372 protein-coding genes, 4 tRNA genes, 2 pseudogenes and 1 riboswitch (1 of these 379 cut by a window edge) are annotated in these 324,586 nt (G+C 60.7%); of the genes and pseudogenes, 198 read left to right on the top strand and 180 right to left on the bottom strand.

Features of this window, described 5'->3' with window-relative positions:
- The 4 genes from AAXE93_RS03025 to AAXE93_RS03040 all read right to left on the bottom strand — a co-directional run.
- A protein-coding gene (locus AAXE93_RS03025; RefSeq protein ID WP_390127993.1) for a hypothetical protein crosses the window boundary here: on the bottom strand, nucleotides 1-172 show its 5' portion. The gene continues 146 nt to the left of window position 1, outside the view; the window shows 172 of its 318 coding nt (coding positions 1-172); it begins with the start codon at nucleotides 170-172; its stop codon lies off the left edge, out of view.
- A gap of 93 nt (nucleotides 173-265) precedes the next feature.
- A complete protein-coding gene (locus tag AAXE93_RS03030) occupies nucleotides 266-1,291 on the bottom strand; it encodes a rod shape-determining protein (protein WP_390127995.1) in 1,026 nt (341 codons plus the stop codon).
- A gap of 645 nt (nucleotides 1,292-1,936) precedes the next feature.
- Entirely contained in the window at nucleotides 1,937-2,236 is a 300-nt protein-coding gene (locus AAXE93_RS03035; protein ID WP_390127997.1) for a hypothetical protein, read from the bottom strand.
- 157 nt (nucleotides 2,237-2,393) lie between these two features.
- On the bottom strand, nucleotides 2,394-3,050 hold the full coding sequence (locus AAXE93_RS03040; RefSeq protein ID WP_390127999.1) for a helicase DnaB: 657 nt from the start codon (nucleotides 3,048-3,050) through the stop codon (nucleotides 2,394-2,396).
- 229 nt (nucleotides 3,051-3,279) lie between these two features.
- Here AAXE93_RS03040 and AAXE93_RS03045 point away from each other — a divergent pair, with 229 nt between their 5' ends.
- Nucleotides 3,280-4,878 carry a glucose-6-phosphate isomerase gene (locus tag AAXE93_RS03045; protein ID WP_390128001.1) on the top strand — a complete coding sequence of 533 codons (1,599 nt, stop codon included), beginning with the start codon at nucleotides 3,280-3,282 and terminating at the stop codon, nucleotides 4,876-4,878.
- 12 nt (nucleotides 4,879-4,890) lie between these two features.
- On the opposite strand, the gene leuS is transcribed toward AAXE93_RS03045, so the two are convergent.
- Nucleotides 4,891-7,500, bottom strand: coding sequence for a leucine--tRNA ligase (gene leuS, locus AAXE93_RS03050; RefSeq protein ID WP_390128004.1), 2,610 nt, complete (start codon nucleotides 7,498-7,500; stop codon nucleotides 4,891-4,893).
- 46 nt (nucleotides 7,501-7,546) lie between these two features.
- The gene (locus tag AAXE93_RS03055) at nucleotides 7,547-7,768 is read right to left on the bottom strand and encodes a hypothetical protein (protein WP_390128006.1); all 222 of its coding nucleotides are present in this window, start codon (nucleotides 7,766-7,768) and stop codon (nucleotides 7,547-7,549) included.
- 27 nt (nucleotides 7,769-7,795) lie between these two features.
- Here AAXE93_RS03055 and dapF point away from each other — a divergent pair, with 27 nt between their 5' ends.
- The 5 genes from dapF to dacB all read left to right on the top strand — a co-directional run bounded on the left by dapF (nucleotide 7,796) and on the right by dacB (nucleotide 12,663).
- The gene (gene dapF / locus AAXE93_RS03060; protein ID WP_390128008.1) at nucleotides 7,796-8,902 is read left to right on the top strand and encodes a diaminopimelate epimerase; all 1,107 of its coding nucleotides are present in this window, start codon (nucleotides 7,796-7,798) and stop codon (nucleotides 8,900-8,902) included.
- The gene (locus AAXE93_RS03065; RefSeq protein ID WP_390128011.1) at nucleotides 8,889-10,061 is read left to right on the top strand and encodes a cysteine desulfurase family protein; all 1,173 of its coding nucleotides are present in this window, start codon (nucleotides 8,889-8,891) and stop codon (nucleotides 10,059-10,061) included. The genes dapF and AAXE93_RS03065 overlap by 14 nt, the downstream gene beginning before the upstream one ends.
- A 12-nt stretch (nucleotides 10,062-10,073) precedes the next feature.
- The gene (locus AAXE93_RS03070) at nucleotides 10,074-10,790 is read left to right on the top strand and encodes a DUF1995 family protein (RefSeq protein WP_115162008.1); all 717 of its coding nucleotides are present in this window, start codon (nucleotides 10,074-10,076) and stop codon (nucleotides 10,788-10,790) included.
- Between the two features lie 62 nt (nucleotides 10,791-10,852).
- Entirely contained in the window at nucleotides 10,853-11,359 is a 507-nt protein-coding gene (locus AAXE93_RS03075) for a DUF4330 domain-containing protein (protein WP_390128014.1), read from the top strand.
- Nucleotides 11,356-12,663: a D-alanyl-D-alanine carboxypeptidase/D-alanyl-D-alanine-endopeptidase gene (gene dacB, locus AAXE93_RS03080; RefSeq protein ID WP_390128017.1), complete on the top strand. Its 1,308-nt coding sequence runs from the start codon at nucleotides 11,356-11,358 to the stop codon at nucleotides 12,661-12,663. Before AAXE93_RS03075 ends, dacB begins: the two co-directional genes overlap by 4 nt.
- Here the strand turns inward: dacB and AAXE93_RS03085 are convergent.
- Both AAXE93_RS03085 and coaD read right to left on the bottom strand, forming a co-directional pair.
- Nucleotides 12,608-13,627, bottom strand: coding sequence for a hypothetical protein (locus AAXE93_RS03085; protein WP_390128019.1), 1,020 nt, complete (start codon nucleotides 13,625-13,627; stop codon nucleotides 12,608-12,610). The two genes, dacB and AAXE93_RS03085, sit on opposite strands and share 56 nt — an antisense overlap.
- 1 nt (nucleotide 13,628) lies before the next feature.
- On the bottom strand, nucleotides 13,629-14,120 hold the full coding sequence (gene coaD, locus AAXE93_RS03090; protein WP_114989170.1) for a pantetheine-phosphate adenylyltransferase: 492 nt from the start codon (nucleotides 14,118-14,120) through the stop codon (nucleotides 13,629-13,631).
- 69 nt (nucleotides 14,121-14,189) lie between these two features.
- Here coaD and AAXE93_RS03095 point away from each other — a divergent pair, with 69 nt between their 5' ends.
- The 7 genes from AAXE93_RS03095 to AAXE93_RS03125 are packed head-to-tail and all read left to right on the top strand — an operon-like array spanning nucleotide 14,190 to nucleotide 20,301.
- A complete protein-coding gene (locus tag AAXE93_RS03095; protein WP_115009275.1) occupies nucleotides 14,190-14,672 on the top strand; it encodes a flavin reductase family protein in 483 nt (160 codons plus the stop codon).
- Between the two features lie 9 nt (nucleotides 14,673-14,681).
- The gene (gene uvrC, locus AAXE93_RS03100; RefSeq protein WP_390128022.1) at nucleotides 14,682-16,667 is read left to right on the top strand and encodes an excinuclease ABC subunit UvrC; all 1,986 of its coding nucleotides are present in this window, start codon (nucleotides 14,682-14,684) and stop codon (nucleotides 16,665-16,667) included.
- Nucleotides 16,664-16,951 (top strand): hypothetical protein, encoded by a 288-nt coding sequence (locus AAXE93_RS03105; protein WP_390128024.1) that lies wholly within the window; start codon nucleotides 16,664-16,666, stop codon nucleotides 16,949-16,951. The genes uvrC and AAXE93_RS03105 overlap by 4 nt, the downstream gene beginning before the upstream one ends.
- A gap of 2 nt (nucleotides 16,952-16,953) precedes the next feature.
- On the top strand, nucleotides 16,954-18,450 hold the full coding sequence (locus tag AAXE93_RS03110) for a cryptochrome/photolyase family protein (protein WP_390128027.1): 1,497 nt from the start codon (nucleotides 16,954-16,956) through the stop codon (nucleotides 18,448-18,450).
- Nucleotides 18,451-18,485: 35 nt separating this feature from the next.
- Nucleotides 18,486-19,058, top strand: coding sequence for a protoporphyrinogen oxidase HemJ (hemJ, locus tag AAXE93_RS03115; RefSeq protein WP_115132641.1), 573 nt, complete (start codon nucleotides 18,486-18,488; stop codon nucleotides 19,056-19,058).
- Nucleotides 19,059-19,071: 13 nt separating this feature from the next.
- The gene (locus AAXE93_RS03120; RefSeq protein WP_390128030.1) at nucleotides 19,072-19,719 is read left to right on the top strand and encodes a PHP domain-containing protein; all 648 of its coding nucleotides are present in this window, start codon (nucleotides 19,072-19,074) and stop codon (nucleotides 19,717-19,719) included.
- Nucleotides 19,720-19,746: 27 nt separating this feature from the next.
- Nucleotides 19,747-20,301, top strand: coding sequence for a hypothetical protein (locus AAXE93_RS03125; RefSeq protein ID WP_115009061.1), 555 nt, complete (start codon nucleotides 19,747-19,749; stop codon nucleotides 20,299-20,301).
- Here AAXE93_RS03125 and cobN read toward each other — a convergent pair.
- Nucleotides 20,291-24,019 carry a cobaltochelatase subunit CobN gene (gene cobN, locus AAXE93_RS03130; protein ID WP_390128033.1) on the bottom strand — a complete coding sequence of 1,243 codons (3,729 nt, stop codon included), beginning with the start codon at nucleotides 24,017-24,019 and terminating at the stop codon, nucleotides 20,291-20,293. The two genes, AAXE93_RS03125 and cobN, sit on opposite strands and share 11 nt — an antisense overlap.
- A 65-nt stretch (nucleotides 24,020-24,084) precedes the next feature.
- Between cobN and AAXE93_RS03135 the strand changes: the two genes are divergently transcribed.
- From AAXE93_RS03135 to AAXE93_RS03145, 3 genes are all read left to right on the top strand, one after another.
- Entirely contained in the window at nucleotides 24,085-24,999 is a 915-nt protein-coding gene (locus AAXE93_RS03135; RefSeq protein ID WP_114989162.1) for a branched-chain amino acid transaminase, read from the top strand.
- A gap of 63 nt (nucleotides 25,000-25,062) precedes the next feature.
- Nucleotides 25,063-28,689 carry a methionine synthase gene (metH, locus tag AAXE93_RS03140; protein ID WP_390128036.1) on the top strand — a complete coding sequence of 1,209 codons (3,627 nt, stop codon included), beginning with the start codon at nucleotides 25,063-25,065 and terminating at the stop codon, nucleotides 28,687-28,689.
- A 47-nt stretch (nucleotides 28,690-28,736) separates the two neighbouring features.
- Entirely contained in the window at nucleotides 28,737-29,009 is a 273-nt protein-coding gene (locus AAXE93_RS03145; RefSeq protein ID WP_114989215.1) for a DUF4090 family protein, read from the top strand.
- 34 nt (nucleotides 29,010-29,043) lie between these two features.
- On the opposite strand, the gene AAXE93_RS03150 is transcribed toward AAXE93_RS03145, so the two are convergent.
- Nucleotides 29,044-29,274 (bottom strand): hypothetical protein, encoded by a 231-nt coding sequence (locus AAXE93_RS03150; protein ID WP_006851429.1) that lies wholly within the window; start codon nucleotides 29,272-29,274, stop codon nucleotides 29,044-29,046.
- A 111-nt stretch (nucleotides 29,275-29,385) separates the two neighbouring features.
- Here AAXE93_RS03150 and AAXE93_RS03155 point away from each other — a divergent pair, with 111 nt between their 5' ends.
- The gene (locus AAXE93_RS03155) at nucleotides 29,386-29,781 is read left to right on the top strand and encodes a DUF2237 family protein (protein ID WP_115082290.1); all 396 of its coding nucleotides are present in this window, start codon (nucleotides 29,386-29,388) and stop codon (nucleotides 29,779-29,781) included.
- Here AAXE93_RS03155 and AAXE93_RS03160 read toward each other — a convergent pair.
- A complete protein-coding gene (locus AAXE93_RS03160) occupies nucleotides 29,763-30,491 on the bottom strand; it encodes an SDR family NAD(P)-dependent oxidoreductase (protein ID WP_390128040.1) in 729 nt (242 codons plus the stop codon). The two genes, AAXE93_RS03155 and AAXE93_RS03160, sit on opposite strands and share 19 nt — an antisense overlap.
- Nucleotides 30,492-30,617: 126 nt before the next feature.
- On the opposite strand from AAXE93_RS03160, the gene AAXE93_RS03165 reads away from it, so the two are divergent.
- The 5 genes from AAXE93_RS03165 (at nucleotide 30,618) to AAXE93_RS03185 (ending at nucleotide 35,898) form a co-directional block, all read left to right on the top strand.
- Nucleotides 30,618-31,445 (top strand): SpoIID/LytB domain-containing protein, encoded by an 828-nt coding sequence (locus AAXE93_RS03165; RefSeq protein WP_390128043.1) that lies wholly within the window; start codon nucleotides 30,618-30,620, stop codon nucleotides 31,443-31,445.
- Nucleotides 31,435-32,280, top strand: coding sequence for a DUF4922 domain-containing protein (locus AAXE93_RS03170; protein WP_390128045.1), 846 nt, complete (start codon nucleotides 31,435-31,437; stop codon nucleotides 32,278-32,280). The genes AAXE93_RS03165 and AAXE93_RS03170 overlap by 11 nt, the downstream gene beginning before the upstream one ends.
- A 30-nt stretch (nucleotides 32,281-32,310) precedes the next feature.
- Nucleotides 32,311-32,991 (top strand): sigma-70 family RNA polymerase sigma factor, encoded by a 681-nt coding sequence (locus AAXE93_RS03175; RefSeq protein ID WP_390128047.1) that lies wholly within the window; start codon nucleotides 32,311-32,313, stop codon nucleotides 32,989-32,991.
- Between the two features lie 324 nt (nucleotides 32,992-33,315).
- Nucleotides 33,316-34,872: a DUF3370 family protein gene (locus AAXE93_RS03180; RefSeq protein WP_390128049.1), complete on the top strand. Its 1,557-nt coding sequence runs from the start codon at nucleotides 33,316-33,318 to the stop codon at nucleotides 34,870-34,872.
- A gap of 78 nt (nucleotides 34,873-34,950) precedes the next feature.
- Entirely contained in the window at nucleotides 34,951-35,898 is a 948-nt protein-coding gene (locus AAXE93_RS03185) for a molecular chaperone DnaJ (protein WP_390128052.1), read from the top strand.
- Here the strand turns inward: AAXE93_RS03185 and AAXE93_RS03190 are convergent.
- Nucleotides 35,852-36,493 carry a YqhA family protein gene (locus AAXE93_RS03190; RefSeq protein WP_390128054.1) on the bottom strand — a complete coding sequence of 214 codons (642 nt, stop codon included), beginning with the start codon at nucleotides 36,491-36,493 and terminating at the stop codon, nucleotides 35,852-35,854. The two genes, AAXE93_RS03185 and AAXE93_RS03190, sit on opposite strands and share 47 nt — an antisense overlap.
- Before the next feature lie 756 nt (nucleotides 36,494-37,249).
- Nucleotides 37,250-37,744, bottom strand: a complete 495-nt coding sequence (locus AAXE93_RS03195) for an allophycocyanin subunit alpha-B (RefSeq protein WP_114989152.1) — start codon at nucleotides 37,742-37,744, stop codon at nucleotides 37,250-37,252.
- 100 nt (nucleotides 37,745-37,844) lie between these two features.
- Here AAXE93_RS03195 and rlmD point away from each other — a divergent pair, with 100 nt between their 5' ends.
- Nucleotides 37,845-39,242 (top strand): 23S rRNA (uracil(1939)-C(5))-methyltransferase RlmD, encoded by a 1,398-nt coding sequence (gene rlmD / locus AAXE93_RS03200; RefSeq protein WP_390128057.1) that lies wholly within the window; start codon nucleotides 37,845-37,847, stop codon nucleotides 39,240-39,242.
- On the opposite strand, the gene pheT is transcribed toward rlmD, so the two are convergent.
- Entirely contained in the window at nucleotides 39,232-41,655 is a 2,424-nt protein-coding gene (pheT, locus tag AAXE93_RS03205) for a phenylalanine--tRNA ligase subunit beta (RefSeq protein ID WP_390128060.1), read from the bottom strand. The two genes, rlmD and pheT, sit on opposite strands and share 11 nt — an antisense overlap.
- Before the next feature lie 127 nt (nucleotides 41,656-41,782).
- Between pheT and rpmG the strand changes: the two genes are divergently transcribed.
- Genes rpmG through AAXE93_RS03220 form a run of 3 tightly spaced genes read left to right on the top strand, consistent with a single transcriptional unit; the run spans nucleotide 41,783 to nucleotide 44,278 of the window.
- Complete coding sequence (gene rpmG, locus AAXE93_RS03210) at nucleotides 41,783-41,977, top strand: 50S ribosomal protein L33 (RefSeq protein WP_006851071.1); 195 nt, start codon at nucleotides 41,783-41,785, stop codon at nucleotides 41,975-41,977.
- Between the two features lie 38 nt (nucleotides 41,978-42,015).
- Nucleotides 42,016-42,237, top strand: a complete 222-nt coding sequence (rpsR, locus tag AAXE93_RS03215; protein WP_006041316.1) for a 30S ribosomal protein S18 — start codon at nucleotides 42,016-42,018, stop codon at nucleotides 42,235-42,237.
- A gap of 10 nt (nucleotides 42,238-42,247) precedes the next feature.
- On the top strand, nucleotides 42,248-44,278 hold the full coding sequence (locus AAXE93_RS03220) for a ribonuclease catalytic domain-containing protein (RefSeq protein ID WP_390128068.1): 2,031 nt from the start codon (nucleotides 42,248-42,250) through the stop codon (nucleotides 44,276-44,278).
- Here AAXE93_RS03220 and AAXE93_RS03225 read toward each other — a convergent pair.
- Nucleotides 44,266-46,053, bottom strand: coding sequence for an FAD-dependent oxidoreductase (locus tag AAXE93_RS03225; RefSeq protein WP_390128070.1), 1,788 nt, complete (start codon nucleotides 46,051-46,053; stop codon nucleotides 44,266-44,268). The two genes, AAXE93_RS03220 and AAXE93_RS03225, sit on opposite strands and share 13 nt — an antisense overlap.
- 86 nt (nucleotides 46,054-46,139) lie before the next feature.
- Between AAXE93_RS03225 and metG the strand changes: the two genes are divergently transcribed.
- Entirely contained in the window at nucleotides 46,140-47,684 is a 1,545-nt protein-coding gene (gene metG / locus AAXE93_RS03230; RefSeq protein WP_390128072.1) for a methionine--tRNA ligase, read from the top strand.
- A complete protein-coding gene (gene lptC / locus AAXE93_RS03235; protein ID WP_390128075.1) occupies nucleotides 47,671-48,837 on the top strand; it encodes an LPS export ABC transporter periplasmic protein LptC in 1,167 nt (388 codons plus the stop codon). Before metG ends, lptC begins: the two co-directional genes overlap by 14 nt.
- On the opposite strand, the gene AAXE93_RS03240 is transcribed toward lptC, so the two are convergent.
- Nucleotides 48,782-49,432 (bottom strand): cofactor assembly of complex C subunit B, encoded by a 651-nt coding sequence (locus tag AAXE93_RS03240; protein WP_115132624.1) that lies wholly within the window; start codon nucleotides 49,430-49,432, stop codon nucleotides 48,782-48,784. The two genes, lptC and AAXE93_RS03240, sit on opposite strands and share 56 nt — an antisense overlap.
- Before the next feature lie 62 nt (nucleotides 49,433-49,494).
- Here AAXE93_RS03240 and AAXE93_RS03245 point away from each other — a divergent pair, with 62 nt between their 5' ends.
- The 6 genes from AAXE93_RS03245 (at nucleotide 49,495) to AAXE93_RS03270 (ending at nucleotide 53,964) form a co-directional block, all read left to right on the top strand.
- Nucleotides 49,495-49,902 (top strand): tellurite resistance TerB family protein, encoded by a 408-nt coding sequence (locus tag AAXE93_RS03245; protein WP_390128077.1) that lies wholly within the window; start codon nucleotides 49,495-49,497, stop codon nucleotides 49,900-49,902.
- 33 nt (nucleotides 49,903-49,935) lie between these two features.
- Nucleotides 49,936-50,607 (top strand): photosystem II repair protein Psb32, encoded by a 672-nt coding sequence (gene psb32, locus AAXE93_RS03250; protein ID WP_390128080.1) that lies wholly within the window; start codon nucleotides 49,936-49,938, stop codon nucleotides 50,605-50,607.
- 27 nt (nucleotides 50,608-50,634) lie between these two features.
- The gene (gene pxcA, locus AAXE93_RS03255) at nucleotides 50,635-51,783 is read left to right on the top strand and encodes a proton extrusion protein PcxA (RefSeq protein WP_390128083.1); all 1,149 of its coding nucleotides are present in this window, start codon (nucleotides 50,635-50,637) and stop codon (nucleotides 51,781-51,783) included.
- The gene (cobU, locus tag AAXE93_RS03260) at nucleotides 51,770-52,354 is read left to right on the top strand and encodes a bifunctional adenosylcobinamide kinase/adenosylcobinamide-phosphate guanylyltransferase (RefSeq protein ID WP_390128085.1); all 585 of its coding nucleotides are present in this window, start codon (nucleotides 51,770-51,772) and stop codon (nucleotides 52,352-52,354) included. The genes pxcA and cobU overlap by 14 nt, the downstream gene beginning before the upstream one ends.
- Entirely contained in the window at nucleotides 52,351-52,842 is a 492-nt protein-coding gene (locus AAXE93_RS03265) for a tRNA (cytidine(34)-2'-O)-methyltransferase (RefSeq protein ID WP_390128088.1), read from the top strand. The genes cobU and AAXE93_RS03265 overlap by 4 nt, the downstream gene beginning before the upstream one ends.
- 72 nt (nucleotides 52,843-52,914) lie before the next feature.
- On the top strand, nucleotides 52,915-53,964 hold the full coding sequence (locus tag AAXE93_RS03270) for a peptidoglycan DD-metalloendopeptidase family protein (RefSeq protein WP_390128090.1): 1,050 nt from the start codon (nucleotides 52,915-52,917) through the stop codon (nucleotides 53,962-53,964).
- A 62-nt stretch (nucleotides 53,965-54,026) separates the two neighbouring features.
- Here AAXE93_RS03270 and AAXE93_RS03275 read toward each other — a convergent pair.
- Together AAXE93_RS03275 and AAXE93_RS03280 are read right to left on the bottom strand one after the other, a co-directional pair.
- Nucleotides 54,027-54,100 (bottom strand) — tRNA-Met (locus AAXE93_RS03275).
- 47 nt (nucleotides 54,101-54,147) lie between these two features.
- A complete protein-coding gene (locus tag AAXE93_RS03280; RefSeq protein ID WP_186508578.1) occupies nucleotides 54,148-54,456 on the bottom strand; it encodes a hypothetical protein in 309 nt (102 codons plus the stop codon).
- A 121-nt stretch (nucleotides 54,457-54,577) separates the two neighbouring features.
- Between AAXE93_RS03280 and AAXE93_RS03285 the strand changes: the two genes are divergently transcribed.
- Nucleotides 54,578-55,180: a peroxiredoxin gene (locus AAXE93_RS03285; protein WP_114989138.1), complete on the top strand. Its 603-nt coding sequence runs from the start codon at nucleotides 54,578-54,580 to the stop codon at nucleotides 55,178-55,180.
- A gap of 43 nt (nucleotides 55,181-55,223) precedes the next feature.
- Here the strand turns inward: AAXE93_RS03285 and AAXE93_RS03290 are convergent, their stop codons facing one another.
- Both AAXE93_RS03290 and ftsH read right to left on the bottom strand, forming a co-directional pair.
- Nucleotides 55,224-57,968 (bottom strand): UPF0182 family protein, encoded by a 2,745-nt coding sequence (locus AAXE93_RS03290; RefSeq protein WP_390128093.1) that lies wholly within the window; start codon nucleotides 57,966-57,968, stop codon nucleotides 55,224-55,226.
- Nucleotides 57,965-59,764 carry an ATP-dependent zinc metalloprotease FtsH gene (gene ftsH, locus AAXE93_RS03295; RefSeq protein WP_390128096.1) on the bottom strand — a complete coding sequence of 600 codons (1,800 nt, stop codon included), beginning with the start codon at nucleotides 59,762-59,764 and terminating at the stop codon, nucleotides 57,965-57,967. The genes AAXE93_RS03290 and ftsH overlap by 4 nt, the downstream gene beginning before the upstream one ends.
- A gap of 87 nt (nucleotides 59,765-59,851) precedes the next feature.
- Between ftsH and rpmF the strand changes: the two genes are divergently transcribed.
- Nucleotides 59,852-60,028 carry a 50S ribosomal protein L32 gene (rpmF, locus tag AAXE93_RS03300; protein ID WP_006851068.1) on the top strand — a complete coding sequence of 59 codons (177 nt, stop codon included), beginning with the start codon at nucleotides 59,852-59,854 and terminating at the stop codon, nucleotides 60,026-60,028.
- Here the strand turns inward: rpmF and AAXE93_RS03305 are convergent.
- The 3 genes from AAXE93_RS03305 to AAXE93_RS03315 are packed head-to-tail and all read right to left on the bottom strand — an operon-like array spanning nucleotide 59,992 to nucleotide 62,046.
- A complete protein-coding gene (locus AAXE93_RS03305; RefSeq protein ID WP_390128099.1) occupies nucleotides 59,992-60,969 on the bottom strand; it encodes a phosphoribulokinase in 978 nt (325 codons plus the stop codon). The two genes, rpmF and AAXE93_RS03305, sit on opposite strands and share 37 nt — an antisense overlap.
- Nucleotides 60,959-61,270 (bottom strand): DUF565 domain-containing protein, encoded by a 312-nt coding sequence (locus AAXE93_RS03310; protein WP_390128101.1) that lies wholly within the window; start codon nucleotides 61,268-61,270, stop codon nucleotides 60,959-60,961. Before AAXE93_RS03310 ends, AAXE93_RS03305 begins: the two co-directional genes overlap by 11 nt.
- On the bottom strand, nucleotides 61,267-62,046 hold the full coding sequence (locus AAXE93_RS03315) for an HAD-IA family hydrolase (protein ID WP_390128103.1): 780 nt from the start codon (nucleotides 62,044-62,046) through the stop codon (nucleotides 61,267-61,269). The genes AAXE93_RS03310 and AAXE93_RS03315 overlap by 4 nt, the downstream gene beginning before the upstream one ends.
- Before the next feature lie 32 nt (nucleotides 62,047-62,078).
- Between AAXE93_RS03315 and recJ the strand changes: the two genes are divergently transcribed.
- Nucleotides 62,079-63,977, top strand: a complete 1,899-nt coding sequence (recJ, locus tag AAXE93_RS03320) for a single-stranded-DNA-specific exonuclease RecJ (RefSeq protein WP_390128105.1) — start codon at nucleotides 62,079-62,081, stop codon at nucleotides 63,975-63,977.
- 10 nt (nucleotides 63,978-63,987) lie between these two features.
- Here the strand turns inward: recJ and psb30 are convergent, their stop codons facing one another.
- Entirely contained in the window at nucleotides 63,988-64,095 is a 108-nt protein-coding gene (psb30, locus tag AAXE93_RS03325) for a photosystem II reaction center protein Ycf12/Psb30 (RefSeq protein ID WP_025362280.1), read from the bottom strand.
- 108 nt (nucleotides 64,096-64,203) lie between these two features.
- Between psb30 and AAXE93_RS03330 the strand changes: the two genes are divergently transcribed.
- From AAXE93_RS03330 to fmt, 11 genes are all read left to right on the top strand, one after another.
- Entirely contained in the window at nucleotides 64,204-64,578 is a 375-nt protein-coding gene (locus AAXE93_RS03330; protein WP_390128109.1) for a YkgJ family cysteine cluster protein, read from the top strand.
- Nucleotides 64,568-64,900 (top strand): TMEM165/GDT1 family protein, encoded by a 333-nt coding sequence (locus AAXE93_RS03335; protein WP_115009029.1) that lies wholly within the window; start codon nucleotides 64,568-64,570, stop codon nucleotides 64,898-64,900. The genes AAXE93_RS03330 and AAXE93_RS03335 overlap by 11 nt, the downstream gene beginning before the upstream one ends.
- Nucleotides 64,901-64,902: 2 nt before the next feature.
- On the top strand, nucleotides 64,903-65,220 hold the full coding sequence (locus tag AAXE93_RS03340; RefSeq protein ID WP_115132611.1) for a TMEM165/GDT1 family protein: 318 nt from the start codon (nucleotides 64,903-64,905) through the stop codon (nucleotides 65,218-65,220).
- Between the two features lie 100 nt (nucleotides 65,221-65,320).
- Entirely contained in the window at nucleotides 65,321-67,642 is a 2,322-nt protein-coding gene (locus AAXE93_RS03345) for an RNB domain-containing ribonuclease (RefSeq protein ID WP_390128112.1), read from the top strand.
- Between the two features lie 3 nt (nucleotides 67,643-67,645).
- A complete protein-coding gene (locus tag AAXE93_RS03350; protein ID WP_115132609.1) occupies nucleotides 67,646-68,254 on the top strand; it encodes a flavin prenyltransferase UbiX in 609 nt (202 codons plus the stop codon).
- On the top strand, nucleotides 68,251-68,736 hold the full coding sequence (locus AAXE93_RS03355; RefSeq protein ID WP_390128114.1) for a hypothetical protein: 486 nt from the start codon (nucleotides 68,251-68,253) through the stop codon (nucleotides 68,734-68,736). The genes AAXE93_RS03350 and AAXE93_RS03355 overlap by 4 nt, the downstream gene beginning before the upstream one ends.
- A 45-nt stretch (nucleotides 68,737-68,781) precedes the next feature.
- Entirely contained in the window at nucleotides 68,782-69,219 is a 438-nt protein-coding gene (locus AAXE93_RS03360) for a DUF2996 domain-containing protein (RefSeq protein WP_115132607.1), read from the top strand.
- Between the two features lie 66 nt (nucleotides 69,220-69,285).
- Nucleotides 69,286-70,356, top strand: a complete 1,071-nt coding sequence (gene acsF, locus AAXE93_RS03365) for a magnesium-protoporphyrin IX monomethyl ester (oxidative) cyclase (protein WP_114989126.1) — start codon at nucleotides 69,286-69,288, stop codon at nucleotides 70,354-70,356.
- Between the two features lie 32 nt (nucleotides 70,357-70,388).
- A complete protein-coding gene (locus tag AAXE93_RS03370; RefSeq protein WP_390128118.1) occupies nucleotides 70,389-71,798 on the top strand; it encodes a TldD/PmbA family protein in 1,410 nt (469 codons plus the stop codon).
- Nucleotides 71,798-73,168: a TldD/PmbA family protein gene (locus AAXE93_RS03375; protein WP_390128120.1), complete on the top strand. Its 1,371-nt coding sequence runs from the start codon at nucleotides 71,798-71,800 to the stop codon at nucleotides 73,166-73,168. Before AAXE93_RS03370 ends, AAXE93_RS03375 begins: the two co-directional genes overlap by 1 nt.
- Nucleotides 73,169-73,170: 2 nt before the next feature.
- Nucleotides 73,171-74,187 carry a methionyl-tRNA formyltransferase gene (gene fmt / locus AAXE93_RS03380; RefSeq protein ID WP_390128122.1) on the top strand — a complete coding sequence of 339 codons (1,017 nt, stop codon included), beginning with the start codon at nucleotides 73,171-73,173 and terminating at the stop codon, nucleotides 74,185-74,187.
- Nucleotide 74,188: 1 nt separating this feature from the next.
- Here the strand turns inward: fmt and AAXE93_RS03385 are convergent, their stop codons facing one another.
- The 3 genes from AAXE93_RS03385 to AAXE93_RS03395 are packed head-to-tail and all read right to left on the bottom strand — an operon-like array spanning nucleotide 74,189 to nucleotide 75,908.
- Nucleotides 74,189-74,839, bottom strand: a complete 651-nt coding sequence (locus AAXE93_RS03385) for a hypothetical protein (protein ID WP_390128124.1) — start codon at nucleotides 74,837-74,839, stop codon at nucleotides 74,189-74,191.
- 3 nt (nucleotides 74,840-74,842) lie between these two features.
- Nucleotides 74,843-75,181 (bottom strand): DUF6464 family protein, encoded by a 339-nt coding sequence (locus tag AAXE93_RS03390; protein ID WP_390128127.1) that lies wholly within the window; start codon nucleotides 75,179-75,181, stop codon nucleotides 74,843-74,845.
- Nucleotides 75,171-75,908, bottom strand: coding sequence for a DUF475 domain-containing protein (locus AAXE93_RS03395; protein WP_390128130.1), 738 nt, complete (start codon nucleotides 75,906-75,908; stop codon nucleotides 75,171-75,173). Before AAXE93_RS03395 ends, AAXE93_RS03390 begins: the two co-directional genes overlap by 11 nt.
- A gap of 38 nt (nucleotides 75,909-75,946) precedes the next feature.
- On the opposite strand from AAXE93_RS03395, the gene AAXE93_RS03400 reads away from it, so the two are divergent.
- On the top strand, nucleotides 75,947-76,702 hold the full coding sequence (locus tag AAXE93_RS03400; RefSeq protein WP_390128132.1) for a hypothetical protein: 756 nt from the start codon (nucleotides 75,947-75,949) through the stop codon (nucleotides 76,700-76,702).
- A 213-nt stretch (nucleotides 76,703-76,915) separates the two neighbouring features.
- Here the strand turns inward: AAXE93_RS03400 and AAXE93_RS03405 are convergent, their stop codons facing one another.
- Nucleotides 76,916-77,110: a hypothetical protein gene (locus tag AAXE93_RS03405; protein ID WP_114989119.1), complete on the bottom strand. Its 195-nt coding sequence runs from the start codon at nucleotides 77,108-77,110 to the stop codon at nucleotides 76,916-76,918.
- A 289-nt stretch (nucleotides 77,111-77,399) separates the two neighbouring features.
- Here AAXE93_RS03405 and AAXE93_RS03410 point away from each other — a divergent pair, with 289 nt between their 5' ends.
- The gene (locus AAXE93_RS03410; RefSeq protein ID WP_390128134.1) at nucleotides 77,400-77,906 is read left to right on the top strand and encodes a hypothetical protein; all 507 of its coding nucleotides are present in this window, start codon (nucleotides 77,400-77,402) and stop codon (nucleotides 77,904-77,906) included.
- 30 nt (nucleotides 77,907-77,936) lie between these two features.
- Here the strand turns inward: AAXE93_RS03410 and AAXE93_RS03415 are convergent, their stop codons facing one another.
- Both AAXE93_RS03415 and AAXE93_RS03420 read right to left on the bottom strand, forming a co-directional pair.
- On the bottom strand, nucleotides 77,937-78,071 hold the full coding sequence (locus AAXE93_RS03415) for a hypothetical protein (RefSeq protein ID WP_006851938.1): 135 nt from the start codon (nucleotides 78,069-78,071) through the stop codon (nucleotides 77,937-77,939).
- A gap of 40 nt (nucleotides 78,072-78,111) precedes the next feature.
- On the bottom strand, nucleotides 78,112-78,375 hold the full coding sequence (locus tag AAXE93_RS03420; protein WP_390128136.1) for a hypothetical protein: 264 nt from the start codon (nucleotides 78,373-78,375) through the stop codon (nucleotides 78,112-78,114).
- A gap of 37 nt (nucleotides 78,376-78,412) precedes the next feature.
- On the opposite strand from AAXE93_RS03420, the gene mfd reads away from it, so the two are divergent.
- Both mfd and AAXE93_RS03430 read left to right on the top strand, forming a co-directional pair.
- Entirely contained in the window at nucleotides 78,413-81,991 is a 3,579-nt protein-coding gene (mfd, locus tag AAXE93_RS03425; protein ID WP_390128138.1) for a transcription-repair coupling factor, read from the top strand.
- A 79-nt stretch (nucleotides 81,992-82,070) separates the two neighbouring features.
- Complete coding sequence (locus AAXE93_RS03430) at nucleotides 82,071-82,238, top strand: hypothetical protein (RefSeq protein WP_006849887.1); 168 nt, start codon at nucleotides 82,071-82,073, stop codon at nucleotides 82,236-82,238.
- Between the two features lies 1 nt (nucleotide 82,239).
- On the opposite strand, the gene AAXE93_RS03435 is transcribed toward AAXE93_RS03430, so the two are convergent.
- Genes AAXE93_RS03435 through AAXE93_RS03450 form a run of 4 tightly spaced genes read right to left on the bottom strand, consistent with a single transcriptional unit; the run spans nucleotide 82,240 to nucleotide 85,802 of the window.
- Nucleotides 82,240-83,589 carry a S41 family peptidase gene (locus AAXE93_RS03435; protein ID WP_390128141.1) on the bottom strand — a complete coding sequence of 450 codons (1,350 nt, stop codon included), beginning with the start codon at nucleotides 83,587-83,589 and terminating at the stop codon, nucleotides 82,240-82,242.
- A 34-nt stretch (nucleotides 83,590-83,623) separates the two neighbouring features.
- Complete coding sequence (gene ispG / locus AAXE93_RS03440; protein ID WP_390128671.1) at nucleotides 83,624-84,820, bottom strand: (E)-4-hydroxy-3-methylbut-2-enyl-diphosphate synthase; 1,197 nt, start codon at nucleotides 84,818-84,820, stop codon at nucleotides 83,624-83,626.
- Nucleotides 84,821-84,840: 20 nt separating this feature from the next.
- Complete coding sequence (locus AAXE93_RS03445; RefSeq protein ID WP_390128143.1) at nucleotides 84,841-85,404, bottom strand: uracil-DNA glycosylase; 564 nt, start codon at nucleotides 85,402-85,404, stop codon at nucleotides 84,841-84,843.
- Nucleotides 85,401-85,802, bottom strand: coding sequence for a VOC family protein (locus tag AAXE93_RS03450; protein ID WP_390128145.1), 402 nt, complete (start codon nucleotides 85,800-85,802; stop codon nucleotides 85,401-85,403). The genes AAXE93_RS03445 and AAXE93_RS03450 overlap by 4 nt, the downstream gene beginning before the upstream one ends.
- An 86-nt stretch (nucleotides 85,803-85,888) precedes the next feature.
- On the opposite strand from AAXE93_RS03450, the gene AAXE93_RS03455 reads away from it, so the two are divergent.
- From AAXE93_RS03455 to AAXE93_RS03480, 6 genes are read left to right on the top strand one after another with little or no spacing between them, the layout of a single operon-like run.
- On the top strand, nucleotides 85,889-87,067 hold the full coding sequence (locus tag AAXE93_RS03455; RefSeq protein ID WP_390128147.1) for a pyridoxal phosphate-dependent aminotransferase: 1,179 nt from the start codon (nucleotides 85,889-85,891) through the stop codon (nucleotides 87,065-87,067).
- Between the two features lie 27 nt (nucleotides 87,068-87,094).
- Nucleotides 87,095-88,018: a putative selenate ABC transporter substrate-binding protein gene (locus tag AAXE93_RS03460; RefSeq protein WP_390128149.1), complete on the top strand. Its 924-nt coding sequence runs from the start codon at nucleotides 87,095-87,097 to the stop codon at nucleotides 88,016-88,018.
- Nucleotides 88,015-88,719, top strand: coding sequence for an ATP-binding cassette domain-containing protein (locus tag AAXE93_RS03465; protein WP_390128151.1), 705 nt, complete (start codon nucleotides 88,015-88,017; stop codon nucleotides 88,717-88,719). Before AAXE93_RS03460 ends, AAXE93_RS03465 begins: the two co-directional genes overlap by 4 nt.
- Entirely contained in the window at nucleotides 88,698-90,230 is a 1,533-nt protein-coding gene (locus AAXE93_RS03470) for a phosphonate ABC transporter (RefSeq protein ID WP_390128153.1), read from the top strand. The genes AAXE93_RS03465 and AAXE93_RS03470 overlap by 22 nt, the downstream gene beginning before the upstream one ends.
- A complete protein-coding gene (locus AAXE93_RS03475) occupies nucleotides 90,227-90,913 on the top strand; it encodes a GDSL-type esterase/lipase family protein (protein ID WP_390128155.1) in 687 nt (228 codons plus the stop codon). The genes AAXE93_RS03470 and AAXE93_RS03475 overlap by 4 nt, the downstream gene beginning before the upstream one ends.
- A gap of 54 nt (nucleotides 90,914-90,967) precedes the next feature.
- The gene (locus AAXE93_RS03480) at nucleotides 90,968-91,135 is read left to right on the top strand and encodes a hypothetical protein (RefSeq protein ID WP_011364263.1); all 168 of its coding nucleotides are present in this window, start codon (nucleotides 90,968-90,970) and stop codon (nucleotides 91,133-91,135) included.
- 3 nt (nucleotides 91,136-91,138) lie between these two features.
- On the opposite strand, the gene AAXE93_RS03485 is transcribed toward AAXE93_RS03480, so the two are convergent.
- Nucleotides 91,139-91,303 (bottom strand): PCP reductase family protein, encoded by a 165-nt coding sequence (locus AAXE93_RS03485; protein WP_115082491.1) that lies wholly within the window; start codon nucleotides 91,301-91,303, stop codon nucleotides 91,139-91,141.
- Nucleotides 91,304-91,416: 113 nt separating this feature from the next.
- On the opposite strand from AAXE93_RS03485, the pseudogene AAXE93_RS03490 reads away from it, so the two are divergent.
- Nucleotides 91,417-92,049 (top strand): annotated as a pseudogene (locus AAXE93_RS03490) (sigma-70 family RNA polymerase sigma factor); the annotation flags it as partial.
- A 54-nt stretch (nucleotides 92,050-92,103) separates the two neighbouring features.
- On the opposite strand, the gene AAXE93_RS03495 reads toward AAXE93_RS03490, so the two are convergent.
- Nucleotides 92,104-92,823 carry a TIGR00297 family protein gene (locus tag AAXE93_RS03495; protein WP_390128157.1) on the bottom strand — a complete coding sequence of 240 codons (720 nt, stop codon included), beginning with the start codon at nucleotides 92,821-92,823 and terminating at the stop codon, nucleotides 92,104-92,106.
- Between the two features lie 86 nt (nucleotides 92,824-92,909).
- Between AAXE93_RS03495 and AAXE93_RS03500 the strand changes: the two genes are divergently transcribed.
- Complete coding sequence (locus AAXE93_RS03500) at nucleotides 92,910-93,326, top strand: hypothetical protein (RefSeq protein ID WP_390128159.1); 417 nt, start codon at nucleotides 92,910-92,912, stop codon at nucleotides 93,324-93,326.
- Here AAXE93_RS03500 and AAXE93_RS03505 read toward each other — a convergent pair.
- The gene (locus tag AAXE93_RS03505) at nucleotides 93,316-94,047 is read right to left on the bottom strand and encodes a 16S rRNA (uracil(1498)-N(3))-methyltransferase (protein WP_390128161.1); all 732 of its coding nucleotides are present in this window, start codon (nucleotides 94,045-94,047) and stop codon (nucleotides 93,316-93,318) included. The genes AAXE93_RS03500 and AAXE93_RS03505 overlap by 11 nt on opposite strands.
- Entirely contained in the window at nucleotides 94,040-94,489 is a 450-nt protein-coding gene (locus AAXE93_RS03510; RefSeq protein WP_115082235.1) for a DUF3531 family protein, read from the bottom strand. The genes AAXE93_RS03505 and AAXE93_RS03510 overlap by 8 nt, the downstream gene beginning before the upstream one ends.
- 41 nt (nucleotides 94,490-94,530) lie before the next feature.
- Here AAXE93_RS03510 and AAXE93_RS03515 point away from each other — a divergent pair, with 41 nt between their 5' ends.
- Entirely contained in the window at nucleotides 94,531-95,169 is a 639-nt protein-coding gene (locus AAXE93_RS03515) for an ABC transporter ATP-binding protein (RefSeq protein WP_114989103.1), read from the top strand.
- A gap of 14 nt (nucleotides 95,170-95,183) precedes the next feature.
- A complete protein-coding gene (hslO, locus tag AAXE93_RS03520; RefSeq protein ID WP_390128164.1) occupies nucleotides 95,184-96,101 on the top strand; it encodes an Hsp33 family molecular chaperone HslO in 918 nt (305 codons plus the stop codon).
- Between the two features lie 3 nt (nucleotides 96,102-96,104).
- Here hslO and AAXE93_RS03525 read toward each other — a convergent pair whose 3' ends face one another.
- The 4 genes from AAXE93_RS03525 to AAXE93_RS03540 form a co-directional block, all read right to left on the bottom strand.
- Nucleotides 96,105-96,800 carry a CPP1-like family protein gene (locus AAXE93_RS03525; RefSeq protein ID WP_115132584.1) on the bottom strand — a complete coding sequence of 232 codons (696 nt, stop codon included), beginning with the start codon at nucleotides 96,798-96,800 and terminating at the stop codon, nucleotides 96,105-96,107.
- Nucleotides 96,801-96,842: 42 nt separating this feature from the next.
- The gene (locus AAXE93_RS03530; protein WP_025362298.1) at nucleotides 96,843-97,064 is read right to left on the bottom strand and encodes a hypothetical protein; all 222 of its coding nucleotides are present in this window, start codon (nucleotides 97,062-97,064) and stop codon (nucleotides 96,843-96,845) included.
- Nucleotides 97,065-97,133: 69 nt separating this feature from the next.
- A complete protein-coding gene (locus AAXE93_RS03535) occupies nucleotides 97,134-98,780 on the bottom strand; it encodes a peptide chain release factor 3 (RefSeq protein WP_390128168.1) in 1,647 nt (548 codons plus the stop codon).
- A 6-nt stretch (nucleotides 98,781-98,786) separates the two neighbouring features.
- On the bottom strand, nucleotides 98,787-99,464 hold the full coding sequence (locus AAXE93_RS03540; protein WP_390128170.1) for a class I SAM-dependent methyltransferase: 678 nt from the start codon (nucleotides 99,462-99,464) through the stop codon (nucleotides 98,787-98,789).
- Nucleotides 99,465-99,585: 121 nt separating this feature from the next.
- Here AAXE93_RS03540 and nrdJ point away from each other — a divergent pair, with 121 nt between their 5' ends.
- Together nrdJ and AAXE93_RS03550 are read left to right on the top strand one after the other, a co-directional pair.
- The gene (nrdJ, locus tag AAXE93_RS03545) at nucleotides 99,586-101,916 is read left to right on the top strand and encodes a ribonucleoside-triphosphate reductase, adenosylcobalamin-dependent (protein WP_390128173.1); all 2,331 of its coding nucleotides are present in this window, start codon (nucleotides 99,586-99,588) and stop codon (nucleotides 101,914-101,916) included.
- A 58-nt stretch (nucleotides 101,917-101,974) separates the two neighbouring features.
- Nucleotides 101,975-102,061 (top strand) — tRNA-Ser (locus AAXE93_RS03550).
- Between the two features lie 425 nt (nucleotides 102,062-102,486).
- Here the strand turns inward: AAXE93_RS03550 and AAXE93_RS03555 are convergent.
- A complete protein-coding gene (locus AAXE93_RS03555; RefSeq protein WP_390128176.1) occupies nucleotides 102,487-102,882 on the bottom strand; it encodes a hypothetical protein in 396 nt (131 codons plus the stop codon).
- A 365-nt stretch (nucleotides 102,883-103,247) separates the two neighbouring features.
- On the opposite strand from AAXE93_RS03555, the gene AAXE93_RS03560 reads away from it, so the two are divergent.
- Nucleotides 103,248-103,484, top strand: coding sequence for a hypothetical protein (locus AAXE93_RS03560; RefSeq protein ID WP_006850194.1), 237 nt, complete (start codon nucleotides 103,248-103,250; stop codon nucleotides 103,482-103,484).
- 2 nt (nucleotides 103,485-103,486) lie between these two features.
- A complete protein-coding gene (locus AAXE93_RS03565; protein ID WP_370593129.1) occupies nucleotides 103,487-103,903 on the top strand; it encodes a hypothetical protein in 417 nt (138 codons plus the stop codon).
- A gap of 447 nt (nucleotides 103,904-104,350) precedes the next feature.
- On the opposite strand, the gene AAXE93_RS03570 is transcribed toward AAXE93_RS03565, so the two are convergent.
- The 3 genes from AAXE93_RS03570 to AAXE93_RS03580 all read right to left on the bottom strand — a co-directional run bounded on the left by AAXE93_RS03570 (nucleotide 104,351) and on the right by AAXE93_RS03580 (nucleotide 105,945).
- On the bottom strand, nucleotides 104,351-104,638 hold the full coding sequence (locus tag AAXE93_RS03570; protein ID WP_390128673.1) for a hypothetical protein: 288 nt from the start codon (nucleotides 104,636-104,638) through the stop codon (nucleotides 104,351-104,353).
- Between the two features lie 69 nt (nucleotides 104,639-104,707).
- The gene (locus tag AAXE93_RS03575; RefSeq protein ID WP_390128179.1) at nucleotides 104,708-105,403 is read right to left on the bottom strand and encodes an SDR family NAD(P)-dependent oxidoreductase; all 696 of its coding nucleotides are present in this window, start codon (nucleotides 105,401-105,403) and stop codon (nucleotides 104,708-104,710) included.
- A complete protein-coding gene (locus AAXE93_RS03580) occupies nucleotides 105,403-105,945 on the bottom strand; it encodes a TIGR00730 family Rossman fold protein (RefSeq protein ID WP_390128181.1) in 543 nt (180 codons plus the stop codon). The genes AAXE93_RS03575 and AAXE93_RS03580 overlap by 1 nt, the downstream gene beginning before the upstream one ends.
- 92 nt (nucleotides 105,946-106,037) lie before the next feature.
- Here AAXE93_RS03580 and AAXE93_RS03585 point away from each other — a divergent pair, with 92 nt between their 5' ends.
- The gene (locus tag AAXE93_RS03585; protein WP_390128184.1) at nucleotides 106,038-106,844 is read left to right on the top strand and encodes an SdiA-regulated domain-containing protein; all 807 of its coding nucleotides are present in this window, start codon (nucleotides 106,038-106,040) and stop codon (nucleotides 106,842-106,844) included.
- Nucleotides 106,831-107,784 carry an SDR family NAD(P)-dependent oxidoreductase gene (locus AAXE93_RS03590; RefSeq protein WP_390128186.1) on the top strand — a complete coding sequence of 318 codons (954 nt, stop codon included), beginning with the start codon at nucleotides 106,831-106,833 and terminating at the stop codon, nucleotides 107,782-107,784. Before AAXE93_RS03585 ends, AAXE93_RS03590 begins: the two co-directional genes overlap by 14 nt.
- A gap of 34 nt (nucleotides 107,785-107,818) precedes the next feature.
- Here the strand turns inward: AAXE93_RS03590 and AAXE93_RS03595 are convergent, their stop codons facing one another.
- Both AAXE93_RS03595 and AAXE93_RS03600 read right to left on the bottom strand, forming a co-directional pair.
- A complete protein-coding gene (locus AAXE93_RS03595) occupies nucleotides 107,819-108,148 on the bottom strand; it encodes a hypothetical protein (RefSeq protein WP_390128188.1) in 330 nt (109 codons plus the stop codon).
- 6 nt (nucleotides 108,149-108,154) lie between these two features.
- Nucleotides 108,155-108,717, bottom strand: a pseudogene (locus AAXE93_RS03600) (DUF389 domain-containing protein).
- A gap of 284 nt (nucleotides 108,718-109,001) precedes the next feature.
- Here AAXE93_RS03600 and AAXE93_RS03605 point away from each other — a divergent pair.
- On the top strand, nucleotides 109,002-109,868 hold the full coding sequence (locus tag AAXE93_RS03605) for an EamA family transporter (protein ID WP_390128190.1): 867 nt from the start codon (nucleotides 109,002-109,004) through the stop codon (nucleotides 109,866-109,868).
- On the opposite strand, the gene cobW is transcribed toward AAXE93_RS03605, so the two are convergent.
- Nucleotides 109,805-110,911: a cobalamin biosynthesis protein CobW gene (gene cobW, locus AAXE93_RS03610; RefSeq protein ID WP_390128192.1), complete on the bottom strand. Its 1,107-nt coding sequence runs from the start codon at nucleotides 110,909-110,911 to the stop codon at nucleotides 109,805-109,807. The genes AAXE93_RS03605 and cobW overlap by 64 nt on opposite strands.
- A gap of 5 nt (nucleotides 110,912-110,916) precedes the next feature.
- The gene (locus AAXE93_RS03615) at nucleotides 110,917-111,408 is read right to left on the bottom strand and encodes a pentapeptide repeat-containing protein (protein ID WP_244273103.1); all 492 of its coding nucleotides are present in this window, start codon (nucleotides 111,406-111,408) and stop codon (nucleotides 110,917-110,919) included.
- A 73-nt stretch (nucleotides 111,409-111,481) separates the two neighbouring features.
- Between AAXE93_RS03615 and AAXE93_RS03620 the strand changes: the two genes are divergently transcribed.
- The 3 genes from AAXE93_RS03620 to ilvD are packed head-to-tail and all read left to right on the top strand — an operon-like array spanning nucleotide 111,482 to nucleotide 114,120.
- On the top strand, nucleotides 111,482-112,099 hold the full coding sequence (locus AAXE93_RS03620) for a uracil phosphoribosyltransferase (RefSeq protein ID WP_390128194.1): 618 nt from the start codon (nucleotides 111,482-111,484) through the stop codon (nucleotides 112,097-112,099).
- A 24-nt stretch (nucleotides 112,100-112,123) separates the two neighbouring features.
- Nucleotides 112,124-112,402, top strand: a complete 279-nt coding sequence (locus AAXE93_RS03625) for a hypothetical protein (protein ID WP_390128196.1) — start codon at nucleotides 112,124-112,126, stop codon at nucleotides 112,400-112,402.
- Between the two features lie 44 nt (nucleotides 112,403-112,446).
- Nucleotides 112,447-114,120 (top strand): dihydroxy-acid dehydratase, encoded by a 1,674-nt coding sequence (ilvD, locus tag AAXE93_RS03630; RefSeq protein ID WP_390128198.1) that lies wholly within the window; start codon nucleotides 112,447-112,449, stop codon nucleotides 114,118-114,120.
- 11 nt (nucleotides 114,121-114,131) lie between these two features.
- On the opposite strand, the gene AAXE93_RS03635 is transcribed toward ilvD, so the two are convergent.
- From AAXE93_RS03635 to glpX, 7 genes are all read right to left on the bottom strand, one after another.
- Nucleotides 114,132-114,500 (bottom strand): hypothetical protein, encoded by a 369-nt coding sequence (locus AAXE93_RS03635; RefSeq protein ID WP_390128200.1) that lies wholly within the window; start codon nucleotides 114,498-114,500, stop codon nucleotides 114,132-114,134.
- 4 nt (nucleotides 114,501-114,504) lie between these two features.
- Nucleotides 114,505-115,065, bottom strand: a complete 561-nt coding sequence (locus AAXE93_RS03640) for a CIA30 family protein (protein ID WP_390128202.1) — start codon at nucleotides 115,063-115,065, stop codon at nucleotides 114,505-114,507.
- Nucleotides 115,046-115,759 (bottom strand): 6-phosphogluconolactonase, encoded by a 714-nt coding sequence (gene pgl, locus AAXE93_RS03645; RefSeq protein ID WP_390128205.1) that lies wholly within the window; start codon nucleotides 115,757-115,759, stop codon nucleotides 115,046-115,048. The genes AAXE93_RS03640 and pgl overlap by 20 nt, the downstream gene beginning before the upstream one ends.
- An 11-nt stretch (nucleotides 115,760-115,770) precedes the next feature.
- On the bottom strand, nucleotides 115,771-117,189 hold the full coding sequence (gene gndA / locus AAXE93_RS03650; protein WP_390128208.1) for an NADP-dependent phosphogluconate dehydrogenase: 1,419 nt from the start codon (nucleotides 117,187-117,189) through the stop codon (nucleotides 115,771-115,773).
- 134 nt (nucleotides 117,190-117,323) lie between these two features.
- Nucleotides 117,324-118,619, bottom strand: coding sequence for a glucose-1-phosphate adenylyltransferase (locus AAXE93_RS03655; protein WP_390128210.1), 1,296 nt, complete (start codon nucleotides 118,617-118,619; stop codon nucleotides 117,324-117,326).
- 121 nt (nucleotides 118,620-118,740) lie between these two features.
- The gene (locus AAXE93_RS03660) at nucleotides 118,741-120,039 is read right to left on the bottom strand and encodes a glutamyl-tRNA reductase (RefSeq protein ID WP_114989079.1); all 1,299 of its coding nucleotides are present in this window, start codon (nucleotides 120,037-120,039) and stop codon (nucleotides 118,741-118,743) included.
- A 31-nt stretch (nucleotides 120,040-120,070) separates the two neighbouring features.
- Nucleotides 120,071-121,075, bottom strand: a complete 1,005-nt coding sequence (gene glpX / locus AAXE93_RS03665) for a class II fructose-bisphosphatase (RefSeq protein WP_006851350.1) — start codon at nucleotides 121,073-121,075, stop codon at nucleotides 120,071-120,073.
- 150 nt (nucleotides 121,076-121,225) lie between these two features.
- On the opposite strand from glpX, the gene rpe reads away from it, so the two are divergent.
- Nucleotides 121,226-121,909 carry a ribulose-phosphate 3-epimerase gene (gene rpe / locus AAXE93_RS03670; RefSeq protein ID WP_186495494.1) on the top strand — a complete coding sequence of 228 codons (684 nt, stop codon included), beginning with the start codon at nucleotides 121,226-121,228 and terminating at the stop codon, nucleotides 121,907-121,909.
- Between the two features lie 153 nt (nucleotides 121,910-122,062).
- Entirely contained in the window at nucleotides 122,063-122,191 is a 129-nt protein-coding gene (locus AAXE93_RS03675) for a hypothetical protein (RefSeq protein ID WP_255477759.1), read from the top strand.
- An 814-nt stretch (nucleotides 122,192-123,005) separates the two neighbouring features.
- Here the strand turns inward: AAXE93_RS03675 and ccsB are convergent.
- Genes ccsB through AAXE93_RS03715 form a run of 8 tightly spaced genes read right to left on the bottom strand, consistent with a single transcriptional unit; the run spans nucleotide 123,006 to nucleotide 131,834 of the window.
- On the bottom strand, nucleotides 123,006-123,920 hold the full coding sequence (gene ccsB / locus AAXE93_RS03680; protein WP_390128214.1) for a c-type cytochrome biogenesis protein CcsB: 915 nt from the start codon (nucleotides 123,918-123,920) through the stop codon (nucleotides 123,006-123,008).
- Nucleotides 123,921-123,958: 38 nt separating this feature from the next.
- A complete protein-coding gene (locus tag AAXE93_RS03685; RefSeq protein WP_390128217.1) occupies nucleotides 123,959-125,089 on the bottom strand; it encodes an LptF/LptG family permease in 1,131 nt (376 codons plus the stop codon).
- 29 nt (nucleotides 125,090-125,118) lie between these two features.
- Nucleotides 125,119-125,847, bottom strand: a complete 729-nt coding sequence (lptB, locus tag AAXE93_RS03690; protein WP_390128219.1) for an LPS export ABC transporter ATP-binding protein — start codon at nucleotides 125,845-125,847, stop codon at nucleotides 125,119-125,121.
- Nucleotides 125,844-126,281: a hypothetical protein gene (locus tag AAXE93_RS03695; RefSeq protein WP_390128221.1), complete on the bottom strand. Its 438-nt coding sequence runs from the start codon at nucleotides 126,279-126,281 to the stop codon at nucleotides 125,844-125,846. The genes lptB and AAXE93_RS03695 overlap by 4 nt, the downstream gene beginning before the upstream one ends.
- Before the next feature lie 50 nt (nucleotides 126,282-126,331).
- Entirely contained in the window at nucleotides 126,332-126,688 is a 357-nt protein-coding gene (locus tag AAXE93_RS03700; protein WP_390128223.1) for a DUF309 domain-containing protein, read from the bottom strand.
- Nucleotides 126,688-128,496 (bottom strand): translational GTPase TypA, encoded by a 1,809-nt coding sequence (gene typA, locus AAXE93_RS03705; RefSeq protein WP_114989070.1) that lies wholly within the window; start codon nucleotides 128,494-128,496, stop codon nucleotides 126,688-126,690. Before typA ends, AAXE93_RS03700 begins: the two co-directional genes overlap by 1 nt.
- Nucleotides 128,497-128,553: 57 nt before the next feature.
- The gene (locus tag AAXE93_RS03710; RefSeq protein ID WP_390128226.1) at nucleotides 128,554-131,085 is read right to left on the bottom strand and encodes a DUF3656 domain-containing protein; all 2,532 of its coding nucleotides are present in this window, start codon (nucleotides 131,083-131,085) and stop codon (nucleotides 128,554-128,556) included.
- A complete protein-coding gene (locus AAXE93_RS03715; RefSeq protein WP_250396815.1) occupies nucleotides 131,082-131,834 on the bottom strand; it encodes a M15 family metallopeptidase in 753 nt (250 codons plus the stop codon). The genes AAXE93_RS03710 and AAXE93_RS03715 overlap by 4 nt, the downstream gene beginning before the upstream one ends.
- 108 nt (nucleotides 131,835-131,942) lie before the next feature.
- Between AAXE93_RS03715 and chlP the strand changes: the two genes are divergently transcribed.
- On the top strand, nucleotides 131,943-133,325 hold the full coding sequence (chlP, locus tag AAXE93_RS03720) for a geranylgeranyl reductase (RefSeq protein ID WP_114989068.1): 1,383 nt from the start codon (nucleotides 131,943-131,945) through the stop codon (nucleotides 133,323-133,325).
- A 19-nt stretch (nucleotides 133,326-133,344) separates the two neighbouring features.
- Here the strand turns inward: chlP and AAXE93_RS03725 are convergent, their stop codons facing one another.
- The gene (locus AAXE93_RS03725; protein ID WP_390128230.1) at nucleotides 133,345-133,599 is read right to left on the bottom strand and encodes a hypothetical protein; all 255 of its coding nucleotides are present in this window, start codon (nucleotides 133,597-133,599) and stop codon (nucleotides 133,345-133,347) included.
- Nucleotides 133,600-133,649: 50 nt separating this feature from the next.
- On the bottom strand, nucleotides 133,650-135,815 hold the full coding sequence (gene glyS, locus AAXE93_RS03730; RefSeq protein ID WP_390128232.1) for a glycine--tRNA ligase subunit beta: 2,166 nt from the start codon (nucleotides 135,813-135,815) through the stop codon (nucleotides 133,650-133,652).
- 88 nt (nucleotides 135,816-135,903) lie between these two features.
- On the opposite strand from glyS, the gene AAXE93_RS03735 reads away from it, so the two are divergent.
- Entirely contained in the window at nucleotides 135,904-137,646 is a 1,743-nt protein-coding gene (locus tag AAXE93_RS03735; protein ID WP_390128676.1) for an NADPH-dependent assimilatory sulfite reductase hemoprotein subunit, read from the top strand.
- On the opposite strand, the gene AAXE93_RS03740 is transcribed toward AAXE93_RS03735, so the two are convergent.
- The 11 genes from AAXE93_RS03740 to AAXE93_RS03790 all read right to left on the bottom strand — a co-directional run bounded on the left by AAXE93_RS03740 (nucleotide 137,610) and on the right by AAXE93_RS03790 (nucleotide 148,224).
- Complete coding sequence (locus tag AAXE93_RS03740; RefSeq protein ID WP_390128234.1) at nucleotides 137,610-138,311, bottom strand: M15 family metallopeptidase; 702 nt, start codon at nucleotides 138,309-138,311, stop codon at nucleotides 137,610-137,612. The two genes, AAXE93_RS03735 and AAXE93_RS03740, sit on opposite strands and share 37 nt — an antisense overlap.
- A 22-nt stretch (nucleotides 138,312-138,333) precedes the next feature.
- Nucleotides 138,334-140,850: an ATP-dependent DNA helicase RecG gene (gene recG, locus AAXE93_RS03745; RefSeq protein WP_390128237.1), complete on the bottom strand. Its 2,517-nt coding sequence runs from the start codon at nucleotides 140,848-140,850 to the stop codon at nucleotides 138,334-138,336.
- Entirely contained in the window at nucleotides 140,805-141,926 is a 1,122-nt protein-coding gene (locus AAXE93_RS03750; RefSeq protein WP_390128239.1) for a hypothetical protein, read from the bottom strand. The genes recG and AAXE93_RS03750 overlap by 46 nt, the downstream gene beginning before the upstream one ends.
- Nucleotides 141,927-141,931: 5 nt before the next feature.
- Nucleotides 141,932-142,594: a translation elongation factor Ts gene (tsf, locus tag AAXE93_RS03755; protein ID WP_038555235.1), complete on the bottom strand. Its 663-nt coding sequence runs from the start codon at nucleotides 142,592-142,594 to the stop codon at nucleotides 141,932-141,934.
- Nucleotides 142,595-142,678: 84 nt separating this feature from the next.
- Nucleotides 142,679-143,395: a 30S ribosomal protein S2 gene (gene rpsB / locus AAXE93_RS03760; RefSeq protein WP_006850376.1), complete on the bottom strand. Its 717-nt coding sequence runs from the start codon at nucleotides 143,393-143,395 to the stop codon at nucleotides 142,679-142,681.
- A gap of 130 nt (nucleotides 143,396-143,525) precedes the next feature.
- The gene (locus AAXE93_RS03765; RefSeq protein WP_186515255.1) at nucleotides 143,526-144,458 is read right to left on the bottom strand and encodes a glycosyltransferase family 2 protein; all 933 of its coding nucleotides are present in this window, start codon (nucleotides 144,456-144,458) and stop codon (nucleotides 143,526-143,528) included.
- 91 nt (nucleotides 144,459-144,549) lie between these two features.
- A complete protein-coding gene (locus tag AAXE93_RS03770) occupies nucleotides 144,550-144,705 on the bottom strand; it encodes a hypothetical protein (protein ID WP_006850288.1) in 156 nt (51 codons plus the stop codon).
- 36 nt (nucleotides 144,706-144,741) lie between these two features.
- On the bottom strand, nucleotides 144,742-145,419 hold the full coding sequence (locus AAXE93_RS03775) for a DevA family ABC transporter ATP-binding protein (RefSeq protein WP_114989063.1): 678 nt from the start codon (nucleotides 145,417-145,419) through the stop codon (nucleotides 144,742-144,744).
- Nucleotides 145,419-146,588 (bottom strand): ABC transporter permease DevC, encoded by a 1,170-nt coding sequence (gene devC, locus AAXE93_RS03780; protein WP_114989062.1) that lies wholly within the window; start codon nucleotides 146,586-146,588, stop codon nucleotides 145,419-145,421. Before devC ends, AAXE93_RS03775 begins: the two co-directional genes overlap by 1 nt.
- Nucleotides 146,585-147,481: an HlyD family efflux transporter periplasmic adaptor subunit gene (locus AAXE93_RS03785; RefSeq protein ID WP_390128245.1), complete on the bottom strand. Its 897-nt coding sequence runs from the start codon at nucleotides 147,479-147,481 to the stop codon at nucleotides 146,585-146,587. The genes devC and AAXE93_RS03785 overlap by 4 nt, the downstream gene beginning before the upstream one ends.
- Nucleotides 147,481-148,224, bottom strand: a complete 744-nt coding sequence (locus AAXE93_RS03790) for a phycocyanobilin:ferredoxin oxidoreductase (protein ID WP_250396823.1) — start codon at nucleotides 148,222-148,224, stop codon at nucleotides 147,481-147,483. The genes AAXE93_RS03785 and AAXE93_RS03790 overlap by 1 nt, the downstream gene beginning before the upstream one ends.
- 18 nt (nucleotides 148,225-148,242) lie before the next feature.
- On the opposite strand from AAXE93_RS03790, the gene AAXE93_RS03795 reads away from it, so the two are divergent.
- Nucleotides 148,243-149,526, top strand: coding sequence for a M16 family metallopeptidase (locus tag AAXE93_RS03795; protein WP_390128249.1), 1,284 nt, complete (start codon nucleotides 148,243-148,245; stop codon nucleotides 149,524-149,526).
- Nucleotides 149,523-150,779: a M16 family metallopeptidase gene (locus AAXE93_RS03800; protein ID WP_390128251.1), complete on the top strand. Its 1,257-nt coding sequence runs from the start codon at nucleotides 149,523-149,525 to the stop codon at nucleotides 150,777-150,779. Before AAXE93_RS03795 ends, AAXE93_RS03800 begins: the two co-directional genes overlap by 4 nt.
- On the opposite strand, the gene AAXE93_RS03805 is transcribed toward AAXE93_RS03800, so the two are convergent.
- Entirely contained in the window at nucleotides 150,776-151,003 is a 228-nt protein-coding gene (locus AAXE93_RS03805; RefSeq protein WP_006849608.1) for a DUF3148 domain-containing protein, read from the bottom strand. The two genes, AAXE93_RS03800 and AAXE93_RS03805, sit on opposite strands and share 4 nt — an antisense overlap.
- Before the next feature lie 56 nt (nucleotides 151,004-151,059).
- Here AAXE93_RS03805 and AAXE93_RS03810 point away from each other — a divergent pair, with 56 nt between their 5' ends.
- The 3 genes from AAXE93_RS03810 to AAXE93_RS03820 are packed head-to-tail and all read left to right on the top strand — an operon-like array spanning nucleotide 151,060 to nucleotide 153,756.
- On the top strand, nucleotides 151,060-151,629 hold the full coding sequence (locus AAXE93_RS03810; protein ID WP_390128253.1) for a biotin transporter BioY: 570 nt from the start codon (nucleotides 151,060-151,062) through the stop codon (nucleotides 151,627-151,629).
- The gene (gene lspA / locus AAXE93_RS03815; RefSeq protein WP_250396827.1) at nucleotides 151,626-152,132 is read left to right on the top strand and encodes a signal peptidase II; all 507 of its coding nucleotides are present in this window, start codon (nucleotides 151,626-151,628) and stop codon (nucleotides 152,130-152,132) included. Before AAXE93_RS03810 ends, lspA begins: the two co-directional genes overlap by 4 nt.
- A gap of 34 nt (nucleotides 152,133-152,166) precedes the next feature.
- Nucleotides 152,167-153,756, top strand: a complete 1,590-nt coding sequence (locus tag AAXE93_RS03820; protein ID WP_390128257.1) for a YcjF family protein — start codon at nucleotides 152,167-152,169, stop codon at nucleotides 153,754-153,756.
- A 121-nt stretch (nucleotides 153,757-153,877) separates the two neighbouring features.
- Here AAXE93_RS03820 and AAXE93_RS03825 read toward each other — a convergent pair whose 3' ends face one another.
- Nucleotides 153,878-155,287 carry a pyridoxal phosphate-dependent decarboxylase family protein gene (locus tag AAXE93_RS03825; RefSeq protein WP_390128259.1) on the bottom strand — a complete coding sequence of 470 codons (1,410 nt, stop codon included), beginning with the start codon at nucleotides 155,285-155,287 and terminating at the stop codon, nucleotides 153,878-153,880.
- A gap of 40 nt (nucleotides 155,288-155,327) precedes the next feature.
- Here AAXE93_RS03825 and AAXE93_RS03830 point away from each other — a divergent pair, with 40 nt between their 5' ends.
- On the top strand, nucleotides 155,328-155,831 hold the full coding sequence (locus AAXE93_RS03830; RefSeq protein ID WP_390128262.1) for a nucleoside deaminase: 504 nt from the start codon (nucleotides 155,328-155,330) through the stop codon (nucleotides 155,829-155,831).
- Here AAXE93_RS03830 and AAXE93_RS03835 read toward each other — a convergent pair.
- Nucleotides 155,803-156,999: an alanine--glyoxylate aminotransferase family protein gene (locus AAXE93_RS03835; protein ID WP_186542228.1), complete on the bottom strand. Its 1,197-nt coding sequence runs from the start codon at nucleotides 156,997-156,999 to the stop codon at nucleotides 155,803-155,805. The two genes, AAXE93_RS03830 and AAXE93_RS03835, sit on opposite strands and share 29 nt — an antisense overlap.
- Nucleotides 157,000-157,094: 95 nt before the next feature.
- A complete protein-coding gene (locus tag AAXE93_RS03840; protein WP_115008950.1) occupies nucleotides 157,095-157,619 on the bottom strand; it encodes an allophycocyanin subunit beta in 525 nt (174 codons plus the stop codon).
- 206 nt (nucleotides 157,620-157,825) lie between these two features.
- Here AAXE93_RS03840 and glnA point away from each other — a divergent pair, with 206 nt between their 5' ends.
- The 3 genes from glnA (at nucleotide 157,826) to AAXE93_RS03855 (ending at nucleotide 160,824) form a co-directional block, all read left to right on the top strand.
- Nucleotides 157,826-159,247 carry a type I glutamate--ammonia ligase gene (glnA, locus tag AAXE93_RS03845; protein WP_114989052.1) on the top strand — a complete coding sequence of 474 codons (1,422 nt, stop codon included), beginning with the start codon at nucleotides 157,826-157,828 and terminating at the stop codon, nucleotides 159,245-159,247.
- Nucleotides 159,248-159,361: 114 nt separating this feature from the next.
- Nucleotides 159,362-160,435 (top strand): class I SAM-dependent methyltransferase, encoded by a 1,074-nt coding sequence (locus AAXE93_RS03850; protein WP_115132541.1) that lies wholly within the window; start codon nucleotides 159,362-159,364, stop codon nucleotides 160,433-160,435.
- 74 nt (nucleotides 160,436-160,509) lie between these two features.
- Entirely contained in the window at nucleotides 160,510-160,824 is a 315-nt protein-coding gene (locus tag AAXE93_RS03855) for a copper-binding protein (protein WP_390128266.1), read from the top strand.
- Between the two features lie 13 nt (nucleotides 160,825-160,837).
- Here AAXE93_RS03855 and AAXE93_RS03860 read toward each other — a convergent pair whose 3' ends face one another.
- Nucleotides 160,838-161,107, bottom strand: a complete 270-nt coding sequence (locus AAXE93_RS03860) for a hypothetical protein (RefSeq protein ID WP_390128268.1) — start codon at nucleotides 161,105-161,107, stop codon at nucleotides 160,838-160,840.
- Nucleotides 161,108-161,156: 49 nt separating this feature from the next.
- Between AAXE93_RS03860 and AAXE93_RS03865 the strand changes: the two genes are divergently transcribed.
- Nucleotides 161,157-161,411 carry a DUF6439 family protein gene (locus AAXE93_RS03865; RefSeq protein WP_390128270.1) on the top strand — a complete coding sequence of 85 codons (255 nt, stop codon included), beginning with the start codon at nucleotides 161,157-161,159 and terminating at the stop codon, nucleotides 161,409-161,411.
- Here AAXE93_RS03865 and AAXE93_RS03870 read toward each other — a convergent pair.
- Nucleotides 161,371-161,808 (bottom strand): ATP-binding protein, encoded by a 438-nt coding sequence (locus AAXE93_RS03870; protein ID WP_390128272.1) that lies wholly within the window; start codon nucleotides 161,806-161,808, stop codon nucleotides 161,371-161,373. The two genes, AAXE93_RS03865 and AAXE93_RS03870, sit on opposite strands and share 41 nt — an antisense overlap.
- A gap of 53 nt (nucleotides 161,809-161,861) precedes the next feature.
- Nucleotides 161,862-162,581 (bottom strand): GUN4 domain-containing protein, encoded by a 720-nt coding sequence (locus AAXE93_RS03875; RefSeq protein WP_390128274.1) that lies wholly within the window; start codon nucleotides 162,579-162,581, stop codon nucleotides 161,862-161,864.
- A 40-nt stretch (nucleotides 162,582-162,621) separates the two neighbouring features.
- On the opposite strand from AAXE93_RS03875, the gene mnmH reads away from it, so the two are divergent.
- The 4 genes from mnmH to AAXE93_RS03895 are packed head-to-tail and all read left to right on the top strand — an operon-like array spanning nucleotide 162,622 to nucleotide 166,141.
- Nucleotides 162,622-163,665 (top strand): tRNA 2-selenouridine(34) synthase MnmH, encoded by a 1,044-nt coding sequence (gene mnmH / locus AAXE93_RS03880; RefSeq protein WP_390128678.1) that lies wholly within the window; start codon nucleotides 162,622-162,624, stop codon nucleotides 163,663-163,665.
- Nucleotides 163,666-163,695: 30 nt separating this feature from the next.
- On the top strand, nucleotides 163,696-164,079 hold the full coding sequence (gene psb28 / locus AAXE93_RS03885; RefSeq protein WP_025362320.1) for a photosystem II reaction center protein Psb28: 384 nt from the start codon (nucleotides 163,696-163,698) through the stop codon (nucleotides 164,077-164,079).
- The gene (locus tag AAXE93_RS03890) at nucleotides 164,076-165,155 is read left to right on the top strand and encodes an AI-2E family transporter (RefSeq protein WP_186542223.1); all 1,080 of its coding nucleotides are present in this window, start codon (nucleotides 164,076-164,078) and stop codon (nucleotides 165,153-165,155) included. Before psb28 ends, AAXE93_RS03890 begins: the two co-directional genes overlap by 4 nt.
- Nucleotides 165,152-166,141 (top strand): AI-2E family transporter, encoded by a 990-nt coding sequence (locus tag AAXE93_RS03895; RefSeq protein WP_390128278.1) that lies wholly within the window; start codon nucleotides 165,152-165,154, stop codon nucleotides 166,139-166,141. The genes AAXE93_RS03890 and AAXE93_RS03895 overlap by 4 nt, the downstream gene beginning before the upstream one ends.
- A gap of 149 nt (nucleotides 166,142-166,290) precedes the next feature.
- Here the strand turns inward: AAXE93_RS03895 and AAXE93_RS03900 are convergent, their stop codons facing one another.
- Nucleotides 166,291-166,470, bottom strand: coding sequence for a hypothetical protein (locus tag AAXE93_RS03900; RefSeq protein WP_115008942.1), 180 nt, complete (start codon nucleotides 166,468-166,470; stop codon nucleotides 166,291-166,293).
- A gap of 129 nt (nucleotides 166,471-166,599) precedes the next feature.
- Here AAXE93_RS03900 and AAXE93_RS03905 point away from each other — a divergent pair, with 129 nt between their 5' ends.
- Nucleotides 166,600-166,821: a hypothetical protein gene (locus tag AAXE93_RS03905; RefSeq protein ID WP_006850715.1), complete on the top strand. Its 222-nt coding sequence runs from the start codon at nucleotides 166,600-166,602 to the stop codon at nucleotides 166,819-166,821.
- Here AAXE93_RS03905 and AAXE93_RS03910 read toward each other — a convergent pair.
- The 8 genes from AAXE93_RS03910 to AAXE93_RS03945 form a co-directional block, all read right to left on the bottom strand.
- Complete coding sequence (locus AAXE93_RS03910) at nucleotides 166,818-167,039, bottom strand: hypothetical protein (protein WP_006851299.1); 222 nt, start codon at nucleotides 167,037-167,039, stop codon at nucleotides 166,818-166,820. The two genes, AAXE93_RS03905 and AAXE93_RS03910, sit on opposite strands and share 4 nt — an antisense overlap.
- Complete coding sequence (secF, locus tag AAXE93_RS03915; protein WP_390128281.1) at nucleotides 167,032-168,021, bottom strand: protein translocase subunit SecF; 990 nt, start codon at nucleotides 168,019-168,021, stop codon at nucleotides 167,032-167,034. The genes AAXE93_RS03910 and secF overlap by 8 nt, the downstream gene beginning before the upstream one ends.
- 3 nt (nucleotides 168,022-168,024) lie before the next feature.
- The gene (gene secD, locus AAXE93_RS03920; protein WP_390128283.1) at nucleotides 168,025-169,506 is read right to left on the bottom strand and encodes a protein translocase subunit SecD; all 1,482 of its coding nucleotides are present in this window, start codon (nucleotides 169,504-169,506) and stop codon (nucleotides 168,025-168,027) included.
- A gap of 5 nt (nucleotides 169,507-169,511) precedes the next feature.
- Nucleotides 169,512-170,495 carry a pyruvate dehydrogenase complex E1 component subunit beta gene (locus AAXE93_RS03925; RefSeq protein ID WP_011364166.1) on the bottom strand — a complete coding sequence of 328 codons (984 nt, stop codon included), beginning with the start codon at nucleotides 170,493-170,495 and terminating at the stop codon, nucleotides 169,512-169,514.
- A 182-nt stretch (nucleotides 170,496-170,677) separates the two neighbouring features.
- The gene (locus tag AAXE93_RS03930) at nucleotides 170,678-170,995 is read right to left on the bottom strand and encodes a DUF3082 domain-containing protein (protein WP_114989036.1); all 318 of its coding nucleotides are present in this window, start codon (nucleotides 170,993-170,995) and stop codon (nucleotides 170,678-170,680) included.
- Entirely contained in the window at nucleotides 170,992-171,915 is a 924-nt protein-coding gene (gene ispE, locus AAXE93_RS03935; protein WP_186495527.1) for a 4-(cytidine 5'-diphospho)-2-C-methyl-D-erythritol kinase, read from the bottom strand. The genes AAXE93_RS03930 and ispE overlap by 4 nt, the downstream gene beginning before the upstream one ends.
- Nucleotides 171,916-171,924: 9 nt before the next feature.
- On the bottom strand, nucleotides 171,925-172,749 hold the full coding sequence (rsmA, locus tag AAXE93_RS03940; RefSeq protein WP_390128287.1) for a 16S rRNA (adenine(1518)-N(6)/adenine(1519)-N(6))-dimethyltransferase RsmA: 825 nt from the start codon (nucleotides 172,747-172,749) through the stop codon (nucleotides 171,925-171,927).
- A gap of 14 nt (nucleotides 172,750-172,763) precedes the next feature.
- On the bottom strand, nucleotides 172,764-173,060 hold the full coding sequence (locus tag AAXE93_RS03945) for a YraN family protein (protein WP_390128289.1): 297 nt from the start codon (nucleotides 173,058-173,060) through the stop codon (nucleotides 172,764-172,766).
- Between the two features lie 143 nt (nucleotides 173,061-173,203).
- Between AAXE93_RS03945 and AAXE93_RS03950 the strand changes: the two genes are divergently transcribed.
- Genes AAXE93_RS03950 through AAXE93_RS03965 form a run of 4 tightly spaced genes read left to right on the top strand, consistent with a single transcriptional unit; the run spans nucleotide 173,204 to nucleotide 175,188 of the window.
- On the top strand, nucleotides 173,204-173,689 hold the full coding sequence (locus tag AAXE93_RS03950; protein WP_390128291.1) for a pentapeptide repeat-containing protein: 486 nt from the start codon (nucleotides 173,204-173,206) through the stop codon (nucleotides 173,687-173,689).
- Nucleotides 173,690-173,692: 3 nt separating this feature from the next.
- Nucleotides 173,693-174,121: a hypothetical protein gene (locus AAXE93_RS03955; protein ID WP_390128293.1), complete on the top strand. Its 429-nt coding sequence runs from the start codon at nucleotides 173,693-173,695 to the stop codon at nucleotides 174,119-174,121.
- Nucleotides 174,118-174,552: a 23S rRNA (pseudouridine(1915)-N(3))-methyltransferase RlmH gene (locus tag AAXE93_RS03960; RefSeq protein ID WP_390128297.1), complete on the top strand. Its 435-nt coding sequence runs from the start codon at nucleotides 174,118-174,120 to the stop codon at nucleotides 174,550-174,552. Before AAXE93_RS03955 ends, AAXE93_RS03960 begins: the two co-directional genes overlap by 4 nt.
- Nucleotides 174,553-174,561: 9 nt before the next feature.
- Nucleotides 174,562-175,188: a 2OG-Fe(II) oxygenase gene (locus AAXE93_RS03965; protein ID WP_390128300.1), complete on the top strand. Its 627-nt coding sequence runs from the start codon at nucleotides 174,562-174,564 to the stop codon at nucleotides 175,186-175,188.
- Here AAXE93_RS03965 and AAXE93_RS03970 read toward each other — a convergent pair.
- Nucleotides 175,157-175,546: a hypothetical protein gene (locus AAXE93_RS03970; RefSeq protein ID WP_390128302.1), complete on the bottom strand. Its 390-nt coding sequence runs from the start codon at nucleotides 175,544-175,546 to the stop codon at nucleotides 175,157-175,159. The two genes, AAXE93_RS03965 and AAXE93_RS03970, sit on opposite strands and share 32 nt — an antisense overlap.
- Before the next feature lie 88 nt (nucleotides 175,547-175,634).
- Between AAXE93_RS03970 and AAXE93_RS03975 the strand changes: the two genes are divergently transcribed.
- Nucleotides 175,635-176,066: a LexA family protein gene (locus AAXE93_RS03975; RefSeq protein ID WP_390128304.1), complete on the top strand. Its 432-nt coding sequence runs from the start codon at nucleotides 175,635-175,637 to the stop codon at nucleotides 176,064-176,066.
- A gap of 12 nt (nucleotides 176,067-176,078) precedes the next feature.
- Nucleotides 176,079-177,353 (top strand): Y-family DNA polymerase, encoded by a 1,275-nt coding sequence (locus tag AAXE93_RS03980; RefSeq protein WP_390128306.1) that lies wholly within the window; start codon nucleotides 176,079-176,081, stop codon nucleotides 177,351-177,353.
- A 21-nt stretch (nucleotides 177,354-177,374) separates the two neighbouring features.
- On the opposite strand, the gene AAXE93_RS03985 is transcribed toward AAXE93_RS03980, so the two are convergent.
- Genes AAXE93_RS03985 through dnaG form a run of 3 tightly spaced genes read right to left on the bottom strand, consistent with a single transcriptional unit; the run spans nucleotide 177,375 to nucleotide 180,032 of the window.
- Complete coding sequence (locus AAXE93_RS03985; RefSeq protein WP_006851716.1) at nucleotides 177,375-177,671, bottom strand: hypothetical protein; 297 nt, start codon at nucleotides 177,669-177,671, stop codon at nucleotides 177,375-177,377.
- Complete coding sequence (locus AAXE93_RS03990; protein WP_115132806.1) at nucleotides 177,671-177,928, bottom strand: hypothetical protein; 258 nt, start codon at nucleotides 177,926-177,928, stop codon at nucleotides 177,671-177,673. Before AAXE93_RS03990 ends, AAXE93_RS03985 begins: the two co-directional genes overlap by 1 nt.
- A 55-nt stretch (nucleotides 177,929-177,983) precedes the next feature.
- Nucleotides 177,984-180,032 (bottom strand): DNA primase, encoded by a 2,049-nt coding sequence (dnaG, locus tag AAXE93_RS03995; RefSeq protein WP_390128310.1) that lies wholly within the window; start codon nucleotides 180,030-180,032, stop codon nucleotides 177,984-177,986.
- Between the two features lie 53 nt (nucleotides 180,033-180,085).
- On the opposite strand from dnaG, the gene AAXE93_RS04000 reads away from it, so the two are divergent.
- A complete protein-coding gene (locus AAXE93_RS04000) occupies nucleotides 180,086-180,976 on the top strand; it encodes a DMT family transporter (RefSeq protein WP_390128312.1) in 891 nt (296 codons plus the stop codon).
- 3 nt (nucleotides 180,977-180,979) lie between these two features.
- On the opposite strand, the gene AAXE93_RS04005 is transcribed toward AAXE93_RS04000, so the two are convergent.
- A complete protein-coding gene (locus AAXE93_RS04005; protein WP_390128682.1) occupies nucleotides 180,980-181,441 on the bottom strand; it encodes a hypothetical protein in 462 nt (153 codons plus the stop codon).
- 22 nt (nucleotides 181,442-181,463) lie between these two features.
- Here AAXE93_RS04005 and ruvA point away from each other — a divergent pair, with 22 nt between their 5' ends.
- The 3 genes from ruvA to AAXE93_RS04020 are packed head-to-tail and all read left to right on the top strand — an operon-like array spanning nucleotide 181,464 to nucleotide 182,860.
- Complete coding sequence (gene ruvA / locus AAXE93_RS04010; protein ID WP_390128315.1) at nucleotides 181,464-182,108, top strand: Holliday junction branch migration protein RuvA; 645 nt, start codon at nucleotides 181,464-181,466, stop codon at nucleotides 182,106-182,108.
- Between the two features lie 56 nt (nucleotides 182,109-182,164).
- Nucleotides 182,165-182,434: a 30S ribosomal protein S15 gene (rpsO, locus tag AAXE93_RS04015; RefSeq protein ID WP_006851408.1), complete on the top strand. Its 270-nt coding sequence runs from the start codon at nucleotides 182,165-182,167 to the stop codon at nucleotides 182,432-182,434.
- A 12-nt stretch (nucleotides 182,435-182,446) separates the two neighbouring features.
- Nucleotides 182,447-182,860, top strand: a complete 414-nt coding sequence (locus AAXE93_RS04020; RefSeq protein ID WP_115082161.1) for a PAM68 family protein — start codon at nucleotides 182,447-182,449, stop codon at nucleotides 182,858-182,860.
- Between the two features lie 36 nt (nucleotides 182,861-182,896).
- Here AAXE93_RS04020 and AAXE93_RS04025 read toward each other — a convergent pair whose 3' ends face one another.
- The 8 genes from AAXE93_RS04025 to trpD form a co-directional block, all read right to left on the bottom strand.
- On the bottom strand, nucleotides 182,897-186,415 hold the full coding sequence (locus AAXE93_RS04025) for a DNA polymerase III subunit alpha (RefSeq protein WP_390128320.1): 3,519 nt from the start codon (nucleotides 186,413-186,415) through the stop codon (nucleotides 182,897-182,899).
- 70 nt (nucleotides 186,416-186,485) lie between these two features.
- The gene (gatA, locus tag AAXE93_RS04030; protein WP_390128323.1) at nucleotides 186,486-187,961 is read right to left on the bottom strand and encodes an Asp-tRNA(Asn)/Glu-tRNA(Gln) amidotransferase subunit GatA; all 1,476 of its coding nucleotides are present in this window, start codon (nucleotides 187,959-187,961) and stop codon (nucleotides 186,486-186,488) included.
- A 28-nt stretch (nucleotides 187,962-187,989) separates the two neighbouring features.
- Complete coding sequence (locus AAXE93_RS04035) at nucleotides 187,990-188,235, bottom strand: DUF1816 domain-containing protein (protein WP_115132509.1); 246 nt, start codon at nucleotides 188,233-188,235, stop codon at nucleotides 187,990-187,992.
- 57 nt (nucleotides 188,236-188,292) lie between these two features.
- Nucleotides 188,293-189,903 carry a 23S rRNA (guanosine(2251)-2'-O)-methyltransferase RlmB gene (gene rlmB, locus AAXE93_RS04040; RefSeq protein ID WP_390128326.1) on the bottom strand — a complete coding sequence of 537 codons (1,611 nt, stop codon included), beginning with the start codon at nucleotides 189,901-189,903 and terminating at the stop codon, nucleotides 188,293-188,295.
- A 16-nt stretch (nucleotides 189,904-189,919) separates the two neighbouring features.
- Nucleotides 189,920-190,330, bottom strand: a complete 411-nt coding sequence (locus tag AAXE93_RS04045) for a Mini-ribonuclease 3 (protein WP_390128328.1) — start codon at nucleotides 190,328-190,330, stop codon at nucleotides 189,920-189,922.
- Entirely contained in the window at nucleotides 190,327-190,716 is a 390-nt protein-coding gene (locus AAXE93_RS04050) for an STAS domain-containing protein (RefSeq protein ID WP_390128684.1), read from the bottom strand. The genes AAXE93_RS04045 and AAXE93_RS04050 overlap by 4 nt, the downstream gene beginning before the upstream one ends.
- A gap of 42 nt (nucleotides 190,717-190,758) precedes the next feature.
- Complete coding sequence (gene carA / locus AAXE93_RS04055) at nucleotides 190,759-191,919, bottom strand: glutamine-hydrolyzing carbamoyl-phosphate synthase small subunit (RefSeq protein WP_390128331.1); 1,161 nt, start codon at nucleotides 191,917-191,919, stop codon at nucleotides 190,759-190,761.
- Nucleotides 191,920-191,926: 7 nt separating this feature from the next.
- Nucleotides 191,927-192,973, bottom strand: coding sequence for an anthranilate phosphoribosyltransferase (gene trpD / locus AAXE93_RS04060; protein WP_390128333.1), 1,047 nt, complete (start codon nucleotides 192,971-192,973; stop codon nucleotides 191,927-191,929).
- Nucleotides 192,974-193,123: 150 nt separating this feature from the next.
- Between trpD and AAXE93_RS04065 the strand changes: the two genes are divergently transcribed.
- Nucleotides 193,124-194,887, top strand: coding sequence for an ABC transporter ATP-binding protein (locus AAXE93_RS04065; protein ID WP_390128336.1), 1,764 nt, complete (start codon nucleotides 193,124-193,126; stop codon nucleotides 194,885-194,887).
- A gap of 67 nt (nucleotides 194,888-194,954) precedes the next feature.
- Nucleotides 194,955-195,218 (top strand): hypothetical protein, encoded by a 264-nt coding sequence (locus AAXE93_RS04070; protein ID WP_011364125.1) that lies wholly within the window; start codon nucleotides 194,955-194,957, stop codon nucleotides 195,216-195,218.
- Nucleotides 195,219-195,266: 48 nt separating this feature from the next.
- On the opposite strand, the gene AAXE93_RS04075 is transcribed toward AAXE93_RS04070, so the two are convergent.
- A complete protein-coding gene (locus tag AAXE93_RS04075) occupies nucleotides 195,267-195,530 on the bottom strand; it encodes a hypothetical protein (RefSeq protein ID WP_390128338.1) in 264 nt (87 codons plus the stop codon).
- A gap of 290 nt (nucleotides 195,531-195,820) precedes the next feature.
- On the opposite strand from AAXE93_RS04075, the gene msrA reads away from it, so the two are divergent.
- From msrA to AAXE93_RS04095, 4 genes are all read left to right on the top strand, one after another.
- Nucleotides 195,821-196,534: a peptide-methionine (S)-S-oxide reductase MsrA gene (gene msrA / locus AAXE93_RS04080; protein ID WP_115082152.1), complete on the top strand. Its 714-nt coding sequence runs from the start codon at nucleotides 195,821-195,823 to the stop codon at nucleotides 196,532-196,534.
- 34 nt (nucleotides 196,535-196,568) lie between these two features.
- Nucleotides 196,569-196,733 (top strand): hypothetical protein, encoded by a 165-nt coding sequence (locus tag AAXE93_RS04085; RefSeq protein ID WP_390128341.1) that lies wholly within the window; start codon nucleotides 196,569-196,571, stop codon nucleotides 196,731-196,733.
- Between the two features lie 67 nt (nucleotides 196,734-196,800).
- Nucleotides 196,801-197,136 carry a hypothetical protein gene (locus tag AAXE93_RS04090; RefSeq protein ID WP_115082475.1) on the top strand — a complete coding sequence of 112 codons (336 nt, stop codon included), beginning with the start codon at nucleotides 196,801-196,803 and terminating at the stop codon, nucleotides 197,134-197,136.
- Nucleotides 197,137-197,150: 14 nt separating this feature from the next.
- Nucleotides 197,151-197,224: transfer RNA gene (locus AAXE93_RS04095), tRNA-Pro, on the top strand.
- Between the two features lie 79 nt (nucleotides 197,225-197,303).
- On the opposite strand, the gene AAXE93_RS04100 is transcribed toward AAXE93_RS04095, so the two are convergent.
- The 5 genes from AAXE93_RS04100 to AAXE93_RS04120 form a co-directional block, all read right to left on the bottom strand.
- Nucleotides 197,304-197,939 (bottom strand): Crp/Fnr family transcriptional regulator, encoded by a 636-nt coding sequence (locus AAXE93_RS04100; RefSeq protein ID WP_186542203.1) that lies wholly within the window; start codon nucleotides 197,937-197,939, stop codon nucleotides 197,304-197,306.
- A gap of 206 nt (nucleotides 197,940-198,145) precedes the next feature.
- On the bottom strand, nucleotides 198,146-199,120 hold the full coding sequence (pstS, locus tag AAXE93_RS04105) for a phosphate ABC transporter substrate-binding protein PstS (RefSeq protein WP_390128343.1): 975 nt from the start codon (nucleotides 199,118-199,120) through the stop codon (nucleotides 198,146-198,148).
- A gap of 181 nt (nucleotides 199,121-199,301) precedes the next feature.
- Nucleotides 199,302-200,306 (bottom strand): phosphate ABC transporter substrate-binding protein PstS, encoded by a 1,005-nt coding sequence (pstS, locus tag AAXE93_RS04110; protein ID WP_390128345.1) that lies wholly within the window; start codon nucleotides 200,304-200,306, stop codon nucleotides 199,302-199,304.
- 34 nt (nucleotides 200,307-200,340) lie between these two features.
- On the bottom strand, nucleotides 200,341-200,610 hold the full coding sequence (locus AAXE93_RS04115) for a hypothetical protein (RefSeq protein WP_186515192.1): 270 nt from the start codon (nucleotides 200,608-200,610) through the stop codon (nucleotides 200,341-200,343).
- A gap of 79 nt (nucleotides 200,611-200,689) precedes the next feature.
- On the bottom strand, nucleotides 200,690-201,532 hold the full coding sequence (locus tag AAXE93_RS04120) for a 3'-5' exonuclease (protein WP_390128347.1): 843 nt from the start codon (nucleotides 201,530-201,532) through the stop codon (nucleotides 200,690-200,692).
- 85 nt (nucleotides 201,533-201,617) lie between these two features.
- Between AAXE93_RS04120 and AAXE93_RS04125 the strand changes: the two genes are divergently transcribed.
- Complete coding sequence (locus tag AAXE93_RS04125) at nucleotides 201,618-202,073, top strand: peroxiredoxin (protein WP_390128349.1); 456 nt, start codon at nucleotides 201,618-201,620, stop codon at nucleotides 202,071-202,073.
- 2 nt (nucleotides 202,074-202,075) lie between these two features.
- Entirely contained in the window at nucleotides 202,076-202,804 is a 729-nt protein-coding gene (locus tag AAXE93_RS04130; protein WP_390128351.1) for a DUF1350 family protein, read from the top strand.
- Here the strand turns inward: AAXE93_RS04130 and acs are convergent.
- Nucleotides 202,794-204,767, bottom strand: a complete 1,974-nt coding sequence (acs, locus tag AAXE93_RS04135) for an acetate--CoA ligase (protein WP_390128353.1) — start codon at nucleotides 204,765-204,767, stop codon at nucleotides 202,794-202,796. The two genes, AAXE93_RS04130 and acs, sit on opposite strands and share 11 nt — an antisense overlap.
- A 129-nt stretch (nucleotides 204,768-204,896) precedes the next feature.
- Here acs and AAXE93_RS04140 point away from each other — a divergent pair, with 129 nt between their 5' ends.
- Nucleotides 204,897-205,547 (top strand): HAD family phosphatase, encoded by a 651-nt coding sequence (locus AAXE93_RS04140; RefSeq protein ID WP_115132494.1) that lies wholly within the window; start codon nucleotides 204,897-204,899, stop codon nucleotides 205,545-205,547.
- Between the two features lie 9 nt (nucleotides 205,548-205,556).
- Here the strand turns inward: AAXE93_RS04140 and sds are convergent, their stop codons facing one another.
- From sds to AAXE93_RS04165, 5 genes are read right to left on the bottom strand one after another with little or no spacing between them, the layout of a single operon-like run.
- Nucleotides 205,557-206,528 carry a solanesyl diphosphate synthase gene (gene sds, locus AAXE93_RS04145; RefSeq protein WP_390128357.1) on the bottom strand — a complete coding sequence of 324 codons (972 nt, stop codon included), beginning with the start codon at nucleotides 206,526-206,528 and terminating at the stop codon, nucleotides 205,557-205,559.
- Between the two features lie 37 nt (nucleotides 206,529-206,565).
- On the bottom strand, nucleotides 206,566-207,363 hold the full coding sequence (gene murI / locus AAXE93_RS04150) for a glutamate racemase (RefSeq protein ID WP_390128359.1): 798 nt from the start codon (nucleotides 207,361-207,363) through the stop codon (nucleotides 206,566-206,568).
- On the bottom strand, nucleotides 207,360-208,454 hold the full coding sequence (locus AAXE93_RS04155) for an N-acetylmuramoyl-L-alanine amidase (protein ID WP_390128361.1): 1,095 nt from the start codon (nucleotides 208,452-208,454) through the stop codon (nucleotides 207,360-207,362). Before AAXE93_RS04155 ends, murI begins: the two co-directional genes overlap by 4 nt.
- Nucleotides 208,455-208,459: 5 nt before the next feature.
- A complete protein-coding gene (locus tag AAXE93_RS04160; RefSeq protein ID WP_250396874.1) occupies nucleotides 208,460-209,281 on the bottom strand; it encodes a carbon-nitrogen hydrolase family protein in 822 nt (273 codons plus the stop codon).
- Nucleotides 209,282-209,315: 34 nt separating this feature from the next.
- Nucleotides 209,316-210,047 (bottom strand): 2-phosphosulfolactate phosphatase family protein, encoded by a 732-nt coding sequence (locus AAXE93_RS04165; protein WP_115132489.1) that lies wholly within the window; start codon nucleotides 210,045-210,047, stop codon nucleotides 209,316-209,318.
- A 63-nt stretch (nucleotides 210,048-210,110) separates the two neighbouring features.
- On the opposite strand from AAXE93_RS04165, the gene AAXE93_RS04170 reads away from it, so the two are divergent.
- The 4 genes from AAXE93_RS04170 to glmU are packed head-to-tail and all read left to right on the top strand — an operon-like array spanning nucleotide 210,111 to nucleotide 215,328.
- Nucleotides 210,111-211,673, top strand: coding sequence for a UbiD family decarboxylase (locus AAXE93_RS04170; RefSeq protein ID WP_115082140.1), 1,563 nt, complete (start codon nucleotides 210,111-210,113; stop codon nucleotides 211,671-211,673).
- Between the two features lie 24 nt (nucleotides 211,674-211,697).
- On the top strand, nucleotides 211,698-213,023 hold the full coding sequence (aroA, locus tag AAXE93_RS04175) for a 3-phosphoshikimate 1-carboxyvinyltransferase (RefSeq protein ID WP_390128365.1): 1,326 nt from the start codon (nucleotides 211,698-211,700) through the stop codon (nucleotides 213,021-213,023).
- Nucleotides 213,004-213,939 carry a tRNA (5-methylaminomethyl-2-thiouridine)(34)-methyltransferase MnmD gene (locus AAXE93_RS04180; protein WP_390128367.1) on the top strand — a complete coding sequence of 312 codons (936 nt, stop codon included), beginning with the start codon at nucleotides 213,004-213,006 and terminating at the stop codon, nucleotides 213,937-213,939. The genes aroA and AAXE93_RS04180 overlap by 20 nt, the downstream gene beginning before the upstream one ends.
- A 36-nt stretch (nucleotides 213,940-213,975) precedes the next feature.
- Nucleotides 213,976-215,328 (top strand): bifunctional UDP-N-acetylglucosamine diphosphorylase/glucosamine-1-phosphate N-acetyltransferase GlmU, encoded by a 1,353-nt coding sequence (gene glmU / locus AAXE93_RS04185; protein WP_390128369.1) that lies wholly within the window; start codon nucleotides 213,976-213,978, stop codon nucleotides 215,326-215,328.
- Between the two features lie 10 nt (nucleotides 215,329-215,338).
- Here glmU and murF read toward each other — a convergent pair whose 3' ends face one another.
- The 6 genes from murF to menD form a co-directional block, all read right to left on the bottom strand.
- On the bottom strand, nucleotides 215,339-216,688 hold the full coding sequence (gene murF / locus AAXE93_RS04190; protein ID WP_390128371.1) for a UDP-N-acetylmuramoyl-tripeptide--D-alanyl-D-alanine ligase: 1,350 nt from the start codon (nucleotides 216,686-216,688) through the stop codon (nucleotides 215,339-215,341).
- Nucleotides 216,685-217,461 carry a hypothetical protein gene (locus AAXE93_RS04195; protein ID WP_390128374.1) on the bottom strand — a complete coding sequence of 259 codons (777 nt, stop codon included), beginning with the start codon at nucleotides 217,459-217,461 and terminating at the stop codon, nucleotides 216,685-216,687. Before AAXE93_RS04195 ends, murF begins: the two co-directional genes overlap by 4 nt.
- A 2-nt stretch (nucleotides 217,462-217,463) precedes the next feature.
- Nucleotides 217,464-218,999, bottom strand: a complete 1,536-nt coding sequence (gene glgA / locus AAXE93_RS04200) for a glycogen synthase GlgA (protein ID WP_390128376.1) — start codon at nucleotides 218,997-218,999, stop codon at nucleotides 217,464-217,466.
- A gap of 55 nt (nucleotides 219,000-219,054) precedes the next feature.
- The gene (locus tag AAXE93_RS04205) at nucleotides 219,055-219,402 is read right to left on the bottom strand and encodes a L,D-transpeptidase (protein WP_390128378.1); all 348 of its coding nucleotides are present in this window, start codon (nucleotides 219,400-219,402) and stop codon (nucleotides 219,055-219,057) included.
- 202 nt (nucleotides 219,403-219,604) lie between these two features.
- A complete protein-coding gene (gene menB / locus AAXE93_RS04210; RefSeq protein WP_186495569.1) occupies nucleotides 219,605-220,474 on the bottom strand; it encodes a 1,4-dihydroxy-2-naphthoyl-CoA synthase in 870 nt (289 codons plus the stop codon).
- Nucleotides 220,475-220,479: 5 nt separating this feature from the next.
- Complete coding sequence (menD, locus tag AAXE93_RS04215) at nucleotides 220,480-222,165, bottom strand: 2-succinyl-5-enolpyruvyl-6-hydroxy-3-cyclohexene-1-carboxylic-acid synthase (protein ID WP_390128381.1); 1,686 nt, start codon at nucleotides 222,163-222,165, stop codon at nucleotides 220,480-220,482.
- Nucleotides 222,166-222,222: 57 nt separating this feature from the next.
- Between menD and lepB the strand changes: the two genes are divergently transcribed.
- Both lepB and AAXE93_RS04225 read left to right on the top strand, forming a co-directional pair.
- Nucleotides 222,223-222,813: a signal peptidase I gene (lepB, locus tag AAXE93_RS04220; RefSeq protein ID WP_390128383.1), complete on the top strand. Its 591-nt coding sequence runs from the start codon at nucleotides 222,223-222,225 to the stop codon at nucleotides 222,811-222,813.
- Between the two features lie 49 nt (nucleotides 222,814-222,862).
- Nucleotides 222,863-223,216 carry a DUF760 domain-containing protein gene (locus AAXE93_RS04225; RefSeq protein WP_390128385.1) on the top strand — a complete coding sequence of 118 codons (354 nt, stop codon included), beginning with the start codon at nucleotides 222,863-222,865 and terminating at the stop codon, nucleotides 223,214-223,216.
- Here AAXE93_RS04225 and AAXE93_RS04230 read toward each other — a convergent pair.
- The 3 genes from AAXE93_RS04230 to AAXE93_RS04240 form a co-directional block, all read right to left on the bottom strand.
- Complete coding sequence (locus AAXE93_RS04230) at nucleotides 223,206-224,399, bottom strand: DUF4336 domain-containing protein (protein WP_390128387.1); 1,194 nt, start codon at nucleotides 224,397-224,399, stop codon at nucleotides 223,206-223,208. The two genes, AAXE93_RS04225 and AAXE93_RS04230, sit on opposite strands and share 11 nt — an antisense overlap.
- Nucleotides 224,400-224,633: 234 nt before the next feature.
- Nucleotides 224,634-224,807: a hypothetical protein gene (locus AAXE93_RS04235; RefSeq protein WP_390128390.1), complete on the bottom strand. Its 174-nt coding sequence runs from the start codon at nucleotides 224,805-224,807 to the stop codon at nucleotides 224,634-224,636.
- A 288-nt stretch (nucleotides 224,808-225,095) separates the two neighbouring features.
- Nucleotides 225,096-225,242 (bottom strand): hypothetical protein, encoded by a 147-nt coding sequence (locus AAXE93_RS04240; RefSeq protein WP_390128392.1) that lies wholly within the window; start codon nucleotides 225,240-225,242, stop codon nucleotides 225,096-225,098.
- A 431-nt stretch (nucleotides 225,243-225,673) separates the two neighbouring features.
- On the opposite strand from AAXE93_RS04240, the gene AAXE93_RS04245 reads away from it, so the two are divergent.
- Nucleotides 225,674-225,856 (top strand): hypothetical protein, encoded by a 183-nt coding sequence (locus AAXE93_RS04245; RefSeq protein WP_170950632.1) that lies wholly within the window; start codon nucleotides 225,674-225,676, stop codon nucleotides 225,854-225,856.
- 2 nt (nucleotides 225,857-225,858) lie between these two features.
- On the opposite strand, the gene AAXE93_RS04250 is transcribed toward AAXE93_RS04245, so the two are convergent.
- The 5 genes from AAXE93_RS04250 to AAXE93_RS04270 all read right to left on the bottom strand — a co-directional run bounded on the left by AAXE93_RS04250 (nucleotide 225,859) and on the right by AAXE93_RS04270 (nucleotide 228,864).
- Nucleotides 225,859-227,493 carry an FAD-dependent oxidoreductase gene (locus AAXE93_RS04250; protein ID WP_390128394.1) on the bottom strand — a complete coding sequence of 545 codons (1,635 nt, stop codon included), beginning with the start codon at nucleotides 227,491-227,493 and terminating at the stop codon, nucleotides 225,859-225,861.
- A 13-nt stretch (nucleotides 227,494-227,506) separates the two neighbouring features.
- Complete coding sequence (locus tag AAXE93_RS04255; RefSeq protein WP_390128396.1) at nucleotides 227,507-227,659, bottom strand: hypothetical protein; 153 nt, start codon at nucleotides 227,657-227,659, stop codon at nucleotides 227,507-227,509.
- Between the two features lie 24 nt (nucleotides 227,660-227,683).
- Complete coding sequence (locus tag AAXE93_RS04260; RefSeq protein WP_390128398.1) at nucleotides 227,684-227,911, bottom strand: hypothetical protein; 228 nt, start codon at nucleotides 227,909-227,911, stop codon at nucleotides 227,684-227,686.
- A gap of 104 nt (nucleotides 227,912-228,015) precedes the next feature.
- A complete protein-coding gene (locus tag AAXE93_RS04265) occupies nucleotides 228,016-228,663 on the bottom strand; it encodes a ParA family protein (protein WP_390128688.1) in 648 nt (215 codons plus the stop codon).
- Between the two features lie 9 nt (nucleotides 228,664-228,672).
- Nucleotides 228,673-228,864 (bottom strand): hypothetical protein, encoded by a 192-nt coding sequence (locus AAXE93_RS04270; RefSeq protein WP_244272209.1) that lies wholly within the window; start codon nucleotides 228,862-228,864, stop codon nucleotides 228,673-228,675.
- Nucleotides 228,865-228,897: 33 nt separating this feature from the next.
- Between AAXE93_RS04270 and AAXE93_RS04275 the strand changes: the two genes are divergently transcribed.
- Nucleotides 228,898-229,185: a hypothetical protein gene (locus AAXE93_RS04275; RefSeq protein ID WP_390128400.1), complete on the top strand. Its 288-nt coding sequence runs from the start codon at nucleotides 228,898-228,900 to the stop codon at nucleotides 229,183-229,185.
- A 184-nt stretch (nucleotides 229,186-229,369) separates the two neighbouring features.
- Complete coding sequence (locus AAXE93_RS04280; RefSeq protein WP_390128402.1) at nucleotides 229,370-229,474, top strand: DUF4278 domain-containing protein; 105 nt, start codon at nucleotides 229,370-229,372, stop codon at nucleotides 229,472-229,474.
- 214 nt (nucleotides 229,475-229,688) lie between these two features.
- Here the strand turns inward: AAXE93_RS04280 and AAXE93_RS04285 are convergent, their stop codons facing one another.
- The 5 genes from AAXE93_RS04285 to AAXE93_RS04305 form a co-directional block, all read right to left on the bottom strand.
- Nucleotides 229,689-230,474, bottom strand: a complete 786-nt coding sequence (locus tag AAXE93_RS04285) for a DnaJ domain-containing protein (RefSeq protein WP_390128404.1) — start codon at nucleotides 230,472-230,474, stop codon at nucleotides 229,689-229,691.
- 15 nt (nucleotides 230,475-230,489) lie between these two features.
- Nucleotides 230,490-231,155, bottom strand: coding sequence for an SDR family oxidoreductase (locus AAXE93_RS04290; protein WP_390128406.1), 666 nt, complete (start codon nucleotides 231,153-231,155; stop codon nucleotides 230,490-230,492).
- A 56-nt stretch (nucleotides 231,156-231,211) separates the two neighbouring features.
- Nucleotides 231,212-231,445, bottom strand: coding sequence for a hypothetical protein (locus AAXE93_RS04295; protein ID WP_250397570.1), 234 nt, complete (start codon nucleotides 231,443-231,445; stop codon nucleotides 231,212-231,214).
- 89 nt (nucleotides 231,446-231,534) lie between these two features.
- A complete protein-coding gene (locus AAXE93_RS04300; RefSeq protein ID WP_114988977.1) occupies nucleotides 231,535-231,720 on the bottom strand; it encodes a hypothetical protein in 186 nt (61 codons plus the stop codon).
- Between the two features lie 209 nt (nucleotides 231,721-231,929).
- Complete coding sequence (locus AAXE93_RS04305; protein WP_115132801.1) at nucleotides 231,930-232,229, bottom strand: hypothetical protein; 300 nt, start codon at nucleotides 232,227-232,229, stop codon at nucleotides 231,930-231,932.
- 584 nt (nucleotides 232,230-232,813) lie between these two features.
- Between AAXE93_RS04305 and AAXE93_RS04310 the strand changes: the two genes are divergently transcribed.
- The 8 genes from AAXE93_RS04310 (at nucleotide 232,814) to AAXE93_RS04345 (ending at nucleotide 239,618) form a co-directional block, all read left to right on the top strand.
- Nucleotides 232,814-232,978, top strand: a complete 165-nt coding sequence (locus AAXE93_RS04310) for a hypothetical protein (RefSeq protein WP_170950997.1) — start codon at nucleotides 232,814-232,816, stop codon at nucleotides 232,976-232,978.
- Between the two features lie 474 nt (nucleotides 232,979-233,452).
- A riboswitch (guanidine-I (ykkC/yxkD leader) is annotated at nucleotides 233,453-233,553 on the top strand.
- Between the two features lie 26 nt (nucleotides 233,554-233,579).
- Nucleotides 233,580-234,770 carry an agmatinase gene (gene speB, locus AAXE93_RS04315; RefSeq protein WP_390128410.1) on the top strand — a complete coding sequence of 397 codons (1,191 nt, stop codon included), beginning with the start codon at nucleotides 233,580-233,582 and terminating at the stop codon, nucleotides 234,768-234,770.
- 3 nt (nucleotides 234,771-234,773) lie between these two features.
- Nucleotides 234,774-235,172: a hydrogenase maturation nickel metallochaperone HypA gene (locus AAXE93_RS04320; protein ID WP_390128414.1), complete on the top strand. Its 399-nt coding sequence runs from the start codon at nucleotides 234,774-234,776 to the stop codon at nucleotides 235,170-235,172.
- Nucleotides 235,173-235,194: 22 nt separating this feature from the next.
- Entirely contained in the window at nucleotides 235,195-235,899 is a 705-nt protein-coding gene (gene hypB, locus AAXE93_RS04325) for a hydrogenase nickel incorporation protein HypB (protein ID WP_186498088.1), read from the top strand.
- Between the two features lie 38 nt (nucleotides 235,900-235,937).
- Nucleotides 235,938-236,939, top strand: a complete 1,002-nt coding sequence (locus AAXE93_RS04330) for an ABC transporter substrate-binding protein (RefSeq protein WP_390128416.1) — start codon at nucleotides 235,938-235,940, stop codon at nucleotides 236,937-236,939.
- On the top strand, nucleotides 236,939-237,766 hold the full coding sequence (locus AAXE93_RS04335; RefSeq protein ID WP_250397564.1) for an ABC transporter permease: 828 nt from the start codon (nucleotides 236,939-236,941) through the stop codon (nucleotides 237,764-237,766). Before AAXE93_RS04330 ends, AAXE93_RS04335 begins: the two co-directional genes overlap by 1 nt.
- Nucleotides 237,767-237,769: 3 nt before the next feature.
- Nucleotides 237,770-238,525 carry an ABC transporter ATP-binding protein gene (locus tag AAXE93_RS04340; protein WP_186495586.1) on the top strand — a complete coding sequence of 252 codons (756 nt, stop codon included), beginning with the start codon at nucleotides 237,770-237,772 and terminating at the stop codon, nucleotides 238,523-238,525.
- Nucleotides 238,526-238,547: 22 nt separating this feature from the next.
- Entirely contained in the window at nucleotides 238,548-239,618 is a 1,071-nt protein-coding gene (locus tag AAXE93_RS04345; protein WP_390128420.1) for an aromatic ring-hydroxylating dioxygenase subunit alpha, read from the top strand.
- Here AAXE93_RS04345 and AAXE93_RS04350 read toward each other — a convergent pair.
- Both AAXE93_RS04350 and AAXE93_RS04355 read right to left on the bottom strand, forming a co-directional pair.
- On the bottom strand, nucleotides 239,540-240,394 hold the full coding sequence (locus tag AAXE93_RS04350) for a sugar phosphate isomerase/epimerase (protein WP_390128421.1): 855 nt from the start codon (nucleotides 240,392-240,394) through the stop codon (nucleotides 239,540-239,542). The genes AAXE93_RS04345 and AAXE93_RS04350 overlap by 79 nt on opposite strands.
- Nucleotides 240,395-240,619: 225 nt before the next feature.
- Nucleotides 240,620-240,958, bottom strand: a complete 339-nt coding sequence (locus AAXE93_RS04355; RefSeq protein WP_038555629.1) for a phenylpyruvate tautomerase MIF-related protein — start codon at nucleotides 240,956-240,958, stop codon at nucleotides 240,620-240,622.
- A 158-nt stretch (nucleotides 240,959-241,116) separates the two neighbouring features.
- On the opposite strand from AAXE93_RS04355, the gene AAXE93_RS04360 reads away from it, so the two are divergent.
- From AAXE93_RS04360 to AAXE93_RS04380, 5 genes are all read left to right on the top strand, one after another.
- Nucleotides 241,117-241,458, top strand: a complete 342-nt coding sequence (locus tag AAXE93_RS04360) for a hypothetical protein (protein WP_390128423.1) — start codon at nucleotides 241,117-241,119, stop codon at nucleotides 241,456-241,458.
- A gap of 13 nt (nucleotides 241,459-241,471) precedes the next feature.
- Nucleotides 241,472-242,932, top strand: a complete 1,461-nt coding sequence (locus AAXE93_RS04365) for a glycosyl hydrolase family 57 (protein WP_390128425.1) — start codon at nucleotides 241,472-241,474, stop codon at nucleotides 242,930-242,932.
- A gap of 56 nt (nucleotides 242,933-242,988) precedes the next feature.
- Entirely contained in the window at nucleotides 242,989-243,111 is a 123-nt protein-coding gene (locus AAXE93_RS04370; RefSeq protein WP_390128427.1) for a hypothetical protein, read from the top strand.
- Between the two features lie 495 nt (nucleotides 243,112-243,606).
- Nucleotides 243,607-243,780, top strand: coding sequence for a hypothetical protein (locus AAXE93_RS04375; protein WP_390128429.1), 174 nt, complete (start codon nucleotides 243,607-243,609; stop codon nucleotides 243,778-243,780).
- A 35-nt stretch (nucleotides 243,781-243,815) separates the two neighbouring features.
- Nucleotides 243,816-243,974, top strand: a complete 159-nt coding sequence (locus AAXE93_RS04380; RefSeq protein ID WP_170950585.1) for a hypothetical protein — start codon at nucleotides 243,816-243,818, stop codon at nucleotides 243,972-243,974.
- Nucleotides 243,975-243,977: 3 nt separating this feature from the next.
- Here AAXE93_RS04380 and AAXE93_RS04385 read toward each other — a convergent pair whose 3' ends face one another.
- Nucleotides 243,978-244,154, bottom strand: a complete 177-nt coding sequence (locus tag AAXE93_RS04385) for a hypothetical protein (protein ID WP_170951298.1) — start codon at nucleotides 244,152-244,154, stop codon at nucleotides 243,978-243,980.
- Between the two features lie 52 nt (nucleotides 244,155-244,206).
- Here AAXE93_RS04385 and AAXE93_RS04390 point away from each other — a divergent pair, with 52 nt between their 5' ends.
- Together AAXE93_RS04390 and AAXE93_RS04395 are read left to right on the top strand one after the other, a co-directional pair.
- Complete coding sequence (locus AAXE93_RS04390) at nucleotides 244,207-244,362, top strand: hypothetical protein (RefSeq protein ID WP_186515622.1); 156 nt, start codon at nucleotides 244,207-244,209, stop codon at nucleotides 244,360-244,362.
- A complete protein-coding gene (locus AAXE93_RS04395) occupies nucleotides 244,359-244,760 on the top strand; it encodes a DUF1499 domain-containing protein (RefSeq protein WP_115132458.1) in 402 nt (133 codons plus the stop codon). The genes AAXE93_RS04390 and AAXE93_RS04395 overlap by 4 nt, the downstream gene beginning before the upstream one ends.
- A 7-nt stretch (nucleotides 244,761-244,767) precedes the next feature.
- Here AAXE93_RS04395 and AAXE93_RS04400 read toward each other — a convergent pair whose 3' ends face one another.
- Nucleotides 244,768-244,908, bottom strand: a complete 141-nt coding sequence (locus tag AAXE93_RS04400) for a hypothetical protein (RefSeq protein ID WP_170950994.1) — start codon at nucleotides 244,906-244,908, stop codon at nucleotides 244,768-244,770.
- 87 nt (nucleotides 244,909-244,995) lie between these two features.
- Between AAXE93_RS04400 and AAXE93_RS04405 the strand changes: the two genes are divergently transcribed.
- The 3 genes from AAXE93_RS04405 (at nucleotide 244,996) to AAXE93_RS04415 (ending at nucleotide 247,504) form a co-directional block, all read left to right on the top strand.
- A complete protein-coding gene (locus tag AAXE93_RS04405; protein WP_390128432.1) occupies nucleotides 244,996-246,372 on the top strand; it encodes a DUF2130 domain-containing protein in 1,377 nt (458 codons plus the stop codon).
- 3 nt (nucleotides 246,373-246,375) lie between these two features.
- The gene (locus AAXE93_RS04410; protein WP_115082102.1) at nucleotides 246,376-246,873 is read left to right on the top strand and encodes an early protein (E6); all 498 of its coding nucleotides are present in this window, start codon (nucleotides 246,376-246,378) and stop codon (nucleotides 246,871-246,873) included.
- Between the two features lie 313 nt (nucleotides 246,874-247,186).
- Nucleotides 247,187-247,504 (top strand): hypothetical protein, encoded by a 318-nt coding sequence (locus AAXE93_RS04415; RefSeq protein WP_390128434.1) that lies wholly within the window; start codon nucleotides 247,187-247,189, stop codon nucleotides 247,502-247,504.
- Nucleotides 247,505-247,516: 12 nt separating this feature from the next.
- Here AAXE93_RS04415 and AAXE93_RS04420 read toward each other — a convergent pair whose 3' ends face one another.
- Entirely contained in the window at nucleotides 247,517-247,750 is a 234-nt protein-coding gene (locus AAXE93_RS04420; RefSeq protein WP_006851686.1) for a hypothetical protein, read from the bottom strand.
- A gap of 93 nt (nucleotides 247,751-247,843) precedes the next feature.
- On the opposite strand from AAXE93_RS04420, the gene rpsU reads away from it, so the two are divergent.
- Nucleotides 247,844-248,020, top strand: a complete 177-nt coding sequence (gene rpsU, locus AAXE93_RS04425) for a 30S ribosomal protein S21 (RefSeq protein WP_009790002.1) — start codon at nucleotides 247,844-247,846, stop codon at nucleotides 248,018-248,020.
- Nucleotides 248,021-248,192: 172 nt separating this feature from the next.
- Here rpsU and AAXE93_RS04430 read toward each other — a convergent pair whose 3' ends face one another.
- Complete coding sequence (locus AAXE93_RS04430) at nucleotides 248,193-248,327, bottom strand: hypothetical protein (protein ID WP_390128700.1); 135 nt, start codon at nucleotides 248,325-248,327, stop codon at nucleotides 248,193-248,195.
- On the opposite strand from AAXE93_RS04430, the gene AAXE93_RS04435 reads away from it, so the two are divergent.
- Nucleotides 248,266-248,454: a hypothetical protein gene (locus AAXE93_RS04435; RefSeq protein WP_390128690.1), complete on the top strand. Its 189-nt coding sequence runs from the start codon at nucleotides 248,266-248,268 to the stop codon at nucleotides 248,452-248,454. The genes AAXE93_RS04430 and AAXE93_RS04435 overlap by 62 nt on opposite strands.
- Nucleotides 248,455-248,493: 39 nt before the next feature.
- A complete protein-coding gene (locus AAXE93_RS04440) occupies nucleotides 248,494-249,114 on the top strand; it encodes a hypothetical protein (RefSeq protein WP_390128437.1) in 621 nt (206 codons plus the stop codon).
- Between the two features lie 481 nt (nucleotides 249,115-249,595).
- Here the strand turns inward: AAXE93_RS04440 and AAXE93_RS04445 are convergent, their stop codons facing one another.
- From AAXE93_RS04445 to AAXE93_RS04455, 3 genes are all read right to left on the bottom strand, one after another.
- Nucleotides 249,596-249,751 carry a hypothetical protein gene (locus AAXE93_RS04445; RefSeq protein ID WP_006850963.1) on the bottom strand — a complete coding sequence of 52 codons (156 nt, stop codon included), beginning with the start codon at nucleotides 249,749-249,751 and terminating at the stop codon, nucleotides 249,596-249,598.
- A 108-nt stretch (nucleotides 249,752-249,859) separates the two neighbouring features.
- Nucleotides 249,860-250,363 carry a DoxX family protein gene (locus AAXE93_RS04450; RefSeq protein ID WP_390128440.1) on the bottom strand — a complete coding sequence of 168 codons (504 nt, stop codon included), beginning with the start codon at nucleotides 250,361-250,363 and terminating at the stop codon, nucleotides 249,860-249,862.
- A gap of 91 nt (nucleotides 250,364-250,454) precedes the next feature.
- Nucleotides 250,455-250,673: a CP12 domain-containing protein gene (locus tag AAXE93_RS04455; protein ID WP_006852050.1), complete on the bottom strand. Its 219-nt coding sequence runs from the start codon at nucleotides 250,671-250,673 to the stop codon at nucleotides 250,455-250,457.
- Nucleotides 250,674-250,860: 187 nt separating this feature from the next.
- On the opposite strand from AAXE93_RS04455, the gene AAXE93_RS04460 reads away from it, so the two are divergent.
- Nucleotides 250,861-251,019 carry a hypothetical protein gene (locus AAXE93_RS04460; protein ID WP_156915504.1) on the top strand — a complete coding sequence of 53 codons (159 nt, stop codon included), beginning with the start codon at nucleotides 250,861-250,863 and terminating at the stop codon, nucleotides 251,017-251,019.
- A gap of 147 nt (nucleotides 251,020-251,166) precedes the next feature.
- Here the strand turns inward: AAXE93_RS04460 and AAXE93_RS04465 are convergent, their stop codons facing one another.
- On the bottom strand, nucleotides 251,167-251,337 hold the full coding sequence (locus AAXE93_RS04465; protein ID WP_244272198.1) for a hypothetical protein: 171 nt from the start codon (nucleotides 251,335-251,337) through the stop codon (nucleotides 251,167-251,169).
- A 77-nt stretch (nucleotides 251,338-251,414) separates the two neighbouring features.
- Between AAXE93_RS04465 and AAXE93_RS04470 the strand changes: the two genes are divergently transcribed.
- Complete coding sequence (locus AAXE93_RS04470) at nucleotides 251,415-251,912, top strand: hypothetical protein (protein ID WP_115132452.1); 498 nt, start codon at nucleotides 251,415-251,417, stop codon at nucleotides 251,910-251,912.
- Nucleotides 251,913-251,929: 17 nt separating this feature from the next.
- On the top strand, nucleotides 251,930-252,679 hold the full coding sequence (locus tag AAXE93_RS04475) for a sulfite exporter TauE/SafE family protein (protein WP_390128692.1): 750 nt from the start codon (nucleotides 251,930-251,932) through the stop codon (nucleotides 252,677-252,679).
- On the opposite strand, the gene AAXE93_RS04480 is transcribed toward AAXE93_RS04475, so the two are convergent.
- Nucleotides 252,656-252,886, bottom strand: a complete 231-nt coding sequence (locus AAXE93_RS04480; protein WP_115008869.1) for a hypothetical protein — start codon at nucleotides 252,884-252,886, stop codon at nucleotides 252,656-252,658. The genes AAXE93_RS04475 and AAXE93_RS04480 overlap by 24 nt on opposite strands.
- A 97-nt stretch (nucleotides 252,887-252,983) precedes the next feature.
- Here AAXE93_RS04480 and AAXE93_RS04485 point away from each other — a divergent pair, with 97 nt between their 5' ends.
- The 7 genes from AAXE93_RS04485 (at nucleotide 252,984) to AAXE93_RS04515 (ending at nucleotide 255,740) form a co-directional block, all read left to right on the top strand.
- Nucleotides 252,984-253,253, top strand: coding sequence for a hypothetical protein (locus AAXE93_RS04485; RefSeq protein WP_006850218.1), 270 nt, complete (start codon nucleotides 252,984-252,986; stop codon nucleotides 253,251-253,253).
- Nucleotides 253,254-253,305: 52 nt separating this feature from the next.
- Complete coding sequence (locus AAXE93_RS04490) at nucleotides 253,306-253,431, top strand: hypothetical protein (RefSeq protein WP_006850359.1); 126 nt, start codon at nucleotides 253,306-253,308, stop codon at nucleotides 253,429-253,431.
- A 117-nt stretch (nucleotides 253,432-253,548) separates the two neighbouring features.
- Nucleotides 253,549-253,983, top strand: a complete 435-nt coding sequence (locus tag AAXE93_RS04495; RefSeq protein WP_186515084.1) for a nuclear transport factor 2 family protein — start codon at nucleotides 253,549-253,551, stop codon at nucleotides 253,981-253,983.
- Nucleotides 253,976-254,515, top strand: a complete 540-nt coding sequence (locus AAXE93_RS04500; protein ID WP_390128447.1) for an AAA family ATPase — start codon at nucleotides 253,976-253,978, stop codon at nucleotides 254,513-254,515. The genes AAXE93_RS04495 and AAXE93_RS04500 overlap by 8 nt, the downstream gene beginning before the upstream one ends.
- Before the next feature lie 67 nt (nucleotides 254,516-254,582).
- Nucleotides 254,583-254,765: a hypothetical protein gene (locus AAXE93_RS04505; RefSeq protein ID WP_390128449.1), complete on the top strand. Its 183-nt coding sequence runs from the start codon at nucleotides 254,583-254,585 to the stop codon at nucleotides 254,763-254,765.
- Nucleotides 254,766-254,782: 17 nt separating this feature from the next.
- Nucleotides 254,783-255,184 (top strand): OsmC family protein, encoded by a 402-nt coding sequence (locus AAXE93_RS04510; RefSeq protein ID WP_390128451.1) that lies wholly within the window; start codon nucleotides 254,783-254,785, stop codon nucleotides 255,182-255,184.
- Between the two features lie 232 nt (nucleotides 255,185-255,416).
- The gene (locus AAXE93_RS04515) at nucleotides 255,417-255,740 is read left to right on the top strand and encodes a hypothetical protein (RefSeq protein ID WP_390128453.1); all 324 of its coding nucleotides are present in this window, start codon (nucleotides 255,417-255,419) and stop codon (nucleotides 255,738-255,740) included.
- On the opposite strand, the gene AAXE93_RS04520 is transcribed toward AAXE93_RS04515, so the two are convergent.
- From AAXE93_RS04520 to AAXE93_RS04535, 4 genes are all read right to left on the bottom strand, one after another.
- Nucleotides 255,734-255,886 carry a hypothetical protein gene (locus tag AAXE93_RS04520; RefSeq protein ID WP_170950581.1) on the bottom strand — a complete coding sequence of 51 codons (153 nt, stop codon included), beginning with the start codon at nucleotides 255,884-255,886 and terminating at the stop codon, nucleotides 255,734-255,736. The genes AAXE93_RS04515 and AAXE93_RS04520 overlap by 7 nt on opposite strands.
- Before the next feature lie 180 nt (nucleotides 255,887-256,066).
- On the bottom strand, nucleotides 256,067-256,264 hold the full coding sequence (locus AAXE93_RS04525) for a hypothetical protein (RefSeq protein ID WP_186495004.1): 198 nt from the start codon (nucleotides 256,262-256,264) through the stop codon (nucleotides 256,067-256,069).
- 432 nt (nucleotides 256,265-256,696) lie between these two features.
- Entirely contained in the window at nucleotides 256,697-257,773 is a 1,077-nt protein-coding gene (psbA, locus tag AAXE93_RS04530) for a photosystem II q(b) protein (protein ID WP_390128457.1), read from the bottom strand.
- A 141-nt stretch (nucleotides 257,774-257,914) separates the two neighbouring features.
- Entirely contained in the window at nucleotides 257,915-259,231 is a 1,317-nt protein-coding gene (locus AAXE93_RS04535) for a YcjF family protein (RefSeq protein WP_390128459.1), read from the bottom strand.
- 136 nt (nucleotides 259,232-259,367) lie between these two features.
- On the opposite strand from AAXE93_RS04535, the gene AAXE93_RS04540 reads away from it, so the two are divergent.
- From AAXE93_RS04540 to AAXE93_RS04560, 5 genes are all read left to right on the top strand, one after another.
- Complete coding sequence (locus tag AAXE93_RS04540; RefSeq protein ID WP_115132448.1) at nucleotides 259,368-260,270, top strand: cation diffusion facilitator family transporter; 903 nt, start codon at nucleotides 259,368-259,370, stop codon at nucleotides 260,268-260,270.
- Complete coding sequence (locus tag AAXE93_RS04545) at nucleotides 260,263-260,790, top strand: hypothetical protein (RefSeq protein ID WP_390128461.1); 528 nt, start codon at nucleotides 260,263-260,265, stop codon at nucleotides 260,788-260,790. Before AAXE93_RS04540 ends, AAXE93_RS04545 begins: the two co-directional genes overlap by 8 nt.
- A 16-nt stretch (nucleotides 260,791-260,806) precedes the next feature.
- A complete protein-coding gene (locus AAXE93_RS04550; RefSeq protein WP_390128463.1) occupies nucleotides 260,807-261,322 on the top strand; it encodes a hypothetical protein in 516 nt (171 codons plus the stop codon).
- 3 nt (nucleotides 261,323-261,325) lie between these two features.
- Complete coding sequence (gene trpS, locus AAXE93_RS04555) at nucleotides 261,326-262,339, top strand: tryptophan--tRNA ligase (RefSeq protein ID WP_390128465.1); 1,014 nt, start codon at nucleotides 261,326-261,328, stop codon at nucleotides 262,337-262,339.
- Nucleotides 262,340-262,574: 235 nt separating this feature from the next.
- Nucleotides 262,575-263,264 (top strand): muramidase, encoded by a 690-nt coding sequence (locus AAXE93_RS04560; protein WP_390128467.1) that lies wholly within the window; start codon nucleotides 262,575-262,577, stop codon nucleotides 263,262-263,264.
- Here AAXE93_RS04560 and AAXE93_RS04565 read toward each other — a convergent pair.
- A complete protein-coding gene (locus tag AAXE93_RS04565) occupies nucleotides 263,249-263,605 on the bottom strand; it encodes a DUF2605 family protein (RefSeq protein ID WP_390128469.1) in 357 nt (118 codons plus the stop codon). The two genes, AAXE93_RS04560 and AAXE93_RS04565, sit on opposite strands and share 16 nt — an antisense overlap.
- A 3-nt stretch (nucleotides 263,606-263,608) precedes the next feature.
- Here AAXE93_RS04565 and thrS point away from each other — a divergent pair, with 3 nt between their 5' ends.
- From thrS to AAXE93_RS04595, 6 genes are read left to right on the top strand one after another with little or no spacing between them, the layout of a single operon-like run.
- Nucleotides 263,609-265,444 carry a threonine--tRNA ligase gene (gene thrS / locus AAXE93_RS04570; protein WP_390128471.1) on the top strand — a complete coding sequence of 612 codons (1,836 nt, stop codon included), beginning with the start codon at nucleotides 263,609-263,611 and terminating at the stop codon, nucleotides 265,442-265,444.
- Complete coding sequence (locus AAXE93_RS04575) at nucleotides 265,441-265,836, top strand: DUF1824 family protein (RefSeq protein ID WP_390128474.1); 396 nt, start codon at nucleotides 265,441-265,443, stop codon at nucleotides 265,834-265,836. Before thrS ends, AAXE93_RS04575 begins: the two co-directional genes overlap by 4 nt.
- Nucleotides 265,837-265,871: 35 nt before the next feature.
- The gene (gene glk, locus AAXE93_RS04580) at nucleotides 265,872-266,906 is read left to right on the top strand and encodes a glucokinase (RefSeq protein WP_390128476.1); all 1,035 of its coding nucleotides are present in this window, start codon (nucleotides 265,872-265,874) and stop codon (nucleotides 266,904-266,906) included.
- A 14-nt stretch (nucleotides 266,907-266,920) separates the two neighbouring features.
- Nucleotides 266,921-267,868, top strand: coding sequence for a homoserine kinase (gene thrB, locus AAXE93_RS04585; RefSeq protein WP_390128478.1), 948 nt, complete (start codon nucleotides 266,921-266,923; stop codon nucleotides 267,866-267,868).
- A 57-nt stretch (nucleotides 267,869-267,925) separates the two neighbouring features.
- A complete protein-coding gene (locus AAXE93_RS04590) occupies nucleotides 267,926-269,461 on the top strand; it encodes an NAD(P)H-quinone oxidoreductase subunit 4 (protein ID WP_390128480.1) in 1,536 nt (511 codons plus the stop codon).
- 1 nt (nucleotide 269,462) lies between these two features.
- Complete coding sequence (locus tag AAXE93_RS04595; protein ID WP_390128482.1) at nucleotides 269,463-271,565, top strand: M3 family metallopeptidase; 2,103 nt, start codon at nucleotides 269,463-269,465, stop codon at nucleotides 271,563-271,565.
- 2 nt (nucleotides 271,566-271,567) lie between these two features.
- Here the strand turns inward: AAXE93_RS04595 and AAXE93_RS04600 are convergent, their stop codons facing one another.
- From AAXE93_RS04600 to AAXE93_RS04620, 5 genes are read right to left on the bottom strand one after another with little or no spacing between them, the layout of a single operon-like run.
- The gene (locus AAXE93_RS04600; protein ID WP_390128484.1) at nucleotides 271,568-272,155 is read right to left on the bottom strand and encodes an esterase/lipase family protein; all 588 of its coding nucleotides are present in this window, start codon (nucleotides 272,153-272,155) and stop codon (nucleotides 271,568-271,570) included.
- Nucleotides 272,152-272,523, bottom strand: coding sequence for a dihydroneopterin aldolase (locus tag AAXE93_RS04605; RefSeq protein WP_390128487.1), 372 nt, complete (start codon nucleotides 272,521-272,523; stop codon nucleotides 272,152-272,154). The genes AAXE93_RS04600 and AAXE93_RS04605 overlap by 4 nt, the downstream gene beginning before the upstream one ends.
- Complete coding sequence (locus tag AAXE93_RS04610) at nucleotides 272,523-273,830, bottom strand: glutamate-5-semialdehyde dehydrogenase (protein WP_390128489.1); 1,308 nt, start codon at nucleotides 273,828-273,830, stop codon at nucleotides 272,523-272,525. The genes AAXE93_RS04605 and AAXE93_RS04610 overlap by 1 nt, the downstream gene beginning before the upstream one ends.
- Nucleotides 273,831-273,838: 8 nt before the next feature.
- The gene (locus tag AAXE93_RS04615) at nucleotides 273,839-274,747 is read right to left on the bottom strand and encodes an ROK family protein (RefSeq protein WP_390128492.1); all 909 of its coding nucleotides are present in this window, start codon (nucleotides 274,745-274,747) and stop codon (nucleotides 273,839-273,841) included.
- Between the two features lie 3 nt (nucleotides 274,748-274,750).
- A complete protein-coding gene (locus AAXE93_RS04620) occupies nucleotides 274,751-279,199 on the bottom strand; it encodes a translocation/assembly module TamB domain-containing protein (protein WP_390128494.1) in 4,449 nt (1,482 codons plus the stop codon).
- Between the two features lie 66 nt (nucleotides 279,200-279,265).
- Here AAXE93_RS04620 and AAXE93_RS04625 point away from each other — a divergent pair, with 66 nt between their 5' ends.
- The 13 genes from AAXE93_RS04625 to AAXE93_RS04685 all read left to right on the top strand — a co-directional run bounded on the left by AAXE93_RS04625 (nucleotide 279,266) and on the right by AAXE93_RS04685 (nucleotide 288,728).
- Nucleotides 279,266-279,703, top strand: a complete 438-nt coding sequence (locus tag AAXE93_RS04625) for a Ycf51 family protein (protein WP_390128496.1) — start codon at nucleotides 279,266-279,268, stop codon at nucleotides 279,701-279,703.
- Nucleotides 279,703-280,104 (top strand): DUF4332 domain-containing protein, encoded by a 402-nt coding sequence (locus AAXE93_RS04630; RefSeq protein ID WP_390128497.1) that lies wholly within the window; start codon nucleotides 279,703-279,705, stop codon nucleotides 280,102-280,104. Before AAXE93_RS04625 ends, AAXE93_RS04630 begins: the two co-directional genes overlap by 1 nt.
- A 16-nt stretch (nucleotides 280,105-280,120) precedes the next feature.
- The gene (locus AAXE93_RS04635) at nucleotides 280,121-280,432 is read left to right on the top strand and encodes a hypothetical protein (RefSeq protein ID WP_390128499.1); all 312 of its coding nucleotides are present in this window, start codon (nucleotides 280,121-280,123) and stop codon (nucleotides 280,430-280,432) included.
- A complete protein-coding gene (locus tag AAXE93_RS04640; RefSeq protein ID WP_390128501.1) occupies nucleotides 280,422-282,026 on the top strand; it encodes a CocE/NonD family hydrolase in 1,605 nt (534 codons plus the stop codon). The genes AAXE93_RS04635 and AAXE93_RS04640 overlap by 11 nt, the downstream gene beginning before the upstream one ends.
- A 73-nt stretch (nucleotides 282,027-282,099) precedes the next feature.
- Nucleotides 282,100-282,282 (top strand): hypothetical protein, encoded by a 183-nt coding sequence (locus tag AAXE93_RS04645; protein ID WP_390128503.1) that lies wholly within the window; start codon nucleotides 282,100-282,102, stop codon nucleotides 282,280-282,282.
- A 116-nt stretch (nucleotides 282,283-282,398) separates the two neighbouring features.
- Nucleotides 282,399-284,696: a 1,4-alpha-glucan branching protein GlgB gene (gene glgB, locus AAXE93_RS04650; protein ID WP_390128505.1), complete on the top strand. Its 2,298-nt coding sequence runs from the start codon at nucleotides 282,399-282,401 to the stop codon at nucleotides 284,694-284,696.
- Between the two features lie 81 nt (nucleotides 284,697-284,777).
- Nucleotides 284,778-285,836, top strand: coding sequence for a uroporphyrinogen decarboxylase (gene hemE, locus AAXE93_RS04655; RefSeq protein ID WP_390128507.1), 1,059 nt, complete (start codon nucleotides 284,778-284,780; stop codon nucleotides 285,834-285,836).
- The gene (locus AAXE93_RS04660) at nucleotides 285,833-286,852 is read left to right on the top strand and encodes an NAD-dependent epimerase/dehydratase family protein (protein WP_390128510.1); all 1,020 of its coding nucleotides are present in this window, start codon (nucleotides 285,833-285,835) and stop codon (nucleotides 286,850-286,852) included. The genes hemE and AAXE93_RS04660 overlap by 4 nt, the downstream gene beginning before the upstream one ends.
- A 7-nt stretch (nucleotides 286,853-286,859) precedes the next feature.
- Nucleotides 286,860-287,219: a plastocyanin gene (gene petE, locus AAXE93_RS04665; RefSeq protein ID WP_038555756.1), complete on the top strand. Its 360-nt coding sequence runs from the start codon at nucleotides 286,860-286,862 to the stop codon at nucleotides 287,217-287,219.
- A 133-nt stretch (nucleotides 287,220-287,352) separates the two neighbouring features.
- Nucleotides 287,353-287,730 (top strand): c-type cytochrome, encoded by a 378-nt coding sequence (locus AAXE93_RS04670; protein ID WP_390128512.1) that lies wholly within the window; start codon nucleotides 287,353-287,355, stop codon nucleotides 287,728-287,730.
- Nucleotides 287,727-288,029 (top strand): Nif11-like leader peptide family natural product precursor, encoded by a 303-nt coding sequence (locus AAXE93_RS04675; RefSeq protein WP_390128515.1) that lies wholly within the window; start codon nucleotides 287,727-287,729, stop codon nucleotides 288,027-288,029. The genes AAXE93_RS04670 and AAXE93_RS04675 overlap by 4 nt, the downstream gene beginning before the upstream one ends.
- The gene (locus AAXE93_RS04680; RefSeq protein ID WP_188022020.1) at nucleotides 288,029-288,430 is read left to right on the top strand and encodes a hypothetical protein; all 402 of its coding nucleotides are present in this window, start codon (nucleotides 288,029-288,031) and stop codon (nucleotides 288,428-288,430) included. The genes AAXE93_RS04675 and AAXE93_RS04680 overlap by 1 nt, the downstream gene beginning before the upstream one ends.
- Before the next feature lie 19 nt (nucleotides 288,431-288,449).
- Nucleotides 288,450-288,728 (top strand): hypothetical protein, encoded by a 279-nt coding sequence (locus tag AAXE93_RS04685; protein ID WP_390128517.1) that lies wholly within the window; start codon nucleotides 288,450-288,452, stop codon nucleotides 288,726-288,728.
- Here the strand turns inward: AAXE93_RS04685 and AAXE93_RS04690 are convergent, their stop codons facing one another.
- The gene (locus AAXE93_RS04690) at nucleotides 288,729-288,938 is read right to left on the bottom strand and encodes a hypothetical protein (RefSeq protein ID WP_390128519.1); all 210 of its coding nucleotides are present in this window, start codon (nucleotides 288,936-288,938) and stop codon (nucleotides 288,729-288,731) included.
- A 143-nt stretch (nucleotides 288,939-289,081) separates the two neighbouring features.
- Here AAXE93_RS04690 and clpB point away from each other — a divergent pair, with 143 nt between their 5' ends.
- Nucleotides 289,082-291,670: an ATP-dependent chaperone ClpB gene (clpB, locus tag AAXE93_RS04695; RefSeq protein WP_390128521.1), complete on the top strand. Its 2,589-nt coding sequence runs from the start codon at nucleotides 289,082-289,084 to the stop codon at nucleotides 291,668-291,670.
- On the opposite strand, the gene AAXE93_RS04700 is transcribed toward clpB, so the two are convergent.
- A complete protein-coding gene (locus tag AAXE93_RS04700) occupies nucleotides 291,656-292,132 on the bottom strand; it encodes a 6-carboxytetrahydropterin synthase (protein ID WP_115082067.1) in 477 nt (158 codons plus the stop codon). The two genes, clpB and AAXE93_RS04700, sit on opposite strands and share 15 nt — an antisense overlap.
- A 67-nt stretch (nucleotides 292,133-292,199) precedes the next feature.
- Between AAXE93_RS04700 and hisIE the strand changes: the two genes are divergently transcribed.
- Nucleotides 292,200-292,868 (top strand): bifunctional phosphoribosyl-AMP cyclohydrolase/phosphoribosyl-ATP diphosphatase HisIE, encoded by a 669-nt coding sequence (hisIE, locus tag AAXE93_RS04705; RefSeq protein WP_390128523.1) that lies wholly within the window; start codon nucleotides 292,200-292,202, stop codon nucleotides 292,866-292,868.
- On the opposite strand, the gene AAXE93_RS04710 is transcribed toward hisIE, so the two are convergent.
- From AAXE93_RS04710 to AAXE93_RS04720, 3 genes are read right to left on the bottom strand one after another with little or no spacing between them, the layout of a single operon-like run.
- Complete coding sequence (locus tag AAXE93_RS04710) at nucleotides 292,865-293,521, bottom strand: L,D-transpeptidase (RefSeq protein WP_390128526.1); 657 nt, start codon at nucleotides 293,519-293,521, stop codon at nucleotides 292,865-292,867. The genes hisIE and AAXE93_RS04710 overlap by 4 nt on opposite strands.
- A gap of 46 nt (nucleotides 293,522-293,567) precedes the next feature.
- Nucleotides 293,568-294,233 (bottom strand): peptidase, encoded by a 666-nt coding sequence (locus AAXE93_RS04715; RefSeq protein ID WP_390128529.1) that lies wholly within the window; start codon nucleotides 294,231-294,233, stop codon nucleotides 293,568-293,570.
- Complete coding sequence (locus AAXE93_RS04720; RefSeq protein ID WP_011363983.1) at nucleotides 294,233-294,724, bottom strand: DUF2214 family protein; 492 nt, start codon at nucleotides 294,722-294,724, stop codon at nucleotides 294,233-294,235. The genes AAXE93_RS04715 and AAXE93_RS04720 overlap by 1 nt, the downstream gene beginning before the upstream one ends.
- Nucleotides 294,725-294,904: 180 nt before the next feature.
- Between AAXE93_RS04720 and AAXE93_RS04725 the strand changes: the two genes are divergently transcribed.
- The 4 genes from AAXE93_RS04725 (at nucleotide 294,905) to AAXE93_RS04740 (ending at nucleotide 297,366) form a co-directional block, all read left to right on the top strand.
- Complete coding sequence (locus AAXE93_RS04725) at nucleotides 294,905-295,831, top strand: sigma-70 family RNA polymerase sigma factor (protein ID WP_390128532.1); 927 nt, start codon at nucleotides 294,905-294,907, stop codon at nucleotides 295,829-295,831.
- Between the two features lie 68 nt (nucleotides 295,832-295,899).
- Complete coding sequence (locus AAXE93_RS04730) at nucleotides 295,900-296,265, top strand: YkvA family protein (RefSeq protein WP_390128534.1); 366 nt, start codon at nucleotides 295,900-295,902, stop codon at nucleotides 296,263-296,265.
- A gap of 24 nt (nucleotides 296,266-296,289) precedes the next feature.
- Nucleotides 296,290-296,610: a hypothetical protein gene (locus AAXE93_RS04735; protein ID WP_114988339.1), complete on the top strand. Its 321-nt coding sequence runs from the start codon at nucleotides 296,290-296,292 to the stop codon at nucleotides 296,608-296,610.
- A 261-nt stretch (nucleotides 296,611-296,871) separates the two neighbouring features.
- Entirely contained in the window at nucleotides 296,872-297,366 is a 495-nt protein-coding gene (locus tag AAXE93_RS04740) for a phosphate-starvation-inducible PsiE family protein (RefSeq protein WP_390128538.1), read from the top strand.
- A 483-nt stretch (nucleotides 297,367-297,849) separates the two neighbouring features.
- Here AAXE93_RS04740 and AAXE93_RS04745 read toward each other — a convergent pair whose 3' ends face one another.
- On the bottom strand, nucleotides 297,850-298,371 hold the full coding sequence (locus tag AAXE93_RS04745; protein WP_390128540.1) for a Nif11 domain/cupin domain-containing protein: 522 nt from the start codon (nucleotides 298,369-298,371) through the stop codon (nucleotides 297,850-297,852).
- A 90-nt stretch (nucleotides 298,372-298,461) separates the two neighbouring features.
- On the opposite strand from AAXE93_RS04745, the gene AAXE93_RS04750 reads away from it, so the two are divergent.
- Both AAXE93_RS04750 and AAXE93_RS04755 read left to right on the top strand, forming a co-directional pair.
- Nucleotides 298,462-298,695, top strand: a complete 234-nt coding sequence (locus AAXE93_RS04750) for a DUF3136 domain-containing protein (protein WP_115009242.1) — start codon at nucleotides 298,462-298,464, stop codon at nucleotides 298,693-298,695.
- A 13-nt stretch (nucleotides 298,696-298,708) separates the two neighbouring features.
- Complete coding sequence (locus tag AAXE93_RS04755) at nucleotides 298,709-299,071, top strand: c-type cytochrome (protein ID WP_390128543.1); 363 nt, start codon at nucleotides 298,709-298,711, stop codon at nucleotides 299,069-299,071.
- On the opposite strand, the gene AAXE93_RS04760 is transcribed toward AAXE93_RS04755, so the two are convergent.
- Complete coding sequence (locus tag AAXE93_RS04760; RefSeq protein WP_390128544.1) at nucleotides 299,047-299,316, bottom strand: YciI family protein; 270 nt, start codon at nucleotides 299,314-299,316, stop codon at nucleotides 299,047-299,049. The two genes, AAXE93_RS04755 and AAXE93_RS04760, sit on opposite strands and share 25 nt — an antisense overlap.
- A 98-nt stretch (nucleotides 299,317-299,414) precedes the next feature.
- On the opposite strand from AAXE93_RS04760, the gene AAXE93_RS04765 reads away from it, so the two are divergent.
- Nucleotides 299,415-299,786, top strand: coding sequence for an AbrB family transcriptional regulator (locus tag AAXE93_RS04765; RefSeq protein WP_115132417.1), 372 nt, complete (start codon nucleotides 299,415-299,417; stop codon nucleotides 299,784-299,786).
- 71 nt (nucleotides 299,787-299,857) lie between these two features.
- On the opposite strand, the gene trpA is transcribed toward AAXE93_RS04765, so the two are convergent.
- The 3 genes from trpA to AAXE93_RS04780 are packed head-to-tail and all read right to left on the bottom strand — an operon-like array spanning nucleotide 299,858 to nucleotide 301,317.
- Nucleotides 299,858-300,673, bottom strand: coding sequence for a tryptophan synthase subunit alpha (gene trpA, locus AAXE93_RS04770; RefSeq protein WP_390128695.1), 816 nt, complete (start codon nucleotides 300,671-300,673; stop codon nucleotides 299,858-299,860).
- Between the two features lie 34 nt (nucleotides 300,674-300,707).
- Complete coding sequence (locus tag AAXE93_RS04775; protein WP_390128547.1) at nucleotides 300,708-301,064, bottom strand: DUF3007 family protein; 357 nt, start codon at nucleotides 301,062-301,064, stop codon at nucleotides 300,708-300,710.
- 1 nt (nucleotide 301,065) lies between these two features.
- Nucleotides 301,066-301,317, bottom strand: coding sequence for an NAD(P)H-quinone oxidoreductase subunit L (locus AAXE93_RS04780; RefSeq protein ID WP_115008824.1), 252 nt, complete (start codon nucleotides 301,315-301,317; stop codon nucleotides 301,066-301,068).
- A gap of 39 nt (nucleotides 301,318-301,356) precedes the next feature.
- Between AAXE93_RS04780 and AAXE93_RS04785 the strand changes: the two genes are divergently transcribed.
- Nucleotides 301,357-301,442 (top strand) — tRNA-Leu (locus AAXE93_RS04785).
- 10 nt (nucleotides 301,443-301,452) lie between these two features.
- Here AAXE93_RS04785 and AAXE93_RS04790 read toward each other — a convergent pair.
- The 3 genes from AAXE93_RS04790 to AAXE93_RS04800 are packed head-to-tail and all read right to left on the bottom strand — an operon-like array spanning nucleotide 301,453 to nucleotide 304,418.
- On the bottom strand, nucleotides 301,453-301,755 hold the full coding sequence (locus AAXE93_RS04790; protein WP_390128549.1) for a thioredoxin family protein: 303 nt from the start codon (nucleotides 301,753-301,755) through the stop codon (nucleotides 301,453-301,455).
- Nucleotides 301,730-302,776, bottom strand: coding sequence for a dihydroorotase (gene pyrC / locus AAXE93_RS04795; protein WP_390128551.1), 1,047 nt, complete (start codon nucleotides 302,774-302,776; stop codon nucleotides 301,730-301,732). Before pyrC ends, AAXE93_RS04790 begins: the two co-directional genes overlap by 26 nt.
- Nucleotides 302,769-304,418, bottom strand: a complete 1,650-nt coding sequence (locus AAXE93_RS04800) for a SulP family inorganic anion transporter (protein ID WP_390128554.1) — start codon at nucleotides 304,416-304,418, stop codon at nucleotides 302,769-302,771. The genes pyrC and AAXE93_RS04800 overlap by 8 nt, the downstream gene beginning before the upstream one ends.
- A gap of 81 nt (nucleotides 304,419-304,499) precedes the next feature.
- On the opposite strand from AAXE93_RS04800, the gene AAXE93_RS04805 reads away from it, so the two are divergent.
- Nucleotides 304,500-305,600: a calcium/sodium antiporter gene (locus tag AAXE93_RS04805; protein WP_390128556.1), complete on the top strand. Its 1,101-nt coding sequence runs from the start codon at nucleotides 304,500-304,502 to the stop codon at nucleotides 305,598-305,600.
- An 8-nt stretch (nucleotides 305,601-305,608) separates the two neighbouring features.
- Here the strand turns inward: AAXE93_RS04805 and AAXE93_RS04810 are convergent, their stop codons facing one another.
- Both AAXE93_RS04810 and gorA read right to left on the bottom strand, forming a co-directional pair.
- On the bottom strand, nucleotides 305,609-306,232 hold the full coding sequence (locus AAXE93_RS04810; protein WP_390128558.1) for an alternative oxidase: 624 nt from the start codon (nucleotides 306,230-306,232) through the stop codon (nucleotides 305,609-305,611).
- Nucleotides 306,233-306,328: 96 nt separating this feature from the next.
- A complete protein-coding gene (gene gorA, locus AAXE93_RS04815) occupies nucleotides 306,329-307,690 on the bottom strand; it encodes a glutathione-disulfide reductase (RefSeq protein ID WP_390128560.1) in 1,362 nt (453 codons plus the stop codon).
- Nucleotides 307,691-307,805: 115 nt separating this feature from the next.
- On the opposite strand from gorA, the gene AAXE93_RS04820 reads away from it, so the two are divergent.
- The 3 genes from AAXE93_RS04820 to AAXE93_RS04830 are packed head-to-tail and all read left to right on the top strand — an operon-like array spanning nucleotide 307,806 to nucleotide 309,950.
- Nucleotides 307,806-308,051 carry a hypothetical protein gene (locus AAXE93_RS04820; protein ID WP_390128562.1) on the top strand — a complete coding sequence of 82 codons (246 nt, stop codon included), beginning with the start codon at nucleotides 307,806-307,808 and terminating at the stop codon, nucleotides 308,049-308,051.
- Nucleotides 308,026-309,258 (top strand): glutathione S-transferase family protein, encoded by a 1,233-nt coding sequence (locus tag AAXE93_RS04825; protein ID WP_390128564.1) that lies wholly within the window; start codon nucleotides 308,026-308,028, stop codon nucleotides 309,256-309,258. The genes AAXE93_RS04820 and AAXE93_RS04825 overlap by 26 nt, the downstream gene beginning before the upstream one ends.
- Nucleotides 309,259-309,281: 23 nt before the next feature.
- The gene (locus AAXE93_RS04830; RefSeq protein ID WP_114988355.1) at nucleotides 309,282-309,950 is read left to right on the top strand and encodes a ParB-like protein; all 669 of its coding nucleotides are present in this window, start codon (nucleotides 309,282-309,284) and stop codon (nucleotides 309,948-309,950) included.
- Here the strand turns inward: AAXE93_RS04830 and dnaA are convergent, their stop codons facing one another.
- The gene (dnaA, locus tag AAXE93_RS04835; RefSeq protein ID WP_115160728.1) at nucleotides 309,951-311,348 is read right to left on the bottom strand and encodes a chromosomal replication initiator protein DnaA; all 1,398 of its coding nucleotides are present in this window, start codon (nucleotides 311,346-311,348) and stop codon (nucleotides 309,951-309,953) included.
- Between the two features lie 83 nt (nucleotides 311,349-311,431).
- On the opposite strand from dnaA, the gene AAXE93_RS04840 reads away from it, so the two are divergent.
- From AAXE93_RS04840 to AAXE93_RS04850, 3 genes are read left to right on the top strand one after another with little or no spacing between them, the layout of a single operon-like run.
- A complete protein-coding gene (locus AAXE93_RS04840; RefSeq protein ID WP_390128567.1) occupies nucleotides 311,432-312,559 on the top strand; it encodes a trypsin-like peptidase domain-containing protein in 1,128 nt (375 codons plus the stop codon).
- A gap of 1 nt (nucleotide 312,560) precedes the next feature.
- Nucleotides 312,561-313,202, top strand: coding sequence for a TIGR04282 family arsenosugar biosynthesis glycosyltransferase (locus tag AAXE93_RS04845; RefSeq protein ID WP_390128570.1), 642 nt, complete (start codon nucleotides 312,561-312,563; stop codon nucleotides 313,200-313,202).
- On the top strand, nucleotides 313,190-313,879 hold the full coding sequence (locus AAXE93_RS04850) for a TIGR04283 family arsenosugar biosynthesis glycosyltransferase (RefSeq protein WP_390128572.1): 690 nt from the start codon (nucleotides 313,190-313,192) through the stop codon (nucleotides 313,877-313,879). Before AAXE93_RS04845 ends, AAXE93_RS04850 begins: the two co-directional genes overlap by 13 nt.
- A 9-nt stretch (nucleotides 313,880-313,888) precedes the next feature.
- Here the strand turns inward: AAXE93_RS04850 and AAXE93_RS04855 are convergent, their stop codons facing one another.
- The 3 genes from AAXE93_RS04855 to hisG are packed head-to-tail and all read right to left on the bottom strand — an operon-like array spanning nucleotide 313,889 to nucleotide 316,817.
- A complete protein-coding gene (locus AAXE93_RS04855) occupies nucleotides 313,889-314,374 on the bottom strand; it encodes a GNAT family N-acetyltransferase (protein ID WP_390128575.1) in 486 nt (161 codons plus the stop codon).
- A 14-nt stretch (nucleotides 314,375-314,388) separates the two neighbouring features.
- The gene (locus AAXE93_RS04860) at nucleotides 314,389-316,167 is read right to left on the bottom strand and encodes an ABC transporter ATP-binding protein (RefSeq protein WP_390128578.1); all 1,779 of its coding nucleotides are present in this window, start codon (nucleotides 316,165-316,167) and stop codon (nucleotides 314,389-314,391) included.
- Nucleotides 316,167-316,817 (bottom strand): ATP phosphoribosyltransferase, encoded by a 651-nt coding sequence (hisG, locus tag AAXE93_RS04865; protein ID WP_390128580.1) that lies wholly within the window; start codon nucleotides 316,815-316,817, stop codon nucleotides 316,167-316,169. The genes AAXE93_RS04860 and hisG overlap by 1 nt, the downstream gene beginning before the upstream one ends.
- A 40-nt stretch (nucleotides 316,818-316,857) precedes the next feature.
- Here hisG and gloB point away from each other — a divergent pair, with 40 nt between their 5' ends.
- The 5 genes from gloB (at nucleotide 316,858) to AAXE93_RS04890 (ending at nucleotide 319,079) form a co-directional block, all read left to right on the top strand.
- Nucleotides 316,858-317,607, top strand: a complete 750-nt coding sequence (gloB, locus tag AAXE93_RS04870) for a hydroxyacylglutathione hydrolase (protein ID WP_390128582.1) — start codon at nucleotides 316,858-316,860, stop codon at nucleotides 317,605-317,607.
- A gap of 64 nt (nucleotides 317,608-317,671) precedes the next feature.
- Nucleotides 317,672-318,064 (top strand): RidA family protein, encoded by a 393-nt coding sequence (locus AAXE93_RS04875; protein WP_390128698.1) that lies wholly within the window; start codon nucleotides 317,672-317,674, stop codon nucleotides 318,062-318,064.
- Between the two features lie 45 nt (nucleotides 318,065-318,109).
- A complete protein-coding gene (locus AAXE93_RS04880) occupies nucleotides 318,110-318,337 on the top strand; it encodes a DUF3136 domain-containing protein (protein WP_006850228.1) in 228 nt (75 codons plus the stop codon).
- Nucleotides 318,338-318,524: 187 nt separating this feature from the next.
- Entirely contained in the window at nucleotides 318,525-318,818 is a 294-nt protein-coding gene (locus AAXE93_RS04885) for a hypothetical protein (RefSeq protein ID WP_390128585.1), read from the top strand.
- Nucleotides 318,819-318,836: 18 nt separating this feature from the next.
- Nucleotides 318,837-319,079: a hypothetical protein gene (locus AAXE93_RS04890; protein WP_390128587.1), complete on the top strand. Its 243-nt coding sequence runs from the start codon at nucleotides 318,837-318,839 to the stop codon at nucleotides 319,077-319,079.
- A gap of 361 nt (nucleotides 319,080-319,440) precedes the next feature.
- On the opposite strand, the gene AAXE93_RS04895 is transcribed toward AAXE93_RS04890, so the two are convergent.
- A complete protein-coding gene (locus tag AAXE93_RS04895; RefSeq protein ID WP_390128589.1) occupies nucleotides 319,441-319,632 on the bottom strand; it encodes a hypothetical protein in 192 nt (63 codons plus the stop codon).
- Between the two features lie 358 nt (nucleotides 319,633-319,990).
- Between AAXE93_RS04895 and AAXE93_RS04900 the strand changes: the two genes are divergently transcribed.
- Nucleotides 319,991-320,227 carry a hypothetical protein gene (locus tag AAXE93_RS04900; protein ID WP_390128591.1) on the top strand — a complete coding sequence of 79 codons (237 nt, stop codon included), beginning with the start codon at nucleotides 319,991-319,993 and terminating at the stop codon, nucleotides 320,225-320,227.
- Nucleotides 320,228-320,677: 450 nt separating this feature from the next.
- On the opposite strand, the gene AAXE93_RS04905 is transcribed toward AAXE93_RS04900, so the two are convergent.
- On the bottom strand, nucleotides 320,678-322,030 hold the full coding sequence (locus AAXE93_RS04905; protein ID WP_390128593.1) for a tetratricopeptide repeat protein: 1,353 nt from the start codon (nucleotides 322,028-322,030) through the stop codon (nucleotides 320,678-320,680).
- A gap of 1,830 nt (nucleotides 322,031-323,860) precedes the next feature.
- Here AAXE93_RS04905 and AAXE93_RS04910 point away from each other — a divergent pair.
- A complete protein-coding gene (locus AAXE93_RS04910; protein ID WP_390128595.1) occupies nucleotides 323,861-323,998 on the top strand; it encodes a hypothetical protein in 138 nt (45 codons plus the stop codon).
- The last annotated feature ends 588 nt before the right edge of the window (nucleotides 323,999-324,586 follow it).

Genomic DNA, 324,586 nt, shown 5'->3' on the forward strand with positions numbered 1-324,586 from the left:
ATCGCACAAACTCGCAGGAGGCTTTAATGCTTTGGGGTGTCATCTCATTTTCTTTGATCTTGGTTATCAATTGAAAACCCCAGAAAGCATGTGCCACCCCATTTGGCTGACAAACTGCCCGATCAAGAAGGTCGAGGATGGCTCTTAGTTCTGCTGCTCGTGCGTTGTCCATGCCATAGGCTTAACACACTTAATTTTTTGCATGCAAGAAAAAAGCCGGCTCATGCCGGCTCGTCGTTTATATGGTTTGAATTTGTTGATCTACCTATGCTTCTTGTTGCGATACACAGTTTTTGTATTCCTCCCAATTCTCCACTACTTCTCCGCATCCATTCACGACGCAGTGAAGCGGATCATTTGCCACCATGGTCCGAAGGCCTGTGCTTTCAGTTATCAACTCGCTGATGCCTGGGATAAGTGCACCCCCTCCAGCGAGAACAATGCCATTGGTGTAGACGTCGGCAGCCAGTTCTGGAGGGACATTGTCGAGAACTTTCTTGATCGCATCATTGATAAATCGCAGTGGTTCCTGAATCGCTTCGCATATTTCTCCAGAGGTGACGGTTACGCTTTGGGGTAATCCTGTTTGGCAGTTCAAGCCGCACACTTCGATTTGATTGACTTCTCCAGATGCGCCACGGTGCGCTGATCCAATGGTCAATTTGATGTCTTCAGAGGTTGTTTCACCCACGACCAATGAATATTTCTGCTTTAGGTATGCAGCAATGCTTTCAGTGATCTCATCGCCTGCCACTCGTACCGACTCACTTGTAACCGGAGCACCAAGGCTGAGAACGGCTACATCTGTTGTCCCACCACCAATATCCACGATCATGCTGCCCGTTGGTTCATTGATCGGCAATCCTGCGCCAATCGCTGCTGCAACCGTCTCATCAATCAGGTGAACTTCACGTGAGGCCAGTATTCCTGCTTCGCGAACGGCAAGTCTTTCAATATCGGTGATACATGAGGGAACTCCGATCACCATGCGAGGAGCATTCGCATTTTGTGTATTACTGTTTTTCATGAATGACTGCATCATCAAATCTGTTGCTGCTTTATTTGCAATAACACCGTCTCGTACAGGTCTTACTGTTTCAATATTTTCAGGCGTTTTTCCTATCATTTGTTTAGCGGGTTTTCCTGCCTTGAGTAGTTCACCACTCTTCTTGTTGATGGCGACAACAGATGGCTGGTCAAGGACGATTCCCTGCCCCGAAAGGTACATCAAAGTATTGGCTGTGCCGAGGTCAATGCCGATCGAAGGGGGCTTGCGGAAAATGCCGAACATTTGAGGTTTGTGTGTCCATTTCGAACATGCCCAGTTTGAGTTTTTACTCCCATCGGCTTAATTAACTTTTTGGTTTTCTAGCGTTGCCCTTCGCTTGCGCCTCTACCTGTGGTGGTTGTGTTGGTTGGCTTGCGTACTCGACTGAAGCATTCTTCCGACTTTTCTTCTGCTACCCGGAATCAGTATTTGTGCCGTCTGCATTGCCTGGCGTTCTGGGTGGCAGCTTTTGACGGTTTATGGCTATCGGTTGGGTAGTCATCGACGTGCCCATGGATGACAGAACGCTGTACGGGGTCCAAACGCCGAATCGTTCGTATTTGAAGGGTCATGTCGGTTCACTTCGAGGCTCTTTGTCGCTGCGGAGGGCGTCATTCGATCCATTTCGACCGAGGCACAACAATGCAACACATGCCATGCAGGGCTCTGTTCAGGCGTTTCCTATCGAGGCGACGTCGGCCCACGCCTTCTTCGCGACACCTTGTGATCACATGGCTTCTCTCTCTCGGAGTGGCAACGTTTTGCGTCTTGGTTAATGCCCTTACATCGACTGGATGACCAAGGGTTGATGCAGCATCAAGCTCTCCAAGGGACCAAAGGCCCACTTCAGCCATCGGACTTTCGCCCGCATCAGCCGCTTCGATCGGTTCAGCGCAGGACGCCCCGCAGGATCCCTTCAACAAGACCAGCCGGGATAGTGCCCCGGGGGAAATTTTGGGGTGCGTTGCGGTATCCCTGGCCTGAGATCAGGCCTGCAGCCACCTGCTCCATCACGCCGGCATAAGGGTCAATGTCATCGGAACGCCGGACCGGAGTGGTGAAGGACCTGACGCAGCCATAGAAATCCCTGGCGTCTCTGCACTGTGCCGCCACTTCGGCGTCCACCTGAGCGAGTGCGGTTGATGGGACAAGCAGGCCAAATGCCAGCAATGGAAGGAGCTGTTTCATCGGTCTGCCCTGCTGGATCGATGCTTCAACAGAAAGGGGAGCGTCCACATCCCCCATATGGGGGAGAGGCAGAGCTGACGAACTCCCTCAACTGAGGGATAAGGAGACGAGGGTTTGGGTTGGGCCGCTCATGCAGCCAATTGCTCGTCGTGGATCCCTAAACCGTGATCTCTGGATTCGGTTGGCGACCGCCGTAAATCAACCCGTGCAGTTCAGGGTCCTGCATGTAGCCCAACACCCGTGCTGGGTAATCCAATTTTCCGTTGTGGAGATAGGTGAGGGTGGCGATCGCCTTGGCATCCAGGTAGGAGCGACTCGCCTGCAGCATCAAGCTCTCCGGCAGACCAAGGGCCAGCTTCAGCCGTTGAAACTTGGCCGCCAGCAGGGTGATGTTCATCTCGGGGTCCAGCAATTGATTGCGGGCCCAGGTGATCTCCTCCTGTGTTGGGTTCGCCGGCAGCCGGTTCTGATGGATCAGTTCCGAGACGCTGATCTGGGCCGGTCCGTGGGTCTTCACAAGACCGGAATGGGCGATGAATGGGAGGCTCTCCCCCGGCTTGGAGTGCTGAATTTCGTCGAAAAGAACGGCGGTGATCAGCATTGGATTCACCTGATGCGCCGCTGCCTGGCGCAGGATCACCGGCTTCAGCTCGCGAAGACGATCCAGGGTGGATACGCGCAATGGTTGGAGCTGATCCATCCCGCTGGTGAACAGCTGGGCCAGCTGCGTCTGGGGGCTGTGCACCCCGAAGCGCCGTTGCAGCAGCTTCAGTTCTTCGGGCGAGAAATCTGTGGGCTCCAGTCTGTCTTCCACCACAACAGGCGCCTGATCCCCAACCTCAGCAACCGGGTGTGACCACTGACCAACCAGGCACAGGCTCGCTGCCGTGGCCAAGAGAGCTGTTGTCCATCGCAATGGCTAAGCCATGGGGGATGGAAATGGGGTCAGCGGAAGATGACATGAAACTAGCTGTGGTGTCCTTTTATGCGGGCATCCCGTCAGATTCTGGATACGTTCGGCAGGACTGCACCGTCCGCCCGGCATGAGCTTTCCGGATTTCAACGCTTCCGACGCTCATATTCAGTGGCAGAGGTTCTGCGATCTCAGCTGGTATCACGATGATCTGGGCGTCTGGCTCGACATCAGCCGGATGCATGTGAACGCCACTGATCTGCAGCAGCTGCAGCCGCGAATGGACAAGGCGTTCGCGGCGATGCAGGAGTTGGAAGCCGGCGCCATCGCCAATCCCGATGAGCAGCGCCAGGTGGGGCATTACTGGCTTCGCACCCCTGAACTCGCTCCCTCGTCAGAGCTTCAACAGCACATCTCCAGGGAAATCGATCTGATCGCAGCCTTTGGGCGCGATGTAATCAACGGAACGATCAAGGCCCCCAACGGCGAAGCCTTCACCGATGTGCTCTGGATCGGCATCGGCGGTAGTGGCCTGGGACCGGCCTTGATGATCAAGGCGCTCCAAAACCCGGGCGAGGGGCTTCCGTTTCATTTCTTCGACAACGTCGATCCCAATGGGATGAGCAACGTTTTGGCGGGGTTGGAGGGTCGTCTCGACCGCACCCTGGTGGTGACGGTGAGCAAGTCGGGGGGAACGCCCGAACCCCACCTCGGCATGGAGCAGGCTCGCCATCGCCTCGAGGCCGCTGGGGGCCAGTGGGCTGGTCAGGCCGTTGCCGTGACGATGCTCGACAGCAAGCTGGATCAGCAGGCCCAGAAGGAAGGTTGGCTCAAGTGCTTCGACATGTTCGATTGGGTGGGGGGGCGCACCAGCATCACCAGTGCCGTTGGTCTGCTGCCCGGTGCCTTGATTGGCTGTGACATCCGCGATTTCCTCACCGGCGCCTCTCAGATGGATGCCGCCACCCGCGCCGCGGATCTGCGCCGCAATCCAGCCGCCCTGATGGCTGCTTCCTGGTTCGTGGCCGGTGGTGGTCGTGGTCAGCGCGACATGGTTGTTCTGCCCTACCGCGATCGTCTGGAGGTGTTCAGCCGTTACCTCCAGCAGCTGGTGATGGAATCCCTGGGCAAGCGCCTGGATCGCAACGGTGACGTGGTGCATCAGGGCATCGCTGTTTACGGCAACAAAGGCTCCACCGACCAGCACGCCTATGTGCAGCAGCTGCGCGACGGTGTCGATAATTTCTTCGCCACCTTCATCGAGGTGCTCGAAGACGTGAGCGACGTCCCCACGCTTGGCGGGGAATGCCCCGGCGACTTCCTCGATGGTTTCCTGCAGGGCACCCGCTCAGCCCTCACCGAGGGTGGCCGCCAGAGCATGACGATCAGCATGCGCCGCTTTGATGCCCGCCGTCTCGGCGCCTTAATCGCTCTGTTCGAGCGTGCCGTCGGTCTCTACGGCGAACTGGTGAACATCAACGCTTACCACCAGCCCGGCGTGGAAGCCGGCAAGAAGGCAGCGGCGGCGATTCTCGACCTTCAAGGTCGTGTAGAGGCGATCCTGGCCGACGGTGTGGCCCGCTCCGCCGATGAGATTCGCCTGGCCCTCGGGGATGGCACCGATGAATCCATCTTTTGGATTCTGCGTCACCTCACCGGCAACCAGCGCGGCTTCAGTGCCCAGGGCGACTGGAGCCAGCCCGCCTCGATGCGTTTCAGCAAAGGCTGATCCCGCCTGGGATCAGGGCACCAGGTTCACCAGTTTTCCGGGGACCACGATCACCCGACGGGGGGCTGCACCCTCCAACCATTTTTCGGCCACATCACTGGCCAGGGCGAGCCGTTCCAGCTCCTCCTTGTCTGCGGAGGCCGGAACCTGCAGTTTGCCCCGCACCTTGCCCTTCACCTGGATGACCACTTCAACGCTGTCCTGCACCAGAGCCGTTGGATCCAGAACCGGCCAGCTTTGACGGTGCACGCTGCCGCTTCCCCCCAGACGGCTCCAGAACTCCTCCGCCAGATGTGGCGCGAACGGAGCCAGGAGGCGAACCAGTCCGGAAAGAGTTTCCTGCAACACAGGTGCACTCAGGACCTCGATGCCCGTGGAGCTGATGGCATTGGAGAGCTTCATCAGCTCGGAGATGGCCGTGTTCAGCTGAATCTCGTCGCTGAGGTCCTCGCTGACGGCTTCGATGGCCAGGTGCAGCGCCCGACGTACGTCGCTGTCGGCATCGCTCAGATCGGCCGGCCGTTGCATCGGCTCGAGTGAGTCGATGCGGGCAGCACCGGCCTCAATAAGGCGCCAAAGCCGTTGCAGGAAGCGGAACTGGCCCTCCACATCGGCGTCATCCCACTCCAGATCCTTCTCCGGCGGTGCCTTGAACAGTATGAACATGCGGGCTGTGTCTGCGCCGTAGCGGTCGATCACTGCTGCGGGGTCAACGCCGTTGTATTTCGACTTCGACATCTTCTCGAACAACACCTCGAGCTTGTCGCCGGTGTTGGGATCCCGGGGGTCTTCGGGATCTGCCACGTCTGCTGGAGCGATGTACTTGCCGGTTGTCGCATTGCGGTAGGTGATTCCCTGCACCATGCCCTGGGTGAGGAGCCGTTCAAACGGTTCGTTGATGTCGATCAGGCCACGATCCTTCAGCGCCTTGGTGAAGAAACGGGCATAGAGCAGGTGCAGGATCGCGTGTTCGATGCCACCCACGTATTGCTTCACCGGCAACCAGCGGTTCACCGCTTCCTTGCTGAAGGGTTTCTCGGTGTTGTGGGGATCGGCGAAGCGCAGGAAATACCAGGAGGAACACATGAATGTGTCCATCGTGTCTGTTTCCCGCTTGGCCGGCTTGCCGCAGCAGGGACAGGCCACGTTGACCCAGTCGCTCTGCTGGCTCAGGGGCGAACCGCCCTTTCCAGAGAGATCAATGCCCCGGGGCAGCTCCACCGGAAGGTCCTCGCGGGGCACCGGAACAGCACCGCAGTCATCGCAATGGATGACGGGAATGGGGCAGCCCCAGTAGCGCTGGCGTGAGATCAGCCAGTCGCGCAGGCGATAGGTGACCTTGCTCCTTGCCCAGCCCTTCTCGGCGCCGTGGCCGGTGATGGCGCCCTTGGCTTCGCTGGAGGCCGTGCCATCGAAGCTGCCGGAGTTGACCAGTGTTCCGGCATCCGTCCAGGCCTGACCGGCCGCGATGGCTTCAGCAGCGCCCTCGGCGTCGATCACCTGCTGAATCGGCAGACCGTTCGACTGGGCAAAGGCGATGTCGCGTTGGTCGTGGGCCGGTACGCCCATCACGGCGCCCGTTCCGTACTCGGCCAGCACGTAGTCGGCGATCCACACCGGCAGCACCGCCCCCGTGAGGGGGTTGATCACATGACTGCCGATGGGCACCCCCCGTTTGGGCCTGTCATCACTGGTGCGTTCGATCGTGCTCAGACGAGCCACCTCCTTGCGGAAGGCCTCCACCGTGTCCTTCTGATCAGCGCTGGTGAGGCTGTCCACCAGCTCGTTTTCCGGTGCCAGCACCACGTAGCTCGCCCCCGCGAGGGTGTCGGGTCGGGTGGTGAACACGGTGATCATCTGATCTTGTGCTCCCTCAACCCTGAAGCTGATCTCCGCCCCTTCCGACCGGCCGATCCAGTTGGCCTGCATGGTGCGCACCCGTTCCGGCCACCCCTTGAGGGCGTCCAGGTCATTGAGCAGCGGCTCGGCGTAGTCGGTGATGCGCAGGAACCACTGGTTCAGCTGGCGTTGTTCCACCAGAGCTCCGGAGCGCCAGGAGCGGCCGTCACCATCCACCTGCTCATTGGCCAGCACGGTCTGGTCGACGGGATCCCAGTTGACGGTGGCGTTCTTGCGATAGGCCAGCCCCCCTTCGAGCAGTTCAAGGAACAGCCACTGGGTCCATCGGTAGTAGTCGCTGTGGCAGGTCGCCTGTTCGCGGCTCCAATCGATCGAAAGGCCAAGGCGATCCAGCTGCGCCCGCATTTGATCGATGTTGCGGTCGGTCCAGTCGCCGGGGTCCACATTGCGTTCGATTGCCGCGTTTTCAGCGGGAAGTCCGAAGGCATCCCAGCCCATCGGATGCAGCACGGCATGGCCCCGCATGCGTTGAACCCGGGCGATCACATCGGTGATCACGTAGTTGCGCACATGGCCCATGTGCAGGCTTCCCGAGGGGTACGGGAACATCGACAGGGCAAAGAATCCGGGCTTCTCACCACCTTCTTCTGTGGTATCCACCCCATCCGCCTTCCAACTCTCCTGCCAGCGCTGCTCCAGCGCAGTGGGGTCATAACGACCGGTCTGGGCACTGGCGTCGACGGCAGGGTTGGCAGCGTTCACGGAACCAGCGCTCGGCAAGGTTGCGATCGTGCCACATGCCTGGTGTTCAGCCGAGGGAGCAGATCACGCTGATCTGCCGACGGTTGATCAGCACGGGCCGGCTCGCACCCGCCCGTTCGATGGCCAGAAACTCAGGGTCCTGCCAGATCAGACGCCCCTCGATGGGCTCCTGTCCCACCACAGCAATGCTGAGGGGGAGCTGTTCACGAATCCAGCTCTGCAGCAACCGAACCCCCGGAAGGCTTGGATCGAGTGGAGATGTCTCCATAGGATTCGGGGGCAATACCGGCCACGCATGCTGCAGTTCAGCAAATATCAGGGACTTGGCAACGACTTCCTGATCGTTGAAGGCCGGCAGGGACAACTGCCCGATGCCATCAGCAATCCCGATCCCGCATGGGTGCGGCGCATCTGTGATCGGCGCTTCGGCGTTGGTGGCGATGGCCTGATTCTGGCGCTGCCTCCTCAGGAGGAGGGAGAACTGCGGATGCGGATTCTCAATGCCGATGGCAGTGAGGCCGAAATGTGTGGCAACGGCATTCGCTGCCTGGCCCGCTACCTGGCCGACACCGACGGTGATGCCCCAGGCCGCCGCTGGGACATCGAAACCCTGGCGGGAATGATTCGCCCCGAACTGATGGTCGATGGCCAGTTGCGGGTGGACATGGGTCCTCCTTTCCTCACCTCCGAGGGCATCCCCACAACCCTGATGCCCGAAGACGGATTGCCGCAGGGGGTGCTTCTGCTGGAGGGAGAACAACTGAAGGTGGCGGCCGTTGGCATGGGCAATCCCCATGTGGTGGTGCCCGTCGACGACCTGGCCAGCATTCCCTTTGATGCCTGGGGTGCTGCCCTGGAGGTCCATCCGGCCTTCCCGGCCAAGACCAACGTTCATTTCCTCCAGGTGCACAGCCGTGAACAGCTGGAGATCCGGGTCTGGGAACGGGGGGCTGGCCCGACATTGGCCTGCGGCACCGGTGCCTGCGCCACCCTGGTGGCGGCGGTGCTGTTGGGCCTCGCCGATGACTGCGCCGAGGTGGTGCTGCCCGGCGGTCCGCTGATGATTGAGTGGCGTGATCGCTCCGGTTCCGTGCTGATGACGGGACCCGCCGAAGCGGTGTTTGACGGGGTGCTGACGCCCGACCTGGTGCCGGCAGGATCCTCGATGGCTTCGACCAGCGAAGCCCCTGCCGCTCCACCTGCGCCGATGGCCGTAAGCGACTTCGATTGCTCCAAGGATTGCGCTGAGCAGTGTCAGCGCCCCGACCGCTGCCTCCGCGATGAGGCGCAGCAGAGGGTGCAGGCTTTCCTCAGCAGCACGTCCCTCGACTCGATGCTCAATCTCGCCAGTGAGTCCCTGGAGCAGCGCACCAAGGCGCGGTTCGAGCGTGGAACCCCCTGAGCTCTACCTGGATGCTGCTGCCACGACACCGCCCCTGCCGGCGGTGATCGCGGTGATGCAGCAGTTGCAGCAGACGGCCTGGGCCAACCCCAGCAGCCTCCATGGGGCTGGGTTGGTAGCAGCGGAAGCTCTGGAGCGAGCGCGCTGGAGCATCGCCGAGCGCTTTGCTGTCAATCCTGACCAGTTGATCGTCACCTCTGGGGCGACGGAATCCGTGCACCTTGCCTTGCTCGGCAGTGCCGCCGGTCTTGTCCCGGGCCGGTTGGTGATCTCTGCGGTGGAGCATCCTGCGGTGGTCGCTGCGGCGCACCAACTGGACGCCCTGGGCTGGAGCATTGCCGAATGGCCCGTTGATGGGCAGGGCGTACTGCGGCTCGATCAGCTCGATCGGTTGTTGTCCGCTCCAACCCGATTGGTTTCCCTGATTGCAGCCCAGGGCGAGGTGGGTGCACTGCAACCGATCAGCACGATCGCTCGGGCCTGCCGCGAGCGCAGCATCGTCATCCATAGCGATGCCACCCAGCTTGTGCCCCAGGGTTGCTTCGCCTTCGAGCGGCTCGGGGTTGATCTGCTGACCCTCTCCGCCCACAAGTTCCGCGGCCCCCGGGGCGTGGGCCTGTTGATTCGGGCCCCCGGTGTGGACCTTTCACCGCTCCAGGGCGGCGGTGGCCAGGAGCACGGCCTGCGCTCCGGTACCGAACCTGTTGCGTTGGTGGGCGGCATGGCCGAAGCCCTGATGGCCCTCCCCAGCTTTGACCCCGTCAGCCAGCACGTTCCACCGGGCAGCTCAACCCAGATCCGTCGTCAACGGGATCAACTGCTCGAACGCCTTCTGGAGCTACCCCAGCTTCAGCTCTGCGGCCCTTCTCCCGATCAGCGTCTGCCCCATCACATTGCGCTGTTGGCTAAAACCGTTGGTGGACAGCCGTTGCCGGGACGCGATCTGGTGCGACGGCTGGCGGCGGCGGGGGTGGCCTGCAGCAGCGGCAGTGCCTGCAGCAGTGGCAGCAGTGCCGACAGTCCTGTGCTCACGGCCATGGGCATTCCCGGGCCTGAACGTCAGTCGGGCCTGCGGCTGACCCTTGGCCCCTGGTTGTCGGATCAGGATCTCGACGCCGTTCCCGGCCGTTTTGCCTCCGCGTTAACGGCATTGTCCTGACATGCTTTGGCGATGACTCAATCCGACGCTTCCTGTCTCGCCCTCCCCGCGGATCTGCTCGCCGCCGAGGAGGCCATGCTGCAAGCCGCCCTGGCGGCCGTTGGATCCGGCGACGGTCAACGCTGGGCCGCAAGCCTCCGTTTTGAAGGGCTTCGCCTTCTGCCGGTGGCGGTGAGGCTGGCCCGAGCACTGATCGCTGCCGGTCAGGACCTGTTGATGGTTTGGCCCGATGCCGGTGCTGCCGCCCTGGCCCGCCGCGATGCCGAGGACCTCAAGGAGGTGATCCTTGATTTCAATCAGCTCAAACGGGCGGAGAGCGATGTTCCCGACACCCGTCTTCTGCTTGCGGTGAACCCCTCCCCTGCGGATTACGAGGAGTTCCAGGCCTTGTGTGAGAACCACGCAGGAGTGGTTCTGATGCTGAATGGACGTCTCGAAGACGCCGCCGTCGGCATCGGCAGCGTGGCCCGGGAGCGCCGAAAGGGTTTCGTGGCCAGCTGGCAGCAGGCCTACTGGCTCCAGCCCCTGGAGGGAGGCGCGTTGATGCGCTGTTTCCCCGATGACTGGCGTCTCTATCGACAGGATCCCGATGGTTATCGGCAACTGGAGGTGCTTCCCGAACGTCCGGATCCCGACACCACAGCAGCGCTTCTGGCCGGTGAAGATCCCGACAGCATCAAGCAACAGCTGTCCGGGGTCGACCGCTTTCTTGATGGTCTGCGCAATTGAGCCGCCTCTGGCTTGATCCAGGCTCAGACTCTCCTTAAGGTTCAAGCCCAGGCTCCCCTGCGATGGTGCTCAACAGGCTTCGATCCCTTTCACCCATCGATGCCGTGGCTGGAGTCGTCGCCTTGGCCGCTCTGGCCGGGGTTGTCTGGTCCCCCAAGCTCTCGAATGCGGTCGCCAAGGCCACCGGTGCCGTGAAGCCTGTGCAGGTGAGCGTTGATGTGGTGCAGCTGTACAGCGCCGATCCCGAGCAGCTGCTGAATTCAGTGCGGGAGGAAGCAGCCCTCAACATTGTGATTCGCAACCAACCGGCCGGACGGGTGAGCCTGGTGTCGGTGGATGACGTCACCAATTCCCTGACGGCGGTGCAGCCCGATGGTTCGGTGGTGCTCGCCGATGCTCCCGCCACGGCTCTACCCCGCCATGCCCGGTTTGTGATGGAGGCCCAGGCTGAGATCAAACCCTCCGGTGTTGTGATCGGTGGCACCAAGCTCAAGGTGGGTGTGCCCGTTGAGCTGGAGGGTCGCCTCTACCGCTTGAACGGTGTTGTGAGCGGAGTGATGCCTCTGTGATTCGCTCTGCCCTGGTCTCCCTGCTGGTGCTGGCGCCCCAGTTGCCCGTCAGGGCAGGGCCTCCACTGTTGGCACCACCTCCGGTGGTGCAGCGTCAGGGCCAGGCCATGATCAGCGGCGGTGCACTGTGCCCGGCCCTGCAGACGGCCTTGGAATCAGCGGTGGGCACGGAAGAGCGGCTTTGGAGCGTCAGCGTTGTCGATCAACGGGGCCAGCTGCTGGCTGATCTCAACGGGGGGATCCCTCGGATTCCTGCATCGAATCAGAAACTGGTCAGCACGGCCTTTGCCCTGGATCGCCTCGGCCCCGACTTCCGTCTGAAGACGCAGCTGTTGCGTCATCCCGATGGATCACTGGAGATCGTGGGGGAGGGCGATCCCGACCTCAGCATTGCCGAGATCCAGAAGTTCGCCATGGTGGCCCTCGGCCAGGGCGGCTCCAGCAGCACCTCCAGCTCCGCCTCTGCGCCGGTTCAGCTGATGGTGCGGGAGGAACCGCGTCAACTCTGGTGGCCTGCCGATTGGGATCCTGCGGATCGCTCCTACGCCTACGGCGCACCGATCACCCGCCTTGCTCTCACCAGCAACGCCCTGCACATGGCGGTGATGGATCCAGCGGCACGGCTGCAGCGGATTCTCAACTCCACCGTGCAGCAACAAGGGGGACAGATCCGCCTGCAGATGGTTGATCAGCGGACCCGAGAGGCGGCCCTTGCGCGGAACTGGCGGGCGAGTGTTGTCCTGCACAGCGAGGATTCCGCGCCGATGCACGCCCTGCTCAGCCTGGCCAACACGGAGAGCCACAATTTCACCGCTGAGGTGCTGATGCGTGAAGCGGCGGACGTTTGGGATGTGAACCGTGCGTCCATCGCCACCACCCGCTGGTTGCAAGCCCAGGGCATCCCGATGACGGGACTTCGGCTGCGGGATGGCAGCGGACTCTCACGGGGCAACCGTCTCACCAGCCGTTCCTTGTCTGTGCTGCTGTGGCGCATGGCGCAACACCCCCTGGCGGCCTACTACCAGGCCTCGATGGCGATTGCAGGCCAGAGGGGAACGCTGCGCAACTACTTCTGGGGCACACCACTTGTGGGCCGCTTCTGGGGAAAGACCGGCACCCTCAGCGGAGTCCGATCGATCTCCGGCATTCTTGAAACCACCGATGGACCGCGTTACGTGAGCATGATTACCAACGGGTCCTATGTACCCAACTCCGTGATGGGCCAGATCCTGCTGGCCAGCCAGCGGATCAGCCGTTGCCCCGCATGGACCGCAGCCGTGATGCTGCCCGCTGAGCCCGACTGAACGGAACGGTTTTGCTGTCGTCGCCAGCGTTGGGGCCAGGGGCCGCGGAGCGGATCGTCTGAATCTTGGAGAGCTCCTGACGGCCGGCCATCACCACCTGGGCCATTTCCTTGAGGCGAACCTCCAGCTCTCCCAGGGTCTGCTCGGCGTAACGGTTGGCCCCGTCCTGAACGCCGGCTGCTTCCTGGCGGCTGCGTTGGATTAGCGACTCGCACTGCTGTTGGGTCTGCTGGCGGAACTGCAGCGCGTCGTTGTGAATTCGCTCGGCCTCATCGCGGCCTTCCTTCTGCAGACGCAGGGCTTCACGGCGAATTGACTCCAGATCCTGCAGTGCCTGCTGTCGGTTGGCTTCGTGCTGCTCAGCGTGATGGCGCTTGAGTTCCGCTGCGTTGGCCTCGATTTGTTGGATTTGCTGCTGGGCCTGTTGGCGGCTGGCATCGAGTCGCTCAGCGTGTTGACGCTTCAGCTCAATCGCTTCTTGATCCAGCTGCTGGCGACGCTCCAGTGCTTCCTGCTCCAGCTGCTGCCGGCGAGAGGCGAACTGCTGTTCCAACTGGGCCAACTTGCTTTGCATCTCCTGCTCCAACTTCGCCCCCTGCTCGCGCGTTTTCTGGAGCAACTGCTCACACTGCTGGCGGGCTTGCTCACGCATCTCATTCACCTGCCGTTCCGCTTCCTGGCGGACCGCGGTGTTGTTCACCAGCTGCTCGCGCTGACGCTGGGCCTGTTCAACGATCTCCTCGGCGTTCCTGCGGGCGGTGTTGATGAACTCGTCCCGGCGATCCAGAAGTTTGGCGGCCCGCTCCAGCTCCTTCGGCAATTCATCGCGGACGGCATCCAGCAGCTCGACGGCATCCGTTTCGTTGACCAGACGTCCGCCGGTGAAGGGCAGCCGACTGCCCTCCAGCACAACTTCCTCCAGCTGATCGAGTTGATCGAGAACGGAGAACCGGACGTCGTTCATCTCAGCTGGCATGGAAAGTTGAATTAAAGAGCCTGTTGAGGTCCTTCGCCACCTCTGGCGGAACCATGTGGTCGATCGATCCACCGAAGCGGGCCACTTCCTTCACCACCGAGCTGCTGAGGAAGCTGTGGCGGGCCGTCGTGGCCATGAACACCGTTTCCAGATCGTCTGCCAAGGAGCGGTTGGTGTGGGCGATCTGCAGTTCGTATTCGAAGTCACTCATCGCTCGCAGGCCCCTCAGGATCAGGTCGGCGCGATGGGTGACGGCACAGTTCACGGTGAGGCCATCGAAACTGATCACCTCAACGCCGGAGAGGTGGCGTGTCGCCGTGCGGATCTGTTCGATCCGCTCTTCGACACTGAACGCGGGCCGTTTGCTCGGATTGCTGAGTACCGCGACAACTACCTCACCAAACAGGCTCACCGCCCGCTCGATCAGGTCCATATGACCATTGGTGAGAGGGTCGAAACTGCCGGGGTAGAGCGCCCGCATCGGGAATCAGCGATGGGCGGATCCTATGCAGTGGATCGCTGTTTAGATTTCAACCAACGCATCTGTGCCATGAGCCTCGACGCCGACGCCAAGAAGGTCCTGCTTCGCAAGATCCCCCATGGGCTCTTCATCTGCGGCGTTCGCAACGGTGATGAGGTCAACGGATTCACGGCCAGCTGGGTGACCCAGGGATCGTTCGAACCGCCCTTGGTGGTGATGGGTGTTCGGGCTGACAGCAGCAGTCACGCCATCATCGAGGCCACCGGCAAGTTCTCGCTCAACGTGCTGCGGGCCGATCAGAAAGATCTGGCAGCCGTGTTCTTCAAGCCCCAGAAGGCGCTCGGTGGTCGCTTTGAAGCGGCACCCTTCGAGGAGGGCGAACTTGGTCTTCCCCTGCTCACCGATGCCGTCGGTGGTGTGGAGTGCGAACTCGTGGGCTCGATCAAGCATGGTGACCACACCGTGTTTGTGGGCGAAGTGAAAACTGCGCGCCTGATCGCCGATGGCGAGGCCCTGAACCTGGCCAGCACCGGCTGGAATTACGGCGGCTGAGCTGGCCTTGTGGATGCCGCCTCCGGTGCACCGCTGCTGACGCAGCCCGAGCGTCTTGATCGCCGCCTCAAAGAGATCCCCGCTGAGCCGGGTTGCTATCTGATGCGGGACGGCGACGACCGGATCCTCTACGTCGGCAAGTCGAAGGCGTTGCGCAGCCGCGTTCGCAGCTATTTCCGCAGTCGGCATGATCTGTCGCCACGGATCCGGCTGATGACACGCCAGGTCTGTGAGATTGAGTTCATCGTCACCGACAGCGAGGCGGAGGCCCTCGTTCTCGAGTCGAACCTGATCAAGAACCATCAGCCGCACTTCAACGTGTTGCTGAAGGACGACAAGAAATATCCCTACCTCTGCATCACCTGGAGTGAGGCCTACCCGCGGATTTTCATCACCCGTCGCCGTCGCTTCCGCAGCCCCCTGGATCGCTTTTACGGGCCCTATGTCGATGTGGGGCTGCTGCGCCGCACCCTGTTCCTGGTGAAGCGGGTGTTCCCGCTGAGGCAACGACCCCGGCCGATGTACCCCGACCGCACCTGCCTCAACTACAGCATCGGGCGCTGTCCGGGGGTCTGCCAGGAAAAAATTAGCTCAGAGGACTATCACCGCACCCTGCGCAAGGTGGCGATGGTGTTCCAGGGCCGCAGCGATGAACTGCAGCAGCTGCTTCAGGAGCAGATGGAGCGGTATGCCGAGCGAATGGACTACGAGTCGGCGGCCCGGGTTCGCGATCAACTTCAGGGGCTGGATCAGCTCACCGCCGATCAAAAGATGAGCCTGCCGGATTCCTCGGTGAGTCGCGATGTGCTGGCCCTTGCCTTTGATGAACGTTTGGCGGCCGTGCAGCTGTTTCAGATGCGCGCTGGGAAGTTGGTGGGACGTCTTGGCTACACCGCTGACGCCTCAGGTCTGGAACCTGGACTGATCCTGCAACGGGTGATCGAAGAGCACTACAGCCAGGTGGATTCCGTTGAGGTGCCCCCCGAGTTGTTGGTGCAGCACGCTCTGCCCCAGCAGAAACTGATGGAGGATTGGCTCTCGGAACAGCGCGAGCGTCGGGTGCAGATCCACTGCCCGCAGCGCCAGCAGAAAGCCGACCTGATCGAACTGGTGCAGCGCAACGCGGAGTTTGAGTTGCTCCGCGCCAAGCAAGGTCAGGAGAAGCAGTCGTTGGCCACGGAGGATCTGGCGCAACTGCTGGAGTTGCCCACCCCGCCGCGACGGATCGAGGGCTACGACATCAGTCACATCCAGGGCAGCGATGCCGTGGCCTCCCAGGTGGTGTTCATCGACGGGCTGCCCGCCAAGCAGCACTACCGCAAGTACAAGATCCGCAGCAGCAGCATCCGCGCTGGCCACAGCGACGACTTCATGGCGATGGCGGAAATCATGCGCCGTCGTTTCCGGCGCTGGGCCCGGGCCAAGGCGGAAGGGGTGGATGTGGGTGCCCTGCGTCACAAAGGTGGCAGCGCTCTGCAGACCGACGGCCTCAACGACTGGCCCGATGTGGTGATGATCGACGGTGGCAAGGGCCAGCTGTCTGCCGTGATGGAGGCCCTTCGCGAGCTTGATCTGCACGAGGATCTCAACGTCTGCTCCCTCGCCAAGCAGCGCGAGGAGGTGTTTCTCCCCGGCGAAAGCCAGCCGCTGGAGAGTGAACCGGATCAGCTCGGAGTTGTGCTCCTTCGCCGCCTTCGCGACGAAGCCCACCGTTTCGCTGTGAGCTTCCATCGCCAGCAGCGTGGTGAGCGCATGAAGCGTTCACGCCTCTCGGACATCCCCGGAGTTGGGCCCAAGCGGGTCAAGGATCTCTTGGCCCACTTCCATTCGATTGATGCCATCCAGCTGGCATCGGTTGAGACCCTGTCCAAGGCCCCTGGCGTCGGACCGGCTCTGGCCCGCGACATCCACGATTTCTTCCATCCTTCCGACGACGGAGCCGACGCTGACGCCAGGGCTGCTTTAGAAGAGCAGCCTCAGGAACTCCCCGCATGATCCGTCAGCTCTGCATGGCTCTGGCAGGAGTGTTTCTCCTCGCTACTCCGGTTTGGGCGTCTCCCGGGCTGTGCACGGGGCCTGTGTGTGCCGACGGCATCACCCGAAGCGCGAAGAACCACTGGCAGCTGGTGCTGCGGCTTAACGATCAGCAGGGCCATCGCGAAAAAGTGGTGATGAATTGCCGGGCTGGCCAGTTGAGCCCCATGGCCGGGCCCGTGGATCGTGCCTATGCCACCGCCCTGGGTCGACGCGCCTGCCGTCTTGCTGGGGAGGACAGCTGACGGTGGATCTCAGTCTCGTTTTTTCCCATCAGCTGTTTGAGCACCATCCCGCGCTTCGGGCGGGACGGGCCGTGGCCCTGATCGAAGATCCGCTGCTGTTCGGCACTGATCCCCGCTGGCCCATCCAGGTGCATCGGCAGCGCCTGCTCCTGCATCGGGCCTCGATGAATGCCTATGCCGAGATGCTTCAGGCCAAGGGCTTCACCGTGTTGCGGGTGCTCCAGGGGCAGGCGGCCAGCACCGCTGAGATCCTCGGAGATCTGCTCGATCAGGGCTACCGGGCCTTTCATCTGGCGGATCCGGTGGACGATGTTCTGAGCCAACGGATCTCCGCCTTCGCCTCCCGCCACGGCTGCGGTCTGGAGATCATCGCCACCCCGATGCTGCTCACTCCAGAGGCCGTCATCGAGGACCATTTCGCCTCCGGCAAGAAGCCCCTGATGGGTCGCTTCTACGAGATGCAGCGCAAGCGACTGGATCTGCTGATCGATCCTGATGGTGGTCCTGTTGGTGGCCGCTGGAGTTTCGATGCCGACAACCGCAAGAAGCTCCCCAAGGGAATCGTGGTTCCGGAGCCACCGGCCGAACGCTCCAGCGCAGCAAACGCCATCGTTGAATCCGCCCGGAAGCAACTCATTGAGGAGGGTGTGGTCGGTATCGGCAGCTGGGACGGGTTCCATTACCCCGTCACCCATGGCGATGCAGCCCGTTGGCTGGATCAATTCCTCGAACAACGCCTGCGCCAGTTCGGTGCTTATGAGGATGCGATCAGCACCCAACACCAGGTGATGTGGCACAGCGTGCTCACGCCGATGCTCAACATCGGTCTGCTGACGCCGCAGCAGGTGCTGGATCGAACCCTGGAGCGGGCTGAAGCCGGTGACATCCCCCTCAATTCATTGGAGGGATTTCTGCGTCAGATCGTTGGCTGGCGGGAGTTCATGGCGGCAATGTACCGGCGCCATGGGGTGGAGATGCGCAACGGCAATTTCTGGGGCTTCGACGACCGGCCGATTCCCTCCGCCTTCTACACCGCATCCACGGGTCTGCCCCCGATTGATGACGCCATCTGCCATGCACTGGAGACCGGCTATTGCCATCACATCGAACGCCTGATGCTCCTGGGGAATGTGATGCTCCTTTGCGGATTCCATCCAACCCGGATCTACACCTGGTTCATGGAGCTGTTTGTGGATGCCTACGACTGGGTGATGGTTCCCAACGTCTATGGCATGAGTCAGTTCGCTGATGGTGGCATCTTCACCACCAAGCCCTATCTCTCCGGCTCGAACTACGTGCGCAAGATGTCGGATTACCGCAAAGGTGAGTGGTGTGACACCTGGGATGGCCTGTTCTGGACGTTCATCCATCGCCATCAAGACTTCTTTCGGCGCCAATACCGGCTGGCGATGATGGCCCGCAACCTGGATCGCATGGCTCCCGAGGTTCTGTTGGCCCATCAACGTCGAGCCGGTGATTTTCTTGACGCGCTCACCTGAACCCTGCGTAAGGTCGCCCCAGATCAGTTGTGTTGATGACGTTTTCGCCCGAGGCCTACCTCTGGTTCAAGACCCTGCACATCGTTGGGGTCGTGGTTTGGTTTGCGGGCCTCTTCTATCTGGTGCGCCTGTTCATCTATCACGTTGAAACGGAGGAACTGGCGCCGGAACTGCAGCAGCCGTTCCGCGATCAGTACACCTTGATGGAGAAACGGCTCGCCAACATCATCACCACGCCGGGAATGGCTGTGGCGGTATCGATGGCCATCGGGTTGCTGCTGGCCCAGCCCTCCTGGCTTCAGCAGGGCTGGATGCACGCCAAGCTCGGTTTTGTGGCGGCCCTGCTGGCTTACCACGTGTTTTGTTACCGGCTGATGGGCCAACTCCACGCTGGCACCTGTGCCTGGTCAGGCAAGCAGCTGCGCGCCCTGAATGAGCTGCCCACGCTGCTGCTGGTGATCGTGGTGATGCTGGTGGTGTTCAAAACGCAGTTCCCCACCAGCGCAGCGACCTGGTTCATCGTCGCCCTGGTGGTGTTCATGGCAGCGTCGATTCAGTTCTATGCCCGTTGGCGCCGCCTGCGGGCCGAAGCCTCCGCCAAAGCCTGAGATGAGGGTTGAAATGACCCACCCCCTCAAAGCCGTGCTCGAACAGGTGGGACCGTCGAGCTGTCCCACCACGCACAACTTCCACTGCCACACCATCTGCAGTGACGGCAGCCTCGAACCGCTCGAGCTCATCCAGCAGGCCACCGAGCGGGGGCTCAAGCACCTGGCGGTGACGGATCACCACAGCAGCCATGCCCACCGGGAGATTCAGGTCTGGCTGGATCAGAAGCGTGCCAGCGGTGTTGAGGTCCCCATGGTGTGGAGCGGCATGGAAATCAGTGCACTGCTGAAGGGGTGCCTCGTTCATGTGCTCGCCCTTGGCTTCGAGCTCAACCACCCTGCGCTCCAGCCCTACAACCGTGGTGATGCCGTCGTCGGTGAACCGCTAAGGGCTGAGGCGGTGGTGAAAGCCATCCATGAAGCCGGTGGATTGGCAGTGTTGGCCCATCCCGCCCGTTACCGCCTGGGCCATGACGTGCTGATCGATGAGGCGGCCCGGCTTGGTTTCGATGGTGGTGAGGCCTGGTACGACTACGAGATGCAACCAACCTGGTCTGCCAGCCCGTTGATCTGCGAGGCCATCGATCGTCAGCTGAGCAACCTTGGCCTTTTGCGTACGTGTGGCACCGATACCCATGGAATTGACCTTTGCGGCCGCTAAGTTCATTCCATCTCAGTTCCGGTCGACATGGGCTTCTTGGATCGTCTGCTGAAAAAGGATTCCGCAGATTCCGACTCCACGATTCAGCCGCGCAAGCCGGCAAAGGAGAAGCCGGCCGAGTTCTTCCTTGATGCCGACGCTTCCTCCTCCCTCGGGGATGTGAACTACATGCGCGAGTCGAAGACGATTCGCCGCACCTTCCCCGGCACCGTCGACAGTCCCGGCACCAAGGAGCAGATCATGGAGGTGGCTGCCGAAACCGAGAAGCTTGAGAAGCGCAGCGAAGGCCTCGGTGGCGTCGTCAAGAAGGAAGAATCCATCAGCCTTAACGCGGGGATTCCTACCCCAGTGAAGAAAACCTTCGCTGAGCAGGTGAGCACCGAGGAGATGAGCAAGCGCCTCAAGGGCACGGCCATCACGGGTGTGAACACCCCTGCTCCCGCCGGTGCTGCTCCCCTCGGCCGTAAGGAAGAGCTGAACCCCAAGGAGGAACCGGTGGCCAAGGCGGGTTCCGCTGCGCCGTCCTCCAAGCCTGGATCGATCGATCCGTTCCGTCAGATGGTTCGCGACCTCAACAAATAGGGCTTCCCCGTTCAATCTGGGCTTCGCTGCTGATCACCAGCTGTTGCAGGTGAAGCAGCTGGTCTTTCGTTGCTGACGTCCAAAGGCCTCGATTCGAGGCCTCCAGCAGCCGTTCGGCCATGTCCCTCAGCACCCAGGGGTTGCTCCCCTTGAGGAAGTCGAGGATTTTCGTCTGGCTGAGCCACTGCTCACACAGCGCGCCGTAACACCAATCGGGTACGCGATCGGTGGAGGCGTCGTAGGCAAAGAGGTAGTCAAGGCTGGCCCCCATCTCGAAGGCACCCTTGTAGCCGTGCTGCATCATTCCTTCGATCCAGCGGGGGTTGAGCATCCGGCTGCGCATCACCTTGTCCAATTCCTTTTCGAGCCGGTGCAGGCGAGGCCGTTCGGGGCGGGAATGGTCTCCGAACCACAGTTGCGGCCGTGCTCCTGACACCTCTTCCACCGCTGCACTAAGGCCCCCCTGGAACTGGTAGTAGTCGTCGGAATCGAGCAGGTCGTGTTCGCGGTTGTCCTGGTTGTGGAGCACCACCTGCACCCTGCCCAGGGCCTGCTCGAGGCCGTAACGATCAAGGCTGGGGGCAGCGGCACCGTCGTACGACCATTGGCTCCAACTGAGAAAGGCCTGGCCCAGGTCTGCTCGGGAGTCCCAGGCGCCACTGTCGATCAGGGCTTGCAGACCGGCTCCGTAGGCACCGGGAGCGGATCCATAAATGCGGCCCTGGGGCCCGCCTTGACGGGTGAGCTCGGCGAGGGGATTCAGTTCATCCGGTTCATCAAGAGCCGCCACCATCGACTGGGCCTGATGCACCCAGTCCACCAACTGGGGGAAGGCGTCGCGAAACAGCCCGGAGATGCGCAGCACCACATCCACCCGCGGTCGACCCAGCAAACGGGCTGGAATCACCTCCAGGTCCACCAACCTTCGGGTGGGGCCGTCCCAAACCGGTCGAACACCGATCAAGGCCAACAGCTGTGCGATGTCTTCTCCGCCATTGCGCATCGTTGCTGTTCCCCAGACCGATAACGCCAGATGGCGCAGCGGTTCCCCCTGCTCCAGCAGATGGAGATCCAGCAACTGCTCCGCCGAGCGTCGCCCCAGGTCCCAGGCGGCTTCCGTGGGCAAGCCCCGCAGATCGACGGAATAAAAATTGCGGCCGGTGGGCAACACATCGGGGCGACCACGACTCGGTGCTCCTGAAGGTCCTGCAGCGATGCGCTGCCCCTGAATGCCCCGCAGGAAGGCCTCCTTTTCAGCTGAGGCACAACCGTTCAAGCGGGGCCAGAGGTCGTCGTGCAGGTTCTGCAGGCAGGGATCCGTTCGGCTCCAGGTCCGGAACGGTTCCGCCAGTCCGTCGCCCTGGTCCCCATGGATGATCCATCGGATCAACAACTGGGCCTGCTGTTCCAGCCACGCGCAACCATCCCCCACCCGTCGGCAGTTCGCGCCACCCAGCAGCCTCAGGCGGGCCTGATCCGCCTCCGAGAGCTTGTCGCCTTCGTCCTGCTGCCAGGGGTCAAAGCCCAGTTCTGCCTGCAGGGCCATGGCCTGCAGCAAGCCGGGCTGTCCCTGCCGGGGGGGACGGGCCAGGGCGACCAGCAGCTCATCGGCGGCTTCTGTCGATGGCGCCACACCAAACCGATGCAAGCCGGTGCGGATCTGCGATTCCTTGAGCTCGCAGAGATAGGTTTCCGCCTGATCCAGACAGGTCTCAAGCAGCTCCGGTTGGCGGCGAATCTCCGCTTGGCTGGGGATTCCGGGCCAGTTGAGGGACAGCAGGCTGGAATGCACCGCCTGTTCCAGCACCCGGGCCCGCTGGCCGCCGAGCTGCCGCACCTCCACCAGTTCATCCAGCAGGCCCTCCAACCGTTGCAGTGGTCCGTGCAATCCAGCACGCCCCAAGGGCGGTGTGAGGTGGTCCAGCACCACGGCATGACCCCGTCGCTTGGCCTGAGATCCTTCGCCGGGGTCGTTGACGATGAAAGGGTAAAGGTGAGGAATCGGTCCCAGGGCCAGCTCGGGGCCGCAGGCATCGCTCAACCCCACCGATTTGCCCGGCAGCCATTCCGCACTGCCGTGCTTGCCCACATGCAGCATCACCTGGGTCTGATGCACGCAGCGCAGCCAGAGGTACTGAGCCAGATACCGGTGCGGTGGCGGCAGATCCGGTGAGTGGAGATCGGCGATCTGATCGGCGTCATAACCGCGATCCGGCTGGATCAGCACCACCACATGGCCGAAGCGCAGGCCATGAATGGCAAACCCCCTGTTTGGATCCAGATCGCAGGCGGCTTCTGGAGGTCCCCAACGGGATTCGATCAGGCGTCGAGCCGATTCCGGAACGCTGGTCCACCACTTCTGATAGGTGTTGAGGGGCAGATAATCCAGCGCTGGGCGGTGCTGTCCGTCCGGTGCATTGGTGCGACCGGACAACAGCTGTTGCATCAGGCCATCGCCTGAATCCGGCAAGGCTCCCGAACCGAGGTCATGGCCGGCGTCAGCCAGCCAGCGGAGCATCCGCGCCGTGCTGTCTGGCGTATCAAGGCCCACGCCATTGGCCACACGACCGTCGCGAACGGGATAGTTGGCCAGCACCATCGCGATGCGCCTCTGGGCACAGGGGGTCTGTCGCAGCTCCACCCAGCGACGGCTGTGCTCGGCCAGCCATGCGAGTCCAGATGGATCCGGCCGCAGGCAGGGAATGGCCGTGGCCAGGGGGCCGGTGGTCTGCAGGTGGTCACGAAAACCGCAGGGCCGCGTGGTGATCCGAGCATCCAGCTCCGGCATCACCACCTGCAACGACAGATCCATCGGATTCAGCCCCTGGCTGCTCTCCAGCCACTGGGCCCGGCTGCGGCTGCTGCTGAGCAGCTGCAACACCGGTCGATCGAGCCGATCCCAGAGAGGGCTCCCAAGGCCGGCCTGCTCGGTCTGCACCGAGGCAAAGGACGTGCCCGCAATCACCAGCTCAGCTCTTTGCTGACTTAACAGGTCGTGGACGCCGGCCTGCACCGCCGGGTTTCTCAGGCTGCTGACCCAGAGCAGACAGGGCCGCAGTCCCTCTTTCCGAAGTGCGGCCGTGAGGGCATCCGCCAGGGCAAGCTCTCCGGCTTGAAACTGAGCCCGATAGAGAACGATGCCCACCGCAGCCCCGGCTTCGTCGCGCCAATCCCAGGGCATCGGATCGGGGCAAGGCACCACCGCAACGTTGTCGGGTGATGGGGGGGTGCCCTCCAGCAGAGCCTCGAGAGCTCCGAGGAACCGCCCCATGTTGTCGATGCCTCCTTCCCGCAGCAGTGCCGACAGCTGATCAGCCAGTTCAGAACTGCAGGAGCCCAACCCATGCAGCTCGTTGCTCTGATCAGCCGTTCCGGCAAGGACGAGCAGTTGTCGCTGCTTTGCTTCGCTGCACCAGCGCTGCAGTTGCTCCAGGCCGTAGCTCCAGTGCCCACGGCTGCCGAGCAGACGCACCACGATCAAGTGCGCCGCCTGGGCGGTGGTGTTGAGGTAGTGGTCCAACTGGGCTGGGTGGTCCAGGCAGCTCAGGGGCAGCGCCCGGATCCGCTCATTCCAGGCCGGGTTTCTTGGCAGGCAGGCGTCCAGGCAGCTGATGTCTGTGCCTGCGCTGGTGAGGAACAGCACATCCGCGCCCGGCTGCTCCACGAGCACCACATCTTCCGGTGGGTCCAGACCCGGACAGGTGGCAAGGCGATGCATGACCCCATTCTCCGTGTTGCGGTGCGCGGTGGTGAGAAGATTCAGCGATCGGATCCATCACGGTGATGCATCAGTTCCTGCCCTATGCCTGGTTCCAGGGCCAGTGCGTCCCCTTCGAGGAGGCCAGGATCTCCATTGCCACCCATGCCCTGCACTACGGCACCGGTGCCTTCGGCGGCATGCGCGCCATTCCCGATCCCCAGAACAGCAACACCATGCTGCTGTTCCGTGCTGATCGGCATGCCCGGCGTCTCAGCCAGAGCGCCAGGTTGCTGCTCACGGATCTGAGTGAGGACACGATCCTCTCGGCGCTCACGGCAATGCTGCAGGCCAACAAGCCTGATCAGCCGATCTATCTGCGGCCCTTTGTGTACACCAGCGATCTGGGCATCGCCCCGCGCCTGCACAACATTGAGACCGACTTCCTGATTTATGGGCTCCCGCTGGGGGATTACCTGTCTCCGGAGGGGGTGAGCTGCAGGATCAGCAGCTGGACCCGCCAGGAGGATCGCTCCCTGCCGTTGCGCGGCAAGATCTCCGGCGCCTACATCACCAGTTCCCTAGCCAAGACGGAAGCCGTGCAGAGCGGTTTCGACGAAGCCTTGCTGTTGAACAGTCGCGGCAAGATCAGTGAAGCCAGCGGCATGAACCTGTTCCTGGTGCGTGATGGCCAGCTGATCACGCCTGGAGTTGATCAGGACATCCTTGAGGGCATCACCCGCGCCAGCGTGATTGAGCTGGCCAAAGCGATGGACATCCCAGTGATTGAACGTCCGGTGGACAAAACCGAGTTGTTCATTGCCGATGAAGTGTTCCTCTCAGGTACGGCCGCCAAGGTGACGCCGATCCGTCAGATCGAATCAACGGTGCTGAACGCCAAGCGTCCTGTGATGGATGCCCTGAAGGCCAAGCTCGTGGCGATCACCGAAGGACGGGATCCTGCCTATGAGCACTGGGTCACCCGTATTCCGATCTCCTAGATCAACCGCCTGAAGTTCGCCCTGAGCTTTTCTTAAGATCGGTGCTTCCAAGAGGGTGCATCGATGGTGGTGACGCAGGCAGATCAGCAAGCCACCACCTCCGCATTCCTCCAGTACCTGCATGGGCCACAGCGTCCTGTGCTCGTGTTCGACGGTGCCACCGGCACCAGCCTTCAGGGGCTTGGGCTCACGGCGGATGATTTTGGTGGTCCTGACCTGGAGGGTTGCAACGAGAACCTGGCGGTCACCAAGCCGGATGCAGTCAAGGCAGTGCATCGCCAGTTCCTCGAGGTGGGCTGCGATGTCATCGAAACCGATACCTTCGGCGCTGCATCGATTGTGCTGGCGGAATACGGCCTTGAAGACAAGGCCTTTGAGCTGAACAAGCGGGCAGCCGAGCTGGCCCGGGAAATGGCTGATGAATTCAGCACCCCTGAGAAGCCACGTTTCGTGGCGGGCTCCATGGGGCCCACCACCAAGCTGCCCACCCTTGGCCACATCGATTTCGACACGATGCGGGATTCGTTCCGCGAGCAGGCTGAGGGACTGATCGCCGGCAACGTCGACCTGTTCATCGTCGAAACCTGTCAGGACGTGCTGCAGATCAAGGCAGCACTCCAGGGCATCGAAGCGGCCTTTGCCGCCACCGGTGAGCGGCGGGCCCTGATGGTCTCCGTCACGATGGAAACCACGGGCACCATGCTCGTCGGTACGGACATCGCCGCTGTGGTGTCGATCCTTGAGCCATTCCCGATTGACATCCTCGGCTTGAACTGCGCCACCGGTCCAGAGCAGATGAAGGAGCACATTCGCTACCTCTCTGAGCATTCCCCCTTCACCGTCAGCTGCATTCCCAACGCCGGACTGCCGGAAAACGTTGGCGGGGTGGCCCATTACCGCCTCACCCCGGTGGAGCTGAAGATGCAGCTGATGCACTTCGTTGAAGACCTCGGCGTGCAGGTGATCGGTGGATGCTGCGGCACCACTCCCGCCCACATCGGCAGCCTTGCGGAACTGGCGCAGGAGCTCAAGCCGGCTGAACGCCCCTCCCGCTGGGATCGTGCCAGCGCGGAGGATGTTCGCCCCAGCCTCAATTACGAGCCCGCAGCCTCATCGATCTATGGCGTCACGCCTTATCACCAGGACAACTCTTTCCTGATCATTGGTGAGCGGCTCAATGCCAGTGGCAGTCGCAAGGTGCGCGAACTGCTGGCGGAGGAAGACTGGGACGGGCTGGTGTCGGTGGCCCGCGGCCAGGTGAAGGAAAACGCCCACGTGCTCGACGTCAACGTCGACTACGTCGGTCGCGATGGCGAACGGGACATGCACGAGTTGGTGAGCCGTCTCGTCACCAACGTCAACCTGCCCCTGATGCTCGATTCCACCGAGTGGCAGAAGATGGAGGCGGGCCTGAAGGTGGCTGGGGGGAAATGCATTCTCAACTCCACCAACTACGAAGACGGTGACGAGCGCTTCTTCAAGGTTCTGGAGCTTGCCCGCCGCTACGGCGCCGCTGTGGTGGTCGGCACGATCGATGAAGACGGGATGGCCAGAACGGCCGAGAAGAAGTTCGCCATCGCCCAGCGGGCCTATCGCGATGCCCTCGAGTTCGGCATCCCCGCCCACGAGATCTTCTACGACCCCCTGGCCCTTCCCATCTCCACTGGCATTGAGGAAGACCGGCTGAATGGTCGCGCCACCGTGGATGCCATCCGGATGATCCGGGAGAACCTCCCCGGCGTGCACGTGGTGCTCGGGGTCAGCAATGTGAGTTTCGGCCTGTCACCGGCGGCCCGGATCACCCTCAATTCGGTTTTCCTTCACGACTGCTGTGAAGCCGGTATGGATTCGGCCATCGTCAGCCCCGCCAAGATCCTCCCGCTGATCAAAATCAGCGACGACCACCAGAAGGTGTGTCGTGATCTGATCAATGACAACCGCCGTTTCGAGGACGGCATCTGCGTCTACGACCCGCTCACCGAACTCACCAAGCTGTTTGAGGGAGTGAGCACCAAGGAAGCCCGTGCTTCGGGCCCCTCGCTGGCGGATCTTCCGATTGAGGAACGGCTCAAGCAGCACATCATTGATGGTGAGCGCATCGGCCTGGAGCCCTCCCTGGACGAGGCGTTGCAGACCTACCCCCCTCTGCAGATCATCAACACCTTCCTTCTGGATGGCATGAAGGTGGTGGGTGAATTGTTCGGTAGTGGCCAGATGCAGCTCCCCTTCGTGCTGCAAAGTGCCGAAACGATGAAATCCGCCGTAGCTCACCTCGAGCCGCACATGGAAAAAAGCGAGGGCGAGAGCGCAAGCAAGGGCAAGTTCCTGATCGCCACGGTGAAGGGCGATGTCCACGACATCGGCAAGAATCTGGTGGACATCATCCTCACCAACAACGGTTATGAGGTGATCAATCTGGGCATCAAGCAGAGCTGTGAAGCCATCGTTGAGGCCCAACGTGAACATCAGGCCGATTGCATCGCCATGAGCGGTCTGCTGGTGAAGTCCACGGCCTTCATGAAGGACAACCTCCAGGCCTTCAACGATGCGGGCATTGATGTTCCTGTGATCCTCGGCGGTGCGGCACTGACCCCACGCTTCGTGCAGAAGGATTGCCGTGAGGTTTACGACGGCAAGGTGATCTACGGCCGTGATGCCTTCGCTGATCTGCGCTTCATGGACGCGTTGATGGATGCAAAGCGCAGCGACAACTGGACCAACACCAAGGGCTTCCTTGCGGATGCTCCCCAGGGGGTTGGCCTGGATGAAGGGTCGACAACCTCCGAGAGCGCTGAGGAGACATCCACCTCCGCATCGGATGCTCCGGCTGCGGATCTGCCGCCGGTGAGCTCAGATCGATCCGACGCCGTTCCCGCTGAAACCGCACCGGTGGCGCCCTTCCTCGGCTCTGCTGTGATCACTGAGGCCGACATTGAGATCGCCGAGGTCTTCCACTACCTCGACCGCAATGCCCTCTTCGCTGGCCAGTGGATGCTCCGCAAAACCAAGGAGCAGAGTCGGGACGACTACGAGGCGATGCTTCAGGAGAAGGCAGAGCCGGTGTTGCAGGAGTGGATGCAGCGCTGCATCAACGAGTCACTGTTGACCCCCCGGGCGGTGTACGGCTACTTCCCTGCGGGACGCGATGGCAACACCCTTCGGGTGTTTGATGCCGATGGCACGCGGGAACTCGGGTGTTTTGAGCTTCCTCGTCAACGGTCTGGCAACCGCTACTGCATTGCCGATTTCTTCAACGATCTGGACGCTGAGGGACGCCCAACCGACGTGCTGCCGATGCAGGCCGTGACCATGGGCCAGAAGGCCTCTGTGGTGGCGCAGGAGCTGTTCAAGGGCGATCGCTACAGCGATTACCTGTACTTCCATGGCCTGGCGGTTCAGATGGCCGAAGCGATGGCCGAATGGGTGCACGCACGGATTCGCTCGGAACTCGGTTTCGCAGATCCAGCTGGCATGCCCCTGCGGGATGTGCTGGCGCAGCGGTACCGCGGCAGCCGTTACTCCTTCGGCTACCCCGCCTGCCCGAATGTGGCCGACTCCAGGCAGCAGCTGGACTGGCTCGGGGCTGAGCGAATCGGCTTGAGCATGGACGCCAGCGATCAGCTCGAACCGGAGCAAAGCACCACAGCATTGGTGGCGCTGCACTCCCAGGCCCGTTACTTCAGCGCCTGAGCCCTGAGGGGCGTCCCATAGCCTGAGGCGCCCTGTTTGTGTTCACCATGGCCATTGCCGGACCGGATGGTGTCGATGCCGCCATCAAAGCTGGTGTGGATCTTGATGGAAGTCCAATCCCTGAAGCGATGCTCGCCCTTTACAACCAGGTGATGGATCTGGAAAGTCAGCGCGCCCGCAGTGGTGTTCTGAAGTCGATGCGCAACAGGGTGGTCAAGACCGGAGCCAAGCATTTCGACCAGGAAACGCTCAATCAAAGGCTCCTTGAGGCCGGATGGGACGGTCTGAAGGACAAGGAGATCGCTTTCTTCTACGGATGATCTCCTGCTGACGGAGAAGCACCCTCTGCCGGGCTCAGTCCTGGCAGAGCTTCTCCATCGTGTCGATCACCTCTTGCTGGAACGATTCCAGGGCACTGGACTCGCTCAGATCAAGGCCTTCGCCAGCGGCGTTCTGGGCCAGGTCCTGGAAATGAAAGGCTCCCTCTCCATTGGCAAGGAACTCGATCGCCGAGCTTTCACCGCTCTCGCGAAACGCATCGCAGAGCGCCAGAAAAGCAGCGTCTTCAGTGAACTCCCAATCCATCGAGTGGACATGACTGAATGACCTTTAACCCGCTCCCCCAGGGGTTCGTCAACCGTCTGAAGTCAAAATGTGCCAGTCCTTGGGCAGACTCCCCCTCAAACGAGCGCTCAGATGTCCAGCAGCAGCCCCGAATTTCCGCCGGCCAGGAACGTTCTTGGCGACCCACTGGAGAGTTGCAGTTGTGAACCGATGACGGGTTGGTATCGCAATGGTCTCTGCCAAACCGATCCATCGGATCTCGGCCAGCACAGCATCTGCTGCGTGATGACCGAGCAATTTCTCAGTTACAGCAAGGCCCAGGGCAATGACCTGAGCACACCGATGCCCGCGTTTCAGTTCCCGGGCTTGAAACCAGGGGACCACTGGTGCGTCTGTGCACCGCGCTGGAAGCAGGCCTACGACGATGGCGTCGCACCGCTGGTGCGCCTGGAGGCCACGGAAGACACAGCCCTGACGGTTGTCAGCCTTGACCAGCTGAAGCAGCACGCTCACCAATCGATCGACTGACCGTCCCAGGCGAGAAAAGCTCCTGATTGTTCCGGTGTCTGTTGCAGCAACACTTCAACCAACTGACGCGCAGCCCGTTCTGGAGTGAAAAGTTTGTCCGGAGCCACGAAGCTCTGGAACGGACGAGACAGGGCTGTGTCGGTCGTACCGGGATGCAACAGGCTCACGGTGGCCAATGGCCAGCGGCGGGCCCATTCAATGCTCAGGCAGCGCAGCAGCTGGTTCTGGGCCGCCTTGGCCGCCCTGTAGCCGTACCAGCCCCCGGTGCGGTTATCGCCGATGCTTCCCACGCGAGCACTGAGGCTGGCGAAATGAAAGGGTTGATCCCGCTGCAGCAAGGGCTCGATCGCCTTGGCCAGCAGGATCGGTGCCATGGCGTTGATGCCGAATTGCTGCTCCAACTGAGATCGATCGATCTGTTGAAGACGTTTTTCCGGTTGAAGCCCAGGACCATGCAGACGGCCGCTGCAGTTGAACACCAAACGCAGGGGGAGCCCCTGGGCTCGCAGGCTTGAGCTCAGACCATCCAGATCACTGTCGTTCTCGAGGTTCAGTTGCAGTGAGGAGGTCGGAGGTCCATGACGTCCAGCGGTCAGCACCTTCAGATCAGGGCAGGTGCGCTTTAGTTCTGCTGCCACCGCCGCTCCGATCCCGCCGGGGCCAACCACAAGACCCAAGCCAGCCCAAGTGGTCGTAGTTTCTTCGACCATGTGAACTTGCTGCGAAGAGGAGACCGTCTAGCGGAAATCAGGCATCATCGGCTGGTGGCTCTGACAGCAGTTCTGGTGCCGATGCGCTGTCATTTCTGGCTCCCGGCCGCGATCGGAAGTCTTTTCATGGCCTCTTTGATCGGCTGGTTGGCTCGGCCGCTCTCACAGCGGCCTGGTCAGCTCAGATCAAGCTTGGCTGATCTGCTCGATCACGATTCAACCGTTGGTTCGAGTGTGGTTCCAAAGGTGCCGCCTGGTGCTGACCATGTGCCCCTGGAGATCCGCGTCGGTTTGGTCAGCCAGAGCCCTATCACCGCCTTCCGACCCCGACCCAACGTGCTCTGTCGCTACCAGCACGGCGATGTGATCCCTGCCCAAGAGCTGATGAAGAGGATCGCTTCCTCACCTCAGCATGAGATTCATTGCTCCGGTGGACCTGTTCAGATCAATCAGAACCCATATCAAGGCGATGTATCACTGCTGAAAGGCCAGGGTGATTGGCTGCCGGTGGTCTCGCTTGATCTGGATACCTACGTGGCCTCAGTGGTTGGCGCCGAAATGCCCAGCAGTTGGCATGGGGAAGCCCTCAAGGCGCAAGCCGTTGCAGCCCGCTCCTATGCGATGGCCCATCTCGCCCGACCGGCAACGACGGCGTATCACCTGGGGGATACAACCCGTTGGCAGGTGTTTGCAGGGGAGCAAAGCACCACCCCGGCCAGTCGTTCAGCAACACGGGAAACCCGCGGGATCATCCTGAGTTACAGCGGCGGCATTGTGGAAAGCCTTTATGGGTCAAATGCGCAGGTGAGTGCTGAAGCCCATGGCCATCTCGGCGCCAGCATGAGTCAATCAGGGGCACAGCAACTTGCCCATCAGGGACACCCCTTTAATGCCATTCTCGGCAGGTACTACGCAGGAGCCTCGCTGGCACGGTTGACATGGCATGACCAGTGAACTGCTTCGAAAAGCGATGGAGGTCACGGTTGCATCGACCGCATCCGGAGCTCTTGTTCCACTCGACACCTCATTGAGCCATCTGGTCGGGGAAAGAGGCTGTCGCTTTGAGTTGCGCCACCTCCTCAGCGCCACACCAAAACACCTTCGAGCATCGGGTCCAAAGCCAAATCCGTTTCTTCCCTGGGACCAACGTCTGGAGGTTGACCGGATCGGTGAATCCCACGTCGTAATCCTGAACAAATATCCCGTTCAGACCTCCCACATGTTGCTCATCACCCAGGACTGGCAACCCCAGACCGGTTGGTTGTCCTTGGAGGATTGGCACTCACTCGCCAGGATTGATGCCACGACGACGGGGCTGTGGTTCTTCAACAGCGGGCCTGATGCCGGCGCCAGTCAGCCCCATCGACATCTGCAGTTGTTGCCGCGGTTAGAAGGGGAGCGGATCTGTGCTCGGGACGATTGGTTCCGTTGCTGTGCGGCTGGCACAACCACGTCTGCTCAGGATCCTCTGTTGCGCAGTGCACGGGTCGCAGCGATCAGTTCAACCTTGACGGGTGAAATGCTTCAAGCGTTGTATCTCGCCCTGGCTGAAGACCTCGGTCTGGGGCACCCCAGCACCGATGAATGTCCTCGAGGGGCTTACAACCTGCTGATCACACGGCAGTGGATGGCCATGGTTCGCCGCAGCAGGGAGGGAATTCGCGGCTTCAGTGTCAACGCCCTCGGCTTCGCCGGATCCTTATTGAGCACTGAAGTCTCCGATCGAGAGTGGATTCATTGTTCTGGACCGGAGGCCCTGCTTCAAGCTGTTGTCGACACGCAGGACTGAAAAGTTCGGTGATGGCACGGATGTCTTGACTTGCTTCTCTCTGCCAAGGCTGGAGATGCAACTCACAACCATCCTTTGGACAAGACCTGCCTCAAGCGTCGGAACCGTCAAATTCAGGAAAACCTGCATCTGGTTCAACCCATTGCCCGTCATTACGCCCAACAGACAGGCCTAGAAAGCGACGATCTCCTGCAAGTGGGATGTCTTGGCCTGATCAAGGCCTACAACCGCTACGACGCCCAGCGGGGGGCTCCCTTTCCAAGCTTCGCCAAACCGCACATCCGGGGAGCGATTCTCCACTTCCTTCGCGACAGAGTCGGATTGATTCGACTCCCCAGGGCCGTTGAAAAACGGGCCATGCAGATGGTGCGCAGTTCGGAGGGCTCTGCTCTGAGCCCAGCCGATGCCCTGGTGGTTGACCACTACCGCAGCAAGCAGCACTGGGTGGAATTCAACGACGACCTTCTCGACGAGACAGCGCAAGGGATGGATCTGGTCGAACGCTCGGAGGCCTGGAGCAGGGTGAACAAGCTCTTCCGCAACCTTGAAAACGGCGACCAACGTGCGCTGCAGATGGTCGTCATTGATGGGATGAGTTTGAGGCAGACAGCGCGACTGCTTGGGGTTCCAGCGATGACAGTTCAGAGGCGCGTGAAACGCGGCCTCAATACCATCGCGAAGCAGTTGAACGCTGCTCAGCCTGACGCCTGAACATCGCGATCCATCTGTTCCTGAAGAGTTTTGATGGCAGCATTCAGGGCCGACAGCTGCCGTTCAGCACCATCACGCCAGAACCTCAGCATCGACAACTTCCGTTCCTGATGCTGGCGACGAAGGCTTGTGTGATCGGTGGTGGGGCTACAGCAAAACGGAGGAAGCATGTCAACGTCGACGTTGGATGCATGCTGACCGATTTTCAAGCGTGGTGTGACTCACCAATCACTTGGCTGTCTCAGAAGGTGGAACTACGTTGTGAATTAGGAGCATCCACATCGTGGTGTCGACGTCGTTCCGCACACCACAACAGCAAGCCGCATGAGTCTCAGGCAAATCCCAATCTTGGTCTTGACCTGCGTCTCGCTTGCGGGTTTGGAGTTCCTTCCTCAGCGCAGCGCTGAGGCCTATGTCGCCCTGATGGCGGGCCAAAAGGCACGACCTCTCAACGGCACCTTCAACAACGTTCCGGTTCTTCATTCCAATCAACCGGAGATCGTCACCGGTCCAGGAATCCTGGTGAACACGGCTGCAGGAACGGCCATCGCTGCCGAGTCGAACCAGCCGCTTCGCAACGCTGCCCACACCTTCAACGGTGAGTTCGGCGTTCATATGCACCACAAGTACTACCCCAAAGACCAAGCCAAGCTGGGGGGGCGTCGATCCAGGGGCTTGATGACCCTGGCACTGATCGCGACGAATCCCGGATCAAGCCCGATCACACTCAAATTTGACCGAGGCTCCGTCAAAAACAGTTTTGAAGCGCCTTATCACCCGAATCACTTGATGGGGGTCAAACCCCTCGGGAAGCGTCCTTGGAACACAGGACCAGGCGATGCCACCGCCGTTCAATTGCTGCGCGGTGAACTGGACCGAAAATTACCCGAACAGGTCGTGATTCCGGCAGGAGGGCAGAGGGTTGTGGTGCGCACTGTGCTCCCTGCCCGTGGCATTGCCAACGGGTTGCTGAGAGGACGCAGCAACGGTCCTTTCACGATGGCTGTCGTTGCGGCCGAACAATCAGCACAGGATGCCGATCTGTTCGCAGTGCTGCAGTCGGGGCGACTGGCACCGGGAAGGATTTATCTCAACCGGATTCGAGAGATCCAGCTGGGTCGTGTTTTCTCCCGGGTGGCCGGCGTTGCCCTGGGCGATGCCTACAAAGCTGAGATCAGCCATGACCTCAACCAGGGGCCACTCCACGTGCCCCTGACCAGCACGAAGCGGCATCACTTCGGTACCAGCGATGTTCAGGTCAATCCGTTGACCACACGGATGGTTGATTCCGCTCTGAACAACGTCGGAACCTATGGGGTTCGCTACGACGTGACCCTCAATGTTTCTGGTGCAGGGTCCCATCAACTGGTGCTCAGTCACCCGGTTGTGTCTGGCAAGAAGACGTTCACAGCCTTCCGTGGATCGCTGCAGATTCGTCAGGATCGAACCCTTCAAGAGGTTCACGTGGGCATGCGCTCAGGGGAGAGCCTGGCCCTGGCTGATCTCAACCTTTTGCCTGGCACGCGCAAGGCGGTGAAGGTGAGCTTGGTTTATCCGGCTGACGCCACCCCAGGCCATCTCCTCAGTGTGGTTCCCGTTCAGCAGCTGGCCATGCTTCATCGCCGCAAGCAACAACAGCGAGACGCTCAGGTCAAAATCGCGGAAAGTAAATTCCGCATGGTGGGGCCGAAGACCGCTCCTCCTTCTCCTGAAGCCAAGCCTGTTGTTGTGAACTCTGCACCTGTGAGGCCAGCACCTGCGAGTCCAGCATCTGTGAGGCCGGCTCCTGTGATTCCTGCAGTGGTGCCTGTCGCCCGACCCGGTTACGGCGAAGTGATTCGATCTCAGCAGCAATGGTTGCTCCAGCTTCAGGGTCGATAACCTGCCCCAAGGTGGATTGAACTTTTGAGCGGCGAGGACTCAAAACGTCAACGCATCTCTGTGGAGATGTCAGAGCCCATGGTCGCGTTGATTGACCAGCTCAAGGGTGAATACGGAGCCCGTTCCCGGGGCCGGGTGCTCGAAATGCTCCTCCAGGATCTGCTCGACCCGGCGGATGCCGCATCGGATCCTGAGGTCGATCCTCTCAAGGACGATGCAGAACCAGCTGTTGCCACTGGGCCCGATGAGGTCACCAGTCTCGTTCTGATCTCAACGGGGAACCAACAGCAAGGGGGTGAAGACGCTCCAACCTCAGCCTCTGGGCTTCCTTCGGGGGGTGGCTCCTCAGGCATCGACCTGCCGGGGTTCGTCAGCAAGCGCACCAGTCAGCTGAAAGCGACGCTTCGCTCTCCGCAGCAACGCGATTCCCCTCAGAACGACCCCCTTGTTTCAACGGTGGACCTCACCGATCTAAGAGAGGCCAGTGCTGCCGCAGAAGAACACTGGAGGTCCCTCTATGGCCAACCACCGGGCCCAACCGTGATTGAAGCGGCCATGACCTGGCTGGCCCGAGACGTCTGGTCCAGCACCGATGCCAGTGATGGGCGTCCATTCACCTGGTCGGCTGCGAATGCAGCCGTTGAGACGCTCTGTGCCAGCTGGGAGTCAAGCGACCCATCGCTTGGTCGGGTGATGGTCGTGGCTGGCGCTCTTGAGGACCCCTTTGCCACGTCTTCATTGGCGGAACGGATGCCGACCCTGATCCGCCGCTTTGTGAACCGTTTTCGCCGCAGCAGACAGGTCACTTCCTTTGAAACCCTTGAGTCGACCATGACGGTGCATGGGGCTCTCAAGCTGTTGGGTTTATCAACCCAAGCAGGAACTTCGGTCACTCTCAGCTCCATTCGGGAGGCTTACAAGCAACGGGCGCTTGAAGAACATCCTGATGCGGGTGGATCCACCGATGCAATGCGCCGACTCAATGAGGCCTATCGGCTGCTGCGCGAGCTGTACAGAAACCGTTGACTGCATGTCTCCACTGAGACGCAATACAAGTCCACTTATGTGTCTTACCTGAGACGGCTGTGTTGTCATTCAGACCAGCTCCTTGGCTTCGAACAATCAACCAAGCACTGAGGGCCAACATGGCCACGGAACCACACAGCGCCAATAGATCAGTGGCGTTGTACACCTCGAAGCCGATGGTCTTTTTGAACGCCGCAACAATCAGGCCTACAACAATCACATTGGACAGATTGTTCTGCAGGCTTTGGAGGCTGTTCACCGAGAGAATGTTGGTGTGCTGCTCTTCGCCACCCTCCAGGAGTGGATCAAGGTCTGAAATCACCAGCTCGTAGATGCCATAGCCAAAGATCAGCAGGGCGATGCCGATCACGAAATAATCAACCCCTCCCACCATCTGGGCGATGGTTTTGGCCGCAACGCTCTTGGTCGTGAAGGGCAGGCGCATGATCACAAGGAAAGCGTTGAAGACCTCAACCGCTCCAATGACGAAGCAGCCAACGCTTTCGAGCAGGCTCAGTACCACCGGAACGATGCTGATCAGCCGGAATTTCCAGATCAGCCGTTCAAACCGATGTTCAATCCATCGCGCCGCCATGGTCAGATCCGATCATCCGTTCGCAGTCCGAACAGCTGAATCATGGGACTTGGCTGCGACACATTTCAGGACCCAATAAGAGTCTTATCTGCAACGAGCACTAATTCTCAAGATTCAAAAAATGGTGGTTTTTATTTGCCGCGTAGTCGAGATTGTCGCAGCGCCCTTCCTTCCGCAAAAACCATTGTCTTGATGACTTTACCTGTTGTCCACGGCCAGTCCAGGGGTGGCCTGTGACCGGTAAAACCTTTTGAAAACAGGGGTTTTCAGCCCTGCGTACCTGCTGTAGACACAGGTACGCAATAAAAGCTAACTATTTTGGACCTTGAAACCTCGAATCCGGACCAGTTTCCGGCTGTTGATGCGGGGATCGGTTCACAGCTTTCATCACACATCTCTCCATAATCATGAAGCCAGAGACAAGTACCAAGCAGCGCAGTATGGACTTGGCATGAGTCTTGGTTGACGTCTCACCCGGGACGAATTGACATTGCGAGGCCTCGACCAGGGCTGTTCAAGAATGTCGACCTATGGACTAGGCAGAGACCTGACGCCCTCGAGTAGCCGATCGAATCATCGAGAGGATGCCTTGCACGACTTCAGCAGATGATTGGCAGAAAATAAAAAGCAGATTTTCATCTCTCAGGTCTCAACTGAGGCGCATTTCAGGTCTTGAAAACTGTCTCAGTCAAGACAAGTGGACAATAAAAAACCGGGCTCGAGGGCCCGGCTCTTTTGAAAACGTTCAACGTTGAATCAGGTGGACGTCTGCATGCCCTGAATCAAGAAGTCGAAATAAGGAGACGTGAGCTTCACCTGCTGTTCCGACAACAACGACAGGGACGCTTCCTTCATGCACTTCATGGCTTCAACCATTCCGGGCATCGGAACACCAAGGCTGTTGTACATCTCGCGAGCACCAACTAGACCGATCTCCTGGATCATTTCGGTGCTGCCGGCCAGAACTCCGTAGGTGATCAGACGGAGGTACCAGCTGTAGTCGCGAAGGCACTGGGCCCGCTGGCGCTGACCGTAGGCATTGCCGCCAGGGGCGACGTACTCAGGTTTGCGACCAAACAGTTGCTTGGCGGATTCGTCGACGATCTTTTTTTCGTTCTCGGTCAGAACCTTGACCACAGAAACGCGCATGGCGCCTTGGTCGAGGAAATCCACCATGGTGCGGAGTTCTCCGCTGGTGGGATACCGCAGATCGTCATCGGCCTGGAGGATGAGATCCCGGACAACGCTCATGGAACTGGGCAGGCTTCGTGGAGTTTAGTGGTCTCGGCCCGTTCACCTGACCCATCACCGCCCGGGTGTTACGCCATTGCAATGGCAGGGAATCGAGAGCATGACCAAAGTCGACAGCCCGAACAGCAGTGAACCGCGGCCCGGGCTCACAATCGAGCTCGAGGCTGTTGACCTGGATCGCGACGGCAAGGGTCTGGCCCGTTGGAACAACTGGGTGATCGTCGTTCCTGATCTCTTGCCGGGGGAGCGTGCCACGGTCCAGCTGCAGCAACGCCAGAAGTCGCGCTGGTTGAGCCGTCGGGTGGATCAGATCACGTTCTCCGGAGATCGGCGCCGCCCTCCCTGCATCCTTGCCAATGACTGCGGTGGTTGCACCTTGCAACGCCTTGATGACCCCGCCCAAACCCGTTGGAAAGCCCAGCAGATACAACAGACCATGCAGCGCATCGGGGGAATTGACGTTGCCCCTGAGCCCACGCTTGTTGATGCGGAACGCTGCTTCGGTTACCGCAACAGGGCCTTGATCCCGCTGAAGCGAGACCAGAATGGACGCTTGAAGGCCGGCTACTTCCGACCGAAGACCCACAAGATCGTCAATCTGAACCACTGCCCGGTGCTCGATCCACGCCTGGACGCGTTGGTGGAGCCTCTCAAGCAGGACCTGGATGCAGGGGGGTGGCCGGCCGACCATGACCTGCTTCAAGCCCAGGGGCTGCGCCATCTCGGGCTTCGTCTTGCCAGCGCCACTGGAGACGTTTTGATCACGCTTATCAGCAGCCATGCTCAGCTTCGAGGCCTTGACGCCCTCGCACAGAGCTGGGTGGAGCGTTGGCCCGCGGTGAAAGGGGTTTGCCTCAACCTTCAACCGAAGGCCAACAACCTGGTGCTCGGTCGCACCACCCATTGCCTCGCCGGTGTTCCCACCATTGAGGAACAGTTCTGCGGCATCAAGCTCGCCCTCAGCAGCACCACCTTTGTTCAGGTGAATACGCCGCAGGCGGAACGGATCGTTCAGCGCCTCACAGACTGGCTTTTGACTCAGTGCGCCGGCGCACGAGTTGTCGACGCCTATTGCGGCGTCGGAACCATTTCCCTGCCCCTGGCCAAGGCCGGTTTTGATGTTCAAGGTCTGGAACTCAACCCCAACTCGGTGAAGCAGGCCCGCCTGAATGCCATGCACAACGGGCTTTCCTCCCGCTGTGCATTTGATGCCGGCGATGTGGCCGACCTTCTCGCTGCTCAGCTGGACGACTGTCAGGCGCTGGTGTTGGATCCCCCGCGCAGGGGGCTCGATCGACGCGTGGTGGACAGCATCCTTGAGCGGCCACCTGCCGTGCTGGCTTATCTCAGCTGTGACCCCGCCACGCAAGCTCGGGATCTCAAAGCACTGCTCGCCCCATCAGGCCCCTACGAGCTGGAGATGCTCCAGCCCGTGGACTTCTTCCCCCAGACAACGCACCTCGAATCGTTGGCGCTGCTGAAACGGTTCAGCTCCTGAGCTCAGCCTGAAACTGCTTGCTCAAAGCGGCACGCACCTTGTCGTGAACAGGCTGAATTTTGTCGTCGGTGAGGGTCTCGTTCTTGCCGCGGTAGCGCAGACGGAATGCCTGGCTCACTTTGTTGTCGCCCAGCTGTTCGCCCTCAAAGCGATCCACAAGTTCCACCTGCTCCAGAAGGGGTTTGCCCGCCTTGCGAATGGCTTGGATCAGATCAGCAGCTGCACTGGATCGGTCGACGATGACGGCAAGATCCCGCTCGCTGAAAGGCACGGTTGGGTAGGGCTTGAAGGCCGGCGTCCAACGGTTGCTGCGGGTTGCAGCATCCACCAGTCGTGTCAGATCCAGTTCAAACAGGTATGTGGCTTCTGGGAGATCCAGCTCCTCAGCCATGGCTGGATGAAGCTGACCGAAACAACCCAAGGGGCGCCCTTCCAACACCAGGGTGGCGGCACGACCCGGATGCAGTCGTGCGTCATCCGTGAGGCGACGGTCAGACAGCTCCAGCTGCAATGCCTCCATCACCCGGGTGAGAACGCCACGGGCCTGGAAATAGTCGGGCGCCTGCGGCTTGCCGCTGGTGGCCCAGGTGGAGAGGCGTCGATCTCCGCAGATCACGCCACCAAGAATGGCGGTCTGGCTGACGGCTTCCGGTGAACCGCTGTAGGTGTTGCCGATCTCGAAAACAGAGCAACCGCGCTGTGATGCCTTCAGATTGCGAACACAGATCTGCAGGTGCTCCTCCCAGAGGTTCGTGCGCAGATGGCTTGTGTCGGCCAACAACGGATTGCTGATGGCGATGCGCTGTTCCTGCTCCGAAGCCGGGACGAGAGACAGGGTGGTGACCTCCTGCAACCCTGTGGAACAGAACAGCTGCCGCAGGCGCCGTTCCGCCTGCTGGCGCGGGGTGAGGGCACCGGGCTCCAGCGGATCCGGCAGGTGAGCCTCAAACCGATCGAAGCCCACAAGACGCGCCACCTCCTCGATCAGATCAACTTCACGCTGAAGGTCTTGCCGTCTTGAGGGCGGTGCAATCACCTGCCATCCCTGCTCATGTGCTGAGAGCTGGCAACCGAGGGCTGTCAGGCAGTTTTCGATGCTGGTGTCATCGAGATCCTCCGGGCCATCGGCAGCATCGAGGGGGCCAAGCAGTTGATGGAGGGCACTGCGCCTCAACAGCACCGGTTCCGCTTCTGCGGGACCGTTACCGCCCACCCAGCGGCCGCTCTCAGAGCAGGAAAACTCCTGACTCAACAAGGCCGAAGCACGGGCCGAACAGGGCAGGGTCATTTCCACAGGCAACCCTTTTTCGAAACGGCTGCTGGCATCCGTACGCAAGCCCAGGGCCCGGGCCGACTGACGAACCCGCGGCGGAGCAAACAGAGCGGATTCGAGCCAGATGTTCCTGGTACCGGCAGTCACCCCACTCTCGAGACTCCCCATCACACCAGCGACGGCGACAGGCCGGTCATGGCAAGTGACGACCTGAACACGGCTGTCGAGGGTGCGCTTCTGATCATCCAGACCCACGAAAATTTCCCCATCGCGAGCGGAACGGACGGCAAAACTCTTGGCGTCTACCGGTTGCCCGGTCAGTCGTTCCAGCGCATCGGCATCAAAGGCGTGGAGGGGCTGCCCCTGCTCCAGCATCACCAGGTTGGTGACGTCAACCACCGCATTGACGCTGTTCACGCCACCACGCTCAAGGCGCTGCTGCAACCAGGTGGGTGAGGGCTTGGAGCCGTCCACACCCTCGATCCTGGTGATCGAGTAGAAGCAGCCATCCAGTTCTGCGTTAAGCGGAGTGGTGCTGGGATCCAGATCCAGCTCGGGCAGGCTCAAACTGCCACCGGTCAGAGCTGCCACCTCGCGTGCAATACCCACCATCGAGAGGCCGTCGGGGCGATTGGCGGTGATGGCCAGCTCCAGAACGGTGTCGTCGAGACCCAGCAGGGGCGCCACGGGCGTCCCGTTGGCCGGCAGCGACTCCCCAAGCTCATCCAGGATGGCGATGCCGTCGGACTGCTCCGTCAGGCCCAGCTCCGTCAGGGAGCAGATCATTCCGTTGCTGGCAACACCCCGCAATTCACCGGCTTTGATCGTCAAGCCAACGGCGGGGAGGGTGGCACCGACCATGGCCACCGGAACATGGATCCCGGCACACACGTTGCTGGCACCACACACGATCTGGATGGGGTCCTGAGCTCCCACATCCACCGTGCAGACGCTGAGCTTGTCGGCATTGGGGTGTTTCTCCCGTTCCAGCACATGGCCAACCACCACGCCCTGGGCCCGGGCGCTGAGGTCATCAACGTCGTCCACTTCAAAGCCCGCCATCGAGAGGCGCTCGGAGAGATCGTCAACGGACTCATTCACCTGGACCAGCTGCTTCAGCCAGGAGATGGATACCCGCATCGGATCTAAGGCAGACAGCGCGCGATCTTAGGAAGTCCTCTCTGGGGGAGCTGCTCTGAACCTGTCGGGTCAGGAGGTAAGCTAGATGTTTGTCAATTCGCTTCGCACCTGCGGCGCAACGTCCTTTATGGCCAAGAACAAGGGCGTCCGGATCGTGATCACTCTCGAGTGCACCGAATGCCGGTCCAATCCCGCCAAGCGTTCACCCGGCGTGTCTCGTTACACGACGGAAAAGAACCGCCGGAACACCACCGAACGGCTGGAGATCAAAAAGTTCTGTCCCCACTGCAACAAGTCCACGCTCCACAAGGAGATCAAGTGACCTTGCAGGTCCGTCTTTCCTCCATCCGTTCCTGAGTCATGTCCAGCTCCTTCTTCAAGAAGCGTCTTTCGCCGATCAAGCCCGGTGATCCCATCGATTACAAGGATGTGGATCTCCTCAAGAAGTTCATCACCGAACGCGGCAAGATTCTTCCTCGTCGCCTCACCGGCCTCACCGCCAAGCAGCAGCGCGATCTCACCAACGCCGTCAAGCGTGCCCGCATCGTTGCCCTTCTGCCGTTTGTGAACCCCGAAGGTTGATCCTCGGGCGTTGAACAATTCAATCCAACCCGGAGACACCGTCGCGGTTGTTATCAAGGGTTCTCCTCTATTCGGCCGTCTTCTGTCCATCAAGGGCAGCAAGGCGGTTCTTTCTTTTGGTGGTCAACGTCGTGACCAGGGCCTGCCCCTGCGCGATGTGATTGCCATCGATCCCGAGCATCTGTTCGATGGCAGTGAACTACCTGCCCCTGAGCAGGTGCAGGACAGCGCTCCATCAGCGCGGGCCGTTGTGGAGGCCTGGCAGCTGTTGGAAACGGATCAACCGGGGGGATTGGCTCGGCTGAGCCTCTGCGAGCTGGGCGAGTTGGTGTTGACCCCGCTCAACCTCGCTGGTCTGGCAGCGCTGTGGGCCTGGCTGCATGGAAACCAACAGTTGTTCCGCTGGCGTCGTGACCGTTTGATCCAGCCACTCTCCCGCGAAGAGAGGGCCAGCCTGCGGCGCCAACGCCGAGCTGAGAGGGAGGCGCAACAACATGAACAACGGCAGCTCGCATTGCTGCGGGCAGAGCGAGGCCTCAGCGACGATGAACGCCTGGAGCTGGACCCGGTTTGGGACGAGCGCTTCAGCCACTGGATTCAGTTGCTGAAAGACAATCCCGCTGCGGTGGGTTCCGACCTGGATCTCCAGCAGTGGTCGGCAGCGTTGTCGATTGGATCAGATGCCGCCGATCTTCGGCAGTGGTTGATCGTGCGTGGGTTGCTCGATACCAATGAGCCCATTGGCCTGAGGGGCAGCGTCTGGTCCCGCTGTTTTCCCTCTGATCTGGTGGAGGAAGCGAATCGTCTTGTTGCTCTTTCGAATGAAGAGCGACCTGGGGATGAGCAACGCATCGACCTCACTCACCTGGCCACCTACAGCCTGGACGATGCGGGCACTCGAGAAATTGATGACGCGCTCTCGCTGGAGCGTCGTGATGGCGTCGATTGGATCTGGATCCACATCGCTGATCCCAGCCGTCTGATCGACATTGACTCCCCCCTTGATCAGGAAGCCAGACGTCGAGCCACCAGTTTGTATCTGGCGGAGGGTGTAATGCCCATGCTGCCTCTGGAGCTGGCGGCCGGTCCCCTCAGTCTTCGGGCTGGACAGCGCTGTGCAGCCCTCAGTGTGGCCGTTCGCCTCGATGAGGATGGTGCTGTGGCGCAGCAACGGATTGCGCGCAGCTGGATCCGACTCCGCTATGGCCTCACCTACACCGATGGTGATGAGCTGATCGAGTTGGCACCCCCAGGGGATGAAGCCCTCTCGGATCTCTCGGGACTTCTGATGTTGCGCATGCGCTGGCGCCGTTCCAAAGGAGCCGTGATGTTTGACCGGCCTGAAGGACGCTTCCGCCGCAGCGATGGAGCCTTGGCGCTGCAGGTGATTGACCCTTCACCCTCCCGCCTGATGGTGAGTGAAGCGATGCTGCTGATGGGAGCTGTTGTGGCCGGCTTTGGTCAAGAGCACAGCCTGCCGTTGCCCTTCCGTAGTCAGCCTGCGGCGGAGCTGCCCTCCAGCGATGAACTCGATCGAATCCCCGAGGGACCAGCCCGTGATGCGGCGATCAAGCGCTGCTTGAGCCGAGGCGTGCAGGGCACGCGAGCCATGCCCCATTTCAGCCTCGGGCTTGAGGCCTATGTGCAGGCAACCTCACCGATCCGTCGCTACGCCGATCTCGTCGCCCACCGGCAGATCATTGCCCAGCTTTCGGCGCTTGCACCGATGGATGAAGAGCGTCTGCGGGAAGTGATCGATGACCTCGATGATCCATTGCGCCAATCCATTCAGATCAGCCGTGAGGATCAGCGCCACTGGCAGCAGGTGTGGTTCGCCGAGCATCAGAACACCGTTTGCTCGGCCGTGTTCCTGCGCTGGCTGCGCCCGCAGGATCGCTTGGCCCTGGTTCATGTGAGCGAGCTGGCCATGGATCTGGTCGGTTGTGTGTCTGCAGACAACCCTGCTCCTGGTGATGCTCTTGAACTCAGGGTGGGGCGTGCTGACCCGGTACGCGGTGAGCTGCAGCTTCAGTTGGCTTGATCCAGAACCCCGGTGATCCGCACCCAGGGCCCCCAGGGATTCTTAATGCCGCGGAGGTTCAGGGTTCGACCCGAATGATCCTCGTTGGATAGCCAGCGATGGATTGCCGGTTCCAGGGTGATCAGAGGCCAGATCCTTTCAGCGGTTTCCAAGTGGTAGCCCTCATGGAGGTTGCCGGTGAGCACGCCACTGAGGCCAACCTCATGAGGCTGATTTGGCGCCTGGTTCACGCCAGGGGGAAGCAGCATGCTGGCCCTTGGGCCTGAAAGGCAGCCATTCGCATTCAGGTGTTCAGGTCGAGCCAAGCCCTGCTCCTGTGCCTTGACCCAGTGCGGATTCCAGAACGGCCAGTCCCAGATCGGGAGGACTGCTGCAGGGGCCTGCGGCTCATGGATCAGGGCTGACTGGATGGCCTCAACTTGCAGATCAGCAAGGTCACACCCCTGGCGAACCGCCATCGCCGCCGCCAGACCCGCCACCTGGCCCAGGTTGAGGATCAAAGGCTGCAGGCGCGTGGCCCCATTGGCCATGTGGCTGACGCTGAAGCCTTTCTCTGCCATCACAAGGTTGGGGATTGAGTCTGTGATCAGGGCATCGAAAGGGATGCAGAAAGGCGTACCGCTCCAACGTCCTCCCCAGCGCACACTTTTCGGCGCGAGAGGCCAGTCCTCGCCCGGGTAGTGATGGTCATTGGCATAGGTGCCCACAGCGATGCTGGTGCAGCGACCCTTGGCATCGATGGGGAGCGGTCCCCGTCGGGCTCCTGTGGAGATCGGCAAGAGGTCGCGTTCCGTGACCGTTGTGCGACCCGTCAGCCGCCGGCTTTCTCGCCAATACGGCATCAACGCCAGGCTGGGATCGGCTCCAGGGAAGGCGTTGCCGGAAGAGATCCAACCACCGCTGCATTCCTCCAGGGCCGCCAGGAAATCCTTGCTGTGCCGTTGCATCTCCTGGGCCAGCTGCGCACGAACCTCGCCATCAGCACTGAGGGCTCGATCGAGGCTGTGGTGCCAGTCGTTGCCCTCCAGGGGCCAATTGAGCATGACCAGGCCGCTGGGCAGACGGCCATAGGTGATGGTTTTCTCGAGGCCGAAGCTGGCGGTGCTCCGATCGAACGGAATCCGCGGGATCGCTGCGGCATGGTGCGGAGCGAGTTCCCCATGCAATTGGCCCATCACCACCCAGGTGGGTGACTGAATCGGTTGCTCTTGAAAAAATGCTTCGCTCTCAAGCCGGGACTGCTCGGGGGCGCTGGGTTCATCCCAGATCTCCTTGCCTTCCCACCCCCAGCGGAAGGGGGCGGACGATAGGGCAAGCAGATCACCCAGATCGCTGCCATCCACAAACACGTCGGCGGAAAAGCTTTCGACGCCATTGGCGCTGTGGATCTCCACAGACTGGAGGCGACCCTGCTGGCCGTGAACCTGTTCCAGCCTGCAGTGGGGACGCCACTCCAGCCTGGGCTCAGCCGCCACCCAGCGTTGGAGGATCCGTTCGGCTGTTTGCGGCCTGTATCCGAAACAACTCACCCAGTTGTGGTCGAGCCCGCTCGGCTCCTCCAACTCCAACTGCCGCAGAAAGGCGCCCCAGATCCCGGTTTGCCAACAGGTGAGTTCATGGCCATCCGGGGCACAGACTCCTGCTGAACTCACCATGCCCCCCAGCCAGGGGCCAGGGGTGAACAGTGTCGTGTCTGCTCCTGATCTTGCGCTCTGCAGCGCAGCAGCAACGCCGCCGCAGCCACCACCCCAGACCACCACGTCGCGGTGCGTCATGAGGAGGGCTGTTTGGCGTGGAGCGAGATGGGCATGCTCGTTAGAGTCTGTCGTCGCTGCGGTGCAGCGGAGTTCGAACTTTTCTGATGCCTTACACCCTTACGACTCCGCTCTATTACGTCAACGATCGTCCCCATCTGGGCAGCACTTACACGACCCTGGCCTGTGATGCCTTGGCTCGCTTTGAGCGGCTGCAGCTGGAGAAGGTGACCTTCGTGACTGGTGTTGATGAGCACGGCCAGAAGATTCAGCGCACGGCAGAACGTCAGCAGCTGAGCCCCCAGGACCACTGCGACAAGGTCAGCAGCCGGTACCGCGATCTCTGGAATCAGTGGGGGATTTCTGACGATCGCTTTGTGCGCACCACCAACCCGCGCCACCTGGAATTGGTGGAACAGTTCTACGAACGGGTCAAGGCATCCGGCGACATCGTTGTCGGCAAGCAGACCGGCTGGTACTGCGTCGATTGCGAGGAATACAAGGATGATCCGGCCGAAGCGGAGTCGCCCTCCTGTTCGATCCACCGCAAGCCTCTCGAGTGGCGCGATGAGGAGAACCTGTTCTTTCGGCTCTCCCGCTATCAATCCGCCATTGAGGAGTTGGTGGCGCGCGATGACTTCATCGCCCCAGCCAGCCGACGACAGGAAGTGCGCAACTTCGTCGCTCAAGGTCTGCGCGACTTCTCCATTTCGCGGGTGAATGTGTCCTGGGGACTTCCGGTCCCCGACCATCCAGGCCACACCTTCTACGTCTGGTTTGACGCCCTGCTGGGTTATCTCACAGCGCTTCTTGATGATGGAGAAGAGGTATCGCTCGATCGGCTCGCCTCCTGCGGTTGGCCCGCCTCCGTGCACGTGATCGGCAAGGACATCCTTCGCTTCCATGCTGTGTTCTGGCCCGCCATGTGCATGTCTGCAGGACTACCGGTGCCGCAAAAGGTTTTCGGCCATGGCTTCCTCACCCGTGAGGGCCAAAAGATGGGCAAATCCCTCGGCAATGTGCTGGACCCCGAACTGTTGCTGGAGCGATGCGGCAGTGATGCCGTTCGTTGGTACCTCCTGCGCGACATCCAATTCGGAGACGACGGCGATTTCCAACAGCAACGCTTTGTTGATCTGGTCAACAACGATCTGGCCAACACCATCGGCAACCTGCTGAATCGCACCTCGTCGATGGCGCGCAAATGGTTCGATGAAGGCGTTCCCCCGGCAGGAGCAGCCTCAAGTGCTGACCATCCCCTGGCCCTCAAGGCTGCGGAAACCGTCAGCACGGTGATGGAGGCGATGCCGCAGCTCGCGTTCAAGACCGCGTCCGAGTCGATCCTTCAGTTGGCCATTGCCGCGAACGGTCATCTCAATGACACGGCTCCCTGGAGTCGCATGAAGGAGCCCGGTCAAGAGCAGAGCGTGGCCGAGGATTTGTTTGCTGTGCTGGAAACCACCCGCATCGTTGGACTCCTGCTTGCCCCGCTCTTGCCCGACCTCAGCGAGCGGATCCTGTCTCAACTTGGGGAACGCTTGGATCCAGACAACTGGTCGAAACAGCTGAATTGGGGCAGGCTGTGCAGCGGTTCCGCGCTGCCGAAGCCAACACCGGTGATGCAGCGGTTGGAACTGGATGAACCGCTCTGAACAAAGCATGCTGGGTCGCTTGTCACGTTGTGGTCTGGCAGCAGCCCTTGTGGCGAGTGCATGGCTAACCGGTTGCACAACGCGGCGACCGATTGCGCTTGAACCAACGCCGTCCTTTGTCTTCCGGTCGCTGGATTTGAGCCAGCGGGCCGACGATGGCAACCGTGGCTGGGATCTCACCAGCCCCGAGGCGCGTTACGACCTGAGCAGTCGAACCATCCGTGCACGACGTCCCGAGGGCGTTCTCTATCGGAATGATCAACCGCACTACAGGATCACCGCAGATCTCGCCACGGTGTTGCGGGATGGAGAGCTCGTTGTTCTTGAAGGATCGGTGCAGCTGCGGCAGTTGAACCAACGGGGGCTGACGATTGAGGGAGACAATCTGATTTGGACGCCATCGCAGTCGCGAATGGTGATCAATCAACGGCCCAAGGCCAATGATGGCAAGGCGCAAATCCGCTCACGCGAGCTGGTGTTCCAGCAGGACACCGAGGTGCTGGAGTTCAAGGGCCCAACCCAGCTGAACCGTGTTGATGGCACCAATGCTGCTTCCACAGTGGTGCGGGGTGGACGTGGAACCTGGAATCTGAAGAGTGGTTTGTTTCAGGCGCCTGGTCCGGTGCAGGCCATCCGCAGCGATGGCCGCACGCTCAGTGCTTCAGGACTGGATGGCAACACCCGCCAGGGTTACCTCGACCTACAACAACCGGTCACGCTGGTGCTGGAAAGCGACCGCGGTCGGATCACTGCCGGCCAGACGCGTTGGCTGTTTTCGGCGGAGCAACTTGAATCCGATCAACCCATTCAGGCTGAGTTGAAAAACAGCAAGGTGCAGGGGATGGGGTTCAAGCTTGATCAGCGCACTGGCTCCGTGATCATTTCCAACTCATGTCGCGTTGAGCAGACGTTGGAAACATTGACGGCCCAACGCTGCGCTTGGAACTGGCGGAGTGAACGGGTTGTTGCTGATGGCGATGTGGTTCTGCAGCGGACCGAACCGGAGCAGATCACGCGGGCTTCGCGCATGGAGGCCAAGATTTCGGACGATGGTGCGATCCGCTTCGGCCAAGCCGGAGCGAGGGTTGAATCGACGATCAAGCTGAGTCCGGCTGCACAGGAGAAGCCTCGCCGGCCGCAAGTGTCGTTCTGAGCCGCTGGGTCCAGCCTTCAATCCATCGCTCATCGGAGCGGGTGAAACAACGGGGCGACCATCCCCCCACGATCACGGCCCCCTCCTTCCCCATCGGGCAAACAACGATGGCGGGAAGTGACGGCAGCATCGCGTCGAATTCCGCTCGGCCCGGAAAGAGCGTTGTGTTGACCAAGGAGATGGTTTGCTCACGCTCCATGGCCCGTTGTGTGATCGCTCCTGGCTCGAAAGCCTCCTGAGTGATCAGGCCCCGACGCAGCACAACCTGATGGCGCCAGAACACGAGCACGGATGCCGCTGGCGTCGCCGTCAAAAGCATGTGGCTGCCCCAGGCCAGCTCCTGTTGTTGGTTTTCGCTGAACTGATCCGCCATCAAAAGTCCCTGTTCCCCCTGCAACGGAACTTTCTCTGCTGACTTGGGGTTCGCCCGTGTCCACAGCACAGCCACCAACATCAGGCCCACCGCTGCCATCCCCGCCAGAACTTCGGCCCGTTGAAATTCCGGTGTCACGGTCTGCGCTACCCCTGCATTGGTCACGGTCAGACCCAGCAACAGAAGCGCACAGATCAGAACAGCTCGGGCGGGACCTGGCATCAACAGAGGGTGCTGTCAGAACGCAATCATCCTGCTCAAATACGGACATGTGCGTCTCTGCCATGACGACTCCCGAGGCTTTTGCTGCTGTTGCCCTTGCCGCTGTTGCCTGTGATGGAAGGCTGGGACGGGATGAGGCCCATGCCCTGCGCCGTCAGCTGGAGAACCGATCGCTTTACAGCGACAGCTCTGAAGCGGCCATGGGTGAATTGTTTGACCACCTGCTGTTGCTGTTGCGGGAGCAGGGCGTTCAGGGCTTGATCACGTCCGCCTTGCCTCAGCTCAATCGAATTCAGCAGCAGTCCGCCCTGGCTGTGGCAGCGCATCTGGTGCATGCCGACCGCAAGATCACAGCGGAGGAAACCGATCTCCTCGACCAGCTCACTCGTCAAATGACTCTGCCCGACAACGAAGCCCGCATGGTTGTTGAGGCAATTGCAGCTTTGAACCGCGACATGCTGGACAGCTAACGGCAGACTGAGGCAGTCATGACGCTTTAAGGGATGCCCCGTTCCGCCCGACGCCTGTTGGCCAGCCTGCTCAGTTTCGGGGTCTGTCTTCTCTTCTGGGCCCCAGCCAGTCTGGCGATCTCACCTGCTGCCCTGGGTGAAAGCCTGCCGGATGCATTGGTGATCGACGATGCCGATGTGTTCAGCCGCGCCAGCCGTGGTGAATTGGAAACGAAATTACGCAGCTTTGAAGATCAACGGGTCGATGCCCGCCTGATCACGCTTCGGCGTTTGGATTACGGCATCACCTTGAACAGCTTCGGTGCGGAACTCCTCGAGACGTGGAGCTCACCCAGCGGCAATCCCTTGCTGCTGATGTTGATCGAAGCCTCGAACAAGCGTTCCGCTGTGGTGGCCAATCAGGAGCTTGAGGCACAGCTTCCTCCCAGCCTGCTGAAGAGCACCGCCCGTACAACGATGACTGTGCCCCTGCGAGAGGGCGATCGTTATCGCCAGGCATCCGTTGATGGACTCACCCGACTTTCAACCGTTCTCTCGGGTGGCGAGGATCCAGGCCCTCCGAAGGAGATCGAACGGGTCACCCTGCCCACCAACATTCCCACCAAGGCGGAAACCGCCGAAAGCGATGCCACCAAGTGGGTGATCATCCTGTTGGTGCTTGGAACCATCATTCCGATGGCCACCTGGTGGGTGTTCTCGCGCTGATGACCCGACTGCGATGAGCTGACTGCAATGAGCCGCCGTAACTGGATCAACCTGTTCAGCAACAGCCAAGCGATCGAGCTCTCCAGTGATCTTGAGCGTGGCTACGAGGCGGCTCTGCTCATCCAAAGCCTGGAGTTCGAGTACTACGGCGATCGGCAGATTCGGCCGGAGCTCAAGCTCTCCGTGCCGCGCTCTGTTCAGGCCACGATTCTTCGCCGCTTCAAAACCGCGCTGGCCATCTGCCGCAATACAGCAGCAACTCTCTCGAAACAACGGGGCCAACTGGATTCCCAGGAGTTGCGTCAACTTCAACTGATTGAATCCGTCGTGAGCCGCTATGGATTGCGACGATCCAGCAGTTCGCCGTCGATCAGCCGCTCACCGGATGCCCTCCCCCGATCGCTTCTGGGTGTCTTCGACAGCATTCGCCTCCAGTTGGATCCCTCAACTGAAGACAGCGTCGTGGCGGGGTATCGACGCCGGCGGGACAGCACGCTGATTTCCCTGAGGGTTCTGCTTCTTCTCGTTCTGGTTCCTCTTCTTGTTCAGCAGATTGCTGGCACCTATCTGATCTCGCCTGCGGTGAACCAGTTTTCCCCCGAACTCCCTTTCCTGAGCTACCCGAAGCCTCAGCTGGAAGAGAAGGCGGCTGAAAAACTTCGGCTCTACAAGCAAGAACTTGAATTCGATGCCTTCCTCAAGGGCGTGCAGCCCCTTGATGATGGTGCACTGCGCGACAAGCTCACTGAAAAAGCGACTGAGCTCAAACACGATGCCGATGAGGAAAGTCTCAAGGCGATCAAGAATGTGTTTGCGGATCTGGCGGGTCTGATCGCCTTCGCCGTGGTGTGTTTTCTGAGCCGCGATGAACTGCGTGTTCTGCGTGCATTTGTTGATGAGGCGGTTTACGGGTTGAGTGATTCCGCCAAGGCCTTCGCCATCATCCTGTTCACCGATATCTTCGTTGGTTACCACAGCCCGGAAGGCTGGCAGGTCTTGCTGGAAGGGATTGCCGAGCATTTCGGTCTTCCCTCCAGCCAAAGTTTCGTCAACCTCTTCATCGCGACATTCCCGGTGGTGTTGGCGACGATCTTCAAGTATTGGATTTTCAGGTACCTCAACCGTGTGTCTCCGTCTTCCGTCGCGACGCTGAAGGGAATGAATGGCAGTGGTTGACCCCTCCTCCTCAGTGGAGCCCCCCGTTGCCGGCCAGACCAGCCGGCTGATCCTGGTGAGTGGGCCAACCCGCAGTGGCAAGAGCCGCTGGGCTGAGCACCTGTTGAAACACCACCCTGTTGTCACCTACATCGCCACGGCGGCCGCCAGGCCGGATGACCGTGATTGGCAAAAGCGTTTGGAGGCCCACCGGCAGCGTCGGCCCGACCATTGGAGCGTTTCTGAATGTGGGGCAGAGCTGGTAAGCGTGATCAACGGCCTGGCTCCTGGGCAATCTGTTCTGATTGATGCCCTCGGTGGCTTTGTTGCCCACCACCTGGACCTCACTGCCCAGGATTGGGATCACCTCTGTGAACAGCTGATCGCCTCGATCAGGGCATCGCACTGCACGTTTGTTCTGGTGATCGAAGAGACAGGCTGGGGCATCGTTCCCCCAACACGCATCGGAGGCTTGTTCCGTGATCGTCTCGGAACCCTCGCGCAGGCACTTGACCCCGTTGCTGACGCTGCCTGGCTCGTTCTCCAGGGTCGTGCACTTGATCTTCATGCTCTTGGCCAGGTGGTGCCATGAGTGAGATCGCCCCCCTGCAAATTGCCCTGTTCGAACCTCAGATCCCTCCGAACACCGGCAACATCGCCCGTACCTCGGCGGCCTTCAGGGTGCCGTTGACCCTGATTGAACCCCTCGGCTTCAAGGTGGATGATCGGAGCGTTCGTCGTGCCGGACTTGATTACTGGCCCCACGTTCAGCTTTCCATCGCTTCGAACTTTGCCGAGTTCCAAGCTGAGCTTCGTCCTGAGCAGAGGTTGATCGGCTGCAGTCGTCGTGGTGGTTCATCGCTCTCCTCGTTCACGTTTCAACGGGGAGATGTTCTGCTCTTCGGACGGGAAGATACGGGGCTACCGGAACCGGTTCGCGAAGCCTGCGACAGCATTCTCACGATCCCCATGCCTGGAGCTGCTGATGATGCAGGCCAGGGAGGTGTTCGCAGCCTCAATCTTTCCGTGGCATGCGCCCTGGTGACCTACGTGGCTGGACAACAGTTGCGGTTGTGGTGATCCCACCACTGCTCCAAACCCCCTTGCGCGGGGATGTTCGGCTCGTTACTTTCAACGCGTCTAAGTGGTTTCATGCGCGCAACGCTTGCTCTGGCAGCTGCTGTAACCCCTGTTCTGTCCCTGGGTTTGTGGAGTTCTTTGCCCGGGATTGCCGATAACGCCACTTTTGATCTTGCCGAGCTGCCCCCTCTGCCAGCTCTCTCCCCGAACAATCCCGTTGCTGTTGTCAGCAAAGTCGATTCCAGCAGTCAGGTCTGGTTCCAAGTTGTTCGTGCCACGTCCCTGCGGCGTTATGCCGAGCTGTTGAAGCTTGATCGTGAGCAGCTGGCCTCGTTGAACAACGTGCCAAACTCCCACGTTTTTGAAAAAGAGAGTTGGCTTTCCCTGCCGGACTCTGTACGGCTTGTTGCCGTGACGTTGTCGTCACTCAACCGCTCCAGTGAACGTGAGACGCTTCCGTTGGTTGCCCCACCACCGCTTAGCGCAACGGCCAAAATCAAGACCGGAGACTCTCTGGCGTCATTCCTCAAACGCCACGGCGTGACGCAACAGCAGCTGTTGAGTTGGAATCCAGGCCTTCAGCTGAGTGCTTTGACGATTGGCCAGGAACTGCAGATCGCTGAAGCCACTTCGGGTCAGTCACTCCTGGCTGTACGCCCCCTCAGCAGTGGAGGTGCTGCATGGCCTGATCGCCCCCTGTCGTCTTCAGCCGATCAGCCCGACAGCCTGAAGCCGCCGATTATTGGTTACCAGTGGCCCACCAAGGGGGTTTTCACCTCTGGTTATGGGTGGCGCTGGGGACGCATGCACAAAGGCATTGATATCGCCAACAACACTGGCACGCCCGTTGTTGCGGCCCGTGATGGGATCGTTTCATTTTCCGGCTGGAGAGGTGCCTACGGCTATCTGGTTGAAATCGCCCACAGTGATGGCGAATTCACGCGTTATGCACACAACAGCCGTCTTTTGGTCAAAAAAGGACAGATTGTTCCCCGTGGGTCTCGCATTTCACTGATGGGAAGCACCGGACGTAGCACCGGACCTCACCTTCACTTTGAAATCCGTCGGGCCGGTGGCGCTGCCCTCAATCCCCTGGTCAAACTACCGGCACGCAAGGCCTGAATCAGGCATGCTCGAACCCAACAAGGGTTCGAACGAGCTGATCAAAAGCAAGAATCAATGAATGTCAGAGGGGAGACTTGAACTCCCGACCTCAGGGTTATGAATCCTGTGCTCTAACCAGCTGAGCTACTCTGACGAAGGCCCTTCAGGCCAGTGCTCATCATACATCTCAGGGGTTCAGCCTCAGCGCATGTCGATGGCATTGAGGCGATCGCGGAAGGATTTCGGTTGATCGTCCTTGGTGAGTGGGGCTGCCGTCTCAACAACAGGTGTTGGAGCTGGAGCTGGGGCCGGCTCGATGCTCCGCGTTGCCGTTGAACGTCGGGTTGCGCCGCGATTCCCGCCCAGAGTCTTCAGCTGACCAGTGCGCTGGTCTCGATCCAGGGGTTTCTTGCGCAGATCGCCCTTCAGCTGGTTCAACAGACGGAAATGTCCGGTGGAACTGAACTTGCGCAGGAGCGCAGGATCCCAGCTCGTGAGTTGGTCAGTCATCAACTGAGTTTATGGCGACGGATGGCTAGGGTCGTGATAGGTTCAATCCTGAAACTGGAAGTCGAATCGACTACGTGTTAAGTCGTTTGCGGCCTTCAGCTCACTCATTCACCTACCGAACATGACCGACACCGGTTGCTTGCGTGTGGGCCAGCAGGCCCCTGATTTCACAGCCACCGCTGTGGTGGACCAGGAGTTCAAGGAAGTCACCCTGTCCCAGTACCGGGGCAAGTACGTGGTGCTGTTCTTCTATCCGCTGGATTTCACCTTCGTTTGTCCTACTGAGATCACGGCCTTCAGCGACCGCTACGCCGATTTCTCCAGCAAGAACACCGAGGTTCTCGGCGTTTCTGTGGACAGCCAGTTCAGCCACCTGGCGTGGATCCAGACCCCTCGCAATCAGGGTGGCCTGGGCGATATCAACTATCCCCTCGTTGCCGACCTGAAGAAGGAAATCTCCACGGCCTACAACGTTCTCGACGAGGCTGAGGGTGTTGCCCTGCGTGGTCTGTTCATCATCGACCCTGACGGTGTGATCATGCACGCCACCATCAACAACCTGCCTGTGGGACGGAACGTTGATGAAACCCTGCGCGTTCTGCAGGCCTTCCAGTACGTGCAGTCCAACCCCGACGAGGTTTGCCCTGCCAACTGGACTCCTGGCGAAAAGACCATGAAGCCTGACCCCAAGGGTTCCAAGGAGTACTTCTCCGCCATCGGCTGATCGTTCTCTCAACCCGCTCCGTCATTTCGTTTTGCCCTGCCCGTCAAACGGGTGGGGCTTTTTTCATGAGTTGATCCAAAGCAAGATTGAGGTCGCGGTCCATGGCAACCAATCGGCCGTCACTCACAACAATCCTGGCCAGAGAAGGCAGCCCCACCTTCTTGGTGCGCAGATACACCGGTTCCACATAGAGAAGTCCGGAGCCCACGGGAAGCACAAGAAGATTTCCCTGCAGGAGTTCCAGATCCTCCTGATCCCATAGACCAAACTGCTCGCTCACATCTGGATCCTGATGGATCAGAGCCTGAACCTGTTCCGGCCCCGGAATGTATTTGTCTTTGGGGAAGTCGATCAGTTTCAGTTCACCGTAGTGATCGCCATCGTTCCGAGCCACCAACCACGCCGTGAGATTCGGCCTTGATAAAGGGGTCAGGGGTTGTAGCAGCAGAAATTCAGAGTTGTCATTGCTTTGAAGCTGAGCCGTGATGTGATAAGGAGCAACATCAACTTTGCGGCCGCCGTAGATCTCGCTTGGCACCTGCCAAACATCATCACCGTTGTAGAAAATTCTGGGATTCGAAACGTGGTACCGCTTCAATTGGTTGACCTGGGCATTGAAGAAGTCCTCAGGAACTCTGCGGTGATCAAGAAAAATCTTTGGCATTGCCTCCATCGGCTCCATCAAGCCTGGAAAAGCCTGAGCCCAGGCCATCACGATTGGATCCTCAGGCTCCGAGATGAAAAACCGAATGCTGCCGTTGTAGGCATCAACGATGGCCTTGACTGAGTTCCTTAAATAGCGATCGGGATCATCTGCTGATACCGCTGCGCTGTAGGGCAGGGTTGAACTGTGGGTGTAACCCTCGACAACCCAATACTGATGCTGGCTGCGTTGTCCTGAAGTTGCCTTGGTGGTGTTGGAGCTGTCTTGCTCAGGGTTTGGAATGGAGATCAGGTAGGGCTCACCACGAAAATCAATGAAGGGAGCGATGGCCTTAACCCGACTGCGCACATCACGCCGAATCAAAAGTTTGGAATCAGCATTGATCGTTGTGGTGATCAGCAGTCGAGGGTCACGCAGATAAACAGCCGCTGCGAATCGTTGAAGCCAGGATCCAATCGGTACTCCGCCAGAACCCTGATAGTGCGTCATCACATTGATATCACCTTCGGGGTAGTCGAATTCTTCAATCTGCGTTGGAGCGATTGCATAGGGCGACGGAAGCATCCCGTAATAGATCGCTGCATCACCAACGGGGATAGCCTTCTGCACCTCCGATCGTTCAATACCCAGTCCAGGATTTCCCGCAATGACTGTTTCTGGGCCAAGACCTTTAATGAAATACGAGGGAAGACCATCACTGCTTCTGTCATTCACCGGACTGACGGTGAATCCATAGCCGTGGGTGAAGATGAAGTGACGGTTCTGCCAGGTTTTGGATTGACGCGGTAACGCGGATTGATCCAATTCGCGGGCCGAGAGGATCACTTGCTGCGATGAATCGCTGTTTTCATTCAGCGGGTAGCGATCAACAGCTGCATTGGAAAAGCGGTAGTACACCCTCAGTTGCTGCAGTTGCCGGTTGGCTTCCAGCAGAGGGCTGCTGTCCCAGAGACGCACATTTTCGAGCGTGCTAACACCTTGCTCGCGATCAGCGGCGCTGAACCTTGTCGGGTCGACGACCTGACTCTTGATCTGATCCAACTGGAAGCCCCATTGCGTGGCCTCAATGGCGTTGTTCAGATAGCGCTCTTGCAGTGCAAATTCCCTTGGCCGCACCACCAGCCAGCGCGTTAACGGAGTTGCCACCGTTTCCAACACCACAAGAGACACCAACACCAGTGCAAGGCCCTGACGGAGGCGTCGCCGGCACGGGACAAGCAGTGCACATGCGATCAGCACCAGCAGCAGTGTTGCGAAGCCGCGCAAGGGAAGGGTCATGTGGGCCTGGAGCCAGCCCGCCCCTGCCACAAGGCCGTGTTGGGTCCACAGCAGCTGATGCCTCGATAACCACACCTGCCCCGCCGCTCCGAACAGCAGAAGCGCCGAAAGCAACCTGAACAGTTGGATCTGTCGCGCAGAGAAGGCTGGACTGGCCCAGTCAGAAATCGATTTTGAGCTCGCCAGCACCCGCCAGAGCTCAAAGGCGAGGGTGAACGCGGTAGCCAAGAGCAGCAGGTCCAGGGCCAGATGCAGTCCGGCAAAACGCCCCAAGCCGAAGCTCAGATCCGCTCCCAGCAAGGGGTCTCTCGTGGATTCATCGGGAATCCATAGCGCCAGCGACCAGATGCCCCACGCCCGGCTGACGACAATCACCAGCGAACCCGCCATGATCCGTGCCAGCCACAGCCTCAACCGCGGCCAGGCCATCGCAAGCCCTATCGCCCCTACCTGAACAAGTCCTTCAGCTGAGCTGATGCGGTGCTGGAGCCCCGCAACTGGCTGCCATTCCCCAAGCTGAAACGGATCGTGGATGGCCAACGCCAACAGATCCAGCGTGAGCAAGGCACTGATCAGCACAGCACCACCACTGATCAACAGCGTGAATCCAAAGGACCATCCGGTAAGGCTCATCGCCTTGGATGAACTCGAGCTGTGTTGCCTGAATTGCCTTGACCAGGCCTGGGCTGCCAGCAGCGGCAGCATCGCCACACCGGCGAAGAGAAGCTGCAAAAGCCAGCGCTTGAGGAGAACGTCGCTCCAGGCGAACTGATCGAACCAGAGCCACTCGATCTGCATCCGGGCTGCAACAACAACCAGCGGCAGCAGAAGGAGGAGGCGTCTCATGGGAGGCCAGCGATGTCTCTGAATCGATCACCGTTGATCGTTTCCTCGGCAATCAAAACGTCCACCAGTTGATCCATCAACTCACGGCGGGGCTCCAGCAGGGCGATGGCCTGCGCCAGAGCACTCTTGGCGAGCTGGCGGATTTGAGCATCGATGGCCTGGCCAGTGGATTCGGCGTATCCCGGCCGTTGGTTGAACCAATCGCGCCCCAGAAAAACCTCCATACCCGGACCCTCGAGGGCCATCGGTCCGAGGCTGGAAAAGCCAAAGCGCGTCACCATCTCCCGTGCGAGTTGCGCCACCATCTGGAGATCTCCACTGGCTCCCTGGGTGATCTCGAGCGACCCGAAAACCACTTGCTCAGCTGCTCGTCCCCCCAGGGCCACCACCAGATCAGCGAGGCAGGAGGAGCGGGTGATCAACCCGGAATCAAGCACCTCCTCGTCAGGCATGAAGCGGGTGTAACCACCGGCCCCTCCCCGGGGAAGAATCGTGACCTTGTCCACCGCGTTGGCCGCTGGAAGAAGACTGGCCACCAGGGCATGACCCACCTCGTGATAGGCGATTAGCCGTTTTTTGGCGCTGTCCTGCAAGGGACGATTGCTCAGCCCCATGGTGATCCTCTCCAAGGCACCCTCCAGCTGGAACTGACCGATACGGAGCATGTTCTGGCGGGCCGTGAGGATGGCCGCTTCGTTGAGAAGATTGGCGAGGTCAGCCCCGGAAAAACCCGGCGTGCGGCTCGCCCAATCCGATAGCGAGACCGCGTCGTCGAGGGGGCGAGTTCTCGCATGAACGGCGAGAATTGCCTCGCGACCTCGGCGATCGGGAAGGCCCACATCAATGCGCCGGTCGAAGCGTCCTGGACGCAAAAGTGCGGCGTCGAGCACGTCGGCACGGTTTGTGGCCGCCAGCAGAATCACACCGGAGTTCTCCTCAAAGCCGTCCATCTCCGTCAGGAGTTGGTTGAGGGTCTGCTCCCGTTCATCGTTGCCGCCACCGATACCAGCACCCCGCTGGCGACCCACAGCGTCGATTTCGTCAATGAAAACGATGCAGGGGGACTTTTCCTTGGCTTGGCGGAACAGATCGCGAACCCTGCTCGCACCAACACCCACGAACAGCTCAACAAACTCAGAGGCTGCGATGGAGAAGAACGGCACGCCCGCCTCGCCTGCAATCGCCTTGGCAAGAAGCGTTTTCCCGGTTCCAGGGGGGCCGACCAGCAGCACTCCCCGCGGAATCTTGGCGCCCAGGCGGATGAAGGCCTCGGGCTGCTTGAGAAAGGTGACCACCTCCTCAAGTTCCAGCCGCGCATCGTTGATGCCGGCAACATCCTCAAAACGAAGCTGAAGGTCTTCCTGGGGTTTCAACCGAGGTTGACTTCGCCCAAACCCAAGAGCTCTGTTCGCCATTTGAGCTGAACGCTTCAACAGAAACGACAAGCCGACCACCACCAGCAGAACCAACATCAGGGTTCCCGCCAGTTCGCGTCCTGCTTGTTCGCGGCGGATGTCAACAACCGTCAGGGGCGTGGCGGAGCTTTCAGCGGCCCGAAGAATTTGGTTGTCGTTGGCGAAAACAGGAACGATGACCCGTCGGCCGTCGTTGTATTGGACTCTTACCTCCCGACGACCGGGCACAAGATCCAACTGTTTGATCTCTTTCGCATCGATATCTCTCAGCAGGGTGGAGTAACTCACCGTGTCCTGCTTCGTCCAAAAACCCTGAATCGAAGAAGGTTGAGCCTTCTGAGGGGCCGCGGAACCACTGGAGTCGTCCGAACCTGGTGCCACGTCTTCATTGCGCTGCACGGAGCCTAGCGATTTGACGCAAGGGGGTTCCAAACGAGACAATCTCGGTTTGGAAATTCACCAGGCGCAATGGCCGTCCCGAAGAAGAAAACATCCAAGGCCAAGCGCAACCAGCGCAGCGCCACCTGGAAGGCCAAGGCAGCCGTTGCCGCCCAGCGCGCCATGTCCATCGGCAAGTCTGTGCTGAGTGGCCGCGCCCAGGGTTTTGTTTATCCGGTGAGTGAGTCCGAAGACGGCGAATCCTGAGTCGAACTCGGGAGGTGGATCCGCCGCAGAGTTCGATCCGGATCCACCTCCACAACAACATCCGCTCGCATGGTGTGAAAACTGCTCGATGGCAGCGAGCAGAGAATCATGCGGATAAAACGATCCAAGTCGGCATTCGACAGCGACGCACCGCGTTCCGCTTCAAGGGTGGCTTCCTGTTGGCGCTTCCATCGCCAAGGCGCGTTGAAGTCGGTTGCTCGCAGTTGCCAAAGTTGATCGAAACACCTCCAGGTGGGTTCGTAGTGGGCGAGCACGGGTTGCAGCTTCAGGCGCCACTCCAACTCCTGCGCCGTTAGGGGGCTCTCGAGATGGGGCTCATCTGCAGTTGCGTCGCCATTTGGGCTGCAGCCCACAAACCAACCCTCAAAAATCAGCAAGTCGGCATCGCAACGGCGCCAACCGCTTCGATCTCCTCGGCCATGGCGTTTGGCTTTGTCGAAGCAGGGCATCAGAACGTTCTCACCCTGTCGCCATGTCTGAAGACACTCCTGCAGGAGCTCCAGGTCATGGCTGCCAGGAAGCGCACGAGGCACACCCCAGGGGTTGCCCTGCATCGCCGCATCAAGCCGTTCGGCCTCGAAATAAAAGTCATCGAGCGAAACCACCTGGATCGAGAGGTGAAGTGGCCGTGCGGCAGCTTCAATCCACTGCCCCAGGGTGGTTTTCCCGCAACCTGGCAAAGCACTGAATCCGAGCAGTCGGCGTTGTCCCTGCCACTGCTGGCCCAGGTTCAGAAGCGGCAGACCAACAGACCAGAGCCAATCCGGTGTCGCCTGAGGATGCCAGTGATCGATGGCGACCCGATGCCACCCAGAGTTGCGCTGCAGTGCAGACCAACTCTGAAGGTCGCCCAACTCGAGATGCTGCAGCAACCGCTGCTGATCCTTGCTGGGGATGACGCGTTGGCCCTCAGGATCCAACTTTGAACGCCTCCAGAACAACGGCGTAAACGAATCCAAGCCGGAGGTTGTCCAGCCAGGGAAGACGACGGCGCCCAAGAACCATCAATTCACAGGCGATGAGGGCATAGAACGCTGTGTACGTCCTGAGTTCAACAGCATCCAGGATGTAGACGGGAAGGTTGCTGCCGATGAAAAATCCGAACAGCAGCAGCAGCAACGAAGCGCTGCGACGCCACCAGGGGCCAGACCAGGACTGCCGGATCCCAGCGCCCCACGCGTTCTGAAGCCCCGCCAGACGTGTGCGCTGGATTGAGCTCATCGATCCGGCACCGACAGCAGGGACTCCAGATACTTCAGCGTTACTGCCCCCTCCTGGCAAGAGGCACCGGAAAGCACGGTTGCTGGCTGTCCAGGGTCCCCCAGGTGATTCAACACCGCAGCAGCCTCGTCTCCGGACTCACGCAGAGCATCGGCATCCCAGAGGGAAGGGGTCAGCAGACAACGCAGACCTGCGGCTCTTGCCGCCGAAAGACCTGCCGCAGAATCTTCGATGGCAAGGCTGGCAGCACTGTTGGCCCCACTGCGTTCGAGAGCGAGTCGGTAGCCGTCCGGTGCTGGCTTTCCCGAAGCAACGTCATCCGATGTCACCACCCCATCGAAGCTGGGGATTTGCTTCTGGATCTGTTCCAGCAGAGCCATCACCGAGGCCAATCCGCTGGAGGTGACGATCCACTGCTGCACGCCGGCCCTGTTCAACTCCTGCAAAAGCCTCTTCACTCCGGGACGGAGATTCACATGCCCTTGGCGGACCCGTTCCAGGTAATGGACGCGTTTGCGATCACGCACCTGGTCCAGTTGGTTCTGGCTGAGATGCACCCCACATGTTTCAGCGTGGAGTTTCACCCTGCGCAGCCCGCCAGGAATCGCCAGCAGCCTGTTGTAGAGCGCTTCATCCCAAACAAAGGGAAGATCCAGTTCCTGGAAGGCCAGGTTGAAGGCCGGTCGATGACCGTCCATTTCCGTGTCGGCCAAGGTGCCATCCACATCCCAGAAGACCGCTGAAAGCCTGTTCACCTTGAGGAGCAGCAACGTCACAATGCTGGGACATCACCGCCTGTTGCGTTCCCTTGCCGGCTGTTCCGCTGCATTGGTCCTGGTCCCTTCCAGCCGTGGTGGAACCATCGCCATTGCAAGGGCTTGATTTGCCGCTGTCGCTGCGCTGTGTGTTGCGGCGCAGGGGATTCAGCTCCACATCCGAGGCCGAGAGCTTTCTCTCCCCTGGTGATCTACCGCCCACACGTGATCATTTCCCCGATCTCGAGCAGGCCTGTACGCGCTTGGTAAAGGCCTGCCGTTCCCGTGAACGCGTCGCCATCTGTGGTGATTACGACGCCGATGGGATGACCAGCACTGCGTTGTTACTGCGGGCGTTGGCCCCGTTGGGTGCTGAGCCGGAACCCGCTATCCCCTCGCGGATGGAGGAGGGATATGGCCTCAATCCCGCCATGGTGCAGCGGCTCTACGACGATGGCATGCGATTGCTGGTCACCGTTGATAACGGTGTTGCCGCGAGGGAAGCCCTCGAACTGGCCGCAAGTTTGTCGATGCAGGTGATCGTGACCGATCACCACACGATCCCGGCGCAACGGCCGCCCATGACTGCGCTCATTCATCCGGCCACCACCCCGGAGGGCTCGCCTTACCGCGGACTCGCGGGTGTGGGGCTGGCCTATGTGCTGGCCCATGCAGTTGCCGATGTTCTGAACAAACCAGAAGCCATCCGCGTGGCCCGGGATCTGTTTTGCATCGGCACGGTGGCCGATATGGCTCCTCTGGTGGGGGCCAACCGCAGTTGGTTGCTGGAGGGGCTGAACCATCTGCATCGCTCCGAGTGCAAGGGCGTGCAAGCGCTTCAGCGCCTGGCGGGTCTCGGGGAACGTCCGCTGACGGCAGAAGACATCGGGTTTCAGCTTGCACCGCGCATCAATGCAGTGGGCCGCCTTGGGGAACCGAGGCTTGTGGTGGATCTGCTCACGGCTGAAGATCCTGATTCAGCCATGGCCCTCGCCCGCCGTTGTGATGATTACAACCGCCAGCGACGGGATCTCTGCGACGCGATTGAAGCGGAGGCCGTGGCGCTGGTGGAAGCGGAGTCCAGTGACACTCTCCCCTCATTCCTGCTGTTGGCGCAAAGCCACTGGCACCACGGGGTGATTGGCATTGTTGCTGCGCGGCTGATGGAGCGCTATCACCGCCCCACCGCTCTTCTGGCCGGTGATGGAGATGGAAGTCTGCGGGCTTCGGTACGGGGACCCATCGGCTTCGCGGTGGATCGTGCCCTCTCCAATTGCAGTGATCTACTGACCCGCTTTGGAGGCCATCCCGCTGCCGGGGGATTCACCGTTAAAGCGGAATTCGTGCATGCCCTGCATGAGCGCCTCTGCGCCGAAGCCGATGGCTGGTTGATGACCCAGGCCCAGGGGCGTCCCGTGCAACCTGACGCTCTGCTGCAGTTGCAGGATGTGAACTGGGATCTGTGGCGCCACCTGCAATCCCTGGCCCCCTTCGGCATCGGTCATCCCAAACCGCTGTTCTGGTCACGGGGGGTGAGCGTTGAGGATCGGCGCGACCTCAAAGGAGGACACCTGGCCCTGACGCTGCGCCAGGGCGAAAGTGAGCGTCGCGCCATCGCCTGGCGATGGGATCCAGCGGCGCCTGTTCCCGCATGCTGTGACGTGGCTTACAGCATTTCGATCAACCGTTGGCAGGGTGAACAGCGTCTGCAGCTGGAGCTCAAGGCCATCCGTGCCCATACGGCGTTGGTGTTGATCGACCGCGGCACACGGCAGTACACCGCCCAGTTGACGGAAAGTTCAGGTCTGAAGCTCACCAATGGCGAGGGTGAGACGCTTCAGGCGAGCATTCAACAAGAACAATCCCTCACCAGCGACAACGATCTGGCGAGGGATCAGCGGGTGATTCAGTTGATCGAGGAAGCCTGCCTTGGGTTGGGGCTACGTCCTTAAAACGAGGCGATCAGAGTGCGCCGCGGCGGTAGAAGAGGATGAAGATGACAGCGGGACCGGCAATGGTGATCATCGCCAGGGCGGCAAAGTTGGCGATCAGGTGAATGTCAAAGCCCATGGCGATGCAGCGCTGTCCAAAATCGTTACGTCTCCCAGGCTACGGGGCTCTGTCCCAAGTGCGACGGATTGGTTCTGATCTCTGTGATGGCTTGTCACAGCTTCAATCATGAGCCGAGAGACGCCGCAATGGTCCTGCATCAAACACTGTGGAGCCTGTTGCCGACTCGCTCCGGAGGAACGGGCTGATGCCCTGGCGGCTTTGAACGAAGAGCAACAACACACCTATCTGGCCATGGTTGGCCCTGATGGCTGGTGCATCCACTACGACACGGGCAGTCAGCGCTGCAGGATTTATGAGGAGCGTCCTGATTTCTGTCGTGTCAGTGGTCTGGGCCGTCTTTTTGACGTTCCCGATGATCAGTTCGATGCCTTCGCCATCACCTGTTGCCAACAACAGATCCGCAGCACCTATGGCGGCCGCAGTGGCGTGATGCGTAGGTTCAAGCGCGCTCAGACCGCGGGAGGTTCTGTTGACGAGTGAGCAAACAAGCCCTGAGTCGCGCAGCTTTGCTGCAGTGCTGTTCAGCACTTTCACCACAGTGTTTGTGGCTGAACTGGGCGACAAAACCCAGTTGGCAACGCTGTTGCTCTCGGCCCAGTCCGGCTCTCCTGTTTTGGTGTTCATCGGTGCCGCGCTGGCGTTGATTTCATCCAGCCTTGTGGGCGTTCTCGTCGGTCAATGGTTGGCAAAAACCCTTCCGCCTGAGCGTCTTGAACTGATGGCTGGGGTGCTGATGGTGGCGCTCGGCATCTGGCTCGGTCTTCAGGCCGCCAGCTCCCTTTGGCTCAATGCAGCGAGCTGACGATGGATTTTCCCCTTCTGATCTCCACGTTCTTGACCGTGTTCCTGGCCGAACTCGGTGACAAGACCCAACTCGCCACCGTTGCCATCAGTGGCACGTCCAATCGCCCCCTGGCCGTGTTTCTCGGCTCATCATCGGCGTTGGTTCTGGCCAGTTTGCTGGGGGCCTTCGCCGGTGGTTCCGTTGCAACCGTGATTCCCAGCGATCTGCTTCAACTGCTGGCTTCCGTTGGTTTCCTCGTGATCGGTGGCCGCTTGCTGGTTCCTCTCGTCCGTGATGGTGAAGCCAACTCGGACGGGGATCAAACTTCTGAGTCCTAAAGTGATCTTTGAAGGGCTGACTCTGCACGGCCTGCTGAAGAGCGTCGACCACCCCTTCCCTCTCTCCCGGCCCTGATGGTCGGTTTCTGCGCACGCCACGATGAAATTTACGGTTGCCGATCTGCTGGATCAGCTCTCAACGGAGCACTCCTCTGAGCCAGACCAACTGGCCAAGATCCTCAAGCTCAGCAACAAGACGGATAAAGCGGCGCTTGAGCTTGCCGTTTCATCACTGATGAAAATCGGTGTGATCGAAAAGACCAGTGAGGGTGGTCTCACACGGCCCCAGGAGAGTGATCTGATTGATGCTCGCCTGCGTTGCAGCAGCAAAGGCTTCTGCTTCGCCATTCGCGATGACGGCGGCGAGGACATCTACATCCGTGACCATCAGCTGAACCACGCCTGGAATGGCGATCGTGTGCTGGTGCGGGTGACGCGGGAGGGCGGACGCCGCCGCTCTCCCGAAGGAGGTGTGCAATGCATCCTGGAACGGGCCACGCAATCTCTCCTGGCTCAGGTGGAGCAGCAGAGCGACCAGCTGCTCGCCTCCCCCTTGGACGACAGAGTGCTTGCCGGCATTGAGCTTCCAGCAGAGGATTCCAAGCATCTGCCCGGTGATGAGGTCTCCAGCGTTGTCGAGGTGCGCATCGATCGCTATCCCGTGGCTCAGCATCCTGCGGCCGGCCACATTGTGCGATCTCTCCCGCTCAATGGCGGACCAGCAGCCGACCGGGACCTGCTGCTGACCAAGGTTGGTCTCCAGGACCGTCCAACGGCACCCAGGAGCTCTGGCAAAACCCCTGCGTCCAAAGGCCGGGTCGATCTCACCCCACAACCGTCGCTGCTGCTCAAAGGATGGAGTCAGGACGATGCACCGGGGTTACCTGCCGTGCACGTTGAAGCCAGGGAAGGCGGTTGTCGCCTCTGGGTCCATGCGCCCAGCGTGGGCGAGCGGATCGGTCTGGGCAACAGCCTCGATGCCTGCCTGCGCGACCGCAGTGAAGCCCTTTGCCTCGGTGAAGTCTGGCAACCTCTTCTCACTCCGGCCCTCCACAAGGCCACCAGCTTCTCGGCCGGGTCCGAGGCTGATGCCATCAGCGTTCGGCTCGACGTCTCTGCCAACGGTGAGGTGAGCGACTGGGAGTTCATGCTCAGCACGGTGCGCCCCGTCGCCGAGGTGAGCGCCGATCAGTTGGTCGCCCTGGCGGAACGCAAACCCAAGGCGCGCAGCGTCCCGACCGCCCTAAAGCCGATCAAAGACCAACTCGGTCAGCTGGAGACCCTGCGCTTCTGCAGCACGCTGTTGTTGGAGCAGGAGCGTGCCAACGGGGTTGTGCAGCTCGATCTCTGCCCTCCACAGCTGGAGGCCCTTGGTGACCTCTGCTGCGCAGATCCCTCCGGGTTGCGGCATCGCTGGGTTGATGCGTTCAACCCTGTCGACCCCCATGCGTTCCTTCAGCCTCTGTTGAGGGCCGCCGACCGTGCGTGGACCGCACAACGACTCGAGCTCCAACTGCCGGGCATCACCGTTGAGGCGGATGAACCCGATGGCAGCGTGCTCACCGATGTGGCAAAGACAGCCATTGCCCTGGATCTTCCCCTTGAACTGGATGACGACGGCTGTCCATCAGCTTCGGAGCTCGTTCAGGTGTTCAAAGACAGCAGTCAGCGCCGGGTGCTGGAACAACAACTCAGTCACGCCCTGCCACCTCTCACCCTTGTGGCATCCACAGAGCCCCCCCCTGCGGCAGCAGATTCCGATGGGGACGAGGTTGCTGCGTCAAGCCGGAACAGCTCACTGACCCCATGGACCTGTGCTACCCAGCACTACGCCCACCTGGTGAACCAACAGGTGATCGTTGCGCTGCTGACCGATGCCAAGGATCGTCCAACCGTCCGTCACAAGACGCGTCTGAAGCTTGGCCTCAAGGGTGCCGGTGCTGATCTCACGTGGCCTCTGTTCACCGCATCCCAGGACGAGAAGTTGAACGGATTGGTGAACGAGCGCACCGTGCAGCGGCTCAACACGCGACGGCGTCAGGTGTTGGAACTGGAAAAGGATCTACTTTCGATGATCCAGGCCCGTTCAGCCCAACCCCTGATCGGCGAACAGGTGGAAGGGCGCATCAGTGGTGTGCAGAGCTATGGCTTTTTCGTGGAAGTTGGTGAAAGTCGCGTTGAAGGGCTGGTGCATGTGAGCTCCCTCAACGATGACTGGTACGAATACAGATCACGCCAGAATCGCTTGGTCGGGCGCAAGAACCGTCAGACCTATCAACTTGGCGACGCCGTACAGGTGCGCGTGATCAATGTGGATGTTCTGCGCAACCAGATCGACCTTGAGGTCATCAGCCAGGGTTCCAATGGCTCCACGGAACCTGAATCCTCGGAGCCGCTGCCCGTTGACCTCAGCGAGCGCTGAGTGATGCATCCCTACGTTCTGGCAGTCACCGGTGCATCCGCTCAACCCCTGGCCGAGCGTGCCCTACAGCTGCTGCTGCAGCGCGGGCGCTCGGTGCATCTTGTGCTCAGCCATGGTGCCCATGAGGTGTTTCGTGCGGAACAGGGCCTGACGATCCCTGTTGATCCCCTGAAACAACGTGCGTTCTGGCGAGAGAGGCTATCGGTGGAGAGTGGCGAGCTCACCTGTCATCGCTGGAATGATCAGGCTGCCTGCATTGCCAGTGGCAGCTACAGAACCCGGGCGATGGTCATCGTTCCCTGCAGCATGGGAACCGTCGGGCGGATCCATGCCGGTATCGCCGCAGATCTGATCGAACGTTGTGCGGATGTGCATCTCAAGGAGCGTCGGCCCCTGGTGATTGCTCCCCGGGAGATGCCTTTCAACCTGATTCACCTCCGCAACCTCACCGGCCTCGCTGAAGCTGGAGCCACCATTGCCGCTCCCATTCCGGCCTGGTATACCCGGCCCGATTCCTTGGAGGAGATGGTGGACTTTCTGGTGGTGCGCCTGTTCGACGGCCTGGAGGAGGACCTTGCACCCCTGAAGCGCTGGCAGGGCCCCCTGGAATGAGCATGTTTCAGCGGTTGCTGCTGATTCCCTGCCTGGCGCCACTGCTGGCGTTGCTGGTTCTTTCGGCCACTAATGTCGGAGACAAGACCCGGATCCGTCTGCTGGTTTGGACAACACCTCCGCTCCCCGTTGGGGCGTGGACAGCGCTGGCTGGCGTTGGTGGTGCGGCCGGAGCCGCTGTCGCAGCGGTTTTGGTCTCCCCAGTGGAGCGTCCTCTGAGTCGCCAGAGGCGTTCCCCTGTTCAACCGGAGTTTGAGGAGAGGGGCTACACCGACTACGAACCGACACCCAGATCCAGCACAAAACCAGGCCCCGAACGAGATGTGAGAGAAGCGGCTCCAACGGTGTCTGTGGCCTACCGCGTGATTCAACGCCCTTCGTCAGTCCCCCCGCAGTCAGACGCTTCATCAGGCACTTCAGCCGCGGGCTTTCCTTCTCCGGAGTTCAGTGATTGGGGAGATGATCCGGAGGCGAACTGGTAAGCAGCGCACCAAGCTGCCTACAGTTGCGCCAGCCATGCTGGATCGGTGAGCGAAACCCCAGTCGAGAAGCAGTCTTCAGGTCAAGAGGTCCCTGCCAAAGCGGCGCCGAAAGCGAAGCCGCCCAAGCCGGAGGACAAGCCCTTCCCTGAATTCATCGACACACTGTTTTTGCCGGCCGTCGCCAAACAGTTGGCCGAACATGACATCACCGCTGATCGGCTCGAGCGCGTGGATGGGCAGCGTCCCGTTGTCGGTGGTGAATGTCCAATGGTGGTTGGTGAGCTTCCAGGGGGCCGCCGCTTCTGGGTCTGCTTCTCCAAGGCCGACATCAACAGCGCCAAAGTGATTGCCCTGGCTGATGCCGGCAGCGAGCCAACGCTGCTGGAGAGCTTTCTGATCGATGAGAAGAGGATGTCTTTGCCCCTTCTCGTTTCCCGTCTCTTACAACGGCTCAACGGCCAAAAGTGGCTCGGAGGTAACTAACCGCCCGCATTGGCCTCGGGGGTTGGGCTGACACGCCTACATTGGCAGGATCGTGAACCGCAACTGATGGTCCCTCCCACCGCCGTGGCCGAAGGCAGCGCTGTAGCCATCAAGGATCCTGTCAAGGACACAATCCTGACCCCTCGCTTCTACACCACCGATTTCGAAGCGATGGCGGCAATGGACCTTCAGCCCAATGAGGCTGAACTTGAAGCCATCTGTGAAGAGTTCAGGAAGGATTACAACCGCCACCACTTCGTTCGTAACGAGGAGTTCGAGGGTGCTGCGGACAAGCTGGATCCTGAGACCCGCAAGGTGTTTATCGAATTCCTTGAGCAGAGCTGCACATCGGAATTTTCAGGATTCCTGCTCTACAAGGAACTGAGCCGCCGCATTAAGGCGAAGAACCCTCTGTTGGCCGAGTGCTTTGCTCACATGGCTCGGGATGAAGCCCGCCACGCCGGCTTCCTCAACAAGTCGATGAGTGATTTCGGCATGCAGCTGGATCTCGGCTTCCTGACCGCGAACAAGGACTACACGTTCTTCAAGCCGAAATTCATCTTCTACGCCACCTACCTGTCTGAAAAGATCGGCTACTGGCGTTACATCGCCATTTACCGCCACCTCGAAAAGAACCCCGACAGCAAGATCTTCCCGATCTTCAACTTCTTTGAGAACTGGTGTCAGGACGAAAACCGTCATGGTGATTTCTTTGATGCCCTGATGAAGGCCCAACCGGACACGGTTCGTGGCCCTATCGCCAAACTCTGGTGCCGCTTCTTCCTGTTGGCGGTGTTCGCCACCATGTACGTGCGCGACGTGGCCCGCAAAGAGTTCTACGAGGCTCTCGGATTGGACGCTCGCACCTACGACAAGATGGTGATCGAGAAGACCAACGAAACGTCTGCGCGCGTTTTCCCCGTTGTTCTTGATGTGAACAACGACAAGTTCTGGACACGCCTCGAACGGCTGGTGGCCAACAACGCCGCATTGGAAAAGGCTGATGCAAGCGATGCCATCGCTCCTCTGAAAGTGCTTCGCAAGCTGCCCTTCTGGATCGGAAACGGTGCCGAGATGGCCAAGTTGTTCCTGATGCCAGCGATCGACAGCGATCGTTTCCAGCCAGCTGTGCGCTGAGGGGACTCCCCCGGCCCAATCGAGGAGATTTCTTGACCAACGCCTTTTCGAATCAGTGGCAAGGACTCTTGGAGTCCTTGCTGCACCGTGGCAGCTCCGCAGGAGCCGACCTGGTGGAGGTGTTTCTTGAGCGCACCGACCATATCGGTTTGCTTGCCGAACAGGATCGGATCACCAGTGTGAATCCGTCGTTCGCCCGTGGAGCTGGCCTCAGGGTGTTCCGTGATGGCCGTGATGGCTTCGTCAGCACCAACGATCTCAGCGAAGCCGGCCTCCAGCGCGCCCTCGATCAGGCCCTCGCCATGCTCGGTCTCGAGGCGCAACAGCTCACGTCCCCTTCAGCTTTTGAAGGGTTGAAGAAGCTGACCGACCACGGCTTGAACAAAGCCGACTGGCTGGAACGCTGCCCCTCCCTGGATCAGGCCAGCCAGTGCCTGCTCAAAGGCACAGACCATCTCAATCGTCTTGGTCAGCACTTGCAGGTGCGCCGTGGCAGTTACGCCCGCGACTGGCAGGAAGTGCTGGTGGCTGCATCCGATGGCACTTTTGCCCGCGACATCCGCCTGCATCAGTCGACCGGTCTCTCCGTTCTTGCAGCCGACGGCGATCACCGATCCAGCATTGGCCGCCGCTATGGCAGTTCCGATCGTCCGGACGATCTTCGAGACTGGGATGCCGAAGCCAGTGCAGCTGAGGTGTGCAACAGCGCTGGAACGATGTTGCGGGCCGACTATGTGGATGCCGGACAGATGCCGGCTGTTCTCGCCAACCGGTTTGGTGGCGTGATTTTCCACGAGGCCTGCGGTCACCTGCTCGAAACAACCCAGATTGAACGGGGCACCACGCCCTTCGCGGATCGGGTTGGTGAACTGATCGCTCACCCTGCTGTCACCGCCATCGATGAAGGGCTGAGTGGTGGATCCTTCGGTTCCATCTCGATGGATGACGAAGGGATGGAACCTGAGCGCACCGTGCTGATCAAAGACGGGGTGCTCCAACGCTTCATCAGTGACCGGGCCGGTGAACTGCGCACGGGCCACAAACGCACCGGAAGCGGCCGGCGTCAGAGCCATGCCTTTGCAGCTGCGAGCCGGATGCGAAACACCTTCATCGACGCCGGTCCGCATACCCCTGAACAGTTGATTGAATCCGTCGATCAAGGTCTGTACTGCAAGGCCATGGGTGGGGGAAGCGTCGGCCCGACAGGTCAGTTCAATTTCTCCGTTGAAGAGGGGTATCTGATTGAGAACGGCAAACTCACCAAACCGGTGAAAGGGGCGACGTTGATCGGTGATGCCAAGGAGGTGATGCCACGCATTTCGATGTGCGCCAACGATCTGGAACTGGCTGCCGGGTTCTGCGGATCCGTGAGTGGAAGTGTGTTCGTCACAGTGGGCCAACCCCACATCAAAGTTGATTCGATCACGGTGGGGGGCCGTTGATGATGAGCAGCAACAACAGCCTCAACGCCTCGGATCTCAGGGATCGCCTTCAGACACTCGCCTCGCGCGAAGGCATTCGTCGTTGGGATCTTGGTGCCGCCTGCAGTGACGATTGCTCCGTTCAGGTGGATCGTGGTGAAGCCAAACAACTCAAGGCATCGCAGCGGAGCTCCATCACCGTCCGGGTTTGGAACTGCGATGGCCTGGTAGGAATCACCAGCACCACCGACCTCTCCGATAGCGGCTTGGAGCAAGCCCTTGTGGGAGCCCATACGGCCAGCCGTTTTGGCAATCCCGAGGACATCCCTGAGTTCTCCCCCCTGGCCACAGCTCCACTCCCCGAGCTCGATCGACCACTTCAACCTCGCCAAGGAATCCTCCCCCTGCTGGACACCCTTCGGGATGCGGAAGCCGATCTGTTGGGTCGTCACCCCGCGATCCAGACCGTCCCCTACAACGGACTGGCGGAATCCCTGTCCCAGAGCCTCTATCTCAACAGTGAGGGAGCACTGCGCCAGATGGAGCGCACCCAAGCCAGCCTGTATCTCTACGCAAGGGCTGAGGAAACAGGTCGTAAGCCCCGCAGTGGAGGTGCTGTTCGTTTGGGTCTTGGCAGCAGCGAACTGGATGTTCAAGGCTGCATCAGCGAGGCCCTTGATCGCACCGTCAGCCATCTGGATTATCGACCGATCGAAACCGGGAGCTACCGGGTTTGCTTCACCCCCGAGGCCTTTCTCTCACTGCTTGGTGCCTTCAGCAGCATGTTCAATGCGCGTTCGGTGCTCGATGGGGTGAGCTTGAGCCAGCGGGATTCGATTGGATCCGATGTGGCGGTTCCCTTCTTCAACCTCCACGATGACGGCCTCCACCCCGGACACATCAGTGCGGCAGCCTTCGATGGAGAGGGAACACCAACCCGACGTCTCTCCTTGATTGAGGGCGGAACCCTGCGGAATTTCCTTCACTCGGAAGCCACGGCCCGAGCCTTTGGTGTTCAACCCACCGGCCACGCTGGACTTGGTGCCAAGGTTTCGGTGGGTCCAGACTGGTTCGTGGTTGGTTCCAACCCGCAGGTGAGCAGCGGTAACAGCCTCAACCACCGCACCGAGTCAGGCCCCTTCGTCCTGATTGAAGATCTGTCAGCGCTTCACGCCGGTGTGAAAGCCACCCAGGGATCCTTCTCCTTGCCCTTCGATGGATGGTTGGTGAACAACGGCGAACGGGTTTCCGTTGAAGCAGCAACGGTTGCCGGTGACATCCGCTCTGTTCTCAACGGCATTGCTCATCTGGAAGCTGATTCTAAAATCACCCACCGAGGCGTTTCCCCTCATGTTTGGGTGGATGGACTCTCCATCACCGGCGAAGCCTGACGTTGAAGATTCTGTTCTGGGGGACACCGGTCTATGCGGTGCCAACCCTTAATGCACTGCATGATGCGGGCCACACCATCGTTGGGGTCGTCACGCAGCCGGATCGTCGGCGGGGTCGAGGCAAACAGCTTGTTCCATCACCGGTGAAGGCGAGGGCGGAAGAACTCGGTCTTCCTGTGTTCACCCCTGAACGGATCCGACGGGATGACGATTGCAAAGCCAAGCTCGCTGCACTCGGTGCTGATGCCTCTGTGGTCGTGGCCTTCGGACAGATCCTTCCCAAGGATGTGTTGGAGCAGCCTCCCCTGGGCTGCTGGAACGGCCACGGATCACTACTACCGCGTTGGCGCGGTGCTGGTCCCATCCAGTGGTCCCTGCTCGAAGGGGATCAGGAAACGGGTGTGGGGATCATGGCCATGGAAGAAGGGCTCGATACTGGTCCGGTTCTGCTCGAGCAACGCACCCCGATCCAGCTACTGGAACCTTCCGTCGCCTTGGCCGAACGGCTCAGTGCTCTCACTGCAGAGCTGATGGTTCAGGCGATGCCACTGATTGAAGCGGTGGGACCGGGTCCAGAAGACGAGAGATTGGCAAGGCTCAACGTGCGGGTTCAGGCCGAGGGGTCGACCTATGCCCGCATGCTGGAGAAGCAGGATTTCCAATTGGATTGGTCTGCCCCTGCTCTCAGCATTCATCGCAAGGTGATGGGGCTTCATCCCGGAGCGTTCACCCAGTGGCAGAGCAAACGCCTGAAGGTGTTGCGCACGGAGCCGTTGATCGAGCGCCTGCAGGATCAACTCAGTCCTGAGGGACGCAACCTCGTGGGCCAATGGCCCACCGGCGGGCATCCCCCAGGGACGATCCTTGCAGTGATCGAAGATCTGGGGCTTGTGGTGAGCAGTTCAGGCTGCCCCCTTCTGATCCGGGAGGCACAGCTGGAAGGGAAAGCACACAGCACAGCCCCCGTTCTGTTGCAGCAACTCAACGCCACTCCCGGAGATCGATTGGGCGAAGGTTGATTCAGGATTCCGTGTACAACACCCGCGCTTGAGACCAAACCCGATCGAGATCCTGCTCGGAAAGCTGAAGAGCTTCCGGGAACATCGTCGAGAGCCATTGTTGGCGCTTCAACAGGGTGTCGGCTTCAAAAAATGTTTGCTGCGAGGCCAGAACTCTGAATTTGAGAAATTCCAGCAACCTTGCGCGCAAGCGAACCGTATCGATGAGTTTGATCCGTTGGCCTTGATCACAGAGATGAATGGTGCCGCCTGTTTCCACTCCGCATAATCGCGGTGCAAGCAATTCCAACGTTGTCGGCGGTTGCCAATGGCGCAACTTTGTCTCGGGGTGGGGGTAATAAATCCAGCCGTTCACAACCTCACTTTGGGGCGTCTTGATCTGAACACTCCAGAACGAGAACGTTTCGGGGGGGTGGAGGTCGGTCCATCGCACTTTCTCAAACAGGTGATCTGGATTTGAAAGTGAAACCTCGAGGGGGGCAAAGTCGAGATTCAGCGTGCCGAAGTAACAGCCCGAAAGGTCCAGCCCTAAGGACTGGAACACGGGAAATTGCATTCGAATCGTGCCATCCGGATACGGTGAATCGTTGCTTGTTCCGGAGGCGACGCCATGGCCAGCACAGAGTCGCCCAGTGAGCCAGTCCGGTTTCATCAATCAGCGAAGTTCACGGTGGCTGCAGTTCTCGCAGGGGCCTTCCGGCCACACAGCACAGCGGAGCAAAGGACTACGGGCATTGAAACGGCAATTGGGATCACCGATCACCCAGCCATGTCTCCAAGGTGTTGCATCGGAGGGACGCATCTGGGGTTTCACCAACAGGGCCACTGAGGCCATCACATAGCGACCGTTGCGAAGGGCGTAACGGTGACGACGTTGCATCACGAGGAAGGATTGCTGTTCCACAACAAGCCATCGCCCCGGTTGTGGCGGATCCTCAAGATCAACGCGATGGAGCAAACGGTCTCCACTGATATGGCGAAGTTCAACAAGCATGGCCTTCGTCCTGATCAAGTTCCTTGCTGCGGATCGACATTCCCCAGGCAAACAGCAACAGCACCACCACCAAGGTGAGCCAATCAGGTTGATTGAGGCTGGGCACGACAACATGAACAATCAAGCGCAGCGCCACGAAAGCAACGGCGAGAAACCCAGCCGTTTCAAGCCGTGGATACAGATCAAGCCAGCGGATAAACAGGGCGGATGTAAAACGCAGTGCCACGATGCCGATGAAGGCACCTGTACTGATCAACACAATCTGATCACTGATGGCCACGGCTGCGGCGACGCTATCGATGGAGAAGGCCAGATCTGTGAAAGCCAGCAGTAAAACCGTGTTCAGAAACGGGCGAGACAGACCGTTGGATTCATGTCCTTCGCTGGACTCGGCATCATCTCCTGATCGGTTGTTGAAGTGATCAACCACCAGCCAAACCAGATAGGCCGCAGCGAGGAGTTGCACCCAGGCGTTTTGCAACACCCACTGGGCCACAACGATCAAGGCGATCCGCAAGACCAGTGCAATGCCAATGCCCAGGTTGAGGGCAAGGCCTTCCCGATCCGGTTGGCGGCTACTGCGGGCGATGGCCGCGAGGGCCACGGCATTGTCAGCCGACAGGATCAGCTCCAGCATTACCAGAACAGGCAGCAGGGCCAAAACCTCACCCCATTGATCGGCACCTTCGAAGAAATCCGACAGTGAAGGAAGCGAAGTGATGTCCATCGCGGCAGCCTAGAAAGTGCAAGCGCTGTTCCATTGCGATGCAGATCCGGGCCGAGCTGTGTCACGTCGACACCCTGAGATGCATCGTGCGGGTCGAGGCCTGGCTCGACGGTTCTCTGCAGGGCAGCGCCCTTGGTGAAGCCGCCACTGCTGAAGAGGCTGAGGAGAGAGCGTTGCGACGCCTGAACTCCAGGCTGGGGTCCACTGAGGGGCCACAACAGCCCCTGAATTCAGCTCGCCCTGAAGCCGCCCAGGTGGATGAACCAAATCCGAAGCAGGTGCCATTGGAGCGGCCGAGAAAAATTGAGCAGACCCAGCCCTCGTCTGCTCCACCCACCCCTGCCACCCATCAGGTCCCAGCCACACCTGCTGACAACACCCCCTCTGAAACACCAACGGATCCTGACGACTGGAGTGATGAGCTGACCGCCATCGATATGGAAATCAGACGCATTGGTTGGTCTCGAGAGCAGGAGCAGGAGTATTTGACCCGGGCCTTCGGGCTCGGCAGCCGCCACAAGCTCACGCGCTATGCCGATCTGGTGGCCTATCTGCGTCAGTTGAAGTTGATCCAAGCCAACGACGACGCGTCCTCGGCACCAGCACCCATCCGTCGTGGTGATCTGCTTCAACAAGGAGATGCAATGTTGAAGCAGCTGGGCTGGAGCTCCGATCAAGCCAGGACTTTTCTCCAACAACAACTGGGGGCGACCAGTCGTCAACAACTCAGTGATGAACAGCTTCTGCAGTTCAACATGCTGCTGGAAGAGCAGACGCTCAGCCAGGCTAAATAAGCACTAACACTCAGGAATGGTCAGGGCTAGTGGCCTACAACGGGTTTGCGGCAGGGACTGATACGGCGTCCATGCCGATTGCAGCAGGGTGAATCGTCTACACACTCTGCGCAGCCAGGTCGTTCCCTCCGCTGCTTTCCTGAAGGGGGGAATGGCCCCTATGGGGCGGTAATGAGATCAGAGCTCTGTCGAGAAGGGATGCTCAGCTGATACTCAACTGCGGAAGTTGAACTCCAGCTTCGTTTTAGGTTTTTGGTACTTGATCACATTCATCACCTGAAGACCAGTATTTTCAGACTTCCTCTCCTCGGCAAGCGCTTTGAGGATCATGGAGCCCGAAGCCTGCCAGTCTTGATCGACTTCAATCAATTGCTTGGCTCGTGAGTAGTACTCGGCAGCTTTTGCCAAATAATCAGACTTCTGGCTTGATGTCTTTGAAGATATTGCCGTTGTGATGGATCTCGCTTTGTCTAGAAGAATTGTACAGCATGCTTTTCAGTGCAGATAAATCATTTGAGGCTTGCAATCCCGTGAACGCGTTTTAGACCAAGCCGATTGACCAAACCGCGAGGAATCGATAACCAGCTGAGGCGGATGCTCCTAGCGAGCGTTTTTGGCCTGAATGTCACCTCATATATCAACGTTTTGAATCTTTAACCTGCCAAATTCACCAGCTGCACTTGCGATAAGGTCAGTCATGGATGATCCCACCCTTGTTGTACGGCAGCTGATCAATGAGCTTCGGGATGACATGTCCGAAGCGGGCCGTGAACTCAGAAATCGCAGCACTTGGGATCTCCAATGCCCCGTTGTCATCATTGATGCCCGAAGCGAACCCAACCGGGTTGTTCGAACCTCTGTGCGCGGCATCACTGGTGCCATCGCCACCAGCAACGTGATCGATGAGCCCTTGATGCGGTCTTTTTTGGATCGCTTCCGTGAAGTTGGTGCTGATGAAGCCCTCAATGAATTTCTGCAGGGTCCAGAGGCAGAACGTTTCTCCGAGCTCTGGGACATCTACAACGACGAAGCCCAACAGCAGGGTCTAGCGGTCTGGTCCCACAGTGACGCCGCCAAATTTGTGCTCAAGTCGAAAACTTGTTTTGACGATGGTCAGCTGGCCTGTGTTGCCATTACGTCGGGAGACCATCGTGATGCCCACGACGTGCTCACCTTTTCTGTGGATGCCTGCTGGTTGTCTTGAGCGCCGGTTCGGCCTTAAACGCACCGGAATTCAGGAGCGGATCAGTTGAACAACAACAAAAAGCGCAGAAGCTGCCAGGGGCCAAAGCAACCAGGTCAACTGAGGAATGGTGAGGGCGAGCACAAGCCCGATCACGAAGAAAATCAGAAAACGGCCGAGGGTCATGAAGGCACCAATACCGACGTATTGAACCGAAAACCCCGCCTTAGGCCAGTTTTTCGCGCCTTGAGCTGGGGGCTGGTTCGGGGGTGAACAGGATGGGGACCGAGGAAACAACCAGCACGCCGCCCACAGTCAGCAACACCAGCAGCGGAATGGGCCGGACCAGGGGCTGAGGCTGCAACGGTGCCGCGCAGCTGGAGCAGAGCGGAACAACCCCCTTTGGTGGATGCAACACCAAGGCCGGGCCGCAACAGCAGGAGGGGCAGCGGTAGCGCGGCATCGACCGGTGAAACGCAGCTGCAGGCACCTTATTGCGAAGATCATGGATTGCCGAGGCCTGCTCCATGCCGCTCCGTTCCCTGGTGACCAAGTTGCAGGAAACTGCACTCACCGGTGAGCTTGATGAGCGCTCAAGCCGCCCCGAACGTTTGCTGATGCGCGGGGCTGGTCGTTGCAGCCGAGCTCTGGTGGCCAGCGCGCTCTCACAGCGGCGGGGCGCACCTCTGCTCGTGGTGGTGCCAACGCTTGAGGAAGCGGGACGCTGGACAGCACTTTTGGAATTAATGGGATGGAGCCAGGCCAGCCTGTACCCCACCAGCGAAGGCTCTCCCTATGAACCCTTCGATCCCACAAGTGAAATCACCTGGGGGCAGCTTCAGGTTCTGAGTGACCTGTTGGGGGAACCCAACGCGGCGTCCTGGGCCATCGTGGCTACGGAACGTTGTTTGCAGCCCCATCTCCCCCCGCCGGATGTTCTGAAAACGAAAACGCGCACCTTGCGCAAAGGGGATGAGGTTGATCTGGAGGCACTGGGCGAGACGCTGGCCCAACTTGGCTACGAGCGGGTCACCACCATTGAGCAGGAGGGGAGCTGGAGCCGTCGCGGCGACATCGTCGACATCTTCCCGGTGAGCAGTGAGCTGCCTGTTCGACTCGAATTCTTCGGAGAGGAGCTCGACAAGCTGCGGGAATTCGATCCCGCCAGCCAACGCTCACTGGATCCCGTCGATGCGCTTCGACTCACACCAACAGGGTTTGGGCCTCTGATTGCAGACCAGCTCAGGGAGACGATGCCCGATGGACTGGAGCAACTGCTCGGTTCTGAGGGCACAGAGCAACTTTTGAACGGCGGGACCCCGGAAGGCATGCGCCGGCTGATGGGGCTCGCCTGGGAGCAACCAGCCTCGCTTCTCGACTACCTGCCGGACACCACAACAGTGGTGATCGATGAGCGACGCCAGGGCCTAGCCCACGGACAACAGTGGCTCAGCCATGTGGAAGAACATCACCACGACATGGCTGCAGAGGCGGGTCTGGACGAGGGCGATCGTGATCGGCTCTGGCCAGCGGTTCTGCACCGTGAGATTGAATCCGCCTATGCCCTGACGGAGGTCTTCCATGGCTTTGACATGGCAGAACTGCTCGAAGTCGACCAGCACCCCAACAGCTTTGACCTCGCCAGCCGCCCTGTTGCGGCCTACCCCAACCAATTCGGAAAACTCGGGGAACTGATCAAGGGATTTCAAACCGAGCGCACGGCGGTTTGGTTGGTGTCTGCACAACCCAGCCGAGCGGTTGCGCTGCTGGAGGAGCACGACTGCATCAGTCGGTTTGTGCCGAACACGGGAGACAGCAATGCCATTTCACGTCTGATTGAGCAGAACACCCCCGTCGCCCTGAAGGTGAGGGGCACGGCCGAACTTGAGGGTTTACAGCTGCCGGCTTGGCGGATTGCTCTGGTCACCGACCGTGAATTCTTTGGCCAGCAGAGCCTCAGTTCCAGTGGCTATGTGCGCCGTCGTCGCAAGGCCGCCAGCCGCACGGTGGATCCCAACAAGATGCGCCCGGGCGATTTCGTGGTGCATCGGAACCATGGCATCGGCCGCTTCAAAGCCATGGAAAAACTCGCGATGTCAGGCGACATCCGCGACTATCTCGTGGTGCAGTACGCCGATGGAATCCTTCGGGTTGCCGCCGATCAACTCGGCAGCCTGGGCCGTTATCGGGCCACGAGTGAAACCCCCCCGCAGCTCAACCGTATGGGTGGCACGGCCTGGAACAAGGCCAAGGAACGGGCCAAGAAGGCGGTTCGCAAGGTTGCCCTTGATCTGGTGAAGCTGTACGCAGAACGGCAACAGGCCGCAGGCTTTGCCTTCCCCTCCGACGGCCCCTGGCAGGTGGAAATGGAGGAGTCGTTCCCCTATGACCCGACGCCGGATCAACTGAAGGCCACGGCCGACGTGAAACGGGACATGGAACGGCAGGAGCCGATGGACCGACTGGTGTGTGGGGACGTTGGCTTCGGCAAGACCGAAGTTGCGATCCGCGCCATCTTCAAAGCCATCACCGCTGGAAAACAGGTGGCGATGCTGGCCCCAACCACGGTGTTGGCTCAGCAGCACTGGCGCACGCTTTCGGAACGCTTCGCGCCATATCCGATCAAGGTGGCTCTGCTGAATCGTTTCCGGACGGCGACGGAACGCAAATCCATTCTCGATGGCCTGAAGCAGGGAACCATCGACGCCGTGGTGGGAACCCACCAGTTGCTCAGCAAAGGAGCGTCGTTCCAAGAGCTTGGACTGTTGGTGGTGGATGAAGAACAGCGCTTCGGTGTGAACCAGAAGGAAAAGATCAAAGTGCTGCGGAAGGACGTCGACGTATTGACCCTGTCGGCAACGCCCATTCCCAGAACGCTCTACATGAGCCTTTCGGGGGTGCGGGAGATGAGCCTGATCACTACACCACCGCCATTGCGCCGTCCGATCAAGACGCATCTGGCTTCTCTGGATCCGGAGGCGGTGCGCAGCGCCATCCGTCAGGAACTGGATCGTGGGGGCCAGGTGTTTTATGTGGTTCCCCGGGTGGAAGGAATCGAGGAGGTGGCTGCAGGCCTACGGGAAATGCTGCCAGGCCTGAAGCTTTTGGTGGCTCACGGTCAGATGGCCGAGGGCGAACTGGAGAACGCCATGGTGGCGTTCAACGCCGGTGAAGCCGACGTGATGCTCTGCACCACGATTGTGGAAAGCGGCCTGGACATTCCTCGCGTCAACACGATCCTGATTGAGGACGCCCACCGTTTTGGCCTGGCTCAGCTGTACCAATTGCGGGGACGGGTCGGTCGCAGTGGGATTCAGGCCCATGCCTGGTTGTTCTATCCGGGCAACGCATCGCTGAGCGACACCGCCCGTCAGCGGCTGCGCGCCATTCAGGAGTTCGCCCAACTGGGCAGTGGGTATCAGCTCGCCATGCGGGATATGGAGATCCGTGGGGTCGGAAATCTCCTCGGCGTGCAGCAGAGCGGCCAGATGGAAACCATCGGCTTTGACCTCTACATGGAAATGCTGCAGGAATCCCTGGCGGAAATTCAGGGTCAAGACATCCCCAGCGTTGAAGACACACAGGTGGATCTCCCCGTCACGGCCTTCGTGCCTGCGGACTGGATCACTGATCCCGATGAGAAGATCGCGGCCTACCGGGCTGCCGCCGACTGCCTCACCGCCGAGGCCCTGGTGGAGCTGGCTGCGGGTTGGGCCGATCGCTACGGAGCGCTGCCCGCTGCCGTGGTGTCGCTTCTGCAGCTGATGGAACTCAAACTGCTGGCGAAGAGGTGCGGCTTCTCCAGGATCAAACCGGAAAAGCCCAACATCGTGCTTGAAACTCCCATGGAGGAACCGGCGTTCCGTTTGCTGCGCCAGGGGTTGCCCCAGCATCTGCATGGCCGTTTGGTGTATCAGGCCGGCAGCGGCATCCAGCACAAGGTGATGGCCCGCGGTCTTGGTGTTCTCCCCATGGAGAAGCAACTGGAACAGCTGATGGAATGGCTGCGTTTGATGGCAGCCCAGATTCCCGATGCCGAGGGCAAAACGGAGGCACAGCGGCAGGAAGAGCTGCGTGCCAGGAATGCAGAGGTGGTTCAGGTCTGAAGCCTGAACCCAATTCTGAGAAAAACGTTACCAACCACGCAATTCTTCGTTACATTGGTTCCATCGAAATCCGTTGGACATGGGTGAATTCGTCGAGATCGGTGCTGGTGGCGTCTCTCTGGAACTGATCAGCGGCGTTTTCTGTGCCACCGCGCTTGGTGTGTATGCCCTGTTCCAGCCCGGCGCTTCAGACGATGACGACTCCAACGGTGGTGGCGGCGGCGGACTGATGCAGCCGATCTCCTGAGTTACTGCAGCGCGTAGCTGAGGTTGGCCCGGCCGTGTTGATAGGTCGTGCCTGCCTGAATTTTCTTCAATTGGTTGATCAGGGTCCCCTCAGCCGTCCGGTACTGACTGTCTTTCTGGGTTCCCAGGTCTTCAACCGAGAAGTTTTTGATCTCCTGCTTCGACATCGCCGCTTCGATGTCCGGTTGGATTCCGTTCTTGTGAATATCGGTTCCCTTGGGTGTCAGATACTTCGCGATGGTGACCGTCAGACCGGATCCATCGGCCAATCCACGAACGGCCTGGACAAGCCCTTTGCCGAAGGTCTTCTGTCCAACGAGTTGGGCACGGGAATTGTCCTGAAGTGCCCCTGAAAGAATTTCGCTGGCACTGGCGGATCCCTGATCAATCAGCACGACCAGAGGTTTATCGGTGATTGCACTACCCGTGGCGCGCCTCACATCGCGGATTCCTGCGCGGGTTCGGGTGCTGACGATGGTGCCCTCGTTGAGCCATTGGCGGGCGATATCCACACTGGCCTCAAGCAAGCCGCCGGGATTGCTGCGTAGATCCAGCACATAACACTCAGCAGCCTGTGATTCCAGATCCTTGATGGCCGCACGCATCTCACGCGTGGCGTTGGCATTGAATTGCTTGAGACGGATGTAGCCCACCTTGCGGCCATTGGGCGCCGTGTTGAGCATCGCCTTCACGGCATGAATCTCAATGCGCGCCCGTTTCAAGGGAACATCCAGCACCTGACCCTGGCGCCTGAGTCCCAGCACCACATCGGTGCCTTCCGGACCACGGATCAACTTGACGGCGTCCTCGGTGGTCATGCCTTTGGTGGAGGCACCATCGATGGAAACGATCACATCCTTGGGCTGAACGCCCGCACGGGATGCAGGGGTGCCCTCAATCGGAGAGACAACAATCAGCTCTTTCGTGTCTTTGTCGAGACTGAGCTGGATCCCCACGCCCATCAACTCCCCGGAGGTGTCGATCTGCATCTCCTTGAACTCCTTCGGATCAAGGAAACGCGTGTAGGGGTCATCAAGGCTGGCCAGCATGCCCCGGATCGCCTCGTAAGACTCGGCGCTGCCCCCGTAGGACTTGCGCAGCAAATTGCTCCGCAACTGGCGCCACGTTCTTTCGTCGTAGGAGCCCGTGGAATCCAGGTAATCGCGATAAACGATCTGCCAGACCTGATCAATCACCTCCTTGGGGCTGTCGTGAATCGATCCGCCGGAGGCCGATGGCAGGGAAAGACCTGGCGAGCTGATGCCCAGGGCGGTGACCACTCCACCAACCCCCAGCATCAACAGCAACGGAGTCGACCGAACCAAAGAACGCAGGCGCTGACTCCGAACCATGGCCTTTCGGGACTGATTCTTCAGACTAACGAGATCAAGCGGGCTCCACCCAGCGACCGTCCTCTTTGATCAACTGGATGAGGGCTTCAACGCCCTCAGCTTCAGGCACCTTGCGGATTTCATCACGGCCGCGATACAGCGAAATCACACCCGGGGTTTTACCGACGTAGCCGTAATCGGCGTCAGCCATCTCGCCGGGACCATTGACGATGCACCCCATCACGGCAATGTCCAGACCCGTGAGGTGGGATGTGGCATTGCGCACCTTATGCAACACCTCCTCGAGATTGAACAGGGTGCGACCGCAACTGGGGCAGGCGACGTACTCGACCATGGTCTTGCGCAGACCCAGGGATTGAAGAATCGAGTAGCAGACGGGGATTTCCTTTTCAGGGGCCTCCGTCAGTGAGACCCGGAGGGTGTCTCCCAATCCATCGGCCAGCAGAGTGGCGATGCCTGCGGTGCTCTTGATCCTGCCGTAATCACCATCACCGGCTTCGGTCACGCCCAGGTGGAGTGGGTAATTGAAACCTTCCTTGTCCATGGTGTCCGCCATCAGGCGGTAGGCCGCGAGCATCACCGGAGCCCGCGAGGCCTTCATCGAAATCACGATGTTGTGGAAATCAAGCTCATGGCAGATGCGCACGAATTCCATCGCTGACTCGACCATCCCCTCAGGGGTATCGCCGTAGGTGAACAGCATCCGCTCCGCCAGGGAGCCATGGTTCACACCGATTCGAAGCGCCTTGTTCTGATCCCGCAGCAGGGTCACCAAGGGCTCGAACGTCTCACGGATGCGCTGACCGATGGCGGCAAATTCCTCGGGGCTGAATTCCTGGCGGTTCGGATCTGGCTTATCAAAAATGAACAGGCCGGGATTGATCCGGACTTTGTCGACGTGCTGGGCGACCTCCAGGGCGATCTTGACGCCGTTGTGGTGAACATCCGCCACCAGGGGAACTGTGCAGCCACGCTGACGAAGCTCCTGACGGATCTGTCCCATCGCTTTGGCGTGGGCCATCGAGGGAGTCGTCACCCGCACGATCTCACTGCCCGCATCGGCCAGGCGGATGATGCCGGCTACAGCAGCCTCGATATCGAGGGTGTCCTCGTTGATCATCGACTGCACCACGATCGGGTGCTCGCTGCCCACGGGCACATCACCCACCATCACAGTGCGGGTCACACGGCGGTGGATCTGGGTGTCGTAGCGCCGATCCAGGGCAGTCATGGGGCCGGTGGTGAAGCGCGTCAACGTTCGCACAGCCTGCGCCGAACCGCGTCGAGATCCTGCCGTGTCAGATCCAGGGGCGCGCCGGCTGCTTTGGAGGGATTACGCAGCAGATAGGAGGGGTGAAAAATCGGCATCACCGCCCGTCCATTCCAGCTCTGCCACTGACCACGAAGCTGGGTCATGCCCCCCTTGATACCAAGGATGGCCTCCACAGCGGTGGCTCCCGTGAGCACGATCACCGTGGGATCAACGGTCTCCAGTTGCAGGTCAAGCCAGGCCCGGCAGGCGGCTAACTCAGCCTTTTTCGGCCGTCGGTTGTTGGGCGGCCGGCATTTGATCGCGTTGCATATGTAGAGGTCATGCTCGGGATCCAGATCCACATCCCGCAGCAGTTGATCGAGGGCACGTCCTGAACGCCCGACAAATGGAACGCCCTGAGCATCTTCCTGAGCTCCGGGTGCTTCACCAATCAGCATCAGATCCGCCTTGGGGTTGCCGCGGCTGATCACGACGGTCTGGCGCGTGCTGGCCAGATCACAGGCAGCGCAAGAACTGCAGGCCTCCAGGCTGGAGAGGGTCATGACGTCGGAGCAACAGATTCCAGGGGAGCCAGGAGCAACAGGGGATTGCCCTCCGGATCTTGGATCCAGGCCTCAGCACCAAAGGGCTCAAGCCGCGCCTCCTCGAGGAGCGATCCGCCACGCTGCAGGGCGTTGCTGAGCAGCCGTTGCAGTTCAGGCAGGGGGTCCTGCGATGGGGAGAGCCGCAAGCAGGGCGCCAGCGCTCGCCCTCGGGCTGGAAAAGAGCGCCGGCGTGAGGGCCTGTAGATCTCCAGCTGGGTGCCATCGCTGAATTGAACGATGCAGTGGTGCTCCGCCAGCCCAGGCCTCAACGTGGCTTGAAACAGCTCGCTGTAGAACGTCGCCAATCTGGCGCTGTCCTCTGCGGCCAACACCCAGCTGATCTGTATCGCATTCATGGGCGCTGAGAAATCAAGGTTGTCTGCGACACCATCTGCGGCAGGATGATGACGTTTTAAACGCACCGCGGGGAGGTGCGTTACCGATGCCGCGCCCGCCAGAACTTTCCGACCGGGCTGTCGCCCTCAAACCGTCGCTGACGCTGGAGATCAGCGCCAAGGCCAAAGCACTGCGCGACAGCGGTAAGGACATCTGCAGCCTCAGTGCCGGTGAGCCGGACTTTGCGACGCCTGCATTCATCGTTGAAGCGGCTCAGCATGCTCTGGGATCCGGCTTCACCCGCTACGGCCCCGCCGCGGGGGACCCCGATCTTCGTGCGGCTCTGGCCCACAAACTGAGCGTCGAAAACGGAATTCCAACCCAGCCCGAGCAGGTGCTGGTCACCAACGGTGGCAAGCAAGCCATCTACAACCTGTTCCAGGTGCTGCTCAATCCCGGCGACGAAGTTCTGGTGCCGGCTCCCTACTGGCTGAGCTATCCCGAGATGGCCGCTCTGGCCGGGGCGAGCACCAGGATCATCCCCACCAAAGCGGAGGAAGGCTTCCGTCTCGACCTCGCTCTACTGGAGCAGCAGATCACCCCACGCAGCCGACTGCTGCTGATCAATTCCCCTGGCAACCCCAGCGGCCAGGTGATGACACGGGCCGAAATGGAGGCCCTTTCCGCGCTGGTGGCCCGTCACCCCCAGCTGATGGTGATGAGCGATGAGATCTATGAATATCTCCTGGCCGATGGTCAGCAGCACTGCAGCTTTGCGGCCATTGCCGAAGAGATCCGCTCGCGCTGCTTCACCGTGAACGGTTTTGCCAAAGGCTGGGCGATGACCGGCTGGCGGCTCGGTTATCTGGCTGGAGATGCTGCCGTGATCAAGGCTGCTTCTGCCCTGCAGAGCCAGAGCACGAGCAATGTGTGCAGCTTTGCTCAACGGGGAGCCCTGGCGGCGATCGAAGCGCCCAGAGATTGCGTCCGCGAGATGGCCATCAGCTACAACCGCCGCCGAACTCTGCTCACTGAAGGCCTGCAGGCTCTTGAGGGCATCACCCTGACGCCCCCTCAAGGGGCCTTCTACGCCTTCCCCCGCCTGCCGGACGGCGTGCCCGATTCGATGGAGTTCTGCCGGCAAGCCCTGGAACAGGAAGGCCTGGCCGTGGTTCCGGGCCTGGCCTTCGGCGATGACCGCTGCATTCGACTCTCCTGTGCCGTGGCGGATGAGACGATCAACGATGGACTGATGCGACTGAAGCGGCTGCTTCGTTCCTTCTGATCCGATCTCATAACTCTCTTTTTCTGAATGTCTGTACGAGAACGCAGGGCCGTGGTGGCCACCGGTTTGATTGCCGGGCTCGCTCTCACGGCCAGTGTTTCCAGTTGCGGCGCAACCCAGAACGACGCCAAACAGGCCGTTCTCCAGATCGGTGCCATCCCTGACCAGAACCCCGAGAAACTCAATCGCCTCTACGGCACGCTCTCTGCGGAACTCAGCGAAAAGCTGGATGTTCCCGTGCGGTATGCGCCGGTGAGCAATTACTCGGCGGCAGTAAGTGCCTTCCGCACCGGCAGCCTGGATCTGGTCTGGTTCGGTGGACTCACCGGTGTGCAGGCCAGGCTGCAGACGCCTGGAGCCCGGGTGCTGGCGCAACGGGACATCGATGCTGAATTCACCAGTGTGTTCATCGCCAATGGCGCCAGTGGTTTGCGCCCCTTCACCAGTGCCGACCAACTGGTTGAGCTGAAGGGACGCCGACTGGCCTTCGGTTCGGAGAGCTCCACCTCCGGCCGCCTGATGCCCCAGTTCTTCATGGGGGAAAACGGTATGAAACCTGAGGATCTGGCAGGGGGCGGCCCTGGCTTCAGCGGAAGCCACGACGCTACCGTTGCCGTGGTGCAGAGCGGTGCCTACGAGGTGGGCGCCTTGAACGAGCAGGTCTGGCGCAGCAATGTGGCGAACGGCCGCGTGGATCCCGGCAAGGTGTCGGTGATCTGGAGGACACCGCCCTACGTGGATTACCACTGGGTTGTACGACCCGGTCTGGATGAGCGCTTTGGCGAAGGTTTCACCGACAAGCTCCAGAGCGCGTTGCTGGACCTGTCGGCAGACACAGAGAACGGCGCCACGATTCTTGAGTTGTTCGGTGCCGAACGCTTCATCCCCGCCAAGGACGAGGACTTCGTGATGATCGAAACGGTGGGTCGCCAACTCGGAAAGATCCGTTGACGGCGCTGCTGGAGCTGCACCAGGCCTGCCTGGGGCAACGGCTCCAACCGATCACCATCACCCTTCGTGCGGACCAGCGTGTGGTTTTGCTCGGTGCCAGTGGCGCCGGCAAAACCACGTTGCTGAAGCTCTGCAACGGGGCCTTAAGCCCCGATGCAGGATTCGTGCACTGGTGTGGTCGCCCCCATCAGCAGTTGTCCCGCCGGCAACGGCGCCAAATCGGCACGCTCTGGCAGGACCTGCGCCTGGTGGAGGAACTGAGTGTGATCCAGAACATCAACAGCGGTGCCCTGGGACGCCATGGGCTGCTCTGGGCGATTCGAAACCTGCTGGGTCCGCTGGACCCAAACACCTGCCTGGAGCTGATGCACCAGGTGAAACTGGAGGCCGATCTGCTTGAACAGCCCGTGCGTGAGCTCTCCGGAGGGCAGCGCCAACGAGTGGCTCTGGGCCGTCTGTTGCATCAGCGGCCTGAACTCGTGCTGGCGGACGAACCCCTCTCCGCCCTTGATCCCAGCCTCGCCGAAGACGTTCTCAACACCCTGCTTCTCTTGCCGGGCTGTCTGATCAGCCTGCATCGGCCGGATCTGATACACCGTTTCGATCGGGTTCTGGGGCTCCGTAGTGGTGCCCTGGTGATCGATGCGGCTCCAGACACCATTCATCGGGATCAGTTGGAATGGCTCTACGCATCGGCCTGAAGCCAGCCCTGCCGCTGATCCCATTGCTGCCGGGCCTCAGCCTGCTCGGCATTCTTGTGGTGCTGTTGCGCGATGGTCACGGCGGCGGACTTTCAGTTCTTCAACAGTTCGCGGCTGGGGCCGTGCAGCCCTCCATCGATCCCATCGTTCTGGGCAGCTTGCTCAACGGGCTCCAGATCACCCTGGTGATCGCCGTGATGTCCTGGGGCATCAGCAGTGTTCTCGGCGTGGGTCTCGGACTCCTGAGCTCAAGCACCTTCTGGGAAATCCTGGCGGACGTGCGTTGGCCTGCCGTGATCTTGCGCCGTTGGCTGGCGCCCCTGCGCGCTGTGCATGAACTGGTCTGGGGGCTGTTGCTGCTGCAGGTGTTCGGGCTGAATGGCTGGGTTGCGATCTGCGCCATCGCGATTCCCTACACGGTTCTGATGGCGCGGGTGATCGCCGATCAGGTGGATTGCCACGTTTCACCGGCCATTCCCGTACTCAAGGGAGCTGGTGCCACGCCATGGGCCGTGATGCTCACCGGGCTGGGCCCACCGCTGGCAGAGCCGATCAGCGACCACATCGGCCACCGCCTCGATTGCGCACTTCGTTCAGCCTTGATTCTGGGCGTTTTCGGCCTCGGAGGACTGGGGACAGACCTCAGCCTCAGCCTGCGCTCGCTCCAATTTCAGGAGCTGTGGAGTGGGCTTTGGATGCTGGCCATCGCCATGGTGGTGCTCGACCGACTGCTGCGAACGCTGCGCAGCTGGTCACGCATGCTGATTCTTCCCGTGGCCATGGCCAGCCCCTGGGTTGCCCTTGGCTGGGGAACACAGCTGGATCTGCAGCTGGCCTGGCCAGTGGCTGAGTGGTCGATGGTTGTCGGCAACCTCATCGACGGATCCCAGGGATTCAATGCTGCCCTTGAGATCTCCTGGCCCGGGGTAATTGGTGCCACGGTGTGGATCACACTGATCGCCGGTTGTGTTGCCACCGGCCTTCCACCGCTGTTGCTGCTGGTATGGCCTAGCCAGGCCAGCCTGCGTTTGCAGGGAGTGATGTGGGGCGCGTTGCGACTCATCCCGGCCCCTCTCACCGCACTCCTGCTGCTGATGCTGGCCAAACCAAGCTTGAGCCTGGCGGGGCTGGCCCTGGGGTTGCACCACGGGGGTGTGATGGGTCGGGTGCTGATCGACGACCTCCGCAGCAGGGGATTGCGTTCCGCCCAGACCATGAAGACCTGCGGCGCCACCAACCGGGTGAGCTGGCTTTACGGCCCCGTGGCGGATGTGAGTCGCGCTTACCTCACCTATGCGACCTACCGATTGGATGTGATCCTTCGCGACACCGCGATCATCGGCATGGTGGGGGGAGCTGGTCTGGGCTGGCAGCTGATGGAGGCCCTCAGCTCGTTTCATTGGTGGTTGGTGCTCTGGATCGTGGTGATCTCCGCAGTGCTCACACTCCTGGGTGAGAGCCTGGGAGAACGACTTCAGGGGAGCTGGAACAGCAGGGCCATGACCTTATGAGCGGTGCGAACGACGCCCCCCGTCAGCTGATCGTGCTCGGGGACAGTGGCGTGCATGGTTGGGGTGACCGTGAAGAGGGTGGTTGGTGCCAACGGCTGCGCCTGCGCTGGATGAACCTACCCAGCGCACCAGTGGTGTACCCCCTTGGCATCCGCGGGGATGGCCTGGAACGCGTAGCCGCCCGCTGGCGCAGCGAATGGAGCTGCCGCGGCGAACTTCGTCGCCAAACGCCGGGCGGACTTCTGCTCAGTGTCGGGCTGAATGACACCGCCCGCGTTGGTGGAACCGACGGCAGACCCCAACTGGATGTGGAGGCCTTTTCATTCGGCCTGGGACAACTTCTCAATGAGATGACCCAGGAGGTGCAGGTGTTTGTGCTGGGCCTCACTGCGGTGGATGAACACGTGATGCCCTTTGCCGGCTGCCTCTGGTACAGCAACAGCCAGATCGCGGCCACGGAGGCCGTGATGGCCGAACAGTGCCGTGAGGCTGATGTGCCCTTCCTGTCCATGCATCAGGAGATGCAGGAGGAGCCCGACTGGTTGACCTGGATGGAACCCGATGGGATCCACCTCAATGCCGATGGCCACCGCTGGCTCGACCAGCGCTTAGGCCAATGGGCGCCTCTGCAGAAGTGGGCCGGACTCGCTGCGCTTAACACATCAACACCTATCAGCATGTAAACGAGACCCGCAGCGGCGACTAATGTGTGGCTCTCCTGACATTGGTGATCGGACTTGGGACCTGACCGCTCTGCACAACGCGCTGCCGGCCACCCCCCTGCCCAGCGCAAAACCACGCTCAAGTGGGATGAAAACGGTGAACTTACAGCCCTGGATATGGCACGCATCGTTGACCGCTTGACCCAGCCGGAACTGCAGCGCTGCGATCTCGACCCCTCCTGAGGATCAGCTCGGGGCCATGGCCTGCTTGGCGGATTTGTAGAAATCCAGGTCGATGTCGGAACGTCCGTCTGAATCCGCCATCGCCTCAACCCGTTTACGAACAGCAGGCCGTACGAAGAACGGAACATCTTTCTTGAGTGCTGCCAGTGCTTCTGGTTGCCAGTCCATCCATCCAAAACCGTTGCACCCATGATCCGGCACGAAAGTGCCGATCTGCGGCACCAAAGGGCCAACCGCTTCGGGGCTGAGGGTTGAACCGTTGGATCAGTTGCACTGATCCCTTGATTTCTCAACGTCACCTGCACCAGGAGTCCCGGCGTGGACTGCCGCCCTGCATTGCACGACGCAATCAGCAGGCTCTCAATCACCTGGGCCTGGCCCACTGCGCGGCCCGTCGCCAACAGCAATGCGGCCCCGAAGAGTTCGACGAACTGCTGCAGGAGTCCCGGGTTGGATTGATCCGTGGCCTTGAACGGTTTGATCAACAACGAGGCCTCCGCCCCAGCAGCTATCTGCTCTCGCGGGCCACCGGCCAAATCCTCCACTACCGCCGGGATCGATCACGCACCATTCGGATTCCCTGGCGACTTCGTGATCTTTACGCAGCCGGAATGAAGATCCAGCGGGAACGCGAACAGAACCGGCAACCGCTTCTCAGCGATCAGGACCTTGCAACCGAACTATCGGTTCGACCAGAGCGCTGGGCTGCCGCCGTTGAGAGCCATGGAGCCAGCCAGGTCGTCGACCTGTCTGCCAGCCCTGGAGAGCCAGCAAGATCGAGGGCGGAGGATGAACACCTGGACTGGCTGAAGAGCGTGCTGCACCAGGTGGATGGCCTGACCCTCAAAGATCTGGCTCAGGCCATGAATTGCAGCCGTTCATCCCTGCGCCTTCATCTCCATGAGGGAGTTCAACTGCTGCAGCAATGGGCCCAGCGCGATGGTCTGATGCCCATCCAAACCAGCTGTTCAGAGCACCATCAGCAGCATCGCCAGAACTGCGGCCAAGAGGGTCTGGAGAGCATTGACCAGCTCATTGCTCAACCAGGCCACGCGATTCTGCACCAGAGCACCGAGCAGGCTTTCGCCGAGGGTCGCCACCAGGCCAACCAGCATCACCAGCACTGCCACAGGCCATGAAGGAACCAGCTGCAGGGCCAGCATCACCAGGGTCATGGCGATGCTGCCGGCGGCACTTGCCAGGGTTCCCTCAAGGCTGATGGCTCCTTCGGTTCCTGGTGGGACAACCCGCAGGCTGGTGATCAACACCGTGGTGTGCCCGAATCGTTTGCCGATCTCACTGCCGAAGGTGTCGGCCAACTTGGCGGCAAAACTCGCCGCAAAACCAACCAACATCAGCTCACGGGGCTCGACACCAGCACCGATGAGCAGTGCCAGGAAGGCTCCAACGGCCGCAGAACCCCAGACGTTTTCAGGGCCGCGCTGCCCACCGCGGGCTTCGGCAAGGCCCCGGTTTTGCTTGTTCTGAAAGCCGATCTTGGTGACCAGACTTCCCATAAAGAGATAGGCGACCACGGCCAACCAGCCCGACCACCCCAAACACCCCCAAAGGATCGTGCCCAAGGCAGCTGCATGGACCCAACCACTGCGGGTGAGCACAGATGTCCGCTGCGCCAGGGCAATCAAAACCGTGTTCACCAGCAGGGCCTGAATCCAGAGTGCTGACATCACACCGTGTTGCAGTGCCCTAAGCATCTCCTGCCTGCGGCCATTGCAGAGGGAGAATCGGGTGCGTTCGTTCTCTGGTCGACCGGATGGTGTTCAACAGCAACAAGGGCTTTTTCCTCACCCTGGATGACGCCGCCGCTCCAGCCACCCTCGAGCTGCCTCAACAAGAGGCTCCAGCCACCGAAGAGGCACCGGTCGAGGCAGCTGTGGTCGCAGCCTCCGAGCCCTCAGAGGTTGCCCAGCCTTCAGCCCCCGAAGCTGTTGAAGAGACCGTTGCAGAATCCAGTGCTGCATCCAGCGCTCAGCCCGCAGCCTCACTCACCACAGCAGAAGCGATCGCCGCTGAACTGGCTGCAGCAGAGGCATCCCGCCCAGCGGTGACCTACTCCACCTTTGCCCCCAGCAACCTCATGCCTGGTGGCGGACTGCGCCAGCGCAGCCGCCGGCCTGGAGCAGCTCTGAAATCCTTCCGGGGGATCGCTCAGGATCTGTTCAAGAGCTGATCAGCCGATCACGCCAACGAACCAGTTCCACGGCACCAGCCACCGCGGCCGTCGAACTGCGCAAGATGGTTGATCCCATCTGGACAGGCTGAATCTGGGCTTGGGTGAACTGCTTCAGTTCCTCTTCGGTCCAGCCCCCTTCCGGGCCGACCATGAGCCATGTGGGCTGAACAGGATCGGCCTGATGACGCAACCATTGTTCCAAGGCCGGTGGTGCCGTCTCGCGGGTCACCCCCACCAGACGCTGTCCCCGCTCATCTCCCATCCATTGAGATAGGTCTTTGAGATCGAGCAGCTGTGGCGTCCACAACCGTTCGCACTGCTCCACCGCTTCACGAATGATCGTGGCCCAGCGCTCGGGTCGGTGGTCGGCCTGGGGAACACAGCGATCGCAGCGCAGGGGCTGAATCCGATCAATCCCGAGCTCACAGGCCATCCGGACGACCTCATCCATCCCCCGCCGCATCAAGGCCACGGCCAGACCCAGCTGAGGTTGGGCCTGTGGCTCAATCAGTTGCGCTGGCCGATCGAGCTCGAGCAGCTTGGCTTCCATCAGGGTTGCGGTCGTGAGCCGGCCGCAACCATCGATCAGATCCACCTGCTCGCCACAGCGCAGACGCAACACTCTCCGCAGGTAGTGCTGCTCTTCGGAGTTGAGCAGAACCGATCCACCCTGCTCCAGGCGATCCGACGACAGAAGCAAGCGCCGGCGTTCAGCCACCGGCAGGGAAAACACTGTCGGGATGGTCTTCAACCGGCCAATTCTCATTGACCCCACCAACGACCAGCTCTTCGATCTGAACCACGTCGGAGTCAAGTTGACGCAGGGCATTGATCAGAACATCGATGGCAACTCCATCCGACGTACCGAGATCAACCCAGCAACGTCCCCAGTCGTTCTGGTATTCGAGCTGCCCCATGTTGTGCATCAGAGCTGGCATCGCCGACTCAGCCCCATCGTTGTCGTAGGTCATCCAACTGAGATCGGAGCCCGCGTCATGCACCTGCAGGTTTTCTGCGTTGAAGCCGCCCAAACGGCCGATCACATACCAGCTGTCGAAGACACCATCGACGTAATTCCGTTCCCCCTGACTGGGGGGTTCCGAAAAACGGATCCACAACCAGCAATTGAAGGGATCGACTTCACGAAAACGAATGTCCATGGGGCCATCGCGACACCGTCATCATCGTTCAAGCTGAACGCATGCTCGAGCTCTCAGGAATCACCTATGCACCTGCGACTGCCGGTGCCCCCATCCTCGACGGCGTCGGTTTTCAGACGCAGAAGGGACGGCCGCTGCTGATTGCTGGCGCCAGTGGATCCGGAAAGACATCGCTGCTGGAAATCATCAGTGGCCTGGCATCAGCCACATCCGGCAGCATCCGCTGGAACGGCAGCGCAGTGAAACGACGGCAGCTGCGCTGGCTTTGCGGCATCGTTTTCCAGTTTCCCGAGCGCCATTTCCTCGGGCTGAGCGTGGCTCAGGAACTGCGGCTGGGGCATCGGCGGCTCGGTCATGAGCGCGAACAGAGCGTGCTCGAACGGGTTGGCCTCGACAGCATCGCCTCCACAACGGCGCCAGAACGGCTGAGCGGCGGGCAGCAACGGCGGCTTGCCCTCGCCGTGCAAATGCTCCGCGGCGCTGAAGTGCTCCTCCTGGATGAACCCACCGCAGGTTTGGATTGGTCGGTGCGACGGGACGTGCTTGATCTGCTCGCCGGCCTCGCCCGTGAGCAGGTGTTGATCGTGGTCACCCATGAACCCGAGCTGTTTCAAGACTGGGACTGCCAAAGACTGCGCTTGCAGGGCGGGCGGCTCGAACCGATGACTACATTGCCCTGAGCTTCCGAGGGGATATGGCCGACCGGCTGGTGCGTGCAACAGCCGCTGAGGGCGGCATCCGATTGGTGGCAGTATCAACAACCAACATCGTGCGTGAGGCGAGGGAGCGCCATGGTCTGTCGTTCCTCACCAGCGTGATGCTCGGACGAGCCATGGCCGCTGGATTGATGCTGGCCAGTTCGATGAAGGTGCGGCACGGCCGGGTGAACCTGCGCCTCGGTTCCGACGGACCAATCAAGAACTTGATGGTGGATGCCGGCCGCAACGGAACCGTTCGTGGGTACGTGGGCGAGCCGGGCCTGGAACTCGACCCGATTCAGGATGAAGCAGGCCATTTCAGCTTCAACTTCAAGGAGGCCGCTGGCACCGGCTACCTCCACGTGATGCGTGATGACGGCAAGGGTGAGCCCTTCAACAGCACCGTTGAACTCGTCAGTGGAGGCATTGGTGAGGATGTGGCCTCCTATCTGCTCCACTCCGAACAGACTCCTTCAGCCGTGTTTGTGGGTGAGCAAGTGAACAGCGCCGGCATCCATGCCAGCGGTGGCCTCCTGGTTCAAATCCTTCCCAAAGCAGCGGAAGAGCCGGCCCTGGTGGAGCTGATTGAACAGCGTTGCCACGAGATCACTGGATTCAGTCAGCGGCTGGCGGCAAGTGGAGACCAGCTGGAGGATCTGCTTCGGGACGTCTTCCCCGACCTTGATCCCAAACCCCTCGACGATGCTGAGGCCAGTCAGGAACTACGTTTTTTCTGTCCTTGCAGCCGTGAACGCAGCAAAGCGGCACTGCTCCTGCTGGGCAGGGACGAACTCACCGACATGCGTGACAAGGACGGTGGCGCGGAACTGACCTGCCACTTCTGCAACGACCGTTATGACGTGAGCGCTGCGGAGCTGCAGCAGCTGATTGACGGCCTACCGACGGCGGCCTGATGCTCAGGCCAGGAACAGGGCTGCAGCCCACAGCAGCAGAGTTGCAGGCAGAGCCTGGATCTGCAGAGGGCTGAGAGCCAGCTGTTCAACAGCAGTGGGGGAGAGCGCCAGGTTTAGCAAAGAGCCTGCCGCCAAGCCCAGGATGAGCACCAGCAACGTCCAGCCCAGGGATGCAAGTGGGCGGCGACCACGGCGAACCTGACTGAGAAAAACGCCGATGGTTGCCAGGGCCAGCACCAACTGAATGCTCCCGGCCGAGATCAGCAACAGAGCAACGCCGACGATCCCTGCAATCAGGCGAACGGAACGCCCCTGCCCTTCCACCAGGGCCCAGTCGGGCTTGAGGCCGGAGAGGGTCGGGGAGGGATCGGGCAGCCTGTTGCGGAGATTCGCCAACACGTTGCCCATCGGTGCCTGAGCTGGCGGAGAAGGCATGGATCCCGCCATGGCCTCCCGCTCCGATGCCGTCGCTGCAGCCGCACTCACCTGACCCTGTTGCCGGTCCCGCAGGCGAGCCATCAGGACAGCGTCGTAGGCCGCTTCGATCTTTGCTCGGGCCTGATCATCACCGGAAACCTCGGCGAGACAGCGTGCTTTGGCCGCCTGAACCTGATCAAAGCCCGCATCACGGCTCAGGCCGAGACGGGCAAATGGATCATCTGCGTTTGCATCGGGACCAGATTCACCCAGGGCTGCCATTGCGTCGATCGGGTTCCTTTTGATGAGCGTATCGGGGCCTGTTCAGAAGAGGGGCGCACCGTGACGAAAACCCTCGCTGCGTTCCAGCCTGCTCCGACAGCTGAGGGCATCCACCCGGTTCATCCAGGAGCGGCGCTTGATCAACGGCATCTGCGGAGGAAGGTGGTAGCCCTCCAGCATTTCCACCGATTCGTCATCACCACGGAAACACACGTATTCGGTGCCGCCGTCAGCGCTGTTCCTCAGCAGCCAGAACGTACTCACGGAAGTTGAAGGCGCGACACGATTCTGGCGAGAGAGCCGTGGAGGTGTGGATGGGGTGATCGGCGCGGTTCAGAGACTGATCGGCTCCACTCCACTCACCACCGGGGCAACACTGCTGAGTTCAAGGTCGGGGTGGTCTTCCCGAAGCTGGTTGAGATTCCACTCGTTCTTGAACAACAGCACAGGCCGATTCCAGGCATCACGCACGGTCTTGCAATTGAAAATCCGGCCCACCTTTTCGAGTTCAGCCCAACCGCCGTTGATCCAACGGGCAACCTGGAAACCCATTGGCTCAAGGCGGGTTTCCACGCCATATTCGTTTTCAAGCCGGTGCTGCACCACCTCAAGCTGGAGTTGTCCAACGGCCGCCAGAATTGGATCCCGCTTGCTCTCGTCGGTGTCATAAAGGATCTGCACAGCCCCCTCTTCCCGCAGCTCGTTCACCCCTTTGCGGAAGTTCTTGAAGGCTGAAGGGTTGGGGTTGCGCAGCCAACTGAAAATTTCCGGGCTGAAACAGGGAATGCCTTCGTATTCCACTTTCGAACCCACATAAAGGGTGTCGCCAATGGAAAACATGCCGGGGTTGTTGAGACCGATCACATCACCCGGATAGGCGTCTTCCACCACGGCTCGGTCCTGACCGAACAGCTTTTGAGGACGTGAGAGACGGATTGCTTTGCCAGTGCGGGCGTGCTTCACCGTCATGTCTTTTTCGAAGCGGCCGCTGCAGACACGGACGAAGGCCACCCGGTCGCGGTGCCTGGGGTCCATGTTGGCCTGAAGCTTGAACACGAAGCCGCTGAACCCTTCACGCAACGGGTCCACCAGACCTTCGCTGCTGGATCGGGCGATCGGCCGTTGCGCCATCTCAAGGAAGGCGTCGAGAAACGGACGGACCCCGAAGTTGGTCATGGCCGAGCCGAAGAACACCGGGGTGAGCTCACCGGCATGGACCATCTCGATGTCCAGCTCTGCGCCAGCCGCCTCCAGGAACTCCATTTCTTCAATGGCCAGATCCAGCAGGTCCTCTTCCACCAACTCGCGCAGGGCAGAGTCGTCCAGCGAGAGGCGTTGCTCACTGGCCTGCTTGCCTCGTTCAGCACGGCTGAACAGAACCACCTCCTTGCTGCGGCGATCGATCACACCTCGGAATTGCTCGCCACTGCCGATCGGCCAGTTCACCGCCCAGGGGGTGAGGCCGAGTTCCGACTCGATTTCATCGAGCAGTGTGAGCGGTTCCCGCCCCGGGCGGTCCATCTTGTTGATGAAGGTGAAGATCGGGATCTGCCGCATACGGCAGACCTCGAACAACTTCCGGGTCTGAGGCTCCAGGCCCTTGGCGGCATCCTCCAGCATCACGGCGTTGTCCGCCGCTGCAAGAGTTCGGTAGGTGTCTTCGGAAAAATCCTGGTGACCTGGCGTGTCCAGGAGGTTGATCGTGGTGGCGTCGTAATCGAACTGCAGCACCGTGGAGGTGATTGAAATGCCCCGCTGCTTTTCAAGCTCCATCCAGTCGGAGGTCACCTTGCGCTGCTCACCCCGGGCTTTCACCGCACCGGCCTGCTGAATGGCACCGCCGTAGAGCAGCAACTTCTCGGTGAGGGTTGTTTTTCCCGCGTCCGGGTGGGAAATGATCGCAAAGTTGCGACGGCGATCCACCGCCGAGGCCAAAACCTGGGCCAGATCACCATCAGTGGTCGCTTGACTGCCGCTCATCGGATTTCAGGACTTCACCAAGCCTGACACCACCAGATAACGTTCGTCCTCCGTCGACACCGTCAACTCGTCGAGATCGAGCCGGTGGAGCTCTGCAGTCACCTCCTGAGGTTCGAAGGCCGCCGCCAGCGAGGCAGCGAAATCGTGCTGCAACACCTCTGGAGCCGATGGCAGGTGTTTGAGCAGCAGCTGTTGAATCTCAGCGTCGGAAGCAGGACGCCGCAGATCCCGGTGCAAGGTGCGACAACCCGGTGCTGCCAAGTCTCTGGTGACCATCCAGAGCAGATCAGGCTGGTGCAGGTGATGCAAAAGGCTGTTGCTGACGATCAGATCAGCCTGCTCAAGCAGAGCACCTCGAAGCACCTCCTGAAGGGTCTGACAAAGGAAGGAGATCTCCAGCTGCTGCAGCTGGGCCCGCTCCCGGGCGACAGCCAGCATCGATTCGGCACCGTCAATGCCGATGATCCGAGCCTTGGGGAAGAGGCCGGCCAGCCGAAGCGTGATGTTTCCAGGGCCACAACCCAGGTCCACCACCAGTGGATTAGGCGGTAAAGGCGATGTGCGTGAGAGGAGACGCTGAATCGCTTCGATGGTGGCTTGATCGCCGGAACTGAAGTCGGCAGCGGCATAGGCCTGCACCTGCGTGTCGCCGTTCATCAACTCAGGCTCCAGCCGCCGCTGCATCATTTGCTGCCGATTCGGAGCTCAGTTTGAACGGGACACTGTTGATGGTGGTAAAGAGACCTTGCTACCCCCATCTGTGGCGTTAGGGTTTCGATACTTGTCCTTCGTCCCAGCACCGCACGTGACCCTCACTCCAAATCGTGTGGAGACCTCTGCGGGAGCTGTCGCCGGGTTCGGCGACTTCCCCGCAACCGCTCCTGCTGCCAACCCGGTCTTCTATCGCACCTACAGCCGCAAAACCCCCAGCGGCCGTGAGAGCTGGAGTCAGGTGGGCGCGCGAAACCTGGAAGGCCTACGTCAACTGGGCAACCTCAACGATGCGGAAGTTGCCCTGCTGGCTCGCATGCAGGCCGAGAAAAAAGCTCTTCCCTCCGGCCGATGGCTTTGGATCGGTGGCACCCGCTGGATCGAGCAGCCCGAAAACTTCTCGGGTTCCTACAACTGCACATCCACCAACCTGGTGGATTGGCAAGCCTTTGGTCTGATGATGGACCTGGCGATGATGGGCTGTGGCACCGGCGCCATCATCGAGCCGCACCTGATCGACCGGCTTCCGGTGGTGCGCAACAGCTTTGAAGTTCTCAGCGTCAGCGAAATCGGCATCACTCCTGCCGCTGAGCGCCAGGACGACTGCACCCACAGCATTGATGGCAACAAGGTAACCATCAAGGTGGGTGACACCCGTCGCGGCTGGGTGGACAGCTACCAGCTGATGCTCGAGCTCAGCAGCGATGAACGGTTCAACGGAGGTCCGATTCAGATCGAGGTGGACCTCAGCGATGTGCGGCCCGTTGGAGAAACGCTGAAGGGTTTCGGCGGCATGGCCAACCCCGTCAAGCTGAAGGATCTCTACGGGCGCGTTGCTCGGCTGCTGAACAAGGCCCAGGGCCGTCGACTCACCTCAGTCGAGTGCTGCCTTCTGATCGACGAAGCCGCCGTCACGATCGTGGCTGGAAACATCCGCCGCAGCGCCGGCATGCGCCAGTTCGCTTCGGACGACCAGGCGGCTGCGTCCTCCAAGGACAACCTCTGGCAGCAAGACGAGGAGGGCAACTGGAGGATCGACCCCGAGCGTGATGCGTTGCGGATGGCCAACCACACCCGCGTTTATCACACCCGTCCCAGCAAGGACGTGGTGCATGCAGCAGTGACCAAGCAGTTCCACTCCGGCGAAGGCGCGATCCAGTTCGCTCCCGAAGCGATCGCTCGCTCCAATGCCGATCTGCTCACCACCCCTGAGCTGCGAACGGAATTCATTGAGATCTACTGCGACCAGGGTCGAGAGGAAGCGGGGCGTTGGCTGTCCGACAACCATGGCCCCATCGGCGCCGACGAGCTGGAGCACCGCCTCAGCCGTTACGGCTTGAATCCCTGCGGCGAGATCCTGGGCGCCGATTTCCACTGCAATCTGGCCGAGGTGCACCTCAACCAGATCGACCCCAGCGACGAGGAAGGACAGGCCGACGCCTTCCGTGCAGGTGCCCTCTCGGTTGCCTGCCTGCTCAACCATCGTTTTGAGGTGGAGCGCTACCGCCAGAGCCGTGAATGGGACCCGATCGTTGGCGTCAGCTTCACCGGTCTGTTCGATTTCTTCGTCCATGCCTTCGGCACGGAATGGCTGACCTGGTGGGAGGCTGGCCGGCCTGATACCGAGGAGGGTCTGCGCTTCAAGGAGCAGGAAGCTGCTTACCTGAGCCGTTGGAAGGAGATCGTCAATCAAACGGTCTGGGACTACTGCGACCGTCATGGCCTGCGTCGTCCCAACCGCTGCACAACCGTGCAGCCTGCTGGCACCAAGAGCCTGCTCACCGGTGCTGCCCCCGGCTGGCATCCGCCCAAAGCTCAGCGCTTCATCCGCCGGATCACCTTCCGCAAGAACGACCCCGTGGCCATGGCCTGCATGGACTACGGCTACACCATCGTTCCCTCCCAGTCCGACAAGGATGAGGAAGGCCGTCTGCTGAATGACCCCTTCGATCCCCGCTGCACCGAATGGCTGGTGGAGATTCCCACCGAGGTGAGCTGGGCCAACCTGCCCGGTGCTGATGCCGTTGACATCAACGGCTTCAGTGCGATGGCGCAATTCGATTTCTACATGCAGGTGCAGCGGCATTACACCGCCCACAACACCTCCGCCACCATCGAATTCCGCGAGCACGAAATCGAACCCTTGGCTGATGCTTTGCATCAAGCCATGGAGAAGGGCGAGGGCTACATCTCAGCAGCACTTCTAGCCCGCTTCGATGCCAATGCCACCTTCCCCCGACTGCCCTTTGAGCCGATCGATGCAGCCACCTACGAGGAGCTGCAATCGGCTGTGGTGAAGCGTCGCGTCAGCAGTGATTTCTTCGAAGCACTGCAGCGTTACGACCAGGGCGAGCTGACCGAAGCGGGCCCGGCCGGATGTGATTCCGATAAGTGTCTGCTGCCTCTGGCCAAGCCGGAAAACTGAACTGGGAGCACGTCCCGATACAGTTGTCAGGTGTCCTGCGGGACACCTGACACCCTCTGGAGAGGTGGTCGAGTGGTTTATGGCTCTGGTCTTGAAAACCAGCGTGTCTTCACGGGCACCGTGGGTTCGAATCCCACCCTCTCCGTTTTGATCCAACCAAAACGAAGATCCTCCAGATCTTTCGTTCCCAATCAAAGAATGTTGTGTGGCCGACGGTGATGCATCACCGGAGCGATTCGACCACGTCGATACCTTGACGGACAAATCTGTTCGCGGGGCTACACAACCAGATTTCTTAAGAAACAAATGGATTTGACTCCTGCCGAAGCAGGAGTCAAACACCAGGGCGTCGGACATCGCTCTGTCCGGCTTCCAAGCCCGATTAGCGACTTGGCAGGATCACTATGAGCCGAATCGTCCGCATTTTTGAAGGGGTTGTGCTCGGATTTCTCGACATCCACAAATTGCAACCAAGACTCGAAGTGATTCCTGCCAGGACCGCCTCAATCGAACTCTTGATGTCAACGCTCGTGCGTCTGTGGGTGAAGTGACTGGCGGGTCGAAACTCGATCACCCCGATTGGTCCGGGGCCTCGATGCTGCTGCCATCAAAGTCGAAGATATAGGCCGCTTCCTCAGAAACGAGTTCACGTATCTCCTGGCGGGGGATATAAAGCAAATCAGTTTCACCCGCCATGCAGGACTCTGCATGGCGGCAGTAATAACAGGCGTAGCCAAAACAAGGCTTACGAACTCTGGGGTCTTGTTCGATCCCATGTTCATCCATCAAAGAGCGCACAAGGCGGCAACAAAAGAGTTGCTTCTGGATTTGCATTAACGCGAAATCACGAAGCACGTCTTGCATGCTCCGGTTCAACGAAGCGCAGTAGGCCTTCAACAGAGTGTGCTCCGATTCAGACATTCTGACGTTGACGACCTTGTCAGCCTGAACCGAAGTTGCGCTCATCTGCTCCCAAGAAACCACACCAACATCATATCCATGGATATGCAGATTTTGCATAAAAAAACTTCGCCTGGGTGCTCAACAATCGACACCTGGAATCACCGGGATAAGGAAAGATGGCAGCCCAGACAGACCTGAATTGACGACATAGAGGCACAACAATTGCAGCCAGACAGCTCAGGCCTGGTGCCTCAAAGGGGTGGCCCATGCATCAGCTAAGCGAGCAGCACCTTGGCTGTCACGCCACAGGGCCGAGCAATGCCGACGAGCAACCCCGAAGCAACTTCAAAGACACCCTTTAGATACTCATGAGTTGCTTGGCAGCGTCTCTTGAGCTACCCTAGGGATGCTCCGGCAGCAGACGGGTCATGATCAAAACCTCCACCCGAGAGACCCAGGTGAAGCTCACGGTCTCCGTTCCACCGAGCCTTCATGTGCTTCTTCGCGGCTGGGCCCTGTGCGAAGGACGTGAGCTGACCAGCGTTGTACTTCAGTGCGTGGAGCTGTCGGTGCGCCAACTCAAGAGCAATGGCTCCATTCCCAGCGCAGCCATCCGCGCCTATGAGGCTGCCTGTGATGAACGTTTGGCTGTGGGAGGGTTGTGATCGTGCAGCTTGATCAGATCGAACAAGCGCTTCAGGCTCCGGTGATGGACGCCGTGATTGCCCTGAGCGAAAGGGTGCAAACCCTCGAGAACAATCCTGAGGGGCGGATCTACACCGCCTATCGCGCTATTGATCAAACCCTCTCCTTGGGGTACTCCGAGAACATCGATGCGATCGGTGAACAGCTTCGCGAACGCGACTTCGTGCTGCTCGCGAGCCGTAGGGGTACACGCCGGGAGCAGAGGTTGCTGTTACTCACCCTCAAGGAAATCGGTATCGCCAGCAGCTACAGCGAAAACTGCTTCAACGCATCGCCAAACACGGTGAGCCATCTCAGGCACCTCGGCTGGCCCTTGGGAAATCTCAAGCAATACGCCAACGGCACCAAGACGCGCAAACGCTTCAACCCGGGGCGTTGATCAACGATCGACAGCGTTGCACCATCGCTGCCACAACGGCAGGATCAGCAGAGGCTCGATCGCCTCGATCCATGTCCGGGTACAAGTCGGCAACCGCCCACGCTTTGGAGGCCGGTTCATTCAGATGGCGTGGGATGAGATGGAGATGAAGGTGCTGGGCTCCCTCACCAAAGGCAATTGCATACACGCGCTCAGATCCGCTGATCTGTTTCACGAGATCACTGGCATCCCGAACAGCGCACCCTCAATCAGAAGCCTCGGCCGCCGTGAAATCCACGAGGCCAGAACAGTGCCTTCGTGAATCCAAGAGAAGCCAACCTGGCAGAGGTGCTGGGTCCGGGTGATGCCGCAAAACCCAGAGTTCAGAGCGCTGAATCTCGTACCGCTCTTGCGCTGTGGGATCGAGATGCAGCTGGCAGATGGCGCAGTTTTCCACGGGGATGATCTTCAACGACGAACAGCACCACGGCCATTACCAATCAAGCCGAAGTCGATGATCAAACCGATCAACACCACCAACAGGCCACTGAACGACGACACGCCTCCGAACGAGGCCGCAGCCCAGCAATAGCCGAGGGTCGTGGTGGGGAGAAACAACAGACCCAGGATCGCAAGCACCGGATTGGGAACACTGGTGCCACTGAAGGGCTGCAGTACAAAACTTCTGTTGATCAACCACATCAACACCAAAACCAGGCGTGGAGCCAGCAGGCCAATCGCCGCCAGAAGACACATCGCAAGGCACGGACGCTGGGTCATCCATAGCGACGTCTTCTGAAGGCGAGATCGTCCCCACCGGAAGATTCAGGTTTCGAGCGAGCAATTCATCGCCAACTCGAACGGAACGGCGGCGTTGGGGATCGACAACAGGCTGCTCGAGAGAGACGCAAGATCCTCGGGTTGGGTCATCGCGGCAGGTTCAACGGCCGTCACCGCACGAGCCATATCGGTGTTGACCCAACTGGGACAGATGGCGGTCACCCGAATCCCCTTGTCCCACCCTTCATTGCGCATGCTCTGACAGAGCCCCATCAAGGCGAATTTGCTCACGGGATAACCCGCCATTCGACCTTTGACGCGTTTGCCACTCATCGACACCAACACCTGGATTCGTCCATGGCCACTGGTAACCAGATACGGCCAGGCCGCACGGGTCAGCCACCAGGGCCCCTTCACGTTGATCGCCCACAGTTCATCGAGCTGCTGCTCATCGCCATCTGCAAACAACAACGGGGTTCGATGCAAAATCCCCGCGCAGTGGATCACGGTGTCGATGGCACCCCAATGACGAACGGTGCTGTCAACCCAGACTTCAACACTGGCTGGATCGTTGGCGTCGTAGGCGTGATGCAACACCGTACCGACGTCCAGGTCTGTTCCCCTTAGAGCCTGCGGATCCCGCAGACCAAGGCTGAGGCGGTGACCATCCTTGAGCAACCGTCTGGCAATGGAACGTCCGATGCCACGACTGGCTCCGGAAATCAAAACCGTGCGTTGCATCAGGACGCGTTGAGGAGTCGATCGATCAGCAATTCTGGCGTTGTTGCATCCAGGAGGAGCTGGCGATTTCGCTGCGAAAGAAAGCCCGTCGAAACGCTTTGATCCAAAAAGCTCAGCAACGCATCGAAGTAGCCATCGATGTTGAGCATGCCGATCGGCTTGGCATGAAAACGAAGCTGAGCCCAGGTCAAGGCTTCGAACAACTCGTCGAGGGTTCCCAGTCCCCCGGGCATGGCAACGGCTGCATCGGCCAGATCGAGCATTCGCGCTTTGCGCTCGTGCATCGATCCCACAACCTCGAGATGGGTCAAACCGGTGTGCACCACTTCCTCTTGCGTTAACGCCTCGGGGATCACCCCGATCACCTCCCCTCCAGCCGCCAAAGCGGCATCAGCAACAGCACCCATCAAGCCAATGCGAGCTCCGCCGTAAACCAGGGCCATGCCCTGGGTGGCGATCAGTGCACCCAGCTCAGTGGCAGCAAGCTTGAACAGGCTCGAGTCGCCGCTCGAGGAGCCGCAATACACAGCGATTCGATTCATGGCGCCTGGCCGTGATCCATTCATCCTCACCTGCGATGGCTGGCAAAAACGAGCCAAGCCTCGAGAATCACCAGGAACGGGTCCCGATGAGGATGACCTCGATACGCCTTGAGCTGCTGAGCCGTCACAGGATTCGAGACCCAGGCCTCGGCCTGAATGAACCATCCGGACTGACGTTGAACGCGGATGGCTCAGCGCTCTACACCGTCAGTGATGACACCAAGGCGATTTTTCGTCTGGATCTCAAAGGCAGAGTGTCGGTGAGTGACTCGTTCTTCATCGGCCTCGACGACTTGGAAGGCATTGCACTCCGTGGCGATGACAGCGAGCTGCTCGTGGTGCAGGAGCAGAACAATTCTGTGGTGGTGGTGGATCTGAGCAACCGGCGCGAACGGTCTCGGCGCCCGCTGTCAGCCATGACCAACTACGACACGATTGCGCACCACTTCCCAGATTCTCCGGACAACAACGGATTGGAGGGCATCACTGTGAACACCAGCAACAACCATGTGGTTGTGGTGAAAGAGCGCCAGCCCGGTTTGCTGATCGAACTGAATTCCACACTCACCACAATCCTCTCCACACGAGTGCTGCAAGCCAGCCAAGGGTTCATGCATCCCGAACTGAAGGCCGAGAAGCTTGATTTCTCGGGCCTGAGCTACGACAGCAGCAGCGACACCCTCTGGATCGTCAGCGACAAGGGGCGGTGCCTGTTCCAGTACGACTGGGCAGGCGACACTGTTCTCCAGCGCCTCGATCTCACCATCAGCACGGGAGACAAGCCAAAGCAAATCCGCAAACCGGAGGGCGTTGCCTTCGATCCCGGGCGAAAAAGGATCTACGTGGTGAGCGATCGAGACGCTGATCTCTACGTGTTCAAACTCCATGACGACTGCTGAACAGCGCCGCGTTCTGATCACCGGTGCCAGCAGCGGCATTGGTCTTGAAGCGGCAAAAATCCTGCTGGCCCGTGGTGATGCACTCACCGTTGTTTGCCGCAATGCAGAACGCGCCGAGCGAATCCGCACGGCTCTTTCGGGTTCCGTTGACACCTGCATTGCTGATCTGGCGGACCTTGCGTCTGTGGCCAGGGCGATCGAACAGCTCCGCCATCAGGAGATGCCATTCGATGCACTGGTGCTCAATGCCGGGTTGCAATACGCCGGCCACAGCTCCCCACGTTGGAGTGCACAGGGCATTGAACTCACGTTTGCGGTGAACCACCTGGCCCATCAACTTCTGGCGGAAGGATTGAAGGAGCAAACCCAAGCCATCGTGATCACCGCCTCTGAGGTGCACAATCCAGCCACCGGCGGAGGACGGGTTGGTCAGCCTGCAGGGCTGGGCTCGCTACTGGGACTGCGCCAGGGCCCCGGGACGCCGATGGTGGATGGGGAAAGTCCGTTCAATGCAGACAAGGCCTACAAAGACAGCAAGCTGTGCAATCTGCTGATGGCCCTGCAGATCCACCAGCAGCGTCAGGATTTGCCTGTCGTGGCGTGGAGTCCGGGGCTGGTGATTCCCCGCACGTCAGAGGGGTTTTTCAGAAACAGTCGCCAAGCCAATCCACTTGGGCAGGCCTTGTTTGGGTTGGTCGCTCGAGATCTCTTGCGATTGACGGAAAGCGTTGAGCGGGCAGGGGCACTGCTGGTGCAGCTCATCGATGAACAACTTGATCAACCGGGATTCAGCTACTGGAGCAATGATCTGTTGGGCCCTGGCCGGCATCAATTCAAACCAACGGAACCCTCCGAGGAAGCGAAGAACAGCGACACAGCGACAATGCTCTGGATGTTGTCGAACAATCTGATCAACTCTTTTTTGACGCCATCCCGCTGATCGCCAAACCGTTCACAAACCAGCATCTATTACGTTAGTTCATTGACTGATTGTCAAACTTGTACACACGGTTGGGAATCACACTGATGTTGACATCAAGGTCATCCAAGCCGAAGTCTTTGGCTCGTTTCAACATCTGCTGATTGACATCGTTCATAAAGGATTGATCCAAGATATCTTCGGGTGCATTGAGCACAATATCCAGCCTTGCCTTGTTGTTAACAACACTCACGCTGCTGTAAATCAGACGAACTTTTGACCACAACCTCTGGTTGCCTCGCGCGAGGGCTACACGTTTGAATTGTCCTGCTTTGAAGCGACCAAATTCCGCATCCATCTGCTGCCGCACACTGAAGTCATGCAATGCCGATTACAAGGGCAGGCTCAACAGCCCGAGCAATCCCAACCAGACCAGAAGATTGCGCCAACAGCTGCGGAATGAGCCGTAACGCTGCAGCAAAAACACCACAAGGCTGGTGACGGTGATGCCGATCAGGTTCGCCAGAAAAAGTAGAAACGATCCCTCCGCGATCTGGTTGGTGAGACCCGCCACAGTCCCACGGCCAAACACAGCCACCATTTCCGAGCCAAGCGTGAGGCCGATGCCGCTGACACAGAGCGGTGGCACAAGGGCGACAGCAATCGCCACTCCGGCAATCGAATTCGACAATTGCTTGCGGGTCATCGAGAACGACCCGGCAACGGCCGCCGCGATGGCGATGCCCAGATCGATCAGGTGGGAGACGTGCGGCCAGTGATCTCAGACTGCACATGGCTGATGCCCAGCCCCAAACTGATCAACGCCGCGGTTGCAATCACCGCCAGAACGCCGAAGCCAATGGTGACGGCGGAACGTCGGATCAATTTCCCATCGCTCACGGCCAAGCCAAAAGCCAGGCTGAGGATGGGGTCCATCAGCGGAGCGACGATCATGGCCCCGATCACAACCGCCGTGCTGTTGGAGATCAGCCCGAGGCTGGCGATCACCGCAGAGCTGATCAGAAGAATGAAAAAACCAAGCGATGGCTTGGATGAAGCGATCCGCGCTTCATAAAGCTCCGTGCGAGGAACACGACTTTCAAGATGAACCGCCCAATGCCCCGACAAGGTTTCCAGCAATTGCCCCAGCACCGTGCACGTCTCCAGGCCTCACATTCCTGAATTGTGCACAGAGTTCTCGACTGCGCAGCAGACTGCACAACGATCAAGACCAGACCATGACGGGTGTACTGGCGGCCCTTGGAGCAGCCATGGCCTGGACGGGAGCCAGTGCACTCTGGCGATCGCTATCAGGGCGAGTCACGGCGATCCGGCTCAACGCCATGAAGAACGGCTTGGCCAGCCTGCTGTTTCTGCCTGTTCTGCTCACACTTCCGCACAACACCGAGGTGCATGCTGTTCTGCTGCTGTTGATCAGCGGCTTGATCGGCATTGCGGCCGGAGACAGCTTCTATCTCGGGGCGTTGCGGCGACTCGGCACCCGACGAACCCTCACCGTGGAAGCCAGCGGTCCGGTGCTGGCCAGCATCGCTGGGGTTCTGGTGATGGGGGACAGCCTGGCCGTGAAGAACGGTCTCGGCGCGCTTTTGGTTTCAAGCGCGGTGGTTCTCATTGCCATGCAGGCGAAAGAGACGAGCCAAGGGGAGCGGGGGGACAACGCTGCTGACTTCGGCATCGGGCTTCTGTTGGCACTCACTGCCGTGGTCTGTGGCCTGAGCGGAGCCTTTCTGGCCCGTCACGTGCTGATCAGCAGCGACCTCACCCCATTGCAGACGGCATCGATCCGGCTGCTGGGCGGATGGCTTGGTCTTCTTCCGTTCCTCAAAGGGATCTGGAGACAGACCAAGCTGAAGCAACGGGAGCAATGGAAGCTTGTGATCGCCACCGTGGTCGGAACCAACGGGGGAATCCTGTTGCAACAGGTGGTGCTGCAAACGATGCCCGTTGGAGAAGGGGTGACCCTTATGGCCACAGCACCAGTGATGGCTCTTTTTGTGGGCCGAAAGGAGGGAGACCCGATTCAGCTCTCAGGCGTAGCTGCCGCGGGGCTGGCCTTGGCCGGTGTGGCCTGTACCAGCCTCTGAAGGCCGGATTCCAGGGCCGGAGCTGCAGCCTCGTTCAAAGCCAGCACCACCAGATCAGCACCACAGCCCTGATCGGGACGCCAGGCATGGCTGGGAGCTGCTTCAAACCAGCTGTTCAACCGCGGACCCACCATCTGGATCTGAAGCGGAAGCGTTTTGCTGGGCAGCCAGACACGCCCCTTGAGTCGAACCACCTGGAGATTGCTGACCAGGCTGGGCAACAGCTGCTCGAGGGCCTGACGGTCGAATGCCCCTTCAACACGCACATTGCTGCCGACCATGTCGACATGGCTGTGGTCGTGATGGTCGTGGTCGTGGTGGTCGTCGTGGTGGGTGTGGGCTTCCTGGGGGGTGGGCTTGTGCTCAAGGCCCAACACAACGGATGTCTCCACCTGTCCCTGAGACACAGGAAGCAGAAGGGTACCCGGGCGCACTTTGTCTTTGATCCGCCCCTGCACCTCAGCCATCGCTGATGCATCCAGGCAATCAGCCCGACTGATCAAGACCAGGTCAGCGGCCTGGAGTTGATCCTCAAACAAGTCGTCGATCGCTGTGAGGTGATCGAGGCTGGGATCCTCGGCCCGTTGCCGCTCCAGCGCTTCAGCATCAGCCACTGGGCTGCCTGCAGCCAAAGCTTCGCCATCCACCAGCGTCACCACACCATTCACATGCACACGGCTACGGATGGCGGGCCAATCCAAGGCCTGAAGCAGAGGCCGTGGCAAAGCGAGACCGCTGGTTTCAACAACGATCCCATCCAACTGATCCGCCCGTTCCAGCAACGTCTCCATCGTCGGCAGGAAGTCGTCCTGCACCGTGCAGCAGAGGCAGCCGTTGTTCAGCTCAACCAAACGGCCGTCCACCTCCTCCTCAGGACAAAAGCCGCAACTGCGAATCAGATCACCATCAAGCCCAACGCTGCCGAATTCGTTGACCATCACGGCCAATCGCTGACCGCCACGGGTGAGCAGATGGCGGAGCACCGTGGTCTTGCCGGCCCCAAGAAACCCGGTGATCACGGTCACCGGCAGACGCTTTGCCATGACGATTAAGGACGGCAGCCCAGGCTCTCACGGGTGGAGACACCACTGATCGGATTGGATCCATCCGCCCGAGCACAGAGGGCCCGCTGTTGGGGAAGGTCGATCACAGCGTTGGTGAAATCAGCACCGTCGATCTGCGCGTCCGTGAAACGGCTCTGCATCATCATCGCGTTGGTGAAATTGGCCCCCCGGAGATCGGCGCCCTCGAAGTGGCTGGCAAAGCCCACAACATCGGAGAGATCGGCATCGCGGAGATCGGCCCCCTGCAGTTGCGAGGTGTTGATCACAGCGCCACGCAGGTCTGTGCCGCTGAGATTCACCTCGCGCAAATCGGCCTTGAGGAACTCTTTTTCCTTGAGGTCGAGACCGTGCATATCGGCGCTGATCTCCTGAACTGCGAACTGACCACGCAGCTCGGGAGCGGTGATGGCCTGCACTGATTCAGCCCAAACAACAGTGCTGAACGCCAGCGTGATCACCGCCAGCAGCGAGGCCATACGTCGAAGGGCGCCCATGAGACCGGTAATTTGAGCAATCACGTTATGGCAACTGTCCGCGGAGCGAGTCGATATGGCCATGAGCTTGCGGGTGGTGGTTCCACCCCATCCCCTGATCGGCCATTGGCTGACCATGCTTCGGCATCGGGAAACCCCTGCGGCCCTCTACGCCACAGCCCTGCAGGAACTGGGCCGGTGGCTCACCTACGAAGCCCTGCGGGACTGGCTGCCCCATCGCCGGGAGACGGTGCCCGGACTCCATGGGAACACCGAAGGCACCCTCGTTGAAGCATCGGTACCGCTGATCGCCATTCCAGTGCTGCCAGCAGGCCTCGAGCTTTGGCAGGGAGGACGATCCGTCCTTCCCGATTCCTCCCTCTGCCTGGGGTCGTGCCCACAGGAGATCGAAGCCAACGCCGGGGTGATTCTGTTTGTTGACCAGATCAGAGATGGTGAGGCCACCCTCAAGCTTCTGCAGGAGCTCCAGAGCAAGGGTGTGGATGGTCGGCGGCTGCGGCTGATCACTGCCCTGTGCGCCAGTCCTGGACTGAAGTTGTTGGGTGAAGCGATTCCAGACTTAACGCTGCACACCGCCTGCATTGACGAGGGCGTGGGGGAACAGGGTGAGATTCGTCCGGGAATCGGTGACCCTGTGCGACGGCTGAACCTCAGATCTTGCGGGCATGACTAATCTTCAGGCAGGTTGAACGCACCCATGGCCCAGCAGCACGACACGGGCTCAGGCACCCTGGCAACTCTGGTCACCGGAGCAGTGCTCGGTGCTGCAGGCCTGGCCTGGTGGCTCCTCAACGAAGCCGACAGGCGCAGGCGTTACGGCGCGCAGAAGTCGATGTTGCACGCACCGCGGATGCAGGACGGTTCCGAAGTGCTGGACAGCCCAGGCAACGGACACCTCGAGGAGCGGGTGGAAAAACTCAACGCGGAGATCGCCCGCGTTCGCGCCCAACTCGAGGGACTCGGTAGCGAAGGATGAGCGCTCGGTAGGTTGGCTTGATTGCCACTGGTCCGCTCCGTTCCATGCTTCGCTCCGACGCCGTCACCAAGGGGATACAGCGGTCTCCCAACCGCGCCATGTTGCGGGCCGTGGGCTTTGGAGACAGCGATTTCGGCAAGCCCATCCTGGGCATCGCCAACGGCTACAGCACCATCACCCCCTGCAATGTGGGGCTGAACGACCTGGCCAAACGAGCTGAGGAAGCGGCCCGGCAGGCCGGAGGCATGCCACAGATGTTCGGAACCATCACCGTGAGTGATGGAATCTCCATGGGCACCGAAGGGATGAAGTACTCCCTGGTAAGCCGTGAAGTGATCGCTGACGCCATCGAAACGGCCTGCAATGGCCAGAGCATGGATGGGGTGCTGGCCGTTGGTGGCTGCGACAAGAACATGCCCGGTGCCATGCTCGCGATGGCACGGATGAACATCCCTTCGGTGTTCGTCTACGGCGGCACGATCAAGCCGGGCAAGCTGGGCGGCTGTGATCTCACGGTGGTGAGCGCTTTTGAAGCGGTCGGCCAACTGACCAGCGGCAAGATCGACGAAGAGCAGCTCACCGCAGTTGAGAAAAATGCCTGCCCTGGGGCTGGCAGTTGCGGCGGCATGTTCACCGCCAACACCATGAGTGCCGCCATCGAAACGATCGGTCTCAGCCTCCCCTACAGCTCCACGATGGCTGCCGAGGACGAGGAAAAGGCCGACAGTGCCGCTCGCTCCGCCGAAGTGCTGGTGGAGGCCGTGAAAGCCAACATCCGCCCCCTGGATCTGCTCACCAAGGAAGCCTTTGAGAACGCCATCAGCGTGATCATGGCGGTGGGTGGCTCCACCAATGCGGTGCTGCACCTGCTGGCCATTGCCCGCACCGCCGGCGTTGACCTGAGCATCGATGACTTCGAACGGATTCGTCAGCGGGTGCCGGTGATCTGTGATCTCAAGCCCAGCGGCCGCTACGTGACCGTTGATCTGCACAATGCCGGCGGCATTCCCCAGGTGATGAAGCTGCTGCTGGATGCAGGCTTGCTGCACGGCGACTGCCGAACGGTGGAGGGCAAAAGCCTGGAGGAGCTGCTGGCCGATGTGCCCTCGGAGCCGCCCTCCGGGCAAGACGTGATCCGCCCCCTGAGCAATCCGCTTTACGCCAAAGGGCACCTCGCCATCCTCAAGGGCAACCTCGCCAGCGAGGGAAGCGTGGCCAAGATCAGCGGTGTGAAGACCCCTGTTCTAACCGGCCCGGCGCGGGTGTTTGAAAGCGAGGAAGACTGCCTTGCCGCCATCCTCGACAAAAAGATCAAGGCCGGGGATGTGGTGGTGGTCCGCAACGAGGGTCCCGTCGGTGGACCGGGCATGCGGGAGATGCTGGCTCCCACCTCAGCGATCGTTGGTCAGGGCCTGGGGGACAAGGTCGCCCTGATCACCGATGGGCGCTTCAGCGGCGGCACCTATGGCCTGGTGGTGGGTCACGTGGCTCCTGAAGCCGCTGTCGGTGGAACGATCGGGCTGGTTCAAGAAGGCGACAGCATCACGGTTGATGCTGATCAGCTGCTGCTCCAACTCAACGTGGATGAGGCGGAACTGGATCGCCGCCGGGCGGGATGGAGCAAGCCGGAACCCCGTTACCGCAACGGAATTCTCGGCAAATACGCGCGGCTCGTCTCCAGCTCAAGCCGGGGTGCAACCACCGACCACGCCGATTGAATTCGGCGCGGTCAAAGAGCCGGTTGCACCAGAGCCCGTAGGCGCCGACTCAAGGCCTCCAGAGGGGCGGCATCCTGCGGTGCCGCACAGCGCTGCCCAGATGCGCCATCCATCCAGACCGGATGGCGCCCGTGCCAGAGCATCGGACGTTCCGGTTGGTCCCACCAGCTCAGCATCAGATTGATCTCGTCGCCACTCCGATAGATCTCCAGTTCAAGATCCTGATCAGAGCAACGCTGGCCGTCGCCATCACGGCATTCAATCCGCACGTGCAGATCGTCGATTTGTTCTGGAGCCGAAGGATCGATCAGAACAACAGCATGGCTCCAGGGCTTGAGGCAAACGTCAGCCGCCTTGGCAATCAACACCAGAAGGTCCATGGACTCAGGGCAAGGCGCGGATTGAACGGATCAGCACCCGGATGGAGCCAGCGCGAAAACCCGGATTGAGATCCCCAGCATCACCGAATTTCGAGTGCAACACCTGAATGCGGGTGATGCCACTGGGATCGAAGCGCAGCGGTAAGCCAACGGGCTTGGCACGCACCGTGGGTCTGAGGTCGGCGAATGGCACCACAACAGGGGTCAAACCGGACGGTTTGGTCGCAACATCCACCACCCAGCGGAGACCACCGGGAATCAGTTCCGTGAGTCCCATGGCTCCATCCCGGCAACCAAGGGCAATCTTCAGGGTGCGTCCCTCACCCTCAACATCCAGCTGAAGTGCTGAATAAGGGGACAGATCGAGCGGGGGCTGCAGGCGAGGGGAGCGGCAGCTCACGAAACCACCGCCGGTCTCCACCAGCTCCCCGTCCAGCACGAGTCCTTCGGGGGTCACGCGGCAACCGGCACGGGATCGGCCGCCCATGATCGTGTCGTTCAGGCTGGCCCAGTCAGCAAAGTCGCTGCCCTGGAAAAGGATCTGTTCAGAGGCCGGCGGCTGCATCCTGATCAGCAAGGATCAGCACATCACTAGCAGGTTGAACCAGCCGAGCGGGAGTGCGATCGGAGGATTCGGAGGGATCGACCAGTCGCCGGAGGGCCTCCTGTTTACCGGCACCACTGACGAGGAAGATCACCTGACGGGCGGCACTAAGCACAGGAGCCGTCATGGTGATGCGATCCAACCCCTTGCCGCGCCCGATGGTCGTCCAGCGATCCAGCACCGCTGGAGCCTCGGTGCCGGGGAACAGGGATGCGGTGTGGCCGTCATCCCCCAGGCCCAGCAGCATCACATCGAACACCGGTGGTGCTCCTGAGCACAGCCGAGAAAGCTGGTCAGCAAAAGCCTGGGCACTGGCCTCAGGGCTCTCCAGTTCCACGGTGGGCACGGGATGAAAAGCAGCTGAAGCTCCAGGCCCGGGTGCGAGAAGGGTGCGGCGCAGCATGCCGGCGTTGCTGGACGCATCGTCGGCAGCCACCCAGCGCTCGTCACCCAGCACAACGTCCACCCGGTCCCAGGGCAACCGTTCCTGACCGAGCAGGGAGTAGGCACTGGCGGGGGTGCTCCCGCCGGAGAGAGCGATCTGGCAGCGGTCCCGTTGATCCAAGGCCAGATCAATTTGGGCGGCAACAGTTTCACAGGCCTGACGGGCGAGGTCCTGAGGATCCTTCGCCCGCTCGATGCGGTAGTTGGTCATCGCTCAATCACTCAGCTGAGCCATTCGGTGTGGAACGTGCCCTCCTTGTCGACCCTTTGGTAGGTGTGGGAGCCGAAGCAATCGCGCATCGCCTGAACCAGGTTCTGAGGAAGGCGACCGGAGCGGTAGCTGTTGATGTAGTCGAGGGTGCTGCTGAAGCAGGGAACGGGAATGCCGGCCTCGGCAGCACCGGCCACCACTTGAGCCAGTCCGGGAAGCCGTCGGTTGATCTGTTCAGCGAACCAAGGATCAACCATCAGGTTGGGCAGCTGGGGATCCGCGTGGAAAGCATCCTGAATGCGCTTCAGCAGACGGGCCCGAATGATGCAGCCACCCTTCCAGATCTGAGCGATCGACGGCATGTGGAGTTCATAGTCGAGGTCCTGGGAGGCGATTCGCAGAAGCTCCATGCCCTGGGCATAACTGGCGATGCAGCTCAGCACCGTGGCATCCATCAGCGGAGCCATGGCATCGTCAGGCGTTCCCAGGTCAAAGTCCTTGATGGTTGGTCCTTTGAGGATCGATTCGGCCGCCACGCGTTGGGGCTTCATCGAGCTCATCACCCTTGCATTGAGAGAGGCATAGATGGTGGGAACAGAGGCACCCATCTGCAGCGCTGTCACCACGGTCCAGAGGCCCGTGCCCTTCTGGCCAGCCTGATCGGTGATTTTTTCCACCAGATCAGTGCCATCGACGGGATCCTTAGTGCGGAGACACACCTCGGTGATTTCCACCAGATACGACGACAACTCTTCTGTGGCGTTCCATTGACCGAGAACGTCGGCCATCTGCACACCGGTCATTCCTTTGACCCGCTTCATCAGGTCGTAGCCCTCGGCAAGGATCTGCTCAATGCCGTATTCGATCCCGTTGTGGACGGTCTTCACCAGGTGTCCTGACCCGCCGGGACCGATGTAGGTCACGCAAGGTCCGTCTTCGACCTGAGCCGCCATCTTGTTCACAAGGCTCTCGATGGCCTCGTAGGAGGTCTTGGTTCCTCCGGGCATCATGCTCGGCCCCTCCAGGGCACCTTTGGCGCCACCGGACACACCCATACCGATGAAACCGAAGCTCTTGCTCTCGAGTTGCTTCACCCGACGTTCGGTGTCGTGGTAGTCGGAGTTGCCTCCATCAATCAGCAGATCGCCTTCTTCGAGATAGGGGGAGAGCTGATCAACAACGGCATCGACGGCGGGCCCCGCCTTCACCATCATCAAAATCCGGCGGGGGCGTTCCAACTTGCCAACGAAATCTTCGAGGTCAGTGGCGCCCTGAATGTTCTTGTCCTTGCCACGCCCCTGGAGGAAGTCTTCGGTTTTGGCGTAGGTGCGGTTGTAGACAACGCTGGAAAAACCATTGCGTTCCGCATTCAGGACGAGGTTCTCGCCCATCACGCCAAGACCGATGAGGCCGAAGTGAGACTTGGACATGGCCTGCAGGACCACTGAGGACTGATCTCAGTGTGTTGATCTCGCCTGGTCTCGACCGCAAATAAACCAATAAATGTCAGGAATGAGCCATCAGCGGAAAGACGTCGGCTCATTCCTGAAAACGATTGCTGCCCTCAGATCACCGTTCCATCAGCGATGGTGGCGTTTTTCTGAACCACCACAATGCCGTTGCGGATGTAGAACCCCTGATCGGAACGGTCGGCTTCTTCCACGTTGTCCTTGTTGATGATCGAGACACCCGAACCAATGCGGGTGTTCTTGTCGAGGATGGCGCGTTTCACCGTGGTGCCCTTGCCCACGCCAAGAGGAATGCCTCCGCGCTCTTTCAAGACAGCACGTTCGTCTGGAGATTCGAAGAAGTCGGCCCCCATCACCAGCGTGTCCTGAAGCACGCAGTCACTTTCAATTCGACTGCGTACCCCGAGAACACAGTGGTGGATGCTGCAGGACTTCAGGATCGAGCCTTCGCCAACAATCGAGTTGGTGATCTGGGCGTCAACCAGCTTGCTGGGGGGCAGATAGCGAGGACGGGTGTAGATGGGGAATTTCTCGTCGTAGAAGCTGAAGGGGGGCGTGGGTTGTTGTGTCAGGGCGAGGTTGGCTTCATAGAACGCACCGATGGTGCCGATGTCTTCCCAGTAGTCGTCGAACACATAGCTCTGAAGCTTGTCGCCCCTCGCGAGAGCCTCGGGAATGATCTCCTTGCCGAAATCCTTGTGCCCGGGATGCTTGTCGAGTAGATCAAAGAGGGTCTGACGGCTGAAAACGTAAATGCCCATCGAGGCCAGATAGGGCCTTTTTTTGGCTGAATCGGCACTGAGGCCGAAGCGAGAGGTGTCGACAGCCATCTCCAGCAGCGAATCACCCTTGGGCTTCTCGCGGAACTCCTTGATCGAGCCGTTTTCATCGGTCCGCATCAGACCGAAAGCCTCTGCCTGCTTGGGATCAACGGGAAGGGCAGCAACGGTGAGATCAGCACCTGAGCGGCGGTGGTGCTCGATGAAGAGGCTGTAATCCATCCGGTAGAGCTGGTCGCCGGAAAGGATCAGGTATTCATCAACATCCCATTCCTGGAACAACCACTGGTATTTGCGTACAGCGTCTGCAGTGCCTTCAAACCAAGTGGGACTGTCGGGGGTTTGCTGAGCTGCGAGCACCTCAACAAAACCGCCACCAAAGGAATTACTGAGATTGAAGGTCTGACTGAGGTGACGGTTCAGTGACGCACTGTTGAACTGCGTCATCACGTACATCTTGTTGATGTCGGAGTTGATGCAGTTGCTAATCGGAATATCAATCAGTCGATATTTGCCTGCCAGAGGGACGGCCGGCTTGGCGCGCATTTTTGTGAGCGGATACAGGCGCGTGCCTGCACCGCCGCCCAGAATGATGGCCAAGACCCGCTTCATGCCGCTGTCCCAAATCGGCGTTGCCGCAAGAACTTACCGGAGTTTTTGGCTTCGCAACCGTCTTTCGGAAGAATCAGTCGAGATTACTGGGATTCAGATCGCGACTGAATCGCTCAACAGCTCAAGAAGCTTCCAAATCGAACAGTCGTTCGACAATTCGGAGGGCCTGTTGGCGATCCTGACGGGTCTGGGGAGCCCGCAGTTGGGTCACCGGCGTGTGGAGGATTTTGTTGATAATTCCTTTGCTCAACGCTTCGACAACCTTGCGTTCCCGGGCTGAGAAATCAGGTCCCATTCGGCTGAGGGCTTTCTGGAGTTCCTCCGAACGGATCGACTCCATCGAAGAGCGCAGCTGGTTGATGGTCGGCACAGCCTCAAGGCTGTCCCACCACTCGAGGAACTGCTGCGCTTCTTGCTGAAGCAACTGCTCAGCCTCGCGGGCCATAGCCTGACGGGCTTCCTGGTTACGGGCAACGACCTCTTGCAGGTCGTCCACATCGTGGGATTCAACGCCGTCCACATCGGCAGCATCCGCAGCGATGTTGCGCGGCACACCGATATCAATCAAGCGCAGCTTGCTGCGCCGGTTCAGAGGAGCCAGACGTGCGGCATCAATGATCGGATCATCGGCGGCGGTGCTGGTGAACATCAGCGAGCAGGTGCTCAGGTACTGATCCAGATCCGTAAGCGGCCTGCACTGAACAGGAAGATCAGGGAAATCAGCCGACAGCTGCTCGGCCCGTTCAACGGTGCGGTTGAGCAGCACAACACCCGAGGCACCTTTGGCCTGAAGGTGCTGGAGCAACAGACGGCTCATGCGCCCTGCACCAACAACGGCGATCTGCTCGCTTTCCAGGGTGACCAGTTGATCCAGACCTCGGGATTGACCGAGCTTGAGCTGGGCGAGCTCAACTGCAGCTGAGCTGATCGAAACAGCACCCGTTCCGAGGTTGGTTTCACTGCGCACCCGTTTGCCGGTGGAAACAGCCTGGGTGAGCAAGCGGTTCAGGATCGGACCCAGGGATTTGTGCTCCTGGCCGAGCCGCATCATTTTTTTCACCTGGGAGAGAATTTGACCTTCCCCCAGCACAAGGCTGTCGAGACCCGCTGCCACCCGCATCAGGTGGTCGACAGCATCTTCGTGGTGGTAACTGAACAGGTGGGGCGTCAGCTCCCCTGTTTCAAGACCGGAGTGGCTGCTGAGGAAGTCGCTGACAGCAGACACGCCGAGGTCCGGATTGCGGACCAGGGTGTAAATCTCAAGGCGGTTGCAGGTGCTGAGGATCGATGCCTCGAGCACCTGCTCATTGCCGCGGAGGGATTGAAGGGACGTCTCCATGGTCTGCTCAGGGATGCTGAGCCGTTCCCGGATCTCCACCGGTGCCGTCCGATGACTGAGGCCGACGACGGAGATATGCATGAAGACGTTCCTCTCAACCAGTTGATGACGATCAGCTCAGAGCGATGCTCTGGGCGCCGTCTTTGATGTGCACGGTGTTGGTGAAGCGGCAGGTGTTGTCCAGGTTGCTGATCACCAGGCTGCTTGTGCGGGTGCAGTCCTTTTCGAACTTAACGCCATCAAAGAGCAGACCATCCGTGATGCCGCTGCCAGCGAAACAAACATGCTCACCGCAGGCCAGCTCCTCAGCTTCATAGACCTTGTCGGGATCGGCGATGCCCATCTCAGCGAGACGCGCCAGGTTGCCCTCTTTGGTCATGTCTGCCCACTCGGAGGTCTGAGCAATCGCAGGGTCATACACCAGTTGGCCCTGGAAGTGACCACCAAGAGCGCGCATGGCAGCGGCGGAGATCACACCTTCAGGGGCAGCACCGATGCCCATCAGGCAGTGGGTTCCGGTACCAGCGAAACCGCAGGCGATAGCGGCCTGAACGTCTCCATCGGAGATGGGCTGGATGCGAGCGCCGGTGGCACGGATCTCAGCGATCAGGTCCTTGTGACGGGCGCGATCCATCACCACGATGTTCAACTCGTCGACGGGGAGACCCAGGCACTCGCTGAGGATCTTGATGTTTTCAGTGGCTGATTTGCGGATGTCCACCTTGCCCTTGGCTGCCGGAGGAGCAGCCAGCTTCTTCATGTAGAAGTCGGGGGCGTTGAACAGACCGCCACGGTCGGAAGCGGCGAGAACAGCCATGGAGCCGCGCTGGTTGAAGGCGCAGAGGTTGGTGCCTTCGCAAGGGTCAACAGCAAAGTCAACGCCGGGGCCGGTGCCGGTGCCGACCTCTTCTCCGATGTAGAGCATTGGGGCTTCATCACGTTCCCCCTCTCCGATCACGATGCGGCCCTGCATCTGGATCTGATTCATGCGCTTGCGCATGGCATCAACAGCCAATGCATCGGCTTCATCCTTCAGGCCTTTGCCGGAGAGCGAGGCGGAAGCGATGGCGGCCTGCTCGACGATCTCGAGAATTTCCTGAATGAGGGTCTGATCCACGGGACTCCGGATGAGGTGGGACGGGTTGGCGAGATCTCCTGGACGGGCAGTTGGCCGTCGCCGCAGTGGATCTCGACGTCTGAGCGCGGCTCACTGTATCAGTGGTTGCAGGAGTCCCTAAAATCTCCCGGCACTTCGCGCTCCTCATCCATGAGCACCAAGCCCCTGGTGATCTCGCCGTCAATCCTGTCGGCTGACTTCGCACGCCTCGGCGAAGAAGTGAAAGCCGTGGACGAAGCCGGTGCGGATTGGATCCATGTGGATGTGATGGACGGCCGCTTTGTTCCGAACATCACCATTGGACCGCTGATTGTTGAGGCGCTGCGGCCGGTGACCCAGAAGCCCCTGGACGTTCACCTGATGATCGTTGAGCCGGAGAAGTACGTCCCCGACTTCGCCAAAGCCGGTGCCGACATCATTTCCGTGCAGGTTGAAGCCTGCCCTCATCTGCACCGCAACCTGGCTCAAATCAAGGACCTGGGCAAAAAAGCAGGTGCAGTTCTGAACCCATCAACACCGATCGACACCCTCGAGTACTGCCTCGAGCTCTGCGATCTGGTGCTGATCATGAGCGTGAACCCCGGTTTCGGGGGGCAGAGCTTCATTGAAAACCAGGTTCAGAAAATTCGCGACCTGCGCCGAATTTGCGACGAAAAGGGTCTCGATCCCTGGATCGAAGTGGATGGCGGCATCAAAGCAGGCAATGCCTGGAAGGTGATCGAAGCAGGTGCCAACGCGATTGTGTCCGGCTCCGGTGTGTTCAACCAGCCCGATTACGCCGAAGCGATCAAGGGCATCCGCAACAGCAGCAGCAAGGAAGCTGTTCTTGCCTGATCAGCAGACCATCAGCTGAACACCAAAAGCCTGGCAGCCATGCCGGGCTTTTTTTATGAGCACTTCAAGCAAGAACCCAGCGCTTGAACAGTTTCATCATCTCCAAAGATTTGGTGGCCACAGTGATGCGAACAAGCCTCCGATAATCAATGGATGAATGATGACGTCAAATTGGTTGCCGCCTTCCTGGCGCTTAATGCTGGTGTGATCGCATTGGCTTTTGCCGGATATCTCAAAGGAAGCATGAATATCGGTGCAGTCCTTCAACATCTTGCTCAATAGTTCCGTTGACTTTGCGCATCGGGCAGGCCCAGGCTCTCTTCCCTGCGGCTGAGTTGAAATACGGATGATCAAAGCAGCTCCTTTGGAGGAGACTGGGAGAGTCGAAGTCGGAGGCGTCCAATGCGTGACGACGGTCCAACTGAGCAAGATCTAGAAGCTGCCTGACTGGTCTGACAAGCCATACAGCCAGACGCTTCGTTCAGCTTCAAAGAACGCCAACAAGGTTTAGGCCATCCCTTTGCAGGGGTGGCCTTCCTTTTTGCCCGTTGGCTTGATGCATGTCCTGAAAAGCCAACAACAACTTGGAAGGGCATCACGCCAATCAGTGACGTGGATCACAAAACAAGACTGAAGATCATGGAATTATTCAGTCACGCGATGGACCACAGGTCACGGCGCGAGATTCACGCATAACTGGGAGAACAGCATGAGCAGACGAGGCATCCATCCACTGCTTCGGGGTCTTGATCGGCCTCAGCGGGTCGCACCTTCAAGACGAGCTGTCTTGCTGTCTGGCCTGGAATCAGCGCAGCGGAAGCGTTATCTGCGCTCTGAAGCAGAAGAGAGCGAAACCTCCCAACAAACGATCCCGCATCGCTCATCTCAATAAGTCGAAGCTCCCGCGGTCGTTTATTTATTCCCTCTTACCGGGCCTTGATTCCCTAGTGGCCAAAACTTGCGCTACCAGGCACACATCTACACGATGCTGTTCATAGTGAAAGATCCCTGAGATGGGGTATCTGGACAGGGAGATCAATCACTCATCCGAGGGCGAAAACTTGGTTAGAGAGCATGCCTCGTTGTTAACTGGAGTTCAGAAAAACCAGCCGTAGCTGTGCAAACCAATGCCCAGCAGATTGACACCGATGTAGCAAACAGCGATCACCACAAGACCAACAACGGCAACAAGAGCCGGGCGTCGGCCCTGCCAACCGCGGCTGAGGCGGGTGTGCAGATAAGCGGCATAAACCAGCCAACAGATCAAGGCCCAGGTTTCCTTGGGATCCCAGCTCCAGTAGCTGCCCCAGGCTTCATTCGCCCAAACAGCACCACTCACGATACCCACCGTGAGCATCAAGAACCCAACCGTGATCGTGCGGTAACTGAGGCTGTCGAGTTGTTCATTGGTGCTCAGCTGAACCGATTGCAGCTGAACAGAACCACCATTCGCGATTGAGGCCGCCTGACGAAATCCACCACTGCCAATGGAACTGCTCCTGAGTTCCAGGGATTGGTCGCGATCGGTGACCAAAACTGCAAGAGAGAGCAGCGATCCCACCAGCAGAGCGGCGTAACTCACCATGATCACGCTCACATGCATGACCAACCAGCTGGAGCGAAGGGCAGGAACCAGAGGAGCCGCTGACTGCAATTGATCGGGCAAGGCAAAGCTGGCGAAGGCAATGCAACCAAGGCCCATGGGAGTGGCCGCAGCCGCCACGATCGGAGATGGCCAGGCCCGTTCCACCAGCAGCTGGGTGAGGGTGCAAGCCCAGGCAAGAAAGCACAGGGATTCGTAGAGGTTGCTGATCGGGAAGTGGCCAGATTGCCACCAACGCAAAACAAGCTGAGCCGTGAACAGAAGGTTGGCGACGGCCACCAGAAGCCGAACCAAGCCAGCACGGGACTGGCTGGACACCGCCCAGAAAGCGAGGGGCATGGCCAGCAGCAGCAACACAAAGCCAGCGAAACCAAGGCTGGTGACAAGCTCAAAAGGCGTGTTCAGCACACCATTTCCCGAAGACACCGCGATTCTGCCTCGGCAAATCAGCGACTGGCCTGTTTCAGCAACAGTCCACCCGCCCCGAGAGACAACATCACAGGCAGCCAGGCCGCCAGGATCGGTGGCAGAGTCCCCTTCACCCCAAGGGAACTGAAGCTGAAACCAATCACGTAATAGACAGCGATGATGCCGAGGGTGAGCACAAAAGCGAAACTACGGCTGCTTCTATAACTGGGCTGAGCACCGAGGGTGGCTCCAAACAAGCCAAACACCAGACAGGCCATCGGAACGGTGAACTTCTCCTGAATCCGCACACGGATTTTGCGGGCTTCCTTGATGCTGCCGGCCTCTTCGTAAACCCTTTGGGCCTGCAGGGCTTCAGCAACGGTCATGTTGACCGCATCTTCTTCAATTCCTGCCAGGCGCTGAGGAGCTGAGTTAAGAGGATACATATAACGTTCGAAATCGGCCTTGGTAGAGCTTCCATTAGCCATCAAAGTGAGTATGTGTCCATCCAGGAAATCCCAACCAGCCTGATCCTCATTCCAGATAGCACGATCAGCTCGCAATAAGTGCGTTATGCCGGATCTAGAGAAGTCGAGCACCGTTACATCTTTCATTTGACCATCCTGAAATTTCCTTGAATAAAACAGTTGTAATAAGCCTCTGTCTGCCGACTTTCCATCTATTCCAGTACGCCTACCAAATCGAGGGTAAATAATGTCTTCTCCTGTTTTATTAGCTATAGCTTGGCCCAAACCCCGCTTTAAATTGACTTCTGCATAACGCTCACTGCGGGGCACGACCACATCGTTCAAGACGAAGGTGAACAGGGTCATCGCCATCGAGAGGGCGATGGCGGCACTGATAATCCTCTTTGTGGTGATGCCGAGGCTACGCAGGGCGGTGAGTTCGTTGTTTGCGGACAGGCGGGTGAACACGAACAAAGATGCCATCAGCGTTCCGATCGGAACAGAGAAAGCCAACCAACGCGGGATGCTCAAAAACAACACCTGAGCCGCGATCGTGATCGGCAGGTTCTTGTCGACCATCTGCCGCACCAGTTCAAACATCACGCCACCCGTAAGCAGCAACAGGGTGAACAGGGCAATGAAGAACAGAAGCGGACCAAGAAGCTCCTTGAGCAACCAACGATCCAGAAGATCAAGGCGCATCCAGGTGGCCCGTTTGAGACGATCCAAAATCACAGTTGGAATCCCTCGCCGAGGTAATAACGACGCACCTGTGGATCAGCTGCCACTTCCTCGGAACGTCCTGCGGCCAACACCGCACCATCGTTGAGGATGTATGCCCGATCAGTGGTGGCCAGGGTTTCGCGCACGTTGTGATCGGTGATCAGAATCCCCATGCCCCGGGAGCGCAACCCCTCGATCAGCTGCTGCAGATCCGCCACCGCAAGGGGGTCGACGCCGGCAAAGGGTTCATCCAAAAGCAGATACGTCGGTCCGTTGGCACCCGAGGCCAGTGCCCTGGCCACTTCGCAACGGCGACGTTCCCCCCCGGAGAGTTGGAAACCAAGACGGTTGATGAACGCGCCGAGGTGAAAGTCCTCGATCAACTGCTGGCGCCGATCGCGACGCTGCTCGGAACTGAGATCTGTCTGTTCAAGGGCGATATCAAGGTTTTCACGCACCGTGAGATTGCGAAACACACTGGCTTCCTGGGGCAAGTAACCCACACCAAGCCGGGCTCGCTCCGGCATGGGCAGATGGGTGACCCGCTCACCGTTCACGGTGACATCGCCCTGATCAGGGGAGAGCAAACCAATTACCAGGTTGAAGGTGGTGGTTTTTCCAGCTCCATTGGGACCGAGAAGGCCGACCACCTCGCCGGGGGCAAGCTTCAGATCCAAGCCCTTCACCAACTGGCGGCCCCCAAGGGTGATCGAGACATTCGACAGTTCCAGGGTCATGGAGTCACCGGGTTGGTCTCGGCCTGAACCTCGAACACGGGTTGACTGGGAGTAAGCGACCACTGACTGAACACCTGTTGGCCGGGAACAGGGCTGGCAATCGCACGACCTTCGTCCAGCAAATAGGTGAAGCGATCAGCGCTGAGCTGGTTGCCATCAGCCTGGATCACATCCACATCACCACTCAGCAAAATCCGGTCTTCCTCCGTGAAGTACTGGGCCTGTCGGCTGGTGGCCACCAAACCACGACCGGCGTGCACCAAGCGAACATTGCCGCTGGCGGTGATCACACCGGTGGCGTTGTCGGCCGATTGAAGATCAGATTCAATCGTGATAACGCCTGCGTCAGCCGTTTGCTGAGCCTGGGCCGCCACCTGGGGCCACAGGACGATGAGAAGGGGCAGAGCTAAAAGAAGCCTCCGGAAACGGAGCATTGCTTTCACTGCCACACCACCTGCCCAAGTTCGTCGACATTACCGGCGCTTCAGCGCATGAACTCAAGAACAGGGACAGTGCATGACTCGGGATCCCGCTCCTGCTGAAGCGCCTCGAGCCGCTGTTGCGCAGCACGGCACAGAGACGCAAGATCCACGCCAAGATCCGGTGTTCCCGGACGTTTGAGACGACCCAGAGCTTCACCGAAAAGAATCGTGGCACCCCGCCGGTTGCCCCGTTGCAGGTGCAACTGGGCTACCGCCACCTGCAGGATCCCCTGAAGGCTGCGCCGTTCCGGATCAGCTGTTTCATGCCAGAGCTCCTCAAACAGATCATGAGCGGCGTACCACTCACCCGCATTGAAGAGCTCCACACCCTGCTGAAAGCGAGGGTCCGCCTGAGGCATCAGCGCTTGGACTTGGCCGGCTTCTTGCCGGGAAGTTTGCGCAGACGGATTGACTCGGGGGTGACTTCGAGCATCTCATCGGGACCGATGTATTCCAGCGCGCGCTCCAGCGTCATCTGGACCGGTGCTTGGAGCGTGTCCAGTTCCTCAGCGCCCGCGGAACGCATGTTGGTGAGCTGCTTGGTCTTGCAGACGTTGATCTCGAGGTCTTGAGGCCGGTTGTATTCCCCGATGATCATTCCCTTGTAGACCTTGGTGCCCGGGCTGATGAAAAACTGGCCGCGATCCTCGGCATTCTTGAGGGCATAGAACGTTGCTGTTCCCTCTTCGAAGGCGATCAGCACACCGTTCCGGCGGGTGTCGAATTCACCCATCATCGGCCGGTATTCATAGAAGGAATGGCTCATGATTCCTTCGCCGCGGGTGGCCCGGATGAATTCACCGCGGAAACCGATCAGACCGCGGGAGGGAACGATGAACTCCAGCTGGGTGCGGCCATCAGCGCTGGTTTCCATGTTCTGCATCTCGCCCTTGCGGGTGCCCAGTTTTTCGATGCAGCTGCCCACCGCTGGTTCAGGCACATCCATCACCAGGGTTTCCACCGGCTCGCAGGGGGTGCCATCGATGGTGCGGTAAATCACCTGCGGCTGGGACACCTGGAACTCATAGCCCTCACGGCGCATGGTCTCGATCAGGATGCCGAGGTGCAGCTCACCGCGACCACTCACCGCAAAACGGTCCGGTGAATCGGTGTCTTCCACACGTAGGGCAACGTTGGTGAGCAACTCACGCTGCAGGCGGTCACGCACCTGACGGCTGGTGACGAACTTGCCTTCCTTACCCGCAAAGGGTGAATCGTTGACGACGAAGGTCATCTGCAGGGTGGGCTCATCCACCTTGATCAGCGGCAGAGCGGTGGGCTCATCGGGGCAGGCGATGGTTTCGCCGATGTTGACGTCGTCAAAGCCAGCCACGGCCACCAGATCACCGGCAGACGCCTCTTCGATCTCGACGCGCTGCAGACCCTCGAAGCCCAGCAGCTTGCTGATGCGGCCCTTCTTGATGCTGCCGTCGTCCTTGATCAGCGCAGCGTTCTGCCCCTGCTTGATTTTTCCGTTGTGAACGCGACCAATGATGATCCGGCCGAGGAAGTCGGAATAGTCAAGGGTGGTGATTTGCAGCTGGAGGGGCTTCTCCGGATCACCAACCGGGGGCGGAACGTGGCGCAGGATGGCATCGAACAGCGGACGCATGTTGTCGCTGTCGGTCTTCATGTCGGGCTTGGCGAAGCCTCCGAGACCGCTGCCGAACAGGTAGGGGAAATCGCACTGATCATCGTCAGCGCCGAGTTCGATGAAGAGGTCGAGCACCTTGTCGACGGCGGTCTCGGGATCCACCCGGGCCCGGTCGATCTTGTTGACGAACACGATCGGACGCAGGCCCTGCTCGAGGGCCTTCTTCAGCACAAAACGGGTCTGGGGCATCGGCCCCTCGTTGGCATCCACGATCAGCAGGCAACCGTCAACCATGCCCAGCACCCGCTCCACTTCTCCACCGAAATCGGCGTGACCAGGGGTGTCAACGATGTTGATCCGGGTGTCGTTGTAGGTAACAGCCGTGTTTTTCGACAGGATCGTGATGCCCCGCTCACGCTCCAGGTCGTTGGAGTCCATCACACAGGTGGGGACGGCCTCGTTGTCGCGGAAAATTCCTGACTGCGCCAACAGCGAATCGACCAGAGTCGTCTTGCCGTGGTCAACGTGGGCGATGATCGCGATGTTGCGGATCGCCTTGTTGTTGGCGCTCATGCGGGCTGACCGTAAGTATTTGTGAAGAACGCCAAAGGCGCAGTGCGACAGGTTATCTCAACGTGAGAATCGACTGGTGCGCTCCGGACCCTTGCTGCGCAGGCTGCCGCGGGTGACGCCCAGCTGGTGGTGGATCTGCTCCTGGGACCAGACCTCCTGGGTGGCCATCCGACCCGCCAGAGCCTCGGCGTAAAGGCTGACGCGCCGGTGCGTCGCAGCGGCATCCTCATCGAGAAGTTCGAGCCGGATCCTGCGCACGCCTGCCCGCAGCAGCGACGGAAGCGCTTCAACGCCCGATTGCGCCGTGCCATTGAAAAGAGTGTTCCGACAACCCAGATCAGCCCGCAGGGGATGTTCAACGCCACTGCGATCCCGCAGGGTGACGTGGTGCTTCTCACAGGGACGACCGCAATCGGTGTGGTCCTTGCCATCCGAGAGGAATGCACAGAACAGGCAATGCTCCATGTGGAACAACGGCATGTGCTGGTGCAGAGTGACCTCCAGCAGCACTGGATCAACGGCGGCGGCCAGATCCAGCAGTTGCTGAAGGTTGAGGTCGTAACTGGCCGTGAGCTGCTGCAGCGCCCAATGGTCGCGATACCAGTGGAAACTCAGGGGGTTGGCGGTGTTGAGGGAAAAGTCACCAATGCAGGGGGCCAGCGGCGTCAGCACCTCCAGCTGATCGGCATTTCGCACCAGGAAACCGTCAGGACGGGCCCGAATCAGTGGCTCAAGCGACCAGCGTTCATCCGGCCGTGTGATCCGTGCACCGGCCAGCCATACACCCTCCGGCCAGCAGCCTCGACCGATCGCCACCGCTTCCCGCAGCTCCCGAGGCTGCTCGAGATCCGCCACCACCGAGCGAATCGGCAGGTCCGTGCCGGAGAGATCCACCAAGGCCTGCAGCTGCTCCAGGCTTCGCACCAGCACCACCAAGCCTGGCTTGGTCTCGCTGAGGGGAGCGACAGCTGGTGGGCACATCTGAGCCAGCAGCTTCGTTGGGTCTGCCGTTTTGGTGGCTGCAGGGACAGGCCCTGAATCGGTGCTGCAGTCCCCTGTGGCCTCCAACTGCTCCAGCAGAGCCCTGCGCATTCGGTTCAGTTCCGCCACGGGCAGAAAAAGATCGCCCTCCAGTTCGATCTCCAAATGCTGAAGCGACCAACCGGTTCCCCCCAGGCGTCCCAATTGCTGCTCAAGCCGTTCCCGGTCCAAGGGGCGCTGCGAAGCACTCTGGAGCGGCATGGTGCTGCAGAGCTTCAGCTCAAATCCCTGGGGCTCCAGCACCTGCAACTCCAGCGGTGCATCCAGCCGACCGGACACCCGCAGCGCCAGATCCCTGGACCGAACCTCCACCGTGCGACGGGCGGCACGCTGCCAACGTGACTGCCAATCGGGATCACTGGTGAGCCAAACCGAGGCGCCAGGTCTCAAGCCAGAGCCATCCACACGATCGGGCCCCAGGCGCAGCTTCCAGCGTTCGTCGCCCATCCGCTCACACGCCATGATCCGGCCACCGATCTCCCGAGGCGGCTGCAGAGGATCGGACGACAGTTGTTCCAGCACAAGGCCCTGCCCGGGATGCAGCTGTTCCCGGCTGCGCAGATGCAACCAACCACCCCGCTCCACCCGTAGCAACTGCCCCAGCAGCGGGCCCCGCTTCTTGCTCCAGCGGCCATGCACCAAACGGCGATGGTTCACCCCTTCAAGCCAGCCGGTGGAAAGGCCTCGGGAAAATGCCAGCTCAAGCTGGCGTTGCACCTGCGGCGCCGAAGCGGGGGTTTGATCCAGGCGCTGGCGATAGGCGTCGGTGACGGCAGCCACGTAGGCAGCGTCCTTCAGACGCCCCTCGATCTTGAGGCTGGCCACGCCGATGCGCTGCAACTCCGGCAGCAGCTCCCAAGCCGCCAGATCCTGGGGCGAGAGGAGATAGCGCTGGTCTTCAAGGGGGTGGGGTTGCCCATCCACCACCATTTCGTAGGGCAGGCGACACGCCTGGGCACACTCACCTCGATTGGCACTGCGCTGCCCGAGGGATTCACTGGTCAGACATTGACCGGAATAGGCGACGCAAAGGGCGCCATGCACAAACACCTCTAACGGCATCGCAAGGTTCCGCTGAACCAGTTGTGTCTGCAGTCGCTCTAGATCACGCAGGGACAGCTCACGGGCCAGCACCACCCGCTGGCAACCAAGCGCCGCAGCCTGGGCAATCCCCGCGGCACTGGTGATCGACATCTGGGTTGAGCCATGCACACAGAGATTCGGCACCAGCCGCTGGGCCAGGCGACAGAGCCCCACGTCCTGGACGATCACCGCATCCACACCGGCTCGATCTGCAGCGATCAGCAACTGAGCCGCTGCCTCCAGTTCATCGCTGAACACCAACACGTTGAAGGTGAGGAATCCCTTCACCCCCCGCTGATGCAGCCACTGCATCACTTCAGGAAGGTCTTGCAGTCGGAAATTCTCAGCCCGCTGGCGGGCGTTGAAGGCATCAACGCCGAAATACACCGCATCGGCACCGGAGGCAGCGGCCGCCTTCATCGCAGCCCAGTCGCCGGCAGGTGACAGCAGTTCGGGAACGGTCAAGGGTCGCGCCTGGAGAACCGACTGGCCGGCTCGAACAAACGCAGCGCATCCGCATTGCCCTCATAGCGCCAATGCCAGGGCTCGTACATCACACCCTGTTTGTTGCCCTCAGGGAAGGACAACACGAAGTGATATCTCGCCGCATGGTCCTGCAACCAGCGAAAGGCGGCGGTGTCTTGAAAGCTCTGGGAGAGGTTGGTCTCAGGGAAACGGCCATCGCCTAGATCGACGGCGTAACCCGTGCTGTGCTCGGAGTAGCCCGGTGGAGCTGACACCTGGGCTCGCTCTTCGGCGGTCTGGTTCCGTTCGGAGGCCACATCAAAGAAGATCGATTCCTGGAGGGCAAGGGAGCGGAATCCACTGAGCAGACGCAGATCGATCCCGTCAGCCAAGGCGGAACGCATCATCGTGTCGAGAGCCTCGGCGGCTTTCACATTCAGCTCGATCCCCGGTTCAAAGACGATGAGTTGATCAGCGTCAGCCTCTCCGTAGGGGAAGTGGCCCAGGAGTCGGCCATCGGCGTCAGGACGTTCGCGAAAGCCTGAAATCTCAAGGCTCTGCGTGGGCTGGCGCCGTGACAGCAGCGTGGGAACCAGCATCACCACAGCCAGGCTTCCGGCACAGACGAGAACAAGCCCGAACAGCAATCCAGCTGCGCCATTTCCCTTGCGTTGACGCGGCTGCCGTGTTCGTCGAGCGACCGGAATGTCCTCCCGCTCGATGCGTCGCGCAGAGGAGGCCCGAACCAAGGCGCTGATGCGTGTTGTTTCGATCGTAAAGGCAGCAGCCAGCTCAACCCACAATGGTTGTTGTGACAGTGATAGCTTCACAAAACAATCCAGCGGAGACGGGCTGAGATGTTGCGAGTTGCGGTGATCGGCGGTGGCCCAAGTGGCTCCTGTGCTGCCGAAATTCTGGCCAAGGCGGGAATTGAAACCTGGCTGTTCGAGCGCAAACTCGACAACGCCAAACCCTGTGGTGGAGCCATTCCGCTTTGCATGGTCGAAGAGTTCGACCTGCCCGACGAAATCATCGACCGCAAGGTCCGCAACATGAAGATGATCTCCCCTTCCAACCGGGAGGTGGACATCAAGCTCGATCCCCTCGGTTACGACGAAAACGCCTACATCGGCATGTGCCGTCGTGAGGTGTTCGATGCCTTCCTGCGCAACCGCGCCGCCGATCTGGGCACAACTCTGATCAACGGTCTGGTGCAGAAGATCGACACCGGTGCAGACCGTCAGGGCCCTTACACCATTCATTACGCCGACTACAGCGGTGGTGGCCCCACCGGTGAGCAGAAGACTCTGGCTGTGGATCTGATCATCGGTGCCGATGGCGCCAACTCCCGGGTGGCGAAAGCCATGGACGCCGGGGATTACAACGTGGCCATCGCCTTCCAGGAACGGATCAAGCTTCCTGCTGAGGAGATGACTTACTACGAAGATCTGGCTGAGATGTACGTCGGAACAGACGTCTCTCCCGACTTCTATGCCTGGGTGTTTCCCAAATACGACCACGTGGCCGTGGGAACGGGAACCATGCAGCAGAACCAGAGCCTGATCAAGGGTCTGCAAAGGGGCATTCGTGAGCGGGCCAACAAGCGCCTGTTCCAGGGCGAAGTGATCAAGGTGGAAGCCCACCCAATTCCTGAGCACCCCCGTCCGCGCCGGGTTGTGGGCCGCATGGCCTTGGTGGGCGATGCAGCGGGCTACGTCACCAAGAGCTCCGGGGAAGGCATTTATTTCGCTGCCAAGAGCGGCCGGATGTGTGCCGAAGCGATTGTGGAAATTTCCAACAACGGCGCCTCCATCCCCACCGAAAAGCAGATCAAGTCGACCTACCTCAAGCGCTGGGACCGCAAATACGGTGCCACCTATGCGGTGCTCGACATCCTGCAGCGGATCTTCTATCGCAACGACGCTGCCCGGGAAGCCTTCGTCGAGATGTGCGACGACAAGGACGTGCAGAAGCTGACGTTTGACAGCTACCTGTACAAACGGGTGGTGATGATGAACCCCTGGCAGCAGATCAAGCTCACCCTCCGCACCCTGGGCAGCCTGATCCGGGGCGAGGCTCTGGCTCCATCCGTCTACAACCCTGTTCCTTCGGCCGTTGGCCGTTCCGACGGTGATTTCCTGGCGGAGGAAGCGGCCCAGCAGATCAAGGCTCAGGCTGGCGAATCCAAGGAGGGGAACTCCAAAGGTTCCGAGTCGAAGGAAAAGGCCGGCGTCTCCTGAGGGAGGCCGGCCCTCAACATCACTCCAACATCAATGACAATGCCTCTGGTCTGTTGCGTGACTCAATCGCCTTGCCAGCGGCATCCTTGATCCGCTCAATCCCCTGCTCAATGCTCTTGGCGGGGGATGTTTCTTTCTTGGTCGTCGACCAGACGTTGATGGCGTAAACGGCGGCAGCAGCCAAGATCAGCGCCGCAATCACGCTGCCCAGACCATTTCCTCCCTGGCGGATCACCACAGGCGGCTGGGTGGTGGTCATCTGTTGATCAGACATTGCGGCTCAAGCGGCTGGCCCCTGATTAGCCGCAGAGGCCAGGGCTGCCTTCATTTGGATTGAATCGATTCAAATTCGGCCAAGACCGAAGCCTGATTGCGCAGGACCGCCAACAGGTTGAGGCGATTGAGCCTCAGCGCGGCATCGTCGACCATCACCATCACGCTGGTGTCACCATCAAAGAAGGCCTGGAGCGCCGGGGTTGCCGCGACGAGCGCATCGGCAAGGGCTTGATACGACCGCTGCTGAGCCAATGGCTGCAGCTGCTCGAGAGCTGCGAACAGATCCTTCTCACTGGCGGACTCGAACCGTTCGGGCTCAACCACATCGCCGGCCACAAGCTGATCGCGTGCCAGATCACCTTTTTCGGCAAGCTTCGCTGCCCGCTGCACCACCGCCTGGACGGCATCCAGCTGACCGCTGTCCCGAAGGTCACGCAACAGTTGAATCCGCTGCTTGACATCAAGGGGATCACTGAGCAGACGCTGGCTGGAGACGGCATCACCAGCCACAGCCTGCACCAGATCAGGCGCAAAGCCGTCGTCTTCCAATTGAGACACGATCCGCTGCCGCATCAGCTGACAGAGGTCGTTATGCAGTTGGCTGGCATCCACCGCAAAGGCCGGGAACAGAGCAGCCCACTCCTCCACGGCGTTGCTGAGGAAGGCCATGAGGTCGAGGCGCCAGGCCATGCCCCAGAGAATCTGCACAACACCATTGCCGGCCCGCCGCAGGGCATAGGGGTCGGAGGATCCGGTTGGTCGCTCTCCCTTGGCAAAGATGCTGAGCAGCAGCTCGAGCCGTTCCGCCAAGGCCACAACGGCTCCCGCGGGGGTTGCGGGCAGAGCATCACCGGCTCCCCGTGGCAGATAGTGCTCCACCACAGCGAGAGCAACATCGCGCGGTTCTCCCTCCTCCAGGAGGTATTTGCCCCCCATCAGGCCCTGAAGTTCAGGGAACTCACCCACCATCTGGCTGACCAGATCGTTCTTGCAGAAATGAGCGGCACGCTGGGCCGCATCCACCACGCTCTGATCAAGACCGAGTTGCTTCAACAGCAGGCCAGTGAGCCGCTCGATTCGCTCGGAGCGGTCCAGAAGACTTCCCAGGCCTTCGGCGAAGGTGACACGGTCGAGGGCTTCACGCCGGGATTCGCTGGACTGACGCCGGTCAACATCGAGGAAAAATTCAGCATCCGCCAGGCGAGCTCCAAGCACGCGTTCATTGCCGCGAACAATCAAGGACGACGCCGGGGCCAGGCCATTGCCCACCAAAAGGAACTGGGGCCGAAGCACAGCCTCAGCGGTGAGTCGGAGCGGATCAGCCTCCAGACCAGGCACCTGCAGCGGCACATAACGCTGGTGGGCCTGCATCACCGTGCTGATCACCTCCGGAGGAAGCTGCAGGAACCGCTCAGCAATGGTTCCCTCGAGAATCCTGGGGTCTTCAACCAGGTCCACCAGTTCCTCAAACAGCGACTCCGGACAGTCGGGAGTTCCGTTGGCGGCCTGTGCCGACTGGTCCAGGCTGGTGCGAATTCGTTTGGCCCGCTCCGCACGATCGACAACAACGCCAGCGGCGGCAAGGGTCTCTCCAAACTGCTCCGCTGATGCGATGGAGAGGGGCTCGTCACCATGGAGACGGTGGGCACGGCTGAAACGATCGCTGCGGACCTCAGGGTCAGCGCCGCCCAGCACAACCGGGATCACCTCTGAACCCTTCAGCGCCAGCAGCCAACGGATGGGGCGGCTGAAGCGCTGGGCTCCGGTGCCCCAGCGCATGAACCGCCGACCCTGCAACGCATCAATCCATTGGGGGATCAGCCCCTGGAGCAGGTCAACGCAGTCTTGACCGGGGGTGAGCACGGTTGCGAAGACACAAGGCCCCTTGGGAGTGTCACGTTGCTCAAGTGCTGAGGGATCAACCCCGCAGCGCTTGGCGAAACCGATCGCCGCTGGCCCTGGGATGCCGTCTTTAAAAGCCTGAGCCACGGGAGGGCCCTTGCGGTCTTCCTCAAGATCGGGTTGGCGGTCCTCCAGATCAGCAACGGAGACCACCAGACGCCGGGGGGTGCCGAACACCGACACCGCTCCATGGCCAAGCCTTGCCTCACGCAGATCACGGCTCACCCGTTGCTGCAGCTGGTCAAGCGCTTGCCTGACGAAATCGGCAGGAAGCTCCTCGGTGCCGATTTCCAGAAGAAAGGTTGCCGTCACGCCAAGGTCAGAGCCGCAAGCGACTGTATTGGAAGCCGTTTCGCTACGTTCAAATCAAGAAATCCTTTTCGGGGTGGGGGAAGGCTCCTTGGCAGTGGCGGAAACAGGAACTCAATCGCTGTCCAAGGCGGAGCAGCGCAAGCTGGACAGCGACCATCTACGCGACCCGTTGTTGAGCGAGCTCAGCAACGACGATGTTCGCTTCACGGAAGATGCCGTTCAACTGCTGAAGTTTCACGGCAGCTACCAACAGCACCACCGCGAACTGCGCAAGACGGACAAGGTTCGCAGCTGGCAGATGATGCTGCGGCTGCGCAGTCCGGGCGGACGCATCCCTGCCCGACTATTCCTCGCACTCGATGACCTCTCCAACCGCCTTGGGGACGGAACTCTGCGGGCCACCACCCGTCAGGCCTTCCAGATGCACGGCATCGCCAAAGCCGACCTGAAAGAGGTGATCGGCACCATCGTTCGCAACATGGGCTCGACCCTGGCGGCCTGCGGGGACATCAACCGCAATGTGATGGCACCACCAGCTCCTTTTGAGAAAGGCGGCTATCCCGTGGCACGGCGCCTGGCCGATGAAATTGCTGATCTGCTCAGCCCCGAAGCGGCCGAGGGGGCCTATCTGGACCTCTGGGTGGATGGTGACCTGAGTTATCGCTTCAAGCCCAGCCGAGCCGTTCAGAAGGCCAGAAAGCGCCAGAGCGAGGGCGGCGTTTTTTCCGGCAGCACTGAGGAACCTCTCTACGGAGACACCTACCTACCTCGGAAATTCAAGGTGGCCGTCACCGTGCCGGGGGACAACTCTGTTGACCTGCTCACCCAGGACATCGGCCTGGTGGCCTTCACCGACCCCTCCGGCGATCTGCGGGGCTGCAACGTCTACGTGGGCGGTGGCATGGGCCGCACCCACAACAAGGAGGAGACCTTCGCCCGCACGGCGGATCCTTTGGGTTACGTCGATGCTGCCGACGTTCTGGATGTGGTTCAGGCGATCCTGGCGCTGCAACGGGATCACGGTGATCGGGAGGTGCGCAAGCACGCCCGCATGAAGTATCTGCTGCACGACAAGGGAATCCAGTGGTTCCGCGACACCCTGTGCGCGACCTACTTCAAGGGAAGCCTCAAGGGGCTGCGCAATGAGCCCAAGGCCAAGCTTTTGGACTATCTCGGCTGGCATCGCCAGAAGGCAGGGATGTGGTTCGTGGGACTTCCCCTGCTCTGTGGCCGCCTGAACGGAGATCTCAAGGCAGGGCTGAGGGAGCTGGTGGAGACCTACCAGCTGGAGATTCGCCTCACCGCCAACCAGGACCTGCTGCTGTGCAACATCGGCACCTCCCAGCGAGCCAGCATTCGAACCCAGCTGGAAGCCCTCGGGTTTGAGGTGCCTGAAGCTCCAGCACCTCTGGCCAGGCATGCCATCGCCTGCCCAGCTCTACCCACCTGCGGGCTCGCCATCACCGAATCTGAGCGCATCCTTCCGGATGTTCTGGATCGCCTCGATGCCCAGCTGCGACGGCTCGAGATTGAGAAGTCCCTGCTGGTGAGGATGACCGGCTGCCCCAACGGCTGTGCCCGCCCCTACATGGCGGAGCTGGGCTTGGTGGGCAACGGTGTTAACCAGTACCAGCTGTGGCTCGGCGGCACCCCCAATCTCCAGCGTCTGGCGCGCCCTTACCTGGAAAAACTGCCCTTGGATGATCTGGAGACAACCCTTGAACCGCTCCTCCTCAGCTGGAAAGCCGCCGGTGGACGTCGCAGCTTCGGGGACCACATCGAGAAGCTTGGTGATCAGGAAGTGAGCGCGCTGTTGAAGGCCTCGGCGTAGACCGCCACAGCTGCACCTTTTCGCCAGGCCCAGAGCTGATCACCGAACGAGTAGTGCCACCACTCGTTCGGATGCTGGGCAAAGCCGGCTGCTCCCATCACTTCAGCCAGCAACTGCCGGCGTTGATGCCAGCGTCGAGCTTCGGAATCCTCCCGACCGGCGTAGTGCTGCGGTTCAGACACCGCACCAATGGCATCAATCTCTCCCCCCATGGCCAGCGGCGTTCCATCGCTGCTGCTGAGGGTGAGATCAACAGCCGCACCGGTGCTGTGGGGAGGCGGGGTCGCAGGATCCCGACTGGGAGCAGCCCAGAAGCGCCCCACATCGGCCACCACCTGATCGAAGGCGTGCCCTGAGCGCGCTTTCACGCCGCGTTCACGGCAGAGTTCCGCAATGCTGTGGTCCACCATGAAGGCTTGCACGGCGATCGGCCGCCAGGCATCAAAAATGCTCAGGCGCAGGCGGGGATCGTGCTCGACCAGCTGCTGCTGAGCATCAAGCAGGCGCTGAACGACCCCCAGGCGCAATTGAAAGGGATTCCCCGACGTCCCATAGGGCGCCCCCAGCGCCATGTACGGGTGAGGTTCCATCCGCAACAAAGCGGGAGGCAGCGCTTGCAAAGCCTCGCCGCAATCTTCAATCGGAATCGGACTCCAGGGGCGCATCGAATCGCGGCAACGGGATGGATCAGTTCAAGGGAGTGCCACCGCTGAGGCGACGCTGCTGGGCCTCCAGGGTCTCGCGCAGCAACGGGTGCTGCTCGAGCTCAGGATCGTTGTTCAACAGCTCCTGGGCGGCTGTTCGTGCGTCCTCCAGCACAGCACCATCATCGGCAAGGCTGGCCAGGGCCAGATCAGGCAGGCCCGATTGTCGGGTTCCCAGCACCTGGCCAGGCCCCCGCAAGCGCAGATCCATCTCGGCGATCTCAAACCCATCGGTGGAGCGCACCAGCACATCCAGACGCTGGCGGGCCAGGGGATTGGAGCTGCCATTGATCAACAGGCAATGGGAGGCAGCGGCGCCACGGCCAACGCGCCCCCGCAACTGATGCAGCTGCGCCAGGCCGAAACGTTCGGCATGGTCGATCACCATCACGCTGGCTTCGGGCACGTCCACGCCCACTTCCACCACCGTGGTCGAGACCAGCACCTGAGTCGTGCCAGCAGCGAAATCGGTCAGCACTGCCTGCTTTTCAGCACTGGAGAGACGCCCATGCAGCAAACCAACGGCCAGATCTGGGAAAACCTCCGAGGCCAATTCAGCGTGAACTTCAACGGCTGAGCGAAGCTCGAGCTTTTCAGACTCGTCCACCAGAGGCAGAACGACATAGGCCCGCTGGCCCAGCTGCACCTCCTCACGGATCAACTCATAGGCCTTCTCGCGCTTTGCGGCCGTGAGCATGCGGGTGCGAATCGGTGTTCGCCCTGGCGGCAATTCATCGATCTGGCTGACATCGAGATCCCCATGCATCGAGAGCGCCAGGGTCCGAGGGATCGGTGTTGCCGTCATGGTGAGCAGATGGGGCTGCAAGCCCTTGTTGAGCAGGCGATCCCGTTGATGCACACCGAAACGGTGCTGTTCATCCACCACCACCAGCCCCAGGCGGTTGAAAACGACAGGATCCTCGAGCAAGGCATGGGTGCCCACCAGCACCTTCAGCGACCCGTTGGCCAGGTCATCCAGCAGCTCCCGACGGCGGGGCCGCGGCGTGGATCCCGTCAGCAAGGCGACGCTCACATGGAGCTGCGGCAGCCACTGACAGAGGTTGCGGTAATGCTGCTCAGCCAACACCTCCGTTGGGGCCATCAGGGCCCCCTGCCAGCCCGAGGCAATGGTGCTGAGCAACGCTGCAATGGCAACCACCGTTTTGCCCGAGCCCACGTCCCCCTGCACCAGACGGGCCATGGGTTCGCTGCGCGCCAGATCGGCTTCGATCTCCTGAAACACCCGTTGTTGGGCTGCGGTGAAGCGGAAGGGCAGAAGATCCATGAACTCCCCCACAAGCCCATTGGCACTGGATTGGAGATCCAGGTCCGGGCCCGTCCGAGAGCGCAGCGCCTGGCGTCGGCGCAACAGACCGAGCTGCAGGAGCAGAAACTCATCGAACACCAGCCGGCGCCGTCCCCGATCGAGGCTTTCGCGGTCTTTGGGCGCATGCAGGGCCTGCAGGGCCTCCGACAGTGCCGGCAGCTGGAATTGCCGCTGCGTCACGGCGGGGAGAGGATCAGGCCACGATGCGGCGAGGGGCAGGACCTGATCGATCAGGCTGCGGAACCGATCCGCGCCAACCCCTTCGGTGAGGGGATACACCGGGAGAAGCCGGCCGATGCTGGGGGATTTGACCGGAGACGAGGGGCTGTCCAGAACCTCGATCAACGGATCCTGAAAGGTGATGCCGTAGGGGCCATCTTTCACCAGACCACTGACGGCCACGGTGGCACCAACGGGGTAGAGACGCTGCTGGCCTTTGAGGTAAGCCGGAGAACTGAAGCGTTTGCCCGCCAGGAAACGGCTCACCTTCAGGCGACCGGTCGGGTCCTGCAGCTGGAGCTCAATGATGGCGAGGTTGGTGTTCCGTGGGCTGACGAATCCGTTGCAACGGCGAATCGTGGCGACGATCGTGGCTGTTTCCCCCGACACCAGCGCCTCAATGCGGCGCATCGCGGAGTAATCGACATGATCACGGGGGTAGTAGCGGAGCAGGTCGCGGACCAGAAGCAGGCCGATCGAAGCCAGCCGTGCCGCGAATTTCGGACCCACACCACGGATCTGGGTGATGGGACTATCGAGCTGCAGTGGTGAGCTGGCACGCTGCTGGGGCGACGCCTGAACCTTGAGGCGTGGCGGTGCCATCGGAGCCGAGGGTTCCAGGCGATGGCGCAGCTCATGCAGCCACTGACGGGCATCGGTGACCAAGCGACGGCGGGCCGGATCAGCGAGCTCCGGATAGTCGGCAAAGCCAGAGCTGAGCTTGGACATGCGTTCACTGACCCCCTGGGGGAAGGGAACGGCCGGAGGCGCTGCGAGTTGCTGCTGCAGAAAGGCGTGAAAGCGCTGCTGGCGACCCTGCAGATTCTGAAAACCACGGTCGGCCTCCAAGCCCAGCGAGCGCTGAAGGGGAAGCATCCAGGTGAGGAGCAGCGACAGCTGCTCGCTGGTCAGTCCCCGCTCAGCTGCTGCGTTGAATCCGATGGGGTCTGCCAATGGGTCCGGGCCTCACGATCCAGGGAGCGACGCTGCCAATGACGCTGCTGCCGCACCATTGTGAGCAGAGCATGGTGGTGAGCGCGCAATCGTTTGCGGCACTGACGCAGACGTGGGCTGTCGAACTCCAGATCGTTGCTGCGTAAGAGCACACAGAGCACATCCATGCCCTGGTCGAGCTCACCGACGGCCAGAGGGAGGCGCAGGCGAAGCACGTTCGTGGCGGTTGGCTGCGTTTCGACCTGCCCCTTCAGGACAGCATCCAGAAGGCTGATTGGAAGGAGGGTCTGGGCCAGTCCTGACCGCAGCATCTGCACATTCACCGCATGGGACAGGTTGCGAAGGCGTCGCTCAAGCGCCTGATCCATGGCCTGGATCCAATGCAACAGCGCATCCGGTTCATTCGGAAGAAAGTGGTCGTTGCCGTCCACCGAAGGATCAAGAACAGCACCGGGATCAAGGGGCTGTTGGGCCTGCTGCATCGCATCACCGGCCAGCTCGAACAGTGAGCGGAGCACATCCAAATCACCCGAAGATTTGTTGTCTGCGGGTTCAGGGACGGGTTCTTTAACGGGATCCGGGGAAGCCGTCCTCGGAGGGGATTCAAGCGGTGAAGCCAAGCTCAACTGAATGGATCCGCTCGGTTCTTCCCGTGGGAGCTCAGACGTGGGTGGCTCGGGTTCAGGCGCACTCTCCTGGGACTGGCGACTGAGCTTCTGCAGCATGCTTCTGCTGGCATGAGCCTGCTGGCGCAGTTGCTCCTGCTGCATCTGCAGCACCAGCTGCATCAGCTGCTCAACCGTGAGCAGAACGCTGCAGCGGTCGATCAGGTCTGTGACCGCTGCATGGAAATTCTGACGGGTCGACTCCGGCAGCCGACCAAAACGGGAGGGATCAACCTCACCAAGAAGATTGAACAGGGCCTGACGGGTGGCTCCTTCCAGCAGTTCCCGCAGCACCTGAAGATATAGAGCCTGCTCCCTGTAAAGGGCGATGGCCCGCAGCCGGCACAACCGTTGAAGGCGTGCCAGCTGTTCTGACGGGTCGTAAGCAGGCCTGACGTCCGGGTCGGACAAGGGAATCAGCCGGCGTTCTGCATGGACGCCACTTCAGCAGCGAAATCGTTCTCTTCCACCTCGATGCCCTCGCCCAGGGTGTAACGGGTGAAGCGACGAACTTTCACGTTCTCGCCGATCTTGCCAGCGGTTTGCTTGACGAGGTCAGCAACGGTGATGGAGCTGTCCTTGATGAAGGGCTGCTCCATGAGGGCGAGTTCCTTGAGGCGCTTGCCGATGCGGCCCTCAACGATCTTTTCCTTCATCTGCTCAGGCTTGCCCTCGAGATCGTCACGACCCATCTCGATCGCCTTTTCCCGCTCACGGATCTCGTCGGGAATCTCGTCGGTGGTGACGTACTCAACGTTGGGGCATGCCGCCACCTGCATGGAGACATCACGCAGCAGCGACTGGAACATGTCGCCCCGGGCCACGAAGTCGGTTTCGCAGTTCACCTCAACCAGCACACCCACGCGGGCACCGGTGTGGATGTAGCTGCCGATGGCACCCTCGGCGGCGGTGCGGCCGGATTTCTTTTCAGCGCTGGCGATGCCTTTCTGGCGAAGCCACTCAACGGCCTTGTTGGCATCGCCTTCCGTGGCGGCCAGGGCCTTTTTGCAATCCATCATCCCCGCGCCGGTCTTGTCGCGCAGTTCTTTGACAAGCTTGGCGGATACGGCAGCAGCCATCGGTCGGAGCAGTGAGAAGGGAAATTGAATCGCCGCCGATTCCCAGATTGGAATCAGCGGCGTGAACTTAGCGGTGAGAGGAGATCAGCCTTCGCTGTCGCCACCACGCTGATCGTTGGAACCATGGCGGCCCTCATTGATCGCATCGGCCAGACGGCCCAGGATCAGTTGCACAGAACGAACGGCGTCGTCGTTGCAGGGAATCGGCACCTCACAGAGGTCCGGATCACAGTTGGTGTCCAGCATGGAAACCAGGGGGATGTCGAGCTTGCGGGCTTCGAGCACCGCATTCGACTCACGACGCTGGTCCACCAGGACCACAACATCGGGAAGGCGACGCATGTTCTTGAGGCCACCCAGATACTTCTGAAGACGCTCGAGTTCGCGACGCAGCACCGCACCTTCCTTCTTGGGGCGCATGGCGATGGCGCCGCTGGACTCCATCCGCTCCAGATCCTTGAGACGATCGATCCGGGCCTTCATGGTGGTCCAGTTGGTGAGCATGCCGCCCAACCAGCGCTGATTCACGTAGGAAGCTCCGCAACGGGCGGCTTCCAGCGCCACAACTTCAGAGGCTTGCTTCTTGGTGCCGACGAAGAGGAAACGCTTGCCGCTGCGTGCCGCAGAACGGGTCCACTTGTAGGCGTTGTTCATGCAGACGGCGGTCTGCACGAGGTCGATGATGTGAACGCCGTTGCGCGCGCAATAGATGTAGCGCGACATCTTGGGGTTCCAACGACGGGTCTGGTGCCCAAAGTGGGCACCAGCCTCCATCATCTCGGCGAGGGTGACGACAGCCATGGTTTGAGGGTTTCGGGTTCGCCTCCACCTGCCAGGGACCTGAACAACCAGCAGGAGCTGGTCTCACGGTGCACCCGAAACGGGCAGGTGTGCGGAGTGAAAGGACCTATAGAAGGTATCAAAACGTTGATCAGCGAAGCCCTGCCGCTCTGGCTTCACGGAACAGGGCACGCACACCGATGCGATTGAGGGGCAAACGAAGCAACTCCATCGCCGTTCCGGGATAGCCATGCCGAATCAGCCAACGGAGCAGCGGGCGAAGGCTTGAGGGATTGATCAGCCCACCGAGGGTGAGCACTTCCCAAAGGATGCGATGGAACCAGGTGAACTGGATAATCAACCGCACCCGCCTGGTGGGATGTTTGCGGTAGAAAACAAGCCCCATACGGGCCCGTTCACCCTCCACTTCCACAAGTCGGGGGATCTGGTCGAGACTCAGGGCGGGGTGCCAGTGATAGCCGACAGCGTCCGGGCACTTCACCAACTCAACCCCCATCCGCCGCAGACGCTCACCCAGTTCCAGGTCCTCCCAGCCGTAGAGGCGGAAACCGGTGTCAAACAGGCCTGAGCGCTCCAGCACCTCCCGATCGATGGCCACATTTCCAGTGGCGAAATAAGCCCAGGACAAGTCACGCAATTTGTGGCGCTCCGAGCAGGGTGCTTCGAAGTTGGCGGTGTTAATGACAGCGCCGTAGGTGAAGCAGAGCCGATCACCGCGCCGTTGCCAGCACTGCTGCAACGCCCGTGCATGGGTGGCCAGAAAGGTTTCTGTGACCACCAGATCGCTGTCGATGAAGACGATCACATCGCCACGGGCGTGATCCACACCGCGGTTTCGGCCCTCGGCAGGACCACCGTGCTCCTGCTCGATGAGGCGCACATGGGGAAAACGCTGGGACTGCTCGCTCAGCCATGACGGCGTTCCATCGGTGGAACCGTCGTCAACCACAACAACCTCGTAGTCCTGAAGAGCTCCAGCAAGCTGCTGATCTTCCAGTGCCGAGAGGCATTTCTCGAGGATCGGGCGTCGGTTGTAGGTCGGAATAACGACGCTGACGAACATCGCGACGGCCGATGCAAATGGCCACCCACCCTACGAACAACAAAAAAGGGGCCCGCAGGCCCCCTTTTTGATGCATGGTCTGATCCGTTGATCAGTCGGCGGCACCACCGTTGTTGGCGGTTCCGGTCACACCGTTACCAGCGCCTTCACCACGGCCATCGTTCCGCATCTTGCGCTTCTTGAACTTGCGCGCGTAGGCGCGGTTCCGCTCCTGCTTTTCTTTCTTCAGGTTTCTGCGCTTGGCCATGCGGAACTGCGGGCTCTGATATCAACTTTCATCTTACTAAACAGCATTCTTTAATCGCCCGTCCTCCATCTGAAGCAGGCGATCGGCCACATCAACGATGCGTGGGTCATGGGTCACCATCAGCACCGCGCAGGATTGTTCACGGGCGAGTCGGCGAAGCAGCTCCACCACCTCCCGGCCCGTACGGCTGTCCAGGGCAGCGGTGGGCTCGTCAGCCAGGAGAAGGCGGGGGTTTGCGGCAAGGGCACGGGCAATGGCGACCCGCTGCTTCTGTCCTCCGGACAAGTCATGGGGAACTTTGGCCATGTGGTCCTCCAGGCCGACGGCACGGAGCCACTGACGGGCCTCATCCCGACGGGCCCTGTAACTGAGATCAGGCAGAAGATCGGCTCCCATCTGCACGTTCTGTTCAGCCGTGAGGCAGCGCAGAAGGTTGTGCCCCTGAAAAATCATTCCAATGCGCCGGCGCACCTGCTGGCGGCGCCGACGGCCTGCACCATGCAGGGACTCACCAAGCACCGACACCTCACCCTGCTGAACCGTCCGCAAGGCGCCGATCAAGGTGAGCAGTGTCGTCTTGCCACAGCCCGAAGGACCGGTCAACAACACCACTTCGCCCGGCTCGATGCTGAAGCTGATGTTTTGAAGAACCGCGCGGCGCATCTCCCCTTGGCCGAAAGCGTGGGAGAGGTTGTCGACAACAACAGCTGCCATCAGAAGATCTCCGCAGGGTCTGCATCGATGAGACGACGCATGGCCAGGAACGACGACAACATGCACATCACCAGGATCATCACCAGAACGGTCAACGCCCGGGACAGATCCATGCCGACGGGCAGCTTGGTGGCGTCACGAACGAACCAGTACAGCCCCTGACCGGCCATGTAGGCGGGGACGTACCCCATCGCCGCCAGATAGAAGCCCTCACGAACCACCACTCCCAACAGATGGCTGAGGCGATAGCCCATGGCCATCAAAGTGGCGTACTCCGGCAGGTGATCACTCACATCGGTGTACAGCACCTGATAAACGATCACGCAGCCCACCACGAAGCCCATGGCGGCGCCGAGCGTGAAGATGAAACCGATGGAGGTGCTGCTCTTCCAATAGTTCTGCTCGAAATCGATGAAGCCCTGCTTGGTCAGCACCGAAACATCCTTGGGCAGTCGCTGTCTCAATCGGGACACCACCTGCTCAGGATCCGCGCCGGGCTTCAACCGCACCAGACCCACTTCGATCGCCCCAGGCGGCTTCTGAGGCATCAGATCGAGGAACGTCTCCGTGCTCGTGAGCAGGTTGCCGTCGGCACCGAAGCTGGTGCCCAGGCTCACCAGACCCGCCACCCGGACGCGGTTGCCAGCGATCTCGGTTTCCACCACACGGCCATCGCGATACCAATCGGCAATCGGTCCGAATTCAGGACGTGACAGCTGATCGAAGAGGATCCGCCCCTTCTGCTTGAGAGCGTCAGTTTTCTCAGCCAGGGAGGGATCGACAAAAAAGGGGTCGTCGGGATTGAAACCCAAGGCCAGGATCGACCGGTTGCGCCGCGTTTCCGGGTTCCGCCACAGCATCAGCCCCCAGTGCACCGGGGTCACCCCATCGACGTCTGGATCAGCCAGGGTCTGAACCAGCCGCCGCCTTGGAAAGGCCTCCATGCTCACGGAGCTGGCAGAGCGTGGACTGATCAGAACAACATCAGCATCGAACAGCCGGTGCGCTGTGACGCTGGCGTCAAAGAGGCCATCACGGAATCCAAGCTGCATGAACATCAGAATTCCCGCGAAGCTGATGCCGGCAAGCGCCACCAGCAAGCGAACGGGCTGGCGCGTCAGCAACAGCCAGGAGAGGGGAATCCGACGCCCCCGCCAGAACCGGTTCATGGATCGAAGCGGGCGATCACCTTCAAACCCGCCAGACGAGTGACCTTGGCGGCATCTTCAGGATTCAGCACCACATCAACCATCACAACGCGGGCGTCGGCATCGCCGGTGGGATCGGTGGAGAGAACAGACCGTTGTTCCACCTGCGGGCTGATGCGCAGGACGCGCCCGACGAGTTCACCGCGGAAACCACCGTTCTCGCTGATGAGGCGCACGGACTGGTCGAGGCGGATCAGGGAGATGTCGGATTCGTAGACCTCGATGCTGGCCTGCATCGCCTGATTGGCCCCCACATCCATCACCCCCTCTGCACCAGGGCGCTCGCCTGCACGGGCATGCAGCTTGAGCACAACACCATCAAGGGGCGAGATCAGCTGACTGAGCACGAGGTCGGCCTGAAGCCCTTTGCGCTCCGCCAGGGCCTGATCCCGCTGTCCCTGAAGACGAACCAGCTCTTCACGCTTGTTGTCCACCAGAGTCAATTCGGCCGCACCCCAATCGGCGGCTCTGCTGAAGCGCTCTACCTCAAGGGCCTGAAGCTGTATCTCCTGATCGAGGCTGCGCAGCTGCGCATCGACGCGCTCCAGATCAGCGAGCAGTCCATCCCGGTGATCGAAGGACGCCAACACCTGGCCGGTCTTGATCAGATCACCCTCATTCACATTGAGGGCTGCCACCCGGGGTGTCCCCGCCATCCCCGCATTGGGAGCCGCCAGATTGCGGATGTCCCCGGCGGGCTCCAGCTGCCCCAGGGCCGCGACCGCTTCGGGACGAACCGTGGGTGCAGGCGTCGGTTCAACCGGCTTGGGTTCGGGCGTCGGCCGCAGCAACCAGCCGCCGATGACCGCAATGACCAAACTTCCAGCCAGAACAGACCAGCGCTTGGGGGTCATCAGAGTTCCGGAGGGTTGTCGAACAGAAGCATGTCGATGTAGCGATCGGCCCAGGCTGAATCGAAGGCCTTCTCGAGCACGCGGCGGGTCTTGTCGTTGCGTTTCTGCTGAAGGCAATAGTTCAACTGACCCTCGTACCGGCGGACTGTAGTGAGAGCCGTGGACGGTTCGGGAGTCGCCTCGATCACGCTGGTGGCCATCACCTGCAGGTAATGGCTCACCAGTTCCTGAAAGGCTGCTTCCTCGTCAGCACCATCGGGGCGGATGAAGCACACCTTGTTTGAGAAGATGGCTGATCCCCAGGCCGGCAGCTCCCGAACCTGACGGAACGCCGGCCATGGCCTGGCCTCAAGCCGCTGGATCAGCTGCTCCGGCAAGTCATCGGAGGTGGGGGACAGATCAACGATCGCGGCGGAGATGCCTGCAGGGCCGGCCACGATGTCGGCCCCGAAGATCGGCAGGTCGTAGTGGGGATCGGGGAACCAGACGCTGTGGAGGATCTGCAGGCCGTTGCCGAGTCGCGCAACCTCCAAATGAAGTTTGCGAAGGCCGATGCAGCGAAAAAGCTCGTTGCCGATCGATAGGCCCTCGCCATCGAGTTGCCCCTGGATGAAGCGCAAATCCTCATCGCAGGGGAGGATCTCCAATCCGGGCAATCCCGCCCAGGCACTACGGATCGATGCCGCCAAGGCCTGCACGAGGGGATGCTGTCCTGGCGGTGGCGCCAGCGGCTTGGGCTGCATCGAAGGGGCAGGCACAGAATGGAACTTTGCCACGCAGTTCTGAACCTTCCGTTCTCCGGTCCCCCACTGGACCATTGGACCCTCCCCAACGGAGTGCGCTGCGTGACGGCGGACATGCCGGATGCACCCCTTACCTGTCTCGATCTCTGGTGCCGTGCCGGCAGTGCCAGTGAGCAGCCAGGGGAAGAGGGCATGGCCCATTTCCTGGAGCACATGGTGTTCAAGGGAAGTGAGCGGCTGGCCGCAGGGGCATTCGATGAAGCCATCGAAGCTCTGGGGGGCAGCAGCAATGCCGCCACAGGCTTTGATGACGTTCACTTCCACGTGCTGACACCCCCGGATCGAGCCCGCGAAGCGTTGGATCTGTTGTTGGAACTGGTGTTGCAGCCAAGCCTCGAGCCTGACGGGTTCAACACGGAACGGGGGGTGGTGCTTGAAGAGATCGCTCAATACGCCGATCAACCCAATGAGCAGGTGCTGCAACTGCTGTTGAGCAAGGGCTGTGACCAGCACCCCTACGGCCGACCCATCCTGGGTACCCCCCGCAGCCTGGAGGCCATGACGCCCGAGGCCATGCGGGCGTTTCATCAGCGGCAGTACCGCGGTTCCAACTGCTGTCTGGCGATGGCCGGGCCTTCGTCAGCGGAGCTGCGCAGTGCCCTGGGTTCCTCGGCTCTGGCAGACCTCCTGGATGCGCCTGAGCCCTCATCACCGTCATCGCCCCTGAACGTGCGTCCTGGACGCGAAAGCGTTGTTGTGGACCGGCTCGAATCCGCCCGACTGCTGATGCTCTGGGAAGCTCCACGGGCCCAGGATCAAACAGGCGTGATGGCCGCTGATCTCGCCACAACCCTGCTGGGGGAAGGACGACGCAGTCGTCTCGTGAACCGCTTGAGGGAGGAACTGCAGATCGTTGAAAGCGTGTCGATGGACCTCTCGGTTCTGGAGCAGGGAAGCCTGATCACGCTGGAGGTGATCTGTCCAGACGAGCATCTGGAGGCTGTGGAAGACGAGGTGAACCGGCAGCTGCGCGCCATGGAGGAAGAGCTCGTCAGCGATCAGGAGCTGAAACGGGGCCAGCAGCTGGTGAGCAACGGACTGCGCTATGCCTTGGAATCGACGGGCCAGGTGTCTGGGCTCAGCGCCAGCCAGACCCTCTGGGACCGGCAGCAGGATCTGCTCCATCCTCTTGCTTTCCTGCCGCCATGGACGGCCGAGCGGCTTCGCTCAGACCTGTTCCCAAGGCTTCAACCCGAACAGGCGTTTGTGCTGACCGCCCAGGCAAAGACGAAACACGGATGAGCAACCCCGAACTGCTGATCGAACCGGTCTCAAGCCCGGGGATTCTGGCTGCGAAACTGCTGCTTCCTTTCGGCAGCGCCGACGACCCTGCAGGAACACGGGGTGCCCATGACCTGCTGGCATCTCTGCTCAGCCGCGGCTGTGGACGACACAACCACGTTGACCTGGCGGACCTTGTTGAGGGATGCGGAGCAGGTCTGCGCTGCGATGCCCAGGAAGATGCGCTCGTGCTGAGCCTGCGCTGCACGGTGGAAGACGCGGAGCAGCTCCTGCCCCTGCTGGCCCAGATGGTTCGTTCCCCCCGGCTTGAGCCTGGCCAGGTGGCCCTTGAACGTTCGCTCACGATTCAGGCCTTGCAACGGCAGCGGGAGGATCCCTTCCATTGCGCCACGACCGGATGGCGGCAGCTGACCTATGGCAACGGGGGCTACGGCCACGACCCGATGGGCATCGCTGAAGAGCTGGATGATCTGGATCGGGAGGCACTTCTCCCCCTGGCCGAGCGGCTACCGAGGGCATCGAGCGTTCTCGCCCTGGCGGGCAGCGTCCCACCGCAAATCATCGACACGATTGGCTCCCTTGAGGACTTTCGCGACTGGCCAGAAGGGAGCGGCAACGATCGCTCAGGCCGCCGTCCCTACGCCGAAGCGGCAGGAACCGAAACGATCCAGCTCGAAGCAATGGACACCGAACAGGTGGTTCTGATGCTTGGGCAGGCGACGCTGGGGCATGGACACCCGGATGAACTGGCGTTGCGACTGTTGCAGTGCCATCTGGGCGTGGGGATGTCGAGCCTGCTGTTCCAGCGCCTGCGGGAAGACCATGGCGTGGCCTACGACGTGGCCGCGCACTTCCCTGCCCTGGCAGGACCGGCGCCCTTTGTGCTGATGGCCTCGAGCGTGGAGGAGCGCTCAGAGCTCGCGCTGGACTTGCTGCTGAACATCTGGGACGAGCTGAGTGAGCAACCCCTCAGTGAGGCCGCACTCGAGCTCGCACGGGCCAAGTACATCGGTCAGCTCGCCCAGGGCCTGCAGACCTGCTCCCAACGGGCAGAGCGACGGGTTCAGCTGAAGGCCCAAGGGCTCCCCGACGATCATGACCAACGCTGTGTGCGGGCTCTTGCGGAACTGACACCGACGGATGTGCTCCATGCTGCCCAACGTTGGCTTAGGGAACCACGACTCAGCCTGTGCGGAACCTCCACTGCACTGAAGCAGCTCGAACGGCGCTGGGATCGGCGGGACGCTGCTTAGTCCACCTCAGCTGCATCCACCGGATCCAGCCGATCGAGGGGGATCAGAAACGTGCCCCGGCGAAAACGCACAGCAACCGTGTCCATCGGATGAAGTGCAACCACTTCGCCTACTTCACCGGCGGCCACCAAATCCGGCGGCCGCAGCATCGGCATCGGATCCGCCGACTTGAGGTACGGAAGCTGCTGCGACAGGCGCAGCTGATCACCAATTGATACCGACATCTGAACTGGGCAGGATCTGCATTGTCGAGCAGGATGGGCCGAGTTGAGTGAGTGATGTGAGGGCTCTCGCCTCCTGGTGTGGTGCCCTGGCGGGTCTGCTGGCCATCCTTATCGGTGGTCTTGTGCCGGCCGCGTTGTTCCTGCCTGCTCCCGAGCCGATCCTTCTCCCCCTGCCGGTCACGTGGCAGGTGCCAGCGCTGCTTCTCTGCGCCATGGTCAGTGGCCCGCGTGCCGGCGTGATGGCCGCTGTTGGCTATCTGAGCCTGGGATTGTTCAGTCTGCCGGTGTTCCATGGCGGTGGAGGGCTGAACTACGTGCTTGAACCGGGTTTCGGCTACCTCGCGGGCTTCGTGCCCGCAGCCTGGCTCACCGGTCGACTGGCGCAGCAGGACGGCATGGATGACCTGCCCAGACAGTCGCTCTGTGCCCTGGCAGGGCTGCTCGTTCTCCAGATCTGCGGGGTGCTGAATCTCGCCCTCGGGGCACTGCTGGGGCGATGGAGCCTTGATTTTCCCGAGCTGCTGATGCAGTTTTCAATCGGTCCGCTACCGGCTCAGATGCTGCTCTGCATCGGTGCAGGATTCCTTTCAATTGTGCTGCGTCGGTTGCTGATCATCGAGCCATGACGAGACCACTTCCACGTCGCTCAACCCTGCTGATTGCCCTAGTGATCGTGGTGGTGGATCAGCTGAGCAAGGCGGCGGCCTCGAGCGCTTTGCGAGAGGGGCAATCCCTACCCCTGCTGCCACATCTGCTCTCGCTGCAATTGGTGCACAACACCGGTGCGGCCTTCAGTGTTCTGCAGGGCTCCACTGCCCTGCTTGGGCTGCTCAGCTTGGGGGTGGGCATCGGGCTGATCCTGTGGATCTGGCGTGAACGGGTGCTGCCGTTCTGGCAGGCCCTCGCCGCTGCTGCGCTTCTGGGTGGAACCGTGGGCAATGGGATCGACCGTTGGCGCCTGGGCCACGTGGTGGATTTTCTAGCCCTCGAACCGATCGATTTCCCGATCTTCAACGGGGCGGATGTCGCCATCAATCTCGCCGTGCTCTGCTTTGCCATCGACCTCTGGACCCGCCGGGGGGACAGCAGCCTCCGTGACAACAGCCTTCGTGACAACAGCCGTGGCTGACCCAAACTTGCCCTGAGGCTGGTGTGACGCAGGCATGAAACGCCAAACCCGGTTGCTGATCGGTCTCGCCGTTGCCTTTATGGCACTCGTGCTGATCGGCGCTGCCGTTCAGACCATCCGCAGCCTGCTGTGGGATCTGAGTTACTTCCTGCCTCCCTGGTTGCTCACGCCGGTGCTGCTGCTGGGGTTCGCGCTGGTGGCCACCCTGGCGGTGCAGGTGGGTTGGCCGATGTGGAAACGCCTGAAATCACGCCCAAGCCAACACCCACGCCAAGCCACCCCGGCTCCACAGAACCGGCGGGATGCCGCGACCACCAGCCTCGGCCATGTGGATCGTCTAATCGAACGCATTCAGGACGACATCAGTCGCCGCAGCCTTCAGAACGAACGCGACCGGGTCGCCGAGGAACTGAAGCGAGGCGATCTGGTGGTTGTGGTGTTCGGCACTGGATCCAGTGGCAAGACATCACTGATCCGTGCCCTGCTAAATGAAATGGTCGGCGATGTGGGAGCGCCCATGGGCGTGACCAAAACCAGCCGCGCCTACCGGCTGCGTTTGAAAGGCCTGGAGCGTGGTCTTCAGCTCGTGGACACCCCAGGAATCCTGGAAGCCGGAGACGAAGGACTCAGCCGGGAGGAAACAGCCCGTCGTCGGGCGGTTCGTGCCGATCTTTTGATCGTGGTGGTGGACGGGGACCTCAGAGCTTCGGAATACGCCGTCGTGACCTCGCTCGCCGGGCTCGGCAAGCGGCTGCTCCTGGTGCTGAACAAGCGGGATTTACGCGGAGTTGACGAGGAGAAAAGGCTCCTGCAGGTGCTTCGCTCCCGTTGCCAGGGACAGCTCAACGCTGCTGATGTGGTGGCCTGCAGCGCCTCTCCTCAATCGATTCCTCAACCCGGCCGTCGCCCGCTGCAGCCGCTGCCTGACGTCAGCGATCTGCTGCAGCGCCTCGCCGTTGTGCTGCACGCCGAGGGGGAGGAATTAATTGCCGACAACATCCTTCTGCAGTGCCGATCCCTCGACAGTCGCGGGCGTGACCTGTTGAACGACCAGCGGTCTCGGGAAGCCAAACGCTGCATTGACCGCTACAGCTGGATGGGAGCGGGGATTGTCGCTGCCAATCCGCTGCCAGGGGTGGATCTGTTGAGCACCGCAGCGGTGAATGCCCAGATGATCCTGGAGATGGCCAAGATCTATGGGGTCGAGATGTCCCGTGATCGCGCCAAGGATCTGACCCTGTCCCTTGGACAGACCCTGGGCAAGTTGGGCATCGTCAAAGGTGCCATGAGCTTGCTGGGCACCAGCCTGAGCCTGAGCTTGCCCACTCTGGTGCTGGGGCAGGTGCTCCAGGGGGTGGTGACCGCATGGCTCACCCGAATCGCCGGAAGCAGTTTCATGCGCTACTTCGAACAGGACCAGGACTGGGGTGACGGTGGCATGCAGACCGTGGTTCAACAGGCCTTTGAGCTCAACCGACGGGAACTCTCACTGCAGCGCTTTCTGGCCAGTGCCATGCGGCAAGTGGTTGAACCGCTTCAGCAGTCGGCGGCGGGACGTCTTCCCCCCCGGCCAGGGCCTCAGCAGGAGGGGGAAGCATCGGCCCCCGGGCATCCAGAACGGTGATCAGAAGCAGATAGAGCACACCAATCGCCACGGAGATCGCCCCAGTGACGATGGCAACCCAGCGTGAACCCTGCTGCTGTTCCGGCATCGAAGCGTCTCAAACGATGGCGATTGTGAACGATCAGGCTGGAGCCAGCGATTCATTCAGTCGTCCCGACAGGTCGCTGAGGTGCTGAGCCGTGGTGTGGGGGTTTCCAAAAACCGCCTTGAGGCAGAAACGGTCGCCATAGAACGGTCGCGACAGCATGTAGCCGTGAGACAGCAGCATTTGCCGGGTGTCTTCACTCCAACGGCCGGCTGCAGCAGCATCTCCATGTTTGGGATGAAAGGCCAGCAGGTGCAGGTCACCCGCCAGCAACGTGAACTTCTCCGGGTCCAATTGGGCTGCGAAGGCGGTTCGCCGTTGCAAAGCTCCGCTGAGCGTTGCTTCGATGCCCGCCTCGCCCAACTGGCGTAGGCCCAGCCAAAGCTTGAGGATCTCCGCAGGTCGGGTGCCCTGCAAGCCGATCTCCCCGCCGTGATCCATCCCTTTGGGCGCCTCCATGTAGGGCAATCCTGTTGAAAAGGCCTGACGCAGATGGGTTCGATCCCGAAGCAACAGCAGGGATGACGCCTTGGTGATGCCCAGCAATTTCTGGGGATTCAGCGTGATCGAATCGGCAGATTCCATGCCATCCATCAGAGAGGCATGGCGGGCCGTGAGGGCGAACACACCGCCGATGGCCGCATCAACGTGCAACCAGACCCCAGCATCACGGCAGAGGGTTGCCAGATCCGACAGAGGATCAATGGCTCCACGCACTGTGGTGCCGGCCGTGGCCACCACCGCCAGACAAGGCCGCCCCTCCGCTTGCAGAGCTCCCAAACGCTTGGCCAAAGCCTCGAGGCAAAGCGCACCATCCGCGGCCACGGGAAGCGTCTGAAGGGCATCATCCGCCAGCCCCATCACCTTTGCCGCCTTGTTGATCGAGACGTGAGCGTCTTGGCTGCATAGCAGCACAGGATCCCGATGGCTGGCCTTCAACTCCGCCCGTGCGGCCACCAGGGCCATGAGATTGCTCAGGGTCCCGCCGCTGGCCAGCACCCCTCCGGAACCGGCGGGCAAGCCAATCCTGTGGCAGAACCAGCGGCAGAGGTCATGTTCCAGGCCGGTCAGACCAGGCGAAAGCTCCTCGGCCAGGAGGTTGTTGTTGAGACCTGCACAGACCAATTCCGCTGCAATGGACGCGGTCAGCGGGGGCGGATCGAGATGGGCGAGAGCACCGGGATGGGACGGCTGATACGCCCCATCCATCACCTGCTGAAGATCACTGAGCAGCGATTCAACGCTGGCCCCATCAAGCCCTGGTGCCACGTCAGGCAAGGGCCGCATGACGGGGACCGGGCTTGATCGATCAGCGGAGCCGATCCAACGGCAGAGCAGATCCGAACTGCGATGCAGGAAGTTCCTCAGCACCGGGTCTTCGGCCGAGGGGATGGCGAACGGAGCAAGCCGATCCGGTGGGTGCTGAGACTCGGAACAGGCTTGCAACGGAGACCCGTGAACTGCACCGATCTTCGCGTCTCGTGGGATGGTGCTCAAAGGACAACGTGGAACAGCAGTGGATCAGCGGGATGAGTTCACTCGCTGGATGGATGTTCTGCTCCAGCGCGCGGAGGAGGCTGGAGCGGAAGGAGAAGTTCCGGTGGCCGCAGTGATCCTGGATGGAAAGGGCCGAGCCATCGGCCATGGGCGGAACCGGCGCCAGAACGACAGGGATCCCCTCGGGCATGCCGAACTGGTGGCCTTGCAACAGGCAGCGATCGTTCAGAACGACTGGAGATTCAACAGCTGCACCCTGATCGTCACCCTCGAACCCTGCCCCATGTGTGCGGGGGCCCTGGTGCAGGCCCGCATGGGAACCGTGATTTTTGCGGCGTCAGATCCCAAGCGCGGTGGCCTGGGTGGAAGCCTTGACCTCTCCACCCATGCCAGTGCCCATCACCACATGAACGTGATTCAGGGCGTGCGCGAACCCGAGGCGAGGGAGCAGCTGGAACGCTGGTTCAGGCGGCGGCGGCGACGGAACCGCTGAAGCGAGGCAGCTCTGTCTCAAACAGGTTGAGCAGACGGTTCACGTTTTCAGGGGTGGAGTTGTAGCCCATCAGGCCGATGCGCCAGATTTTGCCGGCAAGGCTGCCGAGTCCACCACCAACTTCAATGCCGTGGTTGTTGAGCAGGTGCTGACTGAAAGCCTTGCCATCCACACCTTCAGGGATGCGAACTGTGGTGAGGGTGGGCAGTCGGCGCTCGGCCGGCACATGCATCGAAAGGCCGAGACTTTCCAGCCCGTTCCAGAGCATCTCCGCATTGCTGCGATGGCGTGCCCAGGCCTGGTCGAGACCTTCTTCAGCCAGGAGACGCAGGGCCTCACGCATGCCGAAATTCATGTTGACCGGCGCGGTGTGGTGATAGACGCGATCGCTGCCCCAGTACTGGTTCAACAAGGAAACATCCAGATACCAGTTGGGCACCTTGCCCTGACGGGCTGTCATCTTGGCCTCAGCACGGGGGCCCATGGTGAAGGGTCCGAGACCGGGAGGGCAGCTCAGGCCCTTCTGGCTGCAGCTGTAGGCAAGATCGACTTTCCACTCATCGATGTAGAGCGGAACGCCCCCCAGAGAGGTGACGGTGTCGAGCAGCAGAAGGCAATCATGCTTCCGGCAGAGGTCGCCGATGCCCTCCATGGGTTGGCAGACACCCGTTGAGGTTTCGGCATGGACCATCGCCAGGATGGCGGGCTTGTGCTCAATCAGGGCAGCTTCCAGCTCATCGAGCGAAAACCACTCACCCCAGGGTTTTTCAATGGTTTTCACCTCAGCGCGATAGCGGCCGGCCATGTCAGCCAGTCGCAGGCCGAAGTATCCCTTCACCGCCACCAAAACGGTGTCTCCAGGCTCGACGGTGTTGGCGATGGTTGCCTCCATGGCAGCACTGCCGGTGCCGCTCATCGGAAGCGTGAGGCGGTTGTCGGTCTGCCAGGCGTAACGCAGCAGTTCCTGCACTTCGCCCATCAGATCCACATAGAGAGGATCAAGGTGACCAATCGGGGTTCGCGACAGAGCCTTCAGAACTGTTGGATGGGCGTTGGAGGGGCCTGGTCCAAGCAGGAGGCGGTCGGGTGTGCCGATCGGTGCAAAGGCTTTGCGGTGACGATCGTCAACAGAGAGGAGTGAGTTCGTCGTCGCCAAAGCCCTGTTCATTGGTTCGAGTGTTGAGCCTACGCAGTCACGCCCCTTGAAAGGGGTGAGGGAGGCTTGATTGCAATCTGTTCAGGTCTTGCGTTGAGCGTGCTGGATCAGCGCTGGCGCACATTGGTTTCACCCAGGCCCTTGGCCAGGTGATCGAACGGCTGAAGAACGGTGGCGAGCTGATCGGATGCAGCACCGTTGGCCAGAAGCATCTCGGAAACAACCTCTCCCAGCAGAACGATGCTGCGGACCGTTGGGCCGGTGGGAACGCCGAGACTCTTGTAGGTGTCGTCGAGTCCGTTCAGCACACGCTCATTGAGGATCGTGCTGTCACCGGCCACCAGGGCGTAGCTGGCGTAACGCAGGAAATAGTCCATATCCCGCAGGCAGGCGGCGAGCCGACGGGTGGTGTAGGCGTTGCCGCCAGGCAGCAACAGGTCGGGTTCATCCCGGAACAGGCGCTGGCTGGCCTCACGCACAATCTCGGCCGAGGATCCGTTGATCAGCTCTACGGCCTGAATCCGCAGTGCAGACTCATCCAGATACACATTGATGCTGTCGATCGCCGGGCGGTCGAAATAGCGACCCAGCTGGTCGTAACGACCGATCAGACCGCTGATTGCATCGCGCATGTCCCTGAATCTCCAGAGGATCCCCAGCGGAAGCTAACACCGTTGAGGCGGGCAGATCCTTTGGCATGCCTGCATTTCAGCCAAGTTGACAGAAACGGTTACGCAGTCGCCTTCCAGCAGCTGAAACGTACCCCTTGATACAAAATGGTGTCTTGTGGCTGTATACGGTCACATCACTGCACAATTCAGTCGAGCAGTCCCTTCTTATGTCGAAATCCCCCCAGGACGTCCTGCGCCAGATCAAGGACGAAGGCATCGAACTGATCGACCTCAAATTCACCGATCTGCACGGCAAGTGGCAGCACCTGACGGTGTGCACCGATCTGCTGGAGGAAGAATCCTTCACGGAGGGCCTGGCTTTTGACGGCTCATCCATCCGCGGCTGGAAAGGCATCCAGGCCTCCGACATGGCCATGGTGCCGGACGCCAACACGGCCTGGGTGGACCCCTTCTACCGGCACAAAACCCTGAGCATGATCTGCTCGATTCAGGAGCCACGCACCGGCCAGCCCTACGAGCGCTGCCCCCGCGCCCTGGCCCAGAGGGCACTGAATCATCTGGCCAGCACCGGCCTGGCCGATATGGCCTTCTTCGGCCCTGAGCCGGAGTTCTTCCTCTTCGACGACGTCCGCTACAACTCGGCTGAAGGGGGTTCCTTCTACAGCGTTGACACGATCGAAGCGGGCTGGAACACCGGACGGATCGAAGAAGGCGGCAACCTCGCCTACAAGATTCAGGAGAAGGAGGGCTACTTCCCTGTCGCACCCAACGACACCGCCCAGGACATCCGCTCCGAGATGCTCCTGCTGATGGGTCAGCTGGGCATTCCCACCGAGAAGCACCACCACGAGGTGGCAGGCGCTGGTCAGCACGAACTCGGCATGAAATTTGCTGAGCTGATCCAGGCCGCCGACAACGTGATGACGTACAAGTACGTCGTGCGCAACGTGGCCAAGAAGTACGGCAAGACCGCCACCTTCATGCCCAAGCCGGTCTTCAACGACAACGGCTCCGGCATGCACGTGCACCAGAGCCTCTGGAAAGGCGGTCAGCCCCTGTTCTTCGGCGAAGGCACCTACGCCAACCTCTCGCAGACGGCACGCTGGTACATCGGTGGCATCCTCAAGCACGCCCCCGCCTTCCTGGCCTTCACCAACCCCACCACCAACAGCTACAAGCGTCTGGTGCCCGGTTTCGAAGCCCCGGTGAACCTCGTCTACTCCGAGGGCAACCGCTCTGCCGCCGTGCGGATCCCGCTCACCGGCCCGAGCCCGAAGGCCAAGCGCCTCGAGTTCCGCTCCGGCGATGCCCTCGCCAACCCCTATCTGGCCTTCAGCGCCATGATGATGGCTGGTCTGGACGGCATCAAGAACCAGATCGATCCCGGCGATGGCGAAGATCGCGACCTGTTCGAACTTCCGGCTGAAGAGCTCTCGAAGATCGCCACGGTCCCCGCATCCCTCAACGGTGCCCTGGAAGCATTGAATGCCGATCGCGGCTTCCTCACCGCTGGCGGTGTGTTCAGCGACGACTTCATCGACAACTGGATCGACCTGAAGTACGAGGAGGTGCAGCAGCTGCGCCAGCGGCCTCACCCCCACGAATTCACCATGTACTACGACGCTTGATCAGCGCCCGTGCATCCCACGACCCGCCTCCAAGGAGGCGGGTTTTTTTGTGGACTGCTGGCCACGCGATTGTGCGCCTCATTCGTTGGAATGGTTCCGTTGTCTGAATCCGCGATGGCGTCAACGCCCCTGAGCAAGCTTGCGTACCAAACGCTTCAGCAAGGCAAAAGCATCGCGGGCCTGGCCCACAAGGAGCTGAGCACCAAGCTGATGGAGCTGTTGGCGCCAGATGCGGTGCCGAAAACCGAGCCCGTGTCCGCCGAAGTTCTTGGAGAGCTGCAGCTGGATATGAGGAAACTCCAGGAACAGGACTGGCAGGACGCCGAACAGGGGATCTACCCCGAGCAGTTGTTGTTTGATGCACCCTGGCTCGACTGGGTCAGCCGCTACCCGCAGGTTTGGATGGATCTTCCCTCCACCTGGGATCGACGCCGCGAGCGCAATGTGCGGGATCTGCCCAAGGAAACCGAAAAAGCGCTCTACCCCGAGTACTACCTCCAGAATTTTCACCATCAAACCGACGGCTACCTGAGTGACCATTCGGCTGGTCTTTACGACCTGCAGGTGGAGATCCTCTTCAATGGCACCGCCGATGCCATGCGACGCAGGGTTTTGGCTCCCCTGAAACGCGGCTTGAAGCACTTCGCAGACCGTGCTCCGGGTTCCCTCAAGATTCTCGATGTGGCTACCGGCACCGGCCGGACCCTGCAGCAGATCCGCGCCGCCGTTCCCCACGCGCAACTGATCGGAACCGATCTCTCCGAGTCGTACCTGCGTCAAGCCAACCGCTGGCTGAATGACGGCGATGCATCGCTGGTTCAGCTGATCCGTGCCAACGGGGAATCACTGCCCTTGGCTGATGAATCGGTTCAGGCCGTCACCAGTGTGTTCCTGCTGCACGAACTTCCGGCGGACGCCCGCCAAAACGTGCTGAACGAAGCCTGGCGGGTGCTTGAACCCGGTGGTGTATTCGTGCTTGCCGACTCTGTGCAGATGGCCGATTCAGCCAAGTTCGCCTCCGTGATGGAGAACTTCAGGCGCGTCTTCCATGAGCCTTACTACCGCGACTACATCGGCGACGACATCGACGCCCGCCTCTCAGCTGCAGGGTTCGAAGGCATCACCGCGGAAACCCACTTCATGACGCGGGTCTGGTCGGCACGCAAACCCATCCCAGAGGCCAGCTGAGGGGATTCCCTGACAGCGTCCCTTGCATGAACGGCTGCGAGCCATAGGGTGTGCTGAATCCCGAAGGGAACGTCATGACCAATCCCTTCAGGCTGCGTTGGCTTCAGGGCTGGACATTCCAGGTGGTGCTGATGGAAGGCCATGTGCAGGTCGAAGCCCATGGGTTCGGCATCCGCCTGCGCACGGCCGTGATGCCTGGGGAAAGCCCTCAGGCTGCAGCCGATCGTTTGGTGTTGTCTGAAGATCGCCGCAGGCGAGCCATGCACAATGCCTGGCTTCGCGGTCAGGACATGGCACAGCCCGCGGGGGTTACACCCACGAAGGAATCGGCACCGGCCTCGAATTCGCTGGTAGTAGTTGGCCAGGCCCATCGACAACGGGTGGCCTGATCTTCTGATGCGTTCAAAGCTGCGCCAGCAGCCAGGCCAAGGCAAAGCCGGCTCCACCGAAGCGTAAGAATCTCCAGAAGCGCTCACCAGACACGGGGGAGAAGGCCCAGCCCACAGGCCGTTGCGTGATCAGATTCGCAGCAAGTTTGCGGCGCTGCAGCCATCGCCGCGCCGCAACACCCGACCGGGCATGGGCCTGACATTGCCCTTGCAACACCAGCCGTGAGGCATGGTGCAACCAACGCAGTTCACGAACGCGTCGTTGGCCTTTGCGCTGTTCCACGCCATTGCACCCACATCAACCGAAACTAGATCGATCTGATGATTCAGGGATGACTTCACCTGACGCCCCATGGCCCAACTCCGCTACAGCCAAGGCGGAAGAACTGCACCAGTTGCTCCGCATCGGCGATCGCGACTGGCATCAGCTGAAGAGCAACCGACAGCGGCGTGGAGCTGAGTTACTAGCAGCAGCGATGGTGCAACTGCTACGCCAAGGGGACAGCGCCGACGTGGAGAACCTGACCCAGCAGGCACTGGGGTGGTTCAAAGGAGAGCTGAAGGATCCGGGCTGTCCGCGTCACTGACGGGCCGACGGCAGGCCAGCTGCAGGCGATTCCCCCGGCGGCTCCAGCGCACATCATCAAAACATTGATGGATCAGGAACAACCCACGCCCGCTGGGAGCATCGAGAGCCGGCGGAAGGGTAGCTGTGCGGGACTGTTTTGGGAGACCGCAACCCTCATCCTGAACCTGCCAGACCATCCAGTTGGGCGTGAGGATGCGCCGAACACGGAGCTTCTTGGCGGGGTTCTCGGCATTGCCATGGCGAACGGCATTGACCAGGGCTTCATGCAACCCCAGCTCAATCCGCTGACTGGTGAGAACACAACCGACGGGCTCGGTCAGCAGCTCCAGCAGAGGAGCCAGCTGCAGGGTCGACGGCAAGGTGAACTCAGCCCAGCGAAACCTCTTGGACGGCACAGTGGGGCCCGTTGACGTCGGTGTTTCGAACTTACCGTTGATGGGAAGCCCCGTCAGGATCTGCGGGCCACAAGTGCCGGATGATTCAAGAGGGAATCCATCAGGCGAACGCCACGGAGCTGATTGATCAACGGCATGTGCCCTTCTGGAGCCTCGATCGACCAGGTGAAAGCACCGGGATAACGCGTCCAGACGCCATCACATTTCCAGCCAATCCGGGGCCAAAGGCGTTCGTAACGCCCATCGAGGGCTGACAGCAACTGGGACTGGGCTGTGAAGCCGAAGCGACCTTGGGAATAGACCGTCCAGAGGCGATCAAGACTGACCAGATCAACGCCTGACATCGGCGCAACTTCTGTGAAATAGACGTAGCCCCGTTTCACGGCGGCATCACCGGCCAATTCACGCAGGCACTGGCTGGTGACGCGATCCGCCTCTTCAAAGTTCTGATCGAGCAGCTCCTGCTGCAGCGGTCCGTAATCCAGGCCAACCCCGGAATCAGTGGTCAACCAACCTCGATCGGACGACGGGATGAGAGCGGTGACTGCATCGGGATGGTGGCGCTGCAACACCTGCAAGATCCAACCTGCAGCCCAGTCATCACCGGCGGGGTCAAAGCCAGAAAGAAGGTCTGGGCCCACCGCAGCCATCTCGTCGGAGCGGGTTTCGATCTGCTTGATCAGCGGACGTCGCTGGCGAGGTGTTCCCTTCGCGAAACGATCCAGCAGCTGATCAACGCTGAGTTTGGTGGCGGGTGTGGAACCGGAGAGCATGAGTCGCAACCGGCCCCAACTGGCTCGGTGTTGGCCCACTATGTCAGGCATGGGCGAGACATGTTCAATCGAAATCCAGCAGCTGCGCGAGCTGAAGGGACCCTTGGTGGACGTGCGCAGCCCCGGCGAATTCGAGAAAGGCCACTGGCCAGGGGCCATCAACGTGCCGCTGTTCAACGATGAGGAGCGCGCCGCTGTGGGCACCACCTACAAGCAGCAGGGACGCACATCAGCGATTCACCTGGGGCTTGAACTCACCGGCCCCAAGCTCAGCAACCTGGCCCGCCAATTGGACAACCTGCGGCAGCAGGGGGAACCACGGATCTACTGCTGGCGGGGCGGGATGCGGTCAGCCAGCGTGGCCTGGCTTGCCCAGCAGATCGATCTCAAGCCAAGGCTCCTTCAGGGGGGCTACAAGAGCTATCGGCGCTGGGCCCAAAGCCGCTTTGAGCAGAACTGGCCCCTTCGCGTGATGGGAGGCCGAACGGGAACAGGGAAAACCGATCTGCTGTTGGCCATGGCCGCGCGCGGTGCAGCCGTGGTTGATCTGGAAGGGCTGGCCAACCACCGCGGCAGCAGTTTCGGCGGTCTGGGTCTGCCGGATCAACCCAGCACCGAGCACTACGAAAACCAATTGGCTGAGGCCCTGGATCAACACCAACGCCGTGGGGCCACAGCCATCTGGTTGGAAGCGGAAAGCATCCAGGTGGGCCGCTGCCGAATTCCCAAGGCCCTTTTCGATCAGATGCAAGAGGCCCCTGTGCTGGAGATTCAGCGCGACCTCGGGGAACGGGTGAACCAATTGGTGCAGGTGTACGGCCACCAGGGGGGAGCCGCTCTGGCTGAGGCGACCGAACGGATCAGCCGTCGCCTGGGGCCCCAGCGCACCAAGGAAGCCCTCGAGGCGATTGCCAGGGAAGACTGGGCCACCGCCTGCCGCGCCACGCTCGATTACTACGACCGCTGTTACGACCATGAACTGGCGCGATCGCCCAAACGCGACACAATCGATCTCTCAGGGCTCAGCGCTGATCAAGCCGCCGAGACCTTGATCGACGGCGGGTTTGTTGAAATCCCCGATTAAGATCGCCCTCATCGACGGTTCGAGAACGGCATGAGCAAAGCGGCGATTCAGTTCTTTCGGGGAGTCAACGAGCCGGTGGTGCCCGACATCCGCCTGACCCGCAGCCGCGACGGCCGCACCGGTCAAGCCACCTTCCGTTTCGAGCAGCCTGCTGCGATTGCTCCCGAAACCATGGGTGACATCACCGGAATGTGGATGGTGGATGAAGAAGGCGAAATGGTCACCCGCGAAGTGAATGGCAAATTCGTGAACGGCACCGCCAGTGCCCTTGAAGCCGTTTACTCGTGGAAGTCCGAACAGGACTTCGAGCGTTTCATGCGCTTCGCCCAGCGCTACGCCGATGCCAATGGCTTGGGTTATTCACAAAGCCAGGATTCCAATCAGACTGAAGGGGCCGACGACCAACAAGCTTGAGACTGCCCCAGTGGCTGTTGCTGACAGCCTTCATTGCAGCCATCGTTCTGCTGTGGTCGCTGCGTGAGCTGCTGCTGCTGATTTTTGCGGCAGTTGTTCTGGCCATGGCGCTGTGCACATTGGTGGGCATTCTTCGCGAGCGGCGGCCGATGCAAAGGCCCCTAGCCCTGCTGCTCTGCATCGTTGGATTGTTGTTGTTGGTCGCCGGTGCGGCAGGTGTTGTTGTCCCCCCGTTTCTCGAGGAATTCGCACTGCTGTTGCAGAAGCTGCCCGAAGCGGGTCAGACCCTGGTGCGGCTGGGACTCGGTTGGATCGACAGCATCAGTGAGGCCATCTATGGGGCCGATGCATTCCCCGACCTGGATCAACTGGGCCTGAACGGTCCACGCCAACTTGTGCCCGACAGTTCATCCCTCGCCGCTGGTGTGGGCAGTGGCTTGCTGGGTCTGCTCGGTTTGGCAGGCAACCTCGGCAACGGCGTCCTGCGGCTGTTGTTCGTGGTGGCGGTGGCTCTGATGATCAGCATTCAGCCCCAGGCCTATCGGAATGTTGGCCTGCAGTTGATTCCCTCCTTCTATCGACGCCGGGGGCGTCGCATCCTGGATCAGTGCGGTGCTGCCTTGAGCAGCTGGATGGTGGGTGTGTTGATCAGCTCCCTGGCCGTGTTTGTGCTTTGCAGCATTGCGTTAACGCTGTTGGGCGTGAAGCTCGTTCTGGCCAATGCACTCCTGGCAGGGCTGTTGAACGTGATCCCCAATGTGGGGCCAACCATGAGCACGATCTTCCCGATGGCGGTGGCTCTGTTGGATGCCCCCTGGAAGGCCGCTGCGGTGCTGGGTGCCTATGTGGTGATCCAGAACATCGAGAGTTACGTGATCACACCATCGGTGATGCACCACCAGGTGAAGCTGCTGCCCGGATTGACTCTGGCGGCTCAGTTCCTGTTCACACTCCTGTTTGGCCCCCTCGGCCTGCTGATGGCGCTGCCTTTGGCGGTGGTGCTGCAGGTGATCATCCGTGAAGTCGTGATCCACGATGTGTTGGATCGCTGGAAACGCCTGGAGCCGGTTCGATGACCGCCGGCACGTTTCTCATTGCACTCACCTTGGTGGTGCTGGTGCTGTTGCTCTGGCACCTGCGTTGGGTGCTGCTGGTGCTCTTTGGTGCCGTGGTGGTGGCCGTAGCCCTGGATGTGCTGATTGTTCAGGTTCAGAAGCGAACCCCACTGGAGCGGCCCCAGGCCCTGGCGGCCGTGCTGGGGATTTTGATCTTGGCCGGGGGGCTGCTGGGGCAACTGCTGGTGCCGGAACTGATCAGCCAGTTTCAGCAACTGGGAAGGGATCTGCCGCAGTTGGTCAGCAAGGTGTCCGACCTGCTGAGCAGTGAGCCGCGTCTGGCGCAGCTGAATGACGCTTTGGGGGAGGGCCTCAATCTGAAAGGACTTCAGCCGTTGCTGGGGTTCGCAGGAGGTGCAGCGAACTCGCTGATTCAACTGTTCTTGATGGTGCTGCTCGCGATCCTGCTGGCCTTGGATCCAAGCGCCCACAGGCGCATGGTGGTGGCCATGACGCCCCGACCCGCCCGGGAGCGGATGGAGCACCTGCTGGACGAATGCAGGCAAGCGTTGGGGGGTTGGCTCAGTGGCATGACCCTCTCCGCCAGCACCGTTTTTCTGCTCACCTGGGGCGGCCTGTTGCTGCTGAAATCACCCCTGGCCCTGTTGAGCGCCCTTGTGTGTGGGCTGCTCACGTTCGTGCCGACCATCGGGCCTACGGCGGCAACGCTGCTGCCCACGGGATTGGCCCTGCTGCAGTCGCCGCAATTGATGCTGTTGGTGCTGGTGTTCCGGCTGGTGCTGCAGAACCTGGAGGCATTTCTGCTCACACCATTGCTGCTGCGCAAAACCGTGAATCTGCTGCCAACGGTGGCTTTAACGGCTCAGCTCAGCCTTGGCGCTCTACTCGGGCTTCCGGGCGTGCTGCTGGCCCTTCCTTTGGTGGTGGTGCTTCAGGTGTTGATGCAGCGGGTGGTGGTGCAGCAGATCATGGACCGCTGGGCATAAACCCAGCCATGAGGCCTGTATCCGCACGAACATCCGGTAGCAAGGGTCACACCTGAGACCCGACCTGCATGCGTATTTTCACGGAGTCGTGAGAACGACGCGTCGAGCCTTGGGACTCTTGGGAGAGGGTCCCATTTTTTTCGACTAGATCAGAGCAGCTGACGCCGCTTCTTTTCCCTCGAATCACGCTCCCGCTCAACCGCTTGCCAATAGGCCGCAGAAACCGCGACCTCCTGGCCACGCTCAATCTTGTTCAAGCGCGTCTTCAAAGCCTCAACCTCAGCTCGCAAGCCGAAGACCACCTCGCTGAGACCAGGATTCAACTCCATGGAACCTGAGCAACCAATTGAGTAGTAACTCAGCCTTTACAGGCCATGACGTTCACTCCGATACCAAAGAAGCCAGCTTGACGCTCTTCAATCCAATAATGTGTCCAAGAGGTCGTGAGACGAGCGGGCTTGGACGTCATCTTCAATTTCTCCCGTTACGAGGAACTGAGGCAGGCCGTGATGCAGCTGGTTCGCGAGAATCTTGACCCCGATTTGCTGCAAGAGGAAGCCCACGATCTGTTCGAATCGTGGTGGGCCTCAACCCACAGCCAGGGGCAGTGGAACGCCGAGGTGAAACAACGCACCTGGGATTCGATCTGGCGGGAATTCGGCAACGGCCCCAAGCGCTAACCGAAACGACGCCAGAGAGAGCCGGAACCCAGCAAGACCACCACAGCAAGCTGATGATGCCGAATGGCATAACCAAGCCCTGTGATCGTGAACTGATCACTGAGCAGCAGAACTTCGGTGCGCAGATCAGCCAGAGCCAGCAGGATCAACAGAATTGGAAACCAACGGGCCGAAACAGCACGGCGTCTCCGCTCTGAATTACCGCTGGATTTAGTCACGGGAGCGGTCCCACAGCGTGAGCAATGAGGGCGCCAGGGCGATGCTCGACCAGGAACCAACAACAACCCCGAGGGCGAGGGCGATGGCAAACCAATACAGGGTTGCTCCACCGAAAAACACGAGCGCCAAGAGAGGCAGCAGGGTGGTTCCGCTGGTGTAGAGGGTGCGGGTCAGGGTGGCGGACACCGCTTGATCCACCTGCACTGAAAGCGGCAGGTCGGCAGCATCCTTGCTGCGTTCACGGATGCGATCAAAGACCACCACCGTGTCGTTGACCGAATAGCCAGCAATGGTCAGCAATGAAACCGCAAAGAGGCTGTCCACCTCCAGCTGGAGCACAACCCCGAGCCAGGCAAAAACTCCACAGACGATCGCCACGTCATGGGCCAGCGCCACCAGAGCGAGAAACGCGTAGCGGCGGTCGTAGCGGAAGCTGATGTAGGCCGCAATACCGCTGAAGGCCACCAACAGAGAAATCAGACTGCTGCGCAGCAATTGTCTGCCCAGGCTCGGCCCGATCGTGTCGACCGATTGACCACCGGAGAGGAATGGCCCTGCAACGGGTTCAACCGCCTCAATCACCGCTTGGCCCTGGGCAGCCGACAACGTTGGCAGGCGCAGCAACAACGACTGACCGCCATCCAGAAGCTGAATCCGGGGAGCGCCCAAGTTGGGGAGAGGTTGACCCTCCTCCTGGGGCAGCTCCAGGCTGCGGATCACATCCGAGACCTGAATCGCCTTGAGCTCGGCGCAGGCGTCATCACAGCGACGCTCCAGTTGAATCTGCGTGCCACCGGTGAAATCCAGGCCGGGACGGAGAGGAGCACGAATCGCAGGATCCAACCAGCTGAGCACCAGGCCCAACAGGCTGATCAGAACCACCAGACCAGAAACGAGCCACACCTTGCGGCGCATGCTGCTGAGGGACCAGCGCAATCTGAGGACCGTGGCCGCTTGTGCCGATGACGATGCTTCAGTCATGGTTCAGGCGGTGGGGGAAGGAAGTTGCCCGGTGGGCAGAAAGTTGCTGGCACGACGCAGACCGGCGTAGCCCATCAGGAAACGAAGCAGGGTGCGGGTGCAGGTCAGAGCCGTGAACAAACTCAGCAGAACACCAATGCCCAGGGTCGCGGCAAAGCCCTTGACCAGGCCGGTGCCAAGGAAGAAGAGAGCTGCACAACTGATCAGCGTGGTCAGGTGACCATCGACAATCGATGAAAAGGCCTCGGAAAAGCCTGTATCGATCGAGCGGATCAAGGTGTTGCCCCGCCGCAATTCGTCCTTGATCCGTTCAAAGATCAGCACATTCGCATCCACGGCCATGCCGATCGAGAGGATGAAACCAGCGATTCCCGGCAGGGTGAGGGTGACAGGAATCAATGCGTAAACCGCCAGGTTGAACAGGGCATAGAGGCTGAGGGCCATTACAGCCACCGCCCCTGGCAGGCGATAGGCCACCACCATGAACACCGCCACCAGAGCCAGGCCCGAGAGGGCGGCCACCAGGCTGCGGCGAATGTTCTCTGCTCCGAGCGTGGGCCCGATGGTGCGGACCTCGATCACTTCAACGGGGAGGGGCAGGGAGCCGCCGCGGAGCTTCACCTCGAGCTCACGGGCCGTTTCCGCACTGAAATTGCCACTGATGGTGGCTGCACCACCAGAGATCCCAGCACTTTTGAACTGGGGGCCAACGCTGGCGGCACTGATCAGCTGATCATCCAGAGTGATGGCCAGCAACCGGTCAGTACCGGCAATCGATTTGGTGAGGTCAGCGAAGGCCTCAGCACCCTCACCATCGAAATTGAGGGTCACCTCCCAGCTGTTCGGGTTGTTCTGGAGCGGTTGGCGGCCTGCCGTCACCAGCTGCTTGCCCGTCAGGGCTGACGGCTCAAGCATCGTGAGCAGATCGGAATCAACCTTGTTCAGAAGCTGGCGGAGCTGCTCCTCTTCCGAGCTGGCCTGCCCATCCAGATCCAGAGTCTGCTGGGTTGACTTCAGCTGAGCCAGATCGAGAGGCTCCGGGGTCTCACCACGGCGGATCTGATCCTCACGCAACCTGAGGATCGCTTCCACCTGGGAACGGAGCTGCCTCAGACCTCGGAACTCTGCTTCGGTGTCGGCCTTTTGGGCACGAAACTCCAACAGGGCTGTGTCGCCGAGAACCCGCGCAGCAGCGGAGGGATCCTGCTCACCTGGGAGCTGCAGCACGAGCTGCGACTCACCCACCGTCTGAAGGGTGGACTCAGCCACACCAAGACCGTTGACCCGACGATCGAGCACGGCTTTCACCGCTTCCATCTCTTCGGCACCAACCCGGGTGATTTCTCCGGCTGGCTTCACCTCAACGGTGAGCTGACTGCCGCCCCGTAGATCGAGGCCCAGTTCCAGCGGCGTCCGAACCAAAAACATCCCGGCGGCGATCGCCAGGGCAAGAACAAGGGCAAACCAACCCTGATAACGCGCCATCAACGTCAGATGCCCTTGTTGACCAACGCCTGCGCCGCCTCAACGATCTGATGCGGCTGAATGATCGTGAGGTTCTCGAGAGAACCGTTGTAGGGGGTGGGGATGTCCTGACTGGAAAGACGCACAGGCCGGGCATCCAGATCGTCGAAGCACTGTTCGGTGATCAGCGCAATCAACTCGGCCCCGATGCCGCCGGTCTTCATGCATTCCTCCACCACGATCACTTTGTTGGTCTTGCGGATGGAGCGGCTGATCGTCTCCATGTCGAAGGGCTTGAGGCTGATCAGATCGATCAGCTCAACGCTCACCCCCTCTGCCTCCAGTTGCTCCACAGCCTTGAGACAGTGATGACGCATCCGGGAGTAGGTGAGGATCGTCACATCGGTGCCTTCCTTCACCAGATCCGCCTGGTCGAGGGCACAGGTGTAGTCGCCTTCGGGGAGCTCCTCGCTGAGGTTGTAGAGCAGAACGTGCTCGAAGAAGAGCACGGGGTTGTTGTCGCGAATCGCGGCCTTCATCAGGCCTTTGGCATTGGTGGGCGTGCTGCAGGCCACGATCTTGATGCCGGGGACGGCATGGAAGTAGGCCTCGAGCCGTTGGCTGTGCTCAGCGCCAAGCTGACGACCCACACCGCCGGGGCCGCGCACCACGGTGGGAATGGTGAAGTTGCCGCCGCTCGTATAGCGGAGCATCCCCATGTTGTTGGAGATCTGGTTGAAGGCCAGGAGCAGGAAGCCCATGTTCATGCCCTCAACGATCGGCCGGAGACCGGTCATCGCGGCACCAACCGCCATTCCGGTGAAGCCGTTCTCAGCAATCGGGGTATCGAGCACCCTGAGATCGCCGTATTTCTCCGCCAGATCCTTGGTGACCTTGTAACTACCGCCGTAGTGACCGACGTCCTCCCCCATCACGCAGACGTGGGGGTCTCTCCCCATCTCCTCGTCGATGGCTTCCCGGAGGGCGTTGAAGAGAAGTGTTCCTGCCACGGCGTCACAGTGATCCCGGCCAATCCGGGTGGTGAGGCCAAGCTATCTCAGTCAGCGCAGGGTCAACCGCCCGCCGCGAAGGTGAACAACAACAAAACGGAAAGCAGCATGGCCGGAGACAGCAGCAACGCCAGCTGGCCGAGGTCGTGGGGCGTCATCCAAACCCTGGCAATGAGCGGACGCTAGGCAGGGTTCTGATCGCGAGCCGTAAAGAGACTGCGAAGAAACACCAGGGTCAGGCCAAGGGCCACAAAACCTGTGCTGAAGGTGGCCAGGAAGGACAAACCCACCAGAAGGGTCTTCAGGGTGACGGCGATGTTCTGGGCAATCGGCGAGCTGTAGTGCGGGGGATGAACGGCGAAATACACCACCATCCGCCGACTCAGGCCCAGGGCCAGCCAGGCCAACAGCCCGGCCGTCAGCGCTCCGGAAAGAAAACTCAGCGGACCTTTGCGCGGATCCTGTGGTTCGGGGCTCTCTGGTGTGGGGACATCAGTCATGCCTCGATCCTCACGCCATCGCTGCGAAGGGCGCAAGACCAGGCCTTCAGGCCGGCGCGATCCAGCTGGGGAGTGAGCTGATCCTGCGCCTGGCGGCATGACGCCAGATCGGAAAACAGCGCGAAACAACTGGGTCCAGAACCACTCATGGCCACCGCCAGGCTTTCGGGAACGCTGTTCAACAGATCGAGCGCTGAACGCACCGCAGCTGTTTCAGGAGCAACCACCTCCTGCAGGTCATTGCGCAGGGGAGGTGGCAGCTCGCTGCGCAATGGCTGGAGCCAATCAACGCTGCGCAAGGCTTGCCGTCGTTGTTCAAAAGCCGCCTCGTCAGCGAGGTAGTGGGATTGATTGAGCTCACGGCAACGCTTGTAGGCCCAGGGCGTTGAAACGCTCACCGTGGGGTCTTTGACCAAGAGCACAGCCAGGGGTTGAGGCGTTGGTGGCACTGCTTCCAGTTGTTCGCCTCGCCCGAAACAGAGCTGACATCCTCCGGCCACACAGAAGGGCATGTCTGAACCGAGCTCAGCGGCCATTCGCTCCAGATCCGCGGGGCTGTGGCCCAAGCCCCACAGAGCATTCAGACCAACCAATGCCGCGGCGCCGTCGCTGGAGCCACCAGCCAGGCCAGCACCGATGGGGATGCGCTTCTCGAGATGAATGGACGCCCCCAATTCACTGAAACCCGAACGGTCCCGCAGCAACTGAGCCGCCCGGAGGATCAGGTTGTCGTCGCCGACGCTGAGGCTGGCGTCATCGCAGGTGAGGCTGAGTTGTGCATCAGCGGTGTTCTGAAAGCTCAGGCGATCCGCCAGTTCGATGCTCTGCATCACCATGGCCAGCTCATGGAAACCGTCCGAGCGCAGCCCCAGGACCTCCAGGTGCAGGTTGACTTTGGCCGGGGCCGTCACCGTGATCATGGTGGTTGTTCAGTCGCCCCGATTCAAACCCCTGGCCAGGGCGACCCAGGTGGCGGACGCGAGTTCCTGGGGGCGTTGCTGCAGGCTGAAACCCGCGGAGGCCGCCAGCTCCTTCAAGCGGTCTGGCTCAGCCACACCCGCCAGGGTGTTGCGCAACATCTTGCGCCGGGCCAGAAACGCCTGCTTCAGCAGCGATTCCACCCGAGCGGCCAGAGCCGGCTCCACCCGCTCCGCGGCGGGCAAGGGCTCCAGGCAGATCACTTCCGATTGCACCTTTGGTGGTGGCTGAAAACACCGCGGTGGCACCGGACATACCGAACGGCACCGGGCCAGCAGCTGCATGCGCACACTCAGGGCACTGAAACTGCTGTGGCCGGGTCGGGCACGAATCCGCTCCGCGACTTCCTTCTGCACCAGCAACACAAGCCGTTGGTAGGGCGGATCCACCGGCCGGTCCAGTCGGCCCACCAACCGCTCCAGCAGTGGGCCAGTGATGTTGTACGGAATGTTGGCCACCACCTTGTCGGCGATGCGGCCATCACTCAATTCCAGTGGGGCTTCAAGAACATCGCCCTGATGGAGGCTGAACCCAGGCTGAGCTTCAAAACGTTCCTGAAGACCATCCACCAGATCGCGGTCGAGCTCAATCGCATGCACCGCCTTCAGCCCCGCGGCCAGCAGACGCTCGGTTAACGCCCCGCGACCGGGCCCCACCTCCAGCACCCGATCGGTGGACTGCAGGTCAGCAGCCTCGATGATTCGTTGCAGCACGGATTCGTCCCGCAACCAGTGCTGACCGAAACGCTTGCGGGCGTGATGTCCGGAGAAACCCATGGGTCAACTGTGCATCAGCACAGCCGCTCCACATCAATCCAGCGAATCGTTCGGCGGGACGTCATCAAGGGAACAAGAGCCAGCTTGACCCGGAGTAGCTGCTCAGCTGACGCCGGATGCCCAGCTCTCCAGCAACTGATGGCGCGGGCCATGCGGCGCCGTTTGGCGGAATGGAAGGCATCAAGGCCATGGCGGTCCCGATGCCCCGTGCGACGGCCCTTCACCTCCACCACCAGCAGCTGCTGCTGCTGCTCCAGCACCAGATCGAGCTCGCCCCAGCGGCAGTGCCAGTGCGGTCCAGCAACCGCCATCCCTGCGCTTCCAGCTGCTGCAAGGCCTGCTGCTCCGCCCAGCCACCGCTGCATTGAGACCCCACCGGCTTGAACCCTTACGTCTTGGTTCAAACCATTCCCCCCTGGAACGGTTCTAGGGTTCGGCGATGATGGTTTCTATCATGGACAGACGCTTCACGGCCGTACTGATCTCTCTGGTGGTGTTCACATGCCAGTGGCTGATGCCGGCTCCGGCCCACGCCGCGATGGATGTGGCCAAACAGGTGCTGATCGGTGCCGACTATTCCAACAAGGACCTGCGGGGGGCCACCTTCAACCTCAGCAACCTGCGCGAAGCCAACCTGTCCGGGTCTGATCTGCGGGGAGCCAGCCTCTACGGCGCCAAGCTGCAGGATGCCGACCTCAGCGGCACCGACCTGCGCGAAGCCACCCTGGACGCCGCTGTGATGACAGGCACCAACCTTGAGGATGCCGTGCTGGAGGGGGCTTTTGCCTTCAACACCCGCTTCAGCGATGTGTTGATCACGGGGGCCGACTTCACCGACGTTCCCATGCGCGGGGACCAACTCAAAAGCCTCTGCGCCGTTGCCGACGGAACGAATTCCGTCACGGGCCGCAGCACCCGTGAAAGTCTCGGTTGCGCCTGAACCATGAGTTTTGATCCCCGCAGCCTCGAGCGCCTGCGTGAGTTGGGGCGTCAACTCCCTGCACGCCTGCCGGAACCGGAGAAGCCTGCGTCAGCTCCCAAAGCCAGCCAGGTGCGCCATCGCGTTGAAACGGAGAAGAACCCCGAGGAGCTCTTCCGGGAACTGATGAAGGCCAGCCAGGACGGCACCGTTCCTGAGCACCTCATGGACCGCCTCAAACAGTTGGAGGCCCAACGCAAACCATCGGCTAAACCATCGCCGTTCAACAACAACGACACCACCCCAGCCCTTGCCGCACCAGCGCGCAGCCAGCCCGGACCGGGAAAAAACACCCAGCCGAAACGGCCGAAGGTGGACCCGGGCAGCGAGGAGGAAAGCCTCTACGTGGCTTTCGGGCAGCTGCTGCTCGAGGATGAGGGAGATGACGTTTGAACCCGGCCCGTTGCCGGATTCTTGCGGTGGGCAAAGTGCGTCGTGGCTGGATTCAGGACGGCATTGACCTCTACCTCAAACGCCTGCCTGGGTTGACCATCAGCGAACTGCGCGACAGCAATCCAGACAAGGAAGCCGATGCCATCAGAGCGGCCCTGCGACCCGACGAAACCCTCATTGCACTGATGGAACAGGGCGACACCTTGGCGTCGATTCCCTTCGCGCGACGTCTCGAGCAATTCGGCAACCAACGGCTGGCCTTCGTGATCGGTGGGGCCGACGGTCTGACGGCTGAGCTCAAGGCACAGGCCCAATGGCGCCTGAGCCTTTCACCGATGACCTTCCCCCACGAACTGGCGCGGCTGATGCTCGTGGAACAACTGTTCCGAGCCCAGGCGATTGTTCAAGGCAGCCCTTATCACCGTGCCTAGGGTTCGGCGATGGCCGCTGATCTCTCAGCCACGACCATGCTGCACATCATCGACAACCTTCTGCCCGCCAGCGCCCTTCAGGACCTACGCGACCTCTGTGACATCCACGGGCGACTCAAGGAGGAACACGACGGTGATGCTCAATTCAGCTGGCGACCCGAAACCGGTTCTCCCCGCTCGATTCACGCAGCCGCTCAGCAACCCGTCGTCGATCACTACCTCGACGAGGCCCTGCTCCCTCTGGCAACACCGTTCGCACCCCAGCGGGCCGGAGTCGAGTGGTGGTGCAACACCAACAACGATCTCGACTGGCACATCGACAAGGACGAGCTGGAAGGTCGACGCAGCGGCCGTTTCCTGCTTCCGTTGCTGTCCACCGTGTTTTACCCCCACGTGAGCTGCGCTGGCGGCGAACCGCTGGTGGCCGATAGCCCTCCGATCGAGAACGGATACCAGGGGCCGTTACCCACATTCCGCTCGGTGATCTCGATCCCACCGGTGGTGAACCGTCTGGTGCTGTTCTCCCCAGGCATCCTGCACCGGATCAACCCGTTCGAAGGCGAGCGCTATTCCGTGGCCATGAACATCTGGGAGCAAGCGCCCCTCACCACAACGGCTGCAGAGCCACCGGCTTGAATTTTTCGATCGAAACCGTCCAGGCCCGCGGGGAGAAAGCCTGCAATGCCGCTTTGAACGCGGCCGTATCCCCCGTGTTCAACCAGTCCGCCTTGAGCCTGGGCACGTCCTCCGGCAGCCGTTCCATCGGCAGCTCCACCAGCAGCAGGCTGTCGGCTCCAGCCGCACGCTGCAGCGCACCCTGATCACTGCGCTGCCACACCCGCAGCAACAGCTCCAGCACCAGTACATGGCCCAACGCCTCCGGGGCCTCACCCTGCGGAGCCACCTCTTTCTGAGACCGTCCCCCCAGGGGCAGGGCGCGCCGGCCCTGCTGATCGATCAGCGCCATGGCCACGAGGTAAGGGGAGTCAGCCAACACCAGATGTCGAAGGCCACCATCCTCACCGGATCCTCCCCACAATGAGCAGTACATGCGTACTATTTAACCAGTTGTCGCTGCTGCCGTGGAGCTCCAACGCAGACCGCTTCCCCTGCAGCCCAAGCGCAGTCGGCTCACGCTGCCCCTAGCCGGGGAACGGGTCGCCGCAGGCTTCCCGTCCCCCGCCGATGACTACATCGACGTGGGGGTCGACCTCAATGAACAGCTGATCCGGCATCCCACCAGCACCTTTTTCCTGCATGTGAGCGGCGAATCGATGACCGACGCCGGCATCCACGACGGCGATCTTCTGGTGGTCGATCGCAGCCTCGACCCGCGTCCGGGCCAGGTGGTTGTGGCGGTGCTCGACGGTGCCTTCACCCTCAAACGCCTGATGCGTCATCACGGCCGGTTGCGCCTGGAAGCCGCCCATCCGGACTATCCGCCACTGGAGCTTCACCGCTGCGGCGAAGTGCAGATCTGGGGTGTCGCCATCCACGTGATCCATCCGCTCTGAAGCGACATCGCCATGCCTCAGGCCACGGCCCTGATCGATGGAAACAACTTCTATGCCTCCTGCGAACAGAGCCTGGATCCGGCTCTGTTCGGTCAGCCCGTGGTGGTGCTGTCAAACAACGACGGCTGCATCGTTGCGCGCAGTGCCGAAGCCCGTGCCCTCGGCATCCGCATGGGGACGCCGTACTTCAAGGCGCGCCGGGAGCTGGAACGGCACAACGTGGTGGTGCGCAGTTCGAACTACGCCCTTTATGCCGACATGAGCCAGCGGATGATGAGCCTGCTGGAGGCCCACTGTGAAGAGCTGGAGGTGTATTCGATTGACGAGGCCTTCGGGAGAATTCGTCGTCCCCGCGATGGCGACCTGCAGGGTTGGGCCCGCCAGCTGCGGGCACGGGCACGGCAGAACCTTGGCCTACCGATCGCCATCGGCTTAGGGGCCAGCAAGGCCCAGGCCAAGCTGGCCAATCGCCTGGCCAAACAGACCCCAGACCATGCCGGGATGTTCGACCTCGGCCAGTGCGACAACCCCGATCGCTGGCTGGAAACCATTGCGATCGAGGATGTCTGGGGAATCGGTCGACAACTGGCCCATTGGTGTCGCCTGCGGGGCGTCAGCAACGCACGACACCTCCGGGACATGCCGAGCGGTGAACTGCGCGCCAAATGCGGCGTGGTGGGTCTGCGGCTGCAACGGGAGCTGCGGGGCCATGCCTGCCTGCCGCTGGAGCTGGCACCAGCACCGAAGCAAGAAACCTGCGTGAGCCGCAGCTTCAGTCGCCCCATCACCAACCAGGAGGAGCTGCACCAGGCCATCGCCACCTATGTGGTGCGCGCCGCCGAGAAATTGCGCAGGCAACGGCAACGGGCAGCAGCGCTCACCATCTACACCCGCACCAGCCCCTTCGCTCCTGGGTTTTACAGCCAAGCCGCCAGCACGCAGCTGGACCTACCGAGCAATGACACAGCCGTGCTGCTGGAGGCGGCACGCCCCTTGGTGGCACGGATCTTTCGCCCCCACCGTCCACTGGCCAAGGCCGGCGTGCTGATGCAGCACCTGCAGAGCCACGACATCCTGCAGACCCATCTGATGGTGCCGATGAGTGAGGAGCAGCAGCAGAAACGGGAGTGCCTGATGCAGACCATCGACCGGATCAATCGGCGTTACGGGCGTGGAACCCTGCAATGGGCCGGTTGCGGACTGCAGCCCAGCTGGTTGATGCGGCGTGAGCAACTCAGCCGCGCCGCCACCACCCGTCTGCAGGATCTACCGGTGGTGAAGGCCTGACCCACAGCGTTGATCTAGGCCTCAAACCTCCTGCAGCAACTGGATGACCTGCTCACGGGTGCTGAGCAGCAAGACCATCCGCTCGCCGTGGGCGTTGAGACCCGTCTGCTCCCGCACCAGATCGGTGCTGGCCAACGCCAGTCCTCCGGTTTCAGTGAACAGCACCGGCAGGGTGCCCTGGTGCCCTCGCATGCCCTGCAGATCCAGCGCCTGACGAACAGCCCGCTGAGCCTTCTCGGAACCCAGACGCTCCACAAAGGCCGGCCAGAGGTGGTTGACCGGATCGAGCGCGGCGAAATCCAGCTGCGAATCAGTCATCAGGACGGCAACAACGCAAGGGCTTCGCTGATCATCTGCGGGGTGACGGCAATGCGCTCAAGCGGATCAGCGTTGTCGAGGTAGGCGTCAAACGAGGCGAAGCGCTCGATCACAGGGTCGGCCCCCTCGGCGGCGCAAGCCTCAACCCAATCCCCCTCCTCCGGCTTCACCGCGACGTAGGCCTGCAGCGCTTCCTCCAGATCACCGCCGTCGCCGACGCCCTCACCGTGCCAGATCGCTTCGAAGAATTCAGACATCTTCAACTCGAGGAACAGATCCTGATGCAGTTTGCCCAGACCACCGGCCCATGGCTCAGGCGGCCGGGGGAACGGTGTAGCTGGCGCAACGTTGCTGATCCAGATGGCCGATGTGTTTTCGCTCGGTGTAATACAGCTCCTGGTAGCGCAGCGCATCACGGTTGAGGTCATCGAAGAGGGCCTGAATCCGCACCTCCATGTCCACGGAGGCCTGATCTGACGAAGCCTCCTGATCAATCAGAACAGCGATGCAGGATTCCAGGGTTTGGAGACGCTGGCCACCCCAGGCCTCCAACAGGTGCCGGCAGCGCTTCAAGCTTTTCTGACGCTCCAGCAGGGCAGCAATACCCCGCAGCTGCTCCAGGGGCTCCGCCAGGGCAACACGCTGCAATTCACCTGGCTCCAAAAGGGGCGTCAGGCGGGACACCAGCGCACTGCTCTCCAGCAAGAGCTGATCGGTGAGCAAGCGGGGCAGATCGATGAGATCCAGACCCTCGCCGTCGTCGTCGCAACGGCTGATCGACTCCATGCGCCCCTCACCCAGGTTGGTCTCCTCGAGATCCGTAATGGCCGCCCAGAGATGGCGATGATGGGGAATGGCGAAATCCTCCAGTTCGCGTTTGCGCAGTTCCTGGCGAATCGTGGCCCGATGTCGGGGGCAATGCAGATACAGCCGCAGCAGATCGGCCTCACAACGCTCCCGCTGTCCGGATTCACCGGGCTGTTCGTGACGGCTGGAGCGCCCATGCCAACGCTGGCCCTTCACCTGCTGCCGCAGGTCATCCTCGAGCTGAAGCGCCAGGCGTCCCTGGCCACCACTGAGGCGCTCCGCCACCCGTTGGAGGTAGTGGGTGCGCACGGCGGACTGGGGCAGCTTGCCCAGCAGCCCCACCAGGGCCGTAACCGCCTGTTGGAACTGGTCGGCCCGGCTGAGATCGCGCTCCTCCAGCACCTGCTCGATCTGCCAATCCAGCCAGAGGGGGGCCTGATCGAGCAGGGCGCGGTAATCGCCGGCCCCGTTCTGTTTGAGGAACTCATCGGGGTCCTTGCCTGAAGGAAGGTGCAGAACCCGCAGCTCCAGCTGGCCCTGCATCGCCAGCTGCTCCACCTCGCCAATGGCTCGATTGGCTGCACGGACACCGGCACCGTCGGCGTCGAAATTCAGAACGATCCGCTTACTGTCGCTGACGCGGCACAACTGGGTGATCTGCTGACTGCTCAGGGCCGTGCCGAGGGAGGCCACAGCGTTGGTGATGCCGGCAGCATGCAGGGCAATCACATCGAAATAGCCCTCCACCACCACCGCTCTGTCGTCCTTGCGGATGGCATTGGAGGCCTTGTCGAGACCGAACAGATGCTTCCCCTTCTCGAACACTTCGGTCTCGGGGGAGTTGAGGTATTTCGGTTCACTGCCATCAAGGCTGCGTCCCCCGAAACCGATCACCCGGCCCTGACGGTCATGGATCGGCACCATGACCCGATGGCGGAAGCGGTCATAGAACCCGTTGCCCCCCTTGCGGGGAACCACCAGCCCAGCAGCCTCGAGAAGCTCAGGCGCCAGCCCCTCAACTTGCTGAAGATGCTTCAGCAGACCATCCCACTGATTCGGCGCATAGCCGAGTTGAAAGGTCTCCTGGGTGGCGGGACTCAACCCTCTGGCCTCACTGAGGTACTTGAGGGCCTCTGCGCCAGCAGGCGCCATCAACTGGCTGCGAAACCAACCGGCAGCTAGGGCCAGGGCCCGCTGCAGCTTGTCCCTGCGGGACAACTGTTGGCGCAGCCGTTCCTGCTGCGGACCATCCACCGTCTCGATCGGCAGCTGATAACGCCGCGCAAGATCCAGCACCACATCGCTGAAACTCTGGCGCTGGAACTCCATCAGGAACTTGATGGAGTTGCCGCCAGCACCACAGGAGAAGCAGTAGTAGAACTGCTTGGCGGGCGACACCGTCATCGACGGTTTGCTGTCGTCATGGAACGGACAGATCCCGACGAATTCCCGTCCCTTCTTCTTGAGCACCACGTGCTCGCCCACCACATCAACGATGTCGGCCCGTTCCTTGACGGCCTCAATCGTTCTTGGGTGCAGGCGGGCGTTCACCATCGGTCCATTCTGCGAAGTCGCAGGGTTCCGTGCACCCCGTCATCAGAACAGCCATGGCCGAACCGCAGACCCCACAGCCCTGGTGGAACCGGGACTCGGTGCGGGGCAGCCGAGCCCTGATCCTGAGCTCCCTGGCCTTCAGCCTGATGACGGTCTGCGTCAAGCAACTGAACAGTCGGCTTCCGGTGGCGGAAATCGTGCTGTGCCGGGCCCTGATCAGCATCGTTCTGACCGCTGTGGGCCTGCGCCTGGCCGGGGTCTCCCCGTGGGGCCAGAGACGGGGGCTGCTGGTGGCGCGGGGGGTGCTGGGCAGCTTGGCCCTGCTCTGCTTCTTCGAAGCGATTGACCAGCTGCCGCTCGCTTCAGCGACGGTGCTCCAGTACACCTACCCCACCTTCACCGCCGTGGCAGCGCTGTTGCTGCTGGGCGAGCCCCTGCGCCGACGCATCAGTGCAGCGGTTCTGCTGGGCTGGATCGGCGTCACCCTCGTGGTGCAACCGCAGTGGCTCACGGGAACAGCCCAACCTGCGCAACTGATCCCTGCCCTGATCGGAATTGGTGGGGCTCTGATGACCGCCCTGGCCTACGTGAGTGTGCGACGGCTGTCGCAAACCGAGCACCCCTTGGTGATCATCCTCTATTTCCCGATGATCTCGGTTCCCCTGACCCTGCCCTGGGTGCTGCAGCAAGGGGTCTGGCCCCAAGGCATCGAATGGTTCTGGCTCCTGGGGGTCGGGGTGATGACCCAGCTGGGCCAGATCTGGGTGACCGAGGGCCTGCGCTGCCTGCCCGCCGCCCGAGCCACATCGATCAACTACGTGCAGGTGGTCTTTGCCGCAGGCTGGGGCTGGCTGTGGTTCGCCGAATCGATCAATGCCTGGCAGGTGGGAGGCGGGTTGCTGGTGCTGGCCGCCACCCTGATCAGCCTGTCGGCGCGACGTTAGAGCTCAGGCTTTGTCCAAACCCAGGGGGTACGTCAGCCAGGCCTGGCGGTCGTCGGATCCGCCTTTGGGTCTGGCCAGGCGCCAGCTCTGACCGCGGGAGCCTCGCTGCAGAAACAGTTCAAACGGGCTATCCACCTGCACACGGTCGCCGGGCAGCTGCCAGTCGAAGCGGCCTGAAATCCTGAAGCCCTGCTCGTCACCCAGGGCAAAACTTTCCTGGTCCTCCACCCGCACCCGACTCACGCTTGGGGCGATGGGCATCGGGGTGAGATCGAGGGAGCTGGCAATGGCTGACTGGGTGAGCTGAATCTGCAGGGCCAGCGCTTCATTCAGGAGAGCCCGTGGCGGCTGAGATCCGTTGCATGCCGTCAGTGAAACCACGATCGATAGAACGCACAGCACCTGAAGGAAACGGCGCACAACGCGCTTGAAAGCAGAGACAGGCAATGACAGCTGCGGCAACATGACGCGGTTGAAACCTCTCCCCATGATCGGCTGGCTGCAGGGACGACCGATGGAGTGCTGGACTCAAGGCAACCGTAGCGGCGTTCTGCTGCTCTGCGGTGCGGTCGGATATGAGGTGCACCTGACCGAGCGGCATCAGCAGAACCTTCCGGCGGATGGCGACCTGAACCTGTGGATTCATCAGGTGCAGCGGGAGGACGGCAGCAGCCTCTACGGCTTTCCCCTGCGCCAGGAGCGGGATCTGTTCCGGCTGCTGATCAGCGTCAGCGGTGTGGGCCCCCAGGCCGGTCTGGCGCTGATGCAGGAATGCAAGCCCCAGGAGCTGGTGGAAGCGATCAGCAGCGGTGATCTGCGTCGCCTCTGCAAAGCGCAGGGCATCGGCAAACGCACCGCTGAGCGCTTGGCGGTGGAACTCAGGGCCTCGATTGCGGCCTTCGCGGGCGTGGATCCCGCCCCATCGCTGGCGGAAGGCGTCAGCTCGGAGCAAATGCCGGCAAGCGGTGCCGACGTGGAAGCGACCCTCTCGATGCTGGGTTACGACGATCTGGAAATCCGTCGAGCCATCCGTGCGATCGCTGAGGGCGCCGATGGCCAACCGCCTACTGGAGACGACCAGGACGCCTGGCTGCGGGGCTGCCTGCAATGGCTGAGCCGCGAATCGGCCTGAGCCGCCCCACGCGAAGGTAAGCTGGTTGTTTGCACTGACAGGGCCGCCCCCCGCGCATGTCGCTTGATACCACCGAGAAGCAGCAGCTGATCAACACTCACCAGACCCACGGCACCGACACCGGTTCTGCCGAGGTCCAGGTAGCCATGCTGAGTGAGCGGATCAACCGTCTCAGCAGCCACCTGCAGAACAACATCCATGACTTCTCCTCACGGCAGGGGCTGCTCAAGATGATTGGCCGCCGCAAGCGCCTGCTGAGCTACATGCGCAGCAAGAGCGAGCAACGCTACGCCGACACGATCGCCAAACTAGGCATCCGCGGCTGATCGACGTCCCCCATGCCTGAGCAACGCAACGCCCTCCCCTTTGAGCCCAAAGGGTCCGGGAAGGGAAGCAAGCCTGCTTCAGGGACGCCTCGGCAGGAAGCCATTCCTCGCTACGTGGCCGATCGGATGGCTCGCCGGGTTGCTGTGTTCACAGGACTCCCGTCCCTCGCTGGGATGGGAGTTTTTGTTGGCAGTTATTTCGTCGTCACCCGTGGCATCGCCGATATCGCTCCAGGACTCACGCTGACGGGCTCCGGACTGTTTTTCCTCCTGGGTTTGGTGGGCCTGAGCGTTGGCGTTTTGACTGCCAGCTGGGATCCCGAACCGGGTTCTCTGCTCGGCTTCGAGAACTTCAAGCCGAACATTCAGCGGATGAAGGAGTCGATTCGGGCCCAAAAGCAGCAGCAACAGCAATCGAAGTCCTGATCAAGTTCTGTGGATCAGGCCCTCCTGATCAGACGATCAGGTGAGCACCAGACGATCGCTGCATCGGGCTTCAAAAGACTGGGTGCGCAGTGACGCGATCGCTGCATCAACGTCTTTGACGCAGAACTGGGAACCGAGTCGCACATAGCGAACGCTGTCGCCGTGGCACACCTCGGCGACCACAGGCACCTTCACTCCCAGTTCATCCCGCTCAGGGCGATGTTGGTTCAGGCATTCCCGAAGCTTGTGCTGAATGGCAATGTCGCTGGCCTGATCGGAGGGGAGCTGAACCAGCAGCAGATTGAGCTCATCGACGGCGCGGCAGTCGTCAATGATCAGCTGCACGCGTTCGTCACGACGATCAACCCCAGCCCACACCAAGAGGCGGGCTTCAGCCATCAGGTGATCTGCGAGGCGCGCGTAACTCTTGGGAAACACCACCGCTTCGCAACTTCCGGTGAGATCCTCAAGCTGCAGGATCGCCATGCGATCGCCCTTACGGGTGGTGACCTGGCGCATTTCAGCAACCATCGCAATGGCACTCACCTTGGCTTTGTCGGGCTGTTCCTCCAAGGAACCCAGACCGATGGGGGCCAGCAACTTCGACGAGGGTGTGAGCTGTTTGAGTGGGTGATCGGAGAGGTAGAAGCCCACCAGATCTTTTTCGAGACGAAGCTTTTCGGTTGGGGGATAGTCCGGTACCGGCGCCGCCTTGGGTGCATGGCTGAGATCCGCCGGCCCATCGGCATCGGCGGCAGGAGCCATCAGATCAAAGAGGTTGCCCTGGCCGCTGTCTCGGTCTTTGGCCCGTGACGAGGCCCAGTCGAGCAGCAGATCAAGGTCTGCCATCAACTGAGCACGGTTGGCCTGCGGATCCATGGCATCCAGGGCACCGCAGTGAATCAACGACTCAAAACCACGGCGGTTGAGCACTGAGGACGGGATCCGGTCGCAGAGGTCCGCCAGGGAACGGAAAGGCCCATCGCTATCGCGGGCGGCGATCAATTGACGGATCGCACCATCACCAAGGTTGCGAACGGCGGAAAGGCCAAACAGGATCCGATCGCCGTTGGGGGTGAAATCGGTGAGCGAGGCATTCACATCCGGGGGCATCACCTCAATCCCCATCGCATTGCAATTGGAGATGTAGCGCTGCACTTTGTCGGCAGCTCCGGCGTTCACCGTGAGCAGGGCCGCCATGTAAGCGACCGGGTAGTGCGCTTTCAGGTAAGCCGTCTGGTAAGTAACGGCGCCATAGGCCGTGGAATGGCTCTTGTTGAAGCAGTATTCAGCGAAGAGAACCATCTGATCGAACAGTTCGTCGGCGACCTTTTCATCAACGCCGCGCTCTCCAGCACCCTGAACGAAGATGCCGCGGTGCTTCTGCATCTCAGACACTTTTTTCTTGCCCATCGCCCGCCGGAGCAGATCGGCCTGACCCAAGGAGTAACCGGCCAGATCCTGCGCGATCCGCATGATCTGTTCCTGGTACACCATGATCCCGTAGGTCTCGGACAGGATCGGCTCAAGAATCGCGTGGGCGAAGTCGATCGCCTCCCGGCCATGCTTGCGGTTGATGAATTTGGGAATCAGGCCAGCATCGAGAGGCCCCGGTCTGTAGAGGGCAAGGATCGAAGAGATGTCTTCCAGGGATGACGGCTTGAGATCACGCACGATTTGCCGCATTCCGCTGGATTCCAACTGGAAGATCCCCTCCAGATCACCTCTCGCCAGTAGGGCAAAGGTCTCTTCATCCTGGGGCGGCAATTTGTCGGGGTCGACACGGGTGCCACTGCTCACCTCCACCAGTTCGAGGGTCTTTTCGATCATCGTGAGGTTCTTCAACCCCAGAAAATCCATCTTCAACAGACCCATGGATTCCACATCTTCCATGAAGTACTGCGTGATCACTTGACCATCGTTGTTGCGCTGCAACGGCACCAGTTCGTCGAGGGGATCAGCGGCGATGACCACACCAGCTGCGTGAACACCGAAGGTTTTGTTGGTGCCTTCAATCCGCATTGCCATGTCCACCCAACGCTTCACCGTTGGATCCGCCTCGTACTTGTCGCGGAACTCGGGGTTGGGTGATTCCTCGCCGATCATCGCCTTGAGCTTGGCGGGCTTGCCGCGAACCACCGGGATCAGCTTCGCCAGACGGTCGGCATCCCCGTAGGGAATATCGAGCACCCGGGCCACATCCTTCAAAACCGCCTTGGAGGTCATCCGGTTGAAGGTGATGATCTGCGCGACCTTGTCCTCGCCGTAGCGTTCGGTGACGTAGTCGATCACCTCACCACGACGCTCGATGCAGAAGTCGGTGTCGATATCAGGCATCGACTTGCGTTCCGGATTGAGGAAGCGCTCGAACAGCAGGCAGTTGGTGATCGGATCGATGTTGGTGATCCCCAGGCAGTACGCGACGAGCGACCCTGCGGCGGAGCCACGACCCGGACCGACGGGAATGTTCTGTTCCCGGGCAAAACGGATGTAATCCCAGACCACCAGGAAGTAGGTGGGAAATCCCATCTGCTCCATGATCTTGAGCTCATGGGCCATGCGCTCGGCATAGTCGTCGGGCAAGGCAGCATCAGGGCTGAGCTCGAGCCGATCCCGTAATCCCTGCTCGGTCACCTCCCTCAGGTAGCTGACGGGGGTATGGCCCTCGGGAATCGGGAAGCGGGGCATTTGATAGCGCCCGAGAATGTCGTAAGGCTCCACCTTCTCGGCCACCTTGACGGTGTTGGCGATCGCCTCCTGAACCACCTCAGGCTCGAGGTGATCCCCGAAGAGAAGGCCCATCTCCTCTTCGGTTTTGATGTATTCAGTGCCGGTGTAACGCAGCCGCTTCTCATCGGTGATCAGCTTGCCTGTGAGCACGCAAAGCAAGGCATCGTGGGCTTCAACGTCCTGCTTGCTCAGGTAGTGGGCATCGTTGGTGGCAACGATCTGAATGCCGAGCTCCTTGGCAATTTTGACGATCTCAACGTTGACGATCCGATCTTCCGGGGATCCGTGATCCTGGATCTCGAGGTAGTAGTCGTCGCCGAACACCTCCTGATACCAAGCCGCCACCTTGCGAGCCACATCGGGGCGACCCCGCAGAATCGCCTGGGCGATCTCACCGCCGAGGCACGCCGTGGAGATGATCAGGCCTTCGCTGTGTTGCTTCAGCAGTTCCTTGTCGATGCAGGCACGGGAGAAGATCCCGCGTCCCCGCATCCCCCGCAGGTGGCTGATGCTGGTGAGCTTCACCAGATTGCGGTAACCGGTGGCGTTTTTCGCCAGCACCACCAGGTGATATCTCTTCTCCTTCTTGGGTTGCGGGTCGTCAATGGACCCATTAATCACATACATCTCATTGCCGATGATCGGCTTGAGATCTGTGCCCTGACAGAGCTTCAGCAGCTCAATCGCGCCGTACATCACGCCGTGATCCGTCAGGGCGATGGCGGGCATGCCCAACTGCTTCGCCCGCTCCACCATGGCCGGCAACTGCGACGCACCGTCCAGAAGGCTGTAGTCGCTGTGGTTGTGGAGAGGAACGAAAGCCATGGGGTCAGCCTAGGACCCAACGCAAGATCCAGCGTTCAAGGGGAACACAACCCCCCACATGTGGCGCAGATCAGGGAACCAGTGCAGCTTCCGGGCGTGACGCAAACACCTGAGCGGCCTGCTCGTACTGATGCGCCACCTGAAGCAGACGCGGTTCATCCAACACATTGCCGATCAGCTGCATCCCGATCGGCAGACCCGCCGCGCTGAATCCACAGGGAACACTGATGGCCGGAAGTCCCGCAAGGTTGACCGGAATCGTCAGCAGGTCAGCCAGATACATCGCCAGCGGGTCGTCGGCGTGGGCACCAGACTTGAAGGCCGTGGACGGCGCTGTTGGCGTCAGCAGCACATCAACACTCTGGAAGGCCGCATCAAAATCCCGCCGGATCAGGGTGCGCACCTGCTGCGCCTTTTTGTAGTAGGCATCGACATATCCGGCAGACAGGGCGTAGGTGCCGATCAGGATTCGCCGTTGCACCTCAGCGCCGAATCCTTCAGCACGGCTTCGCGCAGTCATCGCGGCAAGGCTCTCGGCGTCTTCGGCACGGAAGCCGTATTTGACACCGTCGTACCGCGCCAGGTTGGCCGACGCCTCCGATGGTGCGATCACGTAGTAGGTGGCGATGCCGTCGTTGAACCGGGGGCAGCTCACCTCCACCAGTTCAGCACCGAGAGCCTCCAGCTGGGCAGCAGAGGCCTGCACCGATGCCTTCACCTCGGGATCGAGGCCTTCGGCATCGAAGCACTCCTTGATCACCCCCACCTTCAGCCCCTTGATGGACTGGTTAAGGCCGGCGCTGAAATCGGGAACCGCTGCATCAAGGCAGGTGGAATCGCGGGGGTCGGGTCCGGCGATCACCTGGAGCAGTTCGGCCACATCAGCAACGCTGCCGGCGAAGGGACCCACCTGATCCAGAGAGCTGGCGAAGGCCACCAGGCCCCAACGGCTGACGCGGCCGTAGGTGGGCTTGAGGCCGACCACACCACAGAACGACGCCGGTTGGCGGATGGAACCACCGGTGTCGGAACCAAGCGAAGCGACGCAACTGCCGGCGGCGACGGCCGCTGCACTGCCACCGGAGCTTCCACCCGGCACATGGGCGGTGTTCCAGGGGTTCTGTGTGGCCCCGAACGCGGACGTTTCGGTTGAGCCACCCATGGCGAACTCATCCAGATTTGTCTTGCCCACCAACACACCACCGGCCTGCCAGAGCCGCTCGGTGACCGTGGATTCGTAGGGCGGCACGAACTGCTCGAGCATGCGGCTGGAACAGGTGGTGCGAACACCTTTGGTGCAGAGGTTGTCCTTGATGGCCAGCGGCAATCCCGCCAGGGGGCCGAGCGTCTCGCCGGCGGCCCGGGCTTCATCAACGCGGGACGCCTCAGCACGGGCGTGATCAGCCGTGACTTCAACAAAAGCGTTCAGCGAAGGCTCAGAACTTTCGAGCCGCTTGAGGTGCTGATCAACGAGCTCGCGGGAGGAAACCTCGCCGCTCTGCAGTTGCTGACGCCACGCGCTGATCGTCATGTCCCTGCGATCCATTGCAGCAAGGACGCTATCAGCCGCAGGATCAGCCCTCAGCTGAGATGGTGAGGGGCTCGGAGCGCCGGGTCCGCAGCAGGGAATGGCTGATCGACTGGGGTTGCTCCGACTTGACGTCGTCCAGGAAGGCACTGAGCTCGCTCTCCAGCCCCTTGCGGGTGATGAAAGGTCCGAACCAGTAGGTCACATCAGGGCCTGACGTCTGAACGCGAGCCCACCAAGCGACTCCAAAGCCATTGGCAAGGCTGCGCAGAGGCCGAATCAGGGGACTCATGGGATGAACAGGACCTCGGGGCATTGTGCCCCGGTATCTTGGTCAACCGCGCTGTTTTCAGGGAGATAGCTGGATGTTCTGATCGAACGGCAGGGCAGCATCCGGCTGCGATGGGTTCAGATCCAGGTCAATCCGCTGTTCCGGGGCCTTCTCAACAGGAGCTTCAGGCTGTTCAGGCGAAGCAAGCTGTTCGGGCGAAGCGGGCTGTTCAGACGAAACAGGTTGTTCAGCCACAACAGGCGATTCAGCACCGGCAAGTTTGGGCCTCCGAATCGGCGGCGACGGTGCCTGGCCGTGAATGTCCTTCATCCAGTTGCGCCGTGCCACTTCATAGACGCACAGGGCTGTGGCGACGGAGGCATTCAGGCTCGGTGTGATGCCCCGCAGCGGGATGCGAACCAACTGGTCGCAATGGCGCCGGGTCATCAGCGACAGGCCCTGGTCCTCGGATCCGGTGACCAGCACCATCGGCCCACTGAGGTCGACATCGGTGAGGGTCACATCCCCTTCAGCGGCAAGGCCCACCACCCTGTAGCCGGAGTCTTTGAGCTTTTCCAGGGAGCGATTGAGGTTGACCACGCGTGCCACCGGCAGGTGTTCCAGGGCTCCGGCGGCCACCTTGGCGGCGGAACCGGTCAAGCCAGCACTGCGGCGCTGGGGGATCACCACGCCATGGGCTCCCATGGCTTCAGCGGAGCGAACAACCGCCCCGAGGTTGTGGGGGTCGGTGACACCGTCCAGGGCCACCAACAGGGGGGGTTCCCCCAGATCCGAGCAGCCCTCGATGAGGCTGTCGAGATCAAGGGTTTCCGCCGCCGCCGTCTGCAGGGCGATGCCCTGGTGAACGGACCCACCTGTGATCTGTCCCAACCGGGCCCAGGTCACCTCTTCCACGAGAACGCCCGAGGCCTTGGCATCGCGCAGGAGCTGGAGGAATTTGGAGGCACTGCGCATCTCGGCAGTGCACCAGATGCGATGGATGGGGCGTCCGGCCTCCAACGCGGCCTGGGTGGCATGACGCCCCCAGATCAGATCGTCCGCTGGCGGGGTGGCCGCTGCAGCCTCCGGGGCTGCATCCGGCCGCTGAGGACGAGCCTCATCGAAACGGGATCTGGGGCGCTGGGACGGTTGGCGCCGTTCATCCCCGGAGCGACGGCGGTCGCCGAACCGATCGTTGCGATCGCGAAAACGTCCAGGCCCTGAGCGTTCGTTTTGAGAGGCCGAGCGGGGGGCGTTCTGATCTCGGTCAAAGGAACGGGAGCGGTTGCCGAACCGCTCTTTCGGCCGATCACCGAAACGTTCTCCAGTTCGATCACCGGATCGATCAGCGGCGCGATCACCGAAACGCTCACCAGACCGCTCCTTGAACCGATAACCGGGTCGATCACCAGAGCGCTCACCAAACCGATTGCCGGGTCGATCGCCACCTCGCGACTGGTCCCACTCTCCATCCCGTGGAGCGCGTCGTTCGCGATAACCGCCGCCATCACGCCCAGGCTTGGCATAAGGGGAGCGACCGCCGTCAGAACGGCGGTTGCCCGGCATGGGGCGACCATTGCCGGAACGGCCCATCGACGAGCGCCCCCCTGCCGGTCGTCCACTGCCACCAGGCCGCGAACGGCCATCGCGGGATGGGCCGCTGGAGCGGCGTTCAAAGCGAGGGCTCATGGTGTGCGAGGCAACGTTATGGGTTGGATCCGGCTTGCTCCAAGTGATCGAAGAGCTCCGCAAGCCGGGCTGGATTGTTCAGAAACAGCCAGCCCACCATTGTCTCAAACCCTGTGGCCCTTCCATAAACCCCAGCGTCTGCGCGCCGTGGCCCCCGCCCGGCACTGTTGCGACCCCGCCGCACCAGATCGAGTTCTTCTGAGCAGAGGAGCTCGCGTTCTTCCAGCCAGCTCAACAAACGGGACTGGGCGTCAGCACGAACATCAGCCACGACGGCACGATGCAGGTCATCAGAACGTCCTGGCCTCGACCCATGGCGGAGCCGTTGATGGAGCTCCCACACGGAATCACCAATCCAAGCCAGTTGCAATGGTCCCAGCTGTTCGTTGGTGTCCCTGGGAGACTGGCTTCGAATCCAATCGCTCAAGCGGCCAACTGGTTGAGGGCTGTGGGCAGATCCTCCACCAGATGTAGGAACTCCTCAAGACGCACCAATTTGATCGTTTGCGTCAGCCTTGAGTTCCCCACCAGCACAAACGACCGCTTGGCATCCGTGCATTGCTTGGCCAGCTGAACCAAAGCCCCAAGGCCGGATGAATCGAGGAAATCGATCTTGCTGAGATCGAGAACAGAAGGAAGCTTGTTGGCCTTCAAAACATCACCCACGTACTCCATGAACTGTTTCTCGGAGTATGCGTCCAGCTGACCGGTGAAATGAAACACCAGACAGCCGTCTTTCTGTTCGAATCCGCCCCGGAGAGAGACGGTCAGTCGCTGCAGTTCGCTGATGGGATCAAGCCCCCCAGGCATCATCGGCACGAAGTGTAGTGATGCTGAGCGTTGGCTACCACCTCATCAACGGCGATCGGCCATCAGCGTCACAAAGCGGGCGAAATGATGGTCGGCGTCATGGGGGCCCGGACTCGCTTCTGGGTGGTACTGCACCCCGAACACTGGCTTCTGACGGTGGGCGATCGCTGCAACGGTGCGGTCGTTCAGATTGAAATGGGTGACGTCGATGACGTCTGAATCCAGAGAATCAGCGGAGAGGGCAAAGCCATGGTTCTGACTGGTGATTTCAACCTGGCCTGTGGTGCCACAGGGATGGTTCAAGCCGCGGTGGCCATAAGGCAACTTGAACGTCTCTCCGCCCAGGGCCAGACCAAGAATCTGATGGCCCAGGCAGATGCCGAACAGGGGTAGATCGGATTCCTCCAGCAACAGCTTGGCCAGGGCGATCCCACGGGTCACCGCTGCCGGGTCGCCAGGGCCGTTGGACAGGAAGACGCCGTCCGGGCGATGGGAACGAACCGTCTCCAGATCCGTGTCTGCCGGCAGAACCGTGACATCACAACCATGGGCGACCAATCGATCGAGGATGGCGCGCTTGATGCCGAAATCGATGGCGACAACGCGGAAGGGCGCGTCGCTGCGGCGCTGCAAACGCTGATCGAAGCCAACACTGCAGGCCTGATTCCACTGGTAGGGCTCACGGGTGGTGACGCGGTCCGCCAGGTTCAACCCCTGCATCGACGGGGCCTGCTTCAGGAGCTCAAGCAACTGCGCCGGGGTCTGGCCGTCACTGCTGATCACGCCATTCATGGCCCCCACCTCACGCAGGTGACGCACCAGGGCACGGGTGTCCAAACCGCTGATGCCCACCAGCTGGTGGGCCTGCATCCAGCTCTCAAGGGACTGTTCACAGCGCCAGTTGCTGGGAACTGGGGCCAGCTGGCGGGCAATCACGCCACGGGCATGGGGGCGATCAGCTTCTTGATCGTCAGCATTCACCCCGGTGTTGCCGAGTTCGGGATAGGTGAAGCTCACCAGCTGCCCGGCATAGGAGGGGTCTGTTAGCACCTCCTGGTAACCGGTCATGCCGGTGTTGAACACCACCTCACCGATGGTGGTGCCGCGATGGCCGAAGCCGACACCGGTGAGAACCGTGCCATCGGCAAGGACGAGACAAGCCTTGTCTGATGGGGAATCGGGCATCGAAGGGCCGCCGCAGGTCATCAGTCACTCATTCTCCATCTCCGTCGGACAGGGCATCCCGCAGAGCCACAAGCTTGTCCCAGGCCTTGCCCTCGTTGAGAACAGCCAGAGCCTGAGCAACTGCAGCCGGCAGATCGCTTTGCAGCCCGGCAGCCCAAAGCACCAGGGCTGTGTTGAAGGCCACAACCTCCGTCTGCGCCAGGGATCCCTGCCCCTGAAGAACGTTTTGAAGGATCTGCTGGTTCACCGCGCAGTCACCACCGCGCAGCTGATCGAGACCAGCACGGGTGAGGCCCAGATCTTCAGGGCAAACCTCCTTTGTGGTGATGCCCCCGGATTCGATCAGACGTAAGGCATTGGGCCCCGCCAAGGACGCCTCATCGAGGCCTCCAGCGCCATGAACCACCACGGCACGGCTCAAGCCCAAGTGCTGCAGAGCGCCCGCCATGGGGTCGAGAAGTTCCGGACGCGCCACGCCAAGAACCTGCGCCTGAGGCTGCAGCGGATTGACCAGAGGACCCAACAGATTGAACACCGTGCGGACCCCCAGGCTGCGTCGTAGCGGCGCCAGATTCACAAGAGCTGGATGCCAGGCGGGAGCGAACAGGAAGGTGACACCGGTTCCCGGCAAAGCGTCGACCACCTTGTTCAACGCTGCCTTGAGGTTGAGGCCGAGCCCCTCGAGCACGTCGGCTGAACCCACTTTGCCGCTGGCGCTGCGGTTGCCGTGCTTGGCCACATTGACCCCGCAGGCGGCGGCGGTGAAGGCGACCGCCGTGGAGATGTTGAAGGTGTCGGCACCATCACCACCGGTGCCGCAGGTGTCGACCATGGCCAGATCGGGCCGGGGGCAAGGAAGGGGGCAGGCCTCGCGCAGGACAGCCGCCATGGCCGCCAGCTCATCGGCCACCATCCCCTTGGCCCGCAGTCCAGCCAGGAACGCCCCGGTCTGCACGGGCTCGAGCTCTTCGGCCAGCCAGGCACGCATGAGAGCAGTGGCCTCATCGGAGCTGAGGTTGTTGCCCTGCAGCAGATGGTCCAAGCAACCGGACCAGGAACGCGGGTCTGAAGACATGGAGGGGGGCTGGCAGTAAAAAACCCGGGGTGCGAGGCACGCCGGGCCGGGTGATGGGGACAGTCCCACTATCCCCCAGATCAACGGATAACGACCAGCCGTTGAAGCCGGATGCCTAGGTTGGCCTGCCAACGGGACCCACGAGCTCGCATGGCCGCCCTTCGTCTCGATCTGATCGGCCGCTATCTGCGTCCCCACCGCCGCACGGTGCTGCTGGGAGCCATCGCTCTGGTGGTGGTCAACGTTCTGCGGGTCACGATCCCGATGGAAGTGCGCAGCGTTGTGGACGAGCTGCAGGAGGGATTCAGTTACGCCGGAGTCCTGCGCCAGGCGGGATGGGTTGTGCTGCTCGCCAGCACCATGGGGGTGATCCGGCTGGCCTCGCGACAACTCATCTTCGGCGTGGGCCGGCAAGTGGAGGTGGATCTGCGTCAGCGCCTGTTCGAGCACATGCTCCGCCAGGAACCCGATTGGATTCAGAGCAAAGGCAGCGGTGAAGTGATCAGTCGCGCCACCAGCGATGTGGAAAACATCCGGCGCCTGCTCGGATTCGCGATTCTCAGTCTGACCAACACGCTGCTGGCCTATGCGCTGACGCTGCCCGCGATGTTGGCCATCGATCCGTGGCTGACCCTGGCTGCCGTCGGGCTTTACCCCGTGATGCTCAGCACCGTGCGCCTGTTCGGTGGACGCATGATGCGTCAGAAGCGCGCGCAGCAGGAAGAACTCTCCGCCCTCAGCAACCTGATTCAAGAGGATCTCTCGGGAATCGGGGCCATCAAGATCTACGGCCAGGAGGGAGCAGAACAGCAGGCCTTTGCCACGCGCAACCGCCGCTACCGCGACAGTGCCATTCAGCTGGCGAGAACACAAAGCACTCTGTTCCCGCTGCTTCAGGGCATTTCCTCCCTCTCGGTTCTTTTGCTGCTGGCCATCGGCAGCGGTCAGCTCGAAGCCGGTCGTTTGAGCATTGGAGGACTGGTGGCTCTGATCCTTTATGTGGAGCAGCTCGTCTTCCCAACGGCACTGCTGGGATTCACGCTCAACACCTTCCAGACCGGCCAGGTGAGCCTCGAGCGAGTTGAGGAGTTACTGAAACGGGAACCAAAGATCAAAGACCCTGATCCCTCTGATGCTCAGCCCCGGCCAACGACCGAACGCCGGGGGCGTTTTGAAGCCCGTGACCTGACGGTTCAGTACCAGGGCGCAGAGCAGAACACCCTCAATGGCCTGAGCTTCTGCATCGAGCCTGGGGAGTTGGTGGCTGTTGTCGGGGCCGTGGGCTGCGGCAAAACCACCCTGGCTCGGGCCTTCGGTCGGATGGTTCCACTGGAACCGGGACAGCTGTTCCTGGATGGTGTGGATGTCACCCAGATGCCCCTGAAGAGGTTGCGCCATGACGTGGCGATCGTTCCCCAGGAGGGCTTTCTGTTCACCAGCACCCTGGCGGACAACCTGCGCTATGGCGACCCTGAAGCCAGTGATCAGCGGGTTGAACTGGCGGCAGAGCAAGCCCGCCTGGCTGATGACGTGAAGGGCTTTCCCGATGGTTTCGGAACCATCGTTGGTGAACGCGGCATCACCTTGAGTGGTGGTCAGCGTCAACGCACAGCTCTGGGCCGGGCTCTGCTGATGTCAGCGCCGGTGTTGGTCCTCGACGACGCCTTGGCCAGCGTTGACAACAACACGGCTGCGGCGATTCTGGATTCGATCCGAGCTCAGGACGACCGGACGATCGTGATGATCAGCCATCAACTTTCAGCCGCAGCGGCCTGTGATCGCATCCTGGTGATGGAGAACGGACGTATCGTTCAACAGGGACACCACAACGCCTTGATTCAGCAGCCGGGTGTGTACAAACGGCTTTGGGAGCGTCAGCAGGCGTCGCAACAACTGGATGCGTTGGCTTCCTGAAGAATCTCCGGGCGTTTTCTGACAACACCAACGTTCGTGGCTTAGCTGTGAAGGCAACTCCTTGCCTATGACCAGCGGATCCCCCTTCGCGGTGCGCTGCACGCTCACCTTTGGCGATATCTATGGACAGGTGCTGGCCTGGATGGCCGTCATTTTTGTGAGCCTGGCTGCGGGGCTTGCCCTGATGGGCTCGTCGCGACCGGTGTTTGCGCTGGTGGGAGTGGGGCTGATTTTGGTGCTCAGCCTGCCGTTTCTGCTCTTCGCCTTCGTCACAACGCTGCTGAATCACATCCAGCTCAACCCAGTTGAGGGCGAAGCCAACGCGTCCTGAGCATCAACGGCAACAAGAAAAGAGGGCCTGTCAACACGTCCGGAACGGCTATCCCGCGATGGTTCCGCAGGACGAGACAACTTTTCCTTGGTCGGCCATCAGAAGAAGCTCGTTCCATCCTGCACAGCGATTGAGGGCAGACAGTCCTGGCGCAGGTGCGCTTTCTGGTTCAACAGAATGAACCACCTGTTTTTGTTTCTTAGAAACAGCTTTCTTCATCAACAAGCCATCAATCAATGGCTTGCAATTGATTGATCCATCCAATTCGTCTTCTTTCTGGCCATAGCCCGCCATCGGCACAATCTCCTCCACCCCTGATGACATTCCCAATAGTGTCAACAATCAAATGTGCCTAACCCGCAGACTCGTCTCGGGACAGCTCAGCAACAGCGCCATTCAGGCTGAAAACCACTGACAAACAATCAACACCTTTCTGCAGAACATTGTTCAAAGAAGAACCACTCTTCAAGCCAAGCTTTGATTCGTTCCCTATGTATCCCTCACTTGGGGAGCCATCACTGAAAGTTCACAGATGGCCCTCGACGCGGCAGCATCACTGCGCTGAATCCGCTGCCTAAGCTCTGCGGACCAACGCAACCAACATGCTTCCTTCCTGGCTGTCTCCCCGCGGCAGCGCCGAATCCTCGGCCCCGGCAACGCACGCCGTGTTGGGAACGCCGCTGAAGGCACCCCTGATGGCCGACCAGGAGGAAGCAATCTTTGCCTGTGGATGCTTCTGGGGTGCTGAAAAAGGGTTCTGGCGACTGCCTGGGGTGGTGAGCACTGCTGTGGGGTATGCGGGCGGCCAGACCGAGCAACCCACCTACAACCAGGTCTGCTCCGGCAGAACGGGACACACGGAAGTGGTGCGTGTGGTGTGGAGCCGACCCGCCCTCGACTTCAGCGACCTGCTGAAACTGTTCTGGGAGTGCCACGACCCCACCCAGGGCAACAGGCAAGGCAACGACACCGGCAGCCAATACCGATCAGCCATCTACACGTTCAATCCGGAGCATCTGCAACTGGCCCTGGCCAGCCGGGATGCCTATCAAGTCGCCCTCTCGGCCAAGGGCTACGGGGCCATCACCACCGAAATCCTGGCGGACCAGACGTTCTATTTCGCCGAGGACTACCACCAGCAATACCTCGCCAAACCCGGCAGCCGCCCCTACTGCTCCGCGATGCCAACCCAGACGCTGCTTGGTGACTTCGAGGGGTCGAACTACAAACTCCCGAAGCAGGTCTGGGACAAGTACGACTGGTCCATCAGTCACTGCGTGCTTCGATCCGACAACAGCCCGATCGCCCTGGGCTGATTCGGCCAAAATGAACAAGATCCCGACCCATGTCATGCCCGAGCCCTGGTCTGATCGGCAGGTGATCCTGGCGATCGCCCTCACCTTGATTTTGGTTCTGGGCCTGATCCTCGGCAGTGTCTCCTTCAATCGAGAGCAGCAGTCTCCGATGCTGTGGCGGGAGACCCCCCAACCCACTACAAAACCTTTGGCAATCTGACCACTGACCGGCGGGCTCGCTTCCTGTTGGTGCGATCGTGGGACAACAAGGACCCCTCCGTTCTGCGGTGAGTGAACGGCCTGATCCATCCGAGCAGCGTCAACTGCATCCCCTGCCGAGGGGGCTGGTCGAGCTCTATGGCTTGATCGCCGTTCTGGTGGTGCTCATCCCCGAATGGCTGGCGGATGGAACCCTGAATCTGGGCCAGGCCAAAGGCCCTGCCTCACTCCCGATGCGCTCGAGAGCCTGGCGCACCCTGCCCGAGCTGCGTCTGGCGGCGATGACCCTGGCTGAGCTTCGCCAGGCCGCCGCAGAACTGCGGCTGTACCACTACGGATCCGCAACGAGAGACCAGCTCACCACTCGGTTGCTCAGGCGACTCAGACGCCGGGATGCACTGTGATAACTTAAATCTGACGGGGCGTGGCGCAGCTTGGTAGCGCACCACTTTGGGGTAGTGGGGGTCGTGGGTTCAAATCCCGCCGCTCCGATTCAACCGTCTTATTTCCCCACCTGAACATCAACACTTCAGGGATTGAGCCGGCGGTTTCGCCGGCTCTTTTTTTGCCTTCAGCGGCGGCCAGCGCCGGTCACCACCAGATGCCTGGAGGCATCAATCTGAAGCCAGCCTTCATCCCGCAACTGCCCCAACACGCGGGTCACGGTCACCCGTGTGGTGCTCAGGGCACTGGCGATCTCCTGATGGGTCAGGCGAAGGTTGAGCCGCAACCCGGCCTCACAGGGTTCGCCAAAGTCCTTGGCGAGCAGCTCCAAAAAGCCCCGGACCCGTTCTTCAACGCGACGCAGCCCCAGCAGGGCCAGGAGCGACTCCGCCTGGCGGTAGCGGGCGGCCATGGCCTTGGCCAAACCAAGCGCTAACTGAGGAGACTGCTCGAGCTCCGCCAGATTGCAGCAGAGCAGATCGCAATCGGTGAGCGCTACAGCCTCATAGGCCTCCACATTGGTGAATGCGGCACCGAAGGGTTCGTTGGGACCCACCAGGCCAAGCACCAGCTCGTCGCCATGCACCGACAGCGCCCCGAGCTTCACCATGCCGCGCACCACAAACCAAACACTGTTCTTCAGCAGAGGAACGAAACTTCCCGCGGTGACATGAACAACATTGCGATTGTCGTAGCTGTTTTCAAGAAACGCCTTGAAACCCAGAGCTGTTGAACTCAGATCAGCCGATGGAGTAGCAAGCATTTGGAATCCCGTGAATCCAGAAAAACTGTATTGAGGACAACATCGATTCCCAACAAAGAGCTGGGAGAGATTCGGGGGAGATTCGGGGGAGATTCGGTTAAGAAGGCTCTAACACTGATCGCAATTCGAATCATTCAGCCCATAAAAAAAGGGCCCCGAGGGGCCCCCTTTGATGTTTGGTTTTGAAAAACCAATTCAAGCCAAGATCACTTGCCGATCTTGTTCACAGCGGCCTTGGACTTGGCCAGGATGTCGCCCTTGAGTGGAACGAAGCCCAGGGAAGGAGCCTTGTTCTGAGCAGCGTCGCTCAGCATGTAGTTGAAGGCGTCCTGAACCACCTTGGCGTTGTCTCCGTTGCCGGTTTTATACGCCAGAACCCAGGTGAGGGTTGCGATGGGGTATGCGCCCTTGGCGGTGGGGTTGGGGTTCTTGCCAGCCAGGTCCTTGTCCAGGCTGATGCCATTGAGGGCCTTGGCACCCGCAGCCACAGAGGGCTTGAGAAACTCACCGGACTTGTTCTGGAGAGCGGCGGCAACCACCTTGCCCTTGATGTACGACTGGTTCACATAACCGATCGCGCCTTCACGGTTCTGGATCAGGCCAGCCACACCGGAGTTGCCCTTGGCGCCAACGCCAGCGGGCCACTTCACGGACTTACCGGTGCCGAGGGTCCAGGTCTTGGAGAAGGCCTGCATGGAGTTGGTGAAGGCCTTGGTGGTGCCAGAGCCATCGGAACGGTGCACCCAGGTGAGGGTACCGGGCTTACAGCCGAGCTCCTTCCAGTCCTTGATCATGCCCATGGCGACCTTGACGGCCTGCTCCTGGGTGAGCTTCAGGTTGCAACCGGGCTTGTTGTAGCCAAAGGCGATGGTGCCACCCACCATCGGGATCTGAACCACACCACGGGTGACCTTGGCCATGTCCTTCTTCTTCATCGGATCATCCGATGCACCGAAGTTCACGGTCTGGTCAATGAAGGCTTTACGGCCGGAACCGGAACCCACGGCCTGGTAGTTGACCTGAGGGCCGCCAGCCTTGGCCAGGTCGGCGAACCAACGCTGGTAGATCTTGGCCGGGAAGGAGGCGCCAGCGCCGTTCAGCTTGGGAGCTGCAGAAGCTGACATACCTGCCCCGAGGACAAGCAGGGACGAGGCGAGGAGGGCCTTTTGTGCAATGCGCATCACGACAACCGAAAGAGGAAAGAGGCTGTAGCAACCAAGACCTAATCGGTGCGCAAACCACCTGTCGTTATGCGGCCATTAACGATGGTTTAGGAACCATAAAACCCTGTTTAAACCATCAAAAAACCCCGGTTTGGTCATCCAAACCGGGGCATGTCGTTCACCCATCGAGGGTTCGCATTCAAGGCTGAATGCCTGCCACCGCACTGCGGGATTTTTCAAGGATGCTGCCCCGGAGAGGCACAAAGCCCAGGGCCGCAGCACCCTCCTGTGTGGAATCTTCCAGCATGTAGTTGAAGACTTTCCTCAAAGCTTCAGCCTTGGCACCATTGCCCTCGGCATAGGCCAACACCCAGGTGAGTGTTGCGATGGGGTAGGCACCGGCAGCGGAGGGGTTTGGGTTGCTGCCCGCCAGGTACTGATCAAGATCAATGCCGTTGAGGGCTTTGGCACCAGCCTCCACGGAGGGCGTGAGGAATTCCCCGGATTTGTTCTGCAGCGCAGCAGCCTGCACATTCCCCTTGATATACGACTGATTCACGTAGCCGATCGCGCCGACCCGGTTGTCAATCACCCCGGCAACGCCCGAGTTGCCCTTGGCACCCACGCCAACCGGCCATTTCACCGATTTGCCGCTGCCGAGGGTCCAATCCGTTGAAAAGGTCTGCAGCGAGTTGGTGAAGGCCTTGGTGGTGCCAGAACCGTCCGAGCGGTGCACCCAGGTGATCGTGCCCGCTTCACAGCCGAGCTCCTTCCAATCACTGATGCGGCCGATGGCCACCTCCACAGCCTGTTGCTGGGTGAGCTGAAGCTCGCAACCCGGTTTGTTGTAACCGAAGGCGATCGTTCCCCCCACCATCGGGATCTGAACCACCCCCTGGCTCACCTGCTTGCGGTCAGCCTCCTTGATCGGGTCGTCCGAAGCGGCGAAATCCACGGTGCCATCGATGAAGGCTTTGCGGCCGGAACCGGAACCCACCGCCTGGTAGTTCACCTTGATTCCGCCGGAGCCGGCGAGCTCGGCGAACCAGCTCTGATACACCTTGGCGGGGAAGGAGGCCCCCGCCGCATTGAGGCTGGACACACTGGAACTGCCGCCACAGGCGGCGAGGCCAACAGCGAGAACGCTCAGGCTTGAAACAACCAGGGAACGATGTGCCAAAACCGTTTGAGTGATTTGCTCCATCCTCCCGCGTCGTTGATCCAGGCTCAGAGGTGGCCTACACGGTGGGCACGACGGTGGAGGCGACGGTGAGCCGTGTTGCCACCGCATAACAGCGCAGCCAGCGGTTCACCCGTTTGCGGTGGGGGGCGGGAACCTCCTCAATCAACTGGCTGAGTTCATCCGCCCCCATGCGGCGCAGGGCACGCACATCCACATGCCAGAGCGCCTCGGCTTCACGGATCAAACGTGCCCAGGTGCGCACCTGCTGCCATTGACGCAGGCGAGAGCGGATGGGGCGTTGATGGGGATGCAGAAAAGCCGTCATGGCTTCAGCCTGCTGCGTTCGGCAGCACTCTCTGCAAAATCACCCAGACGCTTCGGAGTGCTGAAGCAAATGCGCAGGCTCAGGCGCTGAGGCGATCGGCTTCGACCTCAACGGGGGAGACCGGAAACTCCAGCTCCGCCACCTCACGATCGCTCAAACGACGGGTCCAGGCCCCCTTGATCGGATCGTTCCAACGGAAACCCGCTGCTTTGGCGAGGTGGCGTTCGTCGAACGACACCCGGGCACGCATCAACTGGCGGGGTTCCAAGCCCCGCTCCAACAACTGCTCCAGGTCGTCGCAGCGGGCGAAGACTTCCGCGATGTAGATGCAATCGCTGAGGGCGCGGTGGGCCGCCCAAACCGGAACGCCGTAGGCCAGGGCCAGATCCCGCACCGACGGCCGCGAACGCAGCTGACGCTCCGCCGGCCAGCGGATGTCTTCCATGGTGCAAAGCCACGGTGTTGCGGTGGCCGGCACAACGCCAAGACCGAACCACTGGCGATCGAAGGCCGCGTTATGAGCCACCAGCAGATCGGCAGCTTCAAGCAGATGCTCAAACCACACCAGCGCCTCCCGCCAGGGCTGGGGCCTGCGGGTGACGGCGGCGGGAATCCGGTTGATCGCCTCTGCCGCGTTGGAGTCCACCGGCAAAAGAAACGATTGCTGGGCCAGCACCGAACGACTCGGCACATCAAACAAAATGCAGCCCACCTCCATGCATTGGTCCTGCTGCGGATCGAGACCGGAGGTTTCGGTGTCGATGATCAGCAGGGTGGTGGGTGAGGCCTTTGGCGCGTCCTCGGTCTGATCAGCCTTTGCCTCGGGTTCAGCGGCTGGCGGAACAGGCATCGGCATTGCCGCGGTTTGGGGCTCCGCCTGAGGCCTTGAAAATCCCGCAAGCAAATCGAGCTGTTCAGGCATGGCGCAGTGACTCCTCCCGCCCCTGATTCTCCCGCCCCGGGCAAGGTGCCTGCTGCCTAGGGTTCAACCTCTTCATTTCAATCAAATGGCCCTCGGGATCGGCGACCGGCTCCCCTCCTTCAGCCTGGAGGATCAGAACGGCGACCTTCGCACTCCCGCTTCGGTGCAGGGCCGCTGGCTGGTGCTGTTTTTCTATCCCAAGGACGACACACCTGGCTGCACAGCTGAAGCCTGCAGCTTCCGCGACAACGCAGAGAGCTTTGCTGCCCTCGATGCAGAGGTCTGGGGCATCAGCGGTGATGACGCCATCAGCCACCGCCGTTTCGCCAGCCGCCACAACCTCACGTTTCCGCTGCTGTGCGACCGCAACAACGCCCTGCGCCGCGAGATGGGTGTGCCCAAAGCCCTTGGCCTGCTGCCCGGTCGTGTCACCTACATCGCTGATGGCGAGGGAGTGATCCGCCACACCTTCAGCAACCTCCTGGATGGCCCGGCCCACGTGCGTGAAGCACAGCAAGTGCTGAATCAGCTGCGCGGTTGAGCATGGCCAACTGGCGTCAGCTGGGCTCGATCTGGCAACTGCGGCCGGCCGAACCCACGGGATTGATCGAATTCATCGGCGGCAGCTATCTGGCAGCCACCCCCCAGATCAGCTACCGCAGGCTGCTGGAAGAGCTGGCGACGGATGGGTTGGCGGTGCATGCCTGGGCCTATGTGCCCGGGTTCGATCATCAACGTCAGGCTCGCGATGCCTGGAGTGCCTTCCGCTCTGCGCGTCGCCAACTTGAGGAGCGCTGCGGGACGTTTGGGGCTCCGCTTCGGCTTGGCCACAGCCTGGGATGCAAGCTTCACCTGCTGGCACCCGATGGGGGGCGGGGCAGCAGGGCTCTGGTGGCCCTGAGCTTCAACAACTTCAACGCCGATCGCTCGATTCCGCTCCTGGGGGAACTGGCACCAAGGCTCGGGGTGGAAACCGAGTTCAGCCCAAGCCCAGCTGAAACGCTTCGCTTGATCAGCCGCCACTACCAGCAGGGGCGGAACCTGGTGGTGCGCTTCGGGCGCGATGAACTGGATCAAAGCGGCGATCTGATCCAGGCCCTGCGAGAACGTGCTTCCGACGCCAGCTCAACCCTGGAGCTGCCCGGTGATCACCTCACCCCGGCCAGTGCAGGGCTGCGGCGCAGCTTTCTCGGAGACTGGGCGGATGACCCCAGGCGGGTGGCGGTCATCCGTCAGCTGAGCCGAACCATCGGCCAGGCGATCAGGCCCTGAGGCGATCCAGCACGGAGCGATCTTCCAGGGTACTGGTGTCGCCACTCACCTCCTGACCCGCCGCCAGGGCTCGCAGGATCCGGCGCATGATCTTGCCGCTGCGGGTCTTGGGCAGGGCATCACTGCAACGGATCTGGTCCGGCCGGGCAATCGGACCGATTTCCGTTCCCACGTGGGCGCGCAACTCCTTCACCAGGGCGTCATCGCCCTCGCGGCCCGCCTCCAGGGTGACGAAGGCCACAATGCCTTCACCCTTGAGGTCGTCGGGCCGACCCACGACGGCCGCCTCCGCCACCGCAGGGTGACTGACGAGCGCTGATTCAATTTCCATCGTGCCGAGACGGTGGCCTGAGACGTTGATCACGTCATCGACGCGACCCATCACCCAGAAGTAGCCATCGGCATCCCGACGGGCACCGTCCCCGGCGAAATAGAGGTAGGACCCATCGGCAGGACGGATGTGCTCCCAATAGCTCTCGCGGAAGCGTTGGGGGTTGCCATGCACGGTGCGCATCATTCCAGGCCAGGGGGCACGCACCGCCAGGTAGCCGCCTTCATCGGCACCGCAGCTGTTGCCTTCCGCATCGATGATGTCGGCCTGAATGCCGGGCAGGGGCAGGGTGGCGGAGCCGGGTTTGGTGGGCGTTGCCCCCGGCAGGGGGCTGATCATCACCCCGCCGGTTTCGGTCTGCCACCAGGTGTCGACGATCGGGCAGCAGTTGCCTCCAATCACGTCGCGATACCACATCCAGGCCTCCGGATTGATCGGTTCGCCGACGGTGCCGAGCAGCCGGAGGCTGCTCATGTCGAACTGATCCGGAACGGAGCGGCCGCTCTTCATGAACGCCCGGATGGCGGTGGGAGCCGTGTAGAAGATCGAGATCTTGTGTTTCTGGATCAACTCCCAGAAGGCACCGGGCTTGGACGGTCGCGGCGCACCCTCGTACATCACCGTCGTGGCACCGTTCGACAAGGGGCCGTAGACGATGTAGCTGTGGCCGGTGATCCAACCCACATCGGCCGTACACCAGAAGACATCCTCATCCCGGATGTCGAAGATCCACTGGAAGGTGAGGTGGGCCCAGAGGTTGTAGCCGGCGGTGGTGTGCACAACGCCCTTGGGCTTGCCGGTGGAGCCGGAGGTGTAGAGCACGAACAGTCGGTCCTCGCTGGCCATCGGCTCAGCGGGGCAGTCGGCACTCTGACCCTCCACCAGGTCATGCCACCACTGATCGCGACCGGAGACCATCTCCACGTCCTGCTTGGTGCGCTGCACCACAAGCACGCCGGTAACCGAGGGGCAGGCGCCATTGGCCAGCGCCGCATCCACCGCGGGCTTGAGTGACACCGGCTTGTCCTTGCGGAAGCCGCCATCAGCGGTGATCACCGCTTTCACTTCACCATCGTTGAGCCGATCCCTCAGGGCTTCGGCGGAAAAGCCGCCGAACACGACTGAATGGGGTGCACCGATGCGCGCGCAGGCGAGCATGGCGATCGCCGCTTCCGGCACCATCGGCATGTAGAGCGCCACAAGGTCACCCTTGCCGATGCCCATGGCCTTGAGGCCATTGGCAGCTTTGCACACCTCGGCATGAAGTTCCTGGTAAGTGAACCGGCGCACATCCCCCGGTTCTCCCTCCCAGATCAACGCTGTCTTCTGCGCCGTTGGCCCATCGAGATGACGGTCCAGGCAGTTGTAGGAGAGGTTCGTGGTGCCACCCTCAAACCAGCGCGCGAACGGAGGATTCGACCAATCGAGCACGGTGTGGAAGGGCTCGAACCAATGCAGTTCTCGACGGGCGGCCTCACCCCAGAACGCATCAGGATCGTTTTTGGCGGCATCGGCCATGGCCCGGTAAGCCTCGAGGCTGCCGATGCGCGCTTTGGCGGAGGTGTCTGCTGGCGGCTCGAACACCCGCTGCTCCTGCAGCACGCTTTCGATGGTGGTGTTGGCGTCGGTCACAGCAGACTGCGCAGTGCTTCTCCTGGAAGGGTAAGGAGCAGGACCCCGCTTGATCCAGGTCCCGTATCAATCCGTCGGACGATGATGCAGTCGATGCGAAACGATTGAGCTGGGCATCGCCATCTCGGGATGAAACTGCCACCTGCCGCTTGCCTGTTCGATCTGGATGGGCTTCTGCTCGACACCGAGCCGCTACATGGCCGGGGCTGGTGGGAAGCCGCGGCCCACTTCGGCACCCAGCTGAGCGAGGCCCAGTTGATGCAGCTGAAGGGCCGTCGCCGGCTTGACTGTGCGGCCCAGGTGGATGCATGGCTGGCGAAACCGGTGGGCGCGGATGCGCTGTTGGCGGTGCAGCAGCCGATCGTGCGTGCCCTGCTTCCGGATGCTGCCCCGATGCCTGCCGCGCAGGAGCTGGTGGCGCATTGCCACAACCGGGGCATCCCCATGGCACTGGTCACCAGCAGCAGCAGCGAGGCCGTTGCATTCAAAGCAGCACCCCATCCCTGGCTGGAGCTGATCCAGGAACGGGTCTACGGCGACGATCCCGAGCTCAACGCGGGCAAACCCGACCCCGCACCCTTTCGACTTGCTGCCCACCGGTTGGGGCTCAACCCAAGCAACTGCTGGGCCCTGGAGGATTCCCAGGCCGGCAGCCAATCAGCCCTTGGCGCTGGGTGTCAGGTCTGGCTGGTGAGCCCCAAGGGCTCAGACCAACCCGACCTGAACACCAACCCCTGTGCCATCAACAGCCTGGCTGTTGTGTGGAGGCTGTTGACTTGAAGTCGCAGCTCAGTACAGGCGGCTGAGGACAAAGTCCGGCAGTTCCATCAAGGCGCGTTGCGCCGCAGACTCCGGCAGCCAAGCGATCGATTCCCGGGATTCGCGGGCAAAGGTTTCCGCCAGCTCACGGGTGCGTTCAATCGCCTTGGAGGCCCGCACCATCTCCAGTGCCTTGTCCAGATCACCGGGCTCGGAGAACTGGCGATCGATCAACGGCTGCAGCGATGGATGCTCCTCAAGGGCATAGAAGGTGGGAGCCGTGAGATAGCCGCTAGCGAGATCACTGGCGGCGGGCTTGCCGAGCTGCTGGTCGCTCCCGGTGAAATCGAGGATGTCATCCACCACCTGGAAGGCCAGGCCCAACTGGCGACCGAATTGGTAGAGGCTGTCGAGGTGGGAGGGTGAGCAGCCGCTGAGCACGCCTGCGGCACGGCAGCTGTTGGCAATCAGGGATGCCGTCTTGCAGTAGCTCTTTTCGAGGTAAGTCTCAAAGGTTTGGGCCGTGTCGAAGCGGTAGAGGCCCTGCTTCACCTCCCCATCCGCGAGATCCATGATCACGCGACTAAGCAGCTTGACCACGTCGAGGTCATCGAGATTGGCAAGGTGCCAGCTGGCCTGAGCGAAGAGGAAGTCGCCGGCAAGAACAGCAACCCGGGCATCGAACCGGCTGTGGACCGTGTCCACCCCGCGCCGAGTCGAAGCCTCATCCACCACATCGTCGTGAACGAGCGAGGCCGTGTGGATCATTTCAGTGATCTCAGCCAGGCGGCGGTGGCGGGGCGTGAGCTCTCCCTGCGCGGACAAGGCCCGCGACAGAAGCAGAACAATTCCGGGGCGCAACCGCTTGCCACCGGCGCTGAACAGATGCTCGGCAGCGGCCTGGAGGATGGGGTGACCTGCCCCGATCAGGCTGCGCAGGTCTCCGAGCAGGGTTTCAAGATCTGTCTCTACCGGTTGGAGTAGCTCGGTAACTGTGCTCATGACTCCCCTCGGCGCCGCGATCCTAGTGGTCCCATGCTCAGTCCTGCAGCAGCTGAAGGCTGACGGCAGGCCGCTGGCCCAGCCAGGGGGTGGCGCGCACAGCGAAGCCATCGGGGTCTGCGGTGACGCAGAAGCGGCAGCTCTCCAGGGAAAACGGCCTTGGGGCCGGCGAGATCCGCGCCGGTGGCCCCAGAACAGCATCCAGCTGACGGGCCACGCCGATGGCCGGGTCAATGAACTGGACCGACTCCGGCAGCAGCTGACGCAACAGCGGCACCAATAACGGGTAATGGGTGCAACCCAGCACGATCGAGTCCACGGAAGCCGCCAGCAGGGGTTCGAGATAGGCCTGGGCCGCACGACGCATGTCGTCGCTGTTCATCTCGCCGGCTTCGATCAAAGGCACAAAGGCAGGACAGGCCTGCTCGATCACCACCGAGCCGGGATGAAGCGCTTCGATGCTGGCCCGGTAGGCCGAGGAGGCCACGGTGGCTGGTGTGGCCAGCACGCCAACACGGCGCGTTTCCAACATCGCTGCGGCGGCGCCGATCAAACCGATCACCGGCACCCCGGCCTGTCCCTCGGCCACATCCCTCGCCAGGGCATTGGTGGTGTTGCAGGCCATCACCACCGTGGAGACCTGTTGGTCACGCAACCAACCCACCACTTCTGCAGCGATGCGCCGGATGTCATCCGGTTGACGGTTGCCATAGGGAACCCGGGCCGTGTCACCGAGGTACACGCAGGGCACCGGTCCATGGCGTTCGAGCACCCGACGCAGAACCGTCAGGCCACCGAGGCCGCTGTCGAAGAACCCCAGCAGTTGCTTCGTCATCGCACCTCCTGCTTGAGGTAGTTGAGGATGCCGGCCGCCAGGGCCAAGGCCAGGCGGCGGCGATGGTCGGCCTTGGCCAGACGCGGCGCATCAATTGCCCCGGTGACGAATCCCATCTCCACCAGAGCCGAAGGCATGGTGCTGCGCCGGATCACGAAGAAGCGACCACGTCTGACGCCGCGGTTCGGTGTTCCGGGGGACACATCCATCATCTGCTGCTGCAGATAGGACGCGAGGCGTCCAGAACGGGGGTCCGAGAAGAAGAACGTCTCGATCCCGTTCACATCCGGGCGGTTCATGCTCAGGGCATTGGCATGGATGCTCACGAAGGCCGTGGCCCCACTGCGGTTTGCCAGGGACACCCGCGGCGGCAGGTCCACATCCACTTCACGGGTGCGGGTCAAGCGCACGTCCACGCCCCTCGCCCGCAGAAGGTCGGCCACCTGCAGCGACACATCCAAAACCACGTCGGTCTCGCGCAGACCGCCGATGCCGATGGCCCCCGGATCAGGCCCCCCATGACCGGGATCGATCACGATGCGATAACGGTTGCGGGCCACGGTGGGCAGCCCGGAAGGATCCACCGGCGTGCGGGTGGGACGGAATCCACCCGGTGGGAGCCAGGCCGTGGCACGACCGCTGAGGTCCCCTTCACCGAAATCATCCAAGCCGTGGGTGGGCAGGCCGGTAAACACAAGTTCCCAACGGTCCGGAGCGGTTCCACGCAGGCGCAGATCGTTGGGGTTGAGATCCACATCAGGGCGGAATTCCACCACCAGACGGGTGGCACCCGCGCGGGGCTTGCCCAGCCGGATCTCACGGACGGCACCGCGCCCCGCCAGGCGCCGCGGGAATCTCAGCTCACCTGGAATATCAATCCAGACCCGGGTGCCGCGGCCATCGCTGGCAGCCTGAAAAAACGCCTCCAAGCGAGCGTTCCGGCTGGTGCGCAGCTTGAGCACCCCCTCCTCGGTGAAGGCCCAGGCGGCCAAGGCACTCGCGGCTCGGGCAGGCAACGCCTGGGTGAAGGCCGTGCACTGCAGGGCTGCGGCCAAAAGCCAGGCCATCCGTCGGGACGAGGCCGGAGCCATGGCGCTCAGAACAGCGTGGGTTGGCGGTGCCGAAGGCTCGGCATCTGACCCCGAACATGACCGAGATGGTTGGTGTTCACCGGAGCAATGGCGGCTCCCGCCTGGACACCCGCATCCGCGAGGACCGTTCCCCAGGGATCAATCACCAGGGCGTGACCATGGCTCTGACGGCGACCATGGTGGACACCGGTCTGAGCCGGAGCGAGGACATAGGCCGTGTTTTCAATGGCTCTGGCCTGCAAAAGCACCTGCCAGTGGTCTTTTCCGGTGAAGGCCGTGAATGCCGCAGGAATCATCAACAGGTCTGCGCCGGCACCGACGAGATGGCGATAGAGCTCAGGAAACCGCACGTCGTAGCAAATGGACAGCCCCACCTTGCAGAGACCAGGAATCTCAACGACCGGAGGCAGATCCCTGCCTGGGTTCACCGTTGCCGACTCGCGGTAGGTGTTGCCGTCCGGCAGGTCGACATCAAAGAGGTGAATCTTGTCGTAACGGCCCAGGAGCATGCCGTCACGGTCGACAAGCTCAGCGCGGTTCAGGGTTCGCGATCCATCACCCACCGGCACAGGAAAGCCACCACCCAGCAGCGCCACCTGATAGCGACGCGCCATGGTCACCAGGAAGCGACTGCTCTGCTCCGCCAGGGTGGGAGCCAGCTCCAGTCGCCGGCTGTCCTCGCCCATGAAGGCGAAATTCTCCGGCAGGCCGATCAGCTCGGCACCACGGCGGGCAGCCAGATCGATCTGCTCTTCAGCTGCATTGAAGTTGAGCTCCGGGTCCTGACCACTCGTCAGCTGGACAGCAGCCGCCAGGAAGTCGCTCACATGCACTGATCAGGTGGGGGAACTTTAGTGAGGGTCAGGCCGCCCGAAGCACCCCAGGCTCGACCTGTGTCGGAACGACACTGAGCTGATCGAGGCCAGCACAGCAGCGGAAATCCGCATCGTGATCGCCCAGGCGAATCAAGCGCTGACCATGGGTTGCCGTGCGAAGACAAGCCTCTGGTTCGGATTGCCACTGACGCCAGAGGGAGACCGCTGCTGTGAGTTCGTCGTTGGCGGCACTACTCCCGGTGGGATCCAGCTCCAGCAAGCGATGGCCCAAGGCACCAGCGGCCAGAGAATCCTCGAGGGAATAGGCCCCCTCCCAACCGCTGCCGACAATCGCCACGTGGCTGGGTTGTTTCGCCAGCAAGCGCTGGGCCACGGCTTCACGGTTTGGCAACGCCGCCGTTAGCAGCAGAGGAACCTCCCGGACACGATCAAGCGCCCGTGTGCCATTGGTGGTGCTCATGAACAGACGCTTGCCAGCCACCCGCTCCGGCGTCGCGGCAACGGGTGAATTGCCCAGGTCAAACCCCTCGAGCATCTGCCCACCGCGCTCGCCAAGGAGCAGCCGCGCATCGGCAGGCCATGCCGCTGCAGCAGCGCGCAGATCGTCGAGGCTGGCGAAGGCCTGCACCGCCTCGGCACCGTTGTGCAACGACCAGGCAATGGTGGTGGTGGCCCGCAGCACATCAATCACCACCGCCGCATCGGGGCGAAGGTCCTGCGGCATCTCTGCCGGCACATGGAAGTAGGAGATCTGCATGGCCACGCTGAGCACCGGCGTGCGACACAGTACCGAGACTGCTTGCGCCGAGACCGTCATCCCATGGCCCTGTTCCAATCTGGTCCGGCCACCCGAGATCTGCGGGGCTTCCTGAAGCTGCTCGAGGACCGCGGCCAGTTGCGCCGGATCACGGCACCGGTGGATCCCGACCTTGAGCTGGCGGCCATTGCAGACCGGGTGCTGAGCCAAGGGGGGCCCGCTCTTCTGTTCGAGAACGTGATCGGCTCGTCGATGCCGGTAGCCGTCAACACCCTCGGCACCGTGGAACGGGTGGTGTGGAGCATGGGTCTCGAACGGGCCGAGCAGCTGGAGGAGCTGGGGTCACGCCTGGCCCTGCTGCAGCAACCCCGCCCCCCCAAAGGGCTGGAGGAAACCAAACAGTTCGCGCGGGTCTTCTGGGACCTGGTCAAGGCCAAGCCCGACCGCGACCTCACACCCCCCTGCCGTCAGCAGGTGTTCCGTGGCGATGAGGTTGATCTCGACAACATCCCCCTGATCCGGCCCTGGCCAGGGGATGCAGGGGGCGTGATCACGCTTGGACTGGTGATCACCAAAGACCCCGAAACCGGAGTCCCCAACGTGGGTGTCTACCGGCTTCAGAAGCAGTCGGTGAACACGATGACCGTGCACTGGTTGAGCGTGCGCGGTGGTGCCCGTCACCTGCGCAAGGCAGCCGCCATGGGCAAGAAGCTGGAGGTGGCAGTGGCCATCGGCGTGCACCCGCTGCTGGTGATGGCCGCAGCCACACCGATCCCGGTGCAACTCAGCGAGTGGCTGTTCGCAGGCATCTATGCCGGAGAAGGGGTGCGTCTGGCCCCCTGCAAAACCATCGACCTGCAGGTGCCCAGCCACAGCGAAGTGGTGCTGGAGGGAACGATCACCCCTGGTGAAGTGCTGCCGGATGGCCCCTTCGGGGATCACATGGGGTTCTACGGCGGTGTGGAGGACTCACCTCTGGTGCGCTTCCACTGCATGACCCAACGGCGGGATCCGGTGTTTCTCACCACCTTCAGCGGCCGTCCTCCCAAGGAAGAAGCGATGCTGGCCATCGCGCTGAACCGGATCTACACGCCGATCCTGCGGCAGCAGATCCCAGAGATCACCGACTTCTTCCTGCCGATGGAAGCGCTCAGCTACAAGCTGGCGGTGATCTCGATCGACAAGGCCTATCCGGGGCAGGCCAAGCGTGCTGCCATGGCCTTCTGGAGTGCCCTGCCGCAATTCACTTACACCAAGTTCGTTGTGGTGGTGGACAGTCACATCAACGTGCGCGACCCGCGTCAGGTGGTTTGGGCCATCGCGGCCCAGGTGGATCCCCAGCGCGACCTGTTCACCCTGGAAAACACCCCCTTCGACACCCTTGACTTCGCCAGCGAGCAGTTGGGCCTGGGGGGACGACTGGCCATTGATGCCACCACCAAGGTGGGACCTGAGAAAAATCACGAATGGGGCGAACCCCTCAGCCGTCCGGCGGATCTGGAACAGCGGGTCAGCGACCGCTGGGCCGAGCTGGGTCTGGAGGACCTCGGCACCGACGACCCCGACCCCAGCCTCTTCGGCTATGCCCTCGATCGCCTGATTCAGGGCCTGAAGACCGGCCAATAGGATCAGCCCAACGACGAAACAACCTTGAGCGGCACAGGCCAATCCGACGACCCCCGTGAGCTCAAGGCCGGAGGAACCCTCCAGGGACGGGTGAAGGTTCCAGGCGATAAATCGATCTCGCACCGATCGCTGCTGTTCGGCGCCATCGCAGAGGGCACCACAACCATTGATGGTCTGCTCCCGGCCGAAGACCCCCTGAGCACCGCCGCCTGCCTGCGGGCGATGGGCGTCAGCATCAGCCCGATCACCGATGGCGGCATCGTCACCGTTGAAGGTGTTGGCCTGGACGGATTGCAGGAGCCAGCAGAAGTGCTCGACTGCGGCAACTCCGGCACCACGATGCGTTTGATGCTGGGCCTGCTGGCGGGCCGCGACGGTCGCCACTTCGTGTTGGATGGCGATGCCTCCCTGCGCCGCCGCCCGATGCGTCGGGTGGGCCAACCGTTGGCCTCAATGGGTGCGGAAGTGCGTGGCCGTGATGGGGGCAACCTGGCGCCGCTGGCGGTGCAGGGGCGGCAGCTGAAAGGAACGGTGATCGGCACGCCCGTGGCCAGTGCTCAGGTGAAATCAGCCCTGCTTCTGGCTGCGCTCACGGCCGAGAGCCCGACCGCGGTGATCGAACCGGCCCAGTCCCGTGATCACAGCGAGCGGATGCTGAAGGCCTTCGGTGCTGATCTCACCGTTGGCGGCGAAATGGGACGGCACATCAGCGTGCGTCCCGGCGCCACCCTGCAGGGCCAGAACGTGGTGGTCCCTGGTGACATCAGCTCGGCGGCCTTCTGGCTTGTGGCTGGAGCCCTAATTCCAGGTGCCGATCTCACCATCGAAAACGTGGGGCTGAATCCAACACGCACCGGGATCCTGGAGGTGCTGGAGCAGATGGGTGCCCGGATCGAGGTGCTCAACCCCCGCGACGTGGCGGGCGAACCGGTGGGCGATCTGCGGGTGACCCACGGCCCATTGAAGCCCTTCAACTTCGGCGAGCAGATCATGCCCCGCCTCGTGGATGAAGTGCCGATCCTCAGCGTCGCCGCCTGTTTCTGCGAGGGCGAAAGCCGGATCAGTGGAGCGTCTGAACTGCGGGTGAAGGAAACCGATCGGCTGGCGGTGATGGCGCGTCAGCTCAAGGCCATGGGTGCCGACATTGATGAGCATGAGGACGGCATGACCATCCGCGGCGGTCGACCGCTCAAGGGAGCCGTGCTGGACAGCGAAACCGATCACCGGGTGGCGATGAGCCTCGGCGTGGCGGCCATGCTCGCCGACGGCAACTCGAGCCTCGCGAGAAGCGAAGCTGCAGCCGTGTCGTATCCCTCGTTCTGGGACGAACTTGAACGGCTCCGCTGCTGAGCTCGGTGCGCTCCGCGTCTATCCGACGGCGGATGGCAGCTTCAGCCTGCATAGCGATCACTTCGGCGAGGCCTTTCACAACTCGGCGGGAGCCCTGAATGAGGCGCGGGCCAAGTTCGTCCAACCCGCGGAGCTGCAGCGCTTCAGCAGCGGCACTAAATTAAAGATCCTGGATGTGTGCCTGGGGCTCGGCTACAACACGGCCGCTGTGCTGGAAGCCTTGCCGACGGCAGGGCCGAAGCTGCGGTGGTGGGGGCTTGAGCTGGACCGCCGCCCCCTGGAACAAGCCTTGGAGCAGGCAAGCTTCAAAGCCCTCTGGTCAGCCCCGGTGCTGGCGAGACTTGAAGCCATTCGCGACCACGGCTGCTGGAAAGAGCCCAACAACTGGCAAGAACCCAACAGCCAAGGGATCCAGCTCTGGGGCGATGCCCGATCGATGCTCCAGGAGATTCCCGAGCCCGTTCGCTTTGATCTGGTGCTTTTGGACGCCTTCTCTCCCCAGCATTGCCCGGAACTGTGGAGCGAGGAATTCCTGGGAGGGCTGGCGCAGCGCTTGGCTCCGCAGGGACGGTTGCTCACCTACAGCCGTTCCGCCGCGGTGCGGGCCAGCCTGAAGCGAGCGGGATTGAGCCTGTATTCCCTGCTGCCGGCCCCGGGCGAACGGGTGGGATGGAGCAGCGGCACCATGGCCACGCCTGCAGACGCCGCCTGTCCTCTGGACGGCCCCGGTTGGCGCCAGCTCTCGGCGATGGAGTGGGAACACCTCCAGACCCGGGCGGCCGTGCCATTTCGTGATCCCCAGGGCAACGCCACAGCTGAAGACATCCTTGAGCGCCGCCGCCTTGAACAGGAGCATTGCGGTTATGAACCCACCAATGCCTGGCAAAGGCGCTGGCGCAAGGACAGTCCGTCCTGAGCCCGGTAGATTCCGCCCGTCTTCCCCACGCTCCGCATGCTTGCCGTAGCCGTACTGGCCGCTGGAAAAGGCACCCGCATGAAGAGCGCACTCCCGAAAGTGCTCCAACCGCTGGCGGGAGCCACCCTGGTGGAACGGGTGCTCGCCAGTGCCGGCAACCTGCAACCGGAACGGCGGCTGCTGATCGTTGGGCATCAAGCCGAACGGGTGGAGCAGCAGCTGGCACCGCTCGGAGGCCTGGAATTTGTTCTGCAGCAGCCCCAGAACGGCACGGGCCATGCGGTGCAACAGCTGATCCCATCGCTGCAGGGCTTTGAAGGGGAACTGCTCGTGCTCAACGGCGATGTACCGCTGCTGCGACGTGAAACCGTCGACGCATTGGTGCAACAGCACCGGGCCAGCGGTGCCGATGTCACCCTGCTGACGGCACGGCTCGAGAATCCCACCGGTTACGGGCGTGTGTTCGCCGATGCCGAGGGCCAGGTGAGCAGCATCATTGAGCATCGCGATTGCACAGACGAGCAACGCAGCAACAACCTCACCAACGCCGGGATCTACTGCTTCAACTGGACAGCCCTGGCCAACGTTCTGCCGAAGCTCAGCACCGACAACGATCAGGGGGAGCTCTATCTCACCGACACGGTGGCGATGCTGCCGAAGGCCATGCACCTGGAGGTGGCCGATGCCGATGAGGTGAACGGCATCAACAACCGGCGGCAACTGGCCCAGTGCGAAGCCCTGCTGCAGCAACGGCTGCGGCACCACTGGATGGATGAAGGGGTCACGTTCGTTGATCCCGAAAGCTGCACTCTCAGCGAAGGCTGCAGTTTCGGCCGCGATGTGGTGATCGAACCGCAAACCCACTTCCGCGGCCGCTGCGTGGTTGGCGACAACTCCCGGATCGGCCCCGGCAGCCTGATCGAGGACGCATCGGTTGGGACCAATGTCAGTGTGGTGCACTCTGTGGTGCGAGAGGCCAACGTCGGCAACGACGTTGCCATCGGTCCCTTTACTCACCTGCGGCCGGCCGCCGATGTCGGTGATGGCTGCCGCATCGGCAACTTTGTGGAGGTGAAGAAAAGCCAGCTGGGGGCTGGCACCAAGGTGAACCACCTCAGCTACATCGGCGACGCCCAACTCGGGGAGAAGGTCAACGTGGGGGCCGGAACCATCACCGCCAACTACGACGGAGTGAACAAGCACCGCACCGTGATCGGCAGCCACAGCAAAACCGGTGCTAATTCCGTGCTGGTGGCCCCCATCAACGTCGGTGAACGCGCCACCATCGGTGCCGGGTCAACGATCACCAAGGATGTAGCGGATGGCGCTCTGGCAATCGGTCGCGCCCGTCAGATGACCAAGGACGGCTGGGCGGAACGAAAGGTTTAATCCAGCCTGTTTAAAAACTTGGCAACAGCGGAATCAACCGTTCCAGGGCGACACCGCGGCTGGCCTTGAGCAGCAGAACATCACCAGAATTCAGCCAGGCGGCCAGGGGCGCTGCGGCTTCTTCGGGGTGCGACACCAGCTGCAGGTGGGGCAGGGGAGCCGCCACTTCAGCCATCGCCTTGCCCTCCTCACCGCCATCCACCAGCACCAGACCATCCAGGCCCAGCTGCACGGCGCGGGCGGCAACCTCCTGATGCAGCTCCAGGCTGCGGTCCCCAAGCTCCAGCATGGTGCCCAGCACGGCAAAACGTCGCCCCGGTTGCGCCGCCAGCAGCTCAAGAGCGGCCAACACCGCCTCAGGCGATGCGTTGTAGGTCTCATCGAGGAGTGTCAAACCACCCTGCTGCAGGCGGCAGTTGCGTCCGCCCGGCACCGTCACCTGCATGGCTTGCAACGCCTTGCGGGACACGCCCAACTGGTCTGCAACAGCGACGGCCAAGAGCATGTTGCGGGCGTTGTGGCGTCCCTCCAGCTGTAGCGGGAGACGATCTGCACCGATCAGCAACTGGTCTCCGGTGACGTCTCCAACCAGATCGGATTCGACCTCGGGATCGTCAGCCAGGCGCACGCGCAGCACGCGGCCGGACCACACCGCCGCCAAAGCCGACTCCAGCAGGGGATCACCGGCGGGAATCACCACGGTTCCCTTTGGATGCAACCCAGCCGTGATTTCACATTTGGCCGCTGCAATCGCCTCACGGCTGCCGAGACGACCGATGTGGGCCGTGCCGATGTTGGTGATCACCGCAAAATCCGGCTCGGTGCAGCGGGAGAGACGCTCGATCTCCCCAGGCCCCCGCATTCCCATCTCAATCACCAGGGCCGCATCAGCTGCGCTGGCGCCCAGAACGGTGAGGGGAACGCCGACATCGTTGTTGTTGTTGCCTTCGCTGGCCTGAATCGCTCCCAGCGGAGCCAATGCCGCTCGAATCAACTCCCGGGTTGTGGTTTTGCCGGCTGAGCCCGTCACCGCCACAAGAGGCTTGGCCAGGGCACGGCGATGCAGCAAGGCCAGCTGTTGATAGGCCAGCAGTGTGTCGTCCACCCGCCAATGCAACAGGCCTGAAGGCAACGGTTCAGTCCAGCTGCGGCTCACAACAGCAGCCTGGACCTTGTGTTCAGGCAGTTGGGCAAGAAAGTGATGACCATCGAAGCGCTCGCCCACCAGGGGGACAAAAAAATCATCCGCCTGAAGCTGTCGGCTGTCGGTGCAGACCCGTCCCACCAGGGCATCGGGTTCAAAGCTGCCGCCCTGCGGCGTTCCCCAGGCATCAAGCAGCTGACGCAGCGTGAGGGTCATCCCACCAACCCGAAGTCAAACAGGATCATGCCGCCCCCAACCCGAGCTGACCGCCCCAGCAGATCGCCCTGTTCATTGACCAACTGAAGACTGGCGTAATCCAGCTCAAACGCCGACTGAAGCCAACTGGAGGCGAGGCTCTGGCGTTGATCCAGAGGCAACTGCTGCCAAGCGTCAACAGACAACTCCAACAGCAAGCGATCCTGCTCCGGAACGGGCTTGGCTGAACGAAGCAGTCCTTCCGGGACGGCCTTGTCCTGAAACAACTCGAACAGCGGATCGAAACTGAGTTGAGGTTGGAGGGGCTGCTCCGGCTCCAATGGCTCCAAAGCCGGCTCCGCATCCACAGCTTCCACCGGAGGGGATGGCTCCTCCAGCATGGGCTGTGGGGCTGGGATCAGCTCCGGCACGGGGAGCTCAAGGGGAGACGTCCGCTGCTCCATGACCGGCTCCGGACGCGGAGCGGGGCGGGCATGGTCCTGCCAGAAGCGGACCCCAGCCAGCGGCAGCAGCAGGAGCAGCACCAGCAGCAGTGGCCAGAAGCTGGGGGCCAAATCCCGGGGCCAGAAGCCTGGCACCGAAAGCTCACCCTCTCGATTGCGGCGCCAGAGTTCCTGACCCCTGAGCCGAAGATCGGCGGCCATCGCCTGCAGGTTGCGGCCGAACTCCTGCCAGGGGCTGACGTAGGGAGCCGGGAGATTGCCCGATGGCTCGACCCCCTGGAGCTCGGAACGAGCCTCAGGTGGGGAGTCGGATCGGGCGGGCTCGCTCAAACTCAACTGGATCGACGACCGAAGAGGCGATTCAGGGGATTCCGGCCGGCGGAGGTCACCTCAGCAGGAACCCTGACCTCTTCAGTCTGCCCCTCGGAACGGGAAGGATCAGCAGCCTGCCCCTGAGAGAACTGTTCCACCAGGGCAGCATCCGGGGTTGGTTCCTTGATGCCGCAGACGTCCTTGTACATGAGGTCGTAATCGACCGCGGAACGATCCCAGCTGTAGTCCTGATTCATGCCGCGTTTCTGCAGCTCGACCCAGCTTTCCCGGTGGCGGAAGGCCTCCCAGGCCCGCACCAGGGCTGTGTAGAAGTCGACCGGTTCAAAGCGATCGAAGCAGAAGCCTGTGCCGCTGTCGGCAGCGGGGATATGGGGCGGAACGGTGTCAACGAGACCACCAACCTTGCGAACCACGGGCACTGAGCCGTAGCGCATGGCGTAGAGCTGGCTGATGCCACAGGGCTCAAACCGGCTGGGCATCAGGAAGGCATCGCTGCCGCCGTAGATCAACCGCGACAGGTCGTCGTCGTAGGTGAGGAAGACAGCGCACTTGCCGGGGTGACGGGATGCGAGTTGCCAGAGCCCGGATTCGAGCCCCCGGTCGCCGGTGCCCAGCACAACGATCTGGGTGTCGGTGTAGGCCAGCAACCGATCAGCCACCTGCAGCAGCAGATCAACTCCCTTCTGGTCGACAAGGCGGCTGACCATGCCAAGGACGAAGGCGTCCTCCCGCACCTCCAGCCCCATGCGTTCCTGGAGCACCTTCTTGCAGACCGCCTTGCCGGAAAGATCGTCGGCGCTGAAGTTCGCCGGCAGGGAGCGATCGGTGGCTGGGTCCCAGGCATCCAGATCAATGCCGTTGAGGATGCCGCGCAGCTTGCCCGAGACGAAGTTGAGCAGACCCTCCAGCTTTTCGCCGTACTCCGCCGTGCGGATCTCCTGGGCGTAGGTGGGCGACACCGCATTGACGCGATCGGCGTAGAGCAGGGCAGCGGCCATGGTGTGATCCCCCTGCATGTACCAAGGGCACCAGGTCATCCGATCGAGCTTCCAGCGCCAGGGACCCTGGTACTTGAGGTTGTGGATGGTGAAGACCGTGCTGATTTCCGGGTCCTGATGCATCCACACCGGGATCATCCCGGTGTGCCAGTCGTGGCAATGCAGCACCTGGGGCTTCCAGACGTTCCAGGAGAATTCGGCAGCAGCACTGGCGAAGAACGTGAAGCGCCAGTCTTCGTCGTCGCCGCCGTAGATGCGCTCCGGGTCGAACACCGGATGACCCACCAGGTAGATCGTCATCCCGTTGGTGGGATGCTTCGTTTCATAGACGGCGAACTCGGTGCCCATGGTCTGGGCTCGCCAGATCGGCTCCGCCGGCACGTTAAGGCGGCTCCAGAGCTTGGCGTAGCCCGGCATGATCAGGCGCACGTCATGGCCGAGCTTGGCCAATGCCGGGGGCAGAGAGCCAACAACATCGCCCATCCCTCCAACCTTGATCATCGGGGCGCATTCCGCTGCAGCGAAGAGGATGCGCATGTCTCAGATCGGCGTTGGCGCGGCGACTTTAAGGGGAATTTAGGAATCTGTTCCGTCAGGGGAGAACCGTCACCTGAGTTCCAAGCGACACCTGGCGATACAGGGCACGCACATCCTCGTTGTAAAGCCGCACACAGCCATGGGAGACGGCCCGTCCCACCGTCCAGCGGTGGGGGGTGCCGTGGAACCCCGTGGTGGTGCATCCCTTGATGGTGATCCAGGCATCGCCGTCATGGGCATCACGGCCGCGGCAATCGCGGTGGAAGGCGATCCAGTGGCTGCCCAAGGGATTGTTGGCCCCCTGTTCCTCCACCCGCTCACCACTCACCGGATGCACCCACACCGGATTGGGGATCTTCTGAAGCACTTCAAAGCGTCCGGTGGGGGTTTCCCAGCCGGGCATTCCGATGGCCACCGGAAGGCGTTGCGCAGCCTGCCGTTGTCGAGCAGAAACGCACGGCGACGGCCGCGCAACATCACCACATGGCGACGGCTGTTGCTCCGCAGATCCTGAGGCAGTGAAGCCAGGTCTGCCGTCACGGAATCCTCAGCCGCCGCCTGCAGCAGGGCAAGCGGTTCCGGCGGAGGGAGAGGAAGCATGCCCGTCAGGGTAACCAGCCTGTCTCGGAAAAATCCGGAGACCGCTTCTCAAGAAAGGCATTGCGGCCTTCCACGGCTTCTTCGGTTCGATAAAAGAGGTGGGTGGCATTGCCCGCCAACTCCTGCAACCCGGCAAGGCCATCGGTTTCGGCATTGAATGCGGCCTTGAGGCAACGGATAGCCGTAGGACTGTGCTGCAGCACCTCGCGGGCCCAGCGCACCCCCTCCGCCTCCAACTGCTCCAACGGCACCACGGCGTTGACGAGCCCCATGTCCAACGCCTCCTTGGCGCCATAACGGCGGCAGAGAAACCAGATTTCACGGGCCTTGCGCTGGCCAACCACCCGCGCCAGGTAGCCCGCACCAAAGCCGCCATCAAAACTGCCGACCTTGGGGCCGGTCTGGCCGAACACAGCGTTCTCGGCAGCAAGGCTGAGGTCGCAGAGCAGATGCAACACCTGGCCGCCGCCCATGGCATAGCCGGCCACCAGGCCGATCACCACCTTGGGCAGGCTGCGAATGATGCGCTGCAGATCCAGCACGTTCAGGCGGGGTAAGCCGTCCTCACCGACGTAACCGCCGTCGCCGCGAACACTCTGGTCGCCGCCGGAACAGAACGCATAGCCACCATCGGGGGCTGGACCAACGCCGGTGAACAGCACCACACCAATGTCACGGTCATCCCGGATGCGCGTGAAGGCATCACAGAGCTCCATCACCGTCTGCGGGCGGAAGGCGTTGCGCTTGGCGGGGCGGTTGATGGCCACACGCGCCAGGCCGTCTGCGCAACGGTCCACAAGGATGTCCTGGTAGCTGCCCCACGGTGTCCATTGCGCGGTTGGCGCACCGGGGAGCACCTGACGCATGTCACTCATCGGGTTCAGGGCTCGGTGCGCTCATTCTGGGCAGCAGCGCGCAGCTGCTGACGCAGGGCAGCATCACGACCGCGGTCGCTGCACATGCGCAACAACACCGGCCGTTGCTGCGACAAGCCCCAGGCCAAGGCCTCCTGCAGATCCTCCAGACAGGCCACCTGGCGTCCAGGCACACCGTGGGCTGCCGCCAGGGCCAGGGGATCCACCTGCTGGGGCATGGCGAAGAGTGATTCGAAGCCCGGCGTGGCAATGGGCAGCTGCTGAAAAATGCCGCCGCCGCCGTTGTCGATCAGCAGCACCAGCAGTGGTGGAGCAGCAGCAGCAGAAGATGCATGCAGCCAGCCGTTGCTGTCATGCAGCAGGGCCAGATCACCGGTGACCAGCGCCAACGGACCGAGATTCGCCGCCAGACCCATGGCAAGCGACAAGGTGCCGTCGATGCCCGAAGCCCCGCGGAAACTGAAGCAACGGTGGCGGCCGCAGGCGGGCCCACCCCAGGTCAACCAATCGCGCACCGGTGAACTGGCGGCCAACATCACTGGCAACCGCTCCGGCAGGAGCTGGGGAAGCCAGTGGGCCAGGGCGGGCTCATTGACGGCGCCACGCAAGGGCAGCTGGGCCTCGATCCAGGCCGAGAGGTCGTCGGTACCAACCGATGGCTTGCTCTGCTTGTCCAGCCCTGGCTGTTGGGCGATCCAGGCGGCCATGCCCCCGGACCATTGGCTGGCCACCTGCAACGGATCCAGCGGCCTTGAATCCCCTTCGGTGATCAACAGTTGGGGGCCCTGATGGCGCTGAAGCCAGGCCTCCAACCGCCTGCTGGCGGGCATGGGTCCCAGCCGCAACACCTGAGCGTCGTCAGGCAGGTTCAGCCGATCCAGTTGCAGCTCCCAGTGCTCGATGCGGTTGGGGCAATCGGTAGCAAGGGCAGCGAGGGGATCAGCCAACAGAGGCCAACCGCTGAGGTTCAGCCAGCGATGCAGGGCCTGTTGATAGGCCTCCGCCGCGGGCGAAAGACCGCGCCAAGGGCCCGCAATCACAACCCCCGGGCGCTCTGGATCAAGGCGAGGCGCAGGTGCGATCTCGGGCGAAGGCTCAGGGCAAGCCATGGGCGGGAGCACAGCCGAAACCAGCTGTTGCTGCTGTTCAAGGGTGGTGTGCAGCGGCTCCTCGAAGGGCAAGTTGAGGTGAACCGCTCCCGGTGGACCAGCGCCTGCACCCTGGGCCTGCTGCCAGGCCTGCACCGCCAGGGCGTTGAGGGCGTCGTTGGCCTGGGTGTGGACACCGTCTGCCGCTCCACTGGCAAACCAGCGACAGGCCGAGAGCAGAAAAGATTCCTGATTAACCGTCTGGTTGGCACCGCAATTTTTGAGCCGGGCGGGGCGATCCGCCGTGAGCAGCAGCAAGGGCTGACAGGAGCGGTCCGCCTCCACCGCAGCGGGAAGCAGGTTCGCCACCGCGGTGCCGGAGGTGGTGACCACTGCCACGGCACGGCCATGGGCGGTCGCCATGCCGAGGGCCATAAAGGCGGCCGAACGCTCGTCGATGGCCGTGACCAACTGCAGCTTCGCCTGAGACGCCAGCATTCCCGCCGCGGTTGCCAGGGGGCCGGAACGGCTGCCAGGGCAGAGCACCAGCTGCTTCAGCCCCTGGAGACAAAGAGCCTCCAGCAGCGTGAGAGCGGCCTGCAAGTTGGCGCGAGCGATGGTCAGTGCAGCAGGCCAGGCTGGTGTGATCTTCGGTCAACGATGACCCAACCCACGACACCCGCTCCAGGAGAAGACAGCAAGGGCTTCTGGCGCAATCTGATTCTCTGGGCCCTGCTGGCGCTGCTGCTGCGCTGGTTGGTGGTGGAACCGCGCTGGATTCCCTCCGGCTCGATGCTGCCCACCCTGCAGCTGCAGGACCGCATCCTTGTGGAGAAGCTGAGGCCCCGCCTGGCCCGCAGCCGCCACAGCCATCTGCACCGGGGCGATGTGGTGGTGTTCGCCCCGCCGGAGCAGCTCGTGGCCGCTGGCTACGACGCATCCGCTGCACTGATCAAACGGGTGGTGGGACTGCCTGGCGATCAGTTGGAGGTGCACGACGGCAGGCTGTTCCGCAACGACGAACCTGCTGCAGAACCCTGGTTGGCGGAACCGATCAACTACGAGATGGCCTCGATCACCGTGCCAGCGGATCAGCTGTGGGTGATGGGGGACAACCGCAATGCCAGCCTCGATTCCCACCTCTGGGGATCACTGCCGGAAACCAATGTTCTGGGAACGGCGGTGTGGCGGTATTGGCCGCTGCAGAGGTTCGGTCCGTTACGGATCACCGAAAGCAGCGATGGCAGTTGATTCCAAGGGCCTGCGTTAAGGTCAAGTCCGTGATGAACATCACAGGCGAATGTTTAACCCCGAGTTTCTGACAACTGAGAGCAGTGACGGTCACGCGGGGAACAGCTTGATCCAGTACCTGCAGGAGCAGTCTCCAGACACCTTGCAACGGGTCGCGAAATCAGCAAGCAACGATATTCAGGACATCATTCGCCACAACGTTCAGGGTCTGCTGGGAATGCTTCCTGGCGAGCACTTTGAGGTGAAGGTGACGGCCAACCGCGACAACCTCGCCAACATGCTGGCCTCGGCCATGATGACGGGTTATTTCTTGCGCCAGATGGAACAGCGCAAGGAACTGGAAGAGACCCTGTTCGCTGATGAGCAGATGGCGATCGAGCCGGAAGACGAACTCAAGCTTTGATCACGGGCTGATCAGGCACAACGCCGAGATCGAGCAAACGCTGATCAATGGATCCAAGAAACTCCCAGTTCTCAGAACTTGGAGCCCAGTCCCGCTGTTGCAATGACGCGAGCAGGTGTTGCACGGTTTCGGGCGTGAATGTGACCGGCGCGCTGTAGTGAGCCGGCACCAGCCAGCGCAGCTCAGCCTGGCCGCTCAACTCCTGCAGCCATCGCAACAGAGCCTCTTTGGCTCTGGGCAACACCAACCGCTCAAGCACCGGGGCCACCTGCAACCTGGGCGCTTCTTCGCCGATCAAGCCATCGGCTGCCACCTGCCAACCGGCTTTCCAGCGGAAGGGGTAGAGGCCGAAGTGGGCTTTCAAGGAACGCAGCCCGGGCTTGAACGCATCCCGAAGCAACTCCGGCAGCGCGGGGACCTCCAGCGGTTCCGGCCTCAGGTAGGAGGCAAACAGCACCAGCCGGGCCCAGCCGCGGCGGCGGGCTTCCGCTGAATCGCTGAGGGGCTCATCGCCGCGTTCGCGAGCATGGAACAACAGCGGCGTTGGATCGAGGTCGAACAAGGCCGGGGGGTCAGCACTGATGCCCACCAGGGCATCGGTCACCAACAGAGCGCCTGACGGGCGATGCAAACAGGAGACCTCCTGGAAACGGCCCACGCCAAGGTCGAGCGGTCCAAGGGAGAACCACTCACAAACATCGCCATGGGGAAGGCCATCGTCGAACAACACCTTGGTGCGACGGGCCGGCACACCCAACCAGGACAGAGGCAACTGCACCGGGAAGCTCCACTGGCCCGGACACACCCAGATGTCCGCATCCGGGAAGGCGCGGGCCAGGGGACCGAGGGGAAGCTTGTGCTCTAAGCCAGAGGCGGTGGGCAGCACGATCGTGCACACGGGGCCGTGTTGTTGCTCCAGCCCGGCGATGGCTTGGCGCACTTCACCGGTGGGCGGCAGAGGGTTCACCAACATCAAGCCGCCGGGCACCTTGGCCACGGTGAGCCGCACCGGCACGGCCACGTAATACACCCCCTGCAGCTGCTCCAGGCTCCAGAGCTGGCCAGGGATCAGCTCACTGAACAGCGTGCGGCGGCGGCCGTAGGGGTAAAGCGGCAGCAGCGGCCAGAAACCCCAGCGCTGATCCGCAGGATTCACACCAGCTCCAGCCACCACACTCCCCATCAATACGGTGATTCTGCAGAGGAATGGATCAGGCCAGGGTCAAACCACCCACTCCGGCGCAGAACAGCACCACCCGCCACGCCGGTTGCCGCCAGCTCACCAGCACCATTGGACCATCCCTCAGATGAGGGAGTGTTCAAGTCGGCGCCCTCCCTCAAAGGAGGGAGTCAGAACGAACAACCTCACCCACATTTCCATCAACAACCAGGCCGCCTGCAAAAAAGGGGGTCGAATTCAGCGGCGATTGGAGCGCTTGGAGTGGCTGTGTTTCGACGACAAATGCAACAGGTTGGATGCCTTGTCTTGCTCTTCCACCTTGGTGAGCTTTTTCACCAGCGTCCAGGTGTCTTGCGCAGACATTTCCCCATCTTGCTCCCATTTGATGCTCGACAATTCAGCAGGAGACATCAAGGGAAGACTTGTCTTTTCAACTTAAGGAACGTGATGTCGATGTAGCCGTTGCCACCAAGTGATGTCACTTAAGACTATCGGAAGTTGGTTTACCTGGATACAACGTTCTGCAAGAAGGCAATAAAAAAGCCTCAGCCGCATGGGCTGAAGCCAGGTGATGGGGAACAAATGAAACATACCGGCACTGCACCCACAATCAAGGGCTGAGGACACCACATCTGGTGGCTGGCGCAGCCTTGCCGAGGCTCGTAACACCACTGAACTCCAGCTGCCAACCCGAAAAGGTCAGTGCGAACCGAACCAGGAGCAACAGGTTCCAAGACGGATCGTCAACAACGCCAGAACGCCAACCGCAGCAGCCACAAACGACACTCCCATCAGCTGCTGACGGCGCTTCTCACTCCTGGCCTCGACCGATTGGCTGCCGTTCAACAGAAAAATCCAGACGCGCCAACTTAAGCGTTTTCAGTAGCTTGCGCTACCAAGACAGGCGTTCTGCCGGCGATGCTGCGGCGGCTGCGTGCGCTGAGTTGCGTGCGCGCCCTGAGATGACGGTGACGGCGACAGGGCCTTTCGTACAGATCGGCGCTGTTTTTCCACGAGCGCGGGTAAGGCCAGCTGCGTTTGACCGCAGGCGAATTGGTTGTTCTGCAACACCACCATGCGTGGAGCCACAGGGCGGTCATGCCACAGATCAAACCAGTCATGGCTGCATGATGAAACCCATCGGGGCGGCGTCAAGCGCAGGCCAGCAACCTAAGCAACGCCGAGTCATCCCCCCGCAGCTCTGCGTGAATGAGTGATACGGCCTGTTGCCAAGTGGCCTTGGGCCGATGCAGAACGGGTGCATCGGATCAGCAGCCATGGCCAAGCGTCGCTTTCTCGAAAAGCAACCGCTCACCGAAGCGGAAGGACTGACCGCCCTGATCATGATGGGAGTGGGGCTCACCCTGGGTGGCATCAGCGTGACCATCCTGATGGCGCTGAACGCCTCAGCCGCAGGGTCTTGGCAGGAACTCTGGCTGTCAGGCCAACTGAATTTCTGAGCTCAGGCCAACCAAGGCCAACGGATCCCGAACGCCTCCAGGGGGTCCATCACGAGTTTGTTTAGGGCCCGGCCCAACAGGACCTGGGGTTCTTCCGGACGGATCGGCCGCACCGGATGTTCTGGGCGGGTCGCAGCATTCGCCCAGAACATCACCCCACTGCGCATCAAGGCGTTGGCCGCCTCAAGACCGCAGACGTAGGCCCGTTCCTGGCACAGGCCCTTGGCACCGTGCTCGCGTTCGCCCATCCGCACCCAGTCGCCAGCGCAGACCACAGACGGAAGTGCCGTCTGCAGCGGCGGCCGCTGGCTGAAACTGCCGGGGGAGAACAACGACACCGAGCCCGGGTAACGCCGCACCTCAAACTCAAGCACCTGGGCAAGCCGGAAGGCCGGCACCGCCTGGGGCAACAACTCATTCAGCATGGTGTCGACGATCTCTTGATCACTCAAGGCTGCGATTGCCGTGGCGTTGTAGAAGTCGCTGGCCACCACGGATCCCTGGGGCTCGCTGCCGCCCCAGAGCGCATCAAGATCCGCGTCCTGCAGCTGGTCGAGCATGAAAAATGTGGCGCCCGCACCTTGCAAGGCGTCAAAGCGCGAGAAGACATTGGCGGGATCGGCGACCGCAATGGTGCGATCCAGCCACAACCGCACCGACACCACATCAATCGCCCCCAAACCGCCAGCAGACGCCAGCTCCGGCAGCACATCACTGCAACACGGCGACTCCGCCATCAGGGCATGCATGCCCTTGGCACCCACCGCCAGCACAACCGCATCAACGTCATCAACAACGCTGGAGCGGCCTGTTGCTTTGCAACGGACATCCACCGACCGAATCGCCTCGCCTGGCTGATCAAAATTCAGGCGCGTGGCCAACGTTCCTCCCAGAACAGTGAGCAGACCGGAGTCGAGCAGGCGTTCCGCCAGGGGAGCGATCAGCTGCTCGGCGATGCTGCCAGTGCGAATCCAGCGCACATCAAAGGAATCTTGATGCGCCAGGGCGTAGTAGTAGAGCAGCTCCATGGTGACGGCTGCCGATAATTCCTCCGGTGGCTTGAACAGACCCACCAAAAGAATCGGACGCAAGAATTCGTCGATCATCCGCTCCGTGATTCCCAGTTGGCGGAACAGGGTCAACGCATCGATGGCGTCGTACCGCCGGAAGGTCTCCTCGTTGCGGTTCAGATCAAGCATCGCCACCAAAAGGCCGGCAATGCTCAGGCGATCGGCAACAGGCAGGCGCTTGAAGTTCTTGATCGTTGCCATGGCCTGCCCCAGGGGGCTGGGCAACTGCAACCCGTCACCGAACACCGGGGCCGTGGCCTCCAGACCGGCGGGAGACCAGAAGGCGCTGGTGGTGAATTCAGTGAACACATCGGTGAGCCCAAGCTCATCGGTCAGCGCATTGATGTTGGGGTAATCCCTCCAAAAGCCCCGGGTGCCCGCTTCGAAGGGTTTACCGCTGGCGGTGCGCATCGGCGTCCTCCCCGTGGGATCCGACATCCCGTCAACCAGGGTGACGCGAACACCGGCTTCACAGAGGGCTTTGGCTGCACCCCAGCCGGCCCAGCCAGCACCGATCACCACCACATGGGAGCCATCCGCGCTGGCGACCTTGGCTTGTTCAGGCATCAACCTTTCGGACTTAGTCGTTTTTGGGGGGTTTGATCAGCTCACCGGTCTGCAACGACACCACAGCAAAGCTGCCCACAAAAACCAACACCACAAGAGCGAGGAAGGCTGCTGTGAGATTGCTGATCTCAAGCTGCCCGAGCATGAAGGCCAACAAGGTCGTCATCAAAAGCAGCAACAGCTTTTGAACTTAAACGGACTCGTCGTTGTTCAGATTGCCAAAAACCACGCCTGCCATCGACAAACCAATGGCAAGCATCACAACGGCTTCGATCATGCGGCTTTGGTGGAGATGCTCGGCGTCTTGAGCAGAACCGCCGCAGCGGATGCCATAACCGTCGCCTGTCCAGAGGAAGCGGATTTCGCCTGGGGCTGCCAAGTGGATGCTGCTGAGCAACGGGTGGGATTCTTCAACCAAGAACTGCGACCCATCAACCTTCAATCAGCTGAGGTAAGTATTGCGGCTGAAGCTCAGAAGATCTGTCTGATTGGCGACCGACGCCAAAAGTGAGTGTTTCTTGATCAAGCACTAATAGCGTCAGGCGTTGCTGCCGACAAGCGATCACGGATCTGAACAGCAGCCTGGCAATAGGCCGCCCATCCCCCCATGCGCCGCAGATCGGCACGGCCACGGTCATCGACGGCATTCGACACACAAACACCCTCCACTTCTGCTTTTTCAAACGCCGCCAACAAGGGGATTTCCGCCTGCATCACATCCACATCAAAACCCTCCAAAATTTGGCGTGCTTCCTGCGCAAGCCGTTGTTTTCGGCTGTCCACCTTCACCAACAATGCGACATGCATGGTGTTCATCTGCCTGAGGATTGAGGAGAGTTCAACAGTGAGCTCAACCGATCTCGCCTGCGGCGTAGTGGGCAGCAAAACAAGATCTGCTCCGGCCGAAAGATTCTTGAGTTCATCTTCGTGGCTGCTGGCCTGCCCGTCGGTGATGATTACTTGGGCATGGCGGGTGGCCTTTGCTGCAGCCTCCACAGGCACCACTTCAAACGGAAGCATCCCCCGGGCTGCGTAGGCGGTTGCCGAGCGGTTGCGATCCTCATCAACAACACACACCGACAGGCCCTGCTGGGCCCATACACAAGCCAAATGAATGCTGGTGCAGGTTTTTGCCACACCACCCTTCTGGCCAAAGACAGTCAAAAAAATGGCTGAGGTTCAGATGCGCGGAATGATCGCGTCGTTGGGGAAGAACTCTTCAAACACACAGATGCGGTCTGCCCAACGGGCCTCCACTTCCAAACGCATCAGGCGATTGCGCACCCACATCAAGGTGTCGACATCAATCGGTTTATGGAACTTGTGCTGCTGCGCCTTCACCCAATCATCCTTGCTCTGAGAGCTGTTCATGACCGCGAAAACTAACCTGCCCACACCGTACGGATGGCGTCCTTCGGCGCCATGAGCTTCACACTGAGTAAGCATCAAGGATCACTCAATCGCAGCCGAACTGTTCAGCAGAACAACGAATTAATGGAAGCTTTGAGTCCAAGCCATAGCGATCAGAGCCTGAACCTCAGGATCGGTAGCCGATCCATCATTCCGACCATTCAAGCGGCGACAGAATCGATTCAATTCACCTTCAGCCGTGATGACCCAGAAAGCACCTCAACTCAAGCCACGCCCGGTGCACACACCACCCAAACGCGCATGAAGCACTTAAAGGCCTGAATCAACCCATCGGAGCTGAACAGATCTCCTGTTCTGTAACAGCACGAACGACACGTGGATTGACACCACACTTATAAAGGATCTGTAGCAACTGCTACGCAATCACGTTCACCTCGTCTTCGGCGAGGCGCAGTTCGACTCAGGCCATGGAACGGGGACCTGAGCTTGCTTCGAGGAACCCATCATGACCCTGACCTATCGCGGCCAGAAGTACAACCAGAACAACACTGCTGCATCCAACGTTCAGCGTCCGGTTCTTGTTTATCGCGGTCAGAAAGTCGCCAGCTGACAACAGCACGACGACCTCTTACAAGCCCCGCCTCGGCGGGGCTTTTTTATGGCTCATTTGCCTTCAGGATCGGGCTGTTTTGCCTTCCAACGTTCAAACCAAACGGCGACGGCGAGGGACACACCCACGGCAAAGCCAGCACCAATCAGCACCACACCAACTTCCACCGGCATCAAGACCACCTGTTGCTACCCCAGATCATCGGACAAGAGCGTCACTGAACCAACGACTGATACGCCTCATTGACGCGTCGAAACGCCTCAGCAGAACCACCGAGATCGGGATGGTGCTGCTTCACCAGTTTTCGATGCGCCTGCTTGATCTCAGCGAGGGACGCGTTGGCCTCTAAGCCCAACACCCTTAAAGCGGCACGGCGTGGATCACGGGCGTTGCCATCGTCCTGACGATCCGTTTGACGTTGGTCCGTTCGGGTGCGGCGACCCTGCCGCCTTGAACCTGATTGGTCCTGCCGCTGACGCAACTGCTCCACCACACGCTGTGGATCCTCATCCAGCCATTCACTGGCGCGAACCCCAAACAAGGCAAACGCCGCCAGAACGGCCGTTGTTTGCTTGTTCGGCTTGGCTCCCACCGCCGCCATGAGATCTGTTCCCAGCCCCCGAACCAACCGATCCAACCGCTGTTCAAGGGTTAAGTGGGCAGGAAAACCACTGCGGTTGAGCTGCTCGATCAACAGCTCCAATCCGCGCTGACGCAGTGCCGTCCATCCCGGCTGCTGAGCCAGGGCCTGCCCCCAGGCCCGCACCTGTTGGCTGCTGATGCGCGGTGGAGCTTGTGCCGATGGCTCAGTCCAGGGGCGATGGGATCTGGGCTCCGTACGAATGCGTTGGCGTTGCTGACGTTGCAGTCGCTCCAACTCACGGTTGAGCCGCAACACCTCGCGACGCAAAGCGTCGTTCTCCGCCAGCAACGCCTCAACATTGCTGGTGACCCGTTGTTCAGGGCGTCCGCCTGACCACTGACGCGGATCAAAGCCCAAAGCGTGTCTCCCGCCTCACCATGGCAACAACTCACCATTGGCATGCCAGAAGCTGCCGCTGGTGGCCATGGTCAAGCCATCGATCCGGGCCAACAGCCCCTTCACCGACTGCTCGGGGTGGATCCCGCTGGGATTGAAGCGAATCATGCGAGTTCGCACCAATCCGGGATGCAAGATCGCCACGGCGATGCCCCGCGGTTCCAGATCAATCGCCAACGACTTTCCGGCCATGTTGAGCGCCACCTTCGACATCCGATAGCCATAGGAGCCTCCCGAACTGTTGTCGTCGATGGACCCCATGCGGCTGGTCATCAGCACCAACTTCGCTCCGTTGGGCATCTGATCCACCAACGCCCTGGCCAGCAGCAAAGGAGCAAGGGCGTTCACCTCAAACTGGCGGCGAATCCCGGAGGGATCCAAATCCATCAGGCCCATCGACTGCAAAATCCCGGCATTGAGGATGACGCCATCGAGGGGCAAACCATCCAGTCGCTGCACCAGGTCATCAATGGCTTGGCTGTCGCTCAACTCAAGGGCGGCTTCCACCCGCACCCCTAGGCCCTCCAGTTCATCACTGGTTTGACGGCAAACGGCCACCACGTCATCGCCACGGGCCTTGAGCTGCCTGCAGTATTCCAAGCCGATCCCACGGTTTGCGCCGGTGACCAGAAACGTCGCCATCGGGAGGTTTCAGCAACCGCCATCCTGCCGGCTCTTGCGTCGATCCCCTGACGCGATCACGCCGGGAAATCCCCCTCGACGCCGTACTGATGCAAACACTGTTTCACCGTGAGCACGGAGACCGTGCTGCCGGTCTCTGCATCCACCAGCAGATAGGGGCAGCCTCGGAGCACGCAGCGTCGCCGTGCGTCGATATAGGCATCAAAAGCGTTGGCATGGGAACACTCCTCCACCCAACCTTCACTGCTGAGATACCGCGTGAGGATCATGCCCACAGGCCCCTGGGCCACCGGTTATGGCTCAGGACATTTCACATCCAAGAAAGAGCCTTGAAGTCTTCGGGATCGCAACGGCTCGGGAAACGCCGAAGCAAGGCAGATCAATGGGGTTCAGCTGATCCCTGCACAACGGTGACCACCTGGTTCCAGGTGGCATGCACCACGCGATAGGTCTTCAACGTGGCGCGCGATTTGGTGCGGGCATTCACAAAGGCTTTGAACTCCGTTTTGAAGCAGATCTCCTGGATCCACTGCCCTCCTGTATCAAGCCTCTCGATGCAATACATCAGAGATTTAGCGGTTAAAAACATCACAACCGCAAAACATTTGCTGAGCACAAAATCGAAAGGTGCTGTTCGGGATCAATCAAAAAAAAAGCCCCCGCGCTTGGCGGAGGCTCAGGTGGTGTGAGGAGTCGACGATTTTGCAACTGCCGACACCGATTTCATAGCTCGATTTCAGATCAGCAGCGGCCCCGGCCACAAAGCTTTATCCGCTACAGATAAAGAACACTGGCGCGACAACGCCGGAGCGCATCACGCACAGCCTCCAGCCTCGTTTCGTCCGGCCGATGCAGTCCGGCAGGCACCACCATCTCGTCGTTCGCATCCAGATGAACCCGTGCCGAGAACCAGGTGCCAGGTCCTGGAACAGACGCACGGCAGATCGGATCCTGGTTTGCATCCAAACGTCGCTCGATCAACCAACCCTCCACCCGATCCAAGGGCTGAAACGACGTGGAGGCAGAGGCGACGGACGCCATCAGGGTGAGCAGCAATAAACGCAGGGCCTGCATCACAAGGCTGGGGCAAGCGAAGCGCACCCATCGTCACAGAGAACACCGGTTCAACCGCGCCGTTGCGTTAGAAGGTCTGCGTCGCGGAGCCGTCGATGCCGTTATTTCGCTGTGAAGGGTGCTCCTTGCGCATCGAGCGCTCGATGGCGGCGTATTGGCGCAATAAGGGGAAATTGCTGTGCTCATCGTGTCTCGACCGTCAGGAGATGCCTCTGAAAACGGCCGAGGGCGGCCGAAAGCAAGGTTCTTCCGAATTCCGTGCCAACAGCAACAAAAGCTGACGCCAGCTGTGGGAATGATGCTCGGGTCTTTCCCTTCCCCCGATCCATGGGTTTCCTCGCCGTCGCCGGATGCGTGCTCCTGGCCTCCGCCATGTCTGCTGCACTCACCACCAAGCCTTCCAAAGCCTGAGCGTTCAAAACGCCAGCAAAAGCTGAACAAAAACCGGGCCAGGCCCGGTTTTTTTATGGCGCTGAGCTGTTAGCCATGGATCTTTTCTCCTGCAAAAGAGATTTAGAACTGCAAATCAGATGTGCATGGCGCCCCCTCACGGCTGTAGATCCTTGATCCACTTAGCAAATCCCATGGAGAGCATCAGTCGCATCTGTGCCACCTCCAAGGGCACAACCATTGATGCCATCGGCCAGGGCCGCTACCGCGTCTGCAATCGACAGGCGGTGTGCTCTGACGTTGAAGGTCTCTGGCAGGCCTATGAAATTCTGCGGCGTCAGGAACAATCCTTAAGTTGATCGTTGCGGCCTAGAATAAGTATCAACACTTACAGCACTTTAGTGTTCAGCACGTAACACTTGGTGCACCCCGGTGAGGGGTAATGCGTCGACTCCGGGAGGGCCTAGGGAACCCTCCTTTTTTATGCAGTTTTTCAGAAACCCAGCGTTCCTGCACTGTCCTCCCCGAACTCCAGGTAAAGGCAGCGGGCATCATCAGCCCGTCCGCAATCAATCAGATGTTGAACACGTTCGCGCCACCACTGCGACACACCAGAACTCAACTCTTTGTTAGGCAAACCACCGAAGGATTCACTCACAGCAATCATCCGTGTTGAGCAAACGCTAAGCAGCACGATTGACAACGCGAATTGGCCTGTTACGTGCTGTTAGCAGCTGTTGTTACCCAACAGCCATCTTCTGCAAAATCGGCCACACCAATCATTTGTAGCGGTTCACACTCCGCAGAGCATCAAAGCCGCAGACAGTGAAATTGCGGATGAAACCTAGGGTTCCGATCTCTTCACGGGGATGCCTGGTCCAAGAGGTTTCCACCGGCCTAGCCGGTTGCACGGAGGGACAAAAGCCCGGGAGACCGCCTCAACGCCCACTCCCTTGTTTGATGTCATCCCCATCGGACCCTTCAGGGGCCTTCCAGCGTTCGCATCCCAGCGAAGGCATGCAGGCACTCGAGAAGGAACGCAAGCTTCCACTCACTGGCTGGCAGCAAGAAGTTGACCAGGCCAAACGCTTCGGGCTTGAAGCCGCCGAAAGCATTGTTGACCGCAACATCTCCACCTTCTCCAGAGGTGAACTGCCGCATTTCGCCGGCATCAACACCTTCATGAAAGCGCCCTACTTGGAAAATGTGAACCAAGTGGGCAACTACGACGTCGCCATCGTTGGTGTACCTCACGACTGCGGAACCACCTACCGGCCCGGAACGCGCTTCGGCCCCCAGGGGATCCGACGAATTTCAGCTCTTTACACCCCTTACAACTACGAAATGGGGGTCGACCTGCGTGAACAGATCACCCTCTGCGATGTGGGTGACATCTTCACGATCCCGGCCAACAACGAAAAGAGCTTCGATCAGATCTCCAAAGGCATCGCCCACGTCTTCTCGAGCGGCGCCTTCCCGATCATCCTCGGTGGCGACCACTCGATCGGTTTCCCCACGGTGCGTGGGGTGTGTCGCCATCTCGGCGACAAAAAAGTGGGAATCATCCATTTCGATCGCCACGTCGACACCCAGGAGATCGACCTTGATGAGCGGATGCACACCTGCCCTTGGTTCCATGCCACAAACATGGCCAACGCCCCGGCAAAAAACCTGGTGCAGCTGGGCATTGGTGGTTGGCAAGTGCCTCGCGAGGGCGTCAAGGTCTGCAGGGAGCGGGGCACCAATGTGCTCACGGTGACCGACATCACTGAAATGGGGCTGGAAGCCGCAGCCCAGTACGCCATTGAACGAGCCACCGATGGCACGGACTGCGTCTACATCTCTTTCGACATTGACTGCATCGATGCCGGCTTCGTGCCGGGTACTGGCTGGCCTGAGCCCGGTGGCCTGATGCCGCGAGAAGCGCTCAAGCTGCTCGAGCTGATCGTGCGCAACGTTCCCGTCTGCGGCCTGGAAATCGTTGAGGTTTCACCTCCCTACGACATCAGTGACATGACCTCCCTGATGGCCACCCGGGTGATTTGCGACACCATGGCCCACCTTGTGGTGAGCGGTCAGTTACCCCGCAAAGAGAAGCCGGACTGGATCAGCGACACCTGCAACATGAACGTTGATCAGAAGTGGAGATAGGCCATGCATGAAGTCGACATGACCAAGTGCCTGCTGATCTCCCTGAATGAATGGCGCGACCGTCGCGAAGACACCTCTGCGATGGTCGAAACCGTTCATCTCGATGTGGGGCGATTCACCTGCGTTGAACCCGATCAGCTGGTGACCACTTACAACGCTGCGGTGCAGGGCACCTGGCTAGATGGATCCCGGCTCACGATTAAGGAAATCCCCTTTGTGGGCCGCTGCTTGATCTGCAACGGCACCTACGACCCCGTACCCGAAAACGCCTACCGCTCTCCCTGCTGCGATCACCCGCTTGAGGAGATCGTCAGCGGTAGGGAATTGCGCATCCGCAGCATCGATTACCGCAGCGATGCCTCCGCTGCCCTTGAGTCCGCTCCAATCCAGCGTCAGCGCTGAAACCAATACCCCCCCTTTTGCAATGCATATGCCTCTTGAGGACACCCTCGGCCTCAATCTGCTTGCCGCCAACAACCATCAGGCCGAACACAACAACGAGCATTTCCAGAGCTGGGATCTGCTTTGCCTCAACCTGATGAGCAGCCCAGGCGCAGGAAAAACCGCCCTGCTCGAACGGTCCCTCCCAGCCTTGGCTCGCGAACTCAGCATGGCCGTGCTGGAAGGCGACATGACCACCCAGCTGGATGCCGACCGATTGGAAACCGTTGGCATCCCGGTGGTGCCCATCACAACAGGCAGAGCCTGCCACCTCGATGCGGCCATGGTGAGTGGTGGCCTGGAGTTGCTGCAACAACGGCTCGATCCTTCCGCGCTGGATTTACTGCTCGTGGAGAACGTGGGCAACCTGGTCTGCCCTGCGGAATTTGACGTTGGGGAACACCACAAAGTGGCGTTGCTCAGCGTGACCGAGGGCGATGACAAGCCGCTCAAGTACCCCCTGATGTTCCGCAACGCGGATGTGGTGCTGATCACCAAGGTGGATCTTCTGCCCCACCTGCCTGTGGATGTGGCAGCGATCCGCCGCAACATCCACAGCATCAATCCCAACGCCACGGTGATCGAGGTCTCCGCCCTGACAGGTGAAGGCCTGGATGCCTGGCACATCTGGGTGCGGCAAGCCCTCGCCAGCCGGACCACCACAACCCCTGCTCTGGCCACCGCCTGAGCAGATCAATTCAACGTCTTGTTCCTCCCGCCCATGCCATGACAAAACAACTGCGCAACCTTCTCTTCGCCGGCCTCGCCATCGTGCTGGCCGTCGCTTGCTCTAAGCCCTCCACACCGATGGTAAGTGGCACCCCGATCGTTTTGGGCTACAGCAACTGGGCCGGATGGTGGCCCTGGGCGATTGCCGTGGAGGAAAAGCTGTTCGAGAAGAACGGCGTGAATGTGGAGATGAAGTGGTTCGACGGCTACGTGCAGTCGATGGAAACCTTCGCTGCTGGCAAGATCGACGGCAACTCCCAAACCTTGAACGACACCATTTCTTTCCTGCCGGGTGAGAACGGCGGTGAAGTGGTGGTTCTGGTGAACGACAACTCTGCTGGCAATGACCAGATCATTGCCGATGCCTCCATCACATCCATCGCCGATCTCAAAGGCAAGACCGTTGCTGTTGAGGAAGGCGTTGTGGATGACTATCTGCTCAGCCTGGCCCTCAAGGATGCGGGCATGAGCCGCGACGACGTGGTGATCAAAGGCATGCCCACCGATCAGGCAGCCACTGCATTCGCGGCCGGTCAAGTTGATGCCGTTGGTGCCTTCCCTCCCTACACAGGCACCGCCATGCAGCGAGAAGGTGCCCAGGTGATCGCCAGCTCCAAGGAGTATCCAGGTGCCATTCCTGATCTGCTCACCGTCAGCGGTGATCTGATCAAGGAGCGCCCCGACGATGTGCAGAAGATCGTGAAGACCTGGTGGGACGTTCGCGAGTTTATGGAAAAGAACCCCGAAAAATCCGAGGCGATCATGGCCAAGCGTGCCGGCATTCCCACTGAGGAATACGAGCAGTACAAAGACGGCACCCGCTTCTTCTCCATCGAGGAAAACCTCGAGGCCTTCAGCACTGGTGAGGGAATGAAGTTCATGCCATTCGCCGCTGAGTCGATGGCCGACTTCATGGTTTCGGTGGGCTTCATCCCTGAAAAACCAGACTTGAGCAAGCTGTTTGACGACAGCTTCATCAAGAAGGTCGCCGCCTCCTGATGACTGCCACGGCCGCCGCTGCTCGCAAGGGGAGAAGCAATGGGCTTCTCTCCCTGTTCACCCTTGGTGCCATGCCATCCAAGGCCGTGCGTGGCGGCCTGCAGGTGGCATCACTGCTGGTGCCCCTGCTGCTCTGGACCGCCATCGCTTCCCTCGGACTGGTGGATGAAAAATTCCTTCCCTCTCCGCAGGCCGTGTTCCGCTCCCTGGCCTCCATGGCCGAGAGCGGAATCCTTTTCCAAGACATTGTGGCCAGCACCGGCCGCGTGTTTGGAGGATTTCTTCTCGCCACACTTCTGGCGGTGCCGATCGGCATCTGCATGGGGGTGTACCCAGCGATCTGCGCAATCTGCGAGCCGCTGATCGCCATGCTGCGTTACATGCCTGCAGCGGCATTCATCCCTCTGCTGATCATCTACCTCGGCATCGGGGAGGAACCCAAGATCGCTCTGATTTTTCTCGGCACGATCTACTTCAACATCCTGATGGTGATGGATGCGGTGAAGTTCGTTCCCAAAGAACTCATCGAAACCACACTCACCCTGGGTGGACGCAGCCGGCAGGTCCTGGTGCAAGTCGTCGCCCGCTACAGCCTGCCCAGCATCATCGACACCTTGCGAATCAACATCGCAACCTCCTGGAACCTTGTGGTGGTGGCTGAGCTGGTGGCCGCGGAAGTGGGCCTTGGCAAACGCATCCAGCTGGCTCAGCGCTTTTTCCGCACCGATCAGATCTTCGCCGAGTTGATCGTTCTCGGCTTGATCGGCTTCGCCATCGACATGGGATTCAGGCTTTTGCTGCGTCTCAGCTGCAAATGGGCGGTGTGAGCCTTGGAACTGATCGTTAACAACCTGAGCAAGCGTTTCGGGGAGAAATTGATCCTCGATCACCTTTCGTTTTCCATGAAATCCGGAGACTTCATGGCCCTTGTGGGCAGCTCTGGGTCCGGGAAGAGCACGATTCTGCGGCTGATTGCTGGTCTGGATCAACCGAGCAGCGGCAGCATCACTGTTGACGGCACCCCAGTCTCTGGTCCCGGGCCAGACCGGGGCATGGTGTTTCAGAAATACAGCCTTTATCCATGGCTCAACGCCGCTGAGAACGTTGCCTTCGGGATGCGACTTCAGCGGATGAAAGCAGCAGAGATCAAGGAGCGAACAGCCTATTTCCTCGAAGTGGTTGGCCTTAGTGACGCCGCCACAAAATTGCCGCGCGAACTGTCGGGCGGAATGCAGCAGAGGGTGGCCATCGCCCGGGCCCTCGCCACCAACCCCAGCATCCTGTTGCTGGATGAACCCTTCGGGGCTCTGGATCTACAGATCCGGGAATCGATGCAGGACTTCCTGCTCAAGCTCTGGCAACGAACAGGCCTGACCGTTCTGCTGATCACCCACGACGTGGAAGAGGCTTTGGTGCTGGCCCAGCGCGTCCACGTGCTTGCCCCAAATCCAGGGCGAATCATTCGATCCCTCGATGTCGATCTCGACAAAACCGATCTCGATCAGCTGCGCCTAAGCAGCGACTTCCTCTCCATGCGTCGTTCCCTCTCCGCCACCATGCGGGAGCTGGAGCCGGCACTTTCCTGACAGAACTGTCTTAAGTGAAGCCGTGTTGAATCAGACGTTCCTTCCTGCATCGCTGTACCGCGGCGACGCGATGCATCAATGGGACATCCACACCTATGCGAACCACTACTGGCATCCGGTTGCACCAATCAACCATCTCCAACCGGGAGAGGTGCTGGCCATCACCATGCTGGATCAGCCACTTCTGCTCACCTGGCCCACTGGAGAGCATCCCCGTGCTTTTCGCAACCGCTGTCCCCATCGCGGTGTTGCATTTCGGCAAGGCGGAGGAACGGGGCAGTCCTGTCGACGCCTGGTCTGTCCTTATCACGGCTGGACCTACAACCTGCGCGGAGAGCTGCTGGCCGCGGCGCGTGAAGCCGATTTTGAGCAGGACTTTGACCGCCAGGGATGGGGGTTGCAAGAGCTTGCCTGCCGCATCGATGGCCCACTGATCTGGATCGCTTTCAGCGATCAAGCTCTAACGCTCGAGGAGCAGCTGCAGCTGGTTCATACCGAAGCCGGAGCAGCCTGGAACACTGCATCCACCCTGCTGCGACAGAGCCGAAGCAGCCTGGCCTGCAATTGGAAGATTGCCCACGACAACACACTTGACGACTACCACGTCGCCATTGCCCATCCGACAACGCTGCACCGCGAACAAGGGCCTGTGAGGGATTACCTCCATCGCTTCAGCCAACACAACAACCTTCTGGAGACACCCCACCCGGACGGGGGTCGATTCCTCACCTTCGGGCTGCCGCCATGGAGCCATCTGCTGGTCTGGCCAGACGGGCGGTTGGCATGGCTGGAATTCATGCCCGAACGACCCGACCGCTGCACGATGCAATTGCACTTGTTTGCAGGCAGCGACGCCATGGATGCAGCCACAGCCGACGCCTGGCTGAGGGACATGCTCACCTTTCTGGACGAAGACAAGGCTTTGGTTGAATCAGTCCAATACGGATATCAAGAGGATTTCCAGCCAGGGCCTCCGCATCAGCTGGAACGAAGGATCCTGCATTGGCAGGGTCTTTACCGAGAACGGTTGGGATCAGCAGGAAACAGCATTGAGGAACGCAGCCATGAGGCCATCTCTGCATTGAGCAGCTGAACATCCGCAAGGGGTGCAGCTGTGAATGGCTGAAGCGGCATGTAGCCATCGGGGCCAAACTCAGGCGTCATCGTGATCGGCCATTCGGGCCTCGCGCTCTGATCGAGAAACAACTGCCAACAGCGGCGATGGCTCTCGAGGGCCTCAGCCCATTCCGGTGCAAAAGGGTGGCTGACGGAGGGCCCCTGAGCATGGCCGATGCGGGCATGAATGTGATCAACCCGAGCGGCCACTGCCTGAATGGGGGGCAGTTCAGGTGTCATTAACCGTTCCGATACCGCACACCAGTGACTGAGATCCGCTGTGAGCCGAAGCCGTGGATGGCGGGCCAGCCAGGCGGGCATGCGCCATGGGTCGAAGAGAGAACGACTGCGATGCGTCTCGAGCGTCACCGGAATCGAACACGCATCAATTTTGTCCAGAAGTCTGTCGAGGAAACGATGCTGCTCGACTTCTTGCCAGCTATCGCTGCCGGTGATCAGAGTGATCTTGAGCGGGGCCAGCGCCATGGCTCGCTCCAAGCCGCGATGAACTTGATCAAGATGCTGCGATGGAGAGCAGTTGAGATCGGGGGTGTAATCCCCCCCGGTAACAATTTCAACAATCAGATGCTGTTTTGCATCGGAGAGGCAGCGACGGATCCCTTCAGGCTGAAGAGCCTTAAGACAAGGGTGATCGAGGTTCACCTCAAGGCCATCAAAGTGCTCGCATTCAGCGGAGGAGCAGGCCTGTTCAAGGGAGCCAGTCCAGCCCCACAGTGTTTTGAACAGCAGCAACCTGGGGCTGATCAATGGATTTCCGTAAACACCTGCGGCTGAATGCCGAGATAGATCGCTTCGCGGAAGAGAGCCTGCTTCGCCTTGGCATCACGGTTCTGTTCCGCCAAGCGAAACCTTTCACGCAACGATGCGATCAACGTGGTTTGACGTGGGTTGCCCGGAGTGCCGGGAGGAGAGCTTGTCACCACCAGAGCGCGATCTCGGCCTCAGTATGGGAGAGCATCAGCCAAAGGTGTTGCCGTTCCATCCCCAGCAGCTGGCCTGCACATCCTCAAACCCGATGTACACACGGTTGGCGGGGATTCCCGTCCTCGCCTGAATCAGCTCACAGAACGCAGCTGTCATCGCAGGCGGACGCAGCGCACCGATCGATTTCACCTCGACATAGGCACATGGCTCATGACTGCCGGCGAAGGTCATCGGAACGCCTGTCTCCAGAAGCGTCATCACGTAAGCCTCCGGCTTGCCCGTCTGATTGGCCAACTCAGACGAAAGCTCCTGCAACAAAGCCGATCCGTCTTTCAGTGCTGGAAGCGACGTGCGCACATTGATCAGAGGCATCGGCTCAAGAATGCTGGGAGAAGCTTGGCACTCTCAAGCCATGAGTGCCAAGCCCTGAATGTTGATCTAATTGAAATATTTCCAAAAGCAAAGAGCATCAACCTGAACAATTCGAACAAAGAAAGGCTCATAAATTTCACGCAAAAGTGATCAGCTCAATGATCCTTCTTCACTTCTTTGGCCTTGGAGACGTTCTGCGTCGCTTTGAACTCGAGCAGATCACAGGTCTCACAATCATGGGATTCAGGCCACTGAGCCTTGATGAATTGATGCACTGGTCGCAAAACATGGCCGACCAGCACCACTGGGATGGGGAGGCGATTCGTCACGACGTGATGAGCACCTGGCTCGATCAAGCCGAAGACATCAGCCGCTGGAGGCATCGGCTGGATCAGGCCCCTGCTGAGGTTGAACTGTTGGCTGGCATTGGCGATCAGCACACCTGGCGTGATCATTGGGAAGGCATGCTGCGCCAAACACCGCGTGCCGGCTGGTCATAACAAGCGGAGTGCAATGACAGGCTGTCCCCCGATCAGCGGACGAGAAGCGGACATCGCCGCTGTGATGCTGACCCCGCGTCACGTGTGGGACAACAGCGCGATCGATCTTGAACAACTGCGTTCCGGATTTGCCTGTGCTCTTCACATGCACCAACCAACGGTGCCGGCGGGGGCGAACAACAGGTTGATCTCCCATCTTCAATACATGCTCGATCACCCCAACGAGGGTGACAACCACAACGCAGAGCCATTCGCCCACTGCTATCGGCGTCTTGCCGACCTGCTGCCTGAACTGATCAACGAAGGCTGCAACCCAAGAATCATGCTCGACTATTCGGGCAATCTGCTCTGGGGAATCGAGCAGATGGGGCGCGGCGACATTGGCGATGCACTCCACTACCTCGCCTGTGACCCTTTGATGCAGGGACATGTGGAGTGGCTCGGAACCTTCTGGAGCCATGCCGTGGCTCCATCCACACCCATCCCAGACCTGAAACTGCAAATCAGCGCCTGGCAACAGCAGTTCGCGGCCTGTTTTGGCAGCGCTGCCCTGGAGCGAGTGAAGGGGTTCTCACCGCCGGAGATGGCTTTACCCAACCATCCCGACACCCTGTTCGAATTCATCAAAGCCCTCAAAGAAGCTGGATATCAGTGGCTTCTGGTGCAGGAGCACAGCGTTGAACGCATGGACGGCAGTCCACTGCCGCGAAGCCAATGCTTCATTCCCAATCAACTTCTCGCCAGGAACAGTCGAGGCGAGGAGATCAGCATGACGGCACTGATTAAAACCCAGGGATCTGACACCAAACTTGTGGGCCAGATGCAGCCTTATTACGAGGCATTGGGTTGCGAACGGCAACGTCTTGGTGACGTTGCGCTGCCATCTCTGGTGAGCCAGATCGCCGACGGAGAAAACGGTGGGGTGATGATGAATGAATTCCCAGAAGCGTTCCGGCAGGCCAATCGCCACATCCGTGACAACCCCAACGGCACCGTGGCCATCAACGGCAGTGAATACCTTGAGGCCCTGGAGCGCAAGGGCGTGAATCGCCACCACTTCCCCACCATCCAGGCGGTACAACAACACCGCCTTTGGCAAGAGCTTGATAACAACGCCTCAGCTGAAGCGATGGAAGAGACCATCAGCAAACTGAGGGCTGACGACACCAGCTTCAGCATGGAGGGTGCGTCCTGGACTAACGACCTGAGCTGGGTTGAGGGTTACGCCAATGTGCTGGGCCCGATGAATCAACTCAGCGCTCAGTTTCATGCGCTGTTCGACCGCTCAGTCGCCGCAGACCCCACCACCACCGGGACCCGGGCTTATCAGGAAGCGTTGCTGCATGTGCTGCTGCTGGAAACCAGTTGTTTTCGCTACTGGGGTCAAGGAACCTGGACCGACTATGCCCAGGAGATCCATCGCCGGGGAGAGGAGCTGCTGAATCAGAGAACGGCAACGACTCCAACCAGCTGAGAGATGCTTTACAGAGCGTTACATTCGTGTAACGTGATGAGAGCTGGAGGCACCTGATGGGTGATTACACAACTGCAATCATCGCCATGGTGGGCATTGGCACCGTGTTGACGGCTGCTGTGGTGTTTGCCCTGATGCGTCCCAGTGACATGCCACCCATCGACGAGAACCGCAATTGAGCATGGGAATCGTTACAGAACTGCTGATCGCTGCCACGGAAATAGGAATTGCCCTGCTGGTGGCTGTTTCCCTGCCCGTCGCTGAATCCCAGAATTGATTTCGAGTCAGCCGATCCCCTTTAGGCGAAATTCCATATAAATCGAAGCGGCATCGCCCTCGCGATCGAGCTCCTGCAGGTCGCTACATCGCGCTTGCATCCAGTAAACCGTTTCCCTCCAAACTTCAAGGTGATAACGGCGCTCGAGATTTTGTCCAGAACCGTCCAAAGCTCTACCTGCATCACCCTCAAAATATAAGCAATGCACAAAGGCATCGCCTTCGATGTCAACATTTAGCGACCGGCGCTTGCTTCACATCAGGATGGCAAGAACGAGGGTTAATGTTCTTTCATCCAGACCAAGTACGGAACAGCACACAGCAGGGATAAAACGTACCCGTTGTTACGACAACGCAGGATCTAGTCAATACTTTGAACTGATCCTGCCGACGTCACCATGGAGCCCATCGCTCTGACACTTGGCCAACTATTCGACATTGAACAACGCAGTCGCGATATCAATTCAATGACTGACGTGAAACAGCTTCAGGAGATCAGCAAAGATCTGCTTCTGGCTTGGCAGCAGGAGATTGCCCGCTCACGGGCAGCAGCCAGCCCACACAAGAAATAACGCTTCGTTACAGTTGGTTGACATGCTTGGAAGTCATGAACCTGAGCTTGCCTCAGCAGTTCGAAGCTGAAGCGATCAAGCGGTCCATCAACGAAACCGACGATCTTGACCAGTTGAAAGCTCTGGCACGGGAACTCGCAGATCTCTATGTGCGTCAGAGAGCTGCCACGGCCTGGGTGATCGCCGAAAAATAAGCATCACACTTTGCTGTCGTTTCGCCAGCGTCGTTCCAAGCGCTGACGTGCTTCGTCAACGGTTTGCCCACGGGAAAGAGCTGTTTTGTCGCGGTAGGGGCGCGTGATCGACCAAAACTTGAGGGCAGACGCCAGCGCCACCACCAACCATGCGAGCACAATCCAACCCGGATTCGTCATCGTTGCCCAGCAATGCGCTCCATGATGGCGAACGGGACGCGAGTCTTGCCTGTTGCCTGCATGTCCCCTCACCAGTGCAACCGTGGATCCTGAGGTGCGCCAGTTCGTGATCAGCCAGTTGGTGGTGATCGCCTTACCAGTTGGAACCCTGTTCGGCATCTGGCTTTGGATGCTGAACTGGGGCGGTCGTTCCCGCAGAGACCAGTGACCTTCCTTGCCGGCCTACTGGCCCCCGTGTTGATGCTCTTCCATCTTTCTGGCCCCGTCCCTGCGGATCTCGGCGTGAGCAACGGGGCGTTGCGCGACTGCCCGACAACAGCTCACTGTTCCAGCCAAACCTGGGCGAGCTCCGACCCGATGGCGGACTTCAGCAAGCTGAGTGGGTTGGTGCAGGAGTCGCCGAGGACGGTTGTGATTGATCAAACCGAGACCTACCTACATGCCGAGGCCAGCAGCGCTTTCTTTGGCTTTGTGGATGACTTGGAGCTGTTCGCTGATCGCGACAACAAACGGATCCAGGCACGGTCCGAGTCGCGTCTCGGCGACTCGGATCTTGGTGTGAACGCCGCACGATTGGCGGCGCTGCGGTCGGGACTGGAAAGCTGAAGGCCGCTTAAACCTTGGCGCGACGCAGTTTGCTCAGATCGGTGATCATTTCCTTGATGCCAACCACGAATCCGATGGCGGCCAAGGCCACGATGCTCAAGATGATCACCGTGTCGAGCAGCGAACGTGGATCGATCCAATCAGGCATGGCATGAACCGTGGGCTGATCTCGTATTAGCCAGAGCCGGATAAAATCCCAGCACGTAGCGCGAACGTTCAACACAAATCGTCAGACATGCACGACATCATTTGCCCTCACTGCAATACCGCCTTCAAGGTGGATGAGGCCGGGTATGCCGACATCCTCAAACAGGTGAGGGATCATGAATTTGAACAGCAACTGAACAAGCGACTGGCCCTCGCCGAACAGGACAAACGCAATGCCATCGAGTTGGCCGTTGCCAAAAAAGACAGGGAAATGCAAACGCTTGAGGCCCAACTCAAGCAAAGTGAAATCCATCAGGAACTGGCGATTAAAGATGCCGTGAACAAAGCGGAGAAGCAGCGTGATCGCATTGCCGCTGAACTCCAGCAGATTCGTGAGCAGCAGGCCACAGAACTACGCCTGGCTGAAACCAAATTCGCCAAAGAAATGCAGGCGATGACGCTACAAAAAGACAGTGAAGTGAGGGATTTGCAGGCGAAGCTCCAGGCTGGAGCCATGCAGCGCCAGCTGGCCGTGAATGAAGCGGTCAGTTCCGTGGAGAAGCAACGCGATGCACTTCAAAGCGGCTTGAAGGAAGCGGAACTGAAGCATCAACTGGAATCTCAATCACTGAAAGATCGTTACGAAGCCCAGCTCAGTGATCGGGATCAGGCCATTGAACGCTTGCGCGACATGAAGGCGCGGCTTTCCACCAAAATGGTGGGAGAAACCCTTGAGCAACACTGCGAAACCGAATTCAACAGGATTCGTGCAGCGGCTTTCCCAAAGGCCTATTTCGATAAAGACAACGACGCGCGCAGTGGAAGCAAGGGTGACTACATCTTCCGCGACCAGGACGACCACAATAACGAAATCATCTCGATCATGTTTGAGATGAAAAATGAGGCTGATACAACGGCCACCAAAAAGAAAAACGAAGACTTTCTCAAAGAGCTAAATAAAGATAGAAACGAAAAAAATTGCGAGTATGCGGTGCTCGTCTCCCTGCTGGAGCCTGAAAACGAGCTTTACAATTCAGGCATTGTTGATGTGTCTCATCGCTTCCCGAAGACCTACATCATTCGCCCACAATTCTTTATTCCATTCATCACATTGCTCCGCAATGCAGCCATGAAGTCTCTGGAATACAAGGCTGAACTAGCTCTGGTGAAGGCACAGAACATTGATGTCACCAGTTTCGAGAACGACCTCGAAACCTTCAAAACAGCCTTCTCACGCAACTACGACCTCGCCTCCAGACGCTTCCAAACGGCAATCGATGAAATCGATAAGTCGATCGATCACCTCCAAAAAACCAAGGATGCACTGATGGGTGCTGATCGAAACCTGAGGCTTGCCAATGACAAGGCACAGGATGTGACCGTTAAAAAGTTGACCCGACGCAATCCAACGATGGCAGCCAAGTTTGCTGACTTGAACAACGCTCCTGATCAGAAATCGGCCTGAGCCATGCCCTCCAGTCCACGCAACCGCATTGGCGAGGTTTACGGCAAACTCACCGTGGTGCGCGCATCCGAACGGCGAACCAAAGCAGGAAACGCTTTTTGGTGGTGCCGCTGCAGCTGCGGGGCCGAGCGGGAAGTTCCCAGCGACAAGTTGTCGCTGAACACGGCACGCCGCAAGCCCACCGTGAATGCCTGTGAAACCTGTTCCCGCGAACTTCAAATTGAAGGGGTTTATCGCAAAAACGATCGGGAGGAAAAACAACGCCGCCAAGCAGCGCTGGAAGCCAGATCACAGCTGAAGGGTCAAGTGCCTGATCGCTGGCTTTCCCTGCCACTCACCGATGCTCACGCACGAGAACTGGGACAAAAACTCTTCTTCCGCGGCACAACTTGCCTGCGTGGACACCTCGCGCCTTACCGCATCAACGGCGGTTGTCAGGCTTGCTCCGGTCAGACCCCATCCGCGGCAAATTCGCCATCAACCAAGCCCAAAGGGTCATAACAGCGGCACCAAAGGCCATCATCGCCAGGAGCTTGGCTTCCATTCAGAGGAAATCGAAATCGTCTTCCGAATCACCGGAAAATGCATTCATCACGAGGGCAGAAAAGGGCACAAATACGGCCGCCATCACAAGTATTTCCACGGGCTTAAAAACTACTAACTAACCTTAACGGGCTTGACTTTACAAAAAGTCATCAGCACTACCGTCCCGCTGGAGTGAGTTCAAATACTCATTTCTGATCCAGGTATAGGCATTTGACTCCGTTGTCAGCCCAGACGACCGAATCAGACTGAACTGAGTCGGACAACGACGATGCCAAAGGTGCTGAAGGCGGCCTCACAGACGATTCGCAATCTGCTCAAGCCGGCAACTCAACACAGCTTCTCCGAAGACCGGCTGCGCAACGACCGGCAGAGCTACATCGCGATGACGCGGGCACTGGTCAATGCCCAGCTCAAATGGCGTGATGCGGAGCTCAGCTCACGCCTCTGGAAAGACGTGGCCGACCGTGGCATGGATCGCGGCCGCCTGCTTCAACTCATCTACAGCGTTGACGCTCATCACGATGATGTAGCCCTGCAGAACGCCGATACGGCCTATCTGCAGCTGGTTGATCCCAGCGATCCCTGAGGCGGAACTGCTTTAGAGCTCAAACAGAGTGCCCAGCAGCATGGCGGGATGGGTTGACTCCCCTGCCGTGCTGCGTTCGAGCTGAACGGCCATCACGCAGTGGGCCATAAATCGAACGGCCGAAAGAACAGCCAGACCAATGCACAGGGGGCAGTGCGTGAGGGTCAAGACAGGGGCCTGCCGGAGTGATGGACCCATCCCAAAGCAGAAGCCGGGACGCGCCACGATCTCTTCAACAAGCGTCATGCAAGAGACCCATCCCACCCTGGGCAGGTAGTGGGGGATGGGGTAGAGGGCGGCTGGTAAAGTTGTTGTTTATTGCTCTCTTTCGGGGAACGGATGAGTCAGGTCACTGTCGGCGAAAACGAAGGTATTGAATCCGCGTTGCGTCGCTTCAAGCGCTCCGTCGCCAAAGCCGGCATCTTTTCTGATCTGCGTCGGATCCGTCACCACGAGACCCCCGTTGAGAAATACAAGCGCAAGCTGAAGCAGCGTTCACGCAACCGTCGTCGCTGAGCTCGCACGACACGTCAGCTGCAAACGGGCCCTCGGGCCCGTTTTTTTGTGCCCATCCGTCGCTCAAAGCGGATCAGGTCGCCACGTCACGCCACGGTGCCCTCTTCACCGTGCCCTCTTCTCGGTGCTCTTTTCACGGTGCGCTCTGGTTTTCGCCAGACTTCATAAATGCTTAAGAAGACCAAGACCAGCCAATGGTGTTGATCAATCCTTTTTGCCCGATCAGTGCGGCAAAAATCGCTGGCTTGAAGACCACCGTGGTCTTGCTGTTGGTGTTGTTGATGAAGTCGAAATTGCTGCGAATCAAGATGTCCCTCCTGGGATCTGTTCTTGGATTCGCCATGTTGGTGAGCTTCTTACTCACCACAGGCCTCCTCACTGTGATCACTGGCGGAGCCGTTGCTTACGCCGCTATGCAAAACCGGAGCAACTGAGCCATGCGCAATCGTCTTCCTTTTTTGAGCGGACTTGCATTGGCAACCCTCGGAGTTTCAGGTCTTGCCGGCGGTGGTTTGCTTTGGAATTTTCAGGGCCGCACTCTGGGGCTTGGCAGCACGGTTACGGCATTGGTTCTGCTGGGAATCAGCTTTGTTCTGCTTCGGCCTGAACCACGACTTTCACCCGTTGAAGTCCCTGAAGCCAGCCAGCCGCTCAAATTCAAGGCACCACAGGCATCCTTCCTCGGCCTGATGCTGGCAATCCTCGGCACCTTCGGCATGGCGAGTTCCGGGTTGCTGTGGAATTTTCAGGGTTTGGCCTTTGGACTCACCGGCACCCTCACGGCTGCCGTTGCTCTTTTGCTGAGTCTGGTTTTTCTGTGGCCCCTCGGCACCTCCAAGGCCAAAACATCTCTCATGACCGAGCCGGTGGAGACCACCGAAGCTGTTTCGGAGAGCGCAGCTCCCGCACAAACCACAGCAGAAGCCATTGCCGAATTGCTGGCAGCCGAACAGCCGCAGCGCCCAGAGCTGACGTTGGTGAATTTCGCTCCGTTGAACCTGTTGCCGGGACAAAGTGTGCCCACAAAGTCTCGTCGCGCAGGCAGTTCTCTTGGTCGTTATCGCTCAATGGCTAACGACCTGTTCAAGAGCTGAAGTCTCTCCAGAGATTGCGAATCTGTCGGTGCCAGGGGGTGATGTTGAGATCAGGGCGCTGAACATTCGACCTGGGTTCATCAACACTGAACCCAGCCTCTTCCATCTCCCGTCTCAGCCGACGGGTGATTGGGATGAGCGCGATTGAAAGCACCAAGGCTGCGAGAAGCAGAAAGGGGAGCAACGACACCAGCCAAATGGTGGCAATCACGATGATTGCACCTGCCATGAACGTCTTCAGCCATCGCGGCAGGGTTCTGCTCTGTTGACCTGGAAGTTGCTTCATGGCTCAGGAAAGTCCGTTCGCTCTTGAGAAAATCCGCTGGAGTTCGCGTTGAAATGCTGTGGCACTGAGGGGTTCCCTCAGGCGCCTGCGTTGGTTGCGCCGAAGCACAGCTCCAATCCAACAAACCTGCAGAACAATCAACAACGAAGCAATGATCAGAACCGGAGATTCAAGATCATTCCACTGCATCTGAGCTCAGTAACTGGATTGGGGCAGGGTGAAGCCCGACTGCATATGACCAACATCAAGCATCACGTAGGTGAGCCAAATCAGCACTGCTGCAACACCAGCGCCTGCTGCAACCTTTGCCAGAGAACGGCCAATCATCTCGAGCAGGCTGACCTCTTTCATCGCGTTGATCCAACTTCGATGATTCTGACGCGTCTTTCGCCCATACCGTCGCCAGCCATGAAAAAAGCCCCGCAATGGCGGGGCTTTTGAATCTGATCACGCTGGTGTTCAGCGGCTGGCCACGGCTTCTTCCAGAACAGCAGCTTCGCCAGCGGCGAAACCCGTGTCTTCCGCAGCGGAAAACTGCATGTCGGGCTCAAGGCGGCGGGCGATGAGCTCGTCAATGGAAAAGACACCTGGGCCACAGGCGAGAACGGCCACGGCAGCCGCGAAATAAAGGCCAAGAAGCTCCAACAGATAGATGTTGAAGCCCGCTGTGACGATGGCGTGATAAATGGCGACGGAGATGGTCCCGGCGACTGCCAAGGCTCCCATCCGCGTCAGCAAGCCAGTAATCAACAGCCAGCTGCCGATCACCTCCGAGAACGCTGCGACGTAGGAGAGAAGGATCGGGAAGGGCAGATGCAGAGGGCGAACGAATGCATCTGCAAAATTCTCGATATTGGCGAGCTTTTCGTAACCGTGGTGAATCAGCAGCGCGCCGGTGAAAACCCGAAGCAGGAGCAGTCCGAGATCGCCAGCAATGGGGCGGGTCAGAATGGCGCGAATCACCACAGAACACATCGACTACACACAACTTAAATAAGTTGCGTGTAGTTACGCGGCTTCGCGCCGGGGCGGAGCAAGGAATGGGTACTTCTACTCAGTCGTCGTAGACCAGGCACTCGGGCTCATCGGGGTTCTGCTCGCAGAACAGCTCAAGGGGTGAGGGGTCATGGGGATCATCAGGAAATTCCTTCTTGTGATCCAACAGCCACTGCAGCTCCTCCGTGAGATGACGCACCTTGCCTTCGTTGTGCTCAGAAAGGGCCTTAAGGAACTCCTCCTGGTCCTTCTGGATGTGCTCGTCAATCGTTTTCATGACTGAAACTGTCATCTGGCTGACATTCGGTTGTTAGCGAAGACCACCCCGATCGATCAGTCGGTAGATCTACCTTTGTGGCCGAAACCACACAACAGATCCGCTCCGGGCCCCATCACGTCCTGTGACACCACAGTGGCCGTTGGACGATGGCCGCAGGAAAGTCGGGTTGGCTGATGTTGAGTGGATGCAATTTTCCGAACGCAGCGTTCTGACGGGGCTGCTTGTCTTCGCCGTAGGAGTTGTGGTGGGAATCGGAATTGGCTCAGCCAGTGCTGTTGCCGCCCTGACCCAAGGCGCACCTGACGTTCTGCAGAGTTGGTCAGGGGTGGTTGCCCTGCCGTGAAGGTTGACGGGACAGGCTTTCCCGCCTATCAGAAGCGCAGATCGGGTGAGTCGCGCGATGTTGTCAGATGAGCGGCAGATTTTTAGCCGTGACAAAAAGCCACTGCGCCAATTCCTGAAACGGCTTCAACGCTTTTTGTTCGGATAATCAACGCGTTCCAACACTGATATTCCCTGCGCCAATCAACTGTTCAAGCCGTGCAGTGAGTTTCCGTTCGGTTCGATCAAATTGCTCCTGATGGCCGGCCACATAGGCAAGCTCTTCACTGGTGATCACCTGGTGGGTGACGGCATCAAGGTAGATCTGAACCAGGGACATCCACAGCGGCATCAACCGACGGCCATCCTGGCAACACTGGAACGCAAACGGTGAATCGGGCCACGCGGAACTGAGCTATGGATCGAGAGACCATTCAGAGCCTGATCAAGCAATGCAGCTTGGGGCTGTTCGATCTGGCCTGTGCCGTCAGCGGACACCCAAGCTGGGATCTCAATCTGCCTGTGGGGGTGATCGATGCACGACGCTCCAAACCAAAGCTGATGGTGAGTGCCATCGGCACGATCAACTCAACCCTGAAGGCCTCATCCACCATTGCCCACCCGTTGATGGTGCGCCTGTTCGAACGGTTCGAAGACGTGGGTCTGGAACAGGCGTTGACGGAAATGAAGAGTGGTGAGGATGGGGAGGCGTTCTGCGAGGTCTGGCAGGCCTACAGGGATGAACGCCGTTGTGGTGATGCCCCGATGTGGAGCATCGAAGACGCCACAGCCTTTGTGGTGCAGTCCCGCGAGGCTCACGCTGATCGTGAAGTGGCCTGCGTTGCCATTCTTCCGGGGGATCCACACCGCATCATCACCTTTTCAGTTCCCATCGCCTTCCTGACACGAGATTGAGTGTGTCCGAACTGCTGATGCAAATCGCCCTGCTGGGCATCGCCATTGGCGCCAATGCCCTCTCGGCTCTGGCGGGAGGGGGAGCAGGACTGGTGCAACTGCCCGCCCTCATCCTTCTAGGCCTTCCTTTCTCCATGGCATTGGCCACCCACAAGGTGGCCAGTGTTGCGCTGGGGCTGGGAGCGAGTGGGCGTCATTGGCGTGCCAGCAGTCTTGATCTGAAACGCTCAGCGCTGGTGTTGGCGGCCGGTCTTCCAGGTGTGTTTATGGGAGCCAGCATGGTTCTTGCGCTGCCCGATCAAGTGGCCACAGCAAGCCTTGGGCTGCTGACCCTTGGGCTGGGGGTTTATTCGGCCCGGAAACCGGATCTGGGGACGACAGACCAGCCCTACCGGCTGACAGCCCGCACCGTTGGGCTTGGCAGTTGCGGGCTGTTCATCATTGGCGTTCTCAACGGTTCCCTCACCTCAGGCACGGGGTTGTTCGTCACCCTGTGGATGGTGCGCTGGTTTGGGCTGAGCTACGCAAGAGCCGTTGCTCACACCCTGGTGCTGGTGGGCCTGGGGTGGAATGGCACCGGGGCGCTGGTGCTGGGTTTGAGCGGTGAAATCCGTTGGGACTGGCTTCCACCGCTGGTGCTGGGTTCGCTGATCGGAGGCTTCCTGGGGGCCCACTATTCCCTGGTGAAAGGAAGCCGCCTGGTCAAACAAGCGTTCGAGATCTTGGCGCTGCTGATGGGCGGATCACTCCTGATCCGCAGCCTCTGAATCGGCGTCTGCAAGGAAACGCCCCGAAAACCGCGTGGCCAACACCACTGTTGCGGCCCCGTAGGCGATGAACGTCACCGCCTGACCAGAGCTGGCCGTTTCGTAAACCTCACCTGTCAGCAGCATCCAGTCCATCAAGGACGCCACCGTTCCCCAGATCACCACCCAGACGGACACGTAGGCAACACCGCGGAAGGTCCGATTCACAAGGCCAAGGGTCGAACGAACCCGACGCTAGGGGAAGTCGCTCGAACGAGGAAGGCCTGCGGCTCCCGTAATGTCGCTGATTGAACCGGTTGAGGGGATGCCGAAGAAACGCCGCAAGCTCAACAAAGAGATGGAAGCGGAGATGGCCGCTGCAAAGCGCAAGATTGAGCTGGTGGGCGCGCTGATCAACGACATCCGCGATGAAGACATCCAGGGTGAGTACCTCGGCGCCTTCACGCAAATCCGCAGTGCCGTGGTGAATCTGATCGCGAAGTACACAACGGACGGATTCTGCGAAGAGACCGAGGGCCTTCTGGCGCTCTACAAGGGCTTGATTGAGCAGTTTGAAGAGGAGTACGAGCTCTGAACAGGCACGAACGCAGCACAGCGTTTAGGTTCACTTGCCTTCGTGCCTTGCTATGGCTCTTCGAGAGACCAAACCCCAAGTGTCACCGCTGCGCCTCAAGATCACGGTGTTGATCGCCGGCTTCGGGCCCTTGGTCGCCATCGGCCTCTGGCTTCAGTCCAAGGGGTTTTTCAACTGACGCCATGCATCGATTCCTCGCCACGGCTGGACTTCTCGGCCTCGGCCTTGTTCCAAGCGTGAGCTGGGCCGAGACCATGACAGCTCAGGTGGGCGCCGACTTCTGATTACAACACCCATGCTTCATCCTCCGCTGGACGCAGAACAGATTCGTGCCCTGTTCACCAAGCCCTACGGCACGCCAGGCCCCACAGCTGCGCAGTGGAAAGCCGTCTATGCCAGTGACGTGCATTTCACCGATCCAACCCAGGAACGGCAGGGCATTGACGCCTACATCCTTGCCCAAGATGGTCTAATGCAGCGCTGTGATGACGTGTTCCTGGAAACGGAATCGGTAGTGGTGAACGGTGAAACAGCCTTTGTTGAATGGCGCATGGGCCTCAAGATCAAAGGGATTGAGTTCATCTACCCCGGGGCGACCAGGCTCCGCTTCAATCCAGATGGAAAGATCGGAGACCACCGCGATTATTTCGATTTCGTCGGCCCCACGTTTGCTCCAGTGCCCGTGATTGGTGGACTGGTGCGTTGGCTCTACAAACGCTTCGTTGCCTGAACCACGGCCCCAGGGCCATCTGTTGATCGGCCCCCCGGGCAGCGGCAAGTCAACCCTCGCGGCGATCCTCGCTCCGCTGCTCCCTGCACGGGTGATCGCCAATGACGTACTGAGGGAACAACTGTGGGGAGATGCGAATGTGCAGGGCCCTTGGTCTGAAGTGGAACCCCATCTGCATGGCGCCATCGACCGCGCCATCGCCGATGGCGACAACGTGCTGGTGGATGCAACCCATGCGCAACTCAACTGGCGCCAAGGATTGATGCAGCGAAGCATGGGGGCCCAGCACCTGCCATGGACCGGCTGGTGGTTGCAGACACCGTTGAATCAGTGCCTGGTCTGGAACCGCTGCCGCCAACGGTGCGTTCCAGAGGCCGTGATTCGAGAGATGCACCTGAGCCTGAACAGCCCCCCCAACAGGCCCGACCTCAGCGAAGGATTCGCAAGCTTGATCCGCCTCAATCCCGCCAGCTCCCAGCTCAGCGATCAGATCAACCGGGCCCTCCAAACCATCCTTGACCCCTTGCCATGAAGAAAGGTGAGCAGGTCATGCACCCCCTTCGGAGTCCCATCAACGTGATCCCAACGGCACAAGTGTCATGACACTCGGCGAACTCTTTCTCGAAGCCATGTCCACCGGCGTGATCACCAACGGTGAGATGGCGTGGGTGACCGCCCGCCAGGATCAATTCACACGAACTGAGGAGGCTGTCGCCCAACGGCTGGGCCGTTTGATCGACGAAGGCACGATTCAACTGGGTTGTCGCATGCCAACGGCCTGATTGAAGGCAGGGGTCTGATGACGCGCATCTCCTGCCGCTACACCGGCGATCTGCACTGTTCAGCCGAACATGAGCCCTCGGGTGTGACGTTGAGCACCGATGCTCCTCCTGATCATGACGGGCGAGGGGAAAGTTTCTCACCAACAGATTTATTGGCGACCGCACTGGGCACTTGCATCTTGACCGTGATGGGAATCACGGCCAAACGCCGGAACTGGTCTGTGACCGATGCAGAAGCTTCAGTTGAGAAGATCATGAGCCAAACGGGGCCCCGCAAGATCGAAACACTACGGGTGTGGATCACACTGCCCCAAGGCTTATCTGAGGAACAGATTCAGTTGTTCAGGCGTGTTGTGAATGACTGCCCGGTGAAACGAAATTTGGAGCCATCCATGACAATTGATTTGATCTGGCGCTGATCATCCGATTTTCTCGCGGGGCGGATTTAAAGCAGGAATAAGAAGAACAAGAGGAGTCACGATGAGACTTCACTTCATACCGATTCATGTCTTCCGAGAAACCCCATCGGTGACTTTTTTTGATGCTGGGGTTCCTGGAAGCAATGGCACCGACGTGGTCGCGCACCATGGCTCTGCCACGTCACCCCCCGACCAAGAGGGTTCAGAGCAGTACTACGTGCACCGTCATCAGGTGGACAACAACCTTGTCCTTGAAGGTTCTCGCACCTTCACGTTGCTCAATCCGGCCTGGGATCATCCCCATCACATCATTCATTTGATCCGAGCGATGGGTGCTTTGCAAATCCCTATCGGCACTTATCACCGATCCGTGTCCAGCAACGAAGGAAGCCTGGTTCTGAACCAGTCCATGCGTGATCACGGATTTGATTACAGAACGGAATTCATCCCCGTAAGGCTTGAAGAACGAGAGGATCTTCTTAAGGCAAAGGCATCAGTTCCATGGATCTGGAGCTGGAAAGATGGGCACATTTGCAGAGACCACGACGCTCAGTGATGGTGCTTGCGTCGGCGGGAATGACGACGCATCCGCTTCACCAAACGGCCGCTGACGGAGCGGCTTTCAGCACATTCGAGCTGATTCCAACGCCATCCCAGCCAGGACAGCACCACGACGATGGCAAGGGCGATCAACCAACCCACGGGGACAACGGCTTAAGAGAACAACGCAGGAACCAAAGCTGCTGGAGCCCAGTTCTCTTCCATCGTTAATGCAACAGGTGGCGATGCAGTCCAGCCAGGCCTGAACCGACTCAATGCGTTGTACAGCGGCCAATGCAGCGCTGTCGCTGCTTCCCTGCTCAGCCGTGAAGGGAGCAGGTTTCAGCGCTGACCGTCCTGGTCAAGGCTGAACTCAAGCAACGCTGCCGTGAGCAAGGTCTTCATCGACTGCAGGGCCTCCTGCTCTCTGGGATCTGGCCCCCCGGGCCATTTCTCAAGGTGAAAGCTCACCGAGCGGTGGAGCAGGCGAACAGCTTCAAGATCCAGATCGAACTGGAGGGTGGGTTGATGCTCACTCATGGCTCCATTCTCCCCAACACCACGTTGACAGCCCACAAGAGAACGAGTAGTACATAGCTACCAATAAGATGAGTGTGGGCTCCGTCAATGCTCCGCCGCCAAGCGCCTGGCCGCCGATGGGAACAGGGCAGGTCCGACCCAGCCGATCCCTCATGGTGTGCCTCACCTGCCAGCACTTTCAGCACACACTTGGAGAGGCAGGGATCACCCAGCCAGCCTGCGCACACCACCAACAGCGCATCCCCCAGGGGGCACACCTCACACACCGCTGCCACCAATGGATGCAGCGGCTGGAGAAGCAGATCGGCTGGTGCCCTGAGGGAGCCTGAGCACCCCCACACTCATCCTTCACAGCCAACACAGCAACAAAAAGCCCCCTCCGAGGAGGGAGCTTTCCGATTCAGTTGATCTGAATCGTTTGTTGATTCCAGATCAACCGATGGCAGGAGCCTGCAGAGCCACAGGAGTGGACTCAGCAGCAGCCAGGTCGAGGGGGAAGTTGTGAGCGTTGCGCTCGTGCATCACTTCCATGCCGAGGCCGGCACGGTTCAACACGTCGGCCCAGGTGTTCAGGACGCGGCCCTGACCATCAAGGATGGACTGGTTGAAGTTGAAGCCATTCAGGTTGAAGGCCATGGTTGACACGCCGAGGGCGGTGAACCAGATGCCGACAACAGGCCAGGCAGCCAGGAAGAAGTGAAGGCTACGGCTGTTGTTGAAGGAGGCGTATTGGAAGATCAGGCGACCGAAGTAACCGTGGGCAGCCACGATGTTGTAGGTCTCTTCCTCTTGGCCGAACTTGTAGCCGTAGTTCTGGGACTCGCTCTCGGTGGTTTCACGCACCAGGGAGGAGGTCACCAGGGAGCCGTGCATGGCGGAGAACAGGCTGCCGCCGAAAACACCTGCGACGCCCAGCATGTGGAAGGGGTGCATCAGGATGTTGTGCTCGGCCTGGAACACCAACATGTAGTTGAAGGTGCCAGAGATGCCCAGGGGCATTGCGTCAGAGAAAGAACCCTGACCGAAGGGGTAAACCAGGAAGACAGCGGAGGCTGCAGCGACAGGTGCGCTGTAGGCAACGCAGATCCAGGGGCGCATGCCCAGGCGATAGGAGAGTTCCCACTCACGACCCATGTAGGCGTAGATGCCGATGAGGAAGTGGAAAACAACCAGCTGGAAGGGGCCGCCGTTGTACAGCCACTCATCGAGGGAAGCAGCTTCCCAGATGGGGTAGAAGTGCAGGCCGATGGCGTTGCTGGAAGGAACAACAGCACCAGAGATGATGTTGTTGCCGTAGATCAAGGAGCCAGCGACAGGCTCGCGGATGCCATCGATATCAACCGGGGGAGCGGCGATAAAAGCAATGGTGAAGCAGATGGTGGCCGCCAGGAGGCAGGGAATCATCAGCACGCCGAACCACCCCACATAGATGCGGTTGTTGGTGTCGGTCACCCACTGACAAAAGGCTTCCCAATTGCTCTGGCGTCCGCTGCGAATTGCGGTGGACATGGAAGAAAAGAAGACGGATGAACCTCTCCCTCAAAAAAGGGACAGGTGGATCAAGTGTATGGACGGAACGTTCCGTTACATGACAACTCAACAATCAGAATCAGGTCTCAAAAAAACTTCATTAAGCGCTTTGCTAAGCATTCATGAAGTTGCGTTAAGCAGCCACTCGCGGGATTGTTGAACGAAGCCATTCCAGTTCACCCGTTCCTCCTCTGCAGCCCGAGCCACCAACAACGGTGCCTGCTGCTTCAACGCCACAAGATCAAGCTCATCCACACCGGCATTGATCGCCAGCCAATCCGCCATGGATCGCCCCACGACACGGGTGAGGTAAGCCGCACTGAGGGCCTGCATCGAACCGGCGATCAGCCAGCCCCCCCCATCCAGCTTGGCCAGCCCCAGCAAGGTCTGTCCGGTCCACTCCACCACGCCCTGGGCGAGGGCCACCCGAGCCAGCTGCGCCGCCGCTTCCCTCAGCACATCCGGTTGCAGCGATGTTCCCCAGATCTCTCCCATCTCCTTGATCATCAAACCGTTCGCCACCGCCACGGCCAGAAGATCAAGGCTGGCGATGGGGGAGGCCATCACCGACCCGGCCACCAGCCACTGGGTGCGCTGCTGGATCTGCAGAAAGCGTTCGCGCCGAAGCGATTCGAGGTCACGCTGCCAACGGCGATGCAAGTCCGCCAGGAGTCGCGGACGCGTCTCCACCGCAGCCTGTTTCAGCGAACGGCGCAACGGTGCCAGGGCAGTGCGCAGCTGCATCGAAGACTCCTGAACCAGGATCCGCTCACGCCAGCGCTCGGGAAGGTCGTCCCGAACAGCCGCAACGGCATCGGTGGATGCGTCCTTCGCGTCGGTCGACACAAGCAGCCAGGCCGGCTGATCGTCCGGCACCTGCTGCAGCCAGAGCAGATCTGAAGCCAGCAGAGGCGCCTGCAGGCTGAACAGGATCAGATCCTGATCCAGCAGGCCGCCGGGCCAGGAACGGCTGCCGTCGTCGGTGGTCAGGGGATGGCAGAGCGACAGCGTCACCGGCGCCGGGCCAGCAAGAGAGCTGCTGAGGTCTGCCTCATTCGGTCCCTGAGAGCCCCCCAAGGCGACCATCGCCATGCGCACAGGACCGCAGCGGTCCAGCACCCGTTTCAGTTCAGCGCGACGGGCCAGATCGGCAGAGGGTTGCTGCTCGAAACGTGCGAATTGATCCAGCACTTCCTGGCACCGAGCCAGCCAGCCAGCCAGCGATACCGGTGCTGTGAAGCGCGGCTGACTTGGCTTGCGGCCAAGCCAGATCACAACGCCACCGGCGGCCAGCAGACCCAGCCCCCCGCCGGGAACATGCATCACATCACTGATCAGCCACTGTCCAGCAAGCAGACCAGCTCCAGCCAGAGCCAAAGGCCGCAGCAACGACGACGGTGGCACCACCAGTTCTGGCCATGAAGCCGGGAGTTTCAACAGAACGGCTGCTGTAGCAGTGGCCCTTCTTAGCTCAACCCACCACCTGACACCAGAACTTCAGGCCAGAAACACGAGTTCTCCATAAGTTGGGAACAGGCCGGAGTCAGCCGTGACACACAGTCATCCCAATGCGATGGTCGACAACCGCCGGGGGGTGCGCAGGGTTCTGATGGTGGCCCTGGGCCTGAACATCAGCATGTCGCTGCTGAAGCTTCTGGTGGGGGCCATGAGTGGTTCCCTGGCGGTGATCGCCGATGGCATGCACAGCGCCACCGATGCGTTGTCCAGCCTCACGGGACTGGTTACCAACAAACTTTCCGATCCGCGCCCCGACAGGGATCACCCCTACGGCCACCGCAAATACGAGGCGGTGGGAGCCCTGGGCATCGCTGGTTTCATCCTGTTCACAGCTCTTGAGATCCTGCTGCGTTCGGGGGAAAGGCTGCTCGAGGGCCTGCCACCGATCCGGGTGACCAGCCAGGAGCTGGTGCTGCTCACGCTGGTGCTGGGGTTCAACCTCCTGCTGGCGGGATATGAGCTGCGGGAAGGTCGGCGACTGAACAGCAACCTGCTCAAAGCAGATGCTCAACATGCGGCGAGCGACGTTTGGACCACCGTGGTGGTGCTGGTGGGCATGGCCGGGGCGGTGTGGCTGCAGGTGAGCTGGCTCGACGTTGCGCTGGCCATCCCCATGGCACTCCTGCTGATCCGTGTGTGCTGGCAGGTGCTGCGCGGAACCTTGCCCTGGCTGGTGGACCACATGGCGGTTGCACCTGAAGCCATCTATGCCGAAGCTATGGCCACCGCCGGCGTCTTGAACTGCCACGACATCGCCAGCCGGGGGGTTCTGGGCCAGCAGGTGTTCATCGAAATGCATATGGTTGTCGACGCAGACGACCTCACCAAGGCGCACCGGATCACCGAAGAGGTGGAAGAGCGCTTGGACGAAAGTTTCGGGCCGGTGCGGTGCACCATCCATCTGGAACCCAAAGACTACGTGGAGGACGGGATCACCTACACCGGCGCCCATGGCTGAGGTCGACACCACAACCCAGGCGCTCGCTGGACTGACCGAGCGTCAGCAGCGGGGGCTGATTGAGGTGCTCGATGAAATCCGTCGTGCAGAGAGCTGGTCGTGGCAACTGCCGGTGTTGCTGCGGGAGCGCTGCTGGCTGCGGCTGTCTCGAACACCCCTGACCGAGCTGCATCGTTGGCTCCCTCCGGATGGGCGCGATGAAGCCCCGGAATTGACGCATTACCGGAGGTTGCTGCAGCGGGGGATGGATCCACTGTTGGCCCAACAGAGCTGCTGGCGGGAGTTCGGAATCGAGGACTGCCAAAGGGCGCTGCAGGACTACTGGAACAGTCGTGACACAGCCATCTACGGCTGGACAGCGGAGCGGTACCGACAACTGGTGAGCATCTATCGCGAACGGATTGAACGGGGGATCACGGTGGTTCCGATGCTGGTGCTGGCTCGGAAGAACAGCGTTGAATGCCACCAGCTGCTCTGGATCACCGAAAACACCCCGGTGATGCGTCACACTTGCGCCTGATTCCAGGCCATGGGCCATGAGTGATTCCTACAGCGATCCCCAACAACAGGCGGGACAGGGAGACGGCGGCCGAGATGGTCAGCGCAGTCGTGGCAACCGTGGTGGCGGCCGTGAAGGCGGAGGCTTCCGGATTCGTCTGAGTGACAACGAAATGCGCTCAACCCGGGCCCTGCAGGAGGCCTTCAATCTCCGCTCGACCGTGGCTGTGCTGGGTTTCGCGGTCCGCAGCCTTGGCCAAATGCTGGAGGACGGCCAACTCGACGCTCTGATCGAACAGCAGAAAAATCAGCCTGCCCGAGGTGGCCGGCGAGATGGTGGTGGTCGTGATGGTGGTGGTCGTGGCCGCCGCTTTGACGATGAGCGTGGTGGCCGCGGGTCCCGTCCGAATCCCTTTGCCCGACCGGCCAAACCCCAGCCGGAGGCTGCAGCTGAACCGGTTGCCGAGCCGGAGGCCGAACCAGTGGTGGAGCCGGTGGTGGAGTCAGAAGCAACCGCCAGCGACGACACCAATACCGCAGCAACCGAGGCCTGATTGATGAGCCGGCCAAGGGTTCTTTCCGGGGTGCAACCGACCGGAGCACTGCACCTCGGCAATTGGCTGGGTGCCATCCGCAATTGGGTTGATCTGCAGGAGACCCACGACACTTTTGTATGTGTTGTGGATCTCCATGCCATCACCGTTCCCCATGAGCCCAGCCGCCTGGCTGAGGACACCCGTTCCACAGCAGCGCTCTACCTGGCCTGTGGCATGGACCCCAAACGCTGTTCGGTGTTTGTGCAGAGCCAGGTGGCAGCCCACAGCGAACTGTGCTGGTTGCTGAATTGCGTTACGCCGCTCAACTGGCTGGAGCGGATGATTCAGTTCAAGGAGAAAGCGGTGAAGCAGGGGGACAACGTCTCCGTGGGCCTGCTGGACTATCCGGTGTTGATGGCTGCCGACATCCTTCTCTACGACGCTGACCTGGTGCCCGTCGGTGAGGACCAGAAGCAGCATCTGGAGCTGGCGCGGGACATCGCCCAGCAGCGCATCAATGCCCGCTTCGGCGGCAAGGACACGCCGGTGCTCAAAGTGCCCAAACCGCTGATCCTCAAGGAGGGGGCACGGGTGATGAGCCTGACGGATGGTCGCAGCAAGATGAGCAAGAGCGATCCCAACGAGGGGAGTCGCATCACGCTTCTGGACCCTCCGGAGCTGATCACCAAAAAGATCAAACGCGCCAAGACCGATCCAGAGCGTGGCCTCGAATTCGGCAACCCCGATCGACCGGAAACCGACAACCTGCTTGGGCTCTACGCAATCCTGAGCGGCAAGGGGCGGGAGCAGGCCGCCACTGAATGCGCAGAGATGGGTTGGGGACAGTTCAAGCCGCTGCTGGCCGAAGCCACCGTGAGCGCGCTGGAGCCCATCCAGGCCCGCTACCGGGAGCTGATGCAGGACCCCACAGAGCTCGATCAGGTGCTGAGAACAGGCCGTGAGAAGGCCGAAACGGTGGCCAACGCCACGCTTGAACGGGTTCGGGATGCCTTGGGCTTCGCCCGGCCAGCCTGATCAGCAACAAAGAGAAGCATTAGCTGCTCTGATCAATGCGACGGCCATGGGCTCAAGCCACGGCCCCTGAGGCTTGGGGGAGACAACGTCAGCCGCAGAGGCGAGTCTCGCAAGACTCTCAGCCTTCTCTCAGCTGCATATACACAGCGCAGACAACGCGTCAACCCCTCAGGCGCCGATCTCGCGTCCAGACCTCGTGGGCCAGCACTGTGATCGGTCCACTTGATTGTTCTGCGTGCATCGCCTTTTTTGTGCGTTCAGCCCAGCCACACGTTGGAGTCGGCCTGTCGTCGGTGCAGCCCTGACCGCAGGATTGGTGCTGTCCGCAGGAGCCAAACAGCCGCTCCAGAACGCAGAGGCGCCCGCAGAACAGGTTGAGCAAAGCTCTACCAGCAGCCGCAACACCAGCAGCCGCGCCACCCTGTCCTCCGGCAAGGAGGGTGGTCGTTACGAGCTGACACCTGAGCGTCGCGCCCTGCTCAACACCATTCGCTACGCCGAGGGCACCTGGAAGGACGGCGAAGACAAGGGATACCGGATCATTTACGGCGGCGGGCAGTTTCAGGACCTCTCACGTCATCCCGAGCGGGTGATCGTGAAGCGCTACACCAGCGCCGCAGCGGGGGCCTATCAATTCCTGCCCAAGACCTGGAAGGGAGTAGCGAAGGAGCTCAAGCTGTCCAGCTTCGAGCCCAGGCACCAAGACCAAGCCGCTCTGCACCTTGTTGAGCGTCGCGGTGCTCTCAGGGAAATCGACCGGAAAGGGCTGACCAGAAACGCCATGGCGAAGCTGGCTCCCGAATGGGCATCTTTCCCCACCTGGACCGGCCGCTCCGCCTACGGTCAACCGGTAAAAAGCCCCCAGGACCTGGCGCGCTTCTACAGCAGCAACCTGCGTCAGCTGCGCAATCAGCTCGGGGCCTGAGGCGAACGGTTCGACCCCAACCTCGCGGCCAGGGCCCACACCTCCGTGACCAAGCCATGCCACGGGTTCATCACCTCCATCGAGACCGCCATGGGCTGCGTTGATGCAGCCACAAGGGAGCGTGTTGCAGCAATGGCCTTCTTGCCGTCCTGAAGCCGCTCCTGCATGCATTGGCGCTCCTGCAACGGCATCACCTCCTCCGGACAGGCCTGCAGAAGCTCCTCACCGCGCTGAAACCAGTGCTCGAAGTCATCGAGCAGGGATGCCAGCAACTCATCCAACAGCGCGCCAGCTTCCTGATTGGTTGACTCACCCACCTGATGCCCTCGGGTCTCGCCCATAGGATGGCGGGCCCTGAACCTGAACCGGTGAGCAGCGCTGCAGCAACCACCCCAGCCCCTTCAGCACCGGTGGTTCTGCCCAAGACCAGCGAAAGCGATCAACTGCTGAAGATTCGGCACTCCATGAGCCATGTGATGGCCATGGCTGTGCAGCAGTTGTTTCCCAAGGCGCGCGTCACCATCGGCCCCTGGACCGAAACAGGTTTCTATTACGACTTCGACAATCCCGATCCCTTCACCGAGGCCGACCTGAAGGCCATCAAGAAGGGGATGATCAAGATCATCAACAAGAAGCTGCCTCTCGAACGCGTCGAGGTGAGCCGTAACGAGGCCGAGGAAAAAATCAAAGCCCAGAACGAGCCCTACAAGCTCGAGATTCTTGAAGGACTGCAGGAGCCGATCACCCTCTACACCCTTGGTGAGGAGTGGTGGGACCTCTGTGCTGGCCCCCACGTGGATCACACCGGCCAACTCAATGCCAAGGCCTTCGAGCTGGAAAGCGTGGCAGGCGCTTACTGGCGAGGTGATGAAACCAAAGCGCAGCTGCAACGCATCTACGGCACGGCCTGGGAAACCCCGGAACAGCTGGCGGAGTACAAACGTCGCAAGGAGGAAGCGCTTCGCCGCGACCATCGCCGCATCGGCAAAGACCTCGACCTCTTCTCGATCGAAGATGAGGCCGGAGCTGGTCTGGTGTTCTGGCACCCCCGCGGTGCCCGCATGCGCCTGTTGATCGAGGAGTTCTGGCGCCAGGCCCACTTCGAGGGCGGATACGAGCTCCTTTACACCCCCCACGTGGCGGACATCAGCCTCTGGAAGACCTCAGGCCACCTCGACTTCTACGCCGAGAGCATGTTCGGCCCGATGGAGGTGGACGAACGGGAGTACCAGCTCAAGCCGATGAACTGCCCGTTCCACGTGCTCACCTACGCCAGCAAACTGCGCAGCTACCGGGAACTGCCGATCCGCTGGGCGGAGCTTGGAACGGTGTATCGCTACGAGCGGCCCGGTGTGATGCACGGTCTGATGCGGGTGCGGGGCTTCACCCAGGACGATGCCCACGTGTTCTGCCTGCCGGAGCAGATCAGCGACGAGATCCTGAAGATCCTCGATCTCACCGAACGGATTCTCTCCGCCTTCGATTTCAGCAATTACGAGATCAACCTCTCCACCCGCCCCGAGAAGTCCATCGGCGATGACGCCGTCTGGGACCTGGCCACCAAGGGACTGATTGAAGCCCTGGAGCGCAAGGGTTGGGCCTACAAAATCGATGAGGGCGGCGGTGCGTTCTACGGCCCGAAAATCGACCTCAAGATCGAAGACGCCATCGGCCGGATGTGGCAGTGCTCCACGATCCAACTGGATTTCAATCTGCCGGAACGGTTCGAGCTCGACTACATCGCCGCCGACGGCAGCAAGCAGCGGCCGATCATGATCCACCGCGCCATCTTCGGTTCGCTGGAGCGGTTCTTCGGGATCATGACAGAGAACTACGCCGGCGATTACCCCTTCTGGCTGGCCCCCGAGCAGGTGCGTCTGCTGCCGGTCACCGACGAGGTGCAGCCCTACGCCGACCAAGTGTTGGACCAACTCACCAAAGCTGGCGTTCGCGCCACGATCGACCGCAGCGGTGACCGGCTCGGCAAGTTGATCCGCACCGGCGAACAGATGAAGATCCCCGTGCTGGCGGTCATCGGTGCCAAGGAAGCGGAGCAGAACGCCGTGAGCCTTCGCAGCCGACGGGAAGGTGACCTCGGGGTCACTGCGGTGGCCGACCTTCTCAGTGCTGCCCAGATGGCCAACAGCGAGCGCACCGCGGGCCTGGAGCTGAACCGATGACGGATTCCTCTGTGCAGCGCCTGGCCGATCTCGCGCGTCTGCGAGGAGCGCCGGAGTTGCCTCCCCAGATCAGAAACGAGCTGCGAGTAGAACTCGATCAGGCGATGGCCCAGGCCAGCTGGTTCACCATCGGCATCATGGCCCCGTCCAGGGAGAAGGCCCTCACAGCGCTGCGCAGCCTCGAGCAAAGCCAACAGTGGGAGCCGCTGGAGCTCGTCGACAGCCCAGAGGAGCAGGGCCCTGTTTTCCTGAAAGCCAATCAGAAGGGGGGCACGATCCGCATTCGGGTCGAGCACGGCCTTGGCGTAGGAATTCTGATCAGTGGCCACGGTGACGACGACACCACGCCAAGCACCACCTGGGGACCGCTCCCACTGGACTTCTTCTCCTGAGCCAACCACGCTGGTAGGAGTTGCCGCAGCCCTGGATGGCCACCAGCACACTCCTGGCGGGGGACATGGGAGGCACCAAGACTCTGCTTGCTCTCTACGGGAGTGAGGCGGGCCAGCTGCGCCTGCTCCATCAGGAACGCTTCCGCTCGGGAGAATGGCCATCCCTTGAGCCGATGCTCGAGGCCTTCCTCAACAATCGCCCCGCCGATCTCCCGGCTCCAGCGCATGCCTGCATCGCCGTTGCCGGTCCGGTGCGACACAGGGAGGCCAGGATCACCAACCTGCCCTGGCGGTTGCGGGAGGCCGACCTGGCGCGGGCTGCGGGCATGGAACAGGTCGAGCTGGTGAATGATTTCGGCGTGCTGATTTACGGGCTGCCCCATTTCGACAGCCATCAGCAGGTGATCCTTCAGAAGGGCCACCAAGACAAGGGCCCCCTGGCCATTCTTGGGGCCGGCACCGGTCTCGGCATGGCGCGAGGCCTGCAGAGCGACCAGGGACTGGTGGCCCTGGCGAGCGAAGGAGGGCACCGCGAATTTGCTCCGCGCACTGAAGCGGAATGGGAGCTGGCCTCCTGGCTCAAACAAGACCTCGGCGTCAGCCGCCTTTCGATCGAACGCATCGTGAGTGGCACCGGCCTGGGGCATGTGGCCCACTGGCTGCTTCAGAAACCCGATGCCGCCATGCACCCCCTGCGCAGCGTGGCAGAGGCTTGGCGGCGCAACAGCTCCAACGATCTTCCCGCTCAGGTGAGCGTTGCCGCTGAAGGGGGTGATCCCTTGATGCAACGCGCCCTACAGCTTTGGCTAGAGGCCTATGGCTCAGCGGCAGGCGATCTTGCCCTTCAGGAACTCTGCACAGGAGGCCTCTGGGTTGGCGGGGGCACCGCATCAAAACAATTGAAAGGACTGCAATCCGCCAGCTTTCTCAATGCGATGCGCGACAAGGGACGCTTCCGCGAACTGATCGAAGGGATGCAGGTCACAGCGGTGATCGATCCCGATGCCGGACTGTTCAGTGCAGCCTGTCGCGCCCGGATGCTGGCGGAGTCAGGTGGGACACTGGCCTGAGCAGAGGATCAGCGATGGCGCAGCCGCGCATCGGTCAGAAAGTGGTCGTGGACGTCCCGGCAACCACCGCCAATCTCGGCCCTGGATTTGACTGCCTCGGTGCAGCCCTTGATCTGAACAACCGCTTCGCGATGCGGAGAATCGAAGGGGGCGGTGAACGATTTGAGCTGATTATTGAGGGAACGGAAGGCAGTCACCTCCGGGGTGGGCCGGAGAACCTCGTTTACCGAGCGGCCCAACGGGTATGGAAAGCGGCTGGGCTGGAACCCGTCGCCCTTGAGGCACGGGTGCGTCTTGCCGTGCCGCCGGCACGGGGGCTGGGCAGCAGTGCCACGGCGATCGTGGCGGGATTGATGGGAGCCAATGCCCTCGTCGGTGAGCCTCTCTCCAAGGAGAAGCTGCTGGAGCTGGCCATCGATATCGAAGGTCACCCGGACAACGTTGTGCCCTCCCTTCTGGGGGGCCTCTGCATGACCGCCAAGGCCGCCTCTCAGCGCTGGCGCGTGGTGCGTTGCGAATGGACGCCGAGCGTGAAGGCCGTCGTGGCGATTCCATCGATTCGCCTGAGCACAAGCGAAGCCCGCCGGGCCATGCCCAAGGCCATCCCCGTTGGCGACGCTGTGGTCAACCTGGGTGCCCTGACACTGCTGCTGCAAGGGCTGCGCACCGGCAATGGTGATCTGATCTCCGACGGCATGCACGATCGCTTGCACGAGCCGTACCGCTGGCGCCTGATCAAAGGCGGCGACCAGGTCAAACAGGCCGCCATAGACGCGGGAGCCTGGGGTTGCGCCATCAGCGGAGCCGGACCCAGCGTTCTGGCTCTGTGCGAGGAAGACAAAGGCCCAGCCGTCAGCCGAGCCATGGTCAAAGCCTGGGAAGCTGCCGGGGTCGCCAGCCGCGCGCCGGTGCTGAATTTGCAGACCTCAGGCAGCCACTGGCAACCGGCCGACGATGAGTAGATCCACCTAAACAGGGCATTCAGCCCTGTTAGCTTTGTTAAAGATTGCGGACACGGAATGGACGCTGGGTTAGCAGAGCTTGCTGTCTCGGGCAGTCCCTTCCCTTGGTTGTCGCTGATTGTGCTGTTGCCGGCGGCAGCAGCTCTGGTGCTGCCACTGGTTCCGAGCAGCGAAGAGAAGCCATCCCCCGCGCCCAAGATCATCACCCTGGTCGTCCTTCTGGTCGATCTTCTGTTGATGATGGGGGTGTTTGCCACCCGCTTCGACCCCAGCACTGAAGGGCTGCAGCTGGTGGAGCGGGTGAGCTGGCTCCCAGCACTCGGCCTCGAATGGTCCCTTGGTGTGGATGGTCTTTCAGCACCTCTTGTGGTGCTCAGCGGCCTGGTCACGTTCCTGTCTGTGGCGGCCAGCTGGTCGGTTCAGCGCAAGTCACGGCTGTACTTCGCCCTGATGCTTGTTCAGGCCTCGGCCCAGGGCCTGGTGTTTCTGTCGCAGGACTTCCTGCTCTTCTTCCTGGCCTGGGAGCTGGAACTGGTTCCCGTCTACCTGCTGATTGCTATCTGGGGCGGACAGAACCGCCAGTACGCCGCCACCAAATTCATCCTTTACACGGCCCTGGCCTCTCTGCTGATCCTGATCAGCGGCCTGGCACTGGCCTTCTCCGGCGACACGTTCACCTTCAACATCACGGAACTGGCGGTTCGTTCTCCCGGCGGCAGCTTCGGCCTGTTGTGTTACGCGGGTTTCTTGATTGGCTTCGGCGTGAAACTGCCGATGTTCCCGCTCCACACCTGGCTGCCCGATGCCCACGGTGAGGCCAACGCTCCGGTGTCGATGCTGCTTGCCGGGGTGCTCCTCAAGATGGGCGGCTACGCCCTGCTGCGCTTCAACGTGCAGATGCTTCCCGAAGCGCACGCCACCCTGGCGCCAGCCCTGGTGATCCTTGGGATCGTGAACATCGTTTACGGCGCGCTCAACGCGTTCGCCCAGGACAACGTGAAACGCAGGATTGCCTGCAGTTCCGTGAGCCACATGGGCTTTGTGCTGGTGGGGATCGGTGCCGTTGATGCCCTGGGAATCAGCGGAGCCATGCTCCAGATGGTGAGCCATGGCCTGATCGCAGCCGCGATGTTCTTCGTGACGGGCGTGTTCTACGAGCGAACCAAGACCCTCTCGATCCCCAACATGGGCGGACTGGCCAAGGCACTGCCCATCACGTTTGCCTTCTTCCTGGCCAGCTCCCTGGCGTCGCTGGCGCTGCCGGGCATGAGTGGCTTCATCAGTGAAATCACCGTGTTCCTTGGCATCACCAGCCAGGAAGCCTTCACGTCCGTGTTCCGATCGATCACCGTTCTGCTGGCCGCCATCGGACTGGTGCTCACACCGATTTATCTGCTCTCCATGTGCCGACGGGTGTTCTTCGGCCCCAGGATTCCGGCCCTGGCCAGCGTCGCTGACATGCGCCCCAGGGAGCTGGTGATTGGCCTGAGCCTGCTGGTGCCAACCCTGGTGATCGGCATCTGGCCCCGCATTGCCATGGACCTCTACGAAGCTTCCACCAACGCTCTGGCCCTGCAGTTCATTGCCAGCTGAGATGTCGACTGTTTCCCCCCTCCTACGCGGCCAAGGGCTTCCCGAGTTCCGGGCCATTTCCCCTGAGCTCGTCAGCACAGACATCCCGGCTTTGCTCGCACAGCTGGATCAGGACTTCACTGCGCTCGAGCAGGCTCTTGAGACAGCCCTTGTCGGCCCCTCGAAGCTGTCCTGGGATCGGGTGATGCAACCGCTGCAGGCCATCGGCGAACGGCTGCGGTGGAGCTGGGGTGTGGTGTCACACCTCAATGGCGTCTGCAATTCCCCTGAGCTGCGCGATGCCCATGCCGCCCAGCAACCGGATGTTGTGCGCCTCAGCAACCGGCTTGGCCAAAGCCAGATTCTTCATCGGGCCTTGATGGCCCTCCAAAGCGATCCCTCCGAACCGCTCAACCCAACCCAGGAGCGGATCCTGAAATCCGAGCTGCTCTCGATGCAGCAGCGCGGTGTTGGCCTCAGTGGCGATGAGAAGGCAGCCTTCAACAGCACCAGTGAACGCCTGGCTGCTCTCTCCACCCAGTTCGGCAACCACGTGCTCGATGCAACGCAGCAGTGGACCCTGAAACTCAGCCAGCCCCATGAGGTGGAAGGCCTGCCGCAACGGGCCTTGGAGGCACTGGCCGCCGCAGCGCGTGAAGCAGGGGATGCTGATGCGTCTGCGGAGTCCGGCCCGTGGCTGCTGGGACTGGACATGCCCCGCTATCTGCCCTTCCTCACCCACGCCAACAACCGATCCCTGCGGGAGAAGGCCTATCGGGCCCATGTGGGGCGGGCCAGTGAAGGCGAACTCGACAACCGGGCACTGATCGAGGAGATCCTGACCCTGAGGCGCGAGCAAGCGTCCCGCCTGGGCTATGCCCATTGGGCTGACCTCAGCCTCAGCGCCAAGATGGCTGACGATGTTCCGGCGGTGGAAGCACTGCTGGAAGAACTGCGCGCTGCGGCATACCCAGCAGCTGAGCAAGAGCTGCAGGATCTCCAAGCCATCGCCAGGGAGCACAAGGCCCCCGAAGCTGATGAGCTGGCCCCTTGGGACATCGCCTACTGGTCGGAGAAGTTGCGCCAATCCCGGTTCGATCTGGACCAAGAGGCGCTGCGTCCCTGGTTCCCGCTGCCGCAGGTGCTCGAAGGCCTGTTCAGCCTTTGTACGCGTCTGTTCGACGTCGAGATCGTTGCCGCCGACGGCGAGGCACCGACCTGGAACGACGATGTGCGCTTCTTCCGGGTTAAGCGCTCCGATGGCACACCGATTGCCGGCTTCTACCTCGACCCTTACAGCAGGCCCGCCAGCAAACGCGGCGGAGCCTGGATGGATGAATGCCTGGGCCTGAGCAAGAAACCCGATGGCTCTGTAGTGCTGCCGGTGGCCTACCTGGTCTGCAACCAGACCCCACCTGTGGGCGACACGCCCAGCCTGATGAGCTTTGAGGAAGTGGAGACCCTCTTCCATGAATTCGGCCATGGGCTCCAGCACATGCTCACCACCGTTGAGGAACCGGAAGCCGCCGGCATCAGCAACGTGGAATGGGATGCCGTGGAACTCCCCAGCCAGTTCATGGAGAACTGGTGCCTTGATCACGCCACCTTGATGGGTATGGCGCGCCACTGGCAAACCGGTGAACCCCTGCCTGAGTCGGAATTCAACAAGCTGCGCAGCAGCCGCACCTTCAATGCAGGCCTCGCCACCCTGCGGCAGGTTCACTTTGCCTTGAGTGACCTTCGTCTCCATAGCCAGTGGACCCCGGAACTTGGCGTTAGCCCTGACGGACTGCGCCGTGAGATCGCGGCCACCACCACGGTGATGGATCCCATCCCGGAGGATCAGTTCCTCTGTGCCTTCGGCCACATCTTCGCGGGGGGCTACTCCGCCGGGTACTACTCCTACAAGTGGGCTGAGGTGCTCAGCGCAGATGCCTTCTCCGCTTTTGAGGAGGTGGGTCTGGATCAGGAGGATCAGGTGCGTGCAACGGGAGCCCGCTTCCGCGACACCGTGCTCAGCCTCGGTGGCAGCCGATCTCCAGCAGAGGTGTTTGAAGCCTTCCGAGGCCGTCCTGCGAGCACCGAAGCCCTGATTCGCCATTCCGGTTTGGTGGCCGCGGCCTGAATTCAGGCGCGCAAGCTGCTGCAGAGCCGTCGAATCGCGGCGGGGTGGCTGATCAGTTGCTGATGGGTCCAGACCGGTATTTCCTCACACCGGCCCATGGGCAGAACAGCCCTCCAGCCGGGGCAGACCATCAGATCCCAGCGGCAAAAGAAACTGGAGCACTCGACCCCAGCCAGGGCATCGGGTTGGCGATTCAGCTCGCGCAGCAGGCGACTTCCCACTTTCATGTCTGCCGCACCGGCGAGGAGCGGGCGGGGAATCATCTGAGCAGCCAGGGTGCCCTGCTGCGGGCTGCCCACACTGAGGAAGCGCCGGGTGCGCTGCACCCCCCCCAGTTCCTGCAGCCAGATCCTGCCGATCACCCCCCCCATCGAAAACCCCAGAAGATCGACCCTGGTGTCAGCACCAAAGCGCTGCTGGATGTGCTGATCCAGGCGAGAGGCCAGCTGCCGCAGGGGAATCCAACCCAGACCATGGGGCAGATGCGGCGCTAGCAGCGAGCGATCGGGCTGGTCCAACCCCTGAATTAATCGATGAAACAGGCGGGGCGTGTCCCAGAGACCATGGACCAGCACCAACGGGATGCTCACAGGGCTGATCTACCGCCATGGCGGGAGCGTTCCACGAACACGCGGCCGTTAAATCCTGGAACCGGTGCAGCACATTTGGTCAATCGCAGCCAGACCGGGATGGGCCCATACAACGTTTCCAGCCGATCCAGCATCTGCTCGCTGAAGTGCTCGATCGTGAGGCAACGAACCTCCCGGGACAAGCCTTGCAGGGCCTGAATGGCCACGCCGTAGTCCAGGCTCCGGCTCAGGTCGTCGGCCACGGCAGCAGCCTTCAGATCGAGCTGAACACTGAAATCAAGGCTGAACCATTGGCCATCCCGACGTTCGTGTTCCAACACCCCGACGTGGGCCCACAACCGCAGGTCCCTCACACCGATGCAATCCATCAGAGCGGCCGATCGATGTGGGTGAAGACGCGGCTGCCGTTGGCGTAGTCGGCAGCGATGTGGCCCTCGCCGCGCAACCGATAGCGGTAGGTCACCAACCCTTCCAGACCAACGGGTCCGCGCGGCGGCAGGGTCTGGGTGCTGATGCCCACCTCAGCACCGAATCCGTAACGAAACCCATCGGCGAAGCGGCTGGAGCAGTTGTGATAGACGCCTGCGCTATCCACCGCCGCAAGGAAACGATCAGCCGCCTGGGCATCCTCCGTCAGGATCACTTCGGTGTGACGCGAGCCATAGGAGCGGATGTGATCGGTGGCTGCCTCGAGATCGTCCACCAGCTTCACCGCCAGGATCAGATCCAGATACTCCGTGCTCCAGTCCTCTTCCGTAGCCGCTTCCGCCACACCAAGGGCCACACTCTCGGCATCGCCACGCAGCTGCACCCCGGCAGCAGCGAAGGCCGGCAGCGCAGCGGCGAGAAAAGGCTGCGCAATCGAGCGGTGCACCAACAAGGTCTCAATTGCGTTGCAGGCGGCGGGGTACTGGCTCTTGCTGTCCACCGCCACCCGAACGGCTTTGTCGACGTCGGCCGCCGCATCCACGTAGAGGTGGCACACCCCGTCGGCATGGCCCAATACCGGAATGCGGGTGTTGTCCTGGATGAAGCGCACCAGTTCGTTGCTTCCCCTGGGAATGATCAGGTCCACGAGGCCATCGAGACGCAACAAGGCCAGGCTTTCTTGACGGGTGGTGAGCAGAGCCAGGGCATCGGCAGACACCGGACTGGCCGCCAGGCCTGCCTGCAGGGCCTCCATCACAGCCTCATTGGTGCAGCGAGCCTCACTGCCCCCTTTCAACAGAGCACCATTGCCCGAACGGATCGCCAGCGAGGCGATCTGCATCACCGCATCCGGCCTGGCTTCAAAGATCACACCCACCACCCCGAGCGGAACGGAGACCCGTTCCAGCACCAGGCCCTGATCCAGCTCCCGATGCAACTGACGACAACCCAGCGGGTCACTGAGGCTGGCCACTTTGCGGATGCCATCAATGGCCGCCGCCAACTTGCTGTCATCCAGCTTCAGCCGCGCCATCAAAGCCGGCGCCAACCCCTCGGCTGCAGAGCGTTGAAGGTCTTCACGGTTGGCCGCGAGGATGCTTTCCGCACGGTCGGTCAGCGCGTCCGCCATCGCCTGAAGCGCCTGAGCTCTCTGGCCGTCATCGGTCTGCCCCAGATCAACAGCAGCACGGCGGACAGCCGCGGCACGCTGCAGCAACGCAGCAGAAGGCTCTGGAACGCTGGACATCAAGGCAATCAATCTGGAGCCATCATCCCGTTCAGCCGCTGCAGAGCGAGTCGCGCAGCCCCCAGGCGTCCAGCGCCGTTCCCCAGACAGGCTGCTTCGATCCGCAACCCCTCCCTTGAGACGGCCTGAACCCGCGACTCCACCTCGCGGCGCACCGCTGGCAAAAAGTGGCGGGCGGCACCCGCCAGACCGCCACCCAGCAACACCAACTGCGGCGTGAACAAATACACCAGCGAAGCAATGCCACAGCCCAGGTGTTCGCCGTAACGGCTCCAAACTTCCAGGGCCTCCGGATCACCACCATCTGCCTTTGCACTGAGCTCGCGGGGATCGCGATCACACAAGCGCCGCAGACCTGTGATGCTGGCGAACTGCTCCAGGGAGCCACGGTTACCGCTGTTGCAGGCCGGACCATCGGGCTGAACCCCGATCAGACCAGGTTCCGCTGCAGCGCCGTTATGGCCAGTAAACAGCTCACCCCTTAGAAGCACCCCCCCTCCAACCCCGGTTCCGAGGGTCAGCAGCACAACATCATCAACACCACGGGCTGCGCCGAGCCAGGCCTCACCAACCACCGCACAGTTGCCGTCATTAGCGAGGGTGACCCGGCGGTTGAGCCTGGACTCCAGCCAATCCGCCAGCGGCACGTCCTCCCAGCCGGGCAGGTTGATGCAAACCCGGGCCACCCGAGCCGCCGCATCCATTGGGCCGGGGAGGCCGATGCCGACCGCCTCAGCTGCATGCTCAGGATCAATCTGTTCAATGGCTTCACACAGGGCCATCGTCACGGCGCCAGGCATGGCAGGCTGCGGTGTGGGCCACTGCGCCTCCGCCAGCACCGTTCCATCAGCACGAATCCGGGACAGCTTGATCGCCGTGCCCCCGAGATCCACTCCAATCACCTGCGCGGTAGGCATGGCTCAGAACCGGAAGAACACCTGCAACTGGCTCTGCCAGGTGCGATTGGCATCCATGGCCGCGGAGACTGACGTGGTCGGTGTCAGCCGATAGGAAACAGTTCCTTGTGGAGGAACATCAACATCAGTTGTGTTCGGTGCCATCAGTAGGGAAAGGTCGAGCTGATCAGTCAGAGCAACACCAAATTCCGTGACCCATGTAAGTATTGGTGCAACCTGGCCGGAGGTGCGTTCCTTCTCTGATTTCACAACGGGGGTGACATAGGTGGGGAAAATTGCCACCTGCAGCCGCTGACCCATGGCATCGGTCAAGGTACCCAGCACAGGTGAGAGCAATGATTGGCTCAGCATCGTGGCCAACGCGGTTCCACCAGTACTGCCTAAAGAAGACAGGGAATTGCCACCGATCAAGCCCAGCAATTGCTGCTCGCTCATCGGAGGTGAGCTCCGTAAAACAAGATTGTTTCTGTCACCCAGACGGTTGGCCGGGCCAGTGGCCTGAACCATGACCTTCACCAGTCGAAGCTGGCCAACTGCGGCGTGAGCGCTGCCAGTGCCATTTGAAGCAAAAAGGTTGGTGCTTGTGAGTTGATCGCTGTTGCCCGCGCTGACGGTGTCGGAGACCCTGGCTTGCAAAGCGACATCCACGTAGGGAATCAGTCCCAACGAGGGCGTGAACACAGCAACGTTCTCCTCCTGCGGATCCAAACGGAGGGGAGCGAGAGGGGGAATCCAGATCCTGCCGGCATTAAGCCGGATCACCCCTCTTGCCTGCAGAGAGGGGTCGAGAGGGCCATTCAACGTCACCACACCACCCCCTTGGAAACTGATCGAAGGCATCAGCACCCTGGTGTCCGGCCCGAGGGCTAGCCGAAGGTTCTCAAAGCCGATGGCGGGCAGCGTTGGCATGAACCGCTGCGGCTGATCTGGGCCATTGATGGGTGTGTTTGGTCCCATCAGTACCAGAGGATCCTTGAAATCCCACTCCTCCTCCAGAAGGGTTTTGAAAGATTGAGTACCTTGGACAGCAGCAGAAGGATCCTTTTCAACGCTGGGGATCAATCCTTGAGGTTGCTTTCTCCGAGCACGTCCGGAAGAACCTGACTGGGGTCGAAGCGTGCCCCGCGACAGTTCCAGATTTCCGGAGAGGACGGGCTGCACCACAGCTCCAGAAACCTGCAGTTCGCCATCGGCCTGGAACTGCACGATCGGCTGTCGAATCTGAGCTTGGCTGAGTTGCAGGGTGAGCGGTGAAGCGCCGCTCTGGGGGGTGAACAAGCCAAGGGTTCCTGAACCGCGCAGCGAGCCGCCGCGGCCCACTTCAGCTTCAAGGCGTTGCACCAAGACGCGATCGAAATCGAACAGGATCGAGGCGTTGATCCGACTCAGCTCCTGTTCACCGATGCTGAGATCTCCATTGCTGACCACCACAAAGCCATTGGCTTGCGGTTGGCTCAACGGCCCGCGCAGCAACAGCCGCAGATTGGTGCTCCCCCGCTTCACGGCCAGGGAATCCTCAGCGAGAAGCGTCAACACGCCAAGGGCATCCCCATGGCTTTCCAGCCTCAGGTTCAAATCCGAATAGGGGTTGAAGGGCACCGTGCCGGACACGATGACGGCTTCCTTGCTCTCGCCTCCCTTCAGGGCCAGGTTCAGGCGGATCAAATCACGCTCAACGACAACCGATCGCTGCTCCAACTGCAGGGGCTGGCCCGCCAGGCTGGCGGAGTCGAGCAGCAGATCGGAAACCAGCAGGGGGGCCGTTCCGCTGAGGTCGTAGCGGCCGCGGATGCCAACACTGCCGCGGAGCTGCGGCGGCACAGGAGCCAACAACGCCAGCAGAGAGAGCGGAACCTGCAGCAGGGAGAGGTCACCGGATCCACCGAGCAACGGGCCGCGAAGCGTGGCGACCATCGGTTCAAGCTGGAGTGCCTTGGCCTGGTCATCCCCTTCAATCCAAAGGTGGGCCTTGGCGATCAGATCGGCCTTCAGGCGCTTTGGATCAGGACCGTCGATCGTTCCCGACAGATTGACCCGCCCCTCCAGAAGCTCCAGCTCAGGGCCCTTGCGGGGGTGAGCCAGGGCATAGGCCTCAAGCGCCCGGTGCGATGCCGCCAGAGCTTGCAACTGACCATCAAGCGACCCACCAAAGGTGTTGATGAACAGGGTTCCGAGATCCTCGGCACGGCCAGGGGCCAGGCCCGGTTCGGGATCGCTCCCTCTCAACTGACGGGCCAGAAGCGTCAACCAGGTCACATCCAGGCCTTCGGCCTCGATGCCGCTGTGCATCCAGCCACCCAGATCGCCACGGGCCTTCAGCCGAATGCTGCCCTGCAATGGCGTCAGTGCTGCATCGGCCTGAAAACGGCCATCCCCGAGGGAACCCTCCAGCTCGAGGCTCTGCACGGCAACTCCCGCCATCGAGCCGTCCGCAATGACGGCAGACCCACGGATCGCGAGGGGGCCCATGGCAAGGCTCCCTGCACCCGAGAGCTGACCTGCCACCGCTTTGTGCTGGTTAACCGGCGGCACGATGAAACGAAGTCCATCGATGTTGAGGTCCGCTGCACGCCAGCGGTAGCGGCGTTGCTCTCCAGCCGGAGCCAGCCCGTGCAAGCGCAATTGCCCCTCACCCCGGCGCAAGAGCACGGTCTTGGGCCAAGCATCGGCATCGAGTTCAGCCACGAGCGAGCCGGGCACGACAGGCTGCTGGGCCGCCATCGCCAGACGAGCACCACGGCCCAGTTCACCGTTGAGGCTGCCTTGCCAGCGTTCGGGAACCTGCAAGGCACCAACGCGGGGTTGATTCAGCGTCAGGCTGATGTCGGGCTGAAGCCCCGAAAGAGGACCCTTCACGCGACCCCGCGCCGCCACTTGCCCGCCCAGCGGCGTACCGATCAAGGGGGTGAAACGGCTAAGGCTGAAAGGTTGGAGTTCAAAGCCGCTCTGAAGCTCACCGGTTTGGAACCGCCCCTGCGCCAGTTGTACAGGAAGGCGCGCTTCCGCCCGCAACAGCGGACTGGTGAAGTGATCCAGCACCAGGGCGGAATCCTGCGAGGACCATCGGGTCTGAAATGACCACTCGTCCAGCAACGGGTTGGACGCCTGGCCAAGCTTCAGGCTCAGCTCCGGTGACACCAACCCACCACTGACGTCGACGCTTCCAAGGAGCGGAGCGGTTTGGCCCAGTCCGGCCTGCAGGGTCGGCAGCGCAGACCAGAAGCGGGGATCGATCTGCAGCTCCGTGCTGCGTAGATCCAATCGGGATCCAATCGTCCCGGCCAGCCCGAAGCGCAGTCCCGGGGCACTGAGGCGGATCCTGTCCACGGCAACAGACGGTTGCTGGTCTTGCAACCAGGGGGTGCGCCACTGAGCGTCCAGCGTCAGGGGTGTGTTGAGCCCTGTGGCCTCAGGCAGCTGGATCTCACCATCTGCACTCCACCGGGGCTCCCCCCAGGGGCCGTGGATCCTGAGCTTCAACCGCTCCCGGCTTTCAGAGCTGAGGTCTGTACGGCGAACGTCAGCCTGGAGATCAAAGCTCTTGTTCAAGGCAACGGACCCTGAGGCCCGAGCCTCAAAGGCTCCAAAACGCAGTGTTGCGGGCTGCAAGGTGAGTTGATCGCCCTTGCAAGCGACCCTGAGGCGATTGCTGTTCAGCGCAGCAAGTTCGAGACGCTTGAGGCTGAGCCCACCTCGGCAGTTCAACGACCCATCGGCCCAGCCGATCTGAACATCTCCCTCCAAGGTTCCAGAGGCATCCAGATCCTGAGCGGGGGCGATGACGGCCCCCAACGGTTTCAGGTTGAGCCGATCAAGCCGCGTGCGAAGCCTGAAGCGAGGCCGATCCCAATGCCCTTGTCCATCGAGCCGCAGCATCCCTTCTGCGTCGAGCCAGCGAAGTTCCGATGCGGTACTGAAAAAAGCCTCCCCGAGCCGCACTGCGCCCTGACTGCGGAGTTCAAGGGTCTGCTGCTCAGGACCGAAACGGATCAATGCAGGATCGGCCAACCGGTACTGCACGCCAAGTCGCGGCAGGGTGCCGTCGCCGCTCAAGGGCCCAAAGGTCCAGTACCGACCAGCCTCATTGGCCTGCAACTGACCACGCAGCCTGTGCACCGTGATCTGCAGAACCGGTTGCAGACGCCGAAGACTCGCCAAGGGAGCAAGGCCGACCTCCAGCCCCGCCAGGCTCAGTTCAGAACGATCCGCCACCGACGGCAAGATTCGACTCGGCCCGATGGCGATCCCCAGGCCCAAGGGGCGAAGTCCTTCGTAAGGGCCAAGATCCACGTCGTGGCCCAGCGGACCCGACAACGTGCGCTCCAAGCTGGGGCGCGCCCGGCTCAGGATGCCTTCGGCAGCGCGGTCAAGGGAGATCAAGCCTGCTGCTCCAGCCCCGACCAGAACAAAACTTCCCGCAACCAACCAGGTCCTGCGCCGCGTTTTCCCCATCAGACGCGGCGGTCTCCCCGGAATCTCGCGCAATATAAGGAGACTATTTTCAGTCCACCAGACCCCATGGCCTTCGATCAGCTGCTGCTTACTGCCGCTCCCTGGCTGGGTTGGTCTGGGCTGGGGCTTGGAGCACTAACGGCAGTTGCCTTCCTCACCAAGTGGGGCATTCGGTTTCGACTGGTCGGCGTGAGCAGCTTCACCCTGCTGCTGGCCGTGAGTTGCTGGGCATTCGGCGTGAGCTACACACCGCCAGTGGTGGTGGTGGGTGCGGTGCGGGCACCGATCGTGTTCGATAACGGCAACGACCTGGTGGTCGCCCAGGTTCCTGCCGACCTGGCCCCAACCACAGTTCAAGCCACACTGGAGCAATTGGAGGGCAACCTGCGCGGCTCAGGTCGCTCTAGCAGCACCGTGCTGGTGCGGTTGCGGGGCATCCAAGCGGAGGGCGATGGGCTGGGACGCCCCGTCATCCTGGGCGAGGTGAGCAAGACCTTGCGTTGATGCCGAACTTCAACGACGCGATCGAGGAGCTCCCCCAGTCGTTTCGCAGGGAACAACAGGAACTGGATCGGGCCGGTATCAAGCGCTGGTCCAGCATTCGTGATCTAACGGATCTGCAACTGAGCCAACTCGCCCGCAGTGGCCAGGCTTCGGCCCGAAACCTCAAGCGGCTGCGGGGCATAGCCGATTTGGTCTGCCGCTTGGATTTGCCTCCCCAGGACGCCGCGCTGCTGATGCATGCGGGCATCGCCACGCCCGCCGCTCTGGCGGCATGCACCCCTGAACATCTCGTGCGCCAGACCGGAAGGCTGGAGCGCAGCCTTGGAACCAAACGGCCTGCCGTGGTGGATCTGCGGGTGGCCGGCGATTGGATCCGCCGCGCCAGGCAACTGGCGAACTGACCCCAGCCACCCTGCCTTGGCATCCAATCCTGCGTATGAACCTGTTATGGGCTTGAAACTCCTACGCACAGCTTTGATCGCTCTGGCGCTCCTGGGCTCACCATTGCTCGTGGTTGCCGCTGACTCGGACTTGCTCAACAGCGTCAAACGCAATCCTGAAAAAGCAAAGGCCATGTGCCGTTCGTTCCGGCAAATGAACGCCAACGGCCGATCGCCATTCTCCAAGCCCTACATCAATCAGGTCGCCGCCAGCGAGAAGCTGAGTTTTCAGGATGCGGAAATCCTCATGACCTACATCGTGGGGATGCATTGCGCCGATGTCCGCTGAGACCAGTGGAATTGTCTGCCGGTCTGCAGCGCTGAGGACGGCCGATGGCGTCGAGCTGCGTTCACGGTTGTGGCATCCCAGCGGCGAAGGCCCCTGGCCTGCCCTGCTGATGCGGCAGCCCTACGGGAGCCGCATCGCCTCAACCGTGACCTACGCCCACCCCAGTTGGTGGGCGTCCCATGGCTTCCTGGTGGTCGTTCAGGACGTCCGAGGACAAGGCGAGTCGGAGGGACGTTTCCGGGGGTTTGGTCAGGAAGCAGCCGACACCCCCGCCACCCATGCCTGGGTGCGACAGCTGCCGGAATGCAATGGACGCCTGGGGGTCTACGGGTTTTCGTATCAGGGCCTGACCCAGCTCACCGCAGCTGAATCGGCCCCACCGCCGGAGTGCACCGCTCCGGCGATGACCGGCCTGGACGAACGACGCCATTGGAGTTGTGAAGGCGGTGCCCACTGGTGGCACCTCGGCCTGGGATGGGGGCTGCAGCTGGCGGCCCTCCAGGCCCAGCGACGCGGAGATGCAATGTCCTGGCTGGAGATCCGCCGAAGCCTTGAAGACAACCGCTATTTGCGGGACGGACCAACCCTGCTGGAGCGCCATGACCCCGAAGGCATGGCCTGGAGCTGGTTGAACAACGACCCCAGCAACGATCAGCAGTGGACGGTTCATCACGCCCCAGAGAGCTGGCTCCAGAGGCCGATGCTGTTGATCGGTGGATGGTGGGATCCGCATCTGGTGGGTCTGCTGGACCTCTGGCATCGCAGTCAGGTGGCCGGCGGGCAGCCATCCCTGCACATCGGGCCGGCCTCCCATCTGCAGTGGTGGCCGGAAACCCAACAGCTGATGCTTCAGTTCTTCCAACAGCATCTGCAGGATCGCCCCCCGCAGGAGCCGAAGCCCAGGCACCAGCTCTGGAACATTACCCAGCATCAGTGGGATGCGATCCCCGCACCGGACACGGGCAAATCAGCGTTATGGGGACTGCGCAGCCATGGACTGGCCTGCATCGACCCAAACGACGGTGCCCTTGTGGCGGATGGAGAGGGAGAAGGAAGCGTGGTCATCGTTCATGATCCCTGGCGACCGGTTCCAGCCATCGGTGGACACCTCGGAACACCCCCTGGGCTGGCGGAGCGCACGGCCGTGGATCAACGCAGCGACGTTGCGACATTCACCACCGCACCCCTGGTTGATGAGCTGCTGCTGTCAGGTCAACCGCACCTCCTGCTGGACGCCGAAGCGGACCAGCCCGGGTTTGATCTCTGCATCAGCCTCTCGCGCCTGCCCGCGGAAACCCACAGCGTTGAACAACTGAGCACGGGAGTCGTACGGGTTCGCGGAGAGGAGGCGTTACAGCCAGCCAGGCGCAGCGTGACCCTCCAGCCGCTGCACGCGAGCCTGGCTTGTGGCGATCGACTGAGGATCTCCGTTGCCGCAGCAGCGTGGCCCGCCATTGGCGTCAACCCTGGCCACGATGCCGTTCCCTGCGGAGCACCAAGCCCAGAGCATCGTGTGGTGACGCTGACACTGAAACTTGCTGGCTCCACCCTGCAGCTGAACCCCTTTGATTCCGGCAGACTGAAGATCGACTGACGTTTGTGCTTTAACGGCCCTCGACTTCACCCGCGACCTGGCAGCAGGACGCTGGATTGCCGCGTGATCCAAGATGTCCCTCCAACTCCAGGAGGAGCTGGCCCCGGGAGATCTGGAACGCAAATGGACCAAGCTCAGCCAGGTGTCAGGTGGGTTCAGCAAGGTCAAGGACGCTGTGATCGCCCATCAAGGCGGCGATCAGCAGCTCGTGCTGGTGGCTGTCGCCTCGGCCAGGCCACCACCAACCTGTTCGTGATCTTTGACGCAAGCGGTCGGATCATCAACGTCGACATTTCCCGAGACTTCGTCTGATCAACAGCGGATCTGTTTCGTAAATCGGGCTTAACATCTCGCCCAATTCACAGATCTCCCATGGGTGTCGCCGCAGTCCTCGACTGGATGGTGCAGGACGGCGAACGGTTGGCGAATTGTCGCCATGACCACCCGTTTGCGGTGCTTGGTCCTCAACCCTCGGATCAGGGTTGGACCGTGCGGATCTGGATGCCGGAAGCCCAAACAGTCACCCTGTTGCAGGCTGGCGACGAGATCGCCATGACAACGCCGAACCACCCCTGGGTGTTCGAGGCACAGCTCAACAGAGACCCCGGCTGCACTTACCGGGTCAGGGTTGAGCGGGGCGGGATCGTGCACGAACAACACGACCCCTGGGCCTTCCGCGGCGAATGGATGGGCGAAATGGATCGCCACCTGTTTGCTGAAGGCAACCATCACCACATCTGGCAAAAGATGGGTGCACACCTCACCGAGCGTGACGGGGTCAGGGGTGTGATGTTCTGCCTGTGGGCGCCCAGCGCTCTCACGGTCTCCGTGATTGGAGATCTGAATTCATGGGATGGACGTCACCACCCCATGCAGCAGCGCGTCGGGGGCATCTGGGAACTGTTCATCCCCGGCCTTGGGGAGGGACATCTCTACAAGTACGAAATCCGCACGCAAGAAGGCCACTGCTACCAAAAGGCTGATCCTTACGGCTTCCAGCACGAGGTTCGCCCGGACAACAGCTCCGTTGTGGCTCGCCTGGGCGGATACCAATGGTCCGATCAGGGCTGGATACAGAAGCGCGACAGCAGCAACGCGCTCGATCAACCGATCTCGGTGTATGAAATGCACCTGGGCAGCTGGATCCACGCCTCAGCGGATGAGCCCTGGATTCAACCCGACGGCACCCCTCGGACGCCCGTTCCTGCCGCGGAGATGAAACCCGGCGCTCGCCTGCTCACCTACGCCGAACTCGCCGATCGCCTGATTCCCTACGTCAAGGAGAGGGGCTTCACCCACATCGAGGTGATGCCGATCACCGAGCATCCCTTCGACGGCTCCTGGGGCTATCAGGTGACGGGTTGGTATGCCCCCACCAGCCGTTACGGAACGCCCGATGAATTCCGGGCCTTCGTGGATCGCTGTCACGCCGAAGGCATCGGCGTGATCATCGACTGGGTTCCGGGCCACTTCCCGAAGGATGCCCACGGCCTGGCCTTCTTTGATGGCACCCATCTCTATGAACACAGTGATCCCCGGATCGGGGAACACAAGGAATGGGGAACGCTGATCTTCAACTACAGCCGCAACGAGGTTCGTAATTTCCTCGTCGCCAACCTGGTGTTCTGGTTCGAGCAGTTCCACATCGATGGCATTCGCGTGGATGCCGTGGCCTCGATGCTCTATCGCGACTACCTGCGTCCCGACGGGGAATGGCTGCCCAATGAGAACGGTGGTCGGGAGAACACCGAAGCCGTTCGCTTCCTGCAGCAGGCCAACCACGTGCTGTTCCAGCACTTCCCAGGGGCCCTCTCGATCGCGGAGGAATCAACCACCTGGCCGATGGTGACGCAGCCCACGGACAGCGGCGGCCTCGGGTTCAACCTCAAATGGAACATGGGTTGGATGCACGACATGCTCGATTACTTCGAGCTGGACCCGTGGTTCCGCCAGTTCCACCAGAACAACATCACCTTCTCGATCTGGTACACCTACACCGAGAACTTCATGCTGGCCCTGAGCCACGATGAGGTGGTGCACGGGAAGAGCCATCTCCTGCACAAGATGCCGGGAGATGATTGGCAGAAGTACGCCAACACGCGGGCGTTGCTCTCCTACATGTGGACGCACCCCGGCAAGAAGACGATCTTCATGGGGATGGAATTCGGCCAGCGGGCTGAATGGAATGTGTGGGGCGATCTCCAGTGGGATCTGCTCAACTACGAACCCCACAAGGGCATCCAGCGTTTGGTGGATGACCTCAACGTTCTCTACAAGGCAGAACCGGCCCTCTGGCGGGACGACTTCGACCAGTTCGGCTTCCAGTGGATCGATTGCAACGACAACCGCCACTCCGTAATCAGCTTCATGCGTCGGGAGAGTGCCAGCGGCACCTGGCTGGTGGTGGTGGCGAACTTCACGCCCCAAAGTCACTCCCACTACCGCGTGGGCGTTCCTCTCTCAGGGTTCTACGAGGAGATCTTCAACTCCGATGCAGCCAAGTACGGCGGCAGCAACCTCGGCAACATGGGCGGCAAACCAACAGACGAATGGGGCATCCACGGCTACGAGAACTCCTTGGATCTCTGCCTGCCGCCGCTGAGCCTGATGGTGTTCAAGCACGACCCGAAACGCAGCCTGAGCAGCAGCGAGCCGGACAACATCGTGTGACGAACGTGATGACAAAGAGGGGGTAAAGCTCTAGCCAAGGCCTCGATTCGGGTAGGTTTCCGGCTGACCTGACCGGGCTTGATGAGCGACTCTTTACCCCTGCTCCTGCGTGCTGCGCGCGGTGAATCGGTGGAGCGTCCTCCGGTGTGGATGATGCGCCAGGCCGGTCGCTACATGAAGATCTACCGGGACCTGCGGGACAAGTACCCCAGCTTCCGTGAGCGTTCCGAAAACCCTGATCTCTCCTATGAGATCTCCATGCAGCCGTTTCACGCCTTCAAGCCCGATGGCGTGATCCTGTTCTCCGACATCCTCACGCCCCTGCCGGGGATGGGAATCGATTTCGACATCATCGAGAGCAAAGGCCCCCAGATCGGCGATCCAATCCGGAGCATGGCCCAGGTGGATGCCCTGCGCCCCCTTAACCCCGCCGAGTCGATGCCCTTTGTGGGTGAAGTGCTGGGTCGTCTGCGCCAAAGCGTCGGCAACGAAGCAGCTGTTCTCGGCTTCGTTGGTGCCCCCTGGACCCTGGCCGCCTACGTGGTGGAGGGCAAGAGCAGCAAGAACTACGCGGTGATCAAGGCCATGGCCTTCCGCGAACCCGAGATCCTGCACAAGCTGCTCGACCACTTCGCCGAGTCGATCGCCAACTACCTGCGCTATCAGATTGATTCCGGCGCCCAGGTGGTGCAGATGTTTGATTCCTGGGCGGGCCAGCTGAGCCCAGCGGACTACGACACCTTCGCTGCGCCTTATCAGAAGAAGGTGGTGGATCTGGTCAAGCAGACGCACCCCGACACCCCCTTCATCCTCTACATCTCCGGCAGCGCCGGCGTGATCGAGCGGATGGCCAACACCGGTGTTGACATCGTTTCGCTGGATTGGACCGTGGACATGGCCGAAGCCCTGGCACGTCTGCCGGAGCACATTGGTGTTCAGGGCAACGTGGATCCCGGCCTGCTGTTCGGCACCCCGGAGGCAATTGAGGCCCGCATCGATGACTGCGTGCGCAAGGCCCGCGGCCGCAAGCACATCCTCAACCTCGGCCATGGAATCCTGCCGGGTACACCGGAAGAAAACGGTGAAGCCTTCTTCCGGGCCGGCAAGAGCGTGATGGACCGTCTCGGGGCTGTCGTTTGACCCGCATCCTGGTGACCGGCGCCAGCGGATGCGTCGGTCAGCACATCTCCCGCTGGCTTCTGGACCACTCGGATGCCGAGCTGCTGCTCTGGCTGAGAGATCCCGCCAAACTCACCGCTGTTCCAGTAGACCATCCCCGCATCCGCCTCTTGGTCGGGGACCTGCGGGACACCGACCGTTTTGCCCAAGAGCTGGCCTCGGTGAACCGGGTGATTCACACCGCCACAGCCTGGGGTGACCCCGAGCGGGCCGAACAGGTGAACGTGGTAGCGGTGAAACGGATGCTGGCGCTTCTGGATCCCAGCAAACTGGAGCAGGTCATTTATTTCTCCACGGCCAGCGTGCTCGATCGGCACCTGCGCCCCCTGCCGGAAGCTCTGGCCTACGGCACGGAATACATCCAAACCAAGGCTCGCTGCCTCAGGGATCTGGAGCAGCACCCTCTGGCCAGCAAAATCGTGGCGGTGTTTCCCACCTTGGTGTTCGGTGGACGGGTCGACGGCACCAGCCCCTTCCCCACCAGCTACCTCACCGAAGGTTTGGCTGAAGTCAGCCGTTGGCTCTGGCTGGCCCGTTGGCTTCGGGTGGATGCGAGCTTCCACTTCATCCATGCGGAAGACATCGCCCGCATCTGTGGCCTGTTGGCCACACGCCCCCATGAACCGAACCGAGAACCCGGGCAAGGCGCCCTGCGCCGGGTGGTGATGGGACAACCGGCCATCTCGGTGAACAACACCGTGCAAACCCTCTGCCGCTGGCGCGGTGTGGCCCGAACGCCCGGCATTCCGCTCTGGCCATGGCTGATTGAGACCCTGATCCGCGTTCTGCCGATCGAAGTGAATGCCTGGGACCGGTTCAGCATTCGCCAGCGCCACTTCATCCATGACCCGGTGACCCAGCCGGAACGTTTCGGTGGCAGCAGCCATGCCCCTGACTTGGCAACAGTTCTTAGCGATTCCGGCTTACCCAACCGCGGAACCCCCAGACCCGCGCGTAAGGTCAATGCATCGACCTAGCACTTTCATGCGCTCCGTCATCCGCACCATTGCAGCCGCCTGCTGCGCCTTCCTGATGCTGATCGGCCTCAACGTCGGCAGCGCTCAAGCCGCCACTGTTGAAGTGAAGCTCGGCACCGACGGCGGCATGCTCGCCTTCGAGCCCGCCACCGTGAACATCAAGGCCGGCGACACCGTCAAGTTCGTCAACAACAAACTGGCTCCTCACAACGCTGTTTTCGAAGGCCACGACGAGTACAGCCACTCTGACCTCGCCTTCAACCCCGGCGAATCCTGGGAGGAAACCTTCGCCACCGCTGGCACCTACGACTTCTACTGCGAGCCCCACCGCGGTGCGGGCATGGTTGGCAAGGTGATCGTTGAGTGATCCCTGGATTTCTGAGGAAATCTCTGAACATCTCAAATTGAACTGAAAGCCCCGGGCTGTGTATCAACCACAGTCCGGGGTTCTTTTTTTTGCCGGCAACGATGGATAGCTTGGGGCATTGAGGGGGGTTGCAATGGTACGCCTATCAGGCCTGATCCTGACGTTGCTGTTGATCGTTGGCACAACAGGCCTGCTGTCTGCTCCGGCGATGGCGATCGACACGATCGAAAGCTCCGCCTTGGAGCGAGGGGAGCAGATTTTCAACAGCAACTGTGCGGCTTGTCACATGGGGGGCGGCAATGTGATCCGCGCCAACCGAACGCTGAAGATCAGCGACTTGAACGACCATGTGGAGGCCTACTCCAGCTCCCCGCTGGAGGCCCTTGAGCATGAGATCGAGGATGGACTGAATGCCATGCCCAGCTATGCCGACAAACTGAGTGAAGAGGAGATCATGGCGGTGGCCACCTACGTGGAACAACGGGCCGAATTGGGCTGGTCCAGGCGATGAGTCGTGAAGCTCTTCGCGATTTTTTGCGGGCTGTGGAGCACCACCAGGGCTTGCGGCGTGATGCAGCCCAATGCAGTGATGACGATGAACTGTTGGCCCTGGCACGCCGCCATGGCTTCAATGTGATCCAGCGGGATCTCTGCGACGACGCCCGCGAATCAGCCATCACCAGTTGGTTCGAAACCAGCCGAATCCAGCGCTCGTTTCAATCCAAGCCCGCCCAATCAAATTCCTCTCAATCAACACCTCCACAACCAACAACTCCACAACCAACAGCCCCGCAATCACCAAAGACCTAATGGCCGTTGTCACCCTGCTCAGTGATTTCATCGACGGCACCAGCATGGCCCTGGCGGAAGACACCGACGCCGCCGACCTGAACGCCTTCATGACCGCCAATCAAGGCCGGCTCTGGGCGAGCGTGCAGCAGCGCCGCCGGCAGCGGCAGCAAACCATCGAGCGGCGAGGTCCGGGAACGGTGTACTTCGCTGCGGATGCCCCAGGGGCTGCGGCCGTGGAGCGCTACCTTGGCAGTGACACGGGCTCAGCTGAGGAAGCAGCAGCGCTGCAGGCCATGCGGAGCGCTGGGGTGGAGATCGCACCCCATGTGGGAGCAGACCGTGAACGCGATGTTCTGCTCAACGGCCGGTTGAAGGACCTAACGGCCCAGGCCAAGGCCAAAGCCAAGGGTTTTGGTTGAAGCCATGGGCGATGCAGCGATGACGCTTCCTGAGAACCCGCTTGGCCTGCAGAGTTTTGACGAGCTGGTGGAGTGGACCGTGTCCTACCTCCACTTCAAAAACGCCCTGGAGGTGATTGCCTTCACCCCAGAGGTCGCAAGGTCGTATCTCGATCGCTTCAGCGCGTTCAGCAGCCGCTATGCCACGGAGATGAAAAAACAGGACATCCTTGAAGCCCGCCTCCCCAAAGAGATGCGGGAGAGCATCGAAGCCCAAAACGCTCACCGCGCGCTTCTACGGGAGCTGCTCAACGGCTGATCAAACGGCGGACTGAGACTGCTTGGCCGCCTGCAATACAGCCAGATAGAGATCCTCGTCAATTTCCCGGATGTCGTACTCCGTGGGTTTCACACCGTGGTGGTGCTCATGCACCACCATCCAACAGCTGCGTTCCAGCTCACCGCCAGCCGTTGCTGCGAGCGCCAGACCCTGCTGCACAAGGGAGTCCACCAGCGGCTGATCAGGCATTGGCATCCAAGGGTTCGGCAAACTCTAAAAAGACACCCCGGTTTGCCGCTCCCTGGCGTGGGGACCGATCCAAAGGCTTCGGTTTGCCCCCACTGCAAACGGAACAAGCCCCATACGGTGAACCCAGTTGAAACGCATCCGAGATGCAACCCACGGCGGAACAGTTCACCGAACAAGCCTGGGCCGCCATCGTCGCCGCCCAGCAACTGGCGCAGAGCGCCAGGCATCAGCAACTTGAAACGGAGCATCTGCTGCTTGCGCTGTTGCAGCAGAACGGTCTGGCTGGACGCATTCTCAGCAAAGCAGGGGTCGACGTTGGCACGTTCCAAGCGGCCGTCGACAGCCATCTCAGGCAGCAACCCAGTCTTGGCTCTCCACCGGAATCGGTGTTTCTGGGACGCTCCCTCAACAGCTGCCTTGATCGCGCCGAAACATTCCGCGATGGATTCAGCGACAGTTACATCGCCATCGAACATCTGTTGCTGGCCCTGGCCGACGATGACCGCTGCGGCAGGCAACTGCTCAGCCAAGCGGGCGTTGACACCAGCAAACTCAAAGAAGCCATTACAGCCGTGCGAGGCAACCAGACGGTGACCGATCAAAACCCGGAAGGGACCTATGAATCGCTTGAGAAGTACGGACGGGACCTGACGGCCGCCGCCCGTGACGGAAAGCTGGACCCGGTGATCGGTCGCGACGAGGAGATCCGGCGCACCATTCAGATCCTCAGCCGGCGCACCAAAAACAACCCCGTGCTGATCGGCGAACCCGGGGTCGGCAAGACCGCCATTGTTGAGGGATTGGCGCAGCGGATAGTGAATGGCGATGTGCCCCAGGCCTTGCAGAACCGTCAGCTCATCGCCCTCGACATGGGAGCCCTGATCGCCGGTGCGAAATACCGCGGTGAGTTCGAGGAACGGCTCAAAGCTGTGCTGAAGGAGGTCACCGCTTCAGAAGGCCAGATCGTGCTGTTCATCGATGAAATCCACACGGTGGTGGGCGCTGGCGCCACCGGTGGAGCCATGGATGCCAGCAATCTGCTCAAACCGATGCTGGCCCGGGGGGAACTGCGCTGCATTGGCGCCACCACCCTCGACGAGCACCGCCAGCACATCGAAAAGGACCCCGCCTTGGAGCGTCGCTTCCAGCAGGTGCTGGTGGATCAACCCACGGTGGAAGACACCATCTCCATCCTGCGTGGTCTGAAGGAGCGCTATGAGGTGCATCACGGTGTGCGCATTGCCGACAGTGCCCTGGTGGCTGCCGCTGTATTGAGCAGCCGCTACATCGCCGACCGCTTTCTGCCCGACAAGGCCATCGATCTGGTGGATGAGTCGGCCGCCCGCCTCAAGATGGAGATCACCTCCAAACCGGAGGAGATCGATGAAATCGATCGCAAGATCCTGCAGCTGGAGATGGAGAAGCTCTCCCTCGGCCGTGAATCCGACAGCGCCAGCCAGGAACGCTTGCAACGGATTGAACGGGAACTGGCGGAACTGGGCGAACAACAAAGTTCCCTGAATGCCCAGTGGCAGCAGGAGAAAGGAGCGATCGATGAGCTGTCGTCGCTCAAGGAAGAGATCGAACGGGTGCAGCTGCAGGTGGAACAGGCCAAACGCAGCTACGACCTGAACAAAGCAGCGGAACTGGAATACGGCACCCTGGCCTCGCTGCAGAAGCAGTTGCTCGAACAGGAAGCCCAGATCGCCTCAGAGGAGCCTGGCGAGAAAGGCTTGCTGCGGGAGGAGGTGAGTGAAGACGACATCGCCGAGGTGATCGCCAAGTGGACCGGAATCCCTGTGGCGCGGCTGGTGCAGAGCGAAATGGAGAAGCTGCTGCAACTCGAAGATGATCTGCATCAGCGGGTGATCGGCCAGCACCAGGCCGTCACCGCCGTCGCCGATGCGATTCAACGGTCCAGGGCGGGGCTGAGCGATCCGAACCGCCCCATCGCCAGCTTCCTTTTCCTCGGCCCCACGGGTGTAGGCAAGACGGAACTCTCCAAAGCCCTCGCCAGCCGGCTGTTCGACAGCGATGACGCCATGGTTCGCATCGACATGTCGGAGTACATGGAGAAGCACACCGTGAGCCGTTTGATCGGGGCACCTCCCGGCTACGTGGGCTATGAGGCAGGTGGCCAGCTCACCGAAGCGGTGCGTCGTCGGCCCTACGCCGTGATCCTGTTCGACGAGGTGGAGAAAGCCCACCCGGATGTGTTCAATGTGATGCTGCAGATCCTCGATGACGGCCGTGTCACCGATGGGCAGGGCCGCACCGTGGACTTCACCAACACCGTGCTGATTCTCACCAGCAACATCGGCAGCCAGTCGATCCTGGAGCTGGCCGGCGATCCCGAGCAGCATGGAGCGATGGAAAGCCGGGTGAATGACGCTCTCCGGGCCCATTTCCGACCGGAATTCCTCAATCGCCTCGACGATCAGATCATCTTCCACAGCCTCAGGCGGGAGGAACTGCGCCAGATCGTCACCCTTCAGGTGGAACGTCTGCGCCAGCGGCTGGCTGAGCGCAAGCTGGAGCTCAGCCTGAGCGATGGGGCCGCCGACTGGCTCGCCAATGCAGGATATGACCCCGTCTACGGGGCACGACCGCTGAAACGCGCTGTGCAGCGGGAACTGGAGACACCCATTGCCAAAGCGATCCTGGCGGGTCGTTACAGCGAAGGGCAGGCGATCAGCGTGGAGCTGGAAGCGGACGCGTTAGCCCTGCGCTGAAAACCAGGCGGGAACAGCGCTGTAGGTGGCGGCATTGCGGCTGTTCTCCCGCGCCTCCACGCCAAAGCAACAGGTGCGACCGCCGTCCCGCTCCCGCAGCAGCTCATTGGCCCAGGTCCAGATCAAGGCCGCCGTTGCCTCCATGCCCACGTTCTCCATCACGCGGAGATCAATGGCCTGGAGGTCATGCAACCGCTGCCATTCCGCCAGCAGTGGATCGTCGGCATTGACCAGAAAGGTGTGGTCGAACTGCTGCCTCAGGCGTTCTTCGAAGGGGCGAAGGCTGGAAAAATCAACAACAAACCCGCAGGCATCCAGCTCCGTTGCGGCGAACCAGAGGTTGAAACTGCGGCTGTACCCATGCACGAAGCGGCAATGGCCCTGGTGGCGCCACTGCCGGTGACAGCAGGGATAGCCGCTGAAGGCTTTGCTGCAGCTGTAGGGGGTCGGAGAAACGAGCAAGGGGTGAAAACGCGGAATGGAGCACGCTGCGGGAAGATTCAGGCGTTGCCCGAATGTCCGAGGCCTGATGCAGCCCCTCAGCCCCGCCTTCATTGACCAACTCCGTTTTAACGAAGCGGGGCTGATTCCAGCTGTGGCCCAGGACTGGCTGGACGGGGCGGTGCTGATGGTGGCCTGGATGAACCGGGAGGCCATCGAAGCCACCCTGCGCAGCGGTGAAGTGCATTACTGGAGCCGCTCACGCCAGGAGCTTTGGCACAAGGGGGCCACCAGCGGTCACGTTCAGACGATGCGGGAGATCCGCTACGACTGTGATGCCGACGTGCTGCTGGTGACCGTGGAGCAGGCTGGGGATGTGGCCTGCCACACCGGCTCCCGCAGCTGTTTCTACGAAAACAGCGATGCACGAACCCCAGGTGGAGCCGAGGCTCTAGCGCCGCCAACGGATGCCTGCACCGAACTGTTCCGGGTGATCGAGGGGAGACGCGAGCAGCCTGAGGAAGGCAGCTACACCAACAAGCTGCTGGCGGGGGGAGACAACAGCATCCTCAAGAAAATCGGCGAGGAGAGTGCTGAATTCGTGATGGCCTGCAAAGACGACAACGCCGCCGAGATCGCCGGCGAAGCGGCAGACATCGTCTTCCACATGCAGGTAGCTCTGGCCCATCACGGCGTGAGCTGGCGGCAGGTGCAGGAAGTGCTGGCCGCACGTCGTGGTGCCCCGCGCCGGCACTAAGGCAGACAGGGGCTGTCGCTGCTGATCACAACTTCATCGCCAAGCTCCACGGTGTCCAACAACACCCCCATGGTGAGCTTTCCGGCGTTGATGCAACCGCCAGTCACCGCCTTGCCGATCCGGGACTCGTCATTGGTGCCGTGAATGGCGAAGCTGTACCAGCGGAAGACGCCGTCGTAAGTGTTGAAACGGAAGGGCTGCTCTGTGGCAGGTACAGGAGCCAGGCTGATGTAGCCGACGCCGTATTCCCCGGTTTCCCCATCACCTTTGAAGTCAATGGAGTTCATGTTGGTGAAGAGGCTCTCGCGCAGCTCCTCTTCTGATTTGCCGGATTGCTCCACCAGTGCGGGATCCATCTCGAAGCGGTCGTTGCTGAGGATGGCGTTGACCTGAAAGGTTCCAAGCGGAGTGATGCCCTCTTCAAAGGTGGTGCCTTCACAGGCAATGCCATGGCGACCATGGCCAACGGTGAAACGCAACCTCCCCTCAGCACGATCCAACACACCTTCACTGGCTGCTGGATTGCTGCCGTCCAGCTGAATCCGAATCGGTGCTCGAACCTGTGGGTTCTGCTGGGGCAGGCTGTTGTTGGAACGACAACCCACCAGACTCAGCAGCAGACCAGCCAGCGCCAGAGAACGGACCAGGTGCATCGATCAACCACGACTGCCGGCAGCATGCCGCGCCCGCATGGTGACGTCACTCAAGTGATTCAGATTCGGCCGGTTCGATGGGCTTCCGAAGCGTTGAACCGAAACGGGTGGTCTGCTGCATGACCCACGCCAGCGTGAGGCTATCCCGCTGCGATGGCACCAACACCGGACGCTCGCCCTGGCTGATCGCCAGGACATCAGTGGGGACCGAACTGTGGCCCCAGAGGCCGAAGGCGTGACCCAGTTCATGCAGAGCGGTGGCCTGCAGTGCTTCAGCTCGCAGCCCTGGTGACACCATCACCTTCACCAGGGGTTCAAGCCTTCGGCGGCCCTGGCGCTGCACGTCCACAACCTGAAGTTGTGTGCGTCCGTTGCTGGCGCGCCACACACCAGCCACCTGCCGGCGGGCCGGACGCTGCCGATGAATCAACACGTTCGCCTGGTCCAGATTGTCCACCAGCGTGAGCGGAACCAGTGCACGCCAGGTGGTCAGCGCCGATGACACTTGATCAAGCCAGCGTTGGTCCCAGCGGTTGGCCGGAGTGGCGGCGGCGGGCTGAACCCACACGCACCAGTGCTTCAACACCGGAGGGCCCAGGGAGGTGGTGGCGATGGAGGAGGCATAGCCCGGCCTTTGGCCTGGAGGCTGGCGTTCCAAAGACACCTGCAGGGTTCGAACCTGCTGTTGTGGAGGACAGAGCTCGGGCTGCATCAGGCGGCGGGAAGACCCACACCGCGGGCCATCAGGGTCGCCATCAACGGAATGCTGGCGAAGCCGACCAGTTCGATGTTGATGATCCAGGCCAGACGCTTGGCCAGGGCTTCACTCACCTTCGGCAGCTCACCCTTGCGCAGGGGAATCGCCCAGAGGATGTAGGTGATCGTGGGATACAGCGACAGGCCTCCCACGGAGAGGTACAGACCAACCTTCCACCAGAACAGCGGATTCTGGGTATAGAACTCAGCCCCTTGGCCGAAGTGGATCACCCGCAGGATTCCACTGACAAGAAGAGCTAGGGCAGCGATGCCATAAACGATGTCGGTGATCACCATCGCCGTGGCTTCCTGGCGATTCGGATCCGCTTTAATCAGCTTCCGCTCCAGCACCAGAGCGCCAAAGCAGAGCATGAAGCTGAGGTAGTGAACGTAGGCAACGCCGGCGTTTTTGGCGATGTCGGACGTGAGAGCGACGGCCAGGGGCATGGGCGTGGCGGCGGAAGGTGCGGAGACCTTAGCCACCCAATTGAATTAACAATGAAAGATTCACTTCAGTAACAGGAAGAAAGGGTGAAATAGCGCACAAAGTATTAATTCGGGAGTCTTTATTATGACCGCCAGAAAAAAACACTTTGGTTCTAGGTTCAATTCAGCCGTATCGTCATGATGACGAGTTCTCTGAGTGCTTTTCTCGGCGAAATTGGTCGCCATCAACTGCTCACTCCAGAGCAGGAACTCATGATGGGGAGAAAGGTTCAGGCGATGGTCGCCATCACAGAACGCTGTCATCTGGCTGGCGGGAGTGGCCCAGCCTGTGAGTACAGCGATGAAGAAAAAGGCGTGATTCGCCGTGGCGAACGGGCCAAGAATCAGATGATTACCTCCAACCTTCGTCTTGTCGTCAATCTGGCCAAGCGTTATCAGGGCAAGGGTCTGGATCTTCTCGATCTGATTCAAGAGGGCACCCTTGGCCTCACCCGAGCCGTCGAGAAATACGACCCCACCCGCGGCCATCGTTTCTCCACCTATGCCTACTGGTGGATTCGGCAGGGGCTGAATCGAGCGCTCTCCACCCAAAGCCGCACGATTCGCATTCCTGTGAATGTGAACGAAAAGCTCACCAAATTGCGGGCTGCCAAGGCACGCTTGATGCAGCGCAATGGCCTCAGCCCCAGCGGAGAGCAACTCGCGGAGTTCATGGAGATCCCCATCGCTGAGGTGGAAGATCTGCTGGCCTGTGAACTGCGCAGCGTCACCGTGAGCCTGCAGGGGGTTGTGAAGTCGAAATCGGATCCCTCCGAGCTGGTGGATGTGCTGCCAAGCGAGGAGCTCCCGCCGCTGGAAAGGGCCGAGATCGCTGAACGCACCGCGTCCGTGTGGTCTTTGCTGGCCAAAGCCAATCTCACCCCGAAGGAACACACCGTTGTGACCCTGCGCTTTGGGCTGGATGGCACCAACGAATGGCGCACCCTTGCCGAGGTGGCACGCCACATGAACTGTTCACGGGAGTATTGCCGTCAGGTGGTGCAGCGGGCCCTGCGCAAACTGCGCAAGACGGGCATTCAAAGCGGACTCGTGGAATCCACACTCTGAAGATCGGCACGCCCCGCTGGCGTCTTGCGGAGGAACTGGGGAGAGTGGATCCAACCGGTTCCCTCCGCATGACTGACCAGGCTGCGCGAACCACCGTTGAAGCCGACGTGCTTGAACGGGAGGTGATCGACGAAAACCTTCTGCGGCGCCTGTTGCAGCAGGCCGGCAGAGGTCTTGCCGCCCCAGCCCTGGAAGCCCTGGAGTTGATGCTTGACCCCGGAACCCCCTCAGCCGCGCGGCTGACGATGCTCGCTGCCCTGAGTTATCTGCTGATGCCGGCCGACCTGATTCCAGACCTGCTGCCGGTGGCCGGTTTCAGTGATGATCTGGTGGCACTTACGGCCATGGTGGGTCTGTGGAGCAATCACGTCACTCCCGCCATCCGGATGCGAGCTCGCCGCAAACTGGATCGCTGGTTTCCCCTGGCGCACTGAATCGCTGAACTGAATCGCTGATCAATGTCTGGCTGGACCCCTGAATTTGAAGCGGACCTCACTCTGCTGCTGAAGGACTGGTTGAAGCAGCAAGGGCGCACCCAGGCCGACCTGCGTCGAAACCTGCGCGCTGTGTCGACCCGAATGCCCGCCCTGCTTGAGGTGCTGGAGCGCGAACACAACATGCGTGGACTGGCTGGACTGGCTGATCGGCTCTGCAGCGTTGAAGCCGAATGGCATGGCCAGCCTTCCAGCGAACCTGCCGGTGTGGCAACGGCCGACGACGATCCGTTCGGGCAACTTGATCTGCTTTTGCAGGAAATTCGAGACGACTGCACCGATTAACGGCCGACACGGGCAAAGTGGTGGCTCAGACATCGCACTGATGACGCGAAATCACCTCCTCAGCGCCTCCGTTCTGTTGATGATGTCGGTGTTCGGCGCCGCCTCGGCCCATGCGTAAACCGAGGGGTGGCTGCAGGGACCGGGTAGCGCCACGAGCAGAGACAGCAAGATTGAAGCCGATTGCATCAAGGCAGAGGACGGCTCCGTCACCTGCGACACCAAGGCTCGCCCCTATTACAACCCCTTCAACGACTGAAGCCCGTGAGTGAACCCACGCGTTCCAAGAGAAGTTTTCTCGGTTTCGTTGATGCAGGTGAGCGCGAGGTCGCCCGACTGCTCACCCTGATCACGGCCGTGGTGATCGGCGCCGCCATCATCCAGCTGATTGTTTCCTTGGGCTCCAAATTGCTGACTGGGTCAGCGGCGACTTGGTTAGGCGATGACCTGATCAAGATCCTCGGCGATCTGCTCACCGTGTTGATCGCACTGGAGGTGCTGCAAAACATCACCAGTTACCTGAGGCGCCACGTGGTGCAGATCGAACTGGTTCTGGTCACCGCGCTGACGGCTGTGGCTCGAAAGGTGATCGTGCTGCCCTCCGGTGCTGAAAACAAACCCCAGCTGCTGGTGGGCCTCGGGATCGCAGTCGTCTCACTTTCAGCGGCTTACTGGTTGGTGAAGCGTGCGAACGCCACACCCTCCCGCAAACGACTGGGCCGCGGAGGATCAGCCAACAAGCTTGATTTCCAGGACTAAGGCTTCACGAACAAAAGGAAGGCCGCCCTTCCCGATGGAAAGACGGCCTAACTGGCTCGTTTGCGCATGGCAATCGACCTCAACTTCAGTGTCTGATGCCTTGGAAAATCTTCTCCAGCAATGGAACTGAGACAGGAAGGTCGAAGCGTCTGGCTCAAGGCACCCTGGGGCCATCGAGTCCAAGTGTGAAGCGGCTCTCCTGCGGGGCACCTACGAAAGATGCAGAGGGGAGTCGACTGGCTTGACGCTCTTCGTTGTCGCGCCAGACGAATCGCTTACGAATGGGTGGGAACTGTTGGAGCAGGGGCCAGAAAGTCAGTCTGCTTCTGGGGTTTGCTCAGGTGGAGTGTCGGCCGTCATGGGCTCCTCCGATCTCGATGCACTCACTCTCGTCAGCGATGCGACCGACGGCAATCAGCTGTCGTGCTCATTTCCTTTTGGGGGCTGCACGATCCATCGTGGAGGTGGCGTGCCTCGCCGGGCTTAAGCAGCATCCCAGTGCAAGGCCAGCCACAGGGTTCCTGGATCGGGATCAGTGCGCTCCACCCGGTGGCGTTGATGGGGCGAAAGGAGCAGATGATCCCCTGGACTGAGATCCACAATCCGATCAGGGTTCTGCAGCGCAACACAGGCGCTCCCCCGCAGCACAAGCACCCACTCGTGATCGGACTGATCCATCCATTCGTCACGGGGGGAGCTGAAGCCATTGGAGGCGATCAACAGCAGTCTCCATGTTTCGGCAGACGCCACCACCTGGGTTGATTCCTCACCCGGTGGAGGGCACGGGGTCGCCAGCAGGTTGACCTCTCCCCCCGGCCGATGGTCACGCTCACCCCAGCGCCGACCGATGTCGAACCCCCAGGATCGAGCCAACTGAACAACCTGGTTGTGGTCCGCACAAGCCGCCAGCTTTTCGCGGCTGTTGGAGTCGTTCCGCACACGCTCAGCAAGGGCCTGAAGTTGGGAGATCTTGTTGAGGAAACGGATCAGATCCTGTTCCGCCACAGAGACCACCGCACAGCTTCAATAGTGATCCTGACAACAGACCAATCAGGGGATCGACGCAAAAGTCAGAAGATCCTGACCTTCTGTTTCATGTCGTCCGCAACCAAGGCACTCACCATCGGAGATCTGGAGGCTGGATTCTCGACCTACTGCCAGGCCCTGCGTCGCCTTGTGGCCGATGGACGCGACCTCAACGCCATTCGCCGGACGGTCTGCTGGGACTACCTCAACCGATTGCACACCTCGCTTCCGAAGGATTACCGCTCTCCCGATGAACTGATCCAGCGGTTCCAGAAGGAGGCATCGCCTGCTCAAGCAGACTGAGACAAGCCACATCATGCCTGTGCTGAGCCACCTCCTGCGCTGCTGCATTGGTGCGTTTCTTGTTCTGCTGCTGAGCCTTGGCTCAGCCGGCGCTTCGCTGGCTGCCGGGTCTGACGCCAGCCCCGGCGCTCTTTTGTTCGAACAGCACTGCGCGGGATGCCACATCAACGGTGGCAACATCATTCGCCGGGGAAAAAACCTGAAGCTGAAGACCCTCGAGCGTGAGCAGATCGCAACGGTGGACGCCATCGCAGCCATCGCCCGGGAAGGGCGAGGCCAGATGAGTGGTTACGCCGACGTTCTCGGGAGAGATGGAGATCAGCTCGTAGCTGAATGGGTGCTAATGCAGGCTCAGAACGCCTGGACCCAGGGATAAACCTCGAGCGCCGTCCAGATCCCCTGCTTCCAATAGATGTCGTCCTCAACCAGCCTGCGGACGACGTCGATGCTGTCGGCCTCGAAGATCCCGAAAACATGGCTACTTCCCTCGGTGGGTCCGAGCGTGACCAGCGTTCCCTGCTCTTTCAGACTTTGGAGACGAGCAAGGTGTTCATCCCGATAGGGAGCACGCTTCTCAAGAGCATCCGTGCAGTAAGTGCCCCACATAACGAAACGTGCCATAGCGAAGGGTGAAATAACAGCGAACTTTTCAGTGGAAAATGATGGCATAGCCGCTTGAACCATGGCTATGTTGTGAAGGTTGATATCTCTCGAAAGCGATGCTCACTGGGAGCGACCTTCTCAATAAAGTCAAAGACCTGGGTGACATCAGCAAGTCTGACCTTGTTCGTGCCTGTGGCTATGTCTCCACGAAAAAAGATGGTGGTGAACGTCTGAATTTCACCGCTTTTTATGAAGCACTGCTGGAGGCCAAAGGCGTCAGTCTTGGCGTGGGTGGTGTTGGCGGTGTGGGCAAAGGCGGCCGCAAACTCAGCTATGTGGCCACTGTGCAAGGCAACGGCAATCTTCTCATCGGCAAGGCCTATACAGCGCTGCTCGACCTGAAACCTGGAGATGAATTTGAAATCAAACTTGGTCGCAAACAGATTCGCCTGACACCGGTGGGTGCCACCGACGAAGACGACGAGTGATTCAAAATTAAAAAGCAGTGCAACCCCGGCCAATGCCGGGGTTTTTGATGGCTTGAGCGGGATGACAGCCCCTAGGGCTGATCGGCAGCTGCACGCAACTCAGCGCAAAAACGACCAGCTTCCTGAGCATTGTCCCCGGGCGATGCTGCCGCCATCCGTTTCACAAGTGCACTGCCCACAATTGCTCCATCGGCACCCCAACCCCGAACCTGACGCACCTGCTCTGCACCGGAGATCCCAAAACCAACCGCAACAGGAACCGGTGAGGTTTGTTTGAGTTGCTGCACCAAACCTTCAACCCTGCTTTCCATCTGAGCTCGCTCACCGGTGACACCGGTAACACTCACCAGGTAGGTGAAACCTCGGCTGCATGTGGCAATCCGACCCATCCGATCTTGGGGAGTGGTGGGTGCAACCAAGAGCACCAAATCCAAGCCATGACGCTCTGCGATTGTCGACAGCCGCTCCGCTTCCTCAAGGGGTAGATCAGGGACCACCAAACCCGCCGCACCAGCCTCCGCTGCGGACTGGCAAAACGCCTCCATCCCCACATTGAGCAGTGGATTGGAATACGTGAACAGGATCACGGGAATCTGCAGCTGGCCTTTCAACGAGCGCAGCATGTCCAGAACACCCTTTGGCGTGGTTCCGGCGGCAAGGGCCCGGGACGCAGCAGCCTGAATGACCGGCCCATCAGCGAGGGGGTCGCTGTAAGGCATTCCCAGTTCAACCATGTCAGCCCCTGCACTTTGCAGGCTGAGCAGCACATCAGCGGTGACAGAGAGATCCGGATCGCCGGCCATCAGGAATGGCATCAAGGCGAGGCGACCGTCCTGCTTCAGCTGCTCAAAGCGCTGGGCGATGGAAGAGGACTGCTGATTGGGCATCTCGGTCAACCGACCAGGAACAAACTTCGGAAGCCTATGAGTCGATGGGGGCATCACCGTCTGCGGGAACCGAGGCATCCGCTCCAATCTTGCGCAACAGCGCCTGTTGCTCCTCCTCGGGGAGAGCATCAAAACGGGCTTGAAGCGCTTCAGCTTCCTGCTTGTCGTACACCTCACGGTAGCGACGCCGCTGGTCCATGTAGGTCATCTGGCCGGTGACCACACGGAACAGGTAAGAGCTTGTCCACACCACCACAATCACAACCAGCAGGGCCTCCGCAGCAATCCCTGCCGAAAAACCCTCAAAGCCTGCAGCCTGAAAGCCGACTTGCCCAAGCCCGCCCAGCAGGAGGACTGCAAGTCCGATCAGAAGAACCTTGCCACGCGTCAATTCAGACGTCTCCTTGCCCGCTCAGCCGGAAATTGAGGAAGGGGGCGAACAGAATCATCCCCGGGAAAAAGAGGAAGACCAGGCCATAGATCCCCAGACGCTCCAGCTTGCCCATGCGATGCCAACGCTGGTTCATCCACGCGTACAGGGCGAGGGGAACCACAACGAGATACAGGCCGCCCAGAACGGTGTAGGCCAACAGAACCAACAACGTGTCCTGTGGGACTTGAGAAAGCAGGGACGAAAGGTCCAAGGCCTGAGGACATCTGAGGGAAATCTAAGATGTCCGGGCGGGGGCATGGCGGAATCGGTAGACGCACGCGACTTAAAATCGCTTGGGCCGAAAGGCCTGTGGGGGTTCAAGTCCCCCTGCCCCCACTACCTAAGCTCAAGACGGCAGCAAGTCAGCCAGCTTGGTGCGGAAATCTCCCTTGGGCATGCCGCCCTTCAGTTCTCCCTCGATCGAAAAATCTCCATCGGGATCGTTCACCAGGAGGTAGGTGGGCCAGCCCATTCCCTCCTTGTTGGGGTACTGCTTGAGCAGGATCTTCCGGTATTTCCGATACATCTCCGTGTCCTGCAGCATAACGGAGATGAAGCTGCAGCCGAGTTCCTCGGCCACCTTGCTGTCGTAGTGACTCATGCGGTGACAGGTGCCGCAGTCTTCAGAGCTGAACTTGATCAGGTGCATCGGCAACGGCCCAGGACAGGATCTCTCCAGCATGGAAAGGAACCAGTCCATTCACAAGTTCCGGCACGAGATGGTCACGGCGTTGCAACGTGATGCGACGCGTGTTGGCTGGACGGTTGTAGAAGGCCGGCCCATTCAGGCTGGTGAAGGCTTCGAGATGCTCCAGGGCGCCCTCCTCATCAAAAACCTGGGCATAGCTCTCCAGGGCGAAGGGCGCATTGAAGATGCCGGCGCATCCGCAGGCACTTTCCTTGGATGCCCGTTCATGCGGTGCCGTGTCGGTGCCGAGAAAGAAGCGTGGGTCACCGCTGGTGGCCGCCCGGCGCAGGGCCTGACGGTGGCATTCCCGCTTGGCCACGGGGAGGCAATAAAAATCACTGCGCAACCCGCCGGCAAACATCGCGTTGCGGTTGATGTGCAGATGGTGGGGGGTGATGGTGGCGGCGAGATGACGATCCGCTGAGCTGACGTATTGCACCGCTTGTTCGGTGGTGATGTGCTCGAACACAACCTTCAGCTCGGGATGGCGGTCCCGCAGTGGTGCCAGATGGCGTTCGATGAACACCGCCTCTCGGTCGAAGATATCGATCTCGCTGTCCGTGACTTCACCATGGATCAGCAAGGGCATGCCGATCCGGGCCATCGTTTCCAGCACAGGATCGATCTGCAGCAGATCCGTCACCCCTGCGGCGGAATTGGTGGTGGCGTTGGCGGGATAAAGCTTGGCGGCCGCAAAAACGCCCTCTCGAAATCCTGTCTCCAACTCGGCAGGAGCGATCGAATCCGTGAGGTACGCCGTCATCAGGGGCGTGAACTCCAGATCAGCGGGGCACGCCGCCTGGATACGGTCGCGGTATGCCCGTGCGGCAGCCACCGTGGTCACCGGGGGACGCAGGTTGGGCATCACGATGGCCCGCTGAAAACGGCGGGCGGTATGGGCCACAACCTGGTTGAGCATCTCCCCGTCGCGGAGATGCACGTGCCAATCATCTGGGGCGATGATCGAGATCTGATCAGACATTCAGCTGCAAACCATTCACGGCAAGGCGCAAGGCATCGAGGCGATCACCAGTGATGTGGCTTTGGGGGAGCCGATCCAACAGCTTCAGCTTCTGCAGGCGCTTCTCCGTGCTGCCCGTTGCACCGACCAGGAACACCTGACGACTTTCTTCAATCGCTTCCTTGACGGCATTCTCGAGGGCGATCGCAGCGGTGACCCCCAGGTGGGACACCTCGGAGAGGTCGAAGACCACCGCCTGACAATTGCCGATGGCGTTGTGCTCACGCGAGATGGCCTTGGCCACGCCGAAGATCATCGGCCCGGCGAGCTGGAACAACAGAACCCTGCCGGAGGCCTGATCCAGCAACACCTGCTCTTCATCGGTCAGCTCCACATCGTCATCAGCGGTGCTGATCGTTTTCACTTTTCTGGACTGCAATGCGCTCATCCGATCAATGGTGAGCACGTTGGCCACGAAAACTCCGATGCCCACTGCAGTGATGAGATCCACCAGCACCGTGAGCGCAATCACGCCGTAGGTGATCACCGCAGCTTTCACCGAGAGGTGGTGGGCCCGTTGGAGGAAATCCCAATCAATGATGTCGATGCCCACCTTCAGGGCGATACCCGCCAGCACAGCGAGGGGAATCGTGGACGCAAGGGGCGCGGCAGCCAAAACGACCACCATCAGAATCAGCGCGCGGACAATGCCCGATAAGGCTGAGCGTCCGCCGGCCTGAATGTTCACGACGGTGCCCATCGTGGCTCCCGCCCCAGGCAGTCCGCCAAAGACGCCCGACGCGATGTTGGCCAGTCCCTGACCCACCAATTCCTTGTTGGAGTTGTGCTCCGTGCGGGTGAGGCTGTCAGCCACAACGGAGGTGAGCAGCGCATCGATGCAGCCGAGCATGCCCAGCACTGCGGCATCCACGAACATCAAACGCAGCTGTCCGCCCGAAAAAGTGGGCACATGCAGGCTGGGGAGCTCAGCATTGAACGGAGGAATGGTCTTGAGACCGGCGTCCTGGAACAGGGTCATCGACAACACCGTTCCCAGCACCAGCGCCAGAAGCTGCGGCGGGCAGAAACGCTTCACGCTGGCTGGGGTGAACCAAAGGATCGCAACGGTGATCAACGCCAGCGCCAGCTCCATCGGCTGAATTCCGGCAATCAAACCCGGCAGGTTGGACAGGGTTCCCATCACCCCGCCCGATGCGGTCTGCCCCAGAAAAGCGGGCAGCTGGAGAATCACCAGGATGGCTCCAATCCCCGACATGAAGCCAGAGATCACGGTGTATGGCATCTGGGTGACGTATCGACCCAGACGGAACACGCCAAAAAGTATCTGAAACAGACCCGCCAGGATGACCACGGTGAAGGCCATGGCCATGGCCGTTTCCTTGTCCGGAGCTGTGGCGGTGAAGCTCAGGATCACCGACGTGAACACCACGGTCATGGGACCGGTGGGTTCGGAGATCAAGGTGGGCGTTCCGCCGAAGAGAGACGCCACCAAGCCGATGATCACGGCGCCCCAAAGCCCAGGGGCAGGGTCACCCGTTGCGGCGACCCCGAAGGCCAGGGCCATCGGCAGAGCAATCACCGCGGCGGTCACGCCACCAAAGGCGTCACCCCGGAGGTTGCTGGTGCTGATCCGGTTCAACAAGGTTTCTTATCTATTACCCAGGTGAGTGACCTTAGGTTGATTCGCTTCAAAGCAGAATCCCCGTACAGCTGAGCTCGGCCCATGCCTGAATTTCTGCAGGCCTTGATCCAAGTGCTCCTGGGCATCGGACTGCTCTTCGGTGGCGGGGAACTATTCGTTCAGGGGTCCGTCGCCATGGCGGTGATCTTCGGCATTCCCCAGCTCGTGATTGGCCTCACGGTGGTGTCTCTGGGCACCAGCGCTCCGGAACTATTCGTGAGCCTGAGTTCGGTGCTGCAGGGAGCTGACGCCCTTGCCGTGAGCAATGTGGTGGGCAGCAACATCTTCAACGTGATGGTGGTGCTGGGCAGCAGCGCCCTTGTGCTGCCCTTACGGGTTGAAAGCCGCCTGGTGAGACGAGATGTACCTCTGATGATTGCCATCTCCGCGGCGGTCTGGGGCATGGCCTCCGCAGGACGGGTCACCTGGCAAGCAGGCCTGGCCTTGCTGTTGGGGCTCGTGATCAACACCGTCTGGGAGATCCGCACTGCCCGTGAACAACCGGACGACAGCGGCAGCGCTGAACCGGAAATCAGCGTCGAAGCAAGCAAAGGTGGATTGATCCCCGCCTCAGTGCGATTAATTGCCGGCATCACCGTTCTCTCGATTGGATCAAGGGTTCTGGTGAATGGCGCAGTCAGCGCCGCAACCCTTCTGGGAGTTAGTGAGGCAGTGATCGGTCTGACGATCGTTTCAGCCGGAACGTCGATGCCCGAATTGATCACGTCTCTTGTAGCGGCCCTACGCGGACGCACCGATCTGGCCATCGGCAACGTGGTGGGCAGCTGCCTGTTGAACCTGATGCTGGTGCTTGGCGGCGGAGCTATTGCGGCAGCTGGCAACGGACTTGAAGTCACCCCGGAACTGATTCAGGACGACCTGCCGATAATGCTGCTCACCAGCCTGGCCTGCATGCCGATCTTTTGGACAAAAGGTCGCATCTCGCGCGTGGAAGGAGGTCTACTTCTCGGCCTCTATGTTTTGTATCTGGTCGACAATGTTTTACCCCGGACGGCTATGGCCACCTGGGCCGATGAATTTCGCCTTGTGATGCTCTGCGTTGTAATTCCAATCGTGATGATCGTGATTTTCACTCAAGCGGTTTTTTATTGGCGTAAAAACCAGAACAGCCCAACCATTTAAATCAATACTTAGAAAGCAATTGCTTTTTGGCTATTAGCCGCCACATGGTCCAACTCATCTCTAGCAATTAATTCGATTACATCTCGTAGAGTTTCTGGCTCACGTTCATCACGGGCAGCCCACATATTTCCCTCTTTTCTCCAATAGGCTGATGCAATCGGAGTTACGGGCTGCAGCAACCACTCCTCTGGCTGCTCCAAAAGCATGCGCCGGTAAGTTTTGACAGCTTCGGCCTCAACAGCTTCTCCAAGCAAAGAGGCCAACTCGTGATCCAACAGGGTAGTAAAAGCAAATATCCAATAAACAAGGACAGCTACATGCCTTGCCACAAATCGGTCTATCCATAAAGACAGTCCACCAAGATCACGAGAAAAAATATCTTCATGCGTCTGCTCATTACTGTCCTGCCGACGTGCCAACTCCAGAGTCTTACGAATAGCGCCGCTCTGATCAAGGCCAATCGTTTCAAGGTAATGACAAGCACTTTCCTCAGCCGTATAGGCCGTGCGAGCGATAATCTCTAAAGATGCTGCCCGACGAGCATCAGCTGCAGGCCAAAGAAGACTGAGCAACTGCTCGCCTGATTCAATCAAAAAATGGGCAAAATCAGCCTTATGGCCTTGAGTCTGCATGAATGATTCCACGTCATATATATCGATTTAATCGTGGTCTAGATCGCCATATATGCATTGTCTTGCACCTTTCATACTGTCGAAAGGATTACAGGATCAGAGCATCGTCACGAACTCTTCGGAGACGGAGGGATGCAGCGCCATGGTGCGATCGAAATCGGCCTTGGTGGCGCCCATCCCCACGGCAATCGCCGCCATCTGAATGATCTCCGCGGCATGCTCGCCCACCATGTGGCAGCCGAGCACCCGATCGGTGGCCTTCTCCACCACCAACTTGAGCAGACAACGGGGGCCGGAAGCGGGCAGGGCCCGCGCCATGGACCGGAAGCGGGCGCGATGCACAACAACACTTTCCACGCCATAGCGTTCGATGGCCTGTTCTTCCGATAGGCCCACTGTCGCCAGCTCTGGATCGCTGAACACGGCACTGGCCACGAGGTCGTGGTTCACCTGCCGCTGACGCGACCCGAAGACGCTGTCGGCGAAGGCACGACCTTCATCAATAGCCACAGGCGTGAGGTTGACCCGATCGGTGACATCACCGACGGCATGAATGTGGGGAACCGAGGTGCAGGAGTTGGCATCGACCCTGATGCGGCCGTTCTCGGTCGCTACGCCGGCAGCATCCAGCCCAAGATCCGCAAGCCAGGGGCGACGCCCGGTGGCCATTAACACACCGCCGCAAGCCAAAGACTCACCATTGCCCAGGCGCGCCGTCAGCGCCCCGAGCTCTCCCTCCACGGCCACCACCGTTTGCTCCAACAGCACCTCGATGCCCTGCTCACGCATGCCATCCAGCACGGCATCGGCCAACTCGGCATCAAAACCGCGCAACAAGCGCGGACCACGCACCACCTGGGTGACCGCAACACCAAGGCCCCGCAGGATGCAGGCGAACTCGCAGGCAATGAAGCCTGCGCCCACCACCACCACGGCTGAGGGGACATCCTCCAGCAGGAACATGTCGTCGCTGACCCAGGTGTGTTCAACCCCAGGAATCTCCGGCCGGGCCGGCCGGCCACCAACCGCCACCAGAAAGCGCGGTGCCGAGAGTTCCTCTAGCACGGGCCCACCGCGTTGATCGGAAATGCCGATGCGATCTGCTGCCGTGAAGCGTCCCCAACCGGAGATCAACTGAACGCCGGCCTTCTCCAGAAATCCAAGATGGAGGGCATTGAGCCGATCCACCTCGGCGCGCACCCGACGCAGGAGATCAGGCACATCCAAACGCACCGAACCGATCTCAAGGCCGTAGGCCGAGGCATCCGCCAGTTGATGGCGGGCCTGGGCGCCGTACACCAAAAGCTTTTTGGGAACACAGCCGCGGATCACGCAGGTGCCTCCGACGCGATCGCCCTCCACGATGGCGACGCGGGCTCCATGACGGGCCGCGCGTTTCGCAGCGGCCAGACCACCGGAGCCTGCTCCGAGCACAACCAGATCCAGATCAGCGCCCATAACAGAAGGGTGCTCGAGACGACGGGCGTCATCGTAAAGATGGCGTTATGGTCCGGGGAAGGGGGCCATAAAGGCCCAAGACGAGTCGGTCGTATTTCAACCGCGTCCTTAAACCATGAACCGTTCTTCCAAGCGCCGCAGGCAGCCGCCTGATCCTGAGCTGCGCCTCAAACGATCGCAACGCCGCGAGATCGTGATGATGATCACCAGCGACGACATGAAACTGCGGCTGAAGCAGTTGGCTGATCAGGGCCGCCAGCAGGACTGTCTGGCGCTGATGCACGAACTGGGCGACTGGCAGTCCTATGGACGGGCAACGCTTGCGCCGATCCTGCATGCCCCTTTCATCGGAATCAGCTGAACCCCTGAGCTGGTCGGACCTGGCCAGCCTGGCGATGCCGGAACCGAATCGGATTGATGGGCCGACAAGTGCCCAGGCCACGTTGCGCCTGTTCGGACAGCCTGAATCCAACGTGATGGTCACGCTGTACCGCGACCACCACGCCTGGTGCCCCTACTGCCAAAAAATCTGGCTCTGGCTGGAGTTCAAGCGCATCCCCTACCGGATCCGCAAAGTCACCATGCGTTGCTACGGCCCGAAGGAGCCGTGGTTCCTGGAGAAAGTACCCTCAGGGATGTTGCCGGCCCTGGAGCTCAACGGGCGGCTGATCACCGAAAGCGACGACATCCTCCTGGCCCTCGAACAGCAGTTCGGCCCCCTGGGCATGGCGATGACAGCGCCGGAAGCTCTGGAGCTGCGCCGTCTTGAACGGCTGCTGTTTCAGGCCTGGTGCATCTGGCTGTGTTCACCACGGCTGAGTCCGAGGCAACAGGTTCTGGCCCGAGAGCAGTTTCAAGACATCGCACGGCGCTTCGAGCGGGAGCTGAACCGGGAGGACGGACCGTGGCTGCGGGGCCCGGAGCCGCAGACCGTGGATCTGATCTTCGTTCCCTACGTGGAACGGATGAATGCCTCGCTGGCTTACTACAAGGGATACCGGCTGAGGGCTGAGCATCCAGCCATTGACCGCTGGTTCCGTGCCCTGGAGCGACTGGAGACCTACCGCGGCACCCAAAGCGACTTTCACACCCATGCCCATGACCTGCCGCCCCAGATGGGCGGCTGCTGGCCCGACGATGGAGCGGAAGCGAAGCGCCTGGCCGAACGGATCGACCGAGGTGATGGCCTCGGCGAGGACGAAGCCTGCTGGGATGCGGACCATCAAGCCGATCAGGCCGTCATCGCCCTGAGCCGGGTGCTGCGTCACCAGCAACGGCTGCGCGAGGTGAACCCCATGGGTACTGCAGCCTTTGACCAGCCCCTGCGCTGTGCCCTCACCCGGTTGGTTCGCAACACCCCCTGCCCGCCTCCAGCGGGGAGTGCCGCCGGGCTGCGCTATCTGCGCGATCGCATTTCGGTGCCAAGGGATATGCCGCTCCCGGCCGCTCGACTGCTGCGTCAGGCCCTTGAAGCCACCGCCCAGCTGGATGGCCCTGAGCAGGCCAAGCCCTTGCCGGTGAGGGATCGCTTTGATCAGGATCCCCGACCCTTCTTAATTGGGTCATAGTGCGGGTGCGCCAACGCTGAGTCGTGCCCCTGCGGCTGCCCGCTTACCAACCGATCCCCGCCCCCGATCGGGGGACCGATCTGATTGAGGTGTCAGCGGCGCAGCTGCAGCCGACCCAGTGGTGTGTGGGACTGGCGGAGATCTGGTCACGCGAGAAGGATTTCGCCCAGGACACCCGTCAGCAGCGTCTTGACTACCTGCGCGGCAAACCGGTCCCTTTGATCCGATCTGCCGATGGCGCCATGTGGATGCTGGACCGGCACCACCGGCTGCGAGGCCTGATCGGCATTGATCCAGGGGCCACCACCTGGGGTTACGTGGTGGAGGAGCTGCCAACCGCCGACCGAAGCGCTGTGCTGGCCCATCTACACAACCAGGGCTGGCTCTACCTCTACGACGGACGAGGCAACGGCCCGCGCCCGGCCGAGCAGCTGCCCACGAGCCTGCTGGGACTGGACGACGATCCTTACAGGAGCCTCGTGTGGAAGCTGAAGCAGGAGGGGTGGATCAAGCCTCAGCCCCTAATCCCGTATCACGAGTTTCGTTGGGGTGCCTGGCTGCGCAGCCGGCCCCTGCCCCCCTTCAGCTCCAGGCGCCTGGAGCCGGCACTCGCAGCAGCCCGCCAGCTGGTGTGCTCAGCCGCTGCACAGGACATGCCGGGCTGGAAAGGTGACAAGAAAGCCTGCCGCTGATCAGCGCTTCTTGCGGGAATCGATCTGCAGCAAATCCTTCACCTTCTGCACCTGACCAGCGAGCTGGGGGTCGGAGGCCAGTTTTTTCTCCACCTGCTCGATCGCGTACATCACCGTGGTGTGGTCTTTTCCGCCGAAGTTGTCGCCGATCCTCGGCAGGCTGAGGTCGGTGCCCTGGCGCATGAGGTACATCCCCACCTGACGGGCCTGGCTCACGGCACGGCGACGGGTGCTGCTGCACATCTCCTCGGCCGTGACATCAAACACCTCAGACACCTTGTCAATCACCTGTTGCGGCGTGACCTCCACCCCCTGCCCCGTGGGGTCGAGCATCGGCGCCACGGATTCCACGGTCATCGGCAGCCCCGTGATGGAGGCGAAGGCCACGGCCCGGGTCAGGGCCCCTTCCAACTCACGGATGTTCGAGGTGAAGCGGCCGGCGATGTACTGGATCAGATCACGGGGCAGCGACATGCGCTCCTGCTCCGCTTTCTTCTGAAGAATTGCCATGCGTGTCTCCAGGTCAGGCGACTGAATGTCTGCGATCAGGCCCATCTGGAACCGGGAGATCAGGCGCTGCTGCAACCGTGGAATCTGGCTGGGGGGACGATCACTGGCGATCACCACCTGGCGGCCTGCCTCATGCAGGGCATTGAAGGTGTGGAAGAACTCCTCCTGGGTGTACTCCTTGCCCTCGATGAATTGAATGTCGTCCACCAGGATCAGATCCGCGGCGCGATAGCGATCGCGGAAGGCCTGCATGCCGTCCTTGCGGATGGCCTGGATCAGGTCATTGGTGAAGGTTTCGGTGGAGACATAGGCCACCCGAGCCCCGGGGTCGATTTCCAGCCGGTAATGGCCAATGGCTTGCATCAGGTGGGTTTTGCCCAGGCCCACACCGCCGCAGATGAACAGGGGGTTGAACTCCCGGCCCGGTGCTTCGGCCACAGCCAAAGCCGCCGCATGGGCCATCCGGCTGTTGGGGCCGACCACAAAACGGCCGAACACGTAGCGGGGATTGAGCCCGGGCAGATAGCGGCGTGGGGAGCCGTTCCGCGCTGGAGCCGATGCCGACTCCTGGGCCGCTGGAGGCGGCGCCGCATCTGCAGCGGCTGAGGCCTCATCGGTGGCATCCGGCAGCGGCAAGGCGGTTTCCGCCAGCACCGTCACCTGGACGGGCTGACCGCTGATGCTGCTGGCCATCTCGGCGATCGTGGGCAGCAGCTGCTCCCGCAGACGAACGCTGGCAAAGGGATTCGGGGCCAGAAGCTTCAGCTCTCCATTGGCAAAGCCGCTGCAACCCGTGGGGCGAATGAAGGTCTCGAAGGTGGGCTTGCTCAGCTTCGCCTGCAACCCATCCCGCACCTTGATCCAGAGCTCTTCGCCCGTCTGCGCCAAAACCACCCATCGCCCGAGTGCTGAATCTACGCATGCCGATCCGCTCAGGCCGTCTTAAATGCATCAGCACACATCTCGTCTTGATGCCCAACGCCCAGCATTGGCTCGCCATCGCCCTGGCCGGGAGCGCACTCTACGGTTGCAGCCTGGTGAGAGACCAGCTGGGTCTGACCCCCAAGCCACCGATGACGGCGCCACCGGTGGTGCACGATCAGCCCCGCAGCGCGCCTCTGCAACCGGGGGACAACGTGATCGTGAAGGCGGTGGATCGCGTCGGTCCGGCGGTGGTGCGCATCGATGTGGTGAAGGAGATCTCCAACCCCTTCGGAGGGATTTTTGGGATCGGTCCCTCCAGCCAGCGGCAGCAGGGCCAGGGCTCCGGCTTCATCACCCGGGCCAGCGGTCTGATCTTCACCAATGAGCACGTGGTGCGTGGTGCCGATCAGGTGGCGGTGACCCTGCCGGATGGACGCAATTTCAAGGGCAAGGTTCTCGGCACCGACCCCCTCACCGACGTGGCGGTGGTGAAAGTGGTGGCCGACAACCTGCCGGTGGCGGCCCTGGGCAACTCCGACCAGCTCAAGCCCGGGGAATGGGCCATTGCCATCGGCAATCCCTTCGGCCTGAACAACACCGTGACGGCCGGCATCATCAGCGCCGTCGGCCGCCTCAATGCGATCGGTGACGGCCAGCGGGTTCCCTACATCCAGACCGATGCAGCGGTGAACCCCGGCAACAGCGGCGGCCCGTTGATCAATGCCGCCGGTCAGGTGATCGGCATCAACACGGCGATCCGCACGGCCCCAGGTGGCGGCTTGAGTTTTGCGGTTCCGATCAACCTGGCCAAGCGGATCGCGCAACAGATCGTCAGCACCGGCCAGGCCTCCCATCCCTTCATCGGCGTGCAGCTGATGAACCTCACGCCGCAGCTGGCGCGGGAAATCAACGCCACCAACAGCGCCTGCACGGTGCCCGAGCTGAATGGCGTGTTGGTGAAGGAAGTGGTGAAAGGCACTCCGGCCGCTGCTGCCGGCATCCGCCAGTGCGATCTGATCCTCAAGGTGGAAGACAACCCCGTTCAAACCCCCACCGAAGTGCAACTCGCCGTGGACCGCGGCCAGGTGGAGGAACCGATGCAGCTCACCCTTCAACGCAACGGAAGGGAGCTGATCGTGCAGGTGCGCCCGCGGGAACTGCCTCGCAACAATTGAGATGGTGCAGATCGTTGTGATGGCCCGCTGGCCATCACCGGGCCGATGCAAACGCCGCTTGAGCCGCGATCTCAACCATGAGCTGGGCTTGGCCAACAGCAGCGAACGCGCCACAAGGATCCAAGGGCGGCTCACGCAGCACACCGCTGCGGTGGTGCGGGGCCTCGCCGGCGCCATGGAGATCGAGCCGGTGCTGGCGGTGAGCGGACTCGGCCCCCGTGCGGCCACTCGCTGGGGGCAACAGCTGGGGCTGGGGCAGGTGCGGCTGCAGGGGAGGGGGCAACTCGGCACCCGATTGCGACGGCAATTGATGCACGGCCATCGCCACAACAGGCCCTGCCTCGTGATCGGCACGGATCTGCCCGAACTCAATCCCGATGATTTGAGGCAGGCCGTTGAGCGGTTGAAGCAGCATGACCTGGTGCTGGGGCCAGCCTCCGATGGGGGCTACTGGCTGCTGGGGATCGGCGCATCCCTAATCCGCAGCCCGCAGCTCTGGCCGCTGATCGGCATTCCCTGGGGCGGCCCCAGGGTGCTGGAGGCAACGCTGGAGGCGGCGCGCAGGCGGCAGCTCTCATCGGCCCTCGTGCCCCAACGAAATGATCTGGATCACTGGAGCGATCTGATGCCATGGCAGGGCTGAGCGTTGTGATTCCAACCCTGGATGAAGCCAGCAGGCTGCCGCTGCTGCTGGCGGATCTGCAGCGATGGCCGGAGGAGTTGGAGGTGATCGTCTCGGATGGCGGCAGCAGAGATCACACCCGGGCGGTGGCTCAGCTGGCCGGCGCCACCGTGCTCGACAGCCCCACCGCCGGGCGGGGTCCACAGCTGCGCTGGGGCGTTGGCCACAGCTCCCATGCATGGGTGCTGGTGCTGCACGCCGACAGCCGCCTGCCGGACACCTGGCACCAGAAGCTGGGAGCGATTCTGAGCAGCCCGGAGGGCCAACTCAGCGCCTGGCGCTTCGACTTCAAGGTGGAGGCGCATGGGCGGCCGATGCTGTGGCTGCTGGAGCGGATGGTGAACCTGCGCAGCCGTTGGCTGCAACGCCCTTACGGCGATCAGGGCCTGTTGATTCAGCGCCAGCTGTATGAACGCGTGGGCGGTTACCGGCCCCTGGCGCTGATGGAAGACCTGGACCTGGTGGAACGCCTGAGCCAGGTCGCTCCCCTCCGTTCACTGAACTGTGCCCTGCTCACCAGCGCAGAGCGCTGGCAGAAGCGAAGCGTGCTGGTGCAGGCCTGGCGCAATGCCCGACTGCGCTGGCTGTGGCGGCAGGGGCGATCAACGGAGCAGCTGTTGCGGCTCTACCGGCGCTGAAGGATCCGATCAGTTGGCGTACCAGAAGGCACAGCGATGGCCCTGGGGCTCGAGATCCCAGCCCTGGCCCTGATAGAAGCTGACGACGCCCGGATCAGCGAACAGGCTGACCCGCTCGGTTCCCATCTGATCCAGGGCCTCGAGGATATAAGCCATCATCTGCTTGCCCAGACCATTGCCCTGGTACAGGGGATGCACGGCCACGTCCCAGACGGTGGCTTCGAAAACACCATCCCCGGTGCAGCGCGCAAATCCCACCAGACGGGGCACCCGTGGGTCGTGCCGCCAGAGGCCAACTTTGAGCAGGCTGTGGCTGAGGGCTTTGCGCACCCGGCGAATCGGCCGGCGGCTCCAGCCCACCGCTTCCAGCAACTGCTCGAGTTCCACCAGATCGAAGGGGTACTCCTGGCTGAACACCAAGGTGATCTGGTCATTGGCGCAGGGGCAGAGACGCGCCCTCTGGCCGTACTGCTCCAACAGAGGATCAGCAGGCATAGGCAGAGGAGCGATCACAGACGCGCCAACCCCCGCTCCTGCAGATCAGCCAGCTGGGCGTAGAGCCCGCCACGGGCCCTTAGCTCGCGATGGGTTCCCTGCTCGATCAGTTCACCGCGGCGCAGCACAAGAATGCGGTCCGAGGCTTCCACCGTGGCCAGGCGATGGGCAATGACGATGGCGGTGCGCTTTTGCAGAAGCCGATCAAGATCAGCCTGCAGCGTCGCTTCCGTTGAAGGGTCCATGAAGGCGGTAGCTTCATCCATCACCAACACCGTTGGCTTGCGGATCGCCACCCGGGCCACCGCAAGCAGTTGGCGCTCTCCTGAAGAGAGGTTGCCGCCCCGCTCGCGCAGCTCCGTCTCCAGGCCGTTGGGAAGCTTGGCCAACAGCTCGTTGAGACCAAGCTCAGCACAGACCTGAGCCAGCTCTCGATCACTCACCGACGCATTGAGCCGAAGGTTGTCGGCCACATTGCCGCTGAACAGAAACGTGTCTTGAAGCACGACGCCCAGCTCACGCCGGAGATTGGCCATCGGGATCGTGCGGATGTCCCGTCCATCCAGAAGGATGCGCCCCTGCTGGGGTTCATACAGGCGGCAGAGCAGGCGGATGATCGTGCTTTTGCCCGACCCCGTGGGGCCCACCAGGGCGACATGTTCTCCGGGGGCGATGCGGAAGGAGAGGTTGCGGAGGATCGGATCGTCCGGCCGATAGGCGAAGCTCACGTTCTCGAAGATCACCTCACCGCCACCACCACCCACGTGGGGGAGAACCCCCTTAGCCTCAGCGATCTCGAGGGGCTCCTCCATCAACTCACCTATGCGTTCGACCGCCGTGAGCCCACCCTGGATCTGGGTGAAACGCTCCGCCAGCTGACGCAGCGGATCGAAGAGGCGTTGGGAGGCCAGAATGAAGGTGGTGAGGGTGCCCAGGCCCATGGCGCCATTGGTCACCATCAAGCCGCCAAGGGCCAGAACCAGGGCAATGGCGGCCAGAGCCACCCATTCCAGGAAGGCTGAAATGCTGCTGTCGAAAAAGATCGTTCCGTTCACAGCGCTGCGGTAGTGCATGCCGGTGCGCATGAAGCGGGCGCTGTTCACTGTTTCACGGCCATACATCTGAACCACCTCGAGGCCCTGGAGGTTCTCCTGGAAATCGGCATTGAGCTGGGAAAGCTCTTCACGCACGCGGTAATTGGCCTTGCGGTAACGGCGCTGCAGCCAAAGCACGGCCAGGGTGACGGGCACCTGCGTGAACAACAGCAGCAGCCCCAGCCTCCACTCGATTAACAACATCGTTGAGGCCAGCACCAGCAGGCTCACCAGATCATTGAGCACCCCCACGGCACCACTGCCAAACACCTCAGCCAGGGCATCCACATCGCTGGTGAGCCGTGTGAGCAACTTGCCCACCGGCATGCGGTCGTGAAACCGCAGGGACAGCGACAACGCATGTTCAAACAGGTCGTCGCGGATTCGAGCTGTGAGCCGTTGTCCAACGGCCAGGATGCTGAATTGCTGCACCCCTTGCAGGCCGAGCCGCAGCAGCACGGAAACGAAGTAGAGCCCAATGATCACGCGGATCGAGGCAGAGAGGCTCATCCCCGAAAGGAAGGGAAGACTGGGCTCTCCGCGCAGGACGCCGACGGCCTGGCCGAGCAGAACGGGCTGCAGTGCTCCGGCAAAGGCCAAGGGCAGCAGCAGCAGCAGGGCCACCAGCAGCCGCCGGCGATCCCGCACGAGATAACGGCCCAGACGACGGACCCGGCGCCAGTCGGCGACGGCCCCCATCAGCTGGAGCTCCTGACGGGTGTTGCTGCGCGGATCGCATCAACGATGGAGGCCAAGGGGCCGTGGTCGAGGCGAACCGACAGGGGGTGCCCCACCAGTCGAGCTGTGGAGTGGAACAGGTCTTCGATGGCGATCAGGCCGTTCTCCTGCAGGGTGCGACCGGTGGCCACCAGGTCGACAATCGCTTCTGACATTCCGGTGATTGGCCCCAGCTCCACCGAGCCATTGAGGTGAACCAACTCAACGGGGAGGTCGAGGGCATCGAAATATTCCCGGGCGCAGTGGGTGAATTTGCTGGCGACGCGGCAGTGGGCGGGCAGATCAGCAGCCCTGGTGTAACCACTGCTCTCCTGAACCGCCACGGCCATGCGGCAGCCGCCAAAGCCCAGGTCCACCAGTTGAGCGACGGGGAGTTGATGCTCCTTGAGCACGTCGTAACCCACCACCCCCAGCTGAGCCTGGCCGTAGGCCACATAGGTGGGCACATCGCCGTTGCGAACCAGCAAGGCCCGGGCGCGCCCGCAGGGGGTGGGCACCATCAACTGGCGGTTGTTCTTGTCCAGAACAGCGGAGAAATCAAGACCAGCCGCCGCAAAGCGGGCCACCGAGTCTTTGAGCAGCGCTCCTTTGGCCAACGCGACGGTGATCATGGGTCCAGCGCTGACCGGTTAACCAGGCAGGACTTTAACGATGCATTCCTCACTTCATGCCCTGCCAGTGCTCCAGGACAACGTGATCTGGATCTGGGTGAGGGGCGCGGAGGCCGTGGTGATCGACCCCGCCGTGGCGCCTCCGGTGCGCGAGTGGCTGGACGAACGGCAGTTGAGCCTGGCCGCCGTGCTGCAGACCCATCACCACGCCGACCACATCGGCGGCACACCGGAGTTGCTGGAACGCTGGCCCCAGGCTGCGGTGATTGCCTCCGCTGAGGACAGGGAGCGGATTCCGTTCCAGACCATGCCGGTGCGGGATGGAGACCAGATCACTGTTCTTGGGCACGCGGTGGAGGTGCTGGATGTGGCAGCTCACACCCGGGCCCACATCGCCTTTTTCATCCCGAACCCACAGGGCGGCGAAATCGAGCCCCTGTTGTTCTGCGGAGACACCCTGTTCAGCGGGGGCTGTGGCCGACTGTTTGAAGGCAGCGCTGAACAGATGCATCAGGCCCTGCAGAAGCTGGCGGAACTGCCCGAGGCCACAAGGGTTTGTTGTGCCCACGAGTACACCGAGACCAACCTGCAATGGGCCGTTGAGCAACGCCCCAGCAACGCAGCTCTGGCTGAGCGCTACCGGGAGGTGCAGATGCTCCGTGCCCAAGGAGTGCTCAGCCTGCCCAGCAGCATCGGCATGGAACGCCGCACCAACCTATTCATGCAGGCCGGTTCAGCCGCAGAGTTGGCCGTGCTGCGCCAGCACAAGGACCAGTGGCGGCCGGCATGAGCGATGGCGAAGCAGGGGATCACTAACGGCGATGATCGTGATGACTGCTGTTGAGAACCAACCCATGAGCACCAAGGCCATCACCACTAAAGACGCCCCTGCACCGGTTGGGCCTTACAACCAGGCAGTGCTGGCCGGCGAGTGGCTCTATTGCTCCGGGCAGATTCCATTGGATCCAGCCACCGGCGAGATGGTGGGGAACGGTGATGTGGCGGCGGAAACACATCAGGTGCTGAAAAACCTCTGTGCTGTGCTGAAAGAAGCTGGCGCCACCCCGGCTCAGGTGGTGCGCACCACGGTGTTCCTGGCGGACCTGGGCGATTTCGCAACCGTGAATGGCATCTATGCCGAGGTGTTCGGCGAGGGGGTCAGCCCAGCTCGCGCCTGCGTTCAGGTGGCAGCCCTCCCCAAGGGAGCACGGGTGGAAATCGACTGCGTCGCCTGGCTCGGCAGCTGAGCCTGGCCCGCGGGGGCATAGGTTGGAACTGGCTTCAGTGGTCCTATGCCTCAGGCAAAACTCACCATCGGTGAATTAGAGGCGGGATATCCGATGTATTGCAAGGCGCTGCGGCGTCTCCTCCAGCAGGGAAAAACCGTTCAAGACATTGAGCGCACCGTCTGCTGGGGGCATCTGGAAACGCTGAACCGCTGCTTGCCAACCCGCTACAAATCGCCCTCCTACCTGCTGGCCCTGATCCGCCGCGACCTGGAGAATCCAAAAGAGGATTGAGACGGGTTGTCTCAGCGTTTTCCCAGCGTTCTCGTGGCCAACGCTTCAATTTGAACTGAAAACAAGCGATAAACCAGGCTGAGAAGCAAGGGCCTGGTATGACCCGCTGTATTTTCCGCAAGCCCAGAAGGCGACTCAAGCTGAGCCAGGGACTAGGCGTAGTCACGGTGATGCTGGGAGCTGCCCTTTGCCTGGAACTGCAGAGCGAGCTGAATCCCAAGCCGTCGACGATGCAGGGGACACCCCTGCTGGGAGAACGCGGGACAATGCAGGGATGGAGATCGAACAGCTCGAGCAGATTGCCGCAGTGATCGTGACGGCAGGACTGGTGGCTGGAAATTTCCTGATGTTCACCCCCTGGCGCAATGGGGAGGATCCGAGGCAGCGGCAACCGCAGAGCCTGATGCCCCAGAACGAGTCTGTTCTTTCAGATCGCCCGAAGCCGTACTCCATGAACTCATCCCAACGCTTGGATTCGTGATCTCCTTAGGGTGATTTGATGCACCCACTCGAGCTGTTCGATCGTTTTCGTCGCTGGTTTGGCTGGGTCGCACCAGGACACCAACTGTGGGAACGCAAGCCTGAGCAAGTGGCCCCGGATCGCTCTGATGACTGGCTCTTGGAGCCGCCGAGCCTGGAGGAGGCTCGTTTGTTGTTTCCTCAGTTGGATGAAGAGCGGGCCTTGCTTCGTTACCAACAACTCCGCCTGAAAATGCGGGAGCGTGACGGCCGCGGTTTTTGATCAGCCAGCCCACGGTGCCGCCGGTGCCCTGAGTCAATGCGCGAGTCAGCTCATGTATCGAGCTGAACAGTTGAGCCATAACTGAGGTTCTACGGGACGGGCTAAGACCAGCTTCATCAAGGTGAATGCGTCAGCCGGGTTGCGATTAGAGACTGCACCCGGCTTTCTTATGCCGTCACGGTGCAGCCCGACCTAGCCCGGTTCTGGAGCCCAAAGCTTGCAGCGGGTCTGGCTACTCCTTGTCTTTCCTCAGCTTCTTGAAAGCTGCCATCACGTTGGCAGTGGCTACCGCCTGCGACTCTCCAGTGACCCGCATCCGCCTCTCAACCAGTTTCTCCACGAGCTTCTGGGTGTAGTCCATTCAGCGATGAACCAGGAATGCCAGGACGTAGCCGATCAGCAGACCTTTGCCGAAGGTGATCCACAGCATTTGGTATTTGCTCAGACCAAAGCGTTGTCTGATCCGCTTGATAAACGTCTTATGCCACAGCAGGACAGAGCAGGTCTGCTTCGGCTTCTTCGCCTTCTTTGATTTCTTGGATGTCTTGCCCATCCATCCATCCTGCCCTCAACCAGCCTCAGGTGCCCAGCCCACCTCCTTTGTCCAGGTGGGCGCCCAGAGCTTGCAGCGCTTCATCTTTTTGCACCAACACAGGGCATCGAGCGGAATCATCGCCGCGCATTGGCAATAAAAAACCCAGCCAGAGGCTGGGCTTCTGTTGGATGGAGCCAAGGAGACTCGAACTTCTGACCCCCTGCTGTTCGTGCAGTTGGTCATACAGCCCAAAACAAAGACCCCAGCAGCAACAAGCAACGGCAGATACCGCTGTTGTGCGCCAATTAGTGCGCCAGACCTTCTATTGACGACGCCTACCTGCCAGGAGTAGTACAGACGTACTCACAGGCATGCCATGGAAGCAATGGAGGAATGGGGTCAAGCTGACGACCGCGTAATGCAGCGCAGCTACACCGCTGAGGTCTGCATTTCCTGTGCGTGGTTCACCTACGGAATCGACGCTCACTGCCACACCTGTGTTGGTTGTGCCCTGATGCAGGCACTGCTGGAACAAGGACAACACCTCACCCATGGCTGCCGTAATTGGAAGCCCGTACATCACGTTGAAACCGGACCTGCCGTTGCTGCTTAAGAACGGGTATTGCCGTGGCGATAACCCCAACCAGGACGACTTGCTTTGGCTGCTTCATGGTCCATCTTCCGGCGCAGCAGAAGCTCGTAGAGCATCTTTTGGGCACCGACAGCAGGGCGTATTGCTTGTCCTCTTCAGCCTTGAGAGAGATGCGTTGAAGGCTTGGCGCCATGTGGACCATCAGGTGCTGAGCATCGTGTGAATCAATGCTCAGTTGCAGCTGGTCATGCGCCCAGCGAGAGTCCCGCTGGGCAGATGAACGTGAGCACCCGCATTGAGACATCTTTGCGGTCACAACATCACTGAAACCCTTTCCCTGACTGACTAGAGCCAACGCTGATTCACGTCGTCTGTTGCGCTCAGCTCTGCTGGTTCTGGCCATGGATCAGCAGAGAAGAAAATCGAGAAAGATTCATTTATTTGAGTACTTTATTAACATCAGCGCAGAAGCTATTTAAAGCAATGGACAATTTCAGAGGCAACCTTCAGCATTGGCAGTTCCCAAGAACCAAGTTCCTGCTGCCTGAACAAACGAACTGAATCGTACCAAAAAGTCCGATTACTTTCGGTACCCCATCGCCAGTCAGAAGATTTGTGCAAAAGCAAATACGTCAACTTGCCCATTCCACCCGAAAGATGTGCAACCGATGTGTCGCATGTTATTACTAGATCGCAATTGGCAATAACAGCAGCTGTTTCACCCAGATCCATAGCCTCATCGACTTGCGACTGAAAGCCAACAAATCTTTTTGAGAATGAACATGATTTAACCTGATCAGAATTTACACCTTTTTGCAGAGAAACAAGGGTTAGGTCTAAGGTTTTGGCAAGGACCTCAAAACATTCAAGATCCAATGACCTCCCAAACAGCATTCCACTTTTTTCGGCCTTGGGATTTCCCTTCCAGTTAATAGCTACGATAGGCCTTCGTTCATTAGACATTATCGCGCGCCACTTCCTGAGAAGAATTTGATCTGGAACTATATATGGCTTATCAACAATTGGATTATTTGGTGTAACACCAAGCAATCCAGGAACTGAAAGCAATGGCACCCAGGTGATGCCAGTCATCCCTTCAACCTGCCCAGGAGTGACTGGAGCGTGATCAATTCCAGATGACTTGATCACCGAATGGAGCTGCTCATTTGCGCAGATTCTGGTAGTAATTCCAGCCATTCTTAGCGGCAATACATAACGCATAAATTGCAGCGTATCTCCAAGACCTTGTTCACCAATTAAAAACAACTCCTTGCCATAAGGCAATTGCTGTCCCGTCCATCTACTCCAACAAGATTTAGCCTCAGGAATACCTAAATCCCTCTGACATTGCAGACGATACTCAAATCTTTCCCAGCCTTTAGAACAATTACTAGCAAGCAGCTCTGCCAGAGCAAGATCCATCTGGAGATCCGGGCATTCTGGCCTCAATAAAACCGCTTTACGGTAAGAATTAATAGCGTTATCTATCATACCATTTTCATGATATGCATATCCCAAATTACTAAAGAACACTAAAGATTCAGGATCAAGCTTGATAGCAGCCTTATAGCAACAAATTGCATCGAGATAGCGCCCTCTCTTTTTGAGAAGACTTGCGAGTGTATTGTAAGCATCTGAAGAGTTTTGATTTATCTGCAACGCTTTAAGCACCAAAAGCAAGGACTTTTTTACCTGATTTCTTTGCGCGTAGATCATCGCAAGATTTGCGTATGATAAATAAGTAGCCAGGCCGCTCTGGATTAATTCCTGGTATATTATTCTTGCATCATCAATCCTATTTAACTTTATCAACTCCGCAGCCATAATCTCCTTGCTATTTGATGTCATTTTCCAAAATCTTAAATCTCTAATGCTGGACCAAGAAGTCTCACATACATTATACCGCGACAAGAATATGGAGGCAAGCAGCAAAAATTGGCGCGTCTAAACAAGAAAGCATTTGCCCAATCCCAGCAGATCAGCCTGAAGCATTTCGAGGTATTTGTTATGACTTGCGGGCTCCTTCTTGATTGCTAAATTGACTCAAAATTACAGGAGAAATAATAAATACAAAAGTACAATTATTTAAACTGAATAAGCAATACCAGACTTATGGACCCAGCAATCATTTACGGCCATTTGGCGCACCTTTTGGCGCACTAAAAATGATATTTAGCCGTTTTGCACTAGAAAAGCGGCCCGTGTGGACCGCTCAGATGCCAGTACTGCACTGGCTTTTCTTGTGAATGGAGCCAAGGAGACTCGAACTCCTGACCCCCTACATGCCATGAAGAGGGACAACCCTCATGAGACAGCTTGCGGGAGAGAGGATCTCAGAGATTGCAGAAACCCAGCTGTACTGGATCTCTACTGGCAAGTTGGAGCAAAAATAGTGACCTCTCAGATTCGCGCAACCCATATCTGACTGCGGCATACATCCACGAGGGAAGGCACTCTCAGCACAAGCGCCTCAAAGGCAGATAAAAAAATGGGCGGCAGGGAATGCCGCCCAATCGGGGTATGAATGCGTCGAACCGGGTGGTCCATGCCCAGCATCACCGGTGCAAAGGAAGCGTCGAGGGCACTTTTTACAAACTGCCAAAAAAGTGGGGGTGTTCCCTAAGCACCCCCGCGTTCGACGCATCGCCCCCTTTCACCGAAAAGGAAGCAACTAGAGAATGACGCGAGGGATGACAACACAACGTCGCCATAACGACCGAACGACTACTTGGGTCACGGGACACACAAAAAAGGAGGGTTCCCTACTCCCTCCCAAGAAGACGCATTCACCCCTCCAGAGAGGGTTGATGGAACTTTCACAACCCTGGAGTGCTGCCGCCATCCGTAGAAGCGCGCATTTAAAAGGCGGGTGGGGAACCCGCCTGAAGGTCGTTGAGACCTGGTTTGTCGTCCTAATCGGTCTCTGACCTCATCCCTGTTCTAAAGCGATTCAGAGCAGCGGGGCATGAGAGGAACTACGCAGAGGAACGCCCTGGTTAAGCGTCCAGGCACCCAGGGCTTTCGCTCGACGACCGACAGAAGAAGTGACGGCTCCTGCCGATGGGATTAATCAACACCTGCTGATCGCCTACTGATACCCCAATCTGGGATCAGGCTTTCTTGCCGGAGGGCTGTGGTCGGTGCAAGGCACGTTGAGAGCAATCTCAGTGATTTCAGCCTCGAAGGCAATGAGCGTTAACTCGGATAGCCATTAACCGCTGACGGGTGGAAAGTATGTCCATCGAGATCGGAGGAGCCCATGACGGCCGACACTCCACCTGAGCAAACAGCAGAAGCAGCCTGACTTTTCTGGCCCCTGCTCCAACTTTTCAACCGAAACGTGAGCACTTCGTCTGTGACGACATTGATGGTCGTCTGATCAGTCGATTCTCCTCTGCACCGTTCGTAGGTGCCCCGCAGGAGACCTGCATCACACCTGGACCCAATGGCCCCAGGGTTGCCAACAGCCAGACGCTTCGACCCTCTTTCTTTCCTGAAGTGACGGGTTGAACCATGCACAAACGAGCGAGCTAGGCCGTCTCTTCCAACTGGGAGGGGCGGCCTTCCTCTTTGAGATCAGGCCAATCGTCCCCAAATTGGGAATAGGCCAAAGGACGACTTCAGAAGTAGAAATGCACTATCAATTCAAGCGTCATGAAGCTCGATCTCGCTAACGCCCAAGCCATGGGAAGCCTCATTGTTGAGGGTGTGCACAAGCCGTTCCGTGCACTCGCCTGCGCGCTTCGTCCTTCTGTTATCCGAATTGGTAAGAAGAAGAAGATCGAGGCCTAGAGGTAGTCCAGGGGGTTTGCGCCCTACGCCTATTTAAAAAACAAAAAGCACCGCTGGATTCAGCGGTGCTTTTTGCTGAAAATCCTTGAACTTATGCTCAATCAGCTGACACCAGCAGCGGAGACAGCGGGCTGCATCAATCCTCCTCCACCATTATTCGAATCGTCGTCGTCAGAATTACCAGCAGGCTGAGCAAGTGCATAGATCGCAATAGCGACAGAACAAACGATGCTGCTCAGTAGCTCGAGGGGAAAGGCAGTCGAACCAGTTGCGACAAAATCTCCCATTCCTGAGCCTGCTTAACTTTTCTAAATATAGCTGCAATACAGCTTTACGTCATAAGAGGTGCCCCTCGATCTCTGCCTAATCAACAAGGGATGACGTCGCCTCAAGCTCAAACAGAGATCACCAAAAAGCCAAGACAACAAAAAGCCCCCTCCGAGGAGGGGGCTTTCCGATTCAGTTGATCTGAACCGTTTGTTGATTCCAGATCAACCGATGGCAGGAGCCTGCAGAGCCACAGGAGTGGACTCAGCAGCAGCCAGGTCGAGGGGGAAGTTGTGAGCGTTGCGCTCGTGCATCACTTCC

Origin of the sequence: Synechococcus sp. HIMB2401 (assembly GCF_042883245.1) — a bacterium.
GTDB lineage: Bacteria > Cyanobacteriota > Cyanobacteriia > PCC-6307 > Cyanobiaceae > Parasynechococcus.

Excerpts from the sequence above, each read along its gene's own strand:
- AAXE93_RS04255 (WP_390128396.1), bottom strand. The coding sequence starts at position 227,659 with ATGACGACCTTGTTGGCCTTCATGCTCGGGCAGCTTGAGATCAGCAAT.
- AAXE93_RS04445 (WP_006850963.1), bottom strand. The coding sequence starts at position 249,751 with ATGAAAGAGGTCAGCCTGCTCGAGATGATTGGCCGTTCTCTGGCAAAG.
- AAXE93_RS03170 (WP_390128045.1), top strand. The coding sequence starts at position 31,435 with ATGACCAGTGAACTGCTTCGAAAAGCGATGGAGGTCACGGTTGCATCG.
- AAXE93_RS03850 (WP_115132541.1), top strand. The coding sequence starts at position 159,362 with ATGGCGTCAACGCCCCTGAGCAAGCTTGCGTACCAAACGCTTCAGCAA.
- AAXE93_RS04485 (WP_006850218.1), top strand. The coding sequence starts at position 252,984 with ATGCCGAAGAAACGCCGCAAGCTCAACAAAGAGATGGAAGCGGAGATG.
- AAXE93_RS03105 (WP_390128024.1), top strand. The coding sequence starts at position 16,664 with ATGATCCGTCAGCTCTGCATGGCTCTGGCAGGAGTGTTTCTCCTCGCT.
- AAXE93_RS04000 (WP_390128312.1), top strand. The coding sequence starts at position 180,086 with ATGGCCGAACCGCAGACCCCACAGCCCTGGTGGAACCGGGACTCGGTG.
- hisG (WP_390128580.1), bottom strand. The coding sequence starts at position 316,817 with ATGATCACCGTCGCGTTGGCCAAAGGAGCGCTGCTCAAAGACTCGGTG.
- cobN (WP_390128033.1), bottom strand. The coding sequence starts at position 24,019 with ATGCATCGCCTTGCCACCTGTCCGGGTCTGGACCCACCGGAAGATGTG.
- AAXE93_RS04685 (WP_390128517.1), top strand. The coding sequence starts at position 288,450 with ATGACGCTTCCTGAGAACCCGCTTGGCCTGCAGAGTTTTGACGAGCTG.
- AAXE93_RS03495 (WP_390128157.1), bottom strand. The coding sequence starts at position 92,823 with ATGTCAGCACTCTGGATTCAGGCCCTGCTGGTGAACACGGTTTTGATT.
- AAXE93_RS04025 (WP_390128320.1), bottom strand. The coding sequence starts at position 186,415 with ATGGCTTTCGTTCCTCTCCACAACCACAGCGACTACAGCCTTCTGGAC.
- murF (WP_390128371.1), bottom strand. The coding sequence starts at position 216,688 with ATGACCCTCACGCTGCGTCAGCTGCTTGATGCCTGGGGAACGCCGCAG.
- gorA (WP_390128560.1), bottom strand. The coding sequence starts at position 307,690 with ATGGGCGCTGATCTGGATCTGGTTGTGCTCGGAGCAGGCTCCGGTGGT.
- rsmA (WP_390128287.1), bottom strand. The coding sequence starts at position 172,749 with ATGGGTTTCTCCGGACATCACGCCCGCAAGCGTTTCGGTCAGCACTGG.
- AAXE93_RS03625 (WP_390128196.1), top strand. The coding sequence starts at position 112,124 with ATGGCCCAGCAGCACGACACGGGCTCAGGCACCCTGGCAACTCTGGTC.
- AAXE93_RS04050 (WP_390128684.1), bottom strand. The coding sequence starts at position 190,716 with ATGATGCCTGGGGGGCTTGATCCCATCAGCGAACTGCAGCGACTGACC.
- AAXE93_RS04250 (WP_390128394.1), bottom strand. The coding sequence starts at position 227,493 with ATGCCTGAACAAGCCAAGGTCGCCAGCGCGGATGGCTCCCATGTGGTG.
- hslO (WP_390128164.1), top strand. The coding sequence starts at position 95,184 with ATGGCCGACCGGCTGGTGCGTGCAACAGCCGCTGAGGGCGGCATCCGA.
- pyrC (WP_390128551.1), bottom strand. The coding sequence starts at position 302,776 with ATGTCTGATCAGATCTCGATCATCGCCCCAGATGATTGGCACGTGCAT.
- AAXE93_RS04860 (WP_390128578.1), bottom strand. The coding sequence starts at position 316,167 with ATGGGGGCCGTCGCCGACTGGCGCCGGGTCCGTCGTCTGGGCCGTTAT.
- AAXE93_RS04470 (WP_115132452.1), top strand. The coding sequence starts at position 251,415 with ATGGATCGAGAGACCATTCAGAGCCTGATCAAGCAATGCAGCTTGGGG.
- AAXE93_RS04595 (WP_390128482.1), top strand. The coding sequence starts at position 269,463 with ATGTCGACTGTTTCCCCCCTCCTACGCGGCCAAGGGCTTCCCGAGTTC.
- AAXE93_RS04765 (WP_115132417.1), top strand. The coding sequence starts at position 299,415 with ATGCTCACTGGGAGCGACCTTCTCAATAAAGTCAAAGACCTGGGTGAC.
- menB (WP_186495569.1), bottom strand. The coding sequence starts at position 220,474 with ATGAGTGACATGCGTCAGGTGCTCCCCGGTGCGCCAACCGCGCAATGG.
- AAXE93_RS03455 (WP_390128147.1), top strand. The coding sequence starts at position 85,889 with ATGCCGCGCCCGCCAGAACTTTCCGACCGGGCTGTCGCCCTCAAACCG.
- glmU (WP_390128369.1), top strand. The coding sequence starts at position 213,976 with ATGCTTGCCGTAGCCGTACTGGCCGCTGGAAAAGGCACCCGCATGAAG.
- AAXE93_RS03310 (WP_390128101.1), bottom strand. The coding sequence starts at position 61,270 with ATGAGCTCAATCCAGCGCACACGTCTGGCGGGGCTTCAGAACGCGTGG.
- metG (WP_390128072.1), top strand. The coding sequence starts at position 46,140 with ATGCCTTACACCCTTACGACTCCGCTCTATTACGTCAACGATCGTCCC.
- AAXE93_RS03675 (WP_255477759.1), top strand. The coding sequence starts at position 122,063 with ATGAATGATGACGTCAAATTGGTTGCCGCCTTCCTGGCGCTTAATGCT.
- AAXE93_RS04375 (WP_390128429.1), top strand. The coding sequence starts at position 243,607 with ATGGAGCCCATCGCTCTGACACTTGGCCAACTATTCGACATTGAACAA.
- acsF (WP_114989126.1), top strand. The coding sequence starts at position 69,286 with ATGGTCCCTCCCACCGCCGTGGCCGAAGGCAGCGCTGTAGCCATCAAG.
- AAXE93_RS04495 (WP_186515084.1), top strand. The coding sequence starts at position 253,549 with ATGCTTCATCCTCCGCTGGACGCAGAACAGATTCGTGCCCTGTTCACC.
- AAXE93_RS04005 (WP_390128682.1), bottom strand. The coding sequence starts at position 181,441 with ATGTTGCCGCAGCTGTCATTGCCTGTCTCTGCTTTCAAGCGCGTTGTG.
- AAXE93_RS03840 (WP_115008950.1), bottom strand. The coding sequence starts at position 157,619 with ATGCGCGATGCAATCAGCGGTCTGATCGGTCGTTACGACCAGCTGGGT.
- AAXE93_RS03990 (WP_115132806.1), bottom strand. The coding sequence starts at position 177,928 with ATGTCTGAATTCTTCGAAGCGATCTGGCACGGTGAGGGCGTCGGCGAC.
- AAXE93_RS04490 (WP_006850359.1), top strand. The coding sequence starts at position 253,306 with ATGGCTCTTCGAGAGACCAAACCCCAAGTGTCACCGCTGCGCCTCAAG.
- hisIE (WP_390128523.1), top strand. The coding sequence starts at position 292,200 with ATGCAGCCCCTCAGCCCCGCCTTCATTGACCAACTCCGTTTTAACGAA.
- AAXE93_RS03695 (WP_390128221.1), bottom strand. The coding sequence starts at position 126,281 with ATGCTCCGTTTCCGGAGGCTTCTTTTAGCTCTGCCCCTTCTCATCGTC.
- AAXE93_RS04880 (WP_006850228.1), top strand. The coding sequence starts at position 318,110 with ATGCCTCAGGCAAAACTCACCATCGGTGAATTAGAGGCGGGATATCCG.
- AAXE93_RS03525 (WP_115132584.1), bottom strand. The coding sequence starts at position 96,800 with ATGGCAGCCCTGGGTGAATCTGGTCCCGATGCAAACGCAGATGATCCA.
- AAXE93_RS04645 (WP_390128503.1), top strand. The coding sequence starts at position 282,100 with ATGTCCCTCCAACTCCAGGAGGAGCTGGCCCCGGGAGATCTGGAACGC.
- thrS (WP_390128471.1), top strand. The coding sequence starts at position 263,609 with ATGGCGGGCCCTGAACCTGAACCGGTGAGCAGCGCTGCAGCAACCACC.
- gndA (WP_390128208.1), bottom strand. The coding sequence starts at position 117,189 with ATGTCCAAGTCTCACTTCGGCCTCATCGGTCTTGGCGTGATGGGCGAG.
- AAXE93_RS04465 (WP_244272198.1), bottom strand. The coding sequence starts at position 251,337 with ATGTCCCTGGTTCAGATCTACCTTGATGCCGTCACCCACCAGGTGATC.
- AAXE93_RS04280 (WP_390128402.1), top strand. The coding sequence starts at position 229,370 with ATGACCCTGACCTATCGCGGCCAGAAGTACAACCAGAACAACACTGCT.
- AAXE93_RS03635 (WP_390128200.1), bottom strand. The coding sequence starts at position 114,500 with ATGGACCTTCTGGTGTTGATTGCCAAGGCGGCTGACGTTTGCCTCAAG.
- AAXE93_RS03030 (WP_390127995.1), bottom strand. The coding sequence starts at position 1,291 with ATGTTCGGCATTTTCCGCAAGCCCCCTTCGATCGGCATTGACCTCGGC.
- AAXE93_RS04165 (WP_115132489.1), bottom strand. The coding sequence starts at position 210,047 with ATGCAGATCTCCTACTTCCATGTGCCGGCAGAGATGCCGCAGGACCTT.
- AAXE93_RS03790 (WP_250396823.1), bottom strand. The coding sequence starts at position 148,224 with ATGCAGCCCAAGCCGCTGGCGCCACCGCCAGGACAGCATCCCCTCGTG.
- AAXE93_RS04310 (WP_170950997.1), top strand. The coding sequence starts at position 232,814 with ATGGAGAGCATCAGTCGCATCTGTGCCACCTCCAAGGGCACAACCATT.
- AAXE93_RS04070 (WP_011364125.1), top strand. The coding sequence starts at position 194,955 with ATGACCAGCGGATCCCCCTTCGCGGTGCGCTGCACGCTCACCTTTGGC.
- AAXE93_RS04115 (WP_186515192.1), bottom strand. The coding sequence starts at position 200,610 with ATGACGGCTTTTCTGCATCCCCATCAACGCCCCATCCGCTCTCGCCTG.
- AAXE93_RS04370 (WP_390128427.1), top strand. The coding sequence starts at position 242,989 with ATGGGTGATTACACAACTGCAATCATCGCCATGGTGGGCATTGGCACC.
- AAXE93_RS04545 (WP_390128461.1), top strand. The coding sequence starts at position 260,263 with ATGGCTGAGGTCGACACCACAACCCAGGCGCTCGCTGGACTGACCGAG.
- AAXE93_RS03485 (WP_115082491.1), bottom strand. The coding sequence starts at position 91,303 with ATGGACTGGCAACCAGAAGCACTGGCAGCACTCAAGAAAGATGTTCCG.
- sds (WP_390128357.1), bottom strand. The coding sequence starts at position 206,528 with ATGAGCACAGTTACCGAGCTACTCCAACCGGTAGAGACAGATCTTGAA.
- AAXE93_RS03875 (WP_390128274.1), bottom strand. The coding sequence starts at position 162,581 with ATGCTCTCCGGTTCCACACCCGCCACCAAACTCAGCGTTGATCAGCTG.
- pgl (WP_390128205.1), bottom strand. The coding sequence starts at position 115,759 with ATGACCAACTACCGCATCGAGCGGGCGAAGGATCCTCAGGACCTCGCC.
- speB (WP_390128410.1), top strand. The coding sequence starts at position 233,580 with ATGTCATCCCCATCGGACCCTTCAGGGGCCTTCCAGCGTTCGCATCCC.
- AAXE93_RS03085 (WP_390128019.1), bottom strand. The coding sequence starts at position 13,627 with ATGAACGACGTCCGGTTCTCCGTTCTCGATCAACTCGATCAGCTGGAG.
- AAXE93_RS04680 (WP_188022020.1), top strand. The coding sequence starts at position 288,029 with ATGGCCGTTGTCACCCTGCTCAGTGATTTCATCGACGGCACCAGCATG.
- AAXE93_RS03290 (WP_390128093.1), bottom strand. The coding sequence starts at position 57,968 with ATGAGACGCCTCCTCCTTCTGCTGCCGCTGGTTGTTGTTGCAGCCCGG.
- AAXE93_RS04140 (WP_115132494.1), top strand. The coding sequence starts at position 204,897 with ATGAAACTGCCACCTGCCGCTTGCCTGTTCGATCTGGATGGGCTTCTG.
- AAXE93_RS03415 (WP_006851938.1), bottom strand. The coding sequence starts at position 78,071 with ATGACCCTCGGCCGTTTTCTGATTTTCTTCGTGATCGGGCTTGTGCTC.
- trpA (WP_390128695.1), bottom strand. The coding sequence starts at position 300,673 with ATGCCCAATCAGCAGTCCTCTTCCATCGCCCAGCGCTTTGAGCAGCTG.
- AAXE93_RS03155 (WP_115082290.1), top strand. The coding sequence starts at position 29,386 with ATGTCCAGCAGCAGCCCCGAATTTCCGCCGGCCAGGAACGTTCTTGGC.
- mnmH (WP_390128678.1), top strand. The coding sequence starts at position 162,622 with ATGTCAGGCATGGGCGAGACATGTTCAATCGAAATCCAGCAGCTGCGC.
- AAXE93_RS04415 (WP_390128434.1), top strand. The coding sequence starts at position 247,187 with ATGCCAAAGGTGCTGAAGGCGGCCTCACAGACGATTCGCAATCTGCTC.
- AAXE93_RS04120 (WP_390128347.1), bottom strand. The coding sequence starts at position 201,532 with ATGCCTGAACAGCTCGATTTGCTTGCGGGATTTTCAAGGCCTCAGGCG.
- AAXE93_RS04100 (WP_186542203.1), bottom strand. The coding sequence starts at position 197,939 with ATGCTTGCTACTCCATCGGCTGATCTGAGTTCAACAGCTCTGGGTTTC.
- AAXE93_RS04405 (WP_390128432.1), top strand. The coding sequence starts at position 244,996 with ATGCACGACATCATTTGCCCTCACTGCAATACCGCCTTCAAGGTGGAT.
- AAXE93_RS04330 (WP_390128416.1), top strand. The coding sequence starts at position 235,938 with ATGACAAAACAACTGCGCAACCTTCTCTTCGCCGGCCTCGCCATCGTG.
- AAXE93_RS03055 (WP_390128006.1), bottom strand. The coding sequence starts at position 7,768 with ATGGAGACATCTCCACTCGATCCAAGCCTTCCGGGGGTTCGGTTGCTG.
- msrA (WP_115082152.1), top strand. The coding sequence starts at position 195,821 with ATGCTTCCTTCCTGGCTGTCTCCCCGCGGCAGCGCCGAATCCTCGGCC.
- glnA (WP_114989052.1), top strand. The coding sequence starts at position 157,826 with ATGTCGAAATCCCCCCAGGACGTCCTGCGCCAGATCAAGGACGAAGGC.
- AAXE93_RS03700 (WP_390128223.1), bottom strand. The coding sequence starts at position 126,688 with ATGCCTCAGGCGGACCCTCGCTTTCAGCAGGGTGTGGAGCTCTTCAAT.
- cobW (WP_390128192.1), bottom strand. The coding sequence starts at position 110,911 with ATGGCAAAGCGTCTGCCGGTGACCGTGATCACCGGGTTTCTTGGGGCC.
- rpsO (WP_006851408.1), top strand. The coding sequence starts at position 182,165 with ATGTCGCTTGATACCACCGAGAAGCAGCAGCTGATCAACACTCACCAG.
- AAXE93_RS04840 (WP_390128567.1), top strand. The coding sequence starts at position 311,432 with ATGCCCAACGCCCAGCATTGGCTCGCCATCGCCCTGGCCGGGAGCGCA.
- AAXE93_RS03835 (WP_186542228.1), bottom strand. The coding sequence starts at position 156,999 with ATGAACAGGGCTTTGGCGACGACGAACTCACTCCTCTCTGTTGACGAT.
- AAXE93_RS03390 (WP_390128127.1), bottom strand. The coding sequence starts at position 75,181 with ATGCTTGTTGAACTTCGCCATATCAGTGGAGACCGTTTGCTCCATCGC.
- AAXE93_RS03615 (WP_244273103.1), bottom strand. The coding sequence starts at position 111,408 with ATGGCCTCGCTGCTGGCGGTGATCACGCTGGCGTTCAGCACTGTTGTT.
- glgA (WP_390128376.1), bottom strand. The coding sequence starts at position 218,999 with ATGCGCATCCTCTTCGCTGCAGCGGAATGCGCCCCGATGATCAAGGTT.
- rpe (WP_186495494.1), top strand. The coding sequence starts at position 121,226 with ATGAGCACCAAGCCCCTGGTGATCTCGCCGTCAATCCTGTCGGCTGAC.
- AAXE93_RS04400 (WP_170950994.1), bottom strand. The coding sequence starts at position 244,908 with ATGCCTGATTGGATCGATCCACGTTCGCTGCTCGACACGGTGATCATC.
- AAXE93_RS03985 (WP_006851716.1), bottom strand. The coding sequence starts at position 177,671 with ATGACTGATTCGCAGCTGGATTTCGCCGCGCTCGATCCGGTCAACCAC.
- AAXE93_RS04510 (WP_390128451.1), top strand. The coding sequence starts at position 254,783 with ATGACGCGCATCTCCTGCCGCTACACCGGCGATCTGCACTGTTCAGCC.
- AAXE93_RS03410 (WP_390128134.1), top strand. The coding sequence starts at position 77,400 with ATGGATGATCCCACCCTTGTTGTACGGCAGCTGATCAATGAGCTTCGG.
- tsf (WP_038555235.1), bottom strand. The coding sequence starts at position 142,594 with ATGGCTGCTGCCGTATCCGCCAAGCTTGTCAAAGAACTGCGCGACAAG.
- AAXE93_RS03475 (WP_390128155.1), top strand. The coding sequence starts at position 90,227 with ATGAGCGGTGCGAACGACGCCCCCCGTCAGCTGATCGTGCTCGGGGAC.
- AAXE93_RS03620 (WP_390128194.1), top strand. The coding sequence starts at position 111,482 with ATGGCCATGAGCTTGCGGGTGGTGGTTCCACCCCATCCCCTGATCGGC.
- AAXE93_RS04320 (WP_390128414.1), top strand. The coding sequence starts at position 234,774 with ATGCATGAAGTCGACATGACCAAGTGCCTGCTGATCTCCCTGAATGAA.
- lptB (WP_390128219.1), bottom strand. The coding sequence starts at position 125,847 with ATGACCCTGGAACTGTCGAATGTCTCGATCACCCTTGGGGGCCGCCAG.
- AAXE93_RS04225 (WP_390128385.1), top strand. The coding sequence starts at position 222,863 with ATGTTTAACCCCGAGTTTCTGACAACTGAGAGCAGTGACGGTCACGCG.
- AAXE93_RS03510 (WP_115082235.1), bottom strand. The coding sequence starts at position 94,489 with ATGGACATTCGTTTTCGTGAAGTCGATCCCTTCAATTGCTGGTTGTGG.
- AAXE93_RS04410 (WP_115082102.1), top strand. The coding sequence starts at position 246,376 with ATGCCCTCCAGTCCACGCAACCGCATTGGCGAGGTTTACGGCAAACTC.
- AAXE93_RS03855 (WP_390128266.1), top strand. The coding sequence starts at position 160,510 with ATGACCAATCCCTTCAGGCTGCGTTGGCTTCAGGGCTGGACATTCCAG.
- glgB (WP_390128505.1), top strand. The coding sequence starts at position 282,399 with ATGGGTGTCGCCGCAGTCCTCGACTGGATGGTGCAGGACGGCGAACGG.
- AAXE93_RS04910 (WP_390128595.1), top strand. The coding sequence starts at position 323,861 with ATGAAGCTCGATCTCGCTAACGCCCAAGCCATGGGAAGCCTCATTGTT.
- AAXE93_RS04820 (WP_390128562.1), top strand. The coding sequence starts at position 307,806 with ATGAACCGTTCTTCCAAGCGCCGCAGGCAGCCGCCTGATCCTGAGCTG.
- AAXE93_RS04380 (WP_170950585.1), top strand. The coding sequence starts at position 243,816 with ATGAACCTGAGCTTGCCTCAGCAGTTCGAAGCTGAAGCGATCAAGCGG.
- AAXE93_RS04845 (WP_390128570.1), top strand. The coding sequence starts at position 312,561 with ATGGTGCAGATCGTTGTGATGGCCCGCTGGCCATCACCGGGCCGATGC.
- rlmB (WP_390128326.1), bottom strand. The coding sequence starts at position 189,903 with ATGAGCCCTCGCTTTGAACGCCGCTCCAGCGGCCCATCCCGCGATGGC.
- AAXE93_RS04300 (WP_114988977.1), bottom strand. The coding sequence starts at position 231,720 with ATGTATTGCATCGAGAGGCTTGATACAGGAGGGCAGTGGATCCAGGAG.
- AAXE93_RS04900 (WP_390128591.1), top strand. The coding sequence starts at position 319,991 with ATGGAAGCAATGGAGGAATGGGGTCAAGCTGACGACCGCGTAATGCAG.
- AAXE93_RS03165 (WP_390128043.1), top strand. The coding sequence starts at position 30,618 with ATGGCCTCTTTGATCGGCTGGTTGGCTCGGCCGCTCTCACAGCGGCCT.
- metH (WP_390128036.1), top strand. The coding sequence starts at position 25,063 with ATGGTGGTGACGCAGGCAGATCAGCAAGCCACCACCTCCGCATTCCTC.
- AAXE93_RS04205 (WP_390128378.1), bottom strand. The coding sequence starts at position 219,402 with ATGCCCGGCTGGGAAACCCCCACCGGACGCTTTGAAGTGCTTCAGAAG.
- AAXE93_RS03950 (WP_390128291.1), top strand. The coding sequence starts at position 173,204 with ATGGACAGACGCTTCACGGCCGTACTGATCTCTCTGGTGGTGTTCACA.
- rpsR (WP_006041316.1), top strand. The coding sequence starts at position 42,016 with ATGTCCAGCTCCTTCTTCAAGAAGCGTCTTTCGCCGATCAAGCCCGGT.
- AAXE93_RS04620 (WP_390128494.1), bottom strand. The coding sequence starts at position 279,199 with ATGGGGAAAACGCGGCGCAGGACCTGGTTGGTTGCGGGAAGTTTTGTT.
- AAXE93_RS03945 (WP_390128289.1), bottom strand. The coding sequence starts at position 173,060 with ATGGCGGTTGCTGGACCGCACTGGCACTGCCGCTGGGGCGAGCTCGAT.
- AAXE93_RS03225 (WP_390128070.1), bottom strand. The coding sequence starts at position 46,053 with ATGACGCACCGCGACGTGGTGGTCTGGGGTGGTGGCTGCGGCGGCGTT.
- AAXE93_RS03535 (WP_390128168.1), bottom strand. The coding sequence starts at position 98,780 with ATGAGCGGCAGTCAAGCGACCACTGATGGTGATCTGGCCCAGGTTTTG.
- AAXE93_RS03450 (WP_390128145.1), bottom strand. The coding sequence starts at position 85,802 with ATGAATGCGATACAGATCAGCTGGGTGTTGGCCGCAGAGGACAGCGCC.
- AAXE93_RS04065 (WP_390128336.1), top strand. The coding sequence starts at position 193,124 with ATGGCCGCCCTTCGTCTCGATCTGATCGGCCGCTATCTGCGTCCCCAC.
- AAXE93_RS03500 (WP_390128159.1), top strand. The coding sequence starts at position 92,910 with ATGGTGTTCAACAGCAACAAGGGCTTTTTCCTCACCCTGGATGACGCC.
- AAXE93_RS03820 (WP_390128257.1), top strand. The coding sequence starts at position 152,167 with ATGAAACGCCAAACCCGGTTGCTGATCGGTCTCGCCGTTGCCTTTATG.
- AAXE93_RS04855 (WP_390128575.1), bottom strand. The coding sequence starts at position 314,374 with ATGCCTGCTGATCCTCTGTTGGAGCAGTACGGCCAGAGGGCGCGTCTC.
- AAXE93_RS03800 (WP_390128251.1), top strand. The coding sequence starts at position 149,523 with ATGAGCAACCCCGAACTGCTGATCGAACCGGTCTCAAGCCCGGGGATT.
- AAXE93_RS03805 (WP_006849608.1), bottom strand. The coding sequence starts at position 151,003 with ATGTCGGTATCAATTGGTGATCAGCTGCGCCTGTCGCAGCAGCTTCCG.
- AAXE93_RS03135 (WP_114989162.1), top strand. The coding sequence starts at position 24,085 with ATGCATCAGTTCCTGCCCTATGCCTGGTTCCAGGGCCAGTGCGTCCCC.
- AAXE93_RS03245 (WP_390128077.1), top strand. The coding sequence starts at position 49,495 with ATGACGACTCCCGAGGCTTTTGCTGCTGTTGCCCTTGCCGCTGTTGCC.
- AAXE93_RS04760 (WP_390128544.1), bottom strand. The coding sequence starts at position 299,316 with ATGGCACGTTTCGTTATGTGGGGCACTTACTGCACGGATGCTCTTGAG.
- AAXE93_RS03640 (WP_390128202.1), bottom strand. The coding sequence starts at position 115,065 with ATGCAGCCGCCGGCCTCTGAACAGATCCTTTTCCAGGGCAGCGACTTT.
- ruvA (WP_390128315.1), top strand. The coding sequence starts at position 181,464 with ATGATCGGCTGGCTGCAGGGACGACCGATGGAGTGCTGGACTCAAGGC.
- dnaG (WP_390128310.1), bottom strand. The coding sequence starts at position 180,032 with ATGGTGAACGCCCGCCTGCACCCAAGAACGATTGAGGCCGTCAAGGAA.
- AAXE93_RS04360 (WP_390128423.1), top strand. The coding sequence starts at position 241,117 with ATGATCCTTCTTCACTTCTTTGGCCTTGGAGACGTTCTGCGTCGCTTT.
- rpmF (WP_006851068.1), top strand. The coding sequence starts at position 59,852 with ATGGCCGTCCCGAAGAAGAAAACATCCAAGGCCAAGCGCAACCAGCGC.
- AAXE93_RS04275 (WP_390128400.1), top strand. The coding sequence starts at position 228,898 with ATGGCGTCCTTCGGCGCCATGAGCTTCACACTGAGTAAGCATCAAGGA.
- AAXE93_RS03345 (WP_390128112.1), top strand. The coding sequence starts at position 65,321 with ATGAAATTTACGGTTGCCGATCTGCTGGATCAGCTCTCAACGGAGCAC.
- AAXE93_RS04670 (WP_390128512.1), top strand. The coding sequence starts at position 287,353 with ATGGTACGCCTATCAGGCCTGATCCTGACGTTGCTGTTGATCGTTGGC.
- AAXE93_RS03965 (WP_390128300.1), top strand. The coding sequence starts at position 174,562 with ATGGCCGCTGATCTCTCAGCCACGACCATGCTGCACATCATCGACAAC.
- AAXE93_RS03340 (WP_115132611.1), top strand. The coding sequence starts at position 64,903 with ATGGATTTTCCCCTTCTGATCTCCACGTTCTTGACCGTGTTCCTGGCC.
- AAXE93_RS04615 (WP_390128492.1), bottom strand. The coding sequence starts at position 274,747 with ATGCCTACCGCGCAGGTGATTGGAGTGGATCTCGGGGGCACGGCGATC.
- AAXE93_RS03045 (WP_390128001.1), top strand. The coding sequence starts at position 3,280 with ATGAGCTTTCCGGATTTCAACGCTTCCGACGCTCATATTCAGTGGCAG.
- AAXE93_RS03150 (WP_006851429.1), bottom strand. The coding sequence starts at position 29,274 with ATGGATTGGGAGTTCACTGAAGACGCTGCTTTTCTGGCGCTCTGCGAT.
- AAXE93_RS04525 (WP_186495004.1), bottom strand. The coding sequence starts at position 256,264 with ATGAGTGAGCATCAACCCACCCTCCAGTTCGATCTGGATCTTGAAGCT.
- AAXE93_RS03685 (WP_390128217.1), bottom strand. The coding sequence starts at position 125,089 with ATGCGCCTTGATCTTCTGGATCGTTGGTTGCTCAAGGAGCTTCTTGGT.
- AAXE93_RS03430 (WP_006849887.1), top strand. The coding sequence starts at position 82,071 with ATGGGTGAATTCGTCGAGATCGGTGCTGGTGGCGTCTCTCTGGAACTG.
- AAXE93_RS03350 (WP_115132609.1), top strand. The coding sequence starts at position 67,646 with ATGCATCCCTACGTTCTGGCAGTCACCGGTGCATCCGCTCAACCCCTG.
- petE (WP_038555756.1), top strand. The coding sequence starts at position 286,860 with ATGCGCTCCGTCATCCGCACCATTGCAGCCGCCTGCTGCGCCTTCCTG.
- AAXE93_RS03555 (WP_390128176.1), bottom strand. The coding sequence starts at position 102,882 with ATGAGCGCAACTTCGGTTCAGGCTGACAAGGTCGTCAACGTCAGAATG.
- AAXE93_RS04590 (WP_390128480.1), top strand. The coding sequence starts at position 267,926 with ATGGACGCTGGGTTAGCAGAGCTTGCTGTCTCGGGCAGTCCCTTCCCT.
- AAXE93_RS03185 (WP_390128052.1), top strand. The coding sequence starts at position 34,951 with ATGGTCGCGTTGATTGACCAGCTCAAGGGTGAATACGGAGCCCGTTCC.
- AAXE93_RS04020 (WP_115082161.1), top strand. The coding sequence starts at position 182,447 with ATGCCTGAGCAACGCAACGCCCTCCCCTTTGAGCCCAAAGGGTCCGGG.
- AAXE93_RS03270 (WP_390128090.1), top strand. The coding sequence starts at position 52,915 with ATGCGCGCAACGCTTGCTCTGGCAGCTGCTGTAACCCCTGTTCTGTCC.
- AAXE93_RS04735 (WP_114988339.1), top strand. The coding sequence starts at position 296,290 with ATGTCTGGCTGGACCCCTGAATTTGAAGCGGACCTCACTCTGCTGCTG.
- AAXE93_RS03435 (WP_390128141.1), bottom strand. The coding sequence starts at position 83,589 with ATGGTTCGGAGTCAGCGCCTGCGTTCTTTGGTTCGGTCGACTCCGTTG.
- rpmG (WP_006851071.1), top strand. The coding sequence starts at position 41,783 with ATGGCCAAGAACAAGGGCGTCCGGATCGTGATCACTCTCGAGTGCACC.
- AAXE93_RS03570 (WP_390128673.1), bottom strand. The coding sequence starts at position 104,638 with ATGTGTCTTCTGGCGGCGATTGGCCTGCTGGCTCCACGCCTGGTTTTG.
- AAXE93_RS04575 (WP_390128474.1), top strand. The coding sequence starts at position 265,441 with ATGACGGATTCCTCTGTGCAGCGCCTGGCCGATCTCGCGCGTCTGCGA.
- trpS (WP_390128465.1), top strand. The coding sequence starts at position 261,326 with ATGAGCCGGCCAAGGGTTCTTTCCGGGGTGCAACCGACCGGAGCACTG.
- AAXE93_RS03160 (WP_390128040.1), bottom strand. The coding sequence starts at position 30,491 with ATGGTCGAAGAAACTACGACCACTTGGGCTGGCTTGGGTCTTGTGGTT.
- thrB (WP_390128478.1), top strand. The coding sequence starts at position 266,921 with ATGGCGCAGCCGCGCATCGGTCAGAAAGTGGTCGTGGACGTCCCGGCA.
- AAXE93_RS03120 (WP_390128030.1), top strand. The coding sequence starts at position 19,072 with ATGACCCACCCCCTCAAAGCCGTGCTCGAACAGGTGGGACCGTCGAGC.
- AAXE93_RS04730 (WP_390128534.1), top strand. The coding sequence starts at position 295,900 with ATGACTGACCAGGCTGCGCGAACCACCGTTGAAGCCGACGTGCTTGAA.
- AAXE93_RS04125 (WP_390128349.1), top strand. The coding sequence starts at position 201,618 with ATGGCCCTCGGGATCGGCGACCGGCTCCCCTCCTTCAGCCTGGAGGAT.
- typA (WP_114989070.1), bottom strand. The coding sequence starts at position 128,496 with ATGAGCGCCAACAACAAGGCGATCCGCAACATCGCGATCATCGCCCAC.
- AAXE93_RS04605 (WP_390128487.1), bottom strand. The coding sequence starts at position 272,523 with ATGGATTGCATCGGTGTGAGGGACCTGCGGTTGTGGGCCCACGTCGGG.
- AAXE93_RS04460 (WP_156915504.1), top strand. The coding sequence starts at position 250,861 with ATGCAATTTTCCGAACGCAGCGTTCTGACGGGGCTGCTTGTCTTCGCC.
- AAXE93_RS03125 (WP_115009061.1), top strand. The coding sequence starts at position 19,747 with ATGGGCTTCTTGGATCGTCTGCTGAAAAAGGATTCCGCAGATTCCGAC.
- AAXE93_RS03765 (WP_186515255.1), bottom strand. The coding sequence starts at position 144,458 with ATGTTCGTCAGCGTCGTTATTCCGACCTACAACCGACGCCCGATCCTC.
- psb28 (WP_025362320.1), top strand. The coding sequence starts at position 163,696 with ATGAGCAAAGCGGCGATTCAGTTCTTTCGGGGAGTCAACGAGCCGGTG.
- AAXE93_RS04640 (WP_390128501.1), top strand. The coding sequence starts at position 280,422 with ATGTCCGCTGAGACCAGTGGAATTGTCTGCCGGTCTGCAGCGCTGAGG.
- AAXE93_RS03470 (WP_390128153.1), top strand. The coding sequence starts at position 88,698 with ATGGCTCTACGCATCGGCCTGAAGCCAGCCCTGCCGCTGATCCCATTG.
- lspA (WP_250396827.1), top strand. The coding sequence starts at position 151,626 with ATGACGAGACCACTTCCACGTCGCTCAACCCTGCTGATTGCCCTAGTG.
- AAXE93_RS04540 (WP_115132448.1), top strand. The coding sequence starts at position 259,368 with ATGGTCGACAACCGCCGGGGGGTGCGCAGGGTTCTGATGGTGGCCCTG.
- AAXE93_RS04365 (WP_390128425.1), top strand. The coding sequence starts at position 241,472 with ATGACAGGCTGTCCCCCGATCAGCGGACGAGAAGCGGACATCGCCGCT.
- AAXE93_RS03395 (WP_390128130.1), bottom strand. The coding sequence starts at position 75,908 with ATGGACATCACTTCGCTTCCTTCACTGTCGGATTTCTTCGAAGGTGCC.
- AAXE93_RS03895 (WP_390128278.1), top strand. The coding sequence starts at position 165,152 with ATGACCGCCGGCACGTTTCTCATTGCACTCACCTTGGTGGTGCTGGTG.
- ilvD (WP_390128198.1), top strand. The coding sequence starts at position 112,447 with ATGCTTCGCTCCGACGCCGTCACCAAGGGGATACAGCGGTCTCCCAAC.
- AAXE93_RS04625 (WP_390128496.1), top strand. The coding sequence starts at position 279,266 with ATGGCCTTCGATCAGCTGCTGCTTACTGCCGCTCCCTGGCTGGGTTGG.
- AAXE93_RS04790 (WP_390128549.1), bottom strand. The coding sequence starts at position 301,755 with ATGCACCTGATCAAGTTCAGCTCTGAAGACTGCGGCACCTGTCACCGC.
- clpB (WP_390128521.1), top strand. The coding sequence starts at position 289,082 with ATGCAACCCACGGCGGAACAGTTCACCGAACAAGCCTGGGCCGCCATC.
- lptC (WP_390128075.1), top strand. The coding sequence starts at position 47,671 with ATGAACCGCTCTGAACAAAGCATGCTGGGTCGCTTGTCACGTTGTGGT.
- AAXE93_RS04805 (WP_390128556.1), top strand. The coding sequence starts at position 304,500 with ATGCCTGAATTTCTGCAGGCCTTGATCCAAGTGCTCCTGGGCATCGGA.
- dapF (WP_390128008.1), top strand. The coding sequence starts at position 7,796 with ATGCTGCAGTTCAGCAAATATCAGGGACTTGGCAACGACTTCCTGATC.
- AAXE93_RS03775 (WP_114989063.1), bottom strand. The coding sequence starts at position 145,419 with ATGGCAGCTGTTGTTGTCGACAACCTCTCCCACGCTTTCGGCCAAGGG.
- AAXE93_RS03180 (WP_390128049.1), top strand. The coding sequence starts at position 33,316 with ATGAGTCTCAGGCAAATCCCAATCTTGGTCTTGACCTGCGTCTCGCTT.
- AAXE93_RS03075 (WP_390128014.1), top strand. The coding sequence starts at position 10,853 with ATGGTGCTCAACAGGCTTCGATCCCTTTCACCCATCGATGCCGTGGCT.
- AAXE93_RS04810 (WP_390128558.1), bottom strand. The coding sequence starts at position 306,232 with ATGCAGACTCAAGGCCATAAGGCTGATTTTGCCCATTTTTTGATTGAA.
- AAXE93_RS04725 (WP_390128532.1), top strand. The coding sequence starts at position 294,905 with ATGACGAGTTCTCTGAGTGCTTTTCTCGGCGAAATTGGTCGCCATCAA.
- mfd (WP_390128138.1), top strand. The coding sequence starts at position 78,413 with ATGCCGCTCCGTTCCCTGGTGACCAAGTTGCAGGAAACTGCACTCACC.
- rpsB (WP_006850376.1), bottom strand. The coding sequence starts at position 143,395 with ATGGCTGTCGTCACCCTCGCCGAGATGATGGAGGCTGGTGCCCACTTT.
- AAXE93_RS04720 (WP_011363983.1), bottom strand. The coding sequence starts at position 294,724 with ATGCCCCTGGCCGTCGCTCTCACGTCCGACATCGCCAAAAACGCCGGC.
- lepB (WP_390128383.1), top strand. The coding sequence starts at position 222,223 with ATGACCCAACCCACGACACCCGCTCCAGGAGAAGACAGCAAGGGCTTC.
- AAXE93_RS04505 (WP_390128449.1), top strand. The coding sequence starts at position 254,583 with ATGACACTCGGCGAACTCTTTCTCGAAGCCATGTCCACCGGCGTGATC.
- AAXE93_RS04355 (WP_038555629.1), bottom strand. The coding sequence starts at position 240,958 with ATGCCTCTGATCAATGTGCGCACGTCGCTTCCAGCACTGAAAGACGGA.
- AAXE93_RS04715 (WP_390128529.1), bottom strand. The coding sequence starts at position 294,233 with ATGCAGCCCGAGCTCTGTCCTCCACAACAGCAGGTTCGAACCCTGCAG.
- AAXE93_RS03590 (WP_390128186.1), top strand. The coding sequence starts at position 106,831 with ATGACGACTGCTGAACAGCGCCGCGTTCTGATCACCGGTGCCAGCAGC.
- AAXE93_RS03740 (WP_390128234.1), bottom strand. The coding sequence starts at position 138,311 with ATGCGCCCCTGGAGTCCGATTCCGATTGAAGATTGCGGCGAGGCTTTG.
- AAXE93_RS04690 (WP_390128519.1), bottom strand. The coding sequence starts at position 288,938 with ATGCCTGATCAGCCGCTGGTGGACTCCCTTGTGCAGCAGGGTCTGGCG.
- AAXE93_RS04905 (WP_390128593.1), bottom strand. The coding sequence starts at position 322,030 with ATGGCTGCGGAGTTGATAAAGTTAAATAGGATTGATGATGCAAGAATA.
- AAXE93_RS03830 (WP_390128262.1), top strand. The coding sequence starts at position 155,328 with ATGGTGCTCAAAGGACAACGTGGAACAGCAGTGGATCAGCGGGATGAG.
- pxcA (WP_390128083.1), top strand. The coding sequence starts at position 50,635 with ATGAGCCGCCGTAACTGGATCAACCTGTTCAGCAACAGCCAAGCGATC.
- AAXE93_RS04455 (WP_006852050.1), bottom strand. The coding sequence starts at position 250,673 with ATGAAAACGATTGACGAGCACATCCAGAAGGACCAGGAGGAGTTCCTT.
- pstS (WP_390128343.1), bottom strand. The coding sequence starts at position 199,120 with ATGCGCATTGCACAAAAGGCCCTCCTCGCCTCGTCCCTGCTTGTCCTC.
- AAXE93_RS03460 (WP_390128149.1), top strand. The coding sequence starts at position 87,095 with ATGTCTGTACGAGAACGCAGGGCCGTGGTGGCCACCGGTTTGATTGCC.
- coaD (WP_114989170.1), bottom strand. The coding sequence starts at position 14,120 with ATGCGGGCGCTCTACCCCGGCAGTTTCGACCCTCTCACCAATGGTCAT.
- AAXE93_RS03355 (WP_390128114.1), top strand. The coding sequence starts at position 68,251 with ATGAGCATGTTTCAGCGGTTGCTGCTGATTCCCTGCCTGGCGCCACTG.
- AAXE93_RS04290 (WP_390128406.1), bottom strand. The coding sequence starts at position 231,155 with ATGGCGACGTTTCTGGTCACCGGCGCAAACCGTGGGATCGGCTTGGAA.
- AAXE93_RS03795 (WP_390128249.1), top strand. The coding sequence starts at position 148,243 with ATGGAACTTTGCCACGCAGTTCTGAACCTTCCGTTCTCCGGTCCCCCA.
- secD (WP_390128283.1), bottom strand. The coding sequence starts at position 169,506 with ATGGCGCGTTATCAGGGTTGGTTTGCCCTTGTTCTTGCCCTGGCGATC.
- AAXE93_RS03585 (WP_390128184.1), top strand. The coding sequence starts at position 106,038 with ATGACCTCGATACGCCTTGAGCTGCTGAGCCGTCACAGGATTCGAGAC.
- AAXE93_RS04610 (WP_390128489.1), bottom strand. The coding sequence starts at position 273,830 with ATGTCCAGCGTTCCAGAGCCTTCTGCTGCGTTGCTGCAGCGTGCCGCG.
- murI (WP_390128359.1), bottom strand. The coding sequence starts at position 207,363 with ATGACGAAGCAACTGCTGGGGTTCTTCGACAGCGGCCTCGGTGGCCTG.
- AAXE93_RS04475 (WP_390128692.1), top strand. The coding sequence starts at position 251,930 with ATGCAAATCGCCCTGCTGGGCATCGCCATTGGCGCCAATGCCCTCTCG.
- trpD (WP_390128333.1), bottom strand. The coding sequence starts at position 192,973 with ATGTCTTCAGACCCGCGTTCCTGGTCCGGTTGCTTGGACCATCTGCTG.
- AAXE93_RS03240 (WP_115132624.1), bottom strand. The coding sequence starts at position 49,432 with ATGCCAGGTCCCGCCCGAGCTGTTCTGATCTGTGCGCTTCTGTTGCTG.
- AAXE93_RS03785 (WP_390128245.1), bottom strand. The coding sequence starts at position 147,481 with ATGACCCCCAAGCGCTGGTCTGTTCTGGCTGGAAGTTTGGTCATTGCG.
- AAXE93_RS03660 (WP_114989079.1), bottom strand. The coding sequence starts at position 120,039 with ATGCATATCTCCGTCGTCGGCCTCAGTCATCGGACGGCACCGGTGGAG.
- AAXE93_RS04875 (WP_390128698.1), top strand. The coding sequence starts at position 317,672 with ATGAGCACCAAGGCCATCACCACTAAAGACGCCCCTGCACCGGTTGGG.
- rpsU (WP_009790002.1), top strand. The coding sequence starts at position 247,844 with ATGAGTCAGGTCACTGTCGGCGAAAACGAAGGTATTGAATCCGCGTTG.
- AAXE93_RS03980 (WP_390128306.1), top strand. The coding sequence starts at position 176,079 with ATGCCTCAGGCCACGGCCCTGATCGATGGAAACAACTTCTATGCCTCC.
- AAXE93_RS04825 (WP_390128564.1), top strand. The coding sequence starts at position 308,026 with ATGCCCCTTTCATCGGAATCAGCTGAACCCCTGAGCTGGTCGGACCTG.
- ispE (WP_186495527.1), bottom strand. The coding sequence starts at position 171,915 with ATGATCACGGTGACGGCCCCGGCCAAAGTCAACCTGCACCTGGAGGTC.
- AAXE93_RS04085 (WP_390128341.1), top strand. The coding sequence starts at position 196,569 with ATGCCCGAGCCCTGGTCTGATCGGCAGGTGATCCTGGCGATCGCCCTC.
- AAXE93_RS03375 (WP_390128120.1), top strand. The coding sequence starts at position 71,798 with ATGATGAGCAGCAACAACAGCCTCAACGCCTCGGATCTCAGGGATCGC.
- psb30 (WP_025362280.1), bottom strand. The coding sequence starts at position 64,095 with ATGGGCTTTGACATTCACCTGATCGCCAACTTTGCCGCCCTGGCGATG.
- AAXE93_RS04565 (WP_390128469.1), bottom strand. The coding sequence starts at position 263,605 with ATGGGCGAGACCCGAGGGCATCAGGTGGGTGAGTCAACCAATCAGGAA.
- AAXE93_RS04035 (WP_115132509.1), bottom strand. The coding sequence starts at position 188,235 with ATGAGTCCCCTGATTCGGCCTCTGCGCAGCCTTGCCAATGGCTTTGGA.
- AAXE93_RS03445 (WP_390128143.1), bottom strand. The coding sequence starts at position 85,404 with ATGACCCTCTCCAGCCTGGAGGCCTGCAGTTCTTGCGCTGCCTGTGAT.
- cobU (WP_390128085.1), top strand. The coding sequence starts at position 51,770 with ATGGCAGTGGTTGACCCCTCCTCCTCAGTGGAGCCCCCCGTTGCCGGC.
- AAXE93_RS04850 (WP_390128572.1), top strand. The coding sequence starts at position 313,190 with ATGGCAGGGCTGAGCGTTGTGATTCCAACCCTGGATGAAGCCAGCAGG.
- AAXE93_RS03865 (WP_390128270.1), top strand. The coding sequence starts at position 161,157 with ATGACTTCACCTGACGCCCCATGGCCCAACTCCGCTACAGCCAAGGCG.
- pstS (WP_390128345.1), bottom strand. The coding sequence starts at position 200,306 with ATGGAGCAAATCACTCAAACGGTTTTGGCACATCGTTCCCTGGTTGTT.
- AAXE93_RS03095 (WP_115009275.1), top strand. The coding sequence starts at position 14,190 with ATGAGCCTCGACGCCGACGCCAAGAAGGTCCTGCTTCGCAAGATCCCC.
- AAXE93_RS04750 (WP_115009242.1), top strand. The coding sequence starts at position 298,462 with ATGTCGTCCGCAACCAAGGCACTCACCATCGGAGATCTGGAGGCTGGA.
- glk (WP_390128476.1), top strand. The coding sequence starts at position 265,872 with ATGGCCACCAGCACACTCCTGGCGGGGGACATGGGAGGCACCAAGACT.
- AAXE93_RS04170 (WP_115082140.1), top strand. The coding sequence starts at position 210,111 with ATGGCCCTGTTCCAATCTGGTCCGGCCACCCGAGATCTGCGGGGCTTC.
- AAXE93_RS04155 (WP_390128361.1), bottom strand. The coding sequence starts at position 208,454 with ATGGCTCCGGCCTCGTCCCGACGGATGGCCTGGCTTTTGGCCGCAGCC.
- AAXE93_RS04895 (WP_390128589.1), bottom strand. The coding sequence starts at position 319,632 with ATGGGCAAGACATCCAAGAAATCAAAGAAGGCGAAGAAGCCGAAGCAG.
- AAXE93_RS03070 (WP_115162008.1), top strand. The coding sequence starts at position 10,074 with ATGACTCAATCCGACGCTTCCTGTCTCGCCCTCCCCGCGGATCTGCTC.
- AAXE93_RS03265 (WP_390128088.1), top strand. The coding sequence starts at position 52,351 with ATGAGTGAGATCGCCCCCCTGCAAATTGCCCTGTTCGAACCTCAGATC.
- AAXE93_RS03330 (WP_390128109.1), top strand. The coding sequence starts at position 64,204 with ATGAGCCGAGAGACGCCGCAATGGTCCTGCATCAAACACTGTGGAGCC.
- AAXE93_RS04270 (WP_244272209.1), bottom strand. The coding sequence starts at position 228,864 with ATGAACAGCTCTCAGAGCAAGGATGATTGGGTGAAGGCGCAGCAGCAC.
- AAXE93_RS03385 (WP_390128124.1), bottom strand. The coding sequence starts at position 74,839 with ATGAAACCGGACTGGCTCACTGGGCGACTCTGTGCTGGCCATGGCGTC.
- AAXE93_RS03580 (WP_390128181.1), bottom strand. The coding sequence starts at position 105,945 with ATGAATCGAATCGCTGTGTATTGCGGCTCCTCGAGCGGCGACTCGAGC.
- rlmD (WP_390128057.1), top strand. The coding sequence starts at position 37,845 with ATGACCAAAGTCGACAGCCCGAACAGCAGTGAACCGCGGCCCGGGCTC.
- AAXE93_RS03770 (WP_006850288.1), bottom strand. The coding sequence starts at position 144,705 with ATGGCCAAGCGCAGAAACCTGAAGAAAGAAAAGCAGGAGCGGAACCGC.
- AAXE93_RS03035 (WP_390127997.1), bottom strand. The coding sequence starts at position 2,236 with ATGAAACAGCTCCTTCCATTGCTGGCATTTGGCCTGCTTGTCCCATCA.
- gloB (WP_390128582.1), top strand. The coding sequence starts at position 316,858 with ATGCATTCCTCACTTCATGCCCTGCCAGTGCTCCAGGACAACGTGATC.
- AAXE93_RS03930 (WP_114989036.1), bottom strand. The coding sequence starts at position 170,995 with ATGACTGATGTCCCCACACCAGAGAGCCCCGAACCACAGGATCCGCGC.
- AAXE93_RS03190 (WP_390128054.1), bottom strand. The coding sequence starts at position 36,493 with ATGGCGGCGCGATGGATTGAACATCGGTTTGAACGGCTGATCTGGAAA.
- pheT (WP_390128060.1), bottom strand. The coding sequence starts at position 41,655 with ATGCGGGTATCCATCTCCTGGCTGAAGCAGCTGGTCCAGGTGAATGAG.
- AAXE93_RS04420 (WP_006851686.1), bottom strand. The coding sequence starts at position 247,750 with ATGACGCTTGTTGAAGAGATCGTGGCGCGTCCCGGCTTCTGCTTTGGG.
- AAXE93_RS03515 (WP_114989103.1), top strand. The coding sequence starts at position 94,531 with ATGCTCGAGCTCTCAGGAATCACCTATGCACCTGCGACTGCCGGTGCC.
- ispG (WP_390128671.1), bottom strand. The coding sequence starts at position 84,820 with ATGACTGCCCTGGATCGGCGCTACGACACCCAGATCCACCGCCGTGTG.
- carA (WP_390128331.1), bottom strand. The coding sequence starts at position 191,919 with ATGACCTGCGGCGGCCCTTCGATGCCCGATTCCCCATCAGACAAGGCT.
- AAXE93_RS03145 (WP_114989215.1), top strand. The coding sequence starts at position 28,737 with ATGGCCATTGCCGGACCGGATGGTGTCGATGCCGCCATCAAAGCTGGT.
- AAXE93_RS03560 (WP_006850194.1), top strand. The coding sequence starts at position 103,248 with ATGATCAAAACCTCCACCCGAGAGACCCAGGTGAAGCTCACGGTCTCC.
- hypB (WP_186498088.1), top strand. The coding sequence starts at position 235,195 with ATGCATATGCCTCTTGAGGACACCCTCGGCCTCAATCTGCTTGCCGCC.
- AAXE93_RS03900 (WP_115008942.1), bottom strand. The coding sequence starts at position 166,470 with ATGGAGTTGAATCCTGGTCTCAGCGAGGTGGTCTTCGGCTTGCGAGCT.
- psbA (WP_390128457.1), bottom strand. The coding sequence starts at position 257,773 with ATGTCCACCGCAATTCGCAGCGGACGCCAGAGCAATTGGGAAGCCTTT.
- AAXE93_RS04755 (WP_390128543.1), top strand. The coding sequence starts at position 298,709 with ATGCCTGTGCTGAGCCACCTCCTGCGCTGCTGCATTGGTGCGTTTCTT.
- AAXE93_RS04245 (WP_170950632.1), top strand. The coding sequence starts at position 225,674 with ATGGCCAAGCGTCGCTTTCTCGAAAAGCAACCGCTCACCGAAGCGGAA.
- AAXE93_RS04890 (WP_390128587.1), top strand. The coding sequence starts at position 318,837 with ATGCACCCACTCGAGCTGTTCGATCGTTTTCGTCGCTGGTTTGGCTGG.
- AAXE93_RS04130 (WP_390128351.1), top strand. The coding sequence starts at position 202,076 with ATGGCCAACTGGCGTCAGCTGGGCTCGATCTGGCAACTGCGGCCGGCC.
- AAXE93_RS03725 (WP_390128230.1), bottom strand. The coding sequence starts at position 133,599 with ATGTCTGATCAACAGATGACCACCACCCAGCCGCCTGTGGTGATCCGC.
- AAXE93_RS04230 (WP_390128387.1), bottom strand. The coding sequence starts at position 224,399 with ATGGGGAGTGTGGTGGCTGGAGCTGGTGTGAATCCTGCGGATCAGCGC.
- AAXE93_RS03540 (WP_390128170.1), bottom strand. The coding sequence starts at position 99,464 with ATGCAGCGGCGGCTGGAGCCTGAGTTGATGAACGGCGACACGCAGGTG.
- AAXE93_RS04235 (WP_390128390.1), bottom strand. The coding sequence starts at position 224,807 with ATGTCTCCTGCTGAATTGTCGAGCATCAAATGGGAGCAAGATGGGGAA.
- AAXE93_RS03655 (WP_390128210.1), bottom strand. The coding sequence starts at position 118,619 with ATGAAGCGGGTCTTGGCCATCATTCTGGGCGGCGGTGCAGGCACGCGC.
- AAXE93_RS04335 (WP_250397564.1), top strand. The coding sequence starts at position 236,939 with ATGACTGCCACGGCCGCCGCTGCTCGCAAGGGGAGAAGCAATGGGCTT.
- AAXE93_RS04710 (WP_390128526.1), bottom strand. The coding sequence starts at position 293,521 with ATGCACCTGGTCCGTTCTCTGGCGCTGGCTGGTCTGCTGCTGAGTCTG.
- AAXE93_RS04305 (WP_115132801.1), bottom strand. The coding sequence starts at position 232,229 with ATGCAGGCCCTGCGTTTATTGCTGCTCACCCTGATGGCGTCCGTCGCC.
- AAXE93_RS03605 (WP_390128190.1), top strand. The coding sequence starts at position 109,002 with ATGACGGGTGTACTGGCGGCCCTTGGAGCAGCCATGGCCTGGACGGGA.
- chlP (WP_114989068.1), top strand. The coding sequence starts at position 131,943 with ATGTTGCGAGTTGCGGTGATCGGCGGTGGCCCAAGTGGCTCCTGTGCT.
- AAXE93_RS04630 (WP_390128497.1), top strand. The coding sequence starts at position 279,703 with ATGCCGAACTTCAACGACGCGATCGAGGAGCTCCCCCAGTCGTTTCGC.
- AAXE93_RS04550 (WP_390128463.1), top strand. The coding sequence starts at position 260,807 with ATGAGTGATTCCTACAGCGATCCCCAACAACAGGCGGGACAGGGAGAC.
- AAXE93_RS03195 (WP_114989152.1), bottom strand. The coding sequence starts at position 37,744 with ATGAGCGTTGTCCGGGATCTCATCCTCCAGGCCGATGACGATCTGCGG.
- gatA (WP_390128323.1), bottom strand. The coding sequence starts at position 187,961 with ATGGATCGCAGGGACATGACGATCAGCGCGTGGCGTCAGCAACTGCAG.
- psb32 (WP_390128080.1), top strand. The coding sequence starts at position 49,936 with ATGCCCCGTTCCGCCCGACGCCTGTTGGCCAGCCTGCTCAGTTTCGGG.
- AAXE93_RS04385 (WP_170951298.1), bottom strand. The coding sequence starts at position 244,154 with ATGACGAATCCGGGTTGGATTGTGCTCGCATGGTTGGTGGTGGCGCTG.
- secF (WP_390128281.1), bottom strand. The coding sequence starts at position 168,021 with ATGACTGAAGCATCGTCATCGGCACAAGCGGCCACGGTCCTCAGATTG.
- hemE (WP_390128507.1), top strand. The coding sequence starts at position 284,778 with ATGAGCGACTCTTTACCCCTGCTCCTGCGTGCTGCGCGCGGTGAATCG.
- devC (WP_114989062.1), bottom strand. The coding sequence starts at position 146,588 with ATGAACCGGTTCTGGCGGGGGCGTCGGATTCCCCTCTCCTGGCTGTTG.
- AAXE93_RS03955 (WP_390128293.1), top strand. The coding sequence starts at position 173,693 with ATGAGTTTTGATCCCCGCAGCCTCGAGCGCCTGCGTGAGTTGGGGCGT.
- AAXE93_RS03285 (WP_114989138.1), top strand. The coding sequence starts at position 54,578 with ATGACCGACACCGGTTGCTTGCGTGTGGGCCAGCAGGCCCCTGATTTC.
- AAXE93_RS03280 (WP_186508578.1), bottom strand. The coding sequence starts at position 54,456 with ATGACTGACCAACTCACGAGCTGGGATCCTGCGCTCCTGCGCAAGTTC.
- AAXE93_RS03575 (WP_390128179.1), bottom strand. The coding sequence starts at position 105,403 with ATGCAACGCACGGTTTTGATTTCCGGAGCCAGTCGTGGCATCGGACGT.
- AAXE93_RS03400 (WP_390128132.1), top strand. The coding sequence starts at position 75,947 with ATGCAGATCCGGGCCGAGCTGTGTCACGTCGACACCCTGAGATGCATC.
- AAXE93_RS04675 (WP_390128515.1), top strand. The coding sequence starts at position 287,727 with ATGAGTCGTGAAGCTCTTCGCGATTTTTTGCGGGCTGTGGAGCACCAC.
- hemJ (WP_115132641.1), top strand. The coding sequence starts at position 18,486 with ATGACGTTTTCGCCCGAGGCCTACCTCTGGTTCAAGACCCTGCACATC.